This is a genomic window from Mucilaginibacter sp. SMC90, from assembly GCF_022811725.1.
Taxonomy (GTDB): Bacteria; Bacteroidota; Bacteroidia; order Sphingobacteriales; family Sphingobacteriaceae; genus Mucilaginibacter.
The window spans coordinates 5,474,815-5,936,187 of sequence record NZ_CP094527.1; the positions used below are offsets into that span (position 1 = coordinate 5,474,815).

334 protein-coding genes and 3 tRNA genes (2 of these 337 cut by a window edge) are annotated in these 461,373 nt (G+C 42.8%); 134 read left to right on the forward strand and 203 right to left on the reverse strand.

What is annotated here, in order from left to right; genetic code table 11:
* The 5 genes from MTO98_RS22760 to MTO98_RS22780 all read right to left on the reverse strand — a co-directional run.
* On the reverse strand, positions 1 to 1,766 hold the 5' portion of the coding sequence (locus MTO98_RS22760; protein ID WP_243481279.1) for a TonB-dependent receptor. The gene continues 1,621 nt to the left of window position 1, outside the view; only the first 1,766 of its 3,387 coding nucleotides appear in the window; it begins with the start codon at positions 1,764 to 1,766; its stop codon lies beyond the left edge, outside the window.
* 271 nt (positions 1,767 to 2,037) lie between these two features.
* Positions 2,038 to 3,174 carry a FecR family protein gene (locus MTO98_RS22765; RefSeq protein WP_243481280.1) on the reverse strand — a complete coding sequence of 379 codons (1,137 nt, stop codon included), beginning with the start codon at positions 3,172 to 3,174 and terminating at the stop codon, positions 2,038 to 2,040.
* A gap of 68 nt (positions 3,175 to 3,242) precedes the next feature.
* Complete coding sequence (locus tag MTO98_RS22770; RefSeq protein ID WP_243481281.1) at positions 3,243 to 3,785, reverse strand: RNA polymerase sigma-70 factor; 543 nt, start codon at positions 3,783 to 3,785, stop codon at positions 3,243 to 3,245.
* A gap of 249 nt (positions 3,786 to 4,034) precedes the next feature.
* Positions 4,035 to 4,937, reverse strand: a complete 903-nt coding sequence (locus MTO98_RS22775; RefSeq protein ID WP_243481282.1) for an MFS transporter — start codon at positions 4,935 to 4,937, stop codon at positions 4,035 to 4,037.
* Between the two features lie 50 nt (positions 4,938 to 4,987).
* Positions 4,988 to 5,281 (reverse strand): hypothetical protein, encoded by a 294-nt coding sequence (locus MTO98_RS22780; protein WP_243481283.1) that lies wholly within the window; start codon positions 5,279 to 5,281, stop codon positions 4,988 to 4,990.
* A 229-nt stretch (positions 5,282 to 5,510) separates the two neighbouring features.
* On the opposite strand from MTO98_RS22780, the gene MTO98_RS22785 reads away from it, so the two are divergent.
* Positions 5,511 to 6,677 (forward strand): peroxiredoxin, encoded by a 1,167-nt coding sequence (locus tag MTO98_RS22785; RefSeq protein ID WP_243481284.1) that lies wholly within the window; start codon positions 5,511 to 5,513, stop codon positions 6,675 to 6,677.
* A 387-nt stretch (positions 6,678 to 7,064) separates the two neighbouring features.
* Here the strand turns inward: MTO98_RS22785 and MTO98_RS22790 are convergent, their stop codons facing one another.
* Complete coding sequence (locus MTO98_RS22790; RefSeq protein WP_243481285.1) at positions 7,065 to 9,014, reverse strand: ATP-binding protein; 1,950 nt, start codon at positions 9,012 to 9,014, stop codon at positions 7,065 to 7,067.
* 177 nt (positions 9,015 to 9,191) lie between these two features.
* Positions 9,192 to 10,889, reverse strand: a complete 1,698-nt coding sequence (locus tag MTO98_RS22795; protein ID WP_243481286.1) for a PAS domain-containing protein — start codon at positions 10,887 to 10,889, stop codon at positions 9,192 to 9,194.
* Between the two features lie 267 nt (positions 10,890 to 11,156).
* Between MTO98_RS22795 and MTO98_RS22800 the strand changes: the two genes are divergently transcribed.
* The 4 genes from MTO98_RS22800 (at position 11,157) to MTO98_RS22815 (ending at position 13,790) form a co-directional block, all read left to right on the forward strand.
* The gene (locus MTO98_RS22800; RefSeq protein WP_243481287.1) at positions 11,157 to 11,624 is read left to right on the forward strand and encodes a hypothetical protein; all 468 of its coding nucleotides are present in this window, start codon (positions 11,157 to 11,159) and stop codon (positions 11,622 to 11,624) included.
* 251 nt (positions 11,625 to 11,875) lie between these two features.
* Positions 11,876 to 12,526, forward strand: a complete 651-nt coding sequence (locus MTO98_RS22805) for a FadR/GntR family transcriptional regulator (RefSeq protein WP_243481288.1) — start codon at positions 11,876 to 11,878, stop codon at positions 12,524 to 12,526.
* Positions 12,527 to 12,537: 11 nt separating this feature from the next.
* Positions 12,538 to 13,371: a sulfite exporter TauE/SafE family protein gene (locus MTO98_RS22810; RefSeq protein WP_243481289.1), complete on the forward strand. Its 834-nt coding sequence runs from the start codon at positions 12,538 to 12,540 to the stop codon at positions 13,369 to 13,371.
* Positions 13,372 to 13,388: 17 nt separating this feature from the next.
* Positions 13,389 to 13,790, forward strand: coding sequence for a DUF1634 domain-containing protein (locus MTO98_RS22815; protein ID WP_243481290.1), 402 nt, complete (start codon positions 13,389 to 13,391; stop codon positions 13,788 to 13,790).
* Positions 13,791 to 14,210: 420 nt separating this feature from the next.
* On the opposite strand, the gene MTO98_RS22820 is transcribed toward MTO98_RS22815, so the two are convergent.
* The 11 genes from MTO98_RS22820 to MTO98_RS22870 all read right to left on the reverse strand — a co-directional run bounded on the left by MTO98_RS22820 (position 14,211) and on the right by MTO98_RS22870 (position 40,380).
* Complete coding sequence (locus tag MTO98_RS22820; RefSeq protein WP_243481291.1) at positions 14,211 to 16,151, reverse strand: heparinase II/III family protein; 1,941 nt, start codon at positions 16,149 to 16,151, stop codon at positions 14,211 to 14,213.
* Between the two features lie 15 nt (positions 16,152 to 16,166).
* On the reverse strand, positions 16,167 to 17,399 hold the full coding sequence (locus MTO98_RS22825) for a glycoside hydrolase family 88 protein (protein ID WP_243481292.1): 1,233 nt from the start codon (positions 17,397 to 17,399) through the stop codon (positions 16,167 to 16,169).
* 142 nt (positions 17,400 to 17,541) lie between these two features.
* A complete protein-coding gene (locus tag MTO98_RS22830) occupies positions 17,542 to 19,293 on the reverse strand; it encodes a RagB/SusD family nutrient uptake outer membrane protein (protein WP_243481293.1) in 1,752 nt (583 codons plus the stop codon).
* Between the two features lie 19 nt (positions 19,294 to 19,312).
* Positions 19,313 to 22,618 carry a TonB-dependent receptor gene (locus MTO98_RS22835; protein WP_243481294.1) on the reverse strand — a complete coding sequence of 1,102 codons (3,306 nt, stop codon included), beginning with the start codon at positions 22,616 to 22,618 and terminating at the stop codon, positions 19,313 to 19,315.
* A gap of 257 nt (positions 22,619 to 22,875) precedes the next feature.
* Positions 22,876 to 24,942, reverse strand: a complete 2,067-nt coding sequence (locus MTO98_RS22840; protein WP_243481295.1) for a glycoside hydrolase family 2 protein — start codon at positions 24,940 to 24,942, stop codon at positions 22,876 to 22,878.
* A gap of 181 nt (positions 24,943 to 25,123) precedes the next feature.
* Entirely contained in the window at positions 25,124 to 29,212 is a 4,089-nt protein-coding gene (locus MTO98_RS22845; protein WP_243481296.1) for a hybrid sensor histidine kinase/response regulator transcription factor, read from the reverse strand.
* A 272-nt stretch (positions 29,213 to 29,484) separates the two neighbouring features.
* Positions 29,485 to 31,008, reverse strand: a complete 1,524-nt coding sequence (locus MTO98_RS22850; RefSeq protein ID WP_243481297.1) for a hypothetical protein — start codon at positions 31,006 to 31,008, stop codon at positions 29,485 to 29,487.
* 471 nt (positions 31,009 to 31,479) lie between these two features.
* Positions 31,480 to 31,992 carry a DUF892 family protein gene (locus MTO98_RS22855; protein ID WP_243481298.1) on the reverse strand — a complete coding sequence of 171 codons (513 nt, stop codon included), beginning with the start codon at positions 31,990 to 31,992 and terminating at the stop codon, positions 31,480 to 31,482.
* Positions 31,993 to 32,560: 568 nt separating this feature from the next.
* Positions 32,561 to 35,299 (reverse strand): family 78 glycoside hydrolase catalytic domain, encoded by a 2,739-nt coding sequence (locus MTO98_RS22860; protein ID WP_243481299.1) that lies wholly within the window; start codon positions 35,297 to 35,299, stop codon positions 32,561 to 32,563.
* 288 nt (positions 35,300 to 35,587) lie between these two features.
* The gene (locus MTO98_RS22865; protein ID WP_243481300.1) at positions 35,588 to 37,909 is read right to left on the reverse strand and encodes a family 20 glycosylhydrolase; all 2,322 of its coding nucleotides are present in this window, start codon (positions 37,907 to 37,909) and stop codon (positions 35,588 to 35,590) included.
* 143 nt (positions 37,910 to 38,052) lie between these two features.
* Complete coding sequence (locus MTO98_RS22870; RefSeq protein WP_243481301.1) at positions 38,053 to 40,380, reverse strand: hypothetical protein; 2,328 nt, start codon at positions 40,378 to 40,380, stop codon at positions 38,053 to 38,055.
* A gap of 442 nt (positions 40,381 to 40,822) precedes the next feature.
* Between MTO98_RS22870 and MTO98_RS22875 the strand changes: the two genes are divergently transcribed.
* Positions 40,823 to 41,698, forward strand: coding sequence for an AraC family transcriptional regulator (locus MTO98_RS22875; protein WP_243481302.1), 876 nt, complete (start codon positions 40,823 to 40,825; stop codon positions 41,696 to 41,698).
* Between the two features lie 88 nt (positions 41,699 to 41,786).
* On the opposite strand, the gene MTO98_RS22880 is transcribed toward MTO98_RS22875, so the two are convergent.
* Positions 41,787 to 45,752, reverse strand: coding sequence for an ATP-binding protein (locus MTO98_RS22880; protein WP_243481303.1), 3,966 nt, complete (start codon positions 45,750 to 45,752; stop codon positions 41,787 to 41,789).
* Positions 45,753 to 46,253: 501 nt separating this feature from the next.
* On the opposite strand from MTO98_RS22880, the gene MTO98_RS22885 reads away from it, so the two are divergent.
* Together MTO98_RS22885 and MTO98_RS22890 are read left to right on the forward strand one after the other, a co-directional pair.
* Positions 46,254 to 49,442 carry a TonB-dependent receptor gene (locus MTO98_RS22885; protein WP_243481304.1) on the forward strand — a complete coding sequence of 1,063 codons (3,189 nt, stop codon included), beginning with the start codon at positions 46,254 to 46,256 and terminating at the stop codon, positions 49,440 to 49,442.
* A 24-nt stretch (positions 49,443 to 49,466) separates the two neighbouring features.
* Complete coding sequence (locus MTO98_RS22890; protein WP_243481305.1) at positions 49,467 to 51,011, forward strand: RagB/SusD family nutrient uptake outer membrane protein; 1,545 nt, start codon at positions 49,467 to 49,469, stop codon at positions 51,009 to 51,011.
* A 293-nt stretch (positions 51,012 to 51,304) separates the two neighbouring features.
* Here the strand turns inward: MTO98_RS22890 and MTO98_RS22895 are convergent.
* Positions 51,305 to 51,378 (reverse strand) — tRNA-His (locus MTO98_RS22895).
* A 118-nt stretch (positions 51,379 to 51,496) separates the two neighbouring features.
* Between MTO98_RS22895 and MTO98_RS22900 the strand changes: the two genes are divergently transcribed.
* The 3 genes from MTO98_RS22900 to rnhA all read left to right on the forward strand — a co-directional run bounded on the left by MTO98_RS22900 (position 51,497) and on the right by rnhA (position 55,043).
* Positions 51,497 to 53,599 carry a cation-translocating P-type ATPase gene (locus MTO98_RS22900; protein ID WP_243481306.1) on the forward strand — a complete coding sequence of 701 codons (2,103 nt, stop codon included), beginning with the start codon at positions 51,497 to 51,499 and terminating at the stop codon, positions 53,597 to 53,599.
* Between the two features lie 88 nt (positions 53,600 to 53,687).
* Entirely contained in the window at positions 53,688 to 54,440 is a 753-nt protein-coding gene (locus tag MTO98_RS22905) for a hypothetical protein (RefSeq protein WP_243481307.1), read from the forward strand.
* Between the two features lie 132 nt (positions 54,441 to 54,572).
* Positions 54,573 to 55,043, forward strand: coding sequence for a ribonuclease HI (gene rnhA, locus MTO98_RS22910; RefSeq protein ID WP_243481308.1), 471 nt, complete (start codon positions 54,573 to 54,575; stop codon positions 55,041 to 55,043).
* Positions 55,044 to 55,243: 200 nt separating this feature from the next.
* Here the strand turns inward: rnhA and MTO98_RS22915 are convergent, their stop codons facing one another.
* The 5 genes from MTO98_RS22915 to MTO98_RS22935 all read right to left on the reverse strand — a co-directional run bounded on the left by MTO98_RS22915 (position 55,244) and on the right by MTO98_RS22935 (position 60,392).
* The gene (locus MTO98_RS22915) at positions 55,244 to 55,735 is read right to left on the reverse strand and encodes a metallophosphoesterase (RefSeq protein WP_243481309.1); all 492 of its coding nucleotides are present in this window, start codon (positions 55,733 to 55,735) and stop codon (positions 55,244 to 55,246) included.
* Positions 55,736 to 55,791: 56 nt separating this feature from the next.
* Positions 55,792 to 56,496, reverse strand: coding sequence for a tRNA1(Val) (adenine(37)-N6)-methyltransferase (locus MTO98_RS22920; RefSeq protein ID WP_243481310.1), 705 nt, complete (start codon positions 56,494 to 56,496; stop codon positions 55,792 to 55,794).
* A gap of 681 nt (positions 56,497 to 57,177) precedes the next feature.
* Entirely contained in the window at positions 57,178 to 57,567 is a 390-nt protein-coding gene (locus MTO98_RS22925; protein ID WP_243481311.1) for a VOC family protein, read from the reverse strand.
* The gene (purL, locus tag MTO98_RS22930; protein ID WP_243481312.1) at positions 57,567 to 59,789 is read right to left on the reverse strand and encodes a phosphoribosylformylglycinamidine synthase subunit PurL; all 2,223 of its coding nucleotides are present in this window, start codon (positions 59,787 to 59,789) and stop codon (positions 57,567 to 57,569) included. Before purL ends, MTO98_RS22925 begins: the two co-directional genes overlap by 1 nt.
* Before the next feature lie 408 nt (positions 59,790 to 60,197).
* Positions 60,198 to 60,392 (reverse strand): ATP-binding protein, encoded by a 195-nt coding sequence (locus MTO98_RS22935; RefSeq protein WP_243481313.1) that lies wholly within the window; start codon positions 60,390 to 60,392, stop codon positions 60,198 to 60,200.
* A gap of 231 nt (positions 60,393 to 60,623) precedes the next feature.
* On the opposite strand from MTO98_RS22935, the gene MTO98_RS22940 reads away from it, so the two are divergent.
* Both MTO98_RS22940 and MTO98_RS22945 read left to right on the forward strand, forming a co-directional pair.
* Complete coding sequence (locus MTO98_RS22940; RefSeq protein ID WP_243481314.1) at positions 60,624 to 61,007, forward strand: hypothetical protein; 384 nt, start codon at positions 60,624 to 60,626, stop codon at positions 61,005 to 61,007.
* A gap of 55 nt (positions 61,008 to 61,062) precedes the next feature.
* A complete protein-coding gene (locus MTO98_RS22945) occupies positions 61,063 to 61,563 on the forward strand; it encodes a hypothetical protein (RefSeq protein ID WP_243481315.1) in 501 nt (166 codons plus the stop codon).
* A 17-nt stretch (positions 61,564 to 61,580) separates the two neighbouring features.
* Here the strand turns inward: MTO98_RS22945 and MTO98_RS22950 are convergent, their stop codons facing one another.
* Positions 61,581 to 63,077 (reverse strand): glycosyltransferase family 39 protein, encoded by a 1,497-nt coding sequence (locus MTO98_RS22950; protein ID WP_243481316.1) that lies wholly within the window; start codon positions 63,075 to 63,077, stop codon positions 61,581 to 61,583.
* A gap of 198 nt (positions 63,078 to 63,275) precedes the next feature.
* On the reverse strand, positions 63,276 to 64,580 hold the full coding sequence (locus tag MTO98_RS22955; RefSeq protein WP_243481317.1) for a serine hydrolase: 1,305 nt from the start codon (positions 64,578 to 64,580) through the stop codon (positions 63,276 to 63,278).
* Between the two features lie 659 nt (positions 64,581 to 65,239).
* On the opposite strand from MTO98_RS22955, the gene bla reads away from it, so the two are divergent.
* Positions 65,240 to 66,106, forward strand: coding sequence for a subclass B3 metallo-beta-lactamase (bla, locus tag MTO98_RS22960; RefSeq protein ID WP_243481318.1), 867 nt, complete (start codon positions 65,240 to 65,242; stop codon positions 66,104 to 66,106).
* 138 nt (positions 66,107 to 66,244) lie between these two features.
* Here bla and MTO98_RS22965 read toward each other — a convergent pair whose 3' ends face one another.
* A complete protein-coding gene (locus MTO98_RS22965; protein WP_243481319.1) occupies positions 66,245 to 66,745 on the reverse strand; it encodes a MarR family winged helix-turn-helix transcriptional regulator in 501 nt (166 codons plus the stop codon).
* Positions 66,746 to 67,087: 342 nt separating this feature from the next.
* Here MTO98_RS22965 and MTO98_RS22970 point away from each other — a divergent pair, with 342 nt between their 5' ends.
* Positions 67,088 to 68,134, forward strand: a complete 1,047-nt coding sequence (locus MTO98_RS22970; RefSeq protein WP_243481320.1) for a hypothetical protein — start codon at positions 67,088 to 67,090, stop codon at positions 68,132 to 68,134.
* An 84-nt stretch (positions 68,135 to 68,218) separates the two neighbouring features.
* Here the strand turns inward: MTO98_RS22970 and MTO98_RS22975 are convergent, their stop codons facing one another.
* Positions 68,219 to 69,058: an energy transducer TonB gene (locus MTO98_RS22975; protein ID WP_243481321.1), complete on the reverse strand. Its 840-nt coding sequence runs from the start codon at positions 69,056 to 69,058 to the stop codon at positions 68,219 to 68,221.
* 804 nt (positions 69,059 to 69,862) lie between these two features.
* On the opposite strand from MTO98_RS22975, the gene MTO98_RS22980 reads away from it, so the two are divergent.
* The gene (locus MTO98_RS22980; protein ID WP_243481322.1) at positions 69,863 to 71,173 is read left to right on the forward strand and encodes an ammonium transporter; all 1,311 of its coding nucleotides are present in this window, start codon (positions 69,863 to 69,865) and stop codon (positions 71,171 to 71,173) included.
* 144 nt (positions 71,174 to 71,317) lie between these two features.
* Here MTO98_RS22980 and MTO98_RS22985 read toward each other — a convergent pair whose 3' ends face one another.
* The 3 genes from MTO98_RS22985 to MTO98_RS22995 form a co-directional block, all read right to left on the reverse strand.
* Positions 71,318 to 71,914 (reverse strand): DUF4468 domain-containing protein, encoded by a 597-nt coding sequence (locus tag MTO98_RS22985; protein ID WP_243481323.1) that lies wholly within the window; start codon positions 71,912 to 71,914, stop codon positions 71,318 to 71,320.
* Between the two features lie 77 nt (positions 71,915 to 71,991).
* On the reverse strand, positions 71,992 to 73,032 hold the full coding sequence (locus tag MTO98_RS22990; RefSeq protein WP_243481324.1) for a porin: 1,041 nt from the start codon (positions 73,030 to 73,032) through the stop codon (positions 71,992 to 71,994).
* A 300-nt stretch (positions 73,033 to 73,332) separates the two neighbouring features.
* The gene (locus MTO98_RS22995; protein WP_243481325.1) at positions 73,333 to 74,937 is read right to left on the reverse strand and encodes an ammonium transporter; all 1,605 of its coding nucleotides are present in this window, start codon (positions 74,935 to 74,937) and stop codon (positions 73,333 to 73,335) included.
* Between the two features lie 601 nt (positions 74,938 to 75,538).
* Here MTO98_RS22995 and MTO98_RS23000 point away from each other — a divergent pair.
* Entirely contained in the window at positions 75,539 to 77,713 is a 2,175-nt protein-coding gene (locus tag MTO98_RS23000; RefSeq protein WP_243481326.1) for a glutamine synthetase III, read from the forward strand.
* Positions 77,714 to 77,924: 211 nt separating this feature from the next.
* On the opposite strand, the gene MTO98_RS23005 is transcribed toward MTO98_RS23000, so the two are convergent.
* Positions 77,925 to 79,700, reverse strand: coding sequence for a chloride channel protein (locus MTO98_RS23005; protein ID WP_243481327.1), 1,776 nt, complete (start codon positions 79,698 to 79,700; stop codon positions 77,925 to 77,927).
* Positions 79,701 to 79,918: 218 nt separating this feature from the next.
* Here MTO98_RS23005 and MTO98_RS23010 point away from each other — a divergent pair, with 218 nt between their 5' ends.
* Both MTO98_RS23010 and MTO98_RS23015 read left to right on the forward strand, forming a co-directional pair.
* Positions 79,919 to 81,100, forward strand: coding sequence for an AIR synthase related protein (locus MTO98_RS23010; RefSeq protein ID WP_243481328.1), 1,182 nt, complete (start codon positions 79,919 to 79,921; stop codon positions 81,098 to 81,100).
* 18 nt (positions 81,101 to 81,118) lie between these two features.
* The gene (locus MTO98_RS23015; protein WP_243481329.1) at positions 81,119 to 81,808 is read left to right on the forward strand and encodes a sterol desaturase family protein; all 690 of its coding nucleotides are present in this window, start codon (positions 81,119 to 81,121) and stop codon (positions 81,806 to 81,808) included.
* A gap of 380 nt (positions 81,809 to 82,188) precedes the next feature.
* On the opposite strand, the gene MTO98_RS23020 is transcribed toward MTO98_RS23015, so the two are convergent.
* A complete protein-coding gene (locus tag MTO98_RS23020) occupies positions 82,189 to 85,530 on the reverse strand; it encodes a TonB-dependent receptor (RefSeq protein ID WP_243481330.1) in 3,342 nt (1,113 codons plus the stop codon).
* Between the two features lie 397 nt (positions 85,531 to 85,927).
* Here MTO98_RS23020 and lpdA point away from each other — a divergent pair, with 397 nt between their 5' ends.
* Both lpdA and MTO98_RS23030 read left to right on the forward strand, forming a co-directional pair.
* Positions 85,928 to 87,319, forward strand: coding sequence for a dihydrolipoyl dehydrogenase (lpdA, locus tag MTO98_RS23025; RefSeq protein ID WP_243481331.1), 1,392 nt, complete (start codon positions 85,928 to 85,930; stop codon positions 87,317 to 87,319).
* 134 nt (positions 87,320 to 87,453) lie between these two features.
* Positions 87,454 to 88,293: an MBL fold metallo-hydrolase gene (locus tag MTO98_RS23030; protein ID WP_243481332.1), complete on the forward strand. Its 840-nt coding sequence runs from the start codon at positions 87,454 to 87,456 to the stop codon at positions 88,291 to 88,293.
* Between the two features lie 413 nt (positions 88,294 to 88,706).
* Here MTO98_RS23030 and MTO98_RS23035 read toward each other — a convergent pair whose 3' ends face one another.
* Positions 88,707 to 90,596 (reverse strand): SPFH domain-containing protein, encoded by a 1,890-nt coding sequence (locus MTO98_RS23035; protein ID WP_243481333.1) that lies wholly within the window; start codon positions 90,594 to 90,596, stop codon positions 88,707 to 88,709.
* Between the two features lie 289 nt (positions 90,597 to 90,885).
* On the opposite strand from MTO98_RS23035, the gene MTO98_RS23040 reads away from it, so the two are divergent.
* On the forward strand, positions 90,886 to 91,047 hold the full coding sequence (locus MTO98_RS23040) for a hypothetical protein (RefSeq protein WP_243481334.1): 162 nt from the start codon (positions 90,886 to 90,888) through the stop codon (positions 91,045 to 91,047).
* 144 nt (positions 91,048 to 91,191) lie between these two features.
* Complete coding sequence (locus MTO98_RS23045; protein WP_243481335.1) at positions 91,192 to 91,599, forward strand: hypothetical protein; 408 nt, start codon at positions 91,192 to 91,194, stop codon at positions 91,597 to 91,599.
* A gap of 305 nt (positions 91,600 to 91,904) precedes the next feature.
* Here MTO98_RS23045 and MTO98_RS23050 read toward each other — a convergent pair whose 3' ends face one another.
* From MTO98_RS23050 to MTO98_RS23070, 5 genes are all read right to left on the reverse strand, one after another.
* Entirely contained in the window at positions 91,905 to 93,128 is a 1,224-nt protein-coding gene (locus tag MTO98_RS23050) for a multidrug effflux MFS transporter (RefSeq protein WP_243481336.1), read from the reverse strand.
* A 103-nt stretch (positions 93,129 to 93,231) separates the two neighbouring features.
* A complete protein-coding gene (locus tag MTO98_RS23055) occupies positions 93,232 to 94,446 on the reverse strand; it encodes a hypothetical protein (RefSeq protein WP_243481337.1) in 1,215 nt (404 codons plus the stop codon).
* A 158-nt stretch (positions 94,447 to 94,604) separates the two neighbouring features.
* The gene (locus tag MTO98_RS23060) at positions 94,605 to 94,955 is read right to left on the reverse strand and encodes a DUF456 family protein (protein WP_243481338.1); all 351 of its coding nucleotides are present in this window, start codon (positions 94,953 to 94,955) and stop codon (positions 94,605 to 94,607) included.
* 105 nt (positions 94,956 to 95,060) lie between these two features.
* The gene (locus tag MTO98_RS23065) at positions 95,061 to 95,873 is read right to left on the reverse strand and encodes an alpha/beta fold hydrolase (protein WP_243481339.1); all 813 of its coding nucleotides are present in this window, start codon (positions 95,871 to 95,873) and stop codon (positions 95,061 to 95,063) included.
* A 13-nt stretch (positions 95,874 to 95,886) separates the two neighbouring features.
* Positions 95,887 to 97,203 carry a gluconate:H+ symporter gene (locus MTO98_RS23070; RefSeq protein ID WP_243481340.1) on the reverse strand — a complete coding sequence of 439 codons (1,317 nt, stop codon included), beginning with the start codon at positions 97,201 to 97,203 and terminating at the stop codon, positions 95,887 to 95,889.
* Between the two features lie 363 nt (positions 97,204 to 97,566).
* Between MTO98_RS23070 and MTO98_RS23075 the strand changes: the two genes are divergently transcribed.
* Together MTO98_RS23075 and MTO98_RS23080 are read left to right on the forward strand one after the other, a co-directional pair.
* Positions 97,567 to 97,923: a response regulator gene (locus MTO98_RS23075; RefSeq protein ID WP_243481341.1), complete on the forward strand. Its 357-nt coding sequence runs from the start codon at positions 97,567 to 97,569 to the stop codon at positions 97,921 to 97,923.
* A 1,047-nt stretch (positions 97,924 to 98,970) separates the two neighbouring features.
* Complete coding sequence (locus MTO98_RS23080; RefSeq protein WP_243481342.1) at positions 98,971 to 99,336, forward strand: PleD family two-component system response regulator; 366 nt, start codon at positions 98,971 to 98,973, stop codon at positions 99,334 to 99,336.
* Between the two features lie 70 nt (positions 99,337 to 99,406).
* Here the strand turns inward: MTO98_RS23080 and MTO98_RS23085 are convergent, their stop codons facing one another.
* The 3 genes from MTO98_RS23085 to MTO98_RS23095 form a co-directional block, all read right to left on the reverse strand.
* Positions 99,407 to 99,778: a hypothetical protein gene (locus MTO98_RS23085; RefSeq protein ID WP_243481343.1), complete on the reverse strand. Its 372-nt coding sequence runs from the start codon at positions 99,776 to 99,778 to the stop codon at positions 99,407 to 99,409.
* Positions 99,779 to 99,851: 73 nt separating this feature from the next.
* Positions 99,852 to 100,358 (reverse strand): GbsR/MarR family transcriptional regulator, encoded by a 507-nt coding sequence (locus MTO98_RS23090; protein ID WP_243481344.1) that lies wholly within the window; start codon positions 100,356 to 100,358, stop codon positions 99,852 to 99,854.
* A 243-nt stretch (positions 100,359 to 100,601) separates the two neighbouring features.
* The gene (locus MTO98_RS23095; protein WP_243481345.1) at positions 100,602 to 101,702 is read right to left on the reverse strand and encodes a DUF922 domain-containing protein; all 1,101 of its coding nucleotides are present in this window, start codon (positions 101,700 to 101,702) and stop codon (positions 100,602 to 100,604) included.
* Between the two features lie 271 nt (positions 101,703 to 101,973).
* Here MTO98_RS23095 and MTO98_RS23100 point away from each other — a divergent pair, with 271 nt between their 5' ends.
* The 9 genes from MTO98_RS23100 to MTO98_RS23140 all read left to right on the forward strand — a co-directional run bounded on the left by MTO98_RS23100 (position 101,974) and on the right by MTO98_RS23140 (position 114,146).
* On the forward strand, positions 101,974 to 105,066 hold the full coding sequence (locus tag MTO98_RS23100; protein ID WP_243481346.1) for a tetratricopeptide repeat protein: 3,093 nt from the start codon (positions 101,974 to 101,976) through the stop codon (positions 105,064 to 105,066).
* A gap of 29 nt (positions 105,067 to 105,095) precedes the next feature.
* Positions 105,096 to 106,970, forward strand: a complete 1,875-nt coding sequence (locus MTO98_RS23105) for a hypothetical protein (protein ID WP_243481347.1) — start codon at positions 105,096 to 105,098, stop codon at positions 106,968 to 106,970.
* A gap of 40 nt (positions 106,971 to 107,010) precedes the next feature.
* Complete coding sequence (locus MTO98_RS23110; RefSeq protein ID WP_243481348.1) at positions 107,011 to 108,078, forward strand: SPOR domain-containing protein; 1,068 nt, start codon at positions 107,011 to 107,013, stop codon at positions 108,076 to 108,078.
* Positions 108,075 to 108,788: a MotA/TolQ/ExbB proton channel family protein gene (locus tag MTO98_RS23115; protein ID WP_243481349.1), complete on the forward strand. Its 714-nt coding sequence runs from the start codon at positions 108,075 to 108,077 to the stop codon at positions 108,786 to 108,788. Before MTO98_RS23110 ends, MTO98_RS23115 begins: the two co-directional genes overlap by 4 nt.
* Positions 108,785 to 109,186: a biopolymer transporter ExbD gene (locus MTO98_RS23120; RefSeq protein ID WP_091219820.1), complete on the forward strand. Its 402-nt coding sequence runs from the start codon at positions 108,785 to 108,787 to the stop codon at positions 109,184 to 109,186. Before MTO98_RS23115 ends, MTO98_RS23120 begins: the two co-directional genes overlap by 4 nt.
* A 216-nt stretch (positions 109,187 to 109,402) precedes the next feature.
* Complete coding sequence (locus tag MTO98_RS23125) at positions 109,403 to 110,221, forward strand: energy transducer TonB (RefSeq protein ID WP_090523406.1); 819 nt, start codon at positions 109,403 to 109,405, stop codon at positions 110,219 to 110,221.
* A 147-nt stretch (positions 110,222 to 110,368) separates the two neighbouring features.
* Complete coding sequence (locus MTO98_RS23130; RefSeq protein WP_243481350.1) at positions 110,369 to 111,682, forward strand: folylpolyglutamate synthase/dihydrofolate synthase family protein; 1,314 nt, start codon at positions 110,369 to 110,371, stop codon at positions 111,680 to 111,682.
* A 190-nt stretch (positions 111,683 to 111,872) separates the two neighbouring features.
* The gene (mgrA, locus tag MTO98_RS23135) at positions 111,873 to 112,865 is read left to right on the forward strand and encodes an L-glyceraldehyde 3-phosphate reductase (protein ID WP_243481351.1); all 993 of its coding nucleotides are present in this window, start codon (positions 111,873 to 111,875) and stop codon (positions 112,863 to 112,865) included.
* A 303-nt stretch (positions 112,866 to 113,168) separates the two neighbouring features.
* Entirely contained in the window at positions 113,169 to 114,146 is a 978-nt protein-coding gene (locus MTO98_RS23140; protein ID WP_243481352.1) for a Gfo/Idh/MocA family protein, read from the forward strand.
* A gap of 61 nt (positions 114,147 to 114,207) precedes the next feature.
* Here the strand turns inward: MTO98_RS23140 and MTO98_RS23145 are convergent, their stop codons facing one another.
* Complete coding sequence (locus MTO98_RS23145) at positions 114,208 to 114,384, reverse strand: DUF6496 domain-containing protein (RefSeq protein ID WP_167335440.1); 177 nt, start codon at positions 114,382 to 114,384, stop codon at positions 114,208 to 114,210.
* 204 nt (positions 114,385 to 114,588) lie between these two features.
* On the opposite strand from MTO98_RS23145, the gene MTO98_RS23150 reads away from it, so the two are divergent.
* The 4 genes from MTO98_RS23150 (at position 114,589) to MTO98_RS23165 (ending at position 118,862) form a co-directional block, all read left to right on the forward strand.
* On the forward strand, positions 114,589 to 115,683 hold the full coding sequence (locus MTO98_RS23150; RefSeq protein WP_243481353.1) for an AI-2E family transporter: 1,095 nt from the start codon (positions 114,589 to 114,591) through the stop codon (positions 115,681 to 115,683).
* A 363-nt stretch (positions 115,684 to 116,046) separates the two neighbouring features.
* Positions 116,047 to 117,009 carry an MBL fold metallo-hydrolase gene (locus MTO98_RS23155; protein WP_243481354.1) on the forward strand — a complete coding sequence of 321 codons (963 nt, stop codon included), beginning with the start codon at positions 116,047 to 116,049 and terminating at the stop codon, positions 117,007 to 117,009.
* Between the two features lie 18 nt (positions 117,010 to 117,027).
* The gene (locus MTO98_RS23160) at positions 117,028 to 117,912 is read left to right on the forward strand and encodes an esterase family protein (RefSeq protein ID WP_243481355.1); all 885 of its coding nucleotides are present in this window, start codon (positions 117,028 to 117,030) and stop codon (positions 117,910 to 117,912) included.
* A gap of 62 nt (positions 117,913 to 117,974) precedes the next feature.
* Positions 117,975 to 118,862, forward strand: a complete 888-nt coding sequence (locus MTO98_RS23165) for an esterase family protein (RefSeq protein WP_243481356.1) — start codon at positions 117,975 to 117,977, stop codon at positions 118,860 to 118,862.
* A 152-nt stretch (positions 118,863 to 119,014) separates the two neighbouring features.
* Here MTO98_RS23165 and MTO98_RS23170 read toward each other — a convergent pair whose 3' ends face one another.
* Both MTO98_RS23170 and MTO98_RS23175 read right to left on the reverse strand, forming a co-directional pair.
* On the reverse strand, positions 119,015 to 119,584 hold the full coding sequence (locus MTO98_RS23170; RefSeq protein ID WP_243481357.1) for a hypothetical protein: 570 nt from the start codon (positions 119,582 to 119,584) through the stop codon (positions 119,015 to 119,017).
* A 71-nt stretch (positions 119,585 to 119,655) separates the two neighbouring features.
* Positions 119,656 to 120,192, reverse strand: coding sequence for a GNAT family N-acetyltransferase (locus MTO98_RS23175; protein WP_243481358.1), 537 nt, complete (start codon positions 120,190 to 120,192; stop codon positions 119,656 to 119,658).
* Positions 120,193 to 120,403: 211 nt separating this feature from the next.
* On the opposite strand from MTO98_RS23175, the gene MTO98_RS23180 reads away from it, so the two are divergent.
* On the forward strand, positions 120,404 to 121,474 hold the full coding sequence (locus MTO98_RS23180; protein WP_243481359.1) for an NADH:flavin oxidoreductase/NADH oxidase: 1,071 nt from the start codon (positions 120,404 to 120,406) through the stop codon (positions 121,472 to 121,474).
* A 95-nt stretch (positions 121,475 to 121,569) separates the two neighbouring features.
* Entirely contained in the window at positions 121,570 to 121,989 is a 420-nt protein-coding gene (locus tag MTO98_RS23185; protein ID WP_243481360.1) for an OsmC family peroxiredoxin, read from the forward strand.
* A 142-nt stretch (positions 121,990 to 122,131) separates the two neighbouring features.
* Here the strand turns inward: MTO98_RS23185 and MTO98_RS23190 are convergent, their stop codons facing one another.
* The 12 genes from MTO98_RS23190 to MTO98_RS23245 all read right to left on the reverse strand — a co-directional run bounded on the left by MTO98_RS23190 (position 122,132) and on the right by MTO98_RS23245 (position 142,203).
* Positions 122,132 to 122,485, reverse strand: coding sequence for a hypothetical protein (locus MTO98_RS23190; RefSeq protein WP_243481361.1), 354 nt, complete (start codon positions 122,483 to 122,485; stop codon positions 122,132 to 122,134).
* Positions 122,486 to 122,644: 159 nt separating this feature from the next.
* A complete protein-coding gene (locus tag MTO98_RS23195; protein ID WP_243481362.1) occupies positions 122,645 to 123,877 on the reverse strand; it encodes a cytochrome c3 family protein in 1,233 nt (410 codons plus the stop codon).
* Positions 123,878 to 123,982: 105 nt separating this feature from the next.
* On the reverse strand, positions 123,983 to 125,473 hold the full coding sequence (locus MTO98_RS23200) for a RagB/SusD family nutrient uptake outer membrane protein (protein ID WP_243481363.1): 1,491 nt from the start codon (positions 125,471 to 125,473) through the stop codon (positions 123,983 to 123,985).
* An 18-nt stretch (positions 125,474 to 125,491) separates the two neighbouring features.
* Positions 125,492 to 128,914: a TonB-dependent receptor gene (locus MTO98_RS23205; protein WP_243481364.1), complete on the reverse strand. Its 3,423-nt coding sequence runs from the start codon at positions 128,912 to 128,914 to the stop codon at positions 125,492 to 125,494.
* Between the two features lie 260 nt (positions 128,915 to 129,174).
* On the reverse strand, positions 129,175 to 130,209 hold the full coding sequence (locus MTO98_RS23210; RefSeq protein WP_243481365.1) for a FecR family protein: 1,035 nt from the start codon (positions 130,207 to 130,209) through the stop codon (positions 129,175 to 129,177).
* Positions 130,210 to 130,343: 134 nt separating this feature from the next.
* Entirely contained in the window at positions 130,344 to 132,527 is a 2,184-nt protein-coding gene (locus MTO98_RS23215) for a TonB-dependent receptor (RefSeq protein ID WP_243481366.1), read from the reverse strand.
* 414 nt (positions 132,528 to 132,941) lie between these two features.
* Positions 132,942 to 133,529, reverse strand: a complete 588-nt coding sequence (locus MTO98_RS23220) for an RNA polymerase sigma-70 factor (protein ID WP_243481367.1) — start codon at positions 133,527 to 133,529, stop codon at positions 132,942 to 132,944.
* A 526-nt stretch (positions 133,530 to 134,055) separates the two neighbouring features.
* Positions 134,056 to 135,018, reverse strand: coding sequence for a membrane bound O-acyl transferase family-domain-containing protein (locus MTO98_RS23225; protein WP_243481368.1), 963 nt, complete (start codon positions 135,016 to 135,018; stop codon positions 134,056 to 134,058).
* 3 nt (positions 135,019 to 135,021) lie between these two features.
* Positions 135,022 to 135,441 carry a hypothetical protein gene (locus tag MTO98_RS23230; RefSeq protein ID WP_243481369.1) on the reverse strand — a complete coding sequence of 140 codons (420 nt, stop codon included), beginning with the start codon at positions 135,439 to 135,441 and terminating at the stop codon, positions 135,022 to 135,024.
* Between the two features lie 681 nt (positions 135,442 to 136,122).
* A complete protein-coding gene (locus MTO98_RS23235; RefSeq protein ID WP_243481370.1) occupies positions 136,123 to 138,096 on the reverse strand; it encodes a hypothetical protein in 1,974 nt (657 codons plus the stop codon).
* Between the two features lie 29 nt (positions 138,097 to 138,125).
* Positions 138,126 to 139,700 (reverse strand): AGE family epimerase/isomerase, encoded by a 1,575-nt coding sequence (locus MTO98_RS23240; protein ID WP_243481371.1) that lies wholly within the window; start codon positions 139,698 to 139,700, stop codon positions 138,126 to 138,128.
* 4 nt (positions 139,701 to 139,704) lie between these two features.
* Entirely contained in the window at positions 139,705 to 142,203 is a 2,499-nt protein-coding gene (locus MTO98_RS23245) for a glycoside hydrolase family 9 protein (protein ID WP_243481372.1), read from the reverse strand.
* Between the two features lie 313 nt (positions 142,204 to 142,516).
* Here MTO98_RS23245 and MTO98_RS23250 point away from each other — a divergent pair, with 313 nt between their 5' ends.
* Positions 142,517 to 143,677 carry a hypothetical protein gene (locus tag MTO98_RS23250; protein ID WP_243481373.1) on the forward strand — a complete coding sequence of 387 codons (1,161 nt, stop codon included), beginning with the start codon at positions 142,517 to 142,519 and terminating at the stop codon, positions 143,675 to 143,677.
* A 96-nt stretch (positions 143,678 to 143,773) separates the two neighbouring features.
* On the opposite strand, the gene MTO98_RS23255 is transcribed toward MTO98_RS23250, so the two are convergent.
* Positions 143,774 to 144,322 carry an inclusion body family protein gene (locus MTO98_RS23255; protein WP_243481374.1) on the reverse strand — a complete coding sequence of 183 codons (549 nt, stop codon included), beginning with the start codon at positions 144,320 to 144,322 and terminating at the stop codon, positions 143,774 to 143,776.
* 410 nt (positions 144,323 to 144,732) lie between these two features.
* Here MTO98_RS23255 and MTO98_RS23260 point away from each other — a divergent pair, with 410 nt between their 5' ends.
* The 5 genes from MTO98_RS23260 (at position 144,733) to MTO98_RS23280 (ending at position 148,371) form a co-directional block, all read left to right on the forward strand.
* A complete protein-coding gene (locus MTO98_RS23260) occupies positions 144,733 to 145,281 on the forward strand; it encodes a hypothetical protein (RefSeq protein ID WP_243481375.1) in 549 nt (182 codons plus the stop codon).
* 24 nt (positions 145,282 to 145,305) lie between these two features.
* The gene (locus tag MTO98_RS23265) at positions 145,306 to 145,971 is read left to right on the forward strand and encodes a hypothetical protein (RefSeq protein ID WP_243481376.1); all 666 of its coding nucleotides are present in this window, start codon (positions 145,306 to 145,308) and stop codon (positions 145,969 to 145,971) included.
* Positions 145,955 to 146,761, forward strand: coding sequence for a sensor histidine kinase (locus MTO98_RS23270; protein ID WP_243481377.1), 807 nt, complete (start codon positions 145,955 to 145,957; stop codon positions 146,759 to 146,761). Before MTO98_RS23265 ends, MTO98_RS23270 begins: the two co-directional genes overlap by 17 nt.
* A 27-nt stretch (positions 146,762 to 146,788) precedes the next feature.
* A complete protein-coding gene (locus tag MTO98_RS23275; RefSeq protein ID WP_243481378.1) occupies positions 146,789 to 147,436 on the forward strand; it encodes a response regulator transcription factor in 648 nt (215 codons plus the stop codon).
* Positions 147,437 to 147,675: 239 nt separating this feature from the next.
* A complete protein-coding gene (locus MTO98_RS23280) occupies positions 147,676 to 148,371 on the forward strand; it encodes a Crp/Fnr family transcriptional regulator (protein ID WP_243481379.1) in 696 nt (231 codons plus the stop codon).
* A 51-nt stretch (positions 148,372 to 148,422) separates the two neighbouring features.
* Here MTO98_RS23280 and MTO98_RS23285 read toward each other — a convergent pair whose 3' ends face one another.
* Positions 148,423 to 149,364, reverse strand: coding sequence for an AraC family transcriptional regulator (locus tag MTO98_RS23285; protein WP_243481380.1), 942 nt, complete (start codon positions 149,362 to 149,364; stop codon positions 148,423 to 148,425).
* Between the two features lie 205 nt (positions 149,365 to 149,569).
* A complete protein-coding gene (locus MTO98_RS23290; RefSeq protein WP_243481381.1) occupies positions 149,570 to 150,670 on the reverse strand; it encodes a hypothetical protein in 1,101 nt (366 codons plus the stop codon).
* A gap of 119 nt (positions 150,671 to 150,789) precedes the next feature.
* Here MTO98_RS23290 and MTO98_RS23295 point away from each other — a divergent pair, with 119 nt between their 5' ends.
* Positions 150,790 to 152,556 (forward strand): OmpA family protein, encoded by a 1,767-nt coding sequence (locus MTO98_RS23295; protein ID WP_243481382.1) that lies wholly within the window; start codon positions 150,790 to 150,792, stop codon positions 152,554 to 152,556.
* Positions 152,557 to 152,890: 334 nt separating this feature from the next.
* On the opposite strand, the gene MTO98_RS23300 is transcribed toward MTO98_RS23295, so the two are convergent.
* From MTO98_RS23300 to MTO98_RS23325, 6 genes are all read right to left on the reverse strand, one after another.
* Positions 152,891 to 153,745, reverse strand: coding sequence for a glycerophosphodiester phosphodiesterase family protein (locus MTO98_RS23300; RefSeq protein ID WP_243481383.1), 855 nt, complete (start codon positions 153,743 to 153,745; stop codon positions 152,891 to 152,893).
* A gap of 126 nt (positions 153,746 to 153,871) precedes the next feature.
* Complete coding sequence (locus MTO98_RS23305; protein WP_243481384.1) at positions 153,872 to 155,950, reverse strand: glycoside hydrolase domain-containing protein; 2,079 nt, start codon at positions 155,948 to 155,950, stop codon at positions 153,872 to 153,874.
* Between the two features lie 56 nt (positions 155,951 to 156,006).
* The gene (locus tag MTO98_RS23310) at positions 156,007 to 157,539 is read right to left on the reverse strand and encodes a RagB/SusD family nutrient uptake outer membrane protein (protein ID WP_243481385.1); all 1,533 of its coding nucleotides are present in this window, start codon (positions 157,537 to 157,539) and stop codon (positions 156,007 to 156,009) included.
* 20 nt (positions 157,540 to 157,559) lie between these two features.
* Positions 157,560 to 160,841, reverse strand: coding sequence for a TonB-dependent receptor (locus MTO98_RS23315; protein ID WP_243481386.1), 3,282 nt, complete (start codon positions 160,839 to 160,841; stop codon positions 157,560 to 157,562).
* A 378-nt stretch (positions 160,842 to 161,219) separates the two neighbouring features.
* Positions 161,220 to 162,098 carry a hypothetical protein gene (locus tag MTO98_RS23320; protein ID WP_243481387.1) on the reverse strand — a complete coding sequence of 293 codons (879 nt, stop codon included), beginning with the start codon at positions 162,096 to 162,098 and terminating at the stop codon, positions 161,220 to 161,222.
* Between the two features lie 91 nt (positions 162,099 to 162,189).
* Positions 162,190 to 163,431, reverse strand: a complete 1,242-nt coding sequence (locus MTO98_RS23325) for a YdcF family protein (RefSeq protein ID WP_243481388.1) — start codon at positions 163,429 to 163,431, stop codon at positions 162,190 to 162,192.
* Positions 163,432 to 163,616: 185 nt separating this feature from the next.
* On the opposite strand from MTO98_RS23325, the gene MTO98_RS23330 reads away from it, so the two are divergent.
* The 3 genes from MTO98_RS23330 to MTO98_RS23340 all read left to right on the forward strand — a co-directional run bounded on the left by MTO98_RS23330 (position 163,617) and on the right by MTO98_RS23340 (position 166,382).
* Positions 163,617 to 164,801: a PAS domain-containing sensor histidine kinase gene (locus tag MTO98_RS23330; protein ID WP_243481389.1), complete on the forward strand. Its 1,185-nt coding sequence runs from the start codon at positions 163,617 to 163,619 to the stop codon at positions 164,799 to 164,801.
* Positions 164,802 to 165,845 (forward strand): response regulator, encoded by a 1,044-nt coding sequence (locus MTO98_RS23335; RefSeq protein WP_243481390.1) that lies wholly within the window; start codon positions 164,802 to 164,804, stop codon positions 165,843 to 165,845.
* Between the two features lie 84 nt (positions 165,846 to 165,929).
* Positions 165,930 to 166,382 (forward strand): lactate dehydrogenase, encoded by a 453-nt coding sequence (locus MTO98_RS23340; RefSeq protein ID WP_243481391.1) that lies wholly within the window; start codon positions 165,930 to 165,932, stop codon positions 166,380 to 166,382.
* 11 nt (positions 166,383 to 166,393) lie between these two features.
* On the opposite strand, the gene MTO98_RS23345 is transcribed toward MTO98_RS23340, so the two are convergent.
* The 3 genes from MTO98_RS23345 to MTO98_RS23355 form a co-directional block, all read right to left on the reverse strand.
* Positions 166,394 to 166,789, reverse strand: a complete 396-nt coding sequence (locus tag MTO98_RS23345; protein ID WP_243481392.1) for a hypothetical protein — start codon at positions 166,787 to 166,789, stop codon at positions 166,394 to 166,396.
* Positions 166,790 to 167,298: 509 nt separating this feature from the next.
* The gene (dacB, locus tag MTO98_RS23350) at positions 167,299 to 168,705 is read right to left on the reverse strand and encodes a D-alanyl-D-alanine carboxypeptidase/D-alanyl-D-alanine-endopeptidase (RefSeq protein ID WP_243481393.1); all 1,407 of its coding nucleotides are present in this window, start codon (positions 168,703 to 168,705) and stop codon (positions 167,299 to 167,301) included.
* The gene (locus tag MTO98_RS23355) at positions 168,683 to 170,122 is read right to left on the reverse strand and encodes an APC family permease (protein ID WP_243481394.1); all 1,440 of its coding nucleotides are present in this window, start codon (positions 170,120 to 170,122) and stop codon (positions 168,683 to 168,685) included. The genes dacB and MTO98_RS23355 overlap by 23 nt, the downstream gene beginning before the upstream one ends.
* Before the next feature lie 182 nt (positions 170,123 to 170,304).
* On the opposite strand from MTO98_RS23355, the gene MTO98_RS23360 reads away from it, so the two are divergent.
* On the forward strand, positions 170,305 to 172,548 hold the full coding sequence (locus MTO98_RS23360; protein ID WP_243481395.1) for a sodium-translocating pyrophosphatase: 2,244 nt from the start codon (positions 170,305 to 170,307) through the stop codon (positions 172,546 to 172,548).
* 387 nt (positions 172,549 to 172,935) lie between these two features.
* On the opposite strand, the gene MTO98_RS23365 is transcribed toward MTO98_RS23360, so the two are convergent.
* Both MTO98_RS23365 and MTO98_RS23370 read right to left on the reverse strand, forming a co-directional pair.
* Positions 172,936 to 173,136: a helix-turn-helix transcriptional regulator gene (locus MTO98_RS23365; RefSeq protein ID WP_243481396.1), complete on the reverse strand. Its 201-nt coding sequence runs from the start codon at positions 173,134 to 173,136 to the stop codon at positions 172,936 to 172,938.
* A gap of 4 nt (positions 173,137 to 173,140) precedes the next feature.
* Positions 173,141 to 173,788, reverse strand: coding sequence for a DUF2975 domain-containing protein (locus MTO98_RS23370; protein WP_243481397.1), 648 nt, complete (start codon positions 173,786 to 173,788; stop codon positions 173,141 to 173,143).
* 228 nt (positions 173,789 to 174,016) lie between these two features.
* Between MTO98_RS23370 and MTO98_RS23375 the strand changes: the two genes are divergently transcribed.
* The gene (locus tag MTO98_RS23375; protein ID WP_090466905.1) at positions 174,017 to 174,877 is read left to right on the forward strand and encodes an RNA polymerase sigma factor RpoD/SigA; all 861 of its coding nucleotides are present in this window, start codon (positions 174,017 to 174,019) and stop codon (positions 174,875 to 174,877) included.
* Between the two features lie 283 nt (positions 174,878 to 175,160).
* Here the strand turns inward: MTO98_RS23375 and sucC are convergent, their stop codons facing one another.
* Complete coding sequence (gene sucC / locus MTO98_RS23380; protein WP_110586079.1) at positions 175,161 to 176,354, reverse strand: ADP-forming succinate--CoA ligase subunit beta; 1,194 nt, start codon at positions 176,352 to 176,354, stop codon at positions 175,161 to 175,163.
* Positions 176,355 to 176,823: 469 nt separating this feature from the next.
* Here sucC and MTO98_RS23385 point away from each other — a divergent pair, with 469 nt between their 5' ends.
* The 4 genes from MTO98_RS23385 to MTO98_RS23400 are packed head-to-tail and all read left to right on the forward strand — an operon-like array spanning position 176,824 to position 179,970.
* On the forward strand, positions 176,824 to 177,483 hold the full coding sequence (locus MTO98_RS23385) for an ABC transporter ATP-binding protein (protein WP_243481398.1): 660 nt from the start codon (positions 176,824 to 176,826) through the stop codon (positions 177,481 to 177,483).
* A gap of 1 nt (position 177,484) precedes the next feature.
* Positions 177,485 to 177,784, forward strand: coding sequence for a hypothetical protein (locus tag MTO98_RS23390; RefSeq protein ID WP_243481399.1), 300 nt, complete (start codon positions 177,485 to 177,487; stop codon positions 177,782 to 177,784).
* A complete protein-coding gene (locus MTO98_RS23395; RefSeq protein ID WP_243481400.1) occupies positions 177,784 to 178,392 on the forward strand; it encodes an HAD family hydrolase in 609 nt (202 codons plus the stop codon). The genes MTO98_RS23390 and MTO98_RS23395 overlap by 1 nt, the downstream gene beginning before the upstream one ends.
* Before the next feature lie 54 nt (positions 178,393 to 178,446).
* Positions 178,447 to 179,970, forward strand: coding sequence for a S41 family peptidase (locus MTO98_RS23400; protein WP_243481401.1), 1,524 nt, complete (start codon positions 178,447 to 178,449; stop codon positions 179,968 to 179,970).
* Between the two features lie 61 nt (positions 179,971 to 180,031).
* Here MTO98_RS23400 and smc read toward each other — a convergent pair whose 3' ends face one another.
* From smc to MTO98_RS23440, 8 genes are all read right to left on the reverse strand, one after another.
* Positions 180,032 to 183,574: a chromosome segregation protein SMC gene (smc, locus tag MTO98_RS23405; protein ID WP_243481402.1), complete on the reverse strand. Its 3,543-nt coding sequence runs from the start codon at positions 183,572 to 183,574 to the stop codon at positions 180,032 to 180,034.
* Positions 183,575 to 183,808: 234 nt separating this feature from the next.
* Positions 183,809 to 184,594 carry a PhzF family phenazine biosynthesis protein gene (locus MTO98_RS23410; protein WP_243481403.1) on the reverse strand — a complete coding sequence of 262 codons (786 nt, stop codon included), beginning with the start codon at positions 184,592 to 184,594 and terminating at the stop codon, positions 183,809 to 183,811.
* 225 nt (positions 184,595 to 184,819) lie between these two features.
* Positions 184,820 to 186,247: a hypothetical protein gene (locus MTO98_RS23415; protein WP_243481404.1), complete on the reverse strand. Its 1,428-nt coding sequence runs from the start codon at positions 186,245 to 186,247 to the stop codon at positions 184,820 to 184,822.
* Position 186,248: 1 nt separating this feature from the next.
* A complete protein-coding gene (locus MTO98_RS23420) occupies positions 186,249 to 187,199 on the reverse strand; it encodes a pepsin/retropepsin-like aspartic protease family protein (RefSeq protein WP_243481405.1) in 951 nt (316 codons plus the stop codon).
* An 88-nt stretch (positions 187,200 to 187,287) separates the two neighbouring features.
* Positions 187,288 to 187,953, reverse strand: a complete 666-nt coding sequence (locus tag MTO98_RS23425) for an ATP-binding cassette domain-containing protein (protein ID WP_243481406.1) — start codon at positions 187,951 to 187,953, stop codon at positions 187,288 to 187,290.
* Complete coding sequence (locus tag MTO98_RS23430) at positions 187,935 to 188,258, reverse strand: hypothetical protein (protein ID WP_243481407.1); 324 nt, start codon at positions 188,256 to 188,258, stop codon at positions 187,935 to 187,937. The genes MTO98_RS23425 and MTO98_RS23430 overlap by 19 nt, the downstream gene beginning before the upstream one ends.
* A 23-nt stretch (positions 188,259 to 188,281) precedes the next feature.
* Positions 188,282 to 188,983 carry a deoxyribonuclease V gene (nfi, locus tag MTO98_RS23435; protein WP_243481408.1) on the reverse strand — a complete coding sequence of 234 codons (702 nt, stop codon included), beginning with the start codon at positions 188,981 to 188,983 and terminating at the stop codon, positions 188,282 to 188,284.
* 446 nt (positions 188,984 to 189,429) lie between these two features.
* Complete coding sequence (locus tag MTO98_RS23440) at positions 189,430 to 191,064, reverse strand: FMN-binding glutamate synthase family protein (protein ID WP_243481409.1); 1,635 nt, start codon at positions 191,062 to 191,064, stop codon at positions 189,430 to 189,432.
* Positions 191,065 to 191,250: 186 nt separating this feature from the next.
* Between MTO98_RS23440 and MTO98_RS23445 the strand changes: the two genes are divergently transcribed.
* Together MTO98_RS23445 and MTO98_RS23450 are read left to right on the forward strand one after the other, a co-directional pair.
* The gene (locus MTO98_RS23445) at positions 191,251 to 191,793 is read left to right on the forward strand and encodes a YceI family protein (RefSeq protein WP_243481410.1); all 543 of its coding nucleotides are present in this window, start codon (positions 191,251 to 191,253) and stop codon (positions 191,791 to 191,793) included.
* A gap of 272 nt (positions 191,794 to 192,065) precedes the next feature.
* Positions 192,066 to 192,686 carry an L-threonylcarbamoyladenylate synthase gene (locus tag MTO98_RS23450; protein ID WP_243481411.1) on the forward strand — a complete coding sequence of 207 codons (621 nt, stop codon included), beginning with the start codon at positions 192,066 to 192,068 and terminating at the stop codon, positions 192,684 to 192,686.
* A gap of 123 nt (positions 192,687 to 192,809) precedes the next feature.
* On the opposite strand, the gene trpA is transcribed toward MTO98_RS23450, so the two are convergent.
* The 3 genes from trpA to trpD all read right to left on the reverse strand — a co-directional run bounded on the left by trpA (position 192,810) and on the right by trpD (position 196,491).
* On the reverse strand, positions 192,810 to 193,580 hold the full coding sequence (trpA, locus tag MTO98_RS23455) for a tryptophan synthase subunit alpha (RefSeq protein WP_243481412.1): 771 nt from the start codon (positions 193,578 to 193,580) through the stop codon (positions 192,810 to 192,812).
* Positions 193,581 to 193,689: 109 nt separating this feature from the next.
* Positions 193,690 to 195,498, reverse strand: a complete 1,809-nt coding sequence (locus tag MTO98_RS23460; protein ID WP_243481413.1) for a bifunctional phosphoribosylanthranilate isomerase/tryptophan synthase subunit beta — start codon at positions 195,496 to 195,498, stop codon at positions 193,690 to 193,692.
* A gap of 3 nt (positions 195,499 to 195,501) precedes the next feature.
* The gene (gene trpD, locus MTO98_RS23465) at positions 195,502 to 196,491 is read right to left on the reverse strand and encodes an anthranilate phosphoribosyltransferase (protein ID WP_243481414.1); all 990 of its coding nucleotides are present in this window, start codon (positions 196,489 to 196,491) and stop codon (positions 195,502 to 195,504) included.
* A 474-nt stretch (positions 196,492 to 196,965) separates the two neighbouring features.
* Here trpD and MTO98_RS23470 point away from each other — a divergent pair, with 474 nt between their 5' ends.
* On the forward strand, positions 196,966 to 197,910 hold the full coding sequence (locus MTO98_RS23470) for an ion channel (protein WP_243481415.1): 945 nt from the start codon (positions 196,966 to 196,968) through the stop codon (positions 197,908 to 197,910).
* Between the two features lie 91 nt (positions 197,911 to 198,001).
* Here the strand turns inward: MTO98_RS23470 and MTO98_RS23475 are convergent, their stop codons facing one another.
* The 3 genes from MTO98_RS23475 to recR are packed head-to-tail and all read right to left on the reverse strand — an operon-like array spanning position 198,002 to position 200,266.
* A complete protein-coding gene (locus tag MTO98_RS23475) occupies positions 198,002 to 198,817 on the reverse strand; it encodes an SDR family oxidoreductase (RefSeq protein ID WP_243481416.1) in 816 nt (271 codons plus the stop codon).
* Positions 198,804 to 199,637, reverse strand: coding sequence for a glycosyltransferase family 2 protein (locus MTO98_RS23480; protein ID WP_243481417.1), 834 nt, complete (start codon positions 199,635 to 199,637; stop codon positions 198,804 to 198,806). Before MTO98_RS23480 ends, MTO98_RS23475 begins: the two co-directional genes overlap by 14 nt.
* A gap of 2 nt (positions 199,638 to 199,639) precedes the next feature.
* Positions 199,640 to 200,266, reverse strand: coding sequence for a recombination mediator RecR (gene recR / locus MTO98_RS23485; RefSeq protein WP_243481418.1), 627 nt, complete (start codon positions 200,264 to 200,266; stop codon positions 199,640 to 199,642).
* Positions 200,267 to 200,479: 213 nt separating this feature from the next.
* On the opposite strand from recR, the gene MTO98_RS23490 reads away from it, so the two are divergent.
* Complete coding sequence (locus MTO98_RS23490) at positions 200,480 to 201,979, forward strand: sodium:solute symporter (RefSeq protein ID WP_243481419.1); 1,500 nt, start codon at positions 200,480 to 200,482, stop codon at positions 201,977 to 201,979.
* Between the two features lie 117 nt (positions 201,980 to 202,096).
* Positions 202,097 to 202,804, forward strand: coding sequence for a TIGR00730 family Rossman fold protein (locus tag MTO98_RS23495; protein WP_112569956.1), 708 nt, complete (start codon positions 202,097 to 202,099; stop codon positions 202,802 to 202,804).
* Between the two features lie 194 nt (positions 202,805 to 202,998).
* On the opposite strand, the gene MTO98_RS23500 is transcribed toward MTO98_RS23495, so the two are convergent.
* Together MTO98_RS23500 and MTO98_RS23505 are read right to left on the reverse strand one after the other, a co-directional pair.
* On the reverse strand, positions 202,999 to 204,273 hold the full coding sequence (locus MTO98_RS23500) for a hypothetical protein (protein WP_243481420.1): 1,275 nt from the start codon (positions 204,271 to 204,273) through the stop codon (positions 202,999 to 203,001).
* Positions 204,274 to 204,483: 210 nt separating this feature from the next.
* Positions 204,484 to 206,430, reverse strand: a complete 1,947-nt coding sequence (locus MTO98_RS23505; RefSeq protein WP_243481421.1) for a TlpA disulfide reductase family protein — start codon at positions 206,428 to 206,430, stop codon at positions 204,484 to 204,486.
* A 94-nt stretch (positions 206,431 to 206,524) separates the two neighbouring features.
* On the opposite strand from MTO98_RS23505, the gene MTO98_RS23510 reads away from it, so the two are divergent.
* Positions 206,525 to 207,790: a TCR/Tet family MFS transporter gene (locus MTO98_RS23510; protein ID WP_243481422.1), complete on the forward strand. Its 1,266-nt coding sequence runs from the start codon at positions 206,525 to 206,527 to the stop codon at positions 207,788 to 207,790.
* Positions 207,791 to 208,096: 306 nt separating this feature from the next.
* Entirely contained in the window at positions 208,097 to 209,353 is a 1,257-nt protein-coding gene (locus MTO98_RS23515) for a TCR/Tet family MFS transporter (RefSeq protein WP_243481423.1), read from the forward strand.
* Between the two features lie 2 nt (positions 209,354 to 209,355).
* On the opposite strand, the gene MTO98_RS23520 is transcribed toward MTO98_RS23515, so the two are convergent.
* From MTO98_RS23520 to MTO98_RS23530, 3 genes are read right to left on the reverse strand one after another with little or no spacing between them, the layout of a single operon-like run.
* Entirely contained in the window at positions 209,356 to 209,874 is a 519-nt protein-coding gene (locus MTO98_RS23520) for a hypothetical protein (RefSeq protein WP_243481424.1), read from the reverse strand.
* Positions 209,875 to 209,918: 44 nt separating this feature from the next.
* On the reverse strand, positions 209,919 to 210,509 hold the full coding sequence (locus tag MTO98_RS23525; protein ID WP_243481425.1) for a DUF502 domain-containing protein: 591 nt from the start codon (positions 210,507 to 210,509) through the stop codon (positions 209,919 to 209,921).
* 16 nt (positions 210,510 to 210,525) lie between these two features.
* Positions 210,526 to 212,988 (reverse strand): bifunctional UDP-N-acetylmuramoyl-tripeptide:D-alanyl-D-alanine ligase/alanine racemase, encoded by a 2,463-nt coding sequence (locus MTO98_RS23530; protein WP_243481426.1) that lies wholly within the window; start codon positions 212,986 to 212,988, stop codon positions 210,526 to 210,528.
* Positions 212,989 to 213,048: 60 nt separating this feature from the next.
* On the opposite strand from MTO98_RS23530, the gene MTO98_RS23535 reads away from it, so the two are divergent.
* The 6 genes from MTO98_RS23535 to MTO98_RS23560 all read left to right on the forward strand — a co-directional run bounded on the left by MTO98_RS23535 (position 213,049) and on the right by MTO98_RS23560 (position 216,430).
* Positions 213,049 to 213,531, forward strand: a complete 483-nt coding sequence (locus MTO98_RS23535; RefSeq protein WP_243481427.1) for a regulatory protein RecX — start codon at positions 213,049 to 213,051, stop codon at positions 213,529 to 213,531.
* A 123-nt stretch (positions 213,532 to 213,654) separates the two neighbouring features.
* Positions 213,655 to 213,727: transfer RNA gene (locus MTO98_RS23540), tRNA-Gly, on the forward strand.
* A gap of 52 nt (positions 213,728 to 213,779) precedes the next feature.
* Positions 213,780 to 213,864: transfer RNA gene (locus tag MTO98_RS23545), tRNA-Leu, on the forward strand.
* Positions 213,865 to 214,113: 249 nt separating this feature from the next.
* Entirely contained in the window at positions 214,114 to 215,337 is a 1,224-nt protein-coding gene (locus MTO98_RS23550) for a site-specific integrase (protein WP_243481428.1), read from the forward strand.
* 158 nt (positions 215,338 to 215,495) lie between these two features.
* Positions 215,496 to 215,765 (forward strand): hypothetical protein, encoded by a 270-nt coding sequence (locus MTO98_RS23555; RefSeq protein WP_243481429.1) that lies wholly within the window; start codon positions 215,496 to 215,498, stop codon positions 215,763 to 215,765.
* 2 nt (positions 215,766 to 215,767) lie between these two features.
* Entirely contained in the window at positions 215,768 to 216,430 is a 663-nt protein-coding gene (locus MTO98_RS23560; protein WP_243481430.1) for a zeta toxin family protein, read from the forward strand.
* 118 nt (positions 216,431 to 216,548) lie between these two features.
* On the opposite strand, the gene MTO98_RS23565 is transcribed toward MTO98_RS23560, so the two are convergent.
* A complete protein-coding gene (locus MTO98_RS23565; RefSeq protein ID WP_243481431.1) occupies positions 216,549 to 216,974 on the reverse strand; it encodes a helix-turn-helix domain-containing protein in 426 nt (141 codons plus the stop codon).
* Positions 216,975 to 217,086: 112 nt separating this feature from the next.
* Here MTO98_RS23565 and MTO98_RS23570 point away from each other — a divergent pair, with 112 nt between their 5' ends.
* From MTO98_RS23570 to MTO98_RS23590, 5 genes are read left to right on the forward strand one after another with little or no spacing between them, the layout of a single operon-like run.
* Positions 217,087 to 217,716, forward strand: a complete 630-nt coding sequence (locus MTO98_RS23570) for a nitroreductase family protein (protein ID WP_243481432.1) — start codon at positions 217,087 to 217,089, stop codon at positions 217,714 to 217,716.
* A gap of 10 nt (positions 217,717 to 217,726) precedes the next feature.
* Entirely contained in the window at positions 217,727 to 218,023 is a 297-nt protein-coding gene (locus MTO98_RS23575; protein WP_243481433.1) for a putative quinol monooxygenase, read from the forward strand.
* Positions 218,024 to 218,027: 4 nt separating this feature from the next.
* Positions 218,028 to 219,050, forward strand: a complete 1,023-nt coding sequence (locus MTO98_RS23580; protein ID WP_243481434.1) for a zinc-dependent alcohol dehydrogenase family protein — start codon at positions 218,028 to 218,030, stop codon at positions 219,048 to 219,050.
* Positions 219,051 to 219,053: 3 nt separating this feature from the next.
* Positions 219,054 to 219,962, forward strand: a complete 909-nt coding sequence (locus MTO98_RS23585; RefSeq protein ID WP_243481435.1) for an SDR family oxidoreductase — start codon at positions 219,054 to 219,056, stop codon at positions 219,960 to 219,962.
* 43 nt (positions 219,963 to 220,005) lie between these two features.
* Positions 220,006 to 220,752 (forward strand): SDR family oxidoreductase, encoded by a 747-nt coding sequence (locus tag MTO98_RS23590; protein WP_243481436.1) that lies wholly within the window; start codon positions 220,006 to 220,008, stop codon positions 220,750 to 220,752.
* A 775-nt stretch (positions 220,753 to 221,527) separates the two neighbouring features.
* Here MTO98_RS23590 and MTO98_RS23595 read toward each other — a convergent pair.
* The gene (locus MTO98_RS23595; RefSeq protein ID WP_243481437.1) at positions 221,528 to 223,276 is read right to left on the reverse strand and encodes a hypothetical protein; all 1,749 of its coding nucleotides are present in this window, start codon (positions 223,274 to 223,276) and stop codon (positions 221,528 to 221,530) included.
* Between MTO98_RS23595 and MTO98_RS23600 the strand changes: the two genes are divergently transcribed.
* Positions 223,244 to 223,669, forward strand: coding sequence for a helix-turn-helix transcriptional regulator (locus MTO98_RS23600; RefSeq protein ID WP_243481438.1), 426 nt, complete (start codon positions 223,244 to 223,246; stop codon positions 223,667 to 223,669). The two genes, MTO98_RS23595 and MTO98_RS23600, sit on opposite strands and share 33 nt — an antisense overlap.
* Before the next feature lie 57 nt (positions 223,670 to 223,726).
* On the opposite strand, the gene MTO98_RS23605 is transcribed toward MTO98_RS23600, so the two are convergent.
* The 8 genes from MTO98_RS23605 to MTO98_RS23640 all read right to left on the reverse strand — a co-directional run bounded on the left by MTO98_RS23605 (position 223,727) and on the right by MTO98_RS23640 (position 230,021).
* On the reverse strand, positions 223,727 to 224,650 hold the full coding sequence (locus tag MTO98_RS23605) for a hypothetical protein (protein ID WP_243481439.1): 924 nt from the start codon (positions 224,648 to 224,650) through the stop codon (positions 223,727 to 223,729).
* 400 nt (positions 224,651 to 225,050) lie between these two features.
* A complete protein-coding gene (locus MTO98_RS23610; protein WP_243481440.1) occupies positions 225,051 to 226,025 on the reverse strand; it encodes a DUF5712 family protein in 975 nt (324 codons plus the stop codon).
* A gap of 39 nt (positions 226,026 to 226,064) precedes the next feature.
* Positions 226,065 to 226,622, reverse strand: coding sequence for a BfmA/BtgA family mobilization protein (locus MTO98_RS23615; RefSeq protein WP_243481441.1), 558 nt, complete (start codon positions 226,620 to 226,622; stop codon positions 226,065 to 226,067).
* 383 nt (positions 226,623 to 227,005) lie between these two features.
* On the reverse strand, positions 227,006 to 227,323 hold the full coding sequence (locus MTO98_RS23620) for a hypothetical protein (protein WP_243481442.1): 318 nt from the start codon (positions 227,321 to 227,323) through the stop codon (positions 227,006 to 227,008).
* The gene (locus MTO98_RS23625; protein WP_243481443.1) at positions 227,320 to 227,589 is read right to left on the reverse strand and encodes a helix-turn-helix domain-containing protein; all 270 of its coding nucleotides are present in this window, start codon (positions 227,587 to 227,589) and stop codon (positions 227,320 to 227,322) included. The genes MTO98_RS23620 and MTO98_RS23625 overlap by 4 nt, the downstream gene beginning before the upstream one ends.
* Before the next feature lie 210 nt (positions 227,590 to 227,799).
* Positions 227,800 to 228,561, reverse strand: a complete 762-nt coding sequence (locus MTO98_RS23630) for a hypothetical protein (protein ID WP_243481444.1) — start codon at positions 228,559 to 228,561, stop codon at positions 227,800 to 227,802.
* 541 nt (positions 228,562 to 229,102) lie between these two features.
* Positions 229,103 to 229,543: a nuclear transport factor 2 family protein gene (locus MTO98_RS23635; protein ID WP_243481445.1), complete on the reverse strand. Its 441-nt coding sequence runs from the start codon at positions 229,541 to 229,543 to the stop codon at positions 229,103 to 229,105.
* A 19-nt stretch (positions 229,544 to 229,562) separates the two neighbouring features.
* Positions 229,563 to 230,021, reverse strand: a complete 459-nt coding sequence (locus tag MTO98_RS23640; protein ID WP_243481446.1) for a hypothetical protein — start codon at positions 230,019 to 230,021, stop codon at positions 229,563 to 229,565.
* 222 nt (positions 230,022 to 230,243) lie between these two features.
* On the opposite strand from MTO98_RS23640, the gene MTO98_RS23645 reads away from it, so the two are divergent.
* From MTO98_RS23645 to MTO98_RS23675, 7 genes are all read left to right on the forward strand, one after another.
* Complete coding sequence (locus MTO98_RS23645) at positions 230,244 to 231,407, forward strand: sensor histidine kinase (RefSeq protein ID WP_243481447.1); 1,164 nt, start codon at positions 230,244 to 230,246, stop codon at positions 231,405 to 231,407.
* Positions 231,385 to 232,113 (forward strand): LytTR family DNA-binding domain-containing protein, encoded by a 729-nt coding sequence (locus MTO98_RS23650; protein ID WP_243481448.1) that lies wholly within the window; start codon positions 231,385 to 231,387, stop codon positions 232,111 to 232,113. Before MTO98_RS23645 ends, MTO98_RS23650 begins: the two co-directional genes overlap by 23 nt.
* Positions 232,114 to 233,174: 1,061 nt before the next feature.
* The gene (locus tag MTO98_RS23655; protein WP_243481449.1) at positions 233,175 to 233,423 is read left to right on the forward strand and encodes a hypothetical protein; all 249 of its coding nucleotides are present in this window, start codon (positions 233,175 to 233,177) and stop codon (positions 233,421 to 233,423) included.
* 103 nt (positions 233,424 to 233,526) lie between these two features.
* Entirely contained in the window at positions 233,527 to 233,775 is a 249-nt protein-coding gene (locus tag MTO98_RS23660) for a hypothetical protein (protein ID WP_243481450.1), read from the forward strand.
* 76 nt (positions 233,776 to 233,851) lie between these two features.
* The gene (locus MTO98_RS23665; RefSeq protein WP_243481451.1) at positions 233,852 to 234,082 is read left to right on the forward strand and encodes a hypothetical protein; all 231 of its coding nucleotides are present in this window, start codon (positions 233,852 to 233,854) and stop codon (positions 234,080 to 234,082) included.
* Positions 234,083 to 234,207: 125 nt separating this feature from the next.
* On the forward strand, positions 234,208 to 235,401 hold the full coding sequence (locus tag MTO98_RS23670) for an HlyD family secretion protein (RefSeq protein WP_243481452.1): 1,194 nt from the start codon (positions 234,208 to 234,210) through the stop codon (positions 235,399 to 235,401).
* 6 nt (positions 235,402 to 235,407) lie between these two features.
* Complete coding sequence (locus tag MTO98_RS23675; protein WP_243481453.1) at positions 235,408 to 237,747, forward strand: peptidase domain-containing ABC transporter; 2,340 nt, start codon at positions 235,408 to 235,410, stop codon at positions 237,745 to 237,747.
* Here MTO98_RS23675 and MTO98_RS23680 read toward each other — a convergent pair.
* Positions 237,744 to 239,180 carry a TolC family protein gene (locus MTO98_RS23680; RefSeq protein ID WP_243481454.1) on the reverse strand — a complete coding sequence of 479 codons (1,437 nt, stop codon included), beginning with the start codon at positions 239,178 to 239,180 and terminating at the stop codon, positions 237,744 to 237,746. The genes MTO98_RS23675 and MTO98_RS23680 overlap by 4 nt on opposite strands.
* A gap of 259 nt (positions 239,181 to 239,439) precedes the next feature.
* On the opposite strand from MTO98_RS23680, the gene MTO98_RS34485 reads away from it, so the two are divergent.
* Both MTO98_RS34485 and MTO98_RS23685 read left to right on the forward strand, forming a co-directional pair.
* Positions 239,440 to 239,706 carry a helix-turn-helix domain-containing protein gene (locus tag MTO98_RS34485; RefSeq protein WP_371825381.1) on the forward strand — a complete coding sequence of 89 codons (267 nt, stop codon included), beginning with the start codon at positions 239,440 to 239,442 and terminating at the stop codon, positions 239,704 to 239,706.
* 227 nt (positions 239,707 to 239,933) lie between these two features.
* Positions 239,934 to 240,170: a helix-turn-helix domain-containing protein gene (locus MTO98_RS23685; protein WP_243481455.1), complete on the forward strand. Its 237-nt coding sequence runs from the start codon at positions 239,934 to 239,936 to the stop codon at positions 240,168 to 240,170.
* A 470-nt stretch (positions 240,171 to 240,640) separates the two neighbouring features.
* Here MTO98_RS23685 and MTO98_RS23690 read toward each other — a convergent pair whose 3' ends face one another.
* A complete protein-coding gene (locus MTO98_RS23690) occupies positions 240,641 to 244,339 on the reverse strand; it encodes an ATP-binding protein (RefSeq protein ID WP_243481456.1) in 3,699 nt (1,232 codons plus the stop codon).
* Positions 244,340 to 244,964: 625 nt separating this feature from the next.
* Between MTO98_RS23690 and MTO98_RS23695 the strand changes: the two genes are divergently transcribed.
* The 3 genes from MTO98_RS23695 to MTO98_RS23705 all read left to right on the forward strand — a co-directional run bounded on the left by MTO98_RS23695 (position 244,965) and on the right by MTO98_RS23705 (position 247,956).
* Positions 244,965 to 245,360: a response regulator transcription factor gene (locus MTO98_RS23695; RefSeq protein WP_243481457.1), complete on the forward strand. Its 396-nt coding sequence runs from the start codon at positions 244,965 to 244,967 to the stop codon at positions 245,358 to 245,360.
* A gap of 810 nt (positions 245,361 to 246,170) precedes the next feature.
* The gene (locus tag MTO98_RS23700; RefSeq protein ID WP_243481458.1) at positions 246,171 to 246,893 is read left to right on the forward strand and encodes a hypothetical protein; all 723 of its coding nucleotides are present in this window, start codon (positions 246,171 to 246,173) and stop codon (positions 246,891 to 246,893) included.
* Between the two features lies 1 nt (position 246,894).
* Positions 246,895 to 247,956 (forward strand): hypothetical protein, encoded by a 1,062-nt coding sequence (locus MTO98_RS23705; protein WP_243481459.1) that lies wholly within the window; start codon positions 246,895 to 246,897, stop codon positions 247,954 to 247,956.
* Positions 247,957 to 248,217: 261 nt separating this feature from the next.
* On the opposite strand, the gene MTO98_RS23710 is transcribed toward MTO98_RS23705, so the two are convergent.
* From MTO98_RS23710 to MTO98_RS23730, 5 genes are all read right to left on the reverse strand, one after another.
* Positions 248,218 to 249,435 carry a hypothetical protein gene (locus tag MTO98_RS23710; protein ID WP_243481460.1) on the reverse strand — a complete coding sequence of 406 codons (1,218 nt, stop codon included), beginning with the start codon at positions 249,433 to 249,435 and terminating at the stop codon, positions 248,218 to 248,220.
* A gap of 70 nt (positions 249,436 to 249,505) precedes the next feature.
* Positions 249,506 to 250,615 (reverse strand): hypothetical protein, encoded by a 1,110-nt coding sequence (locus MTO98_RS23715; RefSeq protein WP_243481461.1) that lies wholly within the window; start codon positions 250,613 to 250,615, stop codon positions 249,506 to 249,508.
* Positions 250,616 to 250,794: 179 nt separating this feature from the next.
* Positions 250,795 to 251,211 (reverse strand): hypothetical protein, encoded by a 417-nt coding sequence (locus tag MTO98_RS23720; protein ID WP_243481462.1) that lies wholly within the window; start codon positions 251,209 to 251,211, stop codon positions 250,795 to 250,797.
* Between the two features lie 91 nt (positions 251,212 to 251,302).
* Positions 251,303 to 252,379, reverse strand: a complete 1,077-nt coding sequence (locus tag MTO98_RS23725; protein WP_243481463.1) for a hypothetical protein — start codon at positions 252,377 to 252,379, stop codon at positions 251,303 to 251,305.
* A gap of 578 nt (positions 252,380 to 252,957) precedes the next feature.
* On the reverse strand, positions 252,958 to 256,428 hold the full coding sequence (locus MTO98_RS23730) for an ABC transporter permease (RefSeq protein WP_243481464.1): 3,471 nt from the start codon (positions 256,426 to 256,428) through the stop codon (positions 252,958 to 252,960).
* Positions 256,429 to 256,995: 567 nt separating this feature from the next.
* Here MTO98_RS23730 and MTO98_RS23735 point away from each other — a divergent pair.
* On the forward strand, positions 256,996 to 257,178 hold the full coding sequence (locus MTO98_RS23735) for a tyrosine-type recombinase/integrase (RefSeq protein WP_243481465.1): 183 nt from the start codon (positions 256,996 to 256,998) through the stop codon (positions 257,176 to 257,178).
* 634 nt (positions 257,179 to 257,812) lie between these two features.
* On the opposite strand, the gene MTO98_RS23740 is transcribed toward MTO98_RS23735, so the two are convergent.
* The 6 genes from MTO98_RS23740 to MTO98_RS23765 all read right to left on the reverse strand — a co-directional run bounded on the left by MTO98_RS23740 (position 257,813) and on the right by MTO98_RS23765 (position 268,178).
* Positions 257,813 to 258,391, reverse strand: coding sequence for an RNA polymerase sigma factor (locus tag MTO98_RS23740; RefSeq protein ID WP_243481466.1), 579 nt, complete (start codon positions 258,389 to 258,391; stop codon positions 257,813 to 257,815).
* Between the two features lie 134 nt (positions 258,392 to 258,525).
* On the reverse strand, positions 258,526 to 261,027 hold the full coding sequence (locus MTO98_RS23745; RefSeq protein WP_243481467.1) for a glycoside hydrolase family 3 protein: 2,502 nt from the start codon (positions 261,025 to 261,027) through the stop codon (positions 258,526 to 258,528).
* 59 nt (positions 261,028 to 261,086) lie between these two features.
* Positions 261,087 to 261,776 carry a DUF3823 domain-containing protein gene (locus tag MTO98_RS23750; RefSeq protein WP_243481468.1) on the reverse strand — a complete coding sequence of 230 codons (690 nt, stop codon included), beginning with the start codon at positions 261,774 to 261,776 and terminating at the stop codon, positions 261,087 to 261,089.
* 17 nt (positions 261,777 to 261,793) lie between these two features.
* Positions 261,794 to 263,566 (reverse strand): RagB/SusD family nutrient uptake outer membrane protein, encoded by a 1,773-nt coding sequence (locus MTO98_RS23755; RefSeq protein WP_243481469.1) that lies wholly within the window; start codon positions 263,564 to 263,566, stop codon positions 261,794 to 261,796.
* 9 nt (positions 263,567 to 263,575) lie between these two features.
* A complete protein-coding gene (locus tag MTO98_RS23760; RefSeq protein ID WP_243481470.1) occupies positions 263,576 to 266,959 on the reverse strand; it encodes a TonB-dependent receptor in 3,384 nt (1,127 codons plus the stop codon).
* A 238-nt stretch (positions 266,960 to 267,197) separates the two neighbouring features.
* Positions 267,198 to 268,178 carry a FecR family protein gene (locus MTO98_RS23765; RefSeq protein ID WP_243481471.1) on the reverse strand — a complete coding sequence of 327 codons (981 nt, stop codon included), beginning with the start codon at positions 268,176 to 268,178 and terminating at the stop codon, positions 267,198 to 267,200.
* 496 nt (positions 268,179 to 268,674) lie between these two features.
* Here MTO98_RS23765 and MTO98_RS23770 point away from each other — a divergent pair, with 496 nt between their 5' ends.
* The 3 genes from MTO98_RS23770 (at position 268,675) to MTO98_RS23780 (ending at position 270,566) form a co-directional block, all read left to right on the forward strand.
* Positions 268,675 to 269,430 carry an AraC family transcriptional regulator gene (locus MTO98_RS23770; protein ID WP_243481472.1) on the forward strand — a complete coding sequence of 252 codons (756 nt, stop codon included), beginning with the start codon at positions 268,675 to 268,677 and terminating at the stop codon, positions 269,428 to 269,430.
* 235 nt (positions 269,431 to 269,665) lie between these two features.
* The gene (locus tag MTO98_RS23775) at positions 269,666 to 269,998 is read left to right on the forward strand and encodes a hypothetical protein (protein WP_243481473.1); all 333 of its coding nucleotides are present in this window, start codon (positions 269,666 to 269,668) and stop codon (positions 269,996 to 269,998) included.
* A 127-nt stretch (positions 269,999 to 270,125) separates the two neighbouring features.
* A complete protein-coding gene (locus MTO98_RS23780; protein WP_243481474.1) occupies positions 270,126 to 270,566 on the forward strand; it encodes a hypothetical protein in 441 nt (146 codons plus the stop codon).
* A 145-nt stretch (positions 270,567 to 270,711) separates the two neighbouring features.
* Here MTO98_RS23780 and MTO98_RS23785 read toward each other — a convergent pair whose 3' ends face one another.
* The 5 genes from MTO98_RS23785 to MTO98_RS23805 all read right to left on the reverse strand — a co-directional run bounded on the left by MTO98_RS23785 (position 270,712) and on the right by MTO98_RS23805 (position 276,387).
* Positions 270,712 to 271,515 carry a DUF4249 domain-containing protein gene (locus MTO98_RS23785; protein ID WP_243481475.1) on the reverse strand — a complete coding sequence of 268 codons (804 nt, stop codon included), beginning with the start codon at positions 271,513 to 271,515 and terminating at the stop codon, positions 270,712 to 270,714.
* An 11-nt stretch (positions 271,516 to 271,526) separates the two neighbouring features.
* On the reverse strand, positions 271,527 to 273,827 hold the full coding sequence (locus MTO98_RS23790) for a TonB-dependent receptor (RefSeq protein ID WP_243481476.1): 2,301 nt from the start codon (positions 273,825 to 273,827) through the stop codon (positions 271,527 to 271,529).
* A gap of 138 nt (positions 273,828 to 273,965) precedes the next feature.
* Positions 273,966 to 274,667 carry a LytTR family DNA-binding domain-containing protein gene (locus MTO98_RS23795; protein ID WP_243481477.1) on the reverse strand — a complete coding sequence of 234 codons (702 nt, stop codon included), beginning with the start codon at positions 274,665 to 274,667 and terminating at the stop codon, positions 273,966 to 273,968.
* Positions 274,664 to 275,689, reverse strand: a complete 1,026-nt coding sequence (locus MTO98_RS23800) for a sensor histidine kinase (RefSeq protein WP_243481478.1) — start codon at positions 275,687 to 275,689, stop codon at positions 274,664 to 274,666. Before MTO98_RS23800 ends, MTO98_RS23795 begins: the two co-directional genes overlap by 4 nt.
* Before the next feature lie 179 nt (positions 275,690 to 275,868).
* Positions 275,869 to 276,387 carry a hypothetical protein gene (locus tag MTO98_RS23805; RefSeq protein WP_243481479.1) on the reverse strand — a complete coding sequence of 173 codons (519 nt, stop codon included), beginning with the start codon at positions 276,385 to 276,387 and terminating at the stop codon, positions 275,869 to 275,871.
* 138 nt (positions 276,388 to 276,525) lie between these two features.
* Between MTO98_RS23805 and istA the strand changes: the two genes are divergently transcribed.
* Positions 276,526 to 278,055, forward strand: a complete 1,530-nt coding sequence (istA, locus tag MTO98_RS23810) for an IS21 family transposase (RefSeq protein WP_243481480.1) — start codon at positions 276,526 to 276,528, stop codon at positions 278,053 to 278,055.
* 20 nt (positions 278,056 to 278,075) lie between these two features.
* Positions 278,076 to 278,837 (forward strand): IS21-like element helper ATPase IstB, encoded by a 762-nt coding sequence (gene istB, locus MTO98_RS23815; protein WP_119407387.1) that lies wholly within the window; start codon positions 278,076 to 278,078, stop codon positions 278,835 to 278,837.
* Between the two features lie 87 nt (positions 278,838 to 278,924).
* Here istB and MTO98_RS23820 read toward each other — a convergent pair whose 3' ends face one another.
* The 9 genes from MTO98_RS23820 to MTO98_RS23860 all read right to left on the reverse strand — a co-directional run bounded on the left by MTO98_RS23820 (position 278,925) and on the right by MTO98_RS23860 (position 287,785).
* Positions 278,925 to 280,208 carry a chloride channel protein gene (locus MTO98_RS23820; RefSeq protein ID WP_243481481.1) on the reverse strand — a complete coding sequence of 428 codons (1,284 nt, stop codon included), beginning with the start codon at positions 280,206 to 280,208 and terminating at the stop codon, positions 278,925 to 278,927.
* A 27-nt stretch (positions 280,209 to 280,235) separates the two neighbouring features.
* Entirely contained in the window at positions 280,236 to 280,796 is a 561-nt protein-coding gene (locus tag MTO98_RS23825; protein WP_243481482.1) for a quinol:electron acceptor oxidoreductase subunit ActD, read from the reverse strand.
* Between the two features lie 246 nt (positions 280,797 to 281,042).
* A complete protein-coding gene (locus tag MTO98_RS23830; RefSeq protein ID WP_243481483.1) occupies positions 281,043 to 281,255 on the reverse strand; it encodes a hypothetical protein in 213 nt (70 codons plus the stop codon).
* Between the two features lie 253 nt (positions 281,256 to 281,508).
* Positions 281,509 to 282,108 carry a TetR/AcrR family transcriptional regulator gene (locus MTO98_RS23835; RefSeq protein WP_243481484.1) on the reverse strand — a complete coding sequence of 200 codons (600 nt, stop codon included), beginning with the start codon at positions 282,106 to 282,108 and terminating at the stop codon, positions 281,509 to 281,511.
* Between the two features lie 497 nt (positions 282,109 to 282,605).
* On the reverse strand, positions 282,606 to 283,145 hold the full coding sequence (locus MTO98_RS23840; RefSeq protein ID WP_243481485.1) for a hypothetical protein: 540 nt from the start codon (positions 283,143 to 283,145) through the stop codon (positions 282,606 to 282,608).
* Positions 283,146 to 283,442: 297 nt separating this feature from the next.
* Complete coding sequence (locus tag MTO98_RS23845; RefSeq protein WP_243481486.1) at positions 283,443 to 286,019, reverse strand: GH116 family glycosyl-hydrolase; 2,577 nt, start codon at positions 286,017 to 286,019, stop codon at positions 283,443 to 283,445.
* A 133-nt stretch (positions 286,020 to 286,152) separates the two neighbouring features.
* Positions 286,153 to 286,746 (reverse strand): DUF6624 domain-containing protein, encoded by a 594-nt coding sequence (locus MTO98_RS23850; RefSeq protein ID WP_243481487.1) that lies wholly within the window; start codon positions 286,744 to 286,746, stop codon positions 286,153 to 286,155.
* Positions 286,747 to 286,942: 196 nt separating this feature from the next.
* Positions 286,943 to 287,338: a cupin domain-containing protein gene (locus tag MTO98_RS23855; RefSeq protein WP_243481488.1), complete on the reverse strand. Its 396-nt coding sequence runs from the start codon at positions 287,336 to 287,338 to the stop codon at positions 286,943 to 286,945.
* An 18-nt stretch (positions 287,339 to 287,356) separates the two neighbouring features.
* On the reverse strand, positions 287,357 to 287,785 hold the full coding sequence (locus MTO98_RS23860) for a GNAT family N-acetyltransferase (RefSeq protein WP_243481489.1): 429 nt from the start codon (positions 287,783 to 287,785) through the stop codon (positions 287,357 to 287,359).
* Positions 287,786 to 287,879: 94 nt separating this feature from the next.
* On the opposite strand from MTO98_RS23860, the gene MTO98_RS23865 reads away from it, so the two are divergent.
* Positions 287,880 to 289,301: a PLP-dependent aminotransferase family protein gene (locus tag MTO98_RS23865; protein ID WP_243481490.1), complete on the forward strand. Its 1,422-nt coding sequence runs from the start codon at positions 287,880 to 287,882 to the stop codon at positions 289,299 to 289,301.
* A gap of 446 nt (positions 289,302 to 289,747) precedes the next feature.
* Here MTO98_RS23865 and MTO98_RS23870 read toward each other — a convergent pair whose 3' ends face one another.
* The 3 genes from MTO98_RS23870 to MTO98_RS23880 form a co-directional block, all read right to left on the reverse strand.
* Entirely contained in the window at positions 289,748 to 291,469 is a 1,722-nt protein-coding gene (locus tag MTO98_RS23870) for an arylsulfatase (protein ID WP_243481491.1), read from the reverse strand.
* A gap of 85 nt (positions 291,470 to 291,554) precedes the next feature.
* Complete coding sequence (locus MTO98_RS23875) at positions 291,555 to 293,018, reverse strand: RagB/SusD family nutrient uptake outer membrane protein (RefSeq protein WP_243481492.1); 1,464 nt, start codon at positions 293,016 to 293,018, stop codon at positions 291,555 to 291,557.
* 21 nt (positions 293,019 to 293,039) lie between these two features.
* Positions 293,040 to 296,120, reverse strand: a complete 3,081-nt coding sequence (locus MTO98_RS23880; protein WP_243481493.1) for a TonB-dependent receptor — start codon at positions 296,118 to 296,120, stop codon at positions 293,040 to 293,042.
* Positions 296,121 to 296,403: 283 nt separating this feature from the next.
* On the opposite strand from MTO98_RS23880, the gene MTO98_RS23885 reads away from it, so the two are divergent.
* Complete coding sequence (locus MTO98_RS23885; protein WP_243481494.1) at positions 296,404 to 300,396, forward strand: hybrid sensor histidine kinase/response regulator transcription factor; 3,993 nt, start codon at positions 296,404 to 296,406, stop codon at positions 300,394 to 300,396.
* 6 nt (positions 300,397 to 300,402) lie between these two features.
* Here MTO98_RS23885 and MTO98_RS23890 read toward each other — a convergent pair whose 3' ends face one another.
* The 6 genes from MTO98_RS23890 to MTO98_RS23915 all read right to left on the reverse strand — a co-directional run bounded on the left by MTO98_RS23890 (position 300,403) and on the right by MTO98_RS23915 (position 308,400).
* Positions 300,403 to 301,926 carry an arylsulfatase gene (locus MTO98_RS23890; protein ID WP_243481495.1) on the reverse strand — a complete coding sequence of 508 codons (1,524 nt, stop codon included), beginning with the start codon at positions 301,924 to 301,926 and terminating at the stop codon, positions 300,403 to 300,405.
* 4 nt (positions 301,927 to 301,930) lie between these two features.
* A complete protein-coding gene (locus MTO98_RS23895) occupies positions 301,931 to 303,124 on the reverse strand; it encodes a hypothetical protein (RefSeq protein WP_243481496.1) in 1,194 nt (397 codons plus the stop codon).
* A gap of 9 nt (positions 303,125 to 303,133) precedes the next feature.
* A complete protein-coding gene (locus tag MTO98_RS23900) occupies positions 303,134 to 304,300 on the reverse strand; it encodes a family 43 glycosylhydrolase (RefSeq protein ID WP_243481497.1) in 1,167 nt (388 codons plus the stop codon).
* Between the two features lie 400 nt (positions 304,301 to 304,700).
* Positions 304,701 to 305,678: a type I glyceraldehyde-3-phosphate dehydrogenase gene (gene gap, locus MTO98_RS23905; protein ID WP_243481498.1), complete on the reverse strand. Its 978-nt coding sequence runs from the start codon at positions 305,676 to 305,678 to the stop codon at positions 304,701 to 304,703.
* Between the two features lie 91 nt (positions 305,679 to 305,769).
* On the reverse strand, positions 305,770 to 306,834 hold the full coding sequence (locus MTO98_RS23910) for a GlxA family transcriptional regulator (protein ID WP_243481499.1): 1,065 nt from the start codon (positions 306,832 to 306,834) through the stop codon (positions 305,770 to 305,772).
* A gap of 84 nt (positions 306,835 to 306,918) precedes the next feature.
* The gene (locus MTO98_RS23915; protein WP_243481500.1) at positions 306,919 to 308,400 is read right to left on the reverse strand and encodes a hypothetical protein; all 1,482 of its coding nucleotides are present in this window, start codon (positions 308,398 to 308,400) and stop codon (positions 306,919 to 306,921) included.
* Positions 308,401 to 308,532: 132 nt separating this feature from the next.
* On the opposite strand from MTO98_RS23915, the gene yiaA reads away from it, so the two are divergent.
* Positions 308,533 to 309,000, forward strand: a complete 468-nt coding sequence (gene yiaA, locus MTO98_RS23920) for an inner membrane protein YiaA (protein WP_243481501.1) — start codon at positions 308,533 to 308,535, stop codon at positions 308,998 to 309,000.
* Positions 309,001 to 309,324: 324 nt separating this feature from the next.
* Here the strand turns inward: yiaA and MTO98_RS23925 are convergent, their stop codons facing one another.
* From MTO98_RS23925 to MTO98_RS23955, 7 genes are all read right to left on the reverse strand, one after another.
* Positions 309,325 to 309,699 carry a hypothetical protein gene (locus MTO98_RS23925; protein ID WP_243481502.1) on the reverse strand — a complete coding sequence of 125 codons (375 nt, stop codon included), beginning with the start codon at positions 309,697 to 309,699 and terminating at the stop codon, positions 309,325 to 309,327.
* A gap of 446 nt (positions 309,700 to 310,145) precedes the next feature.
* Positions 310,146 to 311,051, reverse strand: coding sequence for an oxidoreductase (locus tag MTO98_RS23930; protein WP_243481503.1), 906 nt, complete (start codon positions 311,049 to 311,051; stop codon positions 310,146 to 310,148).
* Between the two features lie 76 nt (positions 311,052 to 311,127).
* On the reverse strand, positions 311,128 to 312,027 hold the full coding sequence (locus MTO98_RS23935; protein ID WP_243481504.1) for an AraC family transcriptional regulator: 900 nt from the start codon (positions 312,025 to 312,027) through the stop codon (positions 311,128 to 311,130).
* A gap of 198 nt (positions 312,028 to 312,225) precedes the next feature.
* Positions 312,226 to 313,656, reverse strand: coding sequence for a serine hydrolase (locus MTO98_RS23940; protein ID WP_243481505.1), 1,431 nt, complete (start codon positions 313,654 to 313,656; stop codon positions 312,226 to 312,228).
* Complete coding sequence (locus MTO98_RS23945; protein ID WP_243481506.1) at positions 313,656 to 314,303, reverse strand: DUF3471 domain-containing protein; 648 nt, start codon at positions 314,301 to 314,303, stop codon at positions 313,656 to 313,658. Before MTO98_RS23945 ends, MTO98_RS23940 begins: the two co-directional genes overlap by 1 nt.
* 152 nt (positions 314,304 to 314,455) lie before the next feature.
* Positions 314,456 to 315,103 (reverse strand): hypothetical protein, encoded by a 648-nt coding sequence (locus tag MTO98_RS23950; RefSeq protein WP_243481507.1) that lies wholly within the window; start codon positions 315,101 to 315,103, stop codon positions 314,456 to 314,458.
* Complete coding sequence (locus MTO98_RS23955; RefSeq protein ID WP_243481508.1) at positions 315,090 to 316,250, reverse strand: AraC family transcriptional regulator; 1,161 nt, start codon at positions 316,248 to 316,250, stop codon at positions 315,090 to 315,092. The genes MTO98_RS23950 and MTO98_RS23955 overlap by 14 nt, the downstream gene beginning before the upstream one ends.
* A gap of 543 nt (positions 316,251 to 316,793) precedes the next feature.
* Here MTO98_RS23955 and MTO98_RS23960 point away from each other — a divergent pair.
* From MTO98_RS23960 to MTO98_RS23975, 4 genes are all read left to right on the forward strand, one after another.
* Complete coding sequence (locus tag MTO98_RS23960; RefSeq protein ID WP_243481509.1) at positions 316,794 to 318,047, forward strand: efflux RND transporter periplasmic adaptor subunit; 1,254 nt, start codon at positions 316,794 to 316,796, stop codon at positions 318,045 to 318,047.
* A gap of 38 nt (positions 318,048 to 318,085) precedes the next feature.
* Positions 318,086 to 321,247, forward strand: a complete 3,162-nt coding sequence (locus MTO98_RS23965; protein WP_243481510.1) for an efflux RND transporter permease subunit — start codon at positions 318,086 to 318,088, stop codon at positions 321,245 to 321,247.
* A 13-nt stretch (positions 321,248 to 321,260) separates the two neighbouring features.
* On the forward strand, positions 321,261 to 322,667 hold the full coding sequence (locus MTO98_RS23970; protein WP_243481511.1) for an efflux transporter outer membrane subunit: 1,407 nt from the start codon (positions 321,261 to 321,263) through the stop codon (positions 322,665 to 322,667).
* A gap of 217 nt (positions 322,668 to 322,884) precedes the next feature.
* A complete protein-coding gene (locus MTO98_RS23975; RefSeq protein ID WP_243481512.1) occupies positions 322,885 to 325,626 on the forward strand; it encodes a PAS domain S-box protein in 2,742 nt (913 codons plus the stop codon).
* Between the two features lie 78 nt (positions 325,627 to 325,704).
* Here the strand turns inward: MTO98_RS23975 and MTO98_RS23980 are convergent, their stop codons facing one another.
* The 10 genes from MTO98_RS23980 to MTO98_RS24025 form a co-directional block, all read right to left on the reverse strand.
* Positions 325,705 to 326,640, reverse strand: a complete 936-nt coding sequence (locus MTO98_RS23980) for a hypothetical protein (RefSeq protein ID WP_243481513.1) — start codon at positions 326,638 to 326,640, stop codon at positions 325,705 to 325,707.
* A 10-nt stretch (positions 326,641 to 326,650) separates the two neighbouring features.
* Positions 326,651 to 327,283: a hypothetical protein gene (locus MTO98_RS23985; RefSeq protein WP_243481514.1), complete on the reverse strand. Its 633-nt coding sequence runs from the start codon at positions 327,281 to 327,283 to the stop codon at positions 326,651 to 326,653.
* Positions 327,284 to 327,444: 161 nt separating this feature from the next.
* The gene (locus MTO98_RS23990) at positions 327,445 to 327,861 is read right to left on the reverse strand and encodes a hypothetical protein (protein ID WP_243481515.1); all 417 of its coding nucleotides are present in this window, start codon (positions 327,859 to 327,861) and stop codon (positions 327,445 to 327,447) included.
* A 30-nt stretch (positions 327,862 to 327,891) separates the two neighbouring features.
* A complete protein-coding gene (locus MTO98_RS23995) occupies positions 327,892 to 328,479 on the reverse strand; it encodes a hypothetical protein (RefSeq protein ID WP_243481516.1) in 588 nt (195 codons plus the stop codon).
* A gap of 164 nt (positions 328,480 to 328,643) precedes the next feature.
* Positions 328,644 to 329,183: a carboxymuconolactone decarboxylase family protein gene (locus MTO98_RS24000; protein ID WP_243481517.1), complete on the reverse strand. Its 540-nt coding sequence runs from the start codon at positions 329,181 to 329,183 to the stop codon at positions 328,644 to 328,646.
* 83 nt (positions 329,184 to 329,266) lie between these two features.
* On the reverse strand, positions 329,267 to 330,733 hold the full coding sequence (locus tag MTO98_RS24005) for an alpha/beta hydrolase-fold protein (protein ID WP_243481518.1): 1,467 nt from the start codon (positions 330,731 to 330,733) through the stop codon (positions 329,267 to 329,269).
* 11 nt (positions 330,734 to 330,744) lie between these two features.
* On the reverse strand, positions 330,745 to 332,046 hold the full coding sequence (locus MTO98_RS24010) for a RagB/SusD family nutrient uptake outer membrane protein (protein WP_243481519.1): 1,302 nt from the start codon (positions 332,044 to 332,046) through the stop codon (positions 330,745 to 330,747).
* An 18-nt stretch (positions 332,047 to 332,064) separates the two neighbouring features.
* Positions 332,065 to 335,001 (reverse strand): SusC/RagA family TonB-linked outer membrane protein, encoded by a 2,937-nt coding sequence (locus tag MTO98_RS24015; protein ID WP_243481520.1) that lies wholly within the window; start codon positions 334,999 to 335,001, stop codon positions 332,065 to 332,067.
* A 78-nt stretch (positions 335,002 to 335,079) separates the two neighbouring features.
* On the reverse strand, positions 335,080 to 335,631 hold the full coding sequence (locus tag MTO98_RS24020; RefSeq protein ID WP_243481521.1) for a carboxymuconolactone decarboxylase family protein: 552 nt from the start codon (positions 335,629 to 335,631) through the stop codon (positions 335,080 to 335,082).
* Between the two features lie 252 nt (positions 335,632 to 335,883).
* The gene (locus MTO98_RS24025; RefSeq protein ID WP_243481522.1) at positions 335,884 to 336,432 is read right to left on the reverse strand and encodes a hypothetical protein; all 549 of its coding nucleotides are present in this window, start codon (positions 336,430 to 336,432) and stop codon (positions 335,884 to 335,886) included.
* A 635-nt stretch (positions 336,433 to 337,067) separates the two neighbouring features.
* Between MTO98_RS24025 and MTO98_RS24030 the strand changes: the two genes are divergently transcribed.
* From MTO98_RS24030 to MTO98_RS24050, 5 genes are all read left to right on the forward strand, one after another.
* Positions 337,068 to 337,646 (forward strand): RNA polymerase sigma-70 factor, encoded by a 579-nt coding sequence (locus MTO98_RS24030; protein WP_243481523.1) that lies wholly within the window; start codon positions 337,068 to 337,070, stop codon positions 337,644 to 337,646.
* 61 nt (positions 337,647 to 337,707) lie between these two features.
* A complete protein-coding gene (locus tag MTO98_RS24035; protein ID WP_243481524.1) occupies positions 337,708 to 338,850 on the forward strand; it encodes a FecR family protein in 1,143 nt (380 codons plus the stop codon).
* Between the two features lie 282 nt (positions 338,851 to 339,132).
* Complete coding sequence (locus tag MTO98_RS24040; protein ID WP_243481525.1) at positions 339,133 to 342,594, forward strand: TonB-dependent receptor; 3,462 nt, start codon at positions 339,133 to 339,135, stop codon at positions 342,592 to 342,594.
* A gap of 35 nt (positions 342,595 to 342,629) precedes the next feature.
* On the forward strand, positions 342,630 to 344,513 hold the full coding sequence (locus MTO98_RS24045; RefSeq protein WP_243481526.1) for a RagB/SusD family nutrient uptake outer membrane protein: 1,884 nt from the start codon (positions 342,630 to 342,632) through the stop codon (positions 344,511 to 344,513).
* A gap of 282 nt (positions 344,514 to 344,795) precedes the next feature.
* Positions 344,796 to 347,015: a putative Ig domain-containing protein gene (locus tag MTO98_RS24050; RefSeq protein ID WP_243481527.1), complete on the forward strand. Its 2,220-nt coding sequence runs from the start codon at positions 344,796 to 344,798 to the stop codon at positions 347,013 to 347,015.
* Positions 347,016 to 347,203: 188 nt separating this feature from the next.
* On the opposite strand, the gene MTO98_RS24055 is transcribed toward MTO98_RS24050, so the two are convergent.
* From MTO98_RS24055 to MTO98_RS24090, 8 genes are all read right to left on the reverse strand, one after another.
* A complete protein-coding gene (locus tag MTO98_RS24055) occupies positions 347,204 to 348,652 on the reverse strand; it encodes a hypothetical protein (RefSeq protein WP_243481528.1) in 1,449 nt (482 codons plus the stop codon).
* A gap of 397 nt (positions 348,653 to 349,049) precedes the next feature.
* Positions 349,050 to 350,852, reverse strand: coding sequence for a glycoside hydrolase family 35 protein (locus MTO98_RS24060; protein WP_243481529.1), 1,803 nt, complete (start codon positions 350,850 to 350,852; stop codon positions 349,050 to 349,052).
* A 78-nt stretch (positions 350,853 to 350,930) separates the two neighbouring features.
* Positions 350,931 to 352,517 carry a RagB/SusD family nutrient uptake outer membrane protein gene (locus MTO98_RS24065; protein WP_243481530.1) on the reverse strand — a complete coding sequence of 529 codons (1,587 nt, stop codon included), beginning with the start codon at positions 352,515 to 352,517 and terminating at the stop codon, positions 350,931 to 350,933.
* Between the two features lie 10 nt (positions 352,518 to 352,527).
* The gene (locus MTO98_RS24070) at positions 352,528 to 355,872 is read right to left on the reverse strand and encodes a TonB-dependent receptor (protein ID WP_243481531.1); all 3,345 of its coding nucleotides are present in this window, start codon (positions 355,870 to 355,872) and stop codon (positions 352,528 to 352,530) included.
* A 211-nt stretch (positions 355,873 to 356,083) separates the two neighbouring features.
* Positions 356,084 to 357,226 (reverse strand): FecR family protein, encoded by a 1,143-nt coding sequence (locus tag MTO98_RS24075; protein WP_243481532.1) that lies wholly within the window; start codon positions 357,224 to 357,226, stop codon positions 356,084 to 356,086.
* A gap of 64 nt (positions 357,227 to 357,290) precedes the next feature.
* Positions 357,291 to 357,860: an RNA polymerase sigma factor gene (locus MTO98_RS24080; protein WP_243481533.1), complete on the reverse strand. Its 570-nt coding sequence runs from the start codon at positions 357,858 to 357,860 to the stop codon at positions 357,291 to 357,293.
* 297 nt (positions 357,861 to 358,157) lie between these two features.
* Positions 358,158 to 358,325 carry a hypothetical protein gene (locus tag MTO98_RS24085; protein WP_243481534.1) on the reverse strand — a complete coding sequence of 56 codons (168 nt, stop codon included), beginning with the start codon at positions 358,323 to 358,325 and terminating at the stop codon, positions 358,158 to 358,160.
* A 148-nt stretch (positions 358,326 to 358,473) separates the two neighbouring features.
* Positions 358,474 to 360,960 (reverse strand): phosphocholine-specific phospholipase C, encoded by a 2,487-nt coding sequence (locus MTO98_RS24090; protein ID WP_243481535.1) that lies wholly within the window; start codon positions 360,958 to 360,960, stop codon positions 358,474 to 358,476.
* Between the two features lie 173 nt (positions 360,961 to 361,133).
* Between MTO98_RS24090 and MTO98_RS24095 the strand changes: the two genes are divergently transcribed.
* The gene (locus tag MTO98_RS24095) at positions 361,134 to 361,817 is read left to right on the forward strand and encodes an HAD hydrolase-like protein (protein ID WP_243481536.1); all 684 of its coding nucleotides are present in this window, start codon (positions 361,134 to 361,136) and stop codon (positions 361,815 to 361,817) included.
* Positions 361,818 to 362,048: 231 nt separating this feature from the next.
* Here the strand turns inward: MTO98_RS24095 and MTO98_RS24100 are convergent, their stop codons facing one another.
* Positions 362,049 to 363,428, reverse strand: a complete 1,380-nt coding sequence (locus MTO98_RS24100; protein WP_243481537.1) for an aspartate aminotransferase family protein — start codon at positions 363,426 to 363,428, stop codon at positions 362,049 to 362,051.
* Positions 363,429 to 364,285: 857 nt separating this feature from the next.
* The gene (locus MTO98_RS24105; RefSeq protein WP_243481538.1) at positions 364,286 to 365,593 is read right to left on the reverse strand and encodes an alkaline phosphatase family protein; all 1,308 of its coding nucleotides are present in this window, start codon (positions 365,591 to 365,593) and stop codon (positions 364,286 to 364,288) included.
* 275 nt (positions 365,594 to 365,868) lie between these two features.
* Here MTO98_RS24105 and MTO98_RS24110 point away from each other — a divergent pair, with 275 nt between their 5' ends.
* From MTO98_RS24110 to MTO98_RS24150, 9 genes are all read left to right on the forward strand, one after another.
* Complete coding sequence (locus MTO98_RS24110; RefSeq protein WP_243481539.1) at positions 365,869 to 366,240, forward strand: hypothetical protein; 372 nt, start codon at positions 365,869 to 365,871, stop codon at positions 366,238 to 366,240.
* 156 nt (positions 366,241 to 366,396) lie between these two features.
* Entirely contained in the window at positions 366,397 to 367,146 is a 750-nt protein-coding gene (locus tag MTO98_RS24115) for a polysaccharide deacetylase family protein (RefSeq protein ID WP_243481540.1), read from the forward strand.
* Between the two features lie 22 nt (positions 367,147 to 367,168).
* A complete protein-coding gene (locus MTO98_RS24120; RefSeq protein ID WP_243481541.1) occupies positions 367,169 to 368,515 on the forward strand; it encodes an alkaline phosphatase family protein in 1,347 nt (448 codons plus the stop codon).
* A complete protein-coding gene (locus tag MTO98_RS24125) occupies positions 368,499 to 370,286 on the forward strand; it encodes a cytochrome c peroxidase (protein WP_243481542.1) in 1,788 nt (595 codons plus the stop codon). Before MTO98_RS24120 ends, MTO98_RS24125 begins: the two co-directional genes overlap by 17 nt.
* Positions 370,287 to 370,828: 542 nt before the next feature.
* Complete coding sequence (locus tag MTO98_RS24130) at positions 370,829 to 371,416, forward strand: RNA polymerase sigma factor (protein WP_243481543.1); 588 nt, start codon at positions 370,829 to 370,831, stop codon at positions 371,414 to 371,416.
* Positions 371,417 to 371,466: 50 nt separating this feature from the next.
* A complete protein-coding gene (locus MTO98_RS24135) occupies positions 371,467 to 372,660 on the forward strand; it encodes a FecR family protein (protein WP_243481544.1) in 1,194 nt (397 codons plus the stop codon).
* A gap of 203 nt (positions 372,661 to 372,863) precedes the next feature.
* Positions 372,864 to 376,277 (forward strand): TonB-dependent receptor, encoded by a 3,414-nt coding sequence (locus tag MTO98_RS24140; RefSeq protein WP_243481545.1) that lies wholly within the window; start codon positions 372,864 to 372,866, stop codon positions 376,275 to 376,277.
* Between the two features lie 18 nt (positions 376,278 to 376,295).
* On the forward strand, positions 376,296 to 378,104 hold the full coding sequence (locus MTO98_RS24145) for a RagB/SusD family nutrient uptake outer membrane protein (RefSeq protein ID WP_243481546.1): 1,809 nt from the start codon (positions 376,296 to 376,298) through the stop codon (positions 378,102 to 378,104).
* Between the two features lie 73 nt (positions 378,105 to 378,177).
* Positions 378,178 to 380,490 (forward strand): glycoside hydrolase family 3 N-terminal domain-containing protein, encoded by a 2,313-nt coding sequence (locus MTO98_RS24150; RefSeq protein WP_243481547.1) that lies wholly within the window; start codon positions 378,178 to 378,180, stop codon positions 380,488 to 380,490.
* 687 nt (positions 380,491 to 381,177) lie between these two features.
* Here MTO98_RS24150 and MTO98_RS24155 read toward each other — a convergent pair.
* The 6 genes from MTO98_RS24155 to mnmE all read right to left on the reverse strand — a co-directional run bounded on the left by MTO98_RS24155 (position 381,178) and on the right by mnmE (position 392,179).
* On the reverse strand, positions 381,178 to 382,584 hold the full coding sequence (locus MTO98_RS24155; protein ID WP_243481548.1) for a DUF3863 domain-containing protein: 1,407 nt from the start codon (positions 382,582 to 382,584) through the stop codon (positions 381,178 to 381,180).
* A 199-nt stretch (positions 382,585 to 382,783) separates the two neighbouring features.
* A complete protein-coding gene (locus MTO98_RS24160) occupies positions 382,784 to 384,469 on the reverse strand; it encodes a RagB/SusD family nutrient uptake outer membrane protein (RefSeq protein WP_243481549.1) in 1,686 nt (561 codons plus the stop codon).
* 12 nt (positions 384,470 to 384,481) lie between these two features.
* On the reverse strand, positions 384,482 to 387,922 hold the full coding sequence (locus MTO98_RS24165; protein ID WP_243481550.1) for a TonB-dependent receptor: 3,441 nt from the start codon (positions 387,920 to 387,922) through the stop codon (positions 384,482 to 384,484).
* Positions 387,923 to 388,206: 284 nt separating this feature from the next.
* Positions 388,207 to 389,385 (reverse strand): FecR family protein, encoded by a 1,179-nt coding sequence (locus tag MTO98_RS24170; protein ID WP_243481551.1) that lies wholly within the window; start codon positions 389,383 to 389,385, stop codon positions 388,207 to 388,209.
* A 75-nt stretch (positions 389,386 to 389,460) separates the two neighbouring features.
* Complete coding sequence (locus MTO98_RS24175; RefSeq protein WP_243481552.1) at positions 389,461 to 390,018, reverse strand: RNA polymerase sigma factor; 558 nt, start codon at positions 390,016 to 390,018, stop codon at positions 389,461 to 389,463.
* 793 nt (positions 390,019 to 390,811) lie between these two features.
* Positions 390,812 to 392,179: a tRNA uridine-5-carboxymethylaminomethyl(34) synthesis GTPase MnmE gene (gene mnmE, locus MTO98_RS24180; protein WP_243481553.1), complete on the reverse strand. Its 1,368-nt coding sequence runs from the start codon at positions 392,177 to 392,179 to the stop codon at positions 390,812 to 390,814.
* Positions 392,180 to 392,370: 191 nt separating this feature from the next.
* Between mnmE and MTO98_RS24185 the strand changes: the two genes are divergently transcribed.
* Both MTO98_RS24185 and MTO98_RS24190 read left to right on the forward strand, forming a co-directional pair.
* Positions 392,371 to 393,429 carry a nucleoid-associated protein gene (locus MTO98_RS24185; protein WP_243481554.1) on the forward strand — a complete coding sequence of 353 codons (1,059 nt, stop codon included), beginning with the start codon at positions 392,371 to 392,373 and terminating at the stop codon, positions 393,427 to 393,429.
* Positions 393,430 to 393,510: 81 nt separating this feature from the next.
* A complete protein-coding gene (locus MTO98_RS24190) occupies positions 393,511 to 393,804 on the forward strand; it encodes a hypothetical protein (RefSeq protein ID WP_243481555.1) in 294 nt (97 codons plus the stop codon).
* A gap of 7 nt (positions 393,805 to 393,811) precedes the next feature.
* Here the strand turns inward: MTO98_RS24190 and MTO98_RS24195 are convergent, their stop codons facing one another.
* From MTO98_RS24195 to proS, 5 genes are all read right to left on the reverse strand, one after another.
* Positions 393,812 to 394,651 (reverse strand): TIGR02757 family protein, encoded by an 840-nt coding sequence (locus tag MTO98_RS24195; RefSeq protein ID WP_243481556.1) that lies wholly within the window; start codon positions 394,649 to 394,651, stop codon positions 393,812 to 393,814.
* Between the two features lie 19 nt (positions 394,652 to 394,670).
* On the reverse strand, positions 394,671 to 395,087 hold the full coding sequence (locus tag MTO98_RS24200) for an SMI1/KNR4 family protein (protein WP_243481557.1): 417 nt from the start codon (positions 395,085 to 395,087) through the stop codon (positions 394,671 to 394,673).
* Positions 395,088 to 395,115: 28 nt separating this feature from the next.
* On the reverse strand, positions 395,116 to 396,255 hold the full coding sequence (locus MTO98_RS24205; RefSeq protein WP_243481558.1) for a cystathionine gamma-synthase: 1,140 nt from the start codon (positions 396,253 to 396,255) through the stop codon (positions 395,116 to 395,118).
* 123 nt (positions 396,256 to 396,378) lie between these two features.
* Positions 396,379 to 396,750 carry a four helix bundle protein gene (locus tag MTO98_RS24210; protein WP_243481559.1) on the reverse strand — a complete coding sequence of 124 codons (372 nt, stop codon included), beginning with the start codon at positions 396,748 to 396,750 and terminating at the stop codon, positions 396,379 to 396,381.
* A gap of 173 nt (positions 396,751 to 396,923) precedes the next feature.
* Positions 396,924 to 398,396, reverse strand: a complete 1,473-nt coding sequence (gene proS, locus MTO98_RS24215; RefSeq protein WP_243481560.1) for a proline--tRNA ligase — start codon at positions 398,394 to 398,396, stop codon at positions 396,924 to 396,926.
* A gap of 100 nt (positions 398,397 to 398,496) precedes the next feature.
* Between proS and MTO98_RS24220 the strand changes: the two genes are divergently transcribed.
* The 3 genes from MTO98_RS24220 (at position 398,497) to MTO98_RS24230 (ending at position 402,986) form a co-directional block, all read left to right on the forward strand.
* Complete coding sequence (locus MTO98_RS24220) at positions 398,497 to 399,429, forward strand: hypothetical protein (RefSeq protein ID WP_243481561.1); 933 nt, start codon at positions 398,497 to 398,499, stop codon at positions 399,427 to 399,429.
* A gap of 33 nt (positions 399,430 to 399,462) precedes the next feature.
* Complete coding sequence (locus MTO98_RS24225) at positions 399,463 to 400,944, forward strand: OmpP1/FadL family transporter (RefSeq protein WP_243481562.1); 1,482 nt, start codon at positions 399,463 to 399,465, stop codon at positions 400,942 to 400,944.
* A gap of 257 nt (positions 400,945 to 401,201) precedes the next feature.
* On the forward strand, positions 401,202 to 402,986 hold the full coding sequence (locus MTO98_RS24230; protein WP_243481563.1) for a DUF885 domain-containing protein: 1,785 nt from the start codon (positions 401,202 to 401,204) through the stop codon (positions 402,984 to 402,986).
* A gap of 385 nt (positions 402,987 to 403,371) precedes the next feature.
* Here MTO98_RS24230 and MTO98_RS24235 read toward each other — a convergent pair whose 3' ends face one another.
* The 3 genes from MTO98_RS24235 to kduI all read right to left on the reverse strand — a co-directional run bounded on the left by MTO98_RS24235 (position 403,372) and on the right by kduI (position 406,261).
* Entirely contained in the window at positions 403,372 to 404,151 is a 780-nt protein-coding gene (locus tag MTO98_RS24235; protein WP_243481564.1) for a DUF4350 domain-containing protein, read from the reverse strand.
* A gap of 436 nt (positions 404,152 to 404,587) precedes the next feature.
* A complete protein-coding gene (locus MTO98_RS24240; RefSeq protein ID WP_243481565.1) occupies positions 404,588 to 405,403 on the reverse strand; it encodes an SDR family oxidoreductase in 816 nt (271 codons plus the stop codon).
* 27 nt (positions 405,404 to 405,430) lie between these two features.
* Complete coding sequence (kduI, locus tag MTO98_RS24245) at positions 405,431 to 406,261, reverse strand: 5-dehydro-4-deoxy-D-glucuronate isomerase (RefSeq protein ID WP_243481566.1); 831 nt, start codon at positions 406,259 to 406,261, stop codon at positions 405,431 to 405,433.
* Positions 406,262 to 406,528: 267 nt separating this feature from the next.
* Between kduI and MTO98_RS24250 the strand changes: the two genes are divergently transcribed.
* Positions 406,529 to 407,143 (forward strand): YhcH/YjgK/YiaL family protein, encoded by a 615-nt coding sequence (locus tag MTO98_RS24250; protein WP_243481567.1) that lies wholly within the window; start codon positions 406,529 to 406,531, stop codon positions 407,141 to 407,143.
* Positions 407,144 to 407,508: 365 nt separating this feature from the next.
* On the opposite strand, the gene MTO98_RS24255 is transcribed toward MTO98_RS24250, so the two are convergent.
* Positions 407,509 to 408,027 (reverse strand): lipocalin family protein, encoded by a 519-nt coding sequence (locus MTO98_RS24255; RefSeq protein ID WP_243481568.1) that lies wholly within the window; start codon positions 408,025 to 408,027, stop codon positions 407,509 to 407,511.
* Positions 408,028 to 408,138: 111 nt separating this feature from the next.
* On the opposite strand from MTO98_RS24255, the gene MTO98_RS24260 reads away from it, so the two are divergent.
* Complete coding sequence (locus MTO98_RS24260) at positions 408,139 to 408,939, forward strand: SDR family oxidoreductase (RefSeq protein WP_243481569.1); 801 nt, start codon at positions 408,139 to 408,141, stop codon at positions 408,937 to 408,939.
* Between the two features lie 248 nt (positions 408,940 to 409,187).
* On the opposite strand, the gene MTO98_RS24265 is transcribed toward MTO98_RS24260, so the two are convergent.
* The 11 genes from MTO98_RS24265 to MTO98_RS24315 all read right to left on the reverse strand — a co-directional run bounded on the left by MTO98_RS24265 (position 409,188) and on the right by MTO98_RS24315 (position 429,451).
* On the reverse strand, positions 409,188 to 411,365 hold the full coding sequence (locus tag MTO98_RS24265; protein WP_243481570.1) for a GH92 family glycosyl hydrolase: 2,178 nt from the start codon (positions 411,363 to 411,365) through the stop codon (positions 409,188 to 409,190).
* Between the two features lie 6 nt (positions 411,366 to 411,371).
* A complete protein-coding gene (locus tag MTO98_RS24270) occupies positions 411,372 to 413,678 on the reverse strand; it encodes a glycoside hydrolase family 3 N-terminal domain-containing protein (RefSeq protein WP_243481571.1) in 2,307 nt (768 codons plus the stop codon).
* A gap of 439 nt (positions 413,679 to 414,117) precedes the next feature.
* Positions 414,118 to 416,388 carry a beta-N-acetylhexosaminidase gene (locus MTO98_RS24275; protein ID WP_243481572.1) on the reverse strand — a complete coding sequence of 757 codons (2,271 nt, stop codon included), beginning with the start codon at positions 416,386 to 416,388 and terminating at the stop codon, positions 414,118 to 414,120.
* A gap of 22 nt (positions 416,389 to 416,410) precedes the next feature.
* Positions 416,411 to 417,571 carry an acyltransferase family protein gene (locus MTO98_RS24280; protein WP_243481573.1) on the reverse strand — a complete coding sequence of 387 codons (1,161 nt, stop codon included), beginning with the start codon at positions 417,569 to 417,571 and terminating at the stop codon, positions 416,411 to 416,413.
* Between the two features lie 13 nt (positions 417,572 to 417,584).
* The gene (locus MTO98_RS24285) at positions 417,585 to 420,356 is read right to left on the reverse strand and encodes an alpha-L-rhamnosidase (protein WP_243481574.1); all 2,772 of its coding nucleotides are present in this window, start codon (positions 420,354 to 420,356) and stop codon (positions 417,585 to 417,587) included.
* A 173-nt stretch (positions 420,357 to 420,529) separates the two neighbouring features.
* On the reverse strand, positions 420,530 to 422,023 hold the full coding sequence (locus MTO98_RS24290) for a RagB/SusD family nutrient uptake outer membrane protein (protein WP_243481575.1): 1,494 nt from the start codon (positions 422,021 to 422,023) through the stop codon (positions 420,530 to 420,532).
* A gap of 44 nt (positions 422,024 to 422,067) precedes the next feature.
* On the reverse strand, positions 422,068 to 425,388 hold the full coding sequence (locus MTO98_RS24295; RefSeq protein ID WP_243481576.1) for a TonB-dependent receptor: 3,321 nt from the start codon (positions 425,386 to 425,388) through the stop codon (positions 422,068 to 422,070).
* Between the two features lie 268 nt (positions 425,389 to 425,656).
* Positions 425,657 to 426,814, reverse strand: coding sequence for a FecR family protein (locus MTO98_RS24300; protein ID WP_243481577.1), 1,158 nt, complete (start codon positions 426,812 to 426,814; stop codon positions 425,657 to 425,659).
* 206 nt (positions 426,815 to 427,020) lie between these two features.
* A complete protein-coding gene (locus tag MTO98_RS24305; RefSeq protein WP_243481578.1) occupies positions 427,021 to 427,605 on the reverse strand; it encodes an RNA polymerase sigma-70 factor in 585 nt (194 codons plus the stop codon).
* A gap of 284 nt (positions 427,606 to 427,889) precedes the next feature.
* Entirely contained in the window at positions 427,890 to 428,513 is a 624-nt protein-coding gene (locus MTO98_RS24310) for an alpha/beta hydrolase (protein WP_243481579.1), read from the reverse strand.
* A 2-nt stretch (positions 428,514 to 428,515) separates the two neighbouring features.
* Positions 428,516 to 429,451 (reverse strand): ring-cleaving dioxygenase, encoded by a 936-nt coding sequence (locus MTO98_RS24315; RefSeq protein ID WP_243481580.1) that lies wholly within the window; start codon positions 429,449 to 429,451, stop codon positions 428,516 to 428,518.
* A 370-nt stretch (positions 429,452 to 429,821) separates the two neighbouring features.
* Here MTO98_RS24315 and MTO98_RS24320 point away from each other — a divergent pair, with 370 nt between their 5' ends.
* A complete protein-coding gene (locus tag MTO98_RS24320) occupies positions 429,822 to 432,113 on the forward strand; it encodes a family 20 glycosylhydrolase (RefSeq protein WP_243481581.1) in 2,292 nt (763 codons plus the stop codon).
* Positions 432,103 to 433,671: a gluconokinase gene (locus MTO98_RS24325; RefSeq protein ID WP_243481582.1), complete on the forward strand. Its 1,569-nt coding sequence runs from the start codon at positions 432,103 to 432,105 to the stop codon at positions 433,669 to 433,671. The genes MTO98_RS24320 and MTO98_RS24325 overlap by 11 nt, the downstream gene beginning before the upstream one ends.
* A 27-nt stretch (positions 433,672 to 433,698) precedes the next feature.
* On the opposite strand, the gene MTO98_RS24330 is transcribed toward MTO98_RS24325, so the two are convergent.
* On the reverse strand, positions 433,699 to 434,337 hold the full coding sequence (locus MTO98_RS24330; RefSeq protein WP_243481583.1) for a sphingomyelin synthase family protein: 639 nt from the start codon (positions 434,335 to 434,337) through the stop codon (positions 433,699 to 433,701).
* 143 nt (positions 434,338 to 434,480) lie between these two features.
* Between MTO98_RS24330 and MTO98_RS24335 the strand changes: the two genes are divergently transcribed.
* The 3 genes from MTO98_RS24335 to MTO98_RS24345 all read left to right on the forward strand — a co-directional run bounded on the left by MTO98_RS24335 (position 434,481) and on the right by MTO98_RS24345 (position 436,537).
* Complete coding sequence (locus tag MTO98_RS24335) at positions 434,481 to 434,900, forward strand: MerC domain-containing protein (RefSeq protein WP_243481584.1); 420 nt, start codon at positions 434,481 to 434,483, stop codon at positions 434,898 to 434,900.
* A gap of 384 nt (positions 434,901 to 435,284) precedes the next feature.
* Complete coding sequence (locus MTO98_RS24340; protein WP_243481585.1) at positions 435,285 to 435,731, forward strand: Fur family transcriptional regulator; 447 nt, start codon at positions 435,285 to 435,287, stop codon at positions 435,729 to 435,731.
* Entirely contained in the window at positions 435,728 to 436,537 is an 810-nt protein-coding gene (locus MTO98_RS24345; protein ID WP_243481586.1) for an N-acetylmuramoyl-L-alanine amidase, read from the forward strand. Before MTO98_RS24340 ends, MTO98_RS24345 begins: the two co-directional genes overlap by 4 nt.
* A 164-nt stretch (positions 436,538 to 436,701) precedes the next feature.
* On the opposite strand, the gene MTO98_RS24350 is transcribed toward MTO98_RS24345, so the two are convergent.
* The 6 genes from MTO98_RS24350 to MTO98_RS24375 all read right to left on the reverse strand — a co-directional run bounded on the left by MTO98_RS24350 (position 436,702) and on the right by MTO98_RS24375 (position 446,005).
* Positions 436,702 to 437,004 carry a GIY-YIG nuclease family protein gene (locus MTO98_RS24350; protein WP_243481587.1) on the reverse strand — a complete coding sequence of 101 codons (303 nt, stop codon included), beginning with the start codon at positions 437,002 to 437,004 and terminating at the stop codon, positions 436,702 to 436,704.
* Positions 437,005 to 437,181: 177 nt separating this feature from the next.
* Positions 437,182 to 437,976 (reverse strand): FHA domain-containing protein, encoded by a 795-nt coding sequence (locus MTO98_RS24355; protein WP_243481588.1) that lies wholly within the window; start codon positions 437,974 to 437,976, stop codon positions 437,182 to 437,184.
* A 25-nt stretch (positions 437,977 to 438,001) separates the two neighbouring features.
* The gene (locus MTO98_RS24360; RefSeq protein WP_243481589.1) at positions 438,002 to 442,078 is read right to left on the reverse strand and encodes an FtsW/RodA/SpoVE family cell cycle protein; all 4,077 of its coding nucleotides are present in this window, start codon (positions 442,076 to 442,078) and stop codon (positions 438,002 to 438,004) included.
* Between the two features lie 3 nt (positions 442,079 to 442,081).
* Positions 442,082 to 443,509, reverse strand: a complete 1,428-nt coding sequence (locus MTO98_RS24365) for a PP2C family serine/threonine-protein phosphatase (protein ID WP_243481590.1) — start codon at positions 443,507 to 443,509, stop codon at positions 442,082 to 442,084.
* Between the two features lie 90 nt (positions 443,510 to 443,599).
* A complete protein-coding gene (locus MTO98_RS24370) occupies positions 443,600 to 444,565 on the reverse strand; it encodes a hypothetical protein (RefSeq protein WP_243481591.1) in 966 nt (321 codons plus the stop codon).
* Between the two features lie 18 nt (positions 444,566 to 444,583).
* On the reverse strand, positions 444,584 to 446,005 hold the full coding sequence (locus tag MTO98_RS24375; RefSeq protein ID WP_243481592.1) for a serine/threonine-protein kinase: 1,422 nt from the start codon (positions 446,003 to 446,005) through the stop codon (positions 444,584 to 444,586).
* Positions 446,006 to 446,331: 326 nt separating this feature from the next.
* Between MTO98_RS24375 and rhaT the strand changes: the two genes are divergently transcribed.
* From rhaT to MTO98_RS24400, 5 genes are all read left to right on the forward strand, one after another.
* Positions 446,332 to 447,411: an L-rhamnose/proton symporter RhaT gene (rhaT, locus tag MTO98_RS24380; protein WP_243481593.1), complete on the forward strand. Its 1,080-nt coding sequence runs from the start codon at positions 446,332 to 446,334 to the stop codon at positions 447,409 to 447,411.
* Between the two features lie 54 nt (positions 447,412 to 447,465).
* Positions 447,466 to 449,586, forward strand: coding sequence for a bifunctional aldolase/short-chain dehydrogenase (locus MTO98_RS24385; RefSeq protein WP_243481594.1), 2,121 nt, complete (start codon positions 447,466 to 447,468; stop codon positions 449,584 to 449,586).
* Positions 449,587 to 449,851: 265 nt separating this feature from the next.
* Positions 449,852 to 451,126 carry a sugar isomerase gene (locus MTO98_RS24390; protein WP_243481595.1) on the forward strand — a complete coding sequence of 425 codons (1,275 nt, stop codon included), beginning with the start codon at positions 449,852 to 449,854 and terminating at the stop codon, positions 451,124 to 451,126.
* A gap of 4 nt (positions 451,127 to 451,130) precedes the next feature.
* A complete protein-coding gene (locus tag MTO98_RS24395; RefSeq protein WP_243481596.1) occupies positions 451,131 to 452,516 on the forward strand; it encodes an FGGY-family carbohydrate kinase in 1,386 nt (461 codons plus the stop codon).
* Between the two features lie 233 nt (positions 452,517 to 452,749).
* Complete coding sequence (locus MTO98_RS24400; protein WP_243481597.1) at positions 452,750 to 453,529, forward strand: polysaccharide deacetylase family protein; 780 nt, start codon at positions 452,750 to 452,752, stop codon at positions 453,527 to 453,529.
* On the opposite strand, the gene MTO98_RS24405 is transcribed toward MTO98_RS24400, so the two are convergent.
* Complete coding sequence (locus tag MTO98_RS24405; RefSeq protein WP_243481598.1) at positions 453,530 to 454,381, reverse strand: alpha/beta hydrolase; 852 nt, start codon at positions 454,379 to 454,381, stop codon at positions 453,530 to 453,532.
* Positions 454,382 to 454,696: 315 nt separating this feature from the next.
* Positions 454,697 to 455,830, reverse strand: coding sequence for a glycosyltransferase family 2 protein (locus MTO98_RS24410; protein WP_243481599.1), 1,134 nt, complete (start codon positions 455,828 to 455,830; stop codon positions 454,697 to 454,699).
* 88 nt (positions 455,831 to 455,918) lie between these two features.
* Between MTO98_RS24410 and MTO98_RS24415 the strand changes: the two genes are divergently transcribed.
* Positions 455,919 to 456,902 (forward strand): sugar phosphate isomerase/epimerase, encoded by a 984-nt coding sequence (locus MTO98_RS24415; RefSeq protein WP_243481600.1) that lies wholly within the window; start codon positions 455,919 to 455,921, stop codon positions 456,900 to 456,902.
* A gap of 516 nt (positions 456,903 to 457,418) precedes the next feature.
* Complete coding sequence (locus MTO98_RS24420) at positions 457,419 to 457,856, forward strand: DoxX family protein (RefSeq protein WP_243481601.1); 438 nt, start codon at positions 457,419 to 457,421, stop codon at positions 457,854 to 457,856.
* Between the two features lie 140 nt (positions 457,857 to 457,996).
* Here MTO98_RS24420 and MTO98_RS24425 read toward each other — a convergent pair whose 3' ends face one another.
* The 3 genes in view from MTO98_RS24425 to MTO98_RS24435 are tightly spaced (at most 53 nt apart) and all read right to left on the reverse strand, a layout consistent with a single transcriptional unit that may run on beyond the window.
* Positions 457,997 to 458,263: a UBP-type zinc finger domain-containing protein gene (locus MTO98_RS24425; protein ID WP_243481602.1), complete on the reverse strand. Its 267-nt coding sequence runs from the start codon at positions 458,261 to 458,263 to the stop codon at positions 457,997 to 457,999.
* A gap of 20 nt (positions 458,264 to 458,283) precedes the next feature.
* The gene (locus tag MTO98_RS24430) at positions 458,284 to 459,945 is read right to left on the reverse strand and encodes a response regulator (RefSeq protein ID WP_243481603.1); all 1,662 of its coding nucleotides are present in this window, start codon (positions 459,943 to 459,945) and stop codon (positions 458,284 to 458,286) included.
* 53 nt (positions 459,946 to 459,998) lie between these two features.
* Positions 459,999 to 461,373: the 3' portion of an ATP-binding protein gene (locus tag MTO98_RS24435; RefSeq protein WP_243481604.1), read on the reverse strand. It continues 44 nt past the right edge of the window; only the last 1,375 of its 1,419 coding nucleotides appear in the window; the start codon falls outside the window, past its right edge; its stop codon occupies positions 459,999 to 460,001.

Below are 461,373 nucleotides of genomic sequence, written 5' to 3' on the forward strand. Positions count from 1 at the left end.
TTACCATAACTGGCCGAGTTTGGTGTATTGCGGATATCCTGAACCCCGCCCGCGTAGTTGTAACGCGTAATGGTAGGATTTGTAGCGCTGTTATTGTCATACTCAAACCTGAAAGCAGCTTGCGCGGTTAATTTAAGGCCCGGCAAAAGACTGTAGTCCAGCTTAAAGTTGGTTGCAAAACGCGATAGGTTATCTTTTGATATACCGCCCTGCTCCAGGTATTGGGCTGGCCCTTCATAGCCCTGGTAGCCATAAAACTCGCCAAGAGGGTTATATACCGGCTGATAAGGAAATTGCCTTGTTACATTGGTTAGTGCACTTGATAACAATGTTGGGTTTAGCACGGCCTGATTATCAAAATTGGTGCGGGTTTCCAAGCTCAATTTGCTGCTCGGCCTGATATCATAGTTAAGGCGCAGGTTATACCTGTCTGATTTATTTTCGCCAAAACGGACAATGCCGTTATCGCGGTTATAACCAACAGATACCAGGTAATTGTTATTGTCGCCACCGCCAGATACCGATACGTTATGTAATTGCTGGGTAGCATTTTTATAGATCACCTTGTTCCAGTCGGTATATCCATAAAAACCTGGATAATTGGTAACGCCGTAATTCCAGCCCTGGTCAAGATCTGGGGCTGCATTGGCCTTGATCTTATCAAAAACCTCCTGCGGAAATCCTTGCAAACCGGCATTACGCAAGCCTTCGTCCATAAATTCGGCAAATTGCAATGTGTTTTGCATTTTACGTAAGTAGGTAGGCTGCTTTACACCAAAGTTTCCGGTATAGGTAATGATCGGTGTTCCGCGTTTACCGCGTTTAGTGGTAACCAATATCACACCATCAGCTGCACGGGCACCGTAAATAGCAGCTGCTGCGTCCTTTAATACCGTTACTTCGGCAATGTCATTAGAGTTTAGCGCACTGAAGGTATTTAAATCGCTCGGTACGTTATCTATCAGTACCAGCGGCGCATTGCCGTTAATAGATGAGTACCCCCTGATCTGGAAACCATAGGTTGTACTGCCCGGTTGTCCGCTGGCTTTGGTTATGGTAAGGCCCGGCACGGTACCCTGCAATGCATCAATTGTATTAGTTACGGGGCGGTTTTCAAAAACATCGGCTTTTACTGTGGAAATAGCACCCGTAACCGCTCCCTTGGCTCGCGTACCATAGCCTACTACAACCACTTCACCAAGGCTTTTATCTGCCTTTACCAACTTCACTTCCAGCGAGGTTTGGTTACCAACGGTTACCTTCTGTGTATTGTAACCCAGGTAGGAAAAAACTAACACAGAAGCCTCAGAAGGCACATTAAGCGCGAAAGTGCCTTGTTCGTTAGTGGTAGTTCCTGTACCGGAACCATCTATCCTCACGGATACGCCCACCAGGAGTTCGCCCGTTGTGGCATCCCTTACAACCCCGTTAATTTTTTGCTGCTGATCAGCAGCAGAGGGCTGTTTTTCATTATCCTTTCTGATAATGAGGATGGTTTTATTACGGATGATATACTCCAAAGGCTGCCCTTTCACGCAAAGCCTGAGCGCTTCTTTTAAATCAGCGTTTTTTAACGATAAAGTTATCGTTCCGGCATCCCGGATGGCATCGTTGTTATACAGAAAATCATAATCAAGCTGCCTGCGAAGCTGCGCAATAACTTCAGTTAGTGAAGCATCCTTTGCTTCAATGCTCACCCGCTGTGCAAATACTTCAGCTTTAAGCTGCACAATCGTCAGCAGTAATAAAATAAAGGTTAACTTCATTTTTAGGAACAAATTTGAATACGCATAGGAATCCCTCCTGAAAAGTAATTCAGTAAATTTTTTATACATTTGATTGTTAGGTTTAATTAATTGTTTGGTTAAAACTTATTGAGATGACCTGACCCGGCGATAGCCGTCGACCAGGGACGCTGCAATCGTTCCTGGTTTTGTCAAATTATGTTGTATACGTCTTTTTTTATCGCCTCCTTTCTTTAAAACTTCCGGCTAACACCGAACAAACGTTAATTAAATTATTAATTGATTTTGGGATCTATTCTGTTACGATAACCTTATCGGCCATAATTTTGAAATGTACCTTACCCAATAGTTCGAGGTTTTTAAGTGTTTCTGAAAGATTGGCCGAGCGCGAAAAGGTTCCTCCAAAACGATCTTTGGATAGCTTTCCCTGATAGCTGAAATCCACATCGTACCACCTGCTCATGATCCTCATGATGCTCTCAATACCCTGATTATCAAAAAGGAAATAGCCATTTTTCCAGCAGATGGCATTTTCAGCATTTACCTGCCTTACTGTTAACTGATCATCGGCTTTGATGATACGCGCTTCCTGTCCGGGCGTAAGCATTGCTGTTTTACCGGTGATGGTATTTTTGATATGCACACTTCCCGAAAGCAGGGTTGTGCTCGCGGTTTTATCATCATCATAGTTCCGCACATTGAAGCGTGTGCCCAGTACCGTAATTTCCTGCTTTCCGGCAACTACTTTAAATATTTGATTATTTGATTTGTGTGCTACCTCAAAATAAACCTCGCCGGTAACGTTAACCACCCTTTCACCTTTATCAAACCGTACAGGAAAAGTAATAGAGGATGCCGCGTTGAGCCAAACCTGCGTACCATCGGCCAGTGTGAGATGATATTGTCCGCCGCGCGGCGTTGATAGGGTATTCATCAAATTACCATAGCTTGCGGCAGTTTCATTCCCGGTATAGGTTAAATTCCCTTCAGATGTTTTACTCACCATGGCCGAACCCTGAACGGAGATCTTACCATTTTGCAGATTGTTAAGCACAACCTTTTTACCGCCCGCAAGGGTAAGCAGCGCTTTATTCCCCCCCGGTTTAAAATCTTTAGCCACCTGATTGGCAACCAAATGATCGGCAGGCTTGGTTTCTATCTGTTGTTTATGTAAAAAATAGAACCCAATGGTGCTGATCAGCAAAATTGATGCAGCAGCAAACCAGCGGACACGGCTAAACCGCGACGACTGTTTTAAGTTCAATGAATCCCAAACCCCGGCCTTTGTTTCCTCCAGTTCTTCTGCAGAAATTGGAAATGGCTCGTTATGCCATTGCATATACCATGTTTCAAGTATAGCTATCTCCTTATCCGTAGCTTGTCCTTTACGGTATTTCTCCAGCAGTTGCCGGATTTCATTATCTTCCATCGGAATCTATTTGGGTTTATACTTCAATAGACAGGATGGTTCAATACTGGGGGGTAATTTTTTTTTAATTATTTAAAAAAGAAAAGAAGGTTGATGAAAATGCCAAATTTGGTGCGCAGAATGCGTAATGCCCCTTTAACATGACTACGTACAGATTGCTCGCTTAAGTTGAGCTTTATGGCAATTTCCCTGTGCGTATAATTTAATTTCCGGCTAAGTTCAAATACCTCGCGCATTTTGGGCGGTAATGCATTAATCTCAGATTCAATCATGCCCGCTAATTGCCTTTCGCGGATCCGGTAGTCGGTTATTGCTTCCTCCATTGTGCCGTGTACAGCAAGAGAAAACAAGTACTTATCCGCTACGTGCTTATGGTCGATAATATTAAAAACGCGATTACGAACAGATGCATAAAGAAAGCCCGGGATATTGCTGTAACGGGTCATGTTAACCCTACGGGCCCAGATATGAGCAAAAAGTTCCTGCATGAGGTCCCGCGCCTCATCTTTATCCCTCAATTTTTTAAGGACGTGCAGATAAAGCACGCTAAAATAGCGTTCATACAATTCGGCAAAGGCCCCGTGATCGTCGGCAGCAATAAGAACAGCCAACTCCGTATCACTTAAGCAATCATAAGTTATCATATGGGACGGAAAATCATACGCTCTGAAAAACCGCAAAAGATGTGGCCGATCATATAATTGGTTATTTTCAAATCTAATTACATCAGGAATATCAACTGTCCTTATCTGTCTTGATTGTTACAAATGGCCCAAAGCAAATGTAAATACATTTTTAAACTCACTGCATTACCATGTTTCATGTTTTAACAAACAAGCGGGTAAACAGTAGCCTTATGATCACAATGTTTCTATCATCTCCTGATTTTTGTAAACGGTTTTATCTTTTTTATATTCCAGGAAAGCCAGTAATGCACTTACAGCGGCTGTTACAGCGCCCAACATATAAATATTGCTGTAGTGCCCCCGGCCGGCTATAAGGCCGGCAATTGGTGCGGTAAGCCCCATACCTAAATCAAAAAAAGCATTGTAGGCGGCCATGGCCATTCCCCGGTTTTCGGCACTTACCCTTTTTACCGCAATGGTACCAAATGATGGAAAAACAAGTGACATACCAATACCGGTAAGGCCCGCTCCCATTATGCCCATTACTGCCGACGTGGCAGACCATATCAAAAGCTGCCCTGCTATCTCAATCAGTAAAGATACCATAGCCACCTTTGCCCCGCCAAATTTATCCGGAAACCCCGCAAAAAATATCCGCACTACCACATAGCCGGCACCAAAAGCAGTGATAGCGAATGACGCGCCCTGCCACGACTGATGTATAAAAAACAAGGTTATAAATGAGGCGATCCCGCCGAAACCAATACTGGCAAAAGCCAAACCTGTACCCGATTTCCATACCAGGTTCACCGCCCTGTAAAATGGTAGCCTCACCATCTGTTTTGGCAATTGCACCACCGGCAGCATCAACATAGCGAGAAAGCTGATACCCGGCAACAAGGCAAGGGCAGCAAATGCGATTGTAATTGACCATTGTGTTTGCAAAAATATACCCAGTGGAGCGCCGCAGGCCATACCGCCATACATTCCCATTCCGTTCCACACCATTACCTTACCGGTATTTTTGGGCCCCACAAGGATAAATCCCCAGGCAAAAACGCCTATAACCAGGTAACTTTCGCCAATACCCAATAAGATCCGGCCTGCAATTAGTGCCGATAGGGAAGCAACAGGCATAGCTGTCAGCAATTGTGAAAACAGGCAAAAAACACCTGACACCGATGAGATCAGGATCCCGGTGACCACCGCCTGTCTGCCCCCTTTGAATCGGCCATTTTACCGGCAAAATGACGGGTGCACAGCGTAGCGGCGTATTGTAGACCGATAACCACACCTACTGCTAAATTATTAAACCCGAGGCTGCCATGTACGTAATTTGGTAAAACCCCAAGTGAAATACCCATGATCAGGAATTCCAGGAAGATCATTCCGAAAATGGTAATCAGCACACTGAAGATATTGTTGTTTTGCCCCGTATTGCCTGACTCAAGCGCGGGTATGTTTTTTACTAATGTTGACATTTATACAGCTATTTCAATTGCAAGGATATCAGGCTAATATCTTCGGGCATTGATCCGGATCAAAAAATTGGCTTCAAATGGCAAAAACGTGAGCATCCACTTTACCGGTGTGCATATGATTAGTTAAAATTTGTTAAATAACCAACATTTAACTAATAGCTAAATTATTAATTGTAGTTTAGATAAAAACCTTTAACAAATTGTTATAAATAAACCTAATCAAAAATCAATGGCCTCCTCTATCCAAAAATATATCAGACCGGCTTTCTGTATCATTATATTCCTATACAGCAACACCATTAACGCACAGATCTCCCCAATTCAAAATTTGCTTGGCAGGCTTGAAAGCTATAAAAACTTCAGCTATCAGGCTATAAATAAAAAAAGAGATATGAGTGCAGACACGACCATTGCACTTAATAAAGAATTGTTTTTAAAGGCACCAAATGACAAGCAGTACGGATATCTTTTTAGCATAGAAACCAATTATACAACAGAAACTTTTCATACAATAAATTTATATAATGGAGAGGGGTTTACTGTTTTATCGCCTACCGACAGTACATTCTTTGCAGAAGAAGGGCCTCATATTTCATACAGCCAATCCATCATTGGTGAGCTGAAATTCCTGCAGGAGCGTTATAACAAGAGCCCATTTAAGATAATGATGCTTAAGGATACGGTCATAAACAGAGCGCTCAGCTCTCATATTATTGCAACCGTCACTGACACGATAGACAATAATGAGCATTTATATACAAACAGAAACTTTTACGTAGATAAACAGACTGAACTGCCAAATTTGATCGTGATTGAGGGTAGGTATAAATATGCGGGCGCAATAAACAACTACTATGATGAAACTAAATATTTTGATTATAAAACAGATCAACCAGACGTTACTGTTGCCGATTTCGCCATACCAAAAAATTTCAAACCAAGGAAGGAGAAACCTGCGCCACCGGCTTTATTAAATACCGGTACAATGGCACCTGATTGGACATTATTTGACGCAAATGGCAAAAAACTTTCATTAAGCCAGCTAAAAGGTAAGGTAGTATTGTTGGATTTTTACTTTATAGGATGTGCGGGCTGTATGGCTTCGATAAAGCCCCTTAATGCTATTTACGAAAAATATAAAAACAAAGACTTGATTATAGCCAGCCTGTCTGAAAGAGATAGCAAAAAGGCAGTACTCGAATTTGAGAGACGTTATAAAATCAACTATACAGGCTATGTCAATACCGCCGATGTTGTAAAATCATATCATGTTTCTGGTTTTCCAACTTTTTATTTTATTGACAAAGAGGGAATGATACGCAGTGCATTTGATGGCTATAATGACGATTTTGAAGAAAAGGCTACAGCAATAATTGATAAAATACTTAATAAATGAGTAATGGTTATCAATTAAACAAATAAAGCTTTCAGCAGTTGATTGAAATTCAAATAGTTAAGTACTTCTAAAAGTACCCATGTGTGTAATAAACATAAAACCGGACTATTAGATCTGGTTATTGGGCGCAGTCACTGAATGCTTTAAGGTTTAAATTAATTATTGTTTTACAATAATTAATTATTAAAAATGACCAATTAGAATAGTCGGATCAAAGGACTTTACTAATTTTAAAATCATCAATTGCCGGCAAAATCCGCCCTTCCTTTCCGGCTATCATATATCTCAGCAGCCGACTGCCAAAAGGATAAAGGTTATCCCGGTGAAAAGAAATCAGGAGTGAAAGGGATGATAAAATAGTCCTTTGATACAAAAACACACCGACCGTTATGCCGAAACCGGCATAGCCACAAAAAAGGTACTGCCTTTACCAACCTCACTCTCCAGCCAAATACGGCCATGATTAGCTTTTACAAAATCTTTTGTTAAAAGCAATCCTAATCCGCTTCCTTTCTCTTTTTGTGTACCGAAATTAACCTTGAGGTTACCAGAAAGAAAAATAGCCTGCTGTTCCGGACCGATCCCGACGCCTTGATCAGCAACCTTAAAAATCACCTCCTTGCTTGCAACCGGAACTTCGGCACCAATACTGATCAGGCCACCTCCGTGGCTAAACTTAATTGCGTTCGACAATAGATTTCTGATAATGAACTCAAAATGGTTAATATCGGCATGCAGGTTCAGGTAATCGGGCAAATGATTTTCCATACGGATACCTTTTAATACTGCCTGCTGGCCAAGCAGCTGAATGCACCGTTCAACTACGGGTTCAGGGTTAAAATCTACGGGCTGTACCTTTACTCCCTGTAACTGCGACTTTCCCCATTCAAACAGGGCCTGGAGCAGTTCAAGCGATGCGGCTGTTTGTTTGCGCAGTTCCTTAACCATGAGTTTCATTTCATCGGGCGGTAACTCTTCCGTATCCATCAGTTCAAACAGTTGTGCCGCGCTCCCCGCAGGGCCCTTCAGATCATGCCCGATCACTGAAAAAAGTGTATCCTTGACCCTATTGGATGCAATTAACTCCTTATTGAGCGAACGGCTTTTTCGCAGGTACCTCAACAGGAGCACCAGAAGGCACAAGATGATGATCACAACTGCCAGTCCGCACCAAAGCAGCAGCCGTTTCTGATGATTTGCCTGTTCCAGGTACAAAAGTTTTTCATGTGCACGTTCCAGTGCGTAACTGCTGTCAAGTGCCGTGATCTCCTTCACCGTATCGCCATTAAGCAAACTGTCAACGAGGTGACGCTGCTCGGTTAGCGCCGTCATGGCCTCTCCATAATCTTTTTGTTGCCGGTAAACGGCTGCCAATGCTGCATAAATACGTGCTTCAAGCTGCGGATGATGAAGTGCCTGGGCTATCAGGAGGGCCTGCTTCAGGTCGGCGATGCTGCCTGCGGTATCAGAATTTTTTAGTATTTCGGCAATATGAAGCAAAGCTTCTGCTTGCTCATCTGATTGATGGGATTTTCCGGCATCCGTTAAAGCTTCCTTGTATGCTGCTAAGGCCGAGCGGCTATCTTTTCGCTGTTCAAAAGCCTCGCCTTCGGCATTCAGCAAGTGGGCCGCCTGCTCCTGCATGCCCTGCCCAAGGCTGTCACGTACCCCTTCCCGGAAATAGTGCAGCGCATGTTCGGTATCTCCGCGGCGTTCATACAAACGCCCAATGGTTTCCAAAAGACTAAAATATGCTTCCGGTTTGTAGCCGCGGTGCTCGTACTGCGTAAGGGCGCGCAGGTAAAAGCTTAGCGCCTGGTCATGCATGCCTTTTTCATCAGCTGCTTTACCCATATCGGTATAAGTGACAACGATACCCAAACTATCGCGGCTATCATGATAATACCTCATGGCACGGTTGAAATCAGTATTATCACCATCGAGCAGACCAAGGGCGTCATAACTCCGGGCTACACCTGCCGCATCGTGCAAGCGACGAAAAAGACTGAGTGATTCATTGTAAAACTGACGCGCCAATTGTGTGTGCCGGTGCAATGCATTAACCTCTCCTAATTGCAGCAACAGATCGGCCAGAGCAACGTCATCGTTTCGTTTTTCAGCAATGGTAACACCTTTGTTAAGGTAATAAACAGCCGAATCCGGTTGATCTTTTGCGTAATACAGGCTCAACGACCTGAAAATTCTGATCTTTTCTGCATCTGAGGCTAAAGGCACGCGGCTAAGCTGTTGTGCAGGGAGTTGAGCATAGCCTGTTAAAGGCATGCTGAATAATAAAATAAGGAAATAAATTACACGGCCACCAGGCAAATCGGACATATACTTTTTACGGGGCCGAACAAATTTTGGTTTTAAACTTTATTTGCCCCCTAATGATAGCTCAGAAATCCAGTATCTTATATTTTTTTGAAATAGTACTATGCCCCCCTCACTATAGACGCGCAAGGAAAAATATATCACATCCAGTAGCTTTACTTTCGTTTTACCAGTGGTACTTCAATTAGTGCGATAAAAATGAGGTATCATGTTGCTTTTCTGATCTGCCGCATCGCAAGGTACTTCCCTGATTATGCCTGAAAAAATGCGGTTCTCCCCGTCGATAACAGGACTTATCTTACCCGTTCCGCTGAGCCAGATAATGCGGCCATCATTAAATCGTTTAAAAGCATATTTAAAATCGTAGTCAGTACCGTTTGCAATGGCTGCGGTGGCTACCATTTTTAACTTTTCCCTGTATTCCCCCGGAACCTGGCCTAAAACAAGCTCGTTGGATAAGGGTTCATCTTTATCCCATCCCAATATTTCAGCATAAATAGGATTATAATTAAGCTTCCTGGTAACAAGATCAAAAGACCAGCTGCCAATACGAACGGCTGATAAGGCAAGTCGAAGCATAGCTTCAGACTGTTCTAATTTTAACCGGGCCATCACATGGTCAGTTATATCGGTAGCAATTATAAAAATGCAATCAGTAATTCCCGGAAGGTGTTGGATCGGCTGGTAGATCATGTCGAAATAACGGGTTTGCATAACACCGTCGAATTTTAAAACGCTCTGTAATTCTGCATTGACGTAAGCAATACCTGAACGGCGGACCTCATCCAGAATTGCAATAAAAGGCTGACCTTCCAGCTCAGGCAGCGCCACGGCGAGCGGCTGCCCCAGCACATCAGTATTTTTGCCCCAACAGCTTATGATCTGTTGATTGGCAGTTTCAATGATATGATCGGGCCCTTTTAATATCGCTATGGCAACCGGTGCATTCTCAATCAGGATCCGCTGCCTGCTTTCACTTTCCATAAATAGCTTTGTACGCTCGGCAACATGCTTTTCAAGATTTAGAGTTAGTTCTTCGAGCTGGGTTTTAGTTTGTAATAATTCCCGGTGGCTCTCTTCCAAATCGGTAAGAGCCCGGTTCAGTTTTACGTTAGTTACTGCCAGATCTTCGGCCATGGTGAGTTCTTTCATGATGGCCTGTTCAATATCATCCCTGAGCAATACCTTATCTGTAATATCATGAATACGAGCCACCAGGAACTTCACGAAACCGTCTGCTACAACGGGCGTAATTTCAATATCCCACCAGTTAGATTGCCTGTTATAAAATACCGGAGACGGTTTACTACACTCGAAAGGTAACATATGAACCTTACTGCGAATGCCAATTGCTTTTTGACAAGCTTTGATCAATAAATTGCTTTTATCATCATCTTCCTGTAAACCCAATGCCCTAAATAGGGACAATCCTTTCACATCCTGTTTCGGGTTACCGGCAATAGTTTTAATAAATGTTTTATTACAGGTAAGCACCACCAGGTTAGCGTCCTGTGCATCTATTATTCCTACCGGAATTTCCATATCAATTAAAGCCTGAATTAATGAATTATCAAAACAGTTTGTTGAAGGAGCTTCCGCCGCAAAAGGCTCATATTCTGCCAGGCAAAATTTGTCCCAACTTTCGTAACCACAATAAACGGCGAGCGTATTGAGAGAAAGTAAAGAAGGCGGAAACTTGCTTATCGAAAAACCAAAGATCCGCTTGAGTGTGATCTCACTGATTCCCATCCTCGTTTTTTCAATGATGAGGAAAGATAAAAAACGGCAATCCTTTTCCGCCAGGTTTTTAATTCCTGCAATATTTAACGTTTGTGATTTAATGGCATTAAGACGAACTGGATTCAATGACGCGCTCATATATCAATCTGTTACAGATCAAGAATTATAATTTCTTGTTAATTTAAGTTTTCGTTTAGCAGGAAAAAGAATACAAAAATAGGCATATTTTAAACTAATAACTTAAAAAATATACTAATTAAACAATATATGAAAAATATAAAATGTATGGCATTCCTGAAAGATGTAAATGAAAATAATTTTCAGGTGCATTTTTATTGTACCTTAGGCCGCCATAAATAATTTTTAATTAAAAAATCATCTTTATAATTTAACCTTAACAGCACCATGAATGCTCCTTCCGCACAAAAAAACCTGCTTTTTTTTCTAAACCGGGTTTTTCATGTGGCATCACATCTTGCAGAGCGACTGGACGAACTCAAAGAAATTCCTTTGTTTGAGGAATTCCAATCTACAATCACTGCTGCCATCATTTCGCTTGAACAACAACTTGACCAAATTGACAATATCTTTGCCGTATTTGGAGAAACAACTTCATTATCAATACAAGACCCGCTGATATTGATAATGGAGAATGCTTTCAGCAGAATATACGATGAAGATTCCTGCCCACCCATTTTGGCACTGCTGGACTATGTTTCTCTTGGCAACTCAATAATGAGTGAAGGAAATGCCATGGCAAATCTGGCTTTTACCGGAACCCATGATTTAAAAACAATTGAACCTCATTTAAATACCCCTGCTGTACTTCAACCATTAATGATGGCACTTCAGGAAATGTGCAGCGCAGTGTAAGCTATTCACATTTACCGCTATGCATCTCTTGGCCCGAACTCAAGCCTCCCCGATTTTTCCGACTTTACCAGCATAGGTATTCCTAATTGACATTAGTCCTCGGGGCAGGTTCAGCCTGATAGCCTTGATGAGGCTAAATGGCCAACACTTCTTTGTTATACTTCATAATACGAATGTCAAATTATAAAAACCATTTAAAACATCTGATGTTTAAATTAAAACATCGTATGTTTGCAGTGTAATTAACGACAATGAAGAATCAAAAATTATCAGATCAGGTTTCCGCAAAGATCAGGCAGGATATACTTGATGGAAAATACAAGGCCGGGGAAAAAATACCGGCCGAGCCTGAGTTGATGAAAGCTTATGAAGTTGGTCGGTCAAGTATCCGCGAGGCGATCAAAAGCCTGGCAATGTCCGGTATTCTGAAAGTTCAGCAAGGCTCAGGCACTTTTGTGAACGAAGTATTGCCGGAAGAAAACATGACCGAGCGGTTACGCGTAGCCGATTTTGACGAGATCAATGCCGTGAGGAAATTACTGGAGGAAGAAATTGTGAGGCTGGCAGTAGAAAATCACACCCAGGCAGAGTTGAATGAAATTGAAAAACAGCTTACGCTCAGGAAACAGGCAATTACCGAAGAGGACAGGCCCGCCTGTACCAATGCAGACATCGCCTTTCACCTGGCTATAGCTAATGCATCCCATAATAAGGTACTTGCTTCGCTCTACCAAAATTTCACCCATACTATCCGTACCTTTTTTTCCAAACGTGAGGCACAGGGCATAGGGCATTTTGCTATGAGCCATCACCTTCATGCAGAACTTTTACAAGCTATCAAAAACAAAAGAAAAAAACAGGCCCAGGAACTCATCAGGAATATCCTGGATCATAATTATTAATTCAAAACATCATGACTATTCTCACATTCACTTTAATATTATTGGCGGGCGCCTATCTTGCCGGCCTGGTGGGCTCCCTTACCGGATTAGGCGGGGGCGTAGTGGTAATACCACTGCTTACACTTGTTTTCCATGTTGATATCCGGTACGCTATTGGCGCGGCCTTACTGGCTTCCATCGCTAATTCATCAGGTGCGGCCAGCGCCTATGTAAAGGAAGGGATAACCAATATCCGCCTGGGTATGTTCCTGGAAATTGCTACAACCGTAGGCGCTGTTGCAGGTGCGGTGATTGCTGTGTACACGCCTACCAATACAATAGCTATTCTTTTCGGCGCGATCCTGCTTTTTTCGGCAGCAATGACTATCCGTAAAAAAAATCAGCAAGCGTTAACCAATGGCAGCGCCCTATCCCTGAAGCTTAAACTGAACAGCAGTTATCCTACTAAAGAAGGAGAAGTGAAATACCAGTTAAAAAATGTAGGTGCCGGCTTCTCCATCATGACACTTGCGGGTATCATGTCTGGTTTGCTGGGCATTGGCTCCGGCGCACTCAAAGTACTGGCCATGGATTCGACAATGCATATCCCTTTTAAAGTTAGCACCACCACCAGTAACTTCATGATCGGTGTAACTGCGGCTGCAAGCGCGGTGGTTTACCTGCAACGTGGTTATATGGACCCCGGCATTGCATTCCCCGTTGTACTGGGCGTGTTGGGCGGGGCATTTACCGGGTCAAAACTGCTAACCCGTTTAGACCCCAAAGTATTAAAATACATTTTTTGCCTTGCCATCTCTTTTGTTGCTATCGAGATGATATATAACGGCTACAATCACCAGTTTTAAAATTTAACCGGTTAATCATGAAAAATTTAATTTCAAAACATTTTCTTGCCGATAGGGATATCGAACAGCTTATCGGCTTACAGTTAAGATATGGGGTAATCATTTCCAGCCTGATCGTGCTGGCCGGCGGAGTACTTTATTTAAGCCAGTCCGGGCAGCTCCCTTTGCCGCCATATCACCATTTTGCAGGCACAAAGGGCGGTTTTACAAGCTTCGGTGAAATCCTATCCGGAATAGCAGCGATGCGCGCCGGCGGGATTATCCAGTTTGGCGTAGTAGTACTCATTGCCACCCCCATTTTACGGATTGCATTTTCCCTGCTCGGCTTTGTGCTGGAAAAAGACAAGATGTATATCCTGATCACAGCAATTGTACTGACAGTGATGATGCTGAGTATATTCGGCGGGCTTAAGATTTAAGTGCCGCCTTATTACAAACCAGTTCAAGCCATATTGTTTAATTTAAAGAACTGTTATCATAAAAATTAAACCTTTAAAAATAAGATCCCCTTATTTCATACGGCTTGAAACATGGAAACAGGCTCCATACGACCCCGCCAAAATCAACCTAACCCTGATCGGGCTGATTTTGGTGGTTCATTTCTGCCCCCCCGCAAACCTTTGGCAATGAAAAATCGATTTGAATTTAGTTATTACGTTTCTCATTGTAGTTAAAAGCCAGCCGAGTTTTTAGGATTCAATTTGATCAAAGGACTGAAAAGCTATAACGCATGTATTGAAAGCAGAGTTGATCATCAGGAACAGCACTTTAACATTGGCATGGAAAACCCTTCAACCGCCATTTCTGATAATGTAACACCAGTAATGGCCGGGCCATTTTTATTTATAAATCTGATAAACAATAGTCCTGACACGATCGTGAAACTTCCCTGTTAGTGTGATGCGCCAGATATCGCGGCCATTCCACGATTCTTTTATACCCTGGTCTTCCGGCGTAGTTAATTGTATTTTTTCTTTGTTAGCGTCCCATAACGCTGCATCATAATCAAGATAAACATTTTTGCCGTTACTTGTTTTAAATATGATCTTACCTGATTGTGAAATATCGGCATCGCAAACCGTCATAAATGTTTGTGAAATACTGTTAAGGTCTGCATTCATTTCGTACCGGTCAGTTACGGTGATCCCTTTGTTCTTTTTTAAAGCAACATCGCGGTTCCAGGCCTTTATGCCGGCAGATGCAGGATAAGCTTTGGCTATATCCATATTCAGCGCCGAACCGCTTCCTTTATTTACAAATTGAACATTTGCAGCAGTATATTTAGTACCATCAGCTTGCTCCTTACCATTTATTAGAGGCAGATTGTGGTAAGCAGATGTATTAAACCAAATGGTATAACGGTATTGCGAAAATGTTTTACTGGTATAAGTTCCGGAACCTACATCAATAATCACAGGTTCGCCATCCGCATAAACAATAAAATCGCCCACATCATTATGGTTATGGCTTTCGCCATTGTTGCCTGCATGAGATGCAAGGAACAAGCCGTTTTTTGTACGCGACGCCATTAATTGCACATCGCTATACCAAACGTTGTCACTAAGGTTCTCGGCTGCCGGATAAGCGGCGCATTCTTTATCTGCCAACAAATTATATAAATAGCGCGAGCGAAAAAATCGCTGGATACCGGCGTCATGACTGCTCAACTGATGATAGGCCCAGCTTCCAAACCCCATCATCGGTTTTGAGCTGATATCCTTACCAAAACGGTAAATCATTAACGCATCGGGGGTAAGGGTTGCATGCGCATCGGCAACATTAATAAAATATCTACCGGCAATATGTGTCTTGTAAATGTATGATCCCATTTTTTGTATAAATGGATCTGCGTAAATATTCACTTTACCCCCTGTGCCATCATAAAGCAGGTTTAGGGCGTCAAAAACGCAGCCGCCTGCAGCTCCCCAATAACTTGGGCCTTCTTCACAACCACCGTCTACCCCAAGGCCATCTATGTATTGGTCAACAATTTTCATGGCTATATGAATAGCCTGTGCACGTTTAGTTTCGTCTTTTTGCACAAGTAAATTAGCCGCAATATAATTAGATGCTATCCATGGTGCCCAGTTGTTTAGCCGGACCTCGGGATTACCACCGCCCATCCATCCGTATTTGGCGGTAACCATTGGGGTAAAAATCCGGCGGTCTATTTCATGAGCGATCCGCGGGCGAACCAGTTTGGATACTTTATCCAGCTGCGACCCGACAAGATAGTCTGTCCAGGCGAGTAATGAACCTGTTTCGGCCGAAAAAAGATCTACAACAGGGTCCTGCACATCGGGCAATCCGGCACCGGCTTTCTGAATACCTAAATGTGCACTTACTCCCCAGAAACTCTCTTCGCAAACAGACCACACGCCATTGACAATCTGATCACTGAAGCGGCCCTTGCCTTCTACTGCTTCTGCCATTACAAGGTCCTGTAATTTGGCGCGTTTTTCGAAAGATAGTTTTTCGTAATTGCTGCGATTACCATTACGCACGTAATCAAGAGCAGTAGTGGCAGGTATATTATTAAAATTGTAGTCAATTGCTTTCTCCCCCATTTTAATGAGGTGGTTCACCATACTGTCGGCTAATATACCTCGCCAGCCCTCCGCCGTTTGAGGAAACGGACGAAAGCTACCTTGTTTAATAAGCGCACGGTCTACCTCTTGTTGAGGAGTTTTCTGCAGCAGATCACGATGTATGAGTTGCGACCAGCTTTTAAAGCTTGACAGCAGCAATACCAATAACAAATATGATTTTATGTTTTTCATGATAGTATTTAAATATCAGAATTTTACGGGGCTTGTCAATTTTTGATAGCGTAATAATGCTTCCAGGTAATAGTAATCGGCATAAATTAGCGGTACATCGATCTCCACCCCGTTGGGTAAACTGCCTACACTATGTTTCAATATAAAAAATCCATTGGTACCTACGTCAGCACGATATGTTTTTGTGCTAAGCGTTTCCAACATTTCCTTTGCAGCGCCGAATAAACGGCTACGGTCATTACTGCCGGTAAATGTACAAAGCTCAAGAAAAGCTGAACTGGCCACAGCAGCAGCCGATGCATCGCGCGGAACAGTTTTATATTTTGAAGGATCATAACTCCACCTTGGATTGAAGCCGCTTTGATTTACGTTGAAATCCCAATAGGGTATTTTATCTGCCGGCAAGTTTTTTTCATTCAGAAAGTAATATGCAGTCTTAATTGCAGCGTTAAGAAACTCCTTTTTATGCGTTTCCCGATAGGCTACCGTAAATGAATAAATTGCCCATGCCTGCCCCCTTGACCAGGCAGAATTATCTGCAAAACCCTGCTTGGTTTCCCTGCTAAGTACTTTACCTGTTTGAGGATCGTAGTTAACTACATGATACGCGCTGTAATCGGGCCGGAGATGATTCTTCAGCGTTGTTTCGGCATGTTTTATAGCAATATTTTTATATTTAGGATTGCCGGTAACTTTTGAAGCAAAAAAAAGCAATTCAAGGTTCATCATATTATCGATAATAACCGGAAAATTATAAACGGAATGCCCATCCCACGACTTGAATGAATCCCACGATTTGATAGCGCCAACCTTGGGATTAAACCTGGTAATCAAAGATTCTGCACTTTTGATCAGCACATCGCGATAAGCCTTATTACCAGTTAGCCTGTAAGCATTACCAAAGCTGCAATACATCATAAAACCCAAGTCATGCGTGGTGGTATTATACTGAGCCTTTTCCAGGGATCGTGTCCACTTTTCGGCAACTGCTTTCCAATTTTCAGTCTTGAAATATTCATACTCATACCAAAGACAGCCAGGCCAAAAACCAACTGTCCATTCACCAATATCAGTACTTATTACCTCACCTCTTGCATTTATGGTTCTGGGATAACGGGATATGTCTGTTGCCGCACGCAACATACCGTTGTATTGTTGTGCGGAAAGTAAAAAATTCTGATGCACAAAATCGTTATGAACATCATTTGTGCTGCTGGTATCTGCCTTGTGTGCAGCATGTAACATCATCGGATTCGCCGATAGTAGAAATATATAAAACAATAATGCTTTCAATGTTTTGGTTCGCTTTAAGCTAATCGAAATCATCGCCGTTCCCCTCTCTTAGCAGGGCAGGAACGGCGATAAGGTTCATGTACTATCATTTGCCGGGTTAGTTTGTCCAGCCCGGAGTTTGCTTAAGGTTAGGATTACGTTGTGTCTCCACCAATGGAATTGGCCATGAATTGGTGTAATCGCCCTGGTAAGTATAGGTATATACGTTTGCTCCCCATACCTGTTTGGTGCCATTGCCCGGATAAAAAACCTTATCCTTCCATGTTTGCCATCTCAATTCGTCGAAATAGTTAATGCCTTCATTCGGAAATTCCATGCGGCGTTCATCACGTATGCGGTTACGCAAATCATCCTGACCTGCTACGGCAGTAGCCGCACTTGAATTAAGCAGGCCAACACCTGCCCTGGCGCGTACTTCATTCACTTTTGAAATAGCTTCATCCGTTTGACCGGCCTCATTAAGCGCCTCAGCCCACATCAGCAATACATCGGCATAGCGGATAAGCGGAAAATCGGTAGGCCCATAGTTACGGCCAATGATTTCAGAATTACCTTCATAAACAAACTTGCGGTACAGATAGTAAAACTGGCTTTGTGTATCAGTTTGCAAGTCGGCATTATCAGGGCCGGCAGAACGGTACGGCCATCTTGATACACATGCTGCATTTACATTATTATAAACACCGTTATAGATTGAATAAGGAGTAATTACGTTGGCCACCAGGCGCGGGTCGCGGTTTGCATAGGCTTTTAGTATACGCTCTTCATTACCTGTTGGCAGGTAAAGGTCCATTTTGGCACCACGAACCGTAGCAGCAGTTATTTCGGCAGCCGTAAGATTGTTACGCAAAAAATAAACCTCACGTTGTGCAGGCGCAAGGCTGCTATAGCCTGGGATTACATCATCCCATTTAAATGTTGAACCATCTGCATTTTGATACAGATCCACAAGGTTAGGCGATACCAGGTAATCGTTCCAGCAAGAGCCGAATGATGAACGGGTTCCGCAAAACCATTGCGTTGTTGATCCGTCATTTACCACGCTTACATTCTGTATTGAAAAAATCATTTCTTTACACTGCTCATTGGCGGTTTTAAATAACTGAACATAGTTTGAATATAATGCATAGCCTTTGGCTTTAACCTGTGCAAAATCGGCCGCGGCGAGGTCCCATTTTTTCATATACATATAGGCTTTTCCCCTAAGTGCATAGGCTGCACCCTTGGTTGCATGGCCGTAATTTGCATCGCCGGCATTGTAAATATCCGGCAGGTTAGGCTCATTAATAGCATCGGTAAGATCGGTGACAACCTGGTTCCAGACTTCGGTTTCTGATGAGCGCGCTTCTGTTGCCTGGTCGGGCGTATAAGGTTTAAGATATATGGGTACTCCTTTAAATACCTGGTTAAGACGCAAATAGTAATACGCGCGCAAAAATTTTCCTTCGGCTACGTAGCGAGCTTTCTTTGTATCTGCAGACGGCGATTTCAGCGGCATGTTTACAATAACATCATTGCAGCGCTGTATGCCCTCATACAAATGCGACCATACCGATGAAAACAAACCATCGCCGGTAGTTTCAGTTGCCGACAATAACGATTGCTGATTCCTGTTTTGCCCGGTGAAGCCAAACCTATCAAGCATATACAGTTCTTCGCCGCTGTCACCTCCGGTGTTCAGGCCCAAACGCAGCGCGTTGTAAGCCCCGGCCACACCCAGATCTGTAAGGTTATCTGTAGTCCACATATTGGCGGTAGCAACAGTTGAATATGGTGCTGTATCCAGCTGATTTTTTTTGCAACCAGTAGCTAAAATTGCAGCCAGTGTCAAAATATATATCTTTTTCATGTTCTTGTTCATTTAATGATTAAAACGAAGCGTTAATTCCAACAGAATACTGACGCATGGTTGGGTATCCTATGCCTGCACCAATTTCCGGATCAAGCCCCGGATAACTGGTAATGGTGATCAGGTTTTCACCTTCAATAAAGACCCTAACTTTGCTAAGGGCCAGTTTTTGTGTCCACCTCTTGGGCAGCGTATAACCCAGCTGCGCATTTTTAAGTTTGGCATAAGATGCGTTGTACAGGTAAAAATCGCTTGCCATGCCTGCGTTTTGTGGGTCGGATGTATTTTTCAGGCGAGGATAATGAGCATTGATATTATTCGCCGGATCGGAAGGATTGGCCTCGTTATAATAATAATGATCATTAGCAACTATGTTATTAACCGCATAACCAAGCTGTACAATAGAATTGGTATAACCGTTTGCATTCCAGTAATAATACATACCAAAGCTGCCAGCCCATATCATTTGTGCATCAAAGCCTTTGTATGACATGTTTAATTGAAATCCTGCATTGTACTTTGGCAGCGACGATTTGTTTGTGAATTTAGCATCAAAGCTGTTACCATAAATACCGTCGCCATTGGTGTCTCCGTAGATCAGATCGCCGTAATAGATCTGGGTTTTGCTAACACCATTGGCAGGTAAAAACTTGTAGCCCGCAGCCACCATAGCATTCAACCATGCCATATCCTGTGGAGTGCGGATCATACCATCTTTTGGCCCGCCATTTTTATTTACAGAGCCATCGCCATTAAAATAGCCGCCATTGCCTTTGTAAACAGGATTAAGATAATATTCGTTAATGATATGTCCTTCAATGATACGGGTACTGCCTCCGCTTGAAACAAGACCTATGTTTGAGGCATAAGCTTGACTGCCGCTTGCATCAGTCACATATCCCTCCTGTAACCCACCTTTGTAGGTTTGCACGCGGTTAAAATTGTAAGCGATATTGCCAGATACGCTGTAATTAAAACCCCCTGCTTTACCCTGATAATTAAGAGATAATTCGATACCTTTATTATTTACCGCTGCGATATTTTGTGTTGCGGCACTGGCCGTACCAACCGTAATCGGGATGGTAGGAACAAATAAGATCCCGTCAGTATATTTTCGATAAACGTCGGCCTCAAAATTCAGCGCATCATGAAATAAAGATCCGCTAAGGCCCAGGTTAGTTGTCGTGGTAGTTTCCCAATGAAGATTAGGGTTAGCAAATTTTGTAGACGCCAGCCCATTAACTACGGCACCATTGAATGAATAGGCTACAGTGCCATAACTTGCCTGGTAGTCATAATTCCCGGCAGAGGCATTGTTACCGGTTTGGCCCCATGATGCGCGTAATTTCAGGTTGCTGATGTATTTATCTGCATTTTTCATAAATGGCTCTTCTGAAATACGCCAGCCGGCTGCTACAGCAGGAAAAAATCCCCATCGGTTTCCGCCTGCAAATTTTGACGAACCATCATAACGAAACACGGCTTCAATCAGATAACGCTGTTTAAAATCATAATTTAAACGACCAAAAAATGACCGCAATGCATAGTCATAAGCGTCGCCGGTTGCGGCAATGGGTGTAGTTGCCGAATTAAGTGTAGTAATAGTTGGGTCTATCAATCCCTGCTTGGTAGCATTAAAATTGTAGTATTTATAATAATATTGATCATAACCAAACAAGGCTGCTACGCTATGATCTTTAGCAATAGTGGTATTATACTTTAACGTTGCGTCAAGCGTTACCAGGTAATCTTTATTAAAATCATAATATGTGGTGAGTACATTTGGCGCTGCACTGGTTGTTTTAAGCTGGTTGGTTGCCAGGTTCCATTTCTCAAAAGGAACACTGAATTTATTATCTTCCTGCGACCGTGTCTGATAATTAGCTTTCAGCTCAAGCGTAAGGCCTTTGTACAGATCTGCATTGGCAAATACCGTAGTATTTAAGCGGTTAACCTGGTTAGTACCACCGTTTGAATTAAGGAAGCTCAAAATGTTATTGGCTGTCGCCGATTCTTCGGGAGCTGAAGGGAAACCATACTTGCCATTGTACAGCGGGTAAACACCCGGCGTGGTTTGATAAAGGAAATTAAAAGCATCTCCGGTATTACCCGGGCTAAAATTTTGCTGTGAACCAAATGTTTGCGTGCCAACAGTGAGGAACTTATTTACTTTCGATTGCAGATTTATCCTGAGTTGGTATTTGTTGGCACCCGTGTTTGGCATAACGCCGGGGTTGTACAGATAGCCAGCCGAAATCAGGTACTGCGTGTTATCATTACCCCCGTTTAGCGTTATGTTATGATTTTGCAGTATGTTATTTTTAAAAATAACTTTTGCCCAATCAGTGTTAGGATAAGCGATATGGTTGGGTACACCAATAGCATTAAGCCCGTTCGGATCGGCGTCGGCCTGCTGCCACTGAGCAATGGTAGCATCTGTGTAGATAGGTGTTTGCCCGAGATTTCTGTACCCTTCGTTAACCAATTGCATATGACGCACATAGTCAGATACAAAAGATGGCAAACCATTTGGCCTTGTTTGAGACACTATTGCCGAATAGGAAACGTTGGTTTTGTTCTTTGCACCTTTTTTGGTGGTAACCAATATTACCCCATTGGCTGCCAGTGAACCGTAAATTGAAGATGCAGCAGCATCCTTTAGTATAGAGATGCTTTCAATATCCATTGGATTTACGGCATCTAACGTGCCTTGTATCCCATCAATGATCACTAAGGCCCCGTTGTTGTTGAGCGTCCCCAAGCCCCTGATACGGATGGTTGCACCATCGCCCGACGGATTGGCGGAAGTTTGCTGAACCTGCACACCGGCACTTAAACCAGTCAAAGCTGATGACACGTTTGTTACCGGACGATTTTCCAGATCCTTTGCACTTACCGTAGCAACGGACCCAATAACATTTACTTTCTTTTGAACACCATAACCCACAACCACAACATCGCCCAGGCTATTGTTTTGGTCGGCAAGTGTAACATTAATGGTAGTTGCGGTCCCTACCGGTTTCTCCTGCGTTGCAAGACCCACAAATGTAAATATCAGTACGGCATCATTATTAGGCACGGTAATGGTGTAAGCACCCAATGCATTGGTAACTGTGCCATTAGCAGTGTTTTTAATAGCAACGCTCACGCCAGGTAAGGTTTGCCCCTTGCTATCGGTAACTGTACCGGATATCTTTTTTGATTGAGCTGATGCCGTAAATGTGAGCAGCAATAATGAAACAAAGACGATAGTTGCCTTTGCGACAATTTTTCTTAATACAACCGTAACAAAACGCGGCTGATCCCATAAGTAAAAATGATCCATTTTAATAAGTTTAAGCTTTATACTTGGTTGATTGGTTTTTAAATTGGCAAGCTTTCGGGTACCTTGTACCGGGCCGGCCGGCTGTTAAACAGTCTGCTGTTTTTAGCCCGGATCGATTTTGGCTATTTGTATATTGGTCATAATCTGGTAATTGGATATCACTAATTTCTAATTAACAATGCAGCGTCCCGGGGCAAAATCCTTAAGATTTAGGGGTATAATTTTTAATAATTACCCTTTAAAGCATTATTTCAGCATTATTCTGCCATTACCCATTTGCATGAGTCGCTTACAAGCTTGCCTCTCTCACCGGCTTTGATCACTATGTTATTAACACCCTTTTGCAAAGGCACATCTTTCCATTGCACAACGTGATAGGCATCAGGTTTTGCTGGCTCTGACACGAGTTTACCGTTCACAAACAAATTCACCGTTTTGTAGGTAGCATAAGCCTTAATATCAGTAGTGGGTTTGCTGCGTTGGGTGTTTCGCCTATCGGTGATGTATAATACAGGCTGATTACTCCAGTTGGCTTTATAGAAATAGAAAGCATCTTTACGCAGCTTACGGTTATAAGTAACGAGCCCTTTATCGTTCATACCGGTACTATCGCCTTCGGTGCGGATTGACGAACCGAAATCTGCAAGGCACCATACAAACTTGGCCCATACAAAAGGGCGTTCATTAAGTTCGCGCCAGTTTTGCTCATGATAAAAGGCTTGCCATGCTTCGGGATGAAAGCGCCCCTCAGGATTGGGTCTTGACAATTGCTCGGTGTGTTTGTACGGACTTGCCCCTGCTCCATATTCGCTGATACCAAAGCACATTTGCGGATACAACCGGTGCACTTTATCGGCCCAGGTACCCATCTCTTTAAAGTCGCCGCCATACCAACCGAAATACCGGTTCCAGGCAATTACATCAGTAATAGTATTTAATTTTTCGTTATCCAGAAATGTGGCACAGGTAGTAAGTCTTGTAGGGTCTTCCTTTTGCACCTGGGCCCTTAACTCCTTCAGAAATGGGATGGGGTCATCGCTGTCAAGTTTAAGTTCATTAAAAAGTCCCCAGAAACAAATAGATGGATGATTGTAGTTTTGCCGGATCATTTCCGTAAGTACCTGCCGGGCCTGGCTTTCCAAATCGCCGTTTTTGATATAACCAGAGCCAGTGTACCCGCCGGGGCCAACAAACGGAATCTCGGACCAAAGCACTAAACCTGTGCTATCACAAAGATTATAGAGATATTGCCCATGAGGGTAATGCGTTAACCGTAATGCAGTAGCACCTGCTTCACGTGCCAGGGCAATATCTGTGCGGTAGTTAACAGGTGTATAAGCTGAGCCTATACCTTCGGCATCCTCATGAAGCCCAAAACCATGCAGATCGAGGTATCTGCCATTCAGAAAGAAACCCTTATCAGCAGTTACTTTAAAGTATCTTAGGCCAAGAGGCTGCTCAATCTGATCGATCACCATGTTATTGCGCATCAACTGCACCTTAACCCGATATAAATAGGGATGCTGTAAACCATTCCAAAGTATTGGCCTCTTTATTGTAAGCGATTGAGCACACTTTGAGGTATCACTAACTGTATTTAACGAAGACACTATTATCTTACCGGCACTATCCAATACTTCGGTTTTGATCTTAAATGCTGATTTATTGGTAAGCGATAATTTGGTGGTAATATCTAAATCAGCCGAGGCTTCCGACACCCGGCGCTGCGTTATATAAATGCCAGACGAAGCATAATCCAGCGGTGTGATGCAATCTTTATCAGTAACGATGAGTGATACCGGCCGGTGAATACCACCATAAACATTGAAATCGCCACATAACGGCAGCACATCAGGGCGGGAGGCATTGCTTACCTGCACTTCGACAGTGTTATTTTGCCCGGGTTTTATAAGGTGTGTTACCTCAACACAAAAAGCCGTATAGCCGCCTTTATGTGTTGTAACAAAATGCTTGTTGACCAACACAGTAGCTACAGAATTGGCCCCTTCAAAGTACAGAAATACCCGCTTGTTATCCCAATTCCTGGAGGCCGGAATTTTTTTGGTATATATTCCTGTTTCTCGTTTGTAAGTAAGATTTTTTGAAAAAGCCTCACTGGCATTCCAGGTATGCGGAAGCGTTACATCGATAATATCGGGATGTTGCCGTACGTCATAAGCAAAATAAAATTGCCATCCTTTGTTTAAGTTAATTACTTCTCTGCCATCTTCCGGATTGGCTATGTGTAACGTTGCCAGTGAAAACAAAGGCATTGCAGTTATAAAAAGTAATGAAAAGAGTGACCTCAGTATAGATTTATTCATTGAATATTGATTTGTAACTGGCAGCGGCGGTAGCTGGGATGAGTTCGCCGTTGAGACAAAACTGCCGATATCGAAACCAATAAAAGGGGTAATTTTCGCAATGATTGAGGGTAATTTTCTAAAAAAAAGCCCTTATTGCCATATTTTGGCTAATATTTGAAACAAATTGCGGGATCTGACACTATTTGCGAATATTGCTCTGCAGAAACTCATTTGGTGCTTTACCAAATTGTTTCTTGAATTCTTTGCTGAAATACTTTCTGTCGTTAAAACCCACCATGTATGCAACTTCAAAAACCGACCTGTCGTTTTCCTGAAGTAATTCCATTGCCTTCTGCAAACGAATATTTTTAATAAGTTCATTTACCGTAGTACCTGAAAGCGCATAAAGCTTTTTGTACAACACCGGCTGACTCATACCCATCTCGGAAGAGAGAAACGGCACGTTCAGGTCATCTGAATCGATATTGTCATGTATCAACCTGATCATCTTTCGCATAAACGGATCGTCCATTGCATCGGCAGATCCAGCTGTTGATTTTATGGTTTTTGGTTTATTTTCCGCGTCAACTTCCGTTAATGTCCCCGGTAGTCTCAACTGTGCCGAAAATCTTTCATGCAGCTTGGTGCGCAAACGAAGCAGGTTATTTACTTGCAATGCAAGAGCCTGCATGCTAAATGGCTTTGTGATATATACATCAGCGCCGCTGTCAAAACCTTCAACCTGGTTGTCGGTAGTTGAACGTGCTGTAAGTAAAATAAATGGGATATGACAGGTCCGTTCGTCGGCCTTTAATTTACTGCAAAGTGTAATTCCGTCCATTTCGGGCATCATTACATCACTAATAATCACATCCGGTATTTTTTCAACAGCACTTTGTAAGCCTTCAAATCCGTTTTTGCATGCAATAATATTGTACGCTCCTTGTAGCTGTTCGCAGATAAGTGCGCACACATCGGCATTATCTTCAATTACCAGGATAGTGTTTTCAAAAGTGCGGCTTACAATGTTATTCAACGGCTCAACAGCGTTTTGCGAATCAGGGAAAACCGCAGCAAATGGTTCTTTCCTAACGGGGGTGCTATTGTTAAACCCCCCATTGCCTATATACTTCTCCTGAAAATGCGAACAGCCTTTCTTTAACGTTACCGAAAAAACAGTACGATTACCATTAGCTGATAAATCACTTTCAACCGAAATAACTCCCTTATGCAGATCAACGATGCTCTTTGATAAAGCCAGCCCAATACCGTAGCCCGTATTTTGTTTACCATGGTCATTCTCCTGGAAATAGTTTTTGAACAGGTTCTTTAAATTATGCGGGGCAATACCATGGCCATTATCGGTTATTGAAATCTTCACCAAATCCGTTTGCTCATCTACAGTAATATCGATGAATCCGTGATCATCTGTATACTTGCAGGCGTTGAAGATAAGGTTGAAGAATACTTTCTCTAATTGCTCTTTATCAAAATACAGTAAAATCCCCTCTGCCTGGCACGTGAAGCCCGAACTGATGTTTCGTGATAAAAAGCTATCAAAAAAAGAAGATTGTATTTCGTGCAAAAACGCCACCAGGTCATGCTGTCCTATATGCAATTTCAGGTTGCCGGTTTCGGCCTTTCTGAAATCCATCAGTTCGTTAACCAGATGAAGCAGGCTGTTTGAATTTTTTTTGATGATCTGCAATTGATTCTTTTGGCTTTCGTCATGCAAATTGTTGATCAACAACTTTTCAAGCGGCCCGAAAATAAGGGAGAGATGGGTACGGATCTCATGAGAGATATTGGTAAAAAAGCTAAGCTTCAACTGGGTAAGCTCTTTATCCCTCTTCAGCAAAGATTGCAGGATAAAGAAGCGTGCTATGAAAAACACAATTCCACCAGCCAGTAAAACATATAATACATAAGCCCATCCCGTTTGCCAAAAAGGGGGTAAAACTTTTATCTCCAATACAGTAGCTTTTCCCCAAACATGGTCGTTATTAGAACCTTTTGCGTAAAATGTATACGACCCAGATGGCAGGTTTGTATAGTTTACAGTCGGGATATCTGTGTAAACCCATTCCTTATCAAAGCCATTAAGCTTGTAAGCATATTTATTCTTTTCTGGTTTGATATAGTTAAGCGCAGCAAAATTGATGGTAAAAACATTCTGCGAGTGCGAAAATATAAGACTTTTTGTAAGGCTGATATCTTGCTTAAGTATTTTATCGGCCTGGTTGATACCCACCGGTTGATCGTTTAATTTAAGCTCGGTTATCATCACCGGCGGTGGGATGTTGTTATCAATTATCTGTGAAGGAAAAAAACTGGTTATACCATACAAACCACCAAAAAGCATCTCGCCGGCAGCAGTTTTATAACAGGAGTTTATGTTAAAAGTATTACCTCCCAGGCCATCGCGTCTGCTATAATTTTTAAAGGCAGTGCTTTTTATGTTAAAGCGCGATAAGCCATTACCTGTCGAGATCCAGAGATTATCGTGCTCATCATCTAAAATTCCCAATACATTATTATTGACCAGGCCATTTTTTTCTGTATAACATTCAAAGCGTCCTGCCGGGGCATTAAACGAAGCCAACCCTGCGTAATACATACCTACCCACAAACGCTTATCACCGTCTTCGTGAATACAATTAACATAATTTGCACTCAGGCCGTCGGCCGTGGTAAACCCACGGATGGTTTGCCTTTCGGGATCAAGTTCAAATAAACCGTTGTCTGTACCAACCCATAAGTTATGCTGATGATCTTCTAAGAGAGCATGTATCGCTTTCCATTTTATCTTATCGAGCAATGGTATCTTTACCGGTTGCAATTCAGTGTTACTCCTTTTAAACAACAGCAAACCTGTTCCGGTACCAACCCAGAAATTGTTCCGCGAATCTTCAAATATTGAAAGTACCTCAGAGGTGAGCGTTACTTTATCATTATCCTTATACAGGTATCGGGTAAAACGTTTGCCACCCGCTGCAAGTACATTCAAACCGCCGCCATGTGTACCTACCCAGATATTTTGGCTCCTATCACAATAAACTTTTTTGATAAGGTTAGCACCCAGCGATGCAGGGTCATGTAAACTGTTTTGATAACTGTTAACCAAATCACTGGCACGGCTATAATTGTATAAACCGGCCCCTTCGGTGCCTATCCACAGATTGTGTTTCTGATCCTCAGTAATGGCGCTGACTACGTTATTATTGATAACAGCGTGGTAGCGGTCTGTCTGAAAAGCGGTATTATAGGCCGATGCCATATTAACGCCGCCAAAATAGGTGCCAATCCAAACCGAATTACTTTTATCAATAAAAATACTGTAGACGGAATTTTGGCTCAAACTGTTTTTATCTTCCGGATCGTGCCGGTAAGATACCAGTTTCCTTGTTTGCGGGTCGATGATACTGATGCCCCATTGGGTGCCTACCCAAATCTTGCCGGCCCCATCCTGCCTAAGGATACGGATGTTGTTGTTAAGAGGATCGTTAATACTGTTGTAATGCGAAAACTGTGTAAACGTACCTGTGGAAATTTTAAGAATGTTTACACCACCGTGTAAGGTACCTATCCATAAGTTATGCTGAGCATCTTCCGTAAAAGCGGTTACGTTATTATCGCTGATAGTATTGGGCTTACCTTTTTCCGAACGATATATTTTAAAAACATATCCGTCCCCACTACGCTCCATTTTAATCAGCCCATCTGATGAGCCTATCCAGTAGGCCCCGTTATGATCCTGGTAAACAGCTTTAAAAGGCCCATTCAAACTATCGGGCATTGCAACCCTTACACATCGGTATGGCGCTTTTTTTGATATCAATCCTAAGCCGTTCCAGTTACATACCCATATATTTCCCTGCCTATCCTGGTAAATATCATTTACCAGCGAATTGTAGATACTGTCCCGCCCATTTTTAAACAAAATATGCGTAAAGTCATCAGTTTTCGGGTTATACAAATCCAACCCGTTACTGGTGCCAACCCATAAGTTTCCTTTCCTATCGCTCAGCAGCGCCCTTATATATCCTGAAGAAATACCATTTTTATCCTGTTTATTAACATTATAAGTTTTGAACGTGCGGGTGTCGTAACGATTGAGCCCTCTTTCGGTACCAAACCATATAAAGCCGCGGCTATCCTGCGTTATTGCCAGTACCGAATTTTGCGATAATCCATCATCAACAGTTAAGGATTGAAACGATACATGTTGTGCAGTTACCGTTGTAAAGCAAATAAAAAAGGAAAATAGCAGGCTCGTTAAAAATCTCATCCCCAATAGCAGTTCTCTTTAAATAAGCTACCTGTTGTAAAAGGTTTAATTGGTATACAATAATACAACTAAATTTTGAGGCAACCGGCTAAAATGGAAACATTACACCCCAGCTAAACTCCTAATATTTACAAATATTAATGCAGAACCCAATACACCACTGTATAGTAGCTGGCCTGTTTTCAGAGCATGCAGATTAGCTAATTTTAAGATATTTAACTGATAAAAGATAAATTCTACATATAACCATTACCTTACAGCTAATTGCATTTTTAATGCTTTATAGGTTTGCAAACTAAAACCAAACCAGGATCTGACAGATCTCCCGCGGTCTTTGCCGAAAGCCCAACCTCTCTGATAATATCTCCGGACAGAATAATTTTATTACCGCTAACAGTGATTCGCTTAGTTATATCAACAGGCGTATCACCTGCAAGGTCCTGTGCCCAAAACTTGTACCCATGGCCAATCGCGTTAGGAAGAATGAAAGTCAATGACTGATAATCGCCAAATATGCCTATGGGCTTAGCTAGCCCTGGAATTTGTTGAACTACACTAACCCGCCTGGTGATATAACTACGGTTCAATGCGCGGCCAATTGTGGCAATTGCAATGGCACCATTGGGATATCTCGACGATAAAACAAATGGTTGATCACCGGATTTTTCTTCGATAACCGCGGGTGGTAAACCACGGCTTATCCTGGCCGGGGCAGCAGCTTTCAAAGTATTGCCAACCTTAGCATCTCCCCAGGTGTCCCTGAACCCAACCACCCAGGTATCCTGCAACGCAATATTATCTATATAAAAATCCTTTGATCCTACTTTAAACGGTATTGCTATACGATGCCAGCGTACTCCGCGAACCACTTCATCTACCCGTAATTTTATGTCCCTGCCAACAGGAGGAAATGCAAAATCACGCTTTCCATCCGGAAGATCACCTTTGAAAGGATGCCGCATCACTCCTATTGCACATCCCAAACCGGCGGCAATGTATGGCTCATCTTCGCAATTTATTATGGTATTTGTATTAAGTTTTGAGCCGTATGATATAAGATCAGCAATCCGTTGTATGGTAACTGGCTGAGCAATTACATTTTGAACATCATACGTTCTGTAAACATCGGCAAAGCTCAAAGACTCTTTGGTTATTGCATGTTCGATAGTTAAATGCGGTGCATAAGTTTTCCCTAACCGGGTTAACATTCCCCTCCACTCTGCGTTATGCTCCTGCCTTCCCCAGTCTACTTTCAAATAAGCAAAATCGGCTTTGTTGGCAGCTTGCATTCTTATCTTCCAGTAAGCTTCGGGGCTTAACTGGCTGATACCAGCCTTCTGTGCACTTATCCAGCCGCCGGCACCTTTCCAACCTGCTGCTTTTACGGCCTTAACAAATTTGGTAAGTCTTTCTTCCGCATTGCCTGTAAATGAAGGGAATCTGCTTTCATCCAATTCGTCTAAGCCGATGTATTTGCTTTTACCCGAATTTTCGGATTTCGGAATGTCCCACGAATCGTCCATAACAAAAATCAGGTCCTTCCTGATTTTTGGATAAAATTTTATCCATCCCTGATAAGTGCTGTCGCCAAACAGGTTGCTTTCATTTAATGCCTGCCGCGTTGCTTCTGTAGAAGAGTAACTGCATACATAACCCTGAATGTTCCAGGTGTTAAAATAATCGGTTGCTGCAGACGGCTTATCAGGAACCAGAGATTTTACTTTTTGTGCGTAGCTGCATTCGTTAACACCCAAAAACAATAAGACTAAAAGCGGGATTACATTTTTGATTATCACTGTTGTAAAAAATTAATAGATAATGTTTGGATATTGGCAGGCAATGTTAGCAAAATACAATTGCTGCGTGGTATTTGAGCTGTTTATTTATATGTGCCGACATGAATTGTATAACCTAAGTTAACTTGGATATGCGGGCGCGGCATTATAGCAGCGAAATCACCTAAGCATTATTTTATATCTTGATACCGGTTCAAATTGGCTCCTGCAACGCATGGAATCAGTTTATTAATTCATGCAAAATTGCCATTATCCAAATAAATACAGGGGGTAAAATTCTTAATAAACAGGGGTAATTTTAAGAGTATTGTTTTTTACCTGCAGTACTACCTGCAAGTTATAAACAAGGCCAAAACCGCGTTGACTGCATCTGCATTTTATTCATCTAAATCAATTTACCGTCAACTTTCAAAACGGGGTTTATTCAGTGAACTCCGCGAGATATTTCTCATCAATAATTTTATTATAATTTCAGATAAAGGCCGATAGCCTGGCTTCCAAAATTGTCTTTTCGGTTGTAGCCTCCGTTAAGCAGACTTTAAGATGGTGAGATATCATTTTGGTTTTCAAGGTTGGGGCCAGCTTGATCAACAACTTAAAAGATGAAATTTCAATGCAGGTGATTGCCAGAAATCTCGACAAAATAATAGCATCCTTTGCAACCGATCCTTCCAAATCCCCTGCTCTGAGATAACCTACTATACCATCTAAGGGCATTGGATGCGGCTCCAAAATAATACTGTTATTTGCCAACAGGGATGCAATGAGTTTTAATCTCAATATTTGACCGTTCATGACTGCGCCCAATTGAAGAACGAGTAATTTACAATCTGTACGTTCTACCTTGGCGGCAATACTGCTAAGCGAAGAAACAGCAGAAAACTTAATGATGTGAACATCTGATAGTGTCTTTAAAAACAACTCCCTTATCGTGATATCGCGCGATTTATCCCGTTCAACCCTCTTTTTTTTAAAATCTCCCATACCTTTTCATTTTTTGATTATAGCCAAGGCTTCAAGTAAACTTCTTATAATGGGATTATTTTGGACGGGCTTTTAGAATGGCTATAAAGTATTCCTAAAATGTTTATAATCTTTAATTAAATGTAACTTCTTTATCAATTAAAAACAAACAATTTAAAATATAATTCCCTATCTATAAATGAATTAACAATCACTCAGCTCCAATATCCTAATTGTTTAATTTTTTATGTTAGCTAAGCCATTAACTATGTTTTCAGTTTAGCGTCCGGCTTCTTAAACAAGTTCTATGAAAATGAAAATTAAACTGGTTTGACACAGTAAATAATAAAAGCAGGCAGTCGCAAAATATTGGGACTGCCTACGTTTATGAGGATGCTATCGGAGCAATGTTTTATGAATGCATTCAACTCTATTCTTCAGTTGAATATTGAACTTAATTTATGAGCCCAACACAATCCAATTTGTAATTCGCCAAATATGTTTACAGGGTTGTAATAGCAACCACACAAAACAGCATCAACTCATCAGTTAAAATAAGTTATTGCAGGTTTCACAATTTAAGCTAAAATCACAATCGTTCCTTACCTGAGAATACATATTTCCCCGCCGGAAGGATATAAATTTCATACCCGTTTTTCGATCCTGATCTGACTGCAAACGGCGACGATACCCGAATATTTGCACCCTTATCAGCAGGAAAATATAAGGTTGCTGATGTATTGGGTGGTACAGTAACATCCATAATTAAATTTCCTTTTTTTCGTACCCAGGCACTTTTGATGATACCTTCAGGCGAGTTAAATACAGCTTCGGCCGAAGAAAGCTGTGATTCTTTTAAATGGGGAGGCTTAATGATGAATTTTTTAAATCCGGGATATCCGGGATCCAGTTTTATCCCGGCGACACCATCTATATACCAGGCACCTGGATAAAGAAATGAACTGTGCAGGAGAGAGTGCCCTGGCAGGTTTTTCTCCCACATTTCCCAAAGGCTGGTAGCGCCGTTAGCCTTCATATAGCCCCATCCAGGATAATCGGTTTGAGAAGTCATCGAATATATCAAATCATCACGACCGGCATCCCGTAACACCTTAAATAAAAGAGCACCGGCGGTAATACCAACATGAATATGTCCTTTTCGGACAATCAATATCTCTTTTTCAAGGCGTTTCATTACGGTGTCCCGCAGTGCCGGTGGTGGTATTTCTGCAAACAGCGCAGCTGCCATATTTCCCATTGAAGCATCTGAATAACTATGATCGGCAGCGTTATAATATTTTTCATGTATAGCTTTTGCAGATACAGTTGCCTTTTGTTCCCACTCTTTGGCCTCTGCGGTTTTACCCAACAACCGGGCTATCTTTGCGGCGGTGCGTAAATTGTATACCCTGTAGCAATTATTGAAACAAATATTTTGCGGCTTATCATTATTCATACCTTCGGCAAGCGCATTTGGCCACAACCAGTCGCCTAAAAAGTCCCACTGTCCGCCAAAACGTATCATCAGGTTATCTTTTTGTGTATGTGAATCCAGGAAAGCCAGCCAACGTTTCATGGTAATAAAGTTCTTTTCCAGGATTCGTTTATCGCCCTCGTGCTGGTAAACCAACCATGGATACATGATACACATACCTCCCCAGCCAGGTCCGCCCCCACCCTGGTAAGTTGGCGCAGTATGAGGTAAAATCCCGTCATCAGCGTTTCCGCCATAGTTTAACGGGTCCATATCGCGTGCGCCCTGAACATCTCGCCAATCCTCCAGCCATTTGGTATAAAGAGCGCCTAATCTGTAATTAAACATCCCCGTCTCGGCAAAAGCATCTGCATCGCCATAACCAAGCCGCTCACGCGATGAACAGTCAACCACATAGCCTCCTATACTGAGGTTTTCAAAATTCCATCTTATTTTGCTGTAAATCCAGTTTTGCAGCGAATCTGAACATTTAAAACTGGTACCCGATTGGTAATTTGTATGAATGTTCCATCCCCGGATATCTGAAAGTTCAAGGGCTTTGCTTAATCCCCTGATGGTTATCCATCTACCCGAACTATAATTAAAATGGTTTTTAAAAATACCCTCACCGGTTTTTCCGGGGATAAAGGCATTATGGATTTGAAAGGTTATTTCGTCTTTTTCGCGTTCTGAAAACAACATATCTATTCGTTTGCTCGGTTCCCCTTTCAATTTGAGTTCCGTCCAGCCGGCAAAATTTACACCCATATCTACACGATAGGAGCCATCAGTTTGCTTTTCAATTGCTACCGGGTGCACTTCACCAAATAAACGATTAGGCTCCACCATTTGAGCGGTAAGCATTAACCTTGGCAGGTATTCGGTTGCCTGCTTCCAGCTACTTTCATCGCAATCAAGCTGATTCCAGTTGGGAATTTCCTGGTTTGCATCCCAGATTTCGCCGCCCATATGACCGAAACTCCAGTTACCTAAAAGTTTGTTTGGACTCGGGTGCGTTTTCCAGCTTTTATCTGTTATTATTCGCAACAGGGGTGCATTTTTCTTATTATCATACACATCTGCCTGGGCTATAACAATTGGTGCCCGGGGTTTGTCATCCGTAGCATATGAGGAAAATATCGACCATGATGTACCTAACCAAATGGCTATCTCATTTTTACCGGGCTTTAACTCGTTTGAAATGTCATAAGCTAAGTAGCGGGTGCGTTTACTGAAATCGCTTACGCAGGGTGCCAGTACATTTTTTCCAATTTTATTTCCGTTAACGTAAAGCTCATGATAACCAACAGATGCTATAAACATAACGGCCCTTTTTGGCTGCTCCTTTAACTCTACTGTTTTGCGCAACCATGGATCAGACACGTTACAGTCTACCTGTTTAGGATCATAAACTTCTGCCGCGCCTATCCACTTTGCCGACCATTCGGCGTGTTTAAATAACCCTGTACTCCAACGCCCGATACTCCAGGCGGATACTACACCTGCTTCATCTTTTACACTAACTTTCCAAACATAATCTCTATCCGACTCAAGCGGCTTTCCGGCATACCTGATATTTTGATTTTCTGACGATTTAACCCATCCCGAATCCCATACATTTTCCTCTCCGCCATTAGTATTTGCCAACCCTACAACAATATGATATGCGGTTTGCCGCTGTTTAAATTTATCAGGATGCATAGCTGCAACATTCCAGCTTAGCCGGGGCATTGGCTCGTCTATCCCTTCTGGTTCAACAAGATATTCACATTGCAAATTTTGAGGTGTTATACTTGACTGGGCTTTAACAAGAACGGGCACAAAGAATAAAATGATCAGGAACAAGGATCTCATATAAAGTTGTATCTGGAAATTTATGGCTGAATTAAACAAGTTTATCAATAGTTGAGCATATAAAATCTCTATTCAAATATATCGTCCGAGCCAACAGCTTCAACCCGACAAAAAGCGCTATTTTTTATACATTTTGACATCCCGCCCTTATTAAAATGAAACTCAAACTGATCATCTGATTCAACCCGTAAAATCCCTCCCGGTTACATCAAACACAAAAGCCGCATCATTCATTTTTGATGCGGCTTTAAAAACGGTGTAATATTGTGAAATATATACCCGGTGCTATCAGTTAGCCGGGGCCTTTAACCATGATGCGGGAATATTTTTAGGCTCACTGTTATTTATGCTGTATTTCAAATCCAACAAATAACCACCGCCACCCTGTATAAAATCAAGAGAAAACTTATGCAAGCCCTTCATTAAGGCAACCTCTCCGCCTTTCTCCCTTTCACTGTGCAGCCCATCATTATCTACGGTCACTTTATCGCCGATACGAAGTAATCCGCCGTCATCGCAGTTTAAGTAAAAAGTATATACGCCGTTTGAAGGAACATCAATGTACCCATTGAATTTAAGCCCGAACGCGGGCACAGCTACCGATTTGGGAACACCGATCAAATCAGAACGAAATAAGCTGTCGGCAGTTGCTTTTATGTTGGTAGTTTTATTAAACTGCCCCTTATAAAAACCTGCGTTAAGTCCTTCTGCCAGGTTACCCGGATTATCTGCAGGCGCATATTGCTGTGATTCAAAATTCAATGTATATAAGTCGCCGCGGCGGCCATCAGGTGTAAAAAGTGCCAGTTTAAGAACCAATGAGTGATCAATATCAACCGGTTGACTCAATATTGCCGACGACATGGTGGGTAATGTTCCGTCGATAGTATAATGTATTATAAAGCGGCTTAATGGCGACGCCGTGAAAAAGGATGTTTTACCAACAAATACATTATTTCCTACAAGATTATTGAGAAATGGCAGTTGATAATTTATTTTAAGATTGTCCAACCGTTCATAATGCGCATTATACCGTTGCAGATATGATTCATACAATTGTTTATGTGTCCATCCCAATTCGGCAAGTGCGGTCATTCTTGGCATTGTGAGGTAGTCCGCCCGCTTTTCAGAAGGAACCATTTCCGACCATAAATTGGCCTGTACACCCAATATTCTGCCCTGCTGTTCATTGTCCAGCCTGTACGTAGCATCAAAAGGATCATATTTATACACGGCTGGCAGGCCATGGTTATCAGGTACCGCATCGAAATATAAAGGACCATCAGGCGACATCACGACTTTGTTATGATTTTTGGTACCATTATAAGGCGCATCCTTGGCCCATGGCCGCCAAAACATTACTACTGCCGATGAATCAATGCCTCCATCTATGATCTCATCCCATCCTATCAGGGTTTTCCCCTTCGATTCAAAAAACTTTTTCATATAATCTGTGAAGTAGCTTTGCACCTGGTCCATGTTCTGAAAACCTTTAGCTTTCATAAACTCCTGAGCAATGGGCGATTTCTCCCAACTGCTTTTCTCAACCTCGTCACCGCCGATATGAATATATTTTGACGGGAAGAGCGCAGCTATTTCGGTGAATACATTCTTTGCAAACTCAAGTACGTTTTCTTTGCAAAGACAAATTGGTTTTGAAAAACTGTTAGCCGGGTTCAAACCAGTATCGCAGGTAAGTTCGGGATAAACCCTAATAGCTGCCATCATGTGGCCTGGCACATCTATTTCGGGAATAACCTCCACATGCTTATTTGCCGCATAGCGAATAAACGCTTTCATTTCTTCTTGGGTATAAAAACCCCCGTAAAGCGTTTTACCATCCTTTTGTATAATATGTTCCTGATCCAAATTAAAATCGGTGTTTCCTGTTTCCGCTACTTTTTTTATGCAGGCACTGTCATTCCTGTCATAGGTACGCCAGCCGCTTTCTGAGGTTAAGCGCGGGTATCTTTTTATTTCAATACGCCAACCCTGATCATCGGTTAAATGCAGATGCAGCTTATTGATTTTATAAAGCGCCATCAGGTCGACATATTTTTTCAGGTAAGTCACAGAAAAAAAATGCCGCGAAACATCAAGCATCATTCCGCGCCAGGCAAATGCGGGCTTATCTTGTATAGATACAACTGGCACAAACAATTTGCTGCCTCTACCCTTTTCCACTTCCGCCGGAATCAACTGGCGTAAGGTTTCTATTGCATAAAACATCCCTGCCGGTTTTTTGGCAGATAGTGTTACCGAGTTGGGCGTTACAGTAATGCTGTAACCTTCGGGTTCGGTTATTGACGGATCATATTTTAATATAATGGCATTTTGTAATGCGCCCTTTTTAATAGCGAGCGAACCACTGCCCAAATAGCTGCCCACCATTTGTTTTAAAAACAGTTGCTCGTTAACAAAAACAGCAGCTCCGGGGCCGATATCCAATACTGTTTGCCTGTTAATGGTAAACGTGCCCTGCCCTGGTACAATAACTGCAGGATATGGAATGATGTTATACTTTCCAGTATTTAGGCTCTGGGCATATGAAATGCCGGTAATTGCTAAAAAGAAAAGTGAACAACACAACAATTTAAATGAAATTTTCATGTGCTTTATTTTGATAATTTTAAATTCAATACAATGCGCTTTTACAGCCGTTCGGTGCATACAGCTTCGAAATCTTTCTGATGTAAGATTTTAAGAATACATTAATACATAGAAGAAACAAATCCCGTTTAGGTCTTCAACGACTACTTAAGCAGCTCCTTATTTTCCAGCAGCTTAATAACCACTTTTACTTTTACCGCCGAATTTGCGTCGGTAGCAGCATCAAACAATACATTATGGGTTCCTATTGATAATTCGGGCAGTTTAGTTGCGAGGGGAATATTCCTGATCAGCCGGCCTTTCTGATCGTATAAACTGGCGGTTTCCGCATTATTTATTGCAAGTGTTTGCCCGGCCTGTAAGGTTACCGGTATCTTAACGTGATAGCCATGATCTATTTCAACAACAGGGTCATTAAGCTTTCCATCGTCGCCAACAGCAGTAACTACAATATTGGGCACTTGTGATAATTGTTTGTTTTCAAAATCCCAATTGACGGATGTAGGCTGACCAGGCTGCAATACCCTGGCCTCATATTTAAATTCGTATTTCTGATAACGCTGCATATACCATTTGCCTTGCTGTTGAAACAGGTTAACGTCGTTATCCGGGTTTTTCAACCACATGCGCTGTGCCGCGCTGAACAATCTTTTGTTTGTAGCTTCGGTCCATAAATTAATACGGCCTATTATCTCATCCATGTGCGGATTGGTAAGCGCTTCTTCTCTGACTACAAGCGCATACCCTGCATTAAACCCGGCTGCGCGGGCCAGCATCCAGTCAACATCGTCGGCACTGGTTTGTGCTGTTATTAAAAACCACCCAAGCATGTTGGGCAGGTAGTTATCTTCATAAAACTTTTGATTGGATATTCGCAGGTCCGACTGGCTTTCTCTAAAACCCCCGTACCAGGGTTCGCCCCAGTTTAGGTAACTATTAATATGCCAGAAGTAGTGGTTTGCCCTGCTTGAGCCAAAAACCACAGGATGATTTGCCTGCTTAAATACATCTTCGGCAAACGTATTAAATGAAAGGTCGCCCATACCCGTAGCATAAGTACCTTCGTGGCCGTCAAAATCCATCTGATCGGCACCTGTTTCATTTATAAAACCAGCAATATTTGCCGCAATTTGCTTTTGCAGCTTCCAATCAGGAAAAAATACAAGGTAAGGATGATCAAGTAGTCTCGCTATGCGTTCATTGGCTTTATGAGCTGCTTTAATGGTTCCAAAAGCCCCCCGGATGCACCCTGTTAGTTTAAAAGGAGCTTGTTTGCTTACCCCGGCAAACCTGATGATCTCATCACCTATCCTTACGCTGTTCAAATCACTTTTTAAAATAAAATACCCGGGAGACTCCACCGCAATCTCTGTAGCGTTATCTGTGATATCTTCGGTTATTTTACTCGCACCAGCCGTAGCAAGGCTCGTATCGGGTTTTGGAGTTACATAAGCGTCATTGGTTGTGAGAAAATTGGTAAGTACATGAAAGCCCAGCCGCAGCCCTTGAGCATGAGCCTTATCGACACAGGCTTTAAAGCCTGCCAGACCATGCGGAAACAGCGTTTTTTTTAAAACAAAATGCCCCCAGGTTTCAAAAGGATCCTCGTGATAAACACCAGCCATACCCATACGTTTAGCATAAGTTAAAAAGGTATCGATATTGCTTTCAGAAAACGTAGTAATAAGGTATGGTTTGCCCGAACCTGACGATTGTTTGATCCATTCTTTTTTTAGCGTAGCATAAGGCAAGCCGTCTTGCAGCGTAATTTTTTTAATTACAGGCAATACCATGCCCGGTTTACAACCAAATAACGCAATCGACGATCCTTTTAATTCGCCATCCGTTATCGCGCGTACAGGCACTTCTGGCCATCTGTCCCATACCGTGATTTTACGGTCTTTGCTCCTATTTACAGTAAATGCCTGAAGCGAGGCCCCAAAATCCTTTTTGGTAGCGGTTGTACCATTATTAAACACGGCGCCCTCCCGGTTAACCAATTCACCGCCCGATGTTTTTTTATTTAAGCCCTGGATACCAATAGCAAAATCGGCGCATCTTACCACGCCTACTGCCCCGCCTATAGTATCTGCAATAACTGTATTAAAAGGCCCCCATTTGATAGCGTCAACATCGCTGCTTATCCCGTTAAGGACAAAAGCAATATAATCATCTTTAACAGTAACCCTGACATCGGCAACAATGCCTACCGGATAGTATAGTTTAATATCCTTCTTGCTAAATACAGCCTTTGCCGGCGATATGGTACTGTCACCTTTAACTATCTGAAGCAGGATACCTGGTTTGCCCGGAACAGCATAATCTTTTTTTGAATTATTGTTGATTAATGATGTTACTAACCCCTCCTCATCTATCTTGATAGTGAACGCACGGGTGCTGAATGTTTGCTGGGCATGCAAAGCCTGTCGAAAGAAAAAAATCACCAAATAGGCGATAACGATTCTACGCATATAAAATGGATGGTTTCTATTTTTATATTAAAGTGATCTGTGTATTACAACGCTTCAAGTCCTTCCTGAAAATTCCGTATCAGTCGCTAAACGGCGGCAATATAGCCTACACCTGTTCAAGTAGGTAGCTTTTTACCCGGGTATATCAAAATGTATAAATAATAGGTGATTTTGATAACAGCCAGCAAATAATTTCAGCAGCAGCTAAGCTAAAGTTACATAAAGTAAAACATCAATACGGTTATAGTTGAAGGCCCATACGCTGGCAAAAAGGGTTTATGTACTGTTTTGAAACAAAATTTATAGTATCAGAAACATGCTTTATAGTGCTTACCTAAGCATGGGACTAAGTTTGTTATTAAACCAGATCAGTGAAACCACCACCCGGTCATTTATTGTGGTTTGTGAGTACCCGTATAAACAGAAACAATAACAAACAACTATGCAAAATTTTCGCAAATACTTACCAATTAATTCTATTGAGCACGAGTGGGGATTATATGCAAATACTGTTGGCTTTACAAAAATCAGAAAGTACCGTGATTACCCAAGTAACCGGGAACATCCGGCCGATCATTATTTCACATGGGAAAAGGGCCGTGTGCTGGCAAACTACCAGATAATTTTTATTACCGATGGAGAAGGCATCCTTGAAACAACCCGAAAAAAATATCAGCTTAAAGCCGGATCCTGCTTTTTGCTTTATCCCGAAGTATGGCACCGTTACCGGCCAAACCAAAACACAGGCTGGAATGAATACTGGGTTGGGTTTAACGGATCATTTGTACAACAATTAATGCAGAAAGGGATTTTTAGTTCCGAAAACATCTATCTTGATATCGGGCTAAATGAGGAAATACTCTCCTTATTCCACACATTAATTAAAACGGTTCAGGCGGCAGAAATTGGTCATCGCCAGGTTATTTCGGGTACTATCATGCAACTGCTTGCGCTGTTGAATGTATCATCAAAATATAAAGAAGACCGTTGCGACAACAAGGCAAGGTTAATATCAAAAGCCAAATTTTTATTGCAGGAGTCGATCCAAAAGCCGGTTAACCTTGAGGATATTGCCAGAGAATTACCAATGGGATATTCCAAGTTCAGGAAGGAATTTAAACTGGTAACCGGTCAGTCGCCGAATCAATATCAACTCAACCTGCGATTAAATAGGGCAAAAGAATTATTAACTTCAACTGATCTTACCATTAATGAAATATCACAACAAACAGGTTTTGATTCGATATTTTATTTTTCGAAACTGTTTAAAAAGAAAAATGGGCAGCCGCCAAAAAATTTCAGGATGAATATTAATTAACAGACTTCTTTATTACCACCACCCTAACGCTTTAACAAAATGATTAAATGTAATAGTATCCAACCGGTACGGATGGTCAAGAATTGTTTTAAACTTTTCGGCTAAACTCAACAGGGGTAATACCATAAAGCTCCCTGAAACATTTAGAAAAATAGGCGGGACTGCTGAAACCTGTTTTGTACGCCACATCTGAACTATTAAAATCTTGCTGCAAAAATTGGGCAGCACGCTTTAAACGGTAATTTCGGATAAATTGACTGGTTGACATACCCGATAACGCTTTTACTTTACGGTGCAAAGTAGTACGGCTCATATTAACTACAGCAATTAACTGATCTACGCCGAATAATGAATCGTCCAGATGCAATTCAATTATGTTATATAATTGGGCTACCAACGCGTGCTGAGGTATTGATTCTTCATCAGCATTAACCGGTGCCAACAAAGCCAACTCCCGGGCCACATAATCCCTTAACTTTTGTTGCCTGTTAAGCTGGTTTCTTATCCGCAACAATAATTCGGGTACATAAAAGGGTTTGGTGAGATAATCGTCTGCCCCCTGCGTAAGGCCTTCAAGTTTACTTTTCTGCTCCGTTACCGCGGTTAATAATATAACCGGAATATGGCTGGTACGGACATCCTGTTTTAATAACGCGCATAGTTCAAAACCATCCATTCCGTCCATCAAAACATCGCTGATCACCAGATCGGGCATCTCACTAAATGCAATTTCCGCTCCCTTTAATCCGTTTGGTGCGTGTTTAACTTTATAATAACCGGCAATGCTTGTGGTAATAAAGGCGGCAAGTTCAGCATTATCTTCCACTACCAGGATCTCTTCCCTTCCTTCTGTCGTCGAAATAGCCACGGTGTCCTCCTCATACTCCTCGTATGTAGTTTTATTATTTAACTCTTCATCTTTTCTATAAGGTAACAACACGTTAAAAGTAGTACCGGCAGGCGGCATAACACTACTTTGAACACCAATGTTCCCTCCCTGTGCCTCAACCAGCTCCTTTACCAGGGCCAGGCCAATGCCCGTTCCTTTATTACTATTTTGATTTGAGTTTATACTATTCCTGCTTTGGTAAAACCTGTCGAAAATATATGACAGGTCATCTGCGGGAATGCCAATACCTGTGTCGGTAACTACTAATTTAACGCCAGCCTGTTCAGGGTCAAAATTTACATTGATTACTCCTCCCGGCGGGGTAAATTTCACCGAATTAGACACAAGATTATAAACAATACGCTCCAACAAATCAGGCGAAAACCAATACGTTGCACCGGCGAGACCATTGTTAAATTGAAGTAACAGGTGTTTTGTTGCGGCTTCGTTTACAAAAGAATTTATAACTTTTGCTATAATAACCGCAGGACTGCCCCATACCTGATCAATTTTAATAACATTGGCCTCCAGCTTTGCAAGCTCCATCAATTGATTGATCAGTTGCAGTAAGTGCCCGGCATTGTTCTCTATTGTTTCGGCAAGTTCATGTCCTTGTCCGTCGGTTTTATATTTTTCTTTCAAGCGTTCGGCGGGCCCTAATATCAGCGTAAGCGGTGTGCGAAATTCATGGGTTATATTGGCAAAAAACCGAGTTTTTACTTCATTGAGTTTTTTTAATTGTGCGGCCTCATTTGCTTTTAATTGCACCTCATGATCCAGCAATTTCATGCGGATGCTGTAACGGATATAACTCCAAACAAGTAACGCAATCAAGATACAGTAACATAAAATAGCCCACCAGGTGCGCCACCATGGTGCCCCTATAACTATAGTAACCGTTTTAATGTGATTACTCCATTTACCGGCAGTATTACTTGCATTAGCTTTAAATGTATAAGTTCCCGGCGGTATTTTGGTGTAATTTGCTACAGGAACGTGCCCTGCCAATACCCAGCCATCGTCATACCCTGTTAATTGATAACGGTAAGATAATTCATTTGGCTGGTTAAATTGCAACCCGGCAAATTCAAATGCCACCGTATTTTGCCCATACGATAATGTCAATTTGTTAACAGCATTTAAAGGCGATTTAAACAAAACATCACCCCTGCGGGCACTAACAGAAATATTGTTGATCTTTAAATTGGTAAAAGCAATATCGGGGTTGAAGTTATCATCTTTTACCGCCAAAGGATTAAACATTACCCATCCATCCGGACCGCCAAAAGCAAACTGACCATTTGGCAATCTAAGTTGATGAAAACGATTAAATTCATCGCCAGGTAACCCGTAAGCTGTCTGGAAGATCTTTATCTTGTGTGTAATAGGCTCAAACCTGCACAAACCTTTATTGGTGCTTAACCAAAGGTACCCCAGCTTATCCATATCTATTGAATAGATAGTATTATCGGGTAAGCCATCGTCCAAAGTAAATGTTTCGCATTTTAACGTTTTTTTGTTTAAGCAAATAAGCCCCTGGTAACTTCCAATCCATAAATAATCCCGTCGTGTTGGATCGGCTTTAAGAGCAAGCAGTTGATTAGCAGGCAATCCCCCAGCCTTAGTATCGTAAATGAGCCGGTGCAGTTGTCGGGTTTTAACATCTAAATAAATCAACCCGCTGTTTTCTGTTGTTATCCAAACATTATCTTCGTCGTTAAAAATATCAAGTGGCAAAACTGCCGGACCAAAAGCTGCCTGTATGGCGTTATCTGCTATAAATGATAACCATTGTTTTGTTTTAGCATCATAATAAAGTATTTGACCATTGCTGCAAATAACCATTATTTGCCCATCGGTCGTAATTGTAAAACCTCTTATTATAATTTGATTTGCCAATGAGAGGTTGCCTGAAAATACCCGTGGAAGTTTTACAAAAGATTGGCGTCCCTTATCATAATAACCAACTGTTTGTTTCAGCGCCATCCAAAGCCGGCCTTGCCTGTCATACGCCGAGCGGAAAAGGTACCCGGGTGCCGAAGACTTGCCATCAGCTGCCTGCCAATCAAACATCTCACTTAATGACAAGCTAAATTGCTTTTTCATCAAATCCTGAAAAAAACCCGTTTCGTATGAAAACGATTGAAAAAGTGGTGCAGTTAAATCCAACAGACGGATTCCCCCCGCATTAGTCCCTATCCATATAAGTCCTGAGCGGTCGGCTAAAAATGACCGGATATTCAATGACCAATCGCCATCAGGCCTCAGCACTAAGGATACGCCCCTTTGATCATTGCTGTGAAAAATCTCTCCATCTGATTCAAAATATTCTGACTGATCGGGGCCTGCGCAAATATATCTTACCCCAGTTGCAGACACACGTGGTAATGCTACAACACGATACGTTTTAAGCCCCGGATTAAAAAAAAACAACTGTTTTTGATCGCCCCACATGAGTTCGCCGTTTGCACGCTCATACAAGCCCACAACTTCTCTGTTAACATCATTGCTGAATTGCTGCGGAACGGGTGTAGGGTAAACCGTAAACTTACCTGTTGCCTTGTTAAGCGCACACAAACCACTACCGGTTAATACCCATAGCTCATTTTTTCTGTCGGCAAGTAAGCCTAACAATACATTTGTTTGATGTAAATTATTCAGATACGTATACCTGTTAGCCTGTTTGCTAATTATGTTGATATTAACCAATTCCTGAGACTGATCAATAGCCCAAAATGCAGAACCTTTATCTACCGTCCATGCCCGCCGGAAAAATTTAACGACGGTGTTCCCAAATAAATAGTTTTTTGAAAAGTGTTCCAGTTGCTCTGTTTTTAAATCAAACAGATCAATCGCACCCGACTCGTATTCAATCCATAGCTTGTTACCAGCGCCCTTTTTTATTCCAATAATCAGATTAGATGCAATTGTTGAAGAATCGCGGATATTATGTTGAAACAGCTTAAAGTTAATGCCATCGTACCGGGTTAATCCTCCTCGAGTGCTAATCCACATAAAACCATTATCATCCTGAACCAGGCCCGAAATAAAGGACTGCGGCAGCCCGTCTTTTGTACTTAAAATGCGCAGCGATTGTGCCCCGGAAATTAAACCGGTAAAAATCAACAGAAAGAAAAGTAATATATATGATAATTTCTTAAACATTATTCATGCTTTAAAGCCATAATGCTTTTTAAAAACTGGTGTACTTAAATACATCGGGCTAACCCGGCCAAACAACTATAAAAATCAAAACCAATACTATAACTCAGCTTAGCTTGAAAAGGCTAAATACGCCGCATTAGCCTGGTAAATAACTAACCTCAGTTATGTATTCAATAAAATGATATTTAACAATCTGCACATAATTACGTGTAAATATTTCCGGGTATCAAAATGTACAAAACTAAGCTCGTTTTTATAAACCATCGGTATTTATACCTCCCGTATTTTAGGAAATAAAAAAGCACTACCCCAAACGTGCATATATACCAACTAAATTATTAAACGAAGTCTAATTTAAAAAAGGAGATTTATGATATAAAAACCAACACATAAAATAAGGGGCTATTCAACATAGCCCCAAAAAGGATCGATCAGATAATCATATAAGCGGTTTTTCTCCTACAAAAACGCCGCTATTATTCAATCAACAATTTGTAATTTATGAAATATTTTAAACACCTAAATGGTGTAAGGGATAATTTTTTGCCCTATAGTTTCCTATCTGTATTTTTAACATCCCTCATTTTAACCGCTGCACCAATCTTGCCGGCAACAGCCAAAATTAACTTAAACGGGCACATTCAGGCAAACGATATATTAATTAAAGGCAAAGTAACCGACTCCAAAGGATTACCTATTCCGGGGGTAAATGTAAAAATTCAGGGAACAAAATCAACAACTATTACCGATAGTAACGGTTTGTTTAGCATTAAGGCACCTTCAAAATCAGGGACATTAGTTTTCACTTATGTGGGGTTCAGTTCTAAGACTGTGCCGTTTGATGGTTCGGATACTATTACCGTTATTTTAAATGAGCAAACCACCTCACTCAACGATGTGGTGATTGTTAGTTATGGCACGCAAAGCAAAAGAGATGTTACAGGCTCTATAGCCCAGTTAGATGCAAGCAAACTGAAGGATTTACCAGTTGGCCAGTTTGCGCAACAACTGCAGGGGCAAATTGCAGGCGTTAACGCTAACATCAATACAGGCAGGCCAGGACAGGGCTTGGCGATACAGATAAGAGGAGCCATTTCCATTAACGCCGGCAATTACCCGTTAATTGTAGTAGATGGTCAACCTCTATCGGCTATAAACGGGCAAAACCCGATCAATAATATTAACCCCGATGAGATAGAAAGCTTTACTGTGTTGAAGGATGCTTCAGCAACAGCCTTATATGGATCGCGTGCGGCCAGTGGGGTTATACTTATCACAACCAAACAAGCCAAAGCGGGCAAAACCCGTATTGACTTTAACGGCTACTACGGTATTGCATCATTAGATGGCAGCCACGTTCCGAAAATGATGGATGCCAATCAACTGGCTACTTTTATGAATGAATTTTTTCGGGACAAGATAAAGTATGAAGGCTATGTTAATCCTGCTACAGGAACCGCAACCGTACCTGCCGAATACGCAAACCCTGCTCAATATGGTAAAGGCACTAATTGGCTTAACCGCGTACTTCGTAACGCACCTACCCAAAACTACAGTTTATCCATATCCGATTCGAGGGAAAAATCTTCAACAAGTATAATTGCCGGGTATTTTAAACAGGATGGAATTGTAAAGAACACGGGGTACGAGCGATATTCCATCAGGGTGAATAACGAATTAAGGCCAACCAGCAAAATCAAGATCGGCCTTAATGTAGCTCCTTCGTATCAAATAGACCACAATAGTGCGGGGAGCCCGACAGACGGCCAAAGAAATATCATTGAAGGTGCCTTGCTATCTTCACCCCTGATAAACCCTTTTAATGCCGACGGTACGCCGGTAAATCAGGCAACCGGCTTCTTTTTACTGGCCGAACCCAATTTTGAACAGGTTGCACTAAACACAAACAATGTTGTTAAAACCACACGCTTGCTTGCTAACAGTTATATTCAGGTTGACGTTTTAAAAGGTTTAACATTTAAAACAAGCGCCGATGCGGATTTATCCGGTCAAACCAATAATCAATTTGTCAATACTATAGCTGCGGCAGGTTTTAACGCACCTCCTCCCCGCCCAATCAGCTCTATATCTGCTACAAGTGCCACAAGTAATTATTTATCGTGGGTAAATGAAAATACACTTAATTATAAACTTTCATTTTTGAAGGATCATCAAATTGAAGCACTTGGAGGATATACTATCCAAAAATTCACCAACAATTCAAGTGCTGCTTATGGCACCAATTTCCCCGACGCATCTATTCCTTACATAAGCGCAGCAGGTACAACTACAGGTACCAGCTCCTTTACCGAATGGTCGTTACTGTCAATGATTGGGCGTTTAAACTATAAATACCAGGACAAATACCTTTTCTCGGCTGCTATACGGCGCGATGGTTCGTCGAAATTCGGATCAAACAGGCAATACGGCGTTTTTCCTTCAGCATCTGTAGGTTGGGTTGTAACCAATGAATCATTTATGAAAAACATGCCAACCGTTAACAACCTTAAATTACGTGCCAGCTACGGGTTAACGGGCAATAATAATTTCAATTCGGGAAATTATCCATCTATTTCATTATTGAGCCCAATAAAATATGTATTTGACAACACTGTAATTGGTGGAAAATATGTTAGCCAGGTTGGAAATGCAGACCTCACCTGGGAAAAAAATAAGCAGTTTGATTTTGGCGTTGATATCGGGATCCTGAATAATCGCATAACATTTACTTATGATTACTATCATAAGATAACCGATGGCCTCTTGTATCAGATCGACCTGCCCGAATCATCTGGTTTTAGCTCAGTAAATGACAATATTGGCACATTTAAGTTTTGGGGTCATGAGTTTTCTGTCAACTCGGTGAACTTAACAGGGGCCTTAAAATGGAATACGAGTTTTAATATAACGTTCAACCGTAATTTAATCCAAAAGCTGGGCACACAAAACCTGCCTATTATGCCGCCTCAACCGTATGACTTTCCTAACATTCAGCAAGTTGGCAAACCTATCGGTATGTTTTACGGATATGTTGCCGATGGTGTTTATATGAATCAACAACAGTTTGACTCACAACCTAAAGATGTTACTTCGCAGATAGGAACAGTCAGGATGAAAGATATCAACGGTGACGGAAAAATCACACCCGATGACCGCACTATAATAGGCAACCCTAATCCCAATTTTCTATTTGGCCTGACTAACCATTTCACTTACAAAAAATTCGACTTGAATATCGTATTATCCGGTGCGATAGGTGGGCAAATAGAAGATGAAAGGGCACAAAGTGCTGCAAACCTTGATGGGGCGTTTAACTTATATGCTAACCAGCTTGACCATTGGCGGTCGCCTTCAGACCCGGGAAACGGCACTGTACCCCGCACCTTAGCTGGAACTACAGCACTTTACCGCACAGTTAACTCCCTTTGGGTGCATGATGGTTCATACGTAACCTGCAGAAACTTCACATTAGGCTATACCTTTAAAATTGCCAATAATAAGTACATCAACAACCTCCGGGTATTCTCCAGTGTACAGCAGTTGTTTACGATTACCAAATATCCTGGTTTTAGCCCCGAAACAAACAGTCAGGGATCGGCTAACCTGAACGGGCTTAATATAGGTGTAGACAATACTCAATATCCTATACCGAGAACCATCTCATTTGGCGTAAACATGGGATTATTTTAATATTCAACTACTTAGTAACTAAAAATGAGAAATCGAATTACATACATCACATTATTGCTTATCGGGCTGGGCTTTGTTTCATGCAAAAAAAGCTTTATCGCGCTTACTTCAAAAACCGAATTAAATACAGCGAACTATTTTAAAACATCCGATGAGTTTCAACAGGCACTTGTAGGCGTATACCAGGCGCTGCGCGGCTGGGCCCAACCAACAAGCTGGCTCATGGGCGAAGCCAGGACAGATAACAGCAGATATGTTATAAACCCTGCTAACAGGGGGATCTCCAATGTTTACATGGAAAATATTAACGACTGGGTTGACGATTCTTTTAACTCTTTTACAGAGTCAAAATACACCAATGATTACATTGGCATTCAACGCGCCAATATTATTTTAGATCAAATTGCAAATGCCAATATAGATGCCGCAACTAAAAACAGCGTTACCGGCGAGGCTGAAACATTAAGGGCCTTTTTCTATTTTGATCTGGTACAATATTATGGTGCTGTACCGCTAAATCTTCATACGGTTACCAGCCCTGCCGATGCTTTTTTAACCCGCGCAGAACCCAACGCTGTTTATACGGCCATTATAAATGATTTAACAGATGCCATAAAAAAGCTACCGGCCAAAATTACGTTCCCACAAAGCGGGCGGGCTACCATAGGAACAGCTCAAACATTGCTGGCAAATGTTTACATGGTGCAAAAGAAATATGCCGAGGCGGCAACATTGTTAAAATCAGTTACACAACTGGGCTATCAGTTAAATTCAAAATATGCTAATGTTTTTTTAACTACTAATAAAAACAGTGCCGAATCAATATTTGAAGTGCAGTATCAGCAGGGTGCTGCAAATGGTCAGTATAGCACGTTTATATATAACTTTATCCCTCCGGTAATTAATACCACAGTTATAACTGGTGTTAACACCAATACCATAAACGGCGAGGCGCAAAATGTACCAACCCAGGATATTATCGACTCGTACGAAACTGCTGATGCCCGTTTAGATGCATCTGTGGGTGTTATTCAGGGATATTATGACGGCTCATCAAATTTTGTTCCTGAAAGCTTGCAAAGCATCATAGGTTATAAAACGCCGGCAAATAAGGTAGCTAAACTGTTTGCAAAAAAATTCCTGCATCCAAGCACTACAGCAGGACAAACAGATGATAACTGGCCAGTTTACCGTTATTCAGATGCCTTACTAATGCTTGCAGAAAGTCTTAATGAACAGGGAAACTCGTCAGAAGCATTACCTTATTTAAATCAGGTAAGACAAAGAGCTGGATTAACACCGTCAAATCAAACCGACCAAACCTCATTACGTGCAATTATAGCCCACGAAAGACGCATTGAACTGGCTTTTGAAGGTAAAAGATGGACAGATTTGCTCAGAACCGGGCAAGTTGCAACTGTTATGACAGCGTTTGCAAAAAAGGTTAAACAGCAGGATGCATCAGTGCCGGCCAACGCCTATAATATAACTGCAAACCGGCTGTTGTTTCCGATCCCTGCTACAGAAATTCAAATCAATCCTAAAATAACTCAAAATCCGGGGTACTGATTAGCTGCGGGAAATAACAGCATGCCAATGGTTCTGCGCTTAAATCTACTTAATAGTTTTTAACAACTTCAGGAGGCTGTCTCTACGAGACGCCTCCTTTTTATATTTTATCTATCGGATTTTGTTATGAGTTAAACAAATCTTTCATTTATCTGATAACTCAATAACATAACTTTATTCATAAAACATTGGACAAGTAGTGCTTGCTAAAGCAAATTTTCCACGTAAAAACGGCCCCATGAGGGCATAAAAAAAGCCCATTTACAAATGTAAATGAGCTTTAGAAAAAAGGGGGTAAATGATGGGGCTCGAACCCACGACCCTCGGTACCACAAACCGATGCTCTAACCAACTGAGCTACATCTACCGTTTTCGAGAGTGCAAAAATAGAAAACTATTGGTTACTTGCAAACTCTTTTTTAAAATTACATTAAACTTACCTATTTAATTTAGAACGATTATGATTAATAGGTAGTTTTGTAATTATGGCTGAGCAATTAATTGAACTGAATGTGACTGGTATGCATTGTAATAATTGCGCCATGTCTGTCCATAAATTCCTCGAAAAAAAGGGCTTACACAATATCCTGGTTGATTTTGCCGGCGAAGAGGTAAAATTTTCAACCAGCGACGAGGCTAAACTCCCGGAAGTTATCAAAGGCATAGAAAATTTAGGATTTAAAGTTATTGATGACATTAATACCCACTCGGTACCGTTTTATGAGCGTGTAGAGAACAAATTTATCTTCTGCGCCATTTTTACCGCGCCGCTTTTACTGCATATGGTGCTACCATGGCATTTCCTCCATCAGCCAATCGTTCAGCTGCTATTATGCCTGCCGGTTTTTATTGTTGGTTGTTTGCATTTTGGCAAAAGTGCTGTCAGCTCGCTTAAAGGAGGCATCCCTAATATGGATGTACTTATTTTCGTTGGCTCAACTTCGGCGTTTATTTATAGCCTTATCGGCACAATACAAAACCTGGGACCACAATATCAATTTTATGAAACCTGTGCTACCATCATTACTTTGGTGCTGTTGGGGAACGTATTTGAAAAACGTTCGGTAAGTCAAACCACCTCTGCGGTAAAAGATCTGATCAAATTTCAGGAGGTAAATGCCAACCGGGTAATAAACGGCAGCATCGAAATAATTAATGCCAAAGAGGTACGCCCCGGCGATACGCTACTGGTTAAACAGGGTGATAAAGTACCGGTTGACGGCGAAATCCTTTCTGGCGAGGGTGCTGTTGATGAGGCGATGCTTACCGGCGAAAGCATCCCTGTTGAAAAGCAAAAATATGATAAGGTAATTGGCGGCACGATATTGCTTAACGGCAATTTCCACATGCTGGCCACCCGTGTTGGTTCAAATACTATCCTTGCCCAAATCATAGACCTGATGAAGAAAGCACAGGCTGCTAAGCCCCCTGTTCAGAAACTGGGCGATAAAGTTGCTGCTGTATTTGTGCCTGCAGTAATATTGATAGCACTCGTAACTTTTATACTTACTTATTTCGTAGGCGGTGCGGGCTTACAGCATGCTATCATGAACGCCATTGCAGTATTAGTAATATCCTGCCCTTGTGCTATGGGCCTGGCTACTCCGACTGCAGTTATGGTTGGTTTGGGTAGAGCAGCAAAAAGTGGCATTTTGGTAAAAGGCGGAGACACTATTGAGGCCGTTACCAATACTAAATATGTAGTGTTTGATAAAACAGGCACCCTTACAACCGGCAAGTTTACCGTTAATGAGATCAGAATTGAAGATGGTGCCGATATAGCACACGTAAGGGGCGCAATTGTTGCCATTGAAGAACGCTCTAACCACCCCATAGCCAAATCGCTTGTAAATGGCTTAAAAGACCTGCCGCAGCAAAAGCTCATTTTAAAATCAGTTAAAGAAGAAAAAGGACTGGGTATGCGTGCCGAAGATATAGATGGCAATAACTATTTTTTAGGTACGGCAAAAGCAAGCAATGAAGGTAATTTTAATCTCGCGCTTTATAAAAACCAGGTACTGCTGGCACAAATTGCTGTTGACGACCAGATAAAACCCGAAGCTGCTACGCTTATAACCCAGCTAAAAAAAATGGGCATTGTGCCCGTGCTGTTAAGCGGTGATAAAATAGACCGATGCCTCAAAGTAGCCAGCCAATTAGGCATAAACGACGTTCATGGCGAGCGGCTCCCTGAAGAAAAACTCAAAGCTATAGATATCTACAAGCAAAAGGGTAAAACAATTATGATAGGCGATGGCATCAATGATGCCCCTGCACTAACCCACGCCGACGTTGGTATATCTATGAACGATGCAAGCCAGGTTGCTATTCAATCGGCCAATGTGGTACTATTAAACACCGACCTCCATTCGGTGATCAAGTTTTTACAGATCAGCAAACACACCCTGCTTACCATAAAGCAAAACCTATTTTGGGCCTTTGCCTACAACATTATAGCCATTCCGGTAGCTGCCATGGGTTTCCTTAACCCTATGATTGGCGCGCTGACTATGGCATTTTCGGACGTGGTGGTAATAGGTAATTCGTTAAGGTTGAAGATTAAAAAAATCAGCCCCCCAGCCCCCTAAAGGGGGAGTTTTGATTAGAAACCATTATTCATCATTTTCATATCGATTATTTTTTGCTAACATAGCCTCGTATTAATATGCAGGTATTATGAAATTTATTGAGCGCTATTTAAGTGGTGAAGGTGGCACTTCTGTATATGAGGATATTTATGGATTAAAGGAAAAAGCATTTCAAAGCGAACACTTTGACGATGTATATGCTGTACTTACCGAAACATTTAAAAGAGTAACTTTTAATCTCAATGTTATTTACCAGGAGTTGAACAACATTAACTATGTGTTCAAAACAGTATTTACTTCCAACTCCGACAAACCATTAGTACTCCCTTTGCCGAATACAGATAACCTAATTTCAGAACTTGAGGATTCCGTAGCTGATTTTGGAAAAATTCCGCTTTCATTAAAATTATTTTACCAAATAGTAGGCACATGCAATTTTGCGTGGGATTATGAAAACCAGCCCAACCTGCTTTGGGAGGGAGCCGACCCAATACAGATTGCCAGTCTTGATGATTTGGTAGACTATGTAACTACAGATGAATGGAAAGAGTACATCAGCGATTCTCTTGAATATGATGAAGATGAAATACCCGCTTTAGAGTTAGCGGCAGATTACCTTCATAAGGATAACATAAGCGGCGGCCCCGCCTACTCTTTAGAAATTACGAAAGATGAAACTATAGACGGTTTATTTTTAAATGAGTGCAATGAAACGACTTTTATCAATTATTTAAGGATCTGTATAGAGAATTGCGGGTTTCCTGGCAACTCTGACTTCAGGCAATCCGAAAGTTATAAAAACTTCTGCCTCAAAGTAAAACCAAAATTAAAAAGTATTTAATGTTTGCAGGAAGGATCTATATTTTTATTGATAATAGCTATTGAGGGCATTTACAACCAAAGTTTACTATTTTTGGAGCGTAAAATGGTTTCTGACTATGATCTATGAACCATTTACCATGAACTAATTTAAATGATCGAGATTTTTACAGACGGGGCTTCAAGTGGTAATCCGGGACCGGGTGGTTATGGGGTGATATTACGTTCGGGACAGCATTATAAAGAGCTATCCGAAGGGTTTCGCAAAACTACCAACAACCGTATGGAACTGATGGCCGTAATAAAAGGCCTGGAAGCACTTAAAGCTCCCAACCAGGATGTAATGATCTTTTCCGATTCAAAATACGTTATTGATGCTATCGAAAAACGCTGGGTTAACGGCTGGGTGGCAAAAGGCTTCGCCGGAAAAAAAAATAAAGACCTGTGGATGCGGTATTTGACGATAAGCAAGCTGCATAAAATTAAATTTACCTGGGTACGCGGTCATAATGGACATCCTGAAAATGAGCGCTGCGATCAATTGGCCGTAGCAGCAGGCAAGTGCCCTCCCCTGCTTATAGACTCAGTTTTTGAAGCGGAAAATGCAAAGGCGGGAATGGTGTAATCTAATCAAAAATCTACTCACATACTCCCAATGTCATTTCGACGAACAACTTTAGGATTGTGCGGAAGCCGTGAGGAGAAATCTTATACATCATGCTTTAAGCCATGCATTGTTGCTTTACAAGGCGTAGAAGATTTCTCTTTCGCCCCAATGCTCAAACCAGCCCGGCTCATCGAAATGACATTTTTTTATTTTATTTCCTACCCTGCCAGCTCAATAATCTGCAGATCCTGGATCTTAGCGCCGTCGATATTAAACCTTAACAGGGTGCGTACCTTATGCCAGCCTTGCTTACCTGCTGCACCGGGGTTCATGTGCAGGCAGTTGATCTTTTTATCAAACATCACCTTTAAAATATGTGAATGCCCGGTGATAAATAATTTTGGTGGGTTGCTATAAATTTCGGCTTTGATATTTTGACTGTACCTGCCTGGGTAGCCTCCGATATGGGTCATCCATACATCTACATCTTCGCATTTAAAGCGCAAATGTTCTGGATAAACTATACGTACGTCTTTATCATCAATATTGCCGTATACTCCTTTTAATGGCTTAAAAGCAGCAAGCTTATCGGCCAGTTCAATCGTACCGAAATCACCGGCATGCCAGATCTCATCACAATTTTCAAAATGTTTAAAAACTGCATCGTCGAGGTAGTTGTGGGTATCAGAAATAAGGCCTATGCGGGTCATGGGGTAAAGATAGCGGTAAGAGGTAAGAATCAAGAGTAAAGATTCAAGACGAGGCCTCAAAATATTATCAGAAAATCTTTTAGCAACTCACGGTACATTTCCGTGTATACTTTTGGTTCACTGTAAATAATAAACTTATCGGCAGTTAGCGGTTCATCGCTCTTCCCAAAAGCAAGAATTTCCCTGTGCGCTGCATCCTCCTTAAAAGAGTGTATGGTAATTATCTCTTTCAGATAAAGTCCATGCTGCTTGATCAGGTCTTTAACTAATTCCGATGTATCTACGGGTAATATTAGCCAACCAATTCCTTGTTCCTCAAGTTGTATTGCAATAATTGATATCAATCTCTCAAAAAAACCATCAGCAGCATGTTTGGCCAAATTGATCTTTACTCCCGGCGATTGCAGGGAGTTGATATAAAACGGGGGATTTGATACAATGAGATCATACGTTTTATCAGGGTGGCCTTCAAAGAATTGTTCAAACCCATTTGCATATAGTGTCAGCCTGCTTTGAAATGGGGAGTTGTCAAAATTACTTTTCGCCGTCGCAGCCGCCTGCTCGTCAATTTCAACCGCATCAATTTCGGCATTGGCAAAACGTTGGGCAAGCATCATTGCTATTACCCCTGTTCCGGCACCAATATCCAGGATATTTGAAGGTGTATCTTCGCCGGCCATAGCGCCGAGCAATACTCCATCGGTATTGATCTTCATGGCACAGCCGGTTTGGTCAACGCTGAATTGTTTAAAACGAAACATCGGGCGAAGTTATCCATTCGTTGGGAATAAACTATATTTCTGCCAAATAACAACATCGGCCCGCTCATTCGCCGCGGGAAGGGCTTTTTCTTTTTCTTGATAAAAAGAAACAAAAATCAAGACAAAAAAATGCTTCCCCCCACAGGCCATACTCCCAGGCCCGCTTTTGTTTTGGGGTTAGTAACAATAATATCATTGCGCAGCGTGGCAATCGCTTACTATACAGGGCGGCCATACTTCCGTGCGGTTGCCACGCTGCGCTCGCAATGCCATGGTTTTAAGTCTTGTCTCTTACCTCTTGATTTCTTTCATCTTCCCTTCCCCCGTCAGCAGGAAAGCTTCGGGCGAAAGCGGGCAGAACAATGGAGGCCTGTGCGGCTGCAGGGCATAGCAAGTTTTTGCAGAAGCTTTGGGAAAGTGCGAACCGGGGCAAAATAATTGCAGCCCGTGGTTCTGACCGCTTTGCAGGGTAAATGCCCAAGCAATGGGCACAGGGGCAGGCGAGCGCAAAGAAGCCTCCCTGCTGACTTGACTTTTTGGTTACTTTTGTGTCAAGACAAAAGTAACTGGCCCTCGCGCGGCCAAGAGCGCGACGGTTATCGTTAATAACAACAAAGGTCATTTTAAAAACGCAACAGACCTATCCCGTGGGGTACCGAAATAAATTCGGCATGACGCAAATCAAACCTCATACAACTCCAATGGCAAACCATCCGGATCTGCAAAAAAGGTAAAGCGTTTATCCGTGCATTCGTCTACACGGATAGGCTCTATTTCCACACCAAACGAAACTATATGTGCTACAGCCTCATCCAAATCATCAACCTCAAAAGCCAAATGCCGCAAACCTGCAGCTTCGGGTCGGGATGGCCTTGCAGGGGGATCGGGAAAAGAAAAAAGCTCGATCTGGTAGAGGTCGCCCACTTCCAGATCAAGCTTGTATGATTGTCGTTGTTCGCGGTAAACTTCGCGAACTATTTTTAAGCCGAGCACCTCGGTATAAAACTGCTTGGATTTTACGTAATCCGAACAGATAATGGCAATATGATGTACCCTGTTTAGTTTTAACATTATTCTCCTAAAATACCGTGAAGGATATTATCGTGAACCATTTTCAGATCAGTAACATGACCAAAAGCTTCTTCGTCGACAGTTAAAGCGCCGTTGGTTACCGTGCCTAACAAGGTAAACTCAACCTCGCTGGTAGCCATCACCTCAACAAAACGCTCTTCTTCTTCAGGGGCAACACTTACCACTACCCTGCCTTGTGCTTCGCCAAACAGGAAAGCATCTTTACGGATACTATCGTCAGAAGCAATCTCGAAACCAAGACCGTTTGGCATTGATGACTCTAACAGGGCAATGTATAAACCACCATCAGCAACATCATGAGCCGATTCAATCACTTTGTGTGAAATCAGTTCCTTAACGGTTTGCTGCATATCGTACTCTTTATCGATATCGAAGTACGGTGCGGGGGCTTTGGTGATTTTATGCCATGATGCAAGGTATTGTGATGAAGCGATATCATTAACCGATTCGCCTATCAGATAGATCTGGTCGCCGGGCTGTTTGAAGTCGGCAGTCATGATGTTATCAACGTTGTCCATTACACCCAGCATGCCAATAGTTGGCGTAGGGAACACCGAGCCACCATCTGCCGATTGGTTGTAGAAGCTTACGTTACCACCGGTAACAGGAGTTTCAAATTTGCGGCAGGCATCACCCATACCTTTAATGGCGCTTACAAACTGCCAGTAAACTTCCGGGATGTAAGGGTTACCAAAATTTAAGCAGTTGGTAATAGCCACAGGCTCGCCACCAGAGCAGGTAATGTTACGTGCAGCTTCGGCAACGGCAATAGCAGTACCTTTGTATGGGTCGGCATATACGTAGCGCGAGTTACAATCGGTAGTTAACACGATAGCTTTGTCGGTATCTTTAACGGCAACAACAGCGGCATCGCACATGCGGTTAGCCGTCATGGTTTGTACACCTACCATGCTATCGTACTGATCGGTTACCCAACGTTTTGAAGCAATATTAGGGTGACTTACCAGGTGCTCAGCAACCTCAACCAGGTTTGCAGGCTCGGCAACGTCATCGATATTAAATTTCTGGTTTTCGGCAAAGTAAGCAGGCTCGCGGTATTCGCGCTGGTAAACCGGGGCGCCACCACCCAATACTAAGTCATCGGCAGGCACATCGGCAACTTTTTCGCCGTGCATAAAGTACTCTAAACGTTTGGTATCTGTAACTTCACCAATAATAGCACAGTTCAAATCCCATTTGTCAAAAATGGCTTCAACCTCTTTTTCGCGGCCTTTATGAACTACGATCAGCATCCGCTCCTGTGATTCAGAAAGCAGGATCTCGTAAGGTTTCATATTATCCTGGCGGGTTGGCACTTTATCAAGGTCGATACGCATACCGTGCTCGCCTTTGGCGCTCATTTCTGAATTGGAGCAAATAATACCGGCAGCGCCCATATCCTGCATACCAACAACGGCACCGGTTTTGATCACCTCAAGGGTGGCTTCCAGTAACAATTTTTCCTGGAATGGATCACCTACCTGCACGGCAGGAAGGTCATTCACCGAATCTTCGGTAATATCTTTAGAAGCAAAGGCGGCACCATGGATACCGTCTTTACCTGTAGCCGAACCAACTATATAAACCGGGTTGCCCACACCGTATGATGTAGCAGAAACGGTTTCACCAGCCTTAACAATACCGGCCGACATAGCGTTAACCAGCGGGTTAACATTATAGCAATCGTCAAAATACAATTCGCCGCCTACGGTTGGGATACCGAAAGCGTTACCATAGTGACTAATGCCTTTAACCACACCTTTAACTAACCATTTGGTTTTGTCGAGTGTTAAGTCACCAAAACGCAGGGAGTTAAGCTGCGCAATTGGCCTTGCGCCCATAGTAAATATATCGCGGTTAATACCGCCCACACCTGTGGCAGCACCTTGGTATGGTTCAAGTGCCGAAGGGTGATTGTGTGATTCGATCTTAAAGGCGCAGCCAATGCCATCGCCAAGATCAACAAGACCGGCGTTTTCTTCACCTGCCTTAGCCAGCATCCGCGGACTATCCTTTGGTAAAGTTTTAAGCCAGGTGATTGAATTTTTGTATGAGCAGTGCTCGCTCCACATAACCGAGAAAATAGAAAGCTCGGTAAAGTTGGGCACACGTCCTAATATTTCATTTATACGTACAAATTCTTCGGGTAAAAGGCCCAGATCTTTAGCGGTTTCAACGGTGGTTAATTCCTGGTGCTCCAATGTAATATTGTTTTATTTGAAAGGATGCGCAAAAGTATGGATTTTTGAGGGAAAAGGTTAAAGGGAGTTTAAGGCGAAAGGTTAAAGGCGAAAGGCTTAGAACAGGGTTGGCGCAGGCTAAACTTACGAAGTTTTGGAAACTTCGTAAGTTTTTGAGGAAACGCTAATTAAAGCCGCACAACTCTGCGTGATGCCCACAAGCGAGGACGCTTGCGGTAGCGTGGGTCCAATAATCTAATATCCATGTATAAGGCTGATCATCACCATACGCAATGTGTCTTGCAATATTTATATCATACTTTGTGATAATATGGCGGTCGTCTGCTCTAACTGATTCGAGATTAAACCTCCTCGCACCATTAAGTTGGTCGACAGTAAAATCAATTGAAGCAGAAAAATCATCTTGATTTATAATTTTCGCTCGATGGCAGCCGTGTCGCGCATTAATAGCGCCCTTATTGCATCGATGATTATGCTCTTACCAGAACCGTTATCTCCAGTGATAAGTGTAACCAATGGACTATTTAGTTCGGGATCGTGAAAGGTAATTTCGGCATTTTCAAAAGGACCAACATCTTTTAATTTTAATGAATGTAAAAGCATTTAGTATGAATCAATAACTTTTGTCATTATAAATATAATTTGTTATTGAAACTTTTTTGAATAAAGGCAACTAAAGTTACCGTAGCAATATTATCGGATGTGTGGTGTGAGGTAAGCAGTGGCACACTCGTGACCATACAGCACCAACTAACCATTGCCATTCCACCAACAATTCCCTACTTTTATTCAACCAATTATCAAATAAAGTAATGGAGGTCTATTAATTATTATATGAAAGTTCTGATAACCGCATTATTTTTAATAATTCAGGTAAAAGGTCATGATAACTTAGCCGGTTCGACGTGGAATTATGAAGTAGTTAAAGGATGCGTTAACACTCTAACTATCAAGAAAAATGGACGCGTTGAAGAATTTGACTGTGAACTGAATTATACATTCAACGGGACTTACAAACTTTCAAATGATACCTTAAACGTAGTTACCAAAGATGATTCCCATTCAGAAGATCATGGAAAAATCACTTATCACAGGGCCAAATACCTAATTGCCAAAAATGCCTTGTACTGCATTGGTTATGGGGAACTTGTTAATGGCAAATGGCAGGATAAAAAATACAAACTGACCAACGAGGTATCTTATACCAGATCAAAATAGACATTTCCTTACAATTACGCAACAAGTCCTCCACAGGTAAATACAAGTTAAACCAATGTCAATCTTTATAAAAATCGTATCGACAGCGTTGCTTATAATAAGCACAGGTAATGTATTTGCTCAAGCCGGCAGCCAATCCCAATCAAACATAAATTCAAAATTTGTTGTAATTTACCGGTATAATCCGCACCACAAAAAAGATCATAAAGTTAAAGCGATAGCACTGTTGGCGGCTAAATGTTATTACTTTAAAAAAGTACTGCATGTTCAAATAGGCAAACCCTTATCGGCCGAAAACGGTAAATACATAGCTGATGCCGATATGACTAAATTCATGGGCAATTTAACAGCAAAAAATTTTGAAAGCATTAACAAGCGGGAGTGTAATTGCGGTGGTGTTAGCGAAGAAACATATGTTGTAGAGATAAGTCCCGACGGGCAGCCCGGCAACAGGAAGATTTTTTATGTTCCGGTAGTTAATAACTGCCCGGCTAATTCGCCATGCGCGGTTATTGCTACCATTACCGGTTTCTTTTCAAAACTTAGGCAAAAATAAGCTGCACAGCTTAGCAATTATTGCTTTCGGTTTAACCTGTAAATTTTGTAATTATACATAACCGTATCAAGAAAATAACGCTGCTGAACCAGCTCAGCAACAAACTGCCGCTGGTCGGCGTCAACAAGCTGTTGGTATTCTGCAGACATGGGGATCAGAATGAGTTCGGGCTTGTTTTTGTACAGATCCTTATAGAAGCGTTTTTTTGCCAGCGGTGTCCGGTTGATTGAAAAATATACTGATGGGGACAGCCGTTCGGAATAACATTGTATCTGAGTGCCGTAGCTATGAACTAATACAAAATCTGTAGTTTTTGTATGCTGTTTTACCCAGGCTGCCAGCAATTTACGATCTCCTTCGCTTGGGTTAATGTAAGGCTCCCGTCCGTAAATCGGTTTAACTGTTGTTTGGCCGGCCAGGATTTGGATATTCTGTATCGGCTCCGACAAAGATGGAAAAAGAATTATAAACAATAGTATAACAACCCAATACGGCCTGACACCATATCGCTGCGATAAATGCGCAATGGCGATAGCGTTGGTGAGGGCTAAAGCAGGCAATACATCTTTTAAATGTACAACATCGAAGATACCAACCAGGCTAACTGCCAAAAAGGACAAGGCATACCACCAGATAAGCAAATCGGCCTTGCGTTTAAGAAACACGTACGCTATTAAAAACGGATATAAAATGGCGATGGGCGAGTAAACAAATTTCTCCAAAAAGTTCTGCAGCTTATAAGCCAGCGTGTGCGCCGTAGCGCTACCTGCACCAAAATTATCTGCAAAGCCGTATGTCCAAAACTCGTTTATTTTGATACCTGTAAACAAGCAAAACATCAGCATGGCAATTACGGCGGCTACAACTCCGGCTATCAATGCCATTTGATTAGCAGCAGAACGCCTTTGTTGCACCCCGGTCAAAAGAATAGCCAATATGCCAAAAGCGGCCGTTATGCGAAAGTCGAGCGCAATCCCGGCCCAAAGCCCGGTAACAAACCAGCTTTTAAAGCTGCCTGCCGACAAGCTGTGATAAACAGCGATGATCAGAAACATAACTTCAAACGTTTCTGTAAAATCAACATATTTACCACCTGTTGTGTGCCACAACAACGAAAGACCATAAATGAGAATGGACAAGATGCCTGCGAACCTTCCTGAAACAGTATCGGCTATTTGAAACACAAAATACAATCCAATCATTTCGCAAAACGTCCCTATCAACCTGGGGAACCAATAGTTGGAGCCAAACAGCAGATCAGAGATACCATAAACCAGGAAAATCAACGGCGATTTATTATCTATCCCCCCTGCATAGGGAACCATGCCATAGCGCAACCAGTTTCTACCGATATAATGCCAGATAGACTCATCAAAAGACAGCACAAAGCCGTTGCTCAAAAGTGTAATGAACAATTGCAACAGGCAGATAATAGTGATAATAAATAATGGCTGTTTCAGAAACGCAAAAACTTTAGCCCAATAATTGGGTGCCATATTTTCTGCATTCTTCATACACAAAAGTATAAGGTTTTGCCTTTCAATTGAAATTCAGGTTACCTTGCAAAGTACTACATTTCGATAAAATTTAATGTTGCATGCCCGATATATTTTTAGCTTGTGTATTGATGGGCAGGGAGAGCAACAGGATATGGTGCAGCCATTCCAATAAAAAAACCGGGGTTTCCCCCGGCTCCCCCATTAACTAATTAACTATTTAAGAAACAAATCGTCTGTAGCCCAGGTTGGATTTTTAGCGAAAGCTTTCCAGAATATCTGATCAAGATCAGCATCGAAATTGACTTTAAAACTGCGCGTATTGGTCAAAAACACAAAATTAAACCCATTATCCAAACGCGCCTGTTCTGTGGCTGTACCGGGCAAGCTTCCCTGGTGAAAATAGTTATTACCAGCAATAGCCCAGCCGCATCCATAAGCTGCATTGGCTGTCGAACCTGTATACATCGTAGTCAACGTAGCGGATGTAAGGATATCAGGCCGTACCGGAAATTTATCAATATATACCAGGAACCGGGCCAAATCTGCAGCGGTGGCAATCCATCCTCCATGTGCATCCATCCGCGTAATGTTATAAGCGTAAGGGTTTTCGCCCGACTGGCCATAGTAGGTAACTTCTTTTGACAGCTTATCGGCCAGTGTGTTACCGCCAATGGCCATATCGGTAATTCCTATCGGTTTCAAAACCAGGGTTTTCACAGCTTCTTCATACGTTTGGCCTGTAAGTTTTTCAATTACGCGCCCTAATATACAATAGCCAAAATTAGAGTAGTCATAATTGGCTCCAGGTACGTGATCAAGCGGGCGGTTATCTAAAGTCCAGCTTATGAGTTGGGTAGTTGTCATGGCAGGATTGCTGAACATTGGGTCATCCACCGAGTTGCCCCAGCCCCCCGAAGTATGATGAAGCAGCTCATCAACCGTAATATCGGTAATATGCAGGCCGTAGGTTTTGGTACCGTAGGTTTTGCCTAAAATAGCTCCATCGCCAAATACCTTATCCGATAGCTTTATCTTACCCTGTTCAAGCAGTTTCATAATGGCAACAGCGGTGAACTGTTTTGAACAGCTTGCCAAACGGTACCGGTCGCTGATAACAGCTTTAGTACCTTTTGATTTATCACTTATGCCATAAGCTTTAAGGTAAACCAATTTCTCGCCTTTTGTAATTGCAACGGATACAGCGGGAACATCATAAGTTGTCATAAAAGCATTCACTTCATCATCTAAAGCGGCAACAGCAATTTTACTGGCAGTAAGCGTATCAACAACGGTGCCTGTGCCGCCTCCAGTACCAGTACCAGTACCAGTACCTGTGCCTGTACCGGTGCCTGTACCCGTTCCTGTTGTGTCAGTACCGGTGGTTGTTTTAGTTACAGCAGGTGCATCCTTTTTGCAGGCGGCAAAAAGCAACAAACCGGCAATTACTATTAGTTTACTAATTTTCAATACATTCAGATTGAACAGGCGATAAATTCCTGGTTGATAAGTTTTTTTCATAGGTATTTAATGGATATCAGGTTTAGAATTGATAACAATTTTACTACACCAAGCATTATTGTTCCAGGCATAACGCCGGTGCAATTACTTTACAAAAAAAGGGTGCCTGTTAAAAAAACACTTACGCGTATGTTGCAAATACTTTCGTTTTTGTTACATTTTTGATATTCACAAAAGCACGGGAGCGGGTGATTCACCTCTTGAGAGCAGGGCCGCTGCATTCTAAAGCATAGTCGCAAGTTCAAGCATCTTTCGCTTGAATTATTGCTCATATAAGCGTCTCCGCCATAGCCGTTAACTTAAGGGATCAGTTGAACAAGAGTTTTAAAAATCCCCTCTCGAGAGGGGCGCGGAGGAACGAGTGGCAGCAGGGGTGTGTTATACAGCGATAAAGCCGCACGTAGAATAACACACCCCTCCACCCCTCTCGAGAGGGGAATCGCACATTCCCTCGCTTTTGAAGCGTTTTTCACCTTAAGTTACTGCCATGGCATCCACGCTTACCTTTTGATGTTGCTACGCGAGCGGGCACTCCCGGCCCTGCGACTTTTTAAGCACATTGAATTGAATTACAGCGGCAGTCAACAAAAGGAAATATTATTTTAACACACCCCCTGATAAAATAAAATGATTTCTTTGTCCTTTAAAGATCAATAAAAATGAAACGAACGCTTTTTCTGTTATTCTTTTTCTGTAACGCTTTAATTGTTGAGGCGCAGAGAGTGGTTGAACCATCTGCAGAAAAGCGTCCCGAATGGATTCAGCCGTTTCCACCTTTTCAAATAGCGGGGAACCTTTATTATGTAGGCACGGCCGACCTGGGTTGTTATCTCATCACAACTTCCAGCGGTAATATCCTTATCAATACAGGGCTGGCATCGTCCGAGTCACAAATTATAGCAAATATCAAGACGCTGGGGTTTGATATTTCAGACACAAAAATTTTGCTGACAACCCAGGCCCACTTTGATCATATGGGGGCGATGGCGGCAATAAAGAACCTGACAAAAGCCAAAATGATGGTAGATGAAGGTGACGCTGCGGTTGTAGCCGACGGCGGCATTTCTGATTACGACCTTAAGGGAGATGTGTGTGTATTCAAACCGGTAAAGGTTGACCGTATTTTACATAACGGCGATCAGATTAAATTAGGCAACATGAAACTAACGATACTTCACCATCCGGGCCACACAAAAGGTTCATGCAGCTATTTGTTTGATGTAAAAGATAATGAACGAAGCTACAGGGTTTTGATCGCTAATATGCCTACCATCGTTACCGATAAAAAGTTTACGGATATACCTGCTTACCCTAACATTGCTGAAGACTATGCTTATACATTGAAAGCAATGAAGCATTTAAAATTTGATATCTGGTTAGCGTCTCATGGCGTCCAATTTGACCTAACAGGCAAGCATAAGCAAGGCAGCCCTTATGATCCATTGGTTTTTGCTGATAAAAAGAGTTATTATGATGCAATAGACGAGCTGCAAGCTGAATATGATAAAAAAATAGCCGCAAAATAGTTTTCGGATGATTGGGGAACTCATTCTTCGTTTGCATATGCTAAAAATGAGGGCATATGTGGCATGTGCGTTTGCGATTGCTGATCAGTTTATCCACCAATTTTATAATTCCTAATAGTTGCACCGGTATCCCTTTAATTAACCCTCGATATGCTCTTCATTACCGTCGCCAAAGTTTTCGTGAAACTCGATGATCCTGTTCAAAACATTTACGGCTGTTTCAAGGTCTTTTTCGCCAACCAGGTTTTTATACATATTGCTTAGGTTAAATACATCCCGGTTTGCTTCCAATAAAAATTGCATCCCGCTATCGGTTAGCTTCAATATGTCACTTCTTTTATCGTTACTGTTGGCTACACTGGTAATCATACCATTATCTTCCAGCTCGCGAATAGTACGGCTCATATTTTGTTTTGAGATCATGGCCAACCTTGATAGCTCGGTCATAGTGATGCCATCAACCGTTATATTACAGATCACCGGCATGTACGAGATTTTCATTTGCCCCCAATAAGGCTTGATATTATTATGGGCCCAGTTATCCAGATGTTTTCTCAAATTAAAAATCAGCCGCTGCCAGTTTCTATCCTGTAAGCCCTCAAATGCTTTTAGTTGTTTATCTGCTATTGCCCTATTCATAACGGCTAAGATAAATAAAGTAGTAATCAATGATTACCATTTTACTGTAAAACATTATTCTTTTTTACTGACACCTGCATAATTTCAGAGCCACGGTGCGTAAATAACTTTTGGTTACCGGGGCTTTATAAGCTTCCGTTTTTTGCTTAATCACATGCGCTCACGTAAAAACCGCATGTACAAACCGTGTTTTAACGCATTGTTTTACATTAGTTTATAACGATTTTTAAGTCGTCCGGATCATACCATTGCCACATCAGCTAACAATATGCCCGTAACCGGCCATTAGCAACATATAAGTGCACCCTTACCATAATTAATACCATTATTGAAGACAAATAAATGAAAACAAATGAGCACAGTTTCTGGCCATTTACACCAAAGGTTAGTATCATCACTGCCGTTGTTGTTTTATTAGTATTACTACTTATCACCAGTTTGCTTCGAACATATACCGGCTGGCCAACCGAATCATCCAATAACACAATTTTGATAGGCATTTTTATTCTTAGCCTGCTCCCAATTGTCCTTGCCATTTTAAATGTAGTTATTGAGCGCGGGGGCAGCATAGGCTACGGCGACCTGAAGATAGATTTTTCAAAAATACAGCAACTATCAAATTCTGGGTTTACAGTACCAGCCAATATCGGGGTACGGGGACAATATGTTGCCGACAGCGGCACTTCCAATATTCTTGAAACGCTGCGGGCTGCTACTTCTTCGGGCGTTGCAGTGATTGACCTTGAAGACGGCCATGCCTGGTGGGAAACCAGGTTATTAGTTTTACTGGCCGGTGCCAGCCGTCTTAAAAAACCCGACAAAATTGTTTTTACCGCAACCGTTGAAGCAAGGGAACAAACCTATTTAGGCTGGGCACGGCCCACCGACCTGCTGGAACAACTGCTAAAAGAAGATGAACGATATTTAAAAAGCTTTTATGCCGCCCGTTCGGCTGCTTCACAGTGGGCGCTGTTAGGCCCGTTACAGCCGGCACCTCCCAATAACAATTATTACGCAATTCCTGCCGCCCCACCCTGGATGCAAGGCGCACTTGCACTAAACCATAGCTGGATGGCGTTTTCAACAACCAACGGTTTGCCTAATGAATTACTGACCGAGCAGCTTTTACAACACGAACTTGGCGAAACCATTGAAAACACAGGTGGGGCAAAACATATCAGCATCGTTCATCTGGATGAAGTATTTAAACCGATATTGATAAAAAAACAAATAGATAAAAACTGGAATAACGAACAGCAAACAAACGCTTTATTCACTAACGAAGAACCATTTATAGTAATAACCGAAAGTGGAAAATATTCGGCAATAGTTACAGCACAATCTTTATATAACGAGATATTAAGAGGCATGACGGATAGTAAGAAGTAAAAAAGGCCCCGCTAACGCGGGGCCCGTACACAGCTAACAATTATCAACTACACATTAATTAAAAACACAACACCACATTATTACCTATTCTCCGTTTGATAACTGAAAGCTTATTGGGATACTGTACCTGACACGTACATTCTGGCCGTTCTGTACGCCTGGTTTCCAGGCTTTGGCCAGCTTCAATACCCGGGTTGCCTCTTCATCAAAACCATAGCCTGCTACGCGGTCTACCTTGATATTTGATAGCGTACCATCCTTTTCAATAATAAAACTCATAAACACCCTGCCCGAAACACCGGCATCCTGTGCAGCGGGTGGAAAACGCAAATTTTTCTGCAAAAACTTAGCCCAGGCGGCGGCTCCGCCAACAGGCTCAGGCATAACTTCCAGCGGATCACCCAGCGTATGGATGCCATTATCTTCCGTTACCGGAGGACCTGCCGGCCCCTGATCTTTTGTACCAAGTGCTTGCTCAGGCGGCCCGTCGCCCTTGATAGTTTCTGATCCTACTGCATTTTTATTAAGATCAGCAATAGTTGGCGGCTCAGTTGCCACATCTGCGGGCACAACATGAGGCGTTGTGTATTTAATGGTAGGCGTTGGCGCTGCCGCTTTAATGGGTTCTGCGGGCTTAGTTTTCTGAGGCTCTACCACTTTATCTTCCTTTTTAGGTGGCGGCGGTATCACTGTGGTGAGGTCAACCGCAGTCATATTAACCAGGTTTTCATGCTTCGGTTTTGCCTTAAAAATGATCGTAGCAATTGATAAAACAGCTACCGCACCAAACGCCATAGCCATAGCCCTGGTTAACGTTTTTGAATAAGTGCTGCGTAATTCATAAGCACCATAATTTTTGTTACGGTGGTCAAATACAAGGTCGAGCCACTCGGCTTTGTACAAATCAAATTTGGTGATAAGCATAGTTTCAGAATTAAATTTTATTAATAACGAATATACTTATATTATATTTTGCAAAACATGAAAATAATTCAAAATAATTTCGCGGAAATTTTCATGAATTTTTCATCAACCCGCAAAAACATCAAATTACACAAACACATAAAAAATTTTCATTAAAAAAGCCATTTTATTCGGTTTAAAATAAAAATCAATCATAAAAAACATCATTTAAACCTATTTTTTACATTTAAATCAACAAAAACTTAAAATATTTCAAAAAAATATACAATTATTTTATTTTTTTATTATTTTTAGATATGGTAAACAGGCTTTACAAACTTATTGCCTTATTTTTTTTACTCTTTAGCGGCTTAAAAGCATCAGCAAAGGGTGGATTATATCATTATTACCATAAAAACATAAAAAAAACCACGGTATCTGCAACAATACCGCATCACAAGCCATTTAATTTAGAGTTTACATTAAATAACATACCTGCGCCCGTCATTAATGTTCAACAACACCGGGGCGCACATTATATACAAGGATTTGTAGCTGCCCCCGGCAGCTACTTAGTTAGATTTAAGCATCACGATTTTAACTGCGGACTGGATACAAGCAAATTATCTCAATTCCGCAAACTCATCCTTTTTCCGTTTCATGACTTTTGGTAGGCTAAAAAACAAAACCAACCCACATGCCCTGATTAAGCATGCGGGATTATTGTTTTTTAAAAAAATTTAGTTTTAATACTGTCCGGTATTTTGATTGGATACCGGGCAGTATTATTCAAACCTTCATTTTTTCCTCCCTTAAACCCAAAACATGAAAAAATTCATACCCTTTGGCATACTTTTAATTGTAATAGTATTAGCCCTTATATACCCTTCAGTTACCCTTACAACCGTTAAAGACAGCAAAATTGACTCGGGCGATACTGCCTGGCTATTAGTAAGTACCGCCCTTGTATTGATCATGACCCCTGGCCTGGCATTTTTTTATGGCGGTATGGTGAGCAAAAAAAACGTACTATCAACCATGTTGCAAAGCTTTGTCTGCATGGGCGTAATTACCGTTATATGGGTAATATTTGGCTTTAGCCTTGCCTTCGGCGAAGATGAGTTTGGCGGCTTTATCGGCAATCCCAGCACTTTCTTTATGATGAAAGGTACATTAGGCAATGCCACCTGGGAACTTGCCCCAACCATCCCGCTGGTATTATTCGCCATGTTCCAGTTAAAATTCGCGGTTATTACCCCAGCCCTTATCACCGGCGCATTTGCCGAAAGGATCCGCTTTAACTCGTACGTGATTTTCCTTTGCCTGTTCATGATCTTTATATACGCTCCGTTAGCTCACGCTACCTGGCACCCAAAAGGTTTCCTTTTCGGAAAAGGCGTACTTGATTTTGCCGGCGGCACCGTAGTACACATGAGCGCAGGCTGGGCAGCCTTAGCATCGGCCATATATTTAAAAGGCCGTAACGAAACCTCACACAATCCCGCCCGTATCAGCTACGTGTTATTAGGCACAGGCCTATTATGGTTTGGCTGGTTTGGCTTCAACGCAGGCTCGGCATTAGGCTCAGGCACTTTAGCAGCAACCGCTTTAGCTACCACCACCACAGCATCAGCTGCAGCGGCCATGGCCTGGATGTTCTTTGATATCCTTCGCGGTAAAAAACCTGGTGTATTAGGCGCCTGTATTGGTGCAGTTGTAGGCCTCGTAGCTATCACCCCTGCCGCAGGCTTTGTAACTATCCCCCATTCATTGATCATTGGTATTGTAGCAGCCGTAGTGAGTAACCTGGTTGTGATCTGGAGAACAAAAACCAGCATTGATGATACGCTTGACGTATTCCCTTGCCATGGCGTAGGCGGCATGGTCGGCATGCTCTTGACAGGCGTATTCGCACACCAGAATGTTAACGCAGGCAACACAACCGGCAACGGTTTATATTATGGCGAAACACACCTTTTCATCGTTCACTTAATTACATTAATTGGCGTATCTGCCTTTGCTTTCATCGGTTCATTCATTTTATTAAAGATCACCGACATGATCAGCACACTGCGTGTAACCCCAGAAGAAGAACTTGCAGGTTTGGATATCAGCCAGCACGACGAAGAACTATAACCCCTCCCCACAACTGATTAAACTCAATTAACAACATAAAAAATAAGCCGCACCTTTTACAAGGTGCGGCTCTTTTATTAAAAACCTTTTATTCGGCAGGCGCTTACTGTTCACTGTAAACGTACAACTGCAACCTCAGAAAAACTACCACTCTTTAGTAGATACCCTTTTCACCTTTTTAACATCATGCTTTTCAAGCGATGAGGTCTTAAGCATATAAGCTTTCAAATTATCACCCACATGCTTGCTGCCGATTACCACCTGGTTTAAACAGGCATTAAAATCAGCTTTGGATAGTTTTTCAGCTGCTTTTTCAAGCGCTACGTCTTTTCCATGCATAATCTCGGCATTACCATAACGATTACGCTGATATGGCTGATAAACAAAATCAGTTAACCAATAGCGATACTTACCATCCTTTACCTCAACCCTGATCTTGTAAGCCATTTCACCACCTTCGCTGTTACCCAACAAACCTTTTTTGCCTATCACAAAAGCACCGGCACCTGAAAGTGCATTGCCATCCTTATCAGCCTTAACTAATTTAAGCACTTTTACCGGATAAGCTTTTTTCAAAAAATACAATCCCCTGTCATAAAGAGTATCAGCTACAGCGCCTGGCTGCTCCGCCGTTTTATAATAGATATACTTATTATGCTCATCAAAAGCCAGCGAATCTTTTTGCGCAAAGGCCCCCGATGAAAAAAGGAGAGCAACAATGCCTGTTAGTATCTTTTTCATAAAACAAATATAAAAGCCGCTCCGGATAATTCCGGAACGGCTCATGATAAAAAGCAGGGTCAATATAAACTTTTTTTTTAGAATGCGTATACAGCAGCTACAGCAAACTGACCGGCTGATTTCGAAGGATCGCCAGAGTGGTTAATGAATGAAGTAGACGAGCCATGATCTAACCTGATTTCAGGAATAAAGGTAAGAGGTCCTGATTTAATATTTGCAGTAAGCGTAAACGCTTTAACATTTTGCCCCGGAGGAGGACCGAAGGTTTCCAGTTCACCTTTTTTAGTTTTAAAATACTCACCTCTTAAACCCAATGTAACTGTTTTTGATACCGCCAACTGAGGATATAAAGCCACCCCACTAAAACCACCACCATCATTTGGAGCAGAATAGGTTGCACCGTTTAAACCTAATTTAAAAGCATCAGTAACCTGGTAAGCAGTTGTCAAATCAACTTCAGTGCCAGACTCCTTACCGGTAGCAAGGTTCAGATAAGCAGTCCACCCTTTTACAGGAGATACAAACAACTGCGACCCGAAGGTATTTACCTTATGTGTTGATGTATAATTATTCCAGGTATCGTTAAATATACCGGCCATTAAGCTTACTTTATCACTAAACGCGTAAGTTAATTTAACACCAGGATTCTGGAACGGACCGTTAGTGAAAAGATAAGAAGTTGAGTAGTTAAAGTTACCCACCGGGCTAATAACTTCGTAACCTATAAATGTGGCCATATAACCACCAGTCAGGTTTAACTTATCGGTAAGATCATATGACACATACAAATTCTGAATGTGAAATGAATCACCATTAGGACCATTTGGTATTGACTGAGCCTGACCGCGCGGGCCAAACGAAAGTTCACCAACAAATGCAGCCTTACCTACCTTTTTCTTCAAACCCAGATCAATCATACCGATTGACACTGAATTATGATCGCTCGCAAAACTGGTAGGAATCTGAGAACCCTTATCAGAGAAGTCATATTTATAGTAGGTATCTACCGAACCGTAGATAACCAGAGGGGCATCAGACGTGGTTTTAACCGTGTCCTGAGCCTTTACCGTAAAGGCCGCAATTGAAAAAAATGAGAAGAGTAGAAATACTTTTTTCATGATAACGATTTAATTGTGAATTGATAAACTATTTTGTTAATTGTTGTTTTTATTGGGAATTATATTACTACACACTGATTACCAACACCTTGCAATTAAAAGGATCATTTATGTACCGGCATAAAAAATCCCTGTACGGTTGGCAACGTTCATTTAAAGTTTTAAGTCATCAGTTTTTAGTTCTAAGTCAAAAAAAGTGAACTTCTGACTTCAAACTCAGTACTACCGACTTAGCACTACCACTCCCCAACCGCACAAGGCATCAATATTTTAGCTTAAGCTATTAAGCCTGCATATCCATCACACTTCAGAAACCACTTTGGTACCTTTATCAAAAAGGCCACTTAAGCTGATCTCATCATCCTGAACGGGATAAACTTCGATACCGTGATCAAACACATCGATACCACCGGTACCTGTTTCACCGTGTTCTTCGATACGCAATTTCCACGGATGACCTAACTTATTGATCACAAACATCATAGCATAAGCAACTACAAATACCGCAAGCGTAATGGTTAAGCTACCGATCAATTGAGCTTTTAATACATCAAAGCCACCACCATAAAACAAACCTGTTACAGGAGCCGAGTTATCAGCACCAGTTGGGCCTGTAGCACCATACTGACCAGAAGCAAACAAGCCTAAAGAAAGTGTACCCCAGATACCGTTGAAACCGTGTACAGATACTGCACCAACCGGATCATCAATACGGAACCACTCGATCAGGTAAACACCGCCGAAAATGATAACACCAGAGATAGCACCTAACGCTATTGAACCAAGCGGGCTAACCCAGTAACAAGGACAGGTAATGGCAACTAAACCAGCAAGAAAACCATTAATAGTAAAGGCTAAATCAAATTTGCCTTTTGTTGGGCCAAACCATAAGGCAGCAAGCATTGCCGTGAAACCACCCGCACAGGCAGCAAGCGTTGTATTAGCCGCAACACGACCGATACCCTGCATATCCATTGCAGACAATGTTGAACCCGGATTGAAACCATACCAACCAAACCAAAGTAAAAAACCACCTACAGCAGCAACCAATAAGTTATGACCCGCAGGCAAACCACCCTTTTCTTTATCATCGCGGGCAAAAATGCGGCCCAGGCGCGGCCCCAACACCATTGCACCTGCAAGCGAAGCAACACCACCAATAGTGTGCACTACTGTTGAACCTGCAAAGTCACGGAAAGGCTGAGCGCTTATTGATTTAAAGACACCTGAAGTTCCCATTGTAGCAAGGAAACCATCCGGGCCCCAAGCCCAGTGACCGATGATAGGATAGATAAAGCCGGTAATACCGATACTGTAAAGAATATCGCCACGGAAACTGGTACGGCCAATCATTGCACCTGATACAATAGTTGAACAGGTATCAGCAAAAGCGTACTGGAAAATCCAGTGTGCCAATACAGGTATACCGGTTGAACCGTAAGTTTCAGGAGTGTTTTGAAGGAAGAACCAATTTTTACCGTCGGCACCCCAGCCAATAAAGCCATTACCACTGCCAAACATAAAGGCGTAACCTATGGCGTAAAATAGCAAACCACAAAGACAAGTATCAAAAATACACTCCATCAGCACGTTTACAGTTTCGCGTTTACGGGCAAAACCAGCTTCGAGCATAACGAAACCCGCCTGCATACCAAATACTAAAAAGGCAGCAACCAGTGTCCAAACAGTATTAACCGTGTTAATTAACGCTGTTTCATGGGCAGTATAAGTTTCGGCAGCATTAGCTTTTGTACCGAACATACCTGGCAAAACCATCATTGCGGCAAAAACCAGCAATAAGCCAATCATTTTCCCTGTAAAAATGGTAGCACCCAGCGCCCATTTTTCACGTGTCAGCTGTCGGACTGAACTTAGGAAGTTGTGTTTTGTAGAACCTACTTTCATCGTTTAATTTAGTTTGATTGTTTTTTAAAAATTAATTAGTTTGATTGTTGTATATAAATTTAGTTTGATTGCTTTTTTAGGCTTTACAAAAACACTTTACTTCAATTTTTCCCCACCATCCATTACAATTATTCGCATTTTTCATAAAACAGTCAATAATTTTAATGTTTTTGTAAATTATTTCATGAAATTAGGTAGTATTCTTAACAATAACAAATTATTAATGGTAAATTAATGATAAAAAATTAAAAAATTATTAAAATCATAAAAACAAAGCTATAAAAACATCATTTTTTACCTATTTTAAAATTACAATTTCAATTCAGATTCATTTTTATCATTAAAAAATTAACAATATCCAATATTTTTCAATTCAAATAGCCATTTATTGAGTTTTAAATCAAAAAACCAAATTAAAACCATTAAAAAATGAGCTTTTTACCTGTTTCGCCGAAAAAAATCGAAAAAACATGACCCTTCCTGCAAATTCCTTCCGTTTTTTAATCATTAGGTGGTATGTTATATTTCGTTTAATTTTGCCCGATATTTTAAAGGATAGTTATAATTTTGAAAACTAACCTTTATTTAAACCTCATAAAATATGTCCAATATTCGTTTTAAAGCCTTACAGGATGTACTTTCAAGAACTATCCCTGAAGTAAAACCGCCTTCTCCAAAAATCTCCGACTATTTTGGATCGAATGTTTTTGATAACAAAAAGATGAAAGAATACCTTTCATCTGAGGCCTATCAGGGAATAGTGAATTCAATTGAAAAAGGCGAACCAATTCCACGCGACCTGGCAGAACAGATCGCTTCGGCAATGAAGGCCTGGGCTTTGGGTAAAGGTGCAACTCATTATACACACTGGTTTCAGCCGCTTACTGGCACCACTGCCGAAAAGCATGATGCGTTTTTTGAACCTACCGCAGATGGCGGTGCCATTGAACGTTTTTCGGGCGATGCCCTGGCACAACAGGAGCCCGATGCATCAAGTTTCCCGAGCGGCGGTATCCGCAATACTTTTGAGGCCCGCGGCTATACCGCCTGGGACCCCTCTTCGCCTGCCTTTTTAATGGCGCGTACACTATGTATCCCTACGGTATTCGTATCATACACCGGCGAGGCGCTTGATTATAAAGTACCTTTATTAAAGGCATTAAATGTGCTTGACAAAGCCGCAGTTGATGTTTGTCATTATTTTGACAAAGGCATTGAAAAAGTAAACGCCTCGTTAGGCATTGAGCAGGAATACTTTTTGGTTGACCTTGCCTTGTTTAATGCACGTCCGGATCTTTATTTAACCGGGCGCACGCTATTCGGCCACATGTCGGCCAAAAACCAGCAACTGGAAGACCATTACTTTGGTTCGATACCTGAGCGTGTTTACGCCTACATGCAGGATATGGAAGCCGAAGCGCTGCAATTAGGGATTCCGCTTAAAACCCGTCACAACGAGGTTGCACCGTCGCAATTTGAGTGCGCACCTATATATGAAGAGATCAATCTCGCTATCGACCATAACCAGTTGTTGATGGATTTGATGGACCGCGTTGCCAAACGCCATAACTTTAAGGTGTTGCTTCACGAAAAGCCATACGCAGGACTTAATGGTTCGGGCAAGCATAACAATTGGTCGCTGATAACCAATACAGGCAAAAACCTGCTTTCGCCGGGCAAAACGCCTAAAAACAACCTCATGTTCCTTACCTTTTTTGTAAACACCATTAAAGCCGTACATGAGCATGCAGATTTGTTAAGAGCATCTATAGCATCAGTTAATAATGATCACCGTTTGGGTGCTAACGAAGCCCCTCCGGCTATCATATCTATATTTTTGGGCAGCCAGCTTAATGACGTACTTGATGAAATAGAAACATCGCGCATCAGCAAAAAAATCAAGGAAGAAAATTTGTTATGGCAGGGTATTCCAAAGATCCCGCAAATATTGCCTGATAATACCGACCGTAACCGTACCTCGCCTTTTGCTTTTACCGGCAATAAGTTTGAGTTACGTGCAGTAGGCTCGTCAGCCAATTCGGCCAGCCCTATGACCATTCTTAACCTCATCGTTGCCGATCAGCTTAAAAAATTCAAATATGATGTAGATAAACTGATGAAAAAAGGTGAGAAAAAGGACCTTGCTTTATTAATGGTAATTAAAAAGTACATCAAAGAATCAAAAAATATCCGCTTTGAAGGAAATGGCTACAGTGAGGAATGGGAAAAAGAAGCAGCCGTAAGGGGTTTACCAAATATTAAAACCACGCCAAAAGCACTGGACGCTTTACTAAGCGACAAATCAGAAAACCTGTTTGCAGAAAGCGGTGTATTCACCGTACGTGAAGCCCATGCACGCCACGAGATCCTACTTGACGCCTTCTACAAAAAATTACAGATAGAAGCCCGTGTAATTGGCGAACTTGTTATGAATGTGATTATACCGGCGGCAATAACCTATCAAAGCAAACTGATTGAGAATGTAAAGGGTTTAAAAGATATTGGCTTAGATAAATCAACTTATGCCTCGCAGCTTGATATCATCAACAGGATCTCTGAGCATGTGAACTTCATTAAAACCAATACCGAACAAATGGTTAATGAACGCAAAAAGGCTAATGTAATTGAAGACCTCCGTCAGCGTGCTATTGATTATGATGAAAATGTAAAATCGTTCTTCCAGCCAATCCGCTATCACGTTGACAAACTGGAGCAACTGGTTGATGATAGCCTATGGCCGCTACCTAAGTTCAGGGAGCTGTTATTTATTAAATAAGATATTAACACGAATTGTCACGAATTTTATCGAATTACACTAATTATAGTTCGATAAATTTTGTGGCAATTCGTTTATATTTCAAACACACAACCTTAATCTGTCGGTGTAAAATTAACCATTTTAATTCCCGTAACCAGGCAAGGCAATTCGCGAAATTCGATTCAATTCGTGAAAATTAGTGCTGATATCAATTCGTAAAAATTAATGCTTACGCAAACAGATCACTCGCCTTGTGCTGTTCAATGATCACAGCGCGATATTTGGATAATAGCGCCGATTTGGATATAAAACCAATAAAAACCTCATCTTTTACTACCGGCAACTGCCATACATCAATAGCATCAAAGGTATCCATTACACTGCTAACAGGCTGCTCATAGTCAATTACCGTTGGGGGTTCTATCATTATATCTGCTATCTGGTTATCAGCTATCTCCTTGTTAAACAACCTTCGGCGGATATCATCTACCAGCACCACCCCCTCCAGTCGGCCGTCATCTTTCAGCACGGGGAAGATATTAGCATCGGTTTTAGCTAATACCTTGTAAAAATCAACTACCGTCATTGATTTATCAACAGCGGTATATTTGCGGTTGATAACACTATCAAGTGTTATAGCGTTCAACATACCATAATCCTGGCCGGGGTGTATATTGTTTTCATGTATCAGATGGCTCCAGTACATATTATGGGGCGACGAATAGCGCGATATAATGTAAGATATAGCCGATACGATCATGAGCGGGATAAACAATACGTATCCGCCCGTAATTTCGGCTATCAGGAATATAGCCGTAAGCGGCGCATGCATTACACCAGCCAGAGCCCCCGCCATACCCACGGCAATAAAGTTGACCGTATTTAAATGTATAAGCCCGGTTTGATTAACACCATAAGCCACAAACAACCCCAAAAAAGCGCCTGTAAATACTGTGGGCGCAAATGTACCGCCATTACCGCCCGAGCCAATTGTAATACCTGCGGCAATGATTTTTGTAAATACAAGTGCCGCGATAAACAATAGCATCACAAGCGGTTCGGACAACCAGTTGGCAAAAAAGCTTTCCTCTTTTAATACATCGATATTACCGTTTAAAATTTCGGTAAGGTAATGATACCCCTCACCAAACAACTGAGGAAATATGGCAATGATCAATCCTAATACCACGCCGCCTCCAATTGCCCGTACGTACCGGTTCTGCTTTTTGAATATGCCGCTTTCAAGTTTACCACCTACTTTGGCTATGTAAATAGCTATCCATCCGCTCAGTACGCCAAGTGCTACATAAAAGGGCAAAGCATTCATTACCCAACCTTCGGTAACGAGGTGAAACAATTGCCCCGAGTATAATGCCTTTGAAACCACTACACCTGTAGCCGAGGCTATTAATAACGGTATAAAAGTTGGAATAGTGATTTCGCCTATCAATATCTCAAGTGAAAATAAAACACCGGCTATAGGACTATTAAATACAGCCGCTATTCCTGCCGAAGATCCCGCTGCTAACAACACTGTTTTTTCATAAGGTGTAAGCCTAAAAAACTTGCCCAGGTTTGAGCCTATGGCGGTGCCGGTGCAAACAATTGGTGCCTCCAATCCTGCCGAGCCTCCGAAACCTACCGTTAGGGAACTTGTTATCAGGTGCGAATAAATGTTATTGGCTTTGATATTTGAGCGGTTCTTTTTGATATTAATAAGGATTTTGCCTATCCCCCTTTCAATTTTATCGCGGTTTATTAAATGCTGATAGGCAACTGTAAAAAAAATACCAAGTGCCGGTAAAAACACATACGCTATGTGATAATAAAGGTGCGAAGCGATGTTTCGGCTTAGCTCTTCCATCAAATGCACTAAAAATTTAAGGGCTACGGCAGCCAGTCCGCCAGCAAAACCTACAAAAACGCTGCAATAAATTAAAAAATTGCGCTGGCTGTTACGCTTCAGTCGCCAGTGGTTTATTTTGTAAGAAAGCGTTTTTAACATAAGAAGTACATACTACCAATCCTGTGATGAAGAGTTATCAGCGCGAATTGTTTTTGAATTTAACCCGTTAAAACAGCCTGATGATACAAACCAGTCTGTTTTCTTGCAAAGAAACACAATTTTGAGCAATTTGAATGAACCATATGATATCCATAATTGGTTGTGTATGGAATAACACCCTATTAAGGAAATTAAGCTCAATAACCTTATATTTGCCCATGATTTCTTCGCAAAGATATGATCAGCGTGGCGTATCAGCCTCCAAAGATGACGTTCATAATGCCATAAAAAACATTGACAAAGGCATTTTCCCTAAAGCATTTTGCAAAATAGTACCCGATATTTTAACTGGCAACCCGGAGTATTGCAACATTATGCATGCCGATGGTGCCGGTACTAAATCATCGCTCGCTTATACTTACTGGAAAGAAACGGGCGATATTTCGGTATGGCGCGGCATAGCACAGGATGCCATTATCATGAACCTTGATGACCTTCTTTGCGTTGGCGCAACAGATAACATCTTGCTGTCATCAACCATAGGACGTAACAAGAACCTGATCCCCGGCGAAGTTATTGCGGCTATCATTAACGGCACGGAAGAAATTTTGGCAGAACTTAGAGAGGCCGGCATCGGTATCTACTCAACTGGCGGCGAAACTGCCGATGTGGGCGACCTGGTACGCACCATCATTGTCGATTCGACAGTTACCTGCCTCATGAAACGCGAAGATGTGATATCAAATCACCGCATCCAGCCTGGTGATGTTATTGTTGGCCTTGCATCATACGGACAAGCAACTTACGAAAAAGAATACAACGGCGGCATGGGCTCAAACGGCCTTACATCAGCCCGTCATGATGTGTTCAATAAAACCATAGCCGAAAAGTTTCCTGAAAGCTATGACGCAGCTATTCCTTACGATCTGATTTTTTCGGGAAGTAAAAACCTTACCGACGCGATAGAGATAGGCAATGGCCAAACTGTAACCGCCGGCAAGCTTGTTTTAAGCGCAACCCGTACCTACGCTCCCATCATCAAACAAATTTTGGATGGTTACCGCAGTCAGGTACACGGCATGGTGCATTGCAGCGGCGGCGCACAAACTAAAGTGCTTCACTTTGTTGAAGGCCTGCATATTATTAAAGACAACCTGTTCCCGGTTCCGCCACTGTTTAAACTCATTCATGAAGAATCAAAAACCAGCTGGCAGGAAATGTATAAAGTATTTAACATGGGCCACCGCATGGAACTTTACGTACCAGAAGCCATTGCCGCCGAACTGATCAGCATATCAAAGAGCTTTGGTGTCGACGCACAGATCATAGGCCGTGTTGAAAAAGCAGATACTAAAAAAGTAACCGTAACATCCGAATTCGGGGTATTTGAATACGAATAAAAACATCATGTAACGCATATGCTCAGGTTTTTGGCTACATTATCATCGTTAAACTTATGGGTGATATTTTTAGCCGAAAACCTGCTTGTTACAGCCTTAGCACTACTATTTGGCTGGCTAATATTAAAGCTGAATAAGAAGCCAATAAAACCGGCCAGCAGTACCGAGATATTAATCTGCCTGCTTACCAATATCATCAATACGGCTATCACCTACGCCGGGTATTGGCTCTTTAAGCACAAGTATCTGCAGCTTACCTTTGAAACAAACTGGACCATTCTTCGTGATTTCATACTGCTTTTTCTGTTAATGGACCTCGCTATGTTCGTTTTCCATTACCTGATCCATCACTCGGCGGTATATAAAGTGGTACACAAATTTCACCATCACTATGCAGATCCCATCCCTATTGATCTGTTTGTACTTCATCCATTTGAAACTGTTAGTTTTGGTGCGCTTTGGATCATTATGCTGATGTTGTACAGCTTTAATTTCTATGCTGTGATCATATACCTTACCGTCAATGTATTTTTTGGTGTAACCGGGCACCTGGGTATTGAACCAGTGCCGGCAGCAATAAGAAAACTATTTCCATTCAGATACCTTGGAACCTCTTCATTTCATCACCGTCACCATCTTGATATCAATCATAATTTCGGCTTTTATACCAATATCTGGGATAAACTATTCAAAACTTACAAGGCTTAACAGATAGGTAATTATATAGCATACCCACTCCGATTCCCGGAGGCTGTTTAAAATGCAAAATATTCATTGCCTTGGGTTCACATTAAAGGTAAAAAAGCTAAAAATCCCGGGCTACGGTCTAATCATTCAAGTTGATTTGAGCCGAAGCCCTCTTATCGTTACTCATTATTCCGTTAATTGAAACCAACAGCAATTAAATTTTATCTGCCTGTAAACGATATCTGCTAATTTTAAACAGCTGCTCATAGGCTGTTCAAATAGTTTTAAAATACAGAGATGCTTATTAAGCATGGAAAGATATGAAATATCAACATCCAAAAACAAAAAAGTCCCGGCCATTTGGCCGGGACTTCTTAAATATACTTTAGTTATAAGTATTCTTAGTTGAAGATATACCTTACACCAATCTGCGCCTGGAAGCGAGAAAGAGTACTGATATCATTCTGGAATGATTTAGTAACCGGAATTTGGTTATTTGCATCAAGATAAGGGAATGAATAAGTAGGACGGCCAGTTGTAGCATCTGGACCGGCATATCGTAACACAGTAGTTGCACCGTTGTTGAAACCGCTGTATGAAGTTTGATATAAACCCCAGTTACGATTCAATAAGTTAGTGAAGTTGATCACATCAAAAGTGAACTCAAGTGTATTTTTGGTTTTACCAGCCTGGATCATGAAGTCTTGAGCAAAGTGTAAGTCAAGTCTTTTGTAAGTAGGCAAAATAGTACCGTTCCTTTGAGCGTACTGACCTCTGTGTGCGCTCAGGTAGCTATCCTGGTTAATGAAAGCATTTAATTGATTCCAGATTTGAGCCGGAGTACGGTTATCAACTGTACCGTTAGCTGAAGCAGCACCAGGAACAAGTAATATATCGCCTTGATTTTTCGGGATATACATCAAGTCGTTAGTAGCACCGTCATTGTTAGGGTCGTTACTGGTGATGTAAGAAATAGCACCGCTGTTAGCAGCTTCAAATACTAAACCAACTGTAGTAGCTAAGTTTTTAGCGTATTGTTTACGGTAAGATACTGTAGCAATGATACGGTTTGGCTGCACGTATGAGCTATTTGAAAGGTTATCAGCATTTGGGTTACCGGCAACATACCTTGAGCTCCAGATAGTGCTGGCAGTTGAGCCACCGTCATTAACGTCTTTAGATTTGGTGTAAGTATAAGCTACACTTGCAGCAAAACCGTTAGTGAAGCTTTTCTGTAACTGACCGGTGATGAAGTATGAGAAACCTTTATTAGTATTCTTCATGTAATACAATCCTGAAATATTAGGATTTGTTGCATTTGTTGGGTTAGTTGCAGTTGGGGCTGTTGTATTTTTTGAAGTGTAACGAATTTGTCCTTCGGTACCTGGCATAGTGGTAAAGCCATCAGACAAAACAAGGTTTTGGTGATAGATAGCGCGGATATCTTTAGTGTATGCACCTTCAATTGTACCAATGATACCACCTGGCAATTTCTGATCAACAGCTAAGTTTGTTCTCCAGATTTTTGGGTATTTTAAGTTTGGATCAGCAACGTCAAGCTCGTAAGAAGTATTAGCAGCTGCATTTTTAGGACGGTTTGCATCAACATCTTTGTTGAATATCAAAGCTGGATTGGTTGGATCGTTAGCTTTTGTAATAGTTTTTGTACCAAATAACAAACCATTATTTGAAGCCTGGTTTGAGATCCATACAAATGGAACAGAACCTGTGAACAAGCCCGAACCACCGCGGATCTGAGTTGACTGATCACCTTTAACATCCCAGTTAAAACCTACACGAGGTGATAACTGAACCCTGTTTTTTGGCAATTTAGAAACATCCACATGGGTACCACCTTGAAAAGTTACGTTAGCGGCGTTATCATTTGCAGCTAAAGAAGTAGGGAACGAATCATAATCAGCCCTTAAGCCGTAAGTTAACCTGAAATTATCAGTTACATGGAATTTATCCTGTACATATACGCTGTAGATAGATGCCTTAATTTTAGCATAAGGAATATCATTACCAACTGCAGAGTAACGTAATGTATAAGCAGCAGCAGCATTACCATTTAAAAAGTCAGAAGCTGAGTTGTAAGTATATAAACCATTGTAATCAGGAGCAAAACCGTTTACGTAGCTCTGGATCTGGTTGCTGGTACCTATAGTGAACTCATGTTTACCTGCGTAAATGGTGTAATCATCAGCAAATTGCCAGATGTTTGTACTCAACAAGTTGCCGGCAGTGTACAATTCAGAACCAAAGCTGGTTGCTGTTGCAGTTGCACCAGTAATTTGAGTACCATCAGCAGCATTTGTACCGTTACCGATATCAACCATTGGCAATAAACCTTTACCTAAGAAATTACGGAAATCTCTTAGTGCTGAATAGCCAACAGTTAATTTGTTTGACTGGCTGTTGCTGATACGGGTATCTAACTCGATGATACCGATATTAAAGTTGTTATTGATGGTATAACCTGAACCGTAGAAAGGTAAAGTGTTAGGACCTGGAGCACGGGTGGTACCATAACCAACAGCAGTTTTACCATCGCTGTTGCTGATACCTGAGTTACTGGCAGGCTGATCTTTGTATGATTTCAGATAAAAATATTTAGCACTTAAAGTGTTGTTTTTATCGATGTTCCAATCAAGCTTTGCAGTTAATTTATTACTGTAAGTATTGTAGTTATAGCCTTGGTAAGCACCTGGATCATAACCTAATCCAATCAATTTAGCTTTGATAGCATCAAGTGTTGAAGCTTGTACTGCCGAAACGTTTGCACCGCTTGCACCGTTACCACCAGCTGTATAAACAGTTGCAGGTGGTTGAGTGATTCTTTCCTGCTCACCAGACACGAATAAGAATAATTTGTTTTTGATGATAGGACCGCCTACAGCAACACCATCAGTATGGTAATTAACAGGCGTTACCGGTAAATTAGTTGGGCCAACATGGTAACCTTGTAATTTTGAACCACGAGCGTAGTAGTAAGCAGTACCTTTAACTTCGTTGGTACCTGATTTTACTACAGTGTTTACACCGGCACCGGTAAAGTTACCCTGACGTACGTCATAAGGGGCAATATCAACCTGGATTTGGTCAATCGCATCTAATGAAATTGGCTGTGAACTTGTCTGGCCACCTAATGTACCTGATAAACCAAATGAGTTATTGAACAAAGCACCATCAACAGTAATATTGTTGAATGAACTGCTACGACCACCAAAGCTCAAACCATTAGCTGAAGGAGTTAATTTTGTGAAATCAGATAATGAACGTGCTACAGTTGGCAAGTTTTCGATTTGCTGACGGCTGATGGTTTCACGGGCACCGGTACGTGAAGAGTTGATCACTTTACCGGTAGTTCCTTTTACGGTCACCTCTTGCAACGAAGTGGTGTTGTCGGCAAGTTGGGCTGAAAGTTTTTGATCCTGGCCAATGTTAAGGTTAATGCCTTCCTGAACAAAATTTGCGTAACCAATAAAAGTTACTTTGAAAGTGTAAGGGCCACCTACCCTTAAGTTAGGGATGTTGTAACGACCATCTGCACGGGTTACTGTTGAATACACAGTACCGGTTGGCATGTGTGTTATTGTTACGGTTGCACCGGGTATAGCACCTTTAGCATCGGTAACGGTACCGTTAATGCTGGCGGTGGTTACACCCTGGGCTAATACGTTCTTTCCAGTGAAGAACGAAAAGCCAATGAGAAGTAATAAAAGAAGGTAATGCTTCCTCATAAATTGCTTTTTTTAATTATACGTTTAATTAATTGGCGCAAAGATAAATAATGAACTGATTTCCAATGTTAAGTTAACGTTAACAATCATTATATATTTATCAACATTTTACATCATAAATACAAAAACCATAAAACTATGGTCATAAACAATGAAAATATGATAAATAATATGGTTTAAATCATATGCAAATTCAACGGTTAAATTGTCGGAACATATTTTATGACACAGCGCAGATATAAATATCCAGGAGCGGGCTAATATACCGGCGGTACATTTTTGGTTTCAGCCCTTTTTACTTAGATTTGGCCTTCGAAAAAATAGGGGCCTCCGGAAAAACCACAAAAATCCGCGCAGCTTATTTACCTTTGAAAAGAAATTAAAGTATATCAATAATATGGATTACGATGTAATTGTTATTGGGTCTGGTCCGGGTGGCTATGTTGCTGCTATCCGCGCTTCCCAGCTTGGTTTAAAAACCGCTATTGTCGAAAAAGAATCGTTAGGCGGCATCTGTTTGAACTGGGGTTGTATCCCAACCAAGGCTTTGTTAAAAAGCGCCCAGGTTTTTGAATACCTTAACCATAGTACCGATTATGGCATTAAAATTAACGGTGCCGGCGAAGTTGACTTTGCCTCAGTTGTTAAAAGAAGCCGTAACGTTGCCGATGGCATGAGCAAAGGCGTTCAATTTTTAATGAAGAAAAACAAGATAGATGTTCTTGTTGGCTTTGGTAAATTAAAAAGTAAAGGCGTTGTAGAAGTTAAAGCGGCTGATGGTTCGGCCAAAACCTACAGTGCCAAACACATCATATTAGCAACAGGCGGCCGCTCGCGCGAGTTACCTAACCTTAAACAGGATGGTAAAAAAGTTATCGGTTACCGTCAGGCTATGGTATTGCCTCAGCAGCCAAAATCAATGATCGTAGTTGGATCTGGTGCTATCGGTATCGAGTTTGCTTACTTCTACAATGCAATAGGTACTAAAGTTACCGTTGTTGAATATCTTGATAATATTGTTCCGCTTGAGGACGAAGATGTTTCAAAAGCATTAAACCGTATTCTTAAAAAACAAGGCATCAACATCATGACCAGTTCAAATGTTGAAGCGGTTGATACCAGCGGCGACCTGTGCAAAGTAACTGTAAAAACAGCTGCAGGCACTGAGACCCTGGAAGCAGAAATCGTATTATCTGCAGTAGGTATCGCTACCAACCTTGAAGGTATCGGCCTTGAAGAAAACGGTGTAAAAACTGATCGTGGTAAAGTATTGGTTGACGATTTTTACCGTACTAACGTTGAAGGTGTTTACGCTATCGGCGATATCGTTAAAGGTCAGGCTCTTGCTCACGTTGCATCTGCCGAAGGTATTATCTGCGTTGAAAAAATTGCAGGTCAAAACCCTCACCCGCTTGATTATAATAACATTCCGGGCTGTACTTATTGCTCGCCTGAAGTTGCTTCTGTTGGTTATACCGAAAAAGCTGCTAAAGAAGCTGGTTACGAACTTAAAGTTGGTAAATTCCCATTCTCGGCATCAGGTAAAGCAAGTGCTGCCGGTGCTAAAGATGGCTTTGTAAAAGTGATATTTGATGCTAAATACGGCGAGTTTTTAGGTGCTCACATGATTGGCTACAACGTTACCGAACTGATTGCCGAAGTAGTTACCGCCCGCAAGCTGGAAGCTACTGGTCATGAGATCATCAAATCGGTACACCCTCACCCAACCATGAGCGAAGCTGTTATGGAAGCAGCTGCCGAAGCTTACGGCGAGTGTATCCACTTGTAAGCAGAAAGTCTTAAGTTCTAAGCCCGAAGTTCTGACCTTATATTTATGAGTTCAAAACTTCGGGCTTCTTTTTTATTATAATATATTTGACTTAAGACTTTAAACTACAGACTTAAGACTTAAAACTTGCGACTTTGAACTTACACACCATCGATACCGGCTTTTTTAAATTAGATGGCGGGGCTATGTTTGGCGTTGTTCCGAAAACCATCTGGAACAAAACCAATCCTGCCGATGAAAACAACCTTTGTACCTGGGCCATGCGCTGTCTGCTGGTTGAACATGAAAACCGGCTGATATTAGTTGATACAGGTATAGGCAATAAGCAAAGCGAAAAGTTTTTCAGCTATTACTACCTTCATGGCAATGCCAGTTTAGATAATTCACTGGCTTCACTTGGTTTTCACAGGGATGATATTACCGACGTGTTTTTAACCCACCTGCACTTTGACCATGTGGGCGGTGCCGTTGTACGGGATGGAAAGAGCTTGCTTCCGGCGTTTAAAAATGCCACCTACTGGAGCAATCCCAAACATTGGGATTGGGCAGTAAACCCTAATGAACGGGAAAAAGCCTCCTTTTTTAAGGAAAATATTATGCCGATCCAGGAAAGCGGCCAGCTAAAATTTGTTGATGCTGAAGATGGGATCAATTTCATGAAAGATTTTGATATCCGCCTTGTATCCGGCCATACCGAATCAATGATGTTGCCGCTCATTAATTATAAAGGGAAACAGGTGCTGTACATGGCCGATCTGTTGCCATCTGTCGGTCATCTGCCTATCCCCTACGTAATGGCTTACGATATGTTCCCGCTGAAAACCCTTGCCGAAAAAAAGTTGTTTTTAAACGAAGCTTTGGAAAAAGAATACGTGTTGTACTTTGAACACGACCCGGTTAATGAATGCTGCACTTTGCTGGAAACAGAGAAAGGCATCAGGGTTAAGGACACATTTAAGCTAAGCGATCTTTAACCGTTGATTGGTTTTGATTTCGATGATTCCGTTGATTCTTTAACTCATAAAACAAAAAAGGCATCCCTCGCGGATGCCTTTGTCAATTGATTGGTTTAGGTAAAAAGCCTCGTCAATTATTTCAGAATAGCCAGGTCAGAAAGCTCAGCCGCCTTTTAAAAGCAGCTAACCTCTAATCTCCAACCTCTGATCACTGTAAAAAAGGTTTAGGTATAAAGAACGCTGTTTCTTTGGCAGGCTATAGCGGTCAGCCGCTAATCACCTGCCTCTGATCTCTTCAATAAAAAGGTTTAGGATTTTGAGTTATTTGTACTCTTCCTCAACTAATCTCTAATCACAAACCTTAACCATGATGCATAATCTATCAGAATTTCATAACCCATTTATAAATTTTCTGCATCAGGATATTTCAATTATTCGCCTTTAGTGGTGGCACCGCCTTTACCCTGGTTTTCGATCTGCAGTTTTTTAAGCATTTCGGTACCAATCAGGGCATCTATCATACCGCCGCTGCCGCCATCTTTACCGCTCACCAGTATCTCAGGTACTAACCTGATGCCTGCTGCAGCCAAAGCTTCAGCTACGCGTACTATAGCATATTGCTCGGTACCCATCGCTTCGGTTTTTTGTTTGGTTACCTCGGCTTCTGATAAACCTATGGCCTTGATCTTGGCACCTTCGGCCAAACCATTCACCTCCGTAGCGTTGGCATCAGCTTTGGCGTTCACTGTTTTGGCTTCAGCATCAGCCTTGGCTATAGTGATCCTTACTTCGGCATCAGCTTTTGCGTTGATGGTTTTAGCTTCGGCCTCACCACGTGATGCGGCAACCCTTGAAGCGGCCATTTGGGTGTTGATCTCAACCTGGCGGGTTGATTTCACTACCTCAGGCTGCATATCGGCACCTGCACGGGCGCTTTCAAACTCTTTACGCTCAACCTGGGCATGTCGCTGAATTTCGTAAGTAACCTTTTCTTCTTCGGCCAGTTTACGGTCGGTAAGGGTTTTCATCAGCGCAGCAGGCGGCACTATGTCACCTATCAGGGTATCCACACCAATTACGTTATAGGTTGTTAATACCGCGCCAATATGCTCGCGGGCATCTGTTTGCCTTTGGATACGATTGGCCAAAAATCCGATCACATCACTCTTTTGAGCCGAGTTACGGAAGTAGTTAGCGATAGTGGGCTCCAATACCTGCGATACCAGGTTTTTCATCTTACCGAAACGGGCAATCACTTTTGGCGCTTCATTACGCGGCACGTGGATGATCTGTGACACATCCAAATTGAATGTAAAACCATCGCTTGACCTTACTGTAATGGTACACAGGTTCTTATCCAACTCATGCGCCTCGGTACGGCTATCGGCCCAGTTGAGCACGATGTTGGTAGTCGGTACAATTTCAACTGCATGGGTATAAATGTTAACCGGGTGTTTGCCTGGGTCCAATGGTTCTTCCCAAACACCTTTTTGGTTGCGTTTAACAATGTTACCGTGCTTAAAGTTATCGCCACTGGTATCCAAACCTTCGGGACCAACAAAGGAGTTCACTACGCCCACATAACCGATTGGGATATAGGTCATGTCAACCTGTTCAACAATTACAAACCAAGGGTTTAAGTAATAAGTACCGGCCAGTATCACATCCTCCTGCAAGCCCTTGCGGCCACCGGCGTTAATAAACGCAATAGGATCCTGGTAGTTCTTGTGACCGGCTACCGATTCGCCGGCAATTTCGCCCTTGTCCAGCGGTTCGCCATCCAGGGTGGTAACGATACCTACCTTATTTTCGTGGATCTGGGTAATAGGCACCATCTCTATCTCAAACAAAAAGGTATTGATACGATAGCTACCCGGCGTAAGAAAAGCGGCCTGCGGACCTTTTTGGCCTTTATTATCCAAAAACGCTATGGCATCCTGAAACTTATCGCACTCAACCGGTTTTCCCAATACACGGCCGGTATCAAACGATGCACCATCTTTGGCTTTGATCAGCCCAAGCCTACCCTGCTCAATAATGGTAAACGGCTCCATATTAATGGTATACTGCCATGGCCACATACGCCAGTACAAACCCGGGGCAAGCGCCTTGGCCTGCATACCGGCTTCGCCATTAGTTGCAATAATACGACCGTCGGGCAAACGGGTATTGCCCGATAGGGTGAACTTTTTGATCACCAAACCGATACGATTATCGGGCACGATAACCATACCGCAAAATACGCGCAAAACAAATTTGTACATCAGCAATAACACTATGACGGGTATAACCCACCACAGACTAACAATTAGATTGTCCATTTTTTTAAAGATTGTTTTTGATTTTTTTATTAACGGAACCCTTAAGGTGCGGGCCCTCACAACACTTATAGCTTACCTGGAAGAGTACCTTGGCTATATAGTGTCATTAAGACAGTTGCATTTGTGCTTTGTTACGAAAAATCCTAAAAATATTTTACGGCTGGCGTCAAATCCATGTAATTAATTGATATACAGAAAGTAAATTTTACAATGATTTTTCAGAAAACATTTAACAACCAGCATAGTTAAACAGGTATCATATTGTTTAATAAAACTTAACATTACCGCTATGAGCATTCCTAACAAAGACACCAAAAAAGAAGGCACTAAAGCAGGTACAACAAAAACAGAAGGACAAAAAGCCAAAGAGCTCAAAACCGAAGGCCCGCTAAGTGAAAAGGACGAAGTAAAACAAGCAGAAGAGCGCACCAGGAAAGGCACGAAGAAATAATAATGTGAAGTCCGAAGTCTTAAGTCGGGAGTCAAAAATCTTTTTTGACTCTCTGCATCTCTGACTTATGACTTTGAGCTAAAGACTTAGCGTCGCTTTCAATTTTAAAAGCAATTGCATAGTTTTATCCAAACATTTTATGTTATGATAAAACAAGGCTTTTTGTTGCTTACTGTCGTTGCGCTTTTTATAACATCATGCAAACCTACTGTTTCGGTTACAACGCTTACCGGTAAATGGAAATACGTAAAAATTGACCACCCAAATGCCAGCCCGCCGGATACTGTAAAACAAGCCGAGTTAGATGCGAACGTGCCTTACATACAATTTACGCCCGAAATGAAGTTCCTGATAGTTTGGGGTGGCAAATTCCTTTCGCATGGAACTTTCACGCTGGATGGCAGTAACATGAACATAACAGAGAAATTGCCTGATGGTAAAACCCGCAATTTTGTTTTTACAATATCCGAGTTAACCGAAAATAAAATAGTGTTCGAAAGTACAGGCCCCGATGGCTCAAAAGTTACTGCTTTACGGGCAAGCAAATTTTAACGCTAATTTCAATCACGTAAATTCTTCAATCTTAAAAATTCGCCGTTGTTGGTGTTGTCACCACAGGCGTTAACTTAGGGGGGAAAAAGCGTGGGATTGTGCGATTCCCTCCCTTGGGAGGGTGTAGGGAGGGGTTTCAACAGGATAAACTTATCCGCTTTAATGACGCATAACCCCTCCCTGCCAATACACATTTCAGCCGCACCCCTCCCGAGGGAGGGAATTAAAAAAGCTCCCGAACACCTGTGGTGTTGTCCCAACAACGGCATAAATCAAGTAAATCCTTCAATCCTAAAAATCAAGGTTTAATGCGCCACCATAACATCGCCGCTGGCCTCAACCTTGTGTTTTATAAACCGCTTGCCAATAAACACAATTAAAAGGGCCAAAATTGATGAGCTCACCATAACAGCCGCCATAGGCAGCGAGCTATGCTGTTTTATTACCGAGATACCAATGGATGATAAAGCACCAACAGCCATTTGCGAAGCGCCTAAAATTGCAGAGGCCGATCCTGCATTTTTAGTGAACGGAGCAAGAGATAATGCAGAGGTATTTGGTGCGCTGATACCGATACAGCATAGCACACCAAATATCATAGCTATAGTACCCCCAATCCCAAACCAGTGATTTAACGAACCTATAAAAAACACTATTGAGATAATTACCATCAAAACCAGGGCAGCACCTATCATTTGCTCGCTTTTATATTTTTTGATCAGTACACTATTTAGCTGACTTGAGCCGATAAAGCCTACCGATAGCCCGGCAAAGATCCACCCAAACTGTGTTTCGCTTACTTTAAACCCCTCAATAAATACAATTGGCGATGCCGAAACATAGGCAAATAAACCAGCAAACGCAAACGCGCCACCTATGGCATAGGTTACAAACTGTGCATCTTTTAAAACCGTTATAAAGTGTCCTATAATTGGCCCGGGCTTTAAGGAATACGAAGGGTCGGGCTGGTAGCTTTCAGGAAGCCAGAATATTACGGACAGCAGTATCAATACCGCTATAATAGTTAAAATCAGGAAAATTATTTGCCATTCAAAAGTTGCAGTGATATAACTCCCAATGGTTGGTGCCAGCATGGGCGACGCGCCAAGCACCAGTATCAGCAGCGAAAATACTTTGGCATTATCTTCAACCGGGAACAGGTCGCGCACCATGGCCATGGCCGCCACACTGGCTGCACAGCTACCTACCGCCTGGAAGAAACGGAGCACGATGAGCATCTCCAGCGACGAGGAAAAAAAACAGCCCATCGACGAAATAATATAAAGTCCAAGTCCCCAGTACAACGGATTTTTACGGCCAAACCTGTCAAGCAGAGGTCCGTAAAGCAGCTGCCCGGCAGCAATGCCAATGAAATAGCTTGATAACGACAACGCTACCTCATCAGTACTGGTATGCAGGTATTTGGCTATTGCTTTAAACCCGGGCAGGTACATATCAATAGAAAAAGGGCCAAGCGCCGTGAGTGATCCCAATATCAGGATCAGTACAATATATTTTTTTGAGGTCATATTTCTTGTTGATGATTCATGGATAAGGTCAAAAGCGAATCAAATAAACGTGGCAAATATTCAAAAGTCTATAAACCGTGATCTATAACTATGAACCGAAACACTAAAACGCCTCGCCTAAATTAAGACTTATTGATGAAAAGTTTTTGCTTACTCCATAATCAAGACTAATATTGGTACCTGACTTTTTATTAAACTTGAAGCGTAAGCCTGTGCCACCTGCCGGGTGCCAATACACAAAGGCATGGTTTTCGGGCTCAGTAACAGAGTTCACGTTTGCAAATACAACAAAACCAAGCAAACCGTTTCGGGTAATATCGCGTCTGTATTCTGTTTCAAAATAAGCAAGCCTGTCGCCCCGGTAACGGCTTTGCGGAAATCCCCTGCCCGACCGCTGGTTGGGCTCCCAGCCAAGGCTTGGCAGGTTAAGGTATGGTGTGCGCGGGGTAAGCGTTGTCCAGAAAAAAGCCCATAACGCCAACACGTTTTTAGGCCCCGAGTTACTTAATTGCAGGTATTTACGCATATCAATGTATAACGACCGCCAATCGGTATGGCTTCCAAAAGCTTTGGCATTAACGCGGTAAACCACATTGGCATAAGCACCGGGCAGCGGATTAATTGAGTTTCGGCGCGAATCATATAGTAAATTGAGAGTTACGCCCGATGAAAACGCGTCCTGATCGGCGGCGGTGCCATATTTATAGCCGGTAAATTTACGCAGGTTTTGATCGCCGTTGCTTTCAATATCCATGTAATAATCCAGGTTATAGCCCAAACCTGCATAAAAATAAGGCTTGATCTGCTTCAACACACTCTGATAAAAACGGAGGTAATTATAATTTACCAGAAACTTATCTCCCTGCCCCTGATTGCCGCCCAAACCCCAGGTATATTGCGGATAAACCATCAACCTGGTATCTCCCTGTATATTCCATTCGTTATTGTTAAGCCAGATATTTGAACGGATAGGTAAACCATATCTGCCTTTCAAATTAAAATAAGGGGTAAAAGTAAAGCTCGATAAATTGGTGGTAGCCGCATCGCCAAGGTAAAACCCGGCCGTTGTTGAGGTAAATAATGCCTTTCCGCCACTACGGCCATCTGTCGATGATATTGGAAAAACTGAAAAATAGATCTTTTTTCTTTCGGTGGTTTGCTGCCTGGGTTTTATTTTGAAAAGCGAACGGGCTATATCAATTACATCCCTTTGCGGTACTGTATCCTTTTTTATGCTCACCGTATCGATAATGGGCTCTTGCGCCAGCACTACCGCAGGAATTAAACACAAAAAAAGCACAGTTAATCCTTTTACCATCGTTTTTCTAAACAGAAAATACCAGCCCGCTGTTTGATCGTTAATAACACTATTAACGGATAAAACAGTGCAATCGCTTCAATTTAGCTAAATTTTAATTTAAATAGAAAGGCCCGTAACTATTAATAATTACAGGCCTTTGTAACAACCTTTTAAAATCAATGGTAAGTTGTTTGCTTAGTTACCGTTGTTTTAGTTGTGGTATAATGATGGTGTGGGTGGGCCCTGCGCCATGCAATGCGGGCTGCACGTTTTCTTTTTTCTTCGCGCCTGCGGGCTTCGTTACCTATAACATAACCGCCGCCTGCACCAAGCGCCCCACCCACTAAAGCACCACCGGCACTATGCGTAATGAGTGCGCCGGCAACCGCACCGCCGGCACCGCCTATTATAGCTCCTTTACCTTGTTTACTGATCCCTTTTTTCTTGGTTGTTTGTGCACCGGCAGTAATACTGATTGATAACATCAGGCCTATTAAAAAGCACATATATATCATTAACTTTTTCATTTGGTATGTATTTAATAAGTGTTAACAATTACACCTATGCAAATAGCAGGCCGTTATTGAAAATAGCTGCTCAAAAATTTAACAAAAGGGCATTAACAGGTTATGTTATTTCAGGAAATCCAAAACTGCCGTTGAAAATTCAGGGGTGCGACTGGCGCTGTTATGATCGCCTGGAACGTGAACAAGTTTCGAACCGGGAATGAGTTTATTGAGGGCAACCTCATCACCATTATCATGGTCTTCGGTACCGTCGATGAGCAGCACAGGGATTTTCACTTTGGCCAATTCCTGTTTACTGGTAGATGGTTGCCACTTTTGCTGATAGGCCAAAGCAACTTCATCAAAGGGGTTACTATGAATATATTTGATCATACCGTCAACATCATGGAAGCTGGTATCGCCCATTAAAGCTTTATAGGCATGGATCCGCCTCGGCCATTCGGGATTAGTATATGCATCGCCCATACCGCCCATTACAGCCTTTTTAACCCGCTTATCCAGCACAAATACCCGCGATGTAATGATCGAACCGCGCGAGTATCCCACAATAGCATATTGTCTTAATGCAAGGCTGGTAGCTAATCCCATAATATCCTTTGCTTCGGCATCCTTAGCATAACCGGCATCAGTATGGGGTTTATCTGATCGCCCGTTACCCCGTTGATCCAATATAACCACCTTGTAGCCGGCTGTCAACAGATCGTTGTAAAGCTGTCCTTTTTTCCAGCCTTCGCCGGTACCCGAAAAACCATGCACCAGTATTACCGGGTAGCCATCGCCCTTTACCTCGTAATAGATCTTAACACCGTCAAACGATTTATAATAGCTGCCCGAAACCGCGGCTGGCTGAGCCCAAACACAATTACCTGTAATCAGCATTAAAATAAACAAGCTTAAACTTACCGGCAACTTCTTCATAACGGGCATAGTTTTATTTAACAAACAGGTTAATAACTGATACCCCAATAAGCCCGATAACAGAAACTAGGGTTTCCATTAATGACCATGATTTGATAGTATCCTTAATGCTTAAATTAAAATACTCTTTATACAGCCAAAAACCCGAGTCATTTACGTGCGAAAATGCCAGGCTACCTGCCCCGATAGACAGCACCATTAAATTGGGGTTGATATGATTTTGCAAAACCAGCGGCGCAACAATACCGGCTGCAGTTAAGCCTGCTACCGTTGCCGAGCCTAAACTGATACGGATAATTGCAGCAATCACCCAGCCTAGCAGCAATGGAGGTAAATTAAACGCCTGTAACTGTGATGCTATCTGGCTGCTTACACCACTTGCTGTCAAAACTTCTTTAAAAGCTCCCGACCCTGCTATGATCAATAATATCAGTGCTACGTCCTTCACCGCATCGGTAAAGCTGCCTGCAAGCTGCCCCATGCTTATACCTTGTTTTATACCTAAGGTATAAGTGGCAACTAAAAGAGCAATCAGCATTACAATTGATGGATCGCCAAGAAATGTTATGACTTTTGACAGGCCGGGGTCCTGTATGTTCAAATACGGAAAAAATGCGGTAAGCATTAGTAGTATAACAGGTAATAAAGCGGTGAAAAAACTATTGAAACCTCCGGGCAGCTTTTCAACAGGCAACTCTTCGGCCCGGAACGTAGCAAGCGGCTCTGACGGGATTTTTTTCAAAAACTGTGCAAATACCGGTCCCGCCAATATAATTGCCGGAATTGCGATCACAAGCCCGTAAATAAAAGTTGTGGCCATATTAGCGTGAAACAGGGCCACTAAAGCCGAAGGCGATGGATGCGGGGGTAAAAAACCATGTGTTACTGATAACGAAGCCAGCATGGGTAAGCCTATATAAACGGCGGGCAGCTTGTATTTATAAACAACAGAAAATATAAGAGGCACCATAAGCACAAAGCCAATACCGTAAAACAGCGGAATACCTATAATAAAACCAGCTACAACCAGCGCCCATTGGATATACTTTTCGCCCACAGCAGCAACAAGTACTCCCGCTATTTTTTGCGCGGCCCCGCTTACGGCAACAAGCTTGCCCAACATAGCACCCAGGCAAATAATGATAAGTAACTGGCCCAAAATATCGCCCATGCCTTTTTGCACAGCGGCAGTTACCTTATTAATAGGTATGCCAAGCAATAAACCTGCTGTTATCGAAACAATCAGAAACGCAACAAATGGATTTACCTTTACCAGGCTCACCAATAAAACCAGTAATACGATACAAAAAAGGATAATTAACAGTACCATTAAATTATATGTTTATGTATGGCCAGTGTATGTACCCGGAGTGTAGCACATTCGCTGTTGCCAACTAAAGTAATAACAAAATCTGAGTTTAAAATTTTTAATGGAAATTGCTTAATAAAAGCGATATTTAAGACAGCACGCTATCTTTTTACCCTATACTCTTAATAACAGACTATTTGTGTAAATAATGTACAACTTGTTGCTATTATATTGTTATTTGATTAATTTTATAAAAAATAGTTTTAATTTTGCGTTAAAGTTTTATCCGATTAAGATTAAACCCAAACCACTGACTACAGGTTACTGTAATTTAGCAAGCATACTTTAATACCTTTTCGGCATTTTATTTCTTTAATTTTTTTTATGGTTAAGCGTATTTTAGTATTGGATGACAATCAAGACATACTTGACATTGTTCATGAAACCCTCACTTACGAACAATTTGAAGTTAAGAGTACCTCAATAAGTACTGATGTGCTTCCGTTGATTGAAAGTTTCGAGCCAGATTTGGTTATCCTTGATTATCGTGTTGCCGGCACAAACGGCGGCGAGATTTGCCGTAACATTAAGGTTCATCCCCGGTTTGGCAACACACCGGTAATTATCTTTTCGGCTTATGTAAGCAACGATAGCGAACTGATCAGTTACGGCTGCGATGCTATAATTAATAAACCCTTTGATTTAGCCGAACTTGTTGAAAAGGTAAATAACCTGCTTTAAAAGCCACTCCCCTTTTTTCAAAATCATCCCCTTTGCATGAGCTATTAAGCCTTTGTTAAACTTCCTTTCCCAACAGTGCGGGAGTTTAATTATTAAAAAAATAAAAAAAACGCTTAAAAGCCCCCTGTCTTATAAATCCGAAGCCTTTATAAGGCGTTAAATGAATAATTATCAATAATTCATCGGCATGATTAAAATATTGGCAATTAAATTAACTTTGCTTTATAGTTGATACAAAAAATAATTAAATACAATAACCCCTGATTGTATTATGGTATTATCGATAAGCGAACAAGAAAAAACGGAAGTAAAAAAAGCTCCGCTATGCCCCAGGTGCAAATCCGAACTTGACAGCCGCGTGCCAAGGGGTTTCTTTGTAAAAAAGCTTTTGTTTTTTCTCCCCATCAAAAGATATATGTGCTATAGATGCCAGCGCAAGCGGTATGTATTGCGATAATTAATTTAATTAATTTCTTAAAAGTAAATTAACAACTACTTAAAGATATTTTTCCTCTTTTTCTTCTTTATCAATAACATAGATATCGTACTTTGGCTTCCTCTTATTTTTAAATTTGTGGAAGAAAACGAAGCAAAGCCAAGAAAAAAGTATTACTGTTCAAAATGTGGGGCTCCTTATCATTTCCAGATGAGAAGAAGTTGGTTTTTGAAAAACGTCCTGTTTTTCTTACCCGTAAGGAAATATTTTTGCGCCAAGTGTAAAAAATCAGCTCTTGTAATTATAAAATAAACCTAAGCGCCATAATTCTTTTGGGGTTAGCATATGCTGTTATGCGGGGTATTTTGGCAGATGCCTTGTCAATTCTATGATGCAATATAGCACCCCGCCCTTTTTTGCATACAATTGTATCCACTTTAAAACGTTGCGGGATGTATCAGATCATATAACTTCCTGCGTAAAACTGTGCAAATTATTAATCAGGGCTTAACAGAATACTTGGTACAGAAATTGCTTATAATTAATCTGATATTGAATATTGTATATCGCAATTTTATTGTTTTTGCTGATACATTTTTTACAGATTATATATGCGACGGATATTAGCGGTAGATGACGACAAGGATATTTTAGAGATCATAAAATATATACTGGAAGACTCAGGTTATGAGGTTGACACCTTAGCTGAAGGCAAAAGTTTGTTCGACCGTATCAAACAACATGAACCCGACTTAATTTTGCTTGACATTATGCTCGGCAATTTAGATGGGCGCGAGCTTTGCAAGACTCTTAAAAATCAGCAGTCAACCAAAAACATACCTGTAATATTAATTTCGGCCAGTCACAATCCGGGCATACTTACCCAAGCGGGGTCGCCCGACGATTTTATAGCCAAACCCTTTGATATTGATGTATTGCTGAATAGCATAAACAGGCAATTGAAAAGCGCTGCCTGATATGCAGCAACAAAAAAACGGGGCAAACAGATACCTGCTCACCCCACCAAATCAAAACAAAAACTAAAAGTTAAACATTTATATTAAATGCCTTTTCCCGTTTAGCGCGGTTACGCAGCTTAAAGAAAATGACAAGGTTTAGGAAATGCATGCCACCTAATATTAAAATTATCCATCCCACTTTATAACTCAGTACCTCAACAACTACCTGCATATTGGCAATAGAGCCATACTCCTTAAGCGCCAGGCTCATATAGCCTATATTTACCAGGTAAAAGCCTACTACCAGCAACTTGTTTACAGAATCGGCCAGTTCATTGTTGCCGTGAAAAATATCCACTAAAAAAATCCGTCCGTTTTTAAACAGCACTTTAGCAACCCAAACTGTTAAAGCAATACTTACTAATAGGTAAATGATGTAGGTTAAGATAAAGTAATTCATGATGTTGAATATTTAATTATTATTAATTATTTAGAATTTTCAGTAAAAATTGAAATTTTGTTTCAAAAAAATATTATTTGAACACTTTTAGTATCGAGCCAAAAAACCAGTTCTCTTCGGCCTTAAGCATGGTATCGAGCGTTTTGTTTACGTTATTAGCTAACTTGTTGATATCAGTAACCGTGGTTTTAAATGTTTTATAAGCCGGATCTTTTGCATCACCTTCAACTGCACCCAACTGGTCAAGTATTTTAATAATAGGCGTTAGTTCACGCTTTTTACGTTCTTCGGCTACACGGCGGGCAATAGTCCACACATCTTTTTCGGCATAAAAAAACTCCTTACGCTCACCTGTTTTGTGTTGCTTTTCAATCAGTCCCCAGTCAATCAGATCGCGCAAGGTCATGTTGGCGTTACCGCGTGAGATGCTTAGCTCAGCCATTACCTCTTCGGTAGTTAAAGCCTCAGGCGAGATCATCAGCAAAGCATGTACCTGGGCCATGGTGCGGTTTATCCCCCACTCCGATCCCAGCTTACCCCAGGCCTCAATGAACTTTAACTTTGCCTCTGCCAATTCCATGCACAAATATAAACAAGTTTTTAAACTTTCAAAAAAAAATGAAAATTTAGATTAGAGATTAGAGATTAGAGATTAGAGATTAGAGATTAGAGATTAGAGATTAGAGATTAGAGATTAGAGATTAGAGATTAGAGATTAGAGATTGAACGGGCTCGCAAACGCAGGGTTTCAAAATATTATCAACAAAAAGATCAATTCTTTGCCTATGGCCTTACCTAATCTCCAACCTCTAATCTCTTAAAATTAATCTCTCAACAAAAGCCCATCTATCTTCCTATTCCACTCCTGCTGATAGTATTGGTTCATACCGTGGTTGGTTTCATTGTCATACTGCTCCTGCAACTGGTTCATTTCGCGGTACGAGTCCAGGTATTGTACATTAATATAGCCATCATAATTATCAGCAGGCAGTTTCATGGCCGTAAGTGCCTCCTTAAAATGCCTGACTACTATAGCTACAATATCAAAATGCCGCTGCTCATGGTTAAGCGCATAACTGTTACGGCCTTCCGGTTTTACCCAAGCTGCACTTTTTGGCAAAAACACCCTCATACTTATCTTCACAATAACTACCGACTTCACCACTTCCACTTGTTCGGTATAACCAAAACCGGGCAGTACTTCTGCAATATATTTTCCGCCATGGGCCTTTTCCTGAAAATCGTTCCAGCTTAAAGGCCGCTTTGCCGAGTAGTAAATGGTATCGCCTTCCGGTTGTTCCGAATAGTCACTAAAAATCAGCCTTACTCCTTTAGCAAGCTTAATATTGGTATCTGCTTCGCGGTTTATCCATTTATTAAAAAAATCAAGACCAGCCATAAGCGCACGGCTTATCAGCACACCTGTATCATATTGCTGAGTTGTGCTGCGGTAATATGTTGTAGCGGCCGGGTAATCCATCAAATGAACGTTGCCATCGTCCTTTTTCAATTCAAACCATAACTGTATTTCAAGTCGGCCTTCCACCCGGCCATCGGTCATAGCCGTTTCAATAAGCTTTAGTTTCTTTATGCGGATACCTATCGGTCGTAGCGTATTATTAACGGGTATTGCATAATCAGCAAATTGCTTTAATGCAACCGCAACTCCACCTTGCAAATCAGCTTTATATTTCGCGGCGGGTAAGTTACCGGGGGATGGCAATAACAAAGCTATAGCGCTTCGGTCGGGGCGCTGATCAACAACACCCGCAATGTAAAACTCATGAGGCTTTTCATTTAACTGCCTGTTTGTTAAAACAATTTCGGCATTTGTTTTTTGTGCTTTAGAATTTAACGGACAAAACACAAGCATGTACAAAATAACCGGCAACCACAGTCCCGCCCTGTTAAAAAAAACACTCATAGCTGATAAAAATAAAAGACGGGGAACATGGCTCCCAGGATATAATAGCGCTCAAAATACAAATAAATTGTACCATTGTACGCTTAATCATTACCTTTGAACACTCTTCGCCGCTGCCCCGGCAATACTCAACAATTTTAAAGTTTTCCACACGGATATAATCTTAAGTATTACCTTCGTTAAAAGAAGTGTTATCCACAATTGTTAATTTCTAATGTGAAAAGCCTCTTTTTGGTTTAGCTATTTTCGCACTATCGTTAGTATGCGCTTTATGATCAAAACAAGATACATCACCCTGCTCATTCCCGTATTTTTAGTTTCAACAGCACGAGCCCAGCAAAACCCTTCCACCCAAATCTACCGCACCTATCATGCTGCGCTTGATCTGATGGACAAAGGGAAATTTTCTTCGGCTGCCGAACAATTTCGTTTGGTTGAGGCTTACAGAATTAAAACCAGTACCCAGCCACAGTTTGAAACCGAGCTATCGCTCACTAAAGAAAACTGCCAGTATTACGAAGCCTTTTGCGCCCTTAATCTGGGCAATGACGATGCCGAAAGCATGTTTCTCCGCTTTATTAAAGAGCATCCCGAAAACCCGCTTACAAAACAGGCATTTTTTCAGATAGGTAAATCATATTTTAAACAAGGAAAATATGAAGATGCTATCCGCTGGTTTAACAAAGTTGAAGCTGGCGAGCTCAATGGCCACGACAATACCGAGTATAAATTCCGTAAAGGTTATGCATACTTTGAGTTAAAGGATTATAAAAACGCCCAGTTGCTTTTTGGCGAAGTAAAAAATAAGCGCACCGAGTTTACCGAGGATGCTACTTACTACTTTGCCTACATTGCTTACCTGAACAAGGATTATCACCTTGCCCTGGTAAACTTTGAAAAGCTTAAAAACTCTAAAAAATACGAAAACAGCTATCCTTATTATATTTCGGCTGTTTACTTTTTAGATAAACGTTATGACGATGTAATCAATTATGCTGTACCTATTGTAAACAAAACCCACCAGCAAAACGAAACAGAAATGCTGCGCATTATAGCCGCATCATACTTTGCCAAGGCCGATTACGACAATGCAGTTAAATACTATGGTCGCTTTGAAGACCGCGATCAGGGCCGTACCCAAAACACGCAGGACAGCTACCAGATGGGTTATACCTATTTTAAAGTAGGCAACTACGCCAAGGCTGCCAGCGAACTGGAAAAACTGGTTGAACAGCATGACGTTTACAGCCAAAGCGGTAACTATACCCTGGGCGATGTGTTCCTGAAAATGAACAATAAACAAAGTGCCCGTAACGCCTTCCTTAATGCATCAAAGCTTGATTATGATAAGCAACTGCAGGAAGACGCCCTTTATGAGTACGCCAAACTATCATACGAGCTCGACTTTAACCTGCAGGCATTAGGTGCCACAAGGTTATACCTGGCTACCTACCCGCGTTCAAAACGTATTGACGAGGTTAAGGTATTATTGGGCGAAGAGTTACTTAACTCACGCAGCTACAAAGAAGCCGTTGAGATCCTAGAACCAATCCCCAATAAAAACCAAAGTGCCCGTTTGGCTTATCAAAAGGTTACCTACTACCGCGGTTTGGAGTTTTATAACGAACGTGCTTTTGAAAACGCAATAGGTATTTTCCTGCGTTCGTTAAAGGACCCGGTTGATAGCAAAACTGAAGCATTAACTACCTACTGGATGGCTGAAGCGATGTTCGAGGTTCGTAAATATGGCGAATCTGTAGAGAATTTCGAGAAATTTTTGAGCATGCCTGAGGCTAAAGAAACTGATGTATCCAATTATGCAAACTACGCTTTAGCGTACGCGGCCTTTGGCGATGAGCAGTACAAAAAAGCCGCTAATTACTTCGAGAAGTTTTTACAGGGCGATGTAAAAGACGTAAACACGCAAAATGATGCCATCACCCGCCTGGCAGATAGCTATTTCGTGATGAAAAGCTATGGTAATGCTATGACGTATTACAACCGTATCATAGCCATGCACAACCAGGGCGAAGATTATGCACTGTTTCAGCGTGGTATGATCCAGGGGTTACAGGGCTCGTTAGATACCAAGATCAGTACCCTTAATGATGTGCTGAATAAATTCCCAAATTCTGATTATGCCGATGATGCATCGTTCGAGATAGCTTATACCTACTTCCTGAAAACGGATGGAGACAAAGCTAAAACCGATCTGCAGGCAATGATCCAGAAATATCCTAACAGCAGCTATGTGCCACGCGCTCTGGTTACCATTGGTTTGATCGACTACAACGCCGGTAACGATGACGTGGCTGTTGAATCATTTAAAAAGGTGGTGCAGGATTATTCCTCAACCGATGAGGCTAAACAATCTTTAAAACAAATTGAAAAGATCTATACTGATAAAGGTGACGCCCAAACATTTATCAACTATGCTGGTACTACCCCTATCGGTAACTATACCACCTCCGATCAGGAAAGCATCATGATCAATGCCGCCAACAACCTTTATCTTAAAGGCGACTGGCAGGGCACTGTAAGCGCCGTTAATGCTTATTTTGATAAATTCCCGGGCAAGCAGATCTACGAAAAACAAGCTCGCTTTATTCGTGCACAGGGGCTTGCAGCTTTAGGCCGTACAGACGAGGCTGTTGTTGATTACAACGTGATCCTGAATGACTGGACCAGCGCCTACAGTGAAAAAGCACTGATCAGCATGGCTAAACTATACATGCAGCAAAAGAAATATAACGAAGCTGTTGTGTTCCTGAAACGTTTGGAAACCAATGCCGAATACAAAGCAGATTATACCTTCGCCATTACCAACCTGATGTACTGCTACTCAGAAATGTTAATGACCGACGATGCTATCAAGTATGCCGAACTGGTTAAAACCAATGATAAAACATCGCAGGAAGATAAATTTAAAACCGGTCTTTATGAAGGTAAAGCTTACCTGGCAACAGGTGATACCGCAATTGCAATAAAACAGTTCACCTATACTGCAACAAACACTAAAACCGTTGCAGCTGCCGAAGCCCGTTATAACCTTGCCCTTATTGAATATGAAAAAGGCCGTTATAAAACAGCGCAAAAAATGTGTTTTGATCTGGCTAAGGAAATGCCAAACTATGATTACTGGGTAGCCAAAACATACATTTTGTTATCAGATACTTACGTGGGCTTAAAAGATTCATTCCAGGCTAAAGCCACCCTGCAAAGTATTATTGATAACTATAAAGCCGATGACGACATATTACCTACTGCTAAAGAAAAGCTGGATAAACTGAGCGGCCGCAAAACCAAGGCCCCTGCTGCAAGTACTAAAGAAACTGCCCAGCCAGATACAACCAATAAACAGTAACAAAGAGTAATATAAAAAAAAGACAAGCAATGAACTCAAGATACACATATACGCTGCTTACCTTATTAATAGCATTATACTTTGTTCCTGCCCAGGCACAAACAAAGAAACCCGCGAAGAAAGCAACCGTAAAAACAGCAACAAAAAAACCTGCCGCTAAACCGGCGACTAAAAAAGCAGCGCCAAAACCGGCGACTAAAAAAGCTGCCGATAGCAAAGGTTTAGGCGACGCTGCTGCAAAAGCCGCAACAGATACAACTAAAAAAGGCGGCGGTAACAATCCTAACGCTGCTGCCAATGGCGGTAGCTTATCAGAAGAAATTGTAGTAACCACAGCTTATAAACCGGTACTGGCCGATGCGGTAAAGATTCGTCGTAACCCCGACCTGGAAGATAAAGTGCCTTTTAAAGCACCATTGACTTACGCGCCGCTGGATAAACGCCAGGAACAAAACTCAGAGATCAGGCAGCTTGACCCTATGAAAAGGCCCGCCGAGCAGGATTCTGTTTTAACCAACAATTATGCTAAACTTGGTTTCGGTAACCTGAAAAGTATCTACGGCGAAGGTTATTTTGCAAACGGACGCGATGAGGCTTTACAGTTTGGCGGCTTTATTAAACACTTATCGCAGTCAGGTTCGCTGCAAAAACAAACACAAAGCCGCGATGATCTGGGTGTATTTGGCAAAAGCATCATTGGTGACAATAACGTATCGGGCCGTATAAATTATAACCGCTTAGGCACCTATTTTTATGGTTACAATCAGGACGCTCCCGACAATACCTTTGTACCGACTAAACAGCATTTCAATACAATAAGCGGCGAGGTTGAATTAGCCAAAAACTATAAAGATGTTGAAAACGATTTTACCTATGCTTTAAAATTAAAAGGCTATGCTTTCAGCAACGCTTACCAGGCACGTGAAAATAACGTGGTTATCTCAGGTTTTTTAAACCAAACCGTTAAGCAGTTTTATGCGGGTTTAAGCGCATCGTTAGATCTGGCCAGCCAGAAAGACAGCCTTTACAGCCTTGGCAACAATATTGCAAGGATTAACCCATACATTAAATTTCAGGGCGATAACTATAAGATTGATGCAGGCGTTAACATCGTTAAAGAATTTGGCGATTTTGGCAAGTTTTACATTTTCCCGGCTGCTAAATTGGAGGTACAGGTAATCCCTAAATATGTGCGCCTGTTTGTTGAGGCCAAAGGCGATGTTAACCGTTCTTCATTGCATGATTTTGCCATGGTCAACCCTTTCCTTGGTCAAAACATCAACATTAAAAACTCGGTTGATCAGTTAGATATTAGTGCAGGCTTAAAAGGCACACTTGCTCCCGGTTTAAGCTTCAAAGCTTCCGTGTATCGCAACAGTATTAAAAACATGCCTTTAATGGTAAGCAATTTCTTGGCCGAGGGTAATAAATTCGCCGTTATTTATGATGATGGCAAAGCCCGCGTAAACGGGTTTAATGGCGAGCTGGATTTCAAAGCAACTGACGACTTTAACATTTTTGGCCGCGTTGAAATAAAAGATTACCAGCTGGCATCAGAAAAAGAACCATGGAACCTGCCTAAATTTTTATTAACTGCCGGTACTGCTATACACATTGATAGCAAACTAACAGTTACCGGTTCGTTGCTTATCCGCGGTTCAACAGCCGATAGGTTATTGGTGATTGATCCTACAAGCCCATCAAGCGGCCCACCGGTTTACAACCAGGTTAAACAACCAATAAAAGGCTTTGGCGATCTGAGCGGTAGCGTAGAATATAAGATCAACAAAAAGTTTTCGGTATTTGCGCAGGCTAATAATATCCTGAGCAGTTCGTACCAAAATTGGCTATACTACCCTAACTACGGATTTAATATATTTGGCGGCGTAGGTTACGCATTTTAAGCGCTATTTGATGTTTTAAAATTAACTGTATTTTTGCCGGATGGATATAGCCAATTATTTAAGCGAACTACTTGGCCGGTACACTGAAGTAAGTGTACCCGGCTTGGGCTGCTTTTCGCGCTTGCGCGTTAATGGCTATTACGATGATGCACAGGCAACTTTTTACCCGCCCGCACATAAACTGCATTTTGATCAGCAGCAAAAAAACGATGAGATCTTAACTCAGTATATTGCCGAAAAGAAAAAGATCTCGCTGGCATCATCCAAATATTTCACCGAAAAATACATAAACAGCCTTAAGCAGGAACTGGCACTGCATGAAGTATCTTTTGCCCAGTTAGGCTGGTTTTATATGCAGGAAGGCCAAATTGCTTTCAGGCCGCAGGAGCAGGTGCCTGGCAGTGACCCTTTGTTTTTTGGCCTTACTCCGGCTGCGCTTAACAAAGTGAACTATGTACCTCCTCCCCCGCCGCCACCTCCGCTGCCCACGGCTATACCGTTACAGCAAACTTATACTCCGCCTCCTGTAGCAACAATTCCGGCTAATAATAGCACCGAATACGTTGCTGATGAGCCGGAAGCCAAACGCGGCGCAAGCACCTGGATCATTATCGCACTGGTAATAGTTGCTATTGCGGCTGCAGTATTTGGCGTGTATAAGTATAACCCTGCATTATTGCACCTTAACGACAAGGAAACTACAGATGAACCAAAGGTAGAAAAGCCGAAAGCAGTGCCTGTAGCCGAGCCTGATAGTACCAAAAAGGATTCTACCCCAACCGTTGCGGATACTGCTAAGGCAATTTCCCAGCCGGTTGCCGCGTTAAATAAAACCGTAGTTAATGAAGATACCATCTCAAAAACACATTACGAGCTTTTGGGAGGCGCATTCAAAACGGAGAAAGAGGCAAACAGAACTATTGCCAATTATCAAAAAATGGGCCTGTCGGCTCATATTTTACAAAATGTACCGGGCAGATTGATCAAAGTTACCCTGGGTTCATTTTATGACCGCGATGAGGCTGTAGCAGCCAAACAAAAAATAGTTGGTACAGGAAAACTTACTTCAGATAAAATAACAATACAACCATACAACCCTAAAAAATGACGCTTTTATTAATACAGCAACTTACAGATACCGCCAAACACCTGGCAGACACCGCAAACCACGCCGTAACAACCGCAGCCCTGCCAGCCGAAGACCTTCGCTTTGGCGACCTGCTGATAAAAGGTGGCTGGGTAATGATCCCGATAGGTATTTTAGCTGTACTTGGGCTGGTAATATTTTTTGAGCGTTACTTTACCATCCGTAAAGCATCCCGTAACGAATCAAACCTGATGGTGCAGGTACGTGCCAGTATTCATTCAGGCAATCTGGAATCGGCCATTGCTATTTGCCGTAACAACAATACCCCGCTTGGCCGGATGCTTCAAAAAGGCCTGCTGCGTATTGGCCGGCCGATAAAAGATATTGAAGGCGCTATCGAAAACGTTGGCAAGCTTGAGGTATCCAAACTGGAAAAAAACATTGGCATCTTAGGTATCGTAGCTGGTATCGCGCCGATGTTCGGTTTCCTTGGTACAATTGCCGGTGTAATCAAGATCTTTTATGATATCTCAAAAACAGATAACATCAGCATGGGTGTAATTTCGGGCGGTTTGTACGTAAAAATGGTAACGTCGGCTGCGGGTTTATTTGTTGGTATCGTAGCTTATGTATGCTACCACGTTTTAAATATGATGGTTGATAAAGTGATCCTGAAACTGGAAACCGATGCCATTGAATTTATTGACCTGTTAGAGGAACCAAGCAAATGAATTTAAGAAAACGACACAGGGGCGCATCGGCAGAAGTACATACATCGGCAATGAACGATATTATGTTCTTCCTGTTGCTGTTTTTCCTCATAGCTTCAACAGTTACTAACCCTAACGTTATCAAGCTGGTATTGCCTAAATCATCAACCGGGCAATCAGTATCTAAAAAGACGATTACGGTATCAGTAACTAAAGATCTGAAATACTACGTTGATAAAAAAGAGATCCCGGTAGATGCCCTGCAAACCACACTTGCAGGCTATAAAAACCTGGCTACTGAGCTTACCATAGTTTTATATGTTGATAAAACTGTAGCCATACAGGATGTGGTACAGGTAATGGATGTAGCTCAGAAATTGAATATTAAACTGGTTTTAGCAACGGAACCAAAGGGATAACAGTGGCAGTTGCAGTTTAAGGTTTGCAGCAACTTATTGCAGTAATTTACTGTATTGGTTTAAACAAACTGCCACTTTTTTATAAAAGTAGGCAGTTGGCAGTTTTGAGTAGGCAGTTAATACTTAATGCTAAACTTAATAACTTTGCCAGCTGCAATAATATAAAATAACTGCAACTGCTTACCACAAATTAAGCAAACTGCAAACTGAACAAAAATGGAGTACAGGGAAGAAAATAACTATCCGAAAGCATTTATAGCAACAGGCATTATCATGGCTGTGCTGATAGCGGCATGTTATTTTATTGTGTTTAAAAATCCGCCGGTTGAAGAAAACGGAACAGGCGGTATCCTTGTGAACTATGGTACGGTTGATGAAGGTATGGGCGATGATTACATGAGTACGGAAGAACCTTCTGTAGCCGAAAAAGCCAACCATACCAAACCCGATAAAGTTACCGAATCAAAACCTACCGAAGAAAAGCCAACACCCGAAAGCAGCGAAAAAACGGTAGTGACACAAAATAATGAAGATGCGCCTGAAGTGGCTGCACCTACCAAAAAACCAAGTCAGAACGTGGCTCCTACCCCTCCGGTGAAAACGCCGCCTGCAAAGCCTACAGTTAATCAAAACGCACTGTACAAAGGCAAAGCATCAACCGGTACCGGCGAGGGTGATGGTACAGGCAAAACTCCGGGCAACCAGGGTAAAACTACAGGTACTACACTTACCAATAACTATAATGGTACAGGATCAGGCAATGGCGGCAGCCTGAATATGGCACAGCGTAACTTTGTAAGCCGTCCGTCTGTAAGTGATGATAACCGGCAAAGCGGCAAAATTGTGGTTGATATCAGGGTTGATAAGGACGGGAATGTAACTTACGCCCGTGCCGGAGCCCGCGGTACTACCATATCAGATGCAGGTCTGCTTCAAAAATGCGAAGACGCCGTAAAAAACTCCAAACTCAACCCGCTTGATAATGCCCCCGATCAGCAGCAGGGTACTGTTGTTTTTGTATTTAAAGTAAATTGATTTCTGCGAAAGCAGATGGATTATAGTTCATGGTTCATAGCCAGGCTATTGCATATTATTACAATTACCCGTAATTTTTAAAGTGCAACAGTATTACTTTTGCCTCGTAAAGTAGTGGTTCAAACCATGAACCATGAACTATCAGCCATGAACTACAACGAAACCATCCAATACCTATATACGCAGCTCCCCATGTTTACGCGTGACGGAGCTTCGGCATTTAAGAAAGACCTTACCAATACGCTTGAACTTTGCAGGCGGCTGGATAACCCTCAGCATAAATTTAAAAGTGTACACACAGGCGGTACCAATGGCAAAGGTTCAACTTCGCATATGTTAGCCGCCATTTTGCAAACTGCAGGCTACAAAACCGGGCTTTATACCTCTCCACATTTAAAAGATTTCCGTGAGCGGATCCGCATTAACGGTCAAATGATCAGCGAGCAAACAGTTATTGATTTTGTTGAAGATCATAAAACAGACTTTGAAGAGATAGCCCCTTCTTTTTTTGAGATGACCGTTGCACTTGCCTTTGATGTTTTTGCAAAGGAAAAAGTAGATATAGCCATCATTGAAGTAGGGCTTGGCGGCAGACTGGATTCAACTAATGTGATTACCCCTCTCCTGTCTGTAATTACCAACATAGGTTGGGACCACATGAATATGCTGGGTAATACTTTGCCACTTATAGCAGGTGAAAAAGCAGGAATTATAAAGCCCGGTGTTCCGGTTATTATCGGAGAAAAACAGGATGAAGTAGCCAAAGTTTTTATTGACAAAGCCAGTGAAACTCACAGCAAGATCTGGTTTGCATCAGAAGAATGGATTGTAGAAAAGGTTAAAGGCGAAAGGCAAAAGGTAAAAGGTGGTGCTGATGAGCTGTTGGAGATCCATATCCAAAATAAAGGCTTTGAATTTAAAACTTACGACTTAGCACTCGACCTCCCCGGCACTTATCAGCTTAAAAATGTAAAAACGGTTTTATCTGCCGTTGATGAACTACAGAAACAAGATTTTATAATTTCTGATGATCATATCCAAACGGCCCTGAAACAGGTGAAAATCCTTACCGGTTTACATGGCCGTTGGGAAACATTAAGCCATGATCCCCTTACCATTTGTGATACAGGGCATAACCCGGATGGTATTGAGGAAGTAATGAAAAATATTGCCGCTGTTAAATACAACCACCTGCATATGGTGATTGGTATGGTAAACGATAAGGACACCGGAAAGGTACTACCAATGTTTCCGAAAGACGCTACCTATTACTTCTGCAAGCCTGATATTCCCCGCGGACTGGATGCCGAAATCATGAAAACCCAGGCCGAAGCTCATGGTTTAATTTGCGAAGCTTTCCCATCGGTAAAAGAAGCCTTGCTATCGGCACAAAAAAATGCGGGCAGTAATGATCTTGTTTTTGTTGGAGGAAGCACCTTTGTGGTAGCAGAGGTGGTATGATTTTTTAAAGGCGTCATTGCGAGGTACGAAGCAATCGCGAACTATACAGAGCAGCTCTGCTTATAGGGGATTGCTTCGTACCTCGCAATGAAGCAGTGAGATATAAATCCCCCCCAATTAAACTGTCAAAAACGCCTTTATTAATCTGCCTAAAATTCTATTTTTACTCCTCCAATCCTTACCTTAAAATATGACATACATCGCATCTGCCAACAGGTATCAAACTATGCAGTACCGCCGCTGTGGTAACAGCGGCATCAAGCTTCCGGCTATTTCACTGGGCCTCTGGCACAATTTCGGCCACGTTGATGTTGCCGATAATTACCGCAAAATATTACATCTCGCATTTGATAGCGGCATCACCCATTTTGATCTCGCTAATAACTACGGTCCGCCTCCGGGCTCGGCTGAAGAAAACTTTGGCAAGATCCTGAAAGAAGATTTTCGCGATTACCGTGACGAGCTTATCATATCAAGCAAAGCGGGTTACACCATGTGGCCAGGCCCTTATGGCGATTGGGGATCAAAAAAATACCTGGTAGCCAGTCTTGATCAAAGCCTTAAACGTATGGGCTTGGATTACGTCGACATCTTTTATCATCACCGTCCGGATCCCAACACGCCGCTTGAAGAAACCATGGCTGCGTTAGATCTGATCGTTCGCCAGGGAAAAGCGTTGTATGTTGGTATTTCCAACTACCCTGCCGAACTCGCTTCAAAGGCTATTAAAATACTTAAGGACCTTGGTACACCATGTCTTATTCATCAACCCAAATACTCTATGTTTGAACGCTGGGTTGAAGGTGGCCTCATGAATGTTTTAGGTAATGAAGGTGTTGGCTGTATCCCCTTTTCGCCATTGGCACAAGGCTTACTGACAGACAAATATCTTCACGGAATTCCGGAAGATTCAAGAGCGGCGCGGCCAACAGGCTTCCTTCAAAAAAGTCATATCACTGATGAACGCCTGAGCCAGATCAGGGACCTGAACAGCCTTGCTGTACAACGGGGGCAGTCGCTGGCCCAAATGGCGCTGGCCTGGATCCTGAAAGATGAGCGCGTAACATCAGTATTGATAGGTGCGAGCAGGCCGGAACAATTGTCTGATTCATTAAGAGCATTGGATAACCTTCAATTTTCGACAGAGGACTTAGCAAAGATAGAAGAGATTTTAGCCCCCTAATCCGCTAAAGGGGAACTAATCAAAGGAAATCAGTTTCAAATGTGACACCTAACGGAGCCAATATCAGCGCCAACATGCCGACAAACACAACACTCCTGCGTAGTTTAAAGAAATAGATAATACACTCCGTAGGAGTATCGTGTTTATAGGAAACAAAATGGAAATTTTAAGGCTCCGTTAGGTGCCCCGTATTTACGATTGATTTTAAAAGGCGATTTCTCTGGGAGAACTATCCCGAAGTACTTTATAAGTATAAAAAAATAACTATTTTCAAATCCCAATCAAGGGAATTTAGAAAGCAATATGAGCACAATAAATTGGGGCATTATAGGCTGCGGCAATGTAACCGAAAAAAAGAGCGGGCCGGCATTCAAAAAAGTAGCAGGAAGTAAACTTGTGGCCGTGATGCGCCGCGATGCAGAAAAAGCAGCCGATTACGCTGCGCGGCATGGCGTGGGCAAATGGTACAGTGATGCCGGTGAATTGTTGAACGATCCGGAGTTGAATGCTGTTTATATAGCTACACCGCCTGCCTCACACCTTGATTACGCTATTGCTGCCTTAAACAAGGGTTTAAATGTTTACGTTGAAAAACCGGTAACGCGTAATTCGGCCGAAGCAAAAGCCATGGCGGCAGCTGTAAAGGAAAGCAGCTCAAAACTTACAGTTGCTCATTATCGCCGGGCTTTACCTATGTTTTTAAAGGTTAAGGAGCTGATAGATACACAACTGGTAGGCGAAATCCGTACCGTACAGATCAGGATGTGGCAAAGCCGCAAACCGGGTTTGGTAGCCGATGTGGAAACCAACTGGCGTGTACAACCTGAGCTGTCAGGCGGTGGCTACTTTCATGATCTTGCCCCGCATCAGCTCGATTTGATGCTATATTACTTTGGCGAGCCTGAAATGTATCATGGTTTTTCGCTAAATCAATCAAACTCAACACCTGCTGATGACCACGTTTGCGGGCAGATCCTGTTTAAAAATAAAGTGGTGGTAAACGGCTCCTGGTGTTTCAACGTAGCCGAAAGTGAAACTACCGATAGCTGCGAGATCATTGGTACAAAAGGAAAAATCACTTTCCCATTTTTCGGCAATTATATCAATTGGAAAACCGAAACAGGCGAAGATACCATAACCATTACCCATCCTGAACATATCCAGCAACCGTTTATCACTAAAATAGTAGCCTACTTTAAGGGCGAAGGGCCAAACCCCTGCTCCATTGACGAGGCTGTAACGCTAATGGATATCATCGATGCGTTTACATTAAAAAAATAAAATAATGAACCTGCCTAAACATGATGAGCAAATCACCTTGTTTCGGCAGGATATTTCTTTATCAACTTTTCTTTTTAGGCACTTTAGCGCCTGCTTTCCGTGCTTCGGAGAGCCCTATTGCTATCGCCTGCTTTTTGCTGGTTACCTTTTTACCGCTGCCGCTTTTCAGCTTGCCTTCCTTCATTTCGTGCATGGTTTTCTCAACCTTTTCTCCGGCCTTTTCTGAATACTTTGCCATGGCTTTAATTTTAAAGTAAATGATAATATTACAATGCAAAATATTTGCCAAAATAAAGGACTAACTTATTTGTCAATTAGCATGCAATCAACATTTTCAACGTTTGATACTTTTTGACAGGTCTGTTTCCAATTATTTCTTATCTTCAAAACATCTGGAATAATTGCGTGTTAAGCCATCATAAATACCCCTACATTTACCTATATGCCAACAAAAAAACTCTTAGCTCCATTTTACGAACGTCTTGCTTTAGTACTTATCGGTTTTATGGCCCTGGGCTACCTGGTTATTATGGGAAAGGACCTGCTCGATCCTATGATCTTTGGTTTCATATTCGCCATATTACTGCTTCCTGTTTGTAATTTCCTGGAAAGTAAAATAAAACTGCCACGCAGCATGGCATCGCTGGTTTCAATACTATTATTGGTCGGCGTAATTGCCGGAATCTTATACCTTGTTGGCTCGCAGATCTCAAACATGGCTAATGACTGGCCTATGCTCCAAAAACAGGTAAAGCAATCAATACAAGACCTGCAGGAATGGATCCAGCATGCTTTTCATGTGAATGCAGCCAAACAGATGGCCTACGTTGATGATACTGCTAAAAAGTTAATGGAATCAGGCACTGATGTGCTGGGCACCACTTTCGGCGCAATTTCGTCATTAATGCTGTTTTATGTTTTCATCCTGATCTTCACTTTTTTTATCCTTTTATACAGGCGTTTGCTTATCCGTTTTATAGTATGGGTTTTCAGGGATGAAAATGAGCACGTGGTAATGGACATTGTTGAAAACATTCAAAGCATTTTACGACAGTACATATTAGGCCTGTTATTGGAGATGGTAATAGTTGCCGGTGTAGCCATTACCGTTTTTTGGATGATAGGTATCAAATATGCGGCATTACTGGGTATCATTGTGGGGCTTTTTAATATCATCCCTTATATCGGTATTTTCACTGCTTTGCTATTGAGCACGGTGATAACGTTTGCTACAGGAAGCCTTAGTAACACCATAACGGTGGCCATAAGCGTTATTGGCATCCATGCGGTTGATGCCAACTTTTTACTGCCTACTATAGTTGGTTCAAAGGTAAGGCTTAACGCACTCATCTCTTTTATAGGTATCATTTTGGGCGAAATGATCTGGGGGCTTTCGGGAATGTTCCTTTCTATTCCTGTAATTGCCATATTCAAGATCATATTTGACCGCATTGAAACGCTTAAACCATGGGGATACCTGCTGGGCGGCGACTATGAGTATAAAAAATCAGCAGCCAAGGCTATGAAAACCGAATAAATTTCAAAAAGGGGTTAACCAAAATCTGTAAACTTTCGTTTAAATAAACTAACCTTTTAATTTTACGGAAACTATTGATGCCCCTGACAATGGAAATTGTAAGAGATACCCCACATGCTATTTATAAATGTAAAAAGTGCAACGAACCGTTAAAAAACAGGCGTAAGCGCGGCTTTTTATTAAAAACAACTTTATTTTGGCTTCCCATCCGCAAGTTTTTTTGCGAACGCTGTCTTAAAACACGTTACGTTATGTAACCGGTACCATGACTGTTCATAAAAACAACGGCAATTTTACTTTGATTATTTAGGCATATCCTTAATTTAGTAGCGTAGCACCTTAAAAAAGCTAAACTACCTAAGGATGGATTTTAAGCGTAAATTACTGTCGTTTCTATATATTTTCCTTTTCCCTGTAATAGTATTGGCACAAACCACTTCCGGTTCAGCTTTCAGGCTGGTACCTTTAGGTGTATTTGGAGGCATTGATGAAAGTAACTTATCGGCCTATATGCTTGCTCCAGCAGGCAGCAATAATTATATATGCCTCGATGCCGGCACATTGCATTTCGGCATTGAAAAAGCGGTGGCCCGCAAAAGTTTTACTGTACCTGCAAGTGTAGTGCTAAGGCAATATATTAAAGGGTATTTCATTTCCCATTCACATCTTGACCATATTGCAGGGCTTATCATTAACTCGCCCGAGGATAGCACCAAAAACATCTATGCACTTAACGACTGCATTGAAACCATAAAAACCCATTATTTTACCTGGAAAAGCTGGGCCAACTTTGCCGATCAGGGCGAAACACCAGCCCTCAAAAAATACAGGTACAAAGTATTGGAACCCGGTACCGAAATTCCTGTAGAAAATACGGAACTTAAAGTGCAGGCTTTTCCACTTAGTCACTCTAATTTAACAAGTACTGCTTTTTTGGTGAGCAGTAAGGATAGTTATCTCCTGTACCTCGGAGATACCGGACCCGACGAAATAGAAAAAAGCAGCAATATGCAAAACCTGTGGCAGGCCGTTGCCCCACTTGTAAAAAGCAAAAAATTAAAAGCAATTTTAATTGAGGTGTCTTTCCCTAATGAGCAGCCGGATAAAACCCTGTTTGGGCACCTCACACCAAAATGGTTAATGACCGAAATGGACAAGCTTGCCTCTCTTACAGGCACTGATGCAGTTAAAGGCTTAAACATTGTGGTTACGCATCTTAAACCACCTGCTGCCAGCATCAGCAAAATCAAAGTTGAGCTAAAGGAAGCCAATAAATTACAATTAAACCTGATATATCCACAACAAGGTAAAGCGCTTAATTTTTAAACCTGAAATATCGCACTTATGAAAATACTTAAACCCGTTTTTTTGCTCATGCTGATGATAAGCAGCTTCAATTTGTTTGCACAGCAGGGCAAGGTGCTTGAAGAGCAATATGTAAAAAGCAAAATTTTAAAGCGCAATGTAAACTATGCCATTTACCTTCCCCCCGATTATGAAACAGCCAACCGCACTTACCCTGTAGTTTATCTGCTGCATGGCTATACCGATGACCATACCGGCTGGCTGCAATTTGGTGAGGTTAACCGTTACGCCGACAAGGCCATTGCCGATGGTACAATTCCGCCGATGATCATCGTAATGCCTAATGCCGATTCAAGCTGGTATATCAACTCGTACGATGGCAAAGAAAAATATGAAGACTTCTTTTTCAAAGAGTTTATGCCGCATATTGAAAAGGCTTTCCGCATTAAGGCCGAAAAAAAATACCGTGGGGTAGCCGGTCTTTCAATGGGAGGCTACGGAACATTGGTGTACACGCTTAAACACCCCGACCTGTTTGCTGCAGGCGCTGCCTTAAGTGCTGCAGTATTCCCCGACGATCAGCTTGCCAGTACTCCTGATGATACTTATGAAAAGATATTTGGGCAGCTTTACGGCCGGGGATTAAAGGGAAAAGACAGGCTGAATAATGCCTGGCTAAGCAACTCGGTTTTAAACATGGTACAAACCAAAACTACCGACGAATTAAAAGCCGTAAGATATTGGATTGATTGTGGTGACGATGATTTTTTGAGCAAAGGCAATTGCCTCCTGCACATTGCCCTTACCGAAAAAAATGTGCCGCATGAATTTCGCGTGCGCGATGGTGCCCACACCTGGACTTATTGGCGAACCGGCATCACCAATGCCCTGCAATTTATTGGTGATAGTTTCAGGCAGAAGTAGTAAATGTGCAGATTTCAGATGTGCAGATATGCAAATGGTAATTCGATTGAAGAAACAATAATATGAGTACTATAAAAAGGATTTTGCTGGGGTGTTTACTACTGATATCTGTAAATACGTTTGCGCAAACTAACGGAAAGGTAGTTGAAGAACAATACGCAAAAAGTGATATTTTAAACCATAACGTAAAATACACGATATATCTGCCCGCCGATTATGAAACATCAAACCGCACTTACCCGGTGGTGTACCTGCTGCATGGTTACGGTGATGACCACACCGGCTGGCTGCAATTTGGTGAGATCAACCGTTATGCTGATAAAGCTATTGCCGATGGTACCATCCCCCCTATGATCATTGTTATGCCCGATGCCGGTACAAGCTGGTACATCAACGCTTACAATGGAAAACAAAGCTATGAAGATTTCTTTTTTAGAGAATTTATACCATTTATTGAAAAGGAATACCGCATAAAAGGTACTAAACAATACCGCGGTGTGGCCGGTCTGTCTATGGGTGGGTTCGGGACGCTGGAGTACAGTATTAAACACCCGGATATGTTTTCGGCTGCGGCAGCTTTAAGCGCCGCAGTGCGCAGCGACGAAGACTTTATGGCCGTGACAGACGACCGCTGGAAAGAGGCTTACAGTAAAGTATTCGGCCCGGACCTTAAAGGCAAGGAACGCCTTAATGCAACCTGGCAGGCCAACTCTATATTGGGACTTGTACAAAGCAAAACAGCCGACGAGCTTAAAGGCGTCAGGTATTGGATAGATTGCGGCGATGACGATGCACTGAGTAAAGGCAACAGCCTGCTGCACATCGCTTTAACAGAAAAGAGGGTACCGCATGAGTTCCGCATCCGTGATGGTGCCCACACCTGGACCTACTGGCGTACCGGCATCACTGATGCCCTGGCATTTATTGGAGATAGTTTTAGGCAGAAGTAGAAGCAGAATAGCCAACTCACCTAATTGCAGCAACGTGGCAATCGCGCGGAAGCATATTCGCCCTGTATAGCATGTGATTGCAATGTCGCCCCAAGCCACTATCTCTGCAGGCTCCTCAGCAATGACATAATTTATACTAATCACCTTTTACGCTAATCACTCAAAATATCCTCACACTTCACTTTCAAAGCTTTTAAACGCTTATCCAGCCCGTTTAATCCGGTATCATCCCCTATATTTTTATAAAGTGTTTTGATCAGTACAAGGGTGTTATCGTCCGCGTCGCAGGCCTGGGCTTTCTCCAGCTGGGGCAAAGCCATCTTCGCAGCCTTAATATATTCAGCGTTTGTTGACGGATTATTCAAAGCCTTATCGGCATCCGGGAAGTTTTTGAGATACAGATACCCCAAAGCCCGATGAGCTACATAATAATCAGGTTCGGCAGCAACAACGCGCTCGTATAAAGGTATTGCATTTACACTTTGATTATCGTCTTCATAAAGCTTGGCCAGCGAGTTGAAAAAATTGATTTTCACTTTGGCGGCTAACTTAGCAGTATCCTGCATGATCTGCCGGGACAGGTCCATCGCCTTATCCTGTTCGCCTTGTAAGCGTGCCAGGTTAAAATCGAGATATTTATTGTAAGTATCATCGGCCGTTTGGGCGTATGCCGATGTTACGGTTATCAATAAAATTATGGATACCAGTATTTTCCTGAACATGATTGCGGGCCCGATTTTAGTTATAACGCCGAAAAAGACAGTTTAATATTAAACCTGTATCTATCCCTAAGCTATAAAGCCTTGAACATCTTAACCAAAGGAAGTATCACACCATCCGGCATAGGCTGATCAATGTTTTCGATAGCTTTATAGCCCATAGCTTCATAAAGCGGCACACCCGGTAGTGTTGCCCCTAACTGCAGGCTTTTAAAGCCGTTACTCTGTGCAGCGGTTTCGCAAACTTTCATGATATAGCTTCCTATACCCCTGCGGGCATAATCAGGATGGACAAAAAATGCCCTGATCCTTGCGGCATCATGATCAGGATCGAGTAATGGGTCTTCAGTTTCCTTGTGCTGGTCGCCGCCATAAAGAGTGTTACGTTTGCTCCAGCCACCGCAGCCAACAGTAACACCATCTATTTCGGCAACGAAATAAGTGCCGTCGGTAACCAATTGGGTATCTACCCCAAAAATGTATTTGATAGCGCTTTCAATTTGTTGCTGATCATAATAATCAGTACTCAAACCGCGCACAGAAAGTGCTATTAGTCCCTGCAATTCGGGGATATCATTAAAGGTTGCTAAGCGTGTTGTTATAGTAGACATGCGGGTAAAAGTAATATTTTACTACATGCCGCAAAATTTGGCACTTAAGAATGACACTATTCTGAAATTCCATAATTCTGTAAATTCTGCTTTCAGACAAGTTTTCGGCTGCTAAACTCACCGTAATATCATTTTATTATCGTCCCCGTTATTTTACAAAAACCGTACCTGCACACTGCTTGTTTTAAGCATATTTGTAAAAACAAACAGTATGTCTACACTATTTTCTCCCCTTAAAATAAAAAACATCGAACTAAAAAACCGCATCGTAGTATCACCTATGTGCGAGTACTCAAGCCATGATGGCTTTGCTAATGACTGGCACCTGGTACACCTTGGCAGTTTTGCCACCGGCGGTGCAGCAATGATCATTACCGAAGCCACAGCGGTATCTCCTGAAGGCCGTATCACTTTTGCCGATTTGGGCTTATATAAAGATGAACACATTGAAAAACTAAAACAGATCACTGATTTTATCAAGGCTCAGGGAGCTGTACCGGGTACACAACTGGCGCACGCCGGCCGCAAAGCCAGCCACCAGGAGCCTTGGAACGGTGGTAAACAGATCCCTGCCGATCAGCCTAATGGCTGGCAAAGTTTTTCGGCAAGTGCAATTTCTTTTACTGAAAATGAAGAACCGCCCGTAGCGTTGGATAAAGCAGGGATTGAAAAAATAAAAGCCGATTTTAAAGCAGCTACCGTACGGGCTGTAGCAGCAGGCTTCCAGGTGATTGAACTGCATGGTGCTCATGGTTACCTGGTTAACCAGTTTCTTTCACCTTTCAGCAATCAACGTACAGATGAATATGGCGGCAGTTTTGAAAACCGCATCCGTTTACTGCTCGAAATAATAGAAAGTGTTAAAGAAGTTTGGCCAGAAGAAAACTTGCTGTTTGTACGAATTTCGACAACCGAATGGGTTGAAGGCGGCTGGACTGCCGACGATTCGGTAGCCCTGTCCAAAATTTTAAAAGACAAAGGCGTAGACCTTGTAGACTGCTCAACAGGCGGCAATATCCCAAATGTTAAAATTCCATTAATACCAGGTTATCAAGTTGAATTTGCTGAGAAAGTTAAAAAAGAAAGCGGTATACTTACAGGTACGGTTGGTTTGATCACCAAATCGGACCAGGCGAATGACATTATAAAAAATGAGCGTGCTGATCTGGTGTTTTTTGCAAGAGAAATGCTCCGCGATCCGCATTTTGCCTTACGTGCGGCACATGAGCTTGGCGAGGAAATAAAGTGGCCGGTACAATACGAGCGCGCTAAATGGCACTAAACATGTGGGTAATAGTTTAATTGGCTATGAACTATTAACTATAAGCCAACCAATGAACCATAAACTATGAACTAAATACACAAAAACAACACACTATGAAACGTACAGCAAACGCCCATTGGAACGGAACATTACAAGCTGGCCAGGGAGAGATCTCTACCCAAAGCACTGTATTAAACAAAACACAGTATTCATTTAAAACCCGCTTTGCCGATGGTGTTGGCACCAACCCGGAAGAGTTGCTGGCTGCCGCTCATGCAGGCTGCTTCACAATGGCAGTTAGCGCCGCGTTAACACAAGCAGGGTTCACTCCTAACGATTTAGCCACAGATGCCATCCTTGACCTTGACATGCAGGCGTTAGAGGTTACAGGTATCCTTTTGCAATTAAAGGGAGCAGCAATTGATGGTGTATCTGAAGAGCAATTTAAAGAGATTGCCGAAGGTGCTAAAGCTAATTGCATTATTTCAAAAGCACTGAGCGTGCCAATTACCTTAGAGGTTACTTACGCTTAATTACATCTAACAACATTAAAACAAAAATGGATTGTGTTTTTCACAATCCATTTTTGTTTTATCCTAACAAGACAAAGCCGCCGGGAGCGAAACCGGCGGCTTTTTAGCACATTATTTAAATTAGGGGTAAAATAAGCGATATTTATAATATGAATACCAGCAACATGGTGATATGTATCAAAACGCTGGTTGCAAAAAAGCCAAGCAGCGTACGGATACCAGAGCCGCCCATGCCGGCAATAATGTTGGCAAAGAATAATACAAGGGTTACTGCCAGTACTGCTATCGGGGCATTATAATAGTAAAGCAGGAAAGCCGGTACCGGTAAAAAAAGCACGCCTTGTGAAATAAGTGAAAACATGAACCAAACCGTTCTGTTAGGGGCTTGACTATCGGCAAAAGCCATTAATTTATTCCCAATATTGTTGTTTTTGGTGTTAGCTGTATTGGTATTTGCTGCGGTCCATTCTGGAGCATTTATTTTTAAAGTTGCCATGATTGTTATCTTTTAATGATACAAAGATGGTGGGTATTGGGCTCCTGTGCCATGATCATAGCACGTTTAAAAAGTGATCGTAGTCACCTTTATAAAAAACTTAAAGCAGAAGGCTAATAAATGATTATCCAGGCCGATCTGGCTTCGAGCTTTCCACCTTTAGCTTTTAGCTCTTAAAAACGCGAGGATCTTTTTAGTTTCATTTGGATAGATGGCAATACGATGGGTGCGTACCATGTACGGCGACGAGCTTTTACCCGAAGTGTCATTTACCGCAATGGTATTTGAGGGTTTAAGCGGCATGTGGCAATCTATACAATTGTTTTGCATGACAGCACTTAGCTTCGGCGCAACCTTGCAAAGATTATGATTAGCTTCGGTATGGCAGCTCATACATTTTTTTGAGTACAGGGCAAGGTTACCGCCATTGTTTACGTGCGTGTTATGGCAAGTACTGCAATCCATATTACTCATTATAAAACATTTGCTGGCGGTGAGCAGCCCGTTTTGGTTGCCATGCACATCAAGCGAAGCTGCATTGGTTTGTATATTCAAATAATCGGGCTCTTTAAACCGGGCAAGGGTATCCCCCATCTTAAATTTAAAAGTAGACAGCTGAAAAGCCTGTTTACTGCTGGAATGACAAACACCACAGGCATCCATTTTTTGTGCACGGGTAAGCGATGCAAAACGGATGATATATTTGGCCTGCTTTTCCTCCGGATAAGCTTCGTGATAATTAACGTGATTTGCAGCAGGGCCGTGGCAACGTTCACAATCAATACCATAAATGATAGACGCAGGCTCAAACTCAACCCTTCGGTTTTGCATATCCATGTTTTGTTGCGGTGCCCGCCTGATGAATGATGCGTGGCACTCAAAACATCTTTGCAATATCGGCCTGTTAAAATCAGGCTTATTCCCATCATATCCCGGACTGTTTGCCCAGCCGTGTACCGTGTTAAAATAAGATACCGGTAACTCAAATAGCTGCTTATCCTGCCAGTATATATAAGTTTGGGCTTTGCTTACCCCGAAGGTAATATCCATTTTACGGGCAATAGCTTCTTTACCATTAGTGTAACTTACCTGGTAAAGCTCACCGTTGCGCTTTTCCATTTTTACAACAGTGCCATCTGCGTATTGTAAGATATTATGCTGAGCATCAAAACTGCCGTGCACAATTTCGGAAGAGGTTGGCCTGGAAGACAGATAATGCGCTGTATGCAGGTAGCTGTCGTAAACATCTTTATGGCATTTTTGGCAACTTGCCGATCCGGCAAAAACCTCATCCCGCGGATCCTGCGGTTTATCGTTAAAACACTGAACCAGCAAAAAACTCAGAGGTATCAGTAACAATAAAGCCAAAAAGAATGTGCGCTGCTTAAGCATAATAGTACTTGTAAAAACAGAAGGGCCAATGTAATGCCCCTCCATATAAAGATAAAAAGGCTGCCATGTAACATGACAGCCTTTTTACTATTTAAGCGGGTTAAATTAATAGCCCGGATTTTGTTTGATTTTGCTACCGTTGGTAGTTTCATTCAATGGTATAGGCAATATCTCATTAACACCGGCTTTAAAGCCTTTAAATGCCAATACAGTTGGTGCCTGGCCCCAGCGTACAAGGTCAAACCAGCGGTGACCTTCTGTGGCCAGCTCAAGCCTGCGCTCGTCATATATATTTTGGAGCGTAGCAGGTTTTGATGCTAAACCAACGCGGTTACGTACAGCGTCTAATAAAGTTTGTGCACGTGCCTGTGCGCCGCCACCATTTAAATCGGCTTCAGCTTCCATCAGGTAGGTATCTGCCAAACGGATCTCGATGTAATCGTTAGGCCAGTTTAACTCGGTAGTACCTGTAGTGATTTTGTTAGCTGCTGTAGGGGCATACTTTTGGATAAAGTAGCCTGTGTTTTGGTAGCTTGGCTCGTAACTTCCTTTAGTAGCTTTGGTTAAACTATCAATATTTACAACAGTGTAACCATAACGCGGGTCGCCCTTAAGTGCGGTAGCTAATTGGGTAGTTACCGGGTTAAAGCCGTAGCCTGACAGGTAAATAGGTCCGTTATAGCTTCTTACACCAATGGTTTGAACATAAACGTTAGATTTAAACTGATCCCAGTTGTTCCAGGTATAGCTTTGTGTACCAGAGTGAACCAATTCAAAAACAGATTCTTTGTTAAACTTATTGTTAACGCTGAATATATCGCCATATTTAGCCAGCAATGAATAGTTTGGATTAGTATTCACTTTATTTAACCAGGTAGCAGCATCAGCCCATTTTTTCTCATACAGAAAAACCTTGCCTAACAAAGCCTGACCGGCAGGTTGTGTTACCCTGCCATTTTCACCCGATACCACAGTAGCCGGAAGATCAGGAATAGCCTCGGTGAGGTCTTTTTCAATTTGTGCGTAAACGGCCTCAGGAGTTGCCTGTACCTGATCATACACATTGGTAAGATTTAGTGTAGACAAAATCAAAGGCACATTTTTGAATAACCTTACCAGGTCAAAATAATAATGTGCACGTAAGAACTTAGCTTCGGCTGTATATCTTTTTAAAAGATCAGCACTTAAACCCGGTACTGTAGGCAATTGCTCAAGCAATACATCGGCACGGTTAACACCCTGAAAATTGATAGCCCAAAATTGATTGTGCGGGCCAACAGTTGGCGACATGGTGTAGTTATTAATGGCTTGCCATGCTGGTATATCTGAAGGGCCGCCACCACCTGCGTAGCAATCATCAGATGCTGAGTTAAGCGCGCCCAGTGGAGAAGAATAGGTATTATCAATACCACCGGTTTCTGTTACCAGCGGATCGTACGCGGCCACTACCGCTGTAAGTGCCTGATCGGGATTGGCATAATAATCTGATTGCAGAAACTCACCTTTTGGATGTAGTTCCAAAAATGACTTTTTGCAGGATACCAAAGTGCCTAATCCTAATAAAACAGCACCAGTATATATATATTTTGATTTCATGATGATAGTATATCGTTATTATAAAGTAATATCTAAACCAGCCATAAATGTGCGGGCCTGAGGGTAAATACCCATATCAATACCACCGCTTATTTCAGGATCATATCCTTTATAACCTGTTACGGTTACCAGGTTGTTGCTGCTCAGGAATATCCTGACTTTTTTCGCATCAATAGCGTTAAGGATGTTTTTAGGCAGGGTATAACCCACTTGCAAGGTTTTAATACGGAAGTAAGCACCGTTTTGCAGGTAAAAATTTGATGGGTTTTTAAAGTTCTGGTTGCCATCAACATCGCTTAAACGAGGGTAATTACTTGAAGCATTTTGCGGCGTCCAGGCGTTTAAAGCTTCAATAGGATAGTTAGCTGTTGCTATATCCAACCTGCGGTAAGCCTGATAAATTTTATTGCCCCAAACACCCTGACCAAATAATTTAAAATCAAAGTTTTTATAGTTAGCGCTCAGGTTGATACCATAAGTAAACGTAGGCAGCGGATTGCCTAAGAACTGACGGTCGGCCTGTGTAATTTTTCCGTCACCGTCAGTGTCCTGCCATTTAAAATCGCCAGGTTTAGCATCCGGCTGGATCTTTTGGCCATTACGTGTGTAAGAGTCTATTTCGGCTTGTGAATGAAATACGCCTAACTCGCGGAAACCATAAAATTCGCCAAGAGGCTGACCGGTAGTAAAGCGTCCAATTTCATAAGTTGAACTTTGTACGGTACCAATCGGCAGGTAGCTTATCAGGTTACCAACACTTAACACTTCGTTATGGTTGTATGATATATTACCGCCAACATTGTAACTAAATTCGCCTATCTTGTTTGAATAGCCAAGACTTAACTCCACACCTTTGTTTTCCATGGTACCGGTATTGGCCGATGGCTGGTCAGAGAAACCTGCATAGGTTGGAAGCTGCACAGTTTGCAACATATCCTTAGTAAGCTTTTTATAAATGTCAAAAGTTACGTTAAGGTTGTTGAACAATGTAGCGTCAAAACCAATATCAGAGGTTTGAGTTTGCTCCCATTTCAAATCAGGGTTTGGCGGTGCAGCAGGGCTGTAACCAATGTTAACCTGATCGCCAAACACGGCATTACGTCCGCTGGCAACAATGGCAGCGTAACGGAACGGGCCAAGCGCCATTTCATTACCTACTATACCATAAGAAGCACGCAGTTTAAAGAAATCAACAAATGTATTTTTAGGGAACCAATCCTCGCGTGTTACTACATAACCAACTTGCGCTGATGGGAACATTCCGTACACGTGGTTGCTACCAAAACGTGAAGATCCATCACGGCGGATGATACCAGAGAACAGGTATTTCTGATCATAATCATAAGTGATCCTACCAAAAGTTGAAGCCAAAGTGTGTGGCTGAACTGCATCTAAAGCAAGAGACGGGTTAACAAGCCTGTTTGCTGCCGGCAACGAAAAGTTTACAGAAGCATCGGCAAGTGTACTTACTGGCTCGCCTGTAAATACGCCCTGGATACCTGAGGCTGTTGTTTTTTGCGCACTTGTACCAATTAAGGCAGTAAAGTTGTTTTTACCAAACGAGCGAGTGTAAGTAGCTGTATTATCCCAGTTCCAGGTAAGGTTTCTGTTATAGCTGGTAGTTTGGTTAGTTATTGATGAAATTGAGGCCGCATTTAAATAATAAAGTGGCGTAAAGGCATCATCACCATAATATGCTTGCTTAGCGCTTATCTGCGACCGGATCTTCAAACCTTGAATAGGTTCAATTTCGGCAAAAGCACTACCCAACAAATTGGTTGCATCATTATAATTTCCCAAACGGGTTTGTGCGTAGGCCAGCGGGTTAGTAATTTCCTGTGCTACGTAGTTTGAAATACCATATGGTAAACCTTGTCCGTCCCTTACAATACGATTGTTTGGATTAGTGTAAACGTTGGCATTAGGTTGTGAATTTACATCCGTTACTACCGTTGGTGTTAGTGGGTCAAGGTTTAAAGCTGAGCTTAACGGACCGCCAAATACACTATTGGTATTACCAAAGTTTTTATTTTTTGTATAGGCATAGGTGAAGTTTTCACCAACAGTAAGCCATTTTTTCAACTTATAAGTAGTATTAACAGTGAAGTTAAATTTCTTATAGCCAGAAATATCAGGCATGATCACACCTTTTTGATCAAGGTAACCAAACGAAGTGTAATAGGTAACCTTATCAGTTGCACCGCTAATATTCAGGTTATGGTTTTGGATCAAAGCACTGTTGCTAAAGATCTCATCCTGCCAGTTAGTGCCTGTACCTAAAGATGCAGGGTTAGAGAAAATAGCCGCTTTACCGTCGTTAGCTGCAGCTTCGTTTCTTAAAGTAGCATACTGTGAAGCATTAGCAAGTTTCACTTTGCTAACAGGTGACTGGAAACCAACATAACCGTTATAAGAGATTACAGCATCGCCCTTTTTACCTTTTTTGGTAGTAACGATGATTACACCATTTGATGCACGGGAACCGTAAATAGCAGCAGATGCATCTTTCAACACCTCCATTGATTCGATATCGTTAGGGTTGATGTTGTCTAAGCCGCCATTATCAACAGTAACACCATCAATAATGTAAAGCGGATCGCTGTTTAAACGCGAAGTAACACCCCTCACCCTGATCTGCGGTGTTGAACCAGGTGAGCCTGAACTTTGTACCACGCTAACACCGGTTACACGGCCGCGTAAAGCATCGTCAAGACGGGTTACCTGCTGATCCTGCAGATCGCTGGCTTTAACACTGCTGATAGCGCCGGTTACAGTAGTACGTTTTTGCGTACCGTAACCTACAACCACAACCTCGTTAATAGCTTTAACATCTTCGGTTAATACAACGTTGATAACAGTTTGGCTGCCAACAACAATTTCTTGTTTTGCATAACCAATAAACTGTACCACGATAACCGATTGCGGACCGGCAACAGACAGTTTAAAGCCACCGTCGGCACCGGCAGTGATGCCGTTTGTAGTGCCCTTTTCTGTAATGGTAGCACCCGGAACAGGCAAGCCTGTGTTATCGGTAACCTTACCGGTAATGGTAACGTTAGCTTCGGCCTGCTCGGTAATTACAACCCCAGGCTCGGTAGCGTTAACAGCTGGTGTGTTAGCAACCTTTTTTTCAAGCACTATCCTGTCGTTCATTACATCGTAATTGATGCCGTTGCTTTTAAACACCTGGTCAAGTACGGTTTTTAATGTTTCATTATTTACATCTAATGAAAAGTGCTTATCAGCATCCAGTGAGCTGGCGCTGTAAATAAACTTTACATTGTTGTTTTTTTGAAGGTACTGCAAAGCCTCCAGCATAGTTGTGTTGCTGAGCGTAACATTTACCTTTTTGTTAAGTATACCCTGCGCTTTAATTGGGCTTGAATAAGCAATGCTGCTTACCATTATTGCTATCAGGATCTGGCTAAAAGTGATCTTCATGATTTTACCCCATGGAATGGGCCTTCGTAAACGAAAATTCATATATTTGTTATGTTTCTTTGTTAAAAATGAGACAATTAATAGCCCGCACACCTCCTTGAGGTGTTCTTAGCGGAACGGGCTTTTGATCCTTAAAACTTAGGGGTGCTCGTAACACTTCTAAGTTTTTTTTTGCAGATCATTTCGGAGTTGTTTTGCTTTCTTCTTTAGGTTTGTAGTTTTTTGTACATCTTATAATTTTGAGTGTTTAATATGGTTGGTTATTTTAGTTCTATATGGTTGTTCACGATAGTGTAATCAATATTCAGCGATTTTTTAAGCGCGTCAAGCACATCCGGTAAATTAAAACCTTCAAAATCGGCATTCAGGATATAGTGGTTCAGCTTCTCGCTGCTAACTTTTATTTTTAGGTTATAGCTTGAATCAAGCACGGGTATAATATCCTTAAGAGGCTTATTATCAAACACCAAACGGGTTCGCTGATACTGTTTTACCGCTGATTTTTCTTCAACAGCCTGTGCAGTTAGCGTATGTTTATCATTCAGATAAACCGCCTTTTGATGCGGATAGATCATCACTTCATCTTTAGTGAGTTTTGTTGTGATGGTATTGGTTTTACCATTAACCTTGGCACTCACCGAAACTTTACCGGTTAATACAGATACATCGGCTACATTGCTTTGTTCATTATCCCGCACCATGAAACTGGTACCCCAAACTTTGGTAACTATTGAGCGGCTGCTGATAATAAAAGGACGCTGAGGATTTTTAGTTACCTCAAAAAAGCACTCTCCAGATATGCTTACCAGCCTCGAATCGGCAGCAAACACATTGGGATAGCTGATTTTTGCTGATGGGTTTAGCCAAACAGCGCTGCTATCGGGCAGGGTAACTTTGTAAATATGACCGGTATTATTGGTAATGTTAAACAGGCGTACATCACTTACCGGTGTTACAGCAAGTTGTTGCTCTTTTGATTTTTTGGTATAAATAACAGCAACAGCAGACAGGGCAAAAACAACAGCGGCAACAGCAGCAGCGGCATACCACCTGCGGAACGACACAATCTTTGGTTGCTCCTGGGGTTGCTCCGGCTGCACAAGGTTAAGGTTACTGATAATACTGAAATAGATATTTTCTTCCAGTTGCTTTTCTTCGGCAGGCGATAAATCCGAAACATGATCTTTTTCATGCTCAAAACTGAAATACCATTGCCTCACCAAAGCTATTTCGGCTTCAGTACAATCACCTTTAATGTATTTCTCGAGCAAATCTACGCGTATAGGTTCTTTCATGAAAAGAATATAATTCCGGTTTATAATTTACATGACGTATGGAGCATAGTGTACCCCCTACACCGTTGTGATATTTTTTTTTAAAAAATATCACAACGGTGTTATTGCATTGTTTAATACAGAAAAACAGGGTCTTACAATTTCAATTTTATACCACCGTTAACCACAAAACCATCTAAAGGCGCATAAATATCTTTAAATACCGGATCGCTAATGCTCCCGGTATATATGGGGCCAAACTTGGTTTGGCGGGTATCTGTCAGGTTCTCAAAGTTTACAAACAGCGAAAAATGCTTCCACATCTTCTCGGCCATAAAACCGGCTGTCCAATATCCCCTGCCTGCAGAGCCATCATTCAATTGCTGCGGACTGAAATAATAAGCTTCGGCCCCGAGTTTTAGCTTGTCTTCTATTTCGTAAACCAATACGTTATTAAGCCTGTTACGTGATACCAGCGGATAATTAACTATGTTATTGCCTGTGTGTTGGGTTACATCTGCCAGGGTATAACCAATAAACAGCTTAAAATTGTTATAAGTTAGTTTAACATTTGTTTCAATACCTTTGGTATTCAAATCACCGGGGGGCTGCAGGTATTGCAAATTGCCATCAGCAAGTGTGGTTAGCAATATGGGCTTCTCGATACGGGTATAAAAGAAAAGCTGGTTAATGCTCAGGCTCATCAAATTATCAAACAAACCCGTTTTATAAGTAATATCATAATTAGCACCGTATGAACGCTCGGCCTTGGTATTGGCTACGTCAATAGGCAATACGTTCCTGAATTCAATACGCTCAGCATCCTCGGTAAATACGGTTGGAGCTTTGTAACCAAGGCCACCGCCCAGGCGGGTCGAAAAATGAGTGTTTATCTTATACAAGCCAGAAATCCTTGGTAATAAAAAGAATCCGTACTTATTATGGTAGTCCCCCCTCAGGCCCGACTCTAAGGTGAAGCTTCCGGTGGCATTCCAGGTGTTTTGTACAAAAGCCCCAATGGTATTGTAATTGTAGCTTCGCAAAGCAAAAGCGCTGTTTCTATTTTCGGTAAACTTATCGGTAAGATAATTTAAACCGGCAACCCAATCGATTTTGCTGCTGTTAAACGCATAATTGGCTTCGCTGTAGGATGAAACCTGCGAACCCGAAAACTTATATGCGGGCAGGTTAATACTGCGGTCAAAATAACTTACACTGTTTTTAACTGTGATCTTTTCATGATCGTTAATACTATGGTCAAGCTCCAGTTGCGAGCTGTAACGCCCAGTTTTATTTTCTTCAAAATATGAATGCAGTGCGTCTCCGTGGCCCTGCAGGTATTGCATGTCGCCGCCAATCCTGTTTTCGATAGTTGAGTTTATACCGGCTATCAGCTTTGTACGATCATTCAAGTAAAAAAACAATTTGGGATTAAAAGTATAGCGGTTAAACCGGGGAATGGCCGACAAGCCAATATCTGAAGGGTCATACGCCGTGCCGTGGTTGTAAGCTGCATAAACAGTTACTCCTGTTTTGCTAAACTTTTCCGAATAAAATCCGCTGGCGTCGAGCCCCAAAGCCGATGTGCCGTTTAACAGGAAATTTAACTGCCTTTCATTGGTTGGGGTTTTAGATACCAGGTTTACCAAACCGGCAATAGCGCCGCCGCCATAAAGCGTTGACGATGAACCTTTAATAACCTCCACCTGCTTCAGATCAAGCGGGGCTATCTGCAACAGGCCAAGTCCTCCCGAAAAACCGGAATATAGCGGAAAGCCATCACGGATTATCTGTGTGTATTTGCCATCCAGTCCCTGTATCCTGATACTTGAATTACCACTTGTAGCCGAGGTTTGCTGTGTTTGGATACCGGTGCTTTCGGCCAGCATCATGCGGATATCGCCGGGTTTCATATTCCCTTTCTCATCCAGCTCCTCGCCCGAGATCACTTCAACCCTTGTAGGGATGTTTGCGATGGTACGGCTGCTCCGGGTTGCGCCAATCACAACCTCGGCCAGGTTTTCTCCATCTTCTTTTTCGGGCTTTAAAAAAACAACCAAAGGTGCCGACCCGCTTAAGGGAAAAATAACGGTATCTGTCCGGGTTTCATACCCGATAAAACTATAACGAACAATTTGTTTACCATCCGGAACATCGTTAATGATGACCATTCCGTTAGTATCGGCAGCCGCACCTTTAGTTGTCCCGGTTACTAAAGCGGTAGCGCCGGTTAGCGGTTCTTTTGTTTTACCATCTTTAATAATGGCTTTAAATGTATTTTGAGCAAATGTTATGGTATTATAAAGCAGTGCTATAAAAAGCACAATGAGTTTTTTCATGATGTTGTTATAATTAAGTAAATACAAAAATGAGCCGGGTGGCCTGGTATCAACTTAATTTAGGGGGCAACCAGATAGAGGAAGAAATTTTGATAATACGGGGTTGACGATAAACAGCATATTCGTTAGTTACACTTTCCATAACCAACGGTAAACTAATAACTACAACTTTGCCGGTTACGAAGCCAACGCATGCTCCACATGTAAAAAAGGGCGAGCAACCAAAACACTCCTTTTGATCAGGTACCTGTTTACTTGCCTTCTCTTTGTTTATGGCAACACAGTCGTTATCCTTACAGCATGGTCTCGCCGAAAGAACAATAACGTATAAAGACAAAATGAAACAAATAATTTTCACACGCCAAAGCTATTTAATTATTGCCGGCTTTTGAAAATGATTTATAAAAAACGATATTAAAGTTTGTGCAGCAACGCAGCTATTACCCAAAGCATGTGGTGGCTTAGGCCTAAACGCAATCGTTTAAGTGCCTTGGTAATTTGGTTTTCAACCGTTTTTTCCGAAATTCCCAATTGCATGGCAATCTCCTTATTGGTTTTAAACTCCTTACGGCTTAGCTCAAAAACCGAGCGGCATTTATCAGGAAGATGACTTATTTCAGTTTCAAGGGTATGGGTAAGATCGCGCAGCATGATCGTGTCTTCGGTTCCGGTATCGGTTTCGGTACTTAATAATTTAAGCGCCTCGGTATGTTTTGCGCGGATAGTTTGCTTACGATATTGATCCACCACCTGGTTTAAAACTGCAAGGTGCAGGTAACCGCCGATTGTAGTATTAATTTGCAGTGTATGCCTTTTATGCCAGAGGTTTGAAAATATCTCCTGAACAACCTCTTCGCAAAGTTCTTTATTTTTTAAACGTTTATAAGCGTCACCATAAAGCTTTTTCCAGTATCGCTGGTAGATCTCCCTGAATGCACTAAGCTTATCCTGCTGTAGCAACCCCAACAAATCCTCCTCAGTCAGCCTGGTAAAATCGTTCATTTGTTAAATAACGTGGCAATTAATGTTAAATGATCAGCAAAACTCAAAATAATTAAGGCAACTATCAAGTCATCAATTGTAATACTTTTAACATAAACCCTTATTATGCTGCTTTGACACAATGATATAATAAAGCTGTAATGTTGATTTTACAGTATATAAGGAGGGATTTTATCCCGAGATATCTCAATTTCAGGCCCATTTATATTGACCAAAAATTGACACAAAATAATATTTTTTGCTGCCGGACGGGGTAAAATATCGTTATGAAGAACAGGGAGGTATGATTTATTATAATATATCTGATAAACGAAATTCTGAATGGAGGTGTTTATTGTGTAATTTAATTGGGGAGTGATTTTAATAGATACTCGCTTATTTAAAACTAAGGTAATGGCGTTGCCTGCGGCCCGGGCTATCCGCTCCGGTCAGTACCCGCTCCTACCCCTTGCGCTATCTGAACCAGGGTTTACAGAATTAAACGCTAATTCAATTTATTCTCCAATTCGCTAAATTCAGAAATCAATTAAAACCCACACAGCGGCCACACCACCAACTTGATAAACTGCGCGTGAAACAATAAAGGCATAGGTACTACCAGCCAAAAGAAAACCCATAACCTTGCCAGCACCGGATGTTTCAGAAATGCTGCATTGCGGCTGATCAGCCTCTTCTCAATCAATAACACAACACCCTGAATAACAAAATACAGCATAGGTAAACCATAGCCACCGTTAACGGGAACACTTAAGGCCAGCTCGTGCAACAAGCCCGAAAATAAAAACGCTACAGCCAAAGCACCGGCCTTACCTATTTTACCCCGAAGCGGACGAAAAATAGCTATTGTGGTCATTTCAATAAAAGCAAGGTTCCAGCGTTTACCCCAAAATTCGGTAAGGGTCATGGATTTAGCAGGCTGCCTGAACAGGTAATACGTATTAACGCCCATTAAGCGCCATTGCCCTGCCCCTATGCTCAGTAATCCAAAATGTAATATCAGGCTCAAAGCCACCAGCAATAAAGGGCTTACCAAAAAATAAGCTAAGCCTGCATCAAAACGCAATGCCACTATACCGTGCGCAAGTAAAATAAGCATTAAACCACCTATAACCCTGCTGATGCCAAACCTGATCATAGCCCAGGCATTCGGCAAGGCCTGCTGTCCAAGTGTTTCAAAGGGTTGCGCCCGCATGCCCGCCCAGCCTGCTGCAAAGGCAAGCCATGGTATAAATTTAAGCTTATGGTTTTTACCGCTATAATCAACAGTTGCGGTGATCACTTTCATGCAAGTAAAAGTGGTTGCAATAATACCCAGCATTTTAAACACCGGATGGGCGTGAATAAAAATATAATATATGGCAGGTATTACCGGTAACATCACTAACCATGCCGGCCAAATCATTTCGCGTTTTACAAACACATAGCCCAACAACACCAATAACAGGTTAATTGCCGCGAAGCAGGTTATCTGAAATAATACGATGCCCATAACCTAATTATGAATATAATTGAAATACGCAGCCCAGCTGTACAAAATACTCAGGATAACGAAAAGCGTAACAAGTGCTACTTCACCCAGCTTCGGCCAAAACCCTTTCGGAAAGGCCTGCCTATCGAAATAAAAGAATTGGATCAATACCCTCGAGATCCAGTAAACAGCAATAAATCCGGTAAGCAATAAGGCAAGCCGTGCCCCGTCAACTAATTCTTTATAACAAAATACTGAAACGAGGCCAAAACACAGGTTAATGACCAGAATGTATGCAGCATACGTCCAAAACATTTGTTTAATGAGGATTTGAACTTTTGCTAACTCGCCGCGCCAGTTAAGGATACGAGGAATAGCAAGGCTCCCTACCACCAAAGCGATTTGAGCGAGACCAGCAACACGGATAAACGCTTGAATGTTCATAATGAACAAATATACCTATTTTATTGAACTTTCAAAAAATACTGAAATATAAATAAAACAAATAAAGTTAACCACCATGAGTAAATTTTGTTTGCGCATAAACGATCGCATCCCAGATGACAACTGATACATAGCTGATAAATACCCGCAATTTATATAAGCGCACAAAGCCGCGAAGGCGCTAAGAAAAACCTTCGCGGCTTAGCGCCTTTGCGTGAATACAATACGCTGATGAGCATTTTAAACAGACTAATAATCAAATACTTAAAGATAAACTGATAGCAACCTATCGAATGGTTGCGCGCAGAGGCACCATAGTCGTTAACTTAAGGCAAAAAAACTCTTAAAAAAGCGTGGGATTGTGCGATTCCCCTCTCGAGAGGGGTGGAGGGATGTGTTATTCTATGTGCGGCTTATCGCTTATATAACACACCCCTGCTACCACTCATTCCACCGCTCCCCCTCTCGAGAGGGGATTTTAAAAGGCGTACGCCAAATTACTCTCTTAAGTTAACGGCTATGGCAGAGGCGCACCTATGACATAATTAAAAGCCACCGTCATGTTGGCCTTGCTTTAACACCTCACTTGCTTCAACACCTCACCTGCAAAGCAAAGCGGGCTGCCTGCCCTGTGGGATGCCGGAATCAATTCGGCACAACGCAGACTTTAAAAACCGAATGCTATTTTCCCACTACCAAACTCACGTAACTTGTAGCTTCTACTTTAAACTTAGCCACGCCGTTACTTATCGCAACCGGGGTTTTCTCCATTTGATGCCCTTTATCTGTCAAATACAACACACCTCTCTTTACTGTTTGAGGTAAACCGCTGAGGGTAACCAGCCTTGTTGCACCATTATTTACTATGTGCACAACATAGGTATGTTTGCCGTTGTTTCCGAGGGCTGCCACCGAAAGGTATTTGCCATTGTTGCTGATAGGCATGGCGTAAACATCCTCGGGTGTGGAGGCTAATTGCTTAAGGTTCCAAAAGCGCTGGGTTGGTGCTAATGGTGCATTGCTACCGAAAATTCCGCCACCGATAAGAGGCGAATAATCGGCAGTGAGTTGCCATTGCAGTATGGTAAGCGGCTGGCAGATGGCCAGCAGGCGGGTATACAGGTTAATTTCTTCAAGGGCGTAGGTCTGTTCTTCAAAAATAGCCGGGTAGTTCCATGCCGCAGCATCAATGCTTCCCTCGCCTACTATGAGCGTTACATTCATCTTTTTAGCAGCATCGGCCCATTTTTGCAGTATCGGCGTTTCCCATCCCCGCCACGAATGGAAGGAAATAGCACCGATATATTGACGTGCAGCCGGGTCGGCCATGGCCGGGTAAATAAATTCGTAGGTAGTGGCATCAGAGTTATCACCCAACAACAATTTGGTTTTTAATCCTCTTGATACAAAATAAGCGCCGAGGCCTTTGATCAGATCGGCATGTTGCAAGCCGGTTTGACGGATGTTGATACCCAGATCCGACTCATTAAACGAAAAAAGTTTCACATCAACACCATAGGCATCATGCAGGTAAACAATATAATCGGCAATGGATTTATAAACAGCATCGATATTATTGTAATTGAGCGGGTTGCCCCAGGGTTCACCAGGCTGGTGCCTGAACCTGGCTTTACCCTCAATGGCCCAATCAGGTGCCGACCATGCCGTCAGGATCACCGGGATATTCATTTTACTTAAGCGTTGCGCCATTTCCATGGCTTTTTGAACTGCGGGGTGCAGCTTGTTGTGTTTTGCGTTTTCGGTTGGATCATTATCTTTTTCGGGCTGCCAAAAGCGCCAGGGCATTTCAACCCGGCTCCAGGCAACGCGCAAATTATTCAGACTGTAGTCAATCACCTGCGGATCGGTTTTGGGATTCTGGATCCTGAAATTACCACCGAAACCGGCAAAGAGCCTTCCGCTTTGCAGTGTGTTGATTTTCAAAGCAACCGGCGCATTATCAATTTTGCCCGATGCTGCAAGGTTATATGTTTTAACAATGCCCTGTCCCTTTTTGATATCCCCTTGCGCAATGGGCAGGTACAGCAGGTAATCACCTTTGTGCAATTTACCGGTATCTGCCTGCAGCGATACTTCCGTTGCTTCATCTAACGTGAGTTTAAGCGAGCGGTTCAATGACTTTATTTCGACAGATTGCGTGTTGCCGTTAAGATATTCATTTCCCGTGTTAGCTTTCAAGGTATTCGGGTTAACCCAACCCTTATCTACCTTTATCAAAGCGCCGGTATAATCCCCTTTGGGAATCCGCACCACAAAATAAACACCAGTAAGCGCAGTATCAGCGTGGGGTATAAAATTAACAGTCACAATGGCACTGCCTGATTCTCCATCGGCTACCCGCTCATTAAAATAAAGGCTATCAATCCGGGTTGTAACCAATTGTGTTTTACCTTCCCGATGGTATTTGGGCGTTTGCTCTTCTTTGGCTGTAGCGTGCAGCTTCTTCCAATCTTTACCGGCAACCCGCAAACTGGTTTCAAACTCAAACAGCTGTCCTTTTACCCGGATACCGGTGATATTACCCCAGGGCTCAACTTCTGTTTGTGCAGATACCTCCCGGGCAAAAAGTCCAAGAAAAAACAAAACCAATAACAGGTTTTTATAATTGATGATCGATTTATTTACCTGTACCATTACTGAAGAGTTGTTGTTTTTAATTTAGATCATTTACTCAAAACCGACTGATTCCCGGCCAAATCAATAGCTTGCACAGTCAACTTACCTTTTACTTCTTTACCAGCCATAAAATAATTAAGTGGTGTAAAACCTATTCGTTTACCGTTGCTGTAAATATTATACCCCAGCACCCGCTTATTATCGGTTGAAGCCTGCCATGTTAAAGTACCGGTAGCTTTAACAAATTTCACCTTTTTCGGTGCAATAGGCGGTATTTTATCAGGATCAAGCTGCATAACGCAATTCATCAACGCACGGAAGGTGTGGTAAGTGCCTTTCCAGATCTGCCCTTTTAGGGCTGTTTTATATTGAGGTTGCTTATCTATACCACCCTGGTACCAGTCGCCATGTTCATGGTCAATGAGGTATGTTTGCGTGTACTGCCAAAGGGTTTTAAATTTATCAAAGTATTGGTGCTTATCCTGCGGGTATTTAGCGGCCATGATGAGCAGTGTATTAAGTCCCTCGGCTTGCGCCCACCAGTTCTTGGTATCCTCGGTAATGGTAAGGCCGGGTTTATCTTTAAAATAATAACCCTCGTCATAAAAACCGCCGACTTTATTGTCCCAACCGTTATCCAGTGCATCGTCGACCATCTTTTTGCCGACCTGCAAGGTTTTAGCATCATCCTCTATACCTAAAGCATGTGAAGCTTCAAGCATCAGGTAAGCAGTCTCCACATTATGACCATACGAAATATGATCAAGACTATGGTGCTGCTTATAAACCGCCAAACTCGAATCGCGATAGGAAACCGGTGTCCAATCCGGTTGAAAAAACAGGATGAGGTTACCCTTATCGTTTGTGATCTTATCACGCACCAGCAGCAACATTTCTTGTAAACGGGTTTTGAGCAGTTTATCTGGCCATACACCATAAAGCTCGGTAAACGATTCCAGCAGGTGAATGGATGAATTTTGATCTTTATAACCGGTTTCCGCAGTTGATTTTATGGTTGCATCTCTTACAATAGGTGTGCCGTCGCGTTGCATGTGCTGGTAGTAACCTTTATAAACCGGGTCGTGCGCGTGTTTCTCCAGCCACCAAAAACCTTGCTTAGCCAGGTTTAATGCGCTGGTATCGCCCGATGCCTGGTAATAAGCAGCAAGCGCGTAAATGGCGAAGGAATTGCCGTATGCTTCCTTAGGCGCAAAACCACGCTGTTTCGGGTTGCCTTGTTTATCCGTAAAAATGTAAAAGCCGCCGTACTGCTTATCCCAAAGTTTATCCCGTAAAAACTCAAAGCCGTGGCGGGCCCCTTTCATGTAATATTTTTTCCCGGGGAAAAGCTCCGCGGCCTTACTGTTGCTCCAAACATGGCGCGCCTGGGTCACAATCATTTTATCCTGGTTACCGGTGGGTTTAAAATCAAAAGTAAATGTGCTCAAAAAGCCACCATCGGCAGTATCAATAGCCGCGGGGTACCAGGGTTTAAGCAGTTCATCAACCATTGATTTTTGCATTTCATGGGCTATCTCCTGCTTTTCGCTCTTACCGTTTTGAGCAAATACTATAGATGCGGTACCTATCAAGGCCGAAAGTAAACTGATCTTCAATTTCATAAGCTTACTTTTTATTTAAAACATGATCGGCCGCCAAAACGAGGAACAGGTAATCGGTTGTGCCGCCACCTAAAACGTATTCGCCCTGCTGCCACAGGTACGGCCAGTTAAGCAATTCAGGAAAGTCCGGGCGAATAAGCGCCGTACCGGAGGTGATACCGCCAGGAATATACGAGCGATCTGCCCGGTTAAAGCCGTAAGCTGTAGTCATTGATCTTGAACCTACGCCAGACACAAACGAAGCAGTGTTAGAGCCTGGATGACAGCCCAGCACAAAATCAATGGCATGAAGCATATAGGTATCGCTGAAAACGGACGGGAAACCGGCATATAAAAAGTATTGTTTATACCCAAAATTCTGAATGCCCCACCCTGCTCCCCAAATATTGGGTTCGTACGGTACACCATAAGGAGTTTTGGTTCCTTCCTGCTGAATTTTTGCGTACAGTTTTTTCACAGCTTCGGTTATTTTATTATGATAGCTTACATCGCTGATCAACCCCATGGCACGGCCAACCAGCCAACCAGTGTTATCAATGCTGTTAGCTATTGCATCGGTATTGTTAACCAAATAATCGGCATAGGTTTTATCTTTGGTAGTGATCAATAATTCGACGGCTAATGCTACACGATGAGATAATTTTTGATCGGCTGTATTTTTCCAAACCTCCTGTGCTATCTGCAGGCACTGTGTGGCAAGTGTATCGTTATAGCCCTTCATCACGCGGCTGGCGGCGGCCAACGCTGCGGCAGTCTCTAATGAACGGCCAGGGTTGTCCTCCGTAAATACCCATCGATCATCAGCCGCGGCAGGGGTTTTCAATACCGGATCGGTGTTGGCGGCGTTAGTTACAAAAGGCTTGTTATCGGTGATATTGGCGGCATCGCCCAAAATGGTGTATTGCCTGATTGTTGGTTCGATAACACCGCGGTAAAAGCGGCCCATAGCCTGGTAGCCGCCTGTTATTGCCAGCAAACCATGTTCAATCTGCTGCAGCATATCCGGCTTGCCATCGGGCTGGTGAATCTCTACAATATGGTTTTTTTGGTCGATGGTGGTGTTATCATACTTCACATCAAAAGCCTCATAAGCTAATGTAAGTCCATGCACCGTTTCGGCCTGCGATTCAACTCTCAGGTCAAAATCACCTGCATCATGCCAGGCACCGCGGTCAAGGAAAGGCACATTATCGCCCGGTTTATATTTGTTAAGCGTGCTGTGCCCTTGAATATATCCATCAAAATGGTTAGAATCAATTGGGGCCATCCGGGCATCATCCATATGGCACAGCCCATGCCATACACGGTATTTTTCATTAACGCGCATGTGGCACATTTGTATCGGCAAAAAATAGGAAAGCGTTGGCTGCCACACATCATTCTTAAATACATCGGTGCTGATCTGGAAGGGCTCCGTTTGATAACCGCCATATTTTACCACATACATACCCGGTTTGGTGATCTTTGTAAAATCAAATTGCAGGTAATGGTATCTCAAAAAATCGCCCCAATTGTTGGGTGTAGCCGTTAAGGCCGATGTAAGGCCACCGTTTTCATTTACCCTTAGCAGCGATACCGGCAATACTTTCTTATCATTTTTATCCAGTTCAATTACCGCTATTTTTTGCTGTGCCGGATGATAACCAACCTGCGATACCTGTATTACGGGCTCCGATTGCCAGCCGTTTACCGCATTTGGTGTTACCAGCCACTCTATCGCATTTTTTGAGGCACCCTTGGCAACCAATGAGCGTACCACAAACCAGCCGTTGTTGTGCTTAGCCCGGCCATCAAGCAGTTGCAGGTTACCGCCTGACAGGTTTTCGATGGTCATGCGCTGCAGGTCGGCTTCGGGTACAATGGTAAGCTTTTTGCCTTCGGCCATGGGCATTACCTGGGTTTCGCCCTCCTTATCAGTATAAGTTTGTCCGTTGGCTTGTTGAGGGAAGATACCGAACTGCTTATCCATATAATATGATTTACCAAACAGGATGCCAGGGAATAGTTCCAGGTTAAAACCAATCTTACCGATCCAGTTATCAGGCAGGGGCTTATCTAAATCAACAATGATCCTGAATGCTTTACCTGCTGGCACCACACGGATATTATAAGCAAAATTCAGGTCGGGATAAATAATGGGATTGAAGCCGTGACGGTTCATATCCGGGTTTGGAAACTCCATGCGCACACTTACCTCACCAGTAGTTTTGTTTACCACCCGCTTGCCAACTTTTGGTATGGGCGACCATTGGCCCGGAGTAGGTTCAAGCCTGATATCGCCATTGGTTGCCACGCGCTGCCCATTTTGGATAATGCCTACCCCACCCTGGTGCCCTTCGGGATAAAAATCATGGGCAAGCATCACATTTACGCCCTTATATTCAAGATACTCCTGCGCGTTCAATTTCATTAAATTGCCGGCAGGTTTGACCTGGGCATGCAAAAAGTGCGGAAATAAAAAGCAGGCAGCAACAATGGCAACGAAGGTAAATTTAGCTCTCATGTGGATAATGGTTAACCGGTAATATGCAATAAGATTTTTGCACGGCTAAAAGTAACGCTGCGGCAACTGCGTGGTATAATGATATATTAACCTTTTGTTGCTGATTTTATACGGCAACAACCATTTTACATTTAAAACTCCCCGTTTTTAAAGCCATCAAATACCACCACAAGCAACTAATTACCAATTAATTAAAAATAAAAATACCTGCCATTGGGTATTCATTTTGTTCATTAATTAATTAAATTTGATTACCGATTAATACCTGTGTGCCAAAAAAGGGATCAAAGAGTAGGCAACAATCACTAAACCAATGGCCTTATTATTATTTTTTGCTGTAATAGTTTTATTGCAGCTGCTACGTCAGCTTTTTAAAAAACAGCTTTTTAAATTAGCAACGGGTGCATGTTTGCTTATAATTCCGATAGGTGCAAGCGCCCAAACGGGAGCGGGCGACAGCGTAAAAACAGCTATCCCTAAAATAGATTCTGCTGCTAAAACCACCCTCCTCCCCGATTCAATAATAAGCATAACCAATTTAAGCGGACGAAAAGATTCGGCCCGCCTTAACGAGATCTTAGCTATCAGGATAAAAACCAAGCTTCCTATTGACTCCTTTAAAACGCTTTATATAGATGATATAAAAGTGGGTGAAACAGCTTTTTGGAGCAGTAACGACTATGAAAAGATAATTTATTTTAAAATAGACGAATCGGTACAAAACCTTGCCGTTCAGTTTTTGGCCAGTAAATCTATCGATAAAGCACGTATCCCGGTGTATCTTTCTGTGGGTTATTCGGGCGGCTATATAACCAAAGGCCTGATCAAAACACAACTTGAGGTTAAACAAAAAATAAGCAGGGTTTGGGTATGGATTATAGCAGTTGTGATGGGCGGGTTCCTGGCAATGGGCTTCAAGAACAATATTTTAAAGGACGACAGTAATTTATACTACAGCCTAAGCCGCACACAGCTTTTGTACTGGACGGTGATTTTCTCCCTTTCATATCTATATATATGTAATGAAACCGGGGCGCTGCCCGATATTCCGGGATCATTGCTGGCCATTTTGGGCATTAGCGCTGCCACCATGGCTACAGGTAAGGTTATTGAAAACGACCAGAAAACCAAAACTGATATTGACCCTAAAGCGCATAGCGAAGGCTTTTTTCACGATATCCTGTCTGACAGGAGCAGCATCAATATCCAACGCCTTCAAAACGTGCTGTTCAATGTTTTATTTGGTTTGATCTTTATACAAAAAACGGTGTCATCAAATTTACTGCCCGATTTTGATAACAATATTTTACTGATGATGGGTATAAGTGCAGGCACCTACGCCGGGTTAAAAGCCACCGAACCTACCAAAGACCAGCCTACCGAGCAACATGACTCAACCACTATTGGAAATGAAAGACCAGCCGATACATCCAATGGAGGCGACAATAAAGAGGGGACCGATAAAACAAAATAAGCAAAGCATTTTAACACAAAACAGGCATAAACCCGGTATCATATACAATGATAAACCGGGTTTATGCCTGCTATTAAAATTCAGGTTTATGCAGGGTTAGCTTTGCACTACAACGGTTGGGTCCCAGTAGTAGTAACCAAACAGTACCGGGTTGGCAACATCTCTTTGGCGTACATAAAGTGCAAATTGAACGTTGTATTGTTCTGTGCCTCTTTTAACCACAGTAGCCTGGTTAAACCAAAAATTCTGATCGGAGAAACCAACAGGCAGTGCAGTGCCATCGGCAGGCAAAATACCTGAGCGATTATATACGCTGAAAGTTTCGCCGCTAAATACTACATCCTGAGCATACCATGCTAATTTGTAAATCACTACAGAAGAGTCAAAATTACCATACTCCGATACTGCATACCAGCGTATAATATCACCCACATCAGCTTTAATGCTCAAGTCGGGGGTGCCCGAGCCGGTAATGGTATTGCCACGGGTTGCAACCATGTACATATAATTGTGGGGCAGGCCGGTAGGATTGTTAGGATCCTGGCTTGGATTTGGATAATCGGTAGTAATTGCATCGGTATCAATCACTACCTGGATGTTGATGATCTCTTGTGAGGTAGAGAGAAATTCACTGTTAATTGCCATGACTAAAAGGGTTATTAGGATAAATAAATGCCCCTACTCTTTAAAGGATTTTCGGGTTAGCTCCTTTGCTTAAAGCGAAAAAGACCGAAGCGCTTCTTAACCGGTTTTCCTTTTTCGTTTATCACAATACAAACCTCCGCTTATTTAAACCGCCTTATTAGAGATAAAATACCGTATAAATAAAATAAGTATTTATACGTAGCTAAACCATAAAAATACCCTTTCACACAATTTCACACATCCTAACTTTGAATCATAAGAAAATCAACACAAAATCAAAGAAACCAACAATTAAAGTTGAGAAAAAATTTCACATTAGTATAAATAATTTCTCACATATATAATTTATATTATATACATAAAATACAAATAATACAACCTATATTACCCACATATTAACCTATAATATCATGAAAAAACGACCCCTTAATTTTTCCCGGCCGCTTGTAGCCCTAAGCTTCATTTGCTCGTTGTTAGCCATGACATCATGCAAGCAGGCTACCAAATTTGCCCAGTTAAAGTACACAGCCGCTCAGGTTAACTATTGGCTGGACTCATCAACAACCGATAGTTTCATTTTTCAGTTTTATAGTCCCCGGGTTGATGATGTTAAAAAACCATATCAGCTTGTATCTTATATTCTTGATACCGCAGGAAACTACCTTAACCCGCTGCATCCCGATACATTAGCTATCGCCAAAGACACCGTGGTTAACTTGACAGGGCCGGTGGTTTTAGGTAATACCTATCTTACTAAAAAAGCAATAATAGCTGTAATATCTACCGACAGCGGAAAAAAACGCGTTTACGACTACCTGGTTTTTACCCCCAAGATAATGAGTTCAAACCAGCACCTTGTTTACGCAATAGGCCTGGTTAAAGATGGTAAGCTCATTAATTACGCCGATTCAGACACCAAGGATATCGATTCAAATCCTTCACCTCCGGCAAAAATGTAATGGCGATAAAAAAATTGCTGCAAAGTGGAACAGCTTATTGAAGGCATATCTGACTGGTCGGAGGTTTGGGCACTGCTCATTCCCCTGGCCATTCTTTATTTAAAGAAAAAGCAGCCGGCTTTTATTAAACCGGTGGCTACCTATTTATGGGCAGCGCTGATAATTAATGTAACTATTGATGTAGTATGGAAACTTAAAACGGTATTACCGCGTCCTTATAACACAAATAATTACTTATATAATGTTCACTCTATAATCAGGCTGTTACTGTTCAGCTCTTTTTTTATAAAACTCAATCAGCAGTTTTTATCAAAAACAAAAAGGATAGCGCCATATATCTTTTTAGGGTTTGCACTTATCAATTTCAGTTTTTATCAAAACTTTTTTGATTACGGGCAGCTAAGTAGCAGGTTGCTATCATTTGAGGCAATAATTATGATGTTTTATTGTATGCAGTACTACCTGTTTAAGATAACCGAAGATGAAGAACCGGGAAAAAAACAGCCCGATTTTTGGATAGTTACCGGGCTGGGTATTTATTATACGATAAACTTTTTTATCTTTCTGCTATACAATGAACTCACCGTACGCCTGCATAATTTTGCCATAAGCCTGTGGAACATCCACAATTTCACGTATACCATTTTATGTGTATTTATAGCGAAGGGGTTATATGAAACAAACGAATGACGATATCAGGCTCCTGCTTTTTATGGGCATTGCGGTTATGCTTTCTTTATTCGCGAGTATATTGCTCATTTTTATATTTTTTCAGCGTAAGAAATACCAGTACCAGCAAAAGATACAAAAGCTACATCAAACCCAGCAAAACCAACTGATTGAAGCGGCAGTACGCAGCGAGGAAACAGAACGGCATCGAATAGCCGAAGAACTGCATGATGAGGTAGGTGCCATTCTATCGGCCTCGAAACTGCATTTACAGGGTGTAAAAATTAATGTTATTGATAAAAATAACGAGCCGAGATATGAAAAGGGGCAGGAGCTGCTTGATATGGCCATTAAACAGGTGCGCGGCATTTCGCACAACCTTCATTCAAGCATTCTGAAAGAGTTTGGACTAAACGAAGCCATCAGGCATTTTACCGAAAAAATTGCCAATAACGACCTCATATTTATCACTACTGATCTTGATGATTCATACACTGCCCAAACCAATGAAAATGATATCAGCATATACCGCATGGTGCAAGAGCTGATGAACAATATACTTAAACATGCAAGGCCGCAAAAAATACATATTACATCGGTTTACAACAAGCGCGCTTTAAACATCAGCATTTTTCATAATGGCCACGGGCTAAGCCATGCACAATACGAAGAGTTAAAATTCAACAAACAGGGGCTTGGCCTGAAGGCTATTCAAACCCGTATTATTTTACTGAAAGGCGAGGTATCGTTTAATTACAAACCCGAAGGATATTATATTAACATCAGTATACCCCGGGCTATTACCATTTAACCACAATAACAACTCAAAAACAAGGCGATGAAACCTATTAAAATTGCCATAGCCGATGATTATACCATTTATAGGGACGGGCTGAAAATTGGCCTTACCCAGGATGAAAACCTGGAAGTGATGCTTGAAGCTGCAGATGGCGAAGACCTGTTAAAGGGCGTTGAGGCCAATAGGCCAGATGTGATTATCATGGATCTTAAAATGCCGGTGATGGATGGTATGGAAGCTACCAAACTCATCAAAAAGAAATATCCTGATATAAAAATCATAGTAGTAACCATGTACGACGACGAAAAATTCGTGATCCACTTAATGGAGATTGGCGCAAACGGTTACTTATTAAAAAACGCCGAAGCCGATGAGATCAGGAAAGCGATATATTCGGTACACGAAACAGGCTACTATTTTAACAATATTGTAAGTAACGCGCTGTTAAGAAAACTGGTAATAAAGGGCAATATCAAGCCATCTTTTAAAGAAGGCATTGAATTAACCGAACGGGAACAGGACGTATTAAAGTTGATCTGCGCAGAAAAAACGGCCAATGAAATGGGGCAGCAATTATTTCTTAGTCCGCGCTCGGTTGAAGGCATCAGGCAACGGCTAATTGACAAGGTGGGGGTACGCAATACAGCCGGGCTGGTCATGTTCGCTGTTAAAAATGGAATAATTTAATTGAAAATCACACCAATTAACAAACAAAACAACTTGTCCCTAAGATCCAGAAAGCAAAAACGACGCCGTAAAACAAAAAAACCAATTAAAGACACTAAAACCAAACAAAAATCAATACAAGAAACCAACTAAATTAAAAATTCATAGAATTTTATTATAAATAATTCAATATTTTAACGATAAATACAATTTTCATTGATATTTTTACAACAATCGTTGACTGATTGATAAAGATTTGAATGAAAAGAAATATTCAATGCGATAATAACACATGTTTTTTATGCAAAGGCTGTATAAAAGAATGGCTTCCGGCTATAGCGGCCAATAAAAAAAACTTTAGCGTAAAAAAGGGACAGGTAATTTTTAGTGAAGGCGACCCGGTAAAGGGAATTTATTTTGTTTTCGAGGGTAATATAAAAGTTCATAAAAAATGGGGGGCCGATAAAGAGCTTATTATCCGCTTTGCTAATAAAGGAGCAATTTTTGGACATCGAGTACTGGGTAAACACGCAACCCACTATCCTATTTCGGCTACTGCGTTAGAACCAGGCATTATATGCTTCCTTGATATGGAGTTTTTTGAAGCCACTTTGAAAGTAAACCCTCAGTTTGCCTACCAACTGCTATTATTTTTTGCCGACGAGCTACAGGAAGCAGAACATAAAATGCGAAACCTGGCGCACATGCCTGTAAAAGGCCGTGTTGCAGAAGCCCTGATAAGCCTGCAGGAACAATTCGGAAAAAATCCAGACGGTCATATCAACGTTGAACTTACGCGCCAGGACCTGGCCTCGTATGCCGGCGCTACTTATGAAACGGTTTTCAGGGTAGTTAACGAGTTATTGCAGGAAAAACTGATCAGCACCAATGGCAAAAAAATCAGCATCATCAATCGTGAAGGGCTATTGGCTTTAACACAGGATGATGATCTATAAAAGAAAACGTTGTGAAAACCACTATTGGCTTTAGATGGATTAGTTAAGCCCTCACCCCGCCAAATTCCTAACCTCAACCGGCGATAACGATGTTTGCTTTTTAAAGAAGCTGGAAAAATGCGATAGTTGCTCAAAACCCAGGCTATAAGCAATTTCTGAAATATTCCAGTTGGTTTGTTTAAGCAGGATGCGGGCTTCCTGAATGATCCTGCCGGCTATATGCTCTGTAGTGGTTTTACCTGTACTTTCTTTTAACACCTTGTTAAGGTGATTACTATGCACAGCAAGCCTGTCGGCATAATCTTTAGCAGTACGCAGTATAACTTTTTGATCGGGCGAAGCTATAGGAAACTGCCTTTCCAGCAATTCGATAAATAACGATGATACCCTAGCCGAGGCATTGTGGCTGCTGCTATAACTGGTAAAGGGCTGCAACTTTTGACCATAATGGATCATCTCCAATACATAATTCCTGATCAGATCGTATTTGTACAGGTAATCAGATGCTAATTCCTGTTGCATTTTTTTAAAAATCAGGGCAACCTCTTCGGCTTGCTCATCAGTAAGCATAAATACCGGACAGCCTCCCGGACTAAAAATTGGCAATGCATCAAGCACAACACCACTTTTCGATTGTACCAAAAACTCATCGGTAAAAATGCAGAAACACCCCGATTGATCCATATCCTGCGGTTTCCAGCTGTAAGGGATTTTTGGGGTGCCAAATACCAATGCATTCTTTTCAATATTGATCACCTTATCCGCATACTCAGCTATATTCCGGCCCCTCACCAAATTTATTTTATAATACAACCTGCGATTGTAAGGCACGTGCGTAGGGTCTTTCTTAATTTTAGCTATAATATCGCTAAGGTTAAATACATTAAAATGCCCAATCTCTTTGTTAATATCTGCAGGAAGCAAATCTCCTACCTTACTATTGGTAAGCTCGGCTGCGTTTTTATAAAAATCTTCTACTGTTACAGTTTTCATACGTTTGTCACTGTTAACAAAGCTAATTATAAACCAAAAACAAAAGCGCACCGATCATTGAATATGATAAATGCCTGTCAATATCGCAAACAAACAACATAATGAGAATCAGCAGAAAATGCGTTAAACTAACTACCGGCAACATCAGCATTTAAATTTGATAAACGATAGTGACAAGGATACAACAACTCCCCTATTTATCCTATCATGATTTCGATTGCTCAATAAGGGATTTAGCGAGATCGATTTTAGCGTTGGTAATGGTTTTAATAAACTCTATATCACCTTCCATTTTCTTTGCATTATCCAATATAATACTATCCAGGATCTTAATTGAGGTACCGATAGTGCTTAACTTTTGCAATGAGGTAGTATATTGCGCGGCCTGTGTAATGGTTGAGTTGTATACCACCAAAAAGGTAGCACCGATAAACTGCACTATAACGCCGGATCCGGCCGCTATGAACTCGGCTGTTTTATCGCTTTTAGGGCCATAAGCATTGCCAACCCCGTACATGATCAACCCAAAGCCTGCTATCATTACAACTACACTTACATAAAAGATCCAATTGTTTTGAAGCAGGTTTCGCTGATAATATTTATTAAGTGTGATTTGCGCAAGCTCCCAAACCGGCGAAGCCTGACTTCCTTCCAATACATCTTTCCTTAATTTATCCTGCTCGGCCTGGATTTTCTTTTGATCAAGGATATGACCATAGTAATGAATGCTGTTTATTATCAAGAAAAGCATGAACATGCATGTAATTGCCCAAATAATGCCAACCTGGGCATCACTCGCAAAAGCCCCGCGTTGTACAAACTGATCAAAGTTCAATGAATAGTAGCCATTTCCTATCGACTGACTCACAATCTCGGCCAGCCCTTTATATGATACGCTACTAACCCCCGTAATACCGGCAAAACTATTGCTGGGAATATCCGGAAATACGATTTTAGCCGAATCACTGCCACTACCAACCATAATGTTGCTTATTGAAATTGGTGCGTACTTTGCCCTTATTAAAGGATTATTTATTGCAGTATCCAAATTTTTCAAACCAGCCCAGCTTATTCCCGAAGTATCGCCGGGTGCGAAACCTGATTTGGCAGCATAGTTCTGTGTTAATAAACCTATGTAGTTTTGCGCTCCCCTGGTATCAAATCGATAGCTTACAGCTCCCTTAACTAAGTAAAAAAGCACCATCAAAATAAGCAACAGGAAGACGGCACGGTTCAAAAGCTTAAATTTTTCGAGACTGTTATTCTCGAAATTTAATCTTTTCAAGAAACTAAAAGCTTTCTTCATAAATATTTTATCTACAGATTATTTATTTATCGCCACAATTAAACACAACTGCCTTATTTTCAGATTTTTAAATATATAAAAAAACAATAACTTAGCTAATAAAATAACCTGGACATATTATGATAAAATTCTACCTGACTACCGTAATATTATCATTGGCTTATTTGGGAACTGCATATGCCCAGAATATTTCCGATTCAACTAAAACAACAGCGACTACCACGTCATCTGAAACCCAAACCGCTAAGGTATTTGGTGGTTTAGGCCAGTACAGGAAATTTAGCATTGGTATCAATGGTGGTGTTACTTCACAATCATTGGCAACTGGTGGTTCAACAGATTTCCAAAAGAAAAAGATCAGCCTTGGTTACGGCATCTCGTTGAAAGAGCAATTAGCACATTCATTTGCTTTACAGTTAGATCTAAACGGTGGTAAAATTAAAGGTGAAAACCCGATTTCTTCCGCTGGTACTTACCGTGATAACTATGTTAGCTACGATACCAAATTTTGGCAGGCAAGCTTAAGCGCAGTTGTTAATGTTGCTACTATCGATTTCATCCGTCGTAAAAATGCTGTTAACTTCTACTTCAAAGCAGGCGGTGGTTTAGCTATCTATGACCCAACAATTGTAAGAAACAATGGTTCTGGTGATGGCACCGCTCACTTCAAAAACGATGGTACTGATGGTACGCACTACGTAAAAGAATTGGTTATCCCTGTAGGTGCAGGTGTTAAATTCCGTTTAAGCGACGCTGTTGCCTTAGATTTGGGTTATACTCAAAACCATGTTGATGGTGACAACTTTGACGGTTTCAACAGAGCTTATCCTACTAAAGACCACTACTCATACGGTTATGCTGGCTTAGCATTCACTTTAGGTTCAAAATCAAAACCAGTATTAGAGTGGGCTAACCCGGTGGCTACAATGTATGACGAGCTGTATGATGCAGCTTTACGTGAGGAAGTTGAAGCTTTAAAGGTCCGTATTGCTAACGTTGAAACTGCTGTTAACGACCTGAAAAAAGATTTTGACGGTGACGGTGTTGCTGATCAGTTTGACAAATGCCCAGGTACTGCTGCAGGTAGCGTAGTTGATGGTTCTGGTTGCCCTTTTGTGTTAATACATGCTGATACGATACAGGCTTCAACCGGTACAGTTGCTTACGCAAATATTCAGTTTGGTTTTAAAAGCTCCATATTAACAACTTCATCTTATCCGACATTAGACGCTTCTGCGGCAGATTTACGGGCATCTGGCAAAATTATAGAAATTGATGGCTTTGCATCAAAAGATGAGGGAACAACAGCATATAAAATGAAGCTATCTAACGATCGTGCCAATTCAGTAAAAGTTTATTTGGTTAATTCGGGCGTTGCGCCTCAGAAAATAAAGATAAAAAGTTACGGTGAAACTAAGCCAATTGCCGACAATTCAACTCAAGAAGGCCGTGTACTTAACCGTCGCGTTCAATTTATCCTGATAGCAGCAAGCAGCCCTTTTCCAACCAGGATAACATTTGATCCCAATCAATCTGTGCTAAAGGCTGATATGAAAAGCAAACTTAAAGTAATAGTCGCCTATCTAACGGCCAACCCAGGCGCTCAAATAGATTTAAAAGGACATTGCAATGCACAGGAAATACCACGAACAGAACTGAATAACGACCATAACGCCCCAATTAAACTTTCACAGGCACGGATAAACAGCGTATTTAATTATTTAATAAGCCAGCATGTTACCGCCGTACAAATTAAAAGTAAAATAGCACTTGGCACTGCGAGTCCTTTAAGCGGGGTAAATAATTACGACCGCCAATTTCAAAACAGGAGCGTGGAAATTACTGAAAAGTCTAATAACACCCCCCTGATCGATATAGATTTATAAACTGCTTGTTGACATTAACGTTCCATTAGGGGTTGTTGAAGAAACCCTATTGTATCCTACATGCAGATTTACTGTTCAAAACATCCTGGCAGATATCCATAATACATTAAACTCCAGAACCATACGAGATAGACTTTAAGAAAACATAAGGTAAATGGTACGTATAGAGGGAAGGTAGTAATCCAGAGCCAGTCAAAGGATGCCCCATACTTCGACTGGCTCAGCACGACAACTGTTTTAAACTTGTCCTAAGTGAAGGAATAACGAAGCAATGATATATTTTCTTATACTATTTTTATCAAATCGCTTTTTAACAACGCCCAAGGTTCAACGTTTATTTATGTAAGTGTTTCTTACGAAGATATTCCAGCATTAATTGCGGCCTGTCTGTTTGAATGATGGTAGCGCCATGAGCTATGATCCAGTCCCAGCTATCTTTTTTGTTATCATCCTCCACAGCAGTATCATCATCATGCCCTGCATTTAGCGAAGCCCATAATGAATTGATCCAAACCTTTGAACCCGTTTGGGTAATAAACTTGTTGTCCCTTAATACAGACGAGGTATCTTTAGTAAAATTAAGCTCAAAAGCATAAGGCTTCATGTTTTTAAGATAATCTACAATGACCTGTTTGGCTTCCGGTTTATCAAGGTTTACCACAGGCATATAAATGATGCTATCAATAAGGCTTGGGTAGCGGGCTTTAAGATCAGCATAAGGTACTTCCGATTTAAAAATAGCCTGCTGCACCGTGCCGGTTTCTTTTAATATGGCTAAGGCTTCATGATAGTAATCATAACTTTTATCAAGATTAACCTTTACACCTGTGCCTTTTAGCGCCAGCATTACCTCCTTAAGCGTAGGAATCTGATTTTTAGTTACACGCCCTATACCATTCCTCAAGCCAAATTTTCTGATCTCATCAAAAGTGTAATCGGCAGGTTTGCCTTTGCCGTTTGTTGTGCGATCTATAGTACCATCGTGCATGATCACCACAACGCCGTCTTTAGTTTTCTTCAGATCGAGCTCAACGATATCAACACCCATTTGGGCAGCGTATTGAAACGCTCTCAATGAGTTTTCGGGAGCATTACGCCAGTCACCGCGATGTGCGGTTACCTGGATTTTGTTTTGGGCACTTACCGATAGTGAAATGGTTGAGGCCAGGATTAATAGTTTTAGTTTCATTTGTTTTATTTCAATTATAAAAATGTCATTGCGAGGAGGAACGACGAAGCAATCGCATATTATACAGGGCGTTCATGCTTCTGTGCGGCTGCCACGCCGCGATCTCAACGACATGTTCTTATTTCATTATTTCATATCAATATCAGACACCCACTTATCACTTACACCAAATTGCTCATTTGGCTTATCGGCAGCAGTAATAACCAACGTTCCACCTTGCATAATTTCCTGGTGAGTGAGCCAGTTACGGTTCAATTTCTTACCGTTTAATACTACTGATTGGATATACTTGCGACCTTCAACGTAATTAGGTACCGTGATATTAAAAGCTTTGCCTCCCGGCCATGCAAATTGTACCTGTTTAAACAACGGTACATTCAGGTAATAAACCGGCCAGCCAACACAAGCCGGCGAGATACCGGTAGCGGCAAAAACAAACCATGCCGACATGGCACCGGCATCATCATCCATGGTACGCACATAAGTATCCGGCTTGTTTTGGTAAATAACATCAACAAAAGGATCAATACCACGGCTGTTATCATTAAAATAGTATTGCACTACAGTATCAGCAGCATACTTGTGTACTGCTGCCTGCGATTTAAATGGCTGTGCCGAGGCATTATACATGTACGGCACCTGGATATCGGGCTCGTTGGCGTGATTGTAATAATCATTGTCAAAAAACTGATCCAGTTGGCGTATATACTCTTTTTCGCCGCCCATCAACTCTTTCAAGCCTTTCAAATCAAAAGGCACAAACCAGCGGTATTGCCAAATGGTTCCCTGGTAAAGCCCCCGGGCCGAAACACGGTCAACGTCATTTTTCGTAATGTCTTTAAAATCTTTATTCCAGTATTCCTTGTAACGCAGGGCCTTTTGCTTGTATTGACCGGCCAGTTCAGCTTTACCTTCGATAGCCAAAATCTGCGAAAATGCCCAGGTATCATAGCTTGATTCTAAGGCTTTGTCAGGGTGCGAAAAGTCAAGTTTATCTACATCTGCCTTTAATGAATCGGCAATAGCGGCAAAATCAACCTTATAAACTTTACGGTAAGCATCCAGCAGTACTACAATAGCATGTTCGGTGCGCACCGTGTTTGAAGGCTCATGTTTGGTGGCGTAATCCTTTTTGCCGAAACGATATAAATTGGTAAGCGATGTAGTTATGGACTGATATCTATCGGGATATAAAATAGATAACAGCGGTAATTGTGTACGGTAATTATCCCAAATAGCCCAGCCATTATAAATGCTGTCTTTGGTAGTTTGCAAACTGCCATCAGTTGCCCTAAAGCTACCATCAGTCTCCGAAACAACGTAAGGCGATTGAACCGTACGGTAAAGCATCGAATAAAAAAGTTTTTCACGTTCAGCATTACCCTTCACTTTAATACGGCTCAATACTTTGTTCCAGCCTTCGCTGCTTTGGGCTTTCATCTGCTCAAAACCGGCTGTTTTAACAGCGGCCTTAGCATGTGCAACATCAACCGACGATACACCTACACTCAGCTGCACCTGATCTGCCGTTACAGCAGCTATTAATTTATGTTCATTCGCCGGTGAAAAAGTTACCGGCTGGCTAAATTTAATACAATAATAAACCCGATAGGTGCCTACGTTACAAGTGGTGCGGGAGTCAATCCAACCGGTAATTTCATTATTGCCAAGTTCATGTTCTTCGGCTACAAAACGATTGGCAAGTGTATGACTCAGGTCGATAAAAAAACCTTTTTTGCCTTGCGGAAAACTGTAGCTCTCAACGCCAGCGTTTTGATAAACAGCTATTTTAGCTGCTATGTGGTTACTGAAAGCTACCTGGTAAAATCCCGGTCCGGCTTGTTCTGTTACCTTGTTCAGGATGGAGGCACCTGCATCATCGCCTAAAAAAGGCTTGATCAAAATATTGCCGCCACTTCCCTGGCAGCCGACGCCCTCAAAACGGTTGTGGGTAAAACCTAAAAACACTTTGGCTTTGTGCTCATAGCCCATATGCAGGTTAGGGTACGTTTGCGGCCCGATGCTTAGCATACTGAAAGGATATGATGCAGCAGGCGACATTTGCCCATGATCGCCGGAAGAGCCTACAAAAACGTTTACCTGGCTTGCGGGCGACGCTTCAGCAGATTTTTTCACTTGCGATGAAGCATTAAAACCAGTAAATAATAAAGCTATTGTAGATATAGTAATGAAAGTATTTTTCATAGCGCAAAATAAAAAAAGGAGGGACCGGGCCCCTCCTTTTCTATGTAACATCAGTATTAATAACCCGGGTTTTGGTACATCTTAACAGGGTCAAGTTTGTACTCATCAAATGGGATTGGATAATAACGATCTTTAGTAGTAAAGTTTGCCAGTGAAGCCAAACCAAAATCTGTTTGCTTTTTAGCGTGGAAGTAAGCAACCAATTCATCAGTTGTAAAGGTGCGCAGCAAATCAAACCAACGGTGGTGCTCAAATGCAAGCTCAACACGGCGTTCGTGTAAAATAGCAAGCTTAAGTGTTGGGTACCTCGTAGCATAATCGCTGTTGGTCATTGATACTACGTAAGTTGGCATACCGGCACGGGTACGCACCTGATCAAGGAAGCCGATAGCAGTAGCCTGATCACCAAGGTAGTTGTTTACTTCGGCTAATGATAGGATCACATCAGCATAACGCATCAGGATCCAGTCGTTACCGCCGTAACCGTTAATGCCGGCAGCTGTACTAATATCCCTGAACTTGGTAACAAACCAATCTTTTACGATAGGATCATTAGCATATTTAACAGAGAAGGTCATCCGCGGATCGTTAGTTTCGTATTCATTGATCAGATCATGGGTAACGTTATAGCCTGCACCGGTTGCTACTTTTTGCGAGTTAACGTTTTCACCTTTAGCCTGGAAATTGGCAGCTATTGATGAGCTATAGTTCAAATCGCCCTGAATGTTCACGATCTGGAAGATCAACTCCGGACACGTTGTTTTTTTAGAAACATCAAAAACATCAGTATAAGGAATGGCATTCAACGCGCCGAAAGTACGCATGTTGTAAGCATTCATTAAAAATGTTTTGGCATTATTAAGGTTAGTTGTGCGGTTAGCCTGATCCTGTGTAGTAGCCATAGTAAGGTATACCTGGCCTAACAGGAAGTTAGCAGCAGCTTTTGAAGCACGACCGGTTGAAGCCTGCAGGTTAGGCAGCGGGCTGGCGATCACGTCGGTCAGGTCGGCAACAATTTGCTGATAAACAGTTGCTTGTTTTTCGCGAAATGTTTGCGCCGCAACTTCATTTGCTGACGATAAGGCCTTAGTTACCAAAGGCACATCGCCCCAGGTACGTACAAGGTCAAAATAAATAAAGGCGCGTAAAAATTTAGCTTCAGCGGCATATTTCAGTTTTACGGAATTATCAGGAAAAGAAACCTTGTCGATATTCGATAAAACAGAATTGGCACGGCTAACTGTGGTGTACAATGACACCCAGTGGCTTTTCAAATAAGTATTGGCTGGTAATATAGAAAAGTTGCCAAACTGGAATGGCTCACCTGAGTTTGACTGGTTATCTTGTGTACCTGTATCATCCGAGCGTTGGTCTGTCCAAAGGTCACTGCCCTCGCCAACGTTATTTCCGCTGCGTAGTGATTGATATATACCGTTAACAGCCAGCAAAACGTCATTAGGTGATTTATAGCTCGCGTCAACTGATATAGCGTTTGGATCGCTTTCGTTCAAAAAGTCTTTTTTACAAGACGGGGATATTGCCACAACGGCCGCAAGGCAGGCCATGGCTATAAATTTCTTATTCATCATCTATCTCTTTAAAAAATTTATTAAAAAGTAACACTAACACCTAAGTTGTATGACCTAACCAGCGGATAAGTACCATAATCGATACCTGGAGCAAGGTTTGGATTTTGGGTATTGTTTGAAGCAGCGCCCGAGTAGTTATAATCAACATCAGGGTTATAGCCTTTGTACTTGGTGATGGTAAATGCGTTAACCACACTTGCAAATACACGTGCTTTGCTCAGGCCTAAAGTTTGTTGTAAAAAGTTAGGCAGTGTATAACCTAAGGTTAGGTTAGTACAACGCAGGTATGAGCCGCTTTGCAGGTAAAAGGTTGATAAACGGGTACTGTTACTTTGTGTACCGGCACGTGAAGCGCGGTAAAATGAACCGTCGCCCGGGTCGGCTTCGTTACGGTAACGCTGTGCAACATTTGCATACTGGTTGCCTGAACCTTCGCCATTGTACAGGTAATAATCCTGTCCGTCAAGTATCTGATTGCCGTACGAACCGTTGAATGAAGCGCTTGCATCAAAACGTTTGTAGGTACTGTTGAAAGCAAAGCCGTAGGTAAATTTAGCATATGGCGAGCCGATAATGGTTTTATCAGCATCGTTAACAACACCGTCTTTGTTGGTATCAACAAACCAAAGGTCGCCAATTTTGGCAGGGTTGGTTTGTGAAGCAGACGGAGCAGTTTTGCCATAGTTTGATGCATTGATTATACCACCAACCTTAAAGCCATAAAACATACCGATTGGCTGGCCCTGGGTTGTAATACTGGTAAGGTATGAACGCTCGGCACCGTTAATGATCAAAGTGTTATTGGCAGGTAGTTTCACAACCTTATTACGGTTTAATGAAATATTACCGCTTACACCAAAAGTAAAGTCTTTATTGTTGATGATCTTACCGTCTAACTGCAAGTCAAAACCGGTGTTGCGGATCTTTGAATCGCGCAGGTTGGTAAGGATGGTTGTGCTACCCGAAATAGCCGATATTGGCTGGTTGTACAGCAGGTTGTATGAATAACTCAGGTAATAGTTGGCAATAACCTGTAACCGGCCGTTAAACAAACCTATATCTGTACCAACGTTGTACTGCGAAGTAGTTTCCCACCTTAAGGTATTGTCTTTAAGGCCGCCAGGATAAGTGGCTGTTACAGCGCTGTTACCATCAAGCACTACACCGGTAGGGCTTGCCAGTGTTTGCTGGATATTGTAGTTACCAATGTTGTAGTTACCACTTTTACCCCAGCTTGCACGGATTTTAACTGTTGACTGATCGCCAAGGAAGTTGTGGTAGAAAGACTCGTCAGACAGGTTCCAGCCGGCTGCAACCGAAGGGAAATAACCATACTTGTTTGCCGGGCCAAAACGTGATGAACCATCGGCACGGAACGATGCGGTTAAGAAATATTTACCTGCATAGTTATAGTTGGCGCGGCCAAGATATGACAATAAGGTAAAGGCGTTTTTATAAGCTGAGTTTAAGCTGAAGTTAGCTGCCAAAGCTCCTTTGTTTGATATTTCGGGAATATTATCATTTTGGAAACCGTTGGCGGTAACGGCAATATAATCGTTAGTTGTACGCTGAGCAGTATAACCGGCCAAGGCATCAAAATGATGCTTACCAATTTGTTTGCTATAGTTTAAGGTAAACTCAGCAAGCTTATCAACCGTTGTTAAATTTGAAGCCTGCGCATTGGCAGCCAGTATTGACTGTTGTGAACCCGGAGGAAATGTACCGTTGCTGATAGTAGTAGGATAATAATAATCGTACTTTTCAGTATAGGTTTGCGTACCTAAGTTTGTTTTAAAATCGAAGCCAGGTAATATGTTATACGTTACGTTGGCGTTATAAGTACTGCGGTAGCCTTTCCTGTTAAGTTTAACACGCTCAGCAAGTGCAACCGGGTTTTCGATGCCCTGGTAACCATATTGAGTAGAGCCGGCAGCTTCAGCATTAGTAGCCAGTGAACCATCAGCATTGTATGCCGGAAGATATGGCATGTAGATCAAAGCGCCCAACACCGGACCATGGTCAAAACGGCCTTCCGGAATTTCCTGGTTAGTGTTTTGAGTATATGATACGTTTGCACCGATATGGATACGTTTGTTTACATCACCCTCAACGTTTGAACGGAAGTTATAACGTTGCTGACCTGATGATACAATTATACCAGGGTTATTTTGGTAAGAGCCGCTAACATAATAACGTACATTATTAGCTGCACCGCCAGAGAATGAAAGGGTGTGTTTCTGGAAAATTACATTATGGTATAATTCATCCTGCCAGTCGGTATTTACAGTTTGCTTGATAGGGGTTTGCGCCGCAAAATTGTATAAACCATCCGGAATACTCACGCTGCCGGTGTTACCAACGTTGGCAACACGAGTGCTGTTCGGATCAGAGTACATAGCGTCATTCCAGGTATGACCAGAGTTTACCCAAAGGTCATGATAGGCATTGTTACGACCGTCGATAACCAGTAAAGCAGCCTGATCGGCATCTAATAATTTCACTTTGTGAGCAAGCTGATCAACACCTGTTTGAACGTCATATTCAAAGCGGCCTTTACCCTCTTTGCCTTTTTTAGTAGTGATCAATACTACACCGCCAGATGCGCGTGAACCGTAGATAGCAGCAGATGCAGCATCTTTCAAGATGTCGATACTTTCAACGTCATCAGGGTTAATGAAAAGGTCATTACCTGCAGGGTAACCGTCAATTACATATAAGGGATCAGAACTGGCGTTAAGTGACCCAACACCTCTTACCCTTATTTTAGTGCTTGTATATGGGGCACCGCTGGTTTGCGATATTTGCACACCTGCTACTTTGCCGGCAAGTGCCTGACCTAATGAAGGGGCCGAAAGATTAAGATCACCCGGTTTTATGCTTGCAATAGCACCGGTAACATCACTTTTACGGATGGTTTGGTAACCGATGGCTACAACCTCGTTAAGCATGTTTGATTTCGGTTTCATCTTAACATTATAATTTGAAGCACTGCCAACAGTTATTTCCTGCTGATCGTAACCGATAAAATTAAAAAGCAGCACCGCACCTTCCTCGGCCGAGATGGTATATTTACCGTTTGTGTTGGTAGCAGTACCCTTGTCAGAACCTTTAATACGTACTGACACGCCCGGTAAAGGAAGGTTGGTTTCGTCGGTAACTGTACCGGTAATTTGCTTTGCGGCGTTTGATACTATATTTTTTGCCGAAGCGTTTGAGATAAAAGGTTTTAGCAAAACCAGTAAAAATAATGCAGGAATTAAAAAAAACCTGCTCAAAAGATTTGGAATAATCTTTTTATTCATACTTTTAAAATTGATTGTTGAAAGAAATGACTTTAAGCCTTGGACCGCTTTTGAGTTATTTGACAATTATCCCGGACCGCGTGAGTGTTAGCGCATTCACCGGTTCTTAGTTTTATCGCCGAGCTCGATGTTAAGTTGAAGTTAATGTTACATAGGCGATTGTTTTTAAAGACGTAAGTAAGAAATTAATAATTTAATAATTATTATTACGTTATCATTAAATAATATTAATACAAGGTTATTAATATTGCAATAATGACAGCAAAGCTAAACCAACTATCTTAACCAAAGACTACCTTAGCGTTAAGTTTATATTAATAAAAAATAAAGAAAATGCCTGCCTTTGCAGGCATTTTTGCTTTAGTTAGTTATTAGGCACTACCACGAAGTAGTGGTAAAATTCACATTATTTTTACGCGATGAAGTCACGGCGATACCTTTTTCATCGCCGCCCAGCAAAGAAAAACCTTCCAGTTCGTCTCCCCTGTCTATATGGTCAACCTGGCTCAATACCACTTGCTTACCTGCTTCAACCGACTTATTCAAATCAACGTAGGTAAACCGCCACTGCCTGCCTTCAAGCTTATTTTGGATGAGCACCAAAACGCCCTTATCGGCCTTCCAAAACAGGTTTTGTACCCAGGGCGTACATGTAAACTTTTTGTAAAGTACACCCGGTTCCTTAGTGCTTTTGGCTTTTGCCAGCTTTTCCGGGTCGTATAAACGCACTTCGTTGCCATGATCGCCATAATCGGCACTGGCTACATACCACTTATTATTATATTTAACATATTCGGGGCGGGTGCCCTGTATGCAGGCGTCATCCTCAATGGTATTGATCAAATTGCCGTCAAGTGTGCCGGTTTTAAGCAAGCCTTTCCAGTTCACGTTATAAATTACCGCTCTCCATTGGCTGCCCGCGGCATTCAGGCGAATGGAATTACCTATAAAAGTAGGCCCTTTATCATTGTTGTAAGCAATACCGGTTGGATGGTTGATAACGTCCTGCCCGTTTTGGGTCAGCTTATATTCTTTATGCTGATATACCAGGCTGTCGTTTTCCAGCTTAAACTCGCGGATCATACCAACTTCCCTGTCGCCATATAAAAATATGCGGCCGTTTTGGTAAGAGATTCCCTGGCAGGCACCTAACGAATCGATGGTTATTGCGCGGTTGAGTTTGTGATCAATTGTCCCGGTGGTGATACTGCCGATACCTAAAACAGCAGCTATTACAGTTAAAGTGAGTTTTTGCATGAGTTTAAATAAGTTTACTGACTACTTTCAATCAATTACATTTAAAACCAAATCATAGCTTTAAGCTTTCCGCATTCTGCCTTCGGCTTTCTTAACGAGGATCAAGAGGTTCGTCCGGATCAATTTGTTTAGCTTCTTCAACCGGGAAATATTCAACTTCGGTTTCAGAATTACGCTTAGCCAGTTTGTAAGGCACGTAGTTAAGCTCCTTTTGGCAACGGGCATCCATATTCATGATAAAATCAGTTTGTGATTTATCGGTAACCACAATACCCGGCTTATCTGCAGGGATACCATATTTATAAAGCAGCCTGGCACTGTTGCGCATATTGGTGGTGGTATGGCGGGCATGCGGCTCAATAATCACTACATTTTCGGGGATATGAAGGGTTTTGACCAGGTAAACTTTCATTTCTTCAGCCTCGTTATACTTTGTTTTATAAGGATGCACCTTACCGCCCGATACAATGATAAACGGTGCTTTACCTGCTTTATATTCCTGTACCGCAAGCCTGCAGCGCAACATGCCTTCCCCACTCAACGGCGATGTTAAATCATCAGGGCCAGCGCCAGGTACAAGGATATTTGAGTATGGATAATCGCCCCATTTAATAGTCTTGATACGGGCAACAGCAGCCTTATTTGCGTTTAGTTCCATTGGCTCATAATTAGCCGGATCCTGCCTTTCGTTTATTTGCAGGTAAAGCAGCGCTGCCTGCATAGCAGGTTCAAAAAACAATTTTGTTCCTTTAATATCACCGGCTAATGTAGCAGAGGCATCGTACATCAGCGTATAATACGCCCTTGCTTTAACATTATAGCTGATAGAATCAATTTGCGGATAGTTGGGTTTTTTGCCTTCGGCATAAACACCAATAGTGTAATTAATACTGCCCGCATCCTGCTCCCAGGCTTTTATAAGCAACTGCCCGGGCGACACGTTTTTATATAAGCTGTATTGGCCCGAAGGGATGAGCTTTGCTTTAACCAGCTTATCAAGTGCATTGCCTGTTTTGTATAAAGCCGCGAGGCGATCGCCTACTAATTTGATATCATCGTCGGTTAGTTTTACGGCCGCCGTTAAACATGATGCATCCTTACAATCAGTAAGCGAAGTATTAAGGGCGCTTAGTTTTTTCTGGGTAAGCAGAGCCAGTTGGGGGTCATTTTTAAGTAAAGCGTTTACTTCGGCGTCCTGTTCAAACAAAGTCAGCAGGCCGTAGTTTGTAGTCTTTACATAATCTGTCGGGGTATTTTTAGCCGGGGCCGGGGTTTGCGCAGAGGCATTTAAACCTCCTAAACCAAGCAGCGCTAATAGCAGGATTTTTTTCATTTGTTGTTTTTTAACAAGGCGCAAATAACGCGCGAACAAGTAAACTCAAAGTTAACTATCGGTAACTTTCCTCTTACAAAACATGCCTATTTTTGATTTAAATTAAGATATACCATCTTTAGGAATAAATAATCCATGTCAATTTTGATATTTGTAAAAGCTGATATTTATACCCAACATACCCCATGGAAAATGCTGCCTTATTAAAAGCCATTATTGAAAACGCTATAGATGGCATTATCACCATTGATGAACATGGGATAGTTGAAACCATCAACCCATCGGCATGTAAGCTTTTTCAGTATGAGCCGGGCGACGTGGTTGGCAAAAATATATCTATGTTAATGCCGCAGCCTTACCGCCAGGAGCATGATCATTATATAAACCGTTATCAAACTACCGGCAAAGCGCATATCATCGGCATAGGCCGTGAAGTTACCGGCTTGCGAAAGGATGGCAGTCAATTTCCCTTCAGGCTTGGTGTTAGCAATGTGAATTTTTCGGGCCGAAAAATTTATACCGGCTTTATTCATGACCTGAGCCGTGAAAAAGAAGCCGAAGACAAGCTGAAGGAATACGCATCTCATCTGGAAGAAGTGGTGGAAGAACGTACCCTGTCATTAAAGCAGTCGGTACTGGAACTGCAAAAAGCGAAAGAGGAAGTAAGCCAATCACTTGAAAAAGAGAAAGAACTGGGCCAATTGAAAAGCCGCTTTGTATCTATGGCATCACATGAATTTCGCACGCCATTGAGCGCCGTTCAGCTATCGGCTTCGCTTATTGACAAATACGCCGAGCCTTTGCAAAGCCCGCAGATCAGCAAGCATGTTAACAAAATAAAAAACGCGGTTGGTAACCTCACTACTATTTTGAATGATTTCCTTTCACTCGAAAAACTGGAAGCCGGCCGTGTTGAACCATCATACACCACATTTGACCTGGTTAAGCTTGCCGAAGAAATAACTGAAGAAATGCAGCTTATGGCCAAACAAAATCAAAATATTCTTTACCAGCATACCGGCACCACCAGCATAGTAAAACTTGATATTAACCTGCTCAAAAACTGCATTATCAACCTCATTACCAATGCCATCAAATACTCGGGCGAGAACAGTTTTATTGAATTTAATACCGAAATAAATGCTGCCGGCTGCTCCGTCACTATAAAAGATAATGGTATAGGTATTCCCGACGGCGATCAGAAGCATTTATTTGAAGCGTTTTTCAGGGCGCACAATACAGGCAATATTCCCGGCACCGGTTTAGGGCTTAATATTGTGGCCCGGTATGCCGCCCTCATGAACGGCAGCGTTGATTTTCAAAGCAATGTAAACGAAGGCACTTCATTCACCATTTCATTCCCTGCATAAATGAGCCAAAAGATCCTGATCATAGAAGATAATACCGATATCCGTGAAAACGTGGTTGAAATACTGGAACTGGCCGGCTACATCGTATTTGAGGCTGATAACGGTAAAACAGGTGTTGATCTTGCTATAAAAAACCTGCCTGATGTTATTCTTTGTGACATCATGATGCCCGAACTTGATGGTTATGGCGTTTTATACATGCTGAACAAGAACCCCGAAACAGCTGCCATCCCTTTCATATTTTTAACAGCCAAAGCCGAGCGGATTGATCAGCGCAAGGGTATGGAGATGGGGGCCGACGATTATTTAACCAAGCCCTTTGATGATATGGAACTCCTGAGCGCCATTGAAAGCAGGCTCCGGAAAAAAAATGCGCAGCAAAGTTTTTATAGCCAGTCGCTTGAAAATTTAAGTTCTATTGTATCAAAAAACATTGGCCTCACCGAGTTAAAACGCATTATAGCCGAACGCAAAGCCCGCCTGTTTAAAAAGGACCAAGTTGTTTACTATGACGGTGACAAAGGGAATGGCTTGTACCTGATATTGAACGGCAGGGTAAAAACTGTTAAACTGGCCGGCGATGGCCGCGAGCTGATGACTGCCATCCACTCAGCCGAAGAATACCTCGGGGTAAATGCCATGCTCTCTAACGAAGCTTATACCGATACCGCTACGGCGATGGAGGATAGTTTGCTGTGCCTGATCCCTAAAGACCAGCTGGATAACCTGCTCAATTTATATCCTGATGTTGCCCGGGAGTTTATCAAACTACTCTCCAACCATATTCGCGACAGGGAAGAACAGCTATTGCAGCTTGCCTACAACTCGGTACGAAAAAGGATGGCCGATACGCTGATGCGCCTTTATAAACAACAGGGCGGTGATTTCAAAGTATCCCGCGAAGACCTTGCAGCCATGGCCGGTGTTGCAACCGAAACCGTAAGCCGCACCCTTACCGATTTTAAAGATGAAAACCTTATTGATAAAAAAGGTAGTTTGATCACTGTACTTTCTCCTGAACGGCTTGGCAAAATGAAAAACTGACCGTTGTCACTTTTTTTGCTGATATTACTCATTCCCGCTCCGACAGCTTAAAGATAGCTTTGCCTTTGGTTAAATAAATCATGGATGAAAGCGATAGCCTACAATATTAAGCCCTTCGAAAAAGAGTTTCTGGCGATAGCCAATCATAAAAAACATGAGATTACGCTCATATCAAACAATCTTACCCCGGATACCGCCATTTTTGCGGAAGGGAAAACGGCAGCCATTATCACTATTGATGACAAGGTAACAGCCAACGTTATCGAAAAGCTTGCAATGGCCGGCATAAAATATATTGTTACCCGCTCATCCGAAACCGGTCATATCGATAAAGAAGCAGCCACACAATTTGGTATTAAACTGGCCAATATCCCCGCAGCCGTTTTGCAACAGCCCCTGAATACCGACAATCAATTACAGGAAACTGCCAATCAAACCATCCGCTGCCTTGATCTTTGGCAATTAAATAAGTGTGTAGGCAAAGCATGTGTTTGTGCTAAAGGATGCAGGAGTATGGTTTTGGATGATGTAAAGTAAGAGCTGTAATCTTATTTCTGTATCAGCACTAACAACGCTTGTGGCGTTTCATAAGTTGTGCCTTTATAGCTTAGCGCTTTAACGCCAACACATACTGTATCGATAGCTTTAGTAGCATGGGTGATATAGATCTTTCCGCGTACATCCGGCTCGGTACCATCACTTACCGTTTTCATACCTGTTAACAACTGCATCACGCTATCAATACCCGGCTTTTTATCAAAGTTTTTTTCTTTTCCTTCGGGGAAGTAATAATCAAACTTATCGCAGGTGATCCTGAATTGGGTTTCGCGGCCAAGCTCTGTAAATTTGAATTTGATGGATTGCACATCATCAGTTGAACTGCCTTTGCTTTTACAGGCGGCAAATGACAGCGCCGCAAGGAAAATAAGTTTATAATTTTTCATTATTGGTTTTGATGGTATTATGGTTCCAATAAAGTTAAGATGTTTCACAATAGAATAAAAGGAGGTATGAATATATTGGCCCCATGTGTATGGTCAAGCGTCCACACCATAGCCGTTAATTTAAACAATTAATTGTACAAAAGATTTAAGATTCCCCTCTTGAGAGCAGGGCTGTTGCGTTCTAATATTGAGTTCTTAAAAACTTGCACGATTAAGCGTCTACGCTTGATCGTTAGCCTTAATTGAGCGTCCACGCTCCCGTAATACGTTATAAACGTAAGCGTGGACGCTTACGTTGGTTATAATTCAAGCGAAAGACGCTTGAACTTGCGTTATATATTATAGAATGCAACAGTCCTGCTCTTGAGAGGGGGCGCAGCGGAACGAGCGATAGCAGGGGTGTGTTTCTGCTACAAGCTTATCAAAGCAGGAACACACCCCTCCGCCCCTCTCAAGAGGGGAATCGCACAATCCCACGCTTTTTCCTTTCAGATTAAAGAAGCTCCAGATCACTTCAGCTCATCCAGTACCCGGAACATTTTTTCCTTTATCCCCCTGCTCGACCCGCTGAAGTTATTAACCATAATAGAAAAACAAAGCTCACGCCCGTTTTTAGTTTGATAGCCAGCATAACACAACACATTATTGATACTGCCGCTTTTCATTTTCATATCATTATAAACAGGCAGGCTTGCATAAAGATCAGCAAACCAGCTTTCTTTTTTAGCTGATTGCAGGACGCGGGCGAGCGTTAAGGTAGTTACCCTGTCGCCGGGCGAGAGGCCGCTGCCATCGTAAATATTCATACTCCTTGTATCTATCCCCCGTGCTGCCCAAAACTTTTGCACCTCGTCAACTCCATTGGCAGTAGTTGGTTTACGGCCTTGTTTCCAGGCTATGGTTTTAAGCAGTTGCTCTGCGTATAGGTTTATACTCTTCTGGTTTAGCCAATAAACTATCTTGCTTAAAGTGGGCGATGATATAGTTGTCAGACTTTTAGCAATAACCGGCAAAGCCAGGTTTTTAGCGCTCAAAGTAGCGGCAGATTCAGGTTCGTTACCAATGATAATACCTAAACTTCTTAACGTATCATTCAACCTCAATGCAGCATCATAAGCGGCATCGGGTAGGGCTGCCGAAATACTTTTTTTTTCCTGGTCAGTGGCGTAACTACCGCGCAGGTACATCACCTTACTGCCAACAGGTAAAAAGGCATAAGCGTTATCGCCAGAGCCTGCCGAACCATTGATCAGTTCGCTCTTGAAGGAAAGGTATGGCATTTGCGGAACAGTGCGTGATACGCCTACAGGGTTACCAACAACACCTGTACGAAGCTTGATATCAAACTGGTTTTCGCGCCAGCAAAGGCCCGATGTACCGGCACCGTAATAGTTACCGATATCCTGCCAGATCCATCCTTCGGGGATTGACTGGGTGCCGAAAATGCTATCGTCACCAATGATGCGGCCGGTTACTTTTTTGATACCTGCCTTTTGCAGGGCATTGGCCATAAGCGTTAATACATGCCTCTCTTTAGTTTGCTCATACCGCCAGCTGCCCAGGGTTGGGTCGCCGGCACCTTTAATGATGATATCCCCGTTGAGGGTGCCGTCGGTGCCGACATCACCTGTATAACCTAACTGGGTTTGATACTGAAAATCTGGACCTAAAATATTAAAAGCCGTAATGCTGGTAATGGTTTTAAGCGTTGAAGCTGTAGCCAACCCCATATTGGGATTTCCGGCAAACACCTGCTCGCCGGTTTTGGCATCCAGTACTGTTAACGATACTGATGCATAACTGCACTGGCTATCGGCCTGTAAACGGTTAAACGCATTTGATATTTTTTGCTGAAGCGTTTGCGCCGCTACAGATCCGCCTATAAATAAAAAACTAACTAACAGTAACCTTCTCATCCTCATTCTTAACGTTCCGCTGTGAGATATAATATAGCGGGATCCCGATCAATACAATTACAAGGCCATAAAGGGCAAAATCACGCTTGTAAGTAAACAACAATATGCAAAATGCTATCCCCATGATAATATAAAGGGCTGGCAAAATTGGGTAACCGATAGCTTTGTAAGGCCGCTCGGCATTTGGCAGTTTAGCACGTAAAATAAAGATGCCTAATATGGTTAACACATAAAATACTACTACTACAAACGAGATCATATCCAGCAAATCGCCGTAACGGCCGCTCAGGCAAAGTAATGAAGCAACCACGCACTGAATCCATAACCCAAACTGCGGCACGCCGAATTTATTGAGGTTGCCGGTTTGCTTAAAAAACAAACCATCTTTAGCCATGGTGTAATAAACCCTTGCACCCGAAAGGATCAAGCCATTATTACAACCAAACGTTGATACCATGATCATCACCGCAATTACGTAAGTGCCGATATTGCCAAAAATAACGTGCGAAGCAGCCACAGCTACCCTGTCCTTATCGGCAACAGTAATTTCATGTAACGATAGTACGCCTGTATAAACCACGTTAGCCATAACATAAATGAAGGTTACAATGATAGTTCCCCACATCATACTCAGGGCTACATCGCGTTTGGGGTTTTTCATTTCGCCGGCCACAAAGGTTACGCTGTTCCAGGCATCGCTGCTAAAAATAGAGCCTACCATGGCAGCAGCTATAGCACCGAGGGCAGTGCCGGTTGTAAGCGTGGTAATGCTGCCGTCTTTATTAAGATTGTGCAAATCCCAGGCGTTGGTCCAGTTAGCATGCCATATATCTCCTTTAAAAGCCAGCAAGCCAAAGGCAATCAAGCCGAATAAGCTGATAAGCTTCGTTAACGTAAAAATTGTTTGAATAAGTTTACCACCCTTTACTCCACGTGTATTTACATAAGTAAGTATAATGATCAATATAATGGAAACCACCTGTGCGGCACTTATGGTAAAAAACTTAGGGTCGCCGGCGGGGGTTGTACCGGTTTGGAGTTTCCACAATATATTGTCCTCGCTAAAAGCGGGAATCAGATAAGCGGTAAACTTGCTGAAAGCCACCCCTACCGCCGCTATTGTGCCGGTTTGGATCACTGCGAAAAAACTCCAGCCATATAAAAAAGCGATAAGCTTATTGTATGCCTCTTTTAAATAAACATACTGGCCGCCGGCTTTTGGAAACATACCACTCAACTCGCCGTAACTAAGGGCCGCGGTAAGGGTCATGAAACCGGTGATGATCCAGATGGCTATAAGCCAGCCGGCCGAGCCTACATTACGGGTAATATCTGCGCTAACAATAAAAATACCCGAGCCTATCATGGAGCCTGATACCAGCATGGTACCATCCAAAAGGCTAAGCTCGTGTTTCATTTTGGGTTGCGATAAGTTTTTCGCCATATATCGTTTTAGAGTTTAAATCTCTAAACTATTCAAAAACTTTAATATTAAGGATCACTATTGTAAATAAATAAAATTACTATTTTGCAATACCAATTATTATTTACACACTGTATAAAACCAACAGTGCCTACTTACTAAACCAAATTTGTGATATGGATTTTCTAAACAATTACTTGATCTATTTAATTCCTGTTTTTGGACTTATCGGGATCCTTGTTATGGCTGTTAAAGCCGCATGGGTCACCAAACAAAATGCCGGTGACGGCGATATGGCAACACTTGCCGGTTACATAGCCGACGGCGCTATGGCCTTTTTACGTGCCGAGTGGAAAATATTAGGCGGCTTTGTTGCTGTTGCGGGTATTTTGCTGGCCTGGTCGGGCACTACAGTTGCTACTTCAAGCCCCGTTATCGCCATATCATTTGTGATCGGCGCTTTTCTATCTGCCTTTGCAGGTTACCTGGGGATGCGCATTGCTACTAAAGCTAACGTACGTACCACGCAGGCTGCACGCACCAGTTTGGCACAAGCGTTAAAAGTTTCATTTACAGGCGGAACCGTAATGGGCCTGGGCGTTGCGGGTTTGGCCATTATTGGTTTAGGATCGCTTTTTATAGTTTTTTACCAGTTTTACGTAGTTAAGGTGGCAGGCAGCAGCGTTAACGGCGAGGCTATGGCAAAAGCACTTGACGTTTTGGCGGGCTTTTCGTTAGGTGCTGAATCAATAGCACTGTTTGCCCGCGTTGGTGGCGGGATCTATACCAAAGCAGCCGACGTAGGTGCCGACCTTGTAGGTAAAGTTGAAGCAGGCATCCCTGAAGATGATGTACGTAACCCCGCTACCATTGCCGATAACGTAGGTGATAATGTTGGCGACGTTGCAGGTATGGGTGCCGATCTTTTTGGCTCATATGTTGCCACAATGCTGGCTACAATGGTACTGGGCCGCGAAATTGTATCACATGATAACTTCGGCGGTATTGCTCCGGTATTGCTGCCAATGGTTATTGCCGGTCTCGGATTGATATTTTCAATTGTTGGCGCTGCAATGGTAAAAATTAAATCAGAAACCGATAGTGTACAAAACGCACTGAATATCGGTAACTGGGCGTCCATCATATTAACAGCCATTGCCACTTATTTTGTTGTACAATGGATGTTGCCATCGGGCGAATTTCACATGGTACGTGACGAAGTTAATGGTGTTTTAAAAACGGGGATAATACCTTTCACCAAAAACGGCGTTTTCGGATCGATAGTAGTTGGGCTTGTGGTAGGCACGCTAATGTCTATCATTACTGAATATTATACAGCAATGGGCAAACGACCAGTGCTAAGCATTATCAGGCAATCTTCAACCGGGCACGCTACTAATATTATCGGTGGTTTATCGGTTGGTATGGAATCAACCGTACTCCCAATCCTTGTTTTGGCATCGGGTATTTATGGATCCTATTATTTTGCAGGTTTATACGGTGTAGCTATTGCTGCTGCCGGTATGATGGCAACCACCGCCATGCAGCTGGCTATCGACGCTTTCGGACCAATTGCGGATAATGCCGGCGGTATTGCCGAAATGAGCCGCCTGCCCGAAGAAGTTCGTCACCGTACCGATAACCTGGATGCTGTTGGTAATACTACCGCTGCTACAGGAAAAGGTTTTGCTATAGCATCAGCGGCATTAACTTCATTGGCCTTATTTGCTGCCTTTGTGGGTGTAGCAGGCATTGAGCATATTGATATTTACAAGGCCGATGTACTTGCCGGCCTGTTTGTTGGCGGGATGATCCCTTTCATCTTTTCGGCTTTGTGTATCTCGGCGGTAGGCCGTGCTGCTATGGCTATGGTTGAAGAAGTACGTCGCCAGTTCCGAGAAATTCCGGGTATCATGACCTACGAAGGTAAACCCGAATACGAAAAATGCGTGGCTATATCAACCAAGGCATCTATCCGCGAAATGGTTGCCCCAGGCTTAATAGCCCTGATCACTCCTATCATTATCGGCTTTGCCTTTGGCCCCGAAGTATTGGGCGGTTTACTGGCAGGCGTTACCGTATCGGGCGTATTGATGGGCATTTTCCAGAGCAACGCCGGCGGCGCATGGGACAATGCCAAAAAATCATTCGAAAAAGGCTGCGATATCAACGGTGAGATCTTCTACAAAAAATCAGAACCACATAAAGCATCCGTAACAGGTGACACCGTAGGCGATCCGTTTAAAGATACTTCAGGCCCTTCTATGAACATCCTTATTAAATTAATGTCCATAGTATCATTAGTTATTGCCCCGCACCTGAACAGCCATAATAGTGCAACAAGTGCAAGGATCCAAAAAGAGATGAATAAACAACCCATCAGCGTGCATGTGGTTGTTAAAGCAGAAAAAAGTGTTTAATAGTTTTTATATTTAATTGAAGAGAGCCGCCAGATGAGGGCGGCTTTTTTTGTTGAACCAGGATTTATACGATTTGCCGGATTATTGGATTTTATGAATCTTAAATTTGAGCCTCCCGCTTATAACTCTTATCTAAACTTACGAAGTAAAACTTCGTAAGTTTTCTTCGTTCTATTTAACATAATGCCCTTTCACCTTTCACCTTTCACCTTTCACCTTTCACCTTTCACCTTTCACCTTTCACCTTTCACCTTTCACCTTTCACCTTTCACCTTTCACCTTTCACCTTTCACCTTTCACCTTTCACCTTTCACCTTTCACCTTTCACCTTTCACCTTTCACCTTTCACCTTTCACCTTTCACCTTTCACCTTTCACCTTTCACCTTTCACCTGTACTCCAAAATATCCCCCGGCTGACATTCAAGGGCTATACATACTGCTTCAAGGGTTTCAAAACGGATGGCTTTGGCTTTCCCTGTTTTTAGGATGGATAGATTTGATATAGTGATCCCTACCCTGTCGCTCAGTTCATTTAATGACATTTTTCGCTTTGCCATCATCACATCGAGATTGATAATTATAGGCATAGCTTTATATAGTTAACGCTTCTTCCTCTTTAAGCCTGGCCCCTTGCGTAAATGCTTCGGCCAAAATAAATACCAGCAGTGCAAACACTACCGTACCAAAATTAAATGCAGAGGTATTGATTATTTTTAAGGGTACGTGCAGTTTAGCTATTAGCATCTGGTAAGATACCTGCTGCCCTACATAATCAATCAATGTAAATAGTAACAGCATCGTACCGGTGCTTTTTATCAGCTTAATGCACTTCGGCTCAAACAGGGTACCTTCTACAATATTTACAATAACCTTATTAATAAGGTATGCTATCCTTATTACAATTACAGAGATAATAAGCACCAGCCCAATCTCAATAGCATTTGATGACCAGGCTGCAGATATATTAGCATTATTAACCACAATATCACTATTTATAATTATATTCTTCAAGGTATAATCGTCACCTATCTTCATTTCGCCATTATTTTTTTGCGCAATGAAGCTTCCGTCAATAGTGGCATGCAATGTTGGGCCGTATCTTTTAGCGCCACCTGTTGTGTTCATTCCATCATTATATCCATCCTTAAAACCCTGCCACATATCGGCAGCCATAACCTGAAAAATAAACAAACCAAACACTATATAAACCAGTATTTGAAGGGCACGTACCTTTTTCATTACATTACGATATTAATTCAAGTCAAATGAAAACAATATTTATTAAATAACAAAACAAATTCATCGTTTAGCAATAAATTTTATCTGAAATTCATAAAATAAAAAATTAAAATATAAAATTTGACACTGGTATTGCTATTTCTGATTTATATGTTTTATTTTAGAAACAAAATATTAGCTTTGCACGTTCTATTCAGGATATAATGAATAGACAGGTTTATTAAATAGATGAGACAACTCAAAATAACGCAATCCATTACCAATCGCGAGTCGCAGTCGCTTGATAAATATCTACACGAGATTGGTAAGGTGGACCTAATAACCGCTGAAGAAGAAGTAATTTTAGCTCAAAAAATCCGCGAGGGCGACCAGGCGGCATTGGAGCGTTTAACCAAAACCAACCTTCGCTTTGTCGTATCTGTTGCTAAACAATACCAAAACCAGGGCCTTACACTGGGCGATTTAATTAATGAGGGTAACCTCGGTTTGATTAAAGCCGCCAAGCGTTTTGACGAAACCAAAGGTTTTAAATTTATATCATATGCTGTATGGTGGATCCGCCAATCGATATTGCAGGCCATTGCCGAGCAATCACGTATTGTGCGTTTACCGCTTAACCAGGTAGGTTCATTAAGTAAGATCAGCAAAGCTTTTTCAAAGCTTGAGCAAGAGTATGAGCGTGAACCATCGCCCGAAGAACTTGCCGATATCCTGGAAACTACTGTTGATAAGATCTCTGATACGCTAAGTAACTCTGGCCGTCATGTATCAATGGATGCACCGTTTGTGCAGGGCGAAGAAAATACGCTGCTTGACGTACTGGAAAACCAGGAACCCAACACCGATTCGATCCTGATCAATGAATCGTTATCTGAAGAGATCAAACGTTCGCTTTCAACTTTAACAGAGCGTGAGCGCGAGATCATTGTGTTGTTCTTTGGTTTAGGCACCAATCACCCGCTTTCATTAGAAGAAATTGGCGAGAAATTCAACCTTACCCGCGAGCGTGTACGCCAGATCAAGGATAAAGCTTTACAGCGTCTGCGCCACACCTCAAGGAGCAAAATATTAAAATCATACTTAGGGTAATAAAACAAACCTTTAAAATATCAGAAGCCATCGGTTTAAAGCCGGTGGCTTTTTTGTTTGTCCTCACTCCACATATCCACCCGTCATTGCGAGGTACGAAGCAATCCCCGATAGGCAGAGCGGCTATGCAAGTTCCTCTGTACAGTTCGCGATTGCTTCGTACCTCGCAATGACGGATGGAAAAAATTGCACAAAAAAAAGCGGCGAGCCTAAACTCACCGCTTTTTATATCTAAAAGAAGCCTGGCAACTAATCTCTAATCACCAACCTCTAATCTCTCAAATTAAAGTGCTAACACTTCTTTAACACGGTCGGCAGCTTCTTTCAGCAATATAGCCGAGTATACTTTCAAACCTGAGTTATCGATCAAGGCTTTTGCTTCAGCAGCATTTGTTCCTTGCAAACGCACGATGATTGGAACCGGAATGTTACCGATTTCATTGTAAGCATCAATTACACCCTGTGCAACACGGTCGCAACGAACAATCCCACCAAAGATGTTGATCAGGATAGCTTTTACGTTAGGATCAGACAGGATAATATTGAAACCCGCTTTTACAGTTTGTGCGTTAGCAGTACCACCTACGTCGAGGAAGTTGGCAGGCTCGCCACCGGCAATTTTAATGATATCCATGGTAGCCATAGCTAAGCCGGCACCATTAACCATACAACCAACGTTACCATCAAGCTTAACATAGTTAAGGTTTGATTTACTGGCTTCAACTTCAGTTGGATCTTCCTCGTCAGTATCACGCATTGCAGCGTAATCCGGGTGACGATATAAAGCGTTATCGTCAAGGTTTACCTTAGCGTCAACTGCTAAAATTTTATTATCAGAGGTTTTTAAAACCGGGTTGATTTCAAATTGTGATGAATCGGTACCTTCATAGGCTTTGTATAAAGCAGCAATGAATTTGGTCATATCTTTAAACGCTTCGCCTTCAAGGCCAAGGTTAAAAGCTATTTTACGGGTTTGGAAACCCTGTAAACCAACTTTAGGATCGATCTCTTCTTTAAATATAAGCTCAGGAGTTGAGTGTGCAACTTCCTCAATGTCCATACCACCTTCGGTACTGTACATGATGATGTTGCGGCCACGTGCGCGGTCAAGCAATACACTCATGTAAAACTCTTTGGTTTCGCTTTCGCCGGGATAGTAAACATCCTGTGCTACTAAAACCTTCTTAACTTTTTTACCTTCAGGACCGGTTTGCGGAGTTACCAGCTGCATACCTAAAATATTACCGGTATGTTCTTTAACCTGGTCAATGTTTTTGGCAAGTTTAACACCACCGCCTTTACCACGGCCACCTGCGTGGATCTGTGCTTTTATCACTACCCAGCTTGAGCCCAGGTCTTCTTTCAATTTTTGGGCAGCCTCAACAGCCTGCTCAACAGTATCGGCTACAATGCCTTCCTGAACTCTAACGCCATAGCTTTTTAATATAGCTTTACCCTGATATTCGTGAATATTCATGTTTTGAAGAATTTGCGGTAAAGCTACAATTTTGTTTGAAACGGTAAACACCTTGTTTCAGTTTATTTGCCCTTATTTAGGGTAAATAACATTGTATTTACAATAAGATTTAATCATCTAATTCCCCTTTAATTTTTAAGCATGCAAGAGCACGAAGAAGAAAGTTAATAAAATAACATTTATTGGATGTTACTTTTATATTCTATAAGTTCCTTAATCTATATAATTCCGAAATCGAACGTCCGAAATCCGAAATTAATAATGGCGTTGCCTGCGGCCCGGGCTATCCGCTACAAGTCCTCGCTTTGCCAACGCACATAGCCATCGCACGCTCCGGGCTTTCCACTCCTATCCCTAACGCGGCCTACGCACAAGCCGTAAAAAACCTTTGCGTCTTAGCGCCTTTGCGAGAAACAACAAATCCATCCAACCCAAACAAATAAATCAGCTAATCCGTTAACTTTGTCAAATGCTTAAAGCCAAATCTATCCATAAATCATACGGACAGCTGCAAATATTAAAAGGTGTTGACCTTGAGGTACAAAAGGGTGAAATTGTAACTATTGTCGGGGCTTCGGGAGCCGGAAAAAGTTCCCTGCTTAATATATTAGGCACACTTGACAGGCCTGATTCGGGCACTTTAACCATTAATGATATCGAGCTAAACAAACTAAATAATAAACAACTAAGCGATTTCCGGAACCGGCAAATTGGTTTCATATTCCAGTTTCATCATTTATTGGTTGAGTTCAGCGCGCTTGAAAACGTTTGTATCCCGGCCTTTATAGCGGGCAAATCAAAATCTGACGCCGAAAAAAAAGCTGCCGAACTGCTTGACCTGCTGGGTTTGAAAGACAGGTTGCACCACAAGCCTAACCAGCTATCAGGTGGCGAACAACAAAGGGTAGCTGTAGCACGGGCACTGATCAATAACCCGGCACTTATTTTTGCCGATGAGCCCTCGGGTAACCTTGATTCGGTCAACGCGCTTGAGCTTCATGAATTATTTATTAAGCTAAAGAACGATTTCAGTCAAACCTTTGTAATTGTTACTCATAATGAAGATCTTGCAAACCTGTCGGACCGTACAGTTACAATGAAGGATGGTTTAATTGTTAACGCCCATTAACATGAGCATTTTAATTACAGCCGCTACATCGGCACAGGCCTATCAGCTTAAAAACAAACTGGAAGGAAAAAATATTATTTTAGGTGATCATATGGACCTGCCCGACTTTATGATAAAAACAGGCAAAATGATCTTGTTGCCCAAACCGGCTTCGACAAGCTATACGCATGAAATGTTAACGCTTTGCCTTGATAAGGGTGTTGATTCGGTTTATTTATTAAGGCCCGATGAAGCGGAGCTTTTGCTAAAAGCCGAAACTCTTTTTAATGAATACGATATAAAACTACACGTAATTGCTTAATGGACTATAAGGATATTGATAAACGTAAAACGGCTTTTATTTTTGAGTTAGATGATGTGCTTTATCCGGCAAAGGATTATTACTTTCAGGCTTATTACCTGTTTGCCAACATGCTCGAATATATTGAGTTGATTGATGCAAAGGCCGCAACTAAAGTTTTAACCGATACGTATATAGCCGAAGGGAAAGATGCCGCTTTTGACCGTTTAAGTGAACAGTTCCCGGTTGCCGGGCAATACCGCGATAAATTTGAGAACCTGCTTTTAACGGCCAAATTACCGCTTAAACTGCTTTTATATCAAAATATACTTACCTTGATGCAGGATATTGTAATAGACCGCAAAAAACTGTTCATTGTAACTAACGGCAGTGTACAGGAGCAAGTAAATAAAATAAAACAAACAGAATGGCACGGACTGGAAAAATATCTCCGCTGCTACTTTACTGAAGAAACCGCGCCAAAACCCGAGCCTGATGTAATTGACCTGCTTATTCAGGAACATGGCCTCCAGCGTAAAGAAATAGTAATGATTGAAAACTCTGAGACGGACAAGCTGTGCGCCGAGGCCTGTGGAATTGACTATATCAGTGTTGGGGATTTTTTATAACATTTGCTATAACATACTTATTAACAAGGCGTTTAAATACTTAAACTCAAGCTTATGAGAAAAACATTTTACTTTTTTACAGTAATCCTTATAATTTCATTTACGGCTTGCAAAAAGGACAAACCGGGTACTAATGACAATGACGATAATTCCGGGCCGCCAAGTACAGGTACAGCGCTTGATCGCATCAGGGATTCAGTATTCCTTTACCCTAAAGAAACTTATTTGTGGTATGATCAGCTACCCTCGTACAAAAACTTCCAGCCACGTAATTATGTAAGTACCGATACTATCACCGGTTTAAGCAGTGAGGTTGATCATTTATCGCAGTATGCCATTAATCCTGCCACAAAACTGCCTTATGAATATTACGATAACTCAGGTACCGCCAAATATTCGTTTATTGATGATGGCTCCGTATCAAGCGAATTGGGTGGTAATGGGGGTGACTTCGGGTTTTCTGTTTTTTATCCTACCGATCTCGACCTGAGAGTAAAATATGTTTATCCGGGTTCACCAGCCGACAAAGCAGGCATTAAACGAGGTTATCAAATAACCAAGATTAATGGGCGAACTGGCCTTATCTATGACTATGGAGGCAGTACAACCCAATTTGTTGTAAACGCTTACGCTTACAGCAAAACTATAACTATGACTTTATTAAAGGAGGATAACACCTCGATCAACGTAAGCCTTAATGCAGAAAAATATACCATAAACCCAGTTATTACGCATAGGGTTATTGATGTTGATGGTAAACGAATAGGCTACATGGTTTTCAATTCATTTACAGATACAACCAATGCCGTCCCGCAGCTAATAAATACGTTCAACACATTTGGCGGCATAACTGATCTGGTGATTGACCTTCGTTACAATGGCGGCGGGTCAGTTGAAACGGCCGAAATCCTTGATAATTTCCTTGTTCCTGCTGCTAAATCAGGAACCAAAATGTATACGGCCTATTTTAACGATAAACTAACATCTGATAAGTACAGCCTACTTAACAATATCTATAACATACCTAAAGGCTTCTTTTCGGTAAGCAATCAAAGCGTAAATTTCAAAAAGAGAGGATCAATAAACCTTAGCCGGATATTTTTCATCGTTACTGGCAGCACCGCTTCAGCAAGCGAGCTTACTATCAACAACCTTATCCCTCAAATGGATGTTAAAATAATAGGAACAACTACTTATGGCAAACCCGTTGGATTTTATAACATTGATATAAACAGGTACCAACTTTATATGCCAATGTTTTCAACAAGAAATTCGGCAAATAAGGGAGACTATTATTCAGGAATGACGCCCGGAAGTACAACCTATGATGGCTTTGCCGCCAGTGACGACCTTACAAAAGACTTTGGGGATACAACCGAAGCGCTGTTAGCCCATGCGGTAAAGTTTATAAGAAAAGGCACATATCAACTTACTTCTTTAAAAACACAAAGCTTTGCCCAGTCATTAAATACACTCTCGGCAGACCGGGACCGAAAAATGGCGCAACAGCTTGACAAACGAAAAACTAATGGGATAATGCTTAAAAAGCCTCCTATTTTTAACAAAAAGAAGAAATAAATATCATTTCACGCAAATGCAAAAATGCGAACAGCCGAAAAGCTTTTCGCATTTTTTATGATCAATCGGCCAGTTCCCTTAAATCAACAGGTACTACACGTGAAATACCCTGTTCAACCATGGTTACACCGTAAATAACATCGGTGCTGGCAATAGTACGTTTGTTATGCGATACGATGATAAACTGCGACTCTTTAGAGAAGGTGCGGATAATGTTATTGAACTTATCAATATTGGTATCATCAAGCGGTGCATCAACTTCATCAAAAATACAGAAAGGTGCAGGCTTAAGCAGGTATAACGAAAACAGGATAGCTGTTGCTGTAAGCGTTTTCTCCCCTCCGGATAACTGATTAATAGATAGCGGGCGTTTACCTTTTGGCTTCGCGATGATATCAATATCCGATTCGAGCGGATGGTCAGGATCCGTTAGGATCAAGTCGCACGAATCTTCTTCGTTAAACAATGAACGGAACACCTTGATAAAGTTTTCACGTACCATCATAAAGGCGGTCATGAACTTATCTTTTGCGGTATCGTCAATCTCCTGAATGGTAGCCAGCAATGATGCTTTAGCTTCGCTCAGGTCTTTCTTTTGCGCCTGGATAAAGGTATAACGTTCGTTCATTTCGTTATAAGCCTCAACCGCCATTGGGTTTATAGCGCCAAAATCGTCCAGCTGTTTTTTCAGCTTTTCTGCTTTCTCGCGCAGGTCCTGCTCATTTTCACCTTCGGGAACTTCGCTTTCGGGCAGGTCTTCAATATCTATGTTAAACTCAACCGAAAGGCGCTCTTTCAGCGCGTTAAGGTCTATTTTTAAATTATTACGCTCGTCACGCAGTTCGTTCTCAATAACTTCACTGTTCTCTTTCTTGCGCCTTAATGAACTTACCTGGTTCTCATTTTCGGTGATGAGGCCGCGCCATTGGTAGTATTCCTGCTCGGCTTGTTGGGTGGCCTTTTCCAGGTTTTCCTTCTGCTCGTACATCTCTAACAAGTTGTCATCCGAGTTATCGGCCAGCTTCAGGTTTTCCTGTATGGCAACCTTTACCTTTTCGAGCTCAACTGTATTTTGACGGATACGCGTGTCAAGGTTTTCCTGCTGACTATCGCGGTAATCGAGGTCTTTCATCAATCCCGATACCTTGTTTTGTTGCTGATGGAAGCGGATATTTTCCTGGTTATAAGCGTTTGATTGTACGGATACGTATTCGTTAAGCTCGTTAAAAGCCATCTGCTTATCAGCTAACAGATCGCTTTGAATCTGACGCTGTGTTTTAAGCTCGGCCAGTTGCGGTTGCAGAGCGGCCATTTCATCCTTTATCCCGGCAATTTTTCGGGCTATATCTTCCTTGCGGTTAAGACTGTTTTCAATAAAGGTTTGGTATTGCTCCTGCCGGGTTTTAACGGTGATCAGTTCCGTATTTAACCTATTGATGATCAGTTGTTGTTCGTTGATCTCGGCAGCTTTGGTTGATGAACGTAAAGCAGCAAGTTTATTCTGCAATTCGTCGGATTTAGTGCGGAACGCCCCTACCTGGTTCTCTATCCCACGGATCTCCTTGGCTAAATTTTCCAGATTTTTAGCACGGCCAATCCTTTTACCCTCAAACAATCCAACGGACCCACCGGCCATGGTATGTTTTGATTTATTGAACTTACCGCTCTTTCCTATCAGTACAACGCCTTGAGGTAAAGCCTCGCTGTTGATCTGCCCTTCTTTATCATCATCAACCAGGTAAACACCTTTAAGCAGGTAGTTACAAAGTGGGAGGTAACGTTTCTCCACTTCAATAACGCCAAGCGCTGGTATAGCATCTGCCCTTTCAAAATTTACCTGGGTAACTGCTTCATCGGCGTAGTTGTTCAATACAAAGAAGTTTGCCCTCCCTTTAGCCGAATTGCTTAACAGGTTAATAGCCTTCACCGCATCGTCATAGCTTTCAACAACGTAGTAGTTCATGAGCGGTTCCAGGTAGTTTTCAATGGCTACCCGAAATTCCTCCTTACAAAAAAGCACATCGCTAAACAGCGGCGCGTTTTTGGCCCAGTCGGTATTCTTTTTCAGAAACCTGATCGACTCCGGAAAACCTTCCAAACTATCAACCATACTTTTGGTAAGGTTATACTCGTTTTGCTTGGCATCCAGGCGGCGGCTCTCTTTTATGATAGTGTCCTTTACCGAATTCAACTCAACGTCGGTTTCGGCAATCTGCTCTTTTAACTTGTTTTCAAACTCAACAGCCTGCTGAAATTCATCATCAAGCGTTTCCTTGCGGTATTGCAGCTCGGCAACCACCTGGTTAAAGTGCGAAAGTTCCACCTCTTTATTGGTGGTATCTTCCATATTGCGCTGACTTTCCTGCTCCAAAGCCTGCTGCTGGATCTGTAATATATCCAGGTCTTTTTCGGCTTTATAAGCCTGGTTTTGCAGGCGGGTATTGATGTTGTTTAACTCATTAAGCTCGTTACGGGCTTCGGTTTGCTGTGCACGCAATTCGTCAACTGCCTCCTTTAAATCAGTCACCCGGCTTTGGATAGCTTGCAGGGTTTCATCCTCGGTAGCTTTCTCCTCACTTAAGCGCTTAATGTTATACAAAACGTGGTTCAGCTGGTTTTTATCCCGCTCCAACTCATCCGTTAAGCGCGATTCTTTATCCTGCTGAAACTTCAGCTGCTCATTCTTGATCTTTTTTTCACTTTCATAAGCACGGATCTTTGAAACAAACTCGTTGGTTGTTTTTTGCTGAACAGACAGGTTCTTTTCTTTGGTAATGCTATCCAGCTTTTGTTGCTGTAAGGTAGCTTCCAAAGTATCTATCTGGGCAATAATATCACCTTTCTCAGCTTTGTGCTTAAGTTCCTGCTCCTCTATCTTTTTTAATGATTCGCTAAATGCCACTATCCTGAACGAAGCCAGCATAATACTCAGCGTTTTATATTGCTCTTTTAAGCGATAATAACGTTCAGTTTTCTTTGCCTGGTTTTCCAGCGTTTTGAGGTTTTTTTCGATCTCAAACAGCAGATCGTCCACACGGGCCAGATCGGCCTCCGTTTCCTTAAGTTTACTGAAAGTTTGCTTTTTACGCAGCTTGTATTTGGAGATGCCGGATGCTTCCTCGAACAGGTTACGACGGGAGCCTTCCTTATTAGTGATGATCTCGTCGATCATTCTCAACTCGATAATGGAATAAGAATCTGAGCCGATACCTGTATCCAAAAAAAGATCGGTGATATCCTTTAAACGGCACTGCACATCGTTTAAGCGGTACTCACTTTCACCGGTACGGTAAAGCTTACGGGTAAGTGTTACCTGCGAGTAATCAGTTGGCAGTATGTTTTTTGTATTATCAAAAGTGAGGGAAACTTCGGCAAGGTTGGCCGATTTGCGGCTTTTGGTACCGTTAAAAATAACGTTGTCCATCTTCTCCGAACGGAGTGCCCGGGTGCTTTGCTCACCCAAAACCCAACGGATACTATCAACAACGTTAGACTTACCACAACCGTTAGGCCCTACAATAGCGGTAACACCCTCATTAAAATTGATGGTTATTTTATCGCCAAAACTCTTGAAGCCCTTGATTTCTAAACGGGTAAGCTGCATTTAATTTATTAAGTACCTTGCAAAGTCCAAACCTCCAAAGTATTATAAATAATTGAGTTTTGAAAGTATATTTTGATTTGAGGTGAAAGGGAAAAGGTTAAAGGCGAAAGGTTGATTCTACAACTAACACGTCATTGCGAGGTACGAAGCAATCCCCTACTTACAGAGTAACTATTCAAGGTCGACCTGTACAGTTTGGGATTGCTTCGTACCTCGCAATGACGTTTTATTTAATTAAACCCTTATCTCCCCCTTCAAATAAGTAACCGCTTTACCGCTCATCAGCACACGATCACCTTTAAGCTCGCACCAGAGCTCGCCACGACGGGCCGATAGCTGGTAGGCATGCAGGTTATCTTTACCAAGCCGTTTCGCCCAATATGGGATCAGGTTACAATGTGCCGATCCGGTTACCGGATCTTCGGGGATACCTGCTCCGGGTGCAAAAAAACGGGAAACAAAGTCAGAGTTATCGCCTGGAGCGGTGGCTATGATGCCCACCGTATCCATTTTCGACATAGCGAAGAAATCGGGTGTAAGGTCTTTGATATCCTGCTCGGTTTCATAAACGATAAAATAATCGCGTGAACGCAAAAAAGCTACAGGTTGCTTTTCGCCAAGCGATTCGGCCAATCCGTTGGGAGCCTCTATAGGGATGGGCGGCCGTGACGGAAAATCCATGGTATATTTATCAGCATCACGCTTTACGGTGAGCGTTCCGGCTTTTACAGTTTCAAAATGAATGGTATCTCCCTCATAACCCAGTTCCGAAAACAGGATATGTGCCGATGCAAGCGTAGCATGCCCGCAAAGATCTATCTCATACTCAGGCGTAAACCAGCGGAGTTTATAACCGCTGCCATTTTTTACAAAGAATGCAGTTTCGGCAAGGTTATTTTCAATAGCTATCATTTGCATGGTGGCATCTGGCAGCCATTCATTAAGCGGGCAAATAGCAGCCGGGTTACCGCCAAAAAGCTTATCGGTAAACGCGTCGGCCTGGTATATGGGGATGATCATATAAATATTGGTATTTAGCTAATATAGCGAGGTGAGCGTCAAAATGCAAGGCAATAAGAATCAAGATTCAAGAGAAAAGAATCAAGATTCAAGACTATAAGAATCAGGACATTTATTATTCAGATTCTGCGATTGCCTTTCCTATTTTTTATTCCTGTATCTTGGCTCTTAAGTCTTGATTCTTTTCTCTTGCATCTTGATTCTTACCCCTTGCTTCTTTTCTTCTCATTCAATCCATAAAACGGAATTACCCGAATTATATTGGTTTGGCTCATAAAGTTTATTACCCGGATCGATGATCCATTTACCATCAACAATAAACTTATACAGCTGCTTGCCAGGCTTCAGGTTAACGCTCACTGTCCAATCCTTACCGTTAAAAGCAAGTGTATAGCCAAACTCATCAAAATTATTAAAGCTCCCCGCCAGATGAACATTTTTGGAGTTATTAAAACCGCTTAGCTTAAACGTGTAATTGGGCTTTACCGAAATATAGGAGTTAACAACGCCGCCCTCCATCATATTTCTGGGGTTTTTAGGATCTGTTATCCAGTTACCGTCAACAACAAATTTATAACCATAATTGCCCGGCGGAATGATGAGGGGTAACTCCCAGCCCGTCTGGGTTTTAGATAGGGGGATCAAACCATGTTCCCAATTATTAAAGCTACCGCCTATGTATACTTTTTTTGCGTTGGTGTAGCCATCAAGCTTAAACAGTATTGTTTCGCCAAGGTTCAAAACCGAATTGATTTGTCCGTCATCGCCCTTTATTTTATTTGGGTTGGCTGGGTCGGCGATCCATTTGCCATCAACCAAAAAACGGTAGGCCTGTGTACCATCATGCAGGTAAAGCTGCTTTTGCCAAATGCCGCCTTTTTTTTCCAGAATGATGCTGTTGGCGTCCCAATTATTAAAACTTCCGGCCAGCGTTATTTTACGGGCATTGGAATAGCCATTCAGTTTAAAAGTATAGTTGTATCGAAAGTAGATGGAGTTATCATCATGATTGGCCACCTGGTTGTTATAACTGTCGTTGATCCAATGCCCGTCAACAATAAACTTATACTCGTACTTACCGGGTTTTAGCTTTATATCAACAATCCAGCCGCTATCGGTTTTTGCCATGATCCCCTTAAGTGTGCTCCAGTTGTTAAAATTACCCGATAGTAAAGCCCTTCTGGTTTGCGAATAGCCCGGCAAAAAGAACCGGGTTAGCCCCGATGATAGCTCATGTACCGTGACTTTAGCAAAATTATTGATACCGAAATCGACATCGGCCGGATACCCCGGTGATCCGTCATCATCATTATTTATTTTAGTAGTTATCAGGTATGGCTTGGTTTGCGGGTTTTTATTGAGGTCTTCAAGCGGCCTGTCAAACGCTACAATAGTTCCTTGCTTACCGGCCGCTGCCCAGCCGTCTTTTAGCAGGGAAGTAAAATCACCTTTCAAAATGGCAGTGGCACTTACACCTTTAAGACCGGCCTTTTTCAGCAGGCTATCTACTTCAGTTTTAGATGCGCGCATATCAATGAGTAACTTCAGCTTATCATCACTCATAACCAGGCTACTGCGTTTTTGTGCCCTTGCATGTATGGCCATGCAAATGATCGCAAAAAAAACAATAACTATACGCCCGCGCCTTTTCATATTACTGGTTGCTGTAAATGTACATTTCAAATTCTTTTTTAACAAAGTTGATGGTGAATATGCCGCGAACAAAGAAATCATATCCTAAAACACCATCGATCTTGTATCCGTAAGCATTTCCCATTTTTTCGAGATTGGTTATTAAAATACGGTTTTTCATGTATTTGCGGTCGCCGACAACCAAATTATCGAACCGGGTATATATTACTTCGATAGAGGTACCGCCAATCCCCATAATTTTTGTACGGCTTACAACTTCCATTTCAGGGATGAGTTTTTTTGAACGCCGGTAATCAAGCAGGCTGGTTTCGGCGGCACTGTCAAAAGCAAACCAAAGCGAATTGTCATTAATGGTACCTTTCATTAAAATAACATCATTGAGCATCCGGAACGGACTCACCATAAACCGGTCGTGAAACACCTTTTCTGCTTCGGGGATGTTGCCGTTTTCATCAAGTTTTTGAATGTAAAGGCTATTGCGAAAAAGATCAACAGTAATGGCAAAATCGGCGAACAGCCTGGTGCCCAGCAACCCCAGTATCTTGATCCCCTTGCCGTTTTCGATAGCCGACAAATCGGTAACATCAGCACGGAGCTTCGGATAATGCAGGTCAAGGATATTTAAATTGCGGACATAAGTAGTAAATGAGCTGTTGGCATAGCCATTAACCCCGGCCGATTCCTGTTCGGCCACATGGGGCATGTATCGAAAATAGGTTTCGTTTAAAACCAGGTAAGGCGCGCCTGTATCCAATACAAAGTTACCCTCAAGGGTATCAATCTGTGCTTCAATAACGATGAGGTTACCAGCTCTTTTTATAGGAATAACCAGTGTTTTAAAATCGCCGGTAGGCGACGGATCAGGATAAGATTTTACGTTTTTAAAGGTGAGGCCGCTGATGGTCACACGTTCGCCTCCTTCCGCATTGAAACAGAAAGCGAAAAGAAGCATGATCAACAGCAAATAAACCTTGGGCATCACATTAAGTACTATACCTAATAGACCCTCATTTTATATTATAAGTTACAGGTCCCGGCAATTAAATAACGTGGTTGATATAACCATACCTAACCAGGTCGTCGGAGTTATTAATGGGCTTGGTGCTGCCATCTGCTATCAGGATTATCCTGTCGGCAACATCGAGGATATTATAATACTGATGATCAGTAACAATGATTCCTTTTATCTTTGCACACCTGCCAATTATCTCTTTAAACATTTCCGTTTGTATTGGTGAAACGTGGGTAAACGGCTCATCGAGCAAAATAAAATCGGCCCGGCTGTAAATACACATCAGTGTTTCCAGTTGCCTTAACTCGCCACCCGACAACTGGTCGGCCTTTTGATCGTAATACTTTTGATAAATAGGGTGATTACTGAAATCAGCCCAAAATTGCGGATCGATAATAGGTTGAGCAAGGTTTTTAAGCTTTATATTTTGTGGCAGGTAAGTATGCTGGGGCAGATAGGCGATACGCCCCTTATGATAACCTTTCAATATCGGAATATCATTTATACTGATGTGCTTGTAAGACGGCTTTAGCGAGCCAAACATAATGCGTAATAATGATGATTTTCCACAGCCGTTGCGACCGAGCAGGCCAACAACTTCACCCTGCCTGCAATCAATATAAATATCCTGCAATATCTTCCGTCCGTCAAACTCAAGATGAACGCTATCCGTTTTTAAAATATGTGGGCCCAATGTAGTATGAGTTTTGAAATGGAGATGAAAATACTGTAGGCTAATGCATCAGATATAAAGCTGTATATATATAAACTGTCGATACTGTAGCCCGCATTTCTGAAGTAGAAGAATGTCCTGTTAGCGTTTTGGTAAATATATTGAAAGCCGATAGCAAGGCCATAACCCATCAGCTTAAAAATGTATGATTCCGCAACGTTGATCTTGCCGGGAAGCACGTAATAAGCGCAGGTTAAACTGGTGATAAGGCACCATAGCCATAAAGATTTATAAAAATACCAGGTAATTTTTATGGTGTTACGCATTTAGCTAAATCATGACAGGTTAGCTAAAATAACGTTGGTTGCGAATTAAAATTTTCCCCGTCAGCAATTCTTATTTTATTCACTAACAGATGTGCTTGCCGGGTAGGTTCGGGGATGCGGTAACCCCGGATACAGTTTTTGATAAGCTCAACACTTTGTTCCATACTGATGTGATGGCCCGGCGAAATATAAATAGGGTTACATTTCTTTTTGGTGCGTAAAGCAATACCTATCAATTCGCCTTTATCATACATCGGGCTTTGGTCAAACACCTCGTTACCGGGTTCCTGGTACCTGCCGTAAAGCCTGCTTTTAGCACTACCAATAGATGGAACATTAGTGAGCAAACCGAAATGGGTAGCTATGCCTGTGCGGCGCTCGTGTGCTATCCCCTGCCCATCTAATACCATAACATCGGGTTTAAAAGGCAGTTTTTCCCAGGCTTCAAGCAAAGCCGGCACTTCCCTGAATGCCAGCAGACCGGAGATGTACGGAAACTTTGTTTTACTGATAGCCGTTGCCTGGCCTATTATAGTTAGCTCAGGATATTTGAGCAGGATGATACCGGCGTAAACTACTTCCGAATATTTATTGAATGAAATATCGGCACCACCGATGATTTTAACAGGCTTATCCAGCGGACGAATATCAATTTGCCTGCGCAACTCATGCTGCCAGGCTACGGCCTGTTCAGGGGTAAGGTTTTCATATAATTCTGGCCGCACCGTTGATTGGGAATTGATTACGTTGATTTCGTCGATGGCTTATTTTGTGATAATGATTTTCATGAGGGTTTTGTTTTGATTCTGATGGATTTACACAATCGCATGTTCAAGCGTCCACGCCATAGCTGTTAACTTAAGAGAGTAATTTGGCGTAAGCCTTTTAAAATCCCCTCTCGATAGGGGGAGCGATGGAACGAGTGGTAGCAGGGGTGTGTTACATAAGCGATAAGCCGCACACAGAATAACACACCCCTCCACCCCTCTCGAGAGGGGAATCGCACATTCCCATGCTTTTGAGAGGTTTTTTGCCTTAAGTTAACCGCTATGGCGTGGACGCTTGAACATGCGTAAGGGTCGACCAGCGTAGCGCAGTCGGGGTGAGTCGATTTATGCGATATGACTAATCTTCAACCATTCACCTAATCAACCCAATCAACCACTCACCTTTAATACGAACTCACATTACTATAATCAATATTAGTTACACCGCTGTAATCCGGTATAAAAGTATCTTCCTTGCTGATGGCCATATCAAACTCAAACGATGCCGGATACGGCGTATTGAGCAAACTGCCTTTGGGAATATAAGGAAACAATTCGCCATAAGTGAGGATCTGGCTGTGGTTAATCCGGCGGTAGATATACATTCGGTGCAGGTCACAGGGCTTGGTTAAACCTGCAGCGCCAATCATTTGAATGGCACTGCCTACCGTAAGCTTGTGAAAGTTGGCTACCCGTACTTTTTTATCATCAACCACCAGCCCTTTCATCAGGCTCTTATTTTGCGTGGCGACACCTGTAGGACAGGTATTGCTGTTACATTCCAGCGCCTGGATACACCCTAATGCGAACATCATACCGCGGGCACTGTTACACATATCGGCGCCGAGCGCAAAATTTTTGACGAGATCAAAGCCAGTAGCTACTTTGCCTGATGCTATGAGTTTAATATTCCTTTTAAGATCGAAACCTGTTAGCGCATCGTAAACAAAGGCAAGGGCTTCGCGAAGCGGCATCCCTACCGAGTTACTAAATTCAAGCGGAGCAGCACCGGTACCGCCCTCTCCCCCATCAACGGTAATAAAATCGGGCGTGATGCCGGTTTTAACCATTGCCTTACAAATGGCTAAAAACTCGCTTTTATGCCCAACACATAATTTAAAGCCGACAGGCTTACCACCCGAAAGGTCACGAAGCTTTTGAATGAAGGTCATCAATTCCAAAGGATTGGTAAACGCGGTATGATACGGCGGCGATATCACGTCCTCGCCCATTTCCACCAACCTGATGCGCGCAATTTCGGGCGTTACCTTAGCTGCGGGCAAAATACCGCCGTGCCCGGGCTTTGCACCCTGCGATAGTTTGATCTCGATCATCTTTACCTGCGGTAACACAGCACGCTCGGCAAATGCATCGTAATTAATGGTACCATCCTTATGGCGACAGCTAAAGTACCCGGTACCTATCTGCCAGATAATATCACCGCCGGGCTGCAGGTGATAGTCGCTCAAACCACCTTCGCCGGTATTATGTGCAAAGTTATCAAGCTTTGCGCCTCCGTTAAGCGCAAGGATGGCGTTCATGCTCAGTGAACCGAAACTCATGGCCGAAATATTAAATACGCTGGCCATGTATGGTTGTTTACATGCCGGCCCTCCTACTTTTACGCGCGGGTCCATGTTTAATTGATGATGATCTATTGCGGCAATGCTGTGGTTAAGCCATTCGTAACCATTATCATAAACATCAAGCTCGGTACCGAAGGGGCGCGTATCATCAACCTTTTTAGCACGCTGATAAACCACACTCCTGTTTTGACGGTTAAAGGGTGTTCCGTTGGTATCGCTTTCAATAAAGTACTGATAAATTTTTGGCCGCAACTCCTCCATCAAATACCGAAGGTGACCAAACACAGGGTAATTACGCACGATACTATGCCTGGGCTGTATCATGTCATAAAAACCGATAAGGTATATAGGCCCCATGATTGCAAACGACCACGCAGCCGGCGGCCAGATAATGCTCCAGGCACCAAGCATACTGAATATGATAAAAAACGAGACAATGAAGAGTTTTCTCATGGATGGTTAATTTTATATGAAGCCGCTATTAAGTTTGATAAAAATAGAATTGTAATTTAAACAATGTGCCAAATTTGTGGTTAACAAACTTACTCTATGTCGTTTTAAAGTCACAAAGTATAAATACATGTTTAAACACGTAATTTTGTACTTATCTTTGTATCAACAAAAAAAACAAAAAAAATCATGGCAACAGCAACAGCAGCAAAATGGGTTATCGACCCAATGCACTCAGAAGTACAATTTAAAGTTAAACACCTGGTTATCTCAACTGTAAGCGGCTTTTTCAAAAGCTTTAACGGTGAATTATTAACTGATAACGATGATTTTGATAATGCAGAAATTGATTTCGCATTAGATATCAACAGCATCGATACCAACCAGACTCAACGCGACGAGCACTTAAAATCAGCAGAGTTTTTTGATGCTGAAAAATATCCTCAGATCACTTTCAAATCAACTTCATTCACCAAAACTGATGATGAAGAATATGAATTGAAAGGTAACCTGACCATTAAAGATCAAACTAAACCAGTAACCCTTAACGTAGAATTTGGTGGCTCGGCTGCTGATTTTTATGGCAACACCAAAGCTGGTTTCGAGATCAGCGGTAAAATTAACCGTAAAGATTTCGGCTTAACCTGGGACGGCGTAACCGAAGCCGGTTCAATTGTAGTTGGCGAAGACATTAAATTGCTGATCAACATACAGTTCACTAAACAAGCTTAATTGTTTTAATACTGTTGCTGTGTTTTAACTTTTAAAATGCCGTTGTTGTTAAAGGATCCAAACAACACGGCATTGTTGAAACAGTAAACAGGTTAAAATTAATGATAGAAAAGCCATTCGTTTAAAGCGAATGGCTTTTTGGTTTTTGACACCTACCCAAACTTACGAAGTTTTAAAAACTTCGTAAGTTTTCTGCACCATGTTAATTACGTGATTTCAAGTCGTTTTACTGCCGTTGTTAAACTAAGTAGCGCTATATTTGTTCTTATAATATGTTGATTAAAATATATCCCGAAAACCCTAATCCCAAAGCTATTGAGCAGGTGGTTGAGGTGTTAAAAAAAGGCGGCCTCATCATATACCCTACCGATACCATTTATGGTTTGGGATGCGATATTACCAATCATCGTGCTATTGAGGCTATTTGCAAAATCAGGAATATCAAGCCCGAAAAGGCTAATTTCTCCTTTATTTGTTACGACCTCAGCCATATTTCTGATTATATCAAACCAATTGATAACACAACTTTTCGTGTACTGAAAAAAGCGCTGCCAGGGCCGTTCACGTTTATATTTAACGCCAGCCACATGGTGCCCAAAATGCTTAGCTCCAACAAAAAAACTGTTGGTATCAGGGTGCCCGATAATAATATAGCCCGCGAAATCGTACGCGTTTTAGGCAATCCTATACTATCAACATCGATAAGGGATGATGACGATATCATGGAATACTCTACCGATCCGGAACTGATTCACGAGAAGTATGAAGATTTGGTAGATATTGTGATTGATGGCGGCTATGGCGATAATGTTGCCTCAACCGTAGTAGATTGCACAACCGGCGACTTTGAGATTATTCGTGAAGGTAAAGGTGATTTAGAATTGTATTTGTAAGGCTGGGACCTCAATATTTCACGTCATTGCAAAGTACAAAGCAATCCAAGAGGCAGAGGCGCTATCAGGTTTCTCTGTACAGTTTGGGATTGCTTCGTACCTCGCAATGACGGTTGGTAAATCTTACGGCCTTATTCCCTTCACAAACCCATCAATCTTATCCATATACCCATCCTCACCTAAAAGCTTTACAAATTTACTACCTATAATGGCACCGTTAGCATAGTTACATGCTTTGGCAAAACTGCTGCTATCGGTAATGCCGAAACCAATAATAGTTGGATTTTTCAGTTTCATTGCAACAATACGTTTATAGTATTCTTCAACACTATCGCTTAATTTAAGGTTGTAACCGGTTATGGTTGATGACGATAACAGGTAAATAAAACTGCTGCTCAGGCTATCGATTTTGCGGATCCGCTCTTCAGATGTTTGAGGCGTCACCAAAAATATGTTGCTTAAGCCGTTATCAATAAAATATGATGAATACAGCGTTTCGTACTCATACATCGGCAGATCGGGCACGATGATGCCGTCAACCCCAACCTCGGCAGCTTTTTTGCAAAAACGTTCAATACCGTACTGAACAATCGGGTTCAGATATCCCATAAGCAAAATTGGAATGCTCACACGGCTGCGCAGTTCGGCCAGTTCTTCAAACAAAACTTTCAGGCTCATGCCGTTTTCAAGGGCACGCTCTGAGCTGTGCTGAACAGTTGGGCCATCGGCTACCGGATCGGAATAAGGAAAACCGATCTCCAGGAAATCAGCACCTGATTTCTCAAGGGCTTCGGCAATATCAACCGTGGTATTCAGTGCCGGGTAACCGGCGGTAAAGTATATAGATAACAGGTTGTTATTCTTTGATGCAAAAAGCTTGTTTAAACGGTTCATTGTATGTTAGATTTGTCTGAACTCGAATTAATCGAATTTAACGATTGGGCAGAATATTAGAATTCAATTAATTCCTATAATTCGTTTAATTCAAGTTCAGACCATTTTTTTAATAGCCAAAATATTTAATATATGTATCCAGGTCTTTATCTCCCCTGCCCGAAATGCAGATTACAACATTATCGTTAGCCTCAAACTTCATTTTCTCCAAATGGGCCAAAGCGTGGGCTGTTTCAATGGCCGGGATAATGCCTTCCAACTGGCAGCAAAGCAAACCTGCCTGTAAAGCCTCATCATCAGTTATGCTTACATATTCACCACGATGGCTTTTAAATAAATGCGCGTGCTGCGGACCAATACCGGGGTAATCCAACCCTGCCGAAACGGAATAAGGTTCAACAACCTGTCCATCTTCCGTCTGCATTAAAATGGTGCGGCTGCCGTGCAATACACCCTCGTTGCCTAAAGCGGTAGTGGCAGCAGACTCGCCGCTGTTTACGCCTTTGCCAGCGGCTTCAACGGCTATCAGTTTCACGTTTTCGTCATCTAAAAAATGATAAAACATACCCATAGCATTGCTGCCCCCGCCTACACAGGCCAGTACATATTGCGGTAATTCACTACCTGTATATTCCACCAGTTGCTTTTTTGTTTCGGCAGAGATTATCGACTGAAAACGGGCTACCATATCAGGGTATGGATATGGGCCAACTACCGAACCTATAATATAATGCGTATCAACCGGATTACCAATCCAATCGCGCAAAGCCTCATTAGTTGCATCTTTCAGTGTTTTGCTTCCCGAAGTTGCCGGTACCACCTTAGCGCCCAGCATTTTCATGCGCGATACATTAGGTGCCTGGCGGGCCATATCAATCTCGCCCATGTAAACCACACATTCAATGCCCATTAAAGCGCATACAGTTGCTGTTGCAACCCCATGCTGTCCTGCACCGGTTTCGGCAATGATACGTTTTTTGCCGAGGCGTTTAGCAAGTAAGATCTGCCCTATGGCATTATTGATCTTGTGCGAGCCGGTATGGTTCAGATCTTCACGTTTAAAAAATATATTGGCACCATATTTTTCCGAATACCTTTTGGCATGATATAACGGAGAAGGGCGGCCAACATAGTTTTTCAGCAAATCGTTAAACTCAGCTTTAAAATCATCATCATTTATGATATTGAGGTATTGCTGCCTTAATTCCTCCACGTTAGGGTATAACATTTCGGGTATGTATGCTCCCCCAAAATCGCCGTAATAACCTTGTTCGTTAACTCCGTATTTCATCTGCTTTATTTTATTTTTGACGACATCAAATGCGTCTTTTAATTTTTCGATATTCTTTAAGCCCGGCTCAATTTCAAACCTGCTGTTAAGGTCAGCCCCATAAAATTGGGGATGTGTGATATTGTTAACTTCAGCTATATTTTCAGGGCCTATCCCTCCTGATAAAAAGAAAGGGATTTCCAGTTTATATTGATCAAGGATAGCCCAGTCAAACGTTTTGCCCGAGCCGCCGTATTCCTTCGTTTTGGTATCGAACAGGAAAAGATCAACATTGTTAGCATAATCTTTTAGCTGTTCAAAATCGAAATCCTCATTAAGACCGAATGCTTTGATCACAGTTACCCTGTCTTTAAAAGCAGCACAAAACTCCGGACTTTCATCACCATGCAACTGAATGGCGTTAAAGCCATATTCGGCTATCAGCTTCTCAATATTTTCGGCACTTTCATTTACAAAAACACTGGTTTTTTGAATGGAAGCCGGTATAGCTTGCAGCATATCAGCCGGCAGGCCGGCCATATATCGGGGCGATTTTCCGTAGAATATAAAACCCAGGTAATCGGGTTGCAAAGCGGCAACCGCTTCAATATTTTCAGGATGTTTTAAACCGCAAACCTTTATTTTCATAACTTAGTTTTGCAACAATGTATTAAAGCTTTTCAGCGCCTTTTTACCAAGCAATGCTTCCTCTGCTTCATAAAAACAATCGCCAAAAGTTTTTTCAGGACATATCGTTTTAATGGCGAGCGCAGCATTGGCCAGCACAACATTATTTTGAGCCTTAGTACCATCACCCTTAAGCACATCGCTGAATATAGCTGCAGATGCCATCACAGTATCCCCACCAGTAATTTCTTTAGGATCAATCAATTCAAAGCCAAGATCTTCAACACTGTTGATCTTTTCACCATCGGCCGAGAAGGTTTTAAAATCACAGGTTAACGAGATCTCATCGTAACCTTCCAGTGCGTTTATGATGGTATATTTTGTGGTTGATTTTTGGTACAGGTAAGCGTACACACGAGCAAGTTCAAGGTTAAATACCCCCACCAACTGGTTATCAGGCTTTGCCGGATTAACCATTGGCCCAAGCATATTAAAAAAGGTTTTAACGCCCAATTCCTTACGGATAGGTGCTACGGTTTTCATAGCCGGGTGGAACAACGGCGCATGCAGGAAACAGATATTGGCATTATCAGTACTGCGTTTCAAATTATCCAGATCGTTGGTAAAGCGGTAACCGAGGTATTCCATCACATTTGATGAACCGCAGCCTGATGATACACCGTAATTACCATGCTTGGCTACTTTATAACCGGCACCTGCCACTACAAATGAGGCGAGTGTTGAAATGTTGAACGTATCTTTACCGTCACCGCCGGTGCCGCACAAATCGATAAGACCATCGGTCTCCAGGTTAACCGGCAGGCAAAGCTCCAGCATGGCATCGCGAAAGCCTTCCAGTTCTTCAACAGTAATGCTCCGCATACAATATGCCGTCATAAAGGCGGCCATTTGCGCGTTGTTGTACTTACCCTGCGCAATGTTCATCAAAATGCCTTTAGATTGTTCCCTGCTAAAGGTTTTGTGCTCAAAAAGATGATTAAGTATCTGTTTCATGTGCCCCCCTGCCCCCTAAAGGGGGTGTTAGTATGCATAAATATTAATTTTCCCATTCCCCCTTGCTTATCGGTCCCCCGCCAGCTGGCGGGGGACGGGGGCGCTACGCGCAATAAAAAAAGGGTTGCCGTATGGCAACCCTCCTGAATATATTTTTCAAACAAACATGGAATTGCCTTACGATTACTCGTTAAGCCACCACCAATTGTTGTTTAATTTGTTCATTGTTACTTGTTGGCACAAATATGTAAATAGTTTTTATAAAAACAAACAGAATTATTTTAGTTAGTGAATTATTGATTTAGCGAGTTAGTGATTTAAGATCAGTTAATGAATTAGTGATTTAATCTGGAAAGCAATCCAAGATTACTTAAATTCGATATTTTAGCTGTTGATTTATTGAGTTCGCGCTATTGCCCGCGTTCAATCAAAAATTCACTAAATCACTAACTCAACAATTCACTAATTGGCCTCATGTCCATACGTAAAGAAAAAATTAACCCCGAGGACGATCTTGGCTTTGGTACCCAGCCGGTTATAAAAAGCCAGCCGGTTATCAACAAGGATGGTACTATTAACGTAAAACGTACCGGCCTCCCCTTTTTTAGCACAGCAAACAACTATCATTCGTTGATAACCATGAGCTGGCGCAAGTTTTGGGTTATTGTTTTTAGCGCTTATTTTACTGTAAATATCATTTTCGCTATTATTTACTTTTCGCTTGGGCCCGATGTTTTAGATGGAAAAAGCGGCAGCAGCAATTTCGACCGCTTTATGGATGCCTTCTTTTTTTCGGCACAAACCATATCAACTGTAGGCTATGGCCATATAAGTCCTAAAGGCATTATTCCAAATACCATTGCGGCGCTCGAATCTATGATGGGCCTATTGGCATTTGCCCTGGCAACGGGTTTACTTTACGGGCGTTTTTCACGCCCATCAGCCAAGATCATGTATAGCCGTAATGTGCTTATCGCACCGTATCGCGATAGCGGCAAAGGATTAATGTTTCGTTTGGCTAATGAGCGCAAAAACATTCTTATTGATTTGGAGATGGAAGTAGTTTTCAGCTATAATGACGATGAAAATGGCAAAACGGTACGTAAATTCTTTCAATTAGCGCTGGAACGCACCCGTGTTAGTATCCTTACACTCAACTGGACTGTAGTTCACCCGCTCGACGAAAACAGTCCGATCAAAGATATCACCCCCGAAGAGCTTCAACGCCGGCAGGCTGGCTTAACCGTAAGCCTCAAAACGTTCGATGATACTTTTTCACAAACTATCCACTCACGTACATCATACCAGTACGATGATTTTATATGGGATGCTAAATTCAAACCCGTGTTTGAACGCGATGAAACAGGCCGGGTTGTTTTGGATCTGAGCAGGATAAGCGCGTATGACGCGGTTCAATAGTTCACTGGTTCATTAGTTCATTAGTGATCTATTCAATACACGTTTCAAATATACAGACACCAATGAACCAGTGAACTAATGAACTAACGACCTAACGCAGTAACGGATCCCGTTCCTTTGTAAATACATTATAAACCATTTTATCTAAAAAAGCCGGGATAAATTTGCTTAAGGCTACGGTTAGCTTACCTTGCCCGGTCATGATGAGGGTTCGGCTTCGGTTTTCTACGCCGTCGGCTATTATTTTAGCTACCTCATCGCTGCTCATCATTTTTTGTTCTTCAAGGGTACTTTCGCCTTGTTGTTTACCCTCGCTGTTTAAGGCTGTATTACGGATATTCGATGCTGTAAAGCCCGGGCAAGCAGTTAATACATGTACGCCGGTTTTAAGGTTTTCAACCCTTAACGAATCTAAAAAGCCATTCATGGCAAATTTTGATGCTGAATACCCAGACCGGCCCGGCAGGCCTTTATATCCTGCTATTGATGATACACCTACTATACTTCCTTTAGTTTTAACAATTTCGGGCAGGGCGTATTTGGTACAATAAACCGTACCCCAAAAGTTAACATCCATTAAAGTCTTGAGTACTTTAAGGTCGGCATCTTTAAAAAGAGACCGCATGGACATGCCTGCATTATTGATCAGTACATCAATTTTGCCAAAAGTGGTTAGTGTTTGCTTAATAAGCTGCCTGCAATCCTCCTCAATGGTTACATCGCATTGTATGGCAAGGGCTTTAACCTTATATTCCTGTTGCAGCTTTTCGGTGATCTGGCACAGGGTAACATATTGCCGTGCAGCAAGTACCACATTGGCACCGCGTTTAGCACATTCATAAGTGAGTGATTTTCCAATACCCGACGAAGCGCCGGTAATTATAACAACCTTATCATTTAACTTCATACGAAGGAGGAATTAGCTGGGGGATGCCCTCCACCTTAAGTTCGGGCACCTTAAATAAATATTTGGAGGCGAAGATAATCATCGCACCATAATATTCCTTAATGTGTATCCAGCTAAATTTAACCTTGTTTTGTATGTTAAAGTTGATGATGTATGTTTTGGGGAAATAGTAATTTTTAAACCCGGCAAGCCTGATGCGGTACGAATAATCAATATCATAACCATAGGTATGAAAACGCTCATCCATCAAACCTATCTGGTTAAGCGCCTCCTTACGTAACAGCATAAATGCACCGTTAATGATATCTGATTCGGAGGTTTGAAACTCCTCTACCCAATCTTTACTATCGGGGTTAGTAAGCCTTGATTTAGAGAATTGTTTTGCCAGACCTGTTAGCTTAAAAAAGGTTTCCCAGGGCTTATTGAAGCCGCGTTTTGATTCTTTCAGAAATTTACCCTCCGGAGTTATCATGCGCACACCTAAACCACCGGCATCAGTATGCAGATCCATAAACTCCAGGGCTTTCTCAACGGTCTTTTTGCCTGTAATTGTATCCGCATTGACCAGTAAAACATACTCACCAATAGCCAGCTTGAGCGCGTGGTTATAGGCACATGCCATACCCTCATTTTTATCGCGGGATATCACTTTTACATCTGGAAACTCAGTACCAAGCATGGCCACCGACTTATCTGCCGAGGCATTGTCAACCACAAAAACCTCGTGACTAACGTCCTGGGCAGCCCTGATCGCTGCATTCAGGGCAATTCTGAGCAGGTTGCAGGTATTATGGCTTACAACAACTATTGATAGTTTCATGTTTACTTGGATAGTGAATTTTCGTACGGAACGCGGGTAGCTATGGAACGGCCCAGAGTTATCTCGTCTACATACTCTAATTCACCACCAAAAGCTATGCCACGAGCTATGGTTGTAATGGTAATATTGAAACTTTTTAATTTTTTATGAAGATAGAATAGTGTTGTGTCACCTTCCATAGTGGCGCTGAGGGCAAAAACCACTTCTTTAACCTCGTTATCATCTGTCGGCTTAAGGCGCTCAACCAGGGTATCCACCTGCAAATCTGACGGCCCAACGCCATCCATCGGCGATATTAAGCCACCAAGTACGTGATAAACACCATTAAACTGGTTGGTATTTTCGATAGCCATTACATCCCGGGTATCCTCAACCACGCAAATAAGGCTGTGATCGCGCCGGTGCGACGAGCAGATCTCGCAAACCTGATGGTCAGATATATTATGGCAAACGCGGCAAAACTGTATTTCGTTACGAAGTTTAGTAACCGCGGTACTAAAACGTTCAACATCCTGCTTATCCTGGTTAAGTAAATGCAGCACCAAACGCAGGGCGGTCTTCTGACCTACACCCGGTAATTTGGCAAATTCAGTTACGGCATTTTCCAGTAATTTGGACGAAAAATTCATTGTGCGAAGGTAAATATTTTTTGAATAACATCTCCATACCGTCATTGCGAGGTACGAAGCAATCCCCGATTTGCAGAGGGGCTATGCAAGGTTTCCTTGTAAAGTTCGCGATTGCTTCGTACCTCGCAATGACGGGTGGAGATGAATCCCATCCAACAATAATTATCTTTTTTGAAAAAAGATTCCGACTTTAGAAAAACATAACACACGCCTATGTCGCCCGGAGTATTATTATCATTCATTATCGGTTACTTTCTGGTATTACTTATCATCTCCTGGCTTACATCAAAAAAATCGTCGGATAATGACACTTTCTTTGTAGCCAACCGCAACTCTAAATGGTACCTGGTTGCCTTCGGGATGATCGGTACAGCGCTGAGCGGCGTTACTTTCATTTCTGTACCGGGTAAGGTGGGTACCGATCAGTTTGCCTATTTTCAATTTGTACTGGGCAACGCGGCAGGTTTTATCATTATAGCCACCGTTTTACTTCCTTTATACTACCGGCTTAAGCTCACCTCTATTTATAGTTATATTGAAGGTGCATTGGGCGTTTGGAGCTATAAAACGGCGGCAGCTATCTTCCTGGTAAGCCGGGTTATCGGATCTGCATTCAGGTTATACCTGGTGGTTATCGTATTGCAGAAATTTATATTTGATAGTTATCATGTCCCATTTGCTGTTACAGTACTTATTTGTTTGGCACTTATCTGGTCGTACACATTTAAAGGGGGATTGAAAACCATTATCATCACCGATAGCTTACAAACATTTTTCCTGGTGTTATCTGTGTTCCTGTCGATATACTTCATTTGCCAAAGCCTGCACATGAATATTTTTGAAGCCGCCGAAACCATCAAAAACAGCAGCTATTCCAAAATATTTTTCTTTAACGATTTCATGAGCAGCAAGCTGCATTTAGGTAAACAGTTTTTAGGTGCCATGTTCATTACTATTGGCATGACCGGGCTTGATCAGGACCTGATGCAGAAGAACCTCAGCCTTAAAAACATCAAAGAGGCACAAAAAAACATGTTCAGCTTTGTAGGCGTTTTCGTAATCATTAACATCTTTTTTCTGAGTGTGGGCGCTTTGCTTTACATGTACGCCGCTAAAAACGGTATCAATGTTACCAAAACCGACTACTTGTATCCTACCATTGCCCTGCAATATTTAGGATTGGTGCCGGCCATGATATTTATGCTGGGCTTAACGGCTGCTACCTTTGCCACTACCGACTCAGCCCTTACGGCGCTTACTACCTCCTTTTGTGTCGACTTTTTAGGCTTTAACAAGCGTGCAGATGTAAACAGCAAAAAAATGGTAGCGGTAAGGCATTGGGTACACATAGCCTTTTCGGGCTTGATGTTTTTAACAATTATCATATTTAACGCTATTAACAACGAGGCCGTGGTGAGTGCTATATTCAGCGTGGCATCTTACACCTATGGTCCGTTACTGGGCCTGTATTCGTTTGGCTTGTTTGTAAGCAGCAGGCAGGTTAAGGATAAACTGGTGCCTTTTATTTGTATACTCTCTCCTGCTATATGTTATTTTTTAAATGCCGAATCAAAATCTATTTTGGGTGGATATGTTTTTGGTAACGAACTCATTATTGTAAACGGATTAATTACATTTATCGGGCTCCTGGCCTTTTCAAGTTCTAAAGCCGGCGAAGTCCGTAAGGTGGAAAGCCTGGAGTTGGACAGGTAAAAAATTGATCCGCAAATCAACCGAAATCAATTTTCTTCGTACTTTGCATTAATTAATATAGAATAAAAATACTTCCGGACTTTCGGACTTTCCCGACTTCCGGACTAATAAAAGGCTATGACCGGAGAAGATAAAATAAGACAAGCGTTCGAAAACAAAGATTGGCAGGAAATTAAGGTTACCGACTCCTGGCAGATCTTTAAAATAATGGCCGAATTTGTTGACGGCTTTGAAAAACTGGCCAAAATTGGCCCCTGCGTATCCATCTTCGGGTCGGCACGTACGCATAACGATAACAAGTACTACAAATTGGCCGAAGATACTGCCCGTTTGCTTACTGAGCATGGCTACGGTGTAATATCTGGAGGTGGTCCCGGTATCATGGAAGCAGCCAATAAAGGCGCTTATGAAAACGGCGGTAAATCGGTAGGCTTGAACATTGAGCTTCCTTTTGAGCAGTTCCATAATAAATATATCGACAGGGATAAGATCATGGAGTTTGATTACTTCTTTATCCGCAAGGTTATGTTTATGAAATACTCGCAGGGTTTTATCATTTTGCCGGGTGGTTTTGGCACTATGGACGAATCGTTCGAGGCTATCACCCTGATCCAAACCGGTAAAATTGCCCGCTTCCCTATCATTTTTGTTGGGGTTGAATACTGGAAAGGCCTGTTTAGCTGGGTTGAAGAAAAAATGCTGAACGAGCAGCACAACATCAACCCTGATGACCTTAACCTTTACCGCGTTGTTGACACCGCCGAAGAAGCTGTTGAACACATCACCCGCTTTTATAATAAATACGTGCTTAAGCCGAACTTTTAACAAGCACGACAATAAAAAATGCCGCTCCATCAGGGCGGCATTTTTTGTTAAGATCAACTAATTTATACGTTGTCCGCTTGCGGTATTAAAGTATTCGTTAAAGCCCGTCTCGCTTCTATTTAAACCTACGTAAGCTTCTTTCAACTCGTTATACAAAATATCGTTGCTTTTATTGGTCTTCAGGAAAGTTTCTATTACCCTTTTGCATTCAGCATATTTACCCAATTATTCAAGATCAATACATAATGTTCAATAATTGGTCTATTATGCTTGTAGTATTCGTAAACCCCTTTTTGATATTTTAACGCCTCACCATATCTTTTTTGAAGGTAAAGTATGAACGCATAGCTATCCGAGTAATTATAATACATATCCTTGTACAATTGATTTATGCCCCCAGACGAATAAAAAGGCATTGAATCCGGATGCTTTAGATTTTCAAGCATGATATTAACTGATCGCTTTGAGAGCTTTTCAGCAAGCCCAAGATTAGTACCCATAGTGGCCCACTCATAGGCAACATCATTAAAACAACCTGCCAGGGTCGATTTTTTTTGAATTAGCAGAGCGTACTTTTCAGCTGCTTCAATATTACCAGCCTCCAGATAGCCCACTACTATCTGTGCTTGAATATTTTCAAGATTAGAGTTCTTGCTATCCGGATACTTCGAGATAAACACTTTGTATAGAGAATCCTTCTTTCCGGTTACTTTCTCATCAAGTATAGCATATATTTCTTCATTGGTTATCGTTTCGCCATTCGGAAATTTAACTTTGATGAGGTTGTTCAGGGAATCGGCCGATGTCTTTTGCCCAAGCCATCCACTTATGGAGGCTGCAAGGTGGAGCTCAGTTTCACTGGTATTCCTCTCCAAATTTTTCAACTTGCTAATCAGTATTGCCCTGCTTACGGTATCGCGGTTACGGCTCAATAAATAATAATAGTTATGATCAAATAACTTTACGACTTCAGGATAGGCTTCATTTTCCTGCTTATATAATGCAATGGCAGCATCATGATCTGCTTTTATTTTAGCAAATCGACCGCCCACTTCGCTATTTAATACGAAAGCCTCTGATTCATAAGCACCCGCAACCGGTATCCTATCCTTATAAACCATATATATAAATCCTTTTGAGTTATTATTGTCAATATCCTCATTACTAAAAATCTTAATGAAAAATGTTTTAGCGTCAGCGGGGATCGTAAAGCCGCCTTCTAACATTCGCCCTTTTGTTTTCAGATCAATATCTACTGCCGGAAAATTCTTTCCGTCTATAAAAAACACCTGTGCGCTTACTTCTTTTTTCCCTTCCAGCAAGGTGCCGGTAGGCGAATATGTGAAATTAATTTTCTCAGAAGCGGAAGGGTAATTATCAGATAATACGAGACGGCTTTTTTGCGCGGAAGCGTTATGCATTACCAATAGCGCCGCAGGTAATAACAGCATTGATTTGTGTGGTTTCATAGGTTTAACTAAATGTATAATTCAAGTTAGGGAGTAATTATTTTAAATACAATTAGTTTAACAATTATTAACTCTAATTATAACATTAATATAGTTCGCACTATGGGACGAGCTCGAAATAAAGCCAAACTTTTAACAAGCACACCAATAAAAAATGCCGCTCCATCAGGGCGGCATTTTTGTTTGATATAGTTTTAGGTTTGCAATCAGCTATTTCATGCTTTGTTTTGGAGCAACAGCAACTTCGGCAGTAACAGGCCCTTTTGCCATGTCAATCATCGTGCTCACCTCATCAACCAATCCCTCTGCCGAGCCGTCAAAACCCACAACTTTAAAGCGAATGTTGCCGCTTTTATCAATAATAAACTTGGTTGGGATCCCGGTTACCCCAAATTGCGTTACCACCTTTGACTGCCGCCCATCGCCGCCTTTTTCATCTATCAGCACGTTAAAAGTGTATTTACTATCGGCAATGAACTTCTTTACGCCATCAATATAGCTATCACCGTTTTCCCAGGTATCAATAAACAGGAACTTTACATCCTGATCGTCCTTATATTTATTCACGGCCATTTGCATGCCTGGAAAAGATGCTTTACAAGGGCCGCACCAGGTAGCCCAAAAATCCACGATAACAATTTTGCCTTTCAAATCGGCCAGCGAAACGGTATTCCCGGCAAAATCTTTAAGAGCAAACTTTGTGGCCGGCTGGTTGATCATTTGTTTAGCCACTTCTTCCCTCTTTTTATCCCTTGCAATATCTGATAAGCCTGCAAGGTATTGATCATAACCCGCTTCACTGCCTTTTAAACCGACGTAGGCTTTCTTTAATTCCTCCTTTAAAACCGGAGAAACTTTAGCTGCCTTAAACGCTTTTTCAATAACCGCTTTTGATTCGGCATACTTACCAAGAGCATTCAATATCAACACATAATGTTCATTGGTTGTCGGATCGTTTTCGGTATCATACTCATAAACTTCTTTTTGATACTTCAGAGCTTCATTATATTTTTTTTCGCGATAAAGGATATAGGCGTAACTATCCTCATACGTATTGTACATGTCTTTACCACGCTTTTCCACTTCGCTTTTTGTATAGAAAGGTGAAGGTTCTGCACTTTTTTGCTTCTCCAGCGCTATATCAAGTGATTGCCTCGACAGCTTTTCCGCTTGTTCCAACTTTTCACCTTTAACCGCCCAATTGTATGCAATATTGTTATAGCCATTTGCCAGGGCCGATTTGTTTTGAATCATGGCAACGTACTTTTCAAAAGCTTCCTGGTTACCTGCATTTAAATAGCCAATTGCCAGCTGGGTACGAACATAGTCAACGTTACGGTCCTTATCGCCAGGAAATTTGCTTTCAAAGTCTTTGTAAATTGAATCGCGCTTACCTAATTCCTTTTCCATAACCATAGCATAAATGGCTTCATTTTTAACTATCTCGCCAGCAGGAAATTTGGCTTTTATCACTTTTTTCAACGAATCAGCAGCTGTTTTTTCATTCAGATTACCGAGGATAGATGATGCAAGATTCAGGTCCTTTTCATTATCGCTTTTTTCGAGCAATTTAACCTTGGCCTTCATCAGCGCTTTAGTGGCCGGTGATGCTTTTTTCGCCATTATCCAATAATAACTGCCGTCATATTTCTTTTCGCCGGTGGGATACACCTCGTGCTCCTTTTTAAGCAACTCAAATGCACGATCATTATCGGCTTTGATTTTCCCAAAATTAGAGGCAAGATTACTGCTTATTACATAAGCCTCCTCCTCAAAAGCCCCCGGAACCGGTTTTTTATCTTTATAAACTTCATACATATAACCTTTATCATTGTTGTTATCGATATCTGCACCGCTGTAAACTTTTATAAAAAATGCCTTAGCAGTTGCAGGAATTTCAAACTCACCGGTTAATGCATTGCCTGAGGGCTTCAGCGCAACTTCCGTTACAGGATAATCTTTCCCGTCTAAAAAATACACCTGCGCGCTGATATCCTTTTTTCCAGCAAGTGGCGAATCTTTAGAAGTATAAGTAAATTGTACCTTTTCGGAAGCCGTAGGATAGTTACTTGATAAAGATAGATGGTTACTTTGCGCAAAAACGCATTGCACAGCCAGCAAGGCCGGCAGCAGCAAAATTGATTTGTGTGGTTTCATAGGTTTAACTATTGGTTTAATTCAATTTAGATACAAATTATTTTAAATACAATTATTTTAACAATTATTAACCTTATATAATTTATTTTGCACCATGGACAATTCCGCCAAGAATAAACCCCAGGGAGCTTTAGGCTTTATCTTTGTTACTTTACTGATTGATGTAGTAGGCTTAGGTATCATCATACCTGTACTGCCCAAGCTAATTGAAAAACTAATTCATGCTGGTTTAAGTGAAGCTTCGCTATATGCCGGCTTTTTAACGCTGGCTTACTCGGTAATGCAGTTCATGTTTTCGCCTATGATAGGCAACCTGAGCGATAAGTATGGGCGTCGCCCGGTTTTGCTTTGCTCCTTGTTAGGTTTTGGTATCGATTATCTGTTCCTTGCCTTTGCCCCATCCATTGGCTGGTTGTTTTTGGGCAGGGCTATTGCTGGCATCACAGGAGCAAGTTTTACCACTGCATCTGCCTATATAGCAGATGTTAGCACTCCCGAAAAACGCGCCCAAAACTTTGGGATGATTGGCGTTGCCTTTGGCCTCGGTTTTATTATTGGCCCTGCTATTGGCGGCGTGCTGGGTAAAATGGATGTTCAATATCCGTTCTTCGCCGCTGCAGGTTTAGCCTTCCTTAATGCTATTTACGGTTTCTTCATCCTGCCCGAATCGCTGGATGATGCCCATCGTCGTCCTTTTGATATAAAAAGGGCAAATCCGCTGGGCTCATTACTGCAGTTAAAAAAATATCCATCGGTAATGGGTTTGGCTTTATCCCTGTTCCTGGTATACTTTGCAGGCCAGGCGGTACAAAACGTTTGGACATATTTCACCTTCGAAAAATTTAAATGGGGCGAGGATACTGTTGGCTATTCCCTTGCCTTTATAGGCCTGATGATAGCGCTTGTACAGGGCGGCCTGATGCGTGTGATATTACCTAAATTGGGGATGGAGCGCTGTATTTGGGTTGGCTTACTGTTGTACAGTATAGGCCTTATCCTGTTTGCTATGGCAACACAAGGCTGGATGATGTTTGCCTTCATGGTGCCTTACGCCCTTGGCGGTATTGCCGGCCCTGCGTTACAGGGTATCATGACCAACCAGGTACCTGCCAATGAACAAGGCGAATTACAGGGAGGTCTCACCAGTTTGATGAGCCTGAGCGCTATTTTTGGCCCATGGGTAATGACAACATTGTTTTATTATTTCACCAATGATAAAAGGCCTTTCTTTTTGCCGGGAGCTCCATTTATTTTAGGCGCTATACTCATGCTGATAAGCGCATTGCTTGCTATTCGTAATTTTAAAAATGTCAAGAAAGCGTCGGCAAAGGATATTGATGCTGTAGCTACTTTGCATTGAGCATTTATATAAAAGCTTAAAGCTGCGCCGTTAAAATGTTAGTTTAAAAAGTATGTCATTGCGAGGAGGCACGACGAAGCAATCTCGTAGCTATACAGAGCGGACATGCATTGGCTACGAGATTGCCGCGCTACGCTCAATGACATACTTTTTTTTAAGAGATAATTTCATCTGCCGAACACTTGTTAGTGACAACACCAATAACGGCGAACTACTATCAATAACAGCACAAGTATCAATTAAAGATCAAACTGTAAAATATAACACGCCAAAACTTTTACGCTATTTAAACCTTTATCATTATTAATGAGCGCCAAACCTAAAAAAAAACATACCGCCGCCTTAGGGTTTATTTTCGTAACGCTTTTTATTGATGTGCTTGGTTTGGGTATCATTATCCCGGTGATGCCTTCACTGCTGGAGAAACTGGGCAACATGGATGTAAGTACCGCTGCGCAATACAACGGGTATTTAACATTTACCTATGCCTCCATGCAATTCCTGTTTTCGTCACTATTGGGTAACCTGAGCGACAGGTATGGCCGACGACCGGTATTATTAGGCTCGCTTATAGGGTTTGGGATAGATTACATTTTTATGGCCTTTGCACCTACCGTGGCATGGTTGTTTATTGGCAGGGCTATAGCTGGCTTTGCAGGGGCCAGTAATACCACCGCAACCGCTTACATAGCCGATATCAGTACCGGTAAAAACCGGGCAGCAAACTTTGGCTTAGTTGGAGCAGCATCAGGACTTGGGTTTATTATTGGCATAGGCACCGGCAGTTTTCTGGGCGCATTGAACGTGCGGTTCCCGTTTATGCTGGCCGCGGGATTAGCGCTTCTGAATGCTGCCTATGGTTATTTTGTACTACCTGAATCACTGAACATCAAAAACCGCAGGCGCTTTGAATGGAAAAAGGCCAACCCTATCAGTTCGTTAAGGAACCTATCCCGCTATCCCTCCTTAACCGGGCTTATCGGTGCATTCTCATTGGTTTATATAGCCCAAAAGGCAGTTGAATATGTGTTATCATTTTACGTAACCGAAAAGTTTGACTGGTCGTTGAAAAGCATTGGCTTTTTAGGCTTTTTCATTGGCATTGTGCTGGTTGCCATACAAGGTGGACTCATCAGGCTCACTATCCCTAAATTTGGGCAGGAAAAAAATATAATAGCCGGTTTACTATTTTACACCATAGGCTTAACCCTCATAGCATTTGCTAACCAGGGCTGGATGATGTATGCATTTATGGTGCCTTATTGTCTCGGAGGTATTTCGGGGCCATCATTGCAGGGCATGATCACAAGTACGGTTTCAGCAAAAGAGCAGGGTGAATTGCAGGGTTCGCTCACCAGTATCAGTAGTTTGGCGGTGATCATAGGGCCGCTGTTAATGAGCTCGGTATTTCATTTGTTTACCCATCGCAATACTTCAACTTATTTTCCTGGTGCGCCTTATATTTTAGGGGCTGTATTGATGCTGATAGCTGTTTTTTTGGCGATCAGGAGCATCAAAAAAAACAGAATAGCCGATTCAAAGCCGGTAGAAGCTAAATTATAACTCTATTCGCTTATTTTGTTTATAGTGACCTTGGTTTTAATCGTTGGTGTAAACCCGGTGTTAGCTTTCATTAACTTCCGCATCTCTGCAACTTTTTCATCATAGCCGGTTGATATGGCACGGTTCATACCATCTTCCATTTTCTTTATATTCCATTCATTTATAATAAATGGCGGTATACGTAATTCGGAAATATGAGATAGCGAATTCTCTGTGATAAACTTATTCATCGATTCATTAAACTCCTGCTCAATGGTCAACATTTGCAGCGCATCCTCGCTTACATCTTCTATCACTACATCACAAATTAAAACGGCCCGGTATTGAATAAACCACTCGCCGCTTTCATCATCCCCGGCATTAAAAGTTAACGTGTGGGTGTACTTATGCGAACCACCTTCAGTTGGCTCCCAGTAACTTTGACCACTTTTGCTGCTTCCCGAAATTGTTCTTGCACCATCAAAAAAATCCGGATTTACCGCATAAGATAATATGCAACTGGTACGGCTAAGTATTTTCATAAGAAAATTCGTTTTCTACTTAAAACAGTTTACAAAAAACACCTTTAATCCAACCCGCTTACCCCACCTGATATCACAAACTTCATTACATCGGCTGCACTCTTATCCATCGGTTTTACCTTATCGGCAGCAATGATAACCACCTGGCCAGCAAATGAATAGGAATAAGGAAAATATACGGCAACCTCGCCGGGTAAACCAATCTTTGCCAGATCTTTCTGAACCAGGAAACCGATCTTTTTTAAACCGAACTCATTAACCTCAACAAGTACAGGTTCGTTAAATTTTTTCTCTTCGCCTACAAAGGCTTCGGTTAAATCTTTTATTGACGAATACAGGAACGCGAAAATTGGCAAACGGGCAAACCAACGCCTGAACCAGTCTTTAATAGGTTCTGTAATTACGTTGGTGACCAGTACCCCCATAATCATGATCACCACTACCACATTCAGGATCCCCAATCCCGGGATATAAATATGCTTCCCACTTTTATCAACCCAAAGATCACTCAGGTTAAGGGCTTTATCGATACTGGCCACCGCCCAGTACATCAGAAAAATGGCAGCACCCACCGGCACAACCACCAACATTCCTTTTACAAAATACCTGAATAATACCCGCGCTACCTTGTTCATTTTAAACCCCTGATTTCTACTCGTAAAAGTACACTCTTTTTACCCTTTGTGAAATATTGGTTAATATTTCATAAGGGATGGTGCCTATCTGTTTTGCCAGTTCCTCAATACGCTGATGCTCATCAAATATGATCACTTCATCTCCTTCGCGTACATCGAGGCCGCTCACATCCAGCATACACATATCCATAGTAATATTGCCTACAGTAGGCACCAGCGTACCTTTTACCAGCATTTTGCCAACACCTTTGCCAAAAGCACGCAAATAACCATCGGCATAACCTATACGGATGGTAGCTATTTTACCGTCTTTCAAAAGACTCCCGCTCCGGCCATAGCTAATGGTATCCCCCGCTCCTATTTTTTTAACCTGGGCAACACTGGTTTTTAAGCTGGCAATAGGCTGTAAACCAGCCTCTGAAGCTGGCACCGACGAATCAATACCATACAGGCCTATCCCTAATCTCACCATATCATAATGCGCCGAAGGCCAGCGAATGATGCCGGCGGTGTTGCAGATATGCTTGATCACCTTATACCCAAGGGTACGCTCTATCTCCTTAAAAGCCTTTTCAAAACGCTTGATCTGCTTTTTGGTAAAATCGTCGTGCTCCGGCGCTTCGCTTGCTGCTAAATGCGAAAATACCGATTGCACCCGCACGTAACGGTTAGCTTCCAGCATATCGCACAGGGTTTCTATTTCATAGTTTTCAAAGCCAAGGCGGTGCATGCCGGTATCAATTTTCAGGTGTACCGGGTAACCGGCTATCCCCTGCGCAGAGGCATAACCCACAAAATCATCCAGCAGGCCAAAACTGTAAATTACCGGCTCAAGCTTGTATTCGGTAAGTTTATCAAAAGCCGAGGCCTCTGGATTAAGCACTTTGATAGGCAGGATGATGCCGGCCTGTCTTAATGCCACCCCTTCATCAATATAAGCTACAGCAAGGTAATCAACCTTGTTGTATTGCAGCATATTGGCCACTTCAAACGTGCCGCTGCCATAACTGAACGCCTTAACCATCGCCATTACTTTTACACCCGGTTTAAGTTTCGATTTATAAAAGTTGAGGTTATTCAGCAAAGAGTTCAGGTTAATTTCCATAACAGTTTCGTGCGCCTTTTGGGCTAATGCACGGCTTATCTGCTCAAACTCAAAACTCCTTGAACCCTTTATCAGAATGGTTTCGTCTTTAAAATTAAGCGCCTTTAACTGCTGTAACAACGTGGTGGTATCGGCATAAAAATGCTGTTCTGCTACATCAAAATATTGCTGATGCGCAGGCAGGGCTTCACCAACCCCAATAAATTTATCAATCTTTTTGGCCCTGATAAGTTCAGCAACCTGTTTGTATAAAACATCCTGCTGCAGGCCCGACTGATAAATATCCGACAGGATCAATGTCTTTTTTTGATGCTGGTTTTGCTGCGAAAGAAAGTTAAGCGCTATTTCAAGCGATTGCAGATCGGAGTTATATGAATCATCAATAACAGAACAGTTGTTTACCCCGTTTTTCAGCTCCAACCGCATACTTACCGGCGCAAGGCGTTCGATACGCTTATCGGCCTCAACTGCAGTGTACCCTAAAGCCAGCATAGTAGCCCAACAGGTAATGGCATTTTCTACCGAAGCCTGATCGGTAAAAGGAATAAGGCATTCAATCTCCTTACCCTGGTAGCGGGCGCGGAAATAATAATTTTTGGAGATTACTGTCTCACTGAAAACATGCAGGTCGGCCTCACGGAACTTACGGCTCCAGGTAAAGGTTTCTTTAGCAGTAATATCCTTTTCATAACCAACCAGTTGGTCGTAATTATGAATAAGCAACCTGCTGTTTTTAAACAGGCCAAGTTTTTCCAGAAGCTTTTGCCTGGGCGACTCAAACCCTTCATCATGCGCCGGCCCCATATGGGTAAGCACCCCCATTTCGGGCTTGATTATAGCTTCCAGCTTATCCATTTCATTTATGGTGGAGATACCTGCTTCAAAAATACCCAAATCGTTCCGGTCATTAATTTGCCATACCGACAGCGGCACACCAATTTGCGAATTATAACTTTTAGGGTTACGTACTATATTTTTATCTGCCGAAAGCAACTGATAAAGCCATTCTTTAACTATCGTTTTACCGTTACTACCTGTTATGCCAATTACCTGCAGCTTGAACCGGCTACGATGGTATGCCGCCAATGTTTGCATGGCAGCAAGCGGATCGGGCACTATCAGGAAATTTGCGCCCGGCAGGTTAAACTCAGGGCCGTGCTCCACTACAAAATTTCGTACTCCCCCGGCATAGGCTTCGGCAACAAATTCATGCCCGTTGCGCCTGCCGCTCAAGGCAAAAAACAAGCCTTCAGCAGCGTTATTGATCCGGCGGCTATCGGTAAAAAGCGCGCTGATGGTATACTCTTCAACTATATTACCATCTGCCTTGATGATTTCTTTTATAGTGGTTATGGTGTACGTGTTATTGGGCATGCTGCTAATTTGGAGATATTAAAACAAATAGAATAATTTTTAACGAATTTTGGTTTTTAAATGGATCAGCCCAAATCAATTAAAATTACCGACGAGAAAGTTGCCCTTGCTAAAGCCGAACACTTTTGTGCCTACCAGGAACGTGCCCAGCAGGAAGTACGCGACAAACTTTACGAGTGGGGACTGTGGCCTGATGCTGTTGAACACATTATAAGCCAGTTGATTGAAGGTAATTTTCTTAATGAAGAACGCTTTGCAAAGCTCTACGCTAAAAGCAAATTCAATCAAAAAGCCTGGGGCCGTATTAAAATAAAACAAGGATTAAAGCTTAAACGCATACCCGACGTATTGATCAAAAAAGCACTTCTTGGCATCGATTTGGATGATTATTTAGCTTCGCTAACCCACCTGCTGCAAAAAAAAGCCGGGACGCTAACCGAAAAGAACCAGCTGAAGCGCCGCTACAAGCTACAGCAGTACGCCATGGGCCGTGGATTTGAAGCTGAGCTGATATCTGATATTTTGAAAAACAGCGAGTTATAAACTATTTTCAAAAAAATTAAAATTTTCCTTGCAGACTATTCATTTCTGCCTATATTTGCACTCCCGCAAACGAGATAAGCAGCCGGTTAACGAAAGCAAACTCAAAGCGAGAAAAATACCAATGCGAAAGTAGCTCAGTTGGTAGAGCACGACCTTGCCAAGGTCGGGGTCGCGAGTTCGAATCTCGTCTTTCGCTCAAAGCCCTTCTGATAAAAAGAAGGGTTTTATTTTTAAAAGGTTAGACACCTGCTCAGATGGTGGAACTGGTAGACACGCAGGACTTAAAATCCTGTTCCCGTAAACGGAGTGCGGGTTCGATTCCCGCTCTGAGTACAAAAGCAGAGTAAAATCGCTTCAAAAGCCCTTAAATCAAATGATTTAGGGGCTTTTTCTTTTAAAACCCCTCCAAAAGATTCATTCAACCGCATGTTTTAGTTGAACGATTCGTTGAACTCGCAAGGGCATTCAAAATCGTTCAACGAAAAGCTTACAACACACTGTATGTCAACATGTTCTACAGGTGAACATCTTGATAAAAAGGCCATCAAAATCGACATTTGTTTAACTTTTTATTGAATGATTATGTTGGAAAAAAGCTTCGGGTTAATGTTCTTCATGCGCAAACCCAAAAACAGCCCAAATGGTATTTATCCTATCTACCTGAGAATTACAGTCGATGGTAAATCAAGTGAGCTATCTACCAAAAGAAAATGCCACACTTCTACCTGGAGTGCAAAGACCGGACGGTCAACCGGTGGCAAAGAAACTACGAGGGAATTAAACGCCTTTCTGGATACGCTTACACAGCAGGTCTACCAGGCAAAGCGGCGACTGATGGAAGCTGATAAAGAACTAACAGCGGAGGCCATCAAAAAGAATATGAGAGGTGCCGATGAAGATAAAAAGACAATTATTGAAGTATTCAATAAGCATAACCAACAATTGAAAGCACTTGAAGGGAAGGAATTTGCAAGCAATACTATCAAGCGATACGCTACAACACTGGAGCATACAAAAAGCTTCCTAAAATGGAAATATGGTGTAGAAGATCTTGACATCAGGAAACTGAATAATGAAACGATAGCAGAATTTGATTTCTGGCTAAAGGGCATTCAAAAATGCAACCATAACTCAACCATGAAATATCTGTCAAACTTTAAAAAGATTGTTTTAATTGCGGTTAAAAACAAATGGCTTTCATCTGATCCATTCGCAAACTTCAAATTCACTAAAAAGCCTGTTCAGCGGCACGCTTTAACCGAGCATGAATTAAATGCCATTGCCACCAAAAATTTTAAAAACGAAAGATTACAAAGCGTAAGGGATATTTTCATTTTTAGTTGCTACACTGGTCTCTCTTATGCTGATGTCCAAAAATTACGGACAGATGAACTGCATATCGGCATCGATAAAAATCTATGGATTTTTACTAGTCGGCAGAAAACCGGCGCTTCGACAAGAATGCCACTGATGCCAGAGGCCCTGGCCATCGTTGAGAAATATAAAGCGCATCCAAGATGTGTTGTAAGCGGATTAGTCCTGCCTATTTTGAGCAACCAAAAGATGAATTCTTATCTGAAAGAGATAGCTGATACCTGTGATATAGATAAACCACTTACATTCCACATCGCAAGGCACACATTTGCTACTACGGTTACATTAAGTAATGGAGTTCCCATAGAAACCGTTTCTAAAATACTGGGACATTCATCGATTAAACAGACACAACATTATGCTAAACTTACTGATAATAAAGTCAGCGATGATATCAATCAGTTGATCACCAAACGCCATCTAATAGGTTGATATTAAAACATCCAGCATTTACATTCACTGAAAACCTAACGTAATGGAGGATTTGATGATACCAAAGAATATAGACAACGAAAAGCAGCATAAGGTATATTATAAGCTTATGCTGCTTCAAAACATTGATTTAGATAAATTATTTTAGTTAATTTTGTATGAGAACATTACAACAGATCATGTGCAGCACAGTTAAAGACACACGTTCCAAATCGATATTTGAATTATCGGCACAGGAACTGGCCGACAGGCTTCGTCCGACCGCTGATGTCGTTATGCGCGAAACATTCAACAGGAAAGGTTATCTCACCTACTTCGATAAAGCCGTCTGTCCCGACACCGACTACATGGTGCATGAGTATAGCGATAGAAAAGAGCTGGTACGAATAGATGACCAAGGCACAGCACACCTGATCAAAATCCTTTAGTTATGACCTTGGATAACCCGCAACTACTGATTGTAGCGGGGCCGAACGGTGCAGGTAAATCTACTTTTTCCAAAGATTTATCCGCTGCCGGTGCATTTATCTTTGATGCGGATAAAGAAGCTGCAAAGATTGAAGCACTTTATCCCGGCCTCCCTGGCGAAAGCGTTTCTTACGCAGTTGAGCAATATTTTCAAGACTGCATTGCACATGTATTAAAAAGTAAAACGGATTTTACGGTAGAAACAAATCTCAGGCATACTGGACTAATGAATATCGTAAACCGGTTCAAGGAAAATAACTATGTCGCCAACATAATTTATATTGGTCTGGGCGACGTTAAGCAATCCATGGACCGCGTGACCGCGCGTGTAAACGGAGGTGGTCATTTTGTTGACACAGGTAGCATCCGTTATAATTTTGTCGAAGGGTTAAAGAACTTTGAATATTTGGCGGACCGCTTTGAAAACGTTGAAATCATCGATGCCAGTGGAAATTTTTACGAGCTAAAATCATTACTAAGCGTGCAGAACCTGCAAATAGTTTTTGTGAGTAATGACTTGCCTGAGTGGGCTAAGCCGACTATTTCGTCAATTGTAAAGCGATTCGATCATACTTTGCCGGAACGAGACAACGATAATGAACACCGTCGTGGTCCCAAACGTTAGAGAAACGATTGAATGTATATTTTTATTTAGAGATAAAATGAACCGTTGATTTCTTTTATAGGTCTCTGTTTTTCATTGGCACAATTAGAGTCACACGCGCCACATTTTTTTTTTAAAATTAAGCTTGTGCAACAGGTTTCATTTTGGCCCTTGCATTTTTCTTATAACGCTCAATGGCTCCTTCCCTATCTTCGGCTAATTCTTTAACGACGTCGACCGCTCCCGGCGGATTGTATTTGGATCCCCAAACCATAAGTTCCGCAATAGCAGGTATCAAATCAATACCTTTCTCGGTAAGGCTGTAAATAAATTTGTTTTTCTTTTCTTCGGATACGGTCGATTCTATAAAACCGTATTCCTCCAGCAGATTAAGCCTGTCTGCGAGAACATTAGTGGCTATCTTTTCTTCAGACGCCAGAAATTCCCCATAAGTCGATTTGTTGGTAAACACCAAATCTCGTAAGATTAATAATATCCACCTGTCAGAGATAAAATTTAAGGAATAAGCTACAGGACAGTTGGAACGATGCGGAACTACTTTCATGACATTCAAATGTTAAATAATACTTGCTTGTAGCAAGTAAAATAATATACCTTTGTTTACTTGCTTATTGCAAGCAAATTTAAGGATAAAAATTTTACAAAAAATCGAAGTTATGTCATTAGTTACCTCATTTGAATGGCGCTACGCGACCAAAAAGTATAATACATCAAAAAAGATCGATCCGGCTGTATTCAAAGATCTGACCGAAACCGTTCGCCTTGCACCATCATCGTTCGGTCTTCAGCCGTACAAATTTCTGCTCATCGAGGATAAGTCAAAGCTGGAAGAAATCAGCAGAGCGGCACACGGGCAGCCACAAATTACTACCGGCGCACATGTGATGGTGTTAGCAGTAGAAACTAACATTGACGAAAAAACAGTAGCCAGCTATATTGACAAAGCAGCGACGGCAAGACAAACAGAGCGTAAAAATCTGGAGCCACGTGAACAATTCGTGAACACGGTTTTAAGTAAACTTGATTATAACCAACGTATCATCTGGGCAGAAAAGCAGGCGTTTTTGGCTGTCGGCGTTTTTGTGAGTGCTGCTGCTGAAGCCGGAATTGACGCATCTCCAATGGAAGGTTTCGATAACGCAACTGTTGATGCTATCCTCGGTCTGAAAGAAAAAAACCTGACATCTGCTTTATTATTTGTGATCGGATACCGCTCGGAAGAGGATGAATTTGCGGCGATCCCCAAAGTGCGCAAACCCAAAGAGGAAATTTTTCAAACCATCTAATCCAATGAACATGTCAAATTCAAAAGTAATCGTCCTCGCTGAGATCCCGGTGAAACCGGAATTCCTGCAAGAGGTGAAAGCGATCTCCGCTAAAGCCCTCATCCCGACACTTCAAGAGGAAGGTGTAGAAACGTTTTATCAGACCGTAAAGAATGACGATCCCAATACGCTGGTGTTCTTTGAAGTCTTTAAATCTCAACAAGCGCTGGACGAGCACCTGGCAGCTAATTATACAAAAGAATTTTTCGCAGCTGTTAAAGACAAAGTGTCCGGCAAACCTGTATCCTCCATTTTAAGTGAATTGTAAGGTTATGGCAACAGATAAAAAGATTATCAACCAGCCGTTTAAACAATTACGTCTAACCGGTAACGGTCAGCCGGAAGATGTAGTCGAATTGCACGATGGTGTGGTCACTTCGCTCGGACCTAACGAAGTTTTGGTGGAAATGGAAGCTGCGCCGATCCATATATCCGACTTTATGCTTGTCGGCGGTGTTTACGGCGTGAAGCCGTCCCTTCCTGCTCCTTTGGGAGCGGAAGGCGTAGGACGGGTGATCGACGTCGGCTCAGGGCACGTTACCGAATACCTAGGTAAACGGGTGATCATTCTACCTTACTACGAGCAAGGAACATGGGCTACACACCTCGTAGCTCCCGTAAAAAACCTTGTGATTGTTGATGAGGGCATCGAAGCCACGCAACTTGCCCAGCTCACCATCAATGCCGTAACCGCTTTTCTGACGATCCTGGACTATTCTGAATTGAAACCGGGTGACTGGATCGGCCAAACGGCAGCTAACTCCGCTGTTGGGCGATACGTGATCGGGCTGGCGAAGATCAATGGCTGGAAAACATTAAATGCTGTCCGGAGAGCCGAATCAGCGGAATTCGTCCGGTCAATCGGCGGAGACGAAGTCGTTATCATCGGTGACGACCTGGATACACAGATAGAAAAAGCTTTGGATGGTAAGCAACTGGATCATATTCTGGATACAGTCGGCGGTACAACTATTGGCACGATAGCTGGTTTTCTCAAAAGCCGGGGCTCTATTGTAGGTTACTCCAGTGAAAGTGGTCAAACGCCTGTTATCCATCCGCTCGACCTTTTTTATCGCCGGTTACATTACCACGGATTTTGGGTCATCGACTGGTTCAGGATAACGCCGAAAGAGCAGATCGATAACCTCATCCAACATTTAAGCGGCTTAGTGGGCGAAGGCAGGCTTTCCGCCACGGTTGGCGGCACTTTCTCTATTGAAAAGTATCAGGAAGCCTTTCAGGCTGCAAAACAACCCGGCCGGCCAGGCAAATACTTTTTCACTTTTGACCACTAAACTATGGAACCTATTCAAAATGGACAGCCAAAGATTTTGGTTGCAGGTGCCAGCGGGCACCTCGGTCGCCGTGTATTGGAAATTTTAAGCGAACTTGGTTATACAAATTTTGTTGGCGCAAGCCGTGCTCCCTCCAAATTACAGGCGTTTACCGATGCGGGTATCGAGATCAGACGGGCTGACTTTGATGAGCCAGAAAGTCTTCGGTCAGCATTCGAGGGCATTGAACGCCTGCTCCTGATCTCGACGGATGAGCTGCATACGCCCGGCGCACGTGTCCGTCAGCATATCAACGCGATCAACGCAGCTAAAGCGGCGGGTATTAAACATATTGTTTATACCTCCATGCCAAAGCCTGAGCATGCAACAGCAATTCCTTTTGCTCCGGATCATGTGGCCACCGAGGAAGCGCTCAAAGCGAGTCATATTGAATTTACCAGCCTGCGGGTTAGTTGGTATGCAGAAAACCTGCTTGGTTTTCTTCCGCAGATCATAGCTGCCGGTAAATGGCCCACGATTGCAGGAAACGGCCGTATCGCTTACGTTGCTCGTGAAGACGTGGCGCAGGTAACAGCGTCAGCCTTACTCAAAGCACATGGAAAAGCCTATTGGGATATTACCGGTGCGGAGTCGCTTACCATTCAGGAGGTCGCGGCAATAGCCAGTAAACTATTTGAAAAGCATATCGATGTGGTACAGGTTGACGATTCGGAGATAGCCGAAGAGCTGGTATCGATCGGCATCCAGCCCAATTTTGCGCCTACTGTGATCATGACCGATCTGAATACACGCGCAGGAAACTTTGATATGCACAATGACCTGGTTAGGCAGGTAACCGGAAGGGATCCCGTCACCTTAAAAATATTCTTTACAAAGCACCGGAACCTCTTCCTGACTGATCAAAAGATATAAAAAGCATTCAATCTTAAGAAACAACATTTAACAATAACAAATCATGAACATTACAAACAAAACAATCCTCGTAACCGGTGGCGGTTCAGGAATCGGTTATGCAACCGCAAAATATCTAAGTGAAAAAGGCAATAAAGTGATCATTTCCGGCCGTAATGCTGAAAAGATTGAGACAGCCGGCAAGGAATTGGGACTGGATTACATTGCCTGTGATGTAACCGACGCAGTTGCCGTGAACAGCCTGGTTAACAAGCTGGAGTCGGAATATGCCGATCTCAGCGTTTTGATCAATAATGCAGGTGTAGCAAATTTATATAAACTTGGCGAAGGCGCAGGGGCTTTCGAAAAAGCAAAACAAGAGTTTGAAACGAATTATTTCGGGCCGGTTCGCCTGACTGAAGCGTTGCTGCCATTATTGAAAAAGCAGCCGGAGGCGGCTATTGTGAACATCACCTCTAACGTAAGTTTTCACCCGTTAGTCGTGTTGCCTACCTACTCAGATACCAAAGCCGCTTTGCATTCGCATACTGTTGCTTTGAGGTTAACGCTTTCTAAAGAAACCAACATTAAGTTATTTGAAGTGATGCCTTCGCTGATCAACACCGACGCAACCAAGGAAATGGGTGGCGAGCAACATGGCTTACCACCGCTAGTAGTCGCTGAAGATATTTTTAATGGCATTGAAGAGGATCGTTTCGAGATCTATGTCGGTGAAACCGGAAGACAATGGGCCGATTATTTCGCAAACCCCGTTATTGCGGTAGAAAACTTTAACCAGGGCTTATTTTAATTCATTTTATGTGATTAGAAAACGGCTTCGCGGTTCCTTATTTATGGAGACCGCGAAGCCCGTTTAAACATGCTGCAAGGTAGGTCAACTAAAAATTTAGATATGGAATGGTATAATTTTATCGCGGCGTTTTTTTCCGGCGCTTTTATGGCCAATACGGTGCCGCACTTCGTACACGGCATATCAGGCAATGAATTTCCCACCCCTTTTGCTACACCTAGGGGAATTGGTCTATCGTCGTCTACATTAAATATTTTTTGGAGTCTTTTTAATCTGGCTGTCGGATGGCTGCTATTCGTTAGTGTACACATCAACCAATTTTTGTCCTTACAGTTAACATGTTTCGCGGGCTTTTCTTTAATGGCACTGATATTAAGTAAACGCTTTCAGTCGAAACATAGAGAATAACATGTATGAACTTTGAAACAGACAGATATGCTTTAAATGAGTACAAAATGACTTATAAGAATAATATGAAATTCATACAAAATAGGGTAGATGGCATTAAACCACTCACTTTTCAGACAGCAGTCGTTTACAATGCTAACTTCCTAGCTTTTGCTTCGACCGATTGCTATTGTAAATCGCCGGCTAAGCAAGCAAGGTCGTGAGACACTCACTTCCTTGCGTTTGCTTTCGCCGTGGCTACTTGGTCGTTGGCCCCATTCGTTTCTTGGCGGTACACTACAAATTTCACAATGAAAACCCGGATAATCTATTTTCAGTGTTTCTAAAATATCCTTAAATATGTCATATTTTAGTTGAGGGCATTTACTCACGAAAACTTGCCCAAAGAATACTCAAGAAATGCGATTTGTTGATCGTATAGTTTCTCAGTTCTTGACATGTACTGCTCAATCTTTTTTACGGCGGTTTCCAAAACGGATTTGTCGGCTTTGAAATTTTTCGTTTTAGCCTTTGGATATCCTTTATCGAAAAGATTGTAGAAAACAAACTCCGTGTCATCATCCGTATCCTTATAAAGGATATATTGGTAATCATCAGTAAACAGGCTTATTATCTGTTGCAATTTGGCAAATTTTCCGTCCTGCCTGTTGTATCCCAACTTAAGCTCTATTGCACACCGTTGTAAAGTTTCAATCGCTTTGATCAGAAACGATATTGCAGACTTGTAATCGTCTTTCTTCAAGTGGGTTTCTATTCGTTTTAACAGGCTGCGGCTCTCTTTATGAGCGTTCTTCCAGCACCTTTCCAACACCTTCCGATGCATTTCGACAGTCACATACTCAGGATTTGGAATTACAAGGTCCTGGTCGGTATATAATACTGTCCCTGCATAAATTACCCATTCCCAAAAGCGTGGATTCGTTTTGATTTCATTTAAAGCGTCTTTGACTTTATAAATGAGGGGAACGATAAAGGTTTTTCCAAGCCTGTCAGATTGAATTTTATCCGATATCTCATCTTCTGTTATTCCAACCCAATCATTAACTAAAATTAACAGGTAAATTCTGTCCGCATAAGGTATTGCACCCAGGTGGCATACATGTTTAATAAATGGAAATTCTTTTACAAGAGCCTCGGCCATTTCCCCAAATTTAAACTCTTTCTCCAATCTGTTTTTGCGTTTAAGAGCCCGTGGCAACTTCCAATCAAAAAGATTATAATCTTCTGTATCCTCCATAATCGTGATTACCTTCCGGCCGTCTTTAGTATAAGAAAGGTGATGACCGTTGTTTTTTGTAAGGGTTTCCCATACTGCGCCAATAGCAAGTTGTTCGACCATATAAGCTGCTGAATGAAACTTTAAAAGATCGTCAAATAATTGGGGCATATTGCCTTCAAATTCTTCTACTGTCAGTGCCTTATTGCTCAGGGCAGAATAAAGCCAGTAATCGAAATAGTCACGCAGATCCTGCAAGCCGATATAGCCAAAGATTCGTCTGAAAACGATATAAGGATTCCGCTCTTCGTAAAATGACAGATCATCCGGAAAATATTGCCAGGTCTTTTTGGCAAAATTCAATTGCCAACCCTCAACAATTTCAGCCTTATCCCAATCATCCGGGGTTTTTCTGTCAAGCCACAAGATATAACAGATCTCAATCATCCGGACCCACTCGTTTACCGCCTGCACCATTTTTGCAGGGCCTTCTTTGCCACCCTGGTAATGTGTATCGCTCAGTGCAAATGTTTTTAATTGTTCCAGCAAACGTTTATTCCTTTCTGGTTCTTCGCCCCAAAAAGCGTCTCGTAACGCGCGATAGGGATCGCGGATTTCATTAAAAAGTAGGAATTTAGGATAGTTCTCCCATGGTACATAATGTTCATCACCTCGCATAGCTAAAAAAATTTGAGTGAATAATGACTTTACATCCAAAGTTGAAAATATACATCTGTATATCCCACTCAGCCATGTTCTATCCGAAGTCGTTATTATGCATATTTCACCGGTTATTATTTCTATATTAGATAAAGCACAGCTTTTTATTATTTTGTTTAATTTTGAACGAACTCTACATACTAACTTATGAACGCTACCGACACACCGAAAAATGTCCATCAAGGTCGAAACATTAAACGTTTTCGTGAAATGATGGGGCTAAAACAAGAGGCCTTGGCAATTGCGCTTGGTGAGGAATGGAGTCAGAAAAGGGTGTCGTTATTAGAACAAAAAGAAGTCATTGAAGAAAATCTTTTAAAACAAGTGGCTGAGATACTAAAAGTTCCCGTTGAAGCTATTAAAAACTTCAGTGAGGAAAGTGTCCTCAATATCATATCGAATACTTTTACAAGTACAGATACGTCGACTTTGAATGCCATAAATTATCAACCAACTTTTCATCCTTTGGAAAAAGTAATAGAGTTGTTTGAAGAAAATAAAAGGCTTTATGAACAACTTTTAGCGAGTGAACGAGAAAAGGCAGAAATTTTGAAACAATCCAGAAATTTCTGACATTTCAATGCCGCATTCAATTGTGAAAATTCGCGGCTTATTATGAAATAAATTGTATTAGCTAAAAGTTTCCTTAACCTGTGAAATATACGCTAACTCACGTCCTTGCAATTTTCTTTCTTCCATGAGAAGATCAACGTGTTGATTTTTAAAAGAAAGATAACCTTCAAACGCCTTTGAAAACTGAAACTTCACTAAGTTTTCGGCGACATCTGCAGTCATTTTTATCACGCTTTCGAATGTAGTGTAATTATACCTAAATTTATGCAGCTCTAACGACTTCTCATATTGATTTAAAAAGTAATCAATTCGGTCTTCGACTTCACTAATTGTTAGCTGCTCCCTTGCGATATTATTGATGTAATCTCGAAGGGTATATAGATTATCTATCGCTTCTTTGTCAGCTTTGAATTCTTTAATAGCGTCTATGGAGGTATCGTCTTTGATAGTCGGGAATTTCTTAAATATAGTGTTAACTACAAGTGACTTTTGTTGAGCTGGGAACGCACTATCAAAAAACGCCGAATTTATGATAGGGATATGCTCATCATTAGGACGATGAATATTTAAAGAGACTGCCATCAGCCTACTCATACGTTGAAAAAGTTCATCAAAAATAGCCTGCCCTTGGGGCGACGCCTGATCGATATTGCTCCCAACTGGCATCTTGTTCTTAAAATTATTGTTAAAGACGGCAAGTTCTTCTTTAAAAGCAGATTGAATTTGAATGTGATCGGGTATACCATTCGGAAATATTTCACTAAAATTTGAGATAAAACCAGCTTCGGTAAGGTTATCAATCTCACTCATTCTCGACCTTACTACATCAATAACCTGAAGTTCAGCGTCCAAGATAACTTTTGGGTCACGTATCGGTAGGCTTGCGATGTATATCTTGTCGAAGAACAAAAAGGTTTTCAGTAAACTCTCGCTTTGTCCGGAAAGATAAGAGGGATGAACAAAGAAAACTCCGATTTTCATAATATTTTTTTGATAAAAAAGCCCACTTAAATTAGCAAAGCAAAGCTAAATATCAACATTTTCTAAGAAACAAACACACCCAGTCATATTACCGCTTAAACAACCGGAGCTGTTAGCAGGAAAACTGTCAAGGCCCGGCGATAGCCGGTTTATATAGCCTTGACAGTTTTCCTGCGTAGCTAATTTTGTGACTGCGGTGCTGTGACTGATCGATAATCTGTGGGCGGGAAAGGCAGGTGTGTATGAGGAACGAATACACTCCTGCACGCGCGGCGGCGAGGCTGGCGGCGTAATGGAACCCGGAGCGAAGCGCGTGGTGTAATGCAGCCGCCTGCCGCAGCCGCATGGCCATTCTTTTCTATGAGAAACAAGAAATATCCATTTATAATAGCACACTGCTTCAACGCGATATCTGTTGGCCCTGAGATTTTTTCTTCCGCCTTTTCTTTTCCTCTATCTCGCTTTCCGGAACAACATTAGCACCTCCCGTATACATCGGTTCCAACATTACTTTCAGAAAGCTTGCTATTGTCTTACCAGCTGCCGAAAGCATATTGGCGGTTGTTGTAAAAAGACCATCTGCAACTCCCTGGGCCAACTCATTGGCCACTGACCTACTTTCATAATTCTGCGAAGCACCTTCTAACAAAACCCCCAGCTGCTCCCGTTGTAATAGTTCTCCGTTCTTCTGAACATTGGCGTATGCCATGGTATCTTTAAGCTGTCTGTCAAACTCAAACAGGCTGTCAAAAAGAGATTCCCCGCTCTGTTTAAATGCTACCCGGTCAAACTGGCCCATCTTTTTGGAATGCTCCGCATTCTTTCCCCTTGACGTATTCATCGGGCTAAGCTTGATTTTATTGGTTATATCCTTACGGCTCACAATAACCTGCACATGCATCTGTTCTCCCTCCTTACGTTCGCCCCGCTGTTTCATACCTTGTTTTACTTCCTGGTCATTATAGCTGTAATAACGGTAGTTTTCCAGCTTGGCAAACCATAACAGGTCTTCATTATTGTTCACACCATCCCGGTTAAAGTTTTTGGCATAGGCATCCATCACCCTGACGGCAAAACCTTTCATTTGTTCTTTAGCACCTTCCTCACCATACTGTTCTTTTAGAAACCTAATCTCTTTCTGGCTCGGACTGATATTGACCAGGAAAAATTTAGCATCGTCTCTGCCCAGCTTGGCAACATTATTATCTATACTGCGCATTACCTCATAAGGCTCGATCCTGATCTTGTGTCCGTTAAACCAATATTCTGGTTCCGGCTTATGGTCGATCCGGTTTTCTTTTTCCAGGTAATTTACCAGCCCCACACTGCTGCCTTTGTTTGCCGCTTCTTTACTATCTGTGATATTGATAAACATAATACCCCCTACCTCCTGAAAGGAAAGTTAAATACATGATTAAAGCAAACCGACCTGCGATCTGGTAACAGCGATCAGCTCATCTTTTTCCCGGCCCGAGGTCATCATCCCGAAAGCATCCCTGGATTTGATATAACCATCCAAAATGAACAGGAACTGTTTTTTCAGGTTATCCTTGCTCTTTTGGCTTTTCGAGATCGTTTCCATTAGCGCATCTATGCTGGTTAACTTCTGCGCCAAAGCATGCTGATTATTCAGCAAGCCCGTATTTGCCTTGAGGACTTGCGTATTGAAACTCTCGATGATTTTAACCTGTGATACAATCATCCTGTCCATTTCCGTTTTGATCGGAATGAGCAGCATATTCTCCTGGTTTCGGATAAAACCAATATACTGCTGATGATTTTTCATCAGCGCATTTTTTAATAATTCGTCATTCAGGTCCAGGGGATCTTTCTTGCTTTTATAAAAGTAATCGACCATCTGGATAAAGACCTGTCGCTTCGTCCTGCCCAGTTTAAGGGCGATCTTTTCAAACTTCTGATCTACCGCAACCGGGTATCTCACTGATCTCACATTAATGTCTTCTATGCTCATATTCTCAAACCGGTCAAATAGCTGTCTATGCAACTATGTCTTTATTTCTATATGCAGGATACCGCCGGGTATCCTGTTTTCTTTTATTCCATAGGCGGAAACGCCCTAAAGTATCCCCGGAGGATACGTAAAACCCCCGTAGCGAAGCGTAGGGCAAGCAAAGTAGGGCTCTGCCCAACTTCCGCTTGCTCATTCCGCTTTCGCGAAGCGACCACAGCTTTTCTTCCTGATTTGCGAAGCAAATCTTTACCGGTGCAGCCAAAGGCTGCACCGGATTTGTATAGCAGGATATCTGTCTATACTTATATCGGAATAACCAGTTATTCCGATATGCGCTTATCCGTATAGCCCGATATTCGGCTATGCCGATATAAAATATCATGCTACAATTCCCAACCGGCAGGCCAGTAGACCTGGCTGCCGAGTTTAGGATGGTATGACGGCTGATAACGGATGTAACCATAATCATCAAGTTCTTTGATACACTTGTGATACGTTGCAATCGATGCTATACGGCTTAAAGTCATCAGCGTCTTTCTGGTGACAGAGAACGGGCTTTTGAAACCACCGCGTTGCCATTGGACGAATAACGCACTGAACAAGCTGATATGTGTCGTATTCAGCCGCCCATCCATACTCATGCGTTTGAGCAGCTTACTATAACCAGCAAGTTCACTCACTGCAATTTTATGAGTAATCATTGCATCCCCCCTTCCAGAAGTTTGTTGATGTCTTCGAGCTTATAATACATGATACTGCCGATACGGGTAAAACTCAGTGTACCGTTGATGCGCAGGTTCTGTAAGGTGCCGGGTGATATTTTCAGCAGCTTTCGTACGTCGTTACTTTTGAGCCATTTTTTAGACTGGCCCTGGCCATCCAGTTGAACCAGTTTTTTAATTTCTGTTAACAGTTCGCTTTTAAATTCATTCAGATCTCCTTTAGTGATCAGTTCACTTGCTTGCATAATCGCCTCCTTCGTTAATCGTTACTTAATACTTGTACCACAGGTACCGGGTACTAAGCAAAGGTGTGGGCAAACGGATATTTTTCATTACCATAGGCCAAGCTATGGTAATGGCATACAAAGCATAATGCTGAAAAAGAGCGCACTGAATAGTTTAAAGGCAATTGTTAACGTTTGCCTGCAAAAGAAAAATGAAACTAAAATCCGTTCTTAACCTGCCCGGCGTTTTGCCGGAGTGATATTAAAATGCTGATTTTCGGAGGGGATAGCAGATGACCTGCCACTCGGGTTACCTGCATCGCGCGGGTAGTAGCGCCGCACACGGTCTAATTTGATTGGTTCACCGTCTTCCTGAAAGTACCGGCAGATCAGTTTGGCCCAGGTGATAGGCATCTGCGAAAATACCAATTCCTTATCTGCTACTTTTAGTGCCTCGATCTTTTTGAAAAGGTCAACTACCGTAAGGAAATGACCGCTGGCTATATTGATCGGGTAGTCGGTATCTAACTTTTCAGCCTCCCTGCGCTCATCCATCAGGCGTTGCACTTGTTCTTTGAGTATTTTGATCTGTCCTTCCTTCTCTGCGATTATCTCAGCCTGGGTGCGTCCAAGGTTCCATTCATCGATACTTTGAAGATATTCTGAAAATTGGTTAAGGTGGAATTTATTTCGAAAGTTGGAGGCATGGCTGGAAGTATATCTGTCCTTATGTCTTAATTGTGCAATGGCATCCTGTATGACTTCCCACATATATATGAAGAACTCCTGCACCGTTGCATCATCGTATTTGGATAAAAAGAATTGCAGGTGGTATTTATATAATTCATCGAATTGTTGTTCGCTCTTTCGATAAAGGAGGTTAAGAAAGTGGTTGTCCTCAACTTTTTTATTCCAAAAAAATGGGCGGCCTATATCATTAGTGTCTTTATTAAAATCGAAAGGTGATCGGTGTTTAAAATATTGTTCGCGCATAAGTTGAACTTTAACCTAAAGTTAATAATTTAAGTAAAATTCGCATTTCAAAAGCGGAGACTATCTAAGTATCTTAAATATTAAGTTTTGTTGGTCTTATTTTGCCCAACAGGACTAAGTTCGAAATGCTTGATGAGTAATTTGAGAACATTCTCGGCTATTTAGCTGCCGGTTCGAGCCCAGTTTCGGGAGCAAATGCCATTAAATTAAATTTTGATGGCATTCTTTAGTTTATTGAGAGCTTTCGTTTGCCAAAATAGTTAAATAATTGAAAATATTATAAAATATCTACGAGAAACGGTTCGAGCCCGGCTTGGTTGAAATGAAAGAAAGGTAGTTTTGGTTTATCAGATACAGTTAAGTCATATCCACTCCGAAAAGTTACTTGAGTGCTGGCCGGATACTTATCGGCATCATTTGATCTTTTTTACAACCACCCAGTAGCAGTACAATAAGTGCTATAACGGGCATCATGCAGTGCATTTGTTTTTTCGTTGAAATAAATAAGTATTGGGTTTGAAATATTCTTTAATTGAAATTGCTACTTCACATTAATAATAGTGGCCTGACGTGCGATGATCCGCCACCCGCTTTTTCCTTTTAGCCAAACGTTAGTGTAGCGGCGGGTAACCGTCCTTCCGGCATTATCTGTTGCTTTCTCCGGCTGGTTTTCTTCATAACCCATGGTCACCGCTACGTTATCAGTGATCGTTACTTTCTCTATTACGCGGCTGAATGAAGAATAAGCAATCTTACCTTCTTTTATCAACTGGCGGATCTGGGCAACATTCACCACCACATTCGCGGGGTTGTTCACCACGTAGTTGGGCGACCACAACCTGCTCAGCATTGCGGTGTCACCGCTGATGGTGGCCCGGGCTTCCAGTTCATCCAGTCTGCGAATCTCTTTCTCCACGTCGCTTTGCGCGAAGGATAATTTTGCTGAAAACAGCACAAAAACAATTATCATAATTGCTTTCATAAGAGTGGTATGGTTTACGTTATTTACTGTTTACCGGGAATATTTTTTCATCCACCTGTGTCCCCTGCCCGGCTACACGGCACCAGCCAGTTCCATTTTTACGGTATACTTCCAGCCGGCGTACCTTGATGTTAACGTCTTGTTCGTCGACCACAAGTTGTACGTTGATCAATAAATTAACTATCGCAGTAGTGCCGTCGTAAATACGGATGAACTCATTACCGGGAATAGGCCGCACGGATTTGAATATAAGTTTCTCTTTTTTCTGTGCTTCCACCCATTGCTGATGAGAAAAGGAGATATCTCCCTTAGGGCCTACGGCGATCATGTCATTGCAGTCGATCAGCGTACCGGGTTTCTGATTTCGCAGGAGTTCACGGATCTCCTGGCGCTCCTTCGGAAAACTAGTCGTATCTACCTGGGCGAATGCGCTGCAAGCGCTGATCGCAATTAAAATAGTGGTGAGTAATGATTTCATACTGTTTCGTTTTATTCAAAATTATCATGGTTTATCATTCGATTTCGGAAAGTAGCCCAATGGGCGTTAATTGAAAACATACAGTGTTTTTTCACCTATCAAATCATTTCGTCGTCGACTAAATGATCTGGTAGACAGCTTTGAAGCTTTGGTCGAATAAGCTGATAATCATCGTTATCCTTTTACTATTGATCTGTATCTTAGCTTCCGGTCGACTTAACTATGCAACAATTACCTTTTATTTATTCCAATGAATTGCGCTGGAGGCTTTTGCGTCATTTCAGCTTTTGGCTACTTTGGTTCTTGTTTCAGCTGCTGCTGTACTCTTTTTCGCCTTCACCGGCATTGCAAAGGCAGCCCTTTCTGCATCGCCTGATCATTACTTCACCTGAAACAGCGGTGTATATGGTACCAAGCCTCTTTTTGGCTTATATGCTCATGTATCTGGTTATCCCCAATTTGGTCTTACCCGGTAAGTATGCCTGGGCAACAATTAGTGCGGTGATATTGGTGTTTTTAACCGCCGCTTTGTCAGCAGCCTTATCCATGACGGTGATCGACTATATCCGTCACTGGAATGCGGATGAAATATCACCGCTTGTTGCGAGCGAACTTCATCCGGCTTTTTATGTTCAGTTTGGTGTAGCCATGCTGGCGGGTTTACGGGGGAGTATCACCGTTGGTGGCGTAGCCGCTGCCATTAAACTAATGAAATGTTTTTATGAAGAACAACAAGCGGCTTTGATTCTGGAAAAAGAGAAAGCAAATGCCGAATTGCAAATGTTAAAAGCGCAGCTGCACCCACACTTTTTGTTTAACACACTTAATAATATTTATTCATTCACACAGGATGTCTCGGAAAAAGCATCCGGCATGATCATGGGGCTTTCACAGTTGTTACGCTATATACTCTATGATTGCAATAAGCCGCTGGTGCCGCTCGACAAGGAACTGAAAATGATCGGCGACTATATTGCCCTGGAAACGACACGGTATGACCATAGTCTGGAAATTGCAGTAAAGTTACCGAAGTCCACTGACTATCTGATCGCCCCACTCATGCTCTTACCGTTTATTGAAAATGCATTCAAACACGGTGCCAGCCAGATGACGGAAAGCCCCTGGATCAGCCTTAATATAATTGTGCAGGATGACGAACTATGGATGAAACTGATCAACGGAAAACCATCAGGCATAAATAAAGAAATACCTGGTATAGGGATCGCCAATGTCCGTAAACGACTGGAACTGCTTTATCCCGGCAGACATGAGTTGCAGATCAATGATGAAGAAGATATGTATATTGTAAATTTGAAACTTACTTTACTTACTGCATATCCGGATAATAAAAAACCTGACTACCATGGAGACCGTCAAAAAGTATAACTGCCTTATAGTTGATGATGAACCGCCTGCAAGGGAAGTGTTAAGGCGTTACATTACCCAGGTACCTATGCTTAACCTTGTTGGCGAATGTGGCAATGCGCTGCAGGCATTAACAACTATAAAGCAGCAACAAGTCGATCTTCTGTTTCTCGATATCCAAATGCCGCAGATCACCGGTTTAGATTTGATCGGCACATTAAGCCATTCCCCAAAGATCGTGTTAACTACTGCTTTTGAGCAGTATGCGGTGCAAGCATTTGACCTGGATGTTGTTGATTACCTGCTTAAGCCTATTCGCTTTGACCGGTTTTTAAAGGCTGTAATGAAAGCATTACCGGATGATGGGCTGTCGGCAGTCAATCAACCGGCAATGCAAACAGCTGAAAGCGCTGATCATGCTTTTTTGTATTTCCGGTCTGATCGGAAAATGGTGAAAGTTCTCCTGAATGACATTCTATATGTAGAAAGTTTGAAGGATTATGTCAAGGTCCATACCGTGAAGGGCACAATTGTCACGAAATACGCTATGGCTGCATTAGAAGCCATGTTGCCTGCAAACAATTTCCTAAGAGTCCATCGATCGTTCCTCATCTCAACTGACAAGATCAATTCCTTCACAGCCGATGAATTCGATATTCAGGGTCATCTGATACCTGTAGGTAAACTATACAGGCAGCAGGCGTTAAAAATGTTCAACAAAAAATAACTTGATCCCATGTGGGATAATTATATCAAACGTACAACTTGGTATTAACTAATATTTGCGAGTAGTTTTAAACTTTCCACTAAAGGGTTGGAATTACGGCCAGTCTCAGGAAGTTTTAATTTGTAGATATCCTTAACTCCATATAATAATTTTTTGTTAGTTCAATTTCCGGCAAGTTATTATTACGGTGATTTACCCTCTTGAAGTTGCACACGCCAAGCGATGTATGCAGTAATGGAAGCAGCAGCAAGGATTGACGCACTAAAAATGAAAAATTAATTAAAGCAGGTTTATGGTCACGAGCAATCAGTGAATTGTAGCAATGAACGAAAACTGGACAGCTTTTTATGGCTATTGGCGATGGAATAGACATAGAAGTAAATGCACATGTCCCTATAAAGATTTTAAAATCATCAAATAATAATAAATATTTAAAAAGATCTTATGTACCACCGTACTATATCAAAATGAGATTGTGTCAGCCAAAAACCATTCATAACTTTATTCTGCTCCATAAAGTCGTTCGAATCCTGCCCAGTCTCAGGAGCTGAAGAAGGCCGCACTACGCCAAATGTAACGTTTTGGCAATCAGAATATTGGTATAAAAAAAGGAAACAAACGATATCGTTTGTTTCCTTAAATAGCAAATAACTATATAACCAGATTCTCTGTAGATATCAGAAAGCTGCAACCATGCAGGTCGATGAATTTCTCCTCATCAGGGCGAATGATCTCCATATACTTTTCGTCGGTGACCCAATAATCAAAGTTTCGCACAACCAAAAGCGCTGAAAAAAAATGATTAAATACTTCGTAATTCTTCCTGCTGATTTTTGATTCTATGTGTAAATACACAAATCTCACATGCGCGTTTAACATGATTTTTTTCGGAATGTTTAGTCTTTTATACAACCTTTAGCAATAAAAACATTCGTTTTGGTTGTTGTTTTTTAATCCCTAATTAAATCCATTACCTAAATATCGTCGTTAATACTTTCAAACAACAACTAAGGGATCGCCGAAAACCTTTAACAGAGTAGGCAAAACTAATCTACATAACCATGAAAATGCAAGATTTGAATGAAATGGAATTAAGAGAAGTAAATGGTGGCTCACTTTTAGGCCTGGGCGGTGCAAACTCATCAAGCGGCGAAAGCGGCCTGTTAGGTAGCCTGGGTATCGACAACCTTTTATCATTTAGCAGCGCGTCGAAAAATGGCGATCAAAGCAGCTCAACATCATTCTCGTTAGGTAATGGCATTACGTCATCACTTGGCGGCATTTTAAACTTCGGTTCGAAAAGCGTTTAAGCTAAATTGAATTGAAGCACTTGCAGCAATGCTGTGATTATGATTACCAAGGGACGGCCGAAAACCTTTTAACAGAGTAGGCAACATTTTAAATACATACACTATGAAAATGCAGGAATTAAATCACACTGAATTACAGGAAGTAAACGGTGGATCAATTTTAGGTTTAGGCGGAGCAAATACATCTGGCGGCGAAAGCGGCTTGTTAGGCTCTTTAGGAATATCTAACCTGCTGTCATTTCAACAAGGCAGCCAAAATGGCGACCAGGCTCAAGCCAGTTCCTTTACATTAGGTAACGGCATTACTTCAAGCCTGGGCGGTATCCTGAACTTCGGTTCACAAAGCGTATAATTTTTTCAATTATATACCGGGCGCGGGCATTTTAATTAATGCCCGCGCTTATTTTTTAAAGCAAACATCATCTATCATGAAAACCAACACAAACAATATGCGCGAACTGAGCGTAGCCGAGCTTATCACCGTAAACGGCGGCGCGGCCAATGGTGCAAGTATCAGTTTAGGTGCGGGGACCGAAAGCCTGCTTTCGATAGAATTTAAGTGGCAGCAGGGCGATAATTACCAGGATTATAAACTGGAAGCCGGTAAAGGTATCAAACTTAATTTTGATGCTTTTTTGAACGGAACACATTTAAGTTAAAACCTATACAATATATAATGGGATGGCTGCGGCTGTCTCATTTTTAGTTTAGATGATTTGGGAGTAAACCAAAACACTTTACATCGCTTTGCTATTAAACTACTAACCCTAACGGGGAATAAACAATGGATAACAATAATAAAGTTTTCCCGGCGGGGTTCCTATCGTCCACTGCCGAATACCATTTCCGGAAATATGATCCTAAAACCAATATTATCTATAAAATGGTTTTGGGTTTTACGGTGCTCGCCCTGGTATCCATATTTTTTATCAAGGTTAATATCAATGTAAAAAGTTTGGGTACTATCAAATCGTCAACCGAACATAATGAGATCAAACCGCTCGTATCCGGCCGGGTAGATACCATGCTGCTGAAAGAAAACATGCATGTTACCAAAGGCCAGGTTCTGGTTACTTTAAAGGCGGCGGCCATAAACCAACAGGACCTTGCCGCTCATACCCAGCAAACAGAATACGAAGCGCAATTGGCCGATTTACAGGTGCTGGCTGATATGGTAAAACACAATCAGTGGAATAAAAAACCCTCCCTCACCTCCGAATTATATGGCCAGCAATATGTGCTTTTACAACAAAAAGCCCGCGATGCAAACGCCAACCTTTCTGCCGCCCGTCGTAATGAGGAGCGCTACAGCTATCTCTTTAAAAACAAAGCTATCTCTGCTTCTGAATATGATGTTGTTCATCTGGCCTATCAAAACGCACTGAGCGCGCTGCAATTAATTTATGATGACCAGGGCAGTAAATGGCAGGCCGAGTACACCAGCCTCAAAGCGCAAATGCGCAACCTGCAGTCGGAAGGAAAATCAATCGAACAGGAAAAAGACTTATATACCCTGCGCGCGCCCGTTACCGGAACCGTGCAAAACCTGCGCGGCATTCAATCCGGCAGTGTAATTGCCGCTAACGAAATAGTGGCCGAGATCTCACCGGAAACGGGGATGATAGCTGAGATTTATGTACTGCCAAAAGATGTAGGCCTGATCAGGCCGGATATTAAAGTGAATTTCCAGGTTGATGCCTTTAATTACAACCAGTGGGGGTTGCTTACCGGCAAGGTGCTCACAGTATCTAACGATATATTTACCGATAACGGGCAACAACCGTATTTTAAGGTGAGGTGCCTGTTGGATAAAAACGAACTGAAACTGAAAAATGGCTATGTGGGCCGCATAAAAAAAGGCATGAGTTTACAGGCCAATTTTTATGTTACCCGCCGTACGCTGTTCCAATTATTATATGACAAAACCAGCGATTGGTTAAACCCCGGCAGGCTCCCGGCTAAAAGCACGGTCCAATAATAGGTTATGGCAAATTTCGATCAATTTTTAAACCGTACCGAAGCCTGGTACAATCGCCTTGCTAAGCGGATCAATAATAACAGGCTGTACAAAAAATGGCAGGCGCTTACCGAAAGTAAACGTTTAAAGAAACGGGTACAGATCAGGCAGCATGATATTATGGATTGCGGCGCGGCCTGCCTGGCATCGGTAGCCGTTTATTATAACCTCAGTATGCCTATTGCCCGCATCAGGCAGCTGGCATCAACCGATAAAAAGGGTACTAACCTATTAGGGTTGATAGAAGCCGCCAACCAGATGGGTTTCTCGGCCAAGGGCGTAAAAGGCGCTTTCGAAAACCTGTTCGAAATTCCTACACCAACCATCGCCCACGTATTGTTGGGAAACCAGTTGCAGCATTATGTAGTAATATATAAAGTCACCGACACGTTTATAGAAGTGATGGATCCCGGCGATGGTTACCTCCACCAACTAAGCCATGATGATTTTAAAAAGATCTGGACGGGGATATTAGTGCTGCTTGCGCCGAACGAACAATTTATTGCCGGCGATAAAACGGTATCTGTAGAAAAACGCTTCTGGCAATTGTTAAAACCCCACAAAGGCATGCTGCTACAGGTATTGTTGGGCGCGGTCGTTTATACCATATTGGGCCTCTCCACCTCCATATTTCTGCAAAAGATAGTAGATAATGTTTTGCCCGAGGATAACCGCAACCTGCTTAACCTGATGGGTGTGGTGATGGTAGTGATCATTTTTTTACAGGTTTTTATTAACCATGCCCGCACATTGATCACCCTTAAAACCGGCCAGCAGATTGATGCCCGGCTCATACTTGGTTATTATAAACACCTGCTTAAGCTGCCGCAGCAGTTTTTTGACAGCATGCGCGTTGGCGAGATCATATCAAGGATAAACGACGCGGTAAAGATCCGCTCGTTTATTAACGAGGTGCTGGTGATGTTCGCGGTGAATATTTTTATATTGATCTTCTCGTTTGCGCTGATGTTCACCTATTATTGGAAATTGGCGCTCATTATGCTCACCATTGTGCCGATGTTCGCGCTGATCTACAAGCTATCCGATAGATTGAACCGCACCACCCAGCGTAAACTGATGGAAAACGCCGCTGACCTGCAAACCCAGTTGGTTGAATCTGTAAACGCGATACCTACCATTAAACGTTTTGGGCTGGAAGATTTTGCCAACTTCAAAACCGAAACCCGCTTTATCAATATGTTGAAAACGGTTTTCCGTTCGGCAACCAACTCGCTTTGGGTTGGTAACTTCAGCAGTTTGGTTTCTACTTCTTTTACGGTGATTTTGCTTTGGACAGGTTCGGCATTTGTGCTGGATAAAATCATTACTCCCGGCGAATTGTTGTCGTTCTATTCCATCATCGGCTATTTTATGAGTCCAGTTGCCGGGCTTATCGGCATGAATAAAACACTTCAGGATGCTCGTATAGCGGCCGACCGTCTTTTCGAGATCATGGATATGGAACAGGAGCCGGCCGAAAACCGTGCAGAGCTTACCCCGGATATGATAGGCAATATCCATTTTAAAGATGTGCATTTCAGGTATGGCAGCCGAGCTACTGTATTTGAAGGACTAGATCTCAACATTACCAAAGGCAAAATCACCGCTATTGTTGGCGAAAGCGGTTCAGGCAAAACAACGCTCTTATCGCTCATGCAAAATATTTACACATTGCAATCCGGTTCGATATTTATTGGTGATTTTGATATCCAATATGTTACTAATGAAAGCTTGCGCCGAATGGTGAGTGTTGTGCCTCAGGATGTACACCTGTTTGCAGGCAATGTAACCGAAAACATAGCGGTAGGCGATCTGGAACCTGATTTGAAACGGGTATTGCAGATTTGCGGTCAGCTGGAAATTACTGATTTTATTGAAAGGCTGCCTAACGGCTTCAATACATTTTTAGGAGAGAATGGCACCAACCTTTCGGGCGGGCAACGGCAACGCTTAGCCATAGCCCGTGCGCTTTATCGCGACCCCGAGATTTTGATCCTTGATGAGGCTACTTCATCGCTCGATTCGGAATCTGAATCACATGTTCAAAATGCTATAGCTTTACTTCGCGAAAGGCAAAAAACCATCATTGTAATAGCGCACCGCCTAAGTACCATTATGAATGCCGATAAGATCATCGTATTGCAAACTGGAAAGTTGGTGGAAGAAGGCACCCACCATGAATTGATGGCGCAGCAAGGCCAGTACTTCAATATGTGGCAAAAGCAATTCCCGGCCGAAGATGTGATACTGGCAAGGCAAAGCAAACCACGAAAAAGCGTTAAATCAAAAGCATCCGCAGAAAACTAAAAACTAATCTTATTACCCAGGTAATAATCAATGATCTTGCTTTTTAAAATCAATTCATAACGGGTTTGAATCAATGAAAACTCTGCGATATTCCGTTCGTTCTCTGCCACGTTTATTTCAAGGCTGTTGGCCAAACCAACCGAATAGCGTTGCTGCATTACTTTGAACGCATCAGCCGCAGATTTAAAGGTAACCTGTGCCGAGGTATATCTTTTTTGTGTGGCATGCACATCCCAAACCGCTTCGGCAATGGTTTTGCGCATATTGTTTTTAGCAAGTTGCTCGGTAGCCAGCGAGTTTTGGTAATTGAGTTTTGCTTTGCGTACATTGATGTTGGCTGCATTGCCATTTGCAATAGGGATAGCAAGTGTAAAACCTACAGCCTGATTAAAGTTATTACTTAGCTGATCTCCAAACGAAACCGCGCGTGTTTGATATACCGGTGCGATAACCGCTGCGTTGGTATTTTGCACTACCCCTATAGGCACTGCCCCGGTAATTTGAGTGGCAACAACCGTGCTTTGGCTGCTGGAATAGCTGGTATTTAAACCACCACCGAATGAAAGACTTGGATATTTTAAACCTTTAGCCACATCAACGCCACTTTCGGCGGCAAGACGTCTTTTCTCTACAACCTGTATGTCGGGATTGGTTTCGAGCGCGGTTTTATAAACCTCATCGTTGGTATAGCCGGTATTGAGTTGATCTATAGCATTTTTGGGCGGGTCTACTACTACGAAAGGTGATTTATCATCGCGCTCCATAAAATGCGTCAAAGTAAGGTAGGCGCGTTCCAAATCGTTTTGCGCATTAATTTGATTAGCCTCGGCATTTGCTACCTGTGCTTTGGCCTGCGACAGATCGGCAAGGGTTTTCTGGCCTACCTTGTAGAATTTTTTCTGGCGGGCAAGTTCGTCGTTAGCTATTGCCAGTTGTTGTTTGGATGCAGCAAGCAGATCGCGGTTGGTTAGCACCTGAATGTAAGTATAAAGCACAGAAAGCGTAAGATCATTTTTTATCTTATCAACATTACTTTTATTGGCATCAAGCAAGTACTTATTTTGCTTAATGGTGTTCATTTTGGCAAATCCCTGAAACAGCGTAACATTAGCGTAAACGCTACCCTGGGCTACATTGGCAGCGGCATTGTTGTATTGATAAGTTGTAGGGTCGAGCGCCCGGCCAAAAAGGCGATAAGCTGCGACGCTCCCGTTTAAAGTAGGCAATGTTGCCCCCCTAGCGGCCTTCAGGTCTTCAGCGGCAATGGCCTCATCGAAGCGGGCCTGCCGTATTTCTATATTATGGACCATAGTGCTATCAATCGCCTCTTCAAGCGTAATCTTGGTTTGCCCTTGTGTTTCGCAACAAATAAATATTAAAAATAAGGGAACAAGCCTCCTGCCTGTCGCTTTGATAGATAAATTTCCTGACATATAATAGTGTCATTACTAAACAAACTGGCAGGCTACAATTGTTTTTCGCTGATATATAATATCGTATAGCGTCAGGTTTTAACTATCGTCGATATCGATGTTGTAGTGACGTTTATGAATTTTATTGCTTATTCATAGTTTAATAAAGCTATGTTTTGATTGTTAAGCATTTTTCCGGTTATGGTAGCTTATAAGTTAATAATTATTTCCGAAAAGACTTTTTGACTTTTATATTTGCAAATATGAGTTACTGATAAAAATGAGATTCCTAACGGCCTTTCACGTAATTTCCAATATCCGCCGTATTCGCATACAAAAAAATATTTCAAAAAGTTTCATTAGCCAAAAATTGGGGATAACCTTGCGGAGCTATAGCTCAATGGAGCAAGGAAAGAAAAAAATAACATTAGAGCACATCTTCATCATCGCCCCCTTGCTTCAAACTGATGTGTTTTCTTTATTATGTCCATCTCATATGATCGTAATTCATAGTTCCGGTCTCCTAAAATCAAGGGAAGCAGTTTAGTTTCCAATACATCACAAACTTTTCAGCGCTAAAAATTTATCTATGAAATAATTAATATTAAATACAACCGTTCGGGTAGTATTTGCAAATACCTTCTGAGAAACACAAAATCTGAGTCACTTTTCGAAGCTTGATGGGTTTACTTGATATATTAGGAAATATAACTTGCTTATCGAAAAACCACCCTCTTCTTATCTACGTTTATTAATGTGTATATCAATAGTAATATGCTAAACGAGAAAGTCATTGCCCAACGCATTAGAGATATAAGAGAATCTAAAAACTACAGCCAGTTTTATGTTGCATATAAATTAAAAATTTCACAGAATACCTTCAGTAAGATAGAATTAGGATATGTAAAGCTGACACTCGACAGATTCATCAAGATTGCCAGTGTATTGGAAATATCGCCTTCAGATCTTTTAATGGTGGATGATGACATGGAAAAGGCTGTTGCAGTCTAAAAGTAATAGCAATATCAAAAAACATAGCATCGTCAACTGCTGCCGCCCAAAATTGCCCCCTTGCAAAGTAAATTGGCAGTAACTGGCAGCTAAATTAAAAGCAGCCGGAGCGCAAACCGACTGTAAAAACTATAATGGCCTCACTCACGAGTTTTTTGATATGATGCTAAAGTGCCTAAGACAAGGATGCTGAAGGTTACGCTGCAAATCAGCTTAAAAAAAGGCTGGCGATATAGAACATTCGGAGGCAAAAACTTTAGGAACTGATCCATATAGATGCACTATTCTAAAAGATAGGTCATCAATCTTTCGCAAATAGCTGTACATCTTATCACGTGCTATCTTAATGAAAATAAGATTATCCATTTCTTTCTGAAATAAAAATTTGCGGGCTCGAGGTTAACTACTTGTCAATCCTTCAGATTGCCAGCATTGCGAAGAAATTTTAATTTGGCTGATAAACTCTTAATTCATATTTCCGTGTTAAGCATTGGCAGCGTGAAATAAAAGACAGATCCGTTACCCAATTCACTTTCGGCCCAGATTCTACCGCCATGCCGCTTCACAATTTCAGCACTCAGATATAAACCGATGCCAAATCCCGCAATATGCTGGGTTTGATGATTTTCCACGCGGTAGTACCGCTCAAATAAACGCTTCAAATCACTTTCCCTAATGCCAACACCTTTATCACGTACACTTACAATCACACCCTCTTTACCTGTTTTACATCTTACAGATACCTGTTTGCCTTTGGCATACTTGATCGCGTTACTAAGTAAATTGGTTAGTACTGTCCCGATTTTTTCCTGGTCGGCAGTTATAGTTATTTCTTCACAGTTTACATCAATGCTTTGTTCTCCCGCAGTAACGCTTGTCTCGACAATTATTTCCCGGATCAATTCATCCAACCGGAAACTTGTATTATTCAAATGGATCTTGCCGGATTCAAACCTGGAAACATTCAAAAATCCGTTAATGATGCCGGTCATTTTGCGTATCTGGCTATTCATCTTATCAAATAATCCCTCCGTATAATTATTTGCTGTTTGCCGGGCATGCCGCAAACCAAGCTGTGAGAATCCGCTCAAGGTTGTTAGCGGTGTTTTTAATTCATGACTTACCATTCCGATAAAATCATTTTTCCGCAAATCATCTTCTTTACTTTCCGTGATGTCAAAAATGGTACCGACTACTGAGATTGGCTCTCCCTTGGCATTCAGCTCTACTTTACCTGTCGAATTCAGCCATCTGCGCTTGCTGCCATCAAAAGGCTGAATTTGGTAATCCTCACTGAAAATATCTTTTGTTTCGACGGCCTTATTGATCGCGCTTTTAAACCGCTCCCGGTGTTCAGGGACGACGACGGATAAGGTGTTTTCATACGATAAAACTTTTTCGGGCGGAATAGCATGTATAGCCCTGGCCTTCGGCGATATTTCCAGAAGATCAGAAGCCAGAGTAATCCGATAAATACCCATTCCCGTAGAATCCATGGCCAGCCGGAGCGTATCACTTACTCTTTCCAGTTCTAAACGGGAAGTGACCTGGTCACTTACGTCCGCTGCAACGGCGATCATTCCGTTAACCAGTCCATTTTCATCTTTTAAAGCCTCAATCGTCAGGTTAACATAGGCGGTTTCTTCTTTGCCAAAGCGGTATAACACAACAGGTGTTTCGCTGGCAATGAAACGTTCGCCGGTTTGATAAACCGTATCCATGATTTGCCGAAAACCTTGGGTATCCAATTCCGGGATTGCTTCAAAAAGCGGGCGCTTAACTGTCAATTCTTTACCTCGGCCCCAATAAGCCAGCATTCGCTGATTAGCTAATTCGATAATATGGTTTGGACCGCGATAAATCGCCATAGCCACCGGCGCCTCCGTCAGCAACGCCCGTAACTGATCTTCTGCATGGCCGCGTGCTTTACTAATGTTGATCTGTGCACGGACTTTTGTTAATAATTCCGCGGCAGAGAATGGTTTAACCAGGTAGTCATCAGCTCCGGCTTCCAGTCCATCAATGCGGGCTTCTTCGCCTGCCCGGGCGGACAGAAAAATAACCGGTAACCGGTAAAGATGCTCGTCATTGCGGATATGCTCCAATAAAGTCTTACCATCCATCACGGGCATCATCATATCGCTAAGTACCAACGACGGGATCGATTGTTCGATCTGTTCCAGTGCTGCGGCGCCGTTTGGCGCGGAACGCACTGTAAAGTATGGCTCCAGCAAGCGTTTCAGGTAAGCCCGCATGTCACCATTATCATCCACGATCAAAATGTGTGTGTCTTTCTGAACAGACTGGTCCTGACTGGTCACCTCATCGCTCGCCGTTCGCTTTACTTCCTCATTGTCAAAACCGGCCTCATCCTGTAATAAACTGTAGGCTTCCCGTATGAAGGAAGCGGCAATTATACCACTGTCATTTGATTTCTTACTTTCAATAACTTGTGTTTCAGGCAAGTGGGCCTTTCCCAAAGGTATTTTTACTGTAAATGTGCTGCCTTTTCCTTCGATACTGCTGACACTGATCTCTCCGCCATGTAAATGAACCAGTTCACTGACCAGAGAAAGTCCGATACCCGTTCCTTCGTGGGTGCGCCCGGCTGCATTTTCAACCCGGTGGAAGCGTTCAAACATGTGTGGCAACTCCTTATCAGGAATACCGATCCCGGTATCTATCACTCTAAGTATCGTGAAGTTCCCTTCCTGTTGAAGATTAACTTCTATAGTTCCTTGCAAGGTATATTTAAAGGCATTGGACAACAGGTTCAATACTATCTTTTCCCACATTTGTCGGTCGGCATATATCGCGCCGCTGATAGGTTTGCAGTTTACAATCAGTTCCATGCCTGCTTTTTCAATAATAGAGCGGAAACTACTTGCCAGATCTGTCGTGAGTTCGCTTATATCTAACAACTGGTAGGCAGCCTGCACACGCCCTGCTTCGACACGGCTGTAATCCAATAAATTATTTACAAGTTTCAGCAACCGCATGGCGTTGCGATGGGTAGCTTCCACCTGGAACTTATTGTGGATACTAAGATCGGTTTGCTGTAGCAGGTCTTCCAGCGGCCCAAGCATCAGGGTTAGTGGTGTTCTGAACTCGTGACTAACATTGCTAAAAAACGCAGTTTTTGAGCGGTCGATTTCCGCCAGCGCTTCAGCACGTTTTTGTTCCTGTTCGTATGCGTAAACATTAGAAACAGCCGTATTGAATGTACCGCCCAGTTGTTCATAAAAATTCAGATAGTTTTCGTCGAGGGCACGGCAGACACTGACCCCCGCAATGATAAATCCAAATAAGTCCTTTTGCCCGGAAATTCTCACCGGCAAAAGGATTGCAGTATGCGGCGGGGTTTCATAAGGGCCACTGTGAAAATCACCAAACGATTCTTGTAAATTATTAACTTGAAGCAATTGGCCAGATGTAATTACAGATTGTAAAGGCCAGTTGCTGTCGCTGAGTGCAATAAAATCAGGTGCAAGCGTAGTTGATTCGACACCCGAAGAACTGATCAGATTTGCGCGATCACTTGCAAATTGATAAAAAAGCAGGAATGGAACATCCAGATCATAATTACTTTGCTGGGCGGTAGTCAGCTCACCGATTTCCGTTACTGATTTGGCCTGCGCGAGCGCCGCGCCAAGGTCTTTCAAAACCTGGGTTCGCCTGCCTGCCAACATTTTTTCAGTTGTTTCCGTAATCGGGTGAAATATTCCGCCTACTCCGCCTGATTCGTCCCTGATTGGGGCGAAAGAAAAGGTCATCCATGCTTCTTCCAGGTAACCATAACGCTCAAGGAACATTCGCTGGTCGGTAATATAAGTTCCTTCGCCTTGCTGTCCGCGGGTGAACTTGTCGCCCACTACTTCCAGTGCAGATTCCCAGCAAATTCGAAAATTCATTCCCATGGAACGCGGATGCATTTCGCCGCAGATGGGGCGGTAGCTGTCGTTATAGATTTGAATTGTTTCCGGGCCCCAGGCTATAAGGATCGGAAAAGTAGAAGATAAGCATAAACTTACGGAGGTTCGTAAACTTTGCGGCCAGCTTTCTACCGGTCCCAAAGCTGTTTTCGACCAATCCATCGACCGGATCAGTTTGCCCATTTCCCCACCACCGGATAAAAATTGCTCGCTGCTTTCAGCGTTGCCTGCACTCATATAAATAGCTTAATACAATGGTAAATATAAAGATTTTGTAGATTAACTACTGATCATGGAAATATGGGAAAATATTGATATTAAAATGAACAACGGCGCGCGATCATGCCCTATTAGAAACGGATAAAGCAATTAACGGTATTAGATGGCCAGCCTATGACCATTAGATCCTCCTGTCATCGGTATAAAAGAGATTTAGGATTGGTGTAAACCGCTGATAAAGCAAGCAATATGCCTGCTAAATTGGTATAAATCTAAAGGAGGGGATGTCCATTTTTTAGGAAAAATGTCTGTAGCATGAACCCTTTTGATCATGGTTAAATATTGGGGGAATCCCCAATGATATAATCCGTAGTTATTACTATACATCTTTCTGGCTAATATCAAATTCTATACATGAGGGGTTTTGTGGCACGATATTTACCCCATCTTGATAATAAGTTATAAAGGACTGAAAGCAACTGGAATAGCAGCCATATTATTAACGGCTATCGGTATATAATTGCTGGATTGAAAAAGCTTAAATCAAAAGCTGTGAAAAAAGCAGCTGAGCGTATATTTTATATACTATAGACGTCTACCTATAAAGATCAAGCGCCTTTCATGCGCTTTTTTAATTAGTGTGATGGAAGTAGCACTAATTAAAAACAAAATGGAACAATTAAAAAAAATACTTGTTGTGGATGACGATGCGGATATTCGCAACGTGATCAATTTTATTCTTACCTCTGAAGGATACCAGGTTAAAGAGCTTGCTGATGGTCACGATGTAGATTTTACCATTGCCGACTCCAGGCCCGATGTCATTTTGCTCGATGTTATGCTTGGAGATATGGATGGTAGAGATATATGCCGCATGTTAAAAGAAGCTCCGGCAACTAAGGAGATTCCGATAATTATAGTTTCCGCCACACATGCATCTATTGACCATGAAAAAGGATGCCATGCAGATGACTACCTGCCCAAGCCATTCGACATAGATATACTCCTGCAAAAAGTTAATTATTATTCCGCAGCATAACAGCACCAACCTCAATATAGCAGAAAAAGTCGCAGTATGTATCACGCGGATGTATCACCTCGTTGGCCGCGATTAACAGCATACACAATTGGCTTTGCTTTTGCTTGTACCTTTCAAAGTTCTAATGTGTAAGTAAACTGGTTGGAAATTGGCGATGGTAGGTATTAATGGGAACGTAATGAATGGTTTTTCTATTTAATGTGTTGAAATTCTTTTCATGAAATCACATCGAAGAAGCTAAACCTCGAAGATTATTTTGACGTTAAGAATATAGGCCTTCTCTTGCGGCATAATGTGTTTAAAATTGGTATTATTGACTTTGCATGAGGCATCGGATCACTTCGCTATTCTTTCTAAATATCGGTATAGGTATTTTTCGGCCTGTGTAGATTCAAATTTTTCAAGGTTATCAATTCCTCTTTGACATTACCATCTCACCTATATTTCAAAAATCAACATTGTATGACCATCATAAAATTTTCAATAAAAGCACTTTTAACTTCATTGAAAAATAGATATTTTATACATTTGATTTATATCGACTTATGGCCAAATACAGCTTTGTGCAAATCGTTAAATGATCTTTCAAGGTTTTATGATAATAAATAGTTATCTATCATTAAAAAAGTGAACGGCGCTCCATTTTTGATTCTCCCGTGCCGATGGGTCGATATTTTTAGATCTATTAATAGTTGACAAATTTATACCGGGAAGTTTTAGCATTACTTTACGTAAATTTAGCCATCATGTTAAGGCATTATGGAAGAAAATAGCGTATTAACGGAACTGCGGGCGCGGGTCCAGCAAGCCATGGCTGAGAAAGACGAGCGCTTTAAGGAGGAGGTCTTCCAGACCGAACCGTACCGCAATGAACTAAAATACCTGAAGAAGATCACATTTGATTATATCCATGCCTTGCAGATGGTCGCTATTTATTCGACCCGGGCCAAGGAGATCTATGACGAGTTTCTGACTATCCACGTGATCGACGAACTGATTGAATCCGCCATCGGTGTGATGAGCTTGGTGGAGTCGGGTATTCATAACATGCCTAAACGTGAATTGCGTTACCTGATCGAGTTGGTTACCAAATATGTGATTATCGATTACGCATTGATGGGTGACAGCCTTGATAATAAAAAGCAATATCTGCTCGACGAGATCCCAAAATCCTCGATAACCGTGATCGACCGTTATGCTACGCCTTTCGCCGCACGCCAGACCGAGTTCCGGAATGAGGTGAAGGACTTTTTTTACAAAGCCTGTGCCTATGTTCACCCTTCCAAAAAACAACTGGACGAGCAGATCCGGAACCGTAGAAACGGCCATACCATGGGTTACGAAAGCACAGCGATGCTCAGCGACATCAATAAGCTCATTTTCAGGGCTTACGATATGATCCTGGTGATGATCTTTCATGGCTTCGGTCCCAGTATGAGCAAGGATGTCTTTGAACAAATGCTGGACAATGATAAGACCTGGAAATACCACAAAGGCAAATACATACCCACCTTTCGTAAAGACCTGAACTGAAATGAGCGCAGATCACAACGAAGTATTTGAGCGCCTGCCGCCGCTCATCCGGTCTGCCACCGGGGAAGGCGACGCTAACGAGCCGGTAACGTTTTACCGGGGCGATTTTGAGCTTGCGCTGGCGACCGGTCGTTTGCCTGTAAAAGGTGAGCTTTACTTTTCGTGGCGACCGAGGCCCGGTGTGCGGCTGCGGGGGGAGATAGACCGCTATACCTTTGACTTTAACATAGAGCGCATCCTGATTCCTGACCGACACCTGGAACATGGCGCGGCTTTTATTACCTATCTCGGCGGCTCGGATGGTTCCCTCAGCGGCCTCGTTAACAACCCGGTGGTCCTGAACTGGCGTCAAAACGCGGACCGGCTGACTTTCGCACTGCCTAACTTTCGCGAGGTCCTCGGCTTGCCGGTTCGTACGGAAGAGCGTGTCTATGCCCATCGCATCCTGCTGGAGGACGCGAACTGGGTGATCCATATTGATCGGCAGCCCGGCGCTGAAATGCTAAAAAAGCAACTGAAACAGGAAGGGGGTTATGCGCTTACTTGTGCGGGAGAAGCGCGGAGCAAGACCGGCTTGTTTACCAGCGATGCTTCCAGCAAGCTGATCAGTGACCTGGGTTTATTTTTGACCTTTCTGAACGGCCGGCGTTGTTTCCCCTGTCTCATCAAGGCGTACGAGCGAGACGCCCTTTCCTGGGAAGACTATTCCGCCTATCACGCTGACGAATACAAAGAGGAATACAGCTGGCTCCCTCAGTTGTACGCCCCGCATATCAGCACACTTTGGCAGGACTTTACGGCTATGACGCAAAAGGCGGAGGACCGCGAATGCCTCGATCTGCTGATCCACTGGTATGTCGAGGCCAATAATAACAGCGGTTTCGCCGAAGGATCGATCGTGTTCATGCAAAACGCCTTTGAGCTGATGTATAACTGGCAAATCGGAAAGCCGCCGAAAGGCCAGAAGGTAGATGCGGCAGGTAAGTTGCGCGCATTGCTGATCCGCGCCGACATCGATGTTCAGGTGCCGGCGGCATACCGGCGCATCACGGCCGACCTCTAAGCGAAAGGCATACTGATCAATGACCTGCCCGAACTGTTTACGCGCGTCCGCAATGCCATCGTGCATTCCGATAACCACAAGCGGAAAACCCTGCAGGCGATCCCTTCGACGGACCGCTTTCACATCCGCCATCTCGGACTTTATTGTCTGGAACTGCTCATCCTGCATGTCCTGGGTTATCGCGGAAGATTTGCCAATAGAATCTCGCTGAATAAATTCACAGGAGGTAATGAAGAAGACATCCCCTGGATTTAAGCACAATTAAACCGGCTCCTGAACTTTCCGGACAAGGTTGACCGTATGCAGGAAACCTAGCTTACATTCGGCGATTTCCGCCGCCACAAAATCCATCGTATTTGCCATAGCCGCATAAAGTTTTTCCAGTTCCGCCTCGTCCTGGATATTGTCCAGCATGAGGCGAAACAGATCGGCGTTCCTGTTACCGCGTAGCACCGCTTCGTCGAACTGGTAATGGATCATCGGATGCCGGTATTTCGCCAGGTCGGTGTGCTTGCCCGAACACCGGCCGGCGAGATAAGCGAGTTCGGCACTTTGCGCGATGGACGGAAAACGTTGGCGAAGATCCGGCAGGCCCTTACCATACAAGCTGAAAAAGGAAATGGTCTTCAATTTTCCGGGCGCCAGATGCAGCGCGGAAAGAAATGCCAGCCGTTCCCAAAACGTATAAATGGCCGCCAGCGCGTAAGAAAGAAATTCTAGGTGTCGGCTCAGAAATGTATTGTGCTCAATATAGTATTGTTTGCGGCCCTGGTAAGGGTAATAGTGGTCTTTGAAAGATCCGACATAAGGTTGCAAGCGTTTGGCCTGCAGCGCGGCATAAACCATGGAGCTGAAGGCACTCTCCAGTTCGTGGAAGTAGTTTAGGCTGGTGTGTTCGGCAAGCTGTTCTTTCCTGGCCTGGTCGTTGGGATCAGCCAGGGGTTTATGCCAGATACCGGTAAAAAAGCTGACGCCATCCTGCCCGTCATACGTTTGATTATTCAGGTAGGACCAGCCAAGGTCCTGGCGCAATGCCCGAATGTCGCGTTCATCCAGTAGGAGACGGTACTGCGCTTCATCGAACAATACCAGATCCTCATGGCCAAGTCCGTAGGTGTTCGAGAAATGGTGTACACGCGCGATGCCCTTTAAGGTAAAGGGCTGGGCTTTGGTGTGCCTGCCCCGCTCATCATGCTCGTTCAGCGTGCCTTCCAGGCTGAAACGGAAGTAAAACTCATAACAGACGATGCCATCTATATCGGTTTTCAGCAACTGGCTGTCGTTCAGATCGTACCGGAACGATTGCTGCAGCGGCTCGAAATAGGTGCGCTCCGGATCGGCGACTAAATGCCGGAAGAAATGAAAATGCGCATGCTTTTTTAATACCACATAAAACAAACCGTAGTCATTGAGTTCCAGCGAGCTTAAGGCTCCTTTCAGCGCGTCTTCGCGGCTTAGATTCAGGTTGAGCATTTCCATATCAGGCCAATTATTAGCAAAAATTTAGGCAAAAGTTCAGGCGTTTTTTAGGGCAGGTCCGGCAGGGGTCTTACAAATATTTGCGGAAAGCGGCTATCGTTTGGTAAATACCGTAGGCGATCAACACTTTTCCCAGGAGGAAGAAGCAGACACCGGCGATTCCGCCGTGCAAACGGCCGGTGGTGTCAAGCAAGCCTTGCAGGCCGCTGGGGAGCCAGATGAAATTGATATAAGTGGCCCAGAAATTCGCAGGCTGCTGACTGACCAATGAGTTTTCTGCACAAAGCCAGAAAGCGGTAAAACAAAGTAAACCCGACAGTAAGGTAAAAAGTACGCCCCGGCTCCAGCTGGTTCCGTAATTATTAGATATCTGGTTCAGCAAGAGTAACAGGCGGTCCTCCCAATTCCGCCAGCGTAGTTCCCTCGCATGGGCCTGTACTTCTTTCCGGTAATAACTCAGCCCGCCGATTTGATTATTGATCTTTTTGGCTTCATTTTTCAGGAGCCTCGCCGTACCACGGTCTTTCACAGCGCCGGTTACCGAACCATCCTCCTGCACATTGCCGGGCACGACTGCGCCTTGCATTTGCAGGTTCCGCACGTTAACATACCGGATGTCAAGCAGACCCTTGATAAGCATATCTTTCAGCAGGAGTTCACCGGCCAGCTGCGCAGATTCGTTAAGGCGAAAAATGCCCACAATGCTGTTCGCAGAAACCGTAGCGGCCAATAAGCTGAGTTTCCCGGAAAAGGCAGTGGATTCCGCCTGGTGATGCTGTCCAAACCAAAAGTTCTCCCGAATGTGGCAGCCGGTGAAATAAAGGTCTGCCTGATCGATCCGATTCTTCTGGAACGTAAAAACACCTAGGAAGGTCGAATAGGAAAAGCTGAGGTGACGGTCAATGACGCAGTCAGTTAGTTCAACACCTCCTTCGAATGTATTTCCTGCGAAGGCATTTTTGTCCCCATGAAAATGTACAAAATTGATATACAAGAATGAGGCAAACCTAGCGCGGGCGCCGTGCAATTTTTTCAAGATATCATTGCTACGCAACTGGACCTGGCCGTTGGCTTTCAAATCATGGAACTCCAGCTCGTCAATCTGCTGCCTGTCTTTACCATCAAGTGAGCCGCCAATCACCAATAAGCCGACTGTTTCGCTGTCGGAGAGCTTCAGCACTTGCCCAATCCGGTTGAGCAGTACCTGCAGTCCGGCCTGGAAATGGCAAGTGCTCAAATCAAGCCCCCGGGGGAAATGGCTGTTGAGAATAACTACATCGTCATGGAAACGACTGTACTTGAAACCGGGCTGGACCTGGTTGATCGTGCAGCGGTTAATATAGAATTTTTTAAGTGCTGTCAGTTGGGCAAAGAGTGTCTCGCCCTGGAATTTGACCTCCTCGAATTCCGCCCTCTCGTCAAACTCCGCATCCCGGATATTAAAACCCTTTTCAAATATGCAGTGGCGGAAAACCGCGGGACCTGCAAAGCGGCAACTGTAGACGTCGACCTGTTTCTGAACCGCAGGTAACTGCAGTGAAAGCCCGGACTGATAGCGGCATTAATATGCTCATACTGGTAGTCTTCATCACTGGCTTCGATCACCTCGATACCCTCAACCGGCGCCTGCTGGATGATAGTCAACAGGTTCTCATTCAACTGAAACTGGATATCCGTGAGTTCGATCCGCCCGCCGGGACGTTGTAAACGGGCCAGTAATGCAGCCCTGTTGCTGATCTTTTCTTTAGAATGTAAGCTATGCAGAGTTCGTTCCACGGCCGGCGAAATTAAAATTTGAAGATACGTGAAATCCCGCAGGAAACAATGCGCCGGGCCATTTGAACAACTTAAGGCCGGATAAATACCTCTACGGGCATTTCGTCGCTGGAAAGTTTACGCAGGTCGTTTTCCAGCCCAGTCGCATTTTGATACGGCCTTCCGGATCGTATACGAAACAGATCAGGTCTTTGCAGTCCGGGTGATTCCGGTAATGTGCGATGTCAAGGATCAATTGTTCACCTACTTGTTTGTCAGCCAGCCCCTGCCGGGTCTTTTTGACCTCGATCACGACTTGCTCCTCTTTAAGCAGGAAGTCAACGCGGGTAGCGCTGCCGGCATAGGATGGGGTATATTCCTCTTCCCGGATATCCTTGAAATGAAGCTTCAACACTGCGTGCATCAGGTCCTGAACATCGTACTCATCATTAACCTCAAAACCTGGTCGGTTATCATGGCGGTTACGCAGCTGACGGCAGGAAAGGTGAAAGTTTTCAAAAACATCGAATAGTATCTTTTCCGTATAGTCAGTCCTCAGGTTCCTTCTCGGCAATTTCAGTTCCACTTGCCGCAGCAATTGCGTGAGCAATTCTGAAAAATTGACCGGAGCCACGGCCTTGGTCTTTAAGGATTGGATATAGCCCCAGGCCTGCAGGTGCGGCGGCACTTCCAGCCCGCCGCGGCTAAGTATATTCAGATCGTAAACAGGCATGTGATTGGGAATACGGGTCTTGATGAATGCAGTGCTTTCAAATCCCCATTTAAAATCCTTAACTTTCTCAAGCAGTAAGACTTCGTTCGCAAATTTTTCCTCGTCACCGATGAGAGACAACTCCGTCAACGCATGGGTCTGTAATTTCTTGAACTCGGCGATGATCGTATAGGTCCGTTTCCCTAGCTCATCCACATCGGTGTTAGTTTGCTTGATCAAAAAATCATAAAAGTAATTAGCATCTACCTGGATGGTCTGGTGCTGATTGTTCGGATTTTGGTAATAGGCAATATCTGTCCGCGCCCAGCCTCCCTGCCAGATGCGCTCAAAATAGTTGTTATAATCGGTGGTTGTATCAAGCTGTCCGGCAATGTCAATAAGTTCCTGATGGTAGTTTTCCATTAGGCCGGACAATTGCTGGCGGATCGCATTGATGGTTGGGATAAGGTCGTTCATCTTCAATGAAAATAGAATGCAATTTACGAAAGCGTCCGATTTTGCAAAAACCTGCGGATATGAAATGCTGACGTGCAGCGCTCCTATTAAGACACTCGTCAGCTGTTTTTCATGAACCCTTAGTGGGCGATTTTCGAACCGCATGGTTTATGGTTCGAGTCTTGCTCGGGCTGTCATTTAATTCAAAAGCCTCGAATCGGAAGATTTGAGGCTTTTGTTTTTTTGCATGTATTGCTCTTACAATCTTGGTTAATTTGCATGTTTGGGTTACTGGCAATTTTAGAACACCACTTTCTACATCGGAAATAAAGTCTTGAAAATAACTTGCAGCAACTCTACTTTCACCGTCACTATAAACACTGAGGTTGACGTTTGATTTAATGTAATCCATTGGGGCGAAGTCGGATAAATGCAATTGTTCTGAAAGCACACCTATCATGCACTTTATCAATCATTTAAAAAAGCATAATCGATTCATGCTCATACACGGTCATCAGCCATTTATCTTTTTCTGCGCCGAAGGTGTTGTACTACCTTTTAAAATTCCTGTCACAGCATTAAGGGCCTTCGTAGCAACGTCATTCCGACCGAAGGCTTTTTACGGGGTTAGTCAATGCCGCTTTGATGCTGTGGTAACTAACCGTGATTAAAGTGATCAGCAAAGCGCCTGCTGCGGTTAACGCAAAAACCCACCAGGACAACCCGGTACGATAAGTATAATGCTGCAACCACTGATGCATAAAATACCAGGAGAATGGGACGGCGATGAGCAACGCGATTCCCACAAGGATGATAAATTCTTTCGACAAAGAACCCCAAATGCTCATCACGGACGCCCCCAATACCTTACGTACACCGATCTCTTTGACGCGTTGTTCTGCTACAAATGATGCCACTCCGAATAATCCAAGACAGGAGATAAAAATAGCGAGCACCGCGAACACGGAAGCCAGCCTTCCGGTACGTTCTTCGGCTAAGAATTTTTGTTCATATTCACTATCCGCGAATTTGTAATTAAAAGGTGCTTCCGGCGCGAATTTTTTAAAGACGGCTTCGATCCTGGCGAGTGCGACGGAGGCAGGCATACCCTGCCTGAGTTTCAAAATGATCACATTGAATGATCGCTCCCGGTCATCCATCAAAAATACCACCGGGGTTACCGGCTCGAAAGGCGAATTCATGACCATGTCTTTCACCACACCCAGCACTTTCCAGTCTTTGCCATGCCATTTGATGGTTTCGCCTACCGGTTCTTTCAGCCCCATCTGCCTGATTGCTGCTTCATTAAACAAAAAGCCTGACGAATCACTCAGGAAAGCTCTGGAGAAATCCCGGCCTTCCTTCATTTTCCAGCCTACCACGCTGCCAAAATCGGGATCGACAAGCACAGTGCCGAAAACCTCCTGCCGGTTGGGGTCTTTTCCTCTCCAGCTCAGATTATCTGCCGACGACCAAGTACCGGTCGTCGGATTAGACGACGGGGATACGCCGGATACCGCGCCGGTGTTCAACAGCTCTTGACGGAATGCGCTATACTCTTTGATCGCGTTATAAGGGATTGATACCAGGTTGTCCCGGTTATAACCTACCGGCCTGTCCTTTGCGAATTCAATTTGTTTGAAAACAACGATGGTCCCGATGATGATCGTAACAGAAACAGCAAATTGAAGTACCACCAATACTTTGCGGGGAATGGCTGCCAATGGTCCTGCTTTGAAGGTTCCCTTCAATACTTTAACGGCATTAAAGGATGATAAATAAAGCGCCGGGTAACTGCCTGCGGTCATTCCGGTCAGGAGGCAAAAGCAAAGACAGATCAGCCATACCAGCGGGTTATTCCAGATGAGGTGAAGCCGCTTACCCGAAATGTCGTTAAAAAAGGGCAGGCTAAGCCAGGTGAGCAGAACAGCGAGTAGAAACGATATGGCGACAATTAGAAAAGATTCGCTGAGGAACTGCGTCACCAGCTGGCCGCGCAGGGAACCGATGGCTTTGCGGATCCCCACTTCTTTTGCCCGCTTTTCGCTCCTGGCCGTGCTCAGGTTCATGAAGTTAATGCAAGCCAGTAACAGAACGAATAAGCCGATAATGCCAAAAAGCCATATGAACTGCAAACGGCCTGCGACAGCAATGCCATCCTTAAACTCATAGAGATGCCATTGCCGCATCGGAAATAAGACCAGCTCGGGTTTCGTAGCATCTTTCCGTCGTTCATACAGGATGTTCTGTATTTTGTGGGCTACTTGCGTTAGATGGCTTCCTTCATTCAGCAAGGCGAAAATCTGGAAGGAACTATCATACCAATTATTCATGTCTCCGGAATTTCTAAACAGGAGACGGATGGGCGCTACAAATTCAACATTGCCCAGCTGCGTATTTTGGGGCAGGTCCTGATACACCCCGCCAACCTGGACCAGGTAGGCATCGCTGATCTTGATTGTTTTGTTTATGGGATCAGCATCTCCGAACACGGCTCGCGCAAGTGATTCATTGATCAGTATGGTACCCGGTATCTTGAACGCTGTTTTCGATCCCCTCACCATATTCAGCGTGACGATGTCGGTCATTGCAGGTTCAGCAAAACAGCCGATCCGGGAAAAAGCATGATTATTATAATTGATGTTCTGCTCGTAGATAACTGTAGCAGAAACAGCTTTAAAGTCGCTGCCATACTGCCCCCGCAATTCTGTTGAAAGCGGAAAAGGCTGCGAGGCCTGCGTCGCTATGCCGCCGCCGACATGCTTATTGGCCAGCACCTGCACGATGCGGTCATAATTCACGTTGAATTTATTGAACGACACTTCGTCCCATATCCATAAACCGATGAGCATAGCCACAGCCATACCCACGGCCAGGCCGCTGATATTGATCAATGAGGAGGCTTTGTTCCTGGTTGTGTTCCGCCAGGCGATTTTTAAATAATTTTTAAACATATGATTCCGGGTTACCTGGTACGAAATTACCGCCCGGGGCCGGGAACCATATGTCAAATTATAAGATGACAGTTGTTTTTTATACGCTGCAGGCGTTTCTCCGGTCACCCGCTTGAATGCCCGGTGAAAGGTGCTGGGTGAGTTAAAACCGGAATCATAAGCTACGCCCTCCAGGGTGAGCTTTTCAAAAGTCGGATCCTGCAGCTTACTGACTACATCTGCTACACGAAACTCATTTACAAAGTCATTGAAGCTTTGTTTAAATACGGTATTGATTACCGCAGACAATTCGTGAGTGGTCAACCCAAGCTTGTCAGCTAGGATGGGCAAACTCAAATCAGGGTCTTTGTAGTAAGCCCCTTTTCTCATCATTTGTTTAAGCCAGCCGGCCCTTTGCTTAACGGCATCAGGCGATGGCAATTTCAAAAAATAGGGTTCATCTGTAGGCAAGTTGATTTCAGGCCTTAAGATCACCATGCCGGCCGCACCTATCGCCGATGCTGCCAATAGCAAGTATAATGGACGGAACAAGTGCATTGACTGGCTATGGGGATCTAAGCAAGCCGCGATGTAAAAAGGAATCCACAATAACCACAGAAAGGCGAAACCTCTCACTAAATTATGCAATCGGCGTAATTTCAGCCGGTAACGGTCGCCGCCCTTAAACTTCAGGGCCAGAGAAAAGTTTTTGATCAATTTTTGGGTTGTATACAAATAGGCGCAAACCGAAATGAATGCCAGGAATTGAAGTACCGTATTCATTGACGGAGTAATTGATGTATTATAAATGGCAGCGATAGCCACTACCAGAACGGGGCAGAAATGAACGAGGTCGCGGTTACGAAATTTGCTATCAGGCTTTGCTATACTTCTTACGTAAAAATAGATGAGCGGCCCTAATGCCAGCGAAAACTGTGGTAGTTCCAGGCGAGTGTTCGTGTTTAAAGCCCTTAACATCTCAACAACGGTAATCACTAGAATAAGGCCAAGAATCCGGTTTGCCATCCTCTTACCATTTTGCACAAAGAATAACATCAGACTGAAAGCGAACCCAACGTAAATGGTTCCCAGGAAAGCGAGGTCATAAAAATCGATGTCAAAGGCGTATGCTTTCATTTGTCAGCTTACATCAATCCCCATTCCGTAATTTTAAAAAACTGGCTATCAGCCGAGTATGAAATATCAAATAAAAAAACTGTTCCAAAACCGCACATGGCCGTGTGCGGTTTTGGATCGTTGAGAATTGGCGTGTTTTATAATTTAATTTAGGCAATGTGGATTGCCGTTTTTTTTAATTTCAATGAATGCCCGCTCCTATTAGGCTGCGTTGAATTCGAACCAACTATTAGAGTCAATTGGCTTTTTGAGCCAATTGTAGAACTTTTGATTCCCCTTACTGGGCGGAATTCGAACCACTTTTTAGACCAAATGCGGATTTTAAGCTCATTAGAGCATTTTTAACATCCTGAGGCTGGGCTCGAACCAGCGACCCTCTGATTTAACAGTCAGGTGCTTTTAAGCATCACGGCGAATAAATCTCGCCTTCAGAAATATTCCAAATACCCTTGTTAGTGGACTTTTTCATCTCAATAATATCGTGTAGATTCCAATAACGATTTAGCAATACTAAAAATCAGTGAGTGATTCGGGTAGTATTCATTTCCGGTCCTTTCCAACCAAAAAATGATTGAGTATATCAAAGAGACCGGGAATTTATGTGGTATCAAAAATAAATTAAGTTGCCACACTGCCAGGCATACTTTTGCAACAACGGTTACGCTTAGTGACGGCGTACCTATTGAAACTGTCGCGGATATGCTATACCACAAAAACCTGAAACAAACCCAGCATTATGCCAACTTTTAGATCAAAGAATAAACAATGACATGGTTGCATTGCGTAACAAGCTGAGCAAGACGGAAAATAAAACAATGAAGAACGAACCCCTGTGCCGGATTCGAAAGAAACAATAAAAAAGGCTACCGTCAACTATTCTTATGTCATTAAAAATTGACGACAACAATGATAATTCCGAACTACTGGGGAATATTCAACAGGACGTCTTTAAGGATGTCGCCCATTGAAATAGAATTAATATATCCGCCGGAAGAACCGGGTATTTCAGCCCTGCTCTTCCAGCGGATTCTCCCATAAGGACATTACCAGTGACGTTCGTATTGCGGGTATCTGCTAATTCTACAAATTACCAGTATTAAAACTTTGTTTTGATCAACGGCAGCTTAAATATTTACTGTATGATGTTTATATAATATGTCGATGATCTTTATGAGGCTACCTGATTTGAACAATCAGGCAGATCAAATTAGATAAAACACCGGATAGTCTTCCGGTTTAAGTTTCCTCAAACATCTGCCGCCTGAGACTTTTAAGGAAATCACCTCAAGCAATTACGGATTTCAAGCAAACAACATCCGGAATTGCGCCTTTTGCCAATCAAATAGTGTTCTCTAAAATAATACGCAAATATCAAAACTGTGCCTTACCATTGAGAGAACTTCAGCCGGAATTGCCGAAGGGCATTATTGATCTGTTTTTTTACCGTTTTATCTGAAATTTCGAGCTTTTCCGAAATGGACTTATAGGAAAGGTGGTTCTTCCTGCTCAGAATAAACACCTCGCGCATTTTAGCAGGCAGATTGTTAATCTCTGCATCTATCAGGCGGCTCATTTCACCTGCGTCCATTTGTTCATTTAACGTGTCAGATCCTTCGCTGAAAAAATTAGCCAATGAGTCCAGGTATTTTGTACGGACAGATTTTTTTCGGATCATACTTAATCCCTCGTACCGTGCCGAGGAGAATAAATATGCTTTCAGAGACCTTACATCGTTTAATTCAAAACGGCGGTTCCATAGAGATACGAAGACCTCCTGAACAATATCCTTCGCATCATCGCGGTCGTCCACTACTCTGACTACATACGCAAAAAGAGCTTCCCAGTACCGTTGATATATTTCATCGAACGCTGTTTTATGATCATGCTGTAATAACAGCAAGAGCTTTTCATCTGTCCGGAAAACAGTTTCGTTCTCAAGTATGAAATCAGTTCCAAAGCGCATATCCGGTCTGCAGATTTTAATTCTGTAAAGCAGGAAATAAGGGTATTACCACCTGCGAAATTTATAATTGGCTGGTTAAATTAACTATAACAATAAAAACACGCATCCCCATCTGTCTGCAATCAACTGCAGCATTATCTGATGTTCACCTGCTTGCTGCAGCGGATATCCCTTGATGATGCCCCCACCTGGATTTCGTACCTTCCGGCTTCAATTTTCCATTTTCCGGACGCGGTATCATAATAAGAAAAGGCTTCTTTATCGAGTTGAAAAGCAACGATACCCGTACTGCCTTTTTTTACCGCAATCTTTTTAAATGCCTTCAATTCATGCACCGGCCGGCTTATATGAGCACGCAGCGGCTTTACATAAACCTGTACAACCTCGCTCCCATCCATCCCACCGGCATTTTTGATATTAACAATTCCGGTTACAATATTCCCCTTTTGATGAACCGACAATTTTCCATAGGTAAAACTGGTGTAGCTTAAGCCATAGCCGAACGGAAATTCGGGCTGAACAAACCTGGTATCATAGTATCGGTAACCAACCATTAAGCTATCCGTATAATTCACCACATCATTATTTTCAGTTCCTAAAACCTTGCTCGGAGCATACGCAAGTTTTTTGGGCCATGAAAAAGGGAGCTTACCCGATGGGTTAACTTTACCAAATATGATATTTGAAATTGCTGTACCACCTTCCATACCAGGGTACCAGGCTTCCAAAACTGCTGGCACATGAGGTAGCCAGCCGCCAAGTTCAAGCGGAGAACCGTTGATCAACACGGCGATCAGATGCTTGTTTATTTTAGCCAGGCGATTGAGGATATTTTCCTGAGCGCCCGGAAAGTTAAGGTCTTTGCGGTCACGCCCCTCGGTATCCATGCTATGGTCAATTCCACCTACATAAATTACGGCATCGGCATCGGCCGCTGCTTTATCTACAATCTTTAGTTTTTCAGCAGGGACTTCCGGAAGTTCCCACTCCAATCGGATCGCGGCATCTCCGGGCATTTTTTCATAGTCGATAGCAATATCGTACGGGACGCCTTTTGTTAAATTAACTGAAGCATTTGCAACAGTTAACGTTTGACGGCTATCGGCAAAAGCAAGTTGGTCTGCATGGTTATTTCCATGATATAGATAGGCTACCCCGTTCACGATCATCCTGATGGTATATTTACCATCCATGGGTGGTATTAATTGCCCCTCAAAATGAGCCTTGCTAAAGGCATTAGGATCTATTGAAGCATCGGGCGATTTCATCTCCCACATAAAATCAACAGCCGGGTCAATTCTCTTTAATGCGGCCGTTTCCTTATCTTTTACAAAATAACTGCCTTTAAACCCTTCACCCCCATCCAAATTTTTTATAGATTCAGAGGGGATCAACTGAAACCCGCCTAAATCGGCTGACGACAGGTATTGAACCTTTTTTTCTCCCAATAAATTAACAAGGCCTTTAAGTGGGGTAATTTCATACGGCGGCCTGATACCAGAACTTCCTCCAGCCCCCGGAACGCACAAATACTTATCGGCATTAGGGCCTATTACTAAAACCTTTTTAATTTTATCGGCATTAAGCGGTAAAACACGCTGCTCATTTTTTAATAAAACCATCCCCTGCTCTGCTAATTCCCTGGCTACTGCCTGATGCTGTGGGGTATTGAGTGACGCATTGCTGGTGTTAAACTTACCATCAAGTAAACCTATCCGATCATAAATCCTTAATATACGCCTTACTTTATCGTCGATTAAAATTTCAGATACCCGTCCATCTTTAACAGCGGCCAGTAGCGGCGCCCCGAAACCACAATTATCCCCGCCGGGCATCGACACGTCGAGCCCTGCTATCGCTGCCTTTTCCGTAGACCGGGTTTGCAGCCAATCAGTCAATACAAATCCATCAAAGCCCCATTTATCCTTCAATATATCAGTTAACATTTTTTTGCTATCGCTAACAAACTCATTATTAACCCCGTTGGCCGATGTCATAATAGTCCATACCTTGGCTTTTTGTACAGCAGCCTTGTAAGCAGGCAGATAAATTTCATTTAGTGTCCGGTCGTCCACCATCGACATATAAAAATTGCGGTTGTTCTCCCTGTTATTACAGGCATAATGCTTTAAGCAGGCAGCAACACCTTCACTTTGAATGCCGCTGACATGAGCAACCGTTATTTCACTGTTTAGAAAAGGGTCTTCAGTATAATACTCAAAAAAACGGCCGTTCAACGGGTCCCTGAGGATGTTATTGCCAGGCCCTAAGAGTACGCCAATACCTTTTGCCCTGCTTTCATTTCCCATTACTTTACCAGCTGCCTTAACAAGGGCAGGGTTCCAGGAGGCCCCAAAAACCAAACCGGATGGAAATGCGGTTGCATTGCCTTCACGACTTGGGCCGCGGGGGCCATCGCTACACTGCAAATTAGGAATGTTTAATCGTTTTACGCCCCGAAAAGCCATTTCGGGCGTGGCACCAGAGCACATACTTACTTTTTCCTCAAGCGTAAGCTGTTTTATAATGTTATTGATTTTTTCTTCTGCCGACCGCCCGGAGGCCGGTTTTAAACGTTGTCCGTAAACTATTGCAGGGAACAGGATAGCACATAAAAAGAAAGTATATTTTTTCATCCGAGAAAAAAAAACACCGGATGGTTAAAACACATCCGGTGCATAGTGATTGATTTGGTTTAAGGAACAATTATTTTAACTGCCTCGCTATAATTAAATTTATTATTGGCGTTTGCGGTTCTGGCGGCAACCCTTACATAATATGTTTTACCTGAGGTAAGCCCTGTGATGGCGTCAGCATATTGTTTGCCAAGTATCACGTTGTCTTCAATACCACTTAAGTCATTACTGGTGCTGAATTCATTAATCGTGTTGCTTACCGTCGGGTATGCAGACACCAGCGTTCTTGCTGTAGTAATTTTATCGCCAGCCTTTGTTCTTGATATAGTGTAACTGGTATTTACTCCTCCGGCCACAGCTGTCACGTTAGCTGTTATTGTGAGGTAAGGCGTAACCTTAAAATTGACCGTTGTCAGGCCGGATACATCAACAATTGCTGTATCTGCCGGAAAAAAAGCGCCCTCAATAGGAACAACCTTATATCGGCCCGCAAAAACCTGCGTATTTTCAAATGAACCATTGGCCCTGCACCAAAAATCATTTGGGGTAACATTATTACCGTATTTAGTTTCAATCAGCCTGATTTTTATGCCATTGGGCTGTTCTGTTTGGATCTGGCTGCCGGTAGCAGCATCAGTGATTGCGCCCTGTATACCTGCATTAGGAACCGGATAATTATCCTGTTTACAGGATGAAATGGCAAAACCTAATCCTATAAAACTGCATATGACGATATTTTTTAATTTCATTGTTGTTGTATTTTGAATTAGTAACCTGGGTTTTGAATTAACTTGGGGTCCTTTGAAATTTCACCCGGATCGATCCGCTCGTAATACATATTGGGTGTAAATGTTTTAGGATTGCCAACCGGCTTGGTTTTGTATTCATAAGCCGTCCCTGGTAATATCTGGTAAGGTAAAATCGCATTGAACTTAGTATTGTTAAGCAGCTTATCTGCAAGTCGCCACCTACGGATATCCCAGTAACGGTGCGGCTCCAGGGCCAGTTCAATCTGTCGCTCATGCCTGACTTTATCCCGGGTTACCTGTGCATCGGTTAACAGTTTGATCCCGGCGCGATCACGAATCAGGTTGATCGCTGTTTTGGCGTCAGCTGGTTTGCCTAATTCAACTGCAGCTTCGGCATAATTAAGCAGCACTTCTCCATAACGGAAGTCAATATACTGCTGATATGAACTGTTGTTTACAACAACTGACTTATCATAGGCCGGTTGCAGGTACTTGCGTACATAAAACCCGGTTTGGGATACCTCCCCCCCGCCTCCAATGCCATTTAAGCCAATTATATGTAAGTTTTTATAAAGTTCATTATAATCACCCGATGTAATGGTTGTGCCATTATCGATAATACCCGCTCTTACATCCATTTTATAGCCTTTCCAGTCGCCAAAAGGAAGCAGAATAGTAGCATCCAGCCTTGGATCTTTATTCAAAAAAAGATCTGAAGGGTTGTTATAATGGATCGGGTTGCCCGAAGCATCATTGATTTTTAATTTACCATCTGTACCGTCTGTATATTCGTAACTTTCTACCAGCTCAAGTGTGGGATTGATACGGCTACCATAACCTATAGACGGCCCTACGCCATGGTGGGGTAATACCCAAAGGTCATAAGAATGGGCTTTATCCGGATATTGAAACTTTTTAACGAAAATATTTTCGGGACTGCTAACATCAAGGAACGCGCTTGTATAATTTGCCGTCTTGTTAGGGTCTTTACTGTACAAAGCATATTTACCTGAAGTGATAATAGTTTTTGCAGCGTCATAGGCGGCCTGCCAGTAGGCCTGCGCGGTTGATGCGTCTATTCCAATAAGGCCATTTAACTGCACCGTTCCGTACGCGGCCTCGGATGCGGCATACAGCATGGCCCGTGATTTTAGTGCATAAGCTACATATTTATTAGCCCGGGTACCGTCGCTACTTTCATCAAGCAGACCAATAGCATCGTCAAGTTCCTTGGAAATAAAATCATAAACTTCTTTTTCGGTATTCCTCGGAACTTTCAATTCATCAAGATTGCTTCCGTTAAAATCCTGTACATCCGTGATCAAAGGCACGCCTCCGTAGCGTTTTACCATACCGAAATAGTAATAAGCACGGATAAATTTCGCTTCTCCCAGCCACTCATTTTTCTTAGCATCGGGAAAATTAGCAGTTGTTATTTTCGCAATGAACGCATTGACATTCCTTACCGGACCATAGCCCCACCAGCCCAAAGAAACACCGCTGCCTATATCCATCCTATCATCGTTAAGACAGTTCATCGCTTCATCTGTAATATCAGGCATCCAGTTTTGAGAATTGGAATTAAAGCCATTATACGGATGAAAATTAAAATCCTCGATAGGCAGATCACTATATAGCGAAGCGAAATATGCATTTATTGCAGATTCGTTGGCAAAAACTGTTTCATCCTGAATGATGTTTTGCGGCGCTACATTCAGGTCGTTTTTGCAGGAAAAGGTCAGCGACGCGCACATGGCAAAAAGTAATATATATTGAAATCTCTTTTTCATGGTCATAAATTAAAAAGTGAGGTTTACGCCGAAATTATAGTTCTTGGTAATGGGGTAAGTATTCCCATAGCTGGCATTGGTATGCTCCGGGTCTACAAGGTCGTTCAGGCCCGACCAGGTAACCAGGTTAAACCCATTAACATATATGCGTAATGACTTAACGAAGCCGCTTTTACCGATGAGCGAGGCAGGAAAAGTATAACCAAATTCAACGCTTTTTAAACGCAGGTAAGTGGCATCTTTTAACCAAAAATCTGAAGGCATAAAATTCCATCCGTCTGGCCTGTCGGTACCGCCCTTCGTCCTGGTTGAAGGGTATTTACCCGGAACCCATGGACTGTTGGCATCAAACAGGTTTTCGTGGTGCCAGCGGTCCATAAATACATCCAGCCCGTTGCGCCCAAACGCCAGGGGTCCGTCAAGGGCAATAGTTCCGAGGTATGATACCGTAAATTGCGATCCGCCCTGAAACAGCGCATTGATATCAAAACCTTTCCATTGCGCCGCCAGGCTAAACCCATAGGTCATCTCGGGAGTGCCGCTGTTTTTACCAACAACCTGCACATCATTGTCGTCGATGATTCCGTCATGGTTCAGGTCCTGGTATTTCAGATCACCGGGTAAAACATTCCGGTTTCCGTTACCGTCTTCAACGGGGGAGCTTTGTATTTCGGCGACAGACTGAAACTGCCCGATCACCTTGTATCCAAAATAGTTATCGTTCCAGCGGTTGCTGCCGTTACTGCGCCAGTTGCTGTATGAATTTGTGGCACCTGCTTGTTCAATATACAGGTTTTTTGTGCGTGTAAATGCAACGTTGCCGGATACATTGTAGTTAAAATCGCCTATATGGTTACGATAAGCAAGCGATATTTCAAACCCTTTGGTAAGGTCGCTGTTCAGGTTTTCCTGTGGTAGTCCTGCTCCTACTGTACCGGGTAAACTCAAATTACGGGTGGCTAACAAACCCTCTCTCCTTTTGCTAAAGACGTCGGCCTCAAGGTGAAGCTTATTTGAAAATAAATCCGCATCGATACCTATATTGGCCAGCTTGCTGGTAAACCAGGTAAGGTTTGGGTTGGATAACCCGCGAAAACCTAAACCGTTTACCAAAGTACCGTTTAATACATAATTGGACCCTGGGTAATTATAACCTGATAGATACTGGTAAGTAGAGGAAGCATCATCACCAAGTTTACCGTATGACGCTCTCAATTTCAGGTTATTAAGAAAGGATATTTTATCTTTAAAAAACCCCTCTTCCGAAATCCGCCAACCGGCAGAAACAGCAGGAAAAAAGCCCCAGCGATGGCCTTCCGCAAATTTTGAGGATCCATCTTCACGAAAGCTTCCTTCTAACAGGTATTTTCCTTTAAAGTCATAGTTGACCCTGCCAACAATGCCCTGATTAACATTTGGATCAACATTGGTGGAAGTGACTGCCTGGTTTGCGGTATTACCGGCATAAAGCTGATCAACGGCATCGAGGGAAAACTGTCTTGAACCGTTAAATGCAAGCCCGGATTGCTTTCTTTCTTCTACAAGCAGGAGCGCTTTAATATTATGGTCCGATCTTATGGTTTTAGCATACTCCAAAGAGGCCTGTGCTGTGGTCGATGTTGCTTCAGTATAGTATTGGGCCAGCGTAGTAGGCGCGTTACGTGTTCCGGTTACATTGTAGGTGTCGGTTGCGGTATCATAGTCGTAAACATTAACGGCCTTTTTCCATACTTTATTAAAACTGCTGAGATTGTCATATGCATATAATATCCTGGCCTTCAAACCATCAACAGCGCGTATCTTATAATTTAGTGCAAAACTGCCGTTAAAGGTTTTATTGGTATTATCATTATATCCTGAGTACGATGAAGTTGTGATAGATATCGGGTGAGTAGCGTCCGGCATATTGCTCAGGTATGCCGGATTGTTGTTTGCGTAAACGGAAATAGTGGGCGGTTCGGACCATAAAGCCTGAAATATGCTACCGGTACTTTCACCAGGAGCATTTTTCGTATCCTTTATCCCGTTTAACAAAACCTCAACCTGCAAATCCCTGGTAAGGTCGGCAGTGATATTAGAGCGAAAATTATACCTGTTGGCATTTAAATCACCTGATTTATAAATCCCCGTTTCATCATAATACCCCAGTGATAAAAAGTATTTTATCTTATCTGACGAGCCGCTTGCACTGATGCTGTGCTGCTGTTCCGGAGCATATTTACGTACTACAAGATTGTACCAGTCCGTACTTGGCAATGCCCCTGTGCGGTATTTTTCCAATACATCGGCCGAATATGGCGGCGTGTTTCCGGCGTTGATATAAGCTTCATCCGTTAGGGTTGCAAACTGATAAGCATTTAAAATTTCGGGGGAATGGGCTATTTTAGATGCCCCAAATGTGGAAGAATAATTAAAAACGGTTTTTCCGTTACCCCGTTTGGTAGTGATGAGCACAACGCCGTTGCCGCCCTTCACACCGTAAACGGCAGCCGAAGCATCTTTCAGGACTGAAATACTTTCAATTTCGTTAGGATCCAGCCTGTTGAAGCTTGATCTCGGGACGCCGTCGATAACAACAAGCGGGGCTCCGAAACCCCGGATATCAAAATCACTGGCATAATCGCCCGGCTCACTTGTTCTTTGAGTTACCCTTAACCCCGGAAGCTTACCGGCTAAAAGGTTTGCCACGTTACCATTTGTAGCCGTATTGATTTCCTTTGCGCTGACGGTTGAAATGGCACCTGTAACGGTCGCCTTTTTTTGACTGCCATAGCCAACAACCACTACTTCGTTTAAGCCGTTAGCTACAGGAACAAGCGATACATTTATTGTTTTATTACCTGCCACATTTACTTCCTGGGTATTGAAACCTATAAATGAAAAAACCAACACACCCGTTGTATCTGGCAGGCTGATAGTGTAGCTGCCATTTACAGTTGTAACGGCACCTGTCCTGGTACCTTTCAGCAATATGCTCACGCCGGGCATTACCTGTCCTTTGTCATCGGTTACCACACCCTTAACAACAAATGCGGGCAGTTCAGCTGCGGGGCGCCGCAAGTCCTGCCCACTTTCACGTTCGGCGATGATCACCTTATTGTTTTTTTGCAGGTACTCGAGGTTGGTATTGTTTAATACCGCATTAAGAAGGAAGGCTACGGTTTTGCCTTGTTCATCAATACTGATATGCGTATACCGGCTAATAAAGCTTTCATTGTAAGTAAAGTGAATTTTACTTTTACTTTCGATAAGCGTTAAAACCTCTTTTAAGCTTTTGTCCTGCACCCGGATATCGATCGTGGTTTTTTCAAGCGTTTGCCCCATGGAATCGCTTGCCCATATCAATTGCGTGCTTAATGTGACGAGAAGAATAATATAAAACGTAAATTTCATAATGCGCAGAGTTAACCGCATAATGTTATAGGTATATTTTTCCATACCTTTGAAAGGGATTAGATGAATAATTTTTGTTTACTGATCCGGCATGAAATTCAGCGTGTGATTGGCGTTACAGGGCTGATTTTTCATAGCTTACGACCGGTATGGATTACAATCACATACCGGTTTTTTTATGGGTTTTGTATAACTTATTTCATAGTTTTCGGTTGGGGTTGAGTTTATAATCGGTTTATTATTGGTTGGATTTTTCCTTGAGGATTACGTTTTTGCCGTTTATTGAATAGGTAAGGTTATTTGCCCTGCAAATAGCAAACAACAGGTCGTCAAGCTTGTCAGTACTATCAAATTCCGAGCTGAACCGGATATTTTTTATATCCCCGGTATCAAAAGTGATATGCACGTTAAAGGCATTTTCAAGCACTATCGCTACATTGCCGAGGCTTTCATTATTGAATTTATATTTCCCCTGCACCCAAACCGTGTAATCGGCAGCATTTATATGTTTTTGTATCATATTCCCGGTCTGCTTGGCAATGGTGACCTGTTCATTTGGCAATAAAATAATTGGGCTTACATTTGCGCCTTTTAAATGCACAAGCCCGCTCACAGATACTTTCCCACGGGTTACTGTTACCTGAACCTCTTTGGCTAATTTATAAGCACGAATATTAAATGCAGTTCCTAACACGTAGGTATGTGTGCCCACAGCTTCAACAACGAAAGTCTTTTTTTCATCGTGCCGGATATCAAAATAAGCTTCACCCTCCAGCAGGCTAACCTCGCGTGTGTTACCTCTAAATGTAACCGGGTACCTTAATTTGCTTGCTCCATTGAGTATCACGGTAGAGCCATCGCTCAGTGTTAATTTTACCCTTTGGCCGGGAGAAGCATAAGTTTCAGCATACTCTGCTTTAACCGTGCGCCCGGACTGATTGCGGACAGTAAATAAAAACCACGAACTAATCAACAGCAGGGAGGCGGCAACAGCTATCCATTTTATCAATGTGGGATGCGTTTTCTGCTGCTTGCTGAGCCGACTGTCTATTTCGTGTTTCAGCTGCTCACCAAAGTCGACATTGTCTTGTTCCTGCCAATCCCATTCCCCCGCCCTGGAAATCTGATCAAACCAGGCTTCAAGTTTCGCTTTTTCCTCTGGAGTGCATTGTTGGTTATGATATCGGTCTAAAAGTTTTTTGGCTTCTTTTGTATTCATAATTGCTCTTCATCATATAAGTCTCCTATACACAGGCTTGGTAGTAGAAGAAAAAATTTTTTATTACAGCAACCGGAATAATCAATCAGAAACTTACAATTAAACGGCGGCTATAAAACCGATTGCTGGAAACTTGTAACAGAAGGAGATGTTAAAGGCAATCATTGGTCGGAGACATATTGGATTAGCAAAAGTGATCATGAATTTTTGAAAGAAGAGGATGCTTATAAACAAACTTACCGCTATAAAATCAAGCTGATGGGTGGCGCGCAGGACTTGCTGAAAAGATTTTAAGTATAAAATTATTTGCGCTGATTCTCGTGCAACAGCTGCATCCAATAGAGCGTTCCATATATCACATGCAGATTAGCTTTTCTATTTCTTAATTTTTTAATCGAAATTGTTAACTTTTAACTATCATATTTTTTGTCCATTTAATAAATTCAGGTCTTGTATTAGTTAGCTAAGCTAAAATTAAGCTTGCAAATAATTCATTATGCAAATCATCAAGCCTTCATCTATTTTAAGTCCTTTTATAGCTGCATTTATGGTTGTCCAAAGTGATGGAGGGCTTATTAACCACGTGTTTCCCGACACATCGGTAATGATGATCATTCGTTTTAGAGGAAATGTAGTTATAGAGCAAGAAGGTCAAAAAATCTTGCTTCCACCCTTATCTATAGGGGGATTGAGCCTTTCCTCAAGGCTCATTCATTACGGAGAGAATAGCGGAAATATCCTTGTACAATTCAAACCAGCCGGGGCGACTGCATTTTTTAAAACTCCGCTTAACGAGCTTTTCAACTCCCATGTTTCCCTGGATGCCTTTTTCAGCAATTCTGAAATTAAGAATCTGGATGAAAAATTATCTTTAGTATTTTCTACCGAAGAAAAAGTAAAAGTTATTGAAGGATTTCTCATCTCTAAATTGAGGGATCGTAATCAGGACGAACTTATTCTAAATTCCATTTTAAGGATAAATGCTGCCTGTGGATCTGTAAAAATGATACAATTAGCAACAGCCTTGAACATAAGCCAGGATGCCTTCGAAAAACGATTTCGGAAAGTTGTTGGCAGTACTCCAAAACAATATGCATCAATTGTAAGGATGCGATCGTTGATTGACAGATGGCCTGCAAATGCCGCCCTGACAGAAGTTGCACTGGAGGCCGGTTTTTTTGACCAGTCACATTTTATAAAAGAGTTTAGAAAATTTACAGGGATGACGCCGTCTGCCTTTTTCAGGATTTAACTACCGCTGTATCAATTGAACCCTCCGTGCAGTGAAATTTTTAAGAAATTTTAAAAAAATCCAGTTTATCAATCAATGATTTTTTACTATTCCAACCATGGCTAACGTAGCATCTTTGTAAAAAAACATGAAATTAAGATTGATAATTACCATGACCACTATGCTCTTAGCAAATTGCTTGTGCTACGCAAAAAGCGAAAACATAGTGGATTCGGTTAAAACAAAAACAAAACAAATGGAACAAGTATTAATTGACAAAATCACCGTGCCCAAGAATGCGATCCTCAAACTAATAAATCGCTTGGATTACAATACTTCATTATTGGAGAAACAACCGGGTTTAATTAAAAACTCTCATTATGAACAAATTGATGAACAAGGTAACCTGACCATCATTACTATTGCAGTTTGGAAGGACGTTGATGCATTGAATAGTGCAAAAACGACGATTCAGGAAGATTACCGGCGAAACAATATCAATTTACCGGAAAAACTAAAAGAATGGGGAGTAGTTATAGATAGAGGTTTATATCAACTCAAAAGAGATAGTTCTCATATATCGAACTAATATAGCTATCCCCTTTTTAACACAAGAGTTATTCAGCCGGACAAAATCATGACATCATTATTAGAACAAACGTTTTCGATTACAACCAAAACAAATAAATATATTAAGATATTTATTATGCTAACTTATGAAATACTTTATCTTCTTTCTATTTGCAATAATAGTTTTGGATAGTTGCTCAAAACACAACGACCCGCAGATTCAGCTCGATCCTAAAAAGGCAACTATGAGTGACCTCGCAGGGCAATGGCACGTACAACTTGATACGATGTATAAACTAACTGGTGGAGCTGCAACAGTTACACAAATAGACCATGCCCCCCTACCTGCGGACAGAATCGACTTCCTGCAATTTAATACAGATGGTACGTGTTCGTCGGGCCATACTACAGCTACCGAATTTTTTACTTACACAGTAGCCAACGGAATAATCACAGATCAACAGAAAGCCAGCGACGGTTCGCCAAGTAATAAAAGCTATGCTACGATCTTAGCCATTACAAGAAACTCATTATTGCTCAGACAGAATAATACAACTGCATATACCGATGTATATCTTACTAAATAAGCGATCAAGTAATTCTTAGTTATTGGGTGCCTATTGATTATGAAGTTTCATAAAAGAAACATCTGATTTGAGCTTGAATATTTAAGTATTATTGATGTATTTCAAAAATCAGACACCTCAAGATGGCTGTTAATTAAACTCTTGCTTATTTTTTGGGGACAACAGCTGATTTACGTTGGACGGTGCATGCGGAAAAAATGCCGTATGCAAAGTCCCCCGTAATATTTGAAGGTGGATTGGTTGGTGTAGTATTATAAGGCCCGTCTGTATTAAACTGCGAAAGCGTATAAAAATAATTATAGGTGTTTTTGTCAATACAACGAAATTCAACTGAAACTGAGTCTCCGGCTTTTATCTCCGCATCCGGATTGAAAAGAAGTTGCTCATTCCGCAGACCATTGAAAGTGTTATCGTTCAACACAAAGTAGGTATCATCCAGTTTTCCGTTCACAGTTTGGATGAACCGATAGGAATTAGTAAACGGAGCAGGATCGTTAAAAACAGGTAACGTGGAATATTCCGGCCCTCCCGAATTTCCCTTACTGGTAAAGAGGTCGAATTGTAGGGTATCGAGGTGAACGACTTGCGGCATGGTTGAAGAGGCGTTAAAATGTTTACCTTCTGCGACGACCTTTAAAAAATAGGTCCTTCCGGGAATCCCTGATAATTTGGATGTTTTATAAATACCAGGCCCGGTTTCCTTTAGTGTATCGATCATGCCGGTATTATCTGAAATGATCACTAATGCTCCGCTTACCGGTGGCAGGTTGTTGGACTGATTGAAATTGACACTTTTATGAATTTGAACCTGGTATGGTCCTGGCGCGCTCGTAACTTCTCCTTCAATCACCATTTGTTGGGCGGTTGTTTTTAATTTCAGGTTTACTTCTTTTGTGCAGGAGGTCATAAACAGGCCCAGGCCTATTAAATATTTCGATATCTTTTGCATACTACTGGGTTTTAGAATTTGAAATTATAAGTGACGGATGGTATCCAACGAAATAATGTCGTCTGTTTGATCACCGTTTTCGTCGGGTCTGATTTGCTGTCCTCGAAGGACAACGTATAGGGGTTTTCTCTTCCATAGGCATTGTATAAGCTGAAATTCCAGGAAACTTCATGCCCGTTTTTCTTTTTCCGGGTATAGGTTGCACCCAGATCCAACCGGTGGTAGGCCGGTAAGCGGTCCCCATTGCGGTAAGTATATACGAATACACTTTGGCCACCGACCTGGTATTTCCCTCGGGGGAGGGTAACTGCATTTCCAGTACCGTAGATCCACAAGCCCGAAAGCGACCATTTAGATGACAATTCATAAACCCCGACAACGGAAATATCATGTGTACGGTCCTGCCTGGCATTATACCAACGGTTATTGTTGATGCCATTTATTTGCCGCTCTGTTTTCGCCAGGGTATATCCAATCCATCCGGTCAGTTTTCCCTGGGTCTTTTTTATAAGAAACTCTGCTCCATATGCACGTCCGCTACCAAAAAGAAGTTCACTTTCCACATCTCTGGAGGTGCTGATGTCCGCACCGTCTTTGTAATCGATCTGATTTTGCAGGCTTTTATAATAAACCTCGACACTCATTTGATATTTACTATTATTGAAATTCCTGGCATATCCCAAACTAAACTGATCGCTGATCTCCGGTTTGATCGTATAACTGTCACCGAACCACTGGTCAGTTGGTGAGGCACTCGTACTGTTGCTGAGTAAATGCAGGTGCTGCGTATTCCGTGCGTAGCCGGCCTTTACGCTGCTGGATTCGTCAATGTTATAATTGGCCTGTAACCTGGGCTCAGGATTCAGGTATGTTTTCCCAAGTCTGCCGGGTGCTAACACTACACTGTCTTTCTGGATTCCCTTTTCAAATATCCGGTAAGTGTCCCCTCCTAAAAGTGAGTACGCTGATAAGCGTAGGCCATAATCCAAAGACAGCTTTTCGGTAGCTTTCCAGGTATTATTTATAAAAACGGCGCTTTCATAAGAATTACGGCCTTTTTTGGCCACCTCCGCGCTATCCCGGCCGGTCAGCCTGGTAGGAACAAGATTATGCCGGATGACATTGAATCCAAACTTGACTGTATTTCGGTCATTCGGATACCAGGTTAATTCCTCTTTTACATTAAGATCCTGAATTTTTGAATTCAGTCGTGAGGTACTGTTGCTGGACCCGAAATTCATTTTGTAGTTATAGTCGCTGAAAATAAAAGAGGCGTTTGAGAATAACCTGGGGCTGACCTCATAAGCCCAGCGAAACGTAGCAGTCTTGTTACCCCAATTTACCGCAAAGGATTTCCCAATGCCTAAAACATCCTGTCCTGTATAGCCTGAGAAAAACAATCTGCTCTTATCGCTGATCCTATAGTTGGCCTTCGCGTTAAGATCATAGAAATAGAGCGTATTCTCTTTATTGTCCGGCGATAGTTTCAGGAACAGGTCAATGTAAGTTCTTCTGCCGGAAACAATAAACGATCCGCGATCTTTAGAAATCGGCCCTTCAAAGCTTGCACGGCTGCTGATAAGACCTATCCCCGCACTTCCGTTATAATTTTGATTGCTGCCGTCTTTCATTTTGACATCAAGCACCGAAGAGAGGCGGCCGCCGTATTGTGCAGGGCTGTTACCCTTCAGAATGGTGACATCTTTCAAGGCATCACTGTTAAAAGTGCTGAAAAAACCTAACAGATGCGATGCGTTATATACGGGTGCCTCGTCCAGCAATATCAGGTTTTGATCGGCACCGCCGCCCCGGACAAAGAAGCCTGAACTTCCTTCTCCTGCCGACTTTATCCCGGGAAGTAACTGTGCTGTCTTGAGAATGTCTTTCTCTCCGAAGATTACAGGGATTTTTGCAACACGGGAGACACTTAATTTCTCCATACCAATGCGCGCTTCGTGTACATTATCATCCTTTTTTTTAGCAGAAATAACCACTTCGTTAAGTCCCTGTGCATTCTCAATGAGCGATTGGTTAAGTTTAAGGTTGTTCCTGAGGTCGATTTCTACGGTGTCCGCCTTAAATCCAACCATTCTGAATAATAAATGATACTTTCCGGCCGGCAATGTGATAGAATAAAACCCATAGGCATTCGTAGCGCTGCCGCCGCCTGAACCAAGCACGTAGATTGTAGCCCCGATCAGGGTTTCTCCGTTCTTTTTATCGGTAAGCGTTCCGCTTACCGTGTACCGGGATTGTGCAATGGTACGCGTTGCGGCAAGTAATAGAAAAAAGGTTAATGCGATTCTGTACATGCTCGTTCGTTAAATGACTTAATTTCTGTCTTCGTTTTCCATCAGTCCGGATGGTCAACAAGACAAATTTGTCATCAAAAGGAGCGTGTTTGAAATTTTTGAGATGAAAGGGCTTAGTTCTGCGAAGAAGGGATCGGCCTATCCAAGGTTAGCGTTGTATCGGGCAAAAAACTCGTCGACATAGGTCTTTCCGATTGGAAATTGCTGGTCACCGATCAAAATGGTCGTTCTACGAACTGCTTCTATTTTTTTAAACGGGAGAATATAACTTCGGTGTACGCGAATAAATTGATCGCTGTTCAGCTTCTCTATCATTTCCTTCATCGACATCCTGGCCACTACAGTTTTCCGGTCCTTAATGTGGATCTTGAGATAATCAGCCAGGCCCTCAATGTAGCGTATATCATCCGCAAGAATTTTTATCAGGCTGAAATCCGCCCGTACATATATTTCCTTATTTATTCCTTTTTCTTTAGTTCCCATATATTCCGCATAATCCTTTGCCTTATTTACTGCTTGCGTAAAGCGCTTTTGATTGATGGGTTTGAGCAGGTAGTCGATCGCGTTGAGCTCGTAACTGGTAACCGCATATTCAGCAAAAGCAGTGGTAAAAACCACCATTGTATGGGGCTGAAGATATTTAACCAGTCTGATCCCCGTCATCGCCGGCATGTGAATATCACAGAAGACCAGGTCAACCGGGAACTTTCCAAGATATTTAAGCGCCTCGTTTGGCTGGGTTAATGTTTTCAGTAAATGAACGTCTTCATTATTTTTACATAAAGACTCCAGCACTGTAAGTGCTAATGGTTCATCATCGATGGCAATTGCGCTAATCATTTTAAATTAAGATGAAGTGATACAGAGAAGGTTTTAGGGCCATCATTAATGACCAGCAGATGCCTGGAGGGATAAATGAGTTGTAACCGATGCCTGGTATTTTCAATGCCCAACCCACTTTTTTCAGATGTGTCACTTTGGATACTCACCCGGTTATTCAAAACATTTAACAGAAGTTCGGACTGATTTATGGTAATTGATATCCGGATTGCACTTTTTTGCTCTGAATTCACTCCATGTTTGAAGGCGTTTTCGATAAAGGGTATGAGCAGCATAGGTGCGATTTGCAAATCCGGGATATCCTCAATAATTGAAAATTCAAGTTTAACACTTCTGTCCAGCCGGATCTTTTGCAGTTCAACGTAGTTATTAATATAGTTCATCTCATCGTCAAGGAGCACAAAGTCCTGTTGGGTATCTTTCATGGTATACCGCATCATTTCAGATAGTTTATCAACCATATCAGCAGCTTTCGGTGAACTTTCTATTGCTGTGGCATAAATGTTATTCAGGGTATTGAACAGAAAATGGGGATTGATCTGCGATTTTAGCGAAGCGAGCTGAGCAGACAACTTTTCACTTTCGGTTTGTCTTAAACGCTTATAAACCATCCACAAAACGGATGTGATATTTGCCAGGAACCATAATGAAATAGCATTGATAATAATTACGGGAATCAACTTTTCTGTCAGTGGATTGATGGCTATCAAACTTCGTGAATTAACGTTAGGGAAGAAAAACAGTCCGCCCGATACTATAAATACGATAGCGATTGCAAGTAACATACATCCAATATACAGGAAGTATTTTTTGGTCAGTAGCAGTCTGGGGATCAGATATAAATAATTGATGTAAAATGTTGCCAATAACACAAAGCTAAGTGCCAGGCACACCAGGAGATATTGCAGATCTGTATCTGGATCAATTGCCCTGAACACCTGGTCGGTCGAGACATATGGGATCACCAGCAACAAAAACCAAATCAATGCATGGGTGATGAGGGCAAACCTGGAAACTTTCATTATATAATCTTTTAAGCCGCAAATGAATTGTACATTTTAACAATATTCAAAAAAATGCGAAAAAGGGATATAATTTGTCGATTTAGGTGAATATATAAAATCCCGTTTCAAAATACCCTATCAGTAGTTGATCTGCGGTTACCAAACTTATTACCGGGCACAATCAGTATTTGAAGATTTTACAATTGGTTATACATTAAATATCCATCTAAATACGAGATCAATTCCGCCTCCGAATCTGAGGGAGCGATCATGCCGGTATACCCATCAGGCCTGATGATGTATATATACTGCTCATTTCCAAAATAAGCAGCATAGATGCTGTCTAATAAAACAGATTTAACTGCGCCGTTAAACCGGGAATTTAGCTTATTGGCCAATCCCTCGTTTTTCACAAACATCACTACAGAAAAATGAACGCCCCTGTAAAAATCCGATAACCATGTTCCGTCTGATAATAAAGCGTCAGGAGCACGATCTCCGGCCTGAAGAACGGAACTGCCTTTAGTGATATCCAGGCTTAAGGAACTCGAACGATAGTTAAGGTCTAACTGGGTGGTATCTTTAGAACCCATCTTTTGCAGCCTTCCACTACCGCCGGCTTTAACAGAATCTGCCGTTACTTTCTGGCGCTGAGAACTTATTTTTAAGGTCCATGTGGAGAATTCGCTGATATTGACCACCTGATTTCGGCGCAAACTGACCACCGATTCCGCGGGAAAGTGACCACCTGATTTCGGAGGAAACTGACCACCCCGAACGAGCCGCTTATGCTGTAGAAGCAGGCCTATTTTTGAGGTTTAACAACTTCACTAATGGCCAACACTACGATAAGCATGAGTAAGATAAGACAGATCCTAAGGATGTACAGCCAGGGCCGCAGCAAGCTATCGATAGCGGCCCAGACCGGCGTGTCACGCAATACCGCAAAGAAGTACCTTATTGCGTTCGATGCCAGCGGCTTTACGTTCGAAGAGATCAATACCCTTAATGATAAAGAGCTGGAGGACTTCTTTGGCAAAAGCAGTGAACGCCCTCCGGACAAGCGGATGGTAGCCCTGCAACGATGTTTCCCGCAAATAGATAAAGAGCTAAAGCGGGTCGGTATGAACCGCCGCATCCTGTGGGAAGCTTATATCAAAGAGTTCCCTGACGGGTTCAAATACACCCAATTCTGCTTTTATTACAACCAGTGGAAAGCCCGCGTGAACCCCACAATGCACCTGGATCATAAAGCCGGTGATAAGCTGTATGTGGACTTTGCCGGTGAAAAGCTAAGCATAACGGACAAGGATACCGGTGAGGTCATTGAGGCCGAGGTGTTCGTTGCTATCCTTGGCGCCAGTCAATTGACCTATGTTGAAGCTGTGCTGAGCCAGCAGAAAGAAGACTTTATAGCAGCCTGCGAGAATGCCCTGCACTTTTATGGCGGCGTACCTGCCGCCATCGTTCCCGACAACCTGAAGGCTGCCGTTACCAAAAGCAACCGCTATGAGCCAACACTGAACGAGACCTTTGCCGACTTTGCCGACCATTACGGAACGACCATCTTACCAGCGAGGGCGTACCGCCCTCGCGACAAAGCACTGGTAGAAGGAGCTGTTAAGATCGTTTACAGCCGTATCTACGCACCTATTCGCAAAGAGGCCTATCATACCCTTGCAGAACTGAACACAGCGGTCAAGGTCGCTTTAGAAGCACATAACAGCCAGCCGCTGAAAGGCCGCAATTACAGCAGAAAGCTCCAGTTCGAGGAGATAGAACGCCAGGCTCTCTCGCCATTACCGGCATTACGTTATGAGTTCAAACGGCAGCACCAGGCCACCGTAATGAAGAACGGGCATGTTTGTCTTGGTATCGACAAACACTACTACAGCGTACCGTACCGCTTCATCGGCAGGAAGGTCAAACTGCTGTATTCCCGCACCAACGTAGAGGTCTATTACCACTACGAACGCATTGCCATGCACAGGCGTATCAAAAGCCCTTACAGCTATACTACGGATAAAGACCACCTGGCTTCGACACACCGCTTTATGACCGAATGGACACCCGATAAGTTCCTGGAATGGGCGGCATCCATTCATGAGGATGTGAGGCTTTACATCCTGAAGATACTGGACCGGAAGCAACACCCGGAACAAGCTTACCGCTCCTGTATCGGTATCCTCAGCCTGGCGCGTAAGGCAGGTAACGAAAGGCTGGCCAGTGCCTGCAGGCGTGCACTCGGTTATGGCGTTTATAACTACAAGACTATACAGCAGATACTGGAGAACAAGATGGACAGCTACGAGGATAGCTTATTTGCTGACGAACTGCCTATGCCCAGCCATGACAATATCCGTGGAGAGAACTACTATAAATAACCATTAATAAATAGATCGATATGAACACGAACACCTTGGACAAACTTCGCAAGCTGAAGTTCTTTGGCATGTACCATGCCTTTAAAAGCTGCCTGGAAACGGGCCAGACCGCTGAATACACTACTGATGAACTGCTGGCTCACCTGGTAGAGGCCGAATGGGACGACCGGCAGAACAGGCGCATAGAGCGTACCATCATGTACGCCAAGTTCCGCTATAAAGCATCGGTAGAGAACATTCATTATCATGCAGATCGCAGCATCGACCGCAACCAGGTGATGCGTTTGGCAGACTGTCACTTTATTGACCGTAATGAGAACCTGCTGATCACAGGCAGCACCGGTATCGGCAAAAGCTACATTGCTTCTGCTATCGGACACCAGGCCTGCATACTGGGTTACCGCGTGTTCTATGCCAGTACACCCAAGCTCTTCGCTAAGCTGAAGATGGCCAAGGCAGATGGTTCCTACATGAAGGATGTCGCCAAACTGGAACGCCAGCAACTACTGATCCTGGATGACTTCGGTATACAGCCTTTTGATGCGCAGAGCAGGGCTGCACTGATGGAGATCATTGAGGACAGGCACGGTAAGACATCGCTGATCATCACCTCTCAGCTGCCGGTCAGTAAATGGTATGAGGTCATTGGTGAAAAGACGATCGCTGATGCTATCCTTGACCGTATCGTGCATGATGCGCACCGGATGGAACTGAAAGGAGAGTCGATGAGAAAAAGAAGGCCGGCAGAGCCCGAAAAAAGCTATCTGCAAAACACACTTTAAATAACTACTTTTGACAACGCTTCTACAGCGTTCGCTGCGCTCGTTCGCCAGCACTTTAGGTGGTCAATTTGCCACGGAATCACCTGGTCAACTTCTCCGTATTATACAATAATGAAGGCTTTCCTGCAATAAGGGATGATTTTTAGGAGCCATTAACTTGAACTTGCTTAGCGCCGTGCAAACGGCGTAAATAAATACACCGGCAAAACCCGCAAAAGTACAAACCTCGATGATACCTATTTGGTTATACCAGCCATGAACCTGTGTTCCGACGGTATCCGGAGCCACCATCTGCCATATGTCCAGCCAGTGGCCTGCTATTAAAATCAGGCAGGTCACTTTCATCATTTTCCATTTCCGTTTTGAATCGCGGGACATGAAAAAAAACAACGGAACGCAAAAATTGATGATCATGTTTACCCAGAACCAGCTTTTATACTCCGGCTCCCATCTTTTATGAAAATAGATCGCTTCCTCAGGAATGTTAGCATAATACTGGAGTAAGAACTGCTCGAACCACAGGTAACACCAGAATATCGATAAGCCAAAAATGAGCACACCCAAAGTATGCAGATGCTCGGTGCTGAACCAATCCATGTAACCGGCCTCCTTGAGGTACATCGCAACTAATGTTACCGCGACAAATCCGCTAACCAACAATCCCGCAAGGTTATACCAGGCAAACAGTGTAGAGAACCATTCCGGCTCCAGCGACATGATTACATCGAATATAAAAAGCGGAACAGTGAACATGAACACAACCAGGAAAAAAGCCGAAGTAGACAGGCTCTTTTTATAGTTTTTCATTCCGCCTATTTCGTCCTCGTTCACAGATTTCTTTCTGAGCCTGCTGCCGATAAAGCTGTATACCGTTAAATAGATGGCAAGCCTGATCAGGAAAAACGGTACGTTCATATACACCGATTTTCCGGCAATAACTTTATTATAATTTGGATTTCCCGGTATGGTAACGCCTTCAAGGTTCCATCCTTTATACAGATAGGAAAGCGTGGTTTGTGCGCCGTCGTCGTTCTGTCCTGCATGTGTAAAATACAAACCCGAGCAAACCACCAGGAACAAAATGAGGCCGGCAACGGGCAGCGCTCTTCCCAGCGCCTGCGTGATACGCAGAATGGCAGTTGCCCAGGCCGCCTGAGAAACATAAGCAATAGCCGTTATGCAAACACCGCACAGGCAAAGACATACCAGGTAATAAGCATTTAACAACAGGTTGGAAAACGTGCGTTCCGCGTGCCCGGACAAAAAACCGTATAAAACCCCGAGAATACCGACGCCGATCAGCGCGATACTCCAGTTCCTGGCTTTACCTTTAAATTCAAATTGATTACTGAAAGAGTCTGATTTTATCATGAATATTGATGAATTATAGTTTAATATTTAACGCGATAACATTCTTTTCACGGCCCTGGCAATTTCCACAGACCCGCTGTACTGCAAAAAACTGGCGACACCTTCATCCATTACGATATAACTGGTTTTCAATACAATAGCAAAGCGATAGTCGATTACCGGCAGCCTGATGATCCTCGGCGGTTTTGTTGTCATCAGCCAGGAGGCGCAGATAAATGCACCCAGCATAAATAAAGATGTTAAAACCGTAACAATTATCTCATTGCCCAATAATGGCAAATGCCAGTTATGGGTTAGTGTATATAGCACCAGGGGAGCAAGCACCGCACCGCCGAAGCATCCATATTTCAAAGCGATATAACCTCTTTTAAGTTCTTTTAACCGCAATTTGTATTTCAACCCTTCGATATGGACCGGAGTATACACCTCGTGAATGGGAATATGAAATGACTGCAGCGCCTCTATTCCGAATAACAGATCTTCCGCATGGCTGAAATGGCACAGCAAAAATCCTCCCGCTGCCTTTGAAATAAGGTGTGACGATTGATTCCCTGTTCTGGTTTCTTCTGTTTTATAGTGTACCGCCATTTTTATTTATCTGGTTTGTCTTTTTTTAAATCCTATCGGAATAATCAGTATTTATTCCCCAAGTCCGGCGTTGCAGAGGTCCTACACTCCCTCCCGCCCGAAAATCCGATATAATATTTCTTAAAAAATTGATGTAGATCAAAAAGAAACATTGACATCAGTCACCAATCGATCAAGTATAAGGATGAGTTTAGTCCCGGCCAGGCGTCGACACGCCGCGTTTGATTTACCATTCTGTTTTTCACATTAATGAGCTACTTGCTTTTCCGGGTTCTCCTTACCGTTGTCCTTCCACAGGTACAGGAGGATAAATATGGAAATGATCGGCAGGAACGTCGAAATCCCAAACCATTTCCAGAAACTCAATCCAATCTGCTTAGCCAGAATAGCGGCTGCAAACTGAAAGCAGTTAATTATACTGCCTGCAGCTATAATTAGTAATCCCCATAACATCCACATTGTTATAAATCTTAATGTTTAAAAAAATCTGTTTTTTTCATAAAAAAGCGCGCATCTTTCTTCCTAAAGTTCCTCTTTGCCTAAGCCTAAAAAGTTGATATACATCAAAAAGCTACATTGATGTAATTTCATTAATGGTTAAGAATGCTGCCTTAGATTGCTCGTCCGGCAGCACTTTCAAACGCAATCAATCAATAGTCAACCGTTTTATATATTTGCTTTAAGCAATTGCTTAAATTTATGCCAAAAAAATTTAGATGCCCAGCATCCGCTTAATTAACACGGGCAACAACTGCCTTCTTTCGTTCAGCAATTCTGAAAATGCTTTGTCATCCATATCGGTAGACCGCTGAAACATTGAGCGGCTCATGTGCGGAAAAAGGATCATTCCCATTACCGTCATGATTAGCTGAACAGGGTTAAGATCGGGCATTACCTCCTGCATTTGTTTTGCAATAACGGCTTTCGTCATCCCATGCTGCGTTTTAAAAAGCTCCCCAAGCTTTTCAGGCCGGTTATGGATTTCGCTCATAACAAAAAGCGTCAGCCCCGGTTGCTCCAGCAATACTGACGTATAATAATCAACAAGCTGTTCGATCTTTTGGCCCAGTGACGTGTCCGGATCGTTGACAATGGGAAATATTTTACCGAAAAGCGTTGCAACCTGTTCTGCCATAACAACTTCAAAAAGCTTTTCCTTAGTCCGGTAATAATAATTTACCAGTGCATTATTGATATCTGCCTCATCAGCGATCTCGCGGGTTGTCGACGCTGCAAAACCTTTACGCAAAAAAACTTTTTCAGCTGCCTTTTTGATCTTTTCTTCTGTCGATATTTCTGCTATTTTCTCCATCAAACAGTGCAAAGGTAAAGCGAATAAATTTATTAAGCAAGCGCTTAAACCATTTATTCAATATTTAATTTCACCATGCCGTCACAGCTTTTAAAATCTTTCAAACCCCGGTTTAAAAGAGGTTACTTTGCTATTTCTGGGATCCTGTTTTCAATGTACATCCGCTCCCGCTATCAACTTAGCGCGTTTGGTAAAAGAACAGGTGAGCTACCTTAGCCGGCTTTGAGAAGACAACTTACCGTTAACCATAGTTATCTGTCCCACCCGCTTACATTTATCTAACACATATTTATTAACCTTGTGACCGTAAGCAAATATGGCAGGGTAGTTTTAAAAAAAGCTCCTTAGTTGTTTTTGCTTTACTATTAACCAAATGCTTGGCTACAATTTGCTAATCAACATTAAAAATGTACATACTGTAATCAGGGAGTGTTGCGACAGCGATCTCTTGCTGTATCTAAGGATACCTTTTTACTTTCGTCGCCTGCCAGGTACAATTATTCAATATCCGGTTTAGGTGGTAGAAATCTTATATTGGTATCTATCTTGGGGGTTATCTTAAAGTTAGTTACACTGGTAAATGTTATAATTGTGTCTTTCAATTCATACCATCCCTTTTGCTTTAATGAAATAAAGGCATAATGTTTAAGTTTATTCAATAATTCAGGGGGCTTATCTCCATAAACATAATAATTCGAAACTCCTCCCTTGTTATCATAAACAAGGGCATTGAAAGAGGAGCCATCCTGCAGATGAGCATCTTCATATTTGGCATTAATTTTCGCAACAATCAAACTATCTACAAGGCCTTTTAAGTCGGCAATATTCAGATGATTATTAACATAAATACGATCTGTTTTCAGCGTACTTTTCTTTAAATAGGCTTTACCATCATTGTAAATTTTAATAGAATATGAATGAGACCAGCCGTTATCAAACGTATAATCTATAATGACCATTGCCGGCTTCCTGTCACTATTACAGCAGCAGAAAAATATCATTAATAAGAATATTGTAAGCTTATTGTGATTTGCCATGTATATCAATTTGAACTCCGCCCGAATAATTCCAAAGCTTTTGCATTAATTGCTCCGGAGCTTTGCCGCTTTTGTTAGTTTGGTTGATTTCCTGCATAACTTTGAATCCTTCTAATGGCCAGCGGCAATCGGGATAAAAGTACAAAACGAGAGTAAAATCGCTTCAAAAGCCTTTGAATCAAATGATTTAAGGGTGTTTTTTATTTCCATGCAAAACGGCAAAATCGCCCAAAACTGGATCAAACTGATAAACAAGTATTTAAAACGCACTCCAAAATGTAAGATGGATCGGCCAGATCAATTAAACAAAAATTCCCTCTCCTGCCCCTCGCTAAATTGCCCCTGTGTTGATAGTTTTTTTATCCCGGCTAAAGCCACGGTGTTTAATTTGATAGCACCAAAACTGACCTTAATACGTAGTGATCTCCCTTTTTTACCCGCTGTTACTGTTGCGCTTCCCCAGGCGTAACCATTTGACCAGAAATAAGTACCCGGTTTGGACGTGATCACGAAACTGCCGTCGACGGCTGAGTAATGAAATTTACTGATAGCTGGTATGGCCGACCAGCTTGCCATAGCCCTAACGTAGTGGTTACCGCACTCTTCTTCGTTAAAGGGATTGCGTTTGTAGCCATCGTAGCGGCTACGCACATCGCTAATTACATTCAGCGCTGCTGCATCCATGCCCTCGTAATAAAGACCGGTGGCTGCAGTGTACTCAAGACCGGTCCATGCTTCGTCGCCATATGAAAGTGGGATGGCGGGGCGCTTTGAAGGGTCAGGGTAAGCCGTGATCATCAGCCCGGGTTCATCCCCAAGAGCGTACGATCGCATGTTATTAAACCTGTTGCCAAAAGTTTTAACTGAATTATATTGCACTACGCTTTTAAGCGCCGCTTTAATATGAACGGAGTCTGCCAGATAGCCTAAGCCGCAGATAAATGCCATATTTTGCCCGGCAAGCTGGTCTACAAGACAGCCTTCTCCTATCTGAAAGTCGGGGTTCTTCAGGTCTTTGGCCCCCATACCTATTTTTAAGCCTGGTGCAATATCCTGTTCTGAATTGGCCGGCCTGATTTTTTGTATGTAATATTTACCGTTGAACAGGTTGGCGTCGGTCCATTTACTGCCATTGCTGAATAATTGATTACAAACTTGTTCAAACTCATTGTCATTCAAATATTTGGCCATAGACGCACAGGCCTTCAGCGCACCGAGGTACCAAAATTCAATTTCCGGGTTAGGCCCATAGTATTCAATGTCCATGGTATTGTGCTGGCATCCCTCCATTACTCCATCCTTGTCTGCATCCCAGCCTCCTTTTATCCAGGCAAAGGCCAGCGCCTTCTTCACGTTGGGCCAGGTATCTTTTAAAAACTGATCATCGCCACTTAGCTGCCACTCCCGGTAAACGCGCATAATACTGCCCATTTGCCCGTCGGCCGCCGCGGCTTTCCAGTTAGCATCTTTTTTCAAAGGAAGGCTCACCCTGAAACTCATCAGTCCGTTATCCGCCAGGGCGTAATTGTATTCTACTTCCCGCATGCGTTTGGCCAGATCACCAAATAAAAACGGTGAAGCAAACTCGTAATTCCACACATGGGTACAATTGCCGTAGCACGAACCCACATTGTTAAATACGCCTTCCCATCCAAAAAAATACCCCTCCTTGTTCCGGAAAGTAGTTTGCGACCGCAGGGTACCTGCATTAAACAACGCTGCTTCTTTCACCGCTGGAGGATAACTACTACTGAGCAGTGTATTTACAAAAGCCAATGTTTTGGCTTCCAGTTGCGGTAGCCTGGGTAGGGTTTTCTCGGCAACGTCCCAGGCATCGGTGTATTGATTGGAGTAATAGTTACCGATAGTAACTTTGTCTTCCCAGTCTTTACGGTTAGGGAAATTCCATGTAAGGAAAAACTCCACTTCCCGGGTTTCATGAGGCTTGAGTTTTAGTTTTACGGCAAGCCCGGCCCTTGGATCATTTATTTTAGTAGCAAAAGACTTATCCTCATACACGCCGTCGTCAGTAAAATCGTTCCACATATCGGCCATATTAGCCCCCCAACCCCGGTTATCAAACTCTGTCCGGTAAGATATCCGCCTGCTTTTATCGGTATTGCTTGTGGTAAGCGCGATAGTACCGTAGGTAGACGCATCACGGTCTACACTATCGGAAGTCATGTAGATACCGGCAAGCTGCCCGGTACTTTTAAAAGCATTGCGGTTGTTCTTAGTACCCAGCGGCACAACTGCGCGGTTAAACTGGCTGAATTCTGCTTTATAACCATCCATACCGATAAAGTTATCCAACGAGCCTGCAACAGCTACATCCAGCATACCGCCGGTAATATTTGTTACCTCATAACGGATCACCGCGATGGGAATACCGCTCGCATCAGCGTCACCGGGAATAAAGGGATTAAAAGTTTTTAGCTTTACCGTAACCGGCATGCCGTTATCCCGGAGGTTTACAGTGGCAAACGGATATGCCGCGTCAAAACTCGATTTGCTGAAGCGCGGTAAACCGTGGCTTGGCGCGTTGCTCCCTTCCGAACCTGCAAACTCGTTTGGCGGGATGGGGCCCAGCAAGGCTTTAGAACGCTTAACGCCTTTGGTATCCCGGGTATAGATCAAAAAGCAAGGTGCCTGCTTGGGCGTTGATGAGCCATAGAAATTAACGCCGGGCTTGTTCATGATCTCCACATCACGCCACTGTCCATTGCCGCCAACAGAGATATTGCCTGTACCTATACCGCCCACAGGCATGGCGATCTTATAGGTTTGCTGGCCTTCATAATGCCTGAGCACCGGCCAGTCCTGGGCCCTTGCCGAAAATCCGGCAACTAATAATAGCAGACAGAGATAACGCATACGGGAAGGTTTTGTTAAATATACGTTTTTTAAAAATATCGCTTACGGCATAAAGCAATTTCTTAAAAGTATAAAAGGTAATCAATACCCGTTCCCGATCATGCAGCGCCTGAACTCGTAACGCGTTAGCCAATTAATGTTGCTCAAACAGTTTTAAATAGTCTTTCATGGGCGATAAACCTACAGCCTTCCTTCTGGAATCGACGTTTAGTGAGTCTTGCACCGGTAATGGTTTAGCACGGTGCGTTTTCAGATCCAGTCTAACCTGTGTACCGTATAATTGCTTACGCCCCTGGTTTATTAATACCCGGTCTTGTAAAAGCGCAAATTTCTCTCCTGGTGCATTATGCCTTTTAACCTCCTTATCCATTATTGATAACACCTTTTGTTGGAAAATCACGTCATTATCACAATGCTGTATGATTGCCCAAAATCCGTCAGTGCCGTCCGTGCCAACTAAAGAATAGCCTGGAAAACCGTACTTTCTGATTATGAGTTTAGCCGCTACCATATTTAAACTGTCCGTCCTGACCATATTCCTATCAATCGTTGCCTCATCGAATACAGACTTTTTACCGTTTTCCAAATTATTTGATTCGACTCTCCACTTTTGATCTGCCTTGAACATGGTCATAATCTTCTTTTGCAGCCCAACGTCTATTTTAGATTGACAAAACCCAACCGTGCACAGCAGGTTGAACAATATAAAACTAAGCAGAAATCTCATAACTAAACCTTTAGGTGAAAGTATGGTTTTACAGCCGTTTTAACAAATTCATTTCTGCTGATAAATCTTTCCCGACTGATCTCTTTCTTGATTACAGCAATCTGAAATACCCAATGGCCTTATTCTTGAGCAGTGTTTATTTCCCTGTTTAGACTGATCAGTTTCGATGGGATAGCCGTGAGATCTTCTATTGCAATTAATTAACAGTTGCCATTTTTGAATCTCCGCCAAAAGTGGCGACTATCAGTTCTGTTTTTCTTTTTAACAGAATGCGGTGCCAATGTCCTTTAGGAACAATCACCAGCTCTCCATCCTCAAGCAATACCTGCTCCTTTTTTGCATCGGCCGGAACTATATCTTCACCTGTATAAGGTGCACTGACCATCTCAATCAGTACCTCTCCTTTAGTGACCATTAACAATTCATCGCCGTCGGTATGCAGTTCCCAGCAATCAGGATGTGTATCTGCTGCTTTTTGGAGACTAAAAAAGAAAAGGGAACAAATGCCGGGTACGGACCGATCTGTAGACTGTGTAATTGCGTTTTTCTCCAGAATATGAATAAAAGTCTGGTGCATCTTTTGTGTTTGCATAGTTATTGATTACTTTATTTATAATGTTAAATGAATATCCGGTTGGTAAATCTCCAGGACACAAGCAGGCCTGGCAAGATCCGTAAATTGAAACTGGCGGTACAAGCCGTGTGCATCTGCCGTATTCAGCATCTTTCTTCTCAAACGCTTTGACCAGGGCTGTTCCAGAATGTGCTGTAATATCTGTTTGGAGATGCCTTGTCCCCGATGTTTCGGTAAAACATAAAAATCGGCGAACCAGCCGAACGTACAGTAATCGGTGATCACTCTACCGAAACCAACCTGCTCCCCGCCAATAAAGGCACCGGCACAAAATGAATTTTGGAGAGAGTCGCTGACTAGTTCATAAGAGATCCCCCTGGCCCAATAGGAGCTTTCGCTCAGGAAATGATGTATGGCTTTAACATCCATATTCTCTTTACCGGTTTTAATAATGATTGCTGACATGACTTGTTTTTTGTTTATGCAAAAGTAGACCGGTTAACCCTGTAGACACAGTTACAGTTTTGCTTATTTTAATAGACACAGTTATCTTTGCGCTATGGGGGACAATTTTTTATATACCGAAATTGCTGGTAACATGGCACGCTTGATCAAAACAGGTGTGTTAAAACCAGGCGAGCGTCTTCCTTCAGTCCGGATGTTATGCAGGGAGCATCACATTAGCATGAATACGGCCAAAAGAGTATTCCTGGAACTGGAGGGACAGTCTCTCATTAAGTCGAAGCCGCAATCCGGTTATTTTGTGAGCGAATTGACGCAGCAACGACTACCGCTCCCGGAAACCAGTCAGCCGCCCCAGGCCGCCGGGGGCAAAGAGCCGGAAGAACTGATCCGGAAGGTATATGCCACAATGGGGAATAAAAATCTTACCCTTTTTTCAATAGGTGTGCCTTCTGACGCGTTACTGCCATTGGCCAAACTAAATAAATCAATGATACATGCCACCCGCGAACTTCAGGATAGCGGCACCGGGTATGAACCGTTGCAAGGCAATGAAAAATTACGGCGAATGATTGCCGCACGCTCATTAGCCTGGGGCGGTAGCCTGCATGAAAATGACCTGGTGACTACGGCCAGCGGAATGAATGCATTATCTTTTTGCATGATGGCCCTGGGCAAACCCGGCGATACCATTGCTCTGGAAAGCCCCTGTTATCCAGGCATCCTGCAACTGGCCACAAGCTTAGGGCTTAAAGTATTGGAGTTACCAACCCATCCCGTAACCGGTGTGGAAGTGGAGGCATTAAAGAAAGCGATCCCGAAAATCAACATTTGCCTCCTGGTGCCTAATTTCAATACGCCCCTGGGCAGCCTGATGCCGGATGAGCATAAAAAAGAAGTGGTGGAACTGCTGGCCAAACATCGTATTCCATTGATAGAGGATGATATTTATGGTGATCTGTACTTTGGCGATCAGCGCCCTAAGTGCTGCAAATCATTTGATACGAGCGGATCAGTTTTGCTATGCAGCTCTGTTTCCAAAACTTTGGCACCTGGCTACCGGGTAGGCTGGATAGCACCGGGCATGTACAAGGAGCAAATCCTGAAACTCAAACTGGTTCATTCGATATCATCTTCCAGCATCACCCAGGAGACCGTAGCCTCCTTTCTGAAAAGCGGACGTTATGAAAACCACCTGCGCCACATGCGTAAAACACTACAGACCAACTACCAACACTATGTTCAGGCCATCACCGAATACTTTCCCGAAGGCACCCAGATAAGCAGGCCGCAGGGCGGGCTTGCTCTCTGGATAGCGCTCGATAAAAAGATCAATACTACCCTGTTGTTTGACCGGGCCTTAAAACAACAGATCAGCATTGCTCCAGGCCGGATGTTCACGCTGCAGAACCAGTTTGAAAACTGCATGCGGCTTTCAATCGGCCTGCCCTGGTCTGAAGAAATACGACAAAAATTAAAATTGCTTGGCCTCATTGCAGCTGCCACACGACAACCGTAGAATCAAATCATTAACCTAAAAGTTAAATTAATCCGTGCCCTCATCGGTTTCGCAATTTTGGCAATATGACGCTCAAAAGCCCTCTGAAGAGCGGACTCAAGCAGCAACAAATAATCATACACCTATCCCAGATCAAACAATGTCGTTTCCGATTCCGGCCCCTTAAAATTAGCGGACCGGCGAGGTCACTTAAGGTGAATGATAAAGACGATTTGCCAGTCGTTATAAAACATTAACAACCATGAAAAAGCTTAAGAAAATTTCGATTTACAAACCCTGGCAAATTCCCGCTTAAAAAAATGGAGCACCTGGTTATTTCTTACAATGGCCTATCGATAAACTTTTATCAACTCGCCCTGGTCATAGCATTATTGCTTTTTGATAACCAGTCATAAAAGGGGCTGTTGCCAAAAAACAGCCCCTTTTAACTCCCCTGCCAACTTGAATTATTTACGACGGGCAATTGGTTTAGGAAATACCATATTCTTTTTAGCCCAATTGTGCCATAAACTGTCGAGGTTACGGACCTTATCAGGGTATTGTGATGCTAAATCGTTTATCTCTGTTCTATCGGTTGCCAAATTGTAAAGGTGCCAGGTACTATCCTTACTTACAGATACCAGCTTCCAATCGCCTAAACGGGCATAACGGGCACCAAAATGCTCGTTAAATAATTGCTCATGCCCAAGCGATTGCCTGCCGCTGAAGGTTGGTACCAAACTAATGCCGCTGCTTGGCGGAATAGTATGACCTTTGTAAACCGACGGATATTTTGCACCGGCCAGTTCAACAAAAGTGCTCATAAAGTCCATTACGTGGCCAATATGGTCATTAAATCCGCCTTTGTTAACAGTAATTCCTTTGGGCCAGAAAGCTATCATAGGCGTATGGGTACCACCTTCGTATGATTCCTCTTTCCAGTAACGATAAGGGGTATTGGCCACGTTAGCCCAGCGCGGCCCTATTGACGAATAGGTAGTTTCCGGGCCCGGCGGCGCTTGCTTTTTGGTAGCATAAACAATTGACCGTCCATCGCGGGTTTCGCTTGGACGATCAAAGCCGGGGCCATAATTAGCGCATATCTCTGCACTTGCCCCGTTATCTGATAATACAACAATGAGTGTATTATCCAGCTGACCGGTTTGCTTTAGTGCGGCGATGATCCTGCCTATACCCTGATCCATGCAATCAATCATGGCGGCGTGCACAGCCATAGCCCGTTCATCCCATTCTTTGTCGGGGTTGTTTTCCCAGGCCAGGTCATTATCGATACGCTCAGGAAGTTTAGTTGTTTTCGGATCGATAAGGCCCATTTTTACCATCTTGTTATAACGAGCTTTCCGGATAGCGTCCCAGCCCCCTTTGTAGGTATCCTTATATTTAGCTATATCTTCAGGTTTAGCCATCAGTGGCCAATGCGGCGCATTTTCGGCAACGTAAAGAAAAAATGGTTTATCAGACTTCGCATATCCTTTAATATAGGCTACTGCGGTGTCGTTTATGGCATCGGTATGATAGTAATTTTTTGGAACGGTTTTAATCGGCGTTGTGCCACTAACCAAACTAAATGGATCGAAAAAATCCACCACTCCCCAAATGGTACCGAAATACTTTTCAAAGCCACGGTTTGTAGGATACTGGCTTAGCGGAGAAAACTCGCCAAACTCCTTCTGATGGTTCATCCAGGCCAGCTGCTCTTGTTTGGTGGGCTGCCCATTAGTATTTGATACGTGCCATTTGCCCGACATGGCAGTATGATAGCCTGCTGCTTTTAGTACTTCGGCTAAAGTAACCGCGTTTTCGGTGATATGGCCCTGGTAGCCGGGCTCATCTTCGGCATCGGTCATTTTGCCTATACCTGCCTGGTGATTGTATAGCCCTGTAAGCAACGAAGCCCGCGTTGGACAACAACGCGATGTATTATAAAACTGCCTGTAGCGGATGCCATTACCTGCCAGGTAATCAATATTAGGCGTATGAATTTCGCCACCGTAACAGCTCAAATCCGAAAAGCCCATATCGTCGGCCAGGATGACCACAATATTCGGGCGTGGCGGTTTTGGTGTCGGTTTGTGCTGAACAGGCTTATCAAAACCCGCAAATACGGCTACTGCAGCTATAGCACTTAGCGTTACTACTATCTTAATTTGATATTTTTTAACAATCATAATCTCTCCTGTATTTCATAATTATACTAAAAACCATCGGGATCGTAGTAATGAACTACAACCCCGATAGATTCATCTGTTGCAATTAATAACCCGGATTTTGTACACAAAGCTTGTTTGCGTCAATTTCTGTTTGCGGAATCGGGAACAAAAGTTTAACGTTGGTTACATTGGTTGCTGATATTCCTCGCGCGGTAGCCAGTGAAAGGAATTTTCCCTGGCGAATCAGGTCTTCCCTACGTTTTCCTTCGCCCACAAATTCCCAGCCGCGTTCGCGTAAGATGGCATCACGAAAAGCGTCTTTCGTACCTGCATCGGTTAATGATAATTCAGGTATACCAGCGCGGGTACGAACCTGGTTTATCAGCGCAAAAGCATCGGCTGTTGGCCCATTCAATTCATTGAGGGCTTCAGCACGGGTAAGCAGGATATCGGCATAGCGGATAATGGGAACATCGGCTCCGCCGTTATTACCTACCTGGCTATTATCCCAGTATTTAAAACAACGGGCATTATCGTTCGGCAGCAGATCAACTGTTACGTTACTGTTGTTGATAAAAGACGTACAGATGGTGGCCAGGCGTTTATCAGCCGCTGCGTATGAACTTACAAATGCAGTCCGCAACCGGTAATTGGTAGCAAAGATTGACATGGTTGACTTATAGGTGTAATTAGGGAATTGCGGGCTGCTTTTATATCCTACCGGCAACGCACCACACTGGTACCAGTTACTGTAATTGGTTTCATTGCGGCAAGGCAGTACCAGCAGCATTTCCTTATTCTGTTCATTTTCGGTACGGTACATATCTGCGTAAACAGGGTAAAGAGCGTAATAGCCAAAGCTAATGATTGCCTGGCTTGCATCAGCTGCTTTTTGCCATTGTTTGGTATTGAGGTAAAATTTGGCCAAAATACCATTGGCATTACCCTTGTTCAAACGACCAAAACTCGCTTCCTTACCCGGATCAGGCAAATCAGCTAATGATTGAGTAATCTCTGTTTCGATAAACGTTTTAATATCCTGATCGCTTGCGCGGGCCAGGTCGCCGGGCTGCGTTGTAGATGTACGCAATGGTACCGGGCCAAAATAGCTGTATAAGAAAGCGTAAGCCTGTGCACGGAGCACACGGGCCTCGGCTTTATAAAGCTTTTTGGTAGCATCTGCAGTACTAACGTTGTCTATATTTTCAATCACGCCATTGGCATCCCTTATAGATGCGTAAGCCGGCCCCCAGATATCGGAAGCAAAAGTTGTAAGATTGGAAGTCCAGTTAAAGTTAATGATCTGCAATAGCTGTGCATTTTCAGCGCCGTCTGTATTATAGCCTACATCGGTACAATCCTCCGAATCATTGATCCAAAACCTTGAATTGGTTTGGTTTTGTTCATTAGCATAAGATGAATAAAGCAGCGAACGGATACCCGGTTCAGATGTTAAAACATTGCCGGGCGAAAATTCCGATTTGGGAGATACATCCAGCGCCTTTTGGCAAGATGATAAGTATAAGGCTGCAAATAAGGGGAGTATATATATAATTTTCTTTTTCATGATGGAGATTACTATGATGGCTTAGAATTGAGCATTAACACCGGCTGTAAATACCCGTGATAACGGATAGGTATTGTAATCAATACGCAGCACGTTGTCGCCTATGGCGTTAGCTGCCGGATCAGAACCGGTGTATTTGGTAATCGTGAACAGGTTTTGCCCTGTTATAAATACGTTAACATCCCTTACAAACTTCAGCTTAGAAACCGGAACTTTATAGTTTAACCTTACCGATTGCAGGCGCAGGTATGAGGCATCTTCTACCGTGCGGCTATTAACCTGAAGCTGCCCTTGTACGTCACCCGGCAGGAACGAAGGGTAAGCGTTAGTAGGATTAGTAGGTGTCCAGCGGTTCAGATAGGGCTCTGCCAGTTTGTTGCGGCGATAGTCTACGGGGTAGTAAGCGTCAACCAGGCTACTGTTTAACATTTTGCCGCCTTGCTGACCTTCTATAAAGATATCTAATGTTAAAGGCTTGTAGCTGATGCTGGCATTGAAACCATAATAAAAATCAGGCAACGATTTACCGATAACCACCCTGTCGTTGGTATTGATCACGCCATTGCCGTCCACATCATGATATTTCAGGTCGCCTGGCCTTACGCCCGCCTGCACTTTTGAAAAATCATCACCTTTTTGCCAAACGCCATCTACTATATAACCATAAAATGATCCCAGAGAATAACCCGGTTTAAGGATACCTACCTGGCCTATGTTACCCGGTCCGCTGCTGATGAACTGCGATACCGGCCCCAGGCTAAGCACGGTGTTTTTAAGTGTGGTAATATTACCGCCAAGATCGATCCTGAACGCATCGCCTTTTACGGCTGTACCTTTTAACGAGAACTCAAAGCCCCTGTTGCGCATACTGCCAACGTTACTTGTACGGGCAGCAAAGCCAGTACTTGGGGGCTGCGGCACATCGTATAAAAGATTATACGTTTTACGGTTATAATATTCGATGCTACCTGTTAAACGGGAATCAAACAAGGCGAAATCAACACCGGCATCCAACTGGCGGGCCGATTCCCATTGCAAATCGGGATTTGAACTGCGGGTAGGTTGCAGTGTAGAAACACGTGCGCCGTTGAATACAGCATCCCTACCGGCCGAATAAGTAGAATAATAAATATAATTGGCATTAGGCTGGTTACCGGTAACACCGTAACTGGCACGTAACTTCAGGTCGCTGATGGTTTTGTTATTTTTCAGGAAGCTTTCTTCATGAATACGCCAGGCTAAAGCTGCCGAAGGAAAATAACCAAACCGATTGTTTTGACCGAAACGGGCCGAACCATCAGCCCTGATAGATGCCGTTAACAAATACCTGTTTTTAAAGGAGTAATTTACACGGCCCAGGTATGAAATCAGGATGTTTTCCTGGCTTCCGTTGCTTACGCCATTTAATGTGTTGTTACCAGTACCCAGCCCATTATAAGTCAAATCAGGCAGTGCAAATGATTGTGAGTTGGCAACAAGTGTACTTGAAGTATAACGCTCGTAAGTAGCACCCGCAACAGCAGTGATCCGGTTATCAGGATTAAAATCCTTGTTGAAGTTCAGGGTTCCTTCGGCAAGGTAATACCCTCTTTTGCCATCCCTTACATCGGCGTAACCATTGTATGACGCCCCGGTGATGGTAGTAGGATCTATCCAGTAATTGCGCTGGGCATCATTTAAATCGGCCCCTACCCTAACTTTGGCAGACAGTGAAGGGATAAAGAAATATTCGGCATAAATGTTTCCGAAAGTACGGTAGGTATCACCTACACCATATTGCCCGTTAATAACGGCCAAAGGGTTATCCATGGGCGACATCAATGGCGAACGAAAATAGCTTCCATCGGTATTATATACCTGTGCAGTAGGGTCATAGTTTTGTGCCATGTAAAGTGCACTTCCGTTGTCGTTAAGCCCCACACCTGTGGCGTTGTAATTGTCGCGGGTATAGGAGGTTGTGAGGCTCATACCAACGGCATACTTGTGTGCCTCTGATGTTTCCAGGTTGATCCGGGCATCATAGCGGGAAGTACCTGATTTAAGCATGATACCTTCCTGGTTAAAATAACCTGCTGATATAAAATAGTGTGTATTATCACTCCCCCCACTAAAAGACACATCATGCGACTGAATCGACGCTTTTCTGAGCAGCAGTTTTTGCCAGTCGGTATTCGCATTAGTTCCTGTTACTTTGGTGGTACTCAGGTTGCCTTCATCAATTATCGAGTTTATTACCTGAGTATACTGGTCGCCGGTCATGTAACGCTGCAGGTTTGCTGCATTCTGTTCACCAAAGGTGCCGTTATAGGCAACTTTTAATTTCCCGGAAGTGCCGCGTTTTGTAGTAATGAGCACTACGCCGTTGGCACCACGTGAACCATATATAGCGGTTGCCGAAGCATCTTTTAAAATTTCGATCGAAGCAATATCAGATGGATTGAGTGAACTCAAAGCCGATCTGTTATTAGGGTTGCTTGTGGTACCGCCCGGACTTGCACCGCCAATAGCCACACCATCATTTGCCGGCAAACCATCTATCACGTATAGTGGATCATTGTTGCCGGTAATAGAGGTGATCCCCCTCACCTGTACGCTCATGGCCGAACCTGGTTCGCCGCTTTTTTGGTACACTTGTACGCCCGATGAACGGCCAAGCAAAGCCTGCTGTACGTTAAGATTAGTGGCCTTGGTTAAGTCGGATGCTTTAAGGGAAGTTACAGCTCCGGTAACATCACTTTTTCTGACGGTACCATAACCTACTACCTGTACCTCGTTCAATGCCCGACTGTCGTCCTCAAGCTTTACATCAATGCTACGCTGGTTTTTTATGGCTACCTCTTTGCTCAGGTAACCTACGTAAGAAAATACCAGGATCTGGTTACCCTCTGTAAGTTTAATACTGTAACGCCCCTGCGCATTAGTAACAGTTGCGGCGCCTCCGCCTTTTAAAGCAACTGTTACACCAATAAGCGACTCACCACTTTTGGCGGCGGTAACAATACCGGTAACTGTTTGCTGCGCATAAGCCCCGAAAGAGCTGATGAGCATGAACAGCAACAGTAGTTTCCGGGGCTTGTTTAAAAAAGTAAGAATTGTATTCATATGATTGGTTTTAAAAATTGAAAGCTCGATAAATAAGGATTAAAGTTTATATAGTCTATAGAAGTAGTATATTTTTATAATACATTCGCACCATAATGAAAACCCTGTATAGAGATTTCATTTAGTTGTTCAGGACGGCAATTTTAAGGTAAATTACAATGGCACATCAGCACGGATGTTTAAATAAGCAGCACAAACGTTCATTTAATGCGAACGGAATCCGCGATTTTCTTTTTCTTAACCAGTACCCTGAAAATTCTTTCAACTTTATGTCGGTATCACAATGAAGAGAACCTTTTACTATTGCCTGCTGGTTCTTCTTATACCGTTCTCTTCTGTTTTTGGCCAGGATTTCAGTTTCAGGAAGGTGTCGGCTGATAACGGCCTTTCGCATAATACCGTTTATACTATTTTACAGGATGCAAAAGGTTTTTTATGGTTCGGGACCAGAGAAGGGCTAAACCGATACGATGGTTATACGGTAAAAAACTACTTCATCAGCGGCAGCCGTCCCGGTTCATCAGCCAACCGCATCAGCTCCCTGCTTTATCTAAACAGTAATATATATATCGGCACAGACAACGGACTGTATCGCTATGACGAACAATTGGATAAGATTGATCTGCTACCATTAACTAAAATTCCGCTTTCGGTACAGGGAATTACAGCCGTTGGTTCATCTGTTTACATAGGCACAAATAATGGCTTTTACCAAATCAAAGATGAAAAAACCATTCGCTTACCTGTTGCAAGCGGCCAGTCAATCACCGCAGTAACCGCATTGGCAGGCAATCGCTTTCTACTGGCCGCCAGCGAACGATTATTTATTGCCGATAAGGCCGGGCGACACCTCAAAACGATAATTGCAGGCAGTACAGCCGGAGTAAAAGCTGATTTTACAATTTTCAATATTTGTCATGAAAAAAATAAAGACTGGCTATGCAGTAACCAGGGTTTGTTTATGCTTGATGAAAACAATTGGTCTTTATCAAAAATTAAGTTCACTGCTGATGAAAGTACAGAAAGTAACACAGTAAGAGCTATAAGCCGCTCTGTCGACAATAAGCTGATGATAGGCACAGAAAACGGCCTTTACGCATATGATGAAAAGCTTCAGCAATCGGTTAACTACGGACAATCATTTGATAACAATCCTAAAAAACTGAACGATAAGGCCATCTATTCGGCATTTACAGCTAAAGACGGTTCGGTATGGCTGGGCACTTATTTTGGCGGAGTAAATTATATTCCCTCGGTGAGTTATGGCTTTGGGAGCATCCTCGCAAGCGAACAAAGCGGCCATCTTAACGGCAAAGCCGTAAGCCAGCTAATGGAAGACAAACATCATCAGATCTGGATAGCTACGGAAGATGGCGGAATTTCTTTATATAATACTGCTAAGCAAACATTTACAAATATCAATGTCCGCTCCAGCCCATTTTTCCTGAATATCAATAATGTTCACGCTATTTATGATGACAGGGCCGGAAGCATTTGGGCAGGCACTTTCCTGGGGGGCTTACACAGGTTTAATCTCCAAACTCAAAAAACAACCATCTACACCAATCGCCCCGGCGATACCACCAGCCTGTGCAGCAATCAGGTGTATGCTGTATTAAGAGATTCAGTAGGTATTTTATGGATTGGTACACAGCACGGGTTAAATACTTTTGATTACCACACAAACCGCTTCAAACCATTTAAACCCGAACTGTTTACTAACGAATTTATTTATGATATAGCAGAGGGTAAGAGCGGTGAGCTTTGGTTTTGTACCCGTTGGGATGGCTTACTGCGATATGAACGAAAAACAGGTAAAATTACCCGTTACAAAGCTACCAGGCATAAAGGCGACCTGCCGGGCAACCAGGTTATCAGTATTTATAAAGATAGCAGGCAAACCCTTTGGTTTGGTACACTTGACGGGGGCGTTTGTGCCTACGATCCCGCAAATGATAATTTTAAAGTATTAAATACCGACAACGGACTGCCCAATAATAACGTTTACGGCATACTGGAAGATGACGATCACCAATATTGGTTCTCTACCAACCATGGCCTGTCATGCTACAATCCGCAAACCCATCAGTTTGTTAACTATGACAGCCGTTATGGGTTACCCAGTAACCAGTTTAATTTTAAATCTTTCCTTAAAAGCAGTGACGGTAACATGTACTTTGGCACAGTGCATGGCTTGTGTTATTTTAACCCGCAACTCATTAAGGCACAGCAGCCGCGCCGGGTCCCTTTAGTATTTACCGGCTTTCAACTATTCAATGATGTCCTTACCCCTGATGACAAAGGCCCCCTTCCCCGTCAGATAGATAACATGGAGGCTATTAATCTCGACTACGCTCAAAATATATTCGGAATTAGTTATGCAGCACTTAACTACAGCAATGTGCGTGCTGTTAACTATGCTTATTACCTGGAGGGCTTTGAGAAAAAATGGAATTTTGTTGGTAATAAAAGTATAGCTACATATACAAGCCTTCCGCCGGGCAAATACACATTTCACGTAATGGCGCTCGATGTGTCGGGCAAGGCTCTTGGCGAGCCACGAAGATTGGTTATTCATATAGCGCCGCCGTTTTATCGTACCACCTTCGCTTACCTTATATACCTTGCACTAATTTTGGCGGCTATTGTTCTTTACACAAGGTTTATTAGTTTTTTGAACGCCAAAGAACTGGAGATTCAACTGGAACGCCTCGAGAAAGAAAAAACAGCGGCACTCACCCAGCATAAGCTCAACTTTTTCACCTTCATATCGCATGAGTTTAAAACTCCGCTTACCCTGATCATCGCTTCGGCAGAAAAATTCATGGAGCGGCATAAAACCGGTAGCGGAAAAACTTCCGAATTATCAGTTATCAAAAACAATGCATCCCGTTTGTTTAACATGATACAGCAGCTCATGGAGTTCAGAACAATCGAAACTGAGCACACTGCTATCAAATTAAGCCGAAATGACTTCGTGAAATTTGTGAAACATACTACCGAAGCTTTTAATACACTATCTCATGATAAAGGCATTCAACTAAATGTAACGGCCAGCACTGATAATTACAACTGCTACTTTGATGCAGACAAGGTTGAAAAGATCATTTCCAATATACTGTCAAATGCCATTAAAAACACCGCCGAGGGGCAGATACATGTTGAATTGAGCTTTGAAACCACGGCTAACGGATCTGTAAACAGCACTATCCTGATAACAGATACCGGTAAGGGTATGACAGCAACCGAACTGGAAAACATTTTTTTGCCCTTTTATAAAAGCGCCGACAGTAATACCGGCAGCGGCGTAGGAATGGCGCTGGTTAAAAGTCTTGTAGCCTACCTTGGCGGGGAGGTAACTATTAGTAGCTACCCCGGAAAAGGCACCTGTGTAAAGCTGGTTTTGCCAATTGAAGAGTTGACGGGTTCAGATGTCTATGAAGTAAAAGTTGATGACCACGAACCGGCTTTGCCCCCAACAGTAGTTAACCAGAGCAACGGAACAATCCATACAATTTTGGTTGCAGAGGACAACAGGGAATTACTGGCTTTTTTGGCCGACCACCTGGGTAGTAACTACAAAGTTATTCAGGCCTCTAATGGCCAAATGGCTTTAAACAAATTATTAAAACAAATACCTGACCTGGTGATCAGCGATATCAGGATGCCCAGGATGGATGGTATTGAGCTTTGCCGCAAAATAAAAACCGACGAAACCTATAATCACATCCCCGTGATCCTGCTGTCGGATGCCACCCGCGAACATATTAAGATGGACGGGCTTGACGTTGGTGCCGACGCTTACCTTGCAAAGCCATTTAACCTGAAGGAGATGGACCTGATGATAGCCAACATGATCAAATCAAGGGTTAAGTTGCGGGAACAACTACTGGATATGAGCAAATTCGGACTGGATAAACTCCCCAGAAACAACAAAGACCAGGAGTTTTTGTCAAATCTTGGCGTGGTGCTGGAAGACTATTTTGCCGATCCTCAGTTTAGCGTGGAGCAAATGGCAAGCGAACTTCATATCAGTCGTACCCTGCTGCACCTCAATCTTAAAAAGATCCTTGATAAAAGTGCCAATCAGCTCCTGAACGATTATCGTTTGAAAAAAGCAGTCCTGATGCTCAAAAAATCATTACCCATTAATGAAGTTGCTTATTACTGCGGTTACAGTGATCCGAATTATTTTAGCCGGATCTTTAAAAAAACTTACGGCACAAGTCCTGGTTCGTTTCGCACCGAGCCGGAAAAATACCCGGAGATCTGTTAAGGATCCTTATTTCCGGCTGCCCGCTGCCATTTCAAGCCTAAGCGCATCGGCCAATGCCTTTGTCTTGGCAGGCATTGAAGCTGCAAGGTTATGTTGCTCGGCCGGATCGGTTTTCAAATTATATAACTGCGGATCTGCCTGCAAACCAGTGGGCACTTTTTTATTAGCGAGCCATGAGGGCGGTGCCTGCGTAACCGGGGCTATATATTTCCAGTTGCCTTGCCTGTAGCACATCGTAAAAGCCTCTTCTATCATTTCGGTACGTCCCTGCCTGGTGTTACCCAGCAATACCGGTGATAGATCACGGCTATCCGGAGCAGCAGAATTGATAACGGGTACAGCAGCTAAAGCCGACAGTGACCGAAAGAAATCAACCTGACTTATAAGGGCATCATTTACTCCCGGTTTAACTTTTCCTGGCCAGCTTACAATTAATGGCACCCGGGTACCGCCCTCGTAAGCACTATATTTTCCGCCCTTATAAATACCCGCCGCCTGGTGTTTACCAAGCTTTGATTCGGCATTGTCGGCGTAACCATCATCTATTACAGGGCCATTATCGCTTGTAAAAATAACCAGTGTATTGTTAATCAGGTTAAGTTTACGAAGTTGATCCATTACCTGCCCGGTAATCCAGTCCATCTCGGCAATATCATCGCCACGCGGCCCCATTTGGGTTGCTCCCACAAATTTTGCGTTAGACATACGGGGTACATGAACATTAGGCAGGGCAAAATACAGGAAGAATGGTTGGCTCCGGTTTGCCTCAATGAAATGCAATGCTTTTGCTGTGAGCACCTCTGAAAAATCCTCATCCTTCCAATAAGCACTATGACCACCACTCATGTAGCCTATACGGCTTACTCCATTTACAATAGTACCGCTATGCTGGGAATCAGCCTGCATTTTAAGCATTTCGGGATGCTGCAACCCAATAGGATCGTTACCTATAGGGTGATCATAACTTACCGATACAGGATCATTAAGATCAAGCTTTACCACATGATGGTCTTCTACAAAAACAGTTGGCACGCGGTCGGGAGTGGCCGGGATAATAAAGCTGTAGTTAAAGCCAATTTCCCGGGGGCCAGGACTAATACTATCGTTCCAGTTTGGATGGCCGGCTCCAAGGCCCAGGTGCCATTTGCCTATTGCTGCTGTAGTGTAGCCAGCCTGCTGCAGCATGCCCGGCATGGTTTGTTGCCCGGGGTTGATAATGAGCGGAGCATCGCCCGGCAGTATGGCTGCCTTATTGCGAAAAGCATAACTCCCGGTCAGGATGGCAAAGCGTGACGGGGTACAGGTTGAGGCCGAGCAGTGGCCATCCGTAAACCTGAGCCCTCCGGCAGCTAAGCGGTCTGTGTTTGGTGTTTTAACGCTGGTTGCGCCATAGCAACTCAAATCGCCATAACCAAGGTCATCAACGTAAATAAATACAATATTAGGCTTGGCAATAGTTTTTGTTTGCGCCGATGCATTTGCAATAGCAAGCAGGCAGCAAAGCATCATCAGCGTATATCTTCTTCTCATTTTATTAGTGTGTGGCAAGGTGCGTACGCTTACCTTTATTAACAATATTTATAAAATCGGTGTACCAAAGCGGATTAGCCGCACAATCGCCATTAGCATCAGGAATAAGCGATTTACAGGCAAAAATAGGGTTAACAAACCACACTGCAGTATTAGGCCCAACGTTAGCCGGGGCCGACTGGCTCAAATACCCATATGTAGCAAGCACCACACCATATTTTTGAAAGTACCTGTAATAAGTTTCCATTACATGCGGAGTAAACCATTTTCGTGTGCCAAACAACTCTGCCCACTCGGTGCTGCTTACTTTTTTTGTGTTAGCTATACTGTACCACTGGTAAAGGTGCAAGGTATCTGCATAGTGATATTTTTGCAAAAAGGCACGTCCGGCCGGATTATCCCCTATCGGTTCTGCCACATGCTGGTTATAAAGCCTGAACATGGAAAACTCCGGAACGATAATTGGTTTTAATGGCATAATGGACCGCACAAAGTCAAGTGCACCGGCAATCTGTAAGGTATCTGCAATATGGAGATGTACGGCCAAACCGGCAATATCATTATTTTCCTGCGCTAACTTGATGAGCCCGGTAACACCCGGCGTGTTTTGCTGCTTTGATTCAAATAAAGCAGGCAGCGAACCCACATAAATATCGGGTTTACGGTATTGCGGGTGTGCATTGTAAAACGGCAAGGCCACTTCCGTCAGCAGGCGCTCTGTAAATTTAACCAATGGCACATAACCTTCTTTATTCAGGTTAAGATCATCATTCTTTGTTTCGAGGTTAGGTTCGTTACCCAGCTTCAGGATATCGATATAGCCGCCCACGCGGGTAAGGATGGCTGTTACGGTAGCAAAGTATTTCTTTTCCTCTTCACTGCCCGGAGCGGGAATATTGAGGTTGTATTTTTTAAAATCCCAGCGAAAGCCAAACGCAACCTTATAACCAGCTTTTTTGGCTTCAATTACTTTTGCAAGGCCAATTTCGGTTGCAGGATCTTTTCGGCCGTTAATGTATTCAAAAATGTAAGGTGTTGTCCGGATCCATTCTACCGGTGTTTTTTTCAGGTAATTGATATCAATGATTTCGGGGTCATGATTGAAATTTGCACCTATCTCCTGCGCAACAGTATTTTGCCCCCAGGCAAGTGACAAGGCAGTAAAAACACACATTAGTTTTAACATAATTTTTTTCATAGTGCAGCATTATTTTTGATTAGCATAAAACACTTTAGCCCGCTTGTCATCAGGCACCAGCTTTCCGTTAACCCATTTAACAGGTACCACTGCCGCACGACAGGTTACCGGAAACCTGGTCCCCATAACACCACGTGGGTTAAAAAATGTAGTAGACCACCACTTTCCGTGTTTATCCTGAAAAATATTGTTGTGCCCCCCCTGTAATATGGCGGCATAACGGGGGCCATAAGGCCCGTATATATGGTCAGCCTCGGCTACAACTACATCATAACTATAGAGGGTTTTATCTTTTTTTTCATCCCTCAGATAAGAATATGATCCATCCGGGCGCACAACTGACCAAACTGTTTGCAGCAACTGGTATTTACCATCATGCCTACTTAAGTAAATTCCCTCAATGTACGGTTCGGGGTTGTAAGGCGTTTCCTGCAGCTTTCTGAATGGCTCGTCAACGTCGCTGAGATCGTTCTTCATCCTTGCTATATAATGATCATGCCCCAGCAGGTACACCTTGTCATCTGTATCCTCAAAAATACTAAGGTCAATATTAGGAAAGATGGCGTGTGCGTTGTTGCCTGGGATATTTTCATATGGGCCTTCGGGTTTTCCGCTTTTACTAACCAGTACAAAGGAGCCCATACCACCGTTAAGACAAGCGGTTATTACCCATTTCTTTTGATGTTTCAGATAGTGTATTTCAGGTGCCCATAATGCACGGTACATCGAATCGAGCGTATCACCGTTTACCGATTTAGTGCTTTTAGGAATTGACCGACCAGCCTTTTGCCAGGGTGCAGCATCTCTATCGAATGACCAAATCAATCCCAATGCTTCCCAGGTATGCATATCTTTTGACCTCCAAAGATAAATACCGTCGTTATAGTCCCAGCAATGCACCTTTCCACCATGAAACTGACGGCCCCCGGCAGCTGTTGTGCCGGTAAGATAATACCAGCCATCCGGCCCAAGAGTAATATAAGTATCGCGCAACCAGGTATCTAAAACAGGCTTCACAATTGAGGGGACCGTTAATGCAGGATTGCCTACCGGGGCAATTGGGTTGCTAAATTCAACAGTATAATTTTTTGGCGGTACCTGCGCAAATATCCAATTTGTACAAAAAGTAATCAGGAGGAAAAGAATACAACAAAATACGGGCAGCTTAATATTCATCTGTAGATTTTAAATCGGTTTATGTATGCAGGTACAGCAAATACATTTCATGCAATTTTAGCATGATGAGATTTCCGTTTTAAGGACAGATGTTAAACTTTACGGGATTATTGTTCACAACTAAGCAAATACACAAAATATTTCAAGGCAAGGCTATTACAGACTTCGACGTTTGCAGGTAGTTTTTAGAATGACCAGGTGATGCAACCCGGAAAACATACTGAATTTTTGCTGTTGGGTGGGTGTACCCTGGTTTTGCTTTCAATAATTTTAAATAAAAAAAGCGGAGCAGAAAATATGTTTTTCTACTCCGCTTACCGTAAGATTTTTTTTGGCCCACTCTTAAACAGCAGGACATTTTTTATTGCAAAAAACTTGGTTAAATATAATATTCTAACAATTATAATTCGGCAATAAGTTCAGATATACGGTTAGATATCCCCACTTCATTGTCATACCAGGCCACCACCTTTAATAGCTTTCCGATAACTTTGGTCATTGAGCCGTCAACAATAGAGGAATGTGTATTACCTAATATATCTGACGAAACCAAAGGTTCCAGGGTATATTGCATAATACCCTTCAGTGAAGTTTCTGCATACCGTTTCAATACCTCATTGACCTCTGCTGCCGAAACTTCTTTTTGTAAATTAATAGAGAGGTCAACAATTGAACCGTCAATAACCGGAACGCGGTAGGAATAACCATCCAGTTTACCTTTGAGATTAGGTAATACATCTCCAATAGCTTTGGCAGCCCCGGTTGTTGTAGGTATAATGTTATATGCTGCGGAACGGGCACGACGCAAATCCCGGTGAGGCGCATCCTGTAAGTTCTGATCAGCAGTGAATGCATGAACGGTAACCATATAGCCCGATTCAATACCATATTCCTTTTCAAGTACATGTAATACAGGGGCAATACTGCCGGTGGTACATGAAGCGGTTGAATAGATATGGTCATCACCGATCAGTTCATTATTTACGCCATGAACAATCGTCTTAACACCACCCGTTGCAGGAGCTGTGATCAACACCTTTTTGGCACCCGCCCTCAGATGCGCTTCTGCAGATTGCTTGTCGGTAAATCTTCCGGTCGATTCGATCACGCCGTCGATCTCCAATTCAGCCCATGGCAATTTCTCCGGATCCTTTTCGCTCAGTAATTTGATATGCCTTCCGTTTACAATGAGATGATCACCGTCTGAACCAACCTCCCCGCGGAAACGGCTATGCGCAGTATCATATTTTAACAAGTGCACAAGTGTCCCGATATCCGTTAGGTCATTAATAGCCACTACCTCTATATTTGCTTTATCCTGTAAAGCGCGCAGGGTCATTCTACCAATCCTGCCAAATCCATTAATCGCGATTTTCATATATTAAAAAATTATATTATAAAAAATTATGGCATAAGTTTTCCATTACGCTTGTGCTCATACCCAGCGTTTATAAAATATGCCGCTTTAATTAAATTGCGTTAGCCGTATCTTCTACCTCTCTGGCTAAAAGGCTTTCAATGCCTGAATCTCGAAGCGATGTTCGGAAAGCCCGCCGGTAATCAGATGGTGTTGTATTTAAGTGTCGTAAAAATACCCGCCGCATAGATACCAAGCCACCCAGGCCACATAACTCTGCTATTTGTTCAAGTGATACATCCGAATCTTCTAAATATTTTCTTGCAGCCTCAATTCTTAGTTTTTCAACAAATTTGGCTGGTGGCATCCCTGTTTCCCTGTGGAAAATCCGGGTAAAGTTGCGGGTGCTCATATTCAACTGGTTAGCGATCTGGTTCACTTCAAGTTTTTCACTCAGGTGCCCAACTATCCATTTTTGTGTTTTTTCACCAATGTGCTCCCGCTCATATATTGGTAACAGGCTGCCGAATTGCGATTGAAACCCTGGCCTGCTTAAATAAAAAACTAATTTACGTGCTACACTGATAGCGATATCCTTGTTGTAATCCTGTTCAACCAGGGCTAATGATAAGTCAATTCCTGACGATACCCCGGCCGATGTATAAACATGTCCATCTTTCGTAAAAAATGGGTTTGCATTAACTTTTACGTCCGGGTAAGTTTTACGTAGTCGCTCACTTGATTGCCAGTGTGTAGTTGCATTCCGGCCGCATAATATTCCGGCTTTTGCCAAAACAAAAGCTCCGCCGCAAATAGAAGCTATGCGGCGGGTATTATATTCGTTTCGCGTTGCTAACCAGTCATAAAACGGCTTTAAACCCGGTTGGCTTTCTTCTCTGGAATCATTGCCAGCTATGATCAGTGTATCAATGGGTCCCTGGATATCTGCTATGAATAATTCGCAGGTGATGCTCATGCCGGCGGCGCTATCTAATTTTTTTCCCGCCGTGGGGGCTGCTACCTTAACGTCATAACCACCCGGAATACCGCGGCTTTCCAGGTACTTGTCAGCGTTGATAAAAACATCCGCGGGACCCGAAAAATTGAGCAACATGCTGCTGGTCATGGCTACAATGATGATCGTTTTTTTGTCCGGGTGCTCGGCTTCCTGATTCATAATTCAAATTTACTGCATTTATCAGATGTCTCAAAGGACATAAATTATACAGTTTTGGCCATAAATAAATGTAAAATTACTATTCTACATCAATGTCAGAACAACTTTGTAGGCCGTCTTTTTCTCCCAGCATGCTATCAACCAGGCTATAAAGCTCAAGGTAAAAATATCGTTATTTGCCGCATTGTTAAGCAGACTAAAAACGGCGTCTCTATATGCCGTTTCAAAAGAGACATCAGGTTTTAACAGGTATTTTTCAACCAGCCTCAGAAACAACAGCACACGCTCTTCCGATGTTTTTAACAGATACTTCTTATACCGACGCCGGAAGCTGTTTAGTCGGGACATGGCAAGCTCTATACTGGAGAATTGTGCATGAACCAAAATTTCCATCAGGTTTTTTCGGATGGTCCATAACATGCCCATTTTCTTTTCATACCAGGCATCAGTACGCGTTAGTAAAGTTAGCTGCTTCAAACTTCCCCGGTCATTAATCAGGGCTAAAAACATCGTCAGGCATATTCGTACATCCTCTATATCTTCCGGCTTAGATCTATTGTTTGTTTTGGAGAGCGATTGCTGCAATAGCGAGATCGCATCGTTAGCCGAACCTGTAAAGAAAAGATTGAGTGCAGAAAGTAATTGATGACGTAAATAAAACAGTTCATGATAGCGGCTATCTGTTATCATTAAATCCATCATTTCCTTAAGGTAGGATGTACTTTGTGCAAACCCCTTGCGCCGCAAATGAAAGTTAGCAAAAAAATAAAGGATGGATATATGGTAAAAAAGATAGGACTGTTTTTTATATACCTGGCCCTGCATAAATTGATTTGTTCGGTAGATATAACGCTCTATCAATCCATAATTCTGCTGTATGGCCGCATACTCATTTGCAATGAACAGAATTTGGTAAATGGATTTATAAGTCATCAGATCCTGAACGGAAATTTTGTATTTCCTGATTGTAGCTACTATTAAGGCTGTCAGGTTAACGATTTTCCCTTTCAAATGTATTTCCTGCAGCTCCTGCCTCAAAAAAGCATAGGCTATATTGAGTTTAGCCTCGCGTTGCATAAGCAACTGGTTCTGCATGAAGCGCGAGGTCAGATCTTCAAAGTTTTCAGATCCCGGCAAATGGGCATACTGTAATTTCAGCAGCAAGAGCTCGTTTAATAAATTGAACTGCTCTAAATGTTCAGCCAGCTGTTCAGCTTTGTCCAAACATTTGAAAGCTATCCTGATCACATCATTTTCCAGCAAGAAACGCCCCACCACCACCAGGCGCAATGCATCGTATGTGTCCGAATGACTACTTTCAAAAGTTTTCTGTGATAAAAATAGCAGCAAGTTATCCTGCAGTCTTTTACGTAAAGCATGGTATGCATCATTATTTTTTCCCGAATTGTAAAGCTTATTTAAGCCATCGATATCGTCAGTTTCTATCAAATCAAACAACTGCAAATTTTTCACATCGCCCCTTTTGTTTTTTTGCTGTAAAAACTGTTTGAAAAGCTTTTTATCGTTATTTCTGAGTAAATTAATTAACTCTGAAAGAGAGTCCATATAGTTATTTTGGTATGTATAAAGATATTGATATTGTAAAATTATATCGTCAGTAATTTTCAAATTCAGGTTTTTATATATCTTTTTTGCAGCCGAGATTTGATTCCATATTAATTACTAAAACAAAAAAACATGGAACCGCTACAACACAAAACAGAAGAAAATTCACCTAATGTAAAATATAACGAAAGGGTCAGAAGCCCATTTAAGCCAACCGGCGCATTTATAGGGGCCTCCTGGTTTGCCTTGTTAACAGGAGTGGTGGGATATTGCATAGGCCTATGGAATGCAAGTATACAGCTGAATGAAAAAGGCTACTATTTTACCATTTTATTATTTGGCCTGTTCGCTGTTATCTCAGTACAAAAAAGCGTGAGAGACAAGTCTGAAGGCATTGCAGTTACCGACCTTTACTATGGCCTGAGTTGGTTTGCAACTATTGCAGCAATGGTTTTGCTAACAATTGGATTGTGGAATGCAGACCTTGCCCGGAGTGAGAAAGGATTTTATGCCATGGCATTCTGCCTGAGTATGTTTTCGGCCATTGCTGTACAAAAAAACACCCGCGACGCAAAGATGCTTGAGGATAAAGAGGTGTAACTTAGCGGTTACCTCCCCGCAGTGCCTTGCCTGGCAAGCCTGCGGGGTTTATTTACGTAAATACGTTATAAGAGCCGCTATCAGCTTAATGTTATCTATTACCTTGTTCAAAAACAATCCCGGCAGGGTCAATTTTCAAGGCAAGTTGTCAATAAAATTGACAACTTTTTATAGCGAGGATTGATCACACAACTCATGATTTACCATCTATATTTCAATAGATTAGCGTTCACAGGCTATCATCTAAAAGCTTGAACTTACCTTAAATAAACTATGCAAGAAGTTATATTACTTGTCGAGATAACCTGAGAGACCCCGATGGCTTTATAGTGGGATATTCTTTTTCATGATAAAGACAATACCTGTAGTACCACCGGTTCCCGAATAGGTTTCGGAGTACTCAAGTGTTTGAACGAGCTCAAATTTACTTTGAACCATAAAGTTTAAGATTGCAGCATATGATTTTTTACCTGTAAGCTTTTCAGAATATTCCTTTCCCATCTTTAATTGTTCGGGAGTATCACCAAAATCAACCTGCACCTTTAGTTTTTTCGATAATAATTTGCCTTCAACTTGAATGTAAGCATACGTACTCATCGCATTTCGCGCAATGATCGCACTACTATCAGGCTTTGTTTCCTGGGAAGATGCTTTCATTGAGAGTATAGTCAAAAGCAAAATGGGCAGTATAAGCTTCATGTTTTTATTTTTTAATTTATACCAGCAAGGCTATTTTGTGAACAAAATAATGCGATTGCTTAAAGATCGGATATTAAAGGGTCATTCAACGCTTTGTTCCTGAAAATAAGACAGCGTGTTCCGTAACATTTCAACTACGTTAATTTACTGATTTACAAAATTGAAATTATGCTTTAATAATACAATTTGATAATCTAATTCGCGCGGAACTACCTGGTCAATCATGCCGTAATATCCAGCCAAGTGCTTAATCACCTATTTTCTTAATAATTGGCTAACGTTAACCATACACAAAAATACACTCTTCTTAATTCGTTGTTTTCTTGATAATCAGGACCATACAGTAAATCCACTGCCGCGCATTTCAATCTGTAACAGGCATTATCCTTTGACGGCATAAACCAAATAAAGGGCCGCCAAAGGTTTACCATGCCAATCTTATTCAATCACAGAACTACTTTAGCGGCCTGCTCGGAAAATGCCCAAAGTGCCCCACCTTTAACCGGGTCAGACGCTTGTGGTGAAATAAAGGCCGCTGCAGGGTAACCTTTTAATTCATCTGTTCCGTCGGGCCCATAATATCCTCCTGGTATTACATCTGCAAACGTGGCTGCGTATAAGGCAGGTAATGCCCCCTGCCAGGCAGGCATCAGCTCACCAAATTTTGCAAGGGCCGCCTCATAGCTTATTTTATCCATATTCCGGGCAAGCGCGGTATTCGTTACCCCAGGATGAGCCCCAACAGAAATTACTTTGTCTCCCTGTTTATCAATCCTGCGTTGTAGTTCGATTACAAACTGGAGGTCTGCAAGTTTGCTGATCGCATATTCCCGAAAAGCGTCGTATCCTTTTTCTAACCTGAGATTATCAAAATCAACATCGGTTGCATACTTGTGTGCGCCGCTGCTTAAAGTAACCACTCTTGCGCTGTCCGATTTTACAAGCATTGGATACAACCGAACGGTCAGCGCAAAATTCGCCAAATAATTAACACCGAATTGCAGCTCAAAACCGTCCTTTGTTTTTGTTTGAGGCGGCACCATAACACCGGCATTGTTGATTAACACATCAAGATGATCATAGCTGCTCATGAATGCCTCCGTAAAAGAGCGAACACTGTCTAAGCTACTCAGATCTATGGGGATAAAGCCGAGCTTCCCGCTATTTACCAACTTGCTTCTTTCTATTTCGATAATTGCGCTCTTCGCTTTTTCCTCGTCCCTCGAAGCAACGATCACCTCGGCCCCGGCATTATAAAAGGTTTTTGCCATTTCAAAGCCGATGCCGCTATTTGCCCCCGTGATAATTACGATTTTTCCGGATTGATCAGCAATATTTTTACTTGTCCACATAACATATGATTTTGCGGCAAAGCTCTCTAATAACGACTGGCATTGGTTACCAAAATCAAAGCCATACCTACCCGGATCAATCAAATTTCCGGCGGAATTCTTTTGGACTCACGCCTTCGCGATTTTTAAAGAAGCGGGAGAAATGTTGAGGTTCATCAAAACCAAGGTACCATGCAACACCAGCGATCGTCAATTTATTTAGGCTAAGCAATGTCTTTGCCTCGGCTGCTACCCGGTTAGCGATCAATGCAGAGGTGGTATGGCCGGTTACCTCTTTTAAAACTTTGTTAAGATGATTAGGATGGAGGTTCAATTGCCTGGCAAAATGAGCAGGAGTACGCAGTTTTAACCGCCAGCGCTTTTTACCTTCAGGATCATCAGGAAACTGGCGCTCCAGCAACTCATCAAATAATGCCCTTATACGGGTAGAAGCGCTTTGTCCGGAATGCACATAACCACCCGCAGGTTGATTTTTTTGTGCTTCATGGATAATCTGAACTATAAGTGTTTTGAGGTAGTCACCCAGATATTCATATGCTCCGTTAATCTCCACCTCCAATTTTTGAAAAAATTGAAGAAAATTTTGATATTCATTTTCATCCAATGGGATAACAGCATTTTCAGATGCCCTGAAAGCAGGAAAATCATTTGGTGAGAAATTCGGTTTGAGAAAGTCTTCAGTAAATGCGCATACATAACCCGACTGCGCAGATCCTCCCGTTTCCCATTGATAAGGAAGCGCTGGATTGGTAAACACCAAAGCCGCATGTTCGATCTCAAAACTCTGATCAGCGTAATGAACGCAGCTTTTGCCCTTTACAATACTGATCTTGAAATAAGTGCGCTTGTCATAACGGGCCCCTTTGTGTTGTTCGCTGATCAACGTATCTAAACGGAAGAAGAGCAGCCCTCGATCAAACTGCGCTTCAGTTACCGCGCCTGGACGCAGCAATTTTTTTAATGTATCTAATGGCAATAGACCAGGCATATGCAAATTTAATTATACACAGGCTACCGGACAGTCATTCTTGTTGTCAATTCATTTTTTTGACATTAACCTATCAATTAACAAGCGCAAAAGTCATTTTATTTATGACAGATGAACAATCTGCCCGGAAGGTCTGATATCAGGGACACGGCGAAGCGTTATATAATATTCGAAAAAAGCTAATCATTATTGCTTTTTCAACCGGCTTATTTGTCGGTTTTCTTTCAAAGTTATACCAACGCAGTTTTTCCCTTCTTTGATAAACTCCAGTTCTATTGGCATCTCCATTATAAAAAATTTGCTTTGACTTTCGGGAATGATCTTAACCTTGCTGTGCCCCGGGGCTATGGCATATAGTTGCCCCGATTCTTTAACTATCAGCAAAGTAAACTGAGGATTTAAGTAATAGCTACCGGTGTATGATTGCAGATCAGTATCAGGCACCTCTGCAATTTCCTTCGTTACTGATTGGTCAAGCCCTTTGAATTTATAAACCCGGCCCACACTGTTAATGATCTCTTTAATAATACCATCATTATCCCCGTTAGTCATCACGACTACTCCATTGCCGCCTTTCATGCTACCATAGTACTGGCAGCGAAAACCCGATGTAACGCCTGCATGTTGAAAATAGACTGCACCGTTTAGGGTATCAACAAACACGCCCAAGCCGGTACGATCATTATGATATGGCTGCAGCATCAGCCTGGCGCTTTCCTGCGTCAGTACTTTAGCTGCCGCTCCCTCACAGGCCAGTTGTACTTCAATTATATATTTTGCCAAGTCGCCCGGGGTAGACCATAAACCTGCGGCGGCCAGCTCAGGATATGTCCGGTACCTGCCATATATTTCCTTTCCGTTAGCATAATGACCGGTGGCTATCTGATCAAATCCTGCTGGCTCCCCATACGTGCTATGTGTCATATCCAATGGCATTAGCACAGCCTTACGCATATAATCATCATAGGTTTGCCCGGTAATATCCATCACCGCCAGTTGTGAGATCAGCACGCCGCCGCCCGAGTAAACCATCTGCTTGCCCGGCTCTCTTTCTGCCTGTATTCGGGGCGTGTTTGCAGGTGGCCGGCCATTGAGTAGTTGAACTATATCCGGTAAGTTACTTCCCCGGTTATACCCGGGGAAACCCGGCACGTTAACACCCGCAGTGTGGCTTAGCAACTGCGCCATCGAAATCGTTTTTTCGCGGCTAATGCTGTCATACCGAAATTTCCAGCGCTGCAGGTAGCTATTGATATCGATGTACAGATCCAGTTTGTTTTCCTGCCGGAGTTTCATGATACCTACCGCATTGAGCGACTTGCTTACCGAGCCTGCCTGGAAAAGTGTTTGTTCTGTTACCGGTTTCCCTAAACTATCGCTGGTCGTACCATAACCTTTAACCCCGATAATTTTATAATTTTTGATGATGGCTATGCTTACACCAGGGACATGATAATAAGCCATCCTGTCCGTTAACAACATGGGAGGATTGCCTTTTATCCGGATATTACCCACCAGGTTCTTCTCAACTTCCGCAAGCTTATCATTTACAAACTGTCCATAAGCGGCACTGCCCGGTAATACAAGCAGTGCCAATATGCAAATTAATCTGTTCATTATTTCAGCTTAACAAAAGCGTCTTTTTCTTTTTGAACCAGGCCCGCTACTTTGTTACCGGCATCCCGGGTAAATTTAAGTGGCTCGCCTGTGGCATTAATAGTAAAACTATCCTTCCCTGTGGATGTAATAGGACTGTTGATATTTTCTGCTGATGACGATGCCCATAATTTGCCATACCTTGCTGCTATTTCAACAGAAACAATTTTCCCATTATTGTTTAACTGATATTTACCCAGGTAGTCCTCGTAATTCGCAGGACTAACCGTTTCTGTGGTTGATTTTTGCAGCTTTTTCCACACCGTACCATCGGGCATTTGTATTGCGCTTATTTTTTTACCGCCATCACGTACAAAAGTGATGGGTATACCCATTTCCTCAACCATAAAGTCATCTTTTGAGGCATGCTTAAGGTTTAGTTGCTGCCCCGATGTTAGATTGGTAGCTAATAATTTCCCATTAACCACCTCAAGTTCGTACTGCAAGGTGATGTTATTTTGTGAAGCTTCGTACCTCCCTGTGTATTCGCTAAGTGAATCTGCCTGGATTTTTTGCTGGGTTATTGATGGGTTTGCTTTTGCGTTTGTTGCCGAAAATAATACCCCAATTACAAATACCAATAGTGTGCTGATTAAATACTTTTTCATTTGCTGTTTTTGTTGATTATAGATTTATGACAAGCGGTTGATCAATCCGCTTTGCAGCAACAAAAGAAGTATTATGGCACTTACGCGTCTACTCAAATCGGGATTTGAGCATTGTTTTTTTGGCGGTTTATCTTTTTTTGAGGGATTGGCGTTTATTTACTGCGGGGCAGGATCTCCGTGTAGCCATTTTTGTAACGGATCTCGATTTTATCAATATCAGTTTTCCCGGCTTTAATACTTTTCACTGTGTATCCATCCGCAACAAACAGATTGCCGCTCACCGGATAAAGCTGTGATTTATCCCCCTTAGATGTAGTTAAAAAAGCATGATCGCCCTGAACTATAATCTGCTTATCGCCGTAATTGCCGGCAATTGACCGCATAGGTCCCGGGGCAAGGTAACGGGCATGCAGTTTAGCGCTGTCGGCAAAAACCTGCCACTTTTGTTGCTGAAAAACACTTGAGTCGCGGTTAACCTTCCGCCAAAGCCCATCCCCCGTCATCATAAGGCCGTTGACCTGTTTATTATGCCCCCGGTTAAATTTTATAGACCAGCCAAAGCCTTTAACCATAAAATTATCGCCATTTAAATACCAGAGCGGTTTTTCATACTGATCCCACGAAGCAGTAATCACCAGTGCACCTTTCATCTCCGTAACATCTACATAATTGGTTTGCTCCTTTACAGTTTTCTGATACCTGCCAGTGTATACTTGCAAAACGGGTTTAGGGTTTGTGCAGCCCACAGCAAACCACCCTGCAATAAAAACGCCTTTAAATAAACCCTTAAAACGATTCATGATTTACTTCGTTGTGTTCTGCAGTTGCAATATTGAACCGGTTATTTTGATAAGCACTGGGCGTAATTCCTGTGAACTGTTTAAAACACCTCTGAAAAGTTGCGATAGAATTAAAGCCGCAATCAAGGGCGATTGCTGCTATAGTATATTGACGCAGGCTATGATCGCCAAGCTTGTTCATGGCTTCCTGTATACGATATTCGTTTATAAAATCATTAAAGCTTTTACCTATATGCTGATTGAGCAAATTGGAAAGCTGTTTCTCGGATATGCCCAAACGCGCCGCCACTAAATCTACTTTCAGGGCCGGATTTAAGTACAGTTTTTCGCTTTCCATTAATGCTATAAGTCCTCGTTGATATTCGCCTGCATCGGTAGCCGCAAAATGAGATTTAGGTTGCGGCCTGTTATAGGCTATAACATCTTCGTTAGTCATTCTTTTTTGACGAATAAGGAGACGCATACCCAAATAATAAACCATTACTATTGCCGGTAAATACAAGTAAGGCTTATTCCAGGCAGGCAACGCGGTTATAGATACCGATATAAACAGAATGGCAATTAAAGCAAAAATGAGATAAAGGAAGGTGCGTAACCATTTAAGATCGTCGCGCCGGAAGGTATCTATCCCTTCATTTTTCGATGCACGCGCCACTATCGTATAACTAACTATACTATAAGCAAGTAAAGAAATAAGTACCGGCAAATCAAAAATAACGCTGTGTTGAAAAAGAAAATTCTGCACCCTATCATCAGCATAAAATGCTGTTACACGCGGGATAGACAGGATGCCGGTTTCGTATAATAAAAAAACAAATTGCGGACGGCAATCAAGTAATACAGGTAAAAAATGAAGGGTGCTTTTTAGCGTCAATTTTTTATTGCCCTGCACCAGGCTTCGCGTATAAAAATAGATCATCGGGCCCAACGCCATTTTCAATACAGGGATGCATGTACCCAGCATAGGAAAACGCCAAAACAGGTTTGAGGCAAAAAGCTCCATTGCAATGGTCGATTCGGCAATAATGAAGATAACCCCTGCTATCCATTTATAACTGTTAAAGTTTTTAGCATGATATAACAGAATAACCGACAGCAGTAACCCCTGCACAGCCAGCGAGATCAACAGTATATCGATTAAATTCAAGGCAATATTCATATCGCTAATGCCGGCCTGTTGGCAGGTTTGGGTTTTAAAAAACTAAACTAAGGAAAGATTTGCGTAGAAGGGCAATTTATATACACTTTAGCAACTAACATGAAAGATAGCCTGCTTAAGGCTCTTGCTTTAGGGGATTTGCCCCTTTTTCTTCAACTTACAAAACTTTATTAACCCCGCACACAAAACGAGTAACTATAAATTAATTCATTAACTATAAAATATACCGCAAGAAAGCGACTATTTTTTCAAACCCATACCTTAACCGGGTTTATAATGGGGCGATGTCACCTATTGTTCAATTATTTTGGCAATCCCCTTTAAAATGAGCAGTTTTGAGAGTTAAATATTTTTAATCAAACGCAGAAGCCTGTTAAAAACGGTTTGATAAAATTATCGGTGCAACCTTTCCGAACCTGATTCGGTAGCAATCCCTATGTTACCAGGAATTGGTGGGCCCACCATGATGATATTTCTTTTTAAACGGCTTCTGAGCGAAAATCATCGCGAAAAACCGGATTCGATCCATAAATGAATTTAAACCCAAGAAATACCATATCCAAAATGTTTACCCAATACAGTTTGATGAATTTAAAACCCGAATGGTTAATCAACAAAAAATCACTGCCAAAAGCAATTTGTATCCTATCATTTTTGGTGATTGCAGCACTTTCATCATGTGGCAACGGGAAAGACAAAAACAGCGACGGGCAAGCCGAACAGGTGCTTGATTATAAGGTACTTGAGCTTCAGCCAAGGCAGGCCACGTTAAATGTTGATTATCCTGCCAGCTTACAGGGACAGCAAAACATTGAGATCCGCCCGAAGGTTGACGGCTATGTTGAGAAGATCTATGTAGATGAAGGCGCGTCGGTTACCAAAGGGCAGTTGCTTTTTAAAATAAGCGCTCCGCAATATGAGCAGGATGTACGTACTGCCCAGGCAGGGATTAAAACCGCTGAGGCCGACCTGGCCCTGGCACGGATGCAGGTTAATAAGGTAAAACCCTTGGTACAGCAGGATATCATCAGTAGATACGAGCTGGAAACTGCCGAATACAATGAACAATCAAAAGCCGCAGCTTTAGCCCAGGCAAAAGCCGCACTTGTTAATGCACAGGTTAATTTGGGTTATACTACCATTACAAGCCCTGTTAATGGTGTAATAGGCTCATTGCCACATAAATTGGGAAGCCTTGTAAGCGCAAGCAATACCGAACCATTAACTACAGTTTACAATACAGCAAACGTATATGCCTATTTTGCCCTGAATGAAAAAGCGTTATTAGCCTTCACCCGCGATAGTTCTGATAAAACATCGCTTAGCGCCAAAATTGCAAAGTTGCCAAATGTATCATTGATATTGCCGGATAGCAGCATTTACGAACATACCGGCCGGGTTGAAACCATTAATGGCTTGATCAATACGGCTACAGGCGCTGCCAACATGCGTGCCGATTTTGTTAATCCGCGCGGCGTGATCAGGAGTGGAAGCAGTGCTACGGTGCGGATACCTAATGTTATTAAAAATGCTATCCTGGTACCGCAATCTGCCACGTACGAATTGCAGAACAAACGTTTTGTATATGTGGTTGACGCGCAAAAAAAGGTTAAAAACACCGCGATAGAGGTTATGAACAATACAGAGGGGCAGTTTTATGTAGCAACCGATGGTATCAAGGCAGGCGATGTGATCATATTGGAAAGCAGCGGCAATTTAAAAGATGGCACTGTAATAAAACCGGCTCCCGTTAGCGCGCAAAGCGTTTATGGCGATACAAAATAAACTCAAAAAATCTTATCCAAAAAACATAAAGCAATACCATGCTTAAAAAATTCATTGAGCGTCCTGTACTTTCAACCGTAATATCGGTGATCCTGGTTATACTCGGCGTACTTGGGCTTGCAACATTACCCGTATCACAATACCCGGATATTGCGCCGCCTACCGTACAGGTGCAGGCCTTTTACAGCGGTGCCAATGCCGACGTAGTGCTTAAAAGCGTGATCATTCCACTGGAAGAGCAGATCAACGGCGTAGAGAACATGACCTACATGACCTCATCGGCCAGTAATGACGGTTCAGCATCTATTACCGTATTTTTTAAAGTAGGCACCAACCCCGATCTGGCTGCGGTGAACGTGCAAAACCGCGTATCGCGGGCTACCAGCTTACTTCCTTTAGTTGTTACACAATCGGGCGTATCGGTATCAAAAAGTCAGAGCAGTGAGCTCATCATTTTTTCGTTATACAGCGAAAACAAGATCTATGATGAAACTTTTTTGCAAAACTATACCAAGATCAACCTTGTACCACAGATTCAGCGCGTAACCGGCGTAGGCCAGGCGCAAGTATTCGGTTCAAAAGATTATTCGATGCGGATTTGGCTTAAGCCGGATGTGATGTCGCGGTATAGTTTGGTACCTGATGATATTACGGAGGCACTTAATGAGCAGAACATTGAAGCCGCCCCCGGTAAATTTGGCGAAAACAGCCACGAGCCATTTCAATATGTTTTACGCTATAAAGGCCGCCTGCAAACGCCCAAAGAGTTTGGTGATATGATCATCAAATCGGTAGGGAACGGCGAGTTGTTACGCCTGAGCGATGTTGCCCGTGTTGAACTTGGCGCACTTGATTATTCGTTTGTTGAGCAAACCAACGGTTTGCCATCAGTAGGTGTGGCCATCAGTCAAACCGCCGGATCAAACGCTCATGATGTGATCAACGAGACCAAGAAAATAATTGACCAGGCTTCGCAAAAGTTCCCGGCCGGTGTCAAAATAGCCTACCTTGTTGATGCCAACGAGTTTTTGAACGCCTCGATAGAAAAAGTTATCAGCACCTTGATTGAGGCTTTTATATTGGTGTTTATTGTAGTGTTTGTTTTTCTGCAGGATTTCAGGTCCACATTGATCCCGGCTATCGCCGTACCGGTAGCTATTATAGGTACATTCTTTTTCCTTAACCTGTTTGGGTTTACCATCAACCTGCTTACGCTATTTGCATTGGTACTGGCTATTGGTATCGTAGTAGATGATGCCATTGTGGTTGTTGAGGCCGTGCACGCCAAACTTGATCAAGGCTATAAATCGGCGCGGAAAGCCTCTGTTGATGCGATGAACGAGATCTCCGGAGCCATCATTTCCATCACCCTTGTAATGTCAGCTGTGTTTTTGCCGGTTACATTCATATCAGGCTCTACCGGGGTATTTTATAAGCAATTTGGTATAACGCTTGCCGTGGCCATTATCTTATCTGCAGTAAATGCCTTAACGTTAAGTCCGGCCCTGTGCGCACTGTTTCTGAAACCGCATGAAAAAGGCCAGCCCAAGCACGGTTTTATTAACAGGTTTTATGTTGCGTTCAATACCTCGTTCGATGTGGTAAGCGGTAAATATCAAAAATCGGTAAGCTTTTTGGCACGCCGCAAATGGATCGTTATCGCCACTGTTGTGGTGTTTGCCGCCTTATTTGCGTTTTTGGTAAAAACTACCCCTTCCAGCTTTGTGCCTAATGAAGACCAGGGGACGATATTTGCCGCCATTAGCCTTCCGCCGGCATCGTCAATGGAGCGCACCGAAGCCGTCGCGACTAAAATAGACAGCATCGGCCGTACCTTCCCCGAAGTAGAAAACTCGCTTAAACTGGTAGGATTTAACTTTTTGGCAGGATCGGGCAGCGCATACGCTATGGTGATCCTGAAACTTAAAGATTGGGACCACCGCAAGCAAAAAAACCAAAGCCTTGAAAGTATCATCGGGCAGCTTTTTGCTAAAACCAGCGGACTGCGCGAGGCGAGCGTATTTTATTTTTCGCCTCCTACCCTACAGGGTTTTGGTAACAGCGATGGCTTTGAGTTTCAGTTACAGGATAAAGGCGGCCATACCATTAATGAAATTTTTAAAGTAAGCAACGATTTTCAGGCCGCGTTGCGCAAACGTAAAGAGATCCAAAACCTGAACTCATCGTTTAACCCTAACTTTCCGCAATACCAGGTTGATGTAAACGTGGCCAAATGTAAAGAAGCCGGTGTTAGCGTGAACTCCGTACTGGGTACCCTGCAAGGCTATTACGGAGGTTTGTACGCGTCAAACTTTAACCAGTTTGGCAAGCAATACCGCGTTATGGTTCAGGCCGATTATGATTACCGCACCAACCAAACCGGGCTCAGCAAAATATTTGTGCGCAACAAAGCCGGGGAAATGGCACCTATTACCTCTTTTGTTACTTTACGCAGGGTGTTTGGGCCGGAGTCTATTTCGCGCTTTAACCTGTTTACCGCCATATCGGTGTCAGGATCTCCTAACCCTGGCTACAGCACCGGCGACGCCATTAAAGCCATCCAGGAAACGGCAGTTCAAAACCTGCCTGCCGGTTACGACTATGAGTTTTCGGGCCTTACCCGCGAAGAATTAAGTACAGGCACACAATCGGCATATATATTCATCCTTTGCCTGGTGTTCGTTTACTTTTTACTGAGCGCCCAGTACGAAAGCTATATCCTTCCCTTTGCGGTGTTATTATCGCTGCCGGTTGGTTTGGCAGGCACTTATATATTTGCAAGGATCTTTGGCATTGGCAGCAATATCTATTTACAGATCTCGCTTATCATGCTCATCGGTTTATTGGCCAAAAACGCCATCCTGATCGTAGAGTTTGCGCTCGACAGGCGAAGGGCTGGTATGGAAATTATCCCCGCAGCCATTGCCGGAGCCGAAGCGCGTTTACGCCCTATCCTCATGACCTCCTTTGCCTTCATTTTTGGTATCATGCCTTTGATGTTTTCGACCGGGGCAGGTGCTAACGGTAACCGTTCCATTGGCGCTGGTGCTGTAGGCGGTATGTTTGTGGGCACCGTGTTCGGCGTGTTTGTGATACCGGTGTTGTTCATTATATTTCAGTTATTGCAGGAACGTGTAAGTCCGCTCAACAAGCGTTACGATGAAGACGATGACACGCCCGAAACTACGCCTGCACCCTAATTTACCTCTTACAATGAATAAAAAAGTCATAAGATATACCTGTTTGCCCGCCATATTGCTGTTTGCGTTATCGTCATGCCTGGTCAATAAAAAATACCGGCAGCCCGGCGTCAACACCAATAATTTATATCGCGACGTTACTACAAACGATAGCGCTACGATGGCGGTGATGCCCTGGCAAACACTTTTTACCGATACTACTTTAAAAGCATTGATACAGGAGGGCTTAAATAATAACCTCGACCTGAAAAATGCCATCCAACGTATTGCCGAAGCACAGGCCACCCTGCTGCAAAGCAAAGGTGCGTTACTGCCCAACGTAAGCGCAAATGCTTCGGTAACCCGTTCCAAGCAATCAACCGCTGGGCTTAACTTCCCTACCGGCATCGGGTTTAATACACTAACTACCACTTACCAAGCTGGCTTAACCACCTCATGGGAGGCAGACATCTGGGGTAAACTAACCAGCGCAAAACGGGCGGCCTTTGCAGGCTACCTGCAAACCGATGCTGCTAAACGTGCTGTACAAACCCAGCTCATAGCCGATATTGCCAATAATTACTTCCTACTACTGTCGCTTGATCAGCAACTGGAAATAACCAAAGAAACATTGGCAAACCGTATAAAAGATGTGGAGACCATGAAAAAGCTGAAAGAAGGCGCGGTGGTTACCGGTGCGGCTGTGGTGCAAAGCGAAGCCAACCGGTACGCAGCCGAGGTATCCATCCCTGATCTGAAACGCAGTATCCGCGAAACGGAGAACGCTTTGGATATTTTACTTGCCCGTGCGCCGGGGCCTGTAAACCGTACCAATCTTTCGGGCCAAAATATAACAGCACCATTGCAAACGGGCGTACCCTCACAACTGCTTGCCAACCGCCCGGATGTACAGCAAGGCGAATACGCTTTCAGGCTCGCATTTGAAAACACCAATGTGGCCCGGGGCTATTTTTATCCCCAGTTCACGATTACCGCTTCGGGTGGTTTTTCAAGCTTGCAGCTGAAGGACTTTTTTGATCATTCGGTATTTTACAATATTGTTGGTGGTTTAACTCAGCCCATATTTAACCAGGGCATTAACAAGGCGCGCCTGCGTACTGCACAGGCACAGCAACAAGAAGCGCTAAACAGTTTCCAGAAAACATTGCTGGTGGCAGGCCAGGAAGTATCCGATGCGCTTTATGCCCATCAAACCGCCGTTGAAAAGCAGGATGCGAGAGCAAAACAAATTGCTGCCCTACAAAAATCAGTTACGTATACGCAGCAGTTATTGCGCTTTAGTTCAGCTACAAATTACACCGATGTGCTTACTTCCGAACAAAATCTTTTATCAGCCCAATTAAGCGGAGTGAATGATAAGTTACAGGAATTACAGGCAATAGTTAACCTTTACCGGGCATTGGGCGGGGGCTGGCGATAGGGCGTTTTGCTGGTTTTGAAGGGTTGTAAACCTGGTAACCTATTACCTGAATTTTAAAGAGGACGCGGGATCAGGCTTCGTAATCAATAAGGTGAGCCTAATAGTAAGCGATACTTTAACACCCGTACCTCCTTATATGTCATAAACCAATGCCGCCGCGTGATTCCGGATACCCGGACCAAAACAAAATATTTATTTTTAGGTTTATGAATGGATTATGCATTTACAGGACAATGAGCAGTTAAACCAAGTGGTACAAAGTGCCCCGATTGGTATTTGTATACTTGACGCCGTTACTTTTGAAGCGGAATTGCTCAATGACAAATTTCTGGAGATCGCCGGCAAACCCAAGGAGGCCATCATCGGCAAATGGTACTGGGAACCCTTTGCCGAAGCACGTGCTACTTATGAATCTGTACTTAAAAATGTAGCCCAAACCGGCGAAGCATTTCATGCGAACGAGGCAGAACTCATGCTGATTCGTCATGGCGAGGAGGAAATGATCTTCGTAACCTTTGTTTATGCCCCGGTGTTGAATACCGCAGGCGAAGTAACCAAGATCGCAGTTTGGGTTTTCGAAAACACCAGGCAGGTGAAGGAGCGCAGGGCTATCATAGCAAGTGAGGAACGCCTCAGGGCCTTAATTACCGCCTCATCTGATGTGATTTACAGTCTGAGCGCAGACTGGGAAATTATGCGGGAACTGGACGGACGCGGCTTTCTGAAAGATACCCATAAGCCCATCAGTGGCTGGCGGACTCAGAACGTGCACCCGGATGATATGGAGATAGTCAACGCCACGATTGCTGAGGCCATCCTGAAAAAACAAATATTTCAACTGGAGCACAAGGTATTACGCGCTGACGGATCTCCCGGCTGGACATTTTCGCGGGCAGTCCCTATCCTGGACGAGCGCGGTGATATTGTAGAATGGTTAGGCACAGCCGCCGACATTACAGAACGTAAACGGATTGAAAACGCCCTGCGCGAAGCCAGGGAACAGGCCGACAAGCAAAAAAGGGTTTATGAAGCGATCACTTCGGGCACGCCCGACCTGATGTACGTTTGGGATCTTGATTATCGTTTCACCTATGTTAACAGTGCGCTGTTGGCGATGTGGGGAAAAACATGGGATACCGCGATAGGGAAAGGCCTCAGGGAAAATGGTTATGAGGAATGGCACGCCGCAATGCACGAACGCGAGATCGATGAGGTAAGGGCTACAAAAAAAGCCGTGCGTGGTGAAGTTGCTTTTCCTCATGCCACACTGGGTAAACGAACCTATGACTATATCTTAATTCCGGTACTTGATGAGGCAGGCGTAGTTGAAGCGGTAGCCGGCACTACGCGGGATATCACCGAACGTAAACTTTGGGAAGAAAAACTGGCACAGGCTTCGGAAGAATTGCAGGCGATCAATGAAGAGATGGTGGCCGTTAATGAAGAACAGGCGGCCTCTAACGAGGAACTGATTGTTACCAACGAAGAGCTAACGGCGGTGCAACAACGCCTGGAAACTACAAATCACGAGCTGGAGGCCAGTTCTTCGCGCCTGCGCATGGCTATCGAATCTACCCGGTTAGGCACCTGGGATTTTGATCCCCGGAGCGGGGCCCTCTACTGGTCAAAGGAATGCCACGAGATTTACGGTTTGCCGCTTGATCAAACCCCTACATTTGCTACATTTTCAGAACATATTTACCCGGCCGATCACGATTGGGTACAGCAGCAAATACAAGACGCAATTAGCCCGGAAAAAGGCGGGCATTATGAACTCAGCTTCCGGATCATCCGGTTTGGAGACCGTCAAATCCGTTGGATCAAGGTTCACGGCACCGTATACTTTGACCAGGGCGAGGCTGTGCGTTTCATTGGCACAGTGCTTGATATCACGGATATCAAAGCCGCCGAAGAGCAAAGCGCCAAGCTGGCGGCCATTATCCAGTCGTCAGACGATGCGATCATCAGTAAAACATTTGAAAGTAAGATCACCAGTTGGAACGCAGCAGCTGAACGCATTTTTGGCTATAAAGCTGAGGAGATGATTGGCGAAAGTATTTATAAACTCATACCCGAGGAACTGCATTTTGAGGAACCGCAGATCCTGGAACGTTTAGGGTCGGGCAAGCGCGTACAACATTTCGAAACAAAAAGACGCACCAAAGATGGGCGGCTGATCGACGTATCGCTTACGATCTCGCCGGTTAAAGATTCTCGGGGAAATATCATCGGGCTTTCCAAGATAGCCCGAGATATCACTGAAAAGAAATTGGACGAAAACCGCAAAAGTGATTTTATCGGGATGGTAAGCCACGAGCTTAAAACACCCCTTACTTCGCTCAGCGCTATCATCCAGGTAACCAACGCCAAACTGAAGACCAGCGGAGATAGTTTTTTGATTAACGCCATGGAAAAAGCCAATCAGCAGGTAAAACGGATGGCCACCATGATAAACGGCTTCCTGAATATTTCCAGGCTGGAATCTGGCAAGATCCATATCGAAAAACAGCCTTTCGATATCGGGACGCTGATAGCGGATATGATAGATGAAGCCAGCCTGACTGCCCGTACAGATCTCATCCGGTTTACTCGCTGCCCTTCTATAACGGTTAATGCCGACCGGGACAAGATCGGCTCTGTGATCTCCAATCTTATCAGCAATGCCATCAAATATTCACCAACGGCGGCATCTGTCGAAATTACCTGCGCCACCAGTGATGGACAGGTCATTGTCAGCGTAAGAGACGAAGGCATGGGGATCAAACCGGAAGACCTCGGTAAAATATTCGACAGGTACTACCGGGTGGAAGACACTCACACCCGCCATATTGCGGGTTTTGGTATCGGCCTGTACCTGAGCTCCGAGATCGTTCAGCGCCATGGCGGCAAAGTATGGGCAGAAAGCCAACCGGGCGTGGGCTCTACCTTCTATTTCAGCCTGCCGCTGGAAACCGATTAATTACCCGGATGTTATGGATATCGGGCGGATTAACTTTACTCCCAAATATGAACGGTTGATGCAACGCTACCTTAACGATTATCGGATAATTTCAAGTGGGGCACCTGCAGCTGGCCGGTAAAGATAGATGGGCAGTACAGTGACGAGGTCTTTAGTTTCACCTATAATAACAGATTTGCCCCTGAATTCATTATCCGTCCTGACCAAAGCAACGATCCTTCCGTTTCCAAAGAATGCCATTTTGTATTTTTCAATCGGATACATGTTAGTGATCTCTTTGCTTTCTTCCAGCTTTGGCCAAAAAGTATCGTTCTTTTCTTTGGTTCCGGAAAAAAAAGCCTGAGAATTTTCAACTTGTCGTTTATACAGCATATCTGCTATAGTATAAACGTCATGTGTTTCATTCGCTTTCCGGTACTGCTCAAAAACAGCCAGCGTTTCTTTTTGTAGCTTTTGCGTATCTTCCTTCTCCAGCAATACCCCATCGCTCCAGCCCTTTAATGTATACGGAACTTCGGCTTCAAATGTGCCTTTATATTCAGCATAAGGCAGGTTCGTCTGCGTGATATCCGGTGTTTCGAGGGTATACAAGGTTTTAAATGCCTCGGGATCCTGTTTACTATAATCTCCGATCTTCACTTTGATGTTCATTTTGCTTTTGTCGGTCAAAGCGGGTTCTGATTGATAATCGCCTTTCATAGCGGGATATAACCGGATGGTGATGGATTGCACGCCACTTTTCAAAATAAGATCAGACACCGGAAATACCGAACCGTTTATATCTCCTTCTTCTGTGTTGGTTAAGGCAGGCACATCGTTGATCAGGATTTGATAAGTACAGTGGTAGGCGCTGAAATCCAGAATAACCCTGGGGTTTTGATCATACATTTTTACCAGTTTATACATATTTTGCCATTCCTGTTTAATTTTTTCTTTGTTCAATGGCTTGTTATTTTGACTGCAGGATGTTGAGGCCATAGCCAGGAAAGAGGCTATAAAGATGATATATTTCATTTTATTTAGGTTAAGATTTACGTTTACCATGTAACAGGTTTTGCAGCTTCTGCGAGGTGTAACCACTTACCTTTTGATAACAGCCTGGGTTTGAAGTTTCATAAGTGGTTAGGATTTGCTGCCTAATTTGCCCAACAATGATAACGGGTATGTTTTTATCAGCCTTATTGAGCCGGGCCGCTGCAAGGATAAATGTATCGTTGTTAACCCAGGTTACTTCCTGTACACGTTGTGCGTAGCCGTAATAAGCTATCCGCTTCCATTCGCTATCCCGAACATAGCCTAATGAAATGTTCTGTTCCACATCTGAGCCGGTGGTTATGAATTTCCCATTCTTTTTATCGAGTAAAAGGTAGCTGTAAATATCAATTGTGTAGCAGCCATTGGGCGATGTACTTAATGCAGCTTTATAACCGGGGTAAAATGCTGTTTTGCTTTTTGCTTTTACAGAATTAATATTCTCAAATTTTTGAGCCTGTGCTGTTTGCTTGAAATCAGATAGCTTGAAATTGACGAATGTTTGTGTCCAGTTTTTGAGCGATCCGTTAAATGCGGTTTGATAGTTTATCAGGGATTGCGCATGAACGAACGATGGGAGGTTGAAAAGTAATAATAGCGTACAATATAAATAGCATTTGCTCATGGTTTCGGCTTGGTGTATCAACAACAAGCTTAGGCGAACATTGTTTACATTTGGTTATGCTATAATACCTGTAGGTTGTTCCGTTGCCTCACGCATTATTCTTTGATAATAAATTCAAAGACCGGGAGCTTTAGCAACAAGCATAACATACCCAACGCATGCTAATTTAATGGTATAGTTTCTACAGGCACATCCCAGTGCGCTATGACAAGTTCAAATCGTTGCTGTTCGGCTTTAAGATAGCTTTCCTGATCGGGAAAAAGTTGTTTTTTGTAAGGATCAACAATGCTGTAATCAAGTGCGAGGTGCTCTGTTTTAAATGTAAGGGTAACCTTAAAATCCCAGCGGGTATCCTCGCCGCTGTGCAACACCGGAGCTTCGGCTTTAATGCTCAGTACATCGCCTTTTTCCTGCAACTTTTTAAGCAGCCGGTAATGGTTCTTTTTCCAAAGCGCGATAAATTCTTCAGCATGCCCCCATTTTATTTTGTAATAATTTTCTATGGTTAATGGCTTATCCTGAGCCCATAAACCCGTACTGAAAAACAACAGTATTGCTAAAAGTCTAAGTCCTTTCATTTCCTGATTTTTTTAAACATATCGCCACTATCAGGCATATTGTAATAATGGGTGCCGGCTACCTGCGTTTTGGCTGGTGCCCATATGTGAAAATGCCACTTTATAAAAACTGCCTATTATATAATCGGCCAGCCTGATAGTATTGTTCCCTTCACCAAAATTGGTATCCGGATCACAAGAACTATTTGGATAGATCCTGAACCTGTCCGCAACCAGATCTGCCGGATCAAAATAGAAATGTAAATTCAAACCACAGTCACCGATATTCAAAGCCGGCCCCAATTGCGATACGTTTGGCTCAATCACGGTCAATTGCGCTCCCAGTGAGCCCATAACGTATTGAAGCTGATCAAGCTGCAGAAGATATTGCAGGCCATAAGTAAGCCGCGCGTTGCCGTAAAAGCTAACAGCCAGCGAACTTCCCGACATCTTTCTGATCAGCATTGAGGTTGGAGCATATAACGCCGATGGAACAAACCGCTTAAGATACCTTTCATTTTCAACACGGCTTTCACCAACCACTCTCAGGGCTGCCTGCCTCCGTGCGGGTGTTTCAAGTTCGGCAATGATCTCGATCTTATCAAATCCAGGATATTTTTTGACAGGGTTGCACAACATAGTTTATTTGAATTGCTTTATTTAAACTCAAACTATTTGCAGCTAATATAACAAATACACTATAAAATCTATAGATTTTATAGTGTATTTGTTTAAGCCAAATTTTACCTGGTGCTAAACCTGTTTCAATCAAGCTTTCAGGCTGGTTTCGCCTACTAAAATCTTTAAGATTTACCGTACCCGATATGTGCCAGTTGCTTTCCCATTTCCATGTAAGCTTCGTTTTCGGCCGGTGCCCAGGTGCCCAATCCGTCTACATAACGGTTGTACATGCAAAACGCCGCAGCTATTAAAACGGTATCGTGGATCTCCTTATCGGTTGCCCCAAGGTCGCGGGCGGCTTTAATATCTGTTTCCTTTACGTTTTTGCCGCTGCCCTGTACTTGGTGTGCAATATTTAATAACGCTCTTAGCTTGTCTGAAACATCGGTATTGGGTAAACCGGCTTTGATCTCATCAATCAATCCTACACCTGCATTCAAATGCGCCGCGGCTGCCGCAGCATGGGATGTATGGCAAAAGTGGCATTGGTTACGGTACGATACCGATGCCGCTATGATCTCACGCTCCCCGCTGGTAAGAGTTGATGGCCCGCGTAGCAACGTTTCTGCAAGTAAAAGTAAAGGCTGCGCAGTTGCAGGGCTGTAATTCAATAAACCCACAATGCCCGGTAATTCTTCGTTGAGTAATTTAATATGTGCCATAAATACTTATTTAAAGTGATTTTTGTTCATAAATCCGGAAAGTAAAATACAAACCGGATTTTATGTTTTTAGTACCGATAATGTTATTTTTTTAAGTTAAGTTCCTGGTATTTCTGCTGAAGAAATCGGTATCCGCTTGTCCTATATTCCGGAGTAGATACGGTAAAGTGGTCGCCGGGATAATAGGCAAACTCAAAACCAGCATCCTTCGTTTTCATTTCTTTTTCCAGCAATACAACTGCATAATTCAATAAAAAATTATCCTGATTGCCTACCGACACCCTGATCTTACCCTGCAGGTCATTTTTCAGTTGCTGCCAGTTTGTTTTCAGGTATAATGAGATATCATATTTTTTCCATTGCGCTACCGTGCCTGAATCAATTGAACCGCTGGCCTCATCGCAAAGTTCCCGGGGCTGTCCATCTGCTTTTTTTGCACTAAATACATAATTGAAGGAATGCATTTGCCCCCCGCGGTAAAGTACATGTTCCATGTTGTACATGGTCTTCATCATGATCCAGGGGAAGCGACCCGCAATAGTGCCTGCTACCCGCAGTGAACTATCCTTTGCATAAAACATATTATTGTCCTTATACAGATCAATCTCCTGAAAACTCCTGAAATCTACCGGATCGGGTGAACTCGACCAGCAAGCCGTAAATACTTTTGGGTAGTGTGTTTGCAGCCATAGTACTGTCCACCCGCCGCTGCTGTGCCCTGTAAGTAACCGGGCGGCATTGGTCCTGTAATTTTTTTCAACAAGGGGGATGAGCTCCGTTGTCAAAGCATCGCCCCAGGGGCCATTATTTTCACTGTTAGCGTAAACGCTATGGCCCCCCGGGCAACGGCCATCTAAATAAACCCTGATACAAGCGGTAGTATCTATTGGCAAACCTGGATCATTTTTGCCCGAGTAAGCGTGATAATCGCCCCCAAATCCAGATACCCAGTATAGCACCGGAAATTTCCTTAAAGGCTGATCATAATACTCTTTGGGTAGTATAACAGCAGCATTTACCGTAGCCGGTCTTTTATAGAAGGCAGTAAGCAACGCAGACGGAGCCTTCAATTCTTTAACAAATTGCGTTTCCGTAAAACTTTGCTCCCCTATCACCTTGGCGCAAACAACGTTAAATGTTTGCCGTGTATCTTTGCCGAACTTTACTACCATAGGGCCGTTGTACATATTACCCGGGCTATCGCCAATAGAGGCTCCTCCCCCATTTCTGTCCCAAACTACCTGTACATGGTAAGAGCCTCTTTCTATTTCCGACAGTGCAACCGGGTAAAAAACGGCCGCATCGTTAAATACTACTTTCTGGCCCGGCTTTACATCTTTTACCGAAATAAAAAAACAAGGAAACTTTTCCATTCCTATCATCCCGTCTTTAGGGCTGACAGCATCTTTAGAAAGATATAAAAACACCCTGCCTGTAAAACTTCCGGCAGATGCATTTGCAGTATAGCTGGCAGTTATTTGCTGACTTATGGCCTGCAACGAGCAGGCACATAAGCAACAAAGGACCATTATTTTATGAAACATTTTCATCCTGGTAAGTTTTATTGTTCGGTTACAGGTAATGGAAATTCGGGCCACACATCATCTCCCGGCCTATCTATCGGTAAAGTGTTCAACAAGCTATACCGGCGAAGATCGACCCAGCGGTGCCCCTCAAAAAACAACGAATAACGGCGCTGGTTAAGCATTTCTGTTATCAAGGCCGACTTAGTGACAGCACCCGCATAGACCCCAAGCCCATGTCCCTGCCTGATGATATTAATTGCTTTTACCCCCTCTGTAAAATTATCTGATTGAATATTTGCCTCGGCATAAATCAATATCAGCTCTTCATTACGAATAATTGCTATTGGCGCAGTACTTGAGGTATACACCCAAACATCACGGTTACCGGTGAGTCCGCTTAGCGACGCCGGATTAGCACGGAGCGCAGTTTTATTGATCCTGTCATCACCTGTGGCAATATTTGCTGCATAAGTTGGATGCGCAACCCTGACTTCGCCGGTTTGATTTTGAGGGATAAATACCGGGTTGAGCTGATCGCCAAGGCCTGTACCGAATATATGGTAAACGCCCGTATTAAAATCATTGCTTAATTTCAGGAATGACCCGTTCAGATCAGTGAGCGCAGTTTGCCAGTTGCCCTGGTAAACGCTAACCCTTGCAGCAAGCGCCCTGTTAAATTTAACTAAACCGGCGGCATCACTCAAAGTACCAAAACCAGCCAGCTGAAAGGAGATAGTAGCCCCGGTCAGATCTGTTTTTGCTGAATCCAGTAAAGATGTAATAGCTTTTAACCCATCAGCATAACCTACAAAAGGGCCAAGCTTAGCCGGATTTGCAACATCCACCCTTATCCCGTGCGAATAAGTGAGGTTAAGGTTAAGCAAAAGCTGGTAAGCCTTTATAGTACGTGCAAAACCTATATAACCTTTCTTTTGCTCATTGCTGATATGGGTAGAATTGTTTGCCGCTTCGGCAAGTATATTACAGTTTTTCACAACCCGGTACTTAGCCGCCCAGGGGATAGTAATATAAAAATTGCTTCCGCTAAGGGTTGCATCATTGGCGCCAAGCAAATCAAGAACGTACCGCGGTTCCGAAACAGATAAACGGTAAATCTCCCGACCGATAACGCTTACATCATCGAGGTAAAAATTAAGCGAGGTCCTCATACCCGATTCTGTACCGCTAACCAGGTTATTAAGTTCACTTTGGGTGGCATTTCGTGTCAGGTCTTCAACCGTAGCATTGTTGAGGTTGCCGTAATCTTTTTTGCATGCCGTAAACAGGAGGCCGAATGCAAGGGCCAGTGTGCCGTATAATTTGATATGTTGTTGCATAATGATTCCTTTTTTAAATTAAAAATTGAATGAAACGTGAAGCGCCGCGCGTTTGCTTGATGGATAAGGATCTATATCCACGCCCGATGAAAAACCTGTGCCAAAATTTGATACCTCTGGATCATATCCTTTGTATTTGGTGATAGTGAAGTAATTATTCAATGATGCACCAACATTGATGGATTTTACAAAAGTTCCGGGAAGTTTATTGAACGTATAATATAGCCCGATTTCGCGGAAACGCAGATATGTTGATGTTTCTACCGTTTGATGTGCATCAGACCCGATCTTCATCAACTGTGAAACCCCATATGGCACATGAGGAATGCTGCTCGGGTTATCATAAGTAGCACTGGTACCTCCAAATACGTTCTGAAGGCTGGTAACATTCACGTTTTGACCTCCTTTTTTCCAATGGATCAAAAAGCGAAGGCTCAATTTATTAAAAAAGGTAACTTCGTTATAGGTATTCATCTGAAATGTAGGCTCGGTGTCGCCTAACACGCCTATCCCCTTCCCGTTGAGGCCAACAATCTGTGTTGCTGACTTACCCTGTTCTATCTGGAATGTACCTAACAGTACACCACCGGTTGAACCTAATTGTACCGGCGGTACAGTTAGCTTAGTAATCTTAGAACGGTTAAACCAAAAGTTTACCGAAGTATTCCAAACTACATCTTTTAAAGCAACAGGTTTGGCATTTAGCCCAAGCTCGATACCGTGATTGGTCAGGTTACCGGCATTTGTCCATTGTTGCGCATAGCCTGACGATGCCGGCGGGGTAGTCAGCAGCAGGAAATCCCTGATATTTTTATGATAATAGGTCAGTTCAAAGCCTAAGCGTCCTTTTAATAAACTGAAATCAATACCTGTTTCAAGCTCGGTTTGCCTTTCAGGCTTAATTGCCGGGTCGCCTTCCTGTGTATTAACCAACAAACCCGGATAGCCACCAATATTTGATACGCCCATCGAAGTAAATTTACTACCATAGGCCGGAACGTTATTAGCCTGGCCGTAAGCTGCACGCAGTTTGATATTATCAAAAAGCCCCTGTTTGATAACGCCCAGATCAGTAAGGTTTACAGATAAGCCTGCTTTAGGATAAAAATAATATTTGGCTACATTGCCGTTATTGCTTGACCTATCCAGCCGCAAACCTCCGGTTAAGGTGATAGCATTAGCTATTAATGCTTCTTCTTGTAAAAAAAAGCCCTGGTTAAGGTATTTGGTGCGCAGTTGCGTGGCATTTAAAGCGCCTGCCTGGTCAACGTTTGACTGGCCTGCTATAACCTGCGTAGCTACATTAAGCAGGTTATTATAATCGCCTGTTTCGCGCGTTAAGCCGCCTGAAGTAGTAAGCGATAAATTTGACGATGCCGTAAATGTGTTTACCAGCGAAAGTATAAAGTTGGTACTTAAGTTTTTTGTGGAGCCTTGTACAGACATCCCTTTATTGATGGCTTCAAACTGTAAAATGCTCGGGAATAACGCGCTGGTTTGCAGGTTGTAAAAATCAATACCACCCCTGCCTATAAATTTGGTTACGCTGCTGTTGCTCTTTTGAAGCATAACATCCAGGTTGGCACCGGTGATGAACCTGTTCACCGATTCGTTATTCTGCATCAGCGCAATGGTTTGCAGCGGGTTGGATGCCGCAAAAGGATTGGCAGGATAATTTCCGTCTTTATCCGGGTGCAACTGGGCAAATCCCGGCGTTGAGGAAAGCGCAATCCCCGTGGTTACCCCTGCATTATCGTTACCAAACAATCCCCTGTCGGCAGATGAATTGATATAATTGGTGCTGATCCCTAATTTAATATTGTCTGAAACTTTGTGATCCAAATTCAACCTAACGCTGGTGTTTTTATAACCGGTGCGCTGAACCAGCCCGTTTTCATCTTTTTGGGCCACCGAAAAGTAAAACCCGGTTTTCTCGTTTCCACCGTTCATGGTTAGCACGGTATTTCTCAGGAATGGCGTATGATCATAAATTTCTTTTTCATAATCATAAATATGCCCTGCTGATTGCGCTGCCAGAAACTGGTTGGTTAGCGTAGCTGAGTCGCCGGGTAAGGTAGCGGCAGTTTGTGCTGTAAACTTTCTAACACCTAATAATTTTATCGGCCTTAAAAATCCCACATCCTGCGATAATGAAATATTTGTTTTGCCCTGCTTTCCCCTTTTGGTGTTGATGATCACTACCCCACCCGATGCTTTTGAACCGTAGATTGCAGCGGCGGAAGCGCCTTTCAATATCTCGATGCTTTCGATATCCTCTGCTCTCAGGTCGGCAATCCTGCTTGAGGGATTGTCCTGGTTGGATGTTGCACCGGTAGTGCCTGCAGATGTAACCGCATTTAAACCACCAGAAGTGGCCGTGTTATCCACAAAAACGCCATCTACAACATATAAAGGCTGTGTGTTGCCAAACACCGAAGTTACGCCACGCAGCTTTACCGAGATACCGCCACCCGGGGCACCCGAGTTAGCATTAATATAAGCGCCGGGAATTTTTCCCTCCAAAGCGGCGTCAAAAGTTTGTGCGGGTGCTGTACCGTTTAATGTTTTAGCATTGATCACCGCCACCGCATTGGCCAGGTTTTTTCTTTTAACAGTAGTAGCCAAACCGGTAACAACCACCTCGTCGAGGTTGGCAACGTCTCCGGCCAGTTTTACCTGGATGGTTGATAACCGCGATACGTCGATGGTTTGCGCCTTGTAACCTATGGCACTTACCGTTATTATCGCATTGTTTGGAATGCTAATCGTGAATTTGCCGTTTGCATCAGATACTGTAACCAATGCATTATTTTTCAGGGCTATTGTTGCTCCCTGCACCGGGCCGTTTTTTTCGGTAACTACAGTTCCCGTTAATGTTTTAGTTTGTGCAAAAAGCAGCACAGGCATGGCTAATAAAAAAAACATGCCTGCAATAAATAGTAATTTTTGTCTCATTGTTTTGGGTTTGGTTTGATACATCAGGATTTTAAATAAAAGGCGTTTACCAAGCTGTTCATATATTTTAAAACCAGCTTATTTTACAACGGGAACAAGGCCTCCGTAACCACCTTCAACAACTTGTTTCGCCCTTGGCGGGTATGATGCCAGGTCTGTTGGGGTGTTTGTAGCAAGCCCGTCAACATAGCGGTTAAACATGCAGAATGCCGCTGCTATAAGTACAGTGTCATGCACATCATTATCGGTTGCTCCTGCCGCCTTTGCTATTGCTATTTGATTGTCCGTTACAGATTTTCCGCCTTTTTGAACACTTGCGGCTACCGATAATAATGCTTTTAGCTTGTCAGAAATCCCGGCGTTTGCATAATCTCTGATCACATGGTTAACGAGATCATAATTTTCATCAAGATAGCAGGCTGCTATAGCACCATGCGAGTGCTGGCAATAAAAACAATTATTTAAATAGGAAACGTAGGTTCCAATCAATTCCCTTTCGGCCATAGTTAGCCCATTGTTTGAACGTAAAAGGGTATTGGCCAATTGACCCAGCGGACCGGCAATATCTGGCCTGTATGCCAGCAGCGAACGCATGCCCGGCAAATTTTGATCTAAGCTTATGTGCGGCATTTTTATAATGTTGATTAAGTATCACACCATAGGCAAGCTCTGAACTGTTATATTATACAGCAAGCCCCTTGATATGACGGGTAATAAATTCAGATTAAACTATCCGGTAAATATTTTTGCGATTACACAGTTGCAGGATATTTGCAACCATCAAAAGCAATGGCAAGCTGCGGGTTTGAATTAAACAGCTGCATCCGGCATCACATTGAGTTAATTCAACTGTATGCTAAGGCATTTCCGGAAAAAGTGGAGTTAAGAAAGAGATTTGGGTGGCTGCTCGGGGATTTCCAGCTTATGGCAGTTAAAACTGATCACAGGCTGTACCAGCCTTATGGCTAACATTTTAAATGGAGAAGTAAATTCAAATATTCCAAACACGAAGTGTACTCCGTCAACTACCTGTGCCTTGCCATAGGGCACATGTTCTTTTGCCGGAATCTTTAAATCACCTATATCTTCAGCGTGAATGATATTTTGGGATGACAGGCGGGTTGTTTTGTAATTTGGGACACACATGAGGTAAATTGCATTCCGGGTAACCCGCATTTTCACGTAATTATAAGCAGCATTGGCAAACTGAACCTGCCCGCTCACCTTCTGGTAATCAGACCATTCTGAAGCTATGGATATATTTACGGGGATCTTTACCTCAACCAGCTCATCTGTTTTGTAAAGGCCTTTACCAGTTTGTGCTGTAAAAAACTGATCTGCCTTATAATTCAAATAATTATAAACAATAAGCTGCCCTACCAAACTGAACAGGTAAATATGAAGTACTAATATAACGGCAACCTTTTTCAAAAGCTCAACTTATAATTGGGTGACTAAATTTGCCACATATAATCAAGTAATCAAAATTATTTTATCATTATAATTTAAGTTTGTTGAGGTTTATTTACGCCGGGCAATAGGTTTAGGAAATTCCATGGCCTTTTTCGTCCGGTTTACGTCATAGGCTATATCGGGGGCACTGACCTTATCGGGTTATTGTACCGCCAAATCGTTGATCTCTGTTTTATCAGCCGCCGGGTTATAGAGAAGCCATATTAAATCCTTAATCACACACCAACTTCCAACAGGTTAACCGGGCATAACAGGCACTAAAATGCTTATCCAATTTTAATAAAGGTACCTGGCAGCGTTACTCATTGGATGAAAAAATTACGCTTAGCATAAAATGAAAACAAATAAATTTCTTGCATAAACATAAATTTGCTTTATTTTAATTTAATTTGAAACTTAAATTATGAGACCTTCCGGTTCTGTTCAGGATTTTTGTTACATCCCTCATGGGAGTTGACGATGCTATTTTACTCAAGTACGATAATGTTAAAGCTACATTTTACACATTTGCCTATAAAAGGTTTATTCAGCTTGATACAACAGGATTTTCAACCTGTAGAGGGCTACTTTTTTAGGTAATTTAACCAATCGCTATGATCAGTTATAATTCTCTAAGCGATTCAGAGCTAACAAATCTGCTTAAGTCAGATGATTCGCTGGCGTTTGCAGAAATATATGACCGCTACTTTGGCCTATTATATGTACATGCATTTAACAGAGTAAGAGACAAAGAAGAAGCAAAAGACGTTGTACAGGAATTATTTACTTTTTTATGGGCAAATCATGCCACTATCGAGTTCAAAACCAACCTGTCAAACTATTTGTATACCGCCACCCGTAACAGAATATTAAACCTGATAGGGCGTAAACAGATCCATGAAAGATACCGTTTAAAATTACCTGAATACATCATTACCTCCGGATTAACCGACCATTTGGTAAGGGAACGTCAGTTAGCAGAAATAATTGAAAAAGAAGTTCAGGCATTACCTCCTAAAATGCGCGCCGTTTTTGAAATGAGCCGTAAATACCATATGACTTATAAGGAAATTGCAGAGCAACTGGATATTACAGAACAATCCGTTAGGAGCCATGTAAAAAATGCGCTTAAAATTTTGCGGGTTAAACTGGGGATAATAGCTTTTCTGGCTTTTATTTTATTAAATAAATAATTTTTTACCCCCCTGCCTGCCAAGCAATTTGTCTATATCCAATAAGACAATATCTAAGCAATTGAGCCAAAAATTTAATGTTCAGGATTTACTAAGTAAGTATCATGCCGGCACTATAACCGATGATGAACGCATTTTATTAGAAGAATGGTACATCAATTGGAAGCCAGAACGGCAAGATCTTTCTCATAGAGAAATTGAGCAAATGAAATCGAAAGTTTGGCAGTCGCTAAACGTTGATGTTAAACCCGCTGCACCGGCGCGGTTATGGCCGCGAATAGCAGCAGCGGCTTCCATTATATTTTGCATATCAATTGCAGGCTATTTTGTTGTAAATCCAAAGCATCCGCACCCGCAAATCGCTGCAAAAATTCATAAGCAAGATATTGCACCTGGGGGTAATAAAGCAATCCTGACATTAAACAATGGCCTGCGGATCAATTTGAACAGTCAGGTTAATGGAACAATTGCCAAACAAGGTAATGCTAAAGTTGTAAAAATGTCAAACGGGCAGCTGGCTTACGCTCCGGAAGCTGCGGATGCTTCATCTGTAGTTTATAATACCCTGAGCACACCACGCGGCGGCAAGTACGACCTTGTTTTATCTGATGGCACAAAAGTATGGCTCAACTCAGCGTCTTCCATTACTTATCCCACGGTTTTTAAAGGTAAAAACCGTACGGTGAATATCACTGGCGAAGTTTATTTTGAGATCATCCATAACGCCAAACAGCCCTTTATAGTAAATTTTAAAGGGAACACTGTTGAAGACATCGGTACTCAATTCAATATAAACGCTTATGATGACGAGCCGGTGATCAAAACCACAGTGGTAGAAGGTAGTATAAAATTATTAAAAGATTCAAAAAGTGTAACCCTCCACCCCGGACAACAAAGTATTACTTCTTTGTCCGGTAACGAAATAGAAGTGAGAGATGCCGATATTAATGAAGCAACCGCCTGGAAAAACGGCATGTTTAAATTTAAACAAGCTAAAATTGAAGAGGTTATGCGGCAGCTTTCGCGTTGGTACAACGTTGATATTTCATACCCTTTTGGTATTCCGAAGACTGTATTTTCAGGAGAGATGATCAAAGATGCAAATGCATCGCAGATATTAGATATGCTTACTTATTTCAAAGTAAATTATGAGATCGTGCAGCAAACCAACGGCACGGGGAAGAAAATTATAATCAAGCCTTAACCTAATCAACTAACCAATTACTTACAACTAAACCTAAAAACATGAAAAATTATTACGTCAAATGAACTAACCCGAAATCAGGGTTCTTAAAAGAGCGCAGAAGTGGGTCGAAGCACTTCTGCGGCAAAGTTTGAGTCAACCCTTCCGAATAAATCGGTAAAACAAATTGGAGTATTATCTTATGTGTTAACCCCAAACCTCACAAATGTAATGAATTTTACAAGTGTCTTGATAGCGGTATGCCCAAAAAAGGGCTCGTCAATCTACAAACTTATTATGGTTATGAAACTAACCACTCTCCTTTTGATAATTACATTATTACAGGCAAGCGCTAAAAGCTATGGTCAAAAAATCAGCTTAAGCGAAAAAAATGCCCCTTTAGAAAAGGTATTATCTCAGATTAAAAAACAATCAGGTTATGTTTTTCTGTACACAGACCAGGACCTCGTCAATACCTCAATTAGCGTTAACGTTAAAGAGGCCTCAATTGAAGAAACGCTAAACGCCTGTTTCAGGGATGCCCGCATAGGGTATAAGATTAACGGTAAAAACATCTTGCTGAGATCTATAGATTTAAAAACAGACGATTTACTGAACGGCCTGAAATTATCTATAAACATTAAAGGCAAGGTGTTGGACGAAACCGGAAAACCCCTGGCAGGTGCCAGCGTAAAACTTAAGGGCGGAAGCTTAGGAACGCAAACCGATGCAGAAGGCCGGTTTACTTTAAACAATGTTCCCGACGATGGGATCCTCCTTATCTCTTTTGTGGGATACGCATCACAGGAAGTACCTGCGAAAAAGAACCTGGACAATATACAATTAGCACCGCTTGCTTCAGATTTAAACCAGGTTGTTGTTGTTGGTTACGGAACTCAGAAAAAGGTTGTGGTATCCGGTGCGGTATCTGACGTAAAGGGTTCAGAACTCGCCAAGTCATCTTCCGTTAATCTTTCCAATTCCCTTGCCGGCCGCTTATCTGGTATAGTTGCTATACAATCCAGCGGTGAGCCTGGTGGTGATGGCTCTACTATCCGTATCCGTGGTATAAACTCCTTGTCGGGCGGCAATACGGATCCGTTGATCGTAATTGACGGAGTTCCGGGCCGGGCCGGCGGTATTGATAGGATAAACCCTAATGATGTAGAGAGTATTTCGATATTAAAAGATGCGTCCGCTGCAATATACGGTTCGCGGGCGGGTAACGGCGTAATCTTAGTTACCACCAAACAGGGAAAATCAGGCAAACCTCAATTTACCTATGATTTTTATTACGGCCTGCAGCGCCCCACCCGGACGCCTAAAATGGCTAATTCTCCGGAATATGCCGAAATCATGAATGAACTGCAGATTTTCAATTCGGGTTTAAATCAAAGCAATTGGAGTGATGCCTGGCAAGCTTTAAAAACCACAGGTTCGTACACCCGGCCGGATATTGACGGCACCATTAATGCAGCATTTTCGCCGGAGGCCATGCAGAAGTTTAAAGACGGGTCTGATCCACTCAGATACCCTAATACTGACTGGTTTGGCACAGTATTTCAAAATTGGTCGCCTCAGCAAAGACATAACCTGCAGGTTACGGGCGGCAATGAATATACCAAATACCTTGTTTCACTTGGCTATTTGAACCAGGATGGATTTTATAAAAATTCGGCCACCCGGTACAAACAGTATGATATGCGGATTAATGTTGAATCTAAAATCAGCAAGTATATTACTACCGGGTTAAGCGTTACGGGCCGGGAAGAGAACCCTAATTATCCAACAGTTAGTGCTGCCAACATCTTCAGGTTTATCATGCGCGGAAGACCAACCGACGTTGCTATCTGGCCTAACGGCTCGGCAGGACCGGATATTGAAAACGGGATTAACCCCGTAGTGGCTTCTACCAACCAAACCGGGTATGATAAAAACACAAAGGATTACCTGCAAACCACAGGCAAGTTAGAAATTAAGGTGCCCGGCGTGGAAGGGCTAAAGCTAACCGGTACGGCATCTCTGGATAAATATTGGGACCGTGAATCGGTATGGAGAACGCCATATCAGTTATACTCGTGGGATAAAACCACGCTTCAGGCTGATGGAAGCCCGCAATTGCAGGAAAAGAATTTTTACCCGGATCAGTTTCATACACCAAACCTATCAGAGAAAAATATCAATGAGCTTGACATAAACCTAACAGGCATGGTCAATTATGATAGAAACTTTAACGGGCATGCTATATCATTAATGGCGGGTGTACAACGTCAAACTTCAAATAGCAGCGGCTTTAACGCATTTAAGACCAATTTCATATCATCGCAAATTCCGCAATTGTCATTTGGCCAGGAGTTAGGACAGGCAAATGGAGTTAACGATGTTTTCAAAAGCGCCCGTTTAAGCTATTTCGGTTCGGCTAATTATAACTACAAAGAGAAATACATCGCGCAATTCCTGTGGAGGGTTGACGGCTCGTATATCTTTCCTCCCAGCCACCGATTCGGCTTCTTTCCGGGTGTTTCAGCGGCATGGCGCGTTTCAGAAGAAAACTTCTTTAAAAACAACATTCCGTTCGTAAACAATTTCAAGTTAAGGGCATCCTGGGGCCGAATGGGTGCTGAAGCATATTATGGAGGGGCACTTAAAGAATATCAATATTTAACTTTACTGGCTACCAGCAACAACATGTTTAACGGTCAACCTGTCAGCACTGTGTATGAAGGCACCGTTCCAAACTTTGATTTTACCTGGGAAGTAGCAAATAACACCGATATCGGGCTGGATGCCAGCTTCTTAAACAGCAGACTATCGGTAACATTCGATTATTTTTACAATCTGCGGTCAAATGTATTAGCGCCTAAAACAGGTTCAATACCAGGAAGCGCAGGTATCCCGGTGTATAATTTCCCTCCCGTAAATCTTGGCAGGCTAAAAAATACAGGTTATGATTTTAGTGTAACTTATAGTGACAGGGCCGGCGATTTTGGCTATAGCTTTGGCATAAACGGGGGCTATGCTAAAAATAAAGTGCTGTATTTTGATGAAACCCCTGGTGCACCAAACTGGCAACTTGCTACAGGTCACCCAACAGATGCATGGTTATTATATCAATATGACGGCGTTTTCAAAGATCAGGCTGAGATTGATGCAAATAAACTTGATTACAGCGGGCTGGGTATTTCAAATTCAAGTTTAAGGCCCGGCGACATGAAGTTTCAGGATGTAAACCACGATGGTAAAATTAATGGCGATGATAAAGTAAGGATGGACAAAAATGGTACGCCTACTTTTACGGGTGGTGTTAATATCAACCTGCAATACAAAGGCTTTGATCTGAGTGTGCTTGTTCAGGGGGCTACCGGTGGTTTGCAAAAGATAGGTTTAACCGAATCAGGAAGCATTGGTAACTACCTGGAATGGTCATATCAAAAACGCTGGAGTATAGATCACCCAAGCAGCGTTTATCCGCGGCTATCTGATTCCAACAGCGGCGCTACTTACTTTACTACCAGCGCATCAGATAACACTTACTATGTAATTAACAGCAATTACATTCGGATCAAGAACGTTGAATTAGGTTATACATTCCCAAAACAATGGATACAAAAACTGGGACTTAATTCTTTGAGGATTTATACCAACGGCATCAACCTCGCTACTTTCGATAAGATCAAAATATGGGATCCGGAATCCACCAATACCAACGGACAATATTATCCGCAGGCTAAGGTGATTAACATGGGTGTTAAAGTTACTTTTTAAGGGATTTCAGATAAATCATTATGAAAGGAATTGATATGAAAACGATAATTAAAAATAAAAATCTGTATATGCTTGTATTCATCATGCTTATGGGTACAGCTTGTAAAAAGGATTTTCTAAATGTAACACCTCCTAACCAGCTATCGGCCGATGTAGTTTGGAGCGATCCGGTATTAGCAGAGGCATACATGAACGATGCCTACAAGGGCTTGCTAAGTGGCGGGTTATCAGAACAAATGCTCGCTTCGGTATCTGATGAGGCCCTGTTTAACCACACCGGCCGGGGCATTGACATAGTTAATACAGGCAATGTTAGCCCTACTACTACCGGCTGGATTGATGACGCGTGGAACTGGGACAGAATGTACCTTTATATCAGGACCTGCAATACGGCCATCGATCGCCTGGTTAGTGGTAATAACAAAATTTCAGATCAGGCAAAAAAGGATCAATTTTTGGGCGAAGCATATTTTTTAAGGGCTTATTATTACCAACAATTATTACGTTTTTATGGTGGCATTCCCCTGATCACGAAGGTATATAACATTACCGACGACCTTAAGGTGAAGCGTAATACTTATGAAGAATGTGTAAACTTCATTATAAAAGACTGTGATGAAGCCAATAAGTTACTATCCGGTAAAACAATGGATCAGGGGCGCGGAACTGCACTCGCGGCGCTGGCTATCAAATCGAGGGTATTGCTTTACGCGGCAAGCGATTTGCACGACAAGGTGAAGCTTACAGCGAAAGTTAGCGGTATTCCTGACCAAACTTTGCCGGTATTATGTTATACAACAGGCAATCAGGCCGACAGGTACCGTTTAGCCCAGACTGCTGCTAAGGCAGTTATGGATGCTGATACCCGCGCAGGCTATAAACTTAATCTGTCAGCCCCGGCTTCAGCCGACCAGGGAACCATTAATTACGCAAGCATTGCCATGGGCGGAGGCAGTAAAGCTCCAAACATTGACCCTGCTGGCGCTTCGGAGATTATTTTTGCCAAGTATTTCCTCTTACCCAATTATGCAGTGACCCCTAACCTTTATAATGGCCCAAATGGCTATCATAACTGGGGCGGTAATTCACCCATTGGCCTTTTAGTTGATGATTATGACATGCAGGACGGTACGCCCTTCAGCTGGTCAAAACCGTCGGAAAAAGCAAATCCGTATCTGAACCGTGACCCTCGCTTTTATGCAACCGTTTTGTATGATGGTTCCGGCTGGAAACCTCGTGATAAAGTTTCGGGTAATGTTGATCCTGCTAATCAAATTCAAACCGGTACCTATGATTTGATGATTGATGGAAAATTAACCACATTTAACGGGTTGGATACCAGGAATAGTTCGCTGGAAAACTGGAATGGCACCTACACCGGCTATTACTATCATAAGTTTACCGATCCTGATCCTAATATCATAGATCAAAATATGCCTCAAACTATTCCGTGGCCATTTTTCAGGTACACAGAAGCCGTGTTGAATTATGTTGAAGCATCTATTGAACTTGGTGATACAGGCCCGGCAGTCACCTGGTTAAACAAGATCCGTTTCAGGGCAGGCATGCCTGCGGTTACGGCATCAGATCAAACAGGGCTCAGAACAATTTATCGCCACGAACGCCGGATAGAAATGGCTTACGAAGAACAACGCTATCATGACGTTCGCAGATGGTTGATAGCTAATGAAACTGTTGGCAGGAAGGTAACCATAGTAACCGTTGCAGGAAAATTCAAATCAGGCAAAACATTGGCTGCTCCATATCATTATGACTCATCGGTTTATGATTACACATATACCCCATCTGAGTATAATGTACTGGAAAACAGAGCGTGGAATAATGCCCTTTACTTTAGGCCAATTACCCGCGATGAGATAAATAAGAATAATTTGCTGGTACAAAACCCGGGATATTAAACCATCCCGATTGCCCCAACCAAACCGGGTAACGAGCCAACTGCTTCGCAGCACGTGCGGCAAAATTGTAATTATTAAAAAGGACCCTTTCTGCGGAAGGGTCCTTTTAAAAAACATGTAGTATCAGCTTACTTAGGTGCATTATTAAAAATCGTGCGCCAATCCACACAATTCGTATCTATCGATGCCATTTGCGTTTGTTGTTAGCAGCAACCGTGCAGGTATCTGCATGAGCTTCTAACAGTAAAACCAAAACACCAAATTGTTGAAAATTAAATATTTATGAAAAAATCAATACTACTTGCCTTGTTGCTTGTTGTTTTTGCAACGGCTTCAGCGCAAAATATCCCTTTGCTTAAAGGGTGGAAGTTTACCACTGGCGATTCACCCGAGTGGGCCAATCCTGCCTTTAATGATCAAAATTGGCAAGCCATCAATGTCCAAAAAAGCTGGGAAGCACAAGGCCATCAAAATTATGACGGTTTCGGTTGGTACCGCCTGCATGTTGTAATTCCTTCATCATTGAAAGCCAGTGCCTATTTGAAGGATAGCCTGCGAATTGAATTAGGCCATGCCGACGATGGTTATGCCGTTTACCTGAACGGACACCTGTTAAATCAAAATTTTAAAGGAGACAATATTCAAAAAGGGAGGTACGGCCCTTGTAAAGCATTACTTGCTACCCAAAACCCTGCTATTCTTTGGGATAAAGACAACGTTATAGCCGTCAGGATCTTTGACACCGGCGGAGATGGTGGTCTGTATGGCGAACCTAAGCAGTTTAACGCCGAAATGCTGGATGTTGTGGATTACGCCCGGATTAATACAGATGGTGATTTCGATTATAGCGATCAAAAAAGTTTGAGTAAAAGCGTAAAAGTTGAAACTAACAGCCAATATCAATACAAAGGAAAACTGTATTTTACAGTCACCGACCCGGCAACGGATAAATTAATTTATAGTAAGACCGACGATGCCGCCTTTGCCACCAAAAAGGCATTTGAGAAACGCTATGAACTTAAAGATCTGGCCCCAAAGTCCTATACACTAACTTATACGTTTATTGATGATCGTTCAGGAAAAAAACTGATCAAAACAGAACATGCGCCCTATATCTTAACGCCGGAAACAAGTAAAAAACCAAGGATCAACGGTGCCGATATTTATGGGCAACAACCAGGGCACCCATTTCTTTATAAAATACCGGCAACAGGCGTGAAACCGTTAAAATTTGAAGTTTCCGGCCTTCCACAGGGTTTAACGTTGGATAAAGCCACCGGGGTAATCACTGGCACAGTTACCAAACGGGCGGCTTATCCTGTTCAAATTAACGTAAGTAACTCTTTAGGTGTAGCCAGGAAAAAATTCATCATCAAAATAGGCGATGAAATTGGTTTAACACCCGCGTTAGGCTGGAACAGCTGGAATGCTTTTGGCCTGAGTGTAAATGACGCCCGGGTACGGGTTGCTGCAAAAAACATATCCGACAAATTGAGCGGACATGGCTGGTCATATGTAAACATTGATGATGGATGGGAAGCAGAAAAACGGGGAGACGACGGGGCGATTGTGCCCAATGAGAAGTTTCCGGACATGAAAGCTTTAAGCGATTACATTCATGGCTTAGGCTTAAAGTTTGGCATTTATTCGTCGCCCGGCCCCATGACCTGCGGCAGATACCTTGGCAGTTATCAGCACGAGGATCAGGACGCGCAAACCTATGCTAACTGGGGTGTAGACTATTTAAAATATGACTGGTGCTATTATGGCGATATAGCCCCTGCAAGCCCCACTATCGATGAGTATAAAAAGCCATACCAGGTAATGCGCGCATCATTGGATAAAACCAATCGGGATATTTTTTATAGCCTTTGCCAGTATGGTATGGGAGAAAGCTGGAATTGGGCAGGTGAAATTGGCGGCAATAGCTGGCGAACTACCGGAGACATTGTGGATACCTGGACAAGCATGAGCAGTATAGGCTTTAACCAACTGATGGCTTCCCCTCATGCGCGTCCCGGCCATTTTAATGATCCGGATATGCTGATAGTAGGCAAAGTTGGATGGGGCGACAATCAGCACAACACCCGCTTAACACCCGACGAGCAATATACCCATATTAGCTTGTGGAGCTTGCTGGCATCCCCGCTTTTAATAGGCTGCGACCTTGGCCAATTGGATAGGTTTACACTTAATTTGCTCACCAACGACGAAGTACTCGCTATTAACCAGGACATTCTGGGCAAACAAGCGGCACGTGTACTAACCAAAGACGATTATCTGATTTATGTAAAGGATTTGCATGATGGCAGCAAAGCAGTAGGTATTTTCAACATTTCAGATAACTACAAAAACATCACTGTCGATTTAAACAATCTTGGCCTGGGGCATTTTACTACGATAAGAGACGTTTGGCGTCAGAAAAACTTAGCACTAAACAACAAGGCCCTAAAAACCGGTATACCATCACACGCAGTAACATTGCTTAAACTAAGCAATTGATTTACATTTTTTTTAAGAAACTTCCGGTTAAAAACCGGAAGTTTCTTATCATCAGTGATTGATATCCGTTACTGGTACTTTACATCATGATCAACTTTCAGCGGAGTACTAATCAATTAATTTCAAGCTATTTAACTAATGAAAGATGAATTTTGTATAGAACCATTACCTTACAGCTAATTGCATTTTTAATGCTTTATAGGTTTGCAAACTAAAACCAAACCAGGGTCTGAAAGATCGCCTGCGGTCTTTGCCGAAAGCCCAACCTCTCTGATAATATCTCCGGAAAGAATAATTTTATTACCGCTAACAGTGATTCGCTTAGTTATATCAATAGGCGTATCACCTGCAAGGTCCTGTGCCCAAAACTTGTATCCGTGCCCAATGGCGTTAGGAAGAATGAAAGTCAATGACTGATAATCGCCAAATATGCCTATGGGCCTATCTAACCCTGGAATTTGTTGAACTACACTAACACGCCTGCTGATATAACTACGGTTTAATGCGCGGCCAATTGTAGCAATAGCAATGGCCCCATTGGGATATCTCGACGATAAAACAAATGGTTGATCCCCGGATTTCTCGACGATAACCGCAGGTGATAAACCACGGCTTATCCTGGCCGGGGCAGTAGCTTTCAAAGTATCGCCAACCTTAGCATCGCCCCAGGTGTCCCTGAACCCAACCACCCAGGTATCCTGCAACGCAATATTGTCTATATAAAAATCCTTTGATCCTACTTTAAACGGTATTGCTATACGATGCCAGCGTACTCCGCGAACCACTTCATCTACCCGTAATTTTATGTCCCTGCCAACAGGAGGAAATGCAAAATCACGCTTTCCATCCGGAAGATCACCTTTAAAAGGGTGCCGCATTACCCCTATTGCACACCCCAAACCGGCGGCAATGTATGGCTCATCTTCACAATTGATAATAGTATTTGTATTAAGTTTTGAGCCATATGAAACAAGATCAGCAATCCGTTGTATGGTAACCGGCTGAGCAATTACATTTTGAACATCATACGTTCTGTAAACATCGGCAAAGTTCAAAGACTCTTTGGTTATTGCATGTTCGATAGTTAAATGCGGTGCATAAGTTTTCCCTAACCGGGTTAACATTCCCCTCCACTCTGCGTTATGCTCCTGCCTTCCCCAGTCTACTTTCAAATAAGCAAAATCGGCTTTGTTGGCAGCTTGCATTCTTACCTTCCAGTAAGCTTCGGGGCTTAACTGGCTGATACCAGCCTCCTGTGCACTTATCCAGCCGCCGGCACCTTTCCAACCTGCTGCTTTTACGGCCTTAACAAATTTGCTAAGTCTTTCTTCCGCATTGCCTGTAAATGAAGGGAATCTGCTTTCATCCAATTCGTCTAAGCCGATGTATTTGCTTTTACCCGAATTTTCGGATTTCGGAATGTCCCACGAATCGTCCATAACAAAAATCAGGTCCTTCCTGATTTTTGGATAAAATTTTATCCATCCCTGATAAGTACTGTCGCCAAACAGGTTGCTTTCATTTAATGCCTGCCGCGTTGCTTCTGTAGAAGAGTAGCTGCATACATAACCCTGAATGTTCCAGGTGTTAAAATAATCGGTTGCTGCAGATGGCTTATCAGGAACCAGAGATTTCACTTTTTGTGCGTAGCTACATTCGTTAATACCAAACAACGAGAGAACTAAAAGTGGGATTACATTTTTGATTATCACTATTATAGAAATTTTATTTCGACTATGCTGGCAGGTGAAGTATATCATGAGCAAAATACAATTTCCGCACTATAATTTAAGCAGATCATTTGTATATTATACTATCAGATTAGCTTTATTCCAATTAACCCGCTAAAGTATCGCTATAATAAAAAGGTATATAAACAATAAAAAAATCAGAAACAGCCAAAAAGAAAAAGGCTGTATTGCTACAGCCTCTTATAACTCCGCCTCATAAGTATGATTAGCAATTACGCTTCGCAAACCAAATGTGAGGGTTGCCTTTTTCCTTTAGTTTACTATCCTTGCAGATGCATAATTATTACTCAAGGGTTTTAACCCCTTTTATAGTATTTGCAGCCGTGTCATGCAAGTCAAAAACAGTAACGTTATTTTCGCCTTTTTGCAGCCAGTTTGCAGGGCAATACAGATGAAACTGCGGGCCCGTGTTCCAATACCGGCCAAGGTTATGTCCGTTAACCCAAATCACACCTTTTTTAAAGTTACTCAGGTCCAGATAAGTATCTGCAACTGTTGTCAAATCAAATTTTCCTTTAAAAAATGTACCGTCATGAAAGCTTTTGGTATCATTGGTTTTAAGCTTAGTTATGAACTGATCATCCATAGGGAGTTTATAAATTTCCCAATTTGTAAGTGTCATACCTTCTAACGTAACCCTGTCCGTGATGCCTTTACGATCTATCATGTACTGCGCAAAATTGATGTGCCCCATGTTTTCTACCAGGATATCAAGCTGCGGGTCTTTTACATCCGAAGGCGGTATTTTAACTGTCCATTTGCCGCCATCACGATAAATGGTATCCACCAATTTACCATTGAGCAATACAAGGGCATAGTCATGTGGTTCGGTGATGGTAAGGGTTCCGCTTTTGCGGCCTACCAGCTTCGTTCTGTATAAAATAAAACCATAGTATTGGCCAAGTGCCTCCATAGGTACCGGCTGAGGTGATTTTACTGCTGCTGGCAATTCGTTCCAGATAGTGTTGACCGGTTTCATATCAAAAGCCGCAACTTCAGTCACAAGGGTTGGCTTTGGCACATTGGGGATCTTATATTTTACATATTTAGCAATGAGGTTGCGCAAGGCGTAGTATTTTGAAGTAGGCTCGCCACGCTCGTTAACAGGCGCATCATAATCATAGCTGGTAACATCGGGCTGAAACTGCGTAGGTGTAAATGCATTGGCACCGGCATTGAAGCCAAAATTAGTACCACCGTGTACTACATATAAATTAAACGATTTCTTATGCTCAAGCAAGTAAGTAACATCTTTTACAATACCTTCATTGCCTGGCTTTTGCCATTTCTCTTTCCAGTGGGTTAACCAGCCCGGGTAGCTTTCACTGCTAAAGGACGGCACGTTGGGGTTTTGTTTTGCAGCCTGCTCAAAATCCGCATCGCTTGAGCCGCTGTCCAGTCCTATAGCTGCGCCGTCAACACCGCCCGCTTCAAGCATAAACGCCGTTGGGCCATCGGCAGTGTAAAATGGTACATTGATGCCATTTTTTACCCAAAGCTCCTTTAATGCGTTAACATATTCCCGGTCATTAGCATAGCTGCCATACTCATTTTCTACCTGTACCATTATTATAGGGCCGCCATTGGTACATTGTAAACCTTTCACCTGTTCAGACAGCACACCCACAAACCGGGTAACTTCGGCCATATACCGGGGATCCATGCACCTTAGCTTAATATCCGGAATTGTTAACAGGTAAGGGGGCAAACCGCCAAAATCCCATTCGGCACAAACGTAAGGACCAGGGCGCAGTAATACCCACATGCCCTCTTCCTTACAAATACGTATAAATTCGGCGATATCCCTATTCTCTGTTTTAAAGTCGAACACGCCTTTTTCCTGCTCATGATAATTCCAGAAAATGTAGGCAGCAATAGTATTACATCCCATGGCCTTAGCCATTTGAATGCGATGACGCCAATACATTTTAGGTATCCTGGCGGGGTGCATTTCGCCGCTGATGATTTGAAAAGGTTTACCATCAAGCAAAAAGTCGTTTTTACCTAATGAGAATATGTGTTTTTGCTGAGCTTCAGCAATACCCGATGTTAAAATAACAAGAACAAACAGGAGTATCTTTTTCATTATAATGGGTATAGTTATAGATTGATCAGTATAATATAACCGGAAAGGCGGTAAACCCTTCCGGTTGGACCGGAGTGTTTACCAGCCCGGATTTTGTACCAGTTGTTTATTCAGGTCAACCTCATTTTGAGGGATTGGCCACAAGTAATCGCGGCTGGCATTGAACTGCCTTTTTTCAACAAGGATATGCTGTCCGTAATCTGCCCTTGATGAGTTGAAATAGTTAAGGATACCATAGGCATTACCAGGCATTACACTTTCTGCTGTTTTCCACCTGCGGATATCAAACAAGCGGTTATCTTCCATCGGGAATTCCACATGTCTTTCGCGCCTTACAGCAGCCCTTAGCTGGGCCTGCGTTGCGGCTTTGGCAGCTGTTAATGCAGGCATATTAACGCCGGTCCTTTGCCTTACTTTGTTGATGGCATCATAAACAGACTGATCTATTGTACCTGCTTCTATTTTAGCTTCGGCATAGTTCAGTAATACTTCGGCATAACGGATCAATACGATATCGTTATAAGAGTTAGCATCGTAATTGCCCGATATTACTGTTGGAATGTATTTTTTATAATAGTAACCGCTAAACGAAGCGTTATTTTTACCCAAAGCATCGATCGAGTTAGGGCTGGTTACATCTATAGTACTGCCGTTAACTACTGTACCTGGCACAACCACGGTAAGTTTAAGCCTTGGGTCGCGGTTATCAAATGGTTTTGCGGCATTATATAAAGGCGAATTATCGATAGTGTTACCGTCTGTACATTCATAATCATCAACCAGTTTTTGCAAAGGCACCACCTGCGACCAGCCACCGACAGTAGGCCCGCCAACCCATGTAGCCGTTCCGTTGGCATAGGTATTGGCAATATACTGGCCTGCAAGAATTATTTCCGGACTGTTTTTATTGGTACCGTTGAATAAGCTCAGGTAATCTCCGTCAATGCTATATTGAGTAAGGTCCATCACAGCTTTTGCAGCGGTTGCAGCTTCTGCGTATTGTGCATTATAAAGCAAAACGCGCGCTTTTAAAGCCAAAGCCGCGCCGCGGGTTATCCTTCCCTGGTCGGCAGTACCATAGCTAAGTGGCAAGTAATTAGCTACCGTATCTAACTCGGCAACTATAAACTTAGCTACATCTGCCTTGGGCGTTCTTGCAACATCAAACTCGCTGATAGCCTGTACGTGTGTAATTAGCGGCACATCGCCGTACATGCCTATCAACTGCTGGTAAGCGTAAGCCCTTAAAAAGCGCGATTCGCCAACAAGCCGTTTGTGCATATCATCGCTCATACCGGTTACTTTGTTAATGTTATCAAGCACGTTGTTGGCAGCCCCGATCATGGTATAAAAGTTTGACCAATAGTGACTGAAAACCCCGTTGCTGGCAGTTCCTGTACCATTGCCTGCGTATTGAATGTCATCAGGCCAGTTACTCCATGAATAACTATCATCAGTAGCGCACGATAAAAATATCCTATCGGTAAAATCACCAAGATACCGATAGATATTATTCACAGCTTGAACCGCGTTAGTTTCTGTTTTCCAATAAGTTGTACCCGACGATGCATCTAAAGGCTGTTTATCAAGCAGGTCTTTTTTACAGGCCGAAAAACCTGTAGCTACAACAGCCAGCATTAATATAATATGTTGAATCTTTTTCATCTCTGTTGCTTTAAAAATTTGCGTTTATACCAAAGGTGTAGGTTTTAACCTGCGGATAGTAGCGGTTATCATTTGGCGATTCAGGATCGATATCGCTTGGCAGGCTGCTGAAGGTGAACAGATTTTGTCCTGATACATAAAGCCTTAGTTTGGAAAGACCAAGTTTGCTTATCAACGATGGCTTAAATGTGTAACCTAACTGTGCACTTTTTACCCTTAAATAAGCGCCGCTCCTGATCCAGAATGAAGAAGCCTGGTAGTTTTGGGTTGATGTTGTTAACCGTGGATAAGTAGCATCGGTATTGGTTGGTGTCCAGCTGTCTTGCTGAGCAGCTTTGAAGTTACCATCGGTACTTGTTGGGGCCCTTTGCATAACCAGGGTACTTACATCAATTTTTCCGACACCCTGTAATAAAGTTGAAAAATCGAAACCTTTATAGCTTGCAGCTAAGTTAAAAGCGTAGGTATATCGCGGTATATCGCTGCCTAAGTAAACGCGGTCTTTTGAGTCAATTACGCCATCACCATTCTGATCTTTATACATCAGGTCGCCTGCGGCGGTACCTGCAGTTTGGGTAGCATGCCCGGCTACTTGCGCAGCAGACTGGAAAATGCCTTCAACCTTGTAACCATAATAAGAATGGAAAGGCATTCCGGTCATGAATCCGAATGTATTGTTGTTGTTATCGGTGGTTAAGTAGTCAGTGCCTTTTAGGTCGGTTATCTTGTTTTTCACATCTGAGATATTACCCCCTACCGAGTATTTAAAATCAGAACCGATAGTCCCTTTATAATTTACACTAAACTCATAGCCTTTATTGTTCATACTGCCTGCGTTTTGGTAAGAGGCGGTAAACCCTACAGTAGAAGGGATAGGCAGGGCGTATAAGATATTGCTGGTAGTTTTGTTGTAGTAATCAAAAGTAAAAGTCAGCTTGTTATCTAAAACACCTAAATCAAACCCAATATCGGCCATTTTGGTAGTTTCCCAGGTCAATCCATTGTTTACATAAACACTTTGGCTGGCAGCTGTATTCAGAGTGCCGCCAAAAGGATAGCTACTGTTGTAACTGAAAGTTGACTGGTATGGATAGTTAACCACCGCACTTGTTGTTGATAGTGGGTTATCATTACCTAACTTACCCCATGATCCTCTAAGTTTTAAATCCTGGATAGCCGAAAAATCTTTCATAAATTCTTCGCGGGCAATGTTCCAGCCGGCAGAAAATGAAGGAAACCAGCCGTAATTTGATCCTTTAGGGAAACGTGACGAACCATCCCGGCGGATATTAGCCTCGAACAAATACTTATCGTCAAATGAATAATTTAACCTTCCAAAATAAGATACGAGCAGATATTCGGTAGCGGTACCTGTGTTGGTAGAAGTACTGGCCGAGCCTGCATTGATCTCGGATAAATCATCATCAGGAATATCTTTTCTGAAAGCTGTAAGGTAATCATAGTTTTCGCTTAAGCGCGAAGCACCTGCTAAAACGCTCAGGTTATGTTTACCAAAGGTTTTCTTGTAATTGATCAAACCCTGGTAGTTTTGAAACCAATAACCGGTATACTCTTTAGTAATATCATTTTGCCCAACAGTCAGCGTGTTTTTGGTATCATACTGAATGTAATCAAAGGCTTTGTTATGAAGGCTATTGTAAGAGCTCTGGTAATTATCAGAAGCGGTACCGGTAAGGGTAAGCCCGTCAATAACCTGGTAATTTAATTTAAAGTTACCAATGAATAAGTTCTTTTTATAACTGTAAAGTCCGCCGTCATCCTGCAGCCTGAGCGGATTTTGCCCGCCGCGTAAGGTAGCCCAGGTTCCGTCGGTATACTGATTAACACTTAGAGGATTGGCGATAGCTGCCTGCCCGAACTGAAACCATGCAGATCCGGCTACGCCTTGTGGTTCCTGTTGCTTGGAGATATTAGCTGATATATCGGCGCTAAAATCCAAACGTTTGGTGATTTTGGTATCTGTGTTTAGCCTAACGGTAAGCCTGTCATAATTCATCTGTTTGATCAAACCGTCCTGATTGAAATAGTTGGTTGAAAAACGATAAGTATTTTTCTCGCCGCCACCCGCAACCGAAAGGCTATGCTCCTGCTGAAAGCCGCTGCCAGTAAGGATATCCTTAAGCCAGTAGTTATCAGGATACAAATTCAAGTCGCGGTTAGGATTGTTATATTCGGCAATTTGCGCATCTGAATAAACCGCGCCGGCACCCGAGTTGGTATACATCAGGTTGGCCAGGCGCATAAACTCCTGAGCGCCCACAAATTTGGAGATCCTTGTAGGGTTTTGCCATCCAAAATAATCTGAATAATTAACCGCTGCTTTTCCCGATGTACCACGTTTTGTAGTGATCAGTACCACACCATTAGCAGCCCTTACACCATAAATAGAAGATGCCGCAGCATCTTTTAACACCGAAACAGAGGCGATATCATTGGCGTCAACATTGTTGATATCGGTTTGTACACCATCAACCAATACGAGGGGGTTACTGTTGTTTAATGTTCCTATACCCCTGATACGTATAGTACCCTGATCTGCTCCCGGTTGCCCCTGGCTTTGGGTTACTGTAACACCCGATGCTGCACCCTGCAAAGCGGCCGACACCTGTCCTACCGGTTTCCAGTTAAGATCATTTCCGCTAACTGAAGATACTGACCCGGTAAGGTTTACCTTTTTTTGCGTGCCATAACCTACAACAACCACTTCATTGAGTTTGCCTAAATCAGGTACCAGTTTTACGCTCATCGGAGAACCAGAAGCCGGCAATTCAACAGTAGTAAAACCAATAAACGAAAATACAAGCACAGCACTGCTGTTTGGTGCCTCAATTTTAAACTTACCGTCGATATCAGTAACAGCCACAGCGGTGCCACCTTTTATTTTAACGGTTACGCCCGGCAACGGAAGACTTTTATCGTCGGTTACCTGCCCGGTAACTGTTACAGCTGCTTGTGTTACACGTAAAGTTTCATTGCCTGATTTTCCCTGCAGAATGATAGTTTTATCAATTACCTTATAACTTAACGCAAGGTTACGGAGGCACTCTTCAAGCGTTTCTGACAGCGAGGCACCGTTAAGTTTAACGGTAACCGTTTTATTATTTATGTCTTTAGAATCATAAAAAAACACGTAGCCGCTTTGCTTGCTGATATTGTCGAGCACGTTTATCAATGAGGTATTATGCTCATTAAGGTTTATTCTTTGACTAAAAGCTTTCGCGCTGCACTGAAGCAGGCCCGCTATTAAAAAAATGGTGGTCAGTTTCATAACCAGGATAATTTTTTTGGGTAGCCATTTTTGGGACATGGCAATAGAAAAAGCATTATAATTCATACTTTTGATTAGTTGGGTTAATACACGATTAGGTTCAATTATTCGTATTTCCGTAAAAGGAAGGGGTTAACTCAAATATTTCGTACCCTGATTGGCGTCGGGGTACGTTTTTAAATTAACTGCCTTTGATTGGGCCGCTAAGGCTTGTGGCGTAATTTTTTTTTCATTTTTTTAGTTTAGCTGGTTTTTAATTATTTGTTGGATATATCGTTCAGGGGGTGATAACTATTGTGCGGCCTTGTATGCGGTAATTGATCTTCTTAAAGCTTAGTAAATCAAGTATCTGAGACGCATTCACATTTCGTGAAACCCCTCCCGAAAATTGCCGTTCGGGCACTTTGCCTTCAAATTTCACATCTACATCATACCAGCGGCTAAACTGGCGCATAACTTCGTAGATACTGGCGTCGCGAAAATAAAAGAGACCGTTTTTCCAGGCCACAGCCTGTTCAGTATTTACTTTTACTACATCAAACTTATCAGCGTTTAACCGGGCCTGCTCGCCGGGTTTAATTATTTCGCTGGCACCGTTGTGGGATACTTTCACGCTTCCTTCCAGGAGTGTTGTGCTTACTGCACTTTCATCAGCATAGGAGTTTACATTAAAATGGGTTCCCAAAACTTCCACAACCTGTCCGTTTGAAACTACCCTGAAAGGCCTGCTCCTGTCATGGGCAACCTCAAAATATGCCTCACCGGTAAGTTCTACCCTTCTTTCATTGCCTTCAAATTGCACAGGAAATTTAAAAGTAGTTGCTGCATTCAACCACACCTTAGTTCCGTCGGATAAGGTAAATTGGTACTGCCCGCCGCGTGGGGTAACGGCAGTATTAAATAAAAGCGCTCCCGGTTGCCCGCCTTCGTGTTTCGGTGCATAAGCAACACTCCCATCGGCAGTTTTATTGATAGATGCCCCGGCGTCATTGGCTACCAGCCCATTTTTTGCACCCGAAAGCACAACCTTACTGCCATTTGATAGTGTAAGCGTTACCTTGTTGCTTCCCGGCACCAAATTAGCCGCCAAAGATTGAGGCATTGTTGTTTTATGCTTCTTTTTGTAATAATTGCCAAATTGATAAACCCCTACCACGAGGGCGATAGTTACAGATGCAGCGGCAACTATGAACTGCCTGCCAAACATCTTACGCACCTTGCCACCACTATTATTTGTGTAGGCTGTTAAACCGGCAATACTTTGTTGCTGATGATGCTTTAATATTTCATCATTAATTTCAGGCGACGGGCTCTCGGAACGGAATGAGAGATACCATGTTTCGACAATGGCTTTTTCCTGTTCAGAAACATTGCCTTCATTATATCGCTTTAATAAATCTTCAGCGTACTTTTTATCCATAAGCAGGGTAAATTCCTTTTGATCATGCTAATGACAAACAGGAAAGGGCTATGGAGTAGATGAATTATAAAAAAATTGAAAAAAAGTATGTGCTCAACTTCACCTTTAATATTTTAAGGGAATTTTGAACCTGTTTACGCACCGTAAGTACACTGATATCAAGTTCTTCGGCAATTTGTTGATGTGAGAGATATTGCTTGCGGCTCATTTCAAAAACCAATCGCATTTGCGGTGGTAATTTTTCAACTTCTGCTTCTATAAGTTCGGTAAGTTGCTTTAGCCTGATATTTTGATCTGCTTCTGCAGTTTTATTTTCTATGATCGACTGAAGAGAATCAAAGTAGTTGTATCGCTGTTTATTACGCCTGTAAACATTAATTACACGGTTACGTACCGCAGCGTAAAGATAGGCCGGTAAACTAACGTTGAACCGGATAGTTTCCCGGTTGTCCCATAAATAAGAAAAAAGTTCCTGTAATATATCCTGAACTTCATTATTATCCTCTAACCTTTGCAGTGCATGCCTGTAAAGTACAGCATAATACCGGGAGTGAATTTCTGTAAAAGCACCAACATCACCTTGTTGAAGCTTAGTCAGTAACTCGGCATCAGTAAGAGATCTAAAAACACTCATTAACAATTAAACAGGGGATTCAATCCTTCAATATTAAGGAATTATTTCTTAACATTAGTAATTTGTTAATATCATTGTGTCTTTTTAACAATTAATAACTTTAAATAAGTGCTTTTTTTCCAGGCACATCTATGACCAGGCACGTCAACCAATGTCCGTAAACCCAATGATACAAAGCGTATCCGCGCCCAAATTGAAACAAGCGCCCGGGCAATAATGAATAGCGTTAAACCAATGCTGATATTTTGCAAGTCAGCAATCTGTTAACCTCAGTAATCCCCCATAATTAAAAACTGCTTAGCCCCTACTACTATGCCTTTCTTCCCCTTCCTCAATATCCAGTTCACGCTCCTTAGCACGGATCAATTCATCAGTAAACTCCTGGTTACGGTGCATTAATTTAAACTCATTTCGCCTTACCCCAATAATTTCCAGCAGCATATCCGGGGTAGTTTCAGAACCCATTTTGAACAGACGACTTTCAGCAAGTTCGTTGCCCTATTGTACTGGCTATATGTTCATACCTTTCCATAATCTGGATGGTATAACCATCCGGATCAGGCAGATAATAAGTTAGTTTCCTCCTGCTTTTCCATAGCATTTGCAAGTGTTATCATCCGCCTATAACCGGGTCGGTAAAGCTATGCTTGCCGGTTTCTATACGTCCTGCATATTTGCGTATGTAATTATCATGACCACTTACTGCTATCCCGATATCATACCAATTGTGACTGGCTTGCAGGCTCATTATTTTGCTGGCTTTCTCTCCTGGCTTAAGTACTATTTTTTGAGCAGGCTGTTTATAAGCATGATCGGATACAGTAACCTGAAAAGTTTTTGCTTTATCTGAATTAGCCACTATAACCTCAAGTTGACCCGTTTTGCTATGAAGTACGTTTACGATAATTTCAGGATCGCCCCCGCCTCCTTCAAAATGCCTGAAAAACCCGTTTGGACCATTCAGGATCAATTGATACGCGCCATTTTCAAAACTATTTAAAGGCCACACATAGCTAATTTCATCGTTGGCTTTCACAGCAAAATCCCATACCCGCATTTGTTCCGCGCCTTTGCCGGCATCCTGATAAAGCCTGTGCGTGCAAACTGAAAAAGGTGCACCGCTTCCGGCCCCGCATTTCATTCCTATCTCAAAACCATTCCGGCTGCTGTTTAAATGGCCGTTAACCTGTAACTGATATGGCAGCGCGCAAGACTGTCTTTTGCCTTTTTCCTGTTGTGGGAAAGACTTAAACAATTGCGGGTTTGCATTCACAGCCTTAATATCCTGCTGGTTTAATTCGTTAAAATTGCTGGGCAGTTGTTTAAATTTGCTGTTATAGATATCCTGTATGGTTTTATTTCGGTTCAGCGGTGTAGGGTAAGTGATCTTTTCTCCATTATATGGCCTGAATACGGATGTTAAATCTCCGCATACCGTACGGCGCCAATCGCTGATGTTTGTTTCCTTAAGTTTTTTGCCGGATTTTTTATTCAAGAACGTCTCCAGGAATTGAAGGCACGAAGTATGATCAAAAACCTGCGAATTTACCCAGCCTCCGCGGCTCCAAGGCGAAGCGATCACCATGGGTACCCTGAAACCCAACCCGATAGAACTTTCCGGCCTGCGATGCCCTTCTTTTTCGCCCAATACGTCTATTTGTTCTTTGGTAACATGCTCAACGCGGGTATCTAAACCTGCCGAGCATTTACCTGTTTCGGGCTTTGCTGTATGCGGTGGTGCAAACGGGGCCACGTGATCAAAATATCCGTCATTCTCATCATAGTTAAGTATGAAGATCGTTTTCTTCCACACTTCGGGATTTTTAGTCAGGATATCCAATACTTCAGAAATATACCAGGCACCATACCAGGGCGAGCCAGGATGATCTGAAAAGTTAGACGGCGCTACCAGCCATGATACCGTCGGCAATTTATTACTGTTTACATCTTCTCTGAATTGGTGTAATATATCGCCTTTAGGTACCTTCACTTCGCGCTTGGTACCATTATCATCATAGGTAAGTGTCTCCAGTGTATGATAATCCGGATCATTGATATTGGTAACAAATGCCTTGTAGTGAATGCTTTTTTCAAAGCCTGATAATTTGTTAAATCTTTCTTCTGTGCATTCGGCTATATCTTTTTTTACGTTCTGCAATTCTGCTTTTTGCTCATCAAGCTTTTTCTTGTTCTCAGCAGTGTCCGGCAAGCCTTGCAACTCTTTGATGGATGTTTCAAGCTCAACCAATCTTTTAGGTAAATAATCGCGGTAAGCCTTATGCAGGCGCACGTTATATTGCTTAAAAAACTCCAGGTCATTATCGGTAAAGTTGGCCAGCCAGTCGTCTTCTTCGCCTTCAAATCCAACGCCCACGCTTAGCTCGTTCTGATACGCTTTCCAGGATACGCCGGCTTCTTCAAGGCGTTCAGGAAATGTTTTCCAGTTAAGGTCATGGTAATCTATTTCACTATTGTTAACCCTTGCATGCGAATTTTCGTTTTGCTCTTCGCGGATGGTACCCGACCAATAAAATGTACGGTTAGGACTTGTTCCTGTTAACGATGAGCAAAAGTTTTGGTCGCAAACGGTGAAAGCATCAGCAAGCGCATAATAAAATGGTATATCCCTCCTATCATAATAACCCATAGTGAGCGGCATATCGGCATATTCATGATTACCGGATCTTTTGTTTTCCAGCCAGCCGTCCATCTTTCCATGATTCCGCGCGTTTACCTGGTTATTCCACGAATGCGGCAGGGATTGCATCCAGGTAGCTTTGGTATTTTTAATATCCAGGTTAAACGGAATGTAGGTTTTCCCGGCTTTATTGGTTTGCAGCCAAACAAGGTTATTGTTAGGCAAATGCATAGCCCGGGGATCATCAAACCCACGAACACCCTGCAAGGTACCATAACAATGATCAAACGAGCGGTTTTCCTGCATCAGGAATACAATATGCTCGGCGTCAAGGTAGGTACTTCCTTTTTCGGCGTCAATTGCTAAAGCTTTTTTAATCGATTCGGGCATTAATGAAAATAGTCCTGCTGCACCTGTTAACAAAGTTGCTTTCTTGATGAATTCGCGGCGAGTATCGCTCATAGATATAATATTTATGGTTATTAATGTAGGCTGGACCTGTACTTAAAATAGCATTTAAAACTACTTCCTTATCTTTTGCTTTCAAAAATAATAAGAACATGTTAACTTAAATTTAACGCAGCATTTGTTTATTATCAATAAAGTATGTTTAGTTTTGCTAAACGAATTTGATTATGGGTATAAAAATTAAGATGGTTGTTTTTGACATGGCCGGTACCACGGTTAACGAAAACAACATAGTTTACAAAACTGTTCAAAAAGCCATTAACGAGGCTGGTTTTAACTGCACATTAGAAGAAGTTTTGGCCGAAGGGGCCGGAAAAGAAAAGTTACAGGCTATAAAAAGTGTATTAAAAACTTACGCCGGTAATACAGATGAAGACCTGGCAAGGCAAATCTATAGCAACTTTTCAACGCAGTTAACAGATGCTTATAAGAATAACCAATTGTTACCGCAACCTAATGCTACCGAACTATTTGCAGCCTTAAAAGAACGGAATATTTTACGTGTGTTGAACACCGGTTATAGCAGGCAGGTAGCCCAGTCAATAATTGACGCGTTAGGATGGCAGCAAGGCGCAGAATATGATGAGCTGGTTACCGCAACTGACGTAACCGGAGGTCGCCCCGAACCTGACATGATTATATTTGCGGCAGATAAATTTAAAATTACGGTAGCTGAAAGCATAAAAGTTGGTGATTCGGCAATAGATATTGAAGAAGGCAAAAATGCCGGTTGTGCACTGAGTATCGGTATCACTACAGGAGCACATACAATCAGTCAGCTGCAAGCCGCTGATCCGGATTATGTGATCAATAATCTGATGGAGCTTTTACCTATTATTGATCGTTATTAAGATAAGCCGCCAAATGGCTAAATCTGCTTTAAGTACAAAAGCCGGGGATTTGATATCCCCGGCTTTTGCATTATATAAATAAGATAAACAGACTAACTTTTACTATGGTAAAAATGGTTACTAAAGTACCATCTCAAGCCCGCAAATGTTGAACATCCTTTTTTGGGTATGCACATTTACCTCAAAGCCAGGATTGTTATAGCCTATAACAGGATATGATATTTATAGTTGTTATTCTGTGGTATCGTCAATAGCATAAGTTATTGCCTGTTCTAAGATATTTATAGCTTCATCAAGTTCTTCAATTGAACTGATCAGCGGCGGATAAAGGCATATCACATTACCATCAGATACTTTCAGGCTCAGGCCAAGCTCAAGACATTTGTAAAGTATTTTATCTGCCGATCGGGTATCCTTCTCTTTAGTTTTTCTGTCCTTTACCAGCTCCACACCCCACAAAAGCCCTTTGCCACGCACGTCACCAATAATACTGATACGCTGTTTCAAATCCAGCAAGCGTTTTTCCATAAATCCGGCTGCCTTAGCTACATGACCCAACGTATTATTGGCCTCCATATAATCTATTGCGGCCAGTGCTGCAGCAGAACCTAACGGGCTTTTTTCATGCGTAAAATGACCAAGTGATACCTGCGCGGCCACATTCAGTTCATCTTTACAAACTATGGCTGCCATGGGCATTATGCCGCCCCCCAAACCTTTACCCAATACCAGTATATCTGGAACAATGCCATAATGCTGGTAAGCAAACATTTCGCCTGTACGGCCCATACCTATGGGTATTTCATCAAACACCAGCAGTACACCGTGCTTGTTGCATATCTCTCTTACCCTTTGCCAGTAAGCTTTAGACGGGACATGAACAGTTGTGCTGCGAATAGTTTCTGCAACCAGTATGCCTACATCACCTTCCTTTTCAATTACATATTCAAGGTAATCTGCATAAGCCATATCTCCGCCATTTTCATCGTCGGGTTTAAACCACATTCCCCTGTACGTATCTATCGGTGGTATATGAATACTACCGGCCATTAACGGACCAAGACCTTGCTGAAAAACGTATTCGCCACCAAGAGAAATGCTATCCATAGAAGCTCCATGAAAAGAATCATACATGGCCACGGTTTTAAACTTTCCGGTATAAATGCGGGCCAGCTTCAGGGCCATAGCTATTGCTGAAGTACCTCCAGGGGCAAACAACACGCGCGACAGCGCATGGTTTGTTAAGGCTGAAAGGCGTTGAGCAAGCGTTATGGCCGGGATATTGGTATACCGCCGCGGCGAAAAAGCAAGTTTATCCAGTTGTTCTTTAACCCGTGCAATGATAAACTCATTATGATAACCAAGCTGGTGCACGTTATTACCGTGAAAATCGATGTACGATTTTCCCGACAGGCTATGAATCCTTATCCCGTCTGCTGAGTCAAGTACATCCAGGCAGGGCGTAGAAAGGGCCTGGTGCAGAAAATGATCTGCATCAGCTTTCAACGCTGCCTGGGTAGACAGATCACTATGCTGTTGATTCCATTTTTGGCGGTTTTCACTTAAATTTAAATCGCCCTCCGTATGCAAATAGCCTTCTCGGTTTGTCATAAGTTAAAATCTATTTATTAAACTATATTGATTTGTCGGCGGGGATCTAAACTTAAACCACGAAGGTTTAATATATATTGGGAGCCCCTTATACCCGACCAATTTTTAATCCTTAGTCCGGCAACACTACCTTGCCGGATATTCTCAACTCCGCTTCTGCTGCCTGATACAACACTGTCTACAAACACCTTGTGCCGGATATTCACATTAATAGCTACCCCATAGGCAGCAAGAAAAAGAAATATAGTTTTCCAAATGCATTTTGGCAATAACTTCATATTTATAGTTTCAACGTTTTATAACCAGATCTGTCTTTTCATGAATATGATTTGTACACCGTTAACTCTATGATAGCGACGAGTTCTTCCCGATCCACTAAAAAGTTAAGCAATACTAAACAATGTTTATTGATATAACAGACTAAATAAATTACCGAATTGTGAAGACCAAGTCCGTTTTGCAGCAATTGTTAAGTAATATTAAACTTTTTCTGAAATAACGCTCGCAACCATGCTAAACAATCCAATATAAAACACCTAAAAATGAACTGATTATAAATCATAAAAAACAGCGCTATTGTTAAGCAAAAAAAACTTGCTGTTAGCAGATTAGGAATTACCGGGATAAGGGGGATAATGATGATATCTTTTGAACGGTGCACTATTCAAAAAGCAACTAATAGTGCCTTTCCACTACACAAGATGACTTGCCATGCACTAAATATTTACTAAGTTTTAAAAACTTATAGAAAAACAAAGGCCTTTTGTGGTATAAAGGCCTTAAAAAAAATTCACGAAAGACGAAAAGATGAGAAAATGAAATGCTGCAGCAGCGGTCACTGCCGACAGATATTCCAATTATTTTAACAATCCCTCTGGTATTTTCCCATCTACTTTTGGAAACGAAATCCCAAGAAGTTTCACCATAATTGGTGTCATATCGCGCAGGTCCATTTCTTCTACTACAGCGCCTTTACGAATGCCCGGGCCATGGACAATCAAACCGGTACGGATATTTTTTGTATCGGGGAAATGTCCGTGAGTACCTCCCTTTCCCGGCTTTACAGCATTGCCGGTGCTGGCCGCGCTGAATGCGGCATCATATTCGCCAGTTAGTGCAAAAGCAACGTTGGGGTTATAGCCGCCTTTATCCAACTGTTTCCTGCTGATGATGCGATAATATTGCTTCACGCTATCAGGCTGGGCTTCCAATAATGCTTTCACTTTATCGGCTGTAGCTTTATCAGCCGGGTTTTTCAAATACAAATAAGCAGACCCACCAACTGCATTAAACTGCGCTTTCCAATCTCCTGCTCCCAAATCATTGATTAAACCGGCTTCTTTTAGCCATACATTGGGCGAAATGGTTTTCTTAACATCATAAAACCCGTGGTCGCCGCCAATTAGTAATACTGTGTTTTCCCATATACCTGCTGCCTTCAGCGCATCTACTATAATACCAACAGCGCTGTCTGCATCGGCCACAGCTTCCTGTACACGTGCTCCTGAACGCCCAACGGCATGTTCTGCCCCATCCACAGAGAATACATGAATGGTCATTAGCCCTGGCTTGCTTTTCTTTATTATGTATGCCGCAATCTTAGCTATGTTTTGATTTTTTCCGGCATCTATTTTGTCAATACCGCCAAACACTTCTTTTTTTACCTCGGCATAAAAACCCTTTGGCAAAGAATATTGCTCGCGAACCCCATCACCCAGGCCGCCTATGTCCGGGATGTTATAATCTACAGGAGCATTGGCAGATACAGGCCAGTAAAGCGAAGCAACGGTCATACCTTTTTCTTTGGCAGCTTTCCATATAGTAGGTACATGAATGGAGCTATCCTGCCAGTAAGGCTGTTGCGGTGCTCCATCGGGGGTAAATATATTGTTATAAAATATGCCGTGCTTTGCAGGCTGCACACCCGTAACTATTGTGGTGTGTGAGGGATAGGTCATGGATGGAAACACACTGTTTACTCCTTTGGCATAAGCCCCATCCTGCATTAATGCATGCAGATTTGGCGTTTGCCATCCGCTGTCAAGATAAAAATCGGGGCGAAATCCGTCAATGGTTACAAATATCACGTGTTTGGCGGTTTGAGCCATAAGCTGCCCTGCAGTTATAAACAAGGCAAGTACCACAATTGAGAGTTTCTTTTGCATAATATACTATCCGATTTCAGGAAGCTTTAAGGTAGATCGGTAAACCGTATTAAAGAGCGGGGCAAAGTTGCCGGTAATTTTGTTAAGTTTTTGTGATATTATGATTAAGGTAATTTGCTATGGCAGCATGCGAAGCCATTTTACAGGCTGTTATAGCTAAAAAAGCGTTTACATCATAAATTTTACAATGGATCAGTACGGGTCTTACAGCATAAGCGATTTGTTTTATCAGCCACATAACTTAATATTGCACTGTGTTGTAGTATATTATTCAGATGAACAAAAAAGCCGTACATATAGTTGTTTTTAGCATAGGTTTGCTCATGCTACTGGTGCGGCCCTATCTGGTTTATCAACTTACGGGCCGCCCCGGAACTGATAAAAACTCAGTTAAATCGGTATTGTTGCTGCGATTGATCAAAAAGAAAGAAGAACATTATGATTGGAATGAGACAACCGGATTAGAGGCAAGTGCTAAAAGATACTCCCTCCGGTTTATACCAAAACCTTCTCTTTCTTTTCAATTCCGAAACTTATTTACCCTTTTACGATCTGCAACAATGGCACTTGTTGCCGCTACTTTGGCGATATCTTTTACCCATCCTGACAATCGGCGGCTTAGTTTCTTATCTTGTTTTCGTATTTGAAGCATATCTCTGATTTTCATCTGCGTTGTACGGGTTTCTTAACCTGGCGCTATTTTTTAACCATTATTACGTATCAGTTCACATTAAGCTTTTTAATGTCCCAACTATATGAAAATACTTTTCTTAATTCTATTATTGATTAGCGGGCTATCTGGCATGGCTCAAAATCAAATCAAGTGGCCGGAGAATAAAAAGTCGACCATTGTACTGACTTATGATGATGCTTTGCCCTCACAACTGAAGGTGGCTGTTCCGGATTTGCAAAGGGCAAAATTAACCGCTACCTTTTTTCTGACCAGTGATATCGACAGCAACTCTATCGCCTCTTGGCGTATGTTGAGCAAAAAAGGCTTTGAACTGGGCAATCACACTGTTTTTCACCCCTGTGCCGGCACGGATGATAACCCGGTTCCCTCCGATCATTACACAGCTTACCAGATCATCAGGGAAATTGAGGTAATGGACAGGTTTTTGTACGCCGTTGACGGTAAAACAAAACGAACGTTTGCCTACCCTTGTGCCGAAACAATTGTTGGAGGCAAAGATTACGTGGATTCACTCAGAAAATATACACTGGTTAAGTACGCAAGGGCCGGAGGAGATTCAACCGCCTTTATCACTGATTTCAGTCATTTGGATCCATTCCGCGTACCTTCATACGGGCTGGAAGGCGGTGAAACCGGCGCGCAACTCATTGCGTTTGTTAAAAAGGTTCAGCAAAGCGGCGGGCTGGGCATTATTATGATCCATGGTGTAGGGGGCGATTATATTACTATATCGGCCGAAGCTCAACGGCAGCTTATCGGGTACCTGCAAACGCAGCGCAATGAAATATGGATCCCTACATTTCAACAAGCTATGGACTATGTAAACAAACAAATTCCGTTAAAGGCTCAAAAACAATAATTTCACAGCATCAATAAAAACCATGAAAAATCTATTCTCGAATAAAAAACAAATCTTTGCTGCCTCAGCTTTGGCTATAGCAACCTGCTTTGCTATTTCGGCGTTTCATTACCCGGAAGCACCGGCCATTGATAAGGTACAGCACGTTGTGGTTATCTACATGGAAAACCATAGCTTCGATAATCTTTGGGGCCAATTTAAAGGTGCAGATGGTATTACCGAGGCTCAAAAAGAAAACATCATCCAACTGGACGCAGAAGGGAAACCATACAACACGCTTCCGCCAGTTCCACGAAGCAGCGCGTTTCCTACCAACCTGCCAAATAATTACTTTAATATAGACCAGTACGTGGCACCCGACCAGGTAACCCCCGATGTAACCCACGCCTTTTACCAGGAACAAATGCAGATAAACGGCGGGAAAATGAACAAGTTTGCATTGTATAATTACACCAAGGGGCTTACTATGGGTTATTATAAAACAACCGATCTGCCTTTGTATGAACTTGCCAAAAAGTACACTTTATGTGATCATTTTTTTCACAGCGCTTTTGGAGGATCATTTCTTAACCATCAATGGCTAATCGCAGCGGCTTCACCAACATTCCCTAACGCTCCTGAAAATATCAAAGCACAGCTTGATGCCTCCGGAAAATTAATTAAAGATGGATCTGTTACGCCCGATGGCTATGCGGTTAACACTTCCAATTCGGTAAATCTTCACCCTAAAGGAGCTAATCCTGCAAACCTGATACCAAACCAGGACGGCCCTACTATCGGCGACAGACTTTCAGACAAAGGAATTACCTGGGCCTGGTATTCTGGCGGATGGAATGATGCAGTAGCAGGCAAAGCAGATCCGACATTTGCCTATCATCACCAGCCATTTGCTTATTTTAAACGGTACGCAGAAGGCACAGAAGAAAGGAAAAAACACCTCAGAGATGAAACAGAATTTCTTGCAGCAGCAAAAAACGGAACATTACCTTCTGTATCTTTCGTAAAGCCTATTGGGTTAGAGAACGAGCATCCTGGCGCATCAACTGTTAAAGGCGGTGAAAGCCACGCGGTAGAATTGATAAACGCCGTACTTAACGGCCCTAACAGTAAGAACACTGTAATAATTCTTACTTATGACGAAAATGGTGGTTTCTGGGATCACATTGCCCCGCCTATAATTGATAAATGGGGCCCCGGAACACGTATTCCGGCCCTGATCATTTCACCTTTCGCTAAAAAAGGCTATGTAGACCACACCAACTACGAAACTGTGAGTATCCTTGCATTTATTGAAAAAAGGTGGGGCCTGAAGCCGTTAAACAGCCGCGATCAGCATGCCGATCCGTTAAGCCATGCGTTCAATTTTTAAAATAATATCAGCAGGACTACTGGCTATCATCGGCTGTAGCCTGCTGTCTTTTCACAATCACCCCGCCCCCGTTTCAGAAAGTATACGGAAAACGCTGGTATTGCAGGCCGATAGCTTTTCAACGGCCGTGCAACAGCTGCAATCTGCATTACTCAATGCACATAATAAACAAACGCTGCAACGCAGGTTCAGAGAAACCCGCCTGGCATATAAGCGCATGGAATGGGCTACGGAATACTTTGATCCACTAACCTCACGATCTGTTAACGGGCCACCTGTGCCTGAAACAGAGCCGAGCGGACAGGTTATTTTACCGCAGGGCCTGCAGGTTATAGAGGAGTTGCTGTTTCCACGGGTTGCCCCATCATCACAAAATGAACTCGCGGATTTGCTTAACAAACTTTTGGTTAACGCCAGGGAGTACCAAAGCTATTTTGAACGCGCAACTTTGCACGACTGGCAAATTATGGATGCAACTAAACTGGAAATATTCAGGATAGAAGCACTGGGTTTAAACGATTTTGATGATCCCCTTAGCCAACGGTGTTTCGCTGAGTCGGCAGCAGCAATGGGGAGCGTATATGAAGCCACTATACGTTATAAACCAGATAACAAGTACTTATATGAGTTGTCGGCAAAAGCCATCAGCTACCTTAATCACCCGGTTGGCCCAGACCGTTTTGACCGGGCAAAATTCCTTACTGATTATTGCAACCCATTAACACGTGAGTTAACCCGATTGCAAAAGCAGCTAAACTTAGCCAATATCCGCTACAACCGTTTGTTGAACCAGGATGCAGCTACCTTGTTTGATAGTGATGCATTTAACCGCAATGCCTACACTGCCGCACCTGAAGATTCAGTTACTGCAGAGAAAATAACACTTGGCAAAAAGTTATTCTTTGATACCAGGCTCTCGGGTACCATGACCCGTAGTTGCGCTTCCTGCCATCAGCCGGCCAAGGCTTTTACCGATGGATTGGTGAAGAACCTCGACATAACCGGTAAAAAAACTATTTTAAGAAATACACCAACATTAATTAATGCGGCCTTACAGCCGGCGCAATTTTATGATCTCCGTGCCCCATCTCTGGAAGACCAGGTAAACAATGTAGTTAACAACCGCGACGAAATGCATGGGGATATGAAGATATCAACTAAAAAGTTTTGGCAGGATAAAGTTTACCAAAAACTATTTGCCGAAGCCTTCCCGTCAAAAAACAGGGTAAGTATAGATACCGCAGAAATCATGAATGCGCTTGCAAGTTATATCCGAAGCCTCACTTTGCTTAATAGCAGGTTTGATATTTATATGCGTGGAGATCAAAGCGCACTTAATCAATCTGAAGTGAAAGGATTTAACCTGTTTATGGGTAAAGCCCGCTGCTCAACTTGCCACTATCTTCCTTTATTTAACAGCACTATCCCTCCAAGGTATATGCAAATGGAAGCCGAGGTCATCGGCGTGCCAAAAACAGCGAAAAGTAAATACATTGATCCAGATCCCGGACTGTTTGCGATACAACCACAAAAATTTAATCGGCATGCATTTAAAGTAACCACAGTACGTAATGCCGCCAAAACAGCTCCTTATATGCATAACGGCGTATATAATTCGCTGGATGAGGTCATGGACTTTTATAACAAAGGCGGCGGTGCTGGAATGGGATTAAAAGTTCCGAACCAAACCTTATCCCCTGCTCCGCTGAAGCTCACCGCCAAAGAAAAGCATGAACTAATAGATTTTATTAAATCATTAAACAGCCAATAGTAATTTACAAGGAAAAACAATTGAAACCGGCTTACTTGCAGATGTTAGTAAAATATAATAAACAGAAATGATTGGTTGCTACTTTCTCCCACCAGCCCCAGAAACCGTGCAGACATTTAATATTTGATTTTAATGTTGCTTATGAAAGCGCTATAAAGGTGGATTAAATCTCCTATTACCCGTTAGTTGTAAACTGCATGCGCTGAAAAAGCAATTGAGGATGAACCTTAATTGTGGGGATGGATAATGGTGTTATCCGCATGCAGTTTATGGTGGCAGGATAAACTGCAAAGAGGCCCGCCGGCTATATTTTTTACTTACACCACATTTAACATGATTAAAGCGGGGATTTTGGCTTATAAATGCAATTTTTAGCTATTTTTAAATTACAATGAATTTTTTATGTTTGTATAGCCTTTTACTAACCATACAAATCACTTGTTAATTTTTTATAGCTTCATTAAAACATTTGTTTTATTGTGGCTATTACGCAATCGATTGCATAGTTGTTAAGCAAAGGATTAATTTCTTGTTTTAGTTTGATGAAAGCCCTGTTTTGTGAACCTGAATTAATTGACCTCATCGCACAAGGCGACAGGAAAGCATTTGCGCAATTTTATGCAGCTCACCTGGGAAATGTTTACAAGTATGTTTTCAGCATTACCTATTCTAAAGAAACCAGCGAGGAAATTGTACAGGAACTCTTTTTAAAGGTTTGGGAAAACCGCGAAAGCCTGCCCAGGATAAAATTTATAAAGACCTATCTGTACCAATCAGCAAAAAACCTTTTATTGGATTACATACGTCGTTTAAAGGTTGAAAGCCGGGTAATGGATGTGATTGAATTGCACACACCAGCGGGAGAAAACTACACAGAAAACCACTTAGTATATAACGAATATTATCAGATTGCCCGGCAGGCAATCAATTTATTACCTGAAAAAAGAAGGAAAATATTTGAGTTACGCCTTAATGATGGCCTTTCGCTCGATGAGATAGCCATGAAACTAAAGATATCCAAGTCTGTAGTAAAAAAACAGTTATATGCTGGTGTTAATTTTGTGCGTAAGTATCTGTCTAAACACAGCGAGATAGCTGTATTGGCACTTTATTTAATTATTTATTCATAAATTTTTATCTCAAGGGGTCCTTTAAGCGAAGTTGTTCGTCTAAAGGATATATGAGCCAATCTATACCCGAATATTTTTTCGAAAAACTAAAAAACCAAGAACTCGACGAAAGCGATCATCTCATGTTTACAGAGTGGCTTAAAATAGCTCCGGAAGACGAGGTTGACGAGGTTTTGGAAAAGTATAGCTGGTATTTTCAAAACCAGCCGGATGCTCATTATCCCGAAAATAGCAACCTTGTTAACCTTATCGAAAGCAAGCTTGATGAAATAGCCCCCCCTGTTCAGGAAGTTGATCGGCAAGAGCGGAAGGTAATGCTGTCGCCTTTTGTAATGCGTATTTCAATAGCTGCCTCCTTGTTGGTGGGCGTATGCTTATTCTACTATTATTTTAACGAAACAAGGCCATCCATGGCATCAGCCCCAATTGCCCGGTCGGCAAAAATAGTCCCAGGGGGCAATAAGGCCATACTTACACTAAGCAATGGCAATACTATCACCCTCGATTCGGCCCATAATGGTATGCTGGCCAGCCAAAACAGCGTGCAGGTAATCAAGAAAAAAAATGGCCAGCTTGTTTATGATGCTTCGGCGGTAAATCAAACAGGTAATGAGGTTGCCTATAACACCATCACCACACCTCGTGGTGGCCAATATCAAATTCAATTGCCAGATGGCAGCAAAGTTTGGCTCAACGCCGAATCCTCCCTTCGGTTTCCGGCACATTTTACGGGCACACGGCGGTTAGTTACGCTAACAGGCGAGGGCTATTTTGAAGTAGCTAAAGATAAAGCACACCCTTTTACTGTTGATATCAACAACATGGAGGTTGAGGTACTGGGCACCCATTTCGATATAATGGGATATAAGGACGAGGCTGCTACCGCAACAACTTTGCTGGAGGGCGCGGTAAAAATCAAAAAAGGTAACGTTGAGCAAATGATAGTTCCGGGCCAGCAGGCAAAAGTAAACCAGGATATTACCGTAGCCAATGTGAATGTAAATGAAGCGGTTGAATGGAAAAACGGCAATTTTAACTTCTCGCACGAAAAACTGGAGAGCATTATGCGAAAAATAGCGCGCTGGTATGATGTTGATGTTGCTTACTCGGGTAAGGTGACCAATGCCACTTTTGTAGGCACAATACCGCGCTCAGAGCAAATCACCGAGGTTTTAAAATACTTAGAATTAACCGGATTAGTACACTTTAAAATTACAGAAAGGAGAATAACCGCCATGCCGTAAATTTTACTTACCGGCGGCGTATCCATAAAAAAGCCAGAAAGCGCTACCAACGCTTCCCGGCAATGCCCTGGGGATATAAACCGCCATATAACCGAACTACCAATTATTAAGTCAGATTTAAACCCAAAACATTCAAATGTATGAAATTTTATTTTCAAACAGGGGAGCGGCGTTTTGCCTGTTTTCCTAAAATTTTGCTTGTAATGAAGCTCACGCTCATTTTATTAATTACCGCTTTTTTACAGGTTTCTGAAGCCAGTTATGGACAGCGTATAACCTATAAAGGAAACATATCAGTTGAGAAATTTTTACAAATAATACAGACCCAAACACCCTTCAAAGTTCTTTATACAGAAGAAATGATGAACGGTGCCGGCAATGCCGATTTGAACCTTAAAAACGTAACCATTGAAGACGCACTCAATACCTGCTTAAAGGATAAACCACTGAGCTACACTATTACCAATAACGTAATTGTTATTAGAAATAAGCCGACGCCGATTGTTATAACAGACAGGCAGCCCATAACTATTACCGGCAAAGTGGTTGATGAAAAAAAACAGCCCCTTCCAGGCGTTACCGTTTTAGTTAAAGGCACCAATACGGCCTCGGTTACTGATGTCAATGGAGACTATAAAATCACCGTTAATGATCCCAAAACACCCCTTGTTTTTAGTTTTGTTGGTTTTCAAACTACGGAGATTATACCCGGGACAAATACCGTGGTCAATGTACAGTTGGCAGTGGCAAACCTAAACTTAGGCGAGATCGTAGTTGTGGGTTATGGAACACAGCTTAAAACATCGCTAACTTCGGCGGTTTCGGCAGTTAAAGGTACCGAACTGGCTAAAGCGCCGGTGCCCAATATTACCTCATCATTGGCAGGTCGTGTTGCGGGTATTTCTGCCCGTCCTAACGGCGGCGGGCCTGGTCAGGATAACCCGGATATACATGTGCGGGGAATAGGAACCATCGGCAATAGCGGCGCACTTATTGTGATTGATGGTATCGTACGTGCTAATATCGATCAAATTGATCAGAGCCAGATAGAATCTGTTTCCATACTGAAAGACGCGGCTGCAGTAGCTCCTTATGGTTTGGCCGGTGCCAATGGTGTAATACTGATCACTACCAAACAAGGTAAAGCGGGTGCCCCTACCTTATCGTTAGGCGCCTATTATGGAATTCAGCGCCCCACATTTCCTACAAATATGCTGAATGCCAGGGACTACATGACCCTAAAAAATGAGGGTGACGTAAACTCAGGGCTCTCGCCGGAATTTGCTACCGATCTGATCAATAATTATGATAACCTGCATGCTCAAAATCCGGATAAATATCCCAACAGCAACGCGCAGCGCGAACTGACACAATTAAACAAGCCCCAACAAAATTATAACCTGCAATTATCAGGTGGTACCGATAGGTTACAGTACTACATGGGGCTGAATTTTTTCAGACAGGATGGTGTTTACGATCCATTAGCATACAATCGCTATAATTATAACGCCAGGATTGATGTTAAAGCTACATCAACTACTAAGATCACGCTTTCCTTAAATAACTCTATTGAGCAAAATCAGGTTCCTCAAAATCAGGTTTTGGCTAACCAGATAGGTAGTCCGCCAACCGGCGCAGGACCAGCCAGCTTCAACTCCCAGATCTCCTACATCCCTACAGCCGCTATTTTCTATAGCAATGGCCTTTGGGGGCAATCGGGTGGTTATTCGCCCGCGGCCGATCAGCGAAGCGGTAGTTATTACAAAATAAACAAACACACTGCCCTAAACTCCCTGGCAATTGAACAGCAGTTACCATTTGTAAAAGGCTTGAGCATTAAAGGTGTGTTCAGTTATGATCCAAGTACCGAAACCGATAAAAAATGGACACTGCCCAGTTATTATTACATATATGACGGTAGTGTAACGCCCGCCACTTATACCAAAACGCAATTAGGCGATGGTGTTACCTCGCTATCGCAATATGATGGTAAAAATCAGAATTTCACTTATCAGGGTTATTTGAATTACCACAACACCTTTGGTAATAATGAAATAACTGGCTTATTAGTTGCCGAAGCCCGTAATGCCAACGCCAGTAATATTAGCGCCTCAAGAAGGGGTTTTAGCGTTGATGTGGATGAACTGAGCCTGGGCACATCAGACCGGACACAGTTTAATAACGGTGGATCTTCGGCAAGCAGCAGCCAGTTGGGCTATGTTTACCGGTTAGATTATGCTTATAAAGGTAAATACATGCTGGAGGCTACCGGCCGTTACGATGGATATTATGATTTTGCACCTGGCCACAGGTGGGCTTTCTTCCCGGCATTTTCGGCAGGATGGCGACTATCTGAAGAATCATTTATTAAAGATAATCTTTCCTTTATTGATAATCTGAAGTTAAGGGGCTCCTTTGGTAAATCCGGGAACCTTCCAAGTCAAACTGATTTTTATCAATATCTTACCAAGTATAATTTATATGGTAACGCTTATGCCTTTGGAACAGGGAACCTTGGACAGGGTGCATATATACCTTTAGAGGCTAACCCTCAAATTACCTGGGAAAAATCAAACAAAACAGATGTAGGGTTGGACGGCTCCCTTTGGCACGGTAAATTAACCTTTGAAGCCGATTACTTTTATGAAAAAAGATCGGATATGCTGGTAAACCCAACAAGTGTTGTTCCTGTTGAATATGGCTTAGGTCTGCCGCAGGTAAACGCAGGGGTGATGAGCAATCATGGGTTTGAATTGGTATTGGGTACCAATAACAAATTCAGTAACGGTTTGCAATTGGGGGTAGCCGGTAACTTCAGCTTTGCCCGAAACAAGCTCATACAGGACTTTGAAAATGATGTTACCCGGAACAACCCAAACCGCAGCCGAACCGGACGCGAGTATGGTACCCCGTTTGGATACAAGGCACTGGGCCTGTTTAAAACATCTGATGATAAAAATGGCGACGGCGTAATTGATAGCAAGGATGGCTACAACGTTACCCAATTTGGAGCTATTCACCCGGGTGATGTGAAATATGCCGACTTAAATGGAGATGGAAAAATTGATGATAATGATGAAACCGTAGTTGGATATCCGACAACTCCGGAGATAACTTATGGTTTAAACCTGAATGCTTCATGGAAGGGCTTTGACCTTACCTTATTTTTCCAGGGGGCGGCTAACTCAAGCCTGAACATACAGGGATATCAAACAGTTCCTTTCCGGATCAATAATACAAATACCTCCTATGAGTATTTTGATAACCGCTGGACACCTGACCACCAGGATGCCAAATATCCAAAAGCATATGCTTCAAAAAACACCAACAATACAACTAATCCGATAGGCGGCGATGGTTTTGGTGATTTTTCATCTTCTATATGGATGGCTAATACCAGCTTTCTACGTTTGAAGACAGCTGTAATCGGTTACACCATACCCTCTTCCATTACCAAAAAGGTAAACATTCAAAGCCTGCGTTTTTATTTTTCAGGACAAAATGTATTTACCATGAGCCCGCTCAAGTTTATGGATCCTGAAACCGGCTACACCAACCGTGAAGAAGCTTATCCGCTTCAAAAGACGTTCATTTTTGGACTAAACGTAACTTTTTAACAACAGCGAATTAAAGTCATGAAAAAATTTAATAAATATAATAGCTACTACAGCTGGCTTTTATTAGCTGTAATGGTGCTCCCCATAGCGGCCTGTAAAAAGTATCTTGATAATACGCCGAAGGATTCTATCACCGGTGATGTTGCCTGGAGCAGTGAAACCACTGCCGATCTGTTTTTAAATGATATTTATGGTCAGATCAATGATCAGGGTGATACCCCTGACCCGCTGGATAGCTACACAGACGATAATGATGGTGGCCCATACTGGAAATCATGGCGCTGGAGACAAGGCATCATCGGACCTGGTGTTGAAGACGGTACTCCGCAGGAAAACGATGGTGGTGCATCAAATTACGAGGAGTGGGAGGCCGTTTACTCCAAGATCAGAAAGTGCAATACTTTTATCCAGGAAGTAAATGCGCATGCTGGAAACCTCTCGCAGGCTTACAGGAACAAAAGGATTGACGAAGTTCGTTTTCTCCGGGCATTTTTTTACAGCTATTTATGGATGCACGTTGGCGGCTTGCCTATAATAACTGTGCCGCAAGACAGAAATAAGGACAGTCAGGCCGATCTGTTTAAATCAAGGAGCACTTTTGGTGATACGTTTAATTTTATCGATGCCCAGCTCGATTCGGTAGTGACCAATAATTACCTGGCAAAAAAATACAATTCTGGAGAAAGTGATGCAGGCCGCGCTACAATAGGTGCCGCATTGGCCTTAAAAGGCTGGATCGAGTTATATGCAGCAAGCCCCTCTTTCAATACCGGATCGCCGGTGATAGGATCTGATCCTAATAAGTTTTTCAGCTTTGGCAGTTCAGATGTAGCCCGCTACGCTAAAGCCGCAGCAACCAATAAAAAGTTTATTGATGATCTGGGCGGAACTTATTCTTTATTTCCGGACATGACAACGTTTTGGAAGGAATCTAACGAATACAACTCCGAAGTTATATTTGATAAACAAGCAGTAGCCAACACTACGGGCAGTGCATATAATCTTTTCGGTGGACCTGTTTACATATTAGGGCAATATTATACCTGGGGAAATTACGACCCTACACAAGAACTGGTTGATCAGTTCAAAATGGATAATGGTTTGCCTATCAGCGATCCGAAATCAGGCTATGACCCTCAACATCCATATTTACATCGTGAAAAGCGCTTTTATGATTGGATAGTATATGATGGAGCACCGTACAAGCAAAATTGGATGAGTAAAACTGATACCATTTACACCAGGATTGATAAAGTTCACCCATCACTCAATGAGATCGACTTTGGCTCATCAGATGTATCTAACACGGCATATTATTTCAAAAAGCGCCTTAACCCGGATATTGTACCATCAGGCGGTAGCAGCAACGGAATCAACTATGTGTACTTTCGTTACGCTGAGATATTGCTGAATTACGCGGAAGCACAGAATGAGGCCACCGGACCTAATGCAGATGTTTATTCCGCGCTTAACAAGATAAGAACGAGGTCTAATTTGCCGACACTTGAGGCTACATATGGCGGCCAGAATTTAAGCCAGGCTCAAATGCGTAGCGTTATCCGTAATGAACGCAGGGTTGAACTATGCTGGGAAAACAAAAGGTATTACGATATCGTTCGCTGGGGCATCGGTGTTGATGTTCTTAATGTTGACAGGCACGGAATGAAAATCACCAATACATCGCCGGCCGATAATAAAGGTGTATGGAAGTATGAACCTGTTTTATTGGGACACCCGCATGTGTTCACATCAAAAATGAACCTGAACCCAGTACCGCAACCTGTGATTGACAGGAACCCGAATATTAAGCAAAATCCTAATTATTAGGCCAATAATCATACAACCGTGATTGACCACTGGTGTAAGCTATTACATCAGTGGTTTCTAAATTTAAAATCAAATGTTCAATCGTAAATCTTTCATCCTATCTGTGTTTAGCCTCGCGCTTGCCATAACAGCAAATGCCCAGCTTTACAAAGACCCTAACGCACCCGTGCAAAAACGTGTGGCCGACCTGTTAAAACGAATGACCCTCGAAGAAAAAGTGGGCCAGATGAGTATGTCGTCGCTTACCGAAGCTAAGAACAGTAAAATTGCCTATGGGGTCTTGGAAAGCCCATTTACCAATGTAAGGGATGTTGCGTTGAAATCGGCTGCTGCTAAAAAATACAGCCTCGAGCAAACACGGTTGGGCATCCCTCCTATACAAATAGGCGAATGTTTGCATGGGCAGCTTGCCGCAGGTGCAACCACTTTCCCGCAAGCTATAGCACAAGGAAGCACCTGGAACCCCGAATTGATAGAAAAGATGGGACAGGCCATTGCTTATGAAGCATCCACATCCGGTGTTGACCAGGCATTATCGCCACTGTTTGACCTTATCAGGGATGCCCGTTATGGCAGGGTGGAAGAATGTTTTGCCGAAGATCCTTATTTGGTGGGGCAACTCGGTTCTGCATTTGTAAGGGGTATGCAGGGCAATCCTTCACAAACCCGCGCCGGATTTGCATTTGACAAAGTGATGTGTACCGGCAAGCACTTCGCGGCGTACAGCAAACCTATTGCAGGCATTAATATAGCCCCTGCCGAAATAGGCGAACGCGAGCTGCGCACCATGTTCCTGGCCCCTTTTCGTGATGTTGTGCAGGATGCGAACATAGCTGCCATTATGCCATCGTACAATGAAATAGACGGCGTTCCCGCCCATAGCAACGAGTTTTTATTAAAACAGGTATTAAGGACAGAATGGGGCTTTAAAGGCTATGTATTTTCTGATTACGGAGGCCTAAGCCAACTGTATGATTTTCATAAAATAGCTAAAACCAAGGCGGATGCTGCTATTTTGGGTATAACTGCCGGTGTTGATTTGGAAGCGGCCCGCCCTGATATATATCCTCACTTAATTGAGCTTATTAAAGCAGGGAAGGTCAAAGAATCTCAAATAGATACCGCCGTAGCCCGCATCCTAACGCTTAAGTTCAAAGCCGGATTATTTGAAAAACCTTTGGCCGATACTTCGCGCATAAAGGACAGGGTACATACAGCTGACCATATCAAACTTTCGCAGCAAATAGCCGAAGAATCTATCGTGCTATTAAAAAACAACGATAACCTGTTGCCGCTGAACATTAGCAAGCTGAAATCAATTGCGGTTATCGGCCCAAACGCAAATAAGGTTCAATATGGCGATTATAGCTTTACCAGGGATAACCTATCAGGTGTAAATGTATTGGAAGGCATAAAGCAATTTGTAGGCAATAGCGTTAAAGTGAACTACGCCAAAGGATGTGAGCTTACCGGCCTTGACAGAAGCGGCTTTGACGAAGCGGTAAAAACCGCGAATGAAAGTGACGCTGTAGTGGTAGTATTAGGAACTACAAGCGTTGTTTTTCAGGGTGTGGGTTGGAATGGCCAGGCACCGGGCAATGAGCCGAAAGACCCTTTTACCTGTGGCGAAGGATATGATGTTACGGATATTAGCCCGCAAGGTGTTCAGCGTGAGTTGTTACAGGCGCTTTATAAAACCGGCAAACCGGTTATCCTTATATTAGAAAATGGCCGCCCATGGAGCATCGGCTGGGAAAAAGAAAACATACCTGCCATTTTAGAGGCCTGGTATCCCGGCGAAAAAGGGGGCACGGCCATAGCCAATATTTTGTTTGGTAAAGTAAACCCATCAGGAAGGCTTAACATGAGCGTGCCGCAATCAACCGGCCACATTCCTGTATTTTACAACTATGTAAACTCATCAAGAGGAAACAACCGTGATGCGGGAACTATTGAAAAGCCAGGTCGTGATTATGTATTTTCATCTCCTGATCCGCTGTTTGCCTTTGGCTTTGGCTTAAGTTATACTACGTTTGATTACAGCAACCTTAAGGTATCAAAAATGACGTTTAGTAAAAATGAACAGGTAACTGTTTCTGTAGATGTAAAAAATACCGGGAAAGTAGCAGGTAAAGAAGTTGTGCAGCTGTACCTGGGCAATAAGGTAAATTCAGTAAGTACCCCGGTTGTGGCGTTAAAAAGGTTCAATAAAATAGCTATCGTACCGGGAGAAACCAAAACGGTTAGCTTTACCATTAATGCCAGGGATATCGCCATCTGGAACCGTAAGATGAAATTGGTTACCGAACCCGGCACATTTGATGTGATGATTGCTAAAGCAGCTAACGATGTGGTATTGAAAAAGCAATTAGAATATAAAGATTAATGCGTTGTCAAAAAACCTATCAGGCGGCCCGAGATTAGTCCCGCCCCGTAAGCCTTCTGTACCCACAGAAGGCTTATTTTTTTCTCGCCTGCCAAACCACTATCTGCAAATGTCATTAATTGCATTTCCTGCAGTTCTCCTTAAGTTTCCATCTCAAAAACGCATTTATTAGCAGCTTTGATTAAGAATTAAAATAATGATTTTCATTCCCCGTTTCAAGTTTGTAACTTATTAAAAATAAATTAATTATATAAATTACTTACCGATACAAAGCACTGCATTATTGACTATTGGATAAGTACATGATTCAAGGTACAAATCAGTAACAAAAGATTTGAAATAGTTTCCAAAGTGAGAATATAAAAAAACACTATCAAATTAACGAAGGATATCTGCGCCGATTTCATTGCAAACATTTTGATAAATGGTCAGCAATTGTACCAGATCGGCGCGCAAACTGCCGTTGTCTTTTTGTTGCCATAGGCATTTTATCTTGATCTGGATTTTGAAAGTTTGTCAAACTTTTCGGTCGCTTTCAAAAAGCAATTTGACTATGATTCTTCCGTATAGTATATGTAATTTAAATTGATACATATACCATTGTCGTGCATACTTTTATCCCGGAAGTATGCACGCACAAAGGTGGTAGTTAAATTTTCTGAATCTACATTGATGAGGAAACCATAGCTAAACCTTAAGCTCAGGGCAATATTTGTAAATCAGTTCTTGCTCAGCGTCTGTTAGTTCGTTCAACAATACCGGCTTATCCTGCGGCCGCAGCCCCTTCTGGTTGATGCGGTTGATCAGGCTCCAGTCCTTTACCGGCTTATCTGGTCGCGCCCCCACCGGCTCATGCGCAGGCAAATCATACCGTGTAAAATCAATCACCATTTCCGGCGTTTTATGATGCCAGTCGCGTAGTAATGCCAGCCTGAAGGACTTATTCATAAACCACCTGATTTCAAGATTATTATATGAATCTCCCAATCCGCAACCCCGCTCAACGAACTTGTAGTTGTAATCATCATTGTTTTTATAATGGTTACGCCATATATTTCCAAACTCTCCAAAACTTACCCACTTAGTATCTGGCCATCGCTTTAGCGTATCAGTCACCCATTTTTTCATGGCGCTGCAGATAAAATCCATTCCAAATTCATACACTAACTGTGCCTCCCATATATTGGGTACCCATCCAAAGCCATTGAGTTGGAATCCCCTGTCAAAATGTATCGACTGGGTGTGCATCACCTCCATGTTCCCCAGTTCCAGCCCCCAACCCTTATAAGTCTCTATCGGCCCTACACCGCGCCGGCTGTTATAACCAGTTATTTCATGGCCGGTTTGTCCACTTTGCCGTGCACAGATAAAATCCATTGACCAACCATCCAGGTTCACACAATCAATAATATCTGTTTTATTCTGGCCCGGTTTGCAAAAATGTTCCGTAGATGGAAAATAAGGATATGACAGCGAACCATCCGCTCCACCTCCGTCAATATTGTGCTGACTCCATATCACCGCCTGGGCTACATGTATATTTTCCTTTTCAGCCAGGTATTTTAATGACTCTGCCGGTAAAAACCCCCCAATCACGGATTGCGGCTTATAGCCGCGTCCAACAAAATTTGAAATGATCTGTAAGGCCCCAGACAACTCTTTATTGATGCGCTCTGGCGGAAGATACATTGCCGGAAAATATCCCGGAAATACAGTTACCTCATCTCCATATTTAGCCTGGCATTGAGCAGCATACTCCCTGATCTGTACATAATTATTACGCTTATCCTCAAGTGCATTTAATGTAAAGCCCCATGTTAAACGGCCTTCCGGATTATTTGTCCCAAACGCTTCACGTAAGTTTTTAACTCCCTCCAGGGTATGCCATTTTTCTTCATCGCGAGGATGTAATTTTACATCTCTGGACACTTCCCAGGGTGTAGTCCGGATCATAATGCAGAGGGTAACAAATCGCCCGCCCATAAGTTGGTTTGGCACCAGCATGCCCAGGGGCATAGCGTTAAGCACATGCGCCCCGGCTAATAACCCTGCGCCCGTTAAACATGTATTCTTTACAAACGACCGTCTGTTCATATTTGATTTATTTAAAATTTTAATTGGCGTTGTATTTACCGCCGGCAGCTCCAGGTTTGTTTCTTCAAAACCAGCCTTGCATTATGCTAATCAATAAGGGGTTCCGGGAGATCTTCTCAACCGAAACCCCATTAATTATATAGAAAATAGAGTAAATATCTGTCCTATATTATTGGAGTATAGGACAGAGTAATATAATTTACCAGCCAGGATTTTGTTTAAGCTTGTCTGGATTTAATGATATCTGCTTGGTTGGTATTGGCAGCAGATAGTTTTTGTTTACATCAAAGGCTCGTTGTGAGCTTGGTTGCAACACCTTATATCCATTCTCTAACTGCGCGGCCGGCGTGTTATAAAAATAACTATTATAGCTTGCGCCATCCAATGTAATGACTTGTTTTGACCACTCTGAGCCGGTGACTTTCACACTTAACACAGATTTTGGCAGTACCGTTTCTGCTGTTTTCCATCTGCGCAGGTCATCCCAGCGAAAACCTTCGAACGCTAACTCCACCGTTCTTTCCCGGCGGATCTCCGTCTGCATATTCAGGCCATTAGCAATTACCAGGGCATTGGTGAGGTGCGGCATGTTAACCCGATCCCGTAATAAATTTATAGACAGGTTAAGATCTGCATCAGAAATTGATCCATTACGTTCATAGGTTGCCTCGGCATAAATTGCCAGTACTTCTGCATAGCGGATAATATTCCAATCGAAAGCTCCACCGCCATCACCAGGGGTAGGCTCCTCAGATATAAACTTATACAGCATATAACCTGAGTTCACATTACGGTTATTATCTACCCCGGGCCACTGAGGACGATATTTATCGTATTGCGGACGGATAATTTTTATAGCCGGTAAAATCAAAGATTGGGCCATCCGGGGATCCCTGCCACGGAACTCTGTACGGGCTGAATCATACCCCTTAAACAGCGGTGATTTATCAATAGGTAAACCATCTTTACAGAGATACAGGTCTGCAACAGCTTTTGTGGGATTAAGGTTACCCCAGGATACGCCGTAAGCCCAGCCATTCACGTTAATAGTTGTACGATACTTTTTTGATATGATCGTCTCCGGGTTATCCATGCTGGAGTTATCAATAAACATCAACCGGTAGCTTGAGTCGCTCTTGGCTTTGTTTAGTGCATAAGCGTTGCTGTTGATCACATTTTTTGATTCTGTAATAGCCTGATCCAGCAAGGTGCTTCCATCACCGGTAGAATGAAATTTTCTCCAAGTACCTTCAAAAAGGCACACCCGCGCTTTAAAGGCTTGTGCCGCCTCTTTGCAGATCCGGCCTTTCTCTGCACCGGCCTTCACCGGCAGGTTGGTTATTGCATTGTTCAGATCGCTCACTATAAAGTTTAGTAGCTCATCACGGGTAGCGCGAGCACTAAATACCAGGGGATCGGTAGGCTGTAACACCCTATCAATGATAGGAACCCCTCCGTACAGGTCTAACAGGCGAAAGTAGTAATAAGCACGATAGAAATATCCTTCGCCAAGAAAAGGCTTAATATCGTTTTTGATAGAAGAAGTGGTTCCTTCAGCTATCAATTTATTTGCATTCCGAATAGCCTCATAGCTCTTGTCCCAGTTGTCGTCCTGCTCTGGTGCTACATATTTGCCCGAACTGATGGTATTAACCTCCGTTCCGAACGCGATATCCGAATTATTATCATTCATGTATGAACCTGAGTAATTAGGATCATCCAACGGAGAATTATAAAACCAGTTTGCCGCCAAACGGTAATCATTGGCAGTTTGCCAATAGGTAATATCTGAGATATTGGATTGTGGTTGAAGATCCAAGAACTTTTTACAACCCGTAGCCATGATGGCCAGAAAAATTATGCTGGAAATTTTAAGTGTTTTCATTGCTGCGAGATTTTAAAATTTAACATTTACGCCTATAGAAAATGTGCGGTACATTGGGTAGTTGTTCTCATAGTAATCCGTGTTATTCGCATCATCTGTAATTGTTGGTACCCGGGTTTCTTCAGGATCATACATGCCATTCCGCGTTCCTTTAGCAAACTCAAACAAATCCTGGCCGCTCAGGTAAAGCCTGATACTACGTAGCTTAAGCCGTGCAACCTGAATGTTGCTGAAAGTATAGCCAAGGGTGATATTCTTCATTCTCAGATAACGGGTGTTTTCAAGCCACAGGGAGGAGAACTGATAATTATTATTCTTCACAGTTTCGTTATTAGAAAGACGCGGGTACTCGGCCGATGGGTTCTCAGGAGTAAAGGTTCTGCCGTAAAAATAATCAAGCGGCTGGAACCAGAAGTGAGCCAGAGGCACGCCGAAGTTTCCGTTGCCTCTCCACACATATTTGTTACCTGTTCCCTGCATAATAAAGCTCATGTCGAAACCTTTATAAGCGAAGCCGCCTGTTAAGCTGTAGGTTAATTTAGGTATCTGGGAACCCAGGTATACCGCATCACCGCTAAGCCCCTTTGACTTATCGCCGTAAGTGGTGATCTGGCCATCGCCATCAATGTCCTGGTACATAACATCGCCTATGCCTAAACCGCCATAACCATTTGGTTGTGCAGAAGGCACAATACCTTTTCCGGCGTATTTTGAAGCATAATTATTCAGGTCGGCCTGGTTTCTGATCAGGGTGCCCTTGAACCCAAAATACGAGTCAAGCGGGTAGCCCTGCCTGGCCTGTGTTAAACCTAAATTATAGGAATCATTTCCTTTCAAGTCGGAAACAACGTTAGTGTTGTAATTTAAGATCGCGCCTACATTATATCGCACAGCACCAATCTTGTCAGTCCACTGGCCATTAAATTCCCAACCTTTACCCTTAAGCGTTCCCGCATTTGATGTAGGAGCTGCTGCCCCCAAGGTTGTAGGGTAAGTAATGCTTACCAACATGTTATTGTTAGTTTTTCTGTACAAATCAAATGACAAGGACAGTTTTGATGCAAACAATGAAACATCTAAACCCAGGTTCTTTGTTTCTATAGTTTCCCAGGTACGCAGCGGCGAAGAAAGGCCCTTAAGCGCAGCCAATCTGGAAGCTGTTGACCCATCAATAGGATACTGACCAAAAACATTGATCAACTGTACATAATCAAATAATCCTAACTGTGCAATATCCTGATTACCTGTTCTGCCCCATGACGCGCGAACTTTTAAAAGGTTGAAGGTATTATCGGTAAAAAGTTTCTTAAAGAATGACTCTTCCGAGATTTTCCATGCGGCGGATACACTTGGATAAATCGCGCTCCAACGCTTATCGGGAGCGAACTTGGAGCTACCATCTTTACGCAGTGTGCCTTCTAAGTAATACCTGCCTGCAAAAGCATAGCTGGCACGCCCGAAATAAGACCGCAAGGCCCAGGGATCACGATTCCAATCACTTGCATCACCGGCCCGCAGATTTTTGCTATCAGACAAAGGCAGGGTAAAAATCTCATTGCTGAAAAAATCCTGGCCCTGGATAAACTTCGCATCTTGAGTAAATTTTTCTTGCGAAGCACCCACCATAGCTTTGATCTCGTGTTTGCCAAATGTTTTGGAATAATTGACATAGGTACTGTAATTTTTGTAAACCGTGCTGGAATTCCTGAAGGTTGCCCTGTTTGGATTGTTACGTACCAGCAGGTTTGGTGTATTATCCCAATTATACTCTGTATTGGTTGGGTAGGTAGCTTCATCATCATAACGTTCCAGGTTTATACCAACCTGGCCTGTCCACACCAAACCCTTTATCGGTTCATAATCCAGCTTCACGTTGTTACTCCAACGGTTGTTTGTTGTTGTTTCATCACCACCTTTAATTAATTCCTGTACCGGGTTTTCATAACCCTGGTAGCCATAGTAATTGCCAGCCGGATTTTTTTCGGGCAGATAAGAAAACATCTTCAAACCGTTACTTATAGCATCATTTAACTCTGAAGGTGTACGGGTGTTCAGATAATCATAAGCCGTTGTCAGTTCTAACTTCAGTTTGTCGGTTAGGTTAGTCTGCAACGCGATGCGCAGATTATCCCGAACAGATGTATTGGTTCCTTCCGAGATATTACCGTTGTCGCGCATGTCGCCAAAAGACACCAGGTAAGAAGAGTTTTCGCCACCACCGGCTACACTGAAGTTGTGCGTTGGGCGGTATGCGGTTTTAAATAACCTGCCGTACCAATCATGGTTTTGGTAAAACATCGGGAATGATTCCACACTCCGGTTCTCACCTGGCCCCACGCCCGGGTCATTGGCTGCGATCTTCATCAGGGTCGAATCAGAGAATGTCTGCTTTTCACCGTCATTTTTATTCGCCTCGTTAAACATCCGGACAAAATGATCAGTGGTAGCAGCTTTTTTTCTCAAACCAACCTGTTTCATAGCTAAGTTAAATCCATAGCTTACATCAGGCGAGCTTGATCTTTTGCCCCTTTTGGTAGTAACCAGGATTACACCATCGGCAGCACGTGCGCCATATATGGCTGCGGTTGCATCCTTCAGCACCGTTATGTCTTGAATATCCTCGGGGTTGATCAGGTTAAGATCGCTGGGAATACCATCAATCAAAACCAGCGGAACATTACCATTAATGGATGATGCCCCACGGATGGTGAGTGCAAAGCCCTGCTGCCCCGGCTGACCGCTCGAACGCGTAATGCCCACCCCGGGGATCAAGCCTTGCAAACCGTCTAAAGCTCCTGTAACCGGGCGGCTTTGGATCTTACTACCGTTGATATGCGCCACCGCGCCAGTAAGATCGGCCTCTTTTTTAGTGCTACCATATCCAATAACTACCACCTCGTTAAGGCTACTTGCTGCCGGGTTAAGCTTAACATCTATTTTGGTTTGGTTATTTACAGAAACTTCCTGCGTTTGATACCCTAAAAAAGAAAACACCAGTGTTCCGGTTGCATTTGGTAGTTTGATCTGATACTCCCCTTTTACGTTGGTTGAAACAGCCATTCCGCTTTCTTTATGCCTAACAGTTACACCTGGCATGGGCATCTGCTTTTCATCGACCACGATACCCCGTACCTCAACAGCAATTGGTGCCGCAGATTGTACAATACTGGTAGCAGCTGTGTTTTTATCTGATATAACAATGGTCTTGTTATCAATTTTATAACTGAGCGGCTGCGATCTGAACAGCTCATCCAGCACCTGAAGTAACTCTTCCTGAGATACACTCAAAGTAACCGGCTTACTTTTTTCTGCCTGGTCATCAGTAATTACAAAATTGTACCCCGTTTGCTTTCGCACGTCCCGAAGTATACTGATCAGGTTTTTATTTGTTTTATTTATGGTTATCCTCTGTGCTAATGAATTGGCGCTCACCTGCACTAAAGAAACAATCATGATGATGATTGTAAGTCTCATAATTAGCCATAGTTTGGGTAATAACCTCCCGGTTATACCGGTTTGAATGGTATAAATTCTATACATTTGTTTTGTTTGGTGATGCAACATGCCCTTACTTTCCAGGCGAAGGCAGTTGCGGTTAAACAGTTGAATTAAGTAAATTGCGCCAAACGGCATCCAGGGTCCGATCTGATCGGACCCTGTTTCGTTGTCAAGACGGGTCTATTGTAATGCTTTCTTCATCTTTTGTAGGTTTAAATTGGTTGCTTATAATGGTTAAATTATTTCGTGACATAAACTTTTCGGCCGTTCACCTCAAAATGGATCTTTCCGGTAGACTCCAATATTTTCAGTACTGCTGATATATTTTCGAACTTTGAAATAGCACCGTTGAAGCGTACATCCGGAACATCTGCGCCGAATATAACCTCAACGTCATACCACCGGGCCACCGCTTTCATTAGTGGCCTGACAGGCTCACTTTCAAACATGAACTGGTCATTCTTCCATGCTACCACCAGTTCGGTATCAACCTCATCAATATTTAATTTGCCGGTACTGCTGCTAATAACTTGTTGTCCGGGCTTAATGATTGCCTGAGCATTTTTCCCGGCGGCGCGTATACTGCCCTCCAATAAGGTTGTTTTACTACCGCCATCGTCATGATAAGCATTTACGTTAAAGTGTGTTCCTAATACGCTGATCTGTTGGTCATCGGTTTGCACTATAAAGGGATGAGCAGAATCTTTAGCTACTTCAAAATAAGCTTCACCCTTCAGTTCAACCTTACGTTGCTTCATATTTCTGAAGTCTGCGGGATATCTTAACTGCGATGCCGCATTGAGCCATACTTTTGTCCCATCAGCTAAAACCACTTTATAATAGCCGCCTACAGGTGTCTGCAATGTATTAAGAGGAATTTCTTTATCAATATGATTATTATGCCTTTTAACATATTTTAATTGTCCGTCAGCCGTTTTTACAATACTGTTTCCAGCATCTTTGCCGATAAGGCCTGAACGTTGTCCCGCTAATGCGATACTTTGCCCGTCTGATAAAATCAAATACGCTTTATTTCCACCGGGCTTTACATCGTTATGTATTCTGTGTTCAGCGATAACAGGACGAGGCATGGAGTTGCGGAGGAAATAGTAGCTCCATGCTCCCAGAAGTAAAACCACACTCGCAGCTACAGAAATTTTAACCCAAAGAGTTCTTGTTGGCTTGGCAGGTTCTATCTGCTGTTTCAGATTGTTAAAAACACGGTCATACCGTTCGTTATTTCCGGTATTATAAGGGGCAGTAGCAAATGGATCATTTAATTGCTTACGCACAAGTTCCTGTAGCGTCTGATCGTCGGCCGTGCCGAATAGTTCCATCAACCGACGGATATCTTCAGGTTTACTTTCATTACGTAAAAATCGCTCGTACAGCTTGTTGAGGTTGTCTCTTGCTCCCAATTTAGTTAGGTTTTTTGAAGAGTACGGTTGAAAAGGCAATTAGGTCTGCTCGCCTGATAATTTTTTTTTAATAACTCAGCCTTTTAGTGATCTGGCGATCAGAGCCGCGGCAATGAGCATCAATGTCAACTCATTTTCCATGAAATAAGCTTTGAGGCTTTTGGTGCCTTTAACAACGTGATCACGTATGGTTGAAGTTGATACACCGAGCAGGCTACTTACTTCCTCATAAGACCGGCCCTCGATTTTAACCATCGCCATGACCTTTTTGCGTTGCGCAGGCAAAGACTCAAGCGCCTGATAAACTAATTGGCGATCGACCTCAGATGATATTGGATCATATATCTCGGTAACTGAATTGATCAGTTGCTCGCGGAGAGCCTTGTCATGCGCCAACCTGCGGTACAGATCAGTAATTAAGTTTTGGGCGATGATATGCACAAATGCACCAAAAGATTTATTGTGATCAATAAATGCTCTGCGTTCCCAGATCTTCAAAAAAACATCTTGCGCGAGTTCTTCTGCGATCTCAGCCGATTTGGTCAGATAATGAATTTTCCGGAAGATTGGATCGATATAATGCCTGTAAAGTTTTTCAAAAGCCTTTTCGTCCCCACTTTGCAGGTTTTTCATTAGCTCTTTCTCATTTACCAAGCGTACAAAACTCATCAGCGGTAACGTAAATATTCACGCTAAAGTTAATAATAAATATATGGGTAAAACAAGCAGATAAAAATAAACATAATCCCGCGGCCGGAAATTATAATCCTGAAATTTATTTACCCTACATGGTTACCTGCTGTTTTTATACTGAACCCGGCGAATTGGGCATTCAATGTATTCAAGCTCCTGGGCTTCGGTCTCATTGCGACAAACTAACAGCCTTCACCGAATCAGCTTCAATTACAGGCTTCCAATTAGGTTTACCTTGCTTGTCGGATATTCCGGCATGCTTGACCATGTTGTTCCGCCCCCATCTGACCAATAAGTTGTGTTGATGAAATGAAATTTTAAATATCTGGTTCAGGTAGATCGTATCGTCAAAATGTAACGGCACTCCATAAACTCTTGTCCGGAACGCATTGATCAACAGTTCCGGAATATCCACTCAGTGTTGTTTTCGCCCCAAAGTCTTTTCCGCAATACTGAAAAACCGTTGAATCCTAATGTTTGAAACCATCTTCTCTACCCTCTATAGTTACAAATAAACCAATTTAAGATTAAATAAGTTTAAATAAGACACGTTATCTCCCCTTTAAAATATGGCGAGGTACAAATTTCAAATTGAGGTACAACTGAGGTACAAAAATAAACAAAACAACGCGAAATAAACGAATAGCAATGCAAATAAAAAACCGCTTTAAATGCTGATTTAAAGCGGTTTACTATGTTTTATCATGTAATACTTTGCGGGCTTAAATATGTGTCATTTGCCGATACAAAACTTACTAAATATATTCTCCAACAAATCATCAGTAGTAACAACTCCAGTTATCTCACCAAGGTAATGAAGCCCCTGTTTAATATCCATCGAAAGGAAATCTGAAGTGATACTGCCATCAATACCACCCAACACCCTTACCAGCGCTTCTTCAGTTTTTTGCAGGGCTTCAAGGTGACGGATATTGGTTACCAGCGTTTCATCACCGCTGAGCTGGTCTTTTACTGCCGACGAGTAGATTTTGTGTTTAAGCTCATCAATATGTCGTTTTTCTTTGGCCGAAATAATGATCGCCCTGTCGGTATGAGGTAAGGCTGATAACTGTTCAGGACTAAGCAGATCGGCTTTATTCGCTACCACAAGCATGGTAATCCCAGGTTTTTGCAGGCTTTCTATGTCTTTATTTAGTTCTTCAATGGTAATTTCTGCCGCATCAAAAACATAAACCAATAGGGCCGACTGGCTAATCTTCTCCATGGTACGCTGTACCCCTATCTGTTCAATGGCATCGGTCGCTTCGCGAATCCCGGCGGTATCTATCAGCCTGAAATTAATGCCCTGTATGTTCAGTACTTCTTCTATCGTATCCCTTGTAGTACCGGGGATATGGCTTACTATGGCACGTTCCTCATTTAGCAGCGCATTCAGCAAGGTTGATTTACCTGCATTTGGCCGACCGGCTATTACTGTATTTACACCGTTTTTAATGGCGTTTCCCAACTCAAATGAATTGATAAGCCTGCCTACAATTTTAGTGATCTCATGGATCAGTTTTTTCAGTTGATCGCGGTTGGCAAACTCTACATCCTCTTCGGCAAAATCAAGTTCCAGTTCAATAAGCGATGCAAAATTTACCAATTGCTCACGCAAAGCTTGTAGCTGGGTGCTGAAGCCTCCGCGAAGCTGTTGTAAGGCCACCTGTTGCGACGCTTTAGAGTTTGAAGCGATCAGGTCGGCAACGGCTTCGGCCTGGCTCAGGTCGAGCTGGCCATTCAGGAATGCTCTTAGTGTAAACTCGCCGGGTTTGGCTGAGCGTGCGCCTTTTTTGATGAACAGCTTGATGATACTTTCAATAATATATCCCGAAGCATGACAAGAGATCTCCACCACGTTTTCGCGGGTGTATGACCGCGGACCAACAAACAGCGATACCAGCACCTCATCCAAAACCAACTCGCCATCGGCAATGCTGCCAAAATGGATTGTGTGCGATGCCTGTTTACTCAGGTCTTTCCCTTTAAAAACGCTGTTCGCAATAGTTATAGCATCTGGCCCCGAAAGGCGGATCACAGCTATGGCACCCACTCCGTTCGGTGTGGCAAGGGCTACTATGGTATCGGTATTATCTGTCATTTGAATCATTCATTGGGTCATTGAGTCATTTGGTAATTAGTATAGCCAACTGTTCGCAAAATGATCTCAGGGCAAAAGTAAAATAAAATAACAGGAACAATGAGCGGCCCGGCGATGAACTACTTTTCAATGACTTAATGACGCGCGAGCAAATGACCTAATGACTAAAAAACGTACCTTCGCAGGCAATTATGATAACTTTTTTTGAAGCCTCGCTCGAAACCATTTCGGTGCATCATGTTGGTAACCAATCTCAAGAAGAGATGTATGCCCTTTCGGAACAACCGCTGGAACTGAAGGATGAGGTCATCCCCAACCTGCTTATGCAGTATTTTCTGAAGCCCTTTGAAAAAGCGAATGAGGTTTACCACCTGATGCACAGTAGCGGCGATCTGGAATTGAACGAACTGCATCACTTTGCTACACAGGTATTTGATGACAATACTAAATTTCATGAGGCATCTGAGAAAATAGCGAAACATTTGTATAAGGTTACCAATCACCCGAACATCAAAGGCGGCGAGCTTTACGTGGTTTACTTCAATAAAGTACAAATTGAAGGCAACCCGCTGGATGCAATCGGTATATTCAAATCAGAAAATAAGGAAACTTATTTAAAAGTGTATCCTGATAAAGGTGGTTTCCAGGTTGATTACGAGCAGGACGCCATCAACATCAACAAACTGGATAAAGGCGTACTGATTTTTAACATCGAAAAAGAAAACGGTTACAAGGTAGTAGTGGTTGATAAAACCAACAACGGACAAGAAGCTGCCCGGTTCTGGAAGGATGATTTTCTGCAGTTAAAAATTCGTAACGACAGCTTTAACCAAACCAACAATACGCTCGGCATCTACAAAAACTTTATTACCGAAAAAATCGACGAGGAATTTGAGATGAGTAAAGCCGATAAAATCGACTTGCTCAACCGCTCTATGAAGTATTTTAAGGAGAAGGAAACTTTTGATATGGAAGAGTTCTCGAACGAAGTGATTGGCAACGAGCAGGCTATCGAATCGTTCAAAAACTTTAAAAACCAGTACGAGGAAGAGTTTGACAGTCCTATCGCTGATAATTTCATCATTTCAGAAAATGCTGTAAAAAAGCAAGCCCGTGTTTATAAAAGCGTTTTAAAGCTTGATAAAAACTTTCACATCTACATTCATGGTGATAAAGAACTGATTGAGAAAGGCTTTGACGATGGCCGGGCAATGAACTATTATAAAGTTTATTTTAAGGAAGAGGCATAATAATAAAAAATAGTAGATCATAGATAAACCTTTGTTTTTAGTGAGAGTCATACCTGCATTACTAAAAATAAACTTAATCACATGTCTGCCTTAAAAAACGTACTTATAACGCTGTCCATTTTGCTGATCCTTGCAGGTTGCAGTGTAAAACACTATACCATTGGAATGAGTGAAAGTGAATTTAAAAACTCAGAAAAGTATAACATCGAGTTGGTTGAAGAAACCTCGCAACATACGGTTTACAGACGGGTGGCTTCGGCAGACGCTCAAATGAAGCCGCTGTCATACCATTACTATTATTTCAATAGCGGCACATTAGTACGTACAGAACTTGTTGAAACGCCTAAACCAGGCATAGTGTTATTGAGCAAATAAATTTAAATTAAAACTGCACGCCCCACCGTTCTTCAATTCCTAAGCCAAACAAGGCAAAATCATATTTAACAGGATCCTTCGGGTCAAACTCGCGGAGCCTTTCAGTTAGTTCGACGGCAGTTTGCCAGTCGGTTTGTTTACGGTTGATGAGATTGAGTTTACGCGATACCCTGTCTACATGCAAATCAAGCGGGCAGATCAGGTCGGCAGGTTTAATGCGGTTCCAGATGCCGAAGTCAACACCATTATCGTCATGCCGCACCATCCAGCGTAAAAACATATTCAGGCGCTTGCAGGTTGATTTTTGCGACGGCGACGATACGTGTTTTTTTGTACGATGAGGAAAATCGGGCAAAGAAAAGAAGTATGAACGAAAGTAATTGAGTGCTACCTCAACTGCTGTCTCTTTTCCCTCCCCCTTTAGGGGGCCGGGTGGCACAAATGCGTCCTCCAACGATTCAAACTTTTCGTAATGCTGCCTGAAGAAAGCTATGAAATAAAGTGTATCCACATCGTTAAAGGTGCGGTGTTTAAACTTTAACAGTTTTTTAAGATCGGGTTCTTCATGGTTGATAATGAAATCATAAGGAGCACCATCCATTAAGGTGATGAGTTCCTTACATTTCTTGATGATGGTAACCCGTTGTCCCCAGGCTAAAGTAGCAGCCCAGAACCCCATGATCTCAATATCCTGCATCCTGCTAAACATATGCGGGATGGTCACCGGATCGTTCTCAATAAATTCAGGGCGATTATATTGGGCAACTTTGGCGTCGAGGAAGGTCTTTAGAGCTTCGGCCCCTATCCCTCTAAATGGGGAATTTTTCGTATCAAGTCCAATATTCATAGTGCCTCAAAGTTCACATTTAATATATTTCACGTGAACTGCTGTTTATCATGGCTATCGCTTCCATAAAAGTCAGAGCTATAGGTTCGTCAATGTGATAGTCGGTGGAATAGTCTTTAAAAATGCCTACCGCATTTCTATTAAAGCCAATAACATGGCTCATGATTAAAAAATCGCAAAAACCTATAATATTCTTATTCCCGCTTTCCACAAACTCTTTTATAATCCTATCGAGCGACCAAAAAGAAAACATATATTCCTGCCATTCATAACCGTCAAATCCGTTTACAACAGCATAAAGCGCTTTAAAATCATCAGGAAAGCTAAAACTTAGAATAGTTTCAGCTTTCTCGAAATCAGCATCAGTTGCGGGTGGGTTCATTTTCACCTCGCATTCATCCCAAAACGCAATAGCTTCCTTTATCCAATCTTCCATAAGAAAGTTTTGATTAAAGGCCCCTTTTTTAGCTCAGCGCCTGTTTAATATCCTCCATCAAATCCTCAATATCCTCAACCCCTACACTCAAACGCAACAGGTTATCAACTACCCCAGCTTTTTCACGTTCAACCTTAGGGATCGAGCCGTGGGTCATGCTTACCGGGTGATTAATTAATGATTCTACTCCGCCTAATGACTCGGCCAATGAAAATACTTTGAATGACGATGCAACGCGGAATGTTTCCTGCAGATCGGCTCCTTTAAGCACGATACTGATCATGCCGCCAAAATCGCGCATTTGTTTTTTGGCGATATCATGATTAGGGTGGTCGGAAAAGCCCGGCCAGTAGATTTTTTCAACTTTGGGATGCCCTTTCAAAAACTCAGCAATCTGCCTGCCGTTTTCGCAATGCGCTTTCATACGCAGGTGCAGGGTCTTTATGCCACGCAACACCAGGAAGCTATCCATTGGACCCGGCGTAGCACCACAGGCATTATAAATGAACCAAAGCTTTTTGTAAAGTTCCTCGTCGTTCAGCATTAAGGCCCCCATAACCACATCGCTATGGCCACCGATGTATTTGGTTACAGAGTGCATCACGATATCTGCTCCCAAATCAATCGGGTTTTGCAGGTATGGCGATGCAAAAGTATTATCAACCACAAAAAGCAGGTTCTTTTCTTTGGTGATCTTACCTATGGCTTCCACATCCACAATGCGCATGGTTGGGTTGGTAGGCGTTTCTATCCAAACCAATTTGGTTTTGTCATTTACGTGGGCACGCACAAGCTCCGGCTCAGACAGATCTAAAAAATGGAACTTAACACCATAATTGGCAAAAATCTTCGTAAAGATCCGATATGAACCACCATAAAGGTCGTTCCCGGTTATCACTTCATCGCCGGGTGCAAGCAGTTTCATCACCGCATCGGTAGCGCCCATACCGCTTGAAAAAGCCAAACCGAACTTAGCATTTTCCAAGGCTGCCAAACAGTCTTCCAAAGCCTTACGGGTTGGATTAGTACCGCGCGAGTACTCATATCCTTTATTATCCCCCGGCGATTTTTGCCAATAGGTTGATGTCTGGTATATCGGCGTCATGATAGCGCCGGTAGTTGGATCGGGCTCCTGCCCTGCGTGTATTGCTTTAGTTGCGAATTTCATATATGGTGAGTGGTTGATTGAGTTGATTAGGTGAGTGGTTGTGGTTGGTGAATAGTTGATTGGGGCAATTAGGTGAGTGGTTTGATTCTCCCTAATTAACTACTCACCTAATTGCCCCTTCACCTAATCAACTAACCCCTTTTTTGTTTTTAAATATTGAATGTAACCATTTATTAATCTCAGGCAACTTTCGTATTCCGCCTGAAAAGTTCGTAAGGTTTCATCAGTTATAATCTTTTCATCTAAGGCTACGATCAAATGGTCGAGTGTCTCTGTTAAGGAACCTCTCGCCATTATGCAAAAACGAATATTGTCCTGGTAATGAAACCTGCCATGCCCTTCGGCTAAATTATTGCCTATAGAACGAGAAGAACGAACAATTTGATCTGTCAGTCGGTACTTTTCTTCAACAGGAAACTCTTTTACAAGCCCGGATATCATATTTCTAATCTTTCTTGCTTGCTTCCATGTTTCAAGATCAGTGAATGAGGCCATCGAATATTAATTTAGTGATTGGTTATTTAGGTTAAACAGACGATAAAATTATTAAGAAACATAGACTACTGCAAATGGGGCTTAAAACCAACCATTCACCTAATCAACTCAATCAACCATTCACCCAAAATAAACCACTCACTCAATCAACCCAATCAACCACTCACTAAAACTTAATACGCCCTTGCGAAAAGCACCCTCTGCGTTGACGGTTTCCCTGTCAAAATACACTTGCCTACTTCCTGTTTATTATCCAAAGGTATGCAACGGATTGTCGCCTTAGTTTCCTCTTTTATCTTTTGTTCGGTTTCGGATGTACCATCCCAGTGAGCGCTCAGGAAACCCGGCTGCTCATCTAACAGGCGTTTAAACTTATCCCAGGTATCAACCTCGGTGGTATTTTCAGCACGGAAATCGAACGCTTTTTTGTAGATGTTGGTCTGGATCTCTTCAAGCAGGCTTTCTATTTTACCGGCAAGACCTTCCTGTGTGGTAGTTTCCTTGGTTTTAGTATCACGACGCGCCAGCTCAACGGTACCGTTCTGCATATCGCGGCTGCCTATGGCTACCCGTAATGGTACGCCTTTTAGTTCGTATTCAGCAAATTTAGCTCCCGGGCGATGGGTATCGCGGTTGTCAAACTTAACTGAAATGCCTTTGGCCTTTAGCTCTTTTTTCAACGAATCAACGTATGCGCTGATATTATCCAGTTCTTCCTGGTGCTTGTAAATCGGCACAACTACTACCTGTATTGGCGCCAGTTTTGGAGGCAATACTAAACCTGCATCATCACTATGGGCCATAATGAGCGCTCCAATCAAACGGGTTGAAACACCCCATGAAGTAGCCCAAACGTGCTCAATTTTATTTTCCTTATTGGTGAATTTTACGTCGAAAGCCTTGGCAAAATTCTGTCCCAAAAAGTGCGATGTACCTGCTTGCAAAGCTTTACCATCCTGCATCAATGCCTCAATGCAATAGGTATCCAAAGCACCCGCAAAACGCTCGTTAGCTGTTTTACGGCCTTTTACTACCGGTAATGCCATCCAGTTTTCGGCAAAGTCGGCATATACGTTCAGCATTTGCTCGGTTTCGGCTATTGCCTCATCAGCTGTAGCGTGGGCGGTATGGCCTTCCTGCCATAAAAATTCGCTGGTACGTAAAAACAAACGGGTACGCATTTCCCAGCGCATTACGTTTGCCCACTGGTTAACCAGGATAGGCAAATCGCGGTATGATTGGATCCAGCCTTTGTAGGTGTTCCAGATAATGGTTTCAGATGTCGGGCGGATGATCAGCTCTTCTTCCAACTTGGCTTCCTCATCCACAATAATATTTCCGTCGCCATCATTTTTGAGGCGATAGTGCGTTACAACGGCACATTCTTTGGCAAAACCGTCAACGTGGCTGGCTTCTTTACTAAAGAACGATTTGGGTATTAAAAGCGGGAAATAAGCGTTACTGTGGCCGGTATCTTTAAACATTCCGTCAAGCACCCCCTGGATCTTTTCCCATATCGAATAACCATACGGTTTAATGATCATACAGCCTCTAACCGGCGAATACTCGGCCATGTCAGATTTAATTACTAAGTCGTTAAACCATTGCGAATAATCTTCGTCTTTACTAATAACACCTTTGCTCATATTGATTGGATAGAATTTGGACTTCTGTAATTGTTGTATATTGCTGCCAAATTTATAAATTTAAAACTTATTTGACCTTGCACTTTTTACTTACCTGCATATGAAACGGAACATCGCGATAGGAATGTTTATTATCGGTGCCATGGCGCTGAGTTCCTGCTCTACAACCAAGCTTGCATCAAACCAAAGCAATGATAACGTTTATTTTTCTGACGCGCGCGCGGCTGATGAGCCTGTTTATGCACAGCAGCCTGCCTACAACCAAACCCCGGTTGCCCAGGAGGATACTTACAGCGATGATGACGATGATTACTTTTATTATGACGACTACTCTTCGCGCATAAACCGTTTCAGTTACTTCTCTCCTTTTGGTTACTATGATGATTTTTATTCGGCTTACAATAGTTACCCATACTACAGTTATGGCCTCGGCTACGGATATGGAGGCTTAGGCGGTTATTATGGCGGTTTGGGATATGGCTATGGGGGGTTAGGATATGGCTACGGCGGCTGGGGGTTAGGATATGGTGGCCTTGGCTTAGGATTAGGTTATGGTTACGGCGGCTACTACGGTGGCGGTTATGGATATGGCGGATACGGCGGTTATTATGGCGGCGGTTACGGTGGATATTATGGCGGCGGCTATGCCTCATCAGGCACAGCACGGCCTTACCGTGGCAATGGCAATCCGTTTGCAGGCAGTGGACGCCGCCCTGTTAGCAGTGCTGTTTCGGGCATAGGCTACGTTCCGGGAGGCCGCAACAGGCCATTAGGCAGCAGGACAAACACTTATAGCACCGGTAACAATAACGCGAATAGCAGCTATAACAACAATACAGGTACCCGTTATGCACGTCCTGCCCGTACCGATGCGGCACCTACACGTGATGCACAGCCGGTTTACAGGCAGCCCCAGGTTGAACGTACATCGCAGCAGCCATCGTACACACCGTCATCAAGCTCAAGCAGCGGCAGTTCGCGCAGTACCGGCAGCGGCAGTAGCGGAGGCGGCGGCAGACCATCAAGACCTTAAACCTAAATCTTATATTTTACTTACCTGAATTTTATGAAAATCAAGTATTTACTAAGCGTAATTGCTATAGTAGCAATTGCTAAAGATAGTTTTGCTCAATACTCACAGGATGCCATCAGGTTTTCAACCTTTCAAACCGGATCCACATCACGTATCAAGGCTATCGGCAACGCAGGTACAGCCATAGGCGGTGATTTGAGCTCGGTAAGCGGCAACCCGGCAGGTTTGGGCTTTTTTACCCACTCAGAGGTTAGTATTACTCCCGAGTATGATAACTCAAAAATAAGTTCAAGCTTTTTTGGGCAGGCAGGCAGTGCAAACCGTAACGATGTAAACATGAGCAATGCAGCCATTGTTTTTTATCAGCAGCTTACTACCCGTGGGCGCGATAAAAGCAAAGGCTGGTTAAGCATTAACTACGGGGCAGGATACAGCCGCACCAATAACTTTTATGAAAACGTTGCCTACGGCGGTACCAATCAAACAAGTTCAATCTCTGATTATTATGCTGGTATAGCCAAAGGAGAAGTATCGAAATACGGCAGCGTTAATCCTAACGGGCTCGATGGCTGGGCATATGATCATATATTGATAGATAATTTTGGTTCCGCATCTGATCCAAACTCTTATTCAAGTACAGTGAATGTTCCGGTAAGGCAACTGGCAGGGATTACCCGTACCGGCGGACAATCAGAATTTAACCTTTCATTTGGTGCCAACTACAGCAATAAGCTTTATGTGGGCTTGGGACTCGCTATCACCGATATCAGGTATAATTCCCACTCAAGGTTCACCGAAAACGGCAATGCTATTATAGCTAACGGTGGCAACCCGACCGATTTTTCATCAACCTTTGCACAGGACCAAAGTACCAGAGGCTCGGGCTTTAATGCCAAATTGGGTATCATTTACAAACCGGTACAAGCCGTACGCCTGGGTTTTGTGTTCACCTCTCCAACGTTTTATAATATTGACGATTCATACGCCGAGGGACTTGCAACACAATACAATGGAGGGAACAGCTATCGCAATGTATCTGATCCATACCAGCTAAGCTATAACCTGCGTACCCCGCTAAAACTTGCCGGCGGTGCAGCGGTTTTCATAGGTAAATACGGTTTCATCAGCGGCGATGTTGAGTATATTGATTATACCACTACACACCTAAGCACCAATGACAGCTACACCGCCGATGGCGATAACGGCGATATCAAATCGCTTTACCGCTCAACAGTAAACCTGCATGTTGGTGCCGAAATAAATGTGAACAGTATGGTTTATTTACGTGGTGGTTACAGCCAGCAGGGCAACCCAATGAAGGACCTGGGTAGCGATATTAAAACCGTTAGCGGCGGCATCGGTGTCCACTTCGGCGCTTATTTTATTGATGCTACCTATGCGAGGGTAACCGGTAATCAAACGATTTTCCCATACGATGTTGGCGCAACAAGTCCGTTTGCCGATTTGAAAAAAGTTAATAATAACGCATTCCTTACTTTGGGATACCGCTTTTAACCGTTGATTTTTTTGATTGATTACGCTGATTGCGTTGATCTGTTCAGCCTGTCTTTTCGTTATGAAAAGACAGGCTGTTTCATTTAAGCACCATCGTTGTGCCGTTGTTGGTATTGTCACCAACGATAGCGACAAAGTCAAAATGTGCTATTATCTGCGAAATCAACGTAATCAAATAAATCAGTGGTCAAAATCAACGTAATCAAAAATATCAACGGTCAAAATCACTAACTTGCCTCTTATAATTTAAATTGACCATGAACAAAAATCTACTAAAAAGCACCACCATGTTAATGTTGCTTGCTGGTACATGCTTTAACGCGGGTGCCCAGCAATCGGCCGAAACAAAAGCCTGGGTAGCCAAATCAAACGAGTACACTAAAATCATCATTGATCTGGACAAAAAATACTCGCCCGAGTATGGCTCATCACAAGGCCTGGCAGAATATGATAGTGACATCGCAGTACCTACATTGCAAACTATATTGGCCGAACGCAAGGATGAAGAGGCCGTTGTTGCCAAACTTACCGAAGCTCTTAAAACCGAAAAAAATACTTTTATCCAGCAGGATATCAATATCATTATAACCCACCTTAAACTTGGCTTCCGTCAGCAGGACTTTGAGCTGAGTCGCCAGGTGCCGTTTTTAAATGCGTCATCAACCATATACAGCGGACTGGAAACGCTGCTCGATGACCAAACCCCTGAAGCCCGTCGCCAGGCAGCCGTAATGCGCATTCGTAAATATGCCGGATTGGAAAAAGGATACAAACCTTTGGCAACCATTTACAGGGAACGTGTACAGAAACAGATGGCAGGCAAAAACATGATCTATCCGTCAAAGCAACGTATGGAAACCGATTTGTCGCGCAATGCAAGCATAGTAAGCGGCATTGCCGAGCTTTGCACCAAATACAAGATAACCGGCTGGGAACAACCTTATGCTACGCTTAAAAAACAGCTGGAAGATTATGATCAATGGGTAAAAGCAAACGTGCTGGTGAAAGCCCGTACAGATTTCAGGCTCCCGCCCGAAGAGTATGCCATGAACCTGGAAGCCTACGGCATCGACATTCCGCCAGCAAAAGTAGCTGAAATGGCACATACGCTATTCAACCAGATCCAGGATGAAATGAAACCCATTGCCGAGCAGATAGCCAAAAAACGCAATCTGCCATCGGCCGATTATCGTGCTGTGATCCGTGAGCTTAAAAAGGAGCAGATCCATGGCGATTCTATCATACCACTGTATGAGCAGCATTTAAAAGATATTGAAGGTATCATCCGTGAGCACCAACTGGTAACACTGCCAAACCGCCCGGCTATCATCCGTTTAGCTTCGGCCGCCGAAACTGCGCAAAGCCCTGCCCCGCACATGGTTCCTCCGCCGTTTTTAAATAATACAGGCCAGCGCGGTGTATTTGTGCTACCGTTGAACATGCCTGCATCCCCCGGTGAAAAAGCGACTGATAAATATGACGACTTCACTTTCGATGCCGCATCATGGACTATCATAGCCCACGAAGCAAGGCCCGGACACGAGCTACAGTTTGATAAAATGGTAGAAGAAGGCGTTTCCCAGGCACGCGCCCTTTATGCCTTTAACTCAACCAATGTAGAAGGCTGGGGTTTATACTCTGAATACATCACCCGCCCTTATATGCCGTTGGAAGGCCAGTTGGTATCGTTAGATTACCGCCTGTTAAGAGCTGCCCGCGCCTTTCTTGATCCTGAATTGCAGGCCGGTAAAATAACCCAGCAGCAAGCGCTTGACGTACTAATGAACGATGTGGTACAATCACGCGCCTTTGCCCGCCAGGAAGTTGAGCGTTATACCATTAATGCTCCGGGCCAGGCTAACAGTTATTTTTATGGCTTTACCAAGATGATAGCCCTACGCAAGGATACCGAAGCCGCATTAGGCAGCAAATTCAATGCTTTGCATTTCCATGATTTCATCCTGTCGCAAGGTATCCTGCCACCGGCATTGATCCGCGAGGCCGTTATGAATGATTTTGTGCCGAAGGAAAAGGCTTTGTAAGCTATAAAGAAGAAAGCCGGATGTTTAATATATCCGGCTTTCTCGTTTTTAACCTTTATGTCGTCCCCAATAGCGCAAGTGTTGTGTGGTTGGCTGGAGGGGTGCTCACTTGTGCAAGAGAGGCACAAGTCAGCCGCGCTCATCGCCCCATACACAAGACTTGCGCCAGTCGGTTTATTTCCAGGAGTATAAAACAAATATCGTCATTGCGAGGAACGAAGCAATCCCCGATTTGCAGGTCCGCTCTGTATCGTTCGCGATTGCTTCGTTCCTCGCAATGACGTTTATAAATAAGCACTACGTTTCCAGTGGCGCAAGTGTTGTATGGTTGATTGGAGGGACGCTCACTTGTGCCTTGCAATGACAGTTATTAATAAGCACTACGTTACTTCTTAGCCTGCTTTAACAGCCATTGCGCTACATCATTCACAGCCTTGTCATTCTCATAGCCCGCAGGCAGCCTGCCATTTACATATTCATTATAAAGCCATGGGTCTCCAACTGCTATTACTGTCCCTTTGCCGTATTTGGCAGATGCAATAATGGTAGCGCCATCTTTGTTTTTAAGTACAGGTACTGCAGTCCCGGTTAAACCTATTGAACAGGCATCCTTCATGAATATCTTACCCGCTGTTTTCAATACCGGATTGTTCTTTACGTAAACAGCGCCGTCTTCAAAATGAGCATCATCTATCACATGGTTTTGCAGGTCATTATTGAAATGCATCCCGAATTTGGCAGCGAGGTTATTGAAATGTGGCAACTCCACGTTTACACTGTCGTTAGCCATCATTAGTAAAACACCACCTTTTTTCACCCATGCGCTTATCTGCTCAATATCGTCTTCCTGGATATAGTTGGGGTTCGGACTTTCCTTTTTGGTATCCGGATCAACAACGATATAAACCGATGATCCTTTCAAATTATCCAAAGTTGGCGCTGTACCAAGCGTATCCAGCTTTGCCCCGCGACTTATAAAAGCCTCGCCAAAGATCTTGAAACCGTTGTTATCTGTTTCATCCCACAGGTAATGAAACCGCTCTGGTTGCCCGTTTGCACCTTTATGGACCTCGTGATTGAAATAATAATCGAGCGTTACGGTTTGGGCGCTTACTGTACAACCAACAAGGGCGAACAAGGCGATAAGTGATGATCTTAGTTTCATAGTAGGTTTATTATTAGGTTAGCCTGTGGTAGGCGTTATCACCACAGACTTAACTTTTCTATCTATTTTCCAGGTGTTCAGTTTTTTTAAGTGTAAACACTTGCATTTATTTTCAAAAAAAACAATACTGAAAATCAACAAGTTAACTTTAGCAAAAAGCACTTCCTTAGCAAGAAGGAACACACATGAATTGATAATCAATAAGTTAACTTTTCACAAGGTCAAAAACTGAACACCCTGTTTTTTAAAAAACTGAACACTTGTGTTTGGGTTCGGTTTTACAGCTTGTGTTCGGTATTATCACCGCAGGCTTAATAAAATCATGTCATTGCGAGCGATAGCGTGGCAATCGCATACTATACTGAGCGGTTATGCTTCCGTGCGATTGCTTCGTCGTTCCTCCTTGCAATGACATAACAAACGATATTTTAGTTCTTTATACCCCCCCAAAAATCGAGAACCCGCCATCAACGCAAATCATCGAACCGGTGACAAATGCCGAGGCATCGCTTAATAACCATACTAATGCGCCTTTAAGCTCATCAGCATGACCAAAGCGTTTAAATGGTGTTTGTTTGATCACCAGCTCGCCCCTTTGGGTATAACCGCCTTCGGGTTTGGTGAGCAGGTTTCGGTTTTGTTCGGTAAGGAAAAAACCGGGTGCTAATGCATTCATCCGGATGCTATCGCCGTAACGGTTAGCCAGCTCTACTGCAAACCATTGGTTATAGCAATCGACAGCGGCTTTGCCCATGTTATAGCCTAACACTTTGGTAATGGCCCTTTTGCTGTTCATTGAAGATATGTTAACAATGCTGCCTTTACCCGTTTTGGCAATGGCTTCGCCGAAAACCTGCGTAGGGATCAGTGTGCCCCAAAGGTTTAGGTCCATCACTTTTTTCATCCCGTCGATATTCATTTTAAAAATATCCTCATCGGGCTGCAAAACGCCTTCGGGCATGTTACCACCGGCACCGTTCACCAGGCCATCTATCCTGCCGAAAGCTGCTAACAACTTATCTTTGGCAGCTACCAGTTCAGCTTCATTCATTACATCGGCAACCAGCGCTATGGCTTTACCGCCTGCTTCATTTATGGCGCTGGCACGTTCATCGGCTACCTGGGCGTTACGGCCAAGGATGCCTACGGCACCGCCGGCTTCAACAATGCCATCAATAAAAGCTTTGCCTAATATGCCCGTTCCGCCGGTTACTACAATTACTTTACCTGCTAATGAAAATTGATTATCCACTTATTTATGTTTTCTGTTGATGTATGATTATTTCAGATCGGTTATGGCTATTGCGTCCATATCGGTATAGTCGAGGTTTTCGCCGGCCATACCCCAAATAAAGCTGTAGTTTGACGTACCGCTGCCCGAATGGATACTCCACGGCGGCGATACCACGGCATCATAATTATCCATGGTGATATGCCTTGTCTCCTGTCCCTCGCCCATGTAATGGAAAATCTTTTGGCCTTGAGGCACATCGAAATAGAAATAAGCTTCCATGCGCCTGTCGTGCACGTGGGCCGGCATAGTGTTCCAAACACTACCTTCATGCAGTATAGTAAGGCCCATAACTAACTGGCAGCTGCGTACACCTTCCAGGTGGATATATTTATTGATAGTTCGTTTGTTTGCAGTAGCCACCGAACCCAGCTCAACCTTAACCGCATCAGCATGGGTAAGCAGTGTTGTTGGATATACTGCATGCGCCGGTGACGAGAGCAGGTAAAATACAGCAGGTATTGAAGGATCAACACTTTCAAAAGTTACCGTTTTAGTTCCTTTTCCGATGTAAAGACAGTCGAGCTTGTTTACCTCAAAAGCTTGTCCATCGGCTTTTACCACGCCAGCACCGGCCACGCTAATAATCCCGATCTCGCGGCGTTCTAAAAAATAATCGGCACGCAGATTTGGGTAGTTTGGTAATTCGAGTATTTTGTTTACCGGGTTAGCCATGCCAACAATCATCCTGTCGTAATGGGTATAGGTGCAATTGATCTCATCGGGCTGAACCTGTTTATCAATCAAAAACCGTTCGCGTATGGTGGTGGTATCGTAGCTTTTAAAATCCGTAGGATGTACACTGTGTATTGTTTTCAAAGCAAATGTTGTTTTAGAGTATACTGGTTAATAAATACAATTCTACAACCTTAAAAAATATTAAAAAAGGTATTCAGGCCTTATTTTCACTCCAACGTTATAGTTTATCTGCCTACCTTAGCCCTAATAAAAATCAAACTATAACGTTAAAGTAAATATTTAACGGTTAGTATATTGTTTTATTTATTTAAGCTTGTATAATTGAATGCATTAACCGGAGCCAAAAGCTGCGCTACCTATTCAATAAACCAATAAATAACTAAAACTATGAAACATTTAACAACTTATAAAAATATCATGTTGGTAATTCTTTTTTCGCTTACAGCTGCAGGTGCTTCGGCTCAACAACAGGAAATCACAGCTAAAAGTGCCAAAACATGGGTTAAAAGCCGGGTTTGGGCAAATGGCCTGAAATTGAAGTTAAACTCATCAACAAACGAACTGGAGTTTGCCAAACAATATGCGGCCAATAAAGCAGCATGGGATAAAGCGTTCGAGTTTATCCGCGAACGTAACCTTGAGCAGATTGAACCGGGCAAATATCCTATAGATGGCGATAATGTTTATGCCATGATAACCGAAGCCCCATCAAAAGAGCCAGAACATGCCCTTTGGGAATCGCATCAAAACTATATCGATCTGCAATATGTGATCAAAGGCAAAGAAAAAATTGGCGTAGCTCCTATTGAAAGCCTGATGATTACCAAACCTTATGATGCGGAAAAAGATTTTGCCAATTACAGCGGTGATGGTAAATACTTTACCGCAACGCCCGACGAGTTTTTCCTGTTTTTCCCAAGCGATGGTCACCGCCCTAACATGAAGGTTGACGGCTATGATAAGGTGAAGAAATTGGTTATTAAGATAAAGGAGATTAAGTAAATTATCTGATTAACTCAACTATCGTCATTGCGAGGAACGAAGCAATCCCCGACTATACAGGGCGACTTTTATAGTTACTCTGCTAATTGGGGATTGCTTCGCACCTTATAGTGACGTAATTGTAAATACTTGATTATTAAGTGCATTCTTTAGATCTGTTTGTAAATATGGGCGTTGCCTGCGGCCGGGCTTTCCGTTACAAGTCCTCGCCTTCCTTCCCTCAATCCCTACACGCGCTGTGGGCTTTTCACTGCAATCCCTAACGCGGCCCCCCGCACAACATCGTCAAAATATATTTTACACGTCATCACATTTTTTTCAGGTTACCTGATGATTCCTCGCAATGACATATTTTTCTATTCTGATCACACCTGCACCGTTTTCACCAGCTTGCGTACATCAAAACCCTGATTCGCTGCCTGTACAACAAGTTGATTATAAACCTGCTCATCCAACGTCGATCGGCGGCTTAGTATCCACAAATAGTTACGGTTAGGGTGTCCTATCATGGCATAGCTGTAATCATTGGCCAAAGCTATGATCCAATATTTACCTTTAAAGGGCCACTGGAATTGTACTTCGAGCTTAGCATTACTCGTTTTATCAGCCACAGTTGCGCGCCCTTCAACAATCTTTATTTTATTTTCTTTTATACAACGGTTTTTAACAATGATGCTGCCATCTGGCGCTAACCCATAAGCTGCCGAGGTAAAGGAGCATCCCGACTCAAAACATTGCGGGAAAGCGGCAATCTCAAACCAGGAACCAACATACTTTTTCAAATCTACATAAGGAACAGTTTCAAGCGGCTTACAGCGCGCAGCTTGTAAGGCCAAAGCAGTTAAACCTAATGCTACAGAGGTTGCAATGATCTCTTTCTTCATAATTCAATAACGCCCGTTATGCCTAAAAAGTTTAAAACAAAAGCACATTAGCCGCAATCAAATGTCATGTTATTATTTAATTACCTTTGCGCCAAAGCATTATTTTACATCATGCCCAATAAAACAAACATCAGTATTTTAGGCTGCGGCTGGTACGGCAGCGCATTAGGTAAAGCGTTAATTACCGATGGTATCCGGGTAAAAGGCTCAACTACATCCGCTGCAAAAATGGATGACCTTACCGCGACGGGTATTGAGCCTTACATTGTAAACTTTTTGCCGGGAGAAGAAATATATAACGCTGATTTTTTTGATTGCGATGTTTTATGGATAGCTATTCCACCGAAAAGCCGAAGCGGTGAAGGAGCTGTTTTTATAGAGAAAATTAGAGGTATTATCAGCGCCATAAAACAGTTTAAGATACAAAACGTAGTATTCATTAGCTCGACAGGGGTTTATGCCGATAGCAATCACCATGTAAACGAAGAAACCGATCCCCAACCCAATACCGAAGCAGGCAGGATATTATTTGAGGCAGAAAACCTTTTCCGTGCTGAAGATAGCTTTAAAACAACCATTATCCGCTTTGCGGGATTGATCGGCCCCGGACGTAATCCAGGCAGGTTTTTCGCGGGTAAGAAAGATATTCCTAACGGAAATGCTCCGGTTAACCTGATCCATTTGGATGACTGTATCGGCATCAGTAAAGCCATATTGGCTAAGCAAGCCTTCGGCTATCTTTTTAATGCATGTTCACCCGGTCATCCTGCTAAAGCCGATTTTTACACACATGCGGCTGTGGTTTCAGGCTTTGAAAAACCGGAGTTTATTAAAGAGTTGAAGGAATGGAAGATTGTGGAGAGTGTGAATGTTGGGCCGATATTGGGTTATCAATACGAGGCTTTGTTATAATTACGAAGGTTTAAGCACCTAACGCAGGTTCAAGCGTCCACGCTCACATGCAATACAGCTTTTAAATTCCCCTCTTGAGAGGGGGCGCGGAGGAACGAGTGGTAGCAGGGGTGTGTTTCTGCTACAAGCCTTTCAAAGCAGAAACACACCCCTCCGCCCCTCTCAAGAGGGGAATCGCTCAAGTCCACGCTTTTTTTCCTCTTAAGTTAACGGCCATATGGCGCAGCCACTTGAACCTGAAATGTTTTTTAATATACCGGCGCTTTCGCCTTATCCCCCATTACAAACACCAGCTTCCCGCCGTTCATAATATCCTTGTGGATAATGTATTCTTTGTTATAAGGCTTACCATTCAAACTGATACTTTGTACATACTTGTTTGCTTTGGATAACCCTTTTGCTTCAACCACAAAGCTTTTACCGCCAGCCAAAGCAATGCTCACTTTATCCAGCAGGGGCGCGCCGAAAACATACCGACCATCAGCCGGATTAACAGGGTAAAACCCCATCGCCGTAAAAATATACCAGGCCGACATTTGCCCGCAATCGTCATTGCCGGACAGTCCATCGGGTTTGTTGACATAAAACTGATCGGCTATCTGTCTTACCAGTTCCTGTGTTTTAGCCGGGTTACCGGCAAGCGTATACAAATAAGCTACATGATGATTAGGTTCATTGCCGTGAGCGTACTGCCCTATCAACCCGGTAACATCAAGCGTTGAACCTTTGCCAAACACTTTTGAATCCATGGTAAACAATGAATCCAGCTTGCCTGAAAACGCCTTCTTGCCACCCATTAATTTAATTAAACCCGGAATATCATGCTGTACCTGCCAGGTATACTGCCAGGCATTGCCTTCAGTATAATCGCCGCCTACAGCCAGCTGACCGCTATCCAGGTTGGCAAAGGGCCTCACCCATTCGCCGTTTGATTTGCGGCCGCGCATGAGCCGGGTACTTTTATCAAACAGGTTGTTATAAAACTGCGACCGTTTAATGAAATACGCGTAGTCGCCTGGTTTGTTCAGCGCTTTGGCCAGTTGGGCGGCACACCAGTCGTCATAAGCGGCTTCCAAAGTACGGGAAACAGCTTCGCGTGGTACGGTGTCTGATGGTAGATAGCCATAACGCATGTACAGGCTCCAGTCGTATTTAGGATTTTTATTATGTGTGAGTGTAGTTTTAATTGCCTCAAAGGCCTTTTGCTTGTCAAATCCCTTGATGCCTTTCAGGGCTGCATCCACAATTACTGGTACAGCATGGTTACCGATCATGGCGAAGCTTTCCTTGCCCCACAGCGTCCAGATAGGGAGCATACCGGCCACATCGTTATGCTGTAACACACTTTCTACCATTTGTCCGTCCCTTTCAGGACAAATGATAGTGTATAGCGGATGGGCTGCCCGATAAGTATCCCATAAGGAAAATGTAGAGTAAAATACTTTATCGGCCGAGCGGTGCACCAGGCTATCAGCCCCCCGGTATTGGCCGTCAACATCGGCAATATTATTGGGCTGGATCAGGGCGTGATAAAGGCTGGTATAAAAAGCTATCTTCTCCTTTTCTGTCCCTTCGGCTTTAAGTTTACCGAGGTTGCTTTCCCAGGCGCGGGCAGCTTCGGCTTTTACCTGTTCAAAAGTTTTATGCTGTGTTTCGGCCAGCAGGTTTTTACGTGCTCCGGCAATACTCACGCCAGAGATGCCAACCTTAGCTTCAATGGCCTCACCGGGCTTCAGATCGAAATCCAATATTAAACGGCGTTTGTTATCCCCATCAATAAAATGATGACCGGTAAGCGGGCGGTTAAATATAGCTGTGAAGTATACCTTTTTATCAACCCACTGGCTTGTGAAAGCATAGCCACTGATGGTTGTTTTGTTGTCCACAATGATCTCCCCTTCGGATACATGTTCGGCCAGTTGTTCGGCGCTCTCCACCAGGCCGCTTTGCATATCAATGAGCAGGTGGGCCTTGCCTGCTTTAGTAAAAGTATACCTGTGCAAACCGGTATGTGCCGAGGCCGTGAGTTGGGCCTTGATATTATTATCACTCAAAAGCACCTCATAATAGCCGGGCGAGGCCTTTTCCTGCTGATGAGAAAATTTGCTTTGAAATTTTTGAGGCTCTTTACCCTGAAATGGGAAGAACAACACATCGCCCAGGTCAACGCCGCCCGTACCGCTTAGATGGGTATGCGCAAAACCGGTGATCACCGTGTCTTCATAACGATAGCCAGAGCAATAGTTCCAGCCGAAATTGCCGGTTTCCGGGCTGAGCTGTACCATGCCAAAGGGAACCGTAGCCCCCGGAAAAGTGTGGCCGGTTGCAGATGTGCCAATGAACGTGTTTACGTATTTATTATACGATTGGGCATCAGCCTCTACACCCAAAATCAACACAAATAAAATGGCAATCAGCTTTCTCATGATCTGTTACTCTTTATATTCCAACGTTTTCTTCAACACCACATCTTCGGCCGAACGGGCTATCATTACATCAAATGTACCGGGTTCGGTCACCAGTTTCATTTGGTTGTTCCAGATGGCAAGATCTTCGGGTTTTACCGTAAACTTTACGGTTTGGGTTTCTCCGGGTTTAAGGCTGATCTTATCAAAACTTTTAAGCGCCATCACCGGGGTAGTTACCGAATTTACTTTGTTACCGAGATACACCTGTACCACTTCCTTACCCGCCATATTACCGCTATTGGTAACATCTACCGAAACAGTTACCGCCTCGTTTTTACCGAAAGATATTGCCGAAAGCTGCATATTACTGTATTTAAACGTAGTATAACTCAAACCATAACCAAAAGGGAACAGCACATCGGGCAAAGAAAAAACATAGTCCTGCCCCGGTTTTTCGGGTGAGCCGGGATTATGGTAAAAACCTTTATTGGATGCCACATGATTATAAAAAACCGGGATATGCCCGGTTGACTGCGGGATAGACACCGTGAGCCTACCCGATGGGTTCACCTTGCCAAACAGGATATTGGCAATGGCGTTGCCGCCACGTTCACCGGGGTACCATGCCTCCACAATGGCCGGGATATTTTCCTTTTCCCAACTGATACTTTGTGGCCTGCCATGCACCAGCACCAGGATTACAGGCTTACCGGTTTTATAAACAGCCTGTAACAACTCCCGCTGTACGCCATCGGGATTAATATCTGTAACATCATAACCCTCACCACAGGTAAAGGGATCTTTAGGCTCGCTTTCGGGCGCGTGGCCATTCCAGCCCACGCCCGAGAACACTACGCTGGTAGTACCTAACACCACGACCACTGCATCGCTATTCTTTGCTGCTGCAACAGCTTCTGCAAAGCCGTTTTTATCTGAACCAGACAGGGCACAGCCTTTGGCGTAATTGACTTTTACCCTATTACCCACAAACTGTTTAATGCCATTAAGCACGGTTGTACCCGAGCGACTATCGCGGGTTGAACTGTAATCGCCATATTGAACCTGGTTAGCATTAGGGCCAATTACGGCCAGCGATTTGAGGCTGTTCATATTGAGCGGTAACAGCTGTTTCTCATTTTTGAGCAGGATGATAGATTCCTCGGCTATTTGTTGCGACAGAGCGATATGCTCAGAGGTATGCACTCGTTTTTTTAACGCCGAAGTATCTGGCAGGGCTTTTTCAAACAAACCTGCTTTAAATTTTATGGTGAGGATGCGGGCAACGGCGCTATCAATTTGTGCTTCTTTTACTTTGCCTTCCTTTACGAGGCCGATGAGTTTGCCGTATACATCTGAACTTGGCGCTTCGAGGTCAACCCCGGCGCTCAGGCCAATGGGTGCTGCTCCTTCGGCGTCTTTAGCAATATGGTGAAAAGTATATAAATGCTTAAGGCCTTCATAGTCGGAAAACACGTAGCCATCAAAACCCCATTCCTGCCTTAAAATGGTTTGCAGCAGGAAATGGTTGGCATGTGCGGGCACACCGTCAATTTCATTGTAAGCAGGCATTACTGCATAAATATTTGCCTTTTGTACGGCATCTTTAAAAGGCGGCAAAAACATCGACCGTAACTCACGCTCCCCTACCGACGCCGGGGCCAGGTTAATACCAGCCACCGGGATACTGTAAGCCGCAAAATGCTTGGCGGTACACATTACTTTATCTTTGCCTATACCGTTTTTTGTTTGCGACGGATCACCTTGCATACCAATCACGAATGAGGTACCCATCCTGCTCACCAGGTACGGGTCCTCAGCATAACATTCCTCATTACGGCCATAACGCGGGTCACGGATCAAATCAAACAGCGGTGAAAGCGCCTGATCAACTCCCGAGGAGGAAGCTTCATAAGCTATTACCGAGCCCATTTTTTCAATTAGCGCCGGGTTCCAGGTGCTGCCCTGTGCTATGGCCTGCGGAAAAATGGTTGCGCCGGCCGCCAGTTGCCCGTGCAGGCATTCGCCTATTTGTATGGGCGGAATCCCTAAGCGCGTTTTTTCTTTAGCATATTTTTTTGCGGCGATGGATAGTGTTGCTATATCATTAATATTAGTGAAAGGGCTTTCACACACGCCATAAGCAATTGGGTTTTGCATGGAGCCTTTTAAGGAGTTCATACTTATCTGGCCCACCTTTTCTTCCAGCGTCATGCGGCTTAGCAGGTCTTTTACGCGCTCGGCTATCAGTGCTTTTGGGTCTTTATAAACCTGCGCGCCGGCTATATTTATTACAAAAGCAAACGCGATAAGTAAGCATATTTTCTTTTGCATAGGGTAAATGGTTTAATAGTCTATTTATTATAAAAAAGAGGAGGATAGTGCGATTCCCCTCTTGAGAGGGGTGGAGGGGTGTGTTTCTGCTTAGATAGGTTAATCGCATAAACACACCCCTGCTATCGCTCCTGTCTCCCGCGACCCCTCTCAAGAGGGGAATTTAAAAGCCTGATTCTCTTCGCCATTGGTGATACTCGAAAAATGAAATTATCTCTTAAAAGAAGCATGTCATTGCGAGCGTAGCGTGGCAATCTCGTAGCCAATGCATATTCGATCTGAATAGCTACGAGATTGCTTCGTCGTACCTCCTCGCAATGACATGGCTTTTTTTTATCAACATTTCCAACCGATCTTCATCTTTCAAAAACCAATGGAGACAACGCCTACTCTGCATAGTTCGCGATTGCTTCATGCCTCGCAATGACTTTTTTTATTTTCAATGCATCAAATAAAACTTCGGATAAAGCTTTTCCCCACCCGCAATCTTCAATTCAATCAAGGTTTGGTTTTCATTTGCTTTATCAGCTATGTAATGCCCGCTAAAGGCATATACCCCTTTTTTTAGATGCAACAATGCTTTTTGCGGTTCAACGTAAGTATTCAGTCCGGATTTAATCACTTCTACTTCATCTAAAAACAAAGCCGGACTAACCTCAAAACCTGTAGTTAGTTCATAGTCCGCTTCTTTATCAATCTTAATAAAACCTTTAATTTTCACCCAATTAATTAAGCCTTCACTAACAGGTTTCACAGGAACTATCAGGTTTGTTTCACCCGTTTCTGCTGGCTTTTCATCTTGCAGTTTGGCTATATCACGTTCCCCGGTTTTAAAAACTTCATAGGCCATGCCGGGTTTCAGCATAGCTGCTTTTTCGTGTGCAGGCTTGATACTCACACGCTTGATGCTGGCCGTTTGGCGAATGTGCTGATCATTCAGTGTCCAGGTGGTAAATGTTCTTAAACCGATGCTATCGTTTAAGGGCACATTAATATTTACTGGGAAAGGCGCAGACGGGCTATTATTATCCGGCATTTTTCCGTTTAATGCATAACGTACCTTAGCCCCCTGTAGTGGGTAATTCAGTGTTAATTTAAACCTGCTTTTATTGGTAATGACATCATCAACCCCATCAATATCGGGCAAGCGGGCGTTGAAATTCCACAGTTTGAACAAGCCATATTGGTTTTTCATTTTCCAGCCGAATCGTTCAAGATCTTTTTCATTTTTCGGGCTCCAGGTGAGTTCCGCCACGGCAAGGGCCCGGGGATAAACCATGTATTGCAGGTGCTGTGCGTTAGGCACCTTTTCGTTCCAGATATTGCCTTGCGCGCCTAAAATGTATTCGGCTTCGGCATTGGTCAGTTCTTTTGATTGCGGCTCGTAGTTGTACACCATTTGCCAGGTAACCGGCGGGTTCCAGCCTATGGGCTCCAGGTCTTCATTGGCTTGCGGGGCATCAAAGTACATGTATGGCAAGGGTGTCATTACCACGTGGTGATGCATTTTGGCGGCGGCTATCCCACCGGCTTCGCCCTGCCAGCTCATTACCGTGGCCGATTCGGCAAGTCCGCCCTGCAAGATCTCGTCCCAGCCTACCAGGCGTTTATTTTTCGAGAGCAGAAATTTTTCTATCCGTTTAATGAAATAACTCTGTACTTCTTTTTCGCTTTTCAAGTGCTCACGTTTCATGAGGGCGACTGCGGTCGGGCTTTTCAACCAGTCTACCATCTCCGCCTCATCACCACCAATGTGGATGTATTGGTTCGGGAACAGGGCTATCACTTCGGTCAGCACATCCTCCATAAATTTGAAAGTGTACTCACTTGGGTCGAGCATGCGTACGCGGTGTTTGGCCCCTGTCGAGTCCTGGCAGCCCAGCTGAGGATATGCAAAAATAGCCGCCTCGCTATGGCCCGGCATTTCAATTTCGGGCAGGATGGTCACAAACCTGTCCTGCGCGTACTTGATCACATCTCTAATTTCATCCTTGGTGTAAAAACCATCGCGGCCGTCATCAATCAGGTTGTCCAGCTTACGGAACTCGCCCCGTTTAGCATAGTAGCTGATCTTTGAACCTACTTCGGTAAGGCGGGGATATTTATCAATCTGGATGCGCCAGCCTTCATCGTCGGTTAAGTGCCAGTGAAAGGTATTGAGCTTGTAATGGGCCATTACGTCGATGTATTTTTTCACTTCATCAACTGTAAAAAAATGACGGCTCACATCTAAACTTAAACCCCGCCAGCCAAAACGCGGCTGATCGGCAATTGAACATGCAATTACCTTCAGCGTTGGCGATTTATCTGTGGGTAGTAATTGAATAAGCGTTTGCACTCCATAAAACACACCCGCTCCACTCCCGCTGATGCTTACCGAGGCAGCACTTACGTGCATGGTATAGGCGCCCTCGGCGTTCGACCAGGCATTATTTAACCTGATAGCTGTATTAGCAGGAATCTTTTCAAATACCTTTACTGTTGTTTGGAAGCCATAATTTTGATTCAGGTAATCCTGCAGGTATTTGCCTATGGGCTCGGTTTCCTTGTTAACCCCAATTACAGCATTTTTAGCCAAAATAAAACTCCCCTTCCCTGCCTTTAAGCTAACAGGCTGCGGGATAATATGAAACTGCGCTTTTAATGTTGTTACCGATACAAGCAGCGAAGCAAATAATATAATACGTTTTAACGATAGCGTTTTCTTCATTTCAGGGGGTAATGAATTGAGGTTATACTTTGATGGTGATATTCCTTTTGTAAAGGATCCAAACCGGGATAAAAATGATCAGTACAGTCAGGATAGCCCCGGCAAGAGAAGCATTTTCGGGCGAAAGGTGTGGCACAAATAAATTATTGTAGATGAACGACCATAGATTGGTTTTGCCCACAGGGATAGCGGCAATCAAAGCAGGGATAATATCGGCCAAAACATATGCTGCAATAGCATTGCGCCCGAAAGCCAGGAATGGCGGCAGCAATGCCTTATTTCCGCGTATATCGATAAACCAATAGGAAAGCGCCAGGATATTGATGGCCAAACCGGCTGTAAGCAGCACGAAAGAGCTTGTCCATAGTTGTTTGTTGATGGGGAAGAATGTATTCCAGATTAAGGCCAGCGCTATCAATACCAAACCTACACCCATCATTTTAAACAGATCGGTACTGGTTTTAAATTTGCCGGTTTTGAGCCAGGTGCCGGTGAATACCCCTAACAGGCAAGTGGCAACGGAGGGGATTGTTCCCAGCAAGCCTTCCGGGTCCCATGTTTTGGATGAACCCCAGAGGTGATTTTCGGTAAAAACCGATCTGTCGATCCAGGCACCTAAGTTGGTTGCAGGTTCCAGATTAGGCGTGCCAAACCCGGGGACAGGAACCAGTGTCATCAATAAATAATAACCGATAAGACAGCTTACAGCAATAATTACCTGCGTACGGATGCCGGTTTTAACGTACAGCAAGGCAGTTATGCCAAATACGAGCCCGATGCGCTGCAACACACCGGGAAAACGCAAATGCGCGAATTGAAAATCGTTGATCAATGGTAAACAAACCCCAAGGGCTATGATGATTAGCGTACGTCTTAAAATAGATAACAGTAGTTTACTATGGTTCGCTGTCTCCGCCTTTTTGCTTTGCATGGCGTATACAATGGATACACCAACCATAAACAGAAAAAAGGGAAACACCAGGTCGGTTGGGGTGCAACCGTTCCATTTGGAATGTTCAAGCGGCCAGTAAATGTGCCCCCAATCGCCAGGATCATTTACCAGTATCATGGCAGCTACAGTAAATCCCCTGAAAAAATCAAGCGAAAGCAGCCTTGGGCGGCCTGTCTTTGCGGTGCCTGTATTTTTAACCGGTTCCTGCTGATTGATTGCTGTAGTTGCCATGTGCTATCAGTTATTAACTATTTTTTTTATGCGTTTTTAAAATGTACTTGAACTGGTAAGTACCTGAGCCAATATCCATTTGCATATCGCCGCCAGCAGGTTTAATGTTGGCGATATCTTTATTGGTGTTAATATCAATGTTACCTTCAGTAACCGGCCCGTCTACGGCAGGCAGGGTGATTTGCGCAGTGGTATTTGGCGGCACGATGATATCAAGCGTAAAAACGCCATTATCAATACTCCAGGCCGATTTTACCTTACCGTAAAGCGTTTCAAGCTCGGCATTGGCATTGGTCAATTTACCACCCGGATGCGGAAAAATGTTGATTTTATGAAAACCCGGCGATCCTTCGTCAGTATTAATGCCGGCAATAACGCGGTACATCCAATCGCCAATGGCACCATAGGCATAATGGTTAAAGGAGTTCATTTCAGGATCTTCAAAAGTGCCGTTAGGTTTTATGCCATCCCAGCGTTCCCATATAGTAGTAGCCCCGTTTTTTACGGGATAAAGCCATGAGGGGTATGACTCCTTCATCAACAGGTCATAGGCGATATCGGTATGGCCGAAACGACTTAACACGTGGCAGATGTAGGGTGTGCCTAAAAAGCCTGTTGTAATGTGTTCATCATAATCCTCAATATTGTTTACCAGCCTTTTAGCCGCAGACTCGCGCAGGTTTTCGGGCAGCAGATCAAAGTTAAGGGCAAGCACATATGATGTTTGTGTGCCCGAGATCATACGACCGTTAGGTGTAACATATTCTGCCTGGAAAGCCTTTTTGATGTCGGCCAGGAGGTCGGTGTATTTTTTAATATCATCCTGCTTACCTAATATGGTAGCTGCATTAATAACCAGTTGGGTTGAGTAAGCATAAAAGGCCTGTGCTATCAGGTTTTTGTCGGTAAGGGCAGCCCCATCCTCGTAGTCGGTACCGGCGTAAAACAGCCAGTCGCCAAAGTGGTTACCTGTATCCCAAAGACCGTTACGGGTATGGCGGGTAATGTAACCAACCCAGGCCGTCATACTTGGATATTGGTTTTCCAAAACCTGCTTATCACCGTAAGCCAAATAAATATTCCATGGAACAATGGTTGCCACATCGCTCCAACCAGATGCCGCCGCCGAAGCACTATCCAGCATGTTGGGAATTACATAAGGCACCGCACCATTTTTATGCTGATCGGCCGAAAGATCTTTTAACCATTTGGTAAAAAAACCTGCAACATCCATGTTGAAAGTTGCTGTACGGCAAAAAGCCTGCGCATCCCCCGTCCATCCCATACGCTCATCGCGCTGCGGGCAGTCGGTTGGTACATCTATAAAGTTGCCTTTTTGCCCCCATTGGATATTGTGCTGTAGCTGGTTAATGAGCGGATTGGAAGTTGAAAACATACCTGTTTGCGCCATATCTGAGTATACAGCAAATGCAGCCACGTTTGTTGAATCTAATTCGCCACTGTACCCCTCTACTTTAAGGTACCTAAACCCCTGGAAAGTAAAATGCGGCTCAAAAGTTTCAATACTGTCCCCTTTAAAAATGTAAACGTTTTCCTGCTTGGCTGTACGCAGATTTTTGGTGTAAAAATTCCCTTTCTGATCCAAAACTTCGGCGTGAAATAACTTTACCGTATCCCCAGCTTTTGCCTTCAGTTTAAACTGCACCCAGCCAACCAGGTTTTGACCAAAGTCAACCACATGTTCACCTGCCGGGGTAGTAAATACTTTAAGTGGCTTAAACATTTCATGCTTGCGAACCGGTGGGCCAAACATAGCCACTAAATTATCTTTAACGGTATCAGCAGTGCGCACCGAGTCCCAGTTTAAATCTTTATAAGCAATGGTCGACCAGCCTTTCTTCTCTTTACGGGCATCGTAAACCTCGCCATCAAAAAATGATGATGAACGGATTGGCCCGTAAGCTACCTTCCATGTTTTATCCGAATTGATAATTAACCGCTTGCCATTGGTATAAACAATCTCTAACTGAAAAAGCAGGCCCAGCTTGGTACCATACACATTTTTTTTGCGGTTATAAGTATAACCACGGTACCAGCCATCGCCCAGTGTAACGCCAACGGCATTATCACCTTTTAACAGATCAGCAGTTACATCGTAAACCTGGTATTGCAGGCGCTTATTATAGCTTGTCCATCCGGGTGCAAAATAATCGCCGCTAATACGCTTGCCATTAAATTGCGCTTCGTATAAACCATGCGCTGTTATGTACAAATGCGCCGCGCGCACTTTGTGGTCAAGCTTAAATGTTTTTCTGAACATCGGGCTCGGGCCGCCGGTAGTATCCGACAGGTAGTTATCCTCTATCCATTTTGCGCTCCAATCAGCAGGTTTCAGCAAGCCCATTTTCCATGAGTTAACCATGCTCCAGGGGGTAACCTGCTGCCGGTTATTCCAGATGCGTACCTGCCAGTAAACTTTTTGCCGCGAAGCAAGTGCAGTACCGCCATAGTAAACATGCAGCGATTCGCCTGATGTGACTTTACCCGATGTCCAGAGCAAGTCTTTACCTTTTAGCAGTGACACTGCATTGCTGCCTACACGCACTTCGTAAGCAGTTTGCTGAATGTTGCGGTCGCGGGTTATGAGTTTCCAGCCAAGGCGGGGTTTAGCTTCATCTACAGAGATAGGATTGATCTTATACTCGCAAACCAGGTTATCAACCCTGAACGGCGGAGGAACCGGAGGTGCTTTTTGAGCTTGAACAATTATGGGCAGAAAAGAAAAAAGCAATATAACGATGCGTGTGCATACCTTTTTACACATACCTTTTTTTGGGTTTAATAGTTTATGCTATTAAATATACTTTAACAGCGATATTGTTTTGATATGCAAAGCAATTTTTATTGAGCAGGCCTCAAAAATGATGCGTTCATTGCAATATACACTATAAACGTAATATGGCCCGGTAAAAGTTTCAACCGGGCCATGTAACATTATTAATGTTCAAGATTGGCTTCGTTAAGCGGATACTGGAAAAGCAAACGGATGTTATTGTAAGCAGCCGAATTAATTTGCCAAGAGTCGTTTTTATAGGCTCTTTCGCTTGCAGCATGTGCTTTCATAACTTCGGCAGCCTTACCGGTGCGCAGTAAATCAAACCAGCGGTGGTTTTCAAAAGCAAGCTCAACCTGGCGTTCGTGTGCAATGGCTGCACGAAACTCTTCCTGGTTTGAAACATTCAGATCGGCGTTTGAATTGCCCATTGACTTATTTTCCAGCCCGGCACGCTGCCTAACCAGGTTAAGATATCTGAAAGCATCACCACCACCTGCAAAGCCCTGCTCGTTTAAACATTCGGCCAGCATCAGGTAAACATCTGAATAGCGATAAACGGGAAAATTGTTACCTGTGATGTACTGCACAGCCCCAACGCTTTGGTATTTTTTGATGAAAGGCAGGTCGATACCGTACTCATCCGATGTAAAATCGGTTAACGAGGCATCTCTTCTTTTATCTCCTTCTTCGTAAGCATTTACCAGATCCTGTGTTGGGATATTCCAGCCATTTTGCGCCCCATTGGCTATTTCAAAACCTGTTATATCAGAATCGTAATAATCCCATGGAATAAATGTATCCACAAAATCGCTGCCTAAACCATTAGGACCTTCAATATATTGAATTTCAAAAATAGATTCGGGGCCATTTTCTTTATTGATATCAAAGTTATCGGCATAGTTGGCATTTAAACTGTAAACACCCGATGAAATAACCGCCCGCAGCAACGGTATGGCAAGGTCGAATTTCTTTTGGGTCATGTAAACCTCGGCAAGCAGTGTTTCGGCAGCGCCTTTGGTAAGCCGCCCTTTATCGGTCAGTGCCGAATATCTCAATGGCAATTTAGATACAGCTGCCTGGGCATCGGCAATTATCTGCGTATAGATATTTGCAGCAGGCACCCGCTTTGCCACTTTAAAGGCATCGCCAACCGACTCTGTTTCGGTAAGTACCAGCGGCGCATCGCCATACATACGAACGATGTTAAAATAATTAAACGCCCGAAGAAAATACGCCTGCCCTGCAATGGTATCTGCAGATGCCGCATCAACCGTACTTGTGGGGAGCCTTGCCAGTATGATATCGCATCGCTGGATATCGGCATAGGAGGTATTAAAATACGAATCAACAATATCGTTATTGTTCAATTCCCTAAACTCATCAATCTCCTCCTTATCAGTTCCGGAGCGGTCATTAGGATCATACTCATACGAAGTATTATCAGAGCGCATTTCGCCCATGGCCCAAAATGAACCAGTATACAGGCCTTGCAGCGGCGCATACGCCCCGTTGATAGCCTGCTGAAACTGAGCCTTTGTATGATAAAAGTTTTCTTTTGTTTGCTGATCTGTTGGCTGAAGCGATAGGTAATCTTTTTTACAACCAGCCATTCCTATTGTTGCAGCAATAAAAAAAATGTATATGTTTTTTTTCATGTTTTCAGTAGTTAAAGTTTTTTGTGTTACTTACTCTTTAGCATTTAAAAAGTCACATTACATCCAACGGTGTAAATGGCCGATACCGGGTATCCGGTAAAATTAACATTGGGCGACAATGAGCGGTTGCCGTCCTGCCCCTCGATAGCCACCTCGGGATTGCCTCCCTTATAACCGGTTATCAATATGGCATTTTGCGCACTAAAGTAAACCCTCAAGTTTTTGCTGAACTTGGTTTTGAAATTATACCCCAGATCAATATTTTTCACCATCAGGTATGAGTTGCTTTCAACCCAGTATGATGGATAATAATCGCGCGCAAGGTTTGTATTTGACACCGTTGTTGGCAATATGCCCGCTCCCGGCTGCGAAGCCGAACGCCAGCGCTGCATTACCGATTGTTCAACGTTAAATACCCCATCTAAATTGGTAGTATACTGTTTGTACATGTCAAACACATGTCCGCCAACCGAGCCGGCTGATATAACATTCATATCAAAGCCTTTGTAGGAAAAATGATTATTAAAACCAAAGGTAAATTTAGGCCAGGGGTTACCGACAGGTACCTGATCGTTACCATCAATTACACCATCGTTATTAACATCTTTATATCTGATATTACCAGGCTGTTCGCCGTCAAAATGCGGGTATTTATCAAGCTCGGCCTGATTTTGGAAGATACCTTCAAAAATATAACCGTAAAACTGGCCAAGCGGCAAGCCTGCTTTTGTAATACTTGTAGGGTTATCATTAATTGGCGCATCATAAATATGATCGGTTGAACCCAGGCTTAAAACCATGTTACGGTTAAATGACAGGTTAAAATCTGTGCTCCAGTTAAAGCCGCTGCCAACAATATTTTTAGTTGTAACCGTAAACTCCCATCCGCGGTTACGCACATTACCCACGTTAGACAATGCTCCTGAATAGCCTGATGCCGGTGGAATACCGATATATTGCAGCATTCGCTGGGTATAACGGTTATAGTACTCGGCAATGATATATATGCGGCCTTTTAGCAATGAAAGATCCATGCCAATATCAAGCTGTCTTGTAGTTTCCCAGCCAAGCTCCTGGTTTCCGGGGTCGGTAACAGCTGCTCCTGGTACCAAAACCCCGCCGAAGGTATAATTTTCAGGGGTTACAGGCGGAATTGACTCGTAATTACCTACTGCATTATTGCCTGCATGGCCCCAGCTGCCGGTAAATTTAAGCTGATCTATAAAACCTGTTTTGGGAAAAAACGCTTCGTCAGAAACACGCCAGCCGGCAGATACTGATGGGAAAGTACCCCATTGATGTCCCGGCGCAAAGCGAGAAGAACCGTCCCGGCGGATTGAAGCACCCAACAGGTATTTATCTTTGTATGCGTAGTTAACCCTTGCAATTACCGATTGCAACCGCCACACTGCATCACCTGCATCTGCAGTAACAATGGTGGCGTGGTTCATTGATTGTATAACATCATCAGGAAAACCTGTACCATAAGCAAAACGGTAATGAGATTCCTCCTGCTGCACCGAATAATCGGCCAATACTGTAAGGGTGTGATCATTCCAGGTATGTTTATAGGTTATTGAGTTTTCGTTTAACCAGTTAAGGGAATTTGAAGAACTGAAGTTTCCGGTTGCTTTAACCTGCGTTCCATCGCGGTTGGGCTGGTTAAAGGCACCAAGAAATGAGGGACGAAAATAATCACCACTGTTGTTTTGATAATCAATACCGAAGGTTGATTTAATATCAAGGCCTTTTATAACCTCCCAATTAACATAGGTATTTGCCAGTGTGCGGAAATTTTTATACTGGTTGGTTGTATTTATAAGCGCACTTACAGGGTTATTGTTTTGAAACGTTCCCGGCGAGCCGATCACATTTGTGTATGATCCATCAGGTTGCTTTACCGGCACCAGCGGGCTTTCAAGGTAAGCCTGACTTAGCGCAGCGGTAAGGAAATGTCCATCTGTTTGCTGAAGGTTACGAAGGCTGTATGTTGGCGCAACGCTGAGGCCTGCGGTAACATTTTTTGTAATGTCGGCATCCATATTGGCTTTGATAGAGTATCTTCTAAACCCGGTATTGATAACCGTACCACGCTGATCAAAAACCCCTAAAGAAAATAAAGACCTTACTTTGTCGGTACCATTAGCTACGGTTACATCGTAATTTTGCATAGGTGCATTACGGGTCACGGCATCAAACCAATTGGTTCCGGCACCGTATTTAGCCGGGTTTTGGTATTCTGCAGGGATTGGGTTATTTGTTCCGTTAACAGCATTGGCGTCCTGGATAGCTTCCTTGCGCCATTGTGCAAATTCTGTAGCGGTCATCATTTTGAGCTTGCTCTGCGGCAAAATGGTTTGTATACCTGTTGATGTATTTACGGTTACCGAAGATTCGCCTTTCTTAGCCCGCTTTGTAGTAACAAGGATTACACCATTTGAACCACGGGATCCATAAATAGCCGTAGAGGCGGCATCCTTTAAAACGCTTATGCTCTCTATATCATCCGGATTGATCGTGCTTAACGGATTTTGATACTGGTCAAAGCCCGGCGAAATCGGGAAACCATCAATCACATACAGCGGATCATCTCCTGCACCTACCGAACCTGCACCACGTATATTAACTGATACGCCACCACCGGGGGTACCAGTTACCTGGTTTACTGTAACACCGGCCAACTGGCCTGCCAGTTTCAAATCAAGACTTGCCGTCTTGATTTCTTTAACGTTATTCATTTTAACTGATCCAACTGCGCCCGTTACATCCTTACGCTCCTGGTTACCGTAGCCAACAACCACTACCTCTTTTAACTCTTTATTGTCCTCTTCAAGCACCACATTTATAGAGGTGCGTTTATTCACCGGCTCCTCTTTGGTTTGGAAACCGATAAAAGTAAACACAAGCGTACTGTTATCCTCGGCGCTAAGCGTATACTTACCGTCTATTCCGGTTATGGCACCTACAGTAGTACCTTTCACTTTAACGTTAACACCCGGTAAAGGCTGGTTTTTATCATCAACCACTGTACCGCTTATAGTAATAGGAGCCTGTGCGGTTGTGGCCGAGCCATCTTTTCTGTTTACGATGATATTTTTATCATCAATAACATAAGTTAAAGGTTCATCCTTAAAGCATTGCTGCAATGCTTCCTGCAGTGAGGCGTTAGTTAATGACAGATTAACCGGTTTGATTTTTGAAATGTCCTTATACCTGTAAAAAAAATAATAGCCGCTTTGCTTTTCAATCGCTTTAAAAGCTTTATCAATCGTTATCGCCCTCTCATTCAGCGTTATAGATTGTGAAAAGCTTTTAGCGCTTAGCTGCAGGCAGCCGATAGTTAGTAATAAGACGGTTAATCTCATCGTCAAAAACAGTTTTGAATGTGTACCAAAGGCACTAAATACTTTACCAGTAAAGTTTAAATGCATAACTTCGTGATGTTTGGGTTAAAAAATCTGTTATTGAAAATTCAGGAAAGCTTGATCCAATTCATTATGCCGGAAGCGTTGCAGCGCTTCCGGCTTTTCTTTCATTTGGATAAGGGAACTTAGGTTGGAATATTTTGAGGAACTTTTTGTCAGTTTTTCTTCATAGGCTTGGTTTAGCAGTTAAAAATCAGTTGCCTGGTATTTAAGGGGTAACAATTATTTTTTTGTTTTCAATCCTAAAACGCACATGGCTTAACTCAAGAATATGTAATACCTGTGATAGTTTTACATCCCTGCTGATCTTACCTACAAACTCATCATCAGGTATTTTACCTTCGTACATTACTTCGGTACCATACCACCTCGAAAGCTGCTTCATAATATCTTGTATGTTTGCCCGCTCAAAATCAAAGAAGCCATTTTTCCAGGCTACCGCTTCGTCGGTATCAACATCAATAATTTTAATGCCTTTATCATTTATAACACCTTGCTGACCGGGCTTTAACGTGTTACTAACATTGCCCTGCGTTAACCGCACCAACCCCTCAAGCAGGGTGGTTTTAACAGTAGCTTCATCGTTGTAGGCCATGATATTAAAATGTGTACCCAGTACAGCAACATTAATATTTTTCACCTTTACATTAAATGGCTTAGCTTTATTTCTGGCTACTTCAAAATAGCCTTCGCCTGTAAGCTCTACATCACGCTCATTACCTGTAAATGCTGTAGGGAATTTCAAAGATGAAGCTGAATTAAGCCAAACTTTTGACCCATCGGGCAAAACAACCTGATATTGCCCCCCTACAGGAGTGCTGATAGAGTTATAAGCCACAGGCCCGTTTTGCTGATCTTTATCAGCAGAATAAACTACCTGCCCGTCTTTTGTTTTATTGACACTGCCGTTACCTGTTTGGTTCAACAAACCAATTTTAGCCGAATCCAATATCAGCTTAGTGCCATTGGCCAGGGTTAAAATGGCCCTGTTATCGCCTGGATCAACATCATGCTTTACAACCGCCTGGTTTTGGGCCGCCAGTTGCTGCTGTTGATGTTTGTTATACCAATGATAAACAGCAGTGCCGGATACAGTTAACAGTATAACAGCCGCGGCAACATTTCTGAAAAAGTGCAATTTTACAACTTTCGGACTCCTGTTAAATGCCGGCTCAGCTATTGCCTGCCTGATATTGCTTAACATGCGGTCTTCAAGTTCGTGCTTTACACCCAGCACTTGCTCATCCCATTCATCGGCGTCGCCCTGAAAGCTTTCAAAAAAATTCAACAACTGTTCCTTCTCCGCAGCGGTAGTTTGCCCGGCCAGGTATTTATCTATCAGTTGTAAAAATTCTTGCTTTTGCACAAATATGGTTTTGATAGGGAGAGTAAAAAACGAGGGGTATCCCCTACTCCGAAATGAAAAAAAATTAAAATATTTTTTGAAGAGAGCTAAAAGGGTTGTTTTTATACCAGGGAATCAATTTTAGGGGATAAATAAAGAATTATTTTAAAGGCAGTTTTCCCATTCTTTAATGAGTAAGGTACCTTGCCACATAAATCGAGGCACTATTATTTATCTAAAAAGAACATCAGTGCTGCCAAAACAAAAGCAGCACCCAGCGAACCGCGCAATTCCCGAAGAGCTTTAGTCAGGTGATTTTCGACAGTTTTGGTGGAGATATTTAATTGCATTGCAATTTCCTTATGACTAAGGCACTCTTCGCGGCTAAGCTTGTAAACCTCCCGGCATTTTTCGGGCAGGGTATCAATTACCTGGTTTATTTGGAGTAATAGCTCTTTATGCTCAATGCTGTTATGTGTGGCGGGGGTGTGCAGGCGTTCGATGAGATCATCAAAAATTTCGCTTCTTACAGGGGTGCCAATCCGTATTTGCCGGTAAACACCGTAGCGTACAGATGCATACAAATAGGCTTTAAGCGATACATTGATCTCAACTTCGGCCCGGCAATCCCAAAGCTTAATAAATAGTTCCTGTATAATATCCTCACAAGCCTGCCTGTCTTTCAAAATATTATAAGCAGCCTTAAAAAGCGAAGCCCAATATCGCCTGTAAATCATGGTAAGCGCAGTTTCATCATCAGCCTTTAAGCGGCTAATGAGCACCGTATCGCTCATCACAATTTTATCAGACATAGTTTACTAATTAAGCTATCAGAAAAACAAAGGCTAAAATTACTTAAATATTAAGTTATTATATTTAAAAAGTAAAAATAAGCTTAAATTCTGTTTGTTAAGCACTTAGCTCTAAACTAAACATATCAAATATTCATATAAAATAAGCAGGGGATTAATAAAAAATGCATATACAACCTACTGATACAAGGAACAATTATCAGTCTGTTTATCCATTTAAACATAAAAAAGAGCCGCCCCTCCGGGCAGCTCTCCACTCTTAAAACACTCAACTTTGAAAACAATCAATTCTTCAATATTTTATTTGCCAATACTACTTCTTCGTGAGATATGGTATGCTGGCGGCCTTTGTATATTTTAAGCGTTACATCCGCATTCAATTCTTTTAATATTTCAACGCTATCGTTAACCCTGCCTACAGGTACATGCGGATCAGGGTCACCGGTAGTGATCAATATGGGGGTATGGTTAAAATCGCCGTTATAGTTTTTTTCAACCAGCTCCTCGCCTATTAATCCGCCGGTAAAAGCTATGATACCGCCATATTTGCCTGCATTACGGCCGGTATATTCAAGCGTTAAACATGCCCCCTGCGAAAAGCCGAGGAAATAAATATTTTCTTGTGCTATACCCTTTTGTTTGAGATCATCAACCAATTCGCCAATAACTTCAAGAGCCGAATCCAATGCCGGTTGATTGTTCTGAACGGGGGCCATGAAACTATAAGGATACCAGCTATGCTCACTGGCCTGCGGCGCATAAATGGCATAACCCTCAAGTTCAAGATGATCTTTAAGTGAAATTATGCTGTTTGCCGATGCCCCGCGGCCATGCAGCATAATGATAGCTTTTTCGGCCTGTTCGGCGGGAACTCCCGCCGAAACAACCTGTTTTGTGTGCCTGTACATAATTAAACCAATGATGGTAATGTTTTCTCCAATTCGCTGCGCAGGTTTTCATACTGTGCAGGTAATTTTAAGCCGGTACCCAATAACTCGGCTGGTTCATCAACCGCAAAGCCTGGGTTATCGGTTGCTATTTCAAACAAAACACCACCCGGTTCGCGGAAGTATAAAGAGTAGAAATAGTTCCTGTCTATTTTATCGGTGATATGTAAACCCAGGTTAGCTATTTTTTCGCGGTATTCCATCAGCACTTTTTCGTTGGGTACACGGAACGCTACGTGGTGAACAGAACCACCTGCTACATGACCGGCAACTTCTCCCGGTACTTCAACCAAATCTACTATGGCCGCATTTTCAACTGCATCGGTAATAAACCTGTAGCGGTTAACATGCTGCTCCAGCAAACGGTAGCCTAAAACACCGGTTAATATTTTGGCAGTAGCCTCAATTTTATTTGATGTAATAGTAATGCTGTGGAAACCTTTAGTAGCGTTATCAGCAGTTACTTCGGCTGTTTCCCATGGTGTACGGTTATCGGCAGTTTTTGGCACGATAAGCTCAAACTTTAAACCATCAGGATCAAGGAAAGTAAGATACTGTTCGCCAAATTTTTCGGCAGGTTTGTTGTAGATCACGTTGTTATCTTCAAACCTTTTCAACCAAAAATCAAGACTGCCTTCTGGTACCGAATAACCAATTTCAGTTACCTGGCGTGCACCGCGCCTGCCGGTTGCTATACCTTCCCAGGGGAAGAAAGTAAGGATAGAGCCGGGAGTACCATTTCCATCGCCATAATATAAGTGATAAGTACCGGGATCGTCAAAGTTTACAGTCTTTTTAACTAACCTTAAGCCCAATACACGGGTATAAAAATCATAGTTTTTTTTGGCATTACCTGCAATTGCAGTGATGTGGTGTATGCCGTTTATAGTGTTTTCCATTGTTTTCCTTATTTTAAATCTTTTAATACTTGCTGTGTTATTATGATTCAAAATTACGGTCAAAATCGCCGGCGGCACTTGATGTAGGATAAGAAAAACGGGGTGGTATTTTTCTTCATTCGCAAATTAGTACGAACCTGCAAGCTGACAGCAATAATTTTCACACGAATGCTTTTCAAGCCTGCCACAATTAATCTAATTACACGAATCTCAAATTAACCCCAATTAAAAATTCGTGTAATTCGATTAATACGCAAAAATTCGTGTGGAAATTTTTCGCTTTACATTTTAAAAGATTCTCCTGCCTGCAAAGCGATTTCTTTATCCGCCTTTCCTTAAAAAAAGTATATTCGGCTTTACATTTATATTGATGATCAAGCTGTTTACATCCCGCATTTTTTTTAGCTGTATTCTATTATGCCTGTTTATTACTGTTATAGCCAAGGCGCAGGTTAAGGAAGAAGGCATTATCCCTCGTCCGGTTGAAATGATAAAGACAAACGAAGTGTTTACGTTTACTAAATCAATAACCATAGGAACTGGTGCAGGGATTAGCGCAGATAACCTCACGTTTTTTAGTGCCTATTTTAAATCTGTAGCGGGTTATAGTCTCCCGTTAAATCATAATATCAACGCTTCTGTTTACTTAACTATTGATAGTGGAAGTATAACCCAACCCGAGGGATATAAGTTGTTAGTTACAGCAAAACAGATCAAGATTGTTGGTCATGACGAAGCGGGTGTGTTTTACGGTTTGCAATCAATGACTCAATTACTGAAAGCAACCAATGGCAAAGTAACCGTACAAGGCTGCACAGTTACCGACTATCCCCGTTTTGCCTACCGGGGGATGCATTTAGACGTAAGCCGTCACTTTTTTAAACCCGAAGCCATTAAAAAGTGGATAGACCTGCTGGCACTATACAAAATCAATACATTTCACTGGCATCTTACCGACGACCAGGGCTGGCGCATCGAAATAAAAAAATATCCTTTACTGCAAAGTATTTCGGCTTACCGCGATGAAACCATCATCGGCCATAAAAAGGATAGTCCGCATAAGTTTGATGGCCAACGCTATGGCGGCTATTATACCCAGGATGAGGTTAAGGAGATTGTAAAATATGCTACTCAACGCCATATCACCGTAATTCCTGAAATTGAAATGCCCGGCCATGCATTGGCGGCACTGGCTGCTTATCCGCAATTGGGCTGTACCGGCGGGCCATATAAAGCTGCTACCTATTGGGGGATTTTTGATGATGTGTATTGCGCGGGTAACGACGAAACTTTTACCTTTTTACAAAATGTGATGGACGAGGTATTGCCGCTGTTTCCTTCAAAATACATCCATATCGGTGGCGACGAATGCCCTAAAACCAAATGGAAAACCTGCCCCAAATGTCAAAAACGGATCAGGGACGAACATCTGAAAGATGAAAAAGAGCTTCAAAGCTATTTCATCGGCAGGATGGAAAAATACCTGAACAGCAAAGGTCGGCAGATCATAGGCTGGGATGAGATACTGGAAGGCGGACTTACCCCCGGCGCAACCGTAATGAGCTGGACGGGCGAAGAAGGCGGCATAGCTGCCGCCAAACAACACCACGATGCCATCATGACACCCGAAAAGTATGTGTATTTAGATTATTACCAGTCACTTTCCCCAGCCGAGCCATTAGCCGGCGGCGGGTACACCCCACTAAGTAAGGTTTATAATTATGAGCCAATAACTAATGAACTAAGCGGTGATGAAGCAAAATACATTAAAGGTGTACAAGCCAATGCCTGGAGCGAATACATGGCAAGCCCTGCACAGGCCGAGCGGCAGTTATTTCCCCGAATGCTGGCTTTAGCCGAGGTAGCCTGGAGCCCGAAGGAAAATAAAAACTATCCCGACTTTTTAAAACGCCTGCGATACCAACAGCCATTACTCAAAAAGCTAAATATAAATGCAGCCGATGTATTTGACGAGATCACCGATTCAGTAACAGAAACAGCTGATCACCAGGTTGCCTTAAGTTTGCAAACAACATTGCCCGGCAGCAAAATTTATTTTACAAATGATGGTAGTACGCCGGGTTTAAACAGTAAAGCTTACACAGATGCCATTACAATAGCATCCTCAGGCACTATTAAAGCAGCAGTTTTTAGTAGTGGCAAACAGCAGGGCCGTACTTATGAAAAATCATTTAACATTCATAAAGCCATTGGCAAAACGGTGACGTTAAAAAACCACCCGCAGGGCGGCTTTAATCCGGGTAATACCTTTGGTTTGGTGAACGGGATCTTCGGCAGTAAGCTTTATAATGATGGGCAATGGTACGGTTTCAGCGGCGATGATTTGGAGGCAGTAGTTGACCTCGGCTCGGCGCAAAGCGTATCGCAATTAGGCATCAACATATTAAAATACCACTGGCAAAAAATGTGGGAACCAACATTGCTTACCTTTGAGGTGTCAACAGATGGAAGCAATTATACCGAAGTTTACCGCCAAACTGACTTCCCGGATAATGGCATCAACGCGGTAAGGGCAAACATCAAAACACAACAGGCCAGGTATATCAGGGTAAAGGCAACTAACAAGGGTATTATCCCACCCGGAGAGTATATTCCGGGCGCAAAAGCATGGATGATGGTGGATGAGATAGTTGTTAACTAATACCCTGAAGCAGCCTGAAGACAATCCCGGTTCTGTTTACTATTTTGGCATCAAATACATCACTATGCAGGCATATATTTTAGGCATTGATATAGGCACCGGCAGTACCAAAGCCGTGGCTGTTAGTTTAACGGGCGAAGTGCTGGGTACGGTATCCAATCATTATCCTATTAACAGCCCCGAACCAGGTTACAGCGAACAGGACCCTTTATTAATATGGGATGCTTTTGTAAAATGCCTTGCCGGTGTTACGCTCAAGTTGGGTTTGCCTCCGCAAGCTGTGAGTTTGAGCAGTGCCATGCACAGTATTATTCCGGTTGATAAAAATGGAGAAGCGTTGCTGCCTATGATGACCTGGGCCGATTCCCGGAGCGAGAACATTGCGCAGGCCTTGCGTGCAACAGAAAAAGGCGCATCGTTATATCATAACTGCGGTACTGCTATCCACGCCATGTCGCCGTTAAATAAACTTTTGTGGCTTCGTGGTAATAAGATAGAGGTTTTTGAAGCTGCGCATAAATTTATTTCGATAAAGGAGTTTATCTGGTTCAGGCTTTTTGGCTTTTTTGAGGTTGATTATTCTATTGCCTCGGCAACCGGGTTGTTTGATATTGTTAAAAAAGAATGGAATCAAGAGGCGCTTGCATTAACCGGTATTACTCCTGCAAAACTATCCGCACCGGTTAATACTACTTATTACCGGAGCAATATCAACCCTGAAGTTGTTGCATTAACAGGAGTATACGCCAATACCCCGGTTGTGGCTGGGGCAAGTGACGGGGCCTGCGCCAATTTAGGCAGCCATACTACCGGCCCTGATGTGGCTGCACTTACCATTGGTACCAGCGGTGCCGTACGGATCACGAGCCCGAAGCCGGTATATAACTATGACGCTATGATCTTCAATTACCTGCTTGATGAACAGACTTATGTTTGCGGCGGGGCGGTGAATAATGGTGGCATAGCGGTTAACTGGCTGCTTAAAAACTTTTTACAAAAGGACAACCTTACTGCTGCAGACTATGATGCTTTATTTAATGAGATAGCAAGTGTGCCTGCCGGAAGCAACGGATTAATATTTTTGCCTTACCTGTATGGCGAACGTGCCCCGCTTTGGGATACCAAAACCAGCGGTTCATTTTTCAATATCAAGCCTGCACATACCCGTTCGCACTTTTTACGTGCAGGGCTTGAGGGCATCTGCTTTGCGCTGAACGATGTGCTTAAAACACTGGAAGATGCATCGGGCGGGATCAGGCAGGTAAATATCAGCGGTGGTTTTACCAGTTCGGCAGTGTGGACACAAACCCTGGCGGATATCACCGGGAAAAGGCTTGCAGTACTTCAGTCTGAAGATTCATCAGCGCTGGGCGCTATTTACCTTGCTGCCCGGGTACTGCATCCCGAAAGTTATGATGCACTCACACGGGTTGAACAACAGGAATTTATCGAACCAAATGCCAAAAACCATGAGGTTTACAACAGGATGTTCCCGGTGTTTAAAAAGCTTTATAGCGATTTAAAAGAGAGTATGCATTTGGTAAATGGGTGGGAGTGAAAATCAATGACAATAGATAAATAATGCTCATTCCAACTCCAACCATTTCGCCAGTCGCCAGCAGCCATATACAATAACTGGTGCCGCCAATACATCAATGGTATAGTGAATATGTTGTATCAGCAGCAATACCACCAATACTAAGGCACAAATCAAAGCGATAATTTTATCGGTACGTTTTTGCAGGTGCAGGTATACTAACACCATAGTTGCAGTATGTCCCGAAAAAAATAAGTCTTTGGTGATAAACGTATGCCCGTAAAAAACGCTGGTGCTTGGATCAATAAGCGGCACAAGCCCAACCGGCGGATTAAGTTTTACCAAACTTATAGTAACAAACCGGGCTATACAAACAAAATTTAATGTCCAGATGTAGCTGATGCACACTTTGGGATTATATAATCCCCGCCACATCATGAGCAGGCCCATACTCCAGATGAGTATAAAGATCGGGACCGATAGATCATAAGATGGCAGATGGGCTAATACCCAATCATGCAATACAACACCATCTGTGCGGCGTTCAATGTGCTTGAAAAATGACGGTAACAGGTTTATGATGATAACTATGACAATAGTGGCGCTCAATAACTTAAGCCTGCTGGCCCTCGTATTGTAAGCGTTTTGCCAAAGCTGTTTTATATGATAAATGGGGTCTAAATTCAAACTGTATTTAAATATAAGGTCGCAAAAATACAGTTTGTTGATTAATATTAAGTAATTGTCAGGTGTTTGTTAATTTAATAGGCATGAATAATGTTATGCGAATAAATGCAATTATGTTGCATTAACTTATTTATATTTGCATCATGGATTTTCAAAAGCTTTCTCCCCGGCTGGATAATATTGGTATAACCGCATCAACCCTTTGTGCTATCCATTGTGCAGTAGTGCCTTTATTATTTACCAGTTTGCCGCTGGTTGGTCTTGGGTTTTTAGCCAACGCCTGGGTTGAATGGGGGATGATCATTTTTGCGTTAGTTATAGGTGTATACGCTATCGGCCTATCTTACAGGCGGACCCACCATCGTGCCCTGCCATTAATTATGCTTGTATTAGGTTTTACTATCATCATGGGGGGGCATACATTCGCGGCAAATGGGAAAGCTGAGGCTATGATAGTTCCATTTGGAGGTTTGCTGATAGCTGCGGCCCACTATATAAATTATAAGTATACAGGTGCCTGCCGGCATGATCATAAAACGTATAAACTTAAAAAGGTTGAATAATGAATAAGCGCCACAGGAATTTTTTTTACGCATTTTTACTGTTCAACTGTTTTTTAAGCCCGGCTTGTAATCATGAAAAGCATAATCATGTTCACACTGTGCGGCATAATATTGTCAAAGCGCATAATTGACTCACCCGGTCTGCGCTTTGCTATATCACCCTCTCTTCGGCTTCGCCGTAAAGTGGGTAGGGAAATAGTAAAATAAAATCCCCTCTTTGCGCAGCACAGAAGGGTGACGGGCATGGCGAAGTCGGGGCGAGGAGATACATTGCACTTATAATAACGATATAAAAAATACCGTTATAAAAGCCGGCAACTAATAGCGCATATTATACGTACCATTATTAAATTAGCGGCCTTATAAATATTACCTGATTAATACATGACACAAACCCGGGATATACATCAGTTTGAGCACCTGCTTGATAAGCATCACCTGAAAAAAACTGCGCCGAGGCTTCGCGTTTTATCAATGATGTCGTCAAGACATGCGGCTACCTCGCAGCCCGATCTGGAGAGCCTGATGCATGATATTGACAGGGTTACCCTTTACCGGATCCTCAATGCTTTTGAAGAAAAAGGCATCATTCATAAAGTATTTGATCTTAACGGTACCGCAAATTATGCGCTATGTTCATCAAACTGCGATGAGCATGACCATCATGATGAACACCTGCATTTTAATTGTACCCAATGCAAAAATGTATACTGCCTTAATGATATGAACCTTCCTGCTATCAATCTTCCTGCAGGTTTTGAGCCGCATGGCTTTACCTTGTATGCCCAGGGCCTATGCCCTAAATGCAGTAAAAAGGCGGTGAAGAAATGAAATGTATCGCTTTCTTCGGGATGATTGTCCTGCTATTCTGGTTTCAAAGTTCATTCGCGCAGCAAAAAGATACCATACCGGCTGTTACTACCTTTAAGTTTAAAACAGTTATTATCGATGCCGGGCATGGCGGTAAAGATGCGGGCGCGCGTGGATCACATTCATTTGAAAAAAATGTAACGCTATCAATAGCCCTGAAACTTAAGGCTGCACTTGATACAGCCATTACAGATGTTAAATCTATCCTTACCCGTACAGATGATACTTTTATTCCACTGAACCAACGGTCGGCTATTGCCAATCAAAATCATGGTAACCTGTTTATATCAATTCACTGCAACTCGTCGCCCGAGGGTACCGCTGCACGTGCGCACAAGCAAAAAGGTGTGCTGATGCTGGTATACGGCTTTCACCGCCTTAAGGAACAGGAGGAGGCCGTGCGTGAAAATGCCTCGATTTTTCAGGAGAAGGATTATAAGCAAAACTATGAGAGTTATGACGAAAGTGATCCTTCAAACCTGATTGTACTGAATGCTTACATTCAAAAATACCGTAAGCAAAGCATCCGTTTTGGCGATTTGGTTGACGATGAGTTCACCGGCGTAGATGGCCGTGAAAGTAACGGTGTTAAGGAACAGGGCGTATTGGTACTGGCCCATAGCGCTATGCCGGCCGTGCTAATAGAAACCGGTTTTATCAATAATCCGGAAGAGGAAGAATACCTGAACTCAGACGAAGGGCAGCACGAAATTGTAATGTCGATCATCAGGGCAGTAAGGAATTACAGAAAGGCGATAGGGGCGTAATAAAGCTATTGTACCCTCCTTATTGTCATTTCGAAGGAGCAGGGTATAGCCAAGAGCGTGGGGGCGAAAGAGAAATCTTATACGCCTTGCAAATTCAACCTGCATAGTTCACTTGTATGCTTTATAAGATTTCTCCCTATGGTCGAAATGACATCGTGTTTTTATTATCCGATAACACTATCATTTAAAAATTTCCAGCCAGGATTAGTTGTCTCTATTAACGCGTTCTTCTTTTCTCTACGCCATTTTTTTATTTCTTTCTCTCTGGCAATAGCATGTTCAATGTGGGTAAAGTGTTCGTAATAAACTAAATGATAACAATAGTATTTACCTGTGAATGATTTGTTAGTACCCCTATTTTCGAGATGTTGCAGAACACGTACGCTTATGTCGTTTGTTACTCCTATGTATAGTACAGTTTTACCGGGATTGGTAGTGATATAAACGTAATAATTGTGATTCCACATGTTTTTAAATGTAGATATTTCTAATCAAAAGAAAATTGCCATTTCTGAACGAGGTACTTAGAGAAATCTTATACAACAAATAAGCGGTCCATGCTGATCAAATTTGCAGGGCGTATAAGATTTCTCTTTCGCTCCTATGCTCATTTCCCCTCCCGCTCAGTCGAAATGACAACAAGGTTATGGATTCGCCACCGTACTATATAAAAACACCGCCGATTCCCCCAATATCACCTGGTCGCCTTCATTTAACGGGTGACCTATCTGGGTGGAATTAAGTTTGATCATTTTGCCATCGGCTGCTATATGGATCTTGGTTTTGTTGCGAGGGGGGACACCGCCTTCATCGGCAAAGATCATGAAGCGTTCACTTTCGGCATCCCATTCAATATGGGCGTGCTGTCTGCTGATGTATTTATTACTGTCATCCCTGCTTTCTCCCGGAAAAACCAGCTGGTTAAGTCTGAATGAACCATTTTCGGTAACCGCCTTTTTATCCCTGCCGATATTGAGCTTAGGGTCGGTAGCTTTGATCAGGTATTCTTCTTTTTCAGCCTCTCCGCTCAGAATCCGTAAATAGGCTGTGAATGAAGCTGCGTTATGGGCAACCTGCTTGCGGGTGTTCATAACGAAGGCTACATCAAGGTCATGCATCCTTCTGGCATCTGCCGGAAACTGCTCCGTAAATTCAACATCAAGTGTCCAATCCGGAGGTAAATTGATAGCAAAATCGTCGGCTATTTTTTGAACCTCATTTTTGAATAGCTGTTTATCGTGCACATAAACGGCTCCTTCGTAGATAGACTTGTCATCAGCATCAGAAGCTATAAAAAGTTTCAACTCTTTGATGTGGCCGCCTTCGCCGCCCTCTATCTTTTGCAACGATTCTTTTATGAAACGCAATATAGCTTCACGTAAACTTTTAACATCCCAGGGTTGCTTTTCGCCGCTTCTTTTAAATAAACTAAATGCCATTTGCTCTTTCCTTTCTGCTTAAACACTATTCTTCGGTAGTGGTTTCCGTTTCCATGCTTTTAATATAGCCCTTCTTTAACAGGAACGGGATCACGTGGTTCCCGGCCAGGTGTACCGCGTCAGATGATCCACGGGTCGACTCAACCCGGATACATGTCACTATATAACCACTGCCCTTTTCTTTTGGTGCAAAGAAAACATACCAGCCGTCGTTAACGCTCTGGTTCCTGACAATACGTTCAGGCGTACCTGTTTTACCGGCTACCTTGATACCTAATATAGGGGTTTTAGGCGCACTTTGCTCAATCATGTATTGTTTTAATAAGGCCGCGTAGCGAGGATCATCGGCCAGTTTAATACCACTTTTTACGGCCACCGTCGAGTCGGCAATTTTTAGTGCATACCTGTTAGGCATCAATACACCACTATTGGCTACGCCGGATACCAGCCTTGCCACAGCCGCCGGGGTAGCAATCAGTTCGCCCTGTCCCCAGGCCATGCCCGATATACCTTTAGCCCGCGTTTTGTGGATATTATTAGGATCGTACCTCGGTTTGGTATTAAACTCGGTTTTACGCCATAGGGCGCGCCACTTATCTTCCTGGGTAACATTCAATACCGGTTTATTATAATAATAACCACCTACGCCGTGTAAAAACATACCTGTTTTAAGATACAGTGTGGCCATGTACTCTTCAAGATGTTCCTGGTTAGCCAGCTTAATAAAATATACGTTGTTTGATTTGGCAATGGCCCGTTCCATGCTGATCATGCCGGTTTCGTCCGGTTCGATACCTTTGGTACGGATCCGCTCTTCAGTACTTACATGATATTGTACTTCGGCGGCAGCTATCCCCAACTTATTAAATGCCGACATCGCTGTTAAAACCTTGGCAGTTGAGCCCGGCTGACTGGCATAGGTAAAGCCCAGATCGGTAGTAGTTAGCCAGGTGGCGAGTTTATTTTGATCGGCCAGCGGCATGGTAAGCTGATCCCAGTTATGAACAGGCGGCAGCGGATATTGCGCAGAGGTAAGCACATCGCCGGTATTGGATTCAACAATCACTACCGACACCCGGTTATCATACAGCGAGGTATCAGATGCGATGGATTGCTGGATGCTTGTTTGCAGATCGGCATCCATAGTGAGTTTTACATCGCGGTTTTTGTTTTTAAATGCATTTACTTCCGGGCCGTTGATATCGCTGATGAGCAGGTTGGCTAATGCGCTGTAATCCTTTTTTGCTACGGTCATTTCCTTCATGCCGCGGGGCAAAAACCTGTCTTCCTGGTAACGTGATGCTTTTACGTTGTAATTGGTGATAGGCATATGAAACCCGCGGAGCTCGGCGGCGTGCTCATATTCGGCGAAGTAACCGTTCGTGCTACCGTTAAATACGCCCGTGTTCTGATCGCCCGTCCAGAAAAACATTTGTTCTTCAAAAGGGTAAAACCTGTCCAAACGTTTGTGCATGGCCGAATCCAAATCGTAATGCAGCATGCCCGAGGCACTTAATTTATTCTTTTGTTTTTCGATAAGTTCAGGTTTGCTGGTAGCCAGGATAAGTCCATTACGGTCATAGATAGTACCGGCCTGCAACTTATTCATCAATATGGCTATCCGCGGATTGTAGCTAAACATGCGCAAACCGCTTTTATCGGCAACCAAAGCCGGTTTTACAACCCATTGTTTATTATCTGTAGTGTAGCGGGATACATTGACCACCAGCAATACAACGCCAGCCAATGCAGCTGCCAAAGCAGGCACCAGGTTTTTATCCTGTTGTTTGGTGATGTAATCCATTTGTACTGCTGTACCCCTTACCGATGATACCGACAACAGGAAGCCCGCCGCCAATAGGTTGATCACCAATGACGAACCGCCGTAACTTTCAAAAGGCAGGGAAACCCCCGATAACGGCAATGCCCCGATGGAGCCGCCCGCTATCAGTAGAAACTGCACGAAGGTACATACGCCTATACCGGCGCTGAGATAAAACAGTAACGGCATCCCCGTTTGCCTGCCGATAATGATTGATCGATGCAGGTACAGCAAAAACAGGATGAACACCGCGGCCATACCAGCCCAGCCAAATTCTTCGCCGATGGATGGCAGGATCATATCGGTATGGGCTTCGGGGATGGTTTTTGCAAAACCTTGTCCTACGCCTTGTCCGCTTAAGCCTCCGCTGGCCATAGCCCAGAGGCCGTTAGCTACCTGGTCGCCACCGTAAACTTCGTTGTTCCAGGCATCCTGCCAGATGGCCTTACGTTCCACCAAACGCTCAACCGGACCGGGAATAATTTTATCAAGGCCGGGAATTTTATCGATGGTTAAAAACGCGGTGATCACTACCAAAGCCATAATGGCCGATTCGCTCAGCCTCCTGCGCCTGAAAAACACCACGCCTCCGAGCGAAAAGAAGGTAATACCTGCGCTGAGCCAGATATTATCAAAGAACCAGGTAGTGAGTACAAATAGTACAACGAAACCTGCCATGTACAGGAAATCGCCCCGCGAAAACGAGAACAGGATGATGAATGTAAAACAGATCACCATAGCCGGGCCTAAATCGCCCAAAACCAAGAATAATAATAAGGTGATTACAGTGGCTATAAGCGCGAATGAAAAGAACGACCAGCGCTTGCTCCAGCTGGCGTACTGACTGATAAATTTTTCGTTCGTAGCAAAAAATCCCGCCAGGAAAATAACGATGAGATATTTAACAATTTCACTTGGCTGAAAACCCAGCAGGTTTACTTTAACACCGCTGCCTTCCGGACCGGTTCCAAACAAAATGGTAGAGAAAAGGATGGCCATGGCTACAATAGCCCAGGGCCAGCCGTTGGCTGCAGTCCGGCTCCATTTAAAAATAAGCAAACGGTAAAAGCCCGAATCAGGATTAAGCTTACGCAGGTTAAACAGTTGGATAATACAGATGCCGGCTATCCCGATGCCCAAATAAATAAGTGTATCCTTTGCCAAAAACCTGTCACGCAACGGGTCCTGCAAGCTTAAAAGAGTAAGAAGCGAGATGCCGGTAAGCATCATGATGAGCGGCAAAATGATCTGATCGGCGTTGGGGTACCTGGCGCTGAGCAACAGGTGTACAATGATAAAACCGGCAAAAAAGCAAACGGCTATGATCCAGTACCACATATTAAACTCGTCCTGGTAACGCACAATAAAAGCGCCTTCCTTTTTCAGGATATTAAAATCGCGGGTGGAGAGCAGCTTGATACTATGCGGAGCCTGGTTAAATTTAAATGTTACGTCTTTATCCAGTTCATCAATACCCTGCGAGCGGCCAAACTCAAAACCCGGCTGCATGGGCAATACCGAAAATGCTTTACCTGTTGGCAGCTTGGCAAATACAAAACGCCCTTCGGCATCTGTACGGGCAAAAGCGGTTAATGATTGCAGTACTTTCTTTTTCTGATCATTAAGTACGTAAAGCTTTTTGTAGGCCGATCCATTTTCTGAGTATGAGGTTTTTGCTCCTGTTTCCTCATCGCTGAAAATACTATCGCGGGGTAATATCATGGTCAGCTTTACCAGTACACCGGGTATAGGTTCGCCTTTATGAGCTATCGTTCCTTTGATGCTGTATTCACCGAGGTTAAGATCTGTTTGAGCGCCTAAAGCAGGCGGATTTTTCAATTCCTGCTCAAAGCGGGTTGAATCATCGCCGGTATAACCTAATAGCGTGCGGGAGGTAAGCACGCGTTTCTTAAAAGTTTCGCCGCCTTTTTCAAAAGCCTCATCGGCATTTACGTAGTATTTGCGTTTATTGAGTTCGCCTGTGTTATCAACCAGCTCGCCGGCCGCTTTACGCGATGCAATTACCGATTCAATGTAATCCACATCCCGCGGGTCATCAAAATAATAGCCTTTTTTAAGTAAGGCCTTTACGTTTTGAGCTGTATTGGGCGAGTTAAGGTTTACAATGGTACCGTCTTTCAGGCGTTTATCAACATCAGTAAACTTAAGCTGTAATACACTGTATAGCCTTACAAATAAAACGGCCAGCAATATGCCTGTAAGCAACAGGAACAGCCGTTCCATTCTCCTGCCGGGTACTTTTGGATTTTCCTGGGCCATTTATCAGTGGGTAGCTTTAACGGGAACAGAATCGGTTTTGAACATACTGCCAAACAACCTGCCCGAAATGTATTTTTTATTAGGGAACAGGTACGATGCCTGCACCGGCGTTAAACAGTTATTGAACTGCACGTTTTTCAACACCAAGGCATCGTTGTGCGTAACGATAGCTGTAGGGAAACCATCAAAGGCTACACTATCCAATACCACATATTTACAGTTAGCAGCCAGCGCAATGGCCGGCCCCGAGTAGGTGGAATCTTTTTTAAATACGATAGCGCCTTTTGTTTTAATGTAGAGGCTGTCCTTATTGATATGCAGCGTATCACTTAACACAATAGACTGCTGAAAATCAGCCGCCGAAAGCAATAGTGTATGACCTTTTAGTTTGTTGATGGTATCTTGAAGTTTTAACTCGGCAGTGTTTTTGATATGCTGAACTGCCAGCGTATCCGTTTTTTTAGGTACGGCAGCCTGATCGGCATTCTTTTTAAATTGCCAGATAAATCCGCCTAAAAAAATAAAGCACAGCAGGGTGAGTATAGCTACCGTACCACCGTTGCCTTTTGTTTTCACCACAGGTTCCGGCTCCTTCTGCGTTTTTACCGGGGCCGGTATTATCTCAGGTTGTTCAGGTATTTTTACAGCGACCGCCGGTTTGGTAGCGCTATGCTGTTTACGTTCCTTGTCATTATGCACCAAAACCACGGTCACGTTATCCTTACCGCCGCGGCTGTTGGCCGCATCAATCAGCCTTTTCCCTTTTTGCGGCAGGTTATCGCTGCTGGTAAGGATCTCGGTAATCTTACCTTTATCAACCAAGTCGGTAAGGCCATCGCTGCACAGCAACAGGATATCGCCCGGCAAAAAGGGCGAACTACCTGTTTCCACAAAATCAGGATCTTTGCTGATCTGCCCTGCAAAACCAAGCGCTTTATTGATCTCGTTCCGCTTCGGGTGATCCATGGCTGCCTCTTCAGTCAACCTGCCCGAATCTTCCAGGAAGCCCACAAAGGAATGGTCTTTTGAAATCTTGATGAGCGAATAATCGCGCAACAGGTACAAACGGGTATCCCCTACGTGGGCATAGTAAAACTTATTGTTGATCACATCCACCACGGCCAGTGTAAGCACACAGGCCATGTTTTCAAGATCTTTGTTCTGTACTTTTTCCTCGTAAATACGTTGATTGGCAATAGTGAACGTATTTACCAGCAGCGGTATAATATCGCCTGCAATAAATTGCAATTGCTCCAGGATGGTAGCGCGGGCAATTTCGGCAGCAATTTCGCCGCCGGCGTAGCCGCCAACCCCATCAACCACACAGGCTATGATAAAATTACCATCGCCTGATTTTTCGGCAATAAAGGCATCTTCATTGTTTTGCCTTTGTTTACCGGTATCTGTTATCCCGAAAAAATTATTTGCCATGGTTTTAACTGGATTTTTTTATGTCGATAAAATGAGCTACCAATAACAGCACACATACAGCCAGCAGCCCTATTGATAATATTTGTGACATTATGGTTCGGGTTTAAATATGTTGATACCTACTATGCCATTGAGCAAGATCCTGGAGTTGAACGGCAGCTCAACCCATTGCGGCGAGTTTACATCGCTTCCGGCTACTTCCAGTTCATTGATCAGGGTACGCTCGCCAAACGATGCAAGGTAAAACTTGCCATCGGCCTTGTTTAGCCTAATGCGCAGGTGAGGGGTATTTACCCACTCCGATGGTACTTTAAACACCGCCTGCTCCTCCCTTTCCTCATCATTGCCCGATACTACAATATCATCATCCTTGATCAGATACTCTACCTTGCGGCCTACAAATTGCTTATCGGGCATGATGGTTTCCAGGCGGGCAAGTACTTTAGTGCCGGGTTTGGCCACGTCCTTTTCGTTATAATGAAGGTCGTTAGCATAAGGCAGTTCATAATAACCCTCGCTGTAATAAGTAAAGCCTTTTAAAACTTCGTTACTGATATCCAGCGTTTGGGCAACACCTGTTTGGCGCGGAATAAAGGTAACCCGCAGGTTCTCTTCCTTTTTGTTACTTGTACCGGGCAGCAATTTGCCTATAAAACCTTTATCGCCCCGTTTATAATCGGGGTGCGATACCAGCCTGAATACCCATTTAGAGCTTGAAGGTTCCACCTTTTTGCCTACTTCCTGGTGTTCGCGCAGCAACTCGTAAAACTTTTTTACCGATTCATTAACGATAATACCGAATAACCCCGAACGGTTATTCACAAAATCCTGGTAATCTTCCTCGTTAAAGCTGATGATAAACTCGTGGTAAAAAACTATCCTGTCGGCAAAGGAAAGCTGTTTGATCGACTCTTTGAATTTTTCGATGATGTACATATACACATCATCGGGTGTGAGCGCTTTTATTTTTACAGCCTCAGCATTCACCGGTTTACCATTGGGTAAAAACCAGTCCTGAAGGCCAATCCGTTTCCAAAATGTTGATTTAGGTTCCATTTCGTATCTGCTAAATCATTAAAAGTTTAAGTTAGAAGTATCCGCTTTTTTCACGCTGTCACGGTAAAACTGGGTGTCTTCTTTTTGTTGTTTTGCACGTTGTATGTTTCGCAATATCGAATCGGCTGTTGAATCAACTTCTGGCGGGATATTGCTTTCGTCCCTGAAATCACTGGGCTTGGTTTCAACAGAGTCTTTTTTTGCAGGCAGAATTACCTTTGTAGCGGCAGTATCAGCGGGCTTTTTTGACGGTTTAAACAGCCTGTTCACCACGCCATGATAAATGCGACCGCCAAACTTATCCATCACCACTGCCGAAAACACCGTAAAGCCGCAAAGCAATATCAGGAACATAACAAAGACAGGCTTTGACATGCGTACTGCCTTGGGATCAACAGGAGCGCTATTAACAACCTCTACTGGTTGTTTATTTTCGTTTTCCTGATAGTACAACACCAGCCCCTGCAGACGTTCGTTTTCTTTTAATAAAACTTCGGTATTCCATGATTCATCAGGATGCGTCGGGCTGATAGCACCAATGCTGCCCTGCATTAAAGCTTCCTGCAGTTCGATACCGTTGGCATACCGGTTATTAATATCTTTTTGCAAACACCTGGCAACCACCTTCAATAACCAGGCGGGAACCTGCATTTGCATTTCCCTTTGCTCTTCCGGCCAGCTTTCGGGCAGGTTTTTGCGGCGCAGCTCCATTACATCCGGAATTTCCGATTCCATATGGGCCAGCATTACCGCATTGCGGGCAGTTTCGCCGTTATCTTTTAACGGGAAGGGAACCTGTCCGCCAATTAATTCATACAGGATGATGCCGTAGCTGTATACATCCGTTTGGAAATACATCAAGCCCTCGTTTTGCTCGGGGGCCATAAATTCAATAGCCCCGGCATGGCGGATACTGGTACGGCGCTGATCATCAGACATGGCCGAAAGACCAAAATCAAGCAGTACATAGTTGCCTGTGTGTACGTTGAATTTTACATTATTGCTCTTGATATCGCCATGCTTCACCGACACTTTGTGACAGTGCGATAAAGCATTTGCCAGCTGATCGGCCAGTTTGATGACCTCTTTAATGCTGAAAATGGCCTCGTGAGGCGGTTTCAGCAGGTCTTCCAGATCCGGGCCATCAATATATTCCATTTCGATAAACGGGAACGAGCCACTTTCGGTAATACCCGAATTAAGGATCTTAACCACATTGGGGTTAGGTTCTTCGTTTACCTTTTTTAGTTTTTCGACCTCGTTCTGGAAGTTGCGAAAATTTTTATCGTCGGTGCTTTCGGTGTGAATAGGTGTGGGCAGGAGTTTTACCGCTGTGATAATTGGCCCATAACGCCGGCCTTTATAAACAGAGCCCTGACCGCCCGTTCGTAAAGCCCCCATGTTTTCCAAACCTTCGGTAATAGTAAATACTTTGCTCATTGAGTTATACTTGGGGAATCAGTATTAGTGACAAATATTAAAAACTTTTTACTCAACATAACGCAGGCATTAGTGTTTGGTATAAAAATATAAAAAAAAACACCGTTGATTCATTTGATTACGCTGATTTTAATGATTACCTGTATTTCTCTGAATTGATTTTTTTTGAATTAAGGAATTTAAAGAATGCTTAACAAATTCGATAAGTTCTTTAGCTCGTTTAATTCGAGTTTCAGACAATCAACGGTCACATCCATGACAGCAAAGGACAGTTCCATATTATATAATATCTACATTAGCCTTACCAATATAAACTAATTAAGCGTATGCAAATAATTTTAGGGGTCATCTTCCATTTCGTCGGTGGCTTTGCTTCGGGGAGCTTTTACATCCCCTACAAAAAAATAAAAGGATGGGCCTGGGAAAGCTACTGGATAGTAGGCGGCATTTTTTCATGGTTCATTGTGCCACCACTGGCAGCTTGGCTAACAGTTCCGGGCTTTGCCGATATTATAAGGCATACGGATACAGCCACCTTAGGGTGGACATACGTTATGGGCTTATTATGGGGCATCGGTGGCCTGACATACGGCTTGGGCGTACGTTACTTAGGGGTATCCTTAGGCAGTACCATTATACTTGGTCTTTGCTCCGTTTTTGGGTCGATAATCCCATCGGTGTATTATGATTTTTTTCCGAAAGAAGGGAAAGACACCTTTACGCTGATGCTGCACACCCAATGGGGACAGATGGTTTTATTAGGCATTTTGCTTTGCGTTGTGGGCATTATCATATGCGGTAAAGCGGGCATGATCAAGGAGAAAGAACTCTCGGCCGATAAAACCATAGCACAGGAAAACAAAGACTACCGCTTTGGTTTGGGTATAGTAGTGGCTGTGGTATCGGGAATCTTAAGTGCTTGTTTCAACTTCGGTATCGAAGCTGGGAAAAGCATGGCTGATACTGCTAACCAGGTATGGCAGGCAGCACATCCGGGACAAGGTAACTTCCTGTATTCAAACAATGTAACCTATATTATCATACTGTGGGGCGGCTTAACCACTAACTTTATATGGTGTATGGTGCTAAACGCCCGCAATAAAACGTTTGATAATTATACCGACAAAAAAACACCCCTGCTTAAAAACTATTTGTTTGCTGCGCTGGCCGGTACAACCTGGTTTTTACAGTTCTTTTTTTACGGTATGGGCGAAAGCAAACTGGGCAATGGTGCCAGCTCATGGATCCTGCACATGGCCTTCATTATCCTGATAGCCAACACATGGGGCCTGGTACTTAAAGAGTGGAAAGGCGTAAGTAAAAAAGCATTCGCAACGGTAATAGCCGGTATAGCAGTTATTGTATTATCGGTACTGGTTGTAGGCTATGGAAATTCAATTAAATAATAAAAAAATAAAATTCACTAAGTCAATAATTCGCTAATTCACTAATTGAAAAATATGTCGTCGAAAACAACTGAATTTAAACATGTAAGCTATTTGTGGGACGAAGCAAAAGCCGCCGAACTCGCAGGCGATGAAGTAGCCCTGCTTATATACCGCTCCAACCTTTTGGGTGCCGATCTGCGCCTTACCAACTATGGTGGCGGTAATACTTCGTGCAAGCTTAACAGTAAAGATCCTTTAACCGGCAATGATGTTGAGGTAATGTGGATCAAAGGCTCGGGCGGTGATATTGGTACCCTGAAAAAAAGCGGGTTAGCTGCCTTGTACGTTGATCGTTTACGCAGCCTTAAAAACATCTATCGCGGTGTTGAATTTGAGGACGAGATGGTTGAGCTGTTTAACCATTGCATTTACGATCTTAACTCAAAAGCGCCTTCAATTGATACACCGCTGCATGGCTTCCTGCCATTCAAGCATATCGACCACCTGCACCCTGATGCTGCAATCGCTATTGCGGCTGCAAAAGACGGTAAAAAAATAACCCAGGAACTTTTTAACGGTACCATAGGCTGGGTTGAATGGAAAAAACCGGGTTTTGAATTGGGCTTGCAGTTAAAACAATGTTTGGATGAAAATCCGGGCATCCGCGGCATTATGCTGGGCTCGCACGGTTTATTTACCTGGGGCGATACCGCTTACGAAAGCTACATCAATACCCTTGAAGTTATAGAGCGCTGTGCCGAATACCTGGAAGAAAACTACGGCAAAAAAGCACCTGTTTTCGGTGGTCAAAAAATTGAAAGTTTGGACGAGGCCGGTCGTAAAAAACAAGCGGCTGCCCTTGCACCGGTATTACGTGGTTTTTGCTCAAGTTACAGGCACATGGTTGGTCACTTCACCGACGATGCCCGTGTACTGGAGTTCATCAACTCTAACGATCTTGACCGTTTGGCGCCATTGGGTACCAGCTGCCCCGACCACTTCCTGCGTACCAAGATCAGTCCGCTGGTGCTTGACCTTGCACCGGCTGAAGACCTGAGCGATGTAACCGCGTTGAAAGCGCGTTTGGCTCCTGCGTTTGAGGCCTACCGCCAAATGTATACCGACTATTACAACACTTGTAAGCATGACAATAGCCCGGCCATCAGGGATACCAACCCGGTAATCATCTTATATCCGGGAGTAGGCTTATTCTCTTTTTCAAAAGATAAGCAAACCGCCCGCGTTGCTGCCGAGTTTTATACCAACGCTATCAACGTAATGAAGGGTGCCGAGGCTATCTCTGAATACACTTCTCTGCCACGCCAGGAAGCATTTGATATAGAGTACTGGTTGCTGGAAGAAGCTAAATTACAGCGTATGCCAAAACCAAAGGCTTTATCAGGCAAAATTGCCCTGATCACAGGTAGCGCGGGCGGCATTGGTAAAGCTATCGCTAAAAAGTTTGTTGACGAAGGCGCGGTAGTTATCCTAAATGACATGAACGCCGAACGCTTGGAAAGTGCAGGCGAAGAGTTCAAAAAACAATACGGCAAGGATTCGTACACAACCGCTGTACTTGATGTTACTAAGGCCGATCAGATAAACGAAGCACTTGAAATTGCTGCTTTAGCTTTCGGTGGTGTTGACATTGTGGTGAACAATGCCGGTTTATCGATCTCTAAATCTATTGCCGACCATACCGAAAAAGACTGGGACCTGTTATATGACGTATTGGTTAAAGGCCAGTTTTTTATTACCCAGGCAGCCGTTGCCGTGATGAAAAAACAAGACATCGGTGGCGACATCATTAACATTGTAAGCAAAAACGCCTTAGTAAGCGGACCAAACAATGCAGGCTATGGCTCAGCAAAATCGGCACAGTTGCACCTGAGCAGGTTGAACGCTGCTGAGTTGGGTACCGACAAGATCCGTGTAAACGTGGTTAATCCCGATGCCGTGATTAGCGATAGCAACATTTGGGCTGGCGGATGGGCCGAAGGCCGTGCTAAAGCTTACGGTGTTACCGTAGATGAACTACCAGCTTACTATGCCAAACGTACATTATTGAACGAGGTAATTTTACCTGCCGATATCGCTAATGCCTGCTTCGCCTTTACCGGCGGCCTGCTCAACAAATCAACCGGCAATGTGTTGAATGTTGATGGTGGTGTGGCGATGGCCTTTGTGAGGTAGATAGTTCATAGTTGATGGATCATGGTTCATGGTCTTAGACATTAAAAGAAAGTAAAAAGCATGGGGTAGTGCGATTCCCTCCCTTGGGAGGGTGTAGGGAGGGGTTTCTTCGATAAGCTTATTCGTTAAGCAAGGCGTATAAACCCCTCCCTGCCACCGCACAATCCATCTGCACCCCTCCCAAGGGAGGGAAAAAATTTACATAACAAGTTCAAGTGTGAACGCTTGAGCTTGCTTGACTTGCTAATCATAACCAATAACAATTATGCAGTTAGAAAAATATAAAATTGATGAAGCCAATCACCAACAGCAGAAAGATCATCAGCGCAAATTTGATTTTGTTGCCGGTGATATCAAAGGATTAGATACCATTCTGCAAAAACTGATTGATTTTAACATTGCCATTCCGAGCTGGGCATTAGGTACCGGCGGTACACGTTTCGGCAGGTTTTCGGGTGGTGGCGAGCCACGCAGCCTGGAGGAAAAAATTGAGGACGTGGGCCTGATCCATGCACTTAACCGCAGCAGTAACTCTATTTCGCTGCACATCCCATGGGATATCCCATCTAATGCTTCGGCCGTTAAAGCTCATGCTGCGCAATTAGGCCTACACTTTGATGCCGTTAATTCCAATACTTTCCAGGACCAGGCATCACAGGAATACAGCTATAAATTCGGCTCTTTACACCATGTGGATAAAGCCGTGCGCAAGCAGGCTGTTGCCCATAACATTGAGGTGATCAAATACGGTGTTGAGCTTGATTCAAAAGCATTATCTGTTTGGCTGTCGGACGGATCAAATTTCCCTGGTCAACTGAATATGCGCGGTGCATTTGAGCGTACATTGGAGAGTTTACAGGAGATCTATGAGGCACTGCCTGATGACTGGAAAGTTTGGGTTGAATACAAACCGTATGAGCCAAACTTCTATTCAACCACCATTGGCGATTGGGGACAATCATACCTGCTGTCATCTAAATTAGGCCAAAAAGCACAAACATTGGTTGATCTTGGCCATCATTTACAGGGTGCCAATATTGAGCAGATTGTTTCATTATTGCTGATGGAAGGCAAGCTGGCCGGTTTCCACTTTAACGATTCAAAATACGGTGATGACGACCTTACCGTTGGCAGTATCAATCCATATCAGCTATTCCTGATCTTTAACGAACTGGTTGAAGGTATGGATGCCCGCGGCATGACACATGCAACCTCAATAGGCTGGATGATCGATGCATCGCACAATATAAAAGACCCTATTGAGGATCTGATTCAATCTGTAGAGGCCATCAAGATAGCCTACGCACAAGCTCTTTTGGTAGATACTCCTGCATTGGTACAGGCACAACAAGATAATGATGTGGTGCTTGCACAAGAAATTTTACAGGAGGCCTATCGTACCGATGTTCGCCCGTTATTGGCCGAAGCAAGGTTAAGGGCAGGCGGTGCGTTGAACCCATTAGCTGTTTACAGGCAACAAAGCATCAGGGAGCAGCTGATTGGCGAACGAGGAGCAAAAGCAGTATCAACCGGATTGTAAGCCTATGGAGCCGATACCCGTTATAGCCGTTTTTGATGTGGGTAAAACCAATAAGAAGCTGTTCCTGTTCGACGAGAACTATAAGATAGTTTTTGAACGGACGGCCCGCTTTTTGGAAACCCACGACGAGGATGGCGACGCATGTGAAAACCTCGACAGCCTGAGACTATCGGTATTTGACAGCCTGCGCGAGATTTTTAAGCATAAGCAATTCGACCTTAAGGCGGTCAATTTTTCAACCTACGGTGCCAGTTTTGTTTATGTTGATGAGGCTGGAAAGCCGCTTACCCCACTGTATAATTACCTTAAACCATATCCGCCTGAACTGGGCAGGCAGTTTTATGAAAACTATGGCGATGAAGCCAGGTTTGCTTTAGAAACCGCCTCGCCCGTTTTGGGCAACCTTAATTCGGGCCTGCAGTTGTACAGGTTGAAATATGAGCAACCGGAGGTTTTTAAGCAGATAAAATATGCCTTGCACCTGCCCCAATACATGAGCTATCTCATCAGCGGGCAAATGGTGAGCGATCTTACCAGCATTGGCTGTCACACTGCCCTTTGGGATTTTGAGAAAAAGACTTACCACAATTGGCTAAGCGCTGAAGGGATCCTATCCAAAATGGCTCCGTTACACCCCGCAGACAATGTGCTGCCTGCTGAGTTTCCGGGCAGTACCTATAAGGTTGGTATCGGACTGCATGATAGTTCGGCTGCGCTGATCCCCTATCTCGTGAGCTTTAATATGCCTTTTGTGCTTATTTCAACAGGAACATGGTCTATCAGCTTAAACCCATTTAATCAAACGCCGCTTACTGCCGATGAACTGAAACAGGATTGCCTTAATTATCTGCAATACAAAGGCAGCCCGGTAAAAGCATCGCGCCTGTTTACTGGGTATGAATACGAGCAGCAGGTAAAACGGATAGCCACACACTTTAACAGGGACGAGATCAGGTACCGTACCATAAACTACGATCCTGCTATAGCCGCCAGGTTAAATAACCAGCCATCATTACAGGCAAACGAAAATGAAGGGTTACAGAAATCGGCATTTGAGCAGCGCGACCTGAACAGTTTTGCCGACGATGTTGAGGCTTACCACCAGCTCATGATCGATATTGTTGCCCAGCAAACCATATCAACCAATTATGTTTTAAATGGCTGCAAGGTAAAGCGCATTTTTGTTGATGGTGGTTTTAGTAAGAACAGTGTTTTCATGCATTTACTTGCACTGGCGTTTCCGCACCTGGAAGTATATGCCGCATCAATGGCACAGGCTACTGCCGTAGGTACCGCCTTAGCCATTCATCATGCCTGGAATACCAAGACACTGCCGCATGACCTAATCGAACTGAAATATTATTCGGGGGTGCAAAGCGAGGTTGTATGAAATGCATAACAGGAGGCTCCTATGGAGCCTTTTTATTTTTCCCTAATTTGCTACAAACAGTCGCTCCTATGGAGCCAAAAAATAACCTCCAACTAATATCTTTTTGTCAACTCCGTAGGAGTATCATGTTTATAGCTACCTCAAAAGAAAATACCCGGCTCCGGTAGGTGCCTCCTCCTCTTAAACATCTATCAAATCTTAATTCTATATTAGCGTCAACCAAACAGCCTTTTATGAAAAGATTGATTTTCTTTTTATTACTCATCATATCGATTACGGCCAACGCACAGCAAACTAAACGCAAGAAAGCCATCATTGTGCTTACCTATGATGACGGTATCAACTCGCAATTAAACATTGCCATACCCCAGCTTGATTCGGCGCACCTTACGGCCACTTTCTTTTTAATGGGCAACATGACCGAAGCTACTTTGCCCCGTTGGCGTGAGGTGGGTAAAAAAGGTTATGAACTGGCTAACCATACTTTATATCATCCCTGTCTGCTTACCAACGTAAAGGCTAACCCGGCTAATAATTCGGCTATTTATACCCCTTACATGATGCTGCGCGAGATCAATGAAATGAACACACTGCTTTTTGCTGTAGACGGTAAAACAGGTAGCCGCACTTATGCCTACCCATGCACTGAGGTTGAGGTTGGTGGTGTAAATTACGTTGACACCCTGCGTAAAGCAGGCCTTGCAAAATATGCCCGCATAGGCGGCGGACCGGATGCCGTGATCACCGACTTTAAAAACCTCGACCCGTTAAAAGTACCTTCATGGGGCGTAACAGGCAACCCCGTAACCGGCGAAGCCCTGATAGATTTTGTGAAGAAAGTACAGCAAAGCGGCGGACTGGGCATCTTCATGTTTCACGGTGTAGGCGGCGATTATCTGATCACCCCTGCCGATGCACACAGGCAACTGCTTAAGTATTTAAGCCAGCACCGCAACGAAATTGAGGTAACAACATTCATGAAAGCTATGGATGAGGTTACTGCAGCAAAATAATCAGGCTATAAGGTTAATAATATCTGCAATAACAGCTTCGTCTTTAATGATGCGTTCATGTCCGCGGCCTTCATAAACTTTGGTTTCAATTTCGGGATGAGCCATGAGGAAACTTTCCAGAAAGTTTAAAGGCGCAATTTTATCTTCCGGATCATAGGCTAACCAATGCCGTGATATTGAACCTGCGGGGTATAAATTATTGAGGGTAAAACCAGAAGCGTTCATATCAAATTTCTCCTCAAAGTCTGCAAAGAACTTATCCTGCTCAGCCTGGGCTACATCAGCGGCATTCAGGCTGGCTATAAAATTTTCCTTCAGATTGGTTAGCGGGGCAATACTGATAAGCAAATCAGGTTTAACCCCGGTTTCCTTAATTGCCATGGCATTAGCCATACCCCCCAACGAATGCCCAATAATTACATCCGGGGCACCATATGTTTTGATCACCGCTTCGGCTGCTTTTGCAAACAGCAACAGGTTTGACAGCTCACCTTCCGAGCTTCCGTTGCCAGGCGTATCAAAGGCTATTACCTGTGTATCACCAATGTTTTTCAAGGCGGTGATGAGTTCGGCAAAATCGGCAGCTTTTGAACCCCAGCCGTGGGTGATCATGATCCTGCGGCTACCATCACCCCAAATAAATCCGTTAAATTTCAATACCGATTTGGCAAAGTGAGGATCATCAACTTCAAGCGTAAATTGGTGGGCTTCATCAAGCAATTGCTGTTGCTGCAAACGCACCGGCATTTTAGGCGAATAACAGATAAGCTGCCACAATAAATTGTTCATATCAGGTGCCTCGGCACCTTCAAGTGATTTCACCTGGTTAAATATTGCCTTAAATTTTTTCATCACGAAGTCGATGTATAATCGCCAAAGTAAGTAATAATCATTTTAAATATACCGAAAGGTATTTTATTTACATTACCCCGACGAAAAAACCAGTTATTGCTATCTAAGAAGCTGTTCAAAATTGATAAACATAGTTTACAGGTCGATAAAACTTCATTGCCGTTGGTTTTAACCAACGGAATAATAAGTAACAATAAGAGGGCTTCAGCCTAAACCGGCTTGCATAATTAGGCTAAAGCCAATACTTTTAATTTTTTTACCGTTGGTTAAAACCAACGGCTATGATTATTTTGTATTTTTAAACAGCTTCTGAGATTACTCATCCCCTTTCAGCATCTTCAGCGAGTAAAAACTATCCCGCCAGTAAATGCCGCCCCGTACTACAGTTACAACCGATGCTTTTAAGAAATGCCAGGCCAAAAAGAATGCTGAAAACGGGATCATAAATGCGTACCACCATTTATTAGGTGGCACTATCATCATATAAATTATATGGAACACCAACATAATTGCAGCCATGATCCGGATTGTTGTATCACCAAAAATGAACATCAGCGGCATTGGCAGGGCTACCGATAATAACATGCTAATTACGTTAAAAACAGCCTCTGCCAGATTATAGTTGGCTACAGCAAATGAGTTTTTCTGAACGCCGCGACCGAATTCATTAAGGGTTTTGTACCATTCAAGTGAAACGTAGCCTTTAGCAGCTAAAACATCCTGGCGGAAGCCTTCTTTCTTCATTATCCGGCCAAGTTGCAGGTCGTCATCAGGACGTAGCCTGATACGGCTGTGAGTGCCAAATCTTTCATAAGCACTTCGCCTAACCAAATTAAATGCCCCTATGCCCGATGATGCTTTTGATTTGGGATTTTTTGCTGCCCAGGGCTTCATATCAACCATAAGTATAATACTGAATGTGGCAAACACGCTGTTTAAAATAGCCGATCGCGATATCAATTCGGGTAATATGGTTAAATGATCAAGTTGCTCTTTAGCTGCATAACCAACAGCCTTGTTGATAGCGTCAGGATGAAAAACAATATCAGCATCTGCAAAAAGCATCCACTCTTCGTTGCTGCTGAGGTATCCCTGGTACAGGGCGTTGTTTTTGCCAAGCCAACCATCTGGTAATGTGCTGATAGTGGTAACTTTGAGCTGCGGAAACTGTAAAATAAAACGCTCTAATATTTGGGCAGTGCGGTCGGTTGAGCGGTCGTTAATTACAAGGATCCGATGATTTTGGTAGTTGATATGACAAACGCTTTGCAGGGCTTTTTCAAGATCTGCTTCCTCGTTGCGTACCGGTATAATAATAACCAAAGACGGCAGATCATCCATCAGGGGCTGCCGGCTTACCTGCTTAATTTGTTTAAAACCCCATAACAAATAAAAGTTTAATGCCAGGGTTATTACAAATATTATAACGCTGTACCAGAATAGTATCATGATAAATAGGTTTGGATAAAGGTGAATAAAAATCAGGGAATTTTAACGGCAAAAAGTGGCATATTGCATTACCAATTTTTAACACCTTATGGAAAATATCAGCCGTAAAAAATTTATTACTTCTGCCGCATTGGCTGCTGCCGGTTTACCTTTTGGCTTAAGTGCATTGGCTAAGCAGCCGGTATCACACCAGGATGTGGCTACCCGTAACCCCATTGCAAATGAGAAAATAAAGGTGAGCATATTTTCCAAGCATATGCACTGGCTTAATTATGCCGAAATGGCTGCATTAACAGCCCAACTTGGTTTTGACGGCATCGACCTTACCGTACGGCCAGACGGACATGTATTGCCTGAGCGTGTTGCCGATGACTTACCTAAAGCAGTTGAAGCCATTGAAAAAGCCGGGCTTAAGGTTTACACCATAGTAACCAATATCAAAACGGCCAGCGAAAAGGATGCCGAACCCATTCTGAAAACAGCATCGGCATTAGGCATAAAATATTACCGAACAGCCTGGTTCAATTACGATAAGGCCATTAGTGTACCGGCCAATATCAAGACCGTTAATAAACAACTGGCCGGGCTTGCGGGTATTAACAAAAAGTATGGGATGCATGGCGGCTATCAAAACCATTCCGGCGATTTATTTGGTGCATCGCAATGGGACTTGTGGATGAGCCTTGAAGGGCTTGATCCCAACCATATAGGTTGCCAGTACGATGTGAGGCATGCAACCACCGAAGGTGCCGACACCTGGCCTGTTACGCTTGACCTGTTGAAAGCTTATTCAAAAACCATCAACGTAAAGGATTTTTACTGGGAAAAGAAAGACGACAGATGGCAGGTAAAAAGTGTGCCCTTAGGCGAAGGTATGGTTGATTTTAAAAAGTACTTCGGCCTGCTAAAGCAATACAATATCAATGGACCAATGAGCCTGCACTGCGAGTATCCCTTAGGTGGAGCCGAAGATGGGGCACGAAAGCTGACTATCAGCAAGGATGAGTTCACGGCTGCCTTAAAAAAAGATCTGACGAGGCTGCGGGGTTGGCTGGCGGAGAATGATCTGTAGATTCTAATTTTTCACTCTTTATTATTGCGCTTGTTTTATTCTTGCGCTCGTTTGCAACGAGCGCCGAACTTGGGTTTGCGTTTATAACGCAACTGGCGATACAATCGCCAAACCATATTAAGCGCTCGTTACAAACGAGCGCAAGTTTGATTTAAAAAGCCATGTCATTGCGAGGAGGAACGACGAAGCAATCTCGTAGCTATGCAATTCGGCCATGCATTGGCTACGAGATTGCCACGCTGTGCTCGGCAATGACATACTTTTTGTTTGTTTTTCCAGGAAACTTTCATCTTCCCAACACTTGAAGCTGCAAACGAGCGCAAGTTTGCGATTGCTGCGCTCCGTAATGTCATTTTTTAATTGCAATAGGCGGATTACACTAATTTTTCTCTTTCCTTAAAACTTGTTTTATAACAAATTTGTTACTAAATTTAGTAAAAGCATACCGGCCGTTCAGTCTCTCAACTTTACCCCCGGCTGCTGACAACCAATTTATTTAACTAAAAGGAGGGCTTTATGAATCTGGTTCATAAAATTGAACACTGGGGTGATACTCATCACCCAAAAGTATTGGATATTGTGCGCGTTGTTCTTGGCGTGTTTCTGTTGGTAAAGGGTATCACTTTTATGGAAAACACCTCGTACCTGCGGGGCATCATAAACGATCAAAATGTTATTGATGTATCGCCCGATATGTTGATGATCCTGGTGTATTATGTATCATTTGCCCATATGGTTGGTGGCATACTGATAGCAATGGGTATCTTAACCCGCCTGGGCTGCATTATCCAGATCCCGATATTAGTAGGTGCAGTATTTTTGATAGGCATTTTCCAGGAACCCATCAACGCCATGCTGTGGCCATCCCTTACAGCTCTGGTGCTGCTAATACTGTTTACGGTTATAGGCTCAGGGCCATGGTCATTAGATAAGATCCTATCTTTTAAGGGATAGGTTGTTGGAGAAATTACAGGTTGCGGTTAAGAGACCAGAGGTTGGAGGTTAGGCAATTTCTACTTTTAAAAGAAACAAAAAAGCCGGAAGTCCCTGGTTTGGGGACTTACGGCTCAAAACTTAAGACTTCCGATTTCCAATTAATATCCTTTAACCGCCTCATCCACATAGCACCATAACCAGCGTTCGCCGGGTTCAGCAGATATCACTACCGGGTGTCCTGTGGCATGGAAATGCTTGGTCATATGGGTGTTAGGAGAACTATCGCAGCAAAGTGTAACGCCGCAGGTTTGGCAGGTACGCAAATGCAGCCATGAACCGTGATGTTTTATACATTCCTCACAAACGTAATCCTTAGGTTCGGTTATGCTTTCAACAGCTTCAATGTGGGCACAGGTTTCTTCCATAAGTATAGGTGTTTGATAATTTAAACTTCGGCCAGGTATTTATGTACAAAACTTATTGCCATTGAGCCTTCGCCTACGGCAGATGCAACGCGGTTCATGGCACCCGCACGTACATCACCTGCGGCAAAAATACCGGGGCAGCTGGTTTCTAACAGGAAAGGATCGCGTTTAAGCTTCCAAACTTTGCCAAAATTTTCATAGCTGCGCAACTCCCTGCCGGTTTCAATAAAGTCTTTATTGTTTTTAATTATATCCAGCTTTATCCAATCGGTATATGGCTTAGCGCCAATAAATATGTATAGTGCATTGGCTGCTTTAACCTCAGTTTCTTTGGTTTTACAGTTTTGTATAGTAAGCTTTTCAAGGCAATTAGTACCCTCCGCCTCAATTACCTCTGTATTTGGTAAAACCTGAATATTAGGTGTATCGGCAATCTGGTTGATGAGGTAGGCCGACATGGTTGCCGTTAAATCATCCCTGCGGATAATGATATATACATTTTTTGCAAATTTTGACAGGTACATAGCTGCCTGCCCTGCCGAGTTACCTCCGCCAATAACAAACACCTCTTTACCTGTACATGCCGAAGCTTCGGTAGTAGCGGCACCATAATAAATACCGGCACCGGTAAAGTTATCAACACCCTTCACCTCCAGTTTGCGGTAATCAACACCGGTGGTAATTACAACGGTACGGCTAATAATTTCGGGGCCATCATCTAAAATAATGGTTTTGTATCCATCCTTCTGTTTGATATCACTAACAGACTGCGGCGACAAAAATTCGGCACCCAGGCGCATGGCCTGGCTTATGGCACGGCGGGTAAGGTCGGCACCGCTTAAGCCTGCCGGGAAACCAAGGTAATTTTCAATACGCGAACTGGTACCTGCCTGACCGCCCGGAGCTTTTCGTTCGATCAGTAAAGTTTTTAATCCTTCAGACGAACCGTACACCGCTGCTGCTAATCCTGCCGGTCCCGCGCCTATGATCACCACGTCGTAAACATCGGTGAGCTGCGTAGAGCTTTTACCCATTTTGTCGGCAATATCCCTGATAGTTGGTTTGGTTAAACAACTGCCATCTTCAAAAATCACTACCGGTAAATCGTCGGTTGTACGGTTGTTTATGGTTAGCAAATTGGCCGAATCGATGTTTTTCTCGATATCAAACCAACGGTAAGGGATCAGGTTACCTGCTAAAAAATCTTTTATAAGGTGTGATTGAGGCGAAAACTGGTATCCCACCAGCTTCATACCCACAAATTCGGGTACGTAGTGGCTATGCCAGTCGTCAAGTAAATCGTTTATTACCGGATAAAGTTTTTCCTCGGGTGGGTTCCAGGGTTTCATCAGGTAATAGTCAAGCTGTACATCGTTAATGGCTTTAATTGCGGCGTCAGTATCGGAGTACGCGGTAAGCAATACCCTTTTAGCTTCGGGGAATACTTTTTTTGCTTTCTCCAAAAACTTAACACCTTCCATTTCCGGCATACGCTGATCACACAAAAACAAGGCAACCACCTCCGAGCTGTTTTTCAATTCAACAAGGGTTTCATACGCCTCGTTTGCCGATGTTGTGCTTAGGATCTTATATTCTTTATTATACTGCGATTTTAAATCGCGGCTTATTGACCGCAATACCTGCGGATCATCATCTATAGAAAATATTATCGGACGGCTCATAGGGGTAAATATGCAGGCAAATTAACTAATATTTTTGGTAAAATCGGTTTTTGCTAACCATTTATCGGGAAGCAAACTATAAACTCGGTATGCCCGGGCTTTGATTTTACCTTAATCGAACCGCGGTGCTGCTTCACTATGCGCTGCACCACCTCAAGCCCCATACCGGTACCTTTACCCATTTCTTTTGTAGTAAAGAAAGGATCATAAATACGGCTGATGTTATCTTCAGGTATGCCGGGCCCGTCATCAATAATGGTTACTTCAACAAAGTCGTTATCTTTTTTTGTGCGGATGATAAGTGTTCCTTTCTCATTTATTTCCATGGCATCAAGGGCATTGTCAACCAAATTTGTCCATACCTGGTTAAGTTCGCCAATAAGGGCTTTAACCTCGGGCAGGGTATCATCAAATTCTTCAACAACAGTAATATTTTCCTTCCTGATCTTATAGCCCAGCATGGTGATGGTATTACGGATCCCGATGTGGATATCGGCATATTGCTTATCCTGTGCACGGTCCATATGGGTAAATGTTTTAACAGAGCTTACCAACTCTGCAATACGGCGCGCCGATTCCTGAATATCTTCAATCATCTTTTCGCCCATAAGCTTGCTGCTTAGCCAGCCCATAATGATAGGTACGGCATGGTCAGGGATATGTGCTTTAAGCGCTTCCAGGTTTTCGGTAGTGAAGCTAAAATCGACAAAGCTTTCGGCTATATCGTAAGCATCCTCTACCCCGTTATCTTCCAGCCATTCAGATATTTCATCTTCAAGCTGGGTACGCTGCTTAAGCGTTAGGCGGGTATAACATTCCTTTTTATTCAGGATCCTGAACAGTTCGTCGGTTAGTCCGTCAACCTGTTCATCACTTGCCTTTATGGCAAACATATTTTTAAGATGTGACGGCACCATACGCAGGTGTTTCCTTAACGATAAGGAGTCGCGTACGATAGCCGATGCCGGGTTGTTAAGTTCATGGGCCAAACCTGCAGATAGCTTACCTAAAGCCATCATTTTATCGTTTTGTTGCTGCATGGCCGTAAAATCGCGTACGCGGGTGGTCATGATATGAACCAGGGCCTGGGTAAGTTCAAAGTGGTTCTGGATCATCTCAATGATATCGGCCGTAGGATAACTCAGAATCGTTAACTCGCCAACGGCCTGTGCATAACCTTTAGCAATTAGCCCGCGCGAAAAAGGCATGTAACCTGTAATGCTGCCTTTTTCAACCAGGGTATAGTCGCGCCGGGATCCCTGCTGCATCATAAAAAAGCGCATATTACCCTCCAGTACAAAATGAGGGCCTGTGAGCTCCTGACCCGGTTCCATCAGGTATTCACCGTCTTCAAATGTTAATATTTCACTTTTATCAATCAGCCATTGCAGCTGATCATCGGGTATATTGGCCAAAGCTTCAAAAGCT

Bases quoted from the DNA above. Each gene is read 5' to 3' on its own strand.
- MTO98_RS22765 (WP_243481280.1), bottom strand. From the start codon at position 3,174: ATGGAAGATAATGAAATCCGGCAACTGCTGGAGAAATACCGTAAAGGA.
- MTO98_RS22775 (WP_243481282.1), bottom strand. From the start codon at position 4,937: ATGCCTGTTGCTTCCCTATCGGCACTAATTGCAGGCCGGATCTTATTG.
- MTO98_RS22780 (WP_243481283.1), bottom strand. From the start codon at position 5,281: ATGTCAACATTAGTAAAAAACATACCCGCGCTTGAGTCAGGCAATACG.
- MTO98_RS22785 (WP_243481284.1), top strand. From the start codon at position 5,511: ATGGCCTCCTCTATCCAAAAATATATCAGACCGGCTTTCTGTATCATT.
- MTO98_RS22790 (WP_243481285.1), bottom strand. From the start codon at position 9,014: ATGTCCGATTTGCCTGGTGGCCGTGTAATTTATTTCCTTATTTTATTA.
- MTO98_RS22795 (WP_243481286.1), bottom strand. From the start codon at position 10,889: ATGAGCGCGTCATTGAATCCAGTTCGTCTTAATGCCATTAAATCACAA.
- MTO98_RS22800 (WP_243481287.1), top strand. From the start codon at position 11,157: ATGAATGCTCCTTCCGCACAAAAAAACCTGCTTTTTTTTCTAAACCGG.
- MTO98_RS22805 (WP_243481288.1), top strand. From the start codon at position 11,876: ATGAAGAATCAAAAATTATCAGATCAGGTTTCCGCAAAGATCAGGCAG.
- MTO98_RS22810 (WP_243481289.1), top strand. From the start codon at position 12,538: ATGACTATTCTCACATTCACTTTAATATTATTGGCGGGCGCCTATCTT.
- MTO98_RS22815 (WP_243481290.1), top strand. From the start codon at position 13,389: ATGAAAAATTTAATTTCAAAACATTTTCTTGCCGATAGGGATATCGAA.
- MTO98_RS22820 (WP_243481291.1), bottom strand. From the start codon at position 16,151: ATGAAAAACATAAAATCATATTTGTTATTGGTATTGCTGCTGTCAAGC.
- MTO98_RS22825 (WP_243481292.1), bottom strand. From the start codon at position 17,399: ATGATGTTACATGCTGCACACAAGGCAGATACCAGCAGCACAAATGAT.
- MTO98_RS22830 (WP_243481293.1), bottom strand. From the start codon at position 19,293: ATGAAAAAGATATATATTTTGACACTGGCTGCAATTTTAGCTACTGGT.
- MTO98_RS22835 (WP_243481294.1), bottom strand. From the start codon at position 22,618: ATGGATCATTTTTACTTATGGGATCAGCCGCGTTTTGTTACGGTTGTA.
- MTO98_RS22840 (WP_243481295.1), bottom strand. From the start codon at position 24,942: ATGAATAAATCTATACTGAGGTCACTCTTTTCATTACTTTTTATAACT.
- MTO98_RS22845 (WP_243481296.1), bottom strand. From the start codon at position 29,212: ATGAGATTTTTAACGAGCCTGCTATTTTCCTTTTTTATTTGCTTTACA.
- MTO98_RS22855 (WP_243481298.1), bottom strand. From the start codon at position 31,992: ATGGGAGATTTTAAAAAAAAGAGGGTTGAACGGGATAAATCGCGCGAT.
- MTO98_RS22860 (WP_243481299.1), bottom strand. From the start codon at position 35,299: ATGAGATCCTTGTTCCTGATCATTTTATTCTTTGTGCCCGTTCTTGTT.
- MTO98_RS22865 (WP_243481300.1), bottom strand. From the start codon at position 37,909: ATGAAAATTTCATTTAAATTGTTGTGTTGTTCACTTTTCTTTTTAGCA.
- MTO98_RS22870 (WP_243481301.1), bottom strand. From the start codon at position 40,380: ATGCGTAGAATCGTTATCGCCTATTTGGTGATTTTTTTCTTTCGACAG.
- MTO98_RS22875 (WP_243481302.1), top strand. From the start codon at position 40,823: ATGCAAAATTTTCGCAAATACTTACCAATTAATTCTATTGAGCACGAG.
- MTO98_RS22880 (WP_243481303.1), bottom strand. From the start codon at position 45,752: ATGTTTAAGAAATTATCATATATATTACTTTTCTTTCTGTTGATTTTT.
- MTO98_RS22885 (WP_243481304.1), top strand. From the start codon at position 46,254: ATGAAATATTTTAAACACCTAAATGGTGTAAGGGATAATTTTTTGCCC.
- MTO98_RS22890 (WP_243481305.1), top strand. From the start codon at position 49,467: ATGAGAAATCGAATTACATACATCACATTATTGCTTATCGGGCTGGGC.
- MTO98_RS22900 (WP_243481306.1), top strand. From the start codon at position 51,497: ATGGCTGAGCAATTAATTGAACTGAATGTGACTGGTATGCATTGTAAT.
- MTO98_RS22905 (WP_243481307.1), top strand. From the start codon at position 53,688: ATGAAATTTATTGAGCGCTATTTAAGTGGTGAAGGTGGCACTTCTGTA.
- rnhA (WP_243481308.1), top strand. From the start codon at position 54,573: ATGATCGAGATTTTTACAGACGGGGCTTCAAGTGGTAATCCGGGACCG.
- MTO98_RS22915 (WP_243481309.1), bottom strand. From the start codon at position 55,735: ATGACCCGCATAGGCCTTATTTCTGATACCCACAACTACCTCGACGAT.
- MTO98_RS22920 (WP_243481310.1), bottom strand. From the start codon at position 56,496: ATGTTTCGTTTTAAACAATTCAGCGTTGACCAAACCGGCTGTGCCATG.
- MTO98_RS22925 (WP_243481311.1), bottom strand. From the start codon at position 57,567: ATGTTAAAACTAAACAGGGTACATCATATTGCCATTATCTGTTCGGAT.
- MTO98_RS22935 (WP_243481313.1), bottom strand. From the start codon at position 60,392: ATGCTTTTACATTCATTAAAATTAAAAGATGTTGGTCCTTTTGAAAAT.
- MTO98_RS22940 (WP_243481314.1), top strand. From the start codon at position 60,624: ATGAAAGTTCTGATAACCGCATTATTTTTAATAATTCAGGTAAAAGGT.
- MTO98_RS22945 (WP_243481315.1), top strand. From the start codon at position 61,063: ATGTCAATCTTTATAAAAATCGTATCGACAGCGTTGCTTATAATAAGC.
- MTO98_RS22950 (WP_243481316.1), bottom strand. From the start codon at position 63,077: ATGAAGAATGCAGAAAATATGGCACCCAATTATTGGGCTAAAGTTTTT.
- MTO98_RS22955 (WP_243481317.1), bottom strand. From the start codon at position 64,580: ATGAAAAAAACTTATCAACCAGGAATTTATCGCCTGTTCAATCTGAAT.
- bla (WP_243481318.1), top strand. From the start codon at position 65,240: ATGAAACGAACGCTTTTTCTGTTATTCTTTTTCTGTAACGCTTTAATT.
- MTO98_RS22965 (WP_243481319.1), bottom strand. From the start codon at position 66,745: ATGAATAGGGCAATAGCAGATAAACAACTAAAAGCATTTGAGGGCTTA.
- MTO98_RS22970 (WP_243481320.1), top strand. From the start codon at position 67,088: ATGAAAACAAATGAGCACAGTTTCTGGCCATTTACACCAAAGGTTAGT.
- MTO98_RS22975 (WP_243481321.1), bottom strand. From the start codon at position 69,058: ATGCTTATCACCAAATTTGATTTGTACAAAGCCGAGTGGCTCGACCTT.
- MTO98_RS22980 (WP_243481322.1), top strand. From the start codon at position 69,863: ATGAAAAAATTCATACCCTTTGGCATACTTTTAATTGTAATAGTATTA.
- MTO98_RS22985 (WP_243481323.1), bottom strand. From the start codon at position 71,914: ATGAAAAAGATACTAACAGGCATTGTTGCTCTCCTTTTTTCATCGGGG.
- MTO98_RS22990 (WP_243481324.1), bottom strand. From the start codon at position 73,032: ATGAAAAAAGTATTTCTACTCTTCTCATTTTTTTCAATTGCGGCCTTT.
- MTO98_RS22995 (WP_243481325.1), bottom strand. From the start codon at position 74,937: ATGAAAGTAGGTTCTACAAAACACAACTTCCTAAGTTCAGTCCGACAG.
- MTO98_RS23000 (WP_243481326.1), top strand. From the start codon at position 75,539: ATGTCCAATATTCGTTTTAAAGCCTTACAGGATGTACTTTCAAGAACT.
- MTO98_RS23005 (WP_243481327.1), bottom strand. From the start codon at position 79,700: ATGTTAAAAACGCTTTCTTACAAAATAAACCACTGGCGACTGAAGCGT.
- MTO98_RS23010 (WP_243481328.1), top strand. From the start codon at position 79,919: ATGATTTCTTCGCAAAGATATGATCAGCGTGGCGTATCAGCCTCCAAA.
- MTO98_RS23015 (WP_243481329.1), top strand. From the start codon at position 81,119: ATGCTCAGGTTTTTGGCTACATTATCATCGTTAAACTTATGGGTGATA.
- MTO98_RS23020 (WP_243481330.1), bottom strand. From the start codon at position 85,530: ATGAGGAAGCATTACCTTCTTTTATTACTTCTCATTGGCTTTTCGTTC.
- lpdA (WP_243481331.1), top strand. From the start codon at position 85,928: ATGGATTACGATGTAATTGTTATTGGGTCTGGTCCGGGTGGCTATGTT.
- MTO98_RS23035 (WP_243481333.1), bottom strand. From the start codon at position 90,596: ATGGACAATCTAATTGTTAGTCTGTGGTGGGTTATACCCGTCATAGTG.
- MTO98_RS23040 (WP_243481334.1), top strand. From the start codon at position 90,886: ATGAGCATTCCTAACAAAGACACCAAAAAAGAAGGCACTAAAGCAGGT.
- MTO98_RS23045 (WP_243481335.1), top strand. From the start codon at position 91,192: ATGATAAAACAAGGCTTTTTGTTGCTTACTGTCGTTGCGCTTTTTATA.
- MTO98_RS23050 (WP_243481336.1), bottom strand. From the start codon at position 93,128: ATGACCTCAAAAAAATATATTGTACTGATCCTGATATTGGGATCACTC.
- MTO98_RS23055 (WP_243481337.1), bottom strand. From the start codon at position 94,446: ATGGTAAAAGGATTAACTGTGCTTTTTTTGTGTTTAATTCCTGCGGTA.
- MTO98_RS23060 (WP_243481338.1), bottom strand. From the start codon at position 94,955: ATGAAAAAGTTAATGATATATATGTGCTTTTTAATAGGCCTGATGTTA.
- MTO98_RS23065 (WP_243481339.1), bottom strand. From the start codon at position 95,873: ATGAAGAAGTTGCCGGTAAGTTTAAGCTTGTTTATTTTAATGCTGATT.
- MTO98_RS23070 (WP_243481340.1), bottom strand. From the start codon at position 97,203: ATGGTACTGTTAATTATCCTTTTTTGTATCGTATTACTGGTTTTATTG.
- MTO98_RS23075 (WP_243481341.1), top strand. From the start codon at position 97,567: ATGGTTAAGCGTATTTTAGTATTGGATGACAATCAAGACATACTTGAC.
- MTO98_RS23080 (WP_243481342.1), top strand. From the start codon at position 98,971: ATGCGACGGATATTAGCGGTAGATGACGACAAGGATATTTTAGAGATC.
- MTO98_RS23085 (WP_243481343.1), bottom strand. From the start codon at position 99,778: ATGAATTACTTTATCTTAACCTACATCATTTACCTATTAGTAAGTATT.
- MTO98_RS23090 (WP_243481344.1), bottom strand. From the start codon at position 100,358: ATGGAATTGGCAGAGGCAAAGTTAAAGTTCATTGAGGCCTGGGGTAAG.
- MTO98_RS23095 (WP_243481345.1), bottom strand. From the start codon at position 101,702: ATGAGTGTTTTTTTTAACAGGGCGGGACTGTGGTTGCCGGTTATTTTG.
- MTO98_RS23100 (WP_243481346.1), top strand. From the start codon at position 101,974: ATGATCAAAACAAGATACATCACCCTGCTCATTCCCGTATTTTTAGTT.
- MTO98_RS23105 (WP_243481347.1), top strand. From the start codon at position 105,096: ATGAACTCAAGATACACATATACGCTGCTTACCTTATTAATAGCATTA.
- MTO98_RS23110 (WP_243481348.1), top strand. From the start codon at position 107,011: ATGGATATAGCCAATTATTTAAGCGAACTACTTGGCCGGTACACTGAA.
- MTO98_RS23115 (WP_243481349.1), top strand. From the start codon at position 108,075: ATGACGCTTTTATTAATACAGCAACTTACAGATACCGCCAAACACCTG.
- MTO98_RS23120 (WP_091219820.1), top strand. From the start codon at position 108,785: ATGAATTTAAGAAAACGACACAGGGGCGCATCGGCAGAAGTACATACA.
- MTO98_RS23125 (WP_090523406.1), top strand. From the start codon at position 109,403: ATGGAGTACAGGGAAGAAAATAACTATCCGAAAGCATTTATAGCAACA.
- MTO98_RS23130 (WP_243481350.1), top strand. From the start codon at position 110,369: ATGAACTACAACGAAACCATCCAATACCTATATACGCAGCTCCCCATG.
- mgrA (WP_243481351.1), top strand. From the start codon at position 111,873: ATGACATACATCGCATCTGCCAACAGGTATCAAACTATGCAGTACCGC.
- MTO98_RS23140 (WP_243481352.1), top strand. From the start codon at position 113,169: ATGAGCACAATAAATTGGGGCATTATAGGCTGCGGCAATGTAACCGAA.
- MTO98_RS23145 (WP_167335440.1), bottom strand. From the start codon at position 114,384: ATGGCAAAGTATTCAGAAAAGGCCGGAGAAAAGGTTGAGAAAACCATG.
- MTO98_RS23150 (WP_243481353.1), top strand. From the start codon at position 114,589: ATGCCAACAAAAAAACTCTTAGCTCCATTTTACGAACGTCTTGCTTTA.
- MTO98_RS23155 (WP_243481354.1), top strand. From the start codon at position 116,047: ATGGATTTTAAGCGTAAATTACTGTCGTTTCTATATATTTTCCTTTTC.
- MTO98_RS23160 (WP_243481355.1), top strand. From the start codon at position 117,028: ATGAAAATACTTAAACCCGTTTTTTTGCTCATGCTGATGATAAGCAGC.
- MTO98_RS23165 (WP_243481356.1), top strand. From the start codon at position 117,975: ATGAGTACTATAAAAAGGATTTTGCTGGGGTGTTTACTACTGATATCT.
- MTO98_RS23170 (WP_243481357.1), bottom strand. From the start codon at position 119,584: ATGTTCAGGAAAATACTGGTATCCATAATTTTATTGATAACCGTAACA.
- MTO98_RS23175 (WP_243481358.1), bottom strand. From the start codon at position 120,192: ATGTCTACTATAACAACACGCTTAGCAACCTTTAATGATATCCCCGAA.
- MTO98_RS23180 (WP_243481359.1), top strand. From the start codon at position 120,404: ATGTCTACACTATTTTCTCCCCTTAAAATAAAAAACATCGAACTAAAA.
- MTO98_RS23185 (WP_243481360.1), top strand. From the start codon at position 121,570: ATGAAACGTACAGCAAACGCCCATTGGAACGGAACATTACAAGCTGGC.
- MTO98_RS23190 (WP_243481361.1), bottom strand. From the start codon at position 122,485: ATGGCAACTTTAAAAATAAATGCTCCAGAATGGACCGCAGCAAATACC.
- MTO98_RS23195 (WP_243481362.1), bottom strand. From the start codon at position 123,877: ATGCTTAAGCAGCGCACATTCTTTTTGGCTTTATTGTTACTGATACCT.
- MTO98_RS23200 (WP_243481363.1), bottom strand. From the start codon at position 125,473: ATGAAATCAAAATATATATATACTGGTGCTGTTTTATTAGGATTAGGC.
- MTO98_RS23205 (WP_243481364.1), bottom strand. From the start codon at position 128,914: ATGAAGATCACTTTTAGCCAGATCCTGATAGCAATAATGGTAAGCAGC.
- MTO98_RS23210 (WP_243481365.1), bottom strand. From the start codon at position 130,209: ATGAAAGAACCTATACGCGTAGATTTGCTCGAGAAATACATTAAAGGT.
- MTO98_RS23215 (WP_243481366.1), bottom strand. From the start codon at position 132,527: ATGAAAAAACTCATTGTGCTTTTTATAGCACTGCTTTATAATACCATA.
- MTO98_RS23220 (WP_243481367.1), bottom strand. From the start codon at position 133,529: ATGAACGATTTTACCAGGCTGACTGAGGAGGATTTGTTGGGGTTGCTA.
- MTO98_RS23225 (WP_243481368.1), bottom strand. From the start codon at position 135,018: ATGGGCATCGTATTATTTCAGATAACCTGCTTCGCGGCAATTAACCTG.
- MTO98_RS23230 (WP_243481369.1), bottom strand. From the start codon at position 135,441: ATGAACATTCAAGCGTTTATCCGTGTTGCTGGTCTCGCTCAAATCGCT.
- MTO98_RS23235 (WP_243481370.1), bottom strand. From the start codon at position 138,096: ATGGTACAGGTAAATAAATCGATCATCAATTATAAAAACCTGTTATTG.
- MTO98_RS23240 (WP_243481371.1), bottom strand. From the start codon at position 139,700: ATGAAATTGAAGATCAGTTTACTTTCGGCCTTGATAGGTACCGCATCT.
- MTO98_RS23245 (WP_243481372.1), bottom strand. From the start codon at position 142,203: ATGAGAGCTAAATTTACCTTCGTTGCCATTGTTGCTGCCTGCTTTTTA.
- MTO98_RS23250 (WP_243481373.1), top strand. From the start codon at position 142,517: ATGGCCTTATTATTATTTTTTGCTGTAATAGTTTTATTGCAGCTGCTA.
- MTO98_RS23255 (WP_243481374.1), bottom strand. From the start codon at position 144,322: ATGGCAATTAACAGTGAATTTCTCTCTACCTCACAAGAGATCATCAAC.
- MTO98_RS23260 (WP_243481375.1), top strand. From the start codon at position 144,733: ATGAAAAAACGACCCCTTAATTTTTCCCGGCCGCTTGTAGCCCTAAGC.
- MTO98_RS23270 (WP_243481377.1), top strand. From the start codon at position 145,955: ATGAAACAAACGAATGACGATATCAGGCTCCTGCTTTTTATGGGCATT.
- MTO98_RS23275 (WP_243481378.1), top strand. From the start codon at position 146,789: ATGAAACCTATTAAAATTGCCATAGCCGATGATTATACCATTTATAGG.
- MTO98_RS23280 (WP_243481379.1), top strand. From the start codon at position 147,676: ATGAAAAGAAATATTCAATGCGATAATAACACATGTTTTTTATGCAAA.
- MTO98_RS23285 (WP_243481380.1), bottom strand. From the start codon at position 149,364: ATGAAAACTGTAACAGTAGAAGATTTTTATAAAAACGCAGCCGAGCTT.
- MTO98_RS23290 (WP_243481381.1), bottom strand. From the start codon at position 150,670: ATGAAGAAAGCTTTTAGTTTCTTGAAAAGATTAAATTTCGAGAATAAC.
- MTO98_RS23295 (WP_243481382.1), top strand. From the start codon at position 150,790: ATGATAAAATTCTACCTGACTACCGTAATATTATCATTGGCTTATTTG.
- MTO98_RS23300 (WP_243481383.1), bottom strand. From the start codon at position 153,745: ATGAAACTAAAACTATTAATCCTGGCCTCAACCATTTCACTATCGGTA.
- MTO98_RS23305 (WP_243481384.1), bottom strand. From the start codon at position 155,950: ATGAAAAATACTTTCATTACTATATCTACAATAGCTTTATTATTTACT.
- MTO98_RS23310 (WP_243481385.1), bottom strand. From the start codon at position 157,539: ATGATGAATAAGAAATTTATAGCCATGGCCTGCCTTGCGGCCGTTGTG.
- MTO98_RS23315 (WP_243481386.1), bottom strand. From the start codon at position 160,841: ATGAATAAAAAGATTATTCCAAATCTTTTGAGCAGGTTTTTTTTAATT.
- MTO98_RS23320 (WP_243481387.1), bottom strand. From the start codon at position 162,098: ATGCAAAAACTCACTTTAACTGTAATAGCTGCTGTTTTAGGTATCGGC.
- MTO98_RS23325 (WP_243481388.1), bottom strand. From the start codon at position 163,431: ATGAAAAAAATCCTGCTATTAGCGCTGCTTGGTTTAGGAGGTTTAAAT.
- MTO98_RS23330 (WP_243481389.1), top strand. From the start codon at position 163,617: ATGGAAAATGCTGCCTTATTAAAAGCCATTATTGAAAACGCTATAGAT.
- MTO98_RS23335 (WP_243481390.1), top strand. From the start codon at position 164,802: ATGAGCCAAAAGATCCTGATCATAGAAGATAATACCGATATCCGTGAA.
- MTO98_RS23340 (WP_243481391.1), top strand. From the start codon at position 165,930: ATGAAAGCGATAGCCTACAATATTAAGCCCTTCGAAAAAGAGTTTCTG.
- MTO98_RS23345 (WP_243481392.1), bottom strand. From the start codon at position 166,789: ATGAAAAATTATAAACTTATTTTCCTTGCGGCGCTGTCATTTGCCGCC.
- dacB (WP_243481393.1), bottom strand. From the start codon at position 168,705: ATGAGAAGGTTACTGTTAGTTAGTTTTTTATTTATAGGCGGATCTGTA.
- MTO98_RS23355 (WP_243481394.1), bottom strand. From the start codon at position 170,122: ATGAAACACGAGCTTAGCCTTTTGGATGGTACCATGCTGGTATCAGGC.
- MTO98_RS23360 (WP_243481395.1), top strand. From the start codon at position 170,305: ATGGATTTTCTAAACAATTACTTGATCTATTTAATTCCTGTTTTTGGA.
- MTO98_RS23365 (WP_243481396.1), bottom strand. From the start codon at position 173,136: ATGCCTATAATTATCAATCTCGATGTGATGATGGCAAAGCGAAAAATG.
- MTO98_RS23370 (WP_243481397.1), bottom strand. From the start codon at position 173,788: ATGAAAAAGGTACGTGCCCTTCAAATACTGGTTTATATAGTGTTTGGT.
- MTO98_RS23375 (WP_090466905.1), top strand. From the start codon at position 174,017: ATGAGACAACTCAAAATAACGCAATCCATTACCAATCGCGAGTCGCAG.
- sucC (WP_110586079.1), bottom strand. From the start codon at position 176,354: ATGAATATTCACGAATATCAGGGTAAAGCTATATTAAAAAGCTATGGC.
- MTO98_RS23385 (WP_243481398.1), top strand. From the start codon at position 176,824: ATGCTTAAAGCCAAATCTATCCATAAATCATACGGACAGCTGCAAATA.
- MTO98_RS23390 (WP_243481399.1), top strand. From the start codon at position 177,485: ATGAGCATTTTAATTACAGCCGCTACATCGGCACAGGCCTATCAGCTT.
- MTO98_RS23395 (WP_243481400.1), top strand. From the start codon at position 177,784: ATGGACTATAAGGATATTGATAAACGTAAAACGGCTTTTATTTTTGAG.
- MTO98_RS23400 (WP_243481401.1), top strand. From the start codon at position 178,447: ATGAGAAAAACATTTTACTTTTTTACAGTAATCCTTATAATTTCATTT.
- smc (WP_243481402.1), bottom strand. From the start codon at position 183,574: ATGCAGCTTACCCGTTTAGAAATCAAGGGCTTCAAGAGTTTTGGCGAT.
- MTO98_RS23410 (WP_243481403.1), bottom strand. From the start codon at position 184,594: ATGATCATCCCCATATACCAGGCCGACGCGTTTACCGATAAGCTTTTT.
- MTO98_RS23415 (WP_243481404.1), bottom strand. From the start codon at position 186,247: ATGAAAAGGCGCGGGCGTATAGTTATTGTTTTTTTTGCGATCATTTGC.
- MTO98_RS23420 (WP_243481405.1), bottom strand. From the start codon at position 187,199: ATGCTTCTTTTCGCTTTCTGTTTCAATGCGGAAGGAGGCGAACGTGTG.
- MTO98_RS23430 (WP_243481407.1), bottom strand. From the start codon at position 188,258: ATGCGTAACACCATAAAAATTACCTGGTATTTTTATAAATCTTTATGG.
- MTO98_RS23440 (WP_243481409.1), bottom strand. From the start codon at position 191,064: ATGAGAAAACTCTTCATTGTCTCGTTTTTTATCATATTCAGTATGCTT.
- MTO98_RS23445 (WP_243481410.1), top strand. From the start codon at position 191,251: ATGGCAACAGCAACAGCAGCAAAATGGGTTATCGACCCAATGCACTCA.
- MTO98_RS23450 (WP_243481411.1), top strand. From the start codon at position 192,066: ATGTTGATTAAAATATATCCCGAAAACCCTAATCCCAAAGCTATTGAG.
- trpA (WP_243481412.1), bottom strand. From the start codon at position 193,580: ATGAACCGTTTAAACAAGCTTTTTGCATCAAAGAATAACAACCTGTTA.
- MTO98_RS23460 (WP_243481413.1), bottom strand. From the start codon at position 195,498: ATGAAAATAAAGGTTTGCGGTTTAAAACATCCTGAAAATATTGAAGCG.
- trpD (WP_243481414.1), bottom strand. From the start codon at position 196,491: ATGAAACAGATACTTAATCATCTTTTTGAGCACAAAACCTTTAGCAGG.
- MTO98_RS23470 (WP_243481415.1), top strand. From the start codon at position 196,966: ATGTCCATACGTAAAGAAAAAATTAACCCCGAGGACGATCTTGGCTTT.
- MTO98_RS23475 (WP_243481416.1), bottom strand. From the start codon at position 198,817: ATGAAGTTAAATGATAAGGTTGTTATAATTACCGGCGCTTCGTCGGGT.
- MTO98_RS23480 (WP_243481417.1), bottom strand. From the start codon at position 199,637: ATGAAACTATCAATAGTTGTTGTAAGCCATAATACCTGCAACCTGCTC.
- recR (WP_243481418.1), bottom strand. From the start codon at position 200,266: ATGAATTTTTCGTCCAAATTACTGGAAAATGCCGTAACTGAATTTGCC.
- MTO98_RS23490 (WP_243481419.1), top strand. From the start codon at position 200,480: ATGTCGCCCGGAGTATTATTATCATTCATTATCGGTTACTTTCTGGTA.
- MTO98_RS23495 (WP_112569956.1), top strand. From the start codon at position 202,097: ATGACCGGAGAAGATAAAATAAGACAAGCGTTCGAAAACAAAGATTGG.
- MTO98_RS23500 (WP_243481420.1), bottom strand. From the start codon at position 204,273: ATGAAACCACACAAATCAATGCTGTTATTACCTGCGGCGCTATTGGTA.
- MTO98_RS23505 (WP_243481421.1), bottom strand. From the start codon at position 206,430: ATGAAACCACACAAATCAATTTTGCTGCTGCCGGCCTTGCTGGCTGTG.
- MTO98_RS23510 (WP_243481422.1), top strand. From the start codon at position 206,525: ATGGACAATTCCGCCAAGAATAAACCCCAGGGAGCTTTAGGCTTTATC.
- MTO98_RS23515 (WP_243481423.1), top strand. From the start codon at position 208,097: ATGAGCGCCAAACCTAAAAAAAAACATACCGCCGCCTTAGGGTTTATT.
- MTO98_RS23520 (WP_243481424.1), bottom strand. From the start codon at position 209,874: ATGAAAATACTTAGCCGTACCAGTTGCATATTATCTTATGCGGTAAAT.
- MTO98_RS23525 (WP_243481425.1), bottom strand. From the start codon at position 210,509: ATGAACAAGGTAGCGCGGGTATTATTCAGGTATTTTGTAAAAGGAATG.
- MTO98_RS23530 (WP_243481426.1), bottom strand. From the start codon at position 212,988: ATGCCCAATAACACGTACACCATAACCACTATAAAAGAAATCATCAAG.
- MTO98_RS23535 (WP_243481427.1), top strand. From the start codon at position 213,049: ATGGATCAGCCCAAATCAATTAAAATTACCGACGAGAAAGTTGCCCTT.
- MTO98_RS23550 (WP_243481428.1), top strand. From the start codon at position 214,114: ATGTTGGAAAAAAGCTTCGGGTTAATGTTCTTCATGCGCAAACCCAAA.
- MTO98_RS23555 (WP_243481429.1), top strand. From the start codon at position 215,496: ATGAGAACATTACAACAGATCATGTGCAGCACAGTTAAAGACACACGT.
- MTO98_RS23560 (WP_243481430.1), top strand. From the start codon at position 215,768: ATGACCTTGGATAACCCGCAACTACTGATTGTAGCGGGGCCGAACGGT.
- MTO98_RS23565 (WP_243481431.1), bottom strand. From the start codon at position 216,974: ATGAAAGTAGTTCCGCATCGTTCCAACTGTCCTGTAGCTTATTCCTTA.
- MTO98_RS23570 (WP_243481432.1), top strand. From the start codon at position 217,087: ATGTCATTAGTTACCTCATTTGAATGGCGCTACGCGACCAAAAAGTAT.
- MTO98_RS23575 (WP_243481433.1), top strand. From the start codon at position 217,727: ATGTCAAATTCAAAAGTAATCGTCCTCGCTGAGATCCCGGTGAAACCG.
- MTO98_RS23580 (WP_243481434.1), top strand. From the start codon at position 218,028: ATGGCAACAGATAAAAAGATTATCAACCAGCCGTTTAAACAATTACGT.
- MTO98_RS23585 (WP_243481435.1), top strand. From the start codon at position 219,054: ATGGAACCTATTCAAAATGGACAGCCAAAGATTTTGGTTGCAGGTGCC.
- MTO98_RS23590 (WP_243481436.1), top strand. From the start codon at position 220,006: ATGAACATTACAAACAAAACAATCCTCGTAACCGGTGGCGGTTCAGGA.
- MTO98_RS23600 (WP_243481438.1), top strand. From the start codon at position 223,244: ATGAACGCTACCGACACACCGAAAAATGTCCATCAAGGTCGAAACATT.
- MTO98_RS23595 (WP_243481437.1), bottom strand. From the start codon at position 223,276: ATGGACATTTTTCGGTGTGTCGGTAGCGTTCATAAGTTAGTATGTAGA.
- MTO98_RS23605 (WP_243481439.1), bottom strand. From the start codon at position 224,650: ATGAAAATCGGAGTTTTCTTTGTTCATCCCTCTTATCTTTCCGGACAA.
- MTO98_RS23610 (WP_243481440.1), bottom strand. From the start codon at position 226,025: ATGTTTATCAATATCACAGATAGTAAAGAAGCGGCAAACAAAGGCAGC.
- MTO98_RS23615 (WP_243481441.1), bottom strand. From the start codon at position 226,622: ATGAGCATAGAAGACATTAATGTGAGATCAGTGAGATACCCGGTTGCG.
- MTO98_RS23620 (WP_243481442.1), bottom strand. From the start codon at position 227,323: ATGATTACTCATAAAATTGCAGTGAGTGAACTTGCTGGTTATAGTAAG.
- MTO98_RS23625 (WP_243481443.1), bottom strand. From the start codon at position 227,589: ATGCAAGCAAGTGAACTGATCACTAAAGGAGATCTGAATGAATTTAAA.
- MTO98_RS23630 (WP_243481444.1), bottom strand. From the start codon at position 228,561: ATGCGCGAACAATATTTTAAACACCGATCACCTTTCGATTTTAATAAA.
- MTO98_RS23635 (WP_243481445.1), bottom strand. From the start codon at position 229,543: ATGAAAGCAATTATGATAATTGTTTTTGTGCTGTTTTCAGCAAAATTA.
- MTO98_RS23640 (WP_243481446.1), bottom strand. From the start codon at position 230,021: ATGAAATCATTACTCACCACTATTTTAATTGCGATCAGCGCTTGCAGC.
- MTO98_RS23645 (WP_243481447.1), top strand. From the start codon at position 230,244: ATGCAACAATTACCTTTTATTTATTCCAATGAATTGCGCTGGAGGCTT.
- MTO98_RS23650 (WP_243481448.1), top strand. From the start codon at position 231,385: ATGGAGACCGTCAAAAAGTATAACTGCCTTATAGTTGATGATGAACCG.
- MTO98_RS23655 (WP_243481449.1), top strand. From the start codon at position 233,175: ATGAAAATGCAAGATTTGAATGAAATGGAATTAAGAGAAGTAAATGGT.
- MTO98_RS23660 (WP_243481450.1), top strand. From the start codon at position 233,527: ATGAAAATGCAGGAATTAAATCACACTGAATTACAGGAAGTAAACGGT.
- MTO98_RS23665 (WP_243481451.1), top strand. From the start codon at position 233,852: ATGAAAACCAACACAAACAATATGCGCGAACTGAGCGTAGCCGAGCTT.
- MTO98_RS23670 (WP_243481452.1), top strand. From the start codon at position 234,208: ATGGATAACAATAATAAAGTTTTCCCGGCGGGGTTCCTATCGTCCACT.
- MTO98_RS23675 (WP_243481453.1), top strand. From the start codon at position 235,408: ATGGCAAATTTCGATCAATTTTTAAACCGTACCGAAGCCTGGTACAAT.
- MTO98_RS23680 (WP_243481454.1), bottom strand. From the start codon at position 239,180: ATGTCAGGAAATTTATCTATCAAAGCGACAGGCAGGAGGCTTGTTCCC.
- MTO98_RS34485 (WP_371825381.1), top strand. From the start codon at position 239,440: ATGAGATTCCTAACGGCCTTTCACGTAATTTCCAATATCCGCCGTATT.
- MTO98_RS23685 (WP_243481455.1), top strand. From the start codon at position 239,934: ATGCTAAACGAGAAAGTCATTGCCCAACGCATTAGAGATATAAGAGAA.
- MTO98_RS23690 (WP_243481456.1), bottom strand. From the start codon at position 244,339: ATGAGTGCAGGCAACGCTGAAAGCAGCGAGCAATTTTTATCCGGTGGT.
- MTO98_RS23695 (WP_243481457.1), top strand. From the start codon at position 244,965: ATGGAAGTAGCACTAATTAAAAACAAAATGGAACAATTAAAAAAAATA.
- MTO98_RS23700 (WP_243481458.1), top strand. From the start codon at position 246,171: ATGGCTGAGAAAGACGAGCGCTTTAAGGAGGAGGTCTTCCAGACCGAA.
- MTO98_RS23705 (WP_243481459.1), top strand. From the start codon at position 246,895: ATGAGCGCAGATCACAACGAAGTATTTGAGCGCCTGCCGCCGCTCATC.
- MTO98_RS23710 (WP_243481460.1), bottom strand. From the start codon at position 249,435: ATGGAAATGCTCAACCTGAATCTAAGCCGCGAAGACGCGCTGAAAGGA.
- MTO98_RS23725 (WP_243481463.1), bottom strand. From the start codon at position 252,379: ATGAACGACCTTATCCCAACCATCAATGCGATCCGCCAGCAATTGTCC.
- MTO98_RS23730 (WP_243481464.1), bottom strand. From the start codon at position 256,428: ATGAAAGCATACGCCTTTGACATCGATTTTTATGACCTCGCTTTCCTG.
- MTO98_RS23735 (WP_243481465.1), top strand. From the start codon at position 256,996: ATGATTGAGTATATCAAAGAGACCGGGAATTTATGTGGTATCAAAAAT.
- MTO98_RS23740 (WP_243481466.1), bottom strand. From the start codon at position 258,391: ATGCGCTTTGGAACTGATTTCATACTTGAGAACGAAACTGTTTTCCGG.
- MTO98_RS23745 (WP_243481467.1), bottom strand. From the start codon at position 261,027: ATGAAAAAATATACTTTCTTTTTATGTGCTATCCTGTTCCCTGCAATA.
- MTO98_RS23750 (WP_243481468.1), bottom strand. From the start codon at position 261,776: ATGAAATTAAAAAATATCGTCATATGCAGTTTTATAGGATTAGGTTTT.
- MTO98_RS23755 (WP_243481469.1), bottom strand. From the start codon at position 263,566: ATGAAAAAGAGATTTCAATATATATTACTTTTTGCCATGTGCGCGTCG.
- MTO98_RS23760 (WP_243481470.1), bottom strand. From the start codon at position 266,959: ATGAAATTTACGTTTTATATTATTCTTCTCGTCACATTAAGCACGCAA.
- MTO98_RS23765 (WP_243481471.1), bottom strand. From the start codon at position 268,178: ATGAATACAAAAGAAGCCAAAAAACTTTTAGACCGATATCATAACCAA.
- MTO98_RS23770 (WP_243481472.1), top strand. From the start codon at position 268,675: ATGCAAATCATCAAGCCTTCATCTATTTTAAGTCCTTTTATAGCTGCA.
- MTO98_RS23775 (WP_243481473.1), top strand. From the start codon at position 269,666: ATGGAACAAGTATTAATTGACAAAATCACCGTGCCCAAGAATGCGATC.
- MTO98_RS23780 (WP_243481474.1), top strand. From the start codon at position 270,126: ATGAAATACTTTATCTTCTTTCTATTTGCAATAATAGTTTTGGATAGT.
- MTO98_RS23785 (WP_243481475.1), bottom strand. From the start codon at position 271,515: ATGCAAAAGATATCGAAATATTTAATAGGCCTGGGCCTGTTTATGACC.
- MTO98_RS23790 (WP_243481476.1), bottom strand. From the start codon at position 273,827: ATGTACAGAATCGCATTAACCTTTTTTCTATTACTTGCCGCAACGCGT.
- MTO98_RS23795 (WP_243481477.1), bottom strand. From the start codon at position 274,667: ATGATTAGCGCAATTGCCATCGATGATGAACCATTAGCACTTACAGTG.
- MTO98_RS23800 (WP_243481478.1), bottom strand. From the start codon at position 275,689: ATGAAAGTTTCCAGGTTTGCCCTCATCACCCATGCATTGATTTGGTTT.
- istA (WP_243481480.1), top strand. From the start codon at position 276,526: ATGAGTAAGATAAGACAGATCCTAAGGATGTACAGCCAGGGCCGCAGC.
- istB (WP_119407387.1), top strand. From the start codon at position 278,076: ATGAACACGAACACCTTGGACAAACTTCGCAAGCTGAAGTTCTTTGGC.
- MTO98_RS23820 (WP_243481481.1), bottom strand. From the start codon at position 280,208: ATGATAAAATCAGACTCTTTCAGTAATCAATTTGAATTTAAAGGTAAA.
- MTO98_RS23825 (WP_243481482.1), bottom strand. From the start codon at position 280,796: ATGGCGGTACACTATAAAACAGAAGAAACCAGAACAGGGAATCAATCG.
- MTO98_RS23830 (WP_243481483.1), bottom strand. From the start codon at position 281,255: ATGTGGATGTTATGGGGATTACTAATTATAGCTGCAGGCAGTATAATT.
- MTO98_RS23835 (WP_243481484.1), bottom strand. From the start codon at position 282,108: ATGGAGAAAATAGCAGAAATATCGACAGAAGAAAAGATCAAAAAGGCA.
- MTO98_RS23840 (WP_243481485.1), bottom strand. From the start codon at position 283,145: ATGGCAAATCACAATAAGCTTACAATATTCTTATTAATGATATTTTTC.
- MTO98_RS23845 (WP_243481486.1), bottom strand. From the start codon at position 286,019: ATGCGTTATCTCTGTCTGCTATTATTAGTTGCCGGATTTTCGGCAAGG.
- MTO98_RS23850 (WP_243481487.1), bottom strand. From the start codon at position 286,746: ATGAGATTTCTGCTTAGTTTTATATTGTTCAACCTGCTGTGCACGGTT.
- MTO98_RS23855 (WP_243481488.1), bottom strand. From the start codon at position 287,338: ATGCAAACACAAAAGATGCACCAGACTTTTATTCATATTCTGGAGAAA.
- MTO98_RS23860 (WP_243481489.1), bottom strand. From the start codon at position 287,785: ATGTCAGCAATCATTATTAAAACCGGTAAAGAGAATATGGATGTTAAA.
- MTO98_RS23865 (WP_243481490.1), top strand. From the start codon at position 287,880: ATGGGGGACAATTTTTTATATACCGAAATTGCTGGTAACATGGCACGC.
- MTO98_RS23870 (WP_243481491.1), bottom strand. From the start codon at position 291,469: ATGATTGTTAAAAAATATCAAATTAAGATAGTAGTAACGCTAAGTGCT.
- MTO98_RS23875 (WP_243481492.1), bottom strand. From the start codon at position 293,018: ATGAAAAAGAAAATTATATATATACTCCCCTTATTTGCAGCCTTATAC.
- MTO98_RS23880 (WP_243481493.1), bottom strand. From the start codon at position 296,120: ATGAATACAATTCTTACTTTTTTAAACAAGCCCCGGAAACTACTGTTG.
- MTO98_RS23885 (WP_243481494.1), top strand. From the start codon at position 296,404: ATGAAGAGAACCTTTTACTATTGCCTGCTGGTTCTTCTTATACCGTTC.
- MTO98_RS23890 (WP_243481495.1), bottom strand. From the start codon at position 301,926: ATGAGAAGAAGATATACGCTGATGATGCTTTGCTGCCTGCTTGCTATT.
- MTO98_RS23895 (WP_243481496.1), bottom strand. From the start codon at position 303,124: ATGAAAAAAATTATGTTAAAACTAATGTGTGTTTTTACTGCCTTGTCA.
- MTO98_RS23900 (WP_243481497.1), bottom strand. From the start codon at position 304,300: ATGAATATTAAGCTGCCCGTATTTTGTTGTATTCTTTTCCTCCTGATT.
- gap (WP_243481498.1), bottom strand. From the start codon at position 305,678: ATGAAAATCGCGATTAATGGATTTGGCAGGATTGGTAGAATGACCCTG.
- MTO98_RS23910 (WP_243481499.1), bottom strand. From the start codon at position 306,834: ATGAATCAGGAAGCCGAGCACCCGGACAAAAAAACGATCATCATTGTA.
- MTO98_RS23915 (WP_243481500.1), bottom strand. From the start codon at position 308,400: ATGGACTCTCTTTCAGAGTTAATTAATTTACTCAGAAATAACGATAAA.
- yiaA (WP_243481501.1), top strand. From the start codon at position 308,533: ATGGAACCGCTACAACACAAAACAGAAGAAAATTCACCTAATGTAAAA.
- MTO98_RS23925 (WP_243481502.1), bottom strand. From the start codon at position 309,699: ATGAAGCTTATACTGCCCATTTTGCTTTTGACTATACTCTCAATGAAA.
- MTO98_RS23930 (WP_243481503.1), bottom strand. From the start codon at position 311,051: ATGTGGACAAGTAAAAATATTGCTGATCAATCCGGAAAAATCGTAATT.
- MTO98_RS23940 (WP_243481505.1), bottom strand. From the start codon at position 313,656: ATGAACAGATTAATTTGCATATTGGCACTGCTTGTATTACCGGGCAGT.
- MTO98_RS23945 (WP_243481506.1), bottom strand. From the start codon at position 314,303: ATGAAAAAGTATTTAATCAGCACACTATTGGTATTTGTAATTGGGGTA.
- MTO98_RS23950 (WP_243481507.1), bottom strand. From the start codon at position 315,103: ATGAATCGTTTTAAGGGTTTATTTAAAGGCGTTTTTATTGCAGGGTGG.
- MTO98_RS23960 (WP_243481509.1), top strand. From the start codon at position 316,794: ATGAATTTAAACCCAAGAAATACCATATCCAAAATGTTTACCCAATAC.
- MTO98_RS23965 (WP_243481510.1), top strand. From the start codon at position 318,086: ATGCTTAAAAAATTCATTGAGCGTCCTGTACTTTCAACCGTAATATCG.
- MTO98_RS23970 (WP_243481511.1), top strand. From the start codon at position 321,261: ATGAATAAAAAAGTCATAAGATATACCTGTTTGCCCGCCATATTGCTG.
- MTO98_RS23975 (WP_243481512.1), top strand. From the start codon at position 322,885: ATGCATTTACAGGACAATGAGCAGTTAAACCAAGTGGTACAAAGTGCC.
- MTO98_RS23980 (WP_243481513.1), bottom strand. From the start codon at position 326,640: ATGAAATATATCATCTTTATAGCCTCTTTCCTGGCTATGGCCTCAACA.
- MTO98_RS23985 (WP_243481514.1), bottom strand. From the start codon at position 327,283: ATGAGCAAATGCTATTTATATTGTACGCTATTATTACTTTTCAACCTC.
- MTO98_RS23990 (WP_243481515.1), bottom strand. From the start codon at position 327,861: ATGAAAGGACTTAGACTTTTAGCAATACTGTTGTTTTTCAGTACGGGT.
- MTO98_RS23995 (WP_243481516.1), bottom strand. From the start codon at position 328,479: ATGTTGTGCAACCCTGTCAAAAAATATCCTGGATTTGATAAGATCGAG.
- MTO98_RS24000 (WP_243481517.1), bottom strand. From the start codon at position 329,183: ATGGCACATATTAAATTACTCAACGAAGAATTACCGGGCATTGTGGGT.
- MTO98_RS24005 (WP_243481518.1), bottom strand. From the start codon at position 330,733: ATGAAAATGTTTCATAAAATAATGGTCCTTTGTTGCTTATGTGCCTGC.
- MTO98_RS24010 (WP_243481519.1), bottom strand. From the start codon at position 332,046: ATGCAACAACATATCAAATTATACGGCACACTGGCCCTTGCATTCGGC.
- MTO98_RS24015 (WP_243481520.1), bottom strand. From the start codon at position 335,001: ATGAGACAAAAATTACTATTTATTGCAGGCATGTTTTTTTTATTAGCC.
- MTO98_RS24020 (WP_243481521.1), bottom strand. From the start codon at position 335,631: ATGCCGCACATAAGCTTAGATCAAAATTTGCCGGGCATGCGTTCGCTG.
- MTO98_RS24030 (WP_243481523.1), top strand. From the start codon at position 337,068: ATGATCAGTTATAATTCTCTAAGCGATTCAGAGCTAACAAATCTGCTT.
- MTO98_RS24040 (WP_243481525.1), top strand. From the start codon at position 339,133: ATGAAACTAACCACTCTCCTTTTGATAATTACATTATTACAGGCAAGC.
- MTO98_RS24045 (WP_243481526.1), top strand. From the start codon at position 342,630: ATGAAAACGATAATTAAAAATAAAAATCTGTATATGCTTGTATTCATC.
- MTO98_RS24050 (WP_243481527.1), top strand. From the start codon at position 344,796: ATGAAAAAATCAATACTACTTGCCTTGTTGCTTGTTGTTTTTGCAACG.
- MTO98_RS24060 (WP_243481529.1), bottom strand. From the start codon at position 350,852: ATGAAAAAGATACTCCTGTTTGTTCTTGTTATTTTAACATCGGGTATT.
- MTO98_RS24065 (WP_243481530.1), bottom strand. From the start codon at position 352,517: ATGAAAAAGATTCAACATATTATATTAATGCTGGCTGTTGTAGCTACA.
- MTO98_RS24070 (WP_243481531.1), bottom strand. From the start codon at position 355,872: ATGAATTATAATGCTTTTTCTATTGCCATGTCCCAAAAATGGCTACCC.
- MTO98_RS24075 (WP_243481532.1), bottom strand. From the start codon at position 357,226: ATGGATAAAAAGTACGCTGAAGATTTATTAAAGCGATATAATGAAGGC.
- MTO98_RS24080 (WP_243481533.1), bottom strand. From the start codon at position 357,860: ATGAGTGTTTTTAGATCTCTTACTGATGCCGAGTTACTGACTAAGCTT.
- MTO98_RS24085 (WP_243481534.1), bottom strand. From the start codon at position 358,325: ATGGGTTCTGAAACTACCCCGGATATGCTGCTGGAAATTATTGGGGTA.
- MTO98_RS24090 (WP_243481535.1), bottom strand. From the start codon at position 360,960: ATGAGCGATACTCGCCGCGAATTCATCAAGAAAGCAACTTTGTTAACA.
- MTO98_RS24095 (WP_243481536.1), top strand. From the start codon at position 361,134: ATGGGTATAAAAATTAAGATGGTTGTTTTTGACATGGCCGGTACCACG.
- MTO98_RS24100 (WP_243481537.1), bottom strand. From the start codon at position 363,428: ATGACAAACCGAGAAGGCTATTTGCATACGGAGGGCGATTTAAATTTA.
- MTO98_RS24105 (WP_243481538.1), bottom strand. From the start codon at position 365,593: ATGCAAAAGAAACTCTCAATTGTGGTACTTGCCTTGTTTATAACTGCA.
- MTO98_RS24110 (WP_243481539.1), top strand. From the start codon at position 365,869: ATGAACAAAAAAGCCGTACATATAGTTGTTTTTAGCATAGGTTTGCTC.
- MTO98_RS24115 (WP_243481540.1), top strand. From the start codon at position 366,397: ATGGCTCAAAATCAAATCAAGTGGCCGGAGAATAAAAAGTCGACCATT.
- MTO98_RS24120 (WP_243481541.1), top strand. From the start codon at position 367,169: ATGAAAAATCTATTCTCGAATAAAAAACAAATCTTTGCTGCCTCAGCT.
- MTO98_RS24125 (WP_243481542.1), top strand. From the start codon at position 368,499: ATGCGTTCAATTTTTAAAATAATATCAGCAGGACTACTGGCTATCATC.
- MTO98_RS24130 (WP_243481543.1), top strand. From the start codon at position 370,829: ATGAAAGCCCTGTTTTGTGAACCTGAATTAATTGACCTCATCGCACAA.
- MTO98_RS24135 (WP_243481544.1), top strand. From the start codon at position 371,467: ATGAGCCAATCTATACCCGAATATTTTTTCGAAAAACTAAAAAACCAA.
- MTO98_RS24140 (WP_243481545.1), top strand. From the start codon at position 372,864: ATGAAGCTCACGCTCATTTTATTAATTACCGCTTTTTTACAGGTTTCT.
- MTO98_RS24145 (WP_243481546.1), top strand. From the start codon at position 376,296: ATGAAAAAATTTAATAAATATAATAGCTACTACAGCTGGCTTTTATTA.
- MTO98_RS24150 (WP_243481547.1), top strand. From the start codon at position 378,178: ATGTTCAATCGTAAATCTTTCATCCTATCTGTGTTTAGCCTCGCGCTT.
- MTO98_RS24155 (WP_243481548.1), bottom strand. From the start codon at position 382,584: ATGAACAGACGGTCGTTTGTAAAGAATACATGTTTAACGGGCGCAGGG.
- MTO98_RS24160 (WP_243481549.1), bottom strand. From the start codon at position 384,469: ATGAAAACACTTAAAATTTCCAGCATAATTTTTCTGGCCATCATGGCT.
- MTO98_RS24165 (WP_243481550.1), bottom strand. From the start codon at position 387,922: ATGATTGTTTCTTTAGTGCAGGTGAGCGCCAATTCATTAGCACAGAGG.
- MTO98_RS24175 (WP_243481552.1), bottom strand. From the start codon at position 390,018: ATGAAAAACCTGCAAAGTGGGGACGAAAAGGCTTTTGAAAAACTTTAC.
- mnmE (WP_243481553.1), bottom strand. From the start codon at position 392,179: ATGACAGATAATACCGATACCATAGTAGCCCTTGCCACACCGAACGGA.
- MTO98_RS24185 (WP_243481554.1), top strand. From the start codon at position 392,371: ATGATAACTTTTTTTGAAGCCTCGCTCGAAACCATTTCGGTGCATCAT.
- MTO98_RS24190 (WP_243481555.1), top strand. From the start codon at position 393,511: ATGTCTGCCTTAAAAAACGTACTTATAACGCTGTCCATTTTGCTGATC.
- MTO98_RS24195 (WP_243481556.1), bottom strand. From the start codon at position 394,651: ATGAATATTGGACTTGATACGAAAAATTCCCCATTTAGAGGGATAGGG.
- MTO98_RS24200 (WP_243481557.1), bottom strand. From the start codon at position 395,087: ATGGAAGATTGGATAAAGGAAGCTATTGCGTTTTGGGATGAATGCGAG.
- MTO98_RS24205 (WP_243481558.1), bottom strand. From the start codon at position 396,255: ATGAAATTCGCAACTAAAGCAATACACGCAGGGCAGGAGCCCGATCCA.
- MTO98_RS24210 (WP_243481559.1), bottom strand. From the start codon at position 396,750: ATGGCCTCATTCACTGATCTTGAAACATGGAAGCAAGCAAGAAAGATT.
- proS (WP_243481560.1), bottom strand. From the start codon at position 398,396: ATGAGCAAAGGTGTTATTAGTAAAGACGAAGATTATTCGCAATGGTTT.
- MTO98_RS24220 (WP_243481561.1), top strand. From the start codon at position 398,497: ATGAAACGGAACATCGCGATAGGAATGTTTATTATCGGTGCCATGGCG.
- MTO98_RS24225 (WP_243481562.1), top strand. From the start codon at position 399,463: ATGAAAATCAAGTATTTACTAAGCGTAATTGCTATAGTAGCAATTGCT.
- MTO98_RS24230 (WP_243481563.1), top strand. From the start codon at position 401,202: ATGAACAAAAATCTACTAAAAAGCACCACCATGTTAATGTTGCTTGCT.
- MTO98_RS24235 (WP_243481564.1), bottom strand. From the start codon at position 404,151: ATGAAACTAAGATCATCACTTATCGCCTTGTTCGCCCTTGTTGGTTGT.
- MTO98_RS24250 (WP_243481567.1), top strand. From the start codon at position 406,529: ATGAAACATTTAACAACTTATAAAAATATCATGTTGGTAATTCTTTTT.
- MTO98_RS24255 (WP_243481568.1), bottom strand. From the start codon at position 408,027: ATGAAGAAAGAGATCATTGCAACCTCTGTAGCATTAGGTTTAACTGCT.
- MTO98_RS24260 (WP_243481569.1), top strand. From the start codon at position 408,139: ATGCCCAATAAAACAAACATCAGTATTTTAGGCTGCGGCTGGTACGGC.
- MTO98_RS24265 (WP_243481570.1), bottom strand. From the start codon at position 411,365: ATGAGAAAGCTGATTGCCATTTTATTTGTGTTGATTTTGGGTGTAGAG.
- MTO98_RS24270 (WP_243481571.1), bottom strand. From the start codon at position 413,678: ATGCAAAAGAAAATATGCTTACTTATCGCGTTTGCTTTTGTAATAAAT.
- MTO98_RS24275 (WP_243481572.1), bottom strand. From the start codon at position 416,388: ATGAAGAAAACGCTATCGTTAAAACGTATTATATTATTTGCTTCGCTG.
- MTO98_RS24280 (WP_243481573.1), bottom strand. From the start codon at position 417,571: ATGGCAACTACAGCAATCAATCAGCAGGAACCGGTTAAAAATACAGGC.
- MTO98_RS24285 (WP_243481574.1), bottom strand. From the start codon at position 420,356: ATGTGTAAAAAGGTATGCACACGCATCGTTATATTGCTTTTTTCTTTT.
- MTO98_RS24290 (WP_243481575.1), bottom strand. From the start codon at position 422,023: ATGAAAAAAAACATATACATTTTTTTTATTGCTGCAACAATAGGAATG.
- MTO98_RS24295 (WP_243481576.1), bottom strand. From the start codon at position 425,388: ATGAGATTAACCGTCTTATTACTAACTATCGGCTGCCTGCAGCTAAGC.
- MTO98_RS24305 (WP_243481578.1), bottom strand. From the start codon at position 427,605: ATGTCTGATAAAATTGTGATGAGCGATACGGTGCTCATTAGCCGCTTA.
- MTO98_RS24310 (WP_243481579.1), bottom strand. From the start codon at position 428,513: ATGTACAGGCACACAAAACAGGTTGTTTCGGCGGGAGTTCCCGCCGAA.
- MTO98_RS24315 (WP_243481580.1), bottom strand. From the start codon at position 429,451: ATGGAAAACACTATAAACGGCATACACCACATCACTGCAATTGCAGGT.
- MTO98_RS24320 (WP_243481581.1), top strand. From the start codon at position 429,822: ATGATCAAGCTGTTTACATCCCGCATTTTTTTTAGCTGTATTCTATTA.
- MTO98_RS24335 (WP_243481584.1), top strand. From the start codon at position 434,481: ATGGATTTTCAAAAGCTTTCTCCCCGGCTGGATAATATTGGTATAACC.
- MTO98_RS24340 (WP_243481585.1), top strand. From the start codon at position 435,285: ATGACACAAACCCGGGATATACATCAGTTTGAGCACCTGCTTGATAAG.
- MTO98_RS24345 (WP_243481586.1), top strand. From the start codon at position 435,728: ATGAAATGTATCGCTTTCTTCGGGATGATTGTCCTGCTATTCTGGTTT.
- MTO98_RS24350 (WP_243481587.1), bottom strand. From the start codon at position 437,004: ATGTGGAATCACAATTATTACGTTTATATCACTACCAATCCCGGTAAA.
- MTO98_RS24355 (WP_243481588.1), bottom strand. From the start codon at position 437,976: ATGGCATTTAGTTTATTTAAAAGAAGCGGCGAAAAGCAACCCTGGGAT.
- MTO98_RS24360 (WP_243481589.1), bottom strand. From the start codon at position 442,078: ATGGCCCAGGAAAATCCAAAAGTACCCGGCAGGAGAATGGAACGGCTG.
- MTO98_RS24365 (WP_243481590.1), bottom strand. From the start codon at position 443,509: ATGGCAAATAATTTTTTCGGGATAACAGATACCGGTAAACAAAGGCAA.
- MTO98_RS24370 (WP_243481591.1), bottom strand. From the start codon at position 444,565: ATGGAACCTAAATCAACATTTTGGAAACGGATTGGCCTTCAGGACTGG.
- MTO98_RS24375 (WP_243481592.1), bottom strand. From the start codon at position 446,005: ATGAGCAAAGTATTTACTATTACCGAAGGTTTGGAAAACATGGGGGCT.
- rhaT (WP_243481593.1), top strand. From the start codon at position 446,332: ATGCAAATAATTTTAGGGGTCATCTTCCATTTCGTCGGTGGCTTTGCT.
- MTO98_RS24385 (WP_243481594.1), top strand. From the start codon at position 447,466: ATGTCGTCGAAAACAACTGAATTTAAACATGTAAGCTATTTGTGGGAC.
- MTO98_RS24390 (WP_243481595.1), top strand. From the start codon at position 449,852: ATGCAGTTAGAAAAATATAAAATTGATGAAGCCAATCACCAACAGCAG.
- MTO98_RS24395 (WP_243481596.1), top strand. From the start codon at position 451,131: ATGGAGCCGATACCCGTTATAGCCGTTTTTGATGTGGGTAAAACCAAT.
- MTO98_RS24400 (WP_243481597.1), top strand. From the start codon at position 452,750: ATGAAAAGATTGATTTTCTTTTTATTACTCATCATATCGATTACGGCC.
- MTO98_RS24405 (WP_243481598.1), bottom strand. From the start codon at position 454,381: ATGAAAAAATTTAAGGCAATATTTAACCAGGTGAAATCACTTGAAGGT.
- MTO98_RS24410 (WP_243481599.1), bottom strand. From the start codon at position 455,830: ATGATACTATTCTGGTACAGCGTTATAATATTTGTAATAACCCTGGCA.
- MTO98_RS24415 (WP_243481600.1), top strand. From the start codon at position 455,919: ATGGAAAATATCAGCCGTAAAAAATTTATTACTTCTGCCGCATTGGCT.
- MTO98_RS24420 (WP_243481601.1), top strand. From the start codon at position 457,419: ATGAATCTGGTTCATAAAATTGAACACTGGGGTGATACTCATCACCCA.
- MTO98_RS24425 (WP_243481602.1), bottom strand. From the start codon at position 458,263: ATGGAAGAAACCTGTGCCCACATTGAAGCTGTTGAAAGCATAACCGAA.
- MTO98_RS24430 (WP_243481603.1), bottom strand. From the start codon at position 459,945: ATGAGCCGTCCGATAATATTTTCTATAGATGATGATCCGCAGGTATTG.